The following is a 333,109-nucleotide window of genomic DNA, read 5'->3' on the forward strand; positions in this document are numbered from 1 at the left end:
TTGACGGCTTTCTGCCATGAAAGGGAACTGAAAGATGAGATTTTATCGTTCAGTTTCTAATGTGTTGTATGATAGATATTTAACATACATCCTGAAGGATGAAGGATGTTTTTGGAAATTCCCTTGGGTGTATTTTAGTTAGTGATTACCCAATCTTTCAGGGTATGCCGCTCCATGTCGAAGTTGATGCCGACTTTCACTACGGGCAGGCCGCACAGGGCGAAGCGTTCAGGATAATTCTTCAGGTCGATCTGCTGCATGGCGGCTTCGGCAGATTGGTTCAGTTTCAGTTCTACGACGTAGAGCGTGGTGGCCGTGCGCATCACTAAGTCCACCCGTCCCATTGGGGTACGTACTTCCACGTCCACATACGCGCCGAGTAGGCTGAAGATGATGTAGAGCATCTGTTGGTAATGGCCTTCGTAGTCCGTGCGGTCGCAATAAGGGACGGTGGAAAGGAACGTTTGCAGCAGGCGAAGCATCCCGTCCATGTCGCCGCGCACTAAGGCACGGGCCAAATTGACCACCGTGGTATTGGTCGTCTGCGTGTCACGTGTCACATAATCAGGTATGAGGCTGCGCATCAGGCCTATCCTCACTTCCGCATTCGGGATGTCCAACGTATAGATTTGGAACATCTCATCATATCCCTTGATGGTGACATAGCCACTTTGGTACAACAAGGGCGTGATGCTTTCCATTCGTTCGGTCGGTGCGTCGAAATCGGCCGCCACAGCCTCGTTACCTCCTATCCGGGAGGGCAATACACCGAATTTGTTCAGCATTTCGATGAGGTATGTGGGCGTGCCGCTGCCGAACCAATAAGAATCCAACCGCCCGTCAGCAAAAGCGTTCAGCAGGCTGAATGGGTTATAGATGTCAGGCGAGGGCCAGGTGAAATGGTAACCGTCGTAATGGGCTTTTAGCTTCTTTATGACCTCTTCGCAATTTACGTTCAACCGTCCGGCCAAAATGTCCAAATCCTCGTCCATCTGTGTGGCCATCTCCTCTTCCGTGATGCCGCAGATAGCGGCATATTCCGGCAGCATGCTGATATTCTTAATGTTGTTCAACTCGCTGAAAATGCTCAGTTGCGAGAACTTGGTGATGCCCGTCAGGAACACGAAGCGCAGGTAGGGGTCGCAGGCTTTGAGCGGACTATAGAAATTACGCATGATGTTACGGAGGACGGGCAGGTCTTTTTCTTCATGCACCACGTCGAGCAGGGGCGCGTCGTATTCGTCGATGAGCACCACCACCTGGCGGCCCGTCTGTTCGTATGCGCGGCGGATCAAGTTCGTGAGGCGTATGTTGGCATCCGGACTTTCCGTGAGGATACCGTATTTATACTCCATCGGTTCCAACTGTGAAGCCAAATAACGTTCCAGTTGTTCCTTTTCCATGTGTTTGCCGAGGCTCATGTCGAAGCGCAATACGGGGTATTCCGTCCATTTCGTTTCCAACTGCTCCATGGCTAAACCTTTGAACAAGTCTTTTTGCCCTTGGAAATAAGCTTCCAAGGTACTGGTCAATAGGGATTTGCCGAAACGGCGCGGGCGGCTCAAAAAGATGTATTTCGAATCGGCATGCACCAAACGGTGGATATATTCCGTTTTGTCGATATACAGGAATGCCTTATTTCTTATTTCTGAGAATGTCTGTATCCCTATCGGATATTTTCGCCTTGTGTACTGCATAGTCGAACCCTCACTTTTTGAATTTGTATAAGTGCAAAGTTACTGAAAATGAAAAGCCATGCAAATGTTTTGCCGGAAAACTTTTCTTTATGTCTTATTGGTGCAGCCACACCGTCTGCAAGTACCTGCGCCATACGGCCAAATGGGTGGTGGCATTGATTTCCTTGCAGATGTTGATGCAAGTCGTGGCCAGTCGTTCTTTTGCACCGTCGATGTCCGGAGACGTGATGGCCAACACGTTCAGGGTTTCTACCCCTATCTTGAGACGGGGGAGGGCTTTTACCGGAGAGTCCTTGTCCGTTAGTACGCGGTAGAGCGTAGGGGCGAAGTTCCGGAACGACTCGACGAGCTTTTCTTCCTGTGTCTTGCCGTCTTTTCCGTTTAGGCCCGTTCCTGTTACCAAGCGTTCATTGGCCTTGCCTGTGGTTCGGAAATATTTGTCCAAGAACATGTCCCAGTTGGTGAAAAGGATGTAACCGCCTTGGGCTGTGTCGGGCATGATGCCGATATGGCTATAGTAAGTGGTGGTTATGGATTCCTCTTCGCCTTTGCTGGGGCGGTAGGCCCGTTCCGTAATGTCCGTCTTTCGGATGATTTCGGTGAAGTCCGTGTGGGGCAATTCCGCTTCGTCTTTTCCGTCTTCGAAATCCATGCCCGGAGTTGGGGTGAGAAACGGGCGGATGACGTGCTTGTCCCAATGGGTTCTTACGTAGCCGGGATTGTCACGCTCGTAACGGGCAAGGTCCAAGAGCAGTTCTGCCTCTCGGGTGTTCAGTCGGGATGTCTTTTGGCTCAGTGCCTCGTACCCTTTGCGGGCCAGGGCTTTGCGAAGTTCGGCGAGCGACGGTTTTATCACCAACGAATCGACTGTTTCGTAGAGCATCGGAAGCGTTTCCCTTTCATGACCGCAACTTTCCAACATGCCGACGAGCAAATCTACGGCTCGTGCTTTTTGTGTGCCGATGGTTTGGCGGTCGCCTTCGGTGTTATGCAAGCGAACCACATGGAAGTTCCAGATGTTGGGTATGGATACGGCAAAGTGCCCTTCCGAGTCTATGGATTTCATGTTGAACACCAACCTCCGTTCCCTGTGGAAGCGGGTCAGATAGCCTTCGCGCCCTTTCAACGGGCCGTCCAAAACCTTGACAATCTCGTTCGGCTCATTGGTTTTCGGGTTGAAGGCGTAGTCACTGTAAGGCTTTTCCAATACGATGACGTGTTCTGCGTAATTTTCATTGAAGTCCTTGAAGAAGCGCATCTGTTCTTCGGGTATCGTCAGGAAACCGGCCTTGTGCCTGTCGTCTTTTTTGCGTTCATACAAGAGGGTGCCGTCCGGGTAGTATTTGCCGATGAAGTCTGCCACGGCTTCCTGGGTGGAAAGGACGAACACGTAACCGGCAAATAACGGCTGCTGCACGTCCCTGCCTTTGCTGCCTATGTCTGCCGTGGTATGGGTGGGGCAATAGGCTTCAAGTATATTGGGGGCTTGCGGCAGATGGGCCGAAAGTAAATCGGTAAGTTTCCTTTCTTGGTGGGGAAGGGTGCGGATGACGAACCACCGGAAGTCCACCTTGTTTAATTTGTCATGATGCTGTGGCTTCATGCAATCTTTATTTTCCCCTCATGCCGGACGCATAAGAGTTATGAAATGCCTTTTTCAGGCGTAACGGTCGTATCCTGGAAGAACCTCAGCAACGAATATCCACCGTTTTTATGGGAAGAGATGAACGAAGCGTTGCACGCTTCATAAGATCCTTTGCCATATCATTCATGTTTAAAATGGTTTGTTCAACCTTTCTAAGTGGCAGTTTTCATAATGTTGTATAATATGAAACAGCCATTCAGCGGCAAAGTTAGTAAAAAGAACTGAATCCGCTCCGTTTTATGCTTAGATTTTTTGAAAAACATGTTTCCAAACCTTCATTTGTTAGACGAACCACAAGAAAAGCCCCATAGGATAACTTTGATTTTAACCTGTTTGCAGAAAGTGGCTGTTTCATATTATACAACTGCCATGGTTGCTAAGCATTCCTTGTAGGTTTGATTATTTCAAAATCTTGTCAATCATCTTTTTGTTGGCTTCCATCACGACAGTAGTGTCGATTGATGAAAGGTAGATTTGTGTGGTTTTCAGGTTGTCGTGTCCCAATCCTGTGCTGACAATCGAAAGGTCATAGCCCATGTCCCGCATAGTGGTGGCCCAAGTGTGGCGCGCCACGTATGTTGTCAGTGGGATGCGCAAGCCTGCTATCCTGCCTATTTTCTTCAAGTTCCGGTTGATGTTATGTTCTGCTTTTTCGTATTGTCGGCGTTCCGTCCCGTCGGCATGGGTGATGATGGGCAGCAGGTACGGGCTTTCGGTTGTCAAATGAGCATACGTCTCGACGATGGCTTGCATGGAAGGCTCCCAACCGATGTTCAGGCTCTGTCGCGTCTTTTTACGGTCGTATTGCAGTACGCCGTTCCGGATGTCGGATTTTCTCAGATAGGCCAGGTCTACGAACGATATTCCTTGCAGGTAGATGCTCAGGATGAACATGTCCCTTGCAAAAATGAGCGGAGAGCCTGCAGGCAAGCGGAGAAGCCTGATGGTCCGGATGGCTTCTAACGGGATGGCCCGTTTGGACGTTTTGGCAAAACCGGTGAACACATGCCGGAAGATACCTTTGTCCGTAGTCAGGTCCATCTCGACGGCTTTGCGGTAAAGGGTACGAAGGGTACGCAGGTAACATGAGGATGAATTGCGTTTAAGTCCACGGCTCTTCATCCATGCTTCATATAAGGTCATCATTTCCGCGTTCAGTTCGTCAAGGGCTATGTCTGTGCCTTGGCGGAAACGGGCGAAGCTGCTCAGTGCGTCACGGTAGGTCTTGGCTGTTCCAGGGCGGCCGACCTTTGCCTTCCGGTCGGCCATGTCGAGGATGAAACCGAACCATGTCGGGCAGGTGGGCAACTGTTTGTAAGCCGATACGATGTCTTCTGTGCCGTACTCCACCCTTTTCGTTTCCATCTCCGTGATGATGGCCGTAAGCTGATTGGTGTACCATTTTATTTTGGAAGCCGTAAGCCGCAGGAAATTTTGCCTTTCCGGTGTGCCGGCAATCCGGATGGAGGATGTGGTGTCGTTCCATTCATCCTGCCGTATGTGGAAACCGGTATGAATCATTCTTACCGTTCTGCGATGAATCACTTGGAAATACAAGGTCCCTTCTTGCTCTGGCAGGGTAGAAGGACGGAATTTCAATTTGAATGAGGCCATAATGATTTTTGTTTTAGAAAATGGATATGGATTATATTCTGGATTTTCATAAAGTCCGTAAAGGAAGCAATAAGTGCCTATTTTTTTAAGGATAATCACTTTAGAATCACTATAAAATTCGTATCTTTGCACCTTAAACGTATATAAGTAATAAGACTATGGCTGAAACGAAAAGAATCAAAACCGCATTGGTGTCGGTCTTCCACAAAGACGGGTTGGACGCTTTGTTGAAAAAGTTGCATGAAGAAGGTGTGAAGTTCCTTTCCACGGGAGGGACCCAGAAGTTTATCGAAGAGTTAGGGTATCCGTGTCAAGCCGTGGAAGAGGTGACGACTTATCCTTCCATTTTGGGCGGGCGCGTGAAAACGTTGCATCCTAAGATTTTCGGCGGTATTCTCGGGCGTCGCGGGTTGGCTGAAGACCAGGCGCAGATGCAACAATATGAAATACCTGAAATTGACTTGGTCATCGTAGACCTTTATCCGTTCGAGGATACGGTGGCGAGCGGTGCATGCGAGGCGGACATCATTGAAAAGATAGACATAGGCGGCATTTCGCTGATTCGTGCCGGAGCCAAGAACTTCAAGGATGTGGTAATCGTGCCGAGCAAGGCTGAATATGGGCCGCTGTTGGATTTGCTGAACCGGAAAGGGGCGCAGACTGACGTGGAAGACCGCCGGTGGTTTGCCACCCGTGCGTTCGGCGTGAGCAGCCATTACGATACGGCCATACATGCTTATTTCGATGGTGGCAAGTAAGACGAAGGCGTTTAAGGTAACGGATTTGGAAATATTAAAATGAAGTGAAAGGCTGATGGGATTCTTTTCTTTTACTCAGGAAATAGCAATGGACTTGGGGACGGCCAATACCATTATCACCAGTGACGGGAAGATTGTGGTGGACGAGCCTTCCGTGGTGGCGTTGGACCGGCGCACGGACAAGATGATAGCCGTGGGGGAGAAAGCCAAGTTGATGTATGAAAAGACGCATGACAACATCCGGACGGTGCGTCCCTTGCGCGAAGGGGTCATCGCTGATTTCTATGCTTGCGAACAACTGATGCGCGGACTGATAAAGATGGTGCATACGGGTAGCCGCTTGTTTTCCCCTTCCTTGCGCATGGTGATAGGCGTTCCTTCCGGTTCTACCGAGGTGGAATTGCGTGCCGTGCGCGATTCGGCTGAACATGCCGGGGGACGGGACGTGTATCTGATTTATGAGCCGATGGCGGCAGCCATCGGTATCGGAATCGACGTGGAGGCTCCTCAGGGCAACATGATAGTGGACATAGGCGGAGGTTCCACGGAAATCGCCGTCATTTCTTTGGGCGGCATCGTGTCGAATAACTCTATCCGTATTGCAGGGGACGACCTCACGGCCGATATCCAGGAGTATATGAGCCGCCAACATAATGTGAAGGTGAGTGAACGTATGGCCGAGCGTATCAAGATTCACGTGGGGGCTGCGCTGACGGAATTGGGCGAGGATGCTCCGGAGGATTATGTAGTGTATGGCCCGAACCGCATTACGGCCTTGCCGATGGAAGTCCCGGTGTGTTATCAGGAAGTGGCGCACTGCATGGAGAAGAGCATCGCCCGTATCGAGACGGCTGTCTTGAGCGCGTTGGAGAATACGCCGCCGGAATTGTATGCCGACATCGTGCATAACGGCATCTACCTGACCGGCGGAGGGGCTTTGTTGCGCGGGTTGGACAAGCGGTTGACCGACAAAATCAACATACCGTTCCACATTGCCGAAGACCCGTTGCACAGTGTGGCCAAAGGCACCGGCATCGCCCTGAAGAATGTGAACAACTTCTCTTTCCTGATGTAAGCCGTGCAGGGCTTATTGGATTTTTTGAAGAAATATAGTTATTGGCTCCTTTTCATTTTATTGGAAGGAGTCAGTTTGTTATTGCTTTTCCGTTTCAACCTTTATCAGGGTAGCGTGTGGTTCACTTCTGCCAATGCGGTATCCGGTCGCGTGTTGGAGTGGGAGTCGGACTTTTTGTCCTATATCACTTTGGGTGAACGGAACAAGGAGTTGATGCAGAAAAACTTAGTGTTGGAACAGCGGGTCAGGGCATTGACGGAGTTGTTGGACCGTGCGGGGCATGATTCCACCTATACGGAACTGCGCCAAAAGGAGTTGTTGGCGGATTTCAGTATGGTGCCGGCCGAGGTGGTGGGCAACAGCGTGAACAAGCATAACAATTATCTGACCATTAACAAGGGGGAATTGGATGGCGTGAGGCCGGAGATGGGGGTCGTATGCGGCACGGGTGTCGTGGGGATCGTCTATCAGGCTTCATCGCATTATGCGATTGTCATGCCATTGTTGAATGGAAAGTCGAATATCAGTTGCCGGGTACGGGGAACGGATTATTTCGGTTACTTGCGTTGGGAAGGCGGGCATCCTTTGTATGCTTCTTTGGGCGATATACCTCGCCATGCCCGTCTGAAAGAAGGCATGACGGTAGAGACCAGCGGTTTCTCTGCGGTTTTTCCGGCGGGCTTGTTTGTCGGCAAGGTGACAAAGGTGGAAAATTCGGAAGACGGGCTTTCCTATAAGTTACAGGTGAATTTGAGTACGGACTTTGCCCGGCTTCGGGATGTGTGTGTGCTCACGACACCTAATCGGGTGGAGATAGACAGTTTGCAGCAAAAGATAGAAACAGAAAAATAAGGCAGAGGTATGATGCAGAGTTTTTTCAGCAGGTTGTTGTGGGCATTCATCTTGTTGGTTTTTCAGGGATTGGTATTCAATCATATCCATTTTTTCGGTTATGCCACTCCTGTCATATATGTGTATATCCTTTGTCTCCAGCCGTTGAACACTTCACGGTGGGCGTGGCTGTTATGGGGATTTGCTGTCGGGTTAGGATCCGATTTCTTTTCCGAGACACCGGGTTTGGGGGCTGCATCCATGACTCTGACGGCCTTGTGCGCTCCGCAACTTTTGCGGTTGTTTACTCCCAAAGACTGTCTGGAAGACATGGTGCCGGGCTACCGGACGTTGGGAGGATGGAAATACATTGGGTATGTGACGTTGCTCGTACTGCTACAGCAGGCATCCGTTATGATGCTTGAGGTTTTTTCCTTCTTCAGTGCTTTGGACATGCTTTATACTTACTTGGGAAGCAGTGCGCTTTCCATTGTGCTGATATTGGTATTGGAGAGGATGCGCGGTAATAAATAGTTGGAAGTTTCGGATAGGATGGCTAATTATAATAGGGAAAAGCGTAAATATGTAATTGGGGCGGTGGCTACGGGCATCGTCCTCATTTATATCGTCCGGCTTTTCACTTTGCAAATCATGAGTGACGATTACAAGAAGAATGCCGACTCTAATGCTTTCCTGAAAAAAATCCAATACCCGTCGCGGGGAGTCATCACCGACCGCAACGGGAAGTTGTTGGTATACAACCAGCCATCGTATGACATCATGGTGGTCATGAACGAGCAGCAGGGGGTGGACACGTTGGATTTGTGTGCAAGCCTCGGAATAACCAAGGAGTACTATGTCAGGCGGATGGAAGAAATCAAGGACCGCCACCGCAATCCCGGTTATTCGCGCTACACCCAGCAGCTTTTCATGAGCCAGTTGTCTTCCGAGGAGTTCTGCGTGTTCCAGGAAAAGCTGTTCCGTTTTCCCGGCTTTTATGTACAACGCCGTTCCATCCGTCAATACCAGTCCCCGTATGCCGCGTTGGTCTTGGGGGACATCGGCGAGGTGTCGCCCGCGGATGTGGAAGAAGATGAATATTACCAGAACGGTGATTTCATCGGCAAGCAAGGCGTGGAACGTGCGTATGAGAAGCAGTTGAGGGGGAAAAAGGGGATACAAATTCTTTTGCGCGATGCCCGGGGGCGTATCAAGGGGCGGTATATGGACGGCAAACTGGACACCAAGACCGTGCCCGGCAAGAACCTGACTTTGGGACTCGACTTGGAATTGCAGGCACTCGGCGAGCGTCTGATGGAAGGCAAGTTGGGCAGTATCGTGGCCATAGAACCTTCTACCGGCGAAGTGTTGTGCATGGTGTCTTCGCCTACTTACGATCCCCGTATGATGGTGGGCCGGCAGCGTGGAAAGAACCATTTGGCATTGAGCCGTAATCCGTTGAAACCCTTGCTGAACCGTTCCATCATGGGGCAGTATCCTCCCGGCTCCACGTTCAAGACCACGCAGGCGTTGACTTTCCTTCAGGAAGGCATCATCACTCCCGAGACGGCTTATCCTTGTTACCACGGTTTTATCTATCGGGGTCTGAAAGTGGGATGCCACGGACATGCGGCACCGGCCAAGTTAGTCCCGGCCATAGGGACTTCCTGCAATGCTTATTTTTGTTGGGGGCTTTATTACATGTTCGGCAACCGGACCAAATACAAGAATGTGCAGGAGGCCATGACGGTGTGGAAAGACTATATGGTGTCGATGGGGTTCGGGTATAAACTCGGCATCGACTTGCCCGGAGAGAAGCGGGGATTGATTCCGAATGCTCCCTTTTATGACAAGGCCTATCGTGGTTCATGGAACGGGTTGACCGTGATCAGCATCTCCATCGGCCAGGGCGAAGTGAACGCCACTCCTTTGCAAATCGCCAATCTCGGTGCGACAATAGCCAACCGGGGGTACTTTATCACGCCCCACGTGGTGAAACAGATACAAGACGAGCAGATAGACACGCTTTACACCCGGCGGCGGTATACGATGGTGGAAGCCCGGCATTACGAAACGGTGGCGCAGGGGATGCGGAGGGCCGTGTTGGCCGGGACTTGCCGTAAGGCTAATATTCCCGGTATAGAAGTCTGCGGCAAGACGGGTACGGCACAGAACCGTGGACACGACCATTCCGTGTTTATGGGGTTCGCCCCGATGAACGAACCTAAGATTGCCATTGCGGTGTACGTGGAAAATGGTGGTTGGGGAGCAGACTATGGTGTGCCTCTCGGGGCGCTGATGATGGAACAGTATTTGAACGGCAAGCTCTCGCCCGAAAGCGAGAAATTGGCGGAGATGTATCAACAAAGACATATCGGTTATGGTACGGCGGACAGATGAAAAGGAAAAGGGTGTGTGGCGTTCATTGGATTGGTGGACCATCCTTATATATATGGCCTTGTTGGCGTTCGGATGGATCAGCATTTGCGGAGCCAGCTACGATTTTGACATGGAGGGGAACATTTTTTCATTCGATTCCCGCTCGGGGATGCAGATTGTATGGATAGGGACATCGTTGGCATTGGGCTTTATCCTTTTGATGCTTGACGGGAAGTTGTACGACACCTTTGCATACGTCATTTATGCTCTGTTGCTTGTCTTGCTGTTTGTCACGCCTTTTTTGGCACGAGACATCAAGGGCTCCCATTCGTGGATAAAGATAGGGCCTTTCAGCCTGCAGTCTGCCGAGTTTGCCAAATGTGCCACTGCATTGGCTTTGGCCAAATTCATGTCTGCTTACGGGTATAATATTTCGCGGTGGAAAGACTTTTTGGTGACGTTGGCCATCATTGTCGTGCCTATCGTCTTGATTATCTTGCAACGGGAGACCGGTTCGGCTTTGGTCTATCTGGCCTTTTTCCTGATGCTTTACCGGGAGGGGATGCCCGGAGCCGTGCTTTTTACCGGGGTGTCGGCTGTGGCTTACTTTGTAGTGGGCGTGCGTTTCGAGCACGTCATGTTAGGGCATATCCCCACTAGCGCCGGAGAGTTCTTGGTGATGATGATGGTGGTTCTTTTTACGGTCGGTATGGTGCACGTCTATTGTGACAAGGTATCGGTGGAACGGAACATCCTGTTCTATGGGGTGGGCGTGATAGCATTGGCTCTTGGTTTTTCAGGCTTTGTCATACCTTTCGACATTACCTGGATTTTGGTTACGGTATGTGTGGCCATGATACTGTATTTGTGCTATGTGGCTTTGAGCGAGCGTGTCATGCGTTATTTCTATATCGCGTTGTTTGCGTTGGGTTCCATGGCGTTTTTTTATTCGGCCGATTACGTGCTGAACAGCGTGATGGAACCTCACCAGAGGGTGCGTATCAACGTGCTTTTGGGGTTGGAGGACGATCCTTCGGGAGCCGGTTATAATGTCAACCAGGCCAAAATTGCCATCGGTTCCGGAGGATTACGGGGGAAAGGCTTCCTGAACGGGACGCAAACCAAATTGAAGTACGTGCCGGAACAGGATACCGATTTCATTTTCTGTACGGTCGGGGAAGAAGAAGGTTTTTGGGGAGCCGCCGGAGTGTTGGTGTTGTTCTTGGTGCTCATTCTCCGTTTGATTCATTTGGCCGAGCGGCAACCCTTTGCCTTTGGGCGTATCTATGGCTATTGCGTGATGAGTGTTTTCCTGTTCCATGTGTTTATCAACGTGGGAATGGTGTTGGGACTTACACCGGTTATCGGTATCCCATTGCCGTTTTTCAGTTACGGGGGGTCATCCCTGTGGGGCTTCACCATCTTGTTGTTCGTGTTCCTGCGCATAGATGCCGGACGCAATCTGGCCAAGAGGAATTAAGGCTTTAGCGGCAGATGAGAACTCCCACATCGTGTATGCCCGGAAGGACTTCCCGTTGCATGAGATGTATGATGCGGACTTGTCCGGTTTGTCCACGGTATAACGCCATGGGAGGAACCGGTACGTCGTATTGGTACATATAAATGCCTTTGCCCATGCGGTGGGTGACAGGATCCATCAACTGGCATTTCACCGTATCGCGGCGTAGGGTGTCCGGGTGGGAAAACTCCCGTTCCACTGCCAACCAGATAACGGTGTACGGATATGAATCGGTTGAGCGCAATCCCAATTCGAACTGACACGTAGCCTCTGCCCGCACCGTGTCGATGTCGAATGTGAGTGTGTCCCGCCTGCTCCATCCTGACCCGGGAACGTGGCGGTATGAATGGTAGATTACATGCTCATTACAGCCCGTAAGCGACAAGAGGGCACCTATGGCTGCAATGAGCTTTGGAGCGTGGAGGATGGTCATGGTCATTCCGTCTTTTCGGCCGGTGTGCTTGGGGCGGGTTTAACGGGCTTTTCCGAACGGTTTCCCCTGTCCCTTTTGCGTTTTTCCTTGCCGGGGCGGTTTTCGCGATTGCCTCCCTGTTCCCCTTTGTATTCTTTGTTGTCCCGTCTGCGGTTACGGCGGTCTTTCCCTGCATTCTCTTCCCTGCGTTCCGTGCCCTGAGTCTCTTTGGAGGATTGTGGGTTGCGAGGAGTGCCGTTGTCTCTGCGTTTGCCTTTGTTTTTCCGCCTTTTGTCGAACCGTGTCAGGCTCTCCTGTTCAACGAGGTCGGCCGGTTTGGCCGGTTCTGCTGCTTCCCCGCTTTCCAAACGTTGAGGCTTCTCGCCCCGGCGGTTCATGTTGATGATTTCGAAGACTCTTGCGGTAGTGAGGGTGGCTAAGTTAGCCGCCAGATGTTTGTCTGTGGAGTAGGTGACTAATCCGGCCAGGATGTCGGCTTTGAAGAAATAATATTCCGCATCTTGGGTTTGCAATGTGATTTCCTTGCTCGGCAGGCGTTTTCCGGCCTCCACGTAAGTGTCCACCTCATAGTTCATGCAACATTTCAGTTTGGCGCATTGCCCGGCCAGTTTCTGCGGGTTCAGCGAAATGTCCTGATAGCGGGCAGCTCCGGTGGAGACGGAAACGAAGTTCTTCATCCACGTGGCACAACACAATTCCCGCCCGCACGGGCCGATACCGCCGATGCGTCCTGCTTCCTGCCGTGCACCGATTTGTTTCATCTCGATGCGTACGCGGAAAGTTTCGGCCAATACCTTGATGAGTTGCCGGAAGTCCACGCGTCCGTCCGCGATATAGTAGAAAATGGCTTTGTTTCCGTCGCCTTGGTATTCCACATCGCCGATTTTCATTTGCAGTCCCAATTCCTTGGCAATCTGGCGCGAACGTATCATGGTGTCGTGCTCACGGCTTTTGGCCTCTTCGTACTTTTCCATGTCCACCGATTTGGCTTTGCGGTACACCCGTTTGATTTCCTGTTCCGATTTCAGGTTGGCCTTCTTGATTTGAAGGGGGACGAGCCTTCCTGTCAGGGTGACCACGCCGATGTCGTGCCCCGGAGTGGCTTCTACGGCCACGATGTCGCCTTTCTCCAGTGGCAGACGGTTGCTGTTGTGGTAATACCCCTTGCGCGTGTTCTTGAACTGTACTTCCACGAGGTCGGTAGCCTCCGCGTTACCCGGGATGTCTGCCAAGTAGTCGTACGTGTTCAGCTGTTTATTTTGTCGTCCGCAGCCTTTGGCGCAAAGTCCCCGGCACGGTCCGTTCAGTTTGAATTTTTCCTCCATTCGTTGTCGGTTTTTGAAATATATTATTGTATGAGCAGCACGATCATTTTCAGGGCAAAGTCGAAAAATACGATTTTCGGGTTGACATTTTGCTCTATGTCCCGTTGTGCGTTGCTCAGTTCATCCATGATTTTAATGACGTTGCGTTCGTTGACGAAACGTGCGAAATTCTTGGCGAAGTCTCCTTCCTGCGTTGTCATGTAGTTCAGTTCCGGATTGCGGAAATTATATATGAAGTTCTCGCGAATCAGTTTCTGGCAATACGTCAGGAAGTTCTTTTGCCTTTCCCGTCCCATGCCGGCAATCTGTTCGCTCCATTTCCGCATGTCCTTGATTTTGCGTTGGTAACTTAACCGCATCAGCATGACGAACAGGTCGAAGAAGAGCAAGTTGTCCCGGCTTGCATCCAGGCTTTTCAGTGCTGCGGTGTAGCTGCCTCTGGCATTGCGTGCGAGAGCTTCCACGTCCTCCGTGGGATGGCTTTTGCGGAGGGCTTCCACCAGACTTTCGTGGTCGATGCCCTTTACCTCGATTTGTTGGGTGCGGCTCAGGATGGTGGGCAGGATTTTCTCCGGCTCGTCGCTCACCAAAAGGAAATTCGTTTGTTCGGGCGGTTCTTCGATGAGTTTGAGCAACTTGTTGGCGCATTCCGCATTCATTTTCTCCGGCATCCAAACGATTAGGATTTTGCGTCCGCCCAAGGTGGATTTAAGTGCCAGTTTCCGCTGTATCTGGGCGGCTTCGGCAGCATAGATGAGTGCCTGTTGGTTTTCAGCCTTCATGTCGCCCAACCAGTCGTTCAAGTCAAAATAAAGCCCGGCTTGCAGCCGCTTGCGCCACGTGTCTATATACACGTCGCATACGGAGCTTTCCGCAGTCTTGTATTTGATGATGGGGAAGACGAAATGGAGGTCAGGGTGTACGAAGTGCGTGAAAGCCCGGCATGACGGGCATTCCCCACAGGCATCGTGCGCCCTCGGACGGTGGCATAGCAGGTATTGGGCGTACGACACAGCCAAAGCCAGTTTTCCGCATCCCGAAGGACCGCTCAGGAGCAGGGCATGCGGCACACGCCCAGCTTGCGCTTCCTGAAGGAGGCGTTCCTTGATATCTGTTTGTCCTACAACCCGGCTGAACATGGCTTTAGTAGATTTGGCGTGCGATTTCGCGGATACTGTCCACAGCCGAGACGGTGTAGAAATGGATGCTCGGCACGCCGTGGCCGATCAGTTCGCGGCATTGTTCCACCGTCCATTCTATCCCCACTTGTTTGGCTTCCTCGTCCGTTTTGCATTTTCTTATTTCCAAAGCCAGATCCTGGGGCAGGTCGCAATGGAACGTTTTAGGCACTACGCTGAGTTGTGACAGTTTGGCAAACGGCTTGATGCCCGGGATGATGGGGATGGTGATGCCGGCTCCGCGTGCACGGTCCACGAAGTCGAAATACTTCGCATTGTCGTAGAACAACTGGGTGACGGCGTATGCGGCACCCATGTCGGCTTTTTGCTTGAGCACGGCCAAGTCGGCTTCCGGATTGGGTGCTTCCTCATGTTTTTCCGGATAGCAAGCCACACCGTATGAAAACGGTGTGCCGGGAGACTTGATGGGCGAACCGTCGACGAAGAAACCTTCATTGAAACGGTTGATGTGCCCGATAAGTTCCGTGGCATGTGAATAACCGTCGCCTGTAGGACGGAATGCCGGGTCTTCCTTGGCCTTGTCGCCGCGCAACACCAACAAGTCGCTGATGCCCAAAAACTGCAGGTCGAGCAGCATGTACTCTGTATCCTCACGGGTATATCCGCTGCACAGGATGTGCGGCACGACGTGTATGTCATAATGCCGTTGGATGGCAGCAGCCACGGCTATGGTGCCGGGACGGCGGCGGATGCGGAGGCGTTGCATGATGCCTCCTCCTAAGTCCTTGTACACATACTCGCTGCGGTGGTTGGTAATGTTGATGTATGCCGGGTTGAATTCCCGGAGCGTATCTATGGTATGGAACAGCCGCTCTATGCCCGCACCCTTCAGCGGGGGCAGTACTTCAAAAGAAAAAGCCGTTCCTTTATGGTTCTGAATCAAATCAATGACGTTCATCCTTTCTTCGTTTGTACAAAGATACGCAAAGAATCTTAATATACAGGTAAAAAGAGGAAAGGAATGATATGTTTTTTTCAAAAGCCGATATGGGGCTGACGCGAAGGCAGGAAAAATGTGTCTTCCCCATATCGGCTTGCAAGTTAACGGGCGGTTTGCACTTCTCCGTACAAGGCGTTCACGATGGCACCTTTCTCGGCATTGAGTTTCCCGTACCGGTTGAGGTGTATGCCGCCGTTGTTTTTAATGTTCAGCGTGCCTCCGGATTTCACCAATACATCGGCATTTTGGATGGTGCCGCCGTCCACCTCCAGCGTTCCGCCTTCGAGTACATAAATCCGGTATCCGTCGCGCATCTGCAAGGTCTTGCCCGACGGGATTTTGAATGTGCCGGAGCGTACGATGATATCGTTGGTGAACGCGCCACCTCCCCATTCGGTGGATGCAGTGAGTACTTTCGGGTCTTCATAATGAGGGACGTATTCTCCCGTGAATCCCGTGTCGAAACGGGAACGGCCCCATTCTATTGCCGTGGATTTGCCGTCTGTTTTCCAAGCACAAATGCTGCCGTCATTGTCTACTGCGATGATTTCGTTTTTCCCGTCACTGTCCATGTCCGACACGCAAACCCCATTGGAAATATGGGCTGGAGCTGACAAGGGGAAACCTTTCACGTCCGTGCCGTCATTGTGCAAGGCGTATATCAGTTTGTCTTGGTGGAACACGATGTCGATGCTTCCGTCGCCGTCCACGTCGGCCAAAATCGGAGTGGCCATATTGATAGCCCACTGTTCGTTCGGGAACAGACCGGAGAGATTACGGTCGAATATTAGCGTTCCCGTGTGTGTCCATGCCCTTACGCATTCGTTTCCGAGAACCACTACTTCCGGTTGGCCGTCTCCGTTGATGTCCCCCACGCTGATGGGATGTTCAATGCCACTACCGGGAGCATTCGTGTAAGGAATAGAAACGGGTTGCGTCGCATCCGGAGTAAAATAGCCCACACAAGAACCATCCCGTTTAATCGCATAAATGTAACTCAAGGCAGTACTTCTTGTTGTGATAAGGATTTCTTTCTCTCCGTCTCCATCCAAATCACAGACCGTAGGGGAACAGTTCAGCATCTGTCCCACACGTGAAAAGAACGGCGTACGAAGATAGGGCGTACCGTCATGTCGCCATACATACACTTTTCCATCGTTGGAACCACAAATGATTTCCTTATATCCATCATCGTCAAGATCGGCCACAGCCGGAACACCATAAAAATCCCCCGTTGTATTCCCGGTCCTCATCACTTCCTTTCCACGCGCATCAAGCACGATGACCGGAGTATTCGGTTTTTCTCCACGCAAAATGATTTCCTTTTCTCCTTTCCCGTCCGGTGCGTCTATGTCCGTTACCACCACGCTGCGGTAAGAGTATATTTTACCGATATGGGCTTCCCATAACTTATCCGGCAATTTGTCCCCGTCTTTGTCCAACGAAGAATAACAGATGATGTAATTGTCTTCTCCGCTTTTCCTTGTGGGCACGATGATGCACTGTTCCCCGTTTCCTAACAGGTCGGCCACTACCGGGGTAGCCTTTGCATTCCACGGTATTTCGGCATAACCGCTGTACGAAGTGGCGTTTCCATCAAGGTCGTAAGGTTCCGTGCCGTCCGGACGGAGGGCCACTACCGTTCCTTCTGTACTCTCGTCTGTATTGCCGGTAACCCATATTTCCTTTTGGCCGTCATAGTCGAAATCGAAGGTGTGCGTCTCACAGGTATAATGCAGGCTCTTTCCCATGGAAAGCGGGAACATGCCCATGGTGGGGTAGGTGGTCCATGTCCGTACTGCAGGGGACAGTTCGCTTTCCACCATCCCCCGGGTCAGTGTGGAGAACTTGTAATAATAGGTGGTCAGGGGTTGCAGGCCCTCGTCCTTGTAATACCTTGTGTCCAATGGCAAGGCGTTGAGTTTGTCATAAACCCCGTTCTCCGAAGTGCTGCGGTAGACGTTGTATTTCGTCTCGCCTCCCATCTTGTCCCAATGGAAAGAAATGGCATCGGCACCGAGTTCGGAAGTCACCTTTGTCAAGTCCACCGGCACGGCTCGTTCCGTCACGTCCCATCTCACGCTGTCTTGCCGCATGTTGCCGATGGAGAGTTTGACATCGAACGTCAGGCTGCTGCCGGGGACGTAGGCGTTGGTGAGGGAACAGAGGCAGGCGAAAGATGTAATTTTGATAATTTTTACTTGCGACGGATTTAACGGTATGATTTCCCAATTCAGGACTAAAGAGGTTGCGTCTCCTAAAATGTCCACATTCAAGTCCATTGCGAGTTGTCCGCCCGGTTTCAGGGATGACCCGGATGCGATGGAGAGGTTGGCAATCCTGAACTTGTAATGCTTCAGGTCTACCTTGAACGTGTCCACGTCTACGATGTCTGTCCCGTCTTTTTTCATCATCAGGTAGAAGCAGGGGGCATTCCATTCGTTGCGGGTTGCTTCCGGTGCATCCTCGGATATTTTCACCGTGAACTTCCCGTTTCCGGATTTTATCTGTCCGGCATTGATAGTACCGTAATCTACCGTCTCGTTGAGTATCGTCACGTAAGGGGAAGATGATGACAAAGTGGCCGTCACATTCCGGGCTGCCGTTTTCCCGTTGTTTTTCAGCACGATGTCGAAATCCTGTCCCATACCGGCCAGTACGTAGCCCTCGAAGTCATTGATTTGCCCGACAGAAAGTAGGTTGCCGCTGTTGACAGACACCGGCACCGTCTTTTCCAAAGGCAGGAAGTTGCGGGCGGTTACTGTCACTTTCATTTCGCCCGAAGTCTTCGGGTTGAAAGTGAAACTGTGCGGTTTTGTGTCGTTCACTGTCACCACGGTGTATGCTTCCGCGTCTTTCATCAGGCAGACTGTGGCTTCTTTTCCTGCCGGAAGATTCGTGATTTGCACCGTGATGGTGTTTGTTCCGGCTTCTATTTGCGTGGGTGTCACGTTTACTTCTAATTTCTGTGGCACGGCAGACCATACCGGCATTTCGGGGTCGCCTAAAAGGTGGAGGCGGTAGTATTCGGTCCATCCAAAAAACATTGTTCCAAAAATCATTCCTAATGACTGGATTCCATCCTTATACAATGATTGTAGAAAGGCCTCATATTGATCATGTTCATCAGACCATCCAATATCTGTATTTCCAATAAAAGCCACAGCACCACCATTGGGATTCGTTAGGAAATGCTCTGCAATACAATCCTCTGTAAATTTTGCAGGCTTACATCCTCCTGAAATCATAATTAGCGGATAGTCTCCGTTTTTTAAATCATTCACATCCTGAATGTAAATACTTTCATGTTTATCTTTGGAAGAACCCCCCAAGGCGCTTGGGTGACTGTGATCCATGTGGTAGACAATATGGAAATAATCAAGTCCGGATTCACCTCCGTCCTGAAGGGCGGAAAGGAAATGTTCTCTATTCAATTCTTGGCCGGAATGATACATTGTCTTATCATGATGACGGGGACAAGTGCAATTGTAATGGTCAAAAAGATACCACTTGTTGATTTGAGGATAATGGGAAAGATAACCATTGATGCTTTCTTTTCCGTCATTATAGAGCGAATCTTTAGATTCATCCTTGCTTATATATGCGGAAATAGCCAAATGATTCATTAAATATTTTGTGCTCACATTTTTCATTTTCTCATACATGAGTACTTTGTTAATAAAAGTCTTGGCTCCCTCTATATCCTCTACAGACGCACGCCCCAAATAACATAGCCGATCTTCTTTCATTCCATCGCCCGTCTCCCTATAAATATGATTCTTATTTTCGTTCCAACTACTGTTCAAATCTACATAATAAGCATCGGAAGGATAAAACCCCGGAGGATTTTTTGTATCATAAGTACTCCAATATAGTCTTGCCGGAATGATATTGGTATCCCCTCCTAATAATACAAAAAGTCCGGCTCCCCACTTATGATAACATTCCTGTAAATAGGTATGTATCTTCTCTGCCAAATCTGCACCTTGGTATTCTTTCCCAATGCTTTCCACATCTTTAATCAATGTAGGTACACCTTTCTGCGTTTTCCAATCGGCAAGACGTTGGAACTCACTCTTCAACTCATTATTGGTAATGATAATATAGTCTGGTATTTGTTCTTGTATTACATTTATTGGCATGGAAGATGCAACGCGAGTTTGCACGTCCGGCATTCCACCTCCAACCACTTTCACTTTTTGGTTCGTGAAACCGTCCACATCCTCTGGATTGTCCACCATGGAGCGGATTACTTTTTTCACGGCATCTGCCCGACGTACGCTTTGTTTTTGTGGCTGAATGCCGTCAACGCCTATCATGTCGTACCGTAAAGTAAAATCCAAACGACTGACGAACAACTTTTGTGAAACAGGGTCGTATTCTATCGGAGTGAGTTGCACGGTGACCAAATGGTATCCCATCTCATTGTAATCTGCCACAATTTTGGCTTTGACTTTAGGAAAAATTTCCGTTCCTTGATAAATAGACGCGTCCGGTTGTGTAAACTTCACGTCATTCGCTTTGTCGTTTATGGAAATAGGCGGTTGTACGGGATAGGGCGTAAATGTTCCATCCACAGCCATACGATTTGACACTGAAACCTCTACTCCAGTCGGTTTAGCTTCTAAAGGAATTACGTACGTTTTGAGAATGACAGGAAGTTCTGGAGCACCGACTTGACGGATTCTATCATCTCCACCGTTCCAACGAACCACATCGTAATTGTCCTGTTTGGAAAAGGACAATCCGTTCACATTCACTTCGACTTGTCCGCCAATTTGTGCCCGAACAGTCATATATCCTGCCAAAAGCAAAAATATTAAAGGTATTAATCGTTTCATAAGCCTATGGTATTAATTTAACAGTTTCGTTAGTCCCGTCTGCAAAACGGACACGGACTATGGTCAATGGTTTTTGCAAACTCTTCTTGGGTAGCATAACCTTCGCTGAAGGAATCATCCGAGATGAAAGCAAGCCCCCATCTGTTGACAGCAAATCCATTTGCAAAGCTTCCTTTGAAAAATTCAGAATATAATTTTCATCCATCGAAGTAATGGAAATTGATGTGGTTCCCTCTTTACGAACTGATTGTATGTCTAAAAGAGTCTCTATCGCACCTATTTTTCTTGCAAGTTTCCATCCCGGAGCTACCTTATAAGCTTCGAGACTGGCTTTTGGAACATATAAGTTGGACCATCCTACCCAAAAAAATTCTCCCAATATTCCCAAATTGGGAGGATTTGCGGCTTCACATACCACACTTCCGTATCCATATCCTCCACCACTCGGATAACGATCCTTTTTGCTATAGCCAGTCATAAAATTTGGTCTGATATCAAGTGCATAATCTCCAATGGAATCTATACTTTCCGGTAATACTAAATTGATTATTTCTATGGGAAAATCCTCATTCCTTATAGCCGTTGGGGTTATAACCCGTGTACCCGATGGTATTTCCACATCTTCACCCCAATAGACAAATTCATTCGGTTTCAGATAATATAGTGTATCTCCGTTTTGGGAATAAACAGCAGAATAACTATCTCTTTCTATATTCATGAGATTTGGATGCCTTTTACTTGCCTGCATTAAAGGTTTGTAGTAGGGTTTATTCTTGTACTCCCCCAAGAAAGGGGCTTTTCCGGTTACTTCACACACTCCCTTAAAGGCATAGTCCCTGATACATTCTATCATTTTCGGCAAAACCAAATAGAGTTCCATCGCTCCCAACGCACCCGCCGGGATAGTATCTATCTCCGCATCCCGCAAATCCAACGTGTCGAGTTGCTCCAACAGCCCGCCACGCAGAAAAGCATAATCTTCGTCCAATAACGTTCCCGTAACTGTCAGATGGGTTACCGATTGTTTCTGTTCTTCCGTCAACAACGTTTCCAAGGCGTTTATACCGGCATGTACAGTCACATGTGTTTCAACTTTTTGGGCTTGCAGCCTGCATAGCATTGCCATGACAAACAAGGCAGACAATAATATCCTTTTCATAGCTGTTTGTTTTTGTTCTACATTTCGTTTCATAATCATTATGGTATTAGTTTGACAGTTTCGTTTGTCCCGTCTGCAAAACGGACACAGACTATGGTCAATGGTTTTTGCAGACTCTTCTTGGGTAGCGTAACCTTCGCTGAAGAAATCATCTGAGATGAAAGCAAGCCTCCATCTGTCGATAACAAATCCATTTGCAAAGGTGCCTTTGAAAAATCCAAAATATAATTTTCATTCATTGAAGTAATGGAAATAGATGTGTTTTCCCCCTCCCCATGAATGGATTGTATATTCTGCCCCTTTTTCAAGAGATTCTCTATCGTATCTATTTTTATTGCGTGTTCCCATCCCGGAGCTGCTTTATAAGCCTCAAGACAGGATTCGGGAACATACAGATAGGACCATGCAACCCAAAAATCATTTCCAAATATATCCAATTTTGGAGGATTTGCGGCTTTGCATATTACACTTCCGCATCCATATTCTCCCCCATGCGGATAACGATTCTTTGAGATATAACTAGTAGGAAGCAACAGGGTGATATCTAAAGCATAATTCCCAATGAACTCCATACTTTCCGGCAAAACTAAATTAATCATCCCCACGGGAAAAGGCTCATTTCGCATAGCTGTTGGAGCAATAACCTGTGTACCCGGTCGTATTTCCATATCTCCACCCCAATTTAAAAGATGTTCTCCCGGTTTCAGATAGTATAGTGTATCTCCGTTTTGGGAATAAACGGCAGAATAACTATCTCCTTCTATATTCATGAGATTTGGATGTCCTTTACTTGCCTGCATTAAAGGCTTGTAGTAAGGATTATTTTTGTACTCTCCCAGGAAAGGGGCTTTTCCGGTTACTTCACACACTCCCTTAAAGGCATAGTCCCTGATACATTCTATCATTTTCGGCAAAACCAAATAGAGTTCCATCGCTCCCAACGCACCCGCCGGGATAGTATCTATCTCCGCATCCCGCAAATCCAACGTGTCGAGTTGCTCCAACAGCCCGCCACGCAGAAAAGCATAATCTTCGTCCAATAACGTTCCCGTAACTGTCAGATGGGTTACCGATTGTTTCTGTTCTTCCGTCAACAACGTTTCCAAGGCGTTTATACCGGCATGTACAGTCACATGTGTTTCAACTTTTTGGGCTTGCAGCCTGCATAGCATTGCCATGACAAACAAGGCAGACAATAATATCCTTTTCATAGCTGTTTGTTTTTGTTCTACATTTCGTTTCATAGTCATTACGTTAGTTTAACAATCTGGGTTGTGCCATTTGCAAAGTCAACAGAAGCTATGGCGTAAGGTGGTGTAAGGATGGATTTGTTTATTCTTACTTGTTGGGCATGCACAGTTGTGGAAAACAAAAGTAGCCCGGACAGGCTATATAGTCTCACCTCCTTTATGGCAATAGAAGAACTAAGTATGTAACAACCACTTACATCTTTTACAGACAAAGAGGGGCTGAGAGAAACCAAATTTACAGAGACGGGATGGTATTCACTGAGACCTTTTATTTTCCTGAATCGGTTCCAACATTTAGTCGTTTTGTAAATATCCACACTTTCGTCCGGGACATAAAGGGAGGCTTCATTGACATAAAACATTCCCCAATAAGGATTTTCCATTGTATAAAAAACATTTTGCCCCAAACAAGGGGGGATGGATGATTTGCATATCATCCGAAAATATTTGGAATCTATGGGCATGTCAGGTGTTATTATTTGGAAACTTGCAAAGGCACGGTCGCCAATAGAATCGACCGATGCCGGAATGGTAAAAGTCCATTTGTAGTCCCAAGCTCTGTTTTCATAAGCATTTGCAGAAATAACCTTGGTTCCTTCTATTATTTGTCCTCCATTAGTAGGTTCTGTACAGTTGTAATTGGGATAATGTAAAGTGGTATGGTCTGACGAATATATTGCATCTTCTATCATTGTGCAGTATTCATTGTCGGGAGATACTTCCATTCTCGGCTCAGCATAAATAAGGTCTTTAGTAAAAATGTCTTGACCTAAAGTTGGATATTTGCCCGTTAGTTCAAATACGCATATGGGGTTATTGCAACAGAAAGCTTTGTCCTTAACATGTTTCAAACACGAGGGAAGGATAATTCTAATGGAATCTGTCCCTAAATATTTGAAATCTTCAAAAGCATGTGCCGGAATAGTATCAATTTCAGCATCTTTCAAATTTAAGGTTTCTAACTGATTCAACAATTCATTTCGCAGGAAAGCATAATCCTCATCCAATAACGTTCCCGTAACTGTCAAATGGGTTACTGATTGTTTCTGTTCCTCCGTCAGCAAGGTTTCCAAGGCGGTTTCACCGGCGTGTACCGTCACATGTGTTTCTGCGTTTTGGGCTTGCAGCCTGCATAGCATTGCCATGACAAACAAGGCAGACAATAATCTCTTTTTCATAGCTGTTTGTTTTTGTATCATATTTTGTTTCATAATCATTACGGTATTAGTTTAATAGTTTCAGTGATGCCATTGTCAAAGTACACACGTGCAATAGTATAGGGAATTGCCAATTGGTTTCGGCTTATGGACAAAGTGTATGAATCAATAGTTTGTTTGGTAAATAATATCCCATTTGTACTGTACATTTCCATATAGAGCGGCTTTTGGTCAAAAGTCAATTCATAAGAATCCGGTGTGGATACGATAGATATATTCTTTTTATGGATTTGTTCAGAGGCGTGACTGGGAGGTTGCCCCATTGTTTCTATGGCACGAATATCTGATGCTATGTTCCAACCGTCTGCTTGTTTGTATTTCGCGATGCTTACTTCGTGCACGTATAAATCAGAAATTTCCAATACGCTATTTTTAAAAACATCTTTTCCTAATTTGGGCGGTTCAATAGCATAACATATTATTTCGGCTCCACTGCCATAACCTGTTGGGGCTGGACATTCTGTTTGTTCAAATGCACTGTCTCCAACGGAATCCAAAGATGCCGGAAGTATAAGTGTAAATGTCGGAAGGTGAAGATTCCTGAAAGCAGTTCCATGAATAATTTTCGTTCCTTCCTTAATCGTATATTTCCCTTCAACTCCTATATTCATATAATAAAAGATATTTCCATCCCATGAATATATAGAAGTATAGGTATTTGGTTGCCATTCTTCTGGAAATCTAAATGTTTCTGTCCTATAAGAATAATTATCATCACTTAATGTGACTTTTGTGTTATAAGAAGATGGAAATCGAGTAGAGTTTCCAAATGTAGGAAACTTTTCTGTCACTTCTAAACTGTAATACTTAGAAAATTGAGATAAGAAATTTGCTCCTATATGCTCTATGTTCATGGGTAGAACAAGATGAATCTTGTTAGGACTCGATGCCCATATATCTTCCGTCCTTATATCCGGCAACGTATCAATATTTGCAGCTCGTAAGTTCAATGTATCCAACTGTCCGTACAACCTTTCCCGAAGAAAGGTATAGTCTGCATCCAATAACGTTCCCGTAACCGTCAGGTATTTCACCGATTGTTTCTGTTCCTCCGTCAACAACGTTTCCAAGGCGTTTTCACCGGCGTGTACAGTCACATGCGTACCGTTACTTTCAGGTGCCTGTGCCATGCACAATCCTGTGCACAAGCAGCACGTCCATATTATCAATAACGTTTTCATAAGCTCCTCCCTACTTATTTAGTGATAATCATCCGCTTGGTGTCAATCACCTTGCCGTCGGCCACCAAAGCATAAAGGTACATTCCGGGGGCGAGGCTTCCGGCTTCAAGCGTCACGGAAGATTTACCCCTGTCCTGCAACGTCTTTTGGTCTATCTGCGTGCCGTTCAAGTCATAAATGTACAGGAATGCGGACTTCACGCTTTCCGGTAACGTGTAGCGCACCACTGTCGTTTGCGTGAAGGGGTTCGGGTCGTTTTGCTCCAATGCCGGGACATCCAATGCGTTGCCGCCGATGCCCGTTTCATTTCCGTTCCGGGCACGTACATTATAGGTCTGCGCCCCTTGCAACGATACCACTTGTGCGCGGAGTTCACTGACGGACTGCACCAAAAGCGGAATCATCTCCGTGTAGTTGATGCAAAGGTCTCCCTCCTGACTTTCATAGACCAGGTCCGGGTAGATCTCTTTCAGCACTTCGGCATCCAGTCCGTAATGTGTTTTCTCCAATGCCTGCGCGTCTGTCACGGAACGGGGAGCTGCTGCCACGGTATCCCCCGATGCCGCAAAAGCCTGCGCCGCCTGTGGCTCGGACAGGTTGTATTGCACGGCGGTCAACTGCGAAAGTTTCTCTGCCACTGACATGCTGTTCGTGGCATCGCTTTCAGCCGACAGGGGTATCACTGCCGAACGCCCCATCAAGGCGGAACGGGAAGCCGAGGGTGTCAGTACTGTACCGTAAATATTTCCTGTGGTACGGATGTCGCCCATGAAATAACCGACATAGCGGCCGGGTACATTTATATCTATATTGTCCAATGTTCCAAGTATGGCTGCTCCCCTTTGGTTTCCCCTTAAATTACCATGCACGGCATAATTATAACCGCCGGTGGAATTCCCGGCTTCTCCCAATATTCCCCATGCACGTCCTTGGTTTAAGGAACTTTTGATATACGACCTTCCCTTTACGCCTATATAAAATTTCTTCGCGTCAATCGAGTTTTCACCATAAATGGCCATGAGGTCGTTGATGGTAACTTTTGTCTTGCCATTACGTTTTACAAAGACACCGTGGTCATTGGATTGAAAAACTCCTTTCCATCCACCACTTCCATTTACGTTTTGGTCTCCTCCTACTAACAATGCAGACTGTGCCGTTACGGATGACTGGATGCTTACATTCCCATTGGGGGACATCTTGATTTGTGCCTGCAACCCGGAAAATACAAAACACACACCGATTAATGTAACTGACTTTTTCATGTTCATAAGGTGTTAAAAGGTTATACAATTAAATTTTCCGAAATTTAAGATGGTTCTATCAGGTATACAAATATTCTATATTAAACTAAGTTAATTAGAGGGGCGAATGCAAGGTTTTCCGATATTTTTCTTATAGCGTAGGGTGAAAAGTTTGCGGGTACTTCCTTCGTGGTAAAGGAAGTACCCGCAAAAAAACGTTATAGAGGTTCGTGACCGAGGCTTTATTTCTTCACCTTGAAGATGACGAAGTTCTTGCCTTGGACGGTGGTTTTGATGACGTTGCCTTCTACGGCTGCCCATCCGTCCTGAGGAATGATGGCGTTCGGATGGTCCAATGTGTTGTCTAAGGTGTAGTCACTGCAATCCAAGGTAAGGGTTGAGGCGTTGCCTTCTATCTTCTTCAAGCCGTCGAATTTAATGTCCACGGTTTGTGCCTTATCCGTCGTGTTGATGACCTTCACGATATATTCGCCGGTGTTCTTGTCGAACACGGCACTGGTGAACAGGCCGTCCTCACCTTTGGGAGTGGGAGTGGCGAGCGTGGCCGGTACGACATTCGTACCCATGTTCTTGGCATACATCTGCTGTACGTAGTAGCTTACGGACTTCACGCTGCGGAGATTGTCGAACCAAATCAGGTCGGGACGCCATTGCCAACCTTCCACGTGGGCAAAGAGCGGGGCGTATGTGGCCATGTGCACGATGTCGGCATTGCGTTCCAATGTGGTCATGAAGGCGGCTTCGTAAATGGAAGCACCTGCGTGGTTCCATTTCATGCGGTTGCCATGGTCGTGGCAGGCATATTCGCCGGCAAACACTTTCGGGCCGTTACGGTCGTAGTCGTCATAGCGGTTCATGCTGTTCTTGAACCAGTCCACCGGACGGTAGAAATGTTCGTCCACAAGGTCTACTTTCTGTTTCTTCATGTCTTCCCAACCGAGGTCGAACATCTTGCCTTCCGAGTCGGGACCGGACGAACCGATGATGAGGATTTCCGGATGGGCTTTGCGGACAGCCTCCACGAAGAATTTCAGGCGGTCGAAATAGAACTTGTCCCACTGTTCGTTTCCGATGCCTAAGTATTTCATGTTAAACGGTTCCGGATGTCCCATTTCCGCGCGCAGCTTTCCCCATTTCGTGTCGGTCGGACCGTTGGCGAACTCGATCAGGTCGAGGGCATCGTCGATGTAAGGTTTCAGGTCATCGGCATTGCAGGCCACGTGGGCTTTCTCATTGTCCCAATTCTGGTACTGGCAAGCCATGCCCACATTCAATACGGGAAGCGGGGCCGCACCGATTTCCTCGCTCAGCAGGAAGTATTCATAGAATCCCAAACCGTAGCTTTGGAAATAGTCCGGATAGTAACGGTTGGTAAAGGTCGACTCCCAGCGGTTCTTGTTGAGCGGCCGGTTTTCCACCGGTCCTACGGTGTTTTTCCACTGGTAGCGCGTTTCCAGGTTGGAACCTTCCACGATACAGCCGCCGGGGAAACGGAACACGCCCGGACGCATGTCATACAAGGCTTGTGCCAAATCCTTGCGCATGCCGTTCTCATGTCCCATCCAAGTGTCTACGGGGAAGAGGGACACATGTTCCAAATCCACGGTGCCTGTGCCCGAACGGTGCTGTGGATTGGAAAGGAAGATACGCAGGTTGGCTTTGGCGATGGTACGGTTGGATTTCATGACCATCGTGTATTTTTTCCATTCTTTCGAGTTGATGACCAAGTCCTGGCTGACAAATTGCTGTGCGTCATCCATCGTGTTCTGGTCGATGAACTGGACCATCAGCGTCACCGGCTTGCCGTCCGGCACGCGTGCCCATACGGAAAAACGGTATTCGGCATCTTTCTTCAGGCCGATGCCGAAGAAACCTTCGTTCTGTATGCCCGTCCACATGTCGCCATGTCCGGCACATCCCAAACGCACGTAATGCGGGTTCTTGTCGAAGGGGCCGTCATCCTGCAACGTGACGTTGCCGAACATTTTCCAACCCATGTAATGGTCGGGAGCAAATTCAAAAGAACGGTTCTTGACGAGTTCGGCATACAAGCCGCCGTCGGCTCCGAAGTTGATGTCTTCAAAGAACACGCCGTACATCGTGGGTTGTATTTCAGCCCCGATTTTCTTGGTTTGTACGGTCACGGTGTTGTCTTGTGCGTGAACCGTGTACGAAGTTGCCATGAGTGCTACACCTGCAAGCAGAGAGTTGATTTTCATGATACAATGGAACGTTAGTTAAATTAATAAATGATTTGTCGATGCGAAAATACTTATATTCTTTTAAAACCGCAACATCTTTTAAATGCTTTTTGTATTTTTGTTTTTAATTAGACAGAAAAGTGCTGAGGCTTTTTCGTGTGGGAAAATGTATGAAATGGAAATGGGATAAAAGGAGAACGGCGTGGGCGGCGACGGTAGGCATCATTTTGTGCGGATGCCTGCTTTTTTGGCCTGTTTCGGAAAAGGCATGCCGGGATGGCGTGGCAGAAGCCGTCACGGTGTCTTGGTATGAATTGGGAGTACCCGGAGGAGACACCTTGTATTTTAATGCCTTGCGCGCCGATTCCACGTTAACGGGGCTTTCTACGGAGCGTGAAACGGCAAAGTGTGAATTTCGGGCCAATGCCTTTTTCATTTCCTATTCCGGCCGTTTGCTGACGGCTGCTGATTCCGTGGCGAGACCGGAGCGGTTGAACCGTGAGGACTTGCTCCCTGCCTTGCAGAAAGAGGCACGGCTGTTGTCTGTGCGTTTGGCCGGTTTTCGGAGAATGTTGGAGGAAATGGAGTATTACGGCCGTACGCATTCGGTGGTGGACGAAGGATTTCATGAAGTCATGGCCCATAACGAATGGGTGAAGGCGCAGTGTGGAGAACTGGCGCGTTGCAAGCAAGCTTTGGACAGTTTGCTAGCCGCTGGGGGAGAAGATGCGTATTTGCGTGAGGAATGGACGTTGCGTATCCATGCGGGGGCAGGCCGTGCTGCGAGTGGAGGAACGGTAGTTTGCCGACGGTTGGCGCAAAGGCCGGGAGGTCCGTCCGTGTGGCAGGCGGCAGGCGGTAAGTTGCCCGACGGTTGCCGTCGTTTCCGGTTGAATCCGTTTCCCTATGGTTGGTTCCATTTCCTTTCGCCGTATTATACATGGTGGGGGCATTGGGGATGGTCGGGTGCGGCGCCCCGTAGGCAAAAAAACGAGGCTTCGCCGGTGAGCATCCGGATGGAAGACGGTTGTCCGGAAATTCCTTTAGTCCAAGGGGCTGAGGGCGCCCCGGTGTTTGGCCCGTGGGGAAACCTGAACGGCATGTGGGCCGGCGGCCGCTTTTATCCGGCTGCCGGGTTGTATGCCTTGAGTTTGTCCCATTCGTCTTGGCCGGAGTGTGTATGGGAGGATCTGAAAGCCTGGGTTTCCGGTTGGCGCACGGGGGGCCGTTTTGACTTTACCGGAGAAAAAGACGTGCCGGAAACAGGGGCGGTCTACGGTACTTATGCGCGTCGGGATACGCTGTTCTACGGACAGTTGTCCGGTGGCCTCCCGGAAGGTGAGGGGGTGATGCGGTATCCCGATGGCGGGGTGTACCGTGGCGGTTGGCGTGCGGGCATCCGAAAAGGATACGGGGAGTATACCGACTCCTTGGGGCGCACGTACAGCGGATATTGGCGCGGGGATTCTTTGCGGCGCGGACGTCTTCGGGCAAAAGAGGGGATGTATGAAGGTTTCTTCAACCGACGGATGGAAGAGCATGGCGAGGGAGAGTTCACGGCGAACGACGGAGGGTACTATGTCGGGAAATGGAAGGACGGGCGGCGTGACGGCTTCGGCTTTTCAGTAGCTCCTCACGAGGTGGTCAAGTGCGGGGTATGGGCGAAGGGACGGTTCCGGGGCGAACAAATGCTGTACCATTCGGAACGGATATACGGCATAGACATTTCCAAATACCAACACAAGCACAGGCACCGGACGTACGGCATAGACTGGAGGAACCTGCGCATTACACGTCTGGGGCATACGGCAGACCGGAATGCGTTGGGGGCGGTGGACTATCCGGTCTCTTTCGTCTACATCAAATCCACGGAGGGGCTGACGGTGTTCAATCCTTATTATACGCAGGATGTGCGTGCCGCACGCCGGTATGGGTTCCCGGTCGGAGCCTATCACTTTTTTTCCACCCGTCCGGCGATGTGTCAGGCAGATTATTTCCTGAAGAAATCCCGTTTGCGGAAAGGCGACCTTCCGCCGATGCTCGACGTGGAACTGTCCGACAGGCGGATTGCGGCGATGGGAGGCCGTGACGTGCTGTTCCGCGAAATGTTGGTATGGTTGAAGGAGGTGGGCCGCCGGAGCGGCACTACACCAATTATATATGTAAGCCAGGACTTTGTCAACCGTTATATGCCGTTCGCACCGGAAGAGTTGAAAAAGTATCCCGTATGGGTGGCCCGTTACGGGGAGTACAAGCCATACGTGCATTTGCTTTACTGGCAGCTCTCGCCCGACGGTCGGGTACGCGGTATCCGGGGCGATGTGGACATCGACGTGTTCAACGGTTCGGAGGAGCAGTTCAAGAGGTATTTGCGGACGCAAACCGTGAAGTGAACGAGGGCTTTTGCCCTTACGGTCGTGGGACGTGTCAGAAAGCCGTTTGTGGGGCACCTACGGTTTTCCTGATCCATTCCGCCATGTCTCGTAGCACGTCCTGACTGAAATTCCCTTTCAGAAGCCCGTATTCCGAGGGATGCCCGGTGGGGGCTTCCATGAACAGGTGGTTCAGGCCGTGATAAATGTGCGTGACGACTTGCGGGCTTCCTTTTGCGAGCGTTTCGATGGCTTCCATGTTCTCTTCGGGCAATACTTGCAGGTCTTTTGCCCCATTGGCGGCCCATACGGGGCATTGCACCCGGCTTAAGTCATGGCTCGGGTCATATTGCACGATGCTGGCTATTTCCGGACTTATGGCCTGTTCGGTGAGCAGGCGGGCATTGCGTCGGCGGATGCTGTCCGTGAGGTTTTCCCGGTAGGTGCCTTCGTTTATGCCGAGATGCTGCCAAATGGAGACCATGAGAGGGGCACTCCTGTGGCGTATGGAATCGAGCGGGAGGGGGAGCGCCATGGTGCCGTACAGTTCCTCGTACAGGGGGCGCAGGCTGTCGCTTGCGGCGGCAGGGAGTTGCGAAAGGATGGTCTTCTCGCATTGGTGCATCATCAGGTCTTTTCCCGGAATGGCGGCTCCGGCCAATGAAAGTACGAAAGCCACGTCTTGCGGACATTGCGCGGCGATGCGGAAAGCGATGGTGCCGCCCATGCTGTGCCCGGCCAGTCCGGTCTTTCCGCGCCGGATGTCTTTCCGTCGGAGAAGATAATCCAAGGCGCATTCCGCATCCGTGGCGGCGAGTTGCAAGGTGGCATCGGCATAGCGGCCTCCCGACTTGCCGGTCCCGCGGTCGTCCATGCGGAGTACGGCGATGCCTTGCCGGGTCAGGCAGTCGGCTATCATGAGAAACGGTTTGTACTTCCATGCCTCTTCATTCCGGTCTTGCGGTCCGCTGCCGGAAATAAGGAGCACGGCAGGGAATGGCCCTTCCCCTTCGGGCAAGGTCAGTGAGCCGGACAATTTTATGCCGTCTTTCGTGGTGACGGTTACCTCTTCTTCCCGGTAGGGGAAGGGTGGTTTGGGGGTGCCGGGCCTTTCCGGTTCAGACGATGCACCGGCTTTCCGGGCCGTGCGTACCAAGTTCAGCGGAAGGGACTGCCCGGCTTGCGTCACCGTCCCCTCTATCAGGGAGTCGCCGCGTACTTTGCCCACGTAGCGGAACTGTATTTGCGGAATCTTCAGGGTCAATTCTCCGTCGGAAAGGCATTCAGACGACTGTACGGGGAAACCGAAAACTCCTTGTGCAGGACTGTCCATGGTGGTTACCGGTTGGCCGTTCTGCTCTCCGAAGTGGAACACGATAGGCATTGTCGTTTGCCCTATTTGTATCGAGCCTTTGAAGTCCCCTTGTGGGGCTTGTGCATATAATCCTATGGCCGTCCCATACAAAAAACATCCCAATATCATCTTTTTCATGGCGAAATGGTTTTAAAATCAATGTTCAAAATTAAGGTATTGGGAAAATATATGCAATCCGGCCGCGTTAAAAAATCCTTTTCAGAATAAGGGCTTTCCAGTAGGCTACCCTGCATGTTGAGGTTGGTCTTATGCGGCATGTCCTGCGGTTTCCCGTTGGTCGTGTGGATTTGTGCTTTTTGGATAAATGAAAGGGAAATATGGGAATGGGTGACGAAAGGAAAGTAAAATGGCAAATTTTAGAAGAACGGGAGCGTATGGAAAAGTGCTTTCAGGAAGGATTTCAGTCCGATTTATACACGCTTTTTAAGGTTTCAGGTTCGTTTTTCACTTTCCTGAAGCAAAATTAAGAATCAATTTCAGTCGATTCATTTTTCATTCGGCTGAAAAAACACTTTTTTTCTCCGCAGGACTTTCCGGAAAACTGCGCATGACGGCGTACGGACGGGGTGAAAGCGACATACAAACATGTGCAGGATACCCTTTTGGATGCTGATTGGTGGCTTTCGGAGGACAAAAAAGGGGAAGCAGGATGTCATGGAAATACCCTGTCTCGTTGACGAGTGTCTTTTGCCTGTGCGCACGGATTGGCATCCGGACGGACAAAAAGTAAGCGGAAGGAGGCAAACGGTCGGCGTTGTGCATTCTTCCCGTTCCGCGAGAATCGCGTTTTCCCGCTCGTGCCTTCCTTTGTGTCCGAATGGTGCAATCCTGCACCGGCTAGTTTGACAATTTGATAGATTGGGGTGGGATAAATGTGCGGGCATGCACGGAAAATATTAATTTTGCGGCATGGATGCGATAAATGATTATTATATGGAAGAGCTGGACCTCTCGGCCATGAAACGGTTCTTTTTGGAACAAGGGGAGCGGCGGATATTGGAAAAGCAGGATTATTTTGTGCGGCAAGGCGAACGGTCGGGGCGTGTGGCCTATGTGGAAGACGGCATGTTCCGTTTCGTGCGGATGGACACGAAAGGTGGGGAGCATATCGTCGGGTATAGCTTCTGCGACAGTTTCGTGGCCGAATACACCTCGTGCCTTTGTGGCCGTCCGGCGTTGGCAGACGTGCAGGCTATCGTGAGAAGCACGCTTTACGTCTTGCCTTACGAAAAGCTGAGGCGTTACTGGGAAATGTCTCCTGAACATCAGCGTTTGGGGCGCATCGTGGCCGAGCAACTGTTCGTCATGACCTACCGCCGTTTGATGGACAGTTATTGTTGTACGCCCGAAGAGCGTTATATGGACTTGATGAGGCGTTATCCCGAACTGAAAGAACAGCGTCCGCTGAAAGAAATCGCTTCGTTTATCGGGGTGACGCCCGAAACGGTGAGTGCCATCCGGAAAAAATTGCTGAAGTCCGGAATTTCTTGAAATACTTCAAGGAAAATCCGGTGGCTCCCTTTTAACTTTGCCCGAAAATCGAAAGTGGAAATAAAACGTAAACGACCATGAAGAGAATTTTGATTGTGGGAGCCACGTCCGGTATCGGTGAAGGATTGGCTCGTTTGTATGCGGAACGCGGAGAGGTGAAAATCGGAGTGATGGGGCGTCGGTCGGGCCGTTTGAAAGACTTGTGTGCGTCGCGTCCGGATGTGTTTGAAGCAGAGGTGTGTGATGTGACGGACACGGAGGCGCTTCCGGTGGCATTGGAGCGTTTGGCGTCTCGCTTGGGAGGAGTGGATATTCTGGTGCTTTCTTCCGGGACGGGAGACTTGAATCCGGAGCTGGATTACGCCGTGGAGCGTCGTACGTTGGATACGAACGTGACGGGATGGACTTGCGTGGCGGACTGGGCCATACGGTGTTTTGAAAACCGGGGACAGGGGCATCTGGCGGCTGTCACCTCGGTGGGCGGCTTGCGAGGCAGCGGGGCGGCACCGGCCTATAATGCCACGAAATCTTTCCAGATGAATTATTTGGAGGGGGTGCGCCAACGTGTGACCGCACGGCGGCTGCCGATAGGGGTGACAGACATCCGTCCCGGTTTTGTGGATACGGACATGGCCAAGGGTGAGGGGCTGTTTTGGGTCGCTCCGGTGGACAAGGCTTGCCGGCAAATCGCACGAGGTATCGACCGGCGGCGTAAAGTCGTATATGTTACCCGGCGCTGGAGGTTGGCTGCTTGGGTGTATCGTCATATACCGGGGTGGCTGTATGTCAGGATGATGAAAGGATGAGGGTCGGAATCCGCATTCGGAAGGCCGGGAAGTAATTCCGGTTGTAAATCAAGTAAAAAAGGTATAGGATATTTCCGGGCGAACGCTTATCTTTGTCAGGACATTAGGAGATAAAGTTTAAAAAAGACATGTATCGGAAGAAAATGATAAAGATATTGCTCGTCATATTGTGTGTCATTGCCGTGGCGATTGTGGCTGTGGTCCTTTTCCTTCAGACTCCGTCGTTCGGGCGTTTGCCGCGTGGCGAACGGTTGGAACGTATCAGGCGGTCGCCGAACTTCAGGGACGGGGAGTTCCGTAACCAGGAACCTACCCCCCTGATGACTTCGGAAAAGGGACGGTGGGAAGCCATGTTGGATTTCGTTTTCAAAAAGTCGCCGGAAGGATTGCGTCCGGAACATCCGGTTCCGTCGGTGAAGACAGATTTGCGTGCACTCGACCCGGATAGGGAGCTTTTGGTATGGTTTGGGCATTCTTCCTATTTGTTTCAACTGGGCGGCAAGCGTATTTTGGTGGACCCCGTGTTTTGCGGTGCCGCTCCGGTATCTTTCCTGAATAAGCCTTTTCCGGGGACGGATATCTATCGTCCGGAAGATATGCCGGACATAGACTATCTGGTGATTACGCATGACCATTGGGACCATTTGGATTATGGGACGGTGACGCAGTTGAAGGGGCGCGTCCGTAAGGTGGTGTGCCCTTTGGGCGTAGGCGAACATTTTGAGTACTGGGGTTATGAACCGGAACGGTTGGTGGAGTTGGATTGGAACGAGACGGCGGTGCCGGACAGCGGTTTTACGGTGCATTGCTTGCCCGCCCGCCATTTCTCCGGCCGTGGCTTGCGGTCTAACCGTACCTTGTGGGCGTCTTTTTTGGTAGAAGCGGCGGGGCGTAAGGTGTACATCGGTGGGGACGGCGGTTATGGAGCGCATTATGCCGGCATCGGGAAACGTTTCCCGGGGATAGATCTGGCCGTGTTGGAGAACGGGCAGTACAACGTAGACTGGCGTTATATCCACACGTTGCCCAAACACCTGCATGCGGAAGCCGAAGCTTTGGGGGCCAAACGGGTGCTCACGGTGCATCATTCCAAATATGCGTTAGCGCGCCACCGTTGGGACGAGCCGTTGGAGAACGCCCGAAGGCTTGCTGAGGATAGCTCGCTAGAAGTCTTGTGTCCGATGATTGGCGAAGTGGTGGAATGGAGTGTAAAATGAGTTTTTTTTAATATAGGGTCATGAAACGTTTGTTTTTATTTGTGGTTTGCGCGTGGGCAGGTCTTTCCCTGTGGGCTTCCGGTGTGAAGGGACAGGGGACTGCTTGTGAGACACGGTCGGAAAAAGCACCGGCCAAGGTGTATATGATAAAAGAAATCAGTCCGGAGAGCCTGATGAAAGTGTATGAAGCGCTTGGGCGGAAGGCTACCGGAAAAGTGGCGGTGAAGCTTTCCACCGGCGAACCCGGAAATAACAATTACCTCGATCCGGCATTGATAAAAGGGTTGGTGCAGGAGGTGGACGGCACTATCGTGGAGTGCAATACGGCCTACGGCGGCGGACGTTCCGATACAGAAAAGCATCTGAAAGCGGCCAAAGAACACGGCTTTACGGCCATAGCCCCGGTAGTCATCATGGATGCGGACGGAGAAGTCGCGTTGCCCGTGGAAGGGGGAAAGCATTTGAAGGAAGATTTTGTGGGAAAGGCGTATCCGGAATATGACTTTACCGTAGTGTTATCCCATTTCAAAGGCCATCCGATGGGCGGTTTCGGTGGGGCTATCAAGAATATCTCCATCGGTATTGCTTCTTCTTCGGGAAAAGCTTACATCCATTCCGCCGGAAAAACGAAGAGCGTGAAAGAAGTGTGGGGCAAATTGCCTCCGCAGGACGATTTCTTAGAGTCGATGGCCGAAGCGGCCAAAGCTGTGGCCGACCATTGCGGAGACCGCATCCTGTACATCAGCGTGGCCAACAAACTTTCGGTGGATTGCGATTGCGTGGCTACACCTGAAGACCCGAAGATGGGGGACATCGGAATCCTGGCTTCGCTTGACCCCGTGGCGCTCGACCGGGCTTGTGTGGACCAGGTACGTGCTTCGGAAGACCATGGAAAGATACACCTGATTGAACGCATCGACTCCCGGCACGGCATGCATACGTTGGACTATGCCGAGCAAATCGGGTTGGGCAGTCAGCAATATGAGTTGGTGGAGTTGAAATAGTTTTAGGAGGGATTCCGGAATCGCAGGAGAACGCGATTCCGGAGCATTTATTAATATGAATTTGTCTTTATTGTCTAAACATGAAAAAAGCGATTATCCGAATTAGATAACCGCTTTATTTTCAGTGATTCGTTTGGGGCTCGAACCCAAGACCCCAACATTAAAAGTGTTGTGCTCTACCTGCTGAGCTAACGAATCAACCTCTATAGCGCATCATTCCTGATTGCGAGTGCAAAGGTACGGCTTTTTCTGAGAATAGCAAAAGATTTGCCCGTTTTTTTTCGTAATGGGGGCTTTTTTTCGTGGAGATGATGTCTTTTAATCCTTTTCACCCTCCACGGAAGAGCCTTTACCGCTTTCAGAAGCATGAATGTGTTCTTCTTTTGGCGTGGACTCACCGTTGTGATTAGGTGTTGTGGTGTTGTGGGGGAAAGTATCGGAGGATTCGCTTGAAAAGGCCTGGGAAGATGAAGGGCGTTTGCATCGCCTTTCTTCGGCCAGTATGACTTTGCGTTCGTCCCGCTCTATGAAGCGACGGTAATAGGAAAGCAGGAGGGTCGTCAGGGGAAGTGCGATGATGAGGCCGATTAAACCTAATAAATATCCCCACACGGATAGCGACAACAGGATGACGGCCGGATTCAATCCCATGAGCTTGCCCATGATTTTAGGGACGAGAAACGCATCCTGTATGCTTTGTACGACGATAAAGACGATACAAGCCGAAAGTAAAATCAGCCAGAAACTTTCCCCGGTGTCGTTGGCTTTTAATAAAGCGAGCAGGAGAGTCGGGATAAAGCCTATGGCCTGCATGTAGGGGACGAGATTCAAAAAGCCGATGAACATTCCCAAGCCTATGGCTAAAGGAAAGTCGATGATGAGAAACCCGATGCTGAACAAGATTCCTACTAAAAAAGCGACAAGGGCTTGACCACGAAAGTATGAATTCATCCCGTGTTGTACATCATCTACCAATTCCGCTGCAAAACGCCTGCTGCGTTTGGGGACTAACTTAATCCAACCTTCAGATAATTTCTCGTAGTCTAACAAGATGAAAAAAAGATAGAGGAGCACCATGCAAAAACCGAGTATTGCAATGATGAAATCGAATGTTTGCGAAACCAGACTCCATAGCTGGTTGATAGCTACTTTCAACGCTTCCATTACGTTATTCTCATGCAGTAACCGTATGAAAGCATTTTGATCGATATTCTGTTGGAAGAAGATTTCGATACTGCGGGTTATGGTGGAATTTCCTGTTTCTTTGATGAAGTCGGCTATTAAATCGCGGAATCTCACGAATTCTGCAATGGCCGGTGGGATGATGAGCCAAAAAAAGCCGGCTATGGCTGCCAATATTAGTAATAAGGTAATGGCGATACACAAGATTCGGTTGTGGAGATGAAGTTTGTATTGGAAGAACTTCACCGTAGGATAAATCATATATGCCAGGAACCAGGCTATAAAAAAAGGAAGTAATACTGTGCTAAGCAGATTGAGGACATATATGGATAGTCCCAGTCCGGCTACGACCATCAATCCCCGGATAAACCGGTCGAACGTTATTTCTTTTTCAAACATGATGAGGCAGGAATTAGGCTTGATGTTTTAGGTTATCTTTTTCTATCGCTTTTTGGTAACAGGCACGGCAGAGGGGCTCGTATGCTGTCTGTTCCCCTAAAAGCACTCGTTTCTCGTTGTCGACGGTACGATGGGACACGTAGGCCAACGCTCCGCAACGTACGCAAATGGCATGCACCTTGGTCACTTCGTCCGCCACGGCGCACAATCCCGGCATGGGGCCGAAAGGTACTCCTTTGAAATCCAAGTCCAGTCCGGCCACGATTACGCGTGTGCCGCGATTGGCCAATTCGTTGCATACGTCAATCAGGTTCTCGTCAAAGAATTGTGCTTCGTCTATGCCCACTACGTCCGTGTCCGAACCGAGCAGCAGGATGCTGGCAGAAGAATCTACGGGCGTGGAGGGGATGGAGTTCCCTTCGTGCGACACCACGTCTTGTTCGGCATAGCGCGTGTCGATGGACGGTTTGAATATTTCTACGCTTTGGCGGGCGAACTCGGCCCGTTTCAATCTTCGGATCAGTTCTTCGGTCTTGCCGGAGAACATGGAACCGCAGATGACTTCAATCCGTCCTCTGCGCATCATTTCCCCGTTTCGTTCGGTTATCGGACTCATGTGCGGATATTGTTTGTGATATAATTCTCTGCAAAAATAAGAATTAAGGGTGGATAATAGGATAAAAAAAGAGGCAAATTCGCAAACATCTGTTAAATATTGGCGTGTGTAGCGTAGTGGATAATGTTTTATTCTTACTTTTGTCCATATTGACAGTAGACTGATGGGAATCTTATATTTGGTACCTACTCCGGTGGGGAACTTGGAAGATATTACATATCGTGCTTTGCGCATATTGAAGGAAGCCGATTTGATACTGGCGGAGGACACGCGTACGACGGGTATTCTGCTGAAGCATTTTGAGATAAAGAATGCAATGTTGTCTTATCATAAGTTTAATGAGCATCAGGCGGTTTGCAGTGTGGTCAGTCGTTTAAATGCCGGAGAAACGGTAGCGGTCGTGTCCGATGCCGGCACTCCGGGTATTTCCGATCCCGGTTTTTTGGTGGCGCGTGAAGCCGTAAAGGCCGGTGTGGAGGTGGTTTGCCTGCCGGGCGCCACGGCTTTTGTACCGGCCTTGGTCGCTTCGGGGCTTCCTTGCGACCGTTTTTGCTTTGAAGGTTTTCTTCCGGTCAAGAAAGGCCGGGCAACCCGTTTGGCGGCCTTGTCTTCAGAATCCAGGACCCTTGTTTTTTATGAATCTCCTCATCGTTTGGTCAAGACGTTGACACAGTTCGTTGAGACTTTCGGGCCGGAACGCCAAGTTGCCGTGTGCCGTGAGATTTCCAAGGTGCATGAGGAAAGCGTGCGGGGAACGTTGGAAGAGGTGTTGGCCCATTTCACAGAAACGGAACCGCGCGGAGAGTTCGTCATCGTGTTGGCCGGATGCGAAGAGAAAGAGAGTAAGAAAAAGAATACGAACGAATAAAAAATAGAAACGTATGAAAAAGATTTTTTTATGTGTGATGTGTGCAGCGGCTTTGACCGCATGTAACAACGGGGCGAATAAGAAAGACCAGGCTTTTGCCGAGGAACGGGATTCGCTGATGCAAGTCATCAACGACAAAGATACCGAGTTGAATGAAATCATGGGGACGGTGAACGAGATTCAAGAGGGCTTCCGGCGCATTAATGAGGCGGAGGGACGCATCACCGTGAACGATGGAAATATGGAATCGGAAACTTCCAAACAAGCCATTCGTGAGAACATGCAGTACATTCAGGATGCCATGGCTCAAAACCGGGATAAAATCAGCCAGTTGAAAGAGAAGCTCCGTACGAGTAGCATCGGGGGAGATAAACTGAAAAAGATGGTGGATGACTTGTCAGCCCAACTTGAAGCCCAGAAGCAAAGGGTGCAGGAGTTAGAGGCACAATTGGCAGAAAAGGATATCGTGATTGCCCAACAGGGTGAAGCTATCACGAATTTGAACGAGAACGTGAATACGTTGACGGAAGAAAACAAGGCTAAGAGCCAGACTGTTGCCGATCAGGACAAGCAGATTCACACGGCGTGGTACGTGTTTGGTACGAAGTCGGAATTGAAAGAACAGAAAATCTTGCAGAAAGGCGATGTCTTGAAAGGTGATGACTTCAATAAGGATTATTTCACGAAAGTGGATATCCGTTACGACAAGGAAATCAAGTTGTATTCCAAGAGTGCCAAGTTGCTGACCAACCATCCGGCCGGTTCTTATAAGTTGGAGAAAGACAACAAGGGGCAATATGTGTTGCATATTACCGCGCCCGAAACGTTCTGGAGCGTAAGTAAGTATCTGGTCATCCAAGTAAAATAAGGCCGTTTTTTCTGCTAGGAAGGAATGGCCTGTGCAGGACACATTTTAGGTTTAAATGAATGGAAAAGAGGTTGCGTTTGCGCAGCCTCTTTTGCTTTTTTAAATTCCTTCCCTTTCTATTTGTTTTCCAACGGGGTTTTATGTATTTTTGTTGCCGAATAAAGAAAGTTTTTTGAATGAAAGAATTTGTGATTTCCGACGCACAGGCCGAAACGGCGGTCCTGGTCGGTTTGATTACGCAAACGCAGAACGAACGCAAGACGAACGAATATTTGGATGAACTGGAGTTTCTGGCCCATACGGCCGGTGCCGTGACGGTGAAGCGGTTCACGCAGAAGGTGAACGGCCCTAACTCCGTGACGTATGTGGGCAAGGGGAAGTTGGAAGAAATCCGTACATACATAGAGGCGGAAGAAGAGGCTGAGCGTGAAATCGGTATGGTGATTTTCGACGACGAGCTCTCAGCCAAACAATTACGAAATATCGAAAAGGAACTGAAAGTCAAGATTCTCGACCGTACGTCGTTGATTCTCGATATTTTCGCCATGCGCGCCCAAACGGCGAATGCCAAGACGCAAGTGGAGCTAGCCCAGTACCGTTACATGTTGCCCCGTCTGCAACGTTTGTGGACGCACTTGGAGCGTCAGGGAGGCGGTTCCGGCTCCGGAGGCGGAAAGGGTTCCGTGGGATTGCGCGGCCCGGGCGAGACGCAGTTGGAAATGGACCGCCGTATCATCTTGAACCGGATGTCGCTTCTGAAGCAACGTCTGGCCGAAATCGACCGCCAAAAGACGACACAGCGGAGCAATCGCGGACGTATGATCCGGGTGGCTTTGGTGGGCTACACTAACGTGGGGAAAAGCACGCTGATGAACCTGCTTTCGAAGAGTGACGTGTTTGCCGAAAACAAGCTGTTTGCTACGCTGGACACGACGGTGCGTAAGGTCATTATTGACAATCTGCCCTTCTTGCTGTCCGATACGGTCGGTTTTATCCGTAAATTGCCGACCGACTTGGTGGATTCTTTCAAAAGCACGTTGGACGAGGTGCGCGAGGCCGACTTGCTGTTGCATGTGGTAGACATCGCCCATCCCGACTTCGAGGACCAGATTCAGGTGGTGGAGAAGACGTTGGGCGACTTGGGCTGCAGTGACAAACCGTGTATGATTGTGTTCAATAAGATAGACGCTTACAGTTGGGTGGAGAAGGATGAAGACGATTTGACACCGGCCACAAAGGAAAACGTGTCGTTGGACGACCTGATGAAGACATGGATGGCTCGCCGTAACGACAACTGTATTTTCATTTCAGCCCGTGAGAAGACCAACTTGGAGGATTTGAAGAGAGTGTTGTACGACAAGGTGCGCGAGCTTCACGTGCAGAAGTACCCTTATAATGATTTTCTCTTTGAGAAATATGACGAAGAAGGGGAATAGGGTCGGGGAAACAACAGCCTTTCGGGCGAAATAGGTAGCATCTCGGCAAAATATTCCAGTTGATTTTGGCATTTTGCTCCCGATTTGCACTATCTTTGTTCCACGAAACAGAAAATGTCTCAATTTAAAACAAAAACGATTATGGCAAATGCACCTGAGTTCAAGTACGCTCCGATGTTCCAGATGGGCAAGGACGATACTGAATATTATTTGCTGACCAAAGACTATGTGTCGGTCGGCGAGTTTGAAGGGTACCCCGTGTTGAAGGTGGCTCCCGAGGGATTGACGGCGATGGCAAACGCGGCGTTCCGCGATGTGTCGTTCATGTTGCGCCGTTCCCATAATGAACAAGTGGCGAAGATATTGCACGACCCTGAAGCCAGTGACAATGACAAATACGTGGCTTTGACGTTCCTTCGCAATGCGGAAGTGGCATGCAAGGGCGTTCTTCCGTTCTGTCAGGATACGGGCACAGCCATCATCCACGGCGAAAAAGGCCAACAAGTGTGGACCGGTTATTGCGACGAAGAGGCTTTGTCGAAAGGTGTCTATAAGACTTATACCGAAGAAAACCTGCGTTACAGCCAGAATGCCCCGTTGAGCATGTACGAAGAGGTGAACACCAAGTGCAACCTTCCGGCACAAATCGACATCGAAGCCACCGAAGGTATGGAGTACCGTTTCTTGTGTGTGACCAAAGGCGGAGGGTCTGCCAATAAGACTTATTTGTATCAGGAGACGAAAGCCATCCTCAACCCGGCCACCTTGGTGCCGTTCATGATTGAGAAGATGAAGAGCCTCGGTACGGCTGCGTGTCCTCCCTATCATATCGCATTCGTTATCGGCGGCACGTCGGCTGAAAAGAACCTGCTGACCGTGAAGTTGGCTTCTACTCATTATTATGACAACCTGCCGACCACGGGTGATGCTACGGGACGAGCATTCCGCGACGTGGAACTCGAAAAGCAAGTTTTGGAAGAGGCGCATAAGATTGGTCTCGGTGCACAGTTCGGCGGCAAGTACCTCGCACACGATGTGCGCATCATCCGTTTGCCACGCCACGGTGCGTCTTGTCCGGTAGGTCTGGGCGTGTCTTGCTCGGCCGACCGTAATATCAAATGTAAAATTAACAAGGACGGTATCTGGATTGAAAAACTCGACAGCAATCCGGGCGAACTGATTCCGGAAGAGTTGCGTCAGGCGGGCGAGGGCGATGTGGTACGCGTGGATTTGAACCGTCCGATGAAAGAGATTCTGGCACAGTTGGACCAATATCCGGTGGCTACCCGTTTGTCTTTGAACGGTACGATTATCGTAGGCCGTGATATTGCCCATGCCAAACTGAAAGAACGCCTCGACCGTGGCGAAGACTTGCCGCAATACATCAAGGATCATCCTATATATTATGCCGGTCCTGCCAAGACTCCGGCGGGCATGGCTTGTGGTTCCATGGGGCCGACTACGGCCAACCGTATGGATCCGTATGTAGACCTGTTCCAGAGCCACGGCGGTTCCATGATTATGTTGGCTAAGGGAAACCGCAGTCAGGTAGTGACCGATGCGTGCAAGAAGCACGGCGGCTTCTACCTCGGTTCTATAGGCGGTCCGGCTGCCATCCTTGCGCAGAACAACATCAAGAGCATCGAGTGCGTGGAATACCCCGAGTTGGGGATGGAAGCCATCTGGGAAATAGAAGTAGAAGACTTCCCGGCATTTATCCTGGTGGACAACAAAGGCAACGATTTCTTCAAGCAAATCAAACCTTGGAACGTATGTAAGAAATAGTCTTTCATACAGATAAAAGAATAACGGTGGGTTAATATTCAAATTTTATCATGGTAGTTTTTACACCGTTATGTGCCGCTGTGGAGAAGTGATTCTGTGCAGCGGCTTTTTTTATGGTCAAAAACAGAAAGAAACATGAGAAATAAATGGTGGATAGGGGCTTGTGCAGCGTGGATGGCATGCGCCCCGCTTGCGGCACAGAATCTTCAAAAGGGAGATTACGGTTATTTATACTGTCACATGAGCGGACGTGGAGAATGGACGGCATACGCCTTGAGCCGGGACGGCTTGCATTACGAAGACCTGTTGGGAGGAGGACCCGTGTACGACGTAGAGAAGCTTTCCCCGATAGAGGGAGGGGCGCGCGATGCTTATATTTGCAGGACGTACGACGGCAAGGGGTACGTGATGGTGACGACGGACATGAGCAACCGCAAGAGCCGTTCCTGGTTCAACCATGGGATAGACTTGCTCCGCAGTGACGATTTGATACACTGGGAATCCGTGGCTTTCGATTTCTGCAAGGGGGCCTCCGTCTTTTCCGATCCGGATTCTCCTGATGTGTATCGTGACTATGCCGGGATAAAGCGGGTTTGGGCTCCGCAGATTTTTTGGGATCCTGCATACGTGTGGCCGGACGGGAAGAAAGGCGGATATATGATTTACTATTCTTTGTGGAATCCGGAGGAAGAAAAGTATGACCGGATGTATTATTCTTATGCCGACCATTCTTTTACGACGCTGACCAAACCTCGCTTGATGTTCGACTGGGGATATGCTACGATTGACGCGGACATTAATTATGTCCCGGCCGATGGCAAGTATCACATGTTGATTAAAAAGGAAGGCGGTACGCCGGGTATTTTTGCAGCCACGGCTGACAAGCTGACAGGGCCTTACCGGATTAAGAGCGAAACGGACTATGTACGTTTTGAGGGCAACCGGAAATGCGAAGGATGTTCGGCTTTCCAACTGATAGGCGACAGTACTTGGCGGGTGGCGTATATCCAGTATTCCACGAAACCCCGGCAATACCGTATCTGTCAGGCAGATGAACGTATGCAGAATTTCCATTCCCCTGTCACCATAGAAGGAGTGGAGGCACCGCAGCACGGTTCTTTCATGAGGTTGACCAAAAAGGAATACAAACGCCTGAAGAGATGGTCTGCTCGCGAGATGAAGCGGCGGGCGAGAGATGATAAGGGGGCAGAAATAAACTGATGGATAAAAACGGGGAATATGCACATAAAAGGGCATTCCCCGTTTTTATTTTCCGGTGAACTTGCTGGGAGGTACGTTAAAGTGTTTGGTGAAACAACGGGTAAAGTATTTCGGGTCGTTGAAGCCGACTTGGTAGGCTATCTCGGAAATGTTTAAGGTATGTCCGGTTTTGCTTATGAGAATTTCTTTAGCTATGTTCAGGCGATAGTTACGTAAGAGTTCCCCTATGGCAGTACCGGTCAGTTCTTGTGTTTTTTTGTATAATAGGCTTCGGCTGATACCCATGTCGACGGAGAATTCATCCACGCCATATTCAGCATTGGAATAATTCTTTTTAAGGAGGTCTAAGAGCTTGTCCATGAATGCTTGGTCTTGAGTACCTGCTTTGATGTGTAATTCTTCGCTTATCATGTGATATGCGAATTTCTCTTGAAGCCTTTTGCGGTTTCTGAGTAAGTTTTCTATCCGGGTCAATAACAGGTGTTCGTCAAAAGGTTTGGTCAGGTATGCATCCACTCCAAACTCGAAACTTTGGATGTGTGCCGTTTCGGAAGTTTTGGCTGTCAGAATCAGGAAGGGGATGTGTGATATGGAAAAGTCCGATTTTACATGACGGGATAGTTCCATTCCGTCCATGATAGGCATCATTAAGTCGCTTAAGATGAAATCAACGTGCTGCGTGTGCAAGATGTCGAGTGCTTCTTTACCTTGCGATGCTTCCAGGCAGTGATAATAGGGCGATAGGATGGTATGTAAATACTCCCGCATGTCCTTGTTGTCTTCCACGATGAGCAGGTTTATGGAGCTTTTCTCCGTTTCCATCATTTTCTTATGGGTTTCCGGGCTTTTGGGCAGGGATATTTGTACCCTTGTAGATGGAGATGCTTCAATAAGGTGCAGGGGAAGTAAGAACCGGAAAGAACAACCGGCGGTCCGATTGTTTACGACCCATATTTGTCCTCCTTGCAGTTGTACGAGTTGTCTGCATAAATATAAACCTATGCCTGTGCCGCTTTGGCCATTTATTGATGTACAAGGTCGCTTATCTGATTGGTAGAATCTTTGGAATATCATTTCTTTATCTTTTTCAGCAACACCCGGACCTGTGTCGCATACGCTTACAAAGAGTAAAGAACCTGAAGTGGAGGTAAGGGTCTTGGTGAACAATTTTATACATCCTCCTTTGGGAGTGAATTTAATCGCGTTAGACACTAAATTGAACAGGATTTTATGAAGTGCGTCTTCGTCAAAAGAGACGGTACATTCCGGTAAATGGAAATAATATTGTATTCTTAGGCCTTTTTCAGCGGCATAAGCGCTAAATAGGAGTTTCAAGTTTTGGAATAGCGGTAATAGGTATCCTTCGTGGAGCGTGATCTTCATATTGCCACTTTCCACTTTACGGAAGTCCAATAACTGGTTGACTAAAGAGAGTAGATAGTGGCTGTTACGGTCTACTATCTGTAATTGTTTGTTGGTTTCTATATCGGTATTGGTCTCTAAAAGATGCCTTACGGGGCCGATAATGAGTGTTAAAGGAGTACGGAATTCATGTGTGATGTTGGTGAAAAAGGCCAATTTTTCGGCTGTCAGGTTTTGTATTCTTTTTGACATGTCGAGTATTTCAGCTTTCTGTCGGCTAAGCAGTTCGTTTTGTTTTTCCAACGTTTGTGTACGTTGTGCCAACAAATCAGTTTGTGTTTTCAGTTTCTGTGTGCGTGATACGACTTTCTGGTGTAATTCTTTCTTTTGTAGCTTTAGCGTTCGTACGCGCCACATATATATAAGGTATAGGATTAGGATAAGGCACAGGCAACTTATGATTCTGAACCATGCGGTTCTGAAAAAGTAAGGAGTGATGTGCAATGCCATCTTTCCTTCCGAACCGGATTCGAAGTGTATACCGTCTGTGGCGTACCGTACTTCCAAGACGTATTGACCCGGTGGAAGGTTGGCGTATGATATGGTACGGTTGTCTTTTCCCGTGATGGTCCATTGGTCGTTAAAGCCTTTGAGTCGGTAGGCATAGGCGGCTTGTGGGGTGACGTTGTAGTCCAGTGTGGCAAATTCAATGGAGATGAATTTTTCACGCTCGTGTATTTCAACGACTCCGTCTTTTACTTGTACCTCACCTTGTAAGGTTTGGCAATGGGTGAATACGACGGGAAATTTTTTTTGTAGGATTGAAGGTTGTGAAGCCGGTGAGACTACAGAGAGTCCGGTCATGTTACCAAAATACAGTTCTCCATTTCTTCCTTTGTATGCCGCGTTCCAGTAAAATTGGTTACAAGCTAATCCGTCGTCCAAGGTATAGTTTTGGAAACACTGTTTTTGTGGAAAGAAGCATGAAAGTCCATGCAATGTGGAAATCCAGATATTTTTTGTATTGTCTTCCAATATTCCCCTCACGTGGTTGTTTACCAACCCGTCACGAGTAGAATAGTTTTGAAAGGTGTATGTACCGTCTATCGTTTGGGTTCCGATATAAAAGCCGTTACCGTTTGTGCCCACTAAAATACGGTTGTCGGAGCTTATTGTTACGAATGTGATTCTTTCTTTATCATGTGATTGGGGATTATTCAATTGGTACGGCCATAGCTGAAAGACGTTTTTTCCTTGGTGGAAGCGTTTTAAGTCGATGCGGCAAAGGCCGGCTGTCAATCCTAACCACAAATTGTGCTGACGGTCTATACATGCTCCCGCGTTACCCGTTTGCATACCTCCAAGTTTTTGGTTCCTAAACGGTTCATCTATTTTCTCGCTAGGGACATGGTATGTATAAACGGATTTGCTGGTGGCAATCCATAGCGTCTGATTGAGACTGTCATATTGGATGGCACAAGTGCTAGCCCAAGCAAGTTCAGGGTGTGTATTGTCGTACAATGGGTGGAATTTCACCTTTCCTGAAAGAGTTTGCTCCACACTGCATACTCCACCGCCCCACATTCCAACCCATAGCTGTGAACCGTATCCTGTAATGCAGCTTACTGTGTGACTGGGTAAGCCATCCTTCATGGTGTAATGTGTGAATTGTCCCGGTGAGGTCATACGGTTGAGTCCGCTTTCTACCGTACCCACCCATACCTCACCGTCATCTGCCGTATAGATGGCGTTGACGGTCTGTGGAGAAATACTTTGCGGTAAGTCACCAGAGTGGATATAGTTTGTCACAGTTAGTCTTTTGGGGACAGCTTTCATCAGTCCGTCGGCTTCTGTACCTATCCATACGGTTTCTCCGTCAACCAACAAACAATTAATGAAGTTGCAGAAAATGAAGTCCGACTTCTCGTCTTGGAAAGATTCATAACCTACTTGCTCAAATTTATCCGTTTGTTCATTGTATATGTTCAGTCCTTTGAGGGTAGATACAATCAAGGTCTGGTTTGGTGTTTCTGCAATATCAGTGATGTAGTCTTGACTTAAAGAATGGAAAGGAGCTGAAGAGTGATATTCCTTATGATGGTTGCCTTTGGAATCATATAGGAAAAGACCGTTTGATGTGCCCACCCAAAAATGGTTTCCAGTTTGGTACAATGCTTGCGTACGGCAGTTTCTTGGCAGGTTGGCAAAGAGGGAGACGGAAGAGGTCGGATGCCGTAGGTCTATTCTGTATATGTTTTCGGAACATCCGATCCATAAAATATCTTTTTCGTTTTCATAAAATGTTATGATGTCTTTGTTATGGATGAAAGGAAAGTTTTGAATGGTTGCAATGTTCCCGTCAGAGGTAAAGTTGATTCTGTAAGTTGCTTGTCTGCCTCCAACCCACAAGTTTCCTTTTCTGTCGCAATAGATGGAGTGGCATGGTTGGCTGCGTAACGAATCCCAAGCAAGTGCAGGGGATGCTGATAAGGTTAGGGATATTAGTTTTTCAGTATCAAGGCATTCCAATCCGTTGTCCCCTGCAATCCATAGCCTGTCGTGCAGGTCTTCGCAAATGGCTTTTGCAAAATCGTTTTGAATGTGTCGGACGCTTTCAGTGGAATTGAACGAAATGAACTGATAGCTGTCATATCGGCATACGCCGCCTCCGTAGAGTGCGAACCAAAGGAAACCTTTGCTGTCTTTCAAGATGTCTTCTACGAAGTTATGTGGTAAACCTTCGTTTATCCCAATGGTAGAAAACTTTTGGCTTTCACGCCAAAGGAGATCATTTGTTTTGGCTTGTACTCTTACACAAGAAAGAATGAGTAGGATCAGATAAAAGAAGTTCTTGCTTTTCATTGGGTCAATGGTTTTAATGAAGCAAAGATACGCTTTTTTTAAGGTGTCGGGAGATGAAATGAAGCCTTTTTCGTAGTTCTTGTTTGATAATCCACCCGAAAAAGATGAAAGTCCACCTCGTAAATATCACCGAGGGGTACATTTGCACAAGTCTTTTCCATTTGTGGAGGGATATGTTCCATTTAAAACACATTGAAGTTATGAAGAACAAGTTACTTTCTTTTGCGATGTTGGTGGTCTTGTCTTCTTCCGTTCCGGCGAAGAATACGGTCACGAAAATCGGCCAAGTGACGGCATCTGTGGTATTGACAGAGGATATAGACTATGTCATTACCGGAAGTGAGCCTTTTACGGTGACCGGAAGTGTCAATATCAAGAACAAGGAACATGCCGTGGTTATCTTGGAGAATATACGTCCGAGTGCAGCACTGTCATTCTTGGGATTTATTGATATAGACGGGGCTCCGGCCGTGGATGGGGAAAATTGCCAGGTGAAAATGTATGCGCAGGGGGCAATCATCATGCCTTATGCCAAAGACCTGAAACCTTTGACTGTATATTCCGAACAGAATTTCGGTGGGGAATCGGTGAATGATTTCGGTTTGGAAAATTCAGGAGGATTCATGAATACTCTGACGGAGGAAAAGCTGAACAACCGTATCCGGAGTTTCAAGTTAAAGCGTGGCTATATGGTGACATTTGCCAACAATCCGGGTGGACGCGGGTATAGCCGATGCTTCATTGCGGATGATGCGGATTTGGAAATTGCGGTTTTGCCTGAGGTACTTGACCGGCATATTTCGTCTTATCGCATTTTCAAGTGGAATGATACCCAGAAAAAGGGGTTAGCCAGTGATACCGGTAAGGGGAATAACAGCATGCTTAATTCTTCTTGGTGCTATACTTGGGGTGTGGGCTATGACATGGGAGCGGATTATGAATGTGTGCCTCATCATATCCATGAGACTTATCCATCTCCTACGGCTTTGGGGAAAGCTACATATTCCCCTCACATGAAGACGAACAATGAACCCGCGAATCCGAATGACGACCAACCGGCTACAGTGGAGCAAGTGTTGGCCAATTGGGAGGAACTCATGGCAACGGGCATGCGCCTTTGTTCGCCGTCTTATCATGACGGGGGGACTTCATGGTTGCGTAATTTCTTGAATGAGATAGACAAAAGAGGATGGCGCTGCGATATCGTGGATTTGCATTGTTATTGGACTGAAAGCCATTTTAATGATTTGCAGAAGTGGTACAATGATTTCCACCGTCCCATTTGGATTTCCGAATTCCTTTGGGGATCATCGTGGGGTAAGGCGGGAATCTTTGCCGTAGCCGACAATCGGGATTCCTTTTCCGAGGAGAATCAGCAAAAGAACTATGACGGCTTGAAACCCATATTGGACAAGTTGAACAAATGGCCTTATGTGGAACGTTATTCTTATTGGAACCATGAAAGGAACTGTTCCAAATTATTCTCGGGAGGAAATCTCTCCATTGCAGGGAAGTATTATGCGGAAATGAACCCCGGTATAGGTTATAAGAAGGCTTATGAATATGTTCCGAAGGTCGTTTATAACGCTCCGGAAGGTTTTGATGTGGTTTATACAGAACGAACTCAAAAGCTGACGGTTCAATGGACGAATAAGAATATGGAACTGACAGACTCTACCTTATTGGAACTCAGTATCGATGGTGGGGAATGGCAGACAGTGCGGAAGTATGAATCGTCGGAAAAGGAAACTTATGTGTATAACGAAGTCTTTTCTGATGATTTCCAAAAGGGGACGTATACTTACCGTATACATAATTACGATATGGACGGGAACGAACGTCTGACGGAAGGGAAGTCCGTTTCATTAGTCGGTGCGGAAGGATCACCCGGATTGCAGTATGGCACGTTGCGGATTACGGATACTGAAGAAACCAATACGACGTTCGATGCCGGAACAACGGAAGAGTCGGCTGTTTTCATGGGGTTGGTGTCGTATAATAATCCTAAGACGGTTCCGGTCGGAACCGTGGTGTCTGTGGCTTATGATAAATTCTCGTTTTGGGCTTTCCCGTGGAATGAAGGCGATTATGTGCAGACTGTCACAGAGCCTGAGACGGTGGACTTCATGGTATTTTCCAAAGGACACCACCAGTATGGCGATGTCATGATGGAAGTAGGTGAAACCCCGAAGAAAGTTACGGAAGACAGTGTCTGGGTCAGCTTTGAAACACCTTTTCCTGAAGGAGTGACTCCGGTGGTGATAGCCAACGTCGTGTCCCGTTACAAGGTGCATCCTTATATGGTGAAAGTATGGAATGTGACCCATGAAGGCTTTGCTGTCAAATTGTCCCGGCAAGCCGCTTTGGACGGGACGTTGGAAACTTTTGCCGGACAGCCTTTGTGCTATGTGGCCGCCACGCCCGGTGAAGCTTGGATAGAGGACGGGAATAAGAAGTTGACTGTCGGATTGAATACTGTGGATAAAGTGGACGGGCGCAGGTCCCGTCCGGTGAACCTGTTGGATGGCAGTGGAGCGGCAGTTTCCCTTTTGAATCCTTATTTCCTTTGTGGTCCTCAAACCGATAATTATCCTTCAGCCTCGGTGTATCGGATAGCAGAGCAGGTTAAGTCTCCGTCGGAAACCGATGCAAGCTTGTTGTTGACTACTGGTCTGAAAGTTATCCGCCAGAAGGATGAGACCGCTGAAGTCCATATTGTGGATAATGCGGCAGCCAACGGGGACTTGATGGGATGGATTGCCATTAGTGAGAATTATGGCGGAACAAAGGTCGACGATGTCCGGAAGCCTGAAGTAAAGGTTTGGGCAGAAGATGGCCGTATCGTAGTGTCCGGTACGGAGGATTACAACATATATGGTCTTGACGGAAGGCAAATGTCACGAGGACAACGGTTGCCGGATGGCATTTATATCGTAAAGACCGAGGGAAAAGCCGTGAAAATCATGGTGTCCTCAGTAAAGTAATATGTGTCATGTTTTTAATTCATCCAATACAAATTTTAAAATGAAGATTATGAAAAACAAAATGTTAGCGTTGGTAGCCCTTTGTGGAGCCACATCATCTACTATGCCTTTGTGGGCGGCGGAATGGGCCGACCCGGTGTTGGAGTTTGCCATGCCCGACTTGAAGACCGATGGAACGGGCGGTGGGATATATTACATCTACCATGTGGCTACCCAAAAATTTATGTGTAACGGGAATTACAAGAACAATTGGAATACGGAACTTGTGGTGGCCGATGAAGGACAGGAGATAACTCTGAGTTATGGAGACGATTACGAATTGAGTCGTCGACCTGAAACTGATTCCGAATATTCTGCTGAAAAAGGGTGGCGTTTAAGCATGAAAAATGCACCCTCTAATGGCGGTTTTCACGAATTGTTCATCAGGGCTGCTTCCATGGTGATATGCGTGGACCATAACAAACAGGGGCACATGTTGTGGCAGATTATGCCGCAAGAGAATGGAACCTATCGTATCAAAATTATAGATGGGGATAAATTGTATGGGGTGGAAGCTTCAGATGGCATATATAAAAATTCTTATGTGGCCGTCAACGAAGGGGAAACCGGGGTGAATCCTGTGCTTAATCCTGAGACAGCCGGTTACATGAATGCAGGTTTGGATTGGAAGTTCGTCACTCCGGAGGCTTATGAAGCTTATAAGGCCAAACTTGAATTACAGGATGCGTTGGAGAAAGCCGACGAGGCAGGGTTTACGGATTATGCGGAGTATGTCGGCATATATGATAACCCTGACGCGACGGCAGAAGAGACGGAAAAAGCGGTTGAAAAATTGTCCCAGGCCATCATAGATTTCAAGTATAATGCTGCCACGGAGAAGAATCCGATGGATGTGACGGAGTTGATTGTCAATCCTATGTTTGACGGGAACTCAAATGGTTGGGTGGCTCAAAGGGATGCCGTACCGGGAGGGGCACAGGATAATTTTGGTTATACCAAAGGCGAGTTTGTGACTTCGGATGGAGTCCCTTTCACGACATGTTTCCAACGTTGGAATTCCAAAAATTCGGTGCCTCGCCAACCGGATTGGTCCGTCACGCAGGATTTGACGGGACTTCCGGATGGTAAATACCAGTTGAAGGCATATATCCTGACGAATGTGACGGGGATGCAGCCCGAAGGACGTTTTTTGGTCGCCAAGACTTTGGCGGGCGAGAAGCGTACTGAAGCTAATGTGCCGTCTCCGGACGGAAGTGCCTATGCGGCTCCTTATACGGTAGATTTCTCAGTTATCGGTGGGACGGCCACGATAGGCTTGGTGGTAGAGGATTGTAATTCCAATTGGACGATGGTAAGTAATTTCTCATTGCAGTATTATGGGAAATCCGGTGCGGCTACTTTCCGTGATGCCTTGCTTGAATCCATAGCGGATGCAGAGAAAAAATATGCGGAATATACGGAGGCTCATGTCACTTTCAGTAATGTAGGAAAGGAGAAATATGAAGAAACGATTCAGGCGGCCAAGGCTGCGGCGGAAAACCAGGAGATAAAAGATGAGGATTTGAGGCAGGTAATCGATGTGGTGCAGGCACGTATGGATTCTTTGGCATTGGATATTTCCGCTTATGAGAGTTTGAATGCCCAACGGTTGGAATTGGAAAAGGCTTACGAAGAGAATCCCTATTCCGAAAACGGCTTGGAGGGTTATGAAGCTTTTTTGGACGGCTTGCTGGAGGCTTATGAGCGTTGCACTTTCAATCCCAATGAAGTGGACAGCATCCAGTCGCGTGCGGACCGGATATTTAAGTATTCCGTATTGGAATTATTGAGAAATGGTGGGACGACCGATGTGACGGGATTGTTTGTCAATCCGGATTTCACTTCCGACAATACCGGATGGACAAAGACCGGGAACGGGGAGTTTAAAAATTCCAACGAGGTGGCCGAGGTTTGGAACGGTACAGATTTTGAAATGTATCAGGAAGTGACAGGTCTTCCGGAGGGAACATATAAGATAACCATGCAAGGGTTCTACTCTCCGAGTTCCACGGACAAAAGCTGGCAGGCTTCTTGGGGGACAGAAGGGGATGGGCTTAACGAGGTGAAAGCTTCCCTTTTCGGAAACGATGTGTCCGTGAAGCTCCATCATGTGCTGGCATATCCGCAAACGGAAGACATTGCGGGCAATTGCGAACAAGTCTTTGAAACAGGCGATCCTGCCGTTGACGGCATGTGGTTCTGTCACGGGACTTCTTCTGCGCATGAGATTTTCGGCCTGTCTCCCGACAATTATCGGAATACGGTGAACTGCTATGTGACGGACGATGGCCGCTTGCGCATAGGAGTGAAGATGGCCGGAGCCGAGTTAAAGGCTGCTTGGGCGCTTTTCGACCATTTCGAGGTGGAATATCTTGGAGCGGAGGATATGAGTGGTGCCAAATCGGTAATCAGTGCCCTGATAGGGGAAGCCGCAGCCATGCGCGACGAGGAACTGCAACTTACTACGCGTGAGGCTCGGAAAACATTGTCGGCAGCGGTAGAGTCGGCTTCGGCAGTACTCGACCAGTTGACGTTGGAAACCTATAAAGAGCAAATGGCATCGTTGGATGCCGCTATCGCCATGGGCAAAGAAGCACTTGAGGCTGCGTCTGCCTTGGAGGCTACAGTATACGGGCATGATGCCAAGATGCAGAGCGAGGACGGAGGTTATTCCGATTATGTGGGCACACCGGAGTTTGATGAGTTCGAAGCTTTGATAATAGAACTTTTAGGAAAGATAGAAAGCAACGAGAATGCTGTTTTCGAGTCGGTTGCCGAGATAGAGGATTATAATGTAAGAATAACTAAAGCCTATGCCAATATGGTGGTCGGCCACATGGATTTGGCTTCCGCTTCAATCGACACCCCGTTGGACATGACTTCAGTGCTCATGACACCGAGTTTTTCGGATAAGGATGAAGAAGGTGGGGATGTGAATGCTTCAGACGGATGGGTCTCGTCCATGGTGGGCGGAAAGGCCGAGAATCAGGACTTGGTCTATGAGTTTTACGACACGAAGTCGTGCGACTTGCATCAAACGCTGTACCATCTCCCGAAAGGGTATTACCGTGTGGTGTACAACGGGCTTTACCGTGCCGGTGAGCTCATATCGGCAGCGTTGGCCCGCCGTGACAGTGTCGATTCATGGCATGCGGAGGCTTATGTGGAAGTGGGGCAAGGCAAGTGGAGCGAGAAGTTCCAATCCATTTTCGACGGAGTGAGCGAATATAAATATGATACGTCAGACCGCGTGTTGGCAGATTCCTTGTTCCCCGATTCTCCGCAACTCCTCTACCATTGCACGGTGGATTCCCGTGTCGGGGCACGTACGGCTTTCGAGGCGGGCGAGTATGAAGGGATTTTCAGTTTCCAAGTTTCGGAAGAAGGCCAGGATGTGGTCTTAGGGGTACGCAAAAATGAATACGTCAAGAACGACTGGCTTTGTTTCGATAATTTCCGCTTGTATTATTTGGGTGATGGTGATGCGAACAAACCGGACGATTTTGTGGATTCCGTGGATGATGTGATGGCAGAAGGGACGCAGAAGGTCGTAGATACGTTATGGTACACGATTGACGGTGTACGCGTGTCTGCCCCGGGACGGCGCGGCATTTACATCCGCGAAGACCGGATGGAAGATGGCACGAAGAGGACTGTGAAAATCATGGTCAGATAGGATTTCATGATGCACGGCAAGTAATCAATGGGAGGGCGGTCTTTGTGAAAAGGCCGCCTTTTTAGTGTTTGGGTATCATTGTCCACCTCAAAAACACGTTTTTCCACGTGATTTTAGAATAAGTGCATTAATTTTGCGAGGTGCTAATGATAAAAAAGAAAAGGATGAAGATGGAATTTATAAGGCGGTTCGTTGGGCTTTTCATATTATATGGCAGGTTTGCCCTTTTGGCCGTAGGGGGGTATGTGTTCACGATGTCGTCGTATGCTTTTTCCGGAAAGGAACGTGCGGAGTTGTTTGTATCCGGATGGCGTTTCCATTTGGGCAATCCGGAGGGGGATGCCTCTCGCCAAGATTTCGACGACGGTGCATGGCGGTTGTTGGACTTGCCTCACGACTGGAGCATAGAGGGCGATTTCAGTGCCGACCATCCGGCACGTAAGGAAGGAGGGGCGTTGCCCGGTGGATTGGGTTGGTATCGTAAGGTTTTTGAGGCTCCGCGTGAATGGCAGGGAAAGAAAGTCTTCGTGGATTTTGACGGGGTGTACATGAATTCGGAAGTGTTCGTAAACGGAAACTCTTTGGGCGTGCGTCCTTATGGTTACAGTTCGTTCCGGTACGACCTGACCCCTTATTTGAAGTGGGGAGAGCGCAATGTATTGGCCGTGAAAGTTGACAATAGTACCCAACCCAATTCCCGTTGGTATTCAGGTAGCGGAATCTACCGTAACGTATGGCTTACGGTGGTGGAGCCTGTCCATGTGGGGCATTGGGGCACGTTCGTGACCACTCCGGAAGTGACCGGTGAGAAGGCGGTAATGGAGGTGCGTACTATGGTGAAGAATGACGGGCAGGCAGGCCGTAGGGTAGGAGTCGTTTCCACCCTCCTTGATGCACGGGGACGGATGGTGGCTGGGCAGTCCGGTTTTGTAGATGTGCCGGCCGGTGGGTGCTCCGAGGCGAGTCACACTTTGATTATGACGGCTCCCGAGCTTTGGAGCACTGAGCACCCTTATTTATATAAGGTAAGGACGGAACTTAAAGTAGACGGACGTAGCGTAGATACTTACTATACTACCACTGGCGTGCGTCATTTCAAGTTTGATGCCCGGACGGGATTTTGGCTCAACGGGAAACACATGAAGATAAACGGAGTGTGCATGCACCATGATTTGGGATGCCTTGGGGCGGCGGTCAATGTCCGTGCCATCAAGAGGCAACTGGAGATATTGAAGGAGATGGGCTGCAACGGTATCCGTTGCACGCATAACCCGCCTGCGCCCGAATTGCTCGACCTTTGCGACCGTATGGGCTTCGTGGTGATGGATGAGGCTTTCGACATGTGGCGTATCCATAAAACCGCATACGATTACGCCTGCTATTTCGACCGTTGGCATGAGCGTGATTTGGCAGACCTTGTATTGCGGGACCGCAACCATCCTTGCATCTTCATGTGGAGCGTGGGGAATGAAGTGGGGGAGCAATGGCGTAATGCAGGGCGCGACACCTTGTCGGTCGAAGATGCCAATATCCTATTGAATTTCGGTCGAGACGAGTCGGATTTGCCCCGGTTGGAGGGGACGCATGTCAATACGCTCTTAGCGGCCAAGCTTGCCGGTCTTGTACGCCGTTATGACCCTACGCGTCCCGTGTTGACGGGAAACAACAGTGGAGGAAAGGACAACCTGTTGCACAAGCCGGAGGCCAGAATGGATATTATCGGTTACAATTATTGTGTGTGGGACATTCCGAAAGTGCCCAAGGTGTTTCCCGGAAGGCCATTTTTGCTTACAGAGTCTATTTCAGGCTTGATGACGCGGGGATTCTACCGTATGCCCTCCGATTCCATGTACGTGTGGCCTATGCGCGGTGAGGTACGTGTGCCGGAGGGGAGCAATCATCTGACTTCGGCTTACGATAATTGCCATGTGCCATGGGGATGTAGTCATGAGGCAGGGATGCGTATGGTGAAAAACAACGATTTCATCTCCGGGCAATATGTCTGGACGGGTTTCGACTATATCGGGGAACCTACGCCCTTCCCGTTCCCATCACGCAGTTCCTATTTCGGAATCATAGATTTAGCCGGGTTTCCCAAGGACGTGTATTACATGTACCAGTCGGAATGGGCTGAAAAACCGGTGCTCCACCTTTTTCCGCATTGGAATTGGAAAGAAGGACAGAAGGTGGACTTATGGGTGTATTACAACCAGGCCGACGAGGTGGAGCTTTTCGTGAATGGCAAGAGCCAGGGAACAAAACGTAAGGGACGGGATGATTTTCATGTGGCTTGGCGTGTAAGGTATGAGCCGGGCACGGTGAAGGCCGTGTCGAGAAAGGACGGAAAGGAAGTCTTGGTGCGCGAAATCCATACGGCGGGTGTACCGGCACGAATCCGGTTGACAGCCGACCGCGACACGCTTTGTGCGGACGGGAGGGATTTGGCATTCGTCACGGTGGAAGTTTTGGACAGGGACGGAAACCTTTGTCCCGAAGCTGAAAACTTGGTGCATTTCGAGGTCGGGGGACAGGTTTTGATAGCCGGTGTGGACAATGGCAGCCCTTTCTCGATGGAACGTTTCAAGGACACGAAACGTAAGGCTTTCTTCGGTAAATGTTTGGTCGTATTGCAAAGCAACGGGAAGGCTGGGCATGCCACGTTGAAGGCGGTGTCCGAAGGATTGGACGGAGCAGAGCTCAAAATTAAGATGGAGCGGAGTAGATAACAACATATTAGAAGATGAAGAATATGAATTTGAAAGACAAGATGGTGAGTGTGAAGACGGCAGGGCTTTGTGCCTTGCTTTTAGCCGGACAGCCGGCATGGTCGGGTACGGGGAAAGACGAGGTAATCCGGCACAATTCCGTGTCCGTAATGCCCGGTGCACCGAAGGTGAAATACAGCAAGATGATTTTCGGGCAGTTTATCGAGCACTTCGATAATCAGGTGTACGGTGGATTGTACGACCCGGAGTCTAAGTTTGCCGATGAAGACGGCTTCCGTAAGGATGTAATTGAGGCTTTGAGGGAAATCAAGACCCCTATCGTGCGTTGGCCGGGTGGCTGTTTCGTATCGACCTATCATTGGCTAGACGGAGTGGGGAAAGAACGTACCCCGGTGTACGACAAGACCTGGCAGGTAGAAGATCCGAACACTTTCGGGACGGATGAATATATAAAATGGTGCCGGAAGGTGGGATGCGAACCTTACATCTGCACCAATGCCGGGACGGGTACGCCGGAGGAGATGAGCGATTGGGTGGAATATTGTAACCTCACTGTCGGGAAATACGGACGGATGCGTGCCGCGAACGGCCATCCGGAACCTTACAACGTGAAGTATTGGAGCGTGGGGAATGAAAACTGGGGCGCACACGAATTGGGGGCGCGTACGGTACAGGAGTGGGGACCCATGGTACGTGAGTCGGCCAAGTTGATGCGCAGCGTGACGAAGGATGCCAAGCTGTTTGCCGCCGCCACGTCGGACAAGAATTGGACAATGCCTTTATTGCGCGAAGCCGGTCCTTATTTGGATTATATAGCTATCCATGGTTATTGGGACCCGCTCTTCCATGTCAACAATCCTGCGCCTTTTCTGAAGTGTATGATGAAAACGGATGCTCCGGAGCAAGACATCCAAAGGACTATCGGCATATTGGATGAGGCCGGGTTCGGCGGTGGAAAGATAAAAATCGCTTACGATGAGTGGAATTTGCGCAACTGGCACCATCCTTGGCATGGCGACTTGCGTCGCGGTTTCGATTTGGAGGCGCGCCGTAAGAACGATATGGCTTCCACTTACACGATGGCAGACGCTTTGTTTTCCGCCTGTTTCCTGAATGCCTGCCTGCGTCATTCCGACGTGGTGGACATAGCTTGTTTCGCTCCGGTGGTCAACACGCGTGGTCCTATCTTCGTGCATCCCGACGGTATCGTGAGACGTACTACGTTTTATGTCTTTAAGATGTACACCAATGGACTGGAAGATTATATGCTTCCGGTTGCTTTGGAAGCCGGGCGGTTGACGCAAGGCAGCCAGTCCACGGCAGTGTTCGATGTCGTGCTGACGGGGAATGCGGACGGAACGCGTTATGTTTACGCGGTAGTGAATAAGGATCCGGAGAAAAGCCATGTCCTGACGTTGGATTTCAAAAGTTTGGGAGTGAAAGAACCGCGTAAAATCAAGGGAACCGTATTGAGCGGGACTTCCGCAGACGATTATAATGACATAGGAAAGGAACGGGTGGTGCCCGCAGAACGTACTTTTGAGGTACGGGATGCCGCAGTGGTTTTACCTCCTCATTCCCTGACGTTGTTGAGGTTGGAAAAATGAGACGACGGTTGGCCGGTAATTTAGGGTGGGTGAAAATTTGTTTTACACCTTGATCTGGAATTTCGTTCTGCGCCAAACGAAATTTCATTCTCAGCCAAACGAAAAAAAGTTCTCCTGAGATTGATTTTTCAATCTCAGGAGATTTTTTTAGCCATCATAACGTCTTGAAAATGTGAACGGTGTGTTTTGGGAAGTTGTTATGTAATTTCCTTACTTTTGGCCTGCCCGGGCGAGCCTGCCGTTTGAACGTGGGTAAAGAATAAACCTCTTTCCTCCTTTTTAGGGGAGAAGAAAGAGGTTTATGGGGTGATAGGGAAAATGATGTCCGGTTTACTTCAGAATATCTTTCATTCCGTCCTTCGTCAGGTTGCCGATGTTCTCACGCATGGCTGTGTCGCCTTTCAGGTTTTCCAGTTTGTAGTAGTCCATGAAACCCATGTGACCGTCGCGCAGGGCTTGTGCCAAAGCTTTGGGCACTTCGGCTTCAGCCTGGATGACTTCGGCGCGGGCTTCCTGCGCCTTGGCTTTCATTTCCTGTTCGGCGGCAATGGCCATGGCACGGCGTTCCTCGGCCTTGGCCTGCGCGATGTTTTTGTCGGCGTTGGCCTGATCTATTTGCAGGGTGGCACCGATGTTCTTACCCACGTCGATATCGGCGATGTCGATGGACAGGATTTCAAAAGCCGTACCGGCATCCAGCCCCTTTTTGAGCACCAGTTTGGAGATGGAGTCCGGGTTTTCCAGAACCTGCTCGTGGTTTTCGGCCGAACCGATGGAAGATACGATGCCTTCGCCTACACGGGCCAGGATGGTGTCCTCGCCTGCACCTCCCACAAGTTGGTGGATGTTGGCGCGTACGGTGACGCGGGCCTTTGCTATCAACTGGATACCGTTTTTGGCTACGGCGGCTACGGGTGGCGTGTCGATTACCTTCGGGTTGACGGAAGTCTGCACGGCCTCGAACACGTCGCGGCCCGCCAGGTCTATGGCCGTGGCCTTTTCAAAAGGCAGGTCGATGTTGGCTTTCGATGCCGAAACCAAGGCATGTACCACGCGTTGCACATGTCCGCCCGTCATGTAGTGGGCTTCCAGATTGTCGCGGGTGATGTTCTTCAGGCCGGCCTTATGGGCCTCGATGAGGCTCGGCACGATGACACCGGGCGGCACGTTGCGGATGCGCATCAGGAAGAGCTGTATCAACGAGATGCGCACGCCCGATACTTTGGCGGAGAGCCAAAGGAAGAACGGTACGAAATGAAAGAATATCGCCAGAAAAATGATGGCGACGATGGCGATGACCACCGGAAAAACAATTGGATCTAATAACATGATATCAGAAAATTAAAGGGTGAATAATATGTTTATTTCTTTTTGACGGTGATTTGGGCATCCTCTACGCGAACTACTACTACGGGAGTGCCTTCGTCCAGGAAACCGTCGGCCGATTTGACTTCCACGGTCCGGCCGCCGATGTCCGCGTTACCGATGAGGGCGAGCCGGGTAATGGCCACTCCCTCGTCTCCGGGGCGTACGGAAAGTTGTTCCGCCGAGGCTGCCGTGGAATCGATACTTTTGTGGAGCGAATATTTCTCCAATGTCTTGGAGTGCATCAGCCAGTAGCCCAACAGTCCGCAGGCTACGATGGATGCTGCGCAGGCCCACAGTCCGGTGGTCAGTCCAAACCAACTGAAAGCTACGTAGTTGGCACCTACGAGGCAGCAAGCTGCCGCTATGCCCGCTATGCTGATGCCCGGGAAGACGAACAACTCTATGGCGAGCAGGATGGCGCATAGGGCGAATAAGATGATAAGCGTAAATATTTCCATGGTCTTGGGGTTTTAGGGGTCAGTAACCTTGCCTGTATTTGGTTTCATGTTGGTCTTCCAACATGTTGAGATAAGAGGCATAGCGGCTTTCGCTGATGAGGTGTTCCTCTACGGCGCGGCGTACGGCGCAGCCCGGCTCATGGGTGTGCGTGCAATTGTTGTATTTGCAGTCTGCCGAAATCTGGAAAATTTCGCGGAAGTAGTGTGCCACTTCTTCTTTCTCGAAGTCGAATGTGCCGAATCCTTTGATGCCCGGGGTGTCGATGACGTAACCGCCGCCCGGCAAGCTGAACATCTCGCTGAATGTCGTGGTGTGCATGCCCGTGTCGTGTGCGGCTGAAATTTCTGCAGTCCGCAGGTTCAGGTCGGGTATCAGTTTGTTCAGTAGGGTAGATTTCCCTACGCCGGAATGGCCGGAGAACAGGGTGGTGCGTTTTTCCAAGCTTTCGCGCAGCGCGCCGATGCCGGTAGACTGCAAGGCCGAACAGGCATGGCAGGGATAGCCGATGGTGGTGTACAGGTGCATCATGCCTTCCATGTAACGGAGGTCGTCGGCATCATAGCAATCGGTCTTGTTGAAAACGAGCGATACCGGAACGCGGTACGCTTCGGCCGAAGCCAGGAAACGGTCGATGAAGGTGGTGGAAGTTTCCGGATGGCTGACGGTTACGATTAAAAAAGCCTGGTCTACGTTGGCTGCGATAATATGGCTTTGTTTGGACAGGTTGGAAGCTTTCCGGATGATGTAGTTCTTACGGTCTTCTATTTCTGTGATGAAAGCCGTCCCCTCCGCATTGACGGTGATTTGCACAAAATCGCCTACCGCCACCGGGTTGGTGCTGCGTATGCCTTTCAGGCGGAAGTTGCCTTTGATTTTAGAATCAACAAGTTGGCCGTCGTCCGTGCGGACGACGTACCAACTCCCTGTATTACGGATGACAAGCCCTCGCATCAGACGGTCATGATTTCTTTGTCTTTGGCCGCATACAAGTCATCGATTTGTTTGATGTACTTGTCATGCACCTTTTGCAATTTGGCCTCCGAGTTCTTTTGTTCGTCTTCAGCCATGCCGTCTTTCACTGCTTTTTTCAGGGCATCGATGGCGTCGCGGCGTGCGTTGCGTACGCTGACCTTTGCCGTTTCGCATTCGGCCTTACATTGTTTGGCCAGCTGTTTGCGGCGTTCCTCGGTCAAGGGCGGGATGCCGATACGGATAATTTCACCGTTGTTTTCCGGCATGATGCCCAATTCGGAATCTATAATCGCTTTTTCGATGGCGCGGAACATGTTTTTGTCCCACGGCTTGATGGCGATGCTGCGGGCATCGGGCGTGTTGACGGCTGCCACATTATTGATGGGTACCATGGAACCGTAGGAATCCACACGGATGCCGTCGAGCAAACGGATGTCGGCCTTTCCTGCACGGATGTGCGCCAAGGCTTCGTCCAGGTACATTACCGCCATGTCCATTTTCTCCTGCGCTTCGTCAAGGATAGTCTTTGAATCTGCCATAATCTGTTCTTTTGTTAAGATGATATATTGATACTATGATACTTTGAAAAACAAAAGTAGCGGATTTTTTATTCATCTGCAATAAAACGGGGGAGGAATTATCGGAAAGTCTTCTGGCACGGTACTCGTTTTCATCTTATTTGTTCTTTTTCACTTAAAAACCTATCTTTGTAGCTTCATTCTAAAAAGAGAGGGATATGCTGAAGAGTTATTTGGTATTGTTGATGGCCATTGTTTTTGAAACGGTGGCAACTTCTTTTCTGAAACAAAGCGGGCAGTTTACGAAGTTTTGGCCTTCGGTGGTGACGGTAGTCGGGTATGCGGCGGCTTTTTATTGCCTTAGCTTGGTGCTGAAACACATCCCGGTGGGCATTGCATACGCCATTTGGTCGGGCGTGGGAATCGTGCTGATAGCCGTCATCGGTTCCACGGTGTTTAAGCAACATCTTGACTGGCCGGCCGTGTTGGGGTTGGCTTTGATTATTGCCGGTGTGGTGGTGATTAACGTGTTCTCGGATTCTGTATCTCACTGATTTCCGTTATGGGGGTATAAAAGTGCCCGTCATGTGTTCGGCATGGCGGGCATTGCGTTTTATATATCGGTCGTTTTGGAGCAGATGCTGAATCAGTTGTGTACCAGAGTCCCGATGTTTTCTCCTTCCATTACTTTTTTTAGGTTTCCGTACACGTCCATGTTGAAGACATAGATGGGCAGGTTGTTCTCCTTGCACATCGTGGTTGCGGTGAGGTCCATTACTTTCAGGCCCTTGTGGTAGATTTCATCGTATGTGATTTCACTGAACTTCGTGGCCGTGGGGTCTTTTTCCGGGTCGGCCGTGTACACACCGTCCACACGCGTCCCTTTAAGCATCACGTCGGCTTCGATTTCAATGCCGCGCAACGATGAACCTGTGTCGGTCGTGAAATAAGGGTTGCCCGTGCCGGCGCTCATGATGACCACTTCTCCGGCTTCCATGTATCCGATGGCCTTCCATTTGCTGTAAAACTCGCCGATCGGCTCCATGCGGATGGCGGTCAGCACGCGGCTTTTCACGCCGATGGCCCCCAACGCGCTGCTCAGTCCGAGCGAATTGATGACCGTGGCGCACATGCCCATCTGGTCGCCTTTGACGCGGTCGAATCCTTTGCCTGCACCGCTCAGGCCGCGGAAAATGTTGCCTCCGCCGATGACGATGCCGATTTGCACGCCCATGTCGTGCACTTCCTTGATTTGTTCCGCATATTCGGCCAGACGTTTTTCGTCGATGCCGTAACGTTGTTCTCCCATGAGGCTCTCGCCGCTCAGTTTGAGGAGTATCCTTTTGAATTTAGCCATAATAAAGTATTTTGGTTGGTTAAAGTACGAATGGGGCGGACGGGTTTGTGCCCGACGGTATCAGGTGGCTTACTTCCTTGAAGGCGTATCTTCGTGTAATGCCGTTCCTGTCGGTCAGGACCAGGTGCCCGGTAGGTTCCACGTCGTGGATTTCGGCTTCGAAAACACCGTCCGCGTCTTGATAAAGGTGAAAACCGTTGCATCGGTAAAGCTGTTCCCGGTAGCTACGGGCGATGTCCTCCGTTCGGCCTTGTTGGATGTTCCGGTAATAGTCCTTGAAACGTTTGATGATGTCGGCTAAGATGAATACCGGTTCTTGTTCTTTTCCTGTGATTTGTCGGAGCGAGACCGGATTGGGGGCATCGCTACAGAACGTTTGTTGGTTTATATTGATGCCAGCTCCTATGATGCAATTCTCGATACATCGTCCTACCAAGGTGTTCTCGATGAGCATGCCGCAGATTTTCCGGTCCTTCCAGTAGATGTCGTTCGGCCATTTGATGCGGATGTCTTCGGCGTAGTCGGACAACGTTTCGCAGATAGACAGTGCCACGGCCTGGGACAGGATGAACTGCCGGTTGGCTTCCACTTCGCGGGGATGGAAGAGCAGGCCGAACAAAAGATTCTTACCGGCTTCCGACTCCCAAGAGCTGCCGACTTGTCCGCGTCCGGCAGTCTGGAAGTCTGCCGTGACCAGAATCATGTCTTTCGGAGAAACAGGACGATAGTGTTTCAGGAAATCGATGGTGGAGTCTGTCGAGTGGAGTCGTATCCATTCAAACCATGGCGAATCGTCCAATATGTAAAGTGAATGCGTCATATTCAAAATATTCTAATCGTGTTGCAGGTCAGTATAGCGGCGGGTAAAAGGCGTCCTCTATATGCCTTAGCCGGGGAAGCCCGTTTTCTCCCGTTACGATGGTGATAAGGTCGAAGCGTACCGGGAGGTCGATGGCGTATTTGCGCAAGTAGGCGTCGGCCGAACTGACAATGCGTCGTATTTTCCCGTTTGTGACGGCGTCTTCGGGGAGTCCGAATAAAACGTCTTTTCTGGTTTTTACTTCCACGAAGACCAGCGTGCCGTCTTTTTCGGCCACGATATCCAATTCCTTGTGTCCGCACCTCCAGTTCCGGTGTCGGATGACATAACCTTCTGATTGCAGATGATTTGCAGCCAGTAGTTCCCCCTCTTTTCCCAGTTCATTGTGCGCGGCCATATCGATTTGTTGGATTCCCGTGCTGCAAATTTATTAAAAATATTGGTGAATCCTTGCAGAAATCTTACTTTTGCATGTACTAAATTGTGAAGATATGGCAGATGATGCTTTTTACATGAAAAAAGCGCTAGAAGAGGCGCAGCGTGCTTACGATGAGGATGAAATACCGGTAGGGGCTGTTGTGGTTTGCGGCGACCGTATTCTGGCGCGTGCACATAACCTGACGGAAACGTTGACGGATGCGACCGCCCATGCCGAGATGCAGGTGATTACGGCGGCTGCCAATGCTTTAGGCGGAAAATATTTGAACGAATGTACGCTTTATGTGACCTTGGAACCGTGTGTGATGTGTGCGGGGGCCATCGGATGGGCACAGGTGAAACGTCTGGTTTACGGGGCAACGGATGAAAAAAGAGGATACAAGATGTTTGCACCCCAAGCCATACATCCGCGAACGGAAGTGGTGAGTGGTGTGATGGCGGACGAGGCCGTGGCTTTGCTGAAAGACTTCTTTAAGGGGAAACGTTAGGTTTCTTTTATTTGATTTCCTCGTAATCCACATACTCCCCTTCGTTGTCATCGAATATTTTGTGCGAACTTTGGGACGAGGATTGAGAGTGGTTTTGCGACGTGGTTTGCCCGTGGGGATTACGGGATGAAGACTGTTGTTTATGGTTCTTGGGAGAAAATGAAGACATGATGTTCCGTACTCTTCTGGCTATATTAAGGACCATAATGAGCAGGAAGGCCAAAAAGGCAAAAAGTAAACCGAATATACATCCTAAAGGACCTGTCATAAATATGATTTTTTATGCTTTGTTGCCAGACTGATGAACAAGAACCGTGCCAAAGTCAGTGAGTTTTCTGTCGTGCAGTCAGGACAGAGAGGATGACGTACCATGCGATGATGGCTGCAAAACAACTGAATCCCAAAAAGATAATCATGGGGATGCAAGTCAGGATGAAAATAAACTTAATTTTATTGTCTTGCCAGGAAAGGTTCTTGAATTTGAGGGCAAACATGGGGATCTCCGCTACCAAAAGGAAACAGGATAGCAACATGAACATGAAAAGGAAGAAAGCATTGAACTTTTCTGAAACCAAAAATCCATAGTTGCCCACAATCAGCGAAGCCCAAAACAAGGTGTTGGCCGGGGTCGGTACGCCAATGAAAGACGATGTTTGCCGCGTGTCGATGTTGAATTTGGCTAACCGCAAAGCCGAAAATGCCGCCATAAGGAATGCCGTATAGGGCATCACGTCGCGCAGCGGCTCCATGAAATCAGGATAAACCACCCGATGGAACAGATGGAATATCATGGCCGAAGGGGCTACTCCAAAGGTCACTACATCTGCCAACGAATCCAATTCCTTTCCTATGGGGGAGGATACTTTCAGCACGCGAGCCGACATCCCATCGAAGAAATCGAATACGGCTCCTATGACAATGAGCAGAAACGCCCAACTGTAATTACCGTAGAAAGCTGCACCCGTAGCCATACAGCCGGAAATCAGGTTGCAGCAAGTAATGCTGTTGGGAATCTGTCGTATGATGATATTTGCCATATGACATTTTATTATAATTTGGCGATGATGGTTTCATTACCCACCGTCTTTTGCCCCAATTTGACGTTGACTTTGGTCCCGACCGGAAGGAAAAGGTCGACTCTGGAACCGAACTTGATGAATCCCATGTGTTCGTCGATATAACAATCTTCGTCTTCGCGGGCGTATGTCACGATGCGCCGAGCCATGGCACCGGCAATCTGCCGTGCCATGATGAAGACACCGTCCGGTGTTTCGATGACGATGGTGGAACGTTCATTCTCAATGCTGGCTTTGGGCAACCAAGCCTTATGAAAGTTTCCGTCGTGATGTTCCACCAACCTTACGGTGCCGTCCACCGGAATCCAGTTGGCGTGCACGTTGGTCAAGCTCATGAAAATGGAAACCATTAGCCGGCGGTCATGGAAATATTCGTTTTCGTCCACCTCCTCTATCACGACGATTTTACCGTCGGCCGGAGCTACGACAACGTTTTCCGTGTCTCCCTCGAAACGTCTGATCGGACATCGGAAGAAATTGACTACGATGAGGTAGATGACCGTGCATACGGTTGCAGAAACATAGAACGGGAGCTTGCATTCAAATGCATAATAAAGGCAGGCGTTAAACAGAAGTAGTCCCCCTGCACCCGCAATGAGCGTGTGCGTGCCTTCCCGATGTATTCTGATTTTTTTTAATTTATTCAATTTTCGTCCCATGGAGTTTTCCCCTTATATTAACGGACAAAGGTAGCTATATTCCGTTAAAATGCAAAATTCCGTACTTTCTTTTTCAAGGGGCGGCCCCTAAAAAGTCTTTTATGTTAAAAAACAAAGGTTTCTTTTGTTGGTTTCCTTAATGTGGCGTAACTTTACCCACGATTTCTGTTTTTACCAAATTCATATTTATTATGCAGGACTTCGTACATCTTCATGTGCATACCCAGTATTCCATTCTCGATGGTCAGGCCAGCGTGTCGCGTTTGGTTGACAAGGCGATGAAAGACGGTATGCACGGAATGGCCATTACCGACCATGGCAACATGATGGCCATCAAGGAGTTTTTTAATTATACGACCAAAAAAAACAGCGGTACGAATGCGGACATCAAAATGTGGAAGAAGCGTATCGCCTTGTTGGAGAACGGTGAGGATGCGGCTCTGAAAGAATGGGTGGACGGGCAGAAAAAGAAGCAGAAAGAGGCCGATGAACTGAGACGGCGGGCGGAAGCGAATGATGAGCCGATACCGGCTGAGGCGAATTTCGTGCCGGAGGAGCAACCGGAGTTTCCTTCGGTTGCCGACCAGTTGGCCACGGCTCGCGTGGAGTTGGCGGCGGCTCGGAAACGTTTGTTCAAACCGATATTCGGTTGTGAAATGTATGTGGCACCTCGTCGTCTGGATCAGATGGAAAAAGAGAAGGACGGGCGGAGGTATCACTTAATCGTGTTGGCCAAAAATGAAACGGGGTATCATAACTTGGTCAAGTTGGTCTCCAAATCGTGGACAGACGGTTTTTATGTGCGTCCGCGTACAGACCGCTTTGAATTGGAGGCGCATCGGGAAGGACTAATCATCTGTTCTGCTTGTATAGCCGGTGAAGTTCCCCGGAAAATACTGTCGGGCGACCTTGAAGGGGCTGAAGAAGCGGTGCAGTGGTACAAACGCGTGTTTGGAGACAACTATTATCTGGAACTTCAGCGCCATGAGGTGAAAGATCCGGACCAACGGGCCAACCGTGAGACTTTTCCATTGCAGCAACGAGCCAATGCGAGATTGATAGAACTGGCCCGTAAATATGACGTGAAGTTGGTCTGTACGAACGACTGCCATTTTGTGGAGCAGGAGGATGCCGAGGCGCACGACCGTTTGATCTGCCTGAGCACCAACCGAGATTTGGATGACCCGAAACGTATGCTTTATTCCAAACAGGAATGGTTCAAGACGCGGGCAGAAATGAATGAAGTGTTTGCAGACGTGCCGGAGGCATTGGCCAACACTTGCGACATTTGCGACCAAGTGGAGTTTTACAGCATCGACCATGCGCCGATTATGCCGAACTTTGCCATTCCGGAAGAATTTGGAACCGAAGAGGGTTATCGGAAGAAATATACCGATGAGGACTTGTTTGAGGAGTTTACCCGCGACGAGAATGGCAACGTGGTGCTCAGCCGCGAGGATGCCGAACAGAAAGTGAAGAAACTGGGCGGCTGTGACAAGCTTTACCGTTTGAAGTTGGAAGCCGATTATCTGGCTGAGCTGACTTATATCGGGGCGGCCAAGCTTTACGGTGACCCGTTGCCGGAGCATGTACGGGAACGCATCAACTTCGAGTTGCACGTGATGAAGACGATGGGTTTTCCCGGTTACTTCCTCATCGTGCAAGACTATATCAATGCCGCACGTCACGAGTTGAACGTGTCCGTGGGACCGGGACGTGGGTCGGCGGCCGGTTCTGCAGTGGCCTATTGCTTGGGCATTACGAAAATAGACCCCATTGAATACGATTTGCTGTTTGAGCGTTTCCTGAACCCCGACCGTATTTCATTGCCCGATATCGACGTGGATTTCGATGATGACGGACGCGGAAAGGTCTTGAGTTGGGTGACGCAGAAATACGGTGAAGAGAAAGTGGCGCATATCATCACCTACGGTACTATGGCCACGAAACTGGCCATAAAGGATGTGGCCCGGGTGGAAAAGCTGCCGTTGGACATCTCCAACGGGTTGTGTAAGCTCATACCGGACAAGTTGCCGGACGACGAAAACGGCAAGTCGCGTAAAATGAATCTCCCGAATGCCATCTCGTGCATTCCGGAGTTGCAACAGGCCGAGGCGTCGCCGAATCCCTTGTTGCGCGATACCATCCGTTATGCCCGGATGCTGGAGGGTAATGTGCGGAACACGGGCGTGCATGCCTGCGGGGTAATCATCTGCCGTGACGACGTATCCGATTGGGTGCCGGTCAGCACAGCCGAGGACAAGGAAACGGGAGAGAAGCTCCGCTGTACGCAGTACGAAGGTTCCGTGATTGAAGACACAGGATTGATCAAGATGGACTTTTTGGGTCTGAAGACCCTTTCCATTATCAAGGAATGCCAGGCTAACATTTACGACAGTCTAGGCTTCGACATCGACGTGGATGCATTGGACATTACGGATCCGGCCACCTATCGCCTGTATTGTGACGGGCGTACCATAGGGACGTTCCAGTTCGAATCTCCCGGCATGCAGAAGTATTTGCGCGAATTGCAGCCTTCCACATTCGAGGACCTTATCGCCATGAATGCGCTTTACCGTCCGGGGCCGATGGATTATATACCCGACTTTATCGACCGTAAACAGGGGCGTAAACCGGTGGAATACGACATACCGTGTATGGAGAAGTATCTGAAAGACACATACGGTATCACGGTGTATCAGGAGCAGGTGATGTTGCTGTCCCGCCAGTTGGCCGATTTTACGCGAGGCGAGAGCGATACATTGCGTAAGGCTATGGGTAAGAAGCTGATAGAAAAGCTGAACCACATGTATCCCAAGTTCATCGAGGGCGGAAAGAAGAATGGCCACGACCCGAAAGTGTTGGAAAAGATTTGGGCGGACTGGAAGAAGTTTGCCTCGTATGCGTTCAACAAGAGCCATGCCACGTGCTATTCTTGGGTGGCTTACCAGACGGCTTACCTGAAAGCTAATTTCCCGGCCCAGTACATGGCAGCCGTAATGAGCCGAAGCTTGGCGAACATTACCGACATTACGAAGCTGATGAGCGAGTGTAAAAGTATCGGTATCAATACTTTGGGGCCGGATGTCAACATCAGCCGCCGGAAGTTCAGTGTGGACGTGGACGGAAATATCCGTTTTGGACTGGGAGCCGTCAAGGGATTGGGCGACTCGGCAGTGGATGCCATCGTGAAAGAACGGGAAGCTCACGGACCTTATAAGAACATTTTTGACTTCATTCAACGTGTGCCGAGCGGGGCTGTGAAACGGAACAATCTGGAAAGTTTGGTACTTTCGGGTGCCTTCGACTGTTTTGAGGGGATTACCCGTGAACAGTATTTCGGCGTGAATGCCAAAGGGGAGAGCTTTATCGACCAGTTGGCACGTTACGGTTCGCGCTACCAGACCGACAAAGATGCCGTGCAGAATTCACTTTTCGGGGATATGGACATGGTGGAAATCGCTACGCCGGAAGTGCCGCAGGCCGAACCGTGGAGCTCGTTGGAGCGTTTGAACAAGGAGCGCGACTTGGTCGGCATTTACCTGTCCGCCCATCCGTTGGACGATTATGCCGTCATACTTCAAAATGTGTGCAACGTGCACATGGCGGATTTGAAAGATTTGGAACAGTTTGTCAATATGGACCTCACGTTGGGCGGCATGGTCACGGCCGTACGGAAGGGCATCTCCAAGACGGGCAAGCCGTATGGCATCGTGACGATGGAGGATTTCACGGGAGCCTACGAGCTAGCTCTGTTCGGACAGGATTGGCCTACATGGGGCTCATATATGGATGTGGGGAATACGCTCTATATCACAGCCAAATGCCAACCCCGGCAATGGGATCCTTCCAAACTGGATTTCCGTATTGGGCGCATTGATTTTCTGGCAGATGTGAAAGATACTTTGGTAGAGAAGATTACGATAACCGTGGCCTTGGATGCGTTGGATGAGGATATCGTGCTTTCGCTTTCCGATGTCGTGAAGGAGTGCCCCGGCAATACCGACCTTTATTTTCACATCCTTGACCCCTTGGGACAGATGAACCTGACCATGCAATCCAAGTTGGCGAAAGTGTCAGTTAAAAAGGATTTAATTTCTTATATTCAAAGTAAACCCGCCCTGTCATATAAAATAAATTAGTATATTTGTCGGTAATAACAAACGATTAAAAGGAATAGTACAATGGCATTAGCAATTACAGATTCAAATTTTGAAGAGTTGTTGGCTTCAGGTAAGCCTGTGGTAGTGGATTTCTGGGCGACATGGTGTGGCCCGTGCAAGAAAATCGGACCGGATATCGAGGCATTGGCTGAAGAATATAAGGAACAAGCCGTCATCGGCAAGTGCGATGTGGAGGAAAACGACGGCTTGGCCATGCGTTTCGGAGTGCGCAACGTGCCTACCGTGATCTTCATTAAAAACGGCGAGGTGGTGGACAAGCAAGTCGGTGCGGCCCCGAAGAGTACTTTCGAGGAAAAGTTGAAGGCCATCCTTTAAAGATATAGGTTATGGACAGTTTGGAACAGGAACTCCTGCAAGATGCCGAGGACGATGCCCGTACGGTGGAGTTCATCAAAAATTACTTGCCGCAAGAAGTAAAGGACAAGTTTACGGACGAAGAACTTTATTACTTTCTGGATGTCATCGTAGAGTATTATGCCAATAGCGGTATTCTGGATGCGGCACCCGACAAGGATGGCTATATAGAAATCGACCAGGACAAAATAGTGGATTACGTCGTCAGTCAGGCCCGTAAAGATAAGATGGGCGACTTTGCGGCTGAGGATATCCTGTGGGTAGTCCAGGGCGAGTTGGAATACGGGGAGTCTTTCGGAGAGGAAGATTAAACCTGACTTCTAAGATTATAAAGGCGGCGATTTGGATTAATGAAAATATAAGACAAGGTTGCTGTCGCACCATTTAGAAAATCAATCTCCGCAGAACGATTTCCCGTTCTGCGGAGATTGATTTTTGTTTCGTGTCCGGTTGTGAATTAGCGGATTGCTTTTGGATACGGAAAAGTAAGATGTTTTATGGAAGTTGTGATGTAGGGCATACATGAAAATAGGGCGCGGAATCACTTCCACGCCCTATTGCATCAGGGGCATTTCCCATATTGATATGAGAAAGTATATTTTTGCATAATTAAGGTTTATGAAAGAACATTTGCAGCATATTAAAACTGTCCTTCTTTGTTCTTTTCCGTTATATTGCAAATATAGGTATTCTTTTTGGTAACTCAAAGAAAATATCTATTATTTTTTAATCTATTGCGAACTGTCAGAATCTCACTGTGCGCGAACCGTCTTCGTTTTCTTCGATGGTTACTTTCACCGTATTGCCCGGAAGCAGTTCTTCCACCAGTTCCGGCCACTCGATGAAACAAAGCGCACCACTGTAAAAATAGTCTTCGTAGCCCATGTCGTACACTTCTTCCAGTTTCTTGATACGGTAGAAGTCGAAATGGTAAATCAGTTCGCCGCTGTCCGAACGGTATTCATTGACGATGGCGAAAGTGGGCGAGTTGATGACATCCTCCACGCCGAGGCATTCGCATACGGCTTTGGTGAAGGTGGTTTTGCCGGCTCCCATCTTGCCGTACATGGCAAAGACGGTGTTGTCACCCATGGCCGCGATGAATTCCCGGGCGGCCTCGTGGATGTGATCTAAAGAATCGATTTTGATTTCCATATCTATATGTTTTTAAATTCTTTTCTTACTTTGCAAAGTGATGAGGGGAATGAGCATCTCCTCCATGGAGATGCCACCATGTTGGAATGTATCCCGGTAGTAGGACACGTAGTAGTTGTAATTGTTCGGGTAGGCAAAGAAACTGTCGCCCGACGTGAAGATATAGGCCGTACTCAGGTTGGGAGAGGGGAGCAACACCTTGCGCGGTTCTTTGATTTCAAAAACTTCCTTAGGGTTGTATTTCAGGTTCTTGCCTAGTTTATAACGTAAGTTAGTGTTGGTGTTCTTGTCACCGACAACCTTAACCGGGGATTTAACCCGTATACTGCCGTGGTCGGTCGTGACGATGATTTTATAGTTGCTTGCGGCCAAAGCTTTGAACAGGTCTTTTACGGCGGAGTGGCGGAACCAACTTTGGGTGATGCTGCGGTAGGCCGCTTCGTTAGAGGCCAGTTCCCGTACGGTTTTGGATTCTGTACGGGCATGCGAAAGCATGTCGATGAAATTGAATACGACGACGTTCAGGTCATATTTTTCCAACTGTTTGAACTGGCCGATAAGTTTATCGGCCGCAGTGGAGTCATTGATTTTATGGTAACTGAATGTGTTCTTACGGCGGTAACGTTCCAACTGCGTCTGGATGAGCGGTCCTTCGTTCAGGTTCTTACCCTCTTCTTCGTCTTCGTCCACCCAAAGATCCGGATACATTTGGGCAATCTTGTCCGGCATCAGGCCGGAGAAGATGGCGTTGCGCGCATATTGTGTGGCAGTGGGCAGAATGCTACAATAAATGTCTTCGTCGATGAGGAAAGCGTCAGCCAGTTCCGTACTGAGCGTGCGCCATTGGTCATACCGGAAGTTGTCCAGGACGATGAGGAATACCTTTTCCCCTTGGTTCAGCAGGGGGAATATTTGGGTTTTGAAGATATCCGGGCTCATCAGCGGACGGTTTTCGGGGTGGGTAATCCACTCTTCGTAGTGTTTGCTTATGAATTTGGCAAAAGCCAGATTGGCTTCCGTTTTCTGCATGCTTAGCATTTCGTCCATGTTGCTGTCGGTTTCAGATAGCTCCAGTTCCCAGTATACCAATCGCTTGTACACCTCTTTCCAGTCGTCGAATGTCAAAGAATCATTGATTTGCATGCCAATCTTTCCGAAGTTCTGTTGGTAGGCGTTTTGAGCCACCTCTGTGACGATTTCCTTCTTATGGATGTTCTTTTTCAGGGTCAGGAGGATTTGCGTGGGGTTGACGGGCTTGATGAGGTAGTCGGCAATTTTGGAACCGATGGCTTGGTCCATGATATTCTCCTCTTCGCTCTTCGTCACCATGACCACCGGCGTGACCGGTGTGATTTCCTTGATGCGCGACAAGGTCTCCAACCCGCTCAAGCCGGGCATGTTCTCGTCTAGCAGAATCAGGTCGTAGGCCGTTTCGCTGCACTTGTCCAGTGCATCTTGCCCGTTGGATACGGTTTCTACCTCGTATCCTTTCTTTTCGAGAAAAAGAATATGCGCTTTCAGCAATTCTATTTCATCGTCTACCCAAAGTAATAAACCGTTGTTCATCATTGTAATGGTTTCGTATGTTAGAAAATAATACCGCTGTCCGTGTCTTCCTCCTCTTCTTCGTATTCTTCGTCTCCGGCAGGCGGTTCGTCGTCTGGCGTACGGATTTCGATGGAAGTAGGTTCGTCCAGTCTCAGGTCCTCCGGCACTTGCAGCGGTGCGAACTTCTCATCGTAGAACTTCTTGTAATCTTCGAAACTGAAGACCGTGCCCAACAGTTTCAGGTTGCTTTCGGAGATGATGACGGAACGTATGTTTTTAAGCACGACACTCATGTGTGGATCGGCATATAGCTTTTGGGCGTAAGCGTGCGCCTCGTCATAGTTGAGAAAACCGCTGACGCGCATTTGTGCCAACCCGTCGGATTTCACGATGTCGATGTCGAAATTGCGTACCATAAAACTGGTGAAATTATACAGGGCCATCTCATATAGCAGTTGGTCTTCGTCCAGGCTGTTTTCCGGATAGGCCAACAGGAATACGAAGTTGCTGAGGCGTTCGTCGCTTAATTGCTGCGCTTCGGCTGTGGAGTCTTGCAGGGCCGTCAGCGAACGTCGGCTCCAGATGTCGCTTGCCGCGTATTTCCCGTCGGTCAGCGACCGGCCTTCCTGAATGCCTTTCACGATACTTTGTGCAATTTCCGTTACTTCGTCTTTCGGATATTTCTCAATGACTTGTTTCAACGTGACCAGGAAGCTGTCCCGTTCTCCACCGTACAGTTGGCTCATGGCTTGTATGAACATGAATTTGGCGCGGTGTGCCCCCTCCGGGAAATCCGAAGTCGAAATGGAATAATTGCGGAACACTTCCTCATATTCGTTCTTGCCGTAGGCTTCGTATGTAGCGGCATACAGGGAATCCTCTATGTGCTTGCCCCGCCTTGCGTAAAGCTCGTATTTGGGGTTGGCTAGCATGATGGCATACCGGCTGTCCGGGAACTCCTCGATGAGCCGCTGTTTATACTGTTCGGCTTCGGCCATGTCATTCAGTCGGCCGTTGATAAGGAATAGATGGTAGTACACGTTGTCTTTGTCGGCTACGTCCGGGAACGTTTCGATAAGACGCAACAGGGTACGCCGTGCCAAGCCGAAATTTTCCAGTCTCTCCATTTCCAGGATGCCGGCTTGATAAAGCGCATCACGCAGGATGTCGTTGGAGGCTTGCAACTGCTCTTCCGTGAACGGGATTTGTTGCAGGTAATATTCCCGGTTGTGTGGGTCGCTGGCCAATGAGTCGGCCATACGCTCCTGGGCTTCGGCAATGCTGTCGGCCAAGGCGATGCTGTCGGCTTGTGCCGCCATCAGGCTGTCGCTCTCTTCGCTGTAGTCATATTCTCCGAAATCTTCCGTGCGGTCCTCGTTCTTATGGCTTCTCCGCCAGTTGTCTTCCAACGGGCGTTTGCCCCATGTGCGTTGGAACTGACGTTTGCCTTGGGCTACGACCGACGGGTTATAGAAATACCACGTGCCGGTTTGTCCGGAAGCTCCCGCCTGCGCCCTGCGGTTTCCCGTAGGCGGGGTGGGGGTGGCTGTCGGAGTTTTGGGCATATTGGCAGCCATTTCGGCCTGCATGGCCTTGCGTGCCTCTTCTTTTTCTTGCTTTTTCAAGGCTTCGATGACTTTGTCGATGGCCTCGTTACGTTCGTTTTCGGGCAACTTGGCCAACCATTGCAGGCTGTCTTGCAGTTTGATGGCCGACAAATGGGGCTCCAGTTCGGTCAGGATGCCTGAGCGGCGTTCCGCCTCTTTGTAAGCTTCATTTTCTTTGTCCAATATGCCGACCAGTTCGGCGTAACAGCGTTGTGCGTTGATATAGTCCTCCTTGTCCCAATAAATCTCACCCAGGCGCAACAATACCATGGCTTTGGCAATGCCGTTCTGTGTACTTTCTTTGGCACCGGTTTCGTATGCCCCGATACACCGGGCAGTATCCCGGTTGGCCAGATAGATATTGCCGATGGCATAATAAATCTGATCCTGATAGTCCTTGTTTTTCTTGTTCTTGGCCATGCGTCGCAATTTCTTCACCATTTTATTGTGGTTTCCGCTAGCCATGGCTTCGGTTTGCAGGATACGGGCGTTGAAAGACAATTCGTATGGAGGATTGGCACGTATGACACGCCGCAAGGCCTTGTAGGCTTCTGCTTTGTTTCCCGTTTCGTGGTACAACTGTCCCAACAGGAAGTTCAGGCGTGCGCGTTGCTGTTTGCTTTTTTCTTTCTTGACGGTTTTTTGCAAATAAGGAATAGCCTCTTTGTATTGTTTCACGAAGATGAGGTAATCGGCGTATGAGGCGTTGAATTCCCGTTTCCCTTCACTGCCGGTACTGTCGCGCTGAATCTTATGAAAGACATCCTCTGCATCGTAAGGCCATTCCAGTTCTACGTAGCAACGGGCCAGATAGGCCCGGGCCACGGACACGATTTCAGGCTGTCCGGCATACAGTCCGCTGATATAATTGAACGTGGAGGCCGCTTCGATGAAATTGCCCTGTTGGAATTGCGCTTTCCCCATGAGCAGCCAAGCATGCCGCAAGAATGGGTTGAACTCCTTGCGGGCCATGTAGGCTTTTTCCTTGGCTGTTTTCCGCTTGTTGACGTTCGATTTCGGCCGGGCCTTTATAGAGTGCAGCTTGATGGCTTTCTCGCATTTTTCGATGGTGGTCTCGAAGTTGGACTTTCCCATGGCTGCCGTCGATTTATTTCGCACGGCATACATGGGCAATAAATCGGTGTAATTGTCCTTATGTCCTTTCTGTTGTTCCAGGACTCCTTCTTTGAAAGCCTCTGCCCCGTTAAAGTACGTATTGAACCGTGCCGTCATGGCATGGTAAAAACGGGTACCCGACGTATTCTTTTTCGTGGAACACGCCGTCAGAAGGGATAGGAAGACGAATCCGGAAGCAATGATATGTAGAAACCTTTTTTCCAATGCGCTCTTTACATAGTTAGATAACTGAAAAACATGTTTTTTATTGCCTTTTCCACCGAGGAATCGACCATGAAATTCCTTTGCACACCAAATAGATGAGTATGGAGACGAAAATGATGGAGGCGCCCGACGGTATATTGTAATGGTACGACAAGTAAAGGCCGCCCAGACAGCCGCTGTAGCCTGTCACGATGGAGAGCAGTGCCATGCGTTTGAAGCTGTGCGTGAAAATATTGGCCGTCACTTGAGGGATGGTCAGCAAGGAGATGACCAACACGATGCCCACCATGCGCAGGCAGGCCACAATGGTCAGTGCGATGAAGGCCATCATCAGATATTCCACCATGGTGACAGGAAGACGTTGCGAACGGGCGAATTCAGTGTCGAAAGCAATGGAAACGAGCGGACGGAGAAAGAATGTGAAAGCAGCCGTGGCGATGAGTGCCAATGTGCCTAACAAATAAAGGTCCGAGGGGGTGACAGTCAATATATTGCCGAACAGATAGGAGGACAGCTCCGGAGTGAAGCCCGGTGCCAAAAAACTGCAAATGATGCCGATGCTCATGCCTAAAGTCCAGAAAATGGCGATGGCCGAATCTTCGCGCATGTCGCGGCGGTGGCTGAACCATTGTATGCCGCAGGCTGACAAGACAGAAAACGCGGCTGCAGAGAGTATGGGGGAAAATCCGAGGTAAACTCCGATGCCGATACCGCCGAACGAGGCATGGGTGATGCCGCCGCTGATGAAAACCAACCGCCGTGCAACGATATAAGTGCCTATCAGTCCGCAAAGGATGCTAGCCAATAGGCTGCCCAACAGGGCATTCTGGAAGAAAGTGTAAGACAGGATGCTCATGCGTGGTCGAATCTCCTTTCCCCGATAATAAGGAATACTTCGTCTTTCAATGCGTCGGGCAGGGGGACGCCGCGCAGTTGCAGGCTGCGCACCCATCCTGCCACTTCATCGTCACGCATCGTATAGAGGATATCTCTGAACTCGTCTATTTCCGTTTCGCTATACGCGGAAGCGTCCTTTCCCCGGAAACGGTCGAGTTCTTCATCGTTGTAATACTCTATTTGTTTGCTTACGGCAGCCAACAGGCTTTCTTTTTCGCATACTTCGTGCTGTCCGCAACATTCCTGTGGCGGTTGTACCACGGTTGGCATTTCGCTGATTTCGCCTTGTGCCAGTTTCTTTTTCAGCGAGCGGTTGCGCAAACTGCCGGCCACGAAAGCAATGACGGCCGCAGCGGCAAGGGCTATAAGAATGTAAATGATAATCATAAGGCCGTAATTTCAAATCCCGCTTCTTTCAAGTGGTCCCAATAATGGGGATAAGATTTGCTGACCACTTGCGGATGATTAATATATATTTCGGGAACGGCGAAACAGCAAGGTGCGAACGCCATGGCCATGCGATGGTCTTCGTAGGTGTCGATGGCCGGATGTGGCCGGACTTCAGTGCGTTGCCCGTCCCAGAATAATTCTGATCCGCAGGCTTCATGCAAGGGATACCCCAGTTTTTCCAGTTCGCGGATAAGCGCGGAGATGCGGTCGGTTTCCTTGATTTTCAGGCTTTGAAGACCCGTGAAACGGAACGGGATCCCCAACATGGCACACGTGACTACGAATGTCTGTGCCAAGTCCGGTTGGTTGACGAAATCATACTCCAGGCGTTCCGTGGCGATGGGTTGTTTGGTCAGTTTGACACATGGCATCCCGTCGTCGTCACAGAAGAATTCCGTGTGCACGCCTATAGGTTCGAACAGGCCGTGTACGGCAGAATCTCCTTGGGCACTGTCTGCGAACAGGCCGGTCAGTATGATTTCTGCGTCTTTGTCGGGTGTCAGTGCCATCATTTCATACCAGTAAGATGCCGCGCTCCAGTCGTTTTCTATATAATAGGGTGTCGGGCGGTAAGGTTGCGGTTCCACCTTAATGTGTCGTTCGTCTGTCCATTCCGCTTGTGCACCGAAGTCTTTCATCAATTTCAGGGTCAGGTCGATGTAGGGGCGTGAAATGACCTGTCCGGCCAGTTCCAGTTCCAAGCCCTTTCTTAGGACCGGACCGATCATCAGCAAAGCAGAAATGTATTGGGAACTCACGTCTCCCGGCAGGCTGAGCCGGCCTCCCTCATGCAGTCCGCCGGAAATACGCAGGGGGGGATAACCTTCCGTTTCCACATATTCTATTTGTGCGCCCAGTGTCCGTAGGGCATTTACCAAGATGCCGATGGGGCGTTGTTTCATCCGGGCTGTACCGGTCAGGGTATGTGTCCCCTCGTTCACAGACCAGTAAGCCGAAAGGAAACGCATGGCCGTACCGGCCGCCATGATGTCGATGGGGTCGTCGGTTTGCGTCAGTGCCCTTACCATAACGAATGTGTCGTCGCAGTCCGACACATTTCTCGGCAAGTCTTTTCCTCCGGCCAGTGCATGGATGATGAGGGCCCGGTTGCTGATGCTTTTGCTGGCCGGCAGTATGGTTTTATGCCGCAGGTGTGGCGGCGCGGTAAGTCTGATTTGCATGTTTTGCTTAAAATGTGGGTTATACCGACACAAAAGTAGAAATTTATTTGGAGAATTCAAAAACAATTTCTAATTTTGCACCCGCAAACGGGATGTAGCTCAGTCCGGTTAGAGTACTCGTCTGGGGGGCGAGTGGTCGCTGGTTCGAATCCAGTCATCCCGACAAAACATAAAGGCATCGGTAATTCAAGGATTATGGATGCTTTTTTTATGTGTTTATAGTTTCCACGTCCCGCGTGTTTTCCCTCCCAAGGTTTTTCAGAAAAGATCCTTCATCTTTCAGGAGATATGTCAACTTCTTGTTGTATAGTTTGTTATGGGATGAAGAATAGGGCGGCCATCTTTCAGTTTCCTTTCATTGCAGAAAGCGGATTTTCATCATGAGGCAAATGAAAAATCATTCGGCTGAGATTCGTTTTTCGTTCTCAGCCGAATGATTTTTCAATCTCAGGCAAACGATTTTTCGTTCTGAGCCGAACAAGATGAAGCTTGGCTGAAGGATGCCTGAAACATCCTTCAGCCTGTAACATCAATATTATGAACGGATTACCATGAAACCTGAAAGATGAAGGATCTTTTTGTAAAATCCCTGTGTAGATACCCAAAGGGTTACCACCAGATTTGCTTTCCGTCTTCGTAAGTGAAGATTCTTTCTTCCGAGCCTTTGGTACGGTTGTGCAGGCGGAACAAGGCCTGGGCCGGGGCGTTGCCGTATTCCAATACCGCCTCGAAATTCCCCGTCTTGCGCCCTAATGACATCCATGTCCCGTGGTTCCAATAGAACAATTCGTATTCTTCGCCTTCGCGGATGAAGTTGTCATCGTTACGCGGCAGGAATACGATACGTGCCACGTTTTCCGGCTGTTCCAGTTCCCATCCGTACCATACGCCGTACACGTCGTGGGAGTCGTAGAAGGAAAGGACATTGCCATCGAACAGGTTTTCCGGGCCGCACCAGGGGCGTACGTGGAAGTTGCCCATTAGCCGTTTATGCTTTAGCGTGTCGTCGGCGGCATTGAACGTATAAAGTTCGGCCATGTTGCCCCTCGACCAGTCCGGCGACAGGTAACGGAAATATCTGTATTCGCCGGTGTAACGGGGATGGACGACATGGAATTTGTTGTCCTTCAGGTGCGGGATGACATGTATGGTCAGTGAATCGCTGAAGTCTTCCTGGTTGGCCACTTGGAACTTCCCGCCGATTACACCCTGAAGGAATTGGTTGGAACGTACGTCTCGGAATTTGCGTTTCACTTCCACCGTCGTGCGTTGCGTGGTGTCTGCTGTCATTTTGTGGATATTTCCTTGCGAGTCCAAAAGGAAAGCGTCTCCGGCCGGAACCGTGCCGTTTTCTTCGGAATAATGTACGGGCATGTACACTACGTTTCGTGCCATGTCCCGGAAGGTGGCTTTCCGTCCGTGGCGCGTGCCCCAATGCACGATGCTCCAGTCTTGGTTGTCGAAGACGGACAGGTAGACGAACCTGCCGCTTTCAGCGTCGTCGTACAACTCCGCCTCCACATCGGAAGTGGCCGTGTATTCCCTTGTCACATCCATAATGTAAGGTGTGTCGAAGATGTCGGGAATCTCCTCTTTTCCCTTGTTCTGCATATAGAGCGATTCCTGCTGTTTCTCGTAGGTTTGGCGGAACACTTTGGTCAGCCGGTCTTCCTTCCGTTTCATGAAGTGGTCGCCGAGCCGTTCCCCCGGATTGAAAGGGATGAAAGAATGGTTGTCGGGAAAGAACACGCACCATTCATGCCCCAAGCCCCGGTTGCCCCACTGTGGTGTGAAGTCGATGGTGGCAGGCAGGCCATGCGCCCTCAGCACGGCCACGCACAGGTGTGCATATTCCTTGCAGGATGCCGACTTGACCTGTTCGAGTGCCGTGAGGGGGAGGTCGGGAAGGAATTGCGGGGGATAATAAATGACGGAACGCATGCCTCCTAAAATGTCGTTGGCCATGCCATAGGCATAGGTGGAGTTGTCTTGGTTGGGGGCGTATGCTTCGCGCACCCATGAAGGCACGGTGAATGTCCTCCTCCATAGGCTTGTCTTTTCATTCCCTATACGGTAAGGCAGCACATAGCGGCAGAACATTTCGAAACTGTATTGTTTGTTCCAGTTCTGTTGCCATACGGTGAATGCGCTGTCGATGTGTTCGGTCAGGAAGTCCGCCGTGACGGATTGGGCATCGTACAGGCGTTCGTCTTGGCTTAATTCCAAATCCAGACCTGTTCGTTGCAAGATAGTATCGTATTTCATGATCCAGAACACACGGTCTCCGTTGCAATGGCGGAACACACTGTCCATGTAATTGTCGTACACGTTGACGGCTTCACCGGTGTGGGCGAAATGCCCGTCCATGTTTTCCAGAAGGAAGCGTGCGGCTTTCTCTTTGAGCGGCTCATTTTTGTAATGTTCCAATACGGTTTCCAGTTCCCGGCGGTTTTCACCGGCTTTTTCCAACGTCTGCCTGATGCCCGTTTTCTGGCAGGAGGAGACGGCTAAGGTTGCAGCAAGGCAACAAAGAAGAAGGTTTTTCATTGCAGTTGATTTTAATGTTGTGGAATAGCGGACATGTTGAACATGTAGACGAAAGAGCAAACGGCCAGAATTAAAAGCCCGGCTTTTATCCATTTGTTCCGCAAAAGCCATATAAGCCCGAACCATCCGTATGACAGGATGAGCGGGCTGTACAATCTGAATGGCATGCTTCCTATGACTCCATAATGAAACAGGCAAGACGGGACGAGAGTTCCGACGATGAGGCATAGGCTGATGCAGAACCATGCCACGCCGGATTTGCTATTCCATTCCGGGACGTTAACCTGCCTAGTGGTGTTCATCCCATAAAGGTACAGCCAAAGTATTACCGCGCCAAAAAGGTTTTCCGATGCTTCCCATATTTTAGCAGATAATGGGTTGTCCGAAAGGAAAAAGGTTGGAATGGACATTAGAATGAACAGGATGGCCAAAGCGTAAGCCGAACGTTTCAGGTTAAACTTATGACGTTGGTTGATATGGCAGATACATCCGTGTATGAGCAGGATGACAGGGAATGAGAAGAGCAAGAATGCGGGGAACAATGCTTCAGCCCTCATTGCGGCACCGTCCGGGACGAAATGGGGGCGGGCTATATGTTGGCTCATTCTGTTGGCTCCAATGAACAGTAATGGCAGCAGGGCGCGGAGGATAAGTTTGATTTGAGTGGTCATGTGTTTAAAAAATTAAAGGAGTGTTCCGTTTGTTATTTAGATATTCTATTCGTATCGTTGAGTGAAAAACGCATTATATATGAATAATATCAAAAATAGTACACCTGTAACGCGTTCGGAACGTTCAATATACTTTATGCTATTAGGGGTTTCTTCCTTTTTGTACTTCTTCTTGCCCTGCCTCCATTCATAAAATTGGGATAACACGGAGATAAGTATGATATAGGATACTAATGTGGTAGTGAAATCCGAGTGTAGGTTGGCTCCCTCTAAAGAATATGCGGTAAGGATGATTATCCCCATAAAGTAGTATATAATACGGTTGAAATCTTTTTTCATATGGTCTTTATTTTATAAAGACGATGCCTATCGTAAGGTCATCTTTGTTTCATTTGTTCATTGCACAAACGACAGACTTCCATACGATAGGTATTCCTTATTTAAGAAGTATTGCCATCGTCTCATTTTATTCCGTAATTCTGCCTACGATTCGGATGAGTTGAGGTTCTTTACTAGCTGTGGATGTGACAAACAGCACCTTACTGAATTGCCCCGACAAATTTCCCGTGTTGATGTTGACGGACAGTTTTGAATCCTATGAGGGGAGTATTGGTTCGGGTGCGAACTCTGCTTTCATGCATCCACATGAAACATCCACTTTTTGGATGGCAATGGGTTTGTCACCAAGGTTTTTCATGCCAATGTCGAAGCGTACATTTTTTATTCTGGCTTTGTCCACTGTTCCGAAATCGTACCGTTGGGTTTCCCATTGCAAGGACGTGGTTGTGGTGTCTGTTGCATTTTCACCTTTATCCATTACTGTATGCGGTGGATTGGTGTGGTTGCATCCGGGCAATATGGTATATAGTCCGCCCAGTAAGATAAATTTTAATGCTTTCATCGTTTGAATACTCCTATGTATCTATTGTATTTCTATCGGTCAAGTAACTCATGAATGTACATGTCATAAAATGTTTCTTCTTTTCCGAAAACGAATTCTTGCCAGGCCATGTGTCCCCAAAAAAGGAATATAATCCAACCGGCAATCCATATAGCCATGATGGTTTTGCTTCTTTTTTTATAAAACCATGCTGTCATGATAATGTTCCATGCTTGGAACAGGCTTAACATTAAGCTACATAGTGAGTCCTTGAAAAAGAACATTCTAATGAGAACCTCTAACCAAATCTTTCCCCCTATGATAGACCACAATACATTTTTGAAATCTTTCGGTTCGTTTTTATCAATAAGGATATAGGTTAGCATGATGAACGTAACGCTAACTATAATGCTGCTCCATCCATACGAAAATCCATTCATCGGCCATGTCACAATAAGTTGTAGGCCGAAGGACAGAAAGAACGGGTAGATTATTTGTTTCTGTTTGAGAGCCATGATCTTTTTCACTGGAGAATCCCGCTACAGCGTCCGTTGCAAGTCAGCAGGTTAAGTATGAAACATTTTTTACTTCTTCACAATCAACACCGTCACAAGTACCTCCTTCTAATCCACACGAGTCAATTGTTTTATGACAATTACAGTCTTTTTTCTTTGTAGCTTCGCTTCTAGATAAAACTCTTTTATGATTAGATATGAATTCAATGTTCCCTTCCTTGTCAATCAAATTGTTGGGGGTGGTAATAATTGCATAAGATAGTGTTTTCGTCCAACCTAATTCTTTAGCTTTCTCCATCCATTGATAGCCAAAAAGCAATAGTTCGTTTTCTTGGTCTTCAGTCAGTATTTCATCATTAAACCACTTCTGATGTGATGTAATAAAATCTTTTAGTCGGAGTATGTGCCCTACTTCTTCATTGGACCATTGTAATGTAAATACTTGTTCGATTTTACCTAACCATAATAGAACTCGTTGCTCTTGTGTGAAGGCTACGTAAGCAGCTTGTTTGTGGTCTTCATCCAAATTATTCCAATCAGCTCTTTTCATATTACGAATGTCAGATAAATTATGGTGTGCCCATTTGTCCATTTCGGGATTGCAACTATAAATCTCCGGTTCTTCTGCTTCGCAGGCAAAGAATAACAATCCCATCACAACTAACATGCTGTTTCTAAAAATCTTTTTCATCTTGTTTGTTTTTTAGTTTGACGATTTATTTCATTCTCACACCGCAAAGTTAAGCATGCTTTTTGGTTGTTTCCAAATATTTTAGTTTGCATTTTGTGGTTTTGAAGAGCTTGTATATGCTTGAATATGTGTTGTTTATAAAATTCTTGTTCAAAAAAGAATTTGCATCATGTATTGAAGCCTAAGTTTTAGCCTCCATTTTGGCTTCAAGGCGTTTTCGCCGGCACGAAATGGTGCTATTGGCCAGGCTGCACATTGCAGCGATGTCTGACGTACGGATGCCTAAGCGGAAGAGGCAGCAATGAACTACATCATACATAGTTAAACTGGGCGTAATCTTTTGGAGGCCGCTTGCAAAGTTGTTGAAACAGTAGTCTATTTCTTTCAAGAATAAAATTTTCTTTTCATCTGTAGCAATTAAGTTTGTATATTCTTTTAGGGTGGGTTGGTGCGGATTGTCGGCTGTGGGTAGTTTCCGTCCTATTTCCATACTGTATAGAAGACGATTCCTAAGTTGCTGTTCGGTCGTTTCCCATTCTTTTTCTTTTTGTTGTATTTGGTCTTTAAGAGAGTTTAATTCTTCCATTTCCCGGGTTGCTTTTTCCATGTCTTCCTTTCTGTCTCCGAATAGTTTTTGCATTTCGTCAAGTTTTTGTGCGCGTCGTTCCAATTCCGCCATCCTTTCCTCTTTTTCTTTTAGTCGTGAGAGTAGCTTTTCAGAACTTTCCCGTTTTTCTTCCAAGATGTGGATGGTTTGTTCCTTTTGATTCAGGATGAGCCGGATGCGGTCGAGTTCATGCTTCCGGCGATGGTCTGCCATGGCATAGAGACTGCCTCCAAGCAGTAGGGTGAAAATGGTGAGAGATATGAATAACGTATTTTTTTGTTCGGCAGCGATGGCATCCCTTTCTGCTATCAGTTGTTTCTTCTCACGTTCCGAGGCATCGGTGAATTTTTGGAAACGTTGGCTCCAGTATTCGTTTTCATTTTCAATATACTGGGACAGATGGCTACGCTTGCCGGAATCTTGCATTTCATACAATGAAAGCAGTTTAAGGGCGGTAGTCCGGAGTTCCAATGAAGAACTTGCAGCCAGTTTCTCCAATTGTCCGAATACCGTATCCGAAACGGCTTGTCCCCCACTCAAAGCATGGGCGAAACTGGCCAATATCCTTTCGTTTTCCTGTCCGTTTGTCATCGTCTTTGGATATCGTTTTTTTGCGGCCATTTTCCAAGCGCGCATGGCGTAAGAGTAAGCCTCGTCGTAGTGTTGCCGTTCCAAGGAGATAAGGGTCAATTTGCGGCTTGCAATGTACTCAGCCGTATCGAGCCGGTACTTAGAGGCAGTTTGCAAGACGGTTTCAAAATCAGTCCGGGCATGGTCCAAGAAGTTCTTCTGTCTCCAGACTTCTCCTTGTCCGCACATGGCTTTCCACCAATAAGTCAGGCTGTCTTCGGGGTGGTATTGGCAGTTCAAGGCGGTCAACTGATAATAAAAGATTGCATCGTTTAGGTTACCTTCTTTGTGGAGCTTGACTGCTTCTTCGTAAGTCCTTTGCAGGTAAGAGGTAGCCTCCTTGCGGCAGTTGGTGAGGAGCAAGGATAAAATGATGATGGCGGATGTTTTGAAATAAATCTTCATGGCTGTAATTCATTTGACAGGAAGCGGATTGCCTGGGTTGTCGGGTCTGCTTCTCTTTTGTATATTAATGTGTCGTTCTTGAAAATGCAAATATAGTCTCCGTATGCGTTAGCTTTAAGCGGAGAACTCTTCAGTTTTTCCCTGCTAATGAAGTATAAGGGTACGGTCACATGCATGGTCTTATGTTCCCGTGAGAGAAGCTCGGCTTCGGTCGGCGTGTCGGCTACTCCCAAGATGAAAAAACTGACAGGGTGGTTATGGAACTGTAAGGCAATACCTTCAAACATTTTGGTTGTCCAAGGGTTAAGGCTATGAGCAATCATGCATACCTGATATCCTTGGGGGATATTCGTTTCGGATCCTTTTTCTTTGTCCGTCTCTGGCAGGATGAGGACTGCCTTCTCTTTTGTTTCTCCAGTAAATGTACCATATTGTAATTTGTTAAATACATAGGGATCTATATAGAACCCACCTACAAATATGTATATGCAGAGGACGTTAAATAGTATCACCCATTTCAATATATAAGTTTTAATGTGGCAAAACAATGTTGTGAACAACAACCCAATCGAATATACAATGTCTGTAGAGAAACTTCCTGCTATTGAATTTATAAAGTCATTCCAGTACATTCCTAAGTATAACATTAGAGCGACCTGTATAAACAACATACCGAGATATATGGTTCCCAGTATTTGCCATGCAGAAACTATGGTCAGAGAATAAGAATGCCATATAATAAAGAATGCACAGTAGAGGCCAGTGGTGATTACCACATAATAAGTATGTTCCAAATAAAGGAGAGGGGAAAAAACGGTAGTAAATATACCGTTAATAGTTATTGGCATTTGAAACACAAATGCCAGATTCCGTATTTTCTTGTTTCCAAATGATGCAAAAATCCCAATTAGAAACAGCGGTAGATATATCCACCAATCTCTCCAAAGAGTAATACCATGGCCTAGGCTCCCACTTAATATCAGTGGGGGGCATATCAGGCAAAATATGTAGGCCGATATATAAACGGCCTTTTGTTTAATGTTTTTTTCCATCGCACGGTTTTGCACTTGCGGGGCCGCATCCACGTTCCGTTCCTGTACACGCCTCCCCTCTACAGTTCTTATATTCTGTTTCTTTATTACAATTACAGTTCTCATCAGGGGCACTTTCTTTTCTACTCATAACCCTTTTCTTATGTACAATCTGAAAATGACCCTCTTTATCTGTCATTCGGTTTCCTGTATATAAAATACCATAGAGCAGCTCTTCAGTCCATTCATAATCAATCATAGCATCAACAGTCCAAGTTGCAATAAACTTATCGAAGTTTTCCTCTCGGATAGAATCTGCAAAAAAATCCGGTTCATAAATGTCCGGATGTTCTTCCAAATACCGGTACATTTTCATGAGATGTTGTCTTTCCGGTTCGCTCCATTCGAAAGAAGTCATGACTTCTTTCAGTTTGTCTTTCCAGAAGAGTAACTTTTGTTCGGGAGTGAGGGCGTTGAAAGCTGGACGTTTGTACTCTTCATCCAAATTCAGCCAAGCTTCACGGTTCATAGAACGAATGGATTGCAAGTTTTCGTGCGCCCATTCATTCAAATGTTTGTTGCAACTATACACCTCTTCGTTCTCTTTTTGGCAACTGCAAATCAGCAATGCTGACATAATCGTTATGAAAAATGCTTTTTTCATGAGTGTTTTTTTAATGGTTAATTAATCTGTTTGAATCGTTTTATTTTTGCGATGATTTGCCGCACTTCCGGAGAGTCCACTTTGATGGGCTTCCGAAGGATGGCTTCTGCCATGCGGTGCATGGATGCCGTGTCTCCTTGGGCTTCATATATCGTATAAAGCTCATAAAGGGGAGTGAAGCGGTTGGGGCACATGTACGAGGCCTGCTGCAAATGTCGTTCAGCTTCTTTGTAACGTCTTAACTGTTTACAGTTGTCTGCCTGAAGAAGCCGGGTGTAGTAATCGGACATCCGTGACGAGCTTGCCTTGCATAGACGCAGGCTCTCTTCATACCGGCCGGCTACGTTCAGTTCGGCGGCATAATTATATAAGAATAGCGGTTCGTTCCCCAATTTATCGTAAAGTCCCTCGTAGACGGGCAACATTTCTTTCGTCATGCCGCAGAGGGAGCGGTTGGCGGTGTCACACCATAGGATTTCTGCCCGCATACGTTTGAAAGCGAAAACAGAGAGTGTTGTGAAAAGGAAGGCTGTTACGAGGGAAAGTCGTCCCGTTATCCGTTGTAATGCCGGATGCCCGTTAAGTACCAAAACAAAGGCGGAACCCATACACAATATCCACGTGTGCGGATAGCGGAATGGGTAAGAGAACAAAGAAAAGACGGCAATGGCTGTCAAGCAGAGCAAAGCCGGTCTGGAACCTCCCCCGGGATGTTTCCGCCACATCTGGAACAGCATGACGGCACAGAGAAGCATGGCCGTACCACCGATAAATCCGAAATCGGTCAAAAAACCGAGATACTCGTTGAAAGGAGATTTCACATCGTCTGCCAACCGTGCATAACGGCTGTTGGGATGGGTACGGAAAAACTGTGCCTGTTCGTCCATGTAGTTTGCTTGAAAACCGCCATGACCGTATCCGTATAACGGGCGTTCTTTTATCATATTCCAAGTACACTGCCAGATGAGTAACCTTCCGTCTGCCGAATCTTTTTTATAATGATAAAGGAATACGGAAGAGACGGTGAACAGCATCACAAGTCCGAAAGTCAGGGCTTTGCCGATTTTAGGCCATTTCATCGGGAAATATAAAAGGAACACACATCCCATGGAAAGGATTCCTGCCCGTGATTCGGAAGCGGTGATGGCGCATGCTATGAAGAGGGTGCTTGCAAGGGCTGTATAGCGAAGGAGAATGCAGGGAGAGTGGGTATAGTGGAGGCTAAAGGGCAGTGAGAAAGCCAGTGCGGAAGCTATGCCGGCCGGGTTGTCGAAATTGCCGCATACCGGAAACGTGGACTGTGGCGTCCAAAGTCCACTCCATTGCAGAAGGCCATGGAAAGCCAATGCTGTGGCACAAAGCGAAATGGAGAGGAAAATATCGGTGAAATGGGGCTTTTTAGTAGTCGGTATGCTTCTGAAGTGGCTTATTCCGTACATCCAACACAAAAATGTCCCTCCAAAAAGGGCAAAATACCATTTAGGAGCTATTTCCGCATTAATGAATTGGTTGGAGACGCTCCAAAAAGTGCCTCCTAACCAAATGGAAAAGTATAAAACAGCTGACTTGCTCTTCATGGCTTCAATGTTTGAAGCAAATTTAGTAAATAAAGCCAAATGCACCTAATATTTGAGTTTGCATTTTGAGTTTTTGGGAAATTAGTATATGGCTGAATATGTGCGATTTATGATTTTTCTCTTCAAAAAAGAATTTGCATCGTATTTTGGGGGCGGGTTTTAGGGCTTATTAAGCTCCTTAGCCCCGTATGTCTTATCACTTTTCCATACGACAGGTTTCCCTTTCCCGGTGATGCCTTCCGCTTCCACGGAAATGACGGTCTGTTTACTGTTGTTGAAGAGGCGTACGGTGGCTTCCCCTTTTTCGTCGAACTTGACCTCCGGTATCCAAAGCAGTGTGCGCCGGTAGTCTTTAGTATCAGGCAGAGGTTTCCGGCTGTAATCGGGGCTGTAGAAATCCTCACAGACAGCATAGCCTTGCAAGCGGTATCGGCGGTCGCGACATGCCGGGAAGTATTGGCCGTCGGGGTAAAGGCGGTAGTCGATGATGACTTCCGGTTGGTTGCCTTGTTTGTATTTCCAGCTGCCCTGTTCCCGGGGTACGTAATCGGTATAGACATAGAATTTGTCCAACCAACTCAATAAACGGTATTTCCTGAGCGTCTGATAGCCTCCGATGTTGGGCTTTGGAAGTTCCACTTTGACGGGAGAGATGGCATGTTCGAGAGGCGCTTTTACTAAACGATACCAGTTTTTTGTTTTTTGAGTTTTCCCGTCATATCTTTTCTCGTAGTAGTATTGCCTGTGCATATTCATGTCTCCCACGAATAATGATGTCAATAGCCTGTACATGGTTTCCTCCTCTATGTGGTAAAATGGCCGGTCGACCAGTCCATAGTCAGCCAACAAGTTATAAGCCTCGTATGCGTCGATTACGATAGCCGGTTTGGTGGGGTCATAATGGCGTAGCCCGCCCCTTTGGGCCTGCACGGTGACGGCAGGCATATATCTGTGGGTGAAAGATGTGTGGACGACGCTGTCTTCTCCTTCAAAATATGGCATGTCTTTTTGGGGGACATCCTGATAATAATTGTATGGCTTGGCAAAGTGCGGGTAGAAAAGGTCCAATTTCACATAATAGTCCGGCCAAGCTTCCTCGTCGGTAAAGTCCTTTTGCCGGCTTCTGGTGATGTAGTCCGTTCCTTTGTCCTGTCTTGCGGCACTGAGGAAGAGCATGTATTCCCCGTAGATTCTTGGCGTTTGCATGTAAAAGGTTCCGTTTCTTGTCGGCTGTTTGAGTTCAATCGTTTTTCCGTTTTGTACAAACATGGCCCATACATTCACTTCCTTTCTGAGATTGCTGGCTTTTTTGAAATCCACATTCTGTCTTTCGGCGTGGTTGACACATCCGGCGATGGTCTGGAACTTTTCCGGCAGCCAGTCAGGAGTGAACGGTTCCACGTCGGCCATCTTTCTCCATTCGTATCTTCTCCAGCCCTGTACCATCATGAGCAGGTCGAGTGCCTGGCGGTGGATGCTGTCGTCGCTTTCGAAATAAAATCCCGGGTTTTCCACGAATCCCCTGACTTCGCTGGCGAGCAGCATTTCCGTGAGCATGGTTCCGTTGTCGTATGTGGGTTCTTCCGTAGCCCGGTCACGTATGGAGAGCGACACGCTTCGTCCTTGTTTGTTCGTGTCCGTAAGTTTCAGGCACAAGGTGATGGGGGCGAAAGGCTCATACTGTTTTTCCATTCCGGAGATGTTTATTTGTGGCTTGTCATAGTCGTGGAGGTTCACGAAGAATAGCCGGTCCGCATAGATTCTTCCCTCTCCGTCGAATATGGTGAGCTGGTTTACTCCGGTGGAAAGTGTCCGGAGTGGGATTTTTACGGTATCGTATTCTCCTTTAATGTTTTTCTTTAATGGGAGGTAGAACTTGGAGACTCCTTGGTGCATGACGTGCAGTGCGATTTCCCGTTCTATTCCTACGGCTTGTATGGAGGCTTCGGCTGTGGAGTCGGTTTGTGTGACAGACAGGGCGCAGCCGTTTTTTTCCACTTCTGGCAGTTTTTTGGAGAAATTCACTCCCTTTAATGTGAATGTGGCCTTGTATTTTCCTTCGGGAGATATGTTTTTCAGGATGAATGAAGCCCTTCCTCTCTTGTCGGTTTTGCATTCGCTGACTTTCTCCCCGTTTGGGGCTATGATGGTGATGTCAATGTGTTCCAGATGTTTGCCATCTTCGTCATTCAGTTCCAAGGCAACCCGCTCGGTTGTATTTTGCACAAGGTGCCCTCCCTCCGGATAAAAGCGTAGGACAGCGGTCGGTTTCAGCTTCCGTGCCTTGTAATATCTTCTCATGGGTCTTAGGGTCATTTTTTTTGTGTAACGCCCTTTTTCTTTGGGCTTGTTATAGACGGGGAACACCCGGGAATATAGCTTTTCATAATCCCTTACATAGTCATCTTTCATTTTACGGCTATAAAAGCCATGGCCTTTACGTGAAATGTGAGGGTATTCACATTGTCCGAAGTTGAGCATCCAACGGGTGTATGCTCGCAACTCGTAATATCCGGCATAGAGTGAGTCCGTCAGTACGAAAGCTCCGTTTGCTGTTCCTCCTTTCATTTCGAGTTGTTGCCTCTCGACGAGATATCCATCAGGGGTGAGCAGTTCCACGTAGAGGATTTTGCTCAGGTCTGTGAGTGTTCCTTTGTCGCTCCGTGTGACATATCCTTTATACCAGACTGTGTCTCCTAAGAAATAGCAGGTATTATCGAGGTGGAGGTATACCTTTTCCTGTGGTAATCCGATGCCGAATCCCTGCACTTTACAGTAAAGGGAATCGGTGTTGGCCTTTGTTGTTTTACTTAAGATAAATATGCAAAGTAAAACAAATAAAATTTTGTATGGAATATTGCTCATTATATCTTCTTTAAAATCAGAATAAGACTGTTTGTTCCCTTCTCTTGATGAAGAAAAGAACAAACAGTCTCATTCTGATTATGATACTTATATTGCTGTACTTGTATCCACTGTGACATTATCTGACGCTAATTCTATTTTGATTTCTTCTCCAAATTGAGTCCTTTTTATTTCATATTTAGTAACATTACATGAATACGAAACTCCTATTCTGGTTTTGCTAATCCACCTTGTACTAGTGGTTTCACCGCTTTTTCCATAACTAGTATCGTATGTGTCGTATGGTAATTTTAAGCTACCATAAACACTTACGGTTGGATCTTTATTTGGGTCATTTTTGTCTTTTGTAACCGTTACTTTTAGTGTGAGCCACAAACTGGTACCTACAGCAGCCACAAATTGACTAAGGTCAATGCCGTCAGTGGACATTTCTGGAGCACGTTTAAGAATTCTTGTTCTTGGCATTTGCTTTGTCTTATAAATTTTGGAAGTAGCAGTAGAATCTACCACCTCCAATGGTTGAGCAACAACTTGTTTGATTACGGCAAATTCAATAAAAGTTTGTTCCATTTCTTTCATGGAAGGTAAAGGGAACTGGGAACTTGTGATGAATTTTATATTCGGCACTCCGTACTTTTCCGCCATGGCGCGAAGCGTGGCGATTTCTTCTGCCGAATAACGGTAGGTGGCTTGTCCGTTTTCCATTTCGTCTTGGGTGCAACTCCAAATGATAAGTCCACCCAATGCCACGGCAATCATGGCAATGAAAACTTTTACTTTATTCATGATGATTTGATTTAATAGATTAACACGAAAGCTTTGTTACTACTCTTTATTTGAAGCCGACAACATCCCGTTTTCGTAGCCTCCTTGTTGCCGTTTAACCCATTGGCGTTTGTTTTTAAATATTCGACATTATTTTGATTCTCATACCGCAAAGTTAAGCATGCTTTTGGGTAGTTTCCAAATATTTTAGTTTGCATTTTGAGGTTTTGGAAAGTTGGTATCTAATTGAATATGTGTGATTTATGGTTTTTTCTCTTCAAAAAAGAATTTGCATTGTGTTTTGGAGGGTTGGTTTTAGGGCTTATTAAGCTCCTTAGTCCCGTATGTCTTATCACTTGTCCATACGATAGGTTTTCCTTTCCCGGTGATGCCTTCCACCTCCACGGAAATGACGGTCTGCTTGCTGTTGTTGAAGAGGCGTATGGTGGCTTCCCCTTTCTCGTCGAACTTTATATCCGGCATCCAAAGCAGCGTGCACCGGTAGTCTTTGGTGTCAGGCAGGGGCTTGCGGCTGTAATCAGGGCTGTAGAAGTCTTCGCAGACGGCATAGCCTCGCAGGATGTAATGCCGGTCGCGGTAAGTCCTTTGATACTCGTCGTTGGGGAAGAGGCGGTAGTCGATGATGACTTCGGGTTGATTGTCTTGTGCATACTTCCAACTGCCTTGTTCGCGAGGGGCATAATCTGTGTAGATATAGATTTTGTCAAGGTAACGGAGTAGGCGGTACTTCTTGAGCTTTTGTTTGGAAATACTGAAATTGGAGCCTATTGGGGGTGGAATTTTTTCGTCATGCTCCGGTTCTTCATATTTATCAGAAAGGAGAAATCCCGGTTTATTGGAACTGGCGACGGCGTAGTCTTCTTGACTGTTGAAGTCTTGGTCATTCCTGATATTTTCATTTGGATTCATTTTTAATGGGATTCCGTCGAACCATTCTTTGATAGAGTACCGTCTGTCTTGTCCCATGTCATTCACAAAACTAAAAGCGATTTGTTGTGAGAAAGTTCTCCAATCATGTTTTCCTCCGTTCAATCCATAGTCGGTTATGAGGTTGAAAGCTTTATAAGCATCTATGATTATGGCAGGTTTGCTGTTGTTGAATCGTCGTAATCCATTTCGTTTGTTGTGAATGGTTACAGCGGGAAGTTTAAGGTCGTTGAATACGCCAGAAACGGGGTGTAAGCTGTCAGGATAGTTCGTTTCATATTCTTTGTCTTGGTAAAATGTGTACGGTTTAGGGAAATTGGGATAGAAATGGTTGAGTTTTACGTAAAAATCAGGATATTCTGTTTCATCCATGAATCCCTTTCTTTGTTTTTTTATGGCATCCCTTACCGGGTCTTTGGCATCAGAAGCCATGAGATTTAATACGCAATCTTCATAAAATTTTGGGGTAACCATGTAGAATGTCCTTTGTTGGGTCTTCTGCATTAGTTCAAGCGTGCTTTCTCCTTGGAGGAAAGAAGCTATGACATGTACTTCCTTCTTCATTTTTGAGATGGATGGAGCGTACAAGTCCTGTAGTGTTTTACCTTTGAATTTAGAGGCGCATATTTCTGTGGTATAGAAATCAATGGGTTTAACTTCTTCTTTTGGATTGTCATGTGCATCTTTTCTCATTAATGAGGTTATCCATGCTTTTTCTCCGAAATCATTGTCTTTATATAATGAATAGGTATGATTCACCTGTCCTTCTATAGTCTGTGACTTTTCGGGCAGGAACCGTAATGAAAAGGCTTCAATTCCCGCCATTTCTTTCCATTCGTATCTTCTCCATCCCTGCACCATCAGCAGCAGGTCCAAGTCCCTGCGGTGCATGCTGTCGTCGGTTTCGAAATAATATCCGGGATTCTCGACGAACCCTTTGATTTCGCTAGCGAGCAACATTTCCGTGAGCATGGTCCCGTTGTCGTAGGTCAGTTCTTCCGTGGCCCTGTCCCTGACGGCAAGTGACACAGATACGGCCGTGTCCTGTATGCCTTGTAGTTTCAGGTTTAGTGTGACGGGTGCGAACGGCTCGTATTGTGGTTCTATTCCATGGATGTCGATCCTTGCAGAATCGTAGTCGTGGCGGTTGACGAAACACAGCCTGTCGGCATATATTTTCCCCTTCCCGTCGAATACAGTGATTTGGTTCACTCCCGTGCGTAGTTCGTTCAGAGGGATGGTTACGTTCGTCTTTCGTTTGTCTCCGAAGCCGATGTGCTGCAAGGTTTGGGGTATCCCTTGTGCCATGACCTGTAGGGCCAGTCCTTCCGGGAAGTCCGTCAACCCTTCGCTTCTTTGCAGTTCAATTCTTAGCAGGGTGTCCTGCCTAACCTGCAAGGCGATGCCTTCTTCCTCCACTTTGGGGAGTTTCACTTCGTAGCCGTATCCCTTGTATTGGAAAACGGCCTTGTATTCTTCTTCTGATACGATGTCGTGCAGTAGGAATGTGCATCTTCCCCTGTTTCCGGTCCGGGTTCCGGTTATCTTTCTCCCTTGTGGGCCGAGTATGTCGATTTCCACTTTTTCCAGATGTTCTCCCTCTTCCGTATTGAGTTCCAGGGCAACGTTGCAGTCCGTTCCGGTGACGAGGTTTCCTCCTTCGGGATAGAACCTCAGTTCGAGTTCCGGTTTTCCTTTCCGTGCCTTGAAGTACCTCCTTAAAGGACGTAGGGTCATGTCTTTGGTGTAATGTCCCGTTTCTTTGGGCTTGTCGTAGACGGGAAACACCCTTGAATAGAGTTTTTCATAATCCCGGAAGAAGTCCTTGGCCATTTCCTTGTTATAGAAAGCGTCCTCGCTCCATTGGGCATGCTGATGTTCGTATTGTCCGAAGTTGAGCATCCAACGGGTGTATGCCCGTAGTTCGTAATATCCGGCATAGAGTGAATCCGTCAGCGTGAAAGCTCCGTTGGCTGTTCCATTCGGCATTTCGAGTTGCTGCCTTTCGACGAGGAATCCATCCGGTGTGAGCAGTTCCACGTAGAGGATTTTGCTCAAGTCGGTCAGTGTTCCTTTGTCGCTCCGTGTGACATATCCTTTGTACCAAATCGTATCGCCCGTGAAGTAGCAGGTATTGTCAAGGTGGAGATATACCTTTTCCTGTGGCAGCCCGATGCCGAACCCTTGTACTTTACGGTAAAGGGAATCGGTTTCTGGGCTTGCCGATGCGTAGAAGCTTACGGTCAAGCTTATGGCGAGTAAGATAAAAATGCCCTTTTTCATACCTCTGTTTTTTTATTATTACGTTTAAGTAACCTTTAAGCCACAATTATTCTGTTATTTTTTATAAACGATAGGTTTTCCTTTCCCGGTGATGCCTTCCGTTTCCACAGAAATGACGGTCTGTTTGCTGTTGTTGAAGAGCCGTACGGTAGCTTCCCCTTTTTCGTCGAACTTGACTTCCGGAATCCAGAGTAGTGTACGCCGGTAGTCTTTGGTGTCAGGCAGAGGTTTCCGGCTGTAATCGGGGCTGTAGAAATCCTCGCAGACGGCATAGCCTCGCAGGACGTAATGCCGGTCGCGGTAAGTCCTTTGGTATCCGTCGTTGGGGAAGAGGCGATAGTCGATGATGACTTCGGGCTGGTTGTCTTGTGCATATTTCCAACTGCCTTGTTCGCGAGGGGCATAATCGGTGTAGATATAGATTTTGTCAAGGTAACGGAGCAGGCGGTATTTTTTCATAATCCCTTTCGAGTTACTGAAATCGGGTGCAGTAGGAACTTCTATCTGCACGTCCCATTTGTGCTTGTTGAGTGCTTTCCGGTAGTCTGTTCCTTGGCTGATTTTCAGGTTCAGCGGTTTGCCATCGTACTGTTCCTGGATGAAATACCGCCTGTCAAGTCCCATGTCGCCGACCGTGGCAAAAACCAGTTGGCGTGAAAAGGTGCGCCAGTCATGTTTTCCTCCGTTCAGTCCGTAGTCCGAGATGAGGTTGAATGCTTCATAAGCATCCATTACGACAGCCGGTTTGTCCAGGTCCAATTTTCTCATCCCGTTTCTTTTGTTGCTTATGTTTATGGCTGGGAGATGGCGGTTGAAAAAAGAACTGCTGTCTTGTGGGATATAACCGGAGTCTGTCTTGTTGAAGACAAGGTCTTGGTAATATCCGTAAGGATGGGGGAACTTGGGATAGAATAGGTCTAACTTGACATAATAATTGGGATATTGTTCTTCATCGTCATATCCTTTTTTATATAGTTCCGTAAAACCGGCAGCTTTTCCTCCTTTTGTCGTCCCAATAAGGTCTACGATACATGCTTCATAAAATTTAGGGGTAATCATGTAGAAATGCCCATTGGTCGTTTTCTGCGTTAAGTTGAGCGATTGGTTTCCTTGTGCAAAGGAAGCAAATATGTTCACCTCCTTGTCCAACTTCTTAATCAGCGACCCGTATAAATCTTGCAAATCTTTGTTGCGATATGTCCAAGCACATTTTTCTGTGGTGTAGAAATCTATGGATGACGTAGGATTGAGCGCGGTAATCCATGCTTCTTCTCCAAGGTCATTGTCTTTATATAATGAATAGGTATGGTTTACCTGGCCTTTTATAGTCTGTGACTTTTCGGGCAGGAAGCGTAATGGAAAGGCTTCAATCCCTGCCATCTCTTTCCATTCGTACCTTCTCCATCCCTGCACCATCAACAGCAGGTCCAAGTCCCTGCGGTGCATGCTGTCGTCAGCTTCGAAATAATATCCGGGATTCTCGACGAACCCTTTGATTTCGCTGGCGAGCAACATTTCCGTGAGCATGGTCCCGTTGTCGTAGGTCAGTTCTTCCGTGGCCATGTCCCTGACGGCAAGTGACACGGATGCGGCCGTGTCCTGTATGTCTTTTAGTTTCAGGTTTAGCGTGACGGGTGCGAATGGCTCATATTGTGATTCAATTCCATGGATGTCAATCCTTGCAGAATCGTAGTCGTGGCGATTGACGAAACATAGCCGGTCGGCATAGATTTTCCCTTTCCCGTCGAATACAGTGATTTGGTTCACCCCCGTGCGTAGTTCGTTCAACGGGATGGTTACGTTCGTTTTTCGTTTGTCTCCGAAGTCGATGTGCTGCAAGGTTTGGGGTACTCCTTGTGCCATGACCTGCAGGGCCAGTCCTTCCGGGAAGTCCGTCAATCCTTCGCTTCTTTGCAGTTCTATTCTTAGCAGGGTGTCCTGTCTAACTTGCAAGGCGATGCCTTCTTCCTCCACTTCAGGGAGTTTCACTTCATAGTCATGGCCCTTGTATTGGAAAACGGCCTTGTACTCTTCTTGGGTCCCAACGTTGTTTAGTAGGAATGTGCATCTTCCCCTGTTTCCGGTTCTTGTTTGTGCGGTTTTGGAACCCTGCGACCCGAGTATGTCGATTTCCACGTTTTCCAGATGTTCCCCCTCTTCCGTATTGAGTTCCAGGGCAACGTTGCAGTCCGTCCCGGCGATGAGGTTTCCTCCTTCAGGATAGAACTTCAGTTCGAGTTCCGGTTTCCCTTTCCTTGCCTTGAAGTATCTCCTTAAAGGACGTAGTGTCATGTCTTTGGTGTAAAGCCCCGGTTCTTTCGGCTTGTCGTAGACGGGAAACACCCTTGAATAGAGTTTTTCATAGTCCCGGAAGAAATCCTTGGCCATTTCCTTGTTATAGAAAGCGTCCTCGCTCCATTGGGCATGCGGATGTTCGTATTGTCCGAAGTTGAGCATCCAGCGGGTGTATGCCCTCAACTCATAGTATCCTGCATAGAGAGAGTCCGTCAGTACGAAAGCCCCGTTAGCCGTTCCATTCGGCATTTCGAGTTGTTGCCTTTCGACGAGGAATCCGTCCGGTGTGAGCAGTTCCACGTAGAGGATTTTGCTCAAGTCGGTCAGTGTTCCTTTGTCGCTGCGTGTGACGTATCCTTTGTACCAAATCGTATCGCCCACGAAGTAGCAGGTATTGTCGAGATGGAGATATACCTTTTCCTGTGGCAACGATACGCCGAAATCCAATGTACTACGGTATAGTGTATCTGTACTATGGATATTGGCGTTAATAAGAATACATTGAAGCCATAGGATTATGTGTGACCAAAATTTAATCATATATGATTGGTTAGGAATATGGGGATATGCTGTAAGTCACATCCCTATAAGTTAAATTTAACGGTATGGTCTAAAACCTGGATGGAACCATTCAGATGTTGTGAGTACGTATGTAACAGAACTATGATGCATGATTTCACATTCAAATGTTGCGTAAATTTCTGTACCTCGTATGGAACAATAAGAATTAGAGGCTCCTACATGGAATCCTTGTCGTATCATTTCAGGTGATAGCTCTAAAGAAGCATTTACACTGACTGTCGGTGCTTGATAACTGCCGTTATATACACTCTGGGTCCAGTTTATTTTCCATGTCAACGTTCCATATGCGATTTGGGTTGTTTCTTTAAATGATTCCGACAAACTTTTTATGCGTTTGAAAGGAAGATTTGAATTTTTATATATGACCTCGTTTGCAGTTGAGTCTGTCATCACAATGGAAGTTGAAACATTTGCTTTTAGTAGTGCTAACATTTTAAAGATGTTTTGCATCTTTTCTACAGATGGAAGCTTTTGGTTGGATTTTGTAGGAAAGGCAACTTCCGGCACTCCGTACTTTTCCGCCATGGCGCGAAGCGTGGCGATTTCTTCTGCCGAGTAACGGTAGGTGGCTTGTTCGTTTTCCATTTCGTCTTGGGTGCAACTCCAAATGATAAGTCCACCCAATGCCACGGCAATCATGGCAATGAAAACTTTTACTTTATTCATGATGATTTGATTTAATAGATTAACACGAAAGCTTTGTTACTACTCTTTATTTGAAGCCGACAACATCCCGTTTTCGTAGCCTCCTTGTTGCCGTTTAACCCATTGGCGTTTGTTTTTAAATATTCGACATTATTTTGATTCTCATACCGCAAAGTTAAGCATGCTTTTGGGTAGTTTCCAAATATTTTAGTTTGCATTTTGAGGTTTTGGAAAGTTAGTATATAATTGAATATGTGTAATTTATGATTTTTCTCTTCAAAAAAGAATTTGCATTGTGTATTGGTGCCTAAGTTTGTGCCTCCATTTTGGTTTCAAAGCTCCTGAACGAGCTGCTGCAATCTGGAGACAAAATTGTGAAACTGTAATCCGTTGCTTTCAGGAACTGCTTTTGCTATCTCACATCGGATGTCATCTTCGTGTAGTATTTGGTTTGTGGGGCATGTGGGGGTGTCGCCCGAAGGGATTTTCCGTCCGACTTCCATGTCATGGAGATGAAGGTTTCTGATAAAGTTGTTAAGTTAGACGAATTATTTCCGTAAACATTTGGATTTACCTGCTTCTTTTCTGACCTTTGGAAAAGAATAAACGATAAAAAGATAGAACTTATGGAGCAGTTGTCGGATGTAGGCTTGATTGGGCTGGGCGTTATGGGAGAAAACCTTGCGCTGAATATGGAAAGAAACGGGCGTAGGGTCTCGGTGTGGAACCGGACTGTGCCCGGCGTGGAAGAAGGTGTTGCGGAACGTTTTGTGGAAGGACGTGCTGCCGGAAAGCAAATTCTGGGCTTTTCGGACTTGTCAGAGTTTGTGGCATCTTTGAACCGACCGAGAATTATTATGATGATGGTGCGGGCAGGTAATGCAGTGGACGAACTTATCGACCAAGTGAGTCCTTTTCTGGCAGAGGGGGACGTTTTGATAGACGGAGGTAATTCGGATTATGTGGATACTGGACGGCGGGTAGCTGCTTGCCGCGCTCATGGATTGCTGTTTGTCGGGGCAGGAGTTTCCGGCGGGGCAGAGGGAGCCCTTCGGGGGGCTTCCATCATGCCGGGCGGAGCGAAAGAGGCTTGGCCGTTGATTCGCCCTCTTTTACAAGATATGGCTGCAAAGGCAGCCGACGGAACCCCTTGTTGTGACTGGGTGGGGCCGGACGGAGCCGGACATTTTGTTAAAATGGTGCATAATGGCATAGAGTACGGTGACATGCAACTGATTGCCGAAACCTATTTCCTGTTGAAACGGGCCGGTGGAATGGACAATGAACGGATGAGTCGCTTGTTCGGTCGTTGGAACGAAGGCCGCTTAAAAAGTTATTTAGTGGAAATAACATCCGAAATCTTGGCTTATAAAGAAGCTGACGGTGGGTATTTGGTGGATCGTATTCTGGACGTGGCCGGGCAGAAAGGTACGGGACAATGGTCGGTGAAGAACGCGCTCGAATTGGGAGAATCGTTCGGATTGATAGCGGAAGCTGTTTTCCAACGTAATATCTCTACGCAGAAGGAACTGCGTGTGGAGGCGGCACGTGTATATGCTTCCCGGTTGGAGGAAGAACCGTATGCTTCATTCTCGGCTGATGAAGTAGAACAGACTTTGTTTGCCTCCAAGTTAGTGGCTTATGCTCAAGGGTTTGATTTGCTGTCGAGAGCTTCTGAACAGTTTGGGTGGAATCTGGATTTGGCCATGATAGCCCGAATGTGGCGGGGAGGCTGTATCATTCGGTCGGCTTTTCTGGACGAACTTGCCCGGGCTTACGAGGCAGGGGGAGGACGAGGGAATCTGATGTTGTTCCCAACCTTCTCCACGCAAGTCAGGGAGGCTTTGCCTGCATGGCGTAGAGTGGTGGCTACGGCTGTATGTGAAGGGGTGGCTGTACCGGCATTTGCCTCTGCGCTCAATTATTTCCATTCTTTGACTACGGACTTTTTACCTGCCAATTTGATTCAGGCGCAACGTGATTATTTCGGTGCGCATACTTTTGAGCGGACGGATGGTGAAAGGGGAAAGTTTTATCATGAAGAATGGGTCTCACTACAATAAAATAAGGAGGAAATATGAACAAACCGGATGCTTTGACTCTTGTGATATTTGGCGCGTCGGGAGACCTGACAAGGCGTAAACTGATGCCGGCACTTTACCTTTTATATAAAGCGGGACGGTTGCCCCGCCGTTTTGCTGTGTTGGGGATGGCGCGTACGTCTTATGATGATGACCGTTTCCGTACATCTATACGTGAGGGGTTGCTTTCTTTCGTACGACCGGACGAGGTGGACGAAAAAGCAATCCATGCATTTTTGTCCTGCTTGCATTATCTTTCAGCCGATCCTTCGAAGCCGGAAGCTTATGCGGAATTGAGGATACGCTTGGAGGAGATAGATCGGACAATAGATAATCCTCATAATTATTTGTATTACTTGGCTACTCCGCCGTTGCTTTACGGCGTGATTCCCCGCCATTTGAAGGCGGAGGGATTGAATCGGGATGGCGATGGTTTCAGGCGTATCGTCGTGGAGAAACCTTTCGGTTATGACTTGTCGTCGGCGTTGGAACTGAACCGTATTTATTTGGATGCCTTTCGGGAAGAGCAGATCTATCGCATCGATCATTTTTTGGGGAAAGAGACGGTGCAGAATATACTGGCTCTCCGTTTTGCCAACAGTGTCTTCGAGCCTTTATGGAACCGGAATTATATAGATTACGTAGAGATTACGGCCGTGGAGAATATGGGAATCGGGACGCGGGGAGGTTTCTATGACGGAGTAGGGACCTTACGCGACATGGTGCAGAACCATTTGGCACAGTTGTTGGCTGTGACAGCCATGGAGCCTCCTGCTGCCTTTGATGCTTCGGGATTCCGGAATGAGGTGGTGAAAGTCTACCAGTCCTTGACGCCATTGACTGGAGAAGACATCCGTCATTCGGTGGTGCGTGGGCAATATATGGCTTCTGAAGGCCGTAAGGGATATAGGGAGGAAGAGCAAGTGCCAACTTTGTCTCGGACGGAAACTTATTTGGCTATGCGGTTGGAGTTGAACAACTGGCGGTGGGGCGGCGTACCTTTTTATATCCGCACGGGTAAACAGATGCCTACAAAAGTGAGTGAGATTGTGATACACTTCAAGCCGGCACCTTATTCCTTGTTCCATTGCGAAGGAGGTACTTGTCCGGTACCCAATCGTTTGGTGATACGTATACAACCTAATGAAGGGATTGTATTGCGTATCGGTATGAAAAAGCCGGGTGAAGGCTTCGAAGTACTCCCGATGGATATGGACTTCAGTTATGCCGAATTAGGTCGCCTGCCTACGGAGGATGCTTATGCACGCTTAATAGAGGATTGTATTGCGGGCGACCCTACGTTGTTTATCCGTAGCGATGCCGTAGAAAGCGGATGGCGTTTTTTCGATCCGATACTGAAATATTGGCAGGATGTGCCGGAATGCCCGCTTTACGGTTATCCGGCAGGCTCGTGGGGGCCGTTGGAGGCAGATAGCCTGATGGCTCGTCATGGAGCGTCGTGGACCAATCCGTGTAAGAATTTGACGAATACTCATTTATATTGTGAGCTATGAACATACATGTAGCGGATAATGCCCGTGAAGCGGCAAGAATGTTGCTTCGGAATATGCTAGCTGCCATTAGGCAACCTTCCGGGGCAGGGGGTGAAGGCGACATGGTCAATGTTGCCTTCTCAGGAGGCAGTACACCGGCTGTCTTGTTTGATGTGTGGGTAGAGGAGTTCGCTGAATTGACGCCTTGGAATCGTTTCCGAGTGTATTGGGTGGATGAACGTTGTGTTTCTTCTGGGAACAAAGACAGCAATTACCGGTTGGCTAAGATACATTTGTTGGATAAGGTTCCATTAACTTCGGAACAGGTTTTCCGGATACGCGGAGGGCAAGAGGATGCGGAAAGAGAAGCTTTGCGCTATTCTTCGATGGTGTTGTCGCAATTACCATTGGACGGGCGCATACCTGTGTTTGATTTTGTGTTATTAGGTATTGGAGCAGATGGGCATACCTCCTCTGTCTTTCCCGGACAGGAAAAGTTGCTTCATACTTTGGCGCCTTATGTACTTAGCACTCATCCCGTCACCGGCCAACGTCGCATTGCTATGACCGGTGAAGTCATGGTTCGTGCCCGTCATACATGGTTTTATGTCACAGGGCAGGATAAAGCCGACGTTATACAGTCTTTATCCTGCCCTGAAGTGCGCAACCGTTATCCGGCTGCTTATGTGTGGCAATCCGCGCTTCATGCGGAATTGTTTACCGATATTCAGGTCATTTCACCCGTTTGATTCCTTCGTGTGTAGGAATGACCGGTTTGATGGTGCCGTCTTCGTTGAATTCCATTTTGTCGATACATACTTCGCGGTGTACGCCCGGCTGATGTTTGATATAATTCTTATTGATGCGGTGATATACGATGTACCATTCGTCTTTACCGGGAATCTGTAGGACGGCGTTATGTGCCGGGCCATAGATTTCCTGTTCGGGACGTTGGATGAGGATAACTGGATTTTTGGCTACTTCAATCGGTCCGAGCGGAGATTTGGCTGTACCATAGGCTACGTGATAGTTGGGAGAACCTGTGTCGTCCACGCTCCACAAGAAATAGTAAGTGCCTTTGCGGTAGAACACGTAAGGAGCTTCTCGGAAGGCATAATCTTGCAGCGTACCGCCTTGTGGGGTCATGAGTGTTTCCGTTTCCGGTTTGATGCTCATCATGTCCTCGTTCAGTTCCGCACCGGCCATGTAGCCGTTGCCCCAGTAAAGATAGCTTTTTCCGCTTACGGGGTCTTCAAACACATCCACGTCTATCTGCTGCCCGTGTTTCTGACCTTCAGGCCGACGGTCTATGATAGGATGTCCGGCATCGGTGAACGGTCCGCAAGGATGGTCTGCGGTAGCTACTCCGATGGCTTTCCCGTTGGGCGTGTTGCCGCTGAAATAGAAGAAATATTTGTATTTCCCGTCCATTTTCTTTTCGATGATGCACGGTGCCCACGCATTACCGTCGGACCACTTCACTTGGTCGGTACCCAAGTCGAGCATGATACCCTCGTGGCGCCAGTCGGTCAAATCTTTGGAACTGAAGACCGTGAAATAGTATCCGCCCCATCCCGGAGTTCCGTCGGTAGTGGAATAGATGTAGTACTTGTTGGTTTGTTTCGCATACAGGATTTCAGGATCGGCATGAAATTCCGGGAGTACGGGGTTTCCTGTCTTGGCCCTTTGAGCCGAAAGATGTGCCGGGATGCCTAGCAAACCGGCCATGGCGAGAATGGTTAATGTTTTTTTCATCATGTTTATATTAAAATTAAAAATGTGTCAGCAACCCATGATTTCACGGTAGAAGTCCAACATGTTGAAGATTTCGTCCTTTCCGGCTGTACGGTTGATACGGATATCTCCTATGCCGCCCAATAGTGTGAAGTTGACCTCTCCCGACGTGTTTTTTTTGTCGTGGGTCATGAATTGGTATAGCGTTTCGTACGCCTTGCAGTCGAAAGGGAACACACCGTAGTACCTTTTGATGAACTCTGTAGTCTGGCGTAGCTTGTCTTTTGGAAAATCCTCTCGCAGGCAACTCAGGTAAAGTTCGCATACCAATCCCCAGGCCACTGCGTAACCGTGCAGTACGGTACGCTCTTCTGCCAAGGCCAGGCTTTCGAGTGCATGTCCGGCTGTATGCCCTAAGTTCAGGGCCTTGCGGATACCCTGTTCATACGGATCCTGTGCCACGACATTTTCCTTGATGGCTACGCTTTGGGCAACCATCTCTTGTAGTTGGAGATAGTCGATGTCGTCCAAGTCGAATGAGACCAATTCTGCCCAATGCTTTTCTGTGCTGATAAGGCCGTGTTTCAGCATTTCCGCATATCCGGAACAGATGTTCTTGTAGTCCAGTGTTTTCAGGAACTCTGTATCCAACAATACGCTTGCGGCGGGTGCGAAAGCTCCTATTTCGTTTTTCAAACCGTTGAAGTTAATGCCTGTTTTTCCGCCTACAGCTGCATCCACCATGGCTAGCAAAGTCGTAGGGATGTTGATGTACGGGATACCTCTTTTAAAAGTGGAGGCTGCAAACCCTCCAAGGTCGGTCACCATTCCCCCGCCTAAATTGACCAACAGGGAATGGCGTGTGCCGCCTTTTTGACTTAATTCGGTCCATACTGAAATGAGGGTCTCTATGCTTTTGTGTTCGTCTGTGGCACCGATGACGATGTGTTCAGACTGTTGCATGGACGGGAAACCGGAGATAACCGGCCAACACTTTTTATATGTGGTTTCATCCGTCAGGACAAATAACTTGTCATGAGGTTGGTGGGTTATGGCCTGTTCCAAACTCTCCCTCAGATTTTGTGAAATAATGATTTTCTGCTTTTGCATAGCGCATGTTCATGATAATTCGATTGCAAAGATAGGTTTTTTGGAAGATAATGTTCCATTTTGCCTTTTATTTCTTGTGGATTATTTAATTTTGCAGGTGGTTAGGTGATAAATACATTTTTTTTTGTTAAAAAGCACCCGTTGGATTAAACCGATAGGTGGGTTGTTCGTCATACTACCGAATGGCGTTTAAAAATTAATTTTAAGATCTGGATAAACATGAAAAAAAGAAACGTGCTAGCTTTTGTGCTATGTATGTGGAGCTTGTGCTTATGGGCGCAGGATGCGGCGGTTGGAGAACAAAAGAAAACTGCCGGTAAGAGTGTGACGGTGAGTGGAACAGTGATAGAGGAAGACACTAATGAGCCGGCTTTTTCAGCATCAGTGGTGTTGCTTAAACCCGTAGATAGTACATTGGTTGCGGGGGCCAGTTCCGGATTGGACGGTAAGTTTTCCATCAAAAGCGTGAAACCAGGGAAATACATATTCAGAATTACTTCGGTGGGGTTTAAGCCTTATTATAAAGATGTACAGGTGGCGGCTTCAAAACCTTCGATGGCAATGGGCACCATCCTTTTGGAGACTAATGCGGCTGTACTGGATGCGATCGAAGTGACAGCTCGTCAGGCACAGGTGGAAATGAAGGCGGATACTTTCGTTTACAATGCCGGTGCTTATCGAGTGCCCGAAGGCTCGGCTTTGGAAGAGTTGGTGAAGAAATTGCCCGGTGCTGAGGTCGCGGAAGACGGGACGATTACCATCAACGGTAAGGAGGTGAAGAAAATCATGATTGACGGCAAGGAATTTTTTGACAACGACACCCGGGTGGCGATGAAAAACTTGCCGACCAATATGATTGAAAAGATAAAGTCTTACGACCGCAAGAGCGACTATACGCGGATGACTGGTATCGAGGACGGGGAGGAAGAGACGGTTATCGACCTTTCCGTGAAACCGGAAATGAAAAAAGGATGGATTTCTAATGTGGACGGGGGATATGGTACGGAAAAGCGATATACAGGACGTTTCATGGTGAACCATTTCACAGACAAGCTCCGCGTGACTGGGCTCGGGGGAGCCAACAACTTGAACCAAAACGGACGGGAGGCCATGAAAGAGGCGGGAATCGACTTCGTATGGGAGAACGGAAAGAAAGAAAATGAGGCAGGCCGCCTGAGGGTGGGGGGGAATGCACGTTATTACCATCGTAACACGGACCAACTTTCCATTACCAATTCCGAAACATTCCTTTCCGCAGGGGCGAACAGTTCTTTTTCCAATAATTCTGGCCGGACACGGTCGGGTAACACGAATGTGAATTCTAACTTCCGGCTTGAATGGTCGCCGGATACGATGACGCGCATCATGTTCCGTCCCAATTTCTCTTATTCGGAAAATTACAGCAACGGGCAGAGCAGTAGCGTGACGTTCAATGATGACCCGTACGCATGGGGCATGTCCGATCCGCTTTCGCAATACCGTGATTATGTGGCAGACAGTATCGTGGTGAATGATAACAGGCGTTGGAACCACAGTGACGGGAAAAGCTATTCCGTGGACGGAATGCTAATGGTGAACCGTCGCCTGAACAGCAAAGGACGCAACCTTACTTTGCGTATGAGGGGAGGGCTTTCCGATTCGGAAAACAAGTCGTTCAGCATATCGGAAGTGAATTATTTCCTCCGGCGCAAGCCTGATGGGAACAACGAAAAATCTTACATGCACCAATATAATGCGAACCCTTCGAAAAGTTATAACGGGAGTGCGGATTTGAGCTATAGCGAACCGTTGTTTGAGGGCGCGCATTTGCAGTTCAGCTACCGCTACCAGTACCGTTATTCGGATTCCGACCGTTCGATGTATTCTTTGGATAGCTTGGTGTCCAAAGGTGTCATTACACAGGAACAGCTCGAGGCATTCCCTTTGGAGTATATTCCGGGTGTGGATTGGTTGGAATTGGCTCGCAATTACCAAAACAGCCAGTATGCCACTTACAAGGAGCATAACCAGGAGGCTACGGTGATGTTCCGTTATGGGAAAGACAAGATACGTTTCAGTGCGGGTGTGTCTGTGCAGCCGCAGAAAACTTATATGGATTATACCAAGGGGAGTCTTGATACTTCTGTGGTACGCAATGTGCACAATTGGGCGCCGCGTATAGATTTCCGTTATAAGTTCTCTGAAACCGGACAGTTGCGTTTCCGTTATAACGGGCGTTCCTCGCAACCTTCAATGACGAACTTGTTGGATGTGACTGACGATTCAGACCCGTTGAACGTGTCGAAAGGTAATCCTGGGTTGAAACCTTCGTGGAATAACCGCATGGAACTGTTTTACAACAATTACATCCCCGATTTGCAACGCGGGTGGATGGTGCATATGAACATGAACATGACGAAAAACAGCATCAGCACGGCCGTGCTTTATGATGAGGCTTCGGGACGGCGTACCACCATGCCTATGAATATCGACGGTAATTGGAATACTTGGACGGGGCTGATGTTCAATACGGCAATCGGGGAAAAGAAGTATTTCAACTTTTTCACTTTTACCTCTTTCTATTATGCGAATGATGTAGGTTATATAAGTTCAGACTCGGATGTAAGTCAAGATGTTACATCCGACCAAATCGTAAACCTCAGTCAAAAGAGTACCACGAAGAATTCCAATATTGGGGAACGGGTCAGGTTTAATTTCCGTAATGACCTACTTGAGATAGGAGTGAATGGCAACATCAACTACCAGCATGCCCGGAACGATTTGCAGGAGAATGCGAATCTGGATACGTATAACTTTTCTTATGGGGGAAACGTGCAGGTGAATATGCCGTGGAACATGAGTTTCTCGTCCAACATAGACCAAAGCAGTCGTCGAGGATATGATGATGCGACGATGAATACTAATGAATTGATTTGGAATGCGGAACTTTCGCAGAGTTTCTTGAAAGGGAATGCTGCCACGGTCGCAGTGAAGTGGTATGATATTTTGCGCGAACGGAGTAACATTTGGCGTTCGGTCTCCGCTACGCAGCGTACGGACTCTTGGAACAATTCCATTAACAGTTACGTCATGGTCCATTTCATTTATAAGCTCAATTTGTTGGGAGGGCGTAATGTTATAGGTGAAGAGCCTGAAGGAAGAGGCCATGGAGGAGGTCCCCGGAGGGGGCGTGGCGGCTTCGGAGGTCCACGTTTTTAAGCGGGTGTCCAAATTCATTGATTACGGTGGTCCAAAGTTCCGTTTTCCGGGACTTTGGACCACTATTTTTATGTTTTGGTGGAGTTGTGTTGCTTTTTCTTCCGCTTCTTGGCCGGATTTCAATACTTTTTTGTATGTTTGTTATAAAGAAACCGGATTGAGACGTGTTCGATGTGGTAATTTATAGTGTACTTGGTGCTTTTTACTTGTTTATAGTTTTGAGCCAGATGCTGGTGGTGATTTTGGAAAACCGTCAGCCGGTGAAGACTGTGGCATGGCTGATGGTGTTGTTTTCCTTACCTGTCATCGGATTAGTTATTTATTTTTTTTTCGGTAGGAATCGTAAGCGGGAACATTTTGTAAGCCGGGCGTGTGCTAGCCAGCTTGCACGTCGTTCGGCCGTGCGTTTCTATCAGGGAGGTTTTCCGGAACTTCCGGCAGAGCATAAGCCTTTGATTAAGCTGTTCCGTCGGCAAAGCGGTTCGTTTCCCTATCCTGACAATAAAATGCGTTTCTTTATCTCGGGAGAGGAAATGCTTGATAACTTGTTACGTGACATAGCTGCGGCGCGGCATCACATTCATGTGGAGTTTTATATCATAGAAGATGACAAGGTGGGACAACTGGTGCGCGAGGCTTTGGCAGCCAAGGCCCGCGAAGGAGTGAGCGTGCGTTTGGTGTACGACGACGTGGGATGTTGGAATGTGAAGAACCGCTTTTTCAAGCAGATGGAAACGGATGGCATACAGGTGGCGCCTTTCCTTCCGGTACGTTTCCCGAAATTCACCAGTAAGGTGGACTTCCGGAATCATCGGAAGATTGTGGTCATCGACGGCATTATCGGTTATGTGGGCGGCATGAATCTGGCTGAGCGTTATTTTTATCAGGTGGATAGAAGCCAACCTGTATGGCGCGATACGCATGTGCGCATCATGGGGAATGCCGTAGGCGGTTTGCAACGTGCCTTCCTTTCAGACTGGTATGTGGCGGCCGGGCAGACGATTACAGACCAAGTCTATTATCCTCGGGAAGAGGAGTGCCGTAAGATCATGGCCTGCGACCGTGAACCCTACGTGAGCCGGAATGCCTTGATACAGATTGTGACCTCCATACCTACGGCACCGTGGCCGGATATCATGCAGGGAATGATTCTGGCGCTCCTGCGTGCACGTCAGTATTGTTACTTGCAAAGTCCTTATTTCATGCCTACGGAACGTATGTTGTTTGCGTTGCAAACGGCAGCCCTGGCGGGAGTGGACGTGCGTTTGATGATACCGGAGCGCACGGACAAGCGGTTCCTGACGTGGGCTTCGCGTTCGTTTCTTCACGACGTGATGCGTGCCGGAGTGAGGGTGTACCTTTATCAGAAAGGTTTCCTGCACTCCAAGACGTTGGTGTGTGACGATACGTTGATGTCCTGTGGCTCTACCAACATAGATTTCAGAAGTTTTGAGCGCAATTTCGAGGTAAACGCTTTCGTGTACGACAAAGAGGCGGCATTGCACATGAAAAAAGTGTTTCAGGAAGACCAGAGCCATTGCAGGATGTTGAACTTGGAGACGTGGGAGACACGTTCCATTTGGTGCCGTGTAGCCGAATCCTCTATTCGCTTGCTGTCTCCTTTGCTTTGAAGAAGGAAAAGTTCACGCTCCCGTATGCACGGTGTTCTTTGAAAGAAGGATGTGTGCTGAAGTCATTGGTCTTGCCATGTTCCAACACGAACAGGCCGTCGGGTTTCAGCAGGTTGTGCCGGAACACGAGGTCGGGAAGTTCTTCCAATTCCTTCAGGGCATAGGGAGGGTCGGCAAAGATAAAGTCGAACTGTTCATTGCACCGGTCTAAATAACGGAATACGTCGGCACGCAAAAGGTGGCAGTTGGGGGCTTTCAGCGTGTCGATAATCTGGCTGATGAAGCGGAAATGTTGGGCATCACGCTCCACGGAAACCACCTTTCCGCACCCTCTTGAAAGCAGTTCTATGGTAATGCTGCCGGTGCCGGCAAAAAGGTCTAACGCCTCCGGCTCTTCTTCGAAATCCAGATAGCCGTTGAGTACGTTGAACAAGTTTTCCTTGGCAAAATCCGTCGTGGGACGTGCCTTGAAACTGCGGGGGACATCGAAATGCCTGCCCTTGTATATACCGGTGATGACTCTCATAACGATGATTTATATTATATCACATGAACCCATAAGGCCAACAGGTCGAACGGGAGCTGCTGATTCCGTGCCAACGTGGAACGGCGGTAAATATCGGCCGTATCCGTGTTTCTGACGTTCTGCAAGTATCGGGTAAGGATCCGTGCCGTGTCATTCTTTATATTGCCGTTGCCCAATAGTATGCATTCCTCCTGACGTACATCCATTTTCAGGTCTTTCCATACGGAAAGGATAAAATAGACCGCATTGTCTGCCATGTCGGCCGGAAAGGCATTGGCATAGCATAACCGTTGTTCCCGATAGCCGAATACGAAAACTTCTTTTTCGTCGAAATAAGCGTATAATTGCCGTTTGTCCTGTTGGGACAAAAGCCACAGCTTTTCCAATATCATGGTATGGCTGTGATAAAAACGTATGCTCGGAAAATATTGGCTGAGTATGCGTTCCACTTCAAGGTCTACTGTAAATATCTGGGCTATTTCCAGATGGGGCAGGATATTATAATAGGTTTTGCCCGTTTTTTCCTGAGCATATGTCAGGCGATAGAGCGCATGGGCTTCCTCTTTCCGGAAACATTCTAAAGGCACTTGCATGGAGAGTCCTGTCACTAAGCCATAAACCACGGAGTTATTCCTTTTTTGGACTATGGCAGATTGCCCGATGGCCTTTTTCAGGGTTTCCGCGACGCTTTCTTCTTCATGATAAATATAGTCTTCTATAGCTACCGGTTCCGTCGTTGCCGGGTTGTAGCTATAAAAAGAAAATCCATCCGCGTGCAGGCGGATGGACAGATTATAAGTTTGACTTTGATTATTCCCAGTTTCCTGCATTGTTGTTCGGGGTCATGAGGTCACCAATTTTCAGTCCGGCATAACGGCCTTGTTTCTCAGCCGCATCTGTCAGGTTGTAAATCTCGCGTTCGCTCAGGCCTTTCAGGTAAGCAGAATAAGGAGCACGGCATTCCATCACATTTTGAGTCACACCGGAGCGGCCTACGTGGATGGTTTTCTCCAATTCAAAAGTCTGTCCGTCACTATACGGGATGAATTTGAGTGAATCTGCGTTACCGTTTGTACCCACAATGGCTTCGGCCATGGGAGTCCATGTCGTGTCGCGACGGAAATTCTGCAAACCGTTGGCTGCGATGGCGGCAGCGTCTCCGCTGTTTACAATGGCTGCAGCCTTGGATTCGGTCAGCCCGCTTTCCATTTGTTTGTCACTCAGTTCTCCCACCTTGGTCACGTGGGGGATTTGTGCCGTTTTAATGAAGTTGATCAGCACGTCGAGCGTGTCGCAGAACTCACCTTGATGTTGTTGGCGGTACTGTTCTTCCGCATCTTTGATTTGAATCAAACGTGCCTTAACTGCTGCTTCCCGTATGTCCTTCTCCTTGTTGAACTGGATGGGTTGCATGATGCTCTCGTAGCAGAGATAAAGCAAAACCACTGCGCATAAGCCCAGGATGACATTAATTGCTTTTTTCATGATACATTTATAATTTTTATTTGTTACATTCGCATCGCAAAAGTAAGATAAATAAATTTAATATTCGACTTTTCGGCGAACTTTTTATCTCGGTTTTATGATAAATAAGGATTTAGAGCGGTTTATAGAGGGAAAATGTCCCTTTGAAGTTACAAACGGGCAACGGGAGATGATAGCCATGACGGCAGATTTCCTTTTGTCGGGGGACAAGGACGGGCTTTGTTTGTGGCGCGGATATGCCGGTACGGGCAAGACTTCCGTATTGAGCGCGTTGGTCAGGGCCTTGGACGATTTGAAGCAGAAAACCGTCCTGATGGCACCTACGGGGCGGGCGGCCAAAGTCTTCGCCCTGCATGCGGGGCATCCGGCCTTTACCATTCATAAGCGCATATACCGTCAGAAGACTTTTTCCAATGAGACGGACAATTTCTTACAGAATGTCAACCTGCAGAAACATACCTTATTTATTGTGGACGAGGCTTCCATGATTTCGGGGAGTACCGGCGGAGTGGGGCATTTCGGTTCCGGTTGCTTGTTGGACGACTTGATACAGTTCGTTTATTCGGGCGAGGGATGCCGTTTGATGTTGGTGGGCGACACGGCACAGTTGCCTCCCGTGGGGGAGGAACTCAGTCCGGCCCTCTCGCGACGCGCATTGGAAGGATATGGCTTGCATGTATGGGAAGGAGAACTGACGCAAGTGGTCCGGCAGCATGACGAGAGCGGCATATTGTGGAATGCCACACGCCTGAGACATTGGATTACAGCGGATGAGTACACCGGATTGCCCCAAGTGCGCATCCTGGGTTTTCCCGATATCCGTCGCGTACCCGGAGATGAATTGATAGAAGCTTTGGAAGAAGCTTACAGCCGGTGCGGACTGGACCAGGCCATCGTGGTGACGCGGTCGAACAAACGAGCCAACATTTATAACAACGGCATAAGGGGGCGCATCTTAGGGCGGGAAGAAGAACTTACGGGAGGCGACCAGTTATTAGTGGCCAAGAACAATTATTTCTGGACTGCGGGACAGAAGGACTGTCCCTTCGATTTCTTGGCCAATGGTGACGTGGCGGTCGTGCGGAAAGTGCGGCGTACACGTGAAATGTACGGGTTTCGCTTTGCCGACGTGTGGTTGCGCTTTCCCGATTATGATGATGTGGAACTGGAGGCAACGGTATTGTTGGACACGTTACAGAGCGAAGCGCCGGCCTTGACGAAAAAACAGTCCGATGCCCTATTCTTTGCCGTAGAAGCGGATTATATGGACATTACGGTGAGGCGTGAACGGTTGAAAAAGTTGAAAACCGATCCCTATTTCAATGCCTTGCAGGTGAAATATGCCTATGCCGTGACTTGCCATAAGGCACAGGGCGGACAGTGGCAACGGGTCTTCGTGGATCAGGGCTATATGACGGAAGACATGCTTACGCCCGATTATGTCCGTTGGCTATACACGGCCTTTACCCGGGCCACGGAAACTTTGTATTTGGTGAACTGGCCGCCGGATCAAATGGAAAGCGAGAAAGGATAAAATACTTTTGTACGGATTCCTGATGGGGATATCCGTGGCGTTTTTCAACATGAGGAGAACGGAAAATCAGTTGGCTGAGATTGATTTTTCGTTCTCCTCATGTTGGTTTTTTATTCTCCGCAGATTGATACAAGGATATGAAGAGATTTGTATTGCGTTGTATGATAGGATTTTATGAAAATCCTTTCGGGAAGGCGAGAAAGAATGGAATGTCTTGAATATTCATAGCTTCTTCATAAGTCGGGATACAAGAGTAAAAAAGTGGGGAAGAGCCATGCTCCTCCCCACTTGCTATTCGATGCCGGGGTGTGGTGCGGTTTATAATGCCGCCAGTTCGACGAACTTGTCTACGGCCGCGCTCAGCCCGTCGGCATTCTTGCCGCCGGCTGTGGCGAAGTGGGGCTGTCCGCCGCCACCGCCCTGAATGAGCTTGGCTGCTTCGCGGACGATTTTGCCCACGTTCATGCCGTGTGCCTTTACCATATTGTCTGAAGCCGCAGCCGTCAGCATGGGCTTGCCTTCGTGCAGGCTGCCGATGATGACCAATGCGTCTTCCGCACCGTTCCGAAGTTGGAAGGCCATGTCTTTCACGAGATCGGCAGGCATGGGGAGAATGCTGCGGTATAGCGTAACACCGTTTACGATAGCGGCCTGCGAGACGATACGTGCCTTGGCCTGTGCGGCCTTTTCTTTCATGCTTTCTTCAATCTGCTTCTTCAGGGTTGCGTTTTCCTCAATGGATTTGAGGATGGCTGCTTTCACGTCCGGGGCATTGTTGAACAAGGTTCTCAATTCGTTAGTCAGGTCTTGCAGGGTATAAAGCATGTTTTCCACTTTTTCGCCTGTGATGGCCTCGATGCGGCGGATGCCGGCAGCTACCGAACTCTCGCTCAGGATTTTCACCATGCCGATGCGGCCGGTGGATTTGGCATGGCAACCGCCACAGAATTCCACGCTGTCGCCGAATTGCACGACGCGCACCCGGTCGCCGTATTTCTCACCGAAGAGCGCGATGGCGCCCAGTTCCTTGGCCTTTTCTATCGGCATGTCGCGATGGTCTTGCAGGGGCAGGTCTTCGCGGATTTTGGCATTGACGATGCGTTCCACTTCGCGCAGTTGTTCGTCGGTCACTTTCTGGAAGTGGGAGAAGTCGAAGCGCAAGTATTCCGGGGTGACCAATGAACCTTTCTGTTCCACATGTTCGCCCAACACCGTGCGCAGGGCCTGGTCGAGCAAGTGCGTACAAGTGTGGTTGGCTTCGCTCGCAGCGCGCAAATCAGTATCTACGCAGGCCATGAAGTCGGCTTCGGGGTGTTCGGGCAAAGTCTTGGCAATATGTACCGGGAGGTTGTTTTCCCGTTTGGTGTCAACGATTTCTATGGTTTCGTGTTCCGAACAAAGTACACCACGGTCGCCCACCTGTCCGCCCATTTCGGCATAGAACGGTGTATAGTCGAGTACGATTTGATAGAACGTCTGTTTCTTTTGTGTCACCTTGCGGTAGCGGAGGATGTGGCATTCGTGTTCCGTGTAGTCCCAACCTTTGAACTCGGTTTCTCCTTCCCTCACTACGACCCAGTCTCCCGTTTCCACGGTGGCGGCGTTGCGTGCGCGTTCTTTCTGCTTCTGCATTTCCGCATGGAACGTTTCTTCGTCCACGGTCATGCCGTTCTCACGGCAGATGAGTTCCGTCAGGTCGAGTGGGAAACCGTAGGTGTCGAACAGCGTGAATGCTTCCACGCCGTCTATGACGGTCTTCCCTGATGCGCGCGTTTCGGCCATCACACGGTCGAGCAGGCGGATACCGGTTTCCAAAGTGCGCAAGAAGGAGTCTTCTTCCTCTTTCATCACTTTGGAGATGAGCACCTTTTGGGCTTCCAATTCCGGGTAGGATTTTCCCATTTCCTGCACGAGCACGGGCAGGAGCTTGTACATGAAAGCTTCTTTTTGCCCTAAGAACGTGTAGGCATAGCGTACGGCGCGGCGCAGGATACGGCGGATGACGTAGCCGGCTTTGGCATTGCCCGGCAACTGGCCATCGGCAATGGAGAAAGCTATGGTGCGCAAGTGGTCGGCCACTACGCGCATGGCCACGTCCTTCTTCGGGTCTTCACCGTACCGGCAATCCGATAAATCACCGATTACCCGGATAATGGGTTGGAACACGTCTGTGTCGTAATTGGAACGTTTGCCTTGCATCACGGCGCACAAACGTTCGAACCCCATACCCGTGTCGATGACTTTGGCCGGAAGGGGCTCTAGGCTTTGGTCGGCCTTACGGTTGTATTGCATGAACACGAGGTTCCATATTTCGATGACCAACGGGTTGTCCTTGTTCACCAGTTCGCGACCGGGAACTTTCGCTTTTTCTTCCTCCGGACGCAGGTCGATATGGATTTCGGAACAGGGACCGCAGGGACCCGTGGCACCCATTTCCCAAAAGTTGTCGTGCTTGTTGCCGTTGATGATGTGGTCGGCCGGAAGGAACTTCTCCCAATAAGAGGCCGCTTCGTTGTCGCGTTCCAGTCCTTCTTCAGGTGAACCTTCAAAGACGGTGGCATACAAGTTGGACTTGTCAATTTTCAACACGTCTACCAGATATTCCCATGCCCATTCGATGGCTTCTTTCTTGAAGTAGTCGCCGAAGCTCCAGTTGCCGAGCATTTCGAACATGGTATGGTGGTAAGTGTCATGGCCTACTTCTTCCAAATCATTGTGTTTGCCGCTGACACGAAGGCATTTCTGCGAATCGGTGCAACGTTTGCTTGTGGCGGGACGGTTGCCCAGGATGATGTCTTTGAACTGGTTCATGCCCGCATTGGTAAACATCAGCGTCGGGTCGTCTTTGATGACCATCGGCGCAGACGGGACAATAAGATGCCCCTTAGACTCGAAGAACTTGACGAACGAGTCGCGGATTTCGTTTGCAGTCATTTGATTTTTATTTTATGCGTTACTATTTTCCAAAAAGTTTTGCAAAGATAGGCCGTTTTGCCTACTTTTGCAAGGAAATGACTGGAAACGAACGGAAAAAGAATTGAATTATGGCACTGAATCCGAATAAGGAGTTGAAACTTTATTATTCCATAGGGGAAGTGGCGGAAATGTTGGGCTTGTCCGAGACTTTGCTACGCTATTGGGAGAAAGAATTTCCCTCGATAACTCCCAAAAAGGCAGGGCGTAACGTACGTCAATATTCCCAGGAAGACATTGATCAGCTGAGGCTTGTCCGCCATTTGGTCAAGGACAAGGGCATGAAGTTGGCTGCGGCTCGCAAGGCGTTGAAGAATAATAAGGATGGTGCGGAACGCGATGCGGAGATTGTCGCCCGCTTGCGGAGCATCCGGGAAGAGTTGATGCAAATAAAAAAGGAATTAGACGGTTTGGTCTGATTCCTTTCTATGGTATATGGAGGGGATGCCTCAGTCTATTCTTGTCGCTTCTTCAACACCGGTCATGTTTTTCAGTTTGTTGCAGATGGTTTTGACATCTTCCACGTCGTGTACCCCTAATTGTATTTCGCAATCGAATATGCCATCCTTTGTCGTGACGGTCAATTTGTAGATATTGATGTTAAGTTGGTTGGACAGAACACCGGTCATTTCATGCAGGATACCGATATTGTCGATGCCGCTGACTTTGATGGTGGCGGGGAAGAACAGCGTTTTATGTACGTCCCATGTGGCCGCAAGAATATGGTTGCCGTCGCTAGTTTTGAGTTTGGCGGCCACGGGGCATTGGCGTTTGTGGATGTAAATGTGCTTGTCGCTGTCGATATATCCCAACACGTCATCTCCCGGGATGGGGTGGCAGCATTCCGCAATGATGAAATTCTGGATGTTTTCTTCGTTCAGGATCACTGTTTTCTTCCGGTCTATTGAGACCGGTTGTTCCGGGGTTGGTTTCTCTTTTGTTTTTGAAGAAGGAGACTTCTTCTTCAGGAAAGGGATGAAATGTGTCCAACTGTTGCCCTTGTTCCCTGATTTCTCATGAAGTACGTTCAGGTCGGCCGTGCCCAACACGATATTTCTGGTGCCTATGGCCTGAAAGAGTTCTTCGCGGAACTTGATGTGGTGCAAGTCACATAGTTTGTCCACGTTCATGCTGTTGGGTTCAATCTCTGCTTTTTCGAAAAATTCGTTGAGCATTTCTTCTCCTTGCTTCTGCTGTTCGCGTTCTTCGCGGCGCAAGATGGCCTGGATTTTGCCTTTGGCCTTGGCCGTGGTGGCAAAATTAATCCATTCCTTCTGTACCCGTTGGGTTTTCGAGGTCAGGATTTCCACTTGGTCGCCACTTTGTAATTTATGGCTGAGCGGTACTAATTTATGGTTCACCTTCGCACCGATACAATGGCTGCCGAGAAACGTGTGGATACTGAATGCGAAATCGAGTGCCGTGCAGTCAGCCGGCATCGTCTTGAACTCCCCTTTGGGCGTAACTACGAAGATTTCCGAGGCGTAGAGGTTCAACTTGATGGCATCGAGGAAGTCCAAGGCGTTCGGCTGTGGGTCGTCCAGGATTTCTTTGATGGTGTGGAGCCATTTTTCCAGTTCGTCTTCGCTGTCTGCTGTCGTTTTGCTGCCTTCTTTATATTTCCAATGGGCGGCAAATCCTAGCTCTGCCATCTCGTCCATTCTTGTGGAGCGGATTTGCACTTCTATCCATTGGCCCGTCTTGCTCATGAGCGTGACATGCAGAGCTTGGTAGCCATTGGCTTTCGGATGAGTCAACCAATCGCGCAACCGTTCGGGGTGCGGCTTGTATATACGGCTGGCACACACGTAGATGCGGAAGCATTCGCTGATTTCGTCCTCAGCCCTTTGGGGTTCGAAGATGATTCTTACGGCCAGAATGTCGTAGACTTCTTCAAACTCGATATGCTTGTTTTGCATTTTGCACCAGATGGAATAAGGTGTCTTGATGCGTGCCTTGATGGTATAGGTAAGTCCCATCTTGTCCAATGCCTCGCGGATGGGGCGCGTGAAATCTTCAAAGAGGGTTTCACGATGGGCGCGGGTCTGTGCGAGTTTGTCAATAATCTGTTGGTATTCCTCAGGATGTTCGTACCGGAAACTCAGGTCTTCCAGTTCTTCCTTGATTTTGTTCAGTCCGAGGCGGTTGGCCAACGGCGCATAGATATAAAGGGTTTCCCCGGCTATCTTATATTGTTTGTTGGGAGGCTGTGAGCCTAACGTACGCATGTTATGCAACCGGTCGGAAATCTTGATGAGGATTACCCGGATGTCGTCGCTCATGGTCAGCAACAGTTTCTTGAAAGACTCGGCTTGGGCAGATGCCTTGTCGCCGAAGATGCCTCCCGATATTTTTGTAAGCCCGTCTACGATTTGGGCGATTTTAGGACCGAAGATGTTGGAGAGATCTTCCACGGTGTAGTCTGTGTCTTCTACTACGTCGTGGAGCAAGGCGGCGCAGATGGAGGTAGAACCCAAGCCGATTTCGCCGCATACGATTTGGGCTACGGCCAACGGATGCATGATGTAAGGTTCGCCGGAAAGGCGGCGCACTCCTTTATGGGCTTGTTTGGCAAAATTAAAAGCCTTGGTAATGATTTCCACCTTTTTGCGGTGGCGCGATGCCAAATAAGTGTCTATCAGATGCTGAAAGGCATCGTTTACCATTTTATCCTCCTCAAATTGCTTTTTGGCTAAGTCATCCATAATTACCTCCTTTTCTCTTTTGCAGCTGTTTTATCTGACCCTCAGTGTTTTCCCGGCCCGTATGCTTGTACCTTTTATGCCGTTGAGGCGTTTGAGTTTGGATACGGTCGTTCCGTAACGTTTCGCAATCGTCGAGAGAGTCTCTCCCGAGCGTATGGTGTGGGTTCTCGATTTGCTGCGGCTGTTCTTGCCGCTGCGTGAACGTGTAGCGGATGATTTTTTTGCAGATTGGCTTACTTCCACCTCGCTACGGTTGGTAAACAGTTCATCCGACTTATAAGTGTAAACGGAATCTCCGGCCGCAATGAACGCGCTGATACCGTGAGTGGGCAGGCGGAGAATGCAACTTTTCTTGGCACCCGGAATAAGGCCCGTACGATATTGCGGATTAAGGGCTTTGACTTCTTCCGCCTTGACGTTGCATACGGCTACGATTTGGTCGAAATGCACGTCACGGTCAACGATGATGGTGTCCGTGCTAGGCGGTAACGTGGTGGTCATCGGGCATATATTATGTTCGCAATAATAGTTCATGACGTAATTGGCGGCAATGAAAGCCGGAACGTAACCTCTTGTTTCCTGCGGAAGATAAGGATAGATTTGCCAATAATCCCTGCTTCCTCCTGCGCGTCGGATGGCTTTGTTCACATTAGCCGGCCCGCAGTTGTAAGCCGCAATGACCAAAGTCCAGTCGCCGAAAATCTGATAGAGGTCTTGCAGGTAATGTGCGGCGGCATACGAGGACTTGATGGGGTCACGACGTTCGTCTATCAGACTATTGACATCGAGGCCATATACTTTACCGGTAGAAATCATGAATTGCCACAATCCGGCTGCACCGACCCGTGAGGTGGCTCCGGGGTTGAGGGCGGATTCGATGACCGGCAGGTATTTCAGTTCGAGGGGTAATTGGTAACTTTCCAATGCCTCCTCGAATATAGGTACGTAAAAGTTATTGGCTGCCAACATGTAGGATACGGAGCGTCTCAGCCGTGTACAATATTGGTCGATGAATTTCCGTACCACTTCGTTGTAGGGCATTTCTATGACATTGGGCAGGCGGTTGAGGCGCGAGATGTATTCCTCCTTGCTGTATTGCGGATTCTCGTCCGAACTTTCGCATTTCTCATCCAATCCCAGGTAGTTCTTGGTGTTCCATTCTTGCAACAGGCTGTCTATTTCGTAGGTCATACCTTCCGGGAGGCCGATTACTTCGTCTTTTCCCGTTTGGTCGTCGTGTACGGTGATGTCGTTTTGTGCTTTCATCCCCGTAGCCAATAAAGCTGCTATACAGAATAATCCGATTTTTTTCATCATGGTTTAAAAGTTTAAATTACATTGGACGCCGACTGAAGCCTCTCGTCCTCGTCCGCCAAAATTAAAGACGGTCGGTTCGATGCGTAAACCCAAATCTTTGGAAATGTCGAAAGACGAGAGTTCCGCGTCCACGTATGCGTCTACTACCGACAACAGGTACACGGCTATCATGGCGAAGATGCTCATGTCCCGGTACTTGCGGTAATAGTTCTTTTTGTTCTTGAATATTTCTTTGTATTGCTCTTCCCGGCCTGCAATGCTGTAATTCAACGGGAGCATGTTCTCGTAGCTCTTCGTGTTGGGGTCATCATCCATGATATCCAGATAGGCTTGTGAATAGTCGCCATACATTTGGTTGTTCCATGTCAGGGCATAAAGACATCCTAAAAAGCCTCCATAGACAATAGGAATCTTCCACAGTTTGCGGTTGTAAATCTGGCCGGCTCCCGGAATAATCAGGGATAACCACAGTGCACGCTGTGGATTGGGAATGAAACGCTTTTCCATAAAAGGGGGCGTGTGGCGGAGCAATGAATCGCTTTTCAGGCCGACGGCAGTGGAATCCAATGCGGTTGCGGTGGTGTCCGTCAACGTTCCTGCGGACGGCAAACTGTCACCGGGCGTGGGGGACGTTTCGGTGATAACGGGTGGGATGCTGTCTTTGGCCGTAACGGCCAACGTGTCGGTGAGCAGGGAAACTGCGGTGGACGCAGAGTCGTGTACGGCAGGCCTGCTGTCTGCTGTCAGAGGTGCTTGCCCCCAAACTGAAGACACCCCACCGTGCATGAACAAGATGCCGAGCAGGATGAGTGAATGATGATATAAGAGTTTAATACACTTCAACTTTTTAAACGGTCAAACAGTTCGATAATACGTTCCAATTCCTCTTCGTTCGCAAACGGAATGCTAATCTTCCCCTTACCTTTATCCGAACAAGTAAGTTGTACTTTGGCTTGAAAGAATTTAGATAGACTTTGTTTCAATACGTTGTATTCCTCTGGCAAGCGTGCTCCTTTCGGTATGATCTTTTTGCCTCCGCTTTTTACGCTTTCGCCTTCCGTGAGTGCCTTGACCATTTCTTCCACCTTCCGGACGGAAAGGTTCTCCTGGATGATTTGTTGGAATAATTTAATTTGCAGCGTAGGGTTGTCCAAGGCGAGTAAAGCGCGTGCGTGTCCCATGTCGATGTCTTTGTTTTGCAAAGCCATCTGAATAGGGGCGGGCAAACGGAGCAGACGCAAATAATTCGTGATGGTAGAGCGGTTCTTGCCGATGCGTTCACTCAATTTTTCTTGTGTCAAGCTGTACTGTTCGATAAGATGTTGGTAGGCCAGTGCTATCTCCACCGAATTCAGGTCTTCGCGTTGGATGTTCTCTATCAAGGCCATTTCCATGACATTTTCGTCATCTGCCGTACGTATGTATGCCGGGATGGTGTGCAAGCCGGCTTGTTTGGAAGCTCTCCAACGCCGTTCTCCGGCGATGATCTGAAACGTGTCATCCTCCATTTTGCGGAGTGTGATAGGTTGTACGATACCTATTTCCGCAATGGAGGCGGCCAGTTCGCGCAGACTTTCAGGGTCAAAATCCCTTCTCGGTTGGTTGGGATTCGGAGATATCTTGTCCAGTTCGATTTCATTAATGGTAGAGGAACCGTCCGTGTGGACTTCCTTGGTGGAAATCAGAGCGTCCAATCCTCGTCCTAAAGCAGGGTATTTCTTGTGTACAGCCATTCTTTTTTCTGTTATTTGTCTTTTTCAATAATTTCTTTCGCCAAGGCCAAATGGTTCTTGGAACCTGTGGAATCCGTATCGTAAAGGATGACCGGGAGACCGTGGCTCGGGGCTTCGCTGAGTTTGACGTTCCGTTGGATGACGGTTTTGAAGACCAGTTCCTGGAAATGTTTTTTCACTTCATCATAAATCTGGTTGGCCAGACGCAGGCGGCTGTCATACATGGTCAGCAAGAAACCTTCGATTTCCAAAGACGGGTTGAGCTTGGATTTGATAATCTTGATCGTATTGAGAAGTTTGCTGATACCTTCCAATGCGAAATATTCACACTGGACCGGGATGATTACGGCATCGGCTGCCGTCAATGCGTTTACGGTGATGAGACCTAATGAAGGGGAACAATCTATCAAAATGTAATCGTATTCGCCCTTCATGGGGGAAAGGATGCCCGTCAGCACTTTTTCCCGGTTGGGAAGGTTCAGCATTTCTATTTCCGCACCGACCAAGTCAATGTGGGAAGGAATGATGTCCAATCCCTCGATATCCGTAGTATAGATGGCATCGCGCGGATCTGCATGGTCGATGATACATTCATAGATAGAGCAGTCTATTTCTGATACGTCTACTCCCAAACCGGAAGATGCATTGGCCTGAGGATCCGCATCGACAAGCAAGACCTTTTTTTCCAATGTCGCTAAAGAGGCGGCCAGATTCATCGAAGTCGTGGTCTTTCCGACCCCTCCTTTCTGATTTGCTAAAGCAATAATCTTTCCCATATCCTAATATTTGGTTTGCACAAAAGTAACGTATTCCTGACTACTGCGCTTTAGAGAATGCAGATAGAAACGTTAAATTGTTGAAAACTCGACTGTATTGTTAATAACTATATGGAACATCATGCCGCAAAGATAATGTTTTTCAGTGAAAGCACTGAGCTTTTAAACCTTTTTTCGTACTTTTGTAGAAACAAATATAGGTGAAAATGAACGACATGAGGCCGCTTATCCTACTCTCGAATGATGATGGAGTACAGGCAAAAGGATTGAACGAATTGATAGATATGTTGTCGCCTTTGGGAGACATTCTTGTTATGGCACCGGACGGGGCGCGTTCCGGTTCTGCCTGTGCCATTACGGCGCACGACCCTTTACGTTATCGCGTCATGGCTGTACGTCCGGGCATAAAAATCTGTGCGTGTAGCGGGACTCCGGTAGATTGTGTGAAACTGGCACTTGAAATGGAAACCGGTCGTAAACCGGACGTGGTGGTCAGTGGTATCAACCATGGGGACAATTCTTCTGTCAACGTGCATTATTCGGGGACGATGGGTGTGGTGTTAGAGGGGTGTATGAAAGGCATCCCGTCTGTCGGTTTTTCCTTGTGTGATTTCGATGCGGACGCTGATTTTTCTCCTACCGTCCCATACGTGCGAGGCATTGTGGCGCGTGTGTTGAAAACGGGATTGCCCGCAGGGGTATGCCTGAATGTAAACTTTCCCCAACCGTCGGGACAGGGGTACCGTGGAACGAAGGTATGCAGGATGGCCCGTGGGATGTGGTCCAACGAGTTGTATGCGGCCGATCATCCTCGGGGCGGAAAGTATTTTTGGCTTACCGGTGAGTATACCAACAAGGAGCCGGAGCGTACGGATACGGATGCTTGGGCTTTGGCACACGGCTATGTGGCGGTGACTCCAGTCACGGTGGACGTAACGGCTTATCAGGCCATGGACGGACTCAAAGACTTGGAGGTTTTATGAAATATTATCTGATTGTCGGTGAGGCCAGTGGGGACTTGCATGCGTCTCATCTGATGAAAGAACTGAAAGCCCGGGATGCCGAAGCGGATTTCCGCTTTTTGGGAGGAGACCTGATGAAGGCGCAGGGCGGGAGTTTGGTACGTCATTATAAAGAATTGGCCTACATGGGGTTTATTCCCGTGTTGCTCCATCTACGTACGATACTGCACAACATGAAGGCATGCAAACGGGACGTTTTGGCGTGGAACCCCGATGTGTTGATTCTGGTGGATTATCCCGGTTTCAATTTGTCTGTGGCGGAATTCGTGCATGCGCATAGTCCCATACCGGTATATTACTATATCTCTCCCAAGATATGGGCATGGAAGGAGTATCGTATCAAGAATATCAAACGAGATGTGGATGAGCTTTTTTCCATCCTTCCGTTCGAGGTGGACTTCTTTGAGGGTAAGCATCATTATCCTATTCATTATGTGGGTAATCCTACGTTGGACGAAGTGGAGGCTTACAAAAAGGAAAACGAAAGGGATTTTGAACGTTTTGCGGAAGATAACGGATTGGAGGGCAAGCCTGTCTTAGCTTTGTTGGCCGGAAGCCGTAAACAGGAAATCAAAGACAACTTGCCCATGATGGTAGAGGCTGCTTCCGTTTATGCCGGACAGTATGAGTTGGTGTTGGCGGCGGCTCCTAATATAGACCCTGAATTTTATGGAAAAGTGTTACGGGGCAGCCGTGTGAAAATCCTGTACGGACAGACCTATCGTATATTGCACCATGCCTGCGCTGCTTTGGTCACGTCTGGGACGGCTACGTTGGAGACTGCACTTTTCCGGGTGCCCCAAGTGGTATGTTATTATACAGCTTGCGGAAAACTGGTCTCTTTCTTGCGTCGGCATATTTTGAAAGTCCGTTATATTTCGTTGGTCAATCTGGTAGCCGGGCGAGAGGTGGTCAAGGAGTTGGTGGCCGACGGGATGAGCATGGGGAATATACGGGAGGAACTTTCTCGGATTCTGCCCGGCGGAAACGGACGCACAGCCATGTTGCAGGGCTATGAAGAGATGGCTGTCAAGTTAGGGGATACCGGTGCGCCCGCGAAGGCGGCAAGTTTCATGCTCCGTCTGTTGGGGCGTGGCGTGGAACGGATAGCCTCTTCTGATAGCTGCCGTTAAGGCAGGCCTGTACGGATAATGAAAGGGCGGGAACCGTTGCTTCGAGCAAATGGTTCCCGCTTCTTGTATCAGGTATGGCCATCATGGCCGGGTTGCCTTTTTCTCTTTAATTTATAATAAAGTAAGGGTGTAGAGGTAGATGACAGAAGCCGGAATGGCCAGTAATGAGCTGTCGAAACGATCAAGCATCCCTCCGTGTCCTGGCAGGATATTGCCGCTGTCCTTGATTCGTAACTGCCGTTTCAAAAGGCTTTCCACAAGGTCGCCCCATGTGCCGAATATTACCACTGTAAGTGACAGTCCCAACCATTCCCATCTGCCGAGCGACGGTTCGAAGCAGGCAAAAATCTGTGATGCGGCTACGGCTACCAATCCCCCGCCTACGGAACCTTCCCACGATTTGTTCGGAGAGATACGCGGAAACAGTTTGTGACGACCGAAAAGCGAACCGAAACAGTAAGCTCCGGAGTCACTGGCCCAAAGGAATACGAATACGGAAAACGGCAGCATGCCCGCATAGGCCACACCGATGCTGTAAGACGCTTCGGGTTGGTAAGCCAATATATTGAGCGATGCAAACGGCAAGGCCACGTACATCTGGCTCATCATGGTATAGGCCCAATTGTTCAGTGCATGTTCGCTTTTCAGGTAAAGTTCACTGACCAACAGGTACACCACTGATAGCAGATACGGGATGAATACCCCGGAAGGGGTAAGGTTGCTGCAAAAGCCCGAAACGGCCAAAAAGAGGTAAATTCCGGCCACCGTACAAATCACTGCATTGGTTTGTACGTCGGCCCGCCGGTTCACCACTTGGCAAAACTCCCGTACGCTCAGGCCCGTTACCACGGCAAAGAGCAGGGTGAACGTGACGTTACTCCATAAAATACCGCCCACCAGTACCGCTACGAAAGCGATACCGGTGGCTGTGCGGAGGCATAAATTCTTTATTTTATCGGTCATTTTTCTTTAGGGGCTTGTGCGTCTTGCGGTTTTTCAGCCTCGTGAGCGTCTGCTTGTGCCGTGGTTTCCGTAGGATGTTCGGATAGCATATCCGTCGGTTGCTCCTCCGAGGCAGTCGCAGGCTGTTCCTCTTTTTGCTCGTCAGCATCCTGAGCCATCTCGTCTCCCGGGAGTTCTTCGTTCATGCTAAGCAATTCTTCCGTGCGGCTAGTCCACGGACGTTTGCCGAAAATCTTCTCCACGTCTTCGGCGAAAATCACTTCGCGCTCCACCAGTATTTTTGCCAGTTCCGCATGTCCCTCTTGATGTTCGCGCAACAAGGACTTGGCACGTTCGTATTGTTCGGCAATCATCTGCTTCACTTCCTCGTCAATCAGTTGTGCGGTCTGGTCGGAATAAGGCTTCGTAAAGTTGTATTCGTCGTTGTTGTAATAACAGAGGTTCGGCAGCCGCTCACTCATACCCAGATAAGCAATCATGCTGTAAGCCTGTTTGGTCACGCGCTCTAGGTCGTTCAACGCACCGGAAGAGATGTGACCCGTGAATAATTCTTCGGCAGCCCGGCCGCCCAATGTGGCGCACATTTCGTCGAGCATCTGCTCTTTGGTCGTAATCTGTCGTTCCTCTGGCAAATACCAGGCTGCGCCAAGTGCACGTCCGCGCGGCACGATGGTCACTTTAATCAGCGGATTGGCGTATTGCAGGAACCAGGAAATGGTGGCATGTCCCGCTTCGTGCAAGGCAATGGTCTGTTTTTCTTCCACCGTCATGACTTTGGTCTGTTTTTCCAATCCTCCGATAATACGGTCCACGGCACTCAAGAAGTCATCTTTGCTCACGGCCTTTTTCCCATGCCGGGCTGCAATCAGGGCGGCTTCGTTACATACGTTGGCGATGTCGGCACCGGAGAAACCCGGTGTTTGGCGGGCCAACAAGTCAATGTCCACCGTGCTGTCCGTTTTCACCGGACGGAGATGGACTTTGAATACGGCTTTCCGTTCATTCAGGTCCGGCAGGTCCACGTGTATCTGACGGTCAAAACGTCCGGCACGCAGCAAGGCTTTGTCCAGAATGTCCACCCGGTTGGTGGCAGCCAGGATGATGACGCCGCTATTGGTGCCGAAACCATCCATTTCGGTCAACAACTGGTTCAATGTGTTTTCCCGTTCGTCGTTTCCTCCCATGGCAGGATTCTTTCCACGTGCCCGTCCCACGGCGTCGATTTCGTCGATGAAGATGATGCACGGGGATTTTTCTTTGGCCTGACGGAACAAGTCACGTACGCGGCTGGCTCCTACGCCAACGAACATTTCCACGAAGTCGGAACCCGAGAGGGAAAAGAACGGTACGTTGGCTTCTCCGGCCACGGCCTTGGCTAATAATGTCTTACCCGTTCCCGGAGGGCCTACCAACAGAGCTCCTTTGGGTATCTTGCCTCCCAAATCGGTGAATTTCTTTGGGTTCTTGAGGAACTCCACGATTTCCGCCACTTCCATTTTGGCACCGGCCTGTCCGGCCACGTCCTTGAAAGTCACTCTCGTGGCTTCGCCTTTCTCTATGAGCTTGGCTTTACTTTTCCCTACGCTGAATACGCTTCTCCCCGTCGGGCTTCCGCCGCTCATCCGTCTCATGATGAATACCCAAATGGCGATGATGACGAGCAAGGGGAAAAAGTTCCAGAAGATATTGCTCATGAAGTCGCTGCTCTGCTCGTATTTCAACGTGCCCTTGAACGCACCGGTGTTTTGTGCTTCATGTACCAAATCGAGTAATGCTTTGTTATCGGCATATTCCACGCTGATGACGGGCAGGCCTCCGATGCCTTTGACATCGTTTGTGCCGAACACGTCAGCGCGGTGCTCTTTTTTGACTCCCATTTGCAACACGCCCTTGTCTTTTTGGGCGATGATTCCGGTGGCGTAACCCTTTTTGACGTAAGTCTCGAAAGTCGTGTAGTCCACCGTTTTGGTGGAACTTCCTCCCGTCCCCGTGAAGAAGAGGTATACCAATATCACGATGATTATGCCGTATATCCAATTCATGTTGAACCGGGGCATCTTATTCTTGTTCTCTTTTTCGTTCATGATGTTTTAGGATGAGTTTAGTCAATGTCGGGAAGCGCGGTCAGTTGCGCGTCTTCCCATAGGTGTTCGATGTCGTAAAACTCTCGTGTTTGCGGCAGGAAGACATGTACGATGATGTCCGTATAATCCATTGCCACCCATTCGGCGTTCCTCAATCCGTCCACGGCTACAGGTTTGGCGTGCGCTTTGAGCCGCGCGGATTCCTCTATGGATTCCGCTATCGCCCGCACTTGTGAGGGAGAGTTCCCTTGGCAGATGATGAAATATTGGCAGATGGTGTCGCCTATGTTCGTCAAGTCGGCTACGACGATGTTCTTTCCTTTCTTTTCCTGTATGCCTTCCGTGATGGCATTTACTAATTGTTGCGTTTCGTTCATGCGTTAATCCATACATAAATTGTCGGGCAAAGATAGTATATAATATGTTATCATTCCAATTTTTAGGCTCAAAACCCTTTGCTTTTTATCTTTTTTAGATAATATAATCCGGTTTGTGCGTGGCGGTACGCCCGGAAACATAGGGCGGCTGCTGTGGATTGGGATTTATGTGGATACGGCAGTTCCCGCATGAAAAAAGGGTATAAAAATTTGTGGGTTCAAAAATAAGTCGCTAAATTTGCACTCGCAAAAAGGACAGTGGGCTATGGTGTAATGGTAACACAACAGATTCTGGTCCTGTTTTTCCAGGTTCGAATCCTGGTAGCCCAACTGCAACAGTGTCGGTGGCATCTGTTTTTTGTGGAAGATTGGACTATGGTGTAATGGTAACACAACAGATTCTGGTCCTGTTTTTCCAGGTTCGAATCCTGGTAGTCCAACACGAGGCTTTCCTCATTTCGGGGAAAGCCTTTTTTGTGCGCGGTGGTTGGTTCCGGGGCGATGTGAAAATGGTATTCTTTTCCCTCACAGGGATTTTTCAAAAAAGCTCCTTCATCTTTCAGGTCTTATCGTAAGTCTCTTAAAAACAAGTTTGTTGTGCCCTGAAGGATGTACCGGCCATCTTTCAGCCGAAGGTGTCTGCATACCTTACGGAAGACGGGAAAGGCTCTTCCTTAAAAGGGCTTTTTTCTGCGCCAAACGATTTTTCAATCTCAGCCAAGCGATTTTTCGTTCTGCGCCAAATGATTTTCCGCTTTCAGCCGACCGGTTTCCTGTTTTCATCCTGAAGGAAGGCTGAAAGATGGATGTTCTATCCTTCAGTTATTGTACGTATTGGAACACAGTGTGTTATCGTTCGGGCTGAAAGATGAAGCCATTTTTCTGAAAACTCTTGGGAGAGGGGGATACAGGGGGCACGTCAAGGTGTGGGGGGGATAGGATTTTATGGTGTGGCTATGTTCTTTTAACACTTGTTAGGTAGAAACGCCGTTTCATGTTTCGGGCTGACGGAATATGCCTGAAGGAAGCTGTTTGGGAAAAAGAAGCCTGACGCGTGGAGGCGGCAGGCTTTGAAATCAGAAGGCTTCGGTGATGGCTTTGAGGATTGTAATCAATGGGCACCAGGCTTTCTGCCCGATTTCAATCTTTATCCTTTTGGCCTTTATTCTCATGTGGCATACGGAGTAAATATTAGTTTAAGACGGGGCTTCCCCTGCCGGCCAATCTGTAAGAAGACGCTTAGTCGGCCTCGGCATCTAATATGTGGAGTAGGGTGAATCCTTTTCTTTGTTATGGAATTCACACTTTCCGTGTTTTCCCGTTGGTGCCTTGTATGACATTAAATCCTTATGTACGGGTGGGGAAGGATACAGTCATCAATGGAGAAAGTTACCTTTCTGCTGCTGAAAAAGAAAATGAACTTTATTCGTTTTTCAATCTATCGCAAACCGTATTTTTCCATCTTTTTATAAGGGTGATATTTCAGCAATGCTAAAATTCTGGTATCCATCGCTGATCTTATACCATACAAAGAACAACATATTAACGAATAATTAAATGAGGATGAACTGTAAAACATAAACCGTGACTTCTTTACCGATTATAATGAATACTTTTAAGGTTGGTAATATCCCTGCATGCTCATTTCCTTTGCCGTAAAATATTGATACTTATCCTCTTCTAGAGGATAGTCCCAACATCCCAATTGATGATAGATTTCTCCACCAAAACCATGTTTGAACTTATAAAGCCCGTACATGGGATGTGAGGCATCGGCATACGGAGCGATACCGAACATATCATACTCCAAGCAGTTGTGCTCACGCGCCAACTGTATAGCTCTCCATTGCAAGGCATAAGTGGGCATTAGGTTGCGGTGAGATGACGAAGAGGCTCCATAGAGGTAAGTAGCCCGATGGGATGAGAACACCAAGAACATCGCAGCCAACGGAGTGTTGTCATGATAGGCTATGAGTAACTTTACATTCACTTTGGGGTCGTCACATTCCATCTTTGAAGCAAATATGGAATGGAAATACTGAATATCGTTCAGGTGAAGCCCGTTACGGAAAGCAGTTTCTTGATAGAGGCTATGCCAAATCTGTAATCCTTCGATTCCTGCCGAACGCACCTCTACTCCGTGTTTCAGTGCCAAGCGGATGTTATAACGTGTCTTGGGTTTCATCCGTGCAAGTATTTTCTCTTCATCGGTGGATAAATCAAGTACAATGGTATTGGCCGGCAGAATGTTGGTGTTGGCTTTACGCAGGTTATGGCAGCAAGTGCCATAGTTGAGTTTTATTTCTTGAAACTCTTTTTGGGGAAGTCCTATCCATCGGCCTGCTTCGTCAAAATCATCAGCTTTGCACCAATGGCTTTTCCAATTGAGGTCATAACGCAGGACTATGCAATGCTTGGGCAGGAAAGAGCGAAGTGATTCGGAAAGTTCTTCCAGAAAAGTACCTTGATTTTCTTCTGATGGTTCTATCTCGGGGCCATAGGGCAGATAAGCGATATAATCCTCACGGTTGAGATGTTGAAAGAACATAATGAAATCGGCTTGAGTGTACGCATAACCTCCCACGTGGGTGTAAAGGTCACTGTTGCGCACGCTGTAATCGAAAGCGCAGGAACTCATGCCAAGCTGTTCTTTTACTTTCGACCAAAAGGAAGTTTGCTGAACAATGGGCGTACTATAAGCATCTGTAATCTCTTTGGGTTCCAGTCGGATATTCATTTGTGAAATAGTTTTTTGTGCTCTTTCAGATGATGAAACAAACAGAGCGAATTAACAAAAATGCAAAATTAGCCTTTAAAAGTTTGACAAACAAGAAAAAAACGACAAATACGGGTTATTTGCCATCTTTTGCCATTTGTTGAAAAATATTAAGAATTTATCCATACTACGTATGGGGCTGTAAAAGTCCCGGATGCTAGCCAATAACGTTTGTTTAACCGTATGTTTTTAGTATCTTTGCAAATACATCGTGCAACAAAAGCCTTTAGAGGGCAGAATCATCGGGACAATTCTTAGTTGAAAACAGGTCCATTTATCTCACATGATTCAGACTTATTAGTATCGCCCCTATTGTAGTTGTTTTCTGAAACAATAAAAAAGAAATGATTGTTATTCCGTATGGAATGACAATCGAATTCCAGTGTGTCTATTTGCTTATCAAATAGACATTCAACTTGTTTTGTGTTTAAGCCGAAGAAAAGATTAACGAATGAAAGAAAGGTTTGTTTATGAATGAAAAAAAGAAAATAGAAGTGATGAAACTCTACCTTATTTTCGGTCGTGAACGGAACAAAGCGTTCAAAATGCTGATGAAAGGAAAGAGTAAACAGGAAATCAAAAAAGAAACAGGATGCACTGTCGCTGTAAATGGAGCCAACTTTACCATCAACGAAGGTGAGATATTCGTCATTATGGGGTTAAGTGGAAGCGGAAAATCCAGTTTGTTACGTTGTATCAACCGGCTTAACAAACCCACCTTTGGGGCAATTGCGGTCGATGGCAAGAACATCGTCACCATGTCCGATGAGGAACTGCGTGCCGTCCGACGCAAGGAACTGGCTATGGTATTTCAGCATTTCGGCCTGTTGCCTCACCGTACCGTGTTGCAGAATATTGCTTTTGGACTTGAGCTGCAAGGCATAGGTAAGGAAGGGCGCGAACAAAAAGCACTGGAATGCATGAAACTTGTAGGGCTTGACGGCTATGAAAATCAGATGATAAACGAGCTTTCAGGCGGTATGCAACAACGTGTCGGATTGGCACGTGCTTTGGCGAATGACCCTGAGGTGTTGTTGATGGACGAGGCTTTCTCGGCCCTGGACCCGTTGATCCGGGTGCAGATGCAGGACGAGCTGCTGGCCTTACAATCAAAAATGAAAAAGACCATCGTGTTCATTACCCACGACTTGGAAGAAGCCATCAAGTTGGGTGACCGTATCGCTATCATGCGCGACGGTGAGATTCAACAGATTGGCACCTCGGAGGAAATCCTCACGGAACCCGCCAATGGCTATGTACAGAGTTTTGTGGAGAATGTGGATCGCAGCCGTATCGTCACAGCCGCTTCGATTATGGTGGACAAGCCTCTGGTGGCACGTTTGGGTAAGGAAGGACCGGAAGTGCTCATACGCAAAATGAAGGAGCGTAAACTTACCGTACTTCCCGTAGTGGATGCGGGCGGTATTTTGCAAGGCGAGGTTCGGTTGGGAGATCTTGTGAAATTGCGTGAAGCGAAGGTGAAAGACATCGCTTCGGTCATAAAAAGCGAGGTTCATTCCATTACCGCAGACACGGTGGTGGAAGACATCCTTCCGCTGATGACCAAGACCAATTCGCCGATCTGGGTGGTGAATGAAGAACGCGAATTTGAAGGAGTGGTTCCACTTTCATCGCTCATTGTGGAAGTGACCGGCAAGGATAAGGAAGAGATAAACGACATTATCCAACAAGCAATTAATTTATAATACAAAAAACGATATATACAATGATAGATATAGGATGTTATATAGAAGCAGCCATCGAATGGTTGGCCGAGGAAGGCGCGTTTTTTTTTGATGCGTTGAATGTAGGCGTAGAAAGTTTTATTGTTAGTTTCCAACTGGCATTGTACGCTATCCCGTTTTATGTTTTTATTCCACTGACCGTTTCACTGGCTTGGTGGAAAGTAGGTAAAGGCATGGGGGTTTTTACTCTTCTGGGACTGTTGTTGATATGGGGTATGGGATTTTGGGAGGAAACCATGCAAACGCTCGCCTTAGTGCTTTCCTCCACTTGCATGGCTTTGCTGATAGGAATCCCACTCGGCATTTGGGCGGGAAAAAGTGAACGCTGTAACCGGATGCTCCGTCCCGTTCTGGACTGTATGCAGACCATGCCCGCTTTCGTCTATCTGATTCCTGCGGTATTGTTTTTCGGATTGGGTACGGTTCCCGGTGCTTTCGCCACCATCATCTTTGCCATGCCTCCGGTGGTGCGGCTTACGGGATTGGGCATACGGCAAGTACCTAAAAACGTAATAGAAGCTGCCCGATCGTTCGGAGCCACTCCCCGCCAATTACTTTTCAAGGTACAGTTGCCCTTGGCTTTACCCACCATACAAACCGGCATCAACCAGACCATCATGATGGCACTTTCCATGGTAGTGGTGTCTGCCATGATTTCAGCCGGAGGCTTGGGAGAAGTGGTACTGAAAGGTATCACACAAATGAAAATCGGACTCGGCTTTGAAGGCGGCATTGCCGTTGTGATACTGGCTATTATTTTAGACCGTATTACCCAAGGTATCGCCCAAAAGAAATAATCATCATATTTAGCACAATGAATTTATGAGAATATTCAGATTTATCACAACCATTATCAGCAGTACCTTGATGACATCGTGTGTCATCAACCCCAATAAAATAAGCATCGCTTATCCTAACTGGGCGGAAGGTATCGCAGTGACCCATTTAGCCCGTGAAATTCTTGTGGAACAAGGTTTTCAAGTAGAACTGCTCAATGCGGATATCGCCCCGATATTCACCTCGCTTGCACGTGGAAAGACGGATGTGTTTCTTGACAGTTGGCTTCCCGTTACGCATAAACCCTATTTTGAAAAATATCAGGGAAAATTTGAAATATTGGGGCAGGTGTTCGACAGTGCCCGTATCGGTCTTGTGGTACCGGCTTATGTCCCCATTAACAGCATAGAGGAGCTGCCGGAGTTCACAGAACGTTTCAATGGGGAAATAGTAGGCATTGATGCAGGCACGGGTATCATGAAATGTACGGAAACGGCCATACCAACTTACGGACTGGATTACAAACTGATGATTTCAAGCGGTCCGGCCATGACTGCGCTTCTTGACAAGGCGATTAAAAAGAAAGAATGGATTGTAGTAACCGGATGGACCCCCCATTGGATGTTCGACCGTTACGAACTTAAAGTATTGGACGACCCGAAAAATATCTATGGAGCCTCGGAATATATCCGGGCGATTGCCCGTACCGGATTCAGCAAGGAACATCCATTCGCCGCAGAACTGTTGGGGAATATTCATCTTACGGACCGGCAAATCAGTTCACTGATGAGTGCCATTGAGCAGACAAGGGGAACGGAACGCGAGGCTGTAAGGGAATGGATAAAACAAAACAGAGCTTTGGTGGACAGTTGGATACCCAAAGACAAGGAAACGAAAATATATAAACGATGGATATGATTTTAGAAATAACACTTAGATTATTTGTAGCTCTTCTTTTAGGCGGAGTCATAGGAATAGAGCGTGAATATCGTTCAAAAGAAGCCGGATTCCGTACGCATTTCTTGGTGGCATTGGGTAGTGCTCTTTTTTGTATTGTATCACAATATGGCTTTGGCTTTGATTTAAAAGACTCATCGAGAGTAGCGGCACAAGTGGTTTCCGGTATTGGTTTCCTTGGAGCGGGAACAATTATTTTTCAAAAGAATGCAGTGCGCGGTCTGACTACAGCCGCCGGATTATGGGTAACGGCAGCTATCGGGTTGGCCTGTGGAACTGGCATGTATATAGCAGCCGGCATAGCTACAGCCATGGTGCTTTTCGGGCTGGAAGTTATGAATTCCTTTATTCCGACTGTCGGAACTACTACGGTGCAACTTACCTTTACAGCTACTAAGAAAGAGAGCGTGAAACGTGTGGTCAACCAGATAAAGGATGACTGCATTGAACTCTATTCTTATGAACTGCGTGACCGTCGTACCTCACAAGGTGAAATCTTCGAGGCCAACATTGAGATGAAGGTTAAACGCGGTAATCACAATGAACGACTTATCGATTATATGGATGAATTTGATGATGTTACTATTTCAAGTATAGAATAAAAGCTGATTATCACTTCCAATTGGATCATGCTTGTATTTATATAACAAACAAGTGCCGGATATATCTATACAATATGTAAAACAGGAATAATAAACGATTTAACTATTTGTTTTTCAATAAGAAATGAGAATTTGAATGTCTTGCGAATGCGTGGTCAGCGGTATGGACAGGCCGAGCTGTTGCCCGATTTTCTTCAAATCCGCTACGTCCGACTTTTTCAGGTAGGCCATGTCCACGAACGGCATCTCACGGGTGAAGAAACTGAACATGAAGATGTCGCGGGCGAAAGCTGCCTGCGGCAAGCCGGACAAATCCATGCGGTAGATTCGTGATATGTCCTCTTGCCGGAGTGCCCGTTTCGCGGTCTTGTCCACTCCGGTGTAGACGTGCCGGAACGGATGCCGGTCGGTGGTCAGCCCCAGTTCCACGGCCAGATTGTAACAGGTGCGGAACTGCCGGATGTAGAATGATGACGTGTTGCGGCAGAGACCTTGTTCCTTCAGATGGCTTTCATAACGTTGCACGAGGTCGGAGGTAACCTCGTCGTAACCCAAATCGGCATGCTTCCGGAAACGCTTGAAGCTGTTCAGGGCGGTGAGGCAAGTCTCTGCGCCGTGCGTCCGTCCTGCGCTCCGCAACATTAGGCTGTGGCGGAGCATGAATTCAAAAACTTGCATAAAAAAAGCCGCATCCGGAGTAAAAATCCGGATGCGGCAATTTGTTTATAAATGGTTTGTTCTTTTATTCAGCCTGGGCTGCTTTGATTTCCTTGTCGATGGCGGCAATCTTTTCGCCAATCAGGTTCAATTCGTCTTTCAGCTTCTCCATCTTCTTGTTCATTTCGTTGAGGAGGCTGCTGCCCTTCTTCGAACTGCAAGTCAGGAAGCCCAGGTTGTTCTCGTACGTCTTGATTTCGCTGCGTTTGTTCTCGTAAGCCCGTACCAGGCGTTCCCGTTCGCGGGACAGGCCTTGTCCGCCTTCTTTGGCATCGTTCTTCAAGTTGTTCTTGAAGTTGTCCAGACGGCGGCGTGCGGCCGACATGTTCAGGGCCTTGAACAGTTGGTCTACCGTTTCGTGGTAAGCCTTATAGATTTTGTCTTTCTCCTTGAAAGGCACGAAACCGATTTCGTTCCATTCCTTCATCAGCTCTCTTACGGCATCCTGTTTGTTTTCTTCCTCGTTGGACTCCAACAAGGCTTTCAGCTTATCGATGACCTGTTCCTTCTTTTGCAAGTTCTCTTTTTCCTCCCCGCGTTGGGATGCCGTGTTCTTGCCCTTCTGTTCGAAAAAATAGTCGCAGGCACCGATGAAACGTTGCCAAAGGGATTCGGAATGCTTTTTAGGAACGGCACCGATGGTCTTCCATTCCTTCTGTATCTGCATGAGCTTGTCGGCCGTGGCTTTCCAGTCCGTGCTGTCTTTCAGTGCCTCGGCCTTTTCGCAGAGTTCCGTTTTCTTGGCTAAGTTTTGAGCCTGTTCCTCTTTCAGGCGTTTGAAGAATGAAGCCTTTTCCGTGAAGAAACGGTCGCATGCGCCACGGAAACGCTCGAAAATCTTCACGTTCATCTTTTGAGGGGCGAAACCAATGGTACGCCATTCCTTTTGCATCTCGATGATTTGCTGCGTCTGTGACTCCCATGCAGCCGCCGTCTTGATGGCGGTCAGGTCGATGGCTTCTATTTTCTCGCAGAGTGCGGTCTTGTGTGCCAGGTTTTCTTCTTCTTTCTGCTTCAGCTCCTCGAAATATTGTTGGTGGCGTTTGTTCACGGCGGTGGAAGCGGCTTTGAAGCGTGCCCAGATTTCTTCGCGCAATTCTTTCGCCACGGGTCCCGTTTCCTTGAATTCCTGATGCAAGGCTTGCAACTGTTGGAATGCGGATATGACATCGGCTTCTTCGTTCAGCTTTTCCGCAGCTTCGCAAAGGCGTGTTTTGATTTCCAAGTTCTTCTTGAAATCGTATTCACGGAATTCGTTGTTGAGCTTCAGCTGGTCGTAATATTGCTCTACGTACAACTGGTAGGTTTTCCACAGCTCGTTGGCTTTTTCTGCCGGGACGAGTGTCAGTTCCTTCCATTGGTTCTGGAGTTCCTTAAACTCCTTGTAGGCTTGGTTGGCTTCCTCCGGTGTGGCGCTCAGGGTCTTGATGCGTTCCAAGATTTCCTGCTTTTTCTGCAGGTTCTCTTCTTTCTGCCGGTCCAGTTCGGCCTGCAATTCAGCTCTTTTTTGCTTGATGACGTTCATGGCCGCCTTGAATTCGTCCTCGAGCACATTCGGTACCGGGAGGAAAGCTTCGGGCTCGCCTCCGTTTTCGATGAATTGCGCACGGGCTGCTGCCACGTTTGCCTTATGTATTTTGTAGAAGGCCTGCTTCAGGGTATCCAATTCCTGTTTCTCGGCCGGAGCGTCGGCTTCGGCCAGTTCCTTCACTCGTGCAACGACTTCTTCCTGTGTTTGCGGCACTTCTATCGTTTGATTTTCCGTTTCGTTCACTTCAGGTGTTACGTTTTTTGTTACGTTCTCTTCCGTCTGGAGAGTTTCTTGAGAGTCCATCATGTTACTTGTTTTAGTATCTGATTCGGTTTTACTATTCATTTAATCGGCACAAATTAAGTATAAAAAACGGTGGAAACCTAAAAAATCTCCTGTTTTTTTACTTTGCCCGGCTTTAAATCCATGTTTTTCGCTTGAAATACCATACGAATGCCACTGTAATGCCCACGGTAAGCATCAAAGCTACGGGGAATCCCCATGCCCAATTCTCCATGCCGTTGACCAGGTTCATGCCGAGTAAACTGGCGATGAGCGTGGGGAACATGAGGATGATGGAAATGGACGTCAGCATTTTCATCACGCCGCTCGTGTTATTGTTGATGATGTTGGCGTAAGTGTCCATCGTCGAGTCGAGGATGTTGGCATAGATGGATGTCGTCTCGCGTGCCTGGCTCATCTCGATATTGACATCCTCGATAAGGTCGGCATCCAGTTCGTCCACCGGAAGTTTGAACTTCAGCTTGGAGAGCAACGTCTCATTGCCTCGGATGGAAGTGATGAAATAAGTCAGGCTGTCTTGCAGGCGCGACAAGTTGATGAGGTCCACGTTGTCCACGTTACGATCCAAGTGTTGCTTGGCTTTCTCGATGAGCAGGTTGATTTGCTTCAGCCGTTTCAGGTACCACACGGCAGACGAAAGGAACAGGCGGAACACCATGTCTACGGAGTCGGTGAATCCCAATCCGCGTTTTTGTTGGTAGCTCACGAAGTCAATCATCATGTTCGTCTCGAAATTGCACACGGTGATGCACACCTCTTTGTTCAGGATGATACCGAGGGGTATGGTCGTATAAGGCGTGCGCGAGCGTACTTCTTTCACGTAAGGGATACGCAGGATGATGAGTATCCAACCGTCGTCGAACTCATAGCGGGCACGCTCGTCGGTATCGGCGATGTCCATTAAAAAGTAATCGGGGATGTGGAGCGTATTCTCCAGATAATCTATATCGTCCTGAGTCGGACAAGTAACTTGCACCCAACAGTTGGGTTCCCACTTTTCGAGCGTGCGCAGGCCGCGGTTTGTATTCCAGTATGTTCGCATGAATAAAAATCCTCCATAATTATAACGGAACGGAGGCAGCTCCTTGCAAACCTCTGTCCTACTTAGTTCATATTTTCCGCGTGATAATCGTCCATTTTAAATAAATACTCTGATAAATTGCGGTGCAAAGATACGATAAACCGCTTGAAGTTACAAATAAAAAAACGGCTTTGAGGCCGTTTTTTTATATCTTTTCTCCGGAGTATGCCGTTTCGGAAGTTTCCCGCGTTATGGCATTGGTCAGATTGATGAAATCGGCCACGGATAATTGTTCCGGGCGGCGGCCGAATATCTCGGCGGAGAGGAATTCGGCGTGGTCTTTAGGCAGCCGCCCTTCCTGCCGTGCCTTGTGGTCGGCATCGGCCAGCACGGGGCGGATGGAGTTGCGAAGCACTTTGCGCCGTTGGTTGAATGTGGTTTTCACTACCTGTTTGAAGAGCCGCTCGTTGCAACCTAAGTCCGTCGTGGAGTTGCGTGTCATACGGATGACCGCGCTCTTCACCTTGGGGGGAGGATTGAATACGTGTTCATGCACCGTGAACAAGTATTCCACGCTGTACCATGCCTGGATGAGTACGCTCAGGATACCGTAGGTCTTGCTGCCCGGACCGGCGGCAATGCGTTCCGCCACCTCTTTCTGTATCATGCCCGTACAGCAAGGGATGAGGTCTTTGTAGTCGAGCATCTTGAAGAATATCTGGCTGGAAATGTTATAAGGGTAGTTGCCCGTAAGCACGAACGGTTGCCCGCCGAACGTCCGTTCCAGGTGCATTTTCAGGAAATCGTCTTCTATGATGTTTTCTTCCAACTGGGGGTAATTGGCACGTAGGTAGGCCACGGATTCGAAATCAATCTCGACCACTTTGACGGGGCGGCCCTTGCCGACGAGGAACTGGGTCATGACACCCATGCCCGGCCCTACCTCGAGCACCGGGATTCCGGGGCAGGCATCTACTGTATCGGCGATGTCCTGTGCGATTTTCAGGTCTTTTAAAAAATGCTGTCCGAGAAACTTTTTGGGCTTGACTGTCTTCATTGTTGTTTTTTTGTTTTATTTTTGTGGATACAAAGGTAATCAAAAATAGACATAGACGGCATTGGAAACTTCTAAGATCATTCGTCATGCGTTAAAAATAGCCTTCCCCTTGGCGTTGGGAGGCTTGATTTTGTGGTGGATGTACCGTGATTTCGACTGGAACGGGCTGTGGGAGGCTTTGAACGACGGGATGGATTGGACGTGGATGTGGCTTTCCATGCCTTTCGGTGTGTTGGCGCAGGTGTTGCGTGCCGTGCGTTGGAGGCAGGCTTTGGCTCCGTTGGGAGAACGTCCGCGTTTGTCTTCGTGCGTGCATGCCGTGTTTCTTTCATACGCTTCCAGTCTTGTGGTGCCCCGGGTGGGGGAGGTCTTGCGTTGCGGTGTATTGAAGAAGTACGACGGCACTTCTTTTACGAAATCCTTGGGGACGGTGGTGACGGAGCGCATGGTGGATTCCCTGTTGATTTTGTTATTGGCTGCTTTGGCAGTCTTGCTGCAAGTCAAGGTGTTCATGGTGTTCTTTGCCGAGACGGGAGTAAGTTTTGAAGAACTGGCCGGACGCTTTTCTGCAGCCGGTTATTGGGTCACGGCAGCTTGTTTGTTGGTCGTGTTGGTGTTTCTTGCCGTTTTGGCCAGGCGGTTGGCGTGGTTCAACCATACCCGCAATTTGCTTCGCAATATTGTGGACGGAGTGTTTTCTTTGCGCAATGTCCGCCATATACCTATATATATAATGTATTCCTTGGGGATATGGCTTGCCTATTTCCTGCATTTCTATTTGACTTTTTATTGTTTTTCCTATACTTCGGGGTTGGGGGCTATGGCCGCCTTGATAGCTTTCGTGGTCGGCACGTTTGCCGTCTTGGTACCCACGCCGAATGGTGCCGGGCCGTGGCATTTTGCGGTGAAAACCATTTTGGTGCTCTACGGCGTATGTGAGCCGGATGCTGTCGTGTTCGTGCTCATCGTGCATACGTTGCAGACCTTGCTTGTCATGTTGTTGGGCTTCTATGCTGCCGGGGCATTGGCTTTTACCCGTCGGATAGGCCAGGAGGAAGCAGGGGGTGGAAGAAATTAAATCAGATTGTCAAACCATAATAATAGGTTGTTATGAACGAGATTAAGAACTTGGAACCGCAGGTGGTATGGAAGAATTTCCATGCATTGACACAGGTTCCGCGTCCGTCAGGACATTTGGAAAAAGTACAGCAATTCCTGTTGGATTGGGCGGCAGCCCATGGTATCGAGGCTTTCAAAGACGGTGGCGAAAACATCGTCATGCGCAAACCTGCCACACCGGGCATGGAGAACCGTAAGAAAGCCGTCATGCAGGCCCACATGGACATGGTGCCGCAGAAAACGGCAGAGAGCCGGCATAATTTTGAGACCGACCCCATTGAAACCTATATCGACGGCGAGTGGGTGAAAGCCAAGGGGACGACCTTGGGCTCGGACGACGGAATGGGCGTGGCGGCCATCATGGCCGTGATGGAAGACGAGAGCCTGGAGCACGGCCCGTTGGAGGCATTGATTACAGCCGACGAGGAAACTTGCATGTACGGGGTCAACCATCTTGCGTCCGACACGTTGACGGGCGACATCCTGCTGAACTTCGACAATGAGACGATGGGCGAATTTGTGGTAGGAAGTGCCGGAGGAGTGAACGTGACGGCATCGATTGCTTATAAAGCCGTGGAGGCAGACCCGGCAGACGTGGCGGTCAAGGTGACGGTCAAAGGGTTGCGCGGCGGACATTCCGGCTTGGAGATTTGCGAGAACCGTGCCAATGCCAACAAACTGATGGCGAGGTTCCTGAACATGGCCATCCGCGAGAACGAAGCACGGTTGGCTTCGTGGAAAGGCGGCAACATGCGTAACGCCATACCTCGTGAGAGCGAAGCTGTAGTGACGGTACCGGCGGATGATGTGGATGAGTTGCAAGGACTGGTGGATTATTGTGCGGACATGTTTGCCGAAGAATACCGTGGCGTGGAAGAGCACATCGTGATGACGATGGAGCGCGTGGATATGCCTGCGGTTCAGGTGCCGGAAGAGATTCAGGACAATGTGCTGGATGCCATTGTGGCCTGTCACGACGGTGTGCTCCGTTACATCCCGTCCATCCCGCACATCGTGGAGACTTCGTCCAACCTGGCGATTGTCAATGTGACACCGGAACGTGCGGAAGTGCTGATTTTGGCACGCAGTTCGAGCGAGAGCATGATGGACTATGTCGGGACCATGTTGGAAAGCTGCTTCAACATGGCGGGCATGAAGGTGGAATTCAGCGGTCGTTACGGGGCATGGCAGCCTAACTTCGATTCGCAGATTACGGCGCAGATGGTGGAAATCTATAAGGAGATGTTTGGCGAAGAGGCGTTGGTACAGGTCGTGCATGCCGGTTTGGAGTGCAGTCTTATCGGGGAAGTATATCCCGATATGGACTTGGTAAGTTTCGGTCCTACGCTCCGTTCGCCGCATACGCCGGATGAGCGTTGCCACATCCCGTCGGTGGCCAAGTTCTGGGATTTCCTGAAGGAGTTGCTCCGCCGGATACCGGAGAAGGCGTAAATAAGCGGAATTTTGCATAGGGAAAGGGGATGTGTCGTGCGGGCATGTTCCCTTTTTCCATGCGGCCATGATGGGCTTTGGAGATTACGGGGGCATGTTGCGGAGCGGATGTCTGCATCGCTTTGTCCGGATTTCTTGTTATTCTTGCGTGTATCTGTAAACGGCTGTTTTTTAGTTGGTTGAATGCATTAAAAAGTTCTCCTTAGATTCGAGAATCAATCTGCGCCAAACGAAAAATCAATCAAAGGAGACTGATTTTTCGTTTGGCGCAGAACGATTTTACCACTTCCTCACTTCTCGTTTTGTCGTGGATTTTCAGGTTTTTGGGCTTTGGGTATGGGTGAATTGGAGAACCAGTTGGTCTGTGATGTATGGTTTTTAGAATATTATAACGTTGAATAGTTTCATTTTTCAAGAAGAATGCCGTTATTTGCATGAATCAGAACTAAAAACCAAAAGAAATAACTATGAAGCAAAAAATCTTATGGAGTATATGCGTGATGTTCCTTTGTTTCGGAACAGGGTGCCCGGCTGCGGGTTTCGATGATTTATGGAAACAAGTGGAAAAATATGAAAGACAAGATTTGCCGAAATCTGCTTATAAAGTTGTGGAACAGATAGCCGCCAAGGCAGACAAAGAGAGGCAAAAAGGTCAGCAGATGGCAGCTTTGCTCTACGGTTGCAAGCTCCGTCAGGACATCGTGCCCGATAGCTTTTATTCCGACATCATGAAACTGGAGCGGCTCAAACGGCAGACCACCGACGAGGTTCAACGGGCGGTGCTGGCCTCCGTGTTGGGAGATTTGTATGAAGACAATGCAGGCCGTAACCGGAATTACAGCGACCGTACGGATGCCCATCCCGACAGCATCCGCGAGTGGTCGCGGGAGCAGTTTATGAAGGTTGCATCGGAGAATTACCAACTGTCCATGGCTCGTCCGGACTTGTTGGCAGCGGCCAAAGCCGCCGACTACATGCCTTTTGTGGAGAAAGGGAAGGATGCCGGTTACTTCGGCGGGGATTTGCTGAATGTCATCGGGAGGCGGGCAGTGGCTATGAAACGGTACAGGACCGTTGCGATAGAAGATGTGGACAAGGACGTGTATGGACAAATGCTCGCTGTCTATCGTAAGAATGGAAACCGTGAGGCGGAATTGTTGGTGATGTTAGACTCTATCGGACATGTGGCACGTGTGTCGAATGGAGGTGTGGCGGAGCATGACCCTGACGGTGTGGCAAGGCGCGAACGGGAAGTGCTGCAAACCGGAACGTATAAGGCGTACGAGCGGATGCTCGCCCATTTCGGTGATTTGCCGTTGGCGGCAGAAATTTATCTGTGCATGCTCGATTTGGAGGTCAGTCCGCGCCTGAAAGTGCAATGGATAGAAGAAGGCTATGAAAGATATAAGGCTTATCCACGTTCGAAGGAACTACTGAATCACCGGAAAAGACTGGAAGCACCGGAAATGCGTTTCCGGATGTCTGAAAGCGTGAACCCCGACATGGGTTACGAAGCACGAGTGGAACACCGCAATGTGTCCGGAGTGGAGTTAAGTTGGTACCTGTTGCCAGAGGGAGAACCTGATTGGGATAAGGTGGAAAAGAAGTATAGGAGCGACCGCTTGGCTTACTTGAAACTGTATGGACGATTGCGGAAGACAGAACGCCTGGCATGGAAGGCGTATGCTCCATACGAGGCCGTGACAGATACTTTCGATTTGCGTGTTCCCGGTGTGGGCTACTATATGATAGTCGCAAAAGCGGATGGACAAGAAACATTGCAACCCTCCCAAATCCACGGGGTGAAGTCATCACGTTTGTTATTGGTGGGAGGTTTCTTGCCGGACAGCACTAGCCTTTGCACGGTAGTGGAGGGATGTACGGGGCGGCCCGTGCCATCGGCCACGGTGGAATGGTACTATCGTGACACGCTGTTGCATACCGCTTTGACGGATGCCGAGGGAAAAGCCCGTTGGCGCGATGCCGCTTATATCCGGAACCATATAGGGCATTACGGCCTGACGATAAAGGCTCGTAAAGGGGATGACCGTTATGCCCAACCTTGGCAGGAGCGTTTCCGGATGCCTTTCCACAAAGAAGAACGGGAACAGGTGCGGGAGCGTTTGTACACAGACAGGGCGGTGTACCGCCCCGGACAGACGGTGTATGTGGGTGGACTGTGTTACAATGAGCGACAGGCTGAAAGCCATACCGTGCAAGGGCGTAAGGTGGTGTTGGAATTGCACGACCCGAATGGGAAGGCCGTGGCGGAACAGAAAGTGGAGAGCGATGCTTTCGGTACGTTTTCGGGCACTTTCACTTTGCCAACGACCGGACTTTCCGGGCGTTATTTCATACGTACAGAATGGGGACATACGGATTTCAGGGTAGAGGAATACAAGCGTCCCACCTTTGAGGTGCATTTGGACGAGGTGGGCGAACACTTCGTCCCGGGCGACACGGTAAGCCTGACGGGTATGGCCATGAACTACAATGGGGTTCCCTTGCGGCATGCACGGGTGTCGGCCACATCTTTCGTCGTTCGTGCCCTCTATCGGGTGGTCGACGGGGAAAAGGAGCTTCCGCTCGATACGGTTTATACCGGTGAAGACGGGCAGTTCATGTTGCGTGTTCCGGTGCGTGAGACTGAAGAGTTATGGGGTAGTTGGGGGCTGCGCCAGATGGTGGAAGTGTCGGTCACGTCTGCATCTGGCGAGACGCAGTCGGCCAAAATTGGATTCCCTTTGACCAAGGAGGGATTGGAACTTGCGTTGGAGGGGGCATTACCGTGCGTGAAAGACAGCCTGCCTGCTTTTACGGCAAGGGTGCGTACGGCTACGGGTGCCCTTTATACGGGACCAGTGGAAGTGACCGCCGACCTCTTCTTGTCGGAGAAACACCGACTGACGAAGAAAGTGTTGTCGGGTATCTGTCTGCCTGCCAACCGCGAGGTGCGGATTGCGGAGTTGTCAGCTCTTCCTTCTGCGGATTACGGATGGGTGGTACGGGCCGTGGCAGAAGGTGACACGGTGGAAACCTCCTACACGTTCAAACTTTTCAGCCTGTCGGACCGTCGTCCGGGCAACGATGATAACCTTTGGTTCTATTGCGTGAACGACACCGTCCGTCCGGATAAACCTGCCCGTCTGATGGTGGGTACGGCGGCCGACAGTGTCACGCTATATTACATGTTGTTCTGTGAAGACCGTATTTTGGAGGAAAAGGTTTATTCTGTGTCCGATACCATCATGGACTTCACTTATCCGTCCGTGCCAGAAGGGGCAGACGGGATGCAGGCTGTGTTTTATTTGGTGCGGGACGGACGTTGTTCGACAAGGGAAGTGCGGCTTGTCCGTCCGTGTCCTGAACGGAAGTTGCGTCTTGCGTGGACATCGTTCCGCGACCGTCTGCAGCCGGGTACGGAAGAAACATGGCGGCTCCGGGTCATATTGCCCGATGGGCGGCCTGCTCCGGCACAGCTGATGGCTACACTGTATGATACCTCCTTGGATGCCATCAAGCCGCATGGCTGGAATTTTTACCAACATTTCTTTCCCTCGTTGCCTTCTGTCAGGATGGGTATGACGAATTGGTTCGGCAGCAATTATATTGCGTATGCTGCACGTGTCCCTTACACGGTTTCTAAACCTTTGCGGTTCGACTATTTTAATCCGGCGATGTTGGCGTGGGGCGGTCTCCGTACGGTTGAAGAAGTGCTCAATATTACGGATAATACTGTAGTGGTGGGCATGTCTCCGGGTAGCGGTAGGATTGCCGGGTTGGATATGGCGTACGGGGCGCAGGCAGCCGAGGCAGAAGTTGCACTTGCGGAACCTCCTGTGCTGCACGCACCCGTGGCGATGTCAGCCATGAAAAAAACAGCGGACGGTGTTGCGGCAGACGGAGTGTCGCAAGACGTGGTAATTCGTGAGAACCTGAATGAAACAGCCTTTTTCTATCCCCGTTTGATGACAGACACGAGCGGCGTGGTGACCTTGCGCTTCACTTTGCCCGAAAGCCTGACGACGTGGAAATTCATGGCTTTGGCCCATACGAAAGACATGATGGCGGGCTTGTTGACGGACGAGGTGGTAGCCGCCAAAGAGGTGATGGCCCAACTCAGCTTGCCGCGCTTCGTGCGGATGGGCGATCGTGCCACGCTTTCGGCCACGTTGTTCAACTTGACCGGGAAAACGTTGGAAGGCAAGGCCACGATGGAAGTGTTCGACCCGGCTACGGGAGAGAGCCTTTGGAAAGAGACGGTGAAGGTGGAGATGGAGGCGGAATCGGATACGGTGGTGTCTTTTGCCTACACGCCTTCAGGCAGTGTGTCCTTGCCGGCTTGTCGCATAATCTTCGAAGCCGGGGAGCATGCAGACGGGGAACAGCGTTATCTTCCTATTTTGGAGGACAAGGAATGGCTGACGCAGACCCAGCCTTTCGTGGTGTCGCACGAGGGGGATACGGTGATACGGCTCGGCGGTTTGTTCCAAGGCAACCATCCTGAGGCGGAGCACCGCCGTCTGACGGTGGAATATACGGCCAATCCCTTGTGGTATGCCGTGCAGGCCCTGCCTTCCGTGTTGGAGCCACGGACGGATGATGTGCTCTCATTGGGTGCGGCCTATTATGCTTCCACGCTTTCCTCTACATTGGCCGCACGGTATCCGCAAGTGAAAACGGCGGTGGAACTTTGGCAACGCGAGGCGGGTGAAGAACTCAAAAGTCCCTTGTCTGGCGGGGAAGACCTGACCGGCATCGTGTTGGAAGAAACACCTTGGGTGGCTGATGCCGAGATGGAGACGCAGCGGTTGGCGGCTTTGCAACAGTTGTTTGATGCCAACCGTCAGGCTGACCTGCGTCGCCGGTTTGCCGAGGCTTTGGGCAAGTTGCAGCGCGGTGATGGTTCGTTCGGTTGGTTCAAGGGGATGTCCGGCAACGCATGGCTGACAGAGCGTGTGGCTTGTCTGTTGCTCCGGAGCGGGGCGGGCGTAAAGACAGACAGCCTCTTGGCGCAGTATGTGGACGTGAAGAAGATGATGGTTTATTTGATGGGCAAGGCACACGAAGAAATTATCAGGGACAAGGAAAGCCTGCGCGAGCATAAAATCCATGCGTACGGAGGTTCCTATTGGTTGGATTACCTCTATTTGGCAAGCCTGAGCGACGTGACTTGGTTTGATGCATCTGTCCGTAAAGATTTGGGATATATGCAAAGCCGTATTCTGGATTGTGTGGAACAAAGAGAGGCTGACGGAAAACGACGGATGGCGGGGGATAGTGACAGGCTTTCTCTTACCGAAACCGCCCAAGCCGTCATCGTATTGCGCTATATGGGCAAGGCTGATGCCGCCGCCGGACTGGTACGTTCTTTGCGTGAACATTTGGTGGACGGGGCAGAAGGGTTGCACCTTGAATACCCTTCCAACGGCTTTGTGGGTTCCGACCGGAAGATTGCGGTGCATACATTGTTGATGGAAGCATTATCAGCGCCGGGAGACGCGGATGAAAAGGAACAAGAGGGAATGTGCCGCTGGCTGTTATCGCAGAAGCGTTTGCAGGCCTGGGGGACTACTACGAGCAGCATGGACGCCGTGTATGCCTTGATGCAAGGGCAAAAACGGGATTTGGTCTTGCGCTCGAATGATGTGGTCCGGTTGGAAAGCCCGAAGGGTGAAGAGCTGGCCGTATTGAAATCTTCGGAAAGCAAGTTAGCCGGTTTGGGTACGGTGACGGCTACGGTGGAAGGCCGTGAACTGTCGAAAGGTGCCGGTTTGTTGAAAGTGGAAAAGGCGGGAGACCGTCCGTCCGCTTGGGGTGCGGTGTATGCGCAATACCGTTTGCCGTTGTCCGAGGTCGGCAGTTCCGCTTCGGGTCTTCGCATCCGCCAGGAAGTGGACAATGACCGTCCCCGGGTGGGCGACCGCGTGACACTCCGTTACGTGCTCACGTCCGACCGCGACTATGAGTACGTCCGCCTGAAAGCGGGCCGCGCGGCTTGTCTGGAACCTGTGGACTCCCGTTTGGGCTATGAATACCGCAATGGTTTGGGATATTATAAGGAGGTGAAGGACGCTTCGACGAACTATTTCTTCGAGCGTTTGCCCAAGGGGACTTACGTGATAGAGGCGGAATGCTACGTGGAGCGTGCCGGACGTTATGCCCTCGGTGCGGTGAAGCTGAACGGGGTGTATGCACCCGAGTTCAGTGCATACGGGGCAGGAACGGTATTGGAGGTAAGCGAATGAAATATGTATTGAATGTCATATTCGGTATGGTGATGCTGTGGCTCTCCGCAGGATATGCGGTGGCTCAGCAAGTGGAACTCTTGAAACCGAAAGATTTGGGACAGTGGAACATTCTGCCGGGGAATTACAGCGGGATTACGCCGATAGGAGACGGGCACTATGCCGTGGTGAGCGACAAGGAGACACGGGACGGGTTCTTTGTGTTCCGTATCGTACAGGATGAACGGACGGGACAAGTGACCGAGGTGGTGAATGAAGGATTCCGTGGAACGGATTCCGCTTTGAAAGGTGGAAGGGATGCGGAGGGTGTGGCTTTCGTGCCGGAAGATTCTTTGGTGTGGGTAAGCGGAGAAGCCGACCAACGTATTGTGGCCTATCGGACGGACGGCGCACCGGCACATCGGGAATTGGCTGTCCCTCCGGCATTGGGGCGGTCGGCCATTACGCCGAATTATGGTTTCGAAGCTTTGGGTTACGACCGTGAGTCCGAAACTTTCTGGACCGTGACCGAGAATGCCTTGAAGGCCGATGGCAGGGTGGCTGAACCCGGTGCGGGGCATGGCGTTTACCTTCGTTTGCAGAGTTTTGGGCGTGACGGGCTGCCGCGTGCATCGTATGCTTATCCGTTGGACATGCCCGTATCGGAGGCCAAAGGAAAACAATATGCTTTCGGGGTGGTCGCAATCTGGCCGCAGGAAGGCGGACGCTTATGGGTGATGGAACGGGAATTCAATGTACCGGAGAGGCGGTTGAAAGCCCGTACCCTGATGAAGATTTATGAGGTCGTACCCGGTTCAGGAACGGCACTTCCGGAAAAGCCCCCGTCGGAACGGTTATCCGGTTACGCTTTGAAAAAGGAACCGGTTGCGGCTTTTTCCACCCGCATGCGCTTGGTCAGGCCGAAATTGGCCAATTACGAAGGTCTGTGCGAAGGAAGCCGTCTGGCCGACGGACGGCGTACGTGGCTGCTCGTGAGCGATTCGCAGAGTGGTTATGGAAACAGATTGTGTCATTTGCGGGATTGGATTCGCGTCTGTGTCTCGCCTAAAGTAAAATGAATATGAAGAAGAAAAGTTTTTGGAGGCAAGGGATTTTAGCACTTTGCGTGGCGTGTATGTGTCTCGCCTGTGGCGGTGGGGAAAAGAAAGCCCCGTTGGGGCCATCCAAGGGACTGCCGGGGGAGCTGTTGCTGATTGTAGATGCTTCGCTTTGGAAAACGAGTGCCCGTGATTCGTTGGAAGATGTGCTGAAAGGCAGTGTGCCCGGCTTGTCGCAGTACGAACCCATGTTCCGGATGATGCGGATATTCCCGGAAAATTATTCGGGGCAATACTCCACGATGCGTAATATCATCGAGGTGCGTGAGGACCCTCAAGCCGATGGGGTGGAAATGGGAGTGGCGTATAATGTGAAAGCCGTACCGCAGACTTATGTGAACATCAAGGCGCGGGATGTGGCTTCGCTCAACCGTTTTCTGATGACCCATCGGGAGCAGATAACCGATTTGTTCCTTGCTTCGGAAATGCAGTGGGAAGCAGCGCGTTTGAAGAAAAAGTACAGCAAGGTTGTGGATGACGCGTCGCGGGAACTTTTCGGCTATACGGTGAAGGTGCCGGCAGATATCGCCAAGGTCAAAAAAGGGGAACAGTTTATCTGGGCTTCGTCAGACCGTCAGACACAAGACATGAACTATGTGTGCTACAGTCTTCCGTTGGCAGACAGCAGCATGTTGTTGACCAAACGGTGGGTAGATCTGCGTGATTCGGTCATGAAACGGAATATTCCCGGTTCGACACCCGAGAACTGGATGACCACCACACGTGAAAACGGCGAACCGTTGGTGGTACAACGGTCTGTTCAGTTGGCCGACGGGCGTCAGGTATATGAGATGCGCGGTCTGTGGGAGATGCGCAAAGGGGCGCTCGGCGGTCCTTTCGTGTCGTTGGCATATCCCGACTCTGCGCAGGGGCGTTTGTTGGTGACGGAAGGGTTTATTTATTCGCCCGATACGAACAAACGCGACCTGGTGCGCCGTATGGAAGCCGCCTTGCGTACGTTAGCTCCGGTGAAACCTTGAAAAAAACGGTTCCTTCCTTGTGGGATGGGGCCGTTTTTCTTATCTTTGTCTCAAAATGAAAGTACGAATATGTCTGTGAAAAGAACCTTCCTGAGCGTTTGGGGAATGATACTGGCGGGAGCCGTGTGGGCACAACCCCGGCTTGCCATAGACCGCGATGTGGCCAACATGGGTGAGATTATGTTTCAACTGCCTTCTAAAGTAAACTTTACGTTGCGCAACACGGGGACTGACCCGTTGAGTATCACGGAAGTCATCCCTTCATGCGGCTGTACGGCCGTGGACTGGACGCGCGAGCTGATAGCCCCCGGAGCGGAAGGTACGATTACGGCGGTATATGATGCCAAGATGCTAGGCGTTTTCCAGAAAGACCTTGAGGTGTACACCAATGCTTCGGACGAGCCGGTTTATCTGCATATACAAGGGCGCGTGGTGTCTAAACTGTCCGACTATTCAGGCTCTTTTCCCATCGATTTGGGTAATGTGCGATTGAATATCAATAATATAGAATTTGACAACGTGAACCGAGGAGACCATCCGATGGTGGAACTGCAAATCGTCAATTTAGGCCGCAAGAGCTACAAGCCTTATCTGATGCACTTGCCCTCTTATCTCTCGGCACAGTATTTCCCGGAGACGTTGAGCGGCGGGCGTATCGGCAAGATTATGCTTACGTTGGACAGTGAGAAGTTGCATCAGATGGGGTTGACGCAGACTTCCATCTACTTGGCCCGTAAGGTGGGCGACAAGGTGTCGGAAGACAATGAGATTACGGTTTCTTCCGTGTTGTTGCCCGACTTTTCGTCCTTGTCGGCGAAAGACAGGGAACAGGCACCTCACATGGAGCTTTCCGCCGACACATTGGACATGGGCGAACTGGGACGGAAGCGCAAGAAGTCTATGACAGTCCTTGTGAGCAATAAGGGCAAGCGTACGCTCGAAATCCGGACTTTGCAAGTCTTCAATAAAGCTTTGGCTGTGGGGTTGAGCGACCGGAATATCGAGCCGGGCGAGACGGCGAAGCTGAAAGTCACGGTGTTGGCTAAATATCTGAATAAAGTGAAGAGCAGCCCGCGCGTGTTGTTGATTACGAACGACCCGGCCCGCTCGAAAGAGATTATTACCGTAAACGTGAAGCAATAAAGATGACGGCTATGGAACATCCTGAGAATAGTGCGGAATATAAGGGGCTGACCGTGAACAGCGGCGTAGCCCAACCTTCGATTGTGAACCCCTACCTGAAGCGTGGCCGGTACCGGCATCGGCAGATGTCGGCAGGGGATTATGTGGAAGGCATCCTGAAAGGGGACGTGACGGTGCTCGGCCGGGCCGTGACGTTGGTAGAAAGTACGAACCCCGCCCATCAGGCCGTGGCGCAGGAAGTGATAGAAAAGTGCCTGCCCCATGCCGGGCGTTCCATTCGCGTGGGCATCAGCGGGGTGCCCGGTGCCGGGAAAAGTACGAGTATCGACGCTTTCGGTATCCATGTGTTGCAGGAGTACGGAGGCAAATTGGCCGTGTTGGCCATCGATCCGAGCAGCGAGCGAAGCAAAGGGAGCATTTTGGGCGACAAGACCCGTATGGAGAAACTGGCCGTGCATCCTGACTCTTTTATCCGTCCCAGTCCCTCGGCCGGTTCGTTAGGTGGCGTGGCCCGCAAGACGCGTGAGACGATCATCCTGTGCGAGGCCGCCGGTTTCGACAAGATTTTCGTGGAGACGGTGGGCGTGGGACAGAGTGAAACGGCCTGTCATTCCATGGTAGACTTCTTCCTGCTCATCCAGTTGGCCGGTACGGGAGATGAGTTGCAAGGCATCAAACGCGGGATCATGGAGATGGCCGATGGCATCGTCATCAACAAATGTGACGGGAACAACGTGGACAAGTGCCAGTTGGCCGCTACGCAGTTCCGCAATGCGTTGCACTTGTTCCCGGCTCCTGAAAGCGGGTGGGCACCACAAGTGCTGACCTATTCCGGCTTTTACAATTTGGGCGTGAAGGAGATTTGGGACATGGTGTACCGCTATATGGATTTTGTGAAAGGGAACGGATATTTTGAACACCGGCGCAACGAGCAGTCCAAATACTGGATGTATGAGACCATCAACGAGCAGTTGCGCAACAGTTTTTTCCAGAACGGACAAATTGTATCCCGTCTGGCCGAAGCCGAAGCCATGGTGTTGTCGGGACGGCAAACCTCTTTCGTGGCAGCCAAACAGTTGCTCGATGAATATTTCGCCTCGCTCCGGTGAGCGGAGATGGCGCGTAGAAAACAGCCGGGACAGATGTGTGGCATCCGTCCCGGCTGTTTTTATTATGGACAGGAAGCCCCGTCCTGTGTGTTTACGGTTGCATCCGCTTCCGGATGACTTCGGCGCATTCCTCCATCAGCCACTTCGGAGTGGACGTGGCCCCGCAGATGCCTACCGAACGACAGTCCTCCAACCAGACGAAATCAATCTCCGACGCGGCATCTACCAAATACGAGCGCGGGTTCACGCTCCGGCATTCGTCATACAAGACCTTCCCGTTGGAACTCTTTTTGCCGCACACGAAGAGAATCACATCGTGGCGTGTGGCGAAATCGCGGATGTGCGGCATACGGTTGGCCACTTGGCGGCAAATGGTGTCGTAGTAACGGAAGGTGGCTGTGGGAGAGATGTGCGCGCCGATGTATTCCACGATTTTCCGGAAACCCTCCAACGGTTTGGTGGTTTGCGAATACAGGCAAATGTCCCGGTTGAAATCCAGTTTGTCCACTTCTTCCGGCGATTCGATGACGATGGCCTTGCCATCGGTCTGTCCCACGAGACCGAGCACTTCGGCATGGCCGTTCTTTCCGTAGATGACGATTTGTTTGCTTTCCGTGCCCCCCGCCTGGTATTCCTTTTTGATGCGTTCCTGTAAATGAAGTACCACAGGGCAGGTCGCATCTATGATTTCAATCCCGTTGGTTTCGGCTTGCCCGTACGTGGCCGGAGGCTCGCCGTGGGCACGCAAGAGCACTTTGGCGTGGTGCAAGGTCGAGAACGTGGCGTGGTCGATGGTGATGAGGCCGAGCTTTTTCAGGCGGTCGCATTCCTTGCCGTTGTGCACGATGTCGCCCAGACAGTAGAGCGTGGCTCCCCGTGCCAGCTCTTCTTCCGCCTTGTTGATGGCGCGGGTCACGCCGAAGCAGAAACCCGACCCTTGGTCTATCTCTATCTTCATTTGTAAAAATCCTTTAAGCTTTAAGCACTGTGCCGTACAGTCCCTTTTCCCGTTTTGCTGAAGTTATCGTTTCATTCTCAGGAGATTTTTTATCCAGATTTATCTTGTTGGTATGCAATGGTTCGCATATTTTTATAGAATACTCTTTATTCCGCTTCGGTAGCTTTTCGGAACTGGGCTGCAAGCCATTCCTTTTGTTCGGAAATCGTCATGTGGCTGTTGTCCAGTTCTATGGCGTCGTCGGCCTTACGGAGCGGACTTACGGTGCGGCTTGTGTCTATCCGGTCGCGTTCTTTCACGTTTTCCAGGATTTCCTCGTAACTGCCTTCTTCCCCTTTGGCCTGTAATTCGTCATAGCGGCGTCGGGCACGGATTTCGGGAGAGGCGGTCACGAATATTTTGAGTTCGGCATCGGGGAACACCGTCGTGCCGATGTCCCGTCCGTCCATGACGATACCTTTTTCCCGTCCCATCTGTTGTTGGAGGCTGACCATGGCCTCGCGCACGAAATCGAGTGCAGCCACGATGCTGACTTTGGACGATACGGCTAGCGTACGGATGTCGTCTTCCACCAACGCCCCGTCTAGATAGGTTTGCGGCCTTCCTGTCTCGGGATTGAGCTTGAAAGAGATGTTCAGGTGCGGAAGGGCGGTTTTCAGGTGGTCGGTGTCTACCTCGTCTCCGTGGAATAGCCCATGCCGGAGGCAGTAGAGCGTGACGGCACGGTACATGGCACCGCTGTCAATGTAAATATAGCCTATTTCGCGAGCTAAATCTTTGGCCATCGTGCTTTTCCCGCAAGAGGAAAAACCGTCTATGGCAATCGTGATTTTTTTCATGTCGTTCTGTATATTATAATAATGTATAAGCTGAAATGGGGACTTGGCTGTCCTTACAGGCGGTAGGACGCGTTGAAGACGAAAGACGGGGCGGACAGGTGGTACTGGGCGTATGCAAGTCCGAAACCGAAACGGGAAAGCAGGATGCCCGCACCGGCACAGAGGCCGGCGGCGTGTGAAGAGCCTGCCGCTTTCATTTCGTTGGCTTTCCGGAAATTGTAACCTAAGGACAGGTACATGTAGTCGGTAGGCAAGAAGTCCACGCCCGCTGCCAGATGGTTCATGAGCATCTTGCCTGTAGACAACTCTTCGCCAGATGCGAAATAGTAATCCTTGTCCCATCGTGTCAGGTCTACGAGGGTGACGGACACGCGGAATGGGGCGTGGTCGAATCCTTTCGTAAAACCGATTTGCATGGAAAAGGGCAGTTTTTCGTGGATTTCACCGAATGCTTTTACCTGTCCGCCCAGGTTGCGCGCTACGGCCGACAACGAGAAATCCGTATTCTCGTTGTAGTAATTTACGCCCAAGTCTACGGCCAGTGCCACGGATGAGTAGTCGCCGTATTTCGAATAGATGAACTTGCCCGTGGCACCACCGGCCCACCGGTCGTTCAGGTTGTAGGCATACATTCCGCTCAAAGCCATGTCCATGGCCGAGAAAGAGCCCACGGTGACGTTGTCGGCCGTGATTTCGTCCATGGTGCCGTAGTGGGCATATTGTGCCGTGACGCCCATTGTGGAACGTTCTCCCAATATCTTGACAAACGCCGCGCTCCCCACGTTACACCCTTGCAGGTAAGTCATGAAGTTGAGATTCAGCGTCTTGTCGCTCACGGAACTGAGCAGTGCGGGGTTGCTGAAGACGAGCGACGCGTCATCCTCTATCAGGGAGATGTTGCGCCCGCCCAAAGCCGTGGAATGTGCGGACACGGGCATTTCCAAAAAGTTGAACACGGAGTTGCTTTCTTGGGCATGTGACGCGGCGGCAAGCAGGATATATAATGCTAAAATAAGCTTTTTCGTCATCTGGAATGAATTTTGTGGCCAAAGATACGGATTTTCTGAAATATCTGATTATATTTGCGCAATAATTCCGTATGGGGATACCGTTATGCAGATATAACGTGGAAAAGTCCGATTTAGGGTGTAGAACGAAAAAAAATGTGAGATTGGAAAAAAAATGGGGTGAAGCGCATGAGTATATAAAAAAAATGTGCTACTTTTGCCCTTGCATGAAGAATACGTAAAAAGCTAAATATAATATGGAAATTAAAAAATCATTGAGCGCGGATCTCGAAGGCAAGAAAGGCACCGGATTACTGATGGGCTTTGTCTTGGCTCTTTCGGCCATGTTTGTCGCATTCGAGTGGACACAGCATGACAAGAAGGTTATTGAAACGGAACCTGTATTCACGGCGGCGATTGAGGAGGACATGATTCCCATCACGCAGCAGCCCGAAGTGGTGGCGCCCCCCCCGGCTGCGGCCCCGAAAATTGCTGAAATCATCAATATCGTGGACAACGAAACGGAATTGGTGGAGGAGGAAGTGGAAACTTCCGAGGAAGTGAACCAAGCCATTGTGACGACTCCGGGTACGGGTACAACGGCCGTGGCTACGGGACCGGTAGGCCCTGTGGTGGAAGAAGTGGACGAAAACCAGATTTATGACATCGTGGAGGAGAATCCTCGTTTCCCCGGTGGTGAAGAAGCTTGTATGAAGTGGTTGTCCGACAACATCAAGTATCCCCCTATTTGTGTGGAGCAAGGTATTCAGGGACGTGTATACGCTCAGTTCGTGGTGAACAAGGACGGTTCCATTGTGGATATCAAGATTGTGCGCAGTCCGGATCCTTATCTGTCAAAGGAAGCAGAACGCGTGTTGAAGATGATGCCGAAGTGGAGTCCTGGTAAGCAGAGAGGTAAACCGGTGCGTGTGAAATTCTCATTGCCGGTGATGTTCAGATTGCAATAATATAAGATGTATAATATTAAGGAGGCTGCTCACGGCAGCCTCCTTTTGTGAGAAACATAGCCTATGTATAATTGGAAAGAAGTTTTAGACTACATTAACGGCGAGATAGCCGGAATGTCTTTCGAGCGTCAGCCTGCAGAACTCTACGAACCGATTCGTTACGTCCTTTCGATGGGAGGAAAACGCATCCGGCCGGTATTGATGCTGATGGCTTATAACCTGTATAAGGAAAAGGTTAAGGAAATCGGTTCCCAAGCCGTGGCCATCGAAATTTATCATAATTATACGTTGCTGCACGATGATTTGATGGATAGGGCCGATATGCGGCGGGGCATGGCTACCGTGCATAAGAAATGGGATGACAATGCCGCGATATTGAGCGGGGACTCCATGTTGGTCATGGCTTACCGCTACATGCAGCAGGGGTGTCCGGCGGAACATCTGGGAGACGTTATGAGTTTGTTTACGGAAACTGCCCTCGAAATCGGAGAAGGGCAGCAATACGATATGGAATTTGAGGCTCGTGCGGATGTCAGCGAAGAGGAATATATAGAAATGATTCGCTTGAAAACGTCCGTGTTGTTGGCTTGCGCGCTGAAAATCGGTGCATGGTTGGGGGGCGCTCCCCGGCAGGATGCGGAACTCCTTTATCGTTTCGGCGAGAACCTCGGCTTGGCTTTCCAGTTGCAGGACGATTATTTGGACGTATATGGTGACCCGGCGGTTTTCGGTAAGAAAATAGGAGGGGATATCCTGTGTAACAAGAAGACCTATATGCTGATTAACGCGTTGGGACGTGCTTTGCCTGCCGACCGGGAACGGTTGGAACAGTGGCTGAAGAAAGAGGAAGGAACTTATGTCCCGGAAGAAAAGATAGCCGCAGTGACAGCATTATATGACAAGATGGGTATCCGTGCCTTGTGTGACGAGAAAATCCGTTTTTATTATGAACGGGCCCGTGAAATTCTGGACAAGGTAAATTTACCCGAGGAGCGGAAAGAACCTTTGTGGGAGATGGCGCAAAGTTTGTTGAATCGGAAGTCTTGAAGGAGCGGGGAAGTCGGTGATGAGAATAATTGATACGCATGCCCATTTGTTTGACGAGGTTTTTGCCGGAGATTTGGAGGAGGTGGTTTCCCGTGCCTTGCAGAACGATGTGGAAAAGGTGTTTCTCCCCAACATAGACGAGTCGACGATTCCTGCCATGTTGGACTTGTGCACGGGGCATCCGGGCTTTTTTTATCCGATGTTGGGGCTTCACCCCACGGAAGTGAGGGCAGATTATCGCGAGGTGCTCGGGCGTATGGAGGCACTGCTGCAAGCCGGCCATCCTTTTATAGGTATCGGCGAAGTGGGATTGGACTATTATTGGGATAGTACTTATTATAAGGAACAACAAGAAGCATTCCGTTGTCAAGTGGAGTGGTCGTTAGCCTACGGGCTACCTTTGATGATTCATTCCCGTTCGGCACAAAAAGAACTGGTGGACGTGCTCGCTCCTTTTCGTACGAGAGGGGTTGGGGGAGTTTTCCATAGCTTTGGCGGCACGGCGGAAGAGGCGCGGGAGTTGCTTTCATTCGAAGGATTCATGATAGGTATCAATGGTGTGCTGACTTTTAAAAAATCCGCCTTGCCGGAAGTGTTGCGGCAGATACCAATAGAACGGGTGGTGTTGGAAACCGATGCTCCTTATCTGTCGCCGGTTCCTCGCCGGGGCAAAAGGAACGAAAGCGCATATATCCGGCACACGTTGGTGAAAGTGGCGGAAGTTTACGGTTTGCCGGTGGAAACGGTTGCCGGACAAACGTACGAAAATGCGTTGAAAATTTATTCAGGCGCCCGTAAATGAAGCCGTCGAAAGGTTAAAATTAAACTTTTTGTAGGATGAGACGAACTTTTTGGGCTGAGTATGGTGGTAGTCCGGAAAAAAAAGAATATTTTTGTACTCGAAAACGGAGGCATATCGTTTTTTTTTGTAACTTGCGCCCGTTTTGAGAAGGAGAGATGCTCGAGTGGCTGAAGAGGCACGCCTGGAAAGCGTGTATACGCCTAAAGCGTATCGGGGGTTCGAATCCCCCTCTCTCCGCTAAACATAAACGAGGAAATAATAATAATTAATATTAATCTTAAAAAATTAGACACACAATGAAAAAGTTATTTGCAATTATTGCGATGTTTGGAGTTTTTGCATTCGGTGCGACTCAGGCCATGATGGCACAGACTGACGAGGCCGCTGCTGCGGAATCGGATTCGGCTGCCACTATGGTAGACAGTGCGGCTGTAGACTCGGCTGCTGTAGATACGGCGGCTGTTGAGGCAATGGATGCTACGGAAGAAACCGTTGCACCGGTAGAAGAAGAAAGCTTCCACAAGGAATTGAAGACGAAGTTTATCGAAGGTGATGCTGGCTTCATGTCATTGGTTGCTATAGCCTTGGTGTTCGGTTTGGCTTTCTGCATCGAACGTATCATTTACTTGAGCTTGGCTGAAATCGATTCTAAGAAATTGATGGCTCAGATTGAGGAAAGACTGAATGCAGGTGATGTTGAAGGTGCAAAGACGATTTGCCGTAACACTCGCGGTCCTATTGCTTCTATCTGCTATCAGGGCTTAATGCGTTTCGATGACGGTGTGGAGGATGTAGAGCGTTCTATTACGGCATACGGTGCCGTGCAGGCCGGTTATTTGGAAAAAGGATGTTCTTGGATTACCTTGTTTATTGCAATGGCACCGTCACTCGGGTTCTTGGGTACTGTGATTGGTATGGTGATGGCCTTCGACCAGATTCAGGCTGCAGGTGATATCTCCCCGACAGTCGTTGCAGGTGGTATGAAAGTGGCCTTGATCACAACTATCTTCGGTATTATTGTTGCATTGGTATTGCAGGTATTCTATAACTATATCCTTTCCAAAATTGAGGAAATCACTTCTAACATGGAAGAAGCTACTATTTCTTTGCTTGACATGTGCATGAAGTATAACTTGAAAAAATAATTAGCAATATGGCAGCAAAGAAATATATGACGTCATATTATGTCCTGTATGCTTGCTTTGCAATCATCGTATTGTTTTTTGCGGCATTCTTCGGATATGGATATGATAATCCCGTAGGAGATTATAACGCTCCTGTTTGTACGGAAGGATTGATGTGGTTGATGTACGGCATGTTCGCTGTGACGTGTTTGTTAGCTCTTTGGAGTGTCATCCGCGGTGTTAAAATTTCCATGGGCTCTAAGGGTGGAGATATTAGCGGTGTGCCGGGTGCTAAAATCAGTGCTGTGTCTTTTGCGATTTTGGTACTTTCTTTGGTTATCGGTTGGGTGCTCGGAATGGGCGAAACTGAATTTACAGCGGCTGATGGAACCGTGACTTCAGCGACAATGGTGACAGTAACCGATATGTTTATGGTTTCCATTTATATCATGTTGTTATTGACTACCGTAGCTGTGGTTTTCAACATGTCCGGTATAATGAAGAGAAAGAAATAAGAAAAACGTCTAAAACGATAAGGAATGGCAAGAAAAAAAAGAAAAGTACCCGGACTGAACGCCAGTTCAACAGCGGATATTTCTTTCATATTGCTGATCTTCTTCCTCGTAACGACTTCAATGGATACGGATTCGGGATTGGCAAGACGTTTGCCGCCCCCTCCTGAAGATGAACAAGACGAGGCGCAGATAGACGTGAAAGAGAGAAATGTGTTGATGGTCAAGGTCAATGCTGCCGGGCAGTTAATGTGCGGGGGTGATTTCATTGAGATTACACAGCTGTGTGATAAAGTGAAAGAATTCGTCAAGAATGAAAACAACAGTGCGACGATGCCAGAGAAGCACGCCAAGAATATTCCTTTGTTGGGGGTATGCGCTGTGACAGACAAGCATGTGATTTCAGTGCAGACAGACCGTGGTACGAGCTATAATGTGTATTTCCAAGTGCAGAATGAATTGGTACGAGCTTATAATGAGTTGCGTGATGAGTTGAGCAAAGCTAAGTTCGGAAGAGTTTACAGTGCTCTGGATGATGAGCATCAAGCTGCAATTCGTGAGTATTATCCGCAGAAGATTTCTGAGGCAGAACCTAAAAATTATGGAGGAAATGACTGATGGGAAGATTTAGCAGAGGTGGAAGCCGTGAGATGCCAGAATTGAATACTTCATCGCTTCCAGACTTGATTTTTACAATCTTGTTCTTCTTCATGATTGTTACCACCATGCGCGAAGTGACTTTGAAAGTGAAGTTTACGGTGCCTACTGGTACGGAACTGGAGAAATTGGAAAAGAAGTCTGCTGTGTCCTTCATTTATGTAGGACCACCAACCGACCAGTTGCGCGCAGCTATGGGTTCAGGTACGCGTATCCAATTGAATGATCGTTTTGCAGAACCTGCAGAAGTCATGGATTTTATTGCGGAGGAACGTACAAGAATGACAGACCAAGCAGCCCAAGTGGTTTCCATGAAAGTGGATCAGCGTACACAGATGGGTATTATAACAGACATCAAGCAGGTGCTGAGAAAATCGTGGGCCTTAAAAATCAATTATTCTGCAGCAAAGCGAAATTGATAGAAGGATATTATTAAAAAACGGTATTTTCATTATGAAAATACCGTTTTTTTTATGGATTTATACCAAGGTCTTTGTTTTTTCTTTATTTTTGCAATAAATAAACGAATAGATTATGGGGATTGCTAATTTGGATGCTCTTGACGAGCAGATTCTAAAGTTAATTGCTGACAACGCACGTATTCCTTTTTTGGAAGTGGCCCGTGCTTGTCACGTGTCTGGTGCAGCGATTCATCAGCGCATACAGAAGTTGACTCGCTTAGGAGTCTTGAAAGGTTCACAATACGTGTTGGATCCGGAAAGGATCGGTTACGAGACTTGTGCCTATGTGGGGCTTTTTCTGAAAGATCCTTCGGATTTCGACCGGGTGGTTGCGGAATTGTGGAATATTCCGGAAGTGGTTGAATGCCATTATACGACAGGCGATTATGACATGTTTATCAAAATCTATGCCCGGAACAACCATCACATGTTGAGTATCATCCATGATAAGTTACAGCCTTTAGGCTTGCAACGTTCTGAAACCATTATTTCTTTTCATGAGGCAATTAACCGGCAGATGCCGATTCCTGAAATAAAGCACAAGAAGGGCGGCACGGAGAATATGGATGTGGAAGTAGAGGAAGAAGAATAATTGGGAGAAAAGAAAAAGAGGTGGTCTCGTCAGGAAGGCGGACAACCTCTTTTTTTCTTTTTAAGTCTTGTATTCTATACGGTTCTTCGTTTGAGACGGAATTTCTTCTGGGTATCAATGGCGGCTCTTTCTCTGATAATCTTTGAAGGAGAAAGGATATTGATGTTTCTCGTCCCTATTATGTCGAGAACTTTGTATGAGTTCCCATAGCCGGATGTCGAAAGGGGGGAAGAAAGCATCCGCTTCTTGGGGCGTGTCTTCTATTTCCGTGAGATATATTTTCTGGGCGAGTGGCAGGGCCTCTTGATACACGCTTTCACCGCCGATGATGAATATCTCTTCTTCTTCCTTACAATGTGACAGGGCCTCTTGTAAGCTACTGAATGTTTCCGCACCGGGGAAGACGGCAGCTTTGTTTCTGCTCAGCACGATATTACGCCGGTTGGGCAACGCTCCTTTGGGAAAGGATTCAAACGTCTTGCGCCCCATGATGATGGTATGTCCGGTGGTGAGTGCCTTGAATCGCTTCAGGTCGTCGGGAAGCCGGTACAGCAAGTGGTTTTCAAAACCGATGGCACGGTTGCGTGCAATAGCTACGATAATGGATATCATGTCGGGATGGTTAGAGGGTTATACGGAAACCGCACCGGCAATGTGCGGCCAAGGGTTATAGTTTTCCAATGTGAAGTCTTCAAACTTGAAGTCGAAGATGCTTTTCACGTCCGGATTGAGTCTCATGCGAGGCAGGGGACGAGGTTCCCGGGTGAGTTGCAGTTTCACTTGTTCCAGATGGTTCTTATAGATATGTGTGTCTCCTAACGTGTGTACGAAGTCGCCTGCTTTCAGTCCCGTCACCTGTGCCATCATCATCAACAACAGGGCGTATGATGCGATATTGAAGGGAACACCGAGAAACGTATCCGCACTACGTTGGTAAAGCTGAAGGCTCAATTTCCCTTTAGCTACGTAAAACTGAAAAAAAGCATGGCAGGGAGGCAGGTTCATGTTCCCGAGGTCGCCGACGTTCCATGCACTGACGATGATACGGCGTGAATCGGGATTGTGTCTGATGGTATCCACAGCCTCTTGTATCTGGTCTATGAATCCACCTTTATAGTCCGGCCACGAACGCCACTGATACCCGTAAATATGTCCCAGATCGCCGTTTTCATCTGCCCATTCATTCCATATCCTTACGCCGTGTTCCTGCAAATATTTCACGTTGGTATCGCCTTGCAGGAACCAGAGCAGTTCATGGATGATGGACTTCAGGTGTAACTTCTTTGTGGTAAGCAGCGGAAATCCTTCTTCGAGGTTGAACCGCATCTGATGGCCGAATACGCTGAGGGTGCCCGTACCTGTACGGTCGCTCTTCTCCACGCCTTCTTCCATTATCCTATGTAACAGGTCGAGATATTGTTTCATTCTTAATATTGTTTTATTTTTTTTTCTTATTGATAAGGGTGGTCAGCCAATCGTTGGCGGCTATGCAGAGCATGACTACGCCCACGACGAACAACAAGTCTGTGAAGTCGATGATCCATTCAACGACGATAAGCCCTACCCCCCAACAGGCGTTCTTTATGGCAGATTGTTTGAGCATTTGGTTTCTCGTATCTTCGTCTATCGTCCGTCTTTCAGGGTCATACGCGGCTCTTTCTATCCTCCTGTTCTTCTCGCGGTGGGAACGGTATATCAGGTAGACGGCCAAAAGCACGAGGAGGGCAGGAATGAGGAACAGGATTACGGTAAGTATTGTAAAGAGCACACCGCCAATTCCGAGAAGTCCGGATAAAAAGTCCAAAACTCCTTCGTTTCCCAAATCGTCCATGAGAGAAAATGTGTGGGAGTAAACCGATGGGGGAGAACTCCACGTGCTATCGTCGGCCACGTCTTCCAAAGCCGACACCGTATCGGAGTAGACAGTGATGCCATTTTGTGCCAAGACAATATTTTGTGCGAGACAAGCCCATAAAAGGCAAAGCCATATGACGGGAAATATAGGGCGTTTCATGTGGTAAGCGGTTTGATTTAATGTACAAAGATAGCGAAAGGCGAGTGCAGAGACAAATGAAAACAAAGTTTTCTGGTTTGGCTATGCCGAGCCGCATCCTATCTTCGTGGGAACAAAGATAGCGAAAGGCGAGCGCAGAAGCAAATTAAAATCCGTCCGATTTTGTTGTTCGCCACGTTTTTTTTGCGTACTTTTATCCTCATAAAATGATACGACATGACACGATCGGATATATCTCAGGAGTTTAAAGACTACGCCCTACGTTTGCTTGGTACGGAGCGTTATGCACGTTTTGCCCAAGCTTTGGATGAAGAACCTTCCGTGAGTGTGAGGCTGAATCCGTTCAAGTCCTTATGGGCCGGTCTTTCGACGGAATATTTGAATGGGGGAGATGGCCCGGTGCCTTGGGCTTCCGGTGAAGGAGGTTACCTGAGCGAACGTCCTCCGTTCACATTCGATCCATTATTCCATGCCGGTGCCTATTATGTACAAGAGGCTGCTTCCATGTTTCTCGGGCAGGTCTTATGCCGTTATGTAACCCGTCCGGTGATAGCGCTCGACCTTTGTGCTGCACCCGGCGGCAAGTCTACCCATATTCGTTCGTGTCTGCCGGAGGGTAGTCTGTTGGTGGCCAACGAACCCGTAAAGGCACGTGCTCAGGTTTTACTGGAGAATCTGACGAAGTGGGGACATCCTGACGTGGTAGTGACCAACAGTTATCCAAGGGATTTTGCCCGTTTGCTAGCCTTTTTCGACTTGTTGGTGACCGATGTGCCGTGCTCCGGCGAGGGGATGTTCCGAAAAGAAGAAGATGCCGTGACAGGTTGGAGTATGGCGGCTGTCCGGATGTGCCGTGACCGTCAGCGTGAGATTTTGCGTGACGTATGGCCTTCGTTGAAGCCTGGTGGGTTGTTGGTGTACAGTACTTGTACGCTGAATACTTTAGAGGATGAGGAAAATGTGGCTTGGATAGCCGAAGAACTCGGTGCGGAAATACTTCCTCTTGATGTGGAACCGGGTTGGGGAGTCGTGGGGAACCTGCTTCCGCTCTCCTCTGTAAAAGATACGGTGAAGGCGGAAAGGCTTTTTCCCGTCGCCCATTTCATTCCCGGTTTTACTCGTGGAGAAGGCTTCTTTTTGGCCGTTTTACGAAAAAATGGTGAGGAAGGGGTTTCGGATTGGGGGATGTCCTCTGACAGGTATAAAAGTGAGCGTGTGAAGTCTAAAAAGAAACGTACTGTACAAGCTTCCGTTCCGGCTTTGCCTGCTTCCTGCCGGTCATGGTTGCTTCATGCCGATACCTTTGATTTCGTTTCCGACGGACCGGTGTGGACGGCTATACGTGCTTCATTCTCCCGTCAGATAGGCTTGTTGAGAGAATCGGTTAAAGTATGGCAGGTTGGTGTTCCGTTGGCTACGGTAAAGGGGAAGGACTATATTCCGCTTCACGCTTTAGCGATGTCCGTCGACTTGAATCGTGCGGCTTTCCCGGTTGTCCCCGTTTCCTACGACATGGCGGTGCCCTATTTACGTAAAGAAGTGCTTGTCTTGCCTCCCGACACTCCTAAAGGTTACGTGTTGCTGACGTTTCAGGACACTCCGATCGGTTTCGTGAAAAATATAGGCGGACGGGCCAATAACCTTTATCCACAGGAGTGGAAAATACGGACAAGCTATCTTTCGACTTATAGTTTAAAAGGAGATTTACGGCGTAAATCAATAGAGTAAAGTGAAAAATACTAAAAAAATAATATATTTCTCTCTTGTTACTTGCTTTTTTATTCTGTAAATGCTATATTTAAAGCCTGAGAGTGTGAATGGATTGAAGCGATGAGAGTTCTACTCACACCGTAGATGTCTAATTGTCTAACTTAATCTATACAGCACTATGAAAATTTTATTTATCGGTTCAGGGTGCGCCTGTAGGTTACCTTTTGTAGAATATCTTTTTAAGAAGAAAATACAAGAGGCAGAGGTGCCGGATATTGAAGTAGAGTCCGCCGATATGGCCATGTGGGGAGTCACTTCTCATGAAAGTGTGGTTCCGGAAAGCAGTGGTCCTGATAAAGTAGGCAACTTACTGAATCAGGCCGATTTTATCGTGGTTATGGAAGGACGGCAGCGCAACTTTCTGACACGTTTTATGGATTACAGTAGTTGGAATAAAATTCACTTATTCTTGGATTATTGTACATCTGAGAAGGAACATCTGGTAGGTTCCGTGTGTGGCGATCTCGATTATCAGACGCAGGATGAAGAGATGAGTAATGGTTGTATGAATCTGATAGCTCGCATAAAGGCTTTTTTGAAGGAGCATTTAAGCGAGAAAACGGAAATCTCCACATTGATGCCGGCTTAAACGATAAAGCATATCGGGCAGGGACATTCCATGTCGGGTATGCTTTATGATTAGAAATGAAGGAATATGTGTTTGGTGAAAACTATTGTGAGTCTCCTTGTGATGCTTATGGCGGGGTTGCAAAGTGTGCAATCGCAAAATTGGGTTATTGTGAAAGAACGGTCTGTAGGAGTGGATTCTGAAAGTTTGGGGGTTGGAGGCGTTTTGGGGAAAGCGAAAAAAGGTGTGGTATTATGCCAACGGGACGGTGTGGAAACAAGGCATGTATGGCCTTCTTATCGAAAAATATAAAGTATCCGCCAGTTTGTGTATCTGAAGAAGCGAGTGGAAGAGTATATATGCAATTTGTGGTGGAAAAAGAAGGGGAAATCTGCCAAATCAGGGTGTTGTTTTCTTTACCGGTAAAGTTCGGGTTGAAATAGGCATGAGGAAAAAGATTACTGCTCTTTTGCCTCCGTGTTGTTTTTCGGGGTTTCCGGAGTATCGAACAAACCGTAAGTGGTACGGAGGACGCGGAATTCCGTCCGGCGGTTCAGGGCGTTGCAGATTTCCTGCTGTTCTTCTGGCAGTTTTTTGATGAAAGCCTCCGTCAATGTGTCGTTCTCATGCAGGAACGGGTACCGTTCCGTCAATCGTTTGCGGATGACTTTCGGGCGTGTCTCGCCATATCCGATGGGAGTCAGGCGGTCGGTAGCGACGCCGTGTGCTATCAGGTACTTCACCACTGATTCTGCCCGGCGTTGGGAGAGGCGGATATTGTATTCATCCCTTCCCCGGTAGTCGCAATGCGAGCTGAGTTCAATCGTGATGTTCGGGTTGTCTTCCATGAGCGTGACGAGGGAGTCCAGTGCAAGAGTAGAAGAGTCCGTGAGTTCCGCACTGTCGAAGGCGTAAAATACATTGTCTACCAGTACGGGAGCTGTGATGGAAGCCAGTTCGAACTGAAGTACGTATTCTTTGCTTATGCTGCTAGTGTCCACTCGCAGTTGTTCTTTATGGTTCAGGAATCCCTTGCACGTACCTAAGAATACATAGTCTACATTGGGTTGGATTTCTTGGGTAAAAGAACCGTCTCCTTTCACGCTCAGTTTCAAGTTTGTCCCGTCGTTGCCCACCATGTAAACCAGGCCTTCCGGCAGTTCATAGCCGTCTTTTTCGTAGACCCATCCTTTGACCGTAAGCAATACTTCCGGGCATTCGAAACTCATGATGTGGTCCCACCCTCGGGCATCTCCCCGGTTGGTGCTGAAAAATCCCCGGTTGTGCAGTCCGTCAAAAGTCATGGCAAAATCATCTCCTTGCGAGTTCATCGGATATTTCAGGTTTTCTACGGTCCATGTACCCGCACTGTCCTGTTCGGCCTTGAATAAGTCTAATCCGCCCATGCCAACGTGTCCGTCGGAGGAAAAATACAAATCTCCGTTCGGACGGAATGAAGGGAACATTTCATTCCCCGGAGTATTGATGGGTTCGCCGAGATTATCCACTCCGCCTAATCCATGTTCTCCTATTTCTATTCGCCAGATGTCCAAGCCTCCTAATCCTCCCGGCATGTCGGAGACGAAATACAGCCATCTGCCATCCGGCGATACGGTAGGATGGGCAAAGGAGGATAAAGTGTCTTTTGTGATTTCCAATAATTTGGGTGCACTCCAACTGGCATCCGTGCGTTCCGAGGTATAAATTTGTGCATATCGTGGATATTCGGGGTCATGCGTGCAACGGGTGAAATACATTGTTTTGCCGTCCGGCGAAAAGGCGCAGGCTCCTTCATCGTATTCGCTGTTTACTTCGGATTCTACCAGTTCCGGTACCTGCCATTTCCCTTTATCGTCTTTTCTGGAGATAAAGATATCACCGGACTTGATACCCGTAATGCCGCTCAGTTCGTTGCCTGTTGCCTGTGGGCGTGTGGAAGTCAGATACAGCATGTCCATGTCATCACCTGCCAACATCGGGCAATAGTCCGAGCGTCGGGCATTGAGTAGCGGTTCTTTCCTTATCGAATACAGTGTCGGTTTCTGTTTCCAGATGGGTGCCATGGTACAGCCCTGTAGTCCGTGACGTGCCAATACGTCGTTTGGTTTGTACTGAAGGTAAATCTCATAATTCTGCAACGCCTTTTTATAATCGCCGTTTTTGCGTTGCATTTCAGCCAAATAAAAATAAACGATGCTGTCCGGGTAGTTGTATCGTGCTGCATTTTGGTATGATCCGATGGCCCGTGAAGTATAATTGATGCGCCGGTAGCAGTCCGCAGCTTTGTAGGCCCGTTCGCCCCTCTTGGCGCGTTCCTTGGGTTTGGTGCGCATATAGGCTTTACGGTATTCGGCTGCCGCTTCGAAGTATTCTCCTATGGCATAGAATTTATCTCCCTTTTTCACATTGCTTTCCGCGCTACAGCTTGCGAGCCATAACGTCACAAAAATACCCCCAAAAAGAGAAATCCATTTTTTCATATTCCGTTCGGTATGCAAATATAATTTTTTTATTTCATTTACCGTTGGAACCAACGGCTTTTTTTGAACCGAAATGGATTCAGGAGTATCTTTTTGAGGGTGTCTTGTCAGATAGACGGAACGCTAACGAATGACAATCTTTTCTTGTTTCATGGTGCCGTCGTTGAACAGTGTCTGTCGGATATAAATGCCTTTCTGCAAATTGGTAGTTCGTATGCCGTCTAATGTATAGTAGAGTTTACGTATGACGGTATGGTTTCCCGTTTGGGTCTCAGGTATGCTGCTGCCTTCTATGGGAATAAATTCAAAAGGATAATCGTTAGGTTCTTCTGTTGCAGCGAAATTTATGTTCCCGTTTTCGTCCACATTCCAGAATATTTTACCCGATCGTGCGGATTTCTGTATGGCCAGAGGTGTTATGCCTTTGGCTCCGCTGAGGCGGAACATCCTTGTGGATGTTGTTTTCCATGTCCCGTCATCTTTCAGATAGGCTTGGTCCAATAAAGACATGAAACCGCATGCTGTGGAAGGCGGTCTGTTGTCCACATACCATTGTTGGGCTTTGTTCTCTTCTCTTCCTTTCGGTTCAAAGGATGGAACCGTGCCGTTCCCATGGTTGGTCAGGTAAGTGTCATATCCTCTGTGTCGGATATAATAATAGCCGACCGGGATAGTTCGGTAATTGTCGTCTTTTACATAAATTTGATAGTTGAGGGTGGTGGAGTGGTTTCCTGCCGTATAAGAAAGGTTATACGTCCCGGAAGTCTGTATGTCGTTGATTACAAGTTCGTCTCCTGTCGAATCGTCGTTCCATAGGTAACTTCCGTTCACCATGAAGTCGGATGGGGTGACAGAAAGGGTCACGTTGTCCCCTTGTTCCACTATGGCCATGGAGGAGTCCGTGTAGCGTCCTCCGTTGACAGTGATGTCCGGACGGGCAATTTGCACGTTGATATGGAATGTCACCTTTTGTTTCCGTCCACCTTGTCCGATGAATAATACGGATACGTTCCGGCTAGTTGTCACGTTCGGCAAAGTGATGGACGGACCGGTGGCTCCGTTTTCCCATGTGTAATATCCCCAACCCATCTTTGCTTGGACTTCGAGGGTTACGGGGTTGCCGTATAGGATGTTGACCGTGCGGGTTTGCAATTTGTTTCCATTGGCAGTAATAAAAGGTATAATGTCGCTTTCTTCGCAATCTCCTGCTACGGCAATGGTGAACGCCTGTTCGCTTTCCACGCCTTTTTCATTGGTGTAAGTCACGCGCCATACACCGCTCTTGTTCGCCACAATCGTAATGTCCTTGGATGTCTCTCCGTTGTTCCATTTCCATTTCCCGGTGTCTGCCGTGCCAACCGGAAGTTGGGGCTTCAGCGTGACGATAGTGCCAACCGGGAGGGCGTTGGTCGGTGCTATGGCATAGGTGTTGGTAAGCCCGCCAAGTTCGTTGTGGGGTACTGTTGTTCCATTATATTCCATGACAGGGGTGAGTGGTGTGGGCACTTGGTCAGGTTGTGCGAAGTCTCGGGTGTTCATCAGCACGGAATAGCCCATGTGGTCGTATCCTCCGCTGACACTGCCCTGTCCGCCTCCGTCAATACCCATTTTTTCGTAAGCCATTTCAGAGAAAGGCATTTTCACGCCTTTGATGCCCTCGTAATGTCCGATGACGGTGCCCCAGTACGGACGAATTTGTTCTCCCAGTGCCGGTGATTTTTGTAGCCACGACCGGTTGTCCCACCAAGCTAATCCCCGGTCGGCATAATGATAGTCGGTCCAAGGCAGGTTAGGCACGCTTTGCGTCTGTGCCGCCAAATATTCGATGCCGGCGGCCAGACGGTTGTCCATGTAGGAAAACAGGTCGTCTCCTTGGTTCCATCCGATGTGTGCCACATCCACAGCCAATCCTGCAGCCATGGCAGCGTGACCGATGTCGCGACCGCTTTCCTGCATCTGTCCCAATTTTCCGTACGCACCTGTTTCCAACTCCGAATTTTGTGTCGTGACCACCAGATTGCCTATGAATTCCGTCAGTCCGTCATTCAAAATCGGGTTGGCTGTACGTGGGTCTACGAAAGTACCTACTTGGTCGTATTTGTAGAAAGAAAGGCCTTGGTTATAAAGGAACACGTCATCACAAAGGATGCCGATGCTCATTACGGCCAATACGTTGCACAATCCCCAGTTCGACCAATAATGCCCAGGGCACTTCCCCCATCCTCCGGAGTTTTCCCACGTGCCGTTTCGGCCACGTAGGAATCCTATACAAGAAGGATACCACACATTGAGCATCCATCGTTTGAACTCTGCAAAGTCTTCTGCATTCCAACCCTCGTAGTCGCGTACCAGTTCGGCTGCGTTGGCAAAAGCATAACCGTATAGTCCGGCTGCCAACGCATAATTGGAGTCTCCGCCGATGGCTTTCGTTGTGCGTGCCCAAGCCATAAGGACGTCTACGGCGTGGCGGGCGTGTTCTTCCGACCTGTCTATTTTCCAACGAAGCGCATTCTGGTAAGCGATGGTGGCACCACGTGCGGCGTTGATATAGTTTTCCCCTACTCCTCCGCCACGGACAATGGTTTCAACGGGATAGGTGGCGGCATTGGATTGTGAATAAGCCGCGTTTTTCAGTACATTGTATGCGGCTATGATTTTTGCGTTGCCGTCCTTCAACTGTTGCCGTATGCGTTCAAAGTCCTCATCGGTGTGGAGCGCACCGGGATGTCGGAATCCTTTATCCGTATCATAGCCTTCCACGACATCCTCGTCATCGAATTCAAATCCGTCAGTGGCTTTCAACGTGTTCTGTGCTGCGGCCAAGGCTTTGATTTGTTTGTCAATGACGTTTTGGTTCACTTTTCCTTCTTCAGCGAGGGTTTTGGCCATGTTGATTTCATCCAGGTAAATCGCCACGGCAGCTTCCGGATAAATTGCAGCATGTCCGGCCAAGAAATCTTCTGCTTCCCGGATGGCGGTTCGCAGGGCTGTGAAATCGCCGGGGGTACCATAGCGGAATTCATGCTCCAAATCTTCGGTGATTTGTGAGAGGGCGTTGATTTCCGCCGTGCCCAATACTTTGCCGTAAAGTCTGATGTCGCTCACGAGGGTTTGTTTCAAGTAATTGTCTGCGGAAAAAGGAGCACGTCCAATCCATACGTAAGGAATGGAGGCATTGAAGTTTTCCGAGTTGGCAGGCATCGAACTGTTTGACCCTTTGCGTACACCGTTAAGATAAAGCGTGCCGTTCTTTCCGTTTTGTGTATAAAGGACGTGTATCCACTGGCCTTTTTCCGATTCTCCTCCGATTTCAATACCCGTTTCGTGTTGATAACCACCTGTGGAGTTGGCAAACCGTTGTGCGTTCAAGCGGTAGGCCGAATATTTCCCCTCAGAAGCGGTGCAAGCCATGGATGTGGAGAAGGACCAAAGGAAGAATCCCGCGCCGGAAAGCGAGGCGTTTTCGTCTACCCGGTAGTACATGGAGACTGTATAGGAGTCCATTTCTTTGAATAGGGCGCCTGTTTTTTCGGTCAAATCAAGATAACCAGACTGGTTGCCCAAATTGAGCACATGGTATTTTCCCATTTCTTCCACCTTGGCACCGTTTTTCAACGAAGCTATGATGCCGGATGTAGAAGCGTCCGTGACGGAAGTGCCGTTTACTTGTTCGAAGTCGAAGTGCAGCCGTAACCCGTCTTCCTGTGCGTAAAGCCCGGTGCCGGTACATGCCACGAAGTAAGAAGCTAACAGCATGCAGAGTTTTTTCCTTTTGCTTTTCATGTCATTGTTCATAAGTGTAAATTAAGTAATGATAATAAATCTCTTTATGTATATACGAATAAGGACGGCGAATTACTTATTTTTTTAATATTAAAGATGGTTAAGACAATAAAAAGCCACGAATACGGACGAATGAGAAAAACCGTATTCCATGGCTTGGGTTGCGCAGGCGGTTCCGTTATGGTTTTACCTATGGAGATAGAGCCTGTGCAGGGAGGAGGATTTTTCAGTGTTTCTGATTATTCCAGTAATCTTCGAGCCGGTCCGCCTCTTCTTTTGTCAGGTGGATGACGGCACCGTGCTTGGGCGACCGGAAGTTGGTGGTTTTCATTATGCCTTCGTTGAAGCGTCCCAAGTTCTTGAAGTGTACGAAGTCACAGGTTTCCACAAAGCCGAAGTTGTGCGGGTTGATGCCGAAGATGTCGTACATGAGTACCCATTTGTTTTCACCGATGCGTTTCCAAACGTTAGGTGCCTCACAGGCCACCGGTTCAAAGTCTATCCAACGCGGGTCGAACCGGTAGCTTCCGTCGATACGGTCGGAAACCGCCTGTTTGATGCCCGAACCGGATTCATGCGCCACGTAGAACAGGTGATATTCCATTTTTTGCCGCTCCTCGTTCCATATCGGGGTGATGTCGCCGTCGATGGCAGACGCTCCAGAGGGGTATTCAAACAAGATTTGCGGAATACTCTCGATACGGTTGAAATCTTGGTTTACGTAGACATAATAAAGCCTGTTTTGCTCGTTGCCGAACCGCATGGTGAAATAAATCATCATCCGTCCTGTGGCGGGGTCATAGACTGTTTCCGGTGCCCAAGCACAACCTATCTGTGCAAATTCCTTGGACATCTGGTCGAAACGTATGTTGGTGCGTGTCCAATGGATGAGGTCGAACGATTTCATCAGCACCAAGCCACGGTTGTTTCCCCAACCATAAGCTTTCCCGTCGCGCTCCCATTCCGTATCGCGGTAACCCTCGCGTTGTGCATAAATATGCAAGTCGGTCATGGCCAAGTAGAAGCCGCCGTCCGGGCCACGGTAGATATGCGGGTCGCGGATACCTTTCTGGTCGGCGATTGTATCGCCTGCAATAATGGGCTTGCCATCGTTCAGGGCGGTAAACGTATAACCGTCGCGGCTGATGGCTGCATGCAGGCAGTGGTCTTCGTCCTGATGGAATACCATAAGGTAGGCCGCCATGTCTTTTTCTTGCGGTGTGGCGTCACGGTAGGTGAAGTTGCGGAAAGTCGTACGTCCTTTTCCTGCGGACAGGAGTGCAGGACGGAGGGCATAGAACCCACCGTAGTTGTTGTGATGAAGTCCCGACACGTCGATATCCGTGGCCAGTTCCTTCCATGACTTTCCGTCCTTGCTGGCAGAGAGGGTCACGCGGTTGGCACGGTTGAGCAGGCGGAGGTAGAAATGCTTGTGGTAATCGGACGGCATGGTTTCGGCTTTTTCCCCGTTGCGGTATATCGTGAGCGTCTTTCCGTCCGAAGCGACACCGGCGTATGCCTTCTCGTCATAGAAAAGGAGCAAACCGCCCGTGTTCCCTTTTCCGAGGGTGATTTCCGTTGTGAGCTCATAGTTCTTGTCTGTGGCTGTGGTCAAAAGCAAACGTCCATCCGTAGGAGTCTTGCCTTTGGCTTTGACGCTCATGCCGTCCTTGCCGAATGAGAGGCTTTCGGGGGCGTATTCCTTCCAAAAGGTCCATTGCAGGCCGAGTTGCTTGCCCGTGAAGTCATCGGAGAGTTCCAGTCCGTGTTTTTCAGGGTCTTGTGCCGGGAGCGGACGGGCATCATGCCGCAGCTTGACCCATCCGTCGGCTGTCCATTCCACCGGGTCTATCAGCGTCTGGCGACCCAACGTGTGGTAACCTTGTGCGTAAGCATGGTACACCACCCACCAGTTCCCTTCGGCATCGTCGATGAGCGTACCGTGTCCTTTCGACCACCAAGGGTCGCTTGCATTGTAGGTATGCACCAAAGGGTTGTAGGGGGAGTTCTCCCACGGGCCGAACACGCTTTTGGAACGTGCCACGACTACCATGTGACTCGTGGCCGGTCCGGCGGTGCCGCCTTCTGCCGATACCATATAATAATAACCGTCCTTGTGCAGCAGTTTCGGGCCTTCGAGGAACATGTCGCCATTGCCTTCGGTTTTCCAATCCTTGGGGAACCGCCAACCTTCGTAGACGGTCTTTTTCGGTCCCGTCACTTTCAGCCCGTCGTCGCTTAGCGGGGCTATGGCACCTTTGTCCACATATAAATACCGTTTGCCGTCTTCGCCCACTACATGTCCAGGGTCGATGCCCGTCAGGTCGAGTTTCACCGGTTGGCTCCACGGGCCTCGGATATCATCGGCATAGACCACATAGTTGGCTCCGGCAGCAGGATAGTAGATATAGTAACGTCCTTTGTACTTCACCAAGTCTGGAGCGTAGACCGAACCGTCGAGTGCATGGAGTGCACGGGCTATGGGGGTCCAGTTCACCAAATCGGTAGAGTGCCAAATGAGCAGTCCCGGTGCGTAATTGAAAGATGAGTTTGTCATGTAGAAGTCTTTTCCTTCCCTGATGATGGACGGGTCGGGATAATCCCCACTCAAAAGCAGGCGAGGGAAGGTTTGTGCACGGCCTGTGGTTGCCAGGCATAAAAATAGTAAACTAAGAATCAGTTTGCTGATACGAGTACTGTTCATGGTTTAAGTGATTAAAAGTTATTGGGTTGAATTTCTCCTCAAAGGTATATAATAGGGACTGAAGAGTGTGCAGTTTACACGCGAATGCCTGTGTTTTTAATACAGTTTAACTATTGTTTATCGTTCTTCTGCGATAACCAGGATGGGGTTGGACATGTCGTCCAATGGATAATCATTTACCGCTGTTTTCTAAAAAAACGATAGCGAAATAAAATAGATTAGAAATAAACTGCTTGTGAGTCCTTTTTCAAATAACGGGGTAATGACTTGGCAACAGTCTCAAATTTCGTGAAATGCGTTGCTTTTCTTTCTGTCAAACAACTCTTATTATGCAAAAGTAGTGCAATTTGTCTAATGAAAAGCATTATGAGCGTTTTTATTATTGCTTGCCTTCTAGTTTTCCTATTCGCATAACGATAGAGGTTTGACTTCTTCCCATTTTCTCTGCGATGTACTTTATGCTTTTTCCTTCATGGTAAAGGGTAAGTAGGAATTTGTCAGCACTGCGTGTCCATTTCTTGTTGGCATTGGGGTGTTTGGTGTAACTTTCTTCCGTGACTTTACCGGGGTGTAAGAACTCGTCAACAAAAACGGATGGGAAGTGTCTGTCGTAAAGTACGTATGTCTTTATTTTGGCTCTGGTGATAGCCACATAAAACAACCTACGTTCTTCCCCATACGGATATTGGTCGCTTTTAGTCAGAACATAATCAAGAACAGGGTCATCACTTACCATTGAAGGGAATCCATAGGTATCTTTGTTGCATTGAAGTATTATTACATAATCTGCTTCAAGTCCTTTGGATTTATGGACTGTAAGGAATTCAATCTTTCTGTTTCTAATGAAGTAGTAAAAGCGATTGCCCTCTTTTACCGATTTGTACAGAAACGACAAATAGTAGTCATCAAAGGAATACCGCCCTAACAAAAAGATGGATTTATCCGCAGGGATAGACGCAACCAATAGTCCGATAGCGTTACAATAGTCACGTCGTTCATAAGCGCAGAATTGTAATTCGGTTTTGATTTGCGGATTGAATGGGTGTATATCCTTTTTTAGCTGTGTCTTATTCCGTTGGATGAATTGCGATGACAGGCTTACCAAAGGCTCTCCAAAACGGTATGTCGTTTCGATTCTATTGATTTCTGTGGAGCCGAAATAATCAGAGAATTGATTGAAAAGAGCCATGTCACTTCCTGAAAAACGGTATATGGATTGCCAATCATCGCCCACGCAATACAATTTTGCAGGAGGATTGCCTTCTCGGAGTACTTTAAGGAAATTGTAGCGGTCAACTGATATATCCTGGAACTCGTCAACGATGATATATTCATACTTTACAGGATGGGAGGAACGGCATATTTCCGTGGCTTGCAGAATAGCATCGGTAAAGTCTATCTGATTACTGCTTTTCAATTCTTCAATATACAGTTCATAAACAGGCTGAAATATTCTCTTGATAATGAATGTGCTGCGCTCGTCCCCAACACTTTTAGCCTGTTTCAAAACCTCTTTTATAGACTTGCAACTGGACTTAATTAATGTCGCAAAAGTTACAACAAGCCGAATGAAAGCCTTTTCTTGCTTGCTGTTTGGAGGAAGAACCATATCGTATAATTCGGCATCTGTTTTTTCTTGAACAGGAACGCCTATCTTTTCCAATGAAGCTTTTAATGTATGCCGAATATCTGAATAATGGAAATCAGCACTTGAAGTTGTCAATAATATAGTCCCAAACTTCTCATGGGCTGCTTTTTTCCATGTTATTCCGTCATTGTATTTTTGGTTTGCTTCTTCATAAGTAATGCCTTTGTCTTTTGCTAACCATGTGGGAACAAGTCCATGTTCATCCACACCAAAATGCTCTAAATAAATACGTTTTGTCTTGCCATCCTGCTCAAAGTAAATGGAAAAATCGGGTCTGTATTGTGAATGCATTTCATCAGCCAATGGATGTTCGTAAGGCTCTTCATACCTGAATTTCACACCCAAAGAAGATAATACAAAACAGATTTTCTGCTCCTGCTCACTACGAACATAAATAGTTTTCCCGTCCATGTCAGGGAATTGCGCTTTCAAGCGTGCTTCTTTTAATTCGGAGAGTTTTTGTCTACGCTCATTTTTGTGATGCTCCCAATCCTCTTCTTGCACTTGATAGTCAACAAAGTATTCTATAATACCTTTTTTGAACCACTTATCTTCTAATAGTTTATGATATATTTTCACAAACAATGCGTCTGTGTTATCGCAGATGGAGGGCTTTTGTCCTGTCGCTTTCCCGATGATGTCAATAGCAAGTTTATGAAAGGTGTATCCCCTTAGTCCTTCTATATCCATCCTTTCCGTCAACTCGGCAGCAGCTTTGTTTGTATAGCTGATAAGAAGAATCTTTTGAGGATTGATGTGCTTGATGTCTACCAGGAACCTTCCCTTTCCTACAATGGACGATGTTTTTCCACTTCCTGCACTACTAACCACCAAACAATTATCTTCCTCAGACACGATTGAACGCCTTTGCTGTGTGTCTAACGGGTATTTAAGACAATGGTCGAAAAAAACTTTGTGGGTGTCAAGAGTGTCTTGGATAACCTGCTCATTATGTCTTTTGACAATTGAGTGGATGTTTCCGAAATCATGTGTAAATTTTGAGATTGTCTCGGACGGTTTTATATGGAATGCTTCAAGACTTCTCTGCAAAGAATTGACTTTATGGAAGAACTCAGTATAATATTTTGTGAATTGTTTCTCTTCCGAAGAGGATATTATGTGTTCATTAAAACTATTCCTTAAATCGGTTTCAATATCAATGAAAAAACTTTCATTACTTTGCTTTAGTTCCTTTTCTCTGCTTTTTTGTATATCCTTATAAGGAGTTATGGTTGTAATTCGTTCCGACAGTTCATTTAATCTCTTTTTTAGCAATAACCGTATCGTTACTATGACGATACCTATTATAGTAGCGATACTTAGTCCTAAAACAAAAGATGAAAGCATAACGCTCCTTTTTTATTTCACGTGTATTGAAAAGAGTTGCCTCAATCCGAATACAAAGATAGTGGATTTTTACGATAATCTCTTATTTTCTAATGATTTTCTTTATTTCTTCAAAGAACTTAGGATAGTTGGAGATTGTTGGGATAGAAAAGGTATTTTGCCGGAGTCCATCATTTTCTGTATGTTTCCCCAAGGTTTTTTGCAAAAACATCCTTCATCTTTCAGATTGTTCGATAATCGGTTGTTATAGAATGAATTGTAGGATGAAGGATGTTTCAGTCATCTTTCAGTTCCCCTTCATGGCAGAAAGCAATGAAAAGTTCTGCGCCAAATGATTTTTCAATCTCAGCCGAACGATTTTTCGTTCTGCGCCAAGCGATTTTCCTGTCTCAGCCGAACGAAATGAAGCATGGCTGAAAGATGCCTGAAATATCCTTCAGCTTATAACATCAATGTTATGAGGATGTTAAAGTGCATCCTGAAAGATGAAGGATGTTTTCACGAAAAACTTGTGTAGGAGGCGGTATGGCATGCAAGGACGCGGCTTACGAAGAGATTTCCAACGGTGCGCGGAAAGTACATCCGTTTTTCCATTCCGAACAGCCGAAAGCGGTCTTGCCTTTGATGATATGCCCCTTTCCGCAGAGCGGGCAGAGGTCACCCTCTTTGGGGGCAGGAGGCGTGGCCGGGATTACGGCTGTTTGGGGAGCGGCCGACTTTTTATATAAATCGCTCTCGCCCGGCATAGTCAGGCGGGCTTGGTTCTGCTCTCGCTTGCTCGCGATTTTGCGTGCCGTTTTTGGTGCTTTGGCTGACTTTTCTTTTACGTTTCCCTTTTTCCCTTTTGGTACAGGCTTATCTTCCTGTGTTTCCGCGACGCGACGGTTGGTGTTGTCTGCCAGGACGGTATGCACGATTTCGGCTACCATTTGCTTGAGTTCTTCCAAAAAAGTTTTGGCATCGTAGGTTTTCTTTTCAATCAACCGAAGGCGGCGTTCCCAAATGCCGGTCAACTCGGCACTTTTGAGCAGTTCCTCATGGATGAGGCTGATGAGTTCCACTCCCGTGGGAGTGGCTATAAGGTTCTTTCGTTCCAACCGAATATAATGCCGCTTGAAGAGGGTCTGGATGATGGCGGCCCGGGTGGACGGACGGCCGATACCGTTCTCTTTCAAGGCATCACGCAATTCGTCGTCGTCCACCAGGCGACCCGCAGTCTCCATGGCGCGCAAGAGCGTAGCTTCTGTGTAAGGTTTGGGCGGCTGTGTCCATTTTTCGGCCAAGTCCGGAACGTGGGGGCCGCTTTCACCTTTCGTGAAAACAGGGAGCGTACGTTCTTCCTCGGCGTTTTTTCCCAAGGTTTCCACCGTCTTGGCCTCCTGTGCATACACCTCTCGCCAACCCGGCAAGAGAATCTGTTTTCCGGTTGTTTTGAACGGGATGTCGGCCGTTTCGCCGAGGATGGTGGTGGTGGCGAATTTACAGTCGGGGTAGAACGCTGCAATGAAACGCCGCGCCACGAGGTCGAATACCCGTTGTTCGTCCGGTGTCAAGCCGTGCGGTGCTACTCCTGTGGGGATAATGGCATGGTGGTCGGTGACTTTGGAAGAGTCGAACACCTTTTTACTCTTTTTCAACGCCGCGCCACGCAAGGGTTGGAGCAAGGCGGCATATTCGTCGGCTATACCGTTGAGGATGGCGTTGCATTTCGGATAAATGTCGTCGCTCAGGAAAGTGGTGTCCACACGTGGATAAGTCGTGACTTTCTTCTCGTAGAGCGACTGGATGAGTTGCAGGGTCAGGTCGGACGAGAAAGAAAACTTGCGGTTGCATTCCACCTGTAGCGAGGTCAGGTCGTACAAACGGGGAGGGGCTTCCGTTCCGTTTTTCTTGGTGACGGACGTAATCGTGAACGGTGCGTCTTTGATTTGTTCAAGGGCTTTCCGTCCTTCTTCTTCCGAGGTGAATCCCCGGCGTGCCACATCGTTTGCCTTGCCGCTTCCGTTGCCGTTCGCACCTTTGTCCTGAGAAACCGTCGCGGTTTCCTCTTCGTCTTGTTCCAACACAGCGGTAAAGACTGTATCACGGTAGTTGGTGGTCAGTACCCAATAAGGTTCCGGCTTGAAGTTCTCGATTTCCTGTTGACGGTTGACGATGAGAGCCAGTGTGGGGGTTTGAACCCGTCCGATGCTCAGCACCTGGCGGCCCTGTGCGTACTTCAATGTATAGAGCCGCGTGGCGTTCATGCCCAAAGTCCAGTCGCCGATGGCGCGGCTCAGTCCGGCTTCGTAGAGCGACTGGTATTCGCTCTGGTCTTTCAGGTTGCTGAATCCTTCACGGATGGCTTCTTCCGTGAGTGACGAAATCCAGAGGCGTTTCACCGGGCATCGGGCACCGGCCTTCTGCATGACCCAACGTTGTATCAACTCTCCCTCCTGTCCGGCATCACCGCAGTTGATGATCATGTCAGCAGCCTGCATCAGCCGTTCAATCACCCGGAATTGTTCTTCGATGCCCTTGTCGTTTTTCAGCTTGATGCCGAAGCGGGGCGGAATCATGGGTAATGAAGAAAGGCTCCACGCTTTCCAGAGCGGAGTATATTCGTGCGGTTCCTTCAGTTCGCAAAGATGACCGAAAGTCCAAGTGACCTGGTAGCCGTTGCCTTCCCAATAATTACGGTGGTCTTGCGTGGCGCCCAGTACTTTGGCAATGTCTTTACCCACACTGGGTTTCTCGGCGATACATACAATCATGCGTTTCTCTTCTTCATTATAGCGGGACAAAGATAGTGCTTTTTGCCGGAAAAATGCAGGGAAAGCCTTTCGATTTGCAAGTGGATGCAAGGATGCCATGGGAGGATTGTATTTTTTCGGTTGTTTTATAGTTAAAAAACGCCCAAAGTCTCTTCTTTTCTTTCTTTTTTATTATTTTTGCATTGTTTTAATGCAAAAAAAGTGTGTCTATGAGAAAATCTACTTCTATTAATTTTAAGGCTGTTTTGATTGCCTTGTTTGTTGTTTCATTGGGTATAGAAATGGTTTCGGCAGCCGGTTTCCCTTCGGTTAAGGAATTGTATGGCCGCTATAAATTTAGTGGAGAATGCTCTTATGTTGACATGGTTTCTGGAGCGGCGGGCGAGGCTCCGGTTCCTGCGACAACGGGTTATAATATGGCCGTGTTGCCGGGCGAGTCAGAGAATGAATTGAAGGTGCTCGGTTTCTTCGGTTATGGCGGTGGTGTGACGCTGACCTACAATCAGGAAGATGGTACATTGAAGGGAGAAACGCCAACGGCTGTGTTTATGATGGGAATGAATTTGATGGTTGTGGCAGATGCAGCATCCACAGGAGGAACTGTCGTTTTTAACTATCAGGTGACGGAGAAGGATGGCAAAATAGAGATTACGGCGCAGAATGCATTGGAAAATGTCACCATTATGGATATGGAGGACGGTATTATGGGGATGCTTTCTTACGCTTCTGCATATACCATGACCAAGGAAGACATATCCTATAATCTTAGTGATGTGATTGGGGAGTATGATTTCGCGTCGACGAGGGTAGATAATAATTTGTTGGCTGATGCGTCTGAAAATTTTAAGCTGAAAATTACGGGAAATACCTCAGAAACGGTTCCTTCCGGTGTGAGCGTAGGGAATTGGTTCGGGGTGGAAAACACGGAAGTGGCCGCAGAGTTCTATGCCGATGGTGGCATATTGGTATTGCCGCATGATGTGAAATTGGCCAATGGCATGTGCTTCGGGGCGCAACCGGAAGAGGAAGGCGGTTATAATCCCAACGAAGCTTCGTTCTTTTTTGTGGAAAAAGACAAGTTGGTGACACCGGGTTATTTGGTCTTAGACAACGGATTCGACGAGGTGATGGAAATGCCATTGCAAATGGCAGTCATAGGCGGTGAGGCCGTGAAGACAGGAAGTGGTATTAGCAGCCGTTGTATCAAGGATGTCAAAATTTATAGTTCAGACGGCTCGATTCGCGTAGAAGGGTTGGAAAGTGCCGAAATCAGTGTGTTTGACGCACAGGGTATGTTGGTGTCGTCTGTGCACGGAGCTACGGCTGCATTCGGCGGTCTGAAGTCTGGGCTGTATTTGGTAAAAGTAGGCAGTCATACAGCGAAAGTTGTAGTGAAATAACCTGAAGATATATATGTAAAACGAAGGGAACCGGGTCTTGTGGGACTTCTTTCTCTTCGTTTTATTTTTCTTTTTCCAAAGTGTTGGAGAAAGGGAATATAAAATGGTTGGCAGGAGTAATAATGTCCTGCTTTTTATATATAACGAAAGAAGTATGAAAATAAACTTGAGAATCGTATTTTTCCGTTTAAAGGCTTGCGGTGCCGGGTTTGCCCTTTTCGTTTTTGTTATGGTGCTTTCATCGGTCTCTGCGCTTTATGCACAGAACGGTACAGGTGTCGGAGGGGCGGTTCGTGCTGAAACAGTCGGAAGTCCGGAGAAAATGACGGTAAAAGGAGTTGTGGTGGACAAGGAGACTGGAGAGACCATGATTGGAGTTTCCATTCGCGTGTTGGGTACGGACGTGATTACGGTGACGGATATAGACGGTGCTTATTCATTAACTTTGCCCAAAGGACGTTATAAAGTGGTTTTCACTTATATCGGCTACGAAAAGTTAGAGCGGGAATTGGACGCGTCCCATACGGAAAGTTTTAAGAAGGTTGTGATGGCCCCGGCATCGAAAACCATGAATGAAGTGGTGGTGACGGGAATATACCAACGTAAGAAGGAAAGCTTTACGGGGTCGGCTGCTACTTTCGAGGGACCGGAATTGAAAAAAATCGGGGTACAGAATGTCTTGCAGAGTTTGAAAACCCTCGATCCATCTTTCAAAATCGCGGACAACATCCAGTTTGGTTCAGATCCCAACCGCATGCCGGACATCGAAATCCGCGGCAAGAGCAGCATCATGGGGTTGAAAGAGGAATATGGTACGGATCCGAATCAGCCCTTGTTCATACTGGACGGATTTGAAACCGATTTGCAGACGGTCTCGGATTTGAACATGAACCGCGTGGCTTCCGTTACGATATTGAAGGATGCGGCCTCTACGGCTATTTATGGTTCGAAAGCGGCCAATGGTGTTGTGGTCATCGAGACGGTGAAGCCGGAGAAGGGACGGTTGCGCTTGAGTTATAAAGGCGACTTCTCCCTGACAATGGCCGACTTGACGGATTATAACCTGATGAATGCCAACGAAAAGATAAAGTTCGAAGAATTGGCCGGGTTATATACTGATTTGACGAACGACCCGTTAAACCAACTGAGGTTGGACAACTTGAGGAACGAACGCTTGAAAGAAGTGGCACGTGGGGTGGATACTTATTGGCTGAGCGAGCCGTTGCGTACCGGTTTCGTGCAAAAACATAATGTTTATGCCGAGGGCGGAGAAGAGAAAATCAGGTATGGCTTAGGGCTGACTTACGGGAACACGGAAGGCGTGATGAAGGAGTCGAGCCGCCAGACCCTGTCCGGTAATCTGGATTTGATTTACCGTACCGGGAAGTTCCAGTTCAGTAACAAGCTGACGATTGATTATCTGGAGACATCCGACCCGGTGGTCTCGTTCTCCGAATATGCTTTGGCTAATCCCTATTACCGCAAGTACAATGCCGATGGCGGAGTAGACAAGTATTTGTATGTCCCGGAGAATGACGACGAGTCTCCAGTCCCTAATCCGCTTTGGAATGCCCGTCTGAACAATTACGACCGTGGGGATGAATTTGGCTTTACGAATAACTTCATTGCGGAATGGTTTGCCACGACGGATTTGCGTGCCCGTGCCAAGTTCGGAGTGACGAAAACCACGGCCACGGCCGAAACGCGCTTGTCTCCGTTGCATACGGATTTCGACAGTATGAGCGATACGGAAAAAGGTTCGTACGAACATTCCACTACCGCTGTCATGAAGTATGAAGGGGACCTGTCCGTGACTTACGGCAAGCTGTTCCGGGAAGTCCACATGCTCAATCTTGTCGGCGGGTTTAATTTTTCCAATACGGAGTCTACCCGTAACGGTTATAAGGCAATAGGCTTCACCGAAGACCAGTTCGGTGCACCTTCTTTCGCCAATGGCTATCCGGATGGTGGAAAACCTTCATATTCAGAAAGCACCACGCGTGCGGCCAGTTTCTATTTGAATGGTGGATACGCGTATGACAACCGTTATTTGCTCGACGTTAACTATCGGCGCGACGGGGCTTCCATGTTCGGGTCGAGCCACCGTTTCCGCGATACGTGGTCGGTGGGTATAGGTTGGAACATTCACAAGGAAAAGTTTATGAGCGGCACGGACCTGTTCCAACTGCTCAAGTTGCGTGCGTCTGTCGGCAATCCCGGTAATCAGAACTTTTCCGCTTATCAGGCTTTCACGACTTATCAATTCAATGGATGGATGACCAATGTGTTCGGTGCGGGTGTTTTGATATCGGCTTTGGGAAATCCCGACCTTCAGTGGCAGAACACTTTGAATTATACGGTAGGGACGGATATAGCCATGTTCGACAATCGTTTGAATGTAACTGTGGATGTTTTCCGCAAAATTACAGACCCGCTGTTGGCTGTCATTACGACACCGGGTTCGGTAGGCGTAAAGAGCGTAGCGATGAATGCCGGCCAGCAAAATACGAACGGACTGGAGGCTACGTTGCGTGTGTCTCCTATTCATAACGTGGAAAAGGGGATACAATGGACCGTCAGCTTGAATGCACGGACGTACAAATCGGAGTACGCTCATATAGGCAATTCTTTGAGTGCCTTGAACAAAGCCGGACAGGCTTCGGTGACGGGGACGACGCGTTATTACGATGGGGGAAGCCCGACGGCTATTTGGGCTGTCCGTTCGGCAGGTATTGACCCAGCTACGGGTAAAGAGCTTTTTATTAAGAAAGACGGTAGTTATTCGTTCGATTATGATGTGAATGACGAAGTGGTCGTCGGTGACACGCAGCCCAAATTGGAAGGGGTCTTGGGAACGACCTTTTATTACAAGGGCTTTTCGTTCGGAGCTTATTTCCGTTACCAACTCGGGGGGCAGATATTCAATTCAGACTTATATAATAAGGTGGAGAATATCGATTTGAGTGACATAAACTACAATCAGGACCGACGTGCGCTGTATGACCGTTGGTCCGTTCCAGGTCAGGAAGCGCAGTTTAAGCGTATCTCCTTAGTGCAGAAAACGGACAAGTCTTCCCGTTTCGTAATGGATGAGAATACGTTTGCCGGAGAGTCCTTCAATGTAGGATATGAATTCACGCAACCTTTCATTAAAAAGGTCGGTCTGTCGTCGTTGACCCTTCAGGCTAACATGAACGACATCTTCCGGGTGTCTACCGTAAAAGCGGAACGGGGTATTGATTATCCTTTTGCGCGAACTGTGTCATTTTCTGTTTCAGCCGTATTCTAAAGCTATAGAAATTATGAAAATATTAAAATATATCATATTGTCTTTTTCCGGCTTGTTTTTCACGGCCGGATGTAGTGACTGGCTTGAAGTGAAGCCCTACGACACCATGGCCGAAGGTGATTTGTTAAGTACCGAAGAAGGTTTCAAGAAATTGCTTAACGGAGTGTATATTGATTTGAACAAGGACGAGCTGTACGGCCAGACGCTTACCGTGGAAATGGTGGAGATTATGGGAGGGTCTTATCTGATTGGTACCGATCCATTGACTTGGGGCGATTATATTGATTTGAACAACCGGAACTTCACTACCGAGTATTGGCGTACGAGACTCGACAATACGTGGGACAAGGCGTATGCATTGATTCGTAATTGCAATACGATATTGGAACAGATGGAGAGTCGTAAGCCGGTCTTTACAGGCAACAATTATAATTTGATTCGGGGAGAAGCGTTGGCGTTAAGGGCTTTGCTGCATTTCGACATGTTCCGTCTGTTCGGTCCCGTGTATAAGCTGAACCCGACGAAGACCAGTATTCCCTATGAGACATCCACTACCTTGCAGGTGCAGGAACTGTTACCGGGGAATGAAGTGATGCGCCATGTCATAGAGGATTTGTCTGAAGCGGAAAAACTGTTGGCCGATGACCCGATTATCACGACGACGGACCATTTGGTCAATCATGCGACGACGGGGGGAAGCAATTTCTTGGAGTACCGTACGTTGAGGCTTAATTATTATGCCGTACAGGCGTTGTTGGCGCGGGCATATCACTATATATCCAGTTACAAGGATGAGCATCAGGAGGACTATAAAGCCAAGGCTAAAAGCTATGCCGAAGGGATTATTAATATTGCCCCGCAGCATTTCCCGTTTGTGAATAAAGCGGACGTGTTAGGGACACCGGAGAATGTGGATCGCATTTTTGCTACGGAAGTGATTTTCGGTCTGACGAATGTGAACCGTAATCTGATGTTCAAGAACAACAACGATCCGGATCGAAGCCCGAAGCCGGTGCTCAGGATGGATCCGGCTCTTCTGGAGATGCCTTATTTCGGCGGCGGAGCGGACTACGGCGGGTCTACTGACGACTATCGTTACATTGCCAACTGGAAAAAGAGCGGAAATGATTACTATTTCTATAAGTATGCGGACATTACCGACGTGGGGAAGATAGAGAACACCATCGTTCCGATGATACGGTTGGGAGAAATGTATCTGATTATTGCAGACCTTTACGACGAGGTGAGCGAACGCCCTCTTATGGTCAGTTGGGTGAATAAGTTACGGGAACACCGTGGAGTAGAGAAAATGGATGAATCTAAATATGCTCCGCGTTTCTTGGGATACGAGGTCGTGAGAGAGCTGTATGGGGAGGGACAAATCTTTTTCTATCATAAGCGGAACTATTCACCGGTATTGATTACTTTTGATCCTATTACGGAATTCATCCCGGCTTCGGAGAAATTTTTTGTAGTTCCTTTACCGGATACGGAATCAGACAACAGACAATAAACAGGTTATGATGAAGAATTTAAAAATATGGTTTCCGATGTGCCTTGCGCTTTGCTTGTGGAGTGCATGCGATGAACGTACGCCGGATTTGTATAGTGCTCCCGACGGAATTTACTTTAATAACCGGACTTCGGGGAGTGTGTTGGTAGATACGACGACTTTGACTTTCGTTTATGAGCCGGACGAAACGATGTATCTCGACGTACCGGTAGTCATACAGACCATTGGAAGGCAGGCTGATATCGATCGTCCGGTCAATCTCAAGGTTTGGTCGGACAATGCCGAGGAAGGAGTGGATTATGAGTTGCTGACACCGGCGGTGGTACCGGCTCATGCTTCCATGTTTTCCTATGTGGTTCGTTTGAAACGTACGGAAGCCATTAAAACGGAATTGAAGTCCATTTATCTGGAACTGTCGGCTAACGAGTATTTCACTACGTTTCTGGAGAGGGATTCTACGGGAAGCGAGGAACGTCCTTACACCGAGATGTTGAAGTTCCGGATAGATTTTTCCGACTTCTATTCTACTCCTCCGGCCGGATGGCTTCCCGAGTATGTCGGCGAGTTTTCAGAACGTAAGTTACGTCTGATGTGGAAGCTGTTCGACGATGTGGTGGACCGTGCCGACTATAATGTGAAGGGGGCTATTCCTTTCAATAAATGGGTGTACATGCAAAGGGAAATAGATACTTATATGACGAAGCAATTATATATATTGTTGGGATATGAACAAGGAACGGTGGATGTAGACGCATTGGTGGACCCGGCAGCCGAAGGGGATGATCGCCAACTGTTGGATTTTACTCCCATAACCTCTGATAACTAAAATGGAATGATATGGAAAGAATGAAATATATCCGTTTGCTATGGTTGGTGTTGCCGTTCTTATGGCAAAGCTGTGCGGAAGATAAGGGGAATTACGATTACAGGGATTTGAACGATTTGAACATTTCGTTCGATGACGCTTATTCTGCCATTTCCCGTGAACCTTTCGTCGTAAAGCCGGAGGTGGCAGCAAAAGAGTTCGTACCGGATGCTTATACTTATGAATGGAAGGCGTACGACCAGGCCGGGAGCCAGGAACCGGTTGTGTTGGGTACGGCTTTGAATCTGGATGTGGAATTGACTCTTGCACAGGGCAACTATCAGTTGGTACTGACCATTAGGGAGAAGGCGTCGGGGCTGTATTATCAAAAGTCGGCCACGTTGAACGTGGATACGCCGCTTTCGTTGGGGTGGTTGGTATTGTGCTCCGACAACGGGCGTGTGCGTCTGGACATGGTGTCGCACATCAAGGAAACGGATAATGTGTATTATGATTTGTTGAAAGGGACGGAGTTGGAGGATTGGCTACAACCTTACCAGCTGGTTTGCGACCCTGGGATGCAAGAGCCTTTCTATTTGGTGGCCGGTAGTGGGACTACGCGTTTGAGCAATAACGATTTTCAATGGAACGACTCCTATATGATAGGTTATGAGTTCGGTAACGGAATGTATACCGGTACGGTACGTTGCTTGGCTTCTCACAGGCCAGGCAAGTTGTTTGTCGATATTGCGGGACGTGTGTATTATTGTAATACTTTGTCCGGCGACGGGTTGTTCGGTTCCGTCCGAGCCAATGGTTTTTATGTAGAGCCGGCAGTCGGTTATAATGCCAAAGGGACTCCTTTTATTCCGGCTTTTATGATGTGGGACAAGAATAACCGCCGTTTTGTGGTCTGTGCTTCGGAGTTCGCGTCTATCGGATTGGATAATGTGAGGGACGTGCCGATGGATGAATTGGCCGCCGACGGTTTCCCTACAGTGAATGAAGAGCTTTTCGCATGGCCAAAAAGAGCAGACCGGATGGACTTTATCTGTATGGAGAATACCCGCTACGACCGTAATCAGGACGGTAACGGGATGACATATGCCGTTTTGGGTAAAGACAACCAACGTTTCTTGTATGGCATCATTCTCAATGAACTTTACTCTTTTGCCGAAGCCAAATACGGTTATGCCTATGAGAAAGCTTATTATGTGGATTTGTCTGCTTGTACCGACATTGCCGGGGCCACACACTTTGCGTTCAGTTCCCTGAAGACATTTATGTATTATGCCGTGGGTAGAAAGGTCTATCGCGTGAATTTTTCCAATGCGGCTCCGGCGGCAGAATTACAGTTCGAATTGCCAGAAGGAGAAGAAATCACCTGTTTGAAATTCTATCTGTGGGAACAAGAAGACACAGACAACCGTTCTTACGACCTGATTGTAGGCAGCAAGAAAAATGATACGGGCGAGGGTACATTGCGTATTTATGACGGATTCACGAATGAAGGCAATTTCCAGAATGCCGTTCCGGTGGAACGATACTCCGGTTTTGCAGATATTGTGGACGTGATTTACCGCGAGAAAGTAATTTATCAACAATAATTAATAATGAATGAGATGATGAAAAATAATATGTGGTTTAAGACAGCCTTTTTAACGTTTGTCTTTTGTGCTTTGGGGTTCGTAGAGAGTCGGGCCGATATTCAGTTGACAGTCGATGTGGCAAATAAGACGGCTTCGACAGTTGTTGTGGTGTATCAGACTACGATCGTAGAGATTCCGTTGGACGACAACGGGCACGGTAGCCATACCTTTCAGCATATAGGTGCCGTACATGCCAGTCTGTTTTATGGAATGGACAGCAAAAATATTTTTTTGGAAGACGGAGATCGTATCCATATCTCCTTCGACGGGGCTGATTTCAAGGGAACCGTAAAATTTGAAGCGGATGGAGGCAAAGAGAAAATCTTTAAGTATCTGAATCAGGTGACCCTGTTGGATGTCCCGCAAGAGAAGATGGCCCTGCCATTTGATGAGTACGCCGCGTTGGTGGACAAGAAAGAAGAGTCCATGATGCGTATATTGAAGGCATGGAAGTTGGACGAAGTCAGTCCGCGTTTCGTTGCCGTCGAAACCGGCCGCATCCGTTATGCCTATGCTTCTTCGCTGATGATGTACGCTGTGGGGCATCCTTTTGTGGCTCAGGATACCACTTACCGCCCGGACGAAGCCTATTACGATACGCTTAAAAAGTATGCTGTGGCAGACGAAAACCTGGTAGAACTGAAAGATTATCGTGAGTATATGAAGGAGATAGCCCGAATGTTCGGCTGCAAGAAAGAAGAAGCAAAGACACCATACGACCGTACTATTTGCATGATGAACTATATTGCCGACCATATCGAGGATGACAAAGTGAAACAGGCACTGTTGAACGTATTGGCTATCGAGCAAGTGGAACAGTACGGCATCAGCAATATAGATGAATTGCTGAATCTGCACGGCACTTACGTGACCGATCCCGTACTGCAGGCTGCCTTCAAAGAAAAATATGATGCTTGGGATTTGGCCCGTCCGGGTAACCCTTCCCCCGATTTCCGGGCATGGGATGTGGACGGGAAGTCATACACTGTGGCTGATTTCAGGGGGAAATATGTGTACATCGACCTTTGGGCGACGTGGTGCGGTCCGTGTCGCCGTGAGATGCCTTTCCTCAAGCAGTTGGAAGAAGAATACAAAGGGCGCAATATCACCTTCCTGAGCCTTTCTACGGATGCACGTAAGGCTGATTGGCTGAAGATGGTGAAAAGTCATCCGATGACGGGAATGCAGTTGTTTTTGGGTACGGGAAGCCGTTTCCAGACGGCATACAAGGCCGACGGTATTCCCCATTTCATCCTGCTCGATCCCGAGGGGAAGATTGTGAATGCCAATATGTTGCGTCCTTCTTCGCCCGACATTCGCAGTTACTTGGACCGTCAACCCGGTCTGTAAAGGAAGTGATATGAGGATAAAAGGAGCTTTCGGGCTCCTTTTTTTGTGGGGACAAGCCTTGTACGGTTACACTCGGAAATATCTTTTTTGTTTTTTTACGGCACGGACGGTTGACGAAGAATGTTATTTTTTTCATCTTTGTACAATTAAATTCCAAGAGCCGTAACTATGAATGTTTCCATTGAAATAGGATTGCTTGTATCCGCCTTTCTGATTTTCTGTAGTATCCTGATGAGCAAGACCGGTTACCGTTTCGGTATCCCTACCCTGTTGATGTTCTTGTTGGCCGGCATGCTGTTCGGCACAGACGGTCTGGGCATACAGTTCGACGATGTATCGGTGGCCCAACATATCGGTATGGTGGCATTGTGTATCATTCTTTTCACGGGAGGAATGGACACGAAGATGGAGGACATCCGTCCGGTATTGTCGCCGGGGGTCATGTTGGCTACCTCCGGCGTGTTTCTGACTACGCTTTTTTGCGGATTGTTCGTCTATTGGGTTTCCGGTTGGCAACTGCATACGGGCGTCGGTTTCACCCTCATCGGTTCCTTGTTATTGGCCGCCACGATGTCGTCCACCGACTCCGCCTCCGTCTTCAACATCCTTCGTTCGCAGCAAATCAACCTGAAACATAATCTTAAACCGATGTTGGAACTCGAAAGCGGGAGCAATGACCCGATGGCCTATCTGTTGACCATCATCCTGATACAATGCCTGCAGGCCGGAGGAGTTTCAGGTTGGGAAATCCTGTGGTCTTTTCTGCTGCAGTTTGTAGTCGGCATAGCCGGGGGGTATCTGTTGGGACGTTTGTCCGTATGGCTCATCAACCGTGTGAGCCTGAAGAATGCCGAGCTTTATTCCATCATGGTGCTTTGTTTCATTTTCATCATTTATTGCTCGGTCTATTTGCTGAAAGGCAATGGGTATCTGGCGGTTTATATTGCCGGTATGGTCATCGGCAACAGCCGCCTGTTCAAGAAGAAGGAAATAGGAACTTTTCTCGATGGCATGACATGGCTGCTCCAGATTGTGATGTTCCTCATGTTGGGACTGCTAGTCAATCCCCACGAGATGCTTCCCGTCATGCTGACGGCCGTCCTGGTCAGCGTCTTTATGACCTTTGTGGCCCGTCCGCTTAGCGTATGGTTAAGCCTTCTGCCTTTTGGACGGAAAATCACGAATAAATCCAAGCTTTTTATTTCCTGGGTCGGTATCCGTGGGGCTGCTCCCATTATTTTCGCTACCTATCCGGTGATGGCGCAAGTGGACGGTGCCAGTCAGATTTTCAATATCGTGTTTTTCGTCACGTTGATATCTTTGCTTTTTCAGGGTATGTCCTTGTCATGGGTGGCACGTAAGTTGGGCCTTACGGAACCCTTGCCGGAAAAAGAGGACAACTTCGGTATCGAACTGACCGAGGATGTCGGGAGCACGTTACGTGAAGTGCTTTGTACGGAAGAGCTTCTGCAACGGGGACGTCATATTCGCGAACTGTCGCTTCCGGAAGGAACGCTGGTTATTATGATTAAGCGGGGCGACCGTTATATTGTGCCGAACGGTTCGCTGGAACTGATGTTGGGCGACCGGTTGTTATTGATGATTCATAATGTATAAATGACTGTTTATAAGTTATCTATATTTCCCTTTGAGGCTTTTTGTTCTTTTTGTGCCGGATAGTTTTCCATTTCTGCCGGACGTTTTTTGGTCTTGTATCGGGTGGTTGGCTGTTTCGTGTTTGGCTATTCATGATTTTCAGCGAGGAGTCCGACTATATGCTTTCTTCTTTTCTACCCCATGCTCCAGATATGGAAAACGGTCACCCCGACCTAAGCCGGAATGACCGCCATGAAGAAAAAATTAAGTGGTATTTATTCTTTGTCCAAAAGGATTTTCATCATTTCACAGGCTGCTTTGGCTACGGAGGTTCCGGGACCGAAGATAGCCGCTACGCCTGCTTTGTACAGGAAGTCGTAGTCCTGCGCCGGGATGACACCGCCTGCGATGACCATGATGTCCTCGCGTCCCAACCGCTTCAGCTCTTCGATGACTTGCGGGATGAGGGTCTTGTGTCCGGCTGCCAACGAACTTACGCCCATGATGTTCACGTCGTTCTCTACGGCTTGGCGTGCAGCCTCGGCCGGTGTCTGGAACAACGGTCCCATGTCGACGTCGAAACCGCAGTCGGCATAACCCGTGGCACAAACCTTGGCCCCGCGGTCGTGGCCGTCCTGTCCCATCTTGGCAATCATGATACGCGGCCGGCGGCCTTCCTGCCGGGCGAACTCTTCCGTCAACTCGCAAGCTTCGGCGAAGTCGGCGTCTGCTTTACTTTCTGATGAATACACTTGTGAAATAGTTCTGATTACGGCTTTATATCGGCCTACGATAGCCTCGCAAGCGTCTGAAATCTCTCCTAACGTGGCACGTACGCTGGCTGCCTTTACGGCTAGGTCGAGCAGGTTGTGTTCGCTCTTCTTGCCTTCGTTGAACTCGCGTACGCATTCGGTGATGGCGGCCAATGCCTTTTTCACCTCTTCCTCGTTCCGTCCGGCTTTCAGCTTCTTCAGGTTTTCTTCCTGTTGCAGGCGGACGGCAGTGTTGTCCACTTCGAGGATGTCGATTGGATCTTCGTGGTCCAAACGGTATTTGTTCACACCCACGATGGTCTGTGCGCCGGAGTCGATACGGGCCTGTGTACGGGCTGCGGCCTCTTCGATACGCATCTTGGGCAGACCGGTTTCAATGGCTTTGGCCATACCGCCCAGTTTCTCGATTTCCTGAATGTGTTCCCAAGCCTTGTGGACGAGTTCGTTCGTCAGGGTTTCCACATAGTAAGAACCGGCCCATGGGTCGATGTGCTTGCACACTTGGGTTTCATTTTGGATGTATATCTGAGTGTTACGCGCGATACGGGCCGAGAAATCCGTCGGCAGGGCGATGGCTTCGTCCAGTGAGTTGGTATGCAATGACTGAGTGTGCCCCAAAACGGCTGCCATGGCCTCGATACACGTACGTCCCACGTTGTTGAACGGGTCCTGTTCCGTAAGCGACCAACCGGAAGTCTGCGAGTGGGTACGCAACGCCATGGATTTCGGGTTTTTCGCACCAAAGCTTTTCACGATTTTTGCCCACAGCAAACGTGCCGCACGCATCTTGGCAATCTCCATGAAATGGTTCATGCCAATGGCCCAAAAGAAAGACAAACGAGGCGCGAATGCGTCGATGTCGATTCCGGCGTTCACTCCGGCGCGCAGGTAGTCCATACCGTCGGCCAATGTGTAGGCCAGCTCGATGTCCGCCGTGGCACCGGCTTCCTGCATGTGGTAACCGGAGATGGAAATGGAGTTGAACTTAGGCATCTTCTGTGAAGTGTACTCAAAGATGTCGGCAATAATCTTCATTGAGAAGGCGGGTGGATAAATATAGGTGTTGCGCACCATGAATTCTTTCAGGATGTCGTTCTGGATGGTTCCGGCCATTTCTTCCAACTGTGCGCCTTGTTCCAGTCCGGCGTTGATGTAAAAGGCCAGGATGGGGAGTACGGCACCGTTCATCGTCATGGAGACGGACATCTTGTTCAAGGGGATTCCCTCGAAAAGCACTTTCATGTTCTCCAATGAACAGATTGACACGCCGGCCTTGCCCACGTCGCCTACCACACGTTCGTTGTCTGGGTCGTAGCCACGATGTGTCGGGAGGTCGAAAGCCACGGACAAACCTTTCTGTCCGCTAGCCAAGTTGCGGCGGTAGAATGCGTTACTTTCCTCGGCGGTGGAGAATCCGGCGTACTGACGGATGGTCCACGGGCGGAACGGGTACATCATGCTGTACGGGCCGCGCAGGAACGGAGGTATACCGGCTGCAAAGTCCAAATGCTCCATTCCTTCCAAATCCTCTTGGGTGTACACCGGCTGGATGTCGATCTGTTCGGGCGTTTTCCAGTTGGCGGTGATACCGTTTTCTTTTTGCCAGTCCTGGCCGTTCTTTTGGCCGAAACCGGAGAATATGTTTATGTCTTTAAAATTCTGTCTCATTTGATTCCCAATTTTGCGTTATACTCTTTCAGTGTCTGGAGTTGGTCTACACGGACGTGGATGAAATTCTCGATACCTGCAGCTTTCAAGTCCTCCATGCAGGCCGGAGCACCGGCCACGACAAACATGGCACGGCCGTCTACGGCTTTGAAAGCCGGGATGGCATATTCGGCGTATTCGTCATCGCTAGAGCAAAGCACCACGATGTCGGCACCTGCCTTCATGGCGGCTTCCACGCCTTCTTCCACGGTTGGGAAACCTAAATTGTCTATCACCTTGTAGCCGGCGCAAGCCAGGAAGTTGCAACTGAACTGGGCGCGTGCCTGACGCATGGCCAGGTTGCCTATGGTGAGCATGAAAGCCACCGGCTGCTTTTCGGCTTGTTCTGTCTGTAGGCGCAATGTTTCGAAATCGGCAGCCAGACGGCTTGTTTCCAGTTTGGCGAACGGTTTTTCGCAACTGTCACCGTGGCTGTGGCAGCAGCATGTGGCAGCCAATGGGGCTTTTCCTTCGCTCTTTTCGTTGAAGTTGGGGAATTGGTTCGTTCCGAGCAGGAACTCCTTGCGCTTGCCTGCGTTGGCATGACGCTTGGCGTTGGTGTCGTTCACGGCCTTTTGGATGCTGCCTGCCTTGGCGGCTGCAAGGAATCCGCCCTCTTCTTCTACGGTAAGGAACAGTTTCCAAGCTTCTTCTGCCAACGAACGGGTGAGCGTTTCGATGAAATATGACCCACCGGCCACGTCTACGATTTTGTCGAAGTGGCTTTCTTCCTGCAACAACAGCTGTTGGTTGCGGGCGATACGTTCAGCAAAATCAGTCGGAGTCTCGTATGGAGTGTCGAACGGAGTCACTACGATGGCGTCTACGTTGGCCAATGCGGCACTCATCGCCTCAGTCTGCGTGCGCAGCATGTTCACGTAGCTGTCGAACACCGTCATGTTGTAAGTGGAAGTGGTGGCGTTGACATACATTTTGCAGGCACAGTTGCAGAACTTATCCTCACCCGTGTTGGTGCAGTCTTCGCGCGGACAAACCGGGTTATATTGTTTTACGATGTTGGCCCACATCATGCGTGCAGCACGGAACTTGGCGATTTCCATGAAATAGACACCGCTGCTGCCGAAGTTGAATTTGATTTTCTTGGCGGCAAGGGCTGCCGGGATACCGGCCTCTACCATCAGGTTGAGGTATTCGTTCCCCCATGCCAGGGCATAGCCCAGTTCCTGATAGATATAAGCACCGGCGTTGCAGAGCGTGTCGGCATTGATACAAACGCAACGCATTTTCGGGAACGGTGCGAAAATATTGACCAGTTCCGCCAGTCTGTTCAACAGGGCGGTCGTATCCTTGCCCTTGGTCAGTATCTTCTGCATCGGGTCGAAGTCGATGCTGCCCACTAATGCGGCGCGGTCATATCCTTTTTCATCGTAGTATGCCGTCAGGAGACGGGCTAATTCTACGGTATGACCTTGACAAGTACTGAAATTCAGTTCCACCGCATCGGCCTTGATTCCTTCCAATAAAGTGGAGATGAACGTGGCGTTCAACTCTTTGGCCGGGACTTTAAACCCTAATGATGTGACTCCTTTATTCAGGAGGTCGAGTGCTTTTTCATTCGCTTCTTTTGGGACGGTCACTCGGATGTTTTGGCGGACATACCAACGGTTGTTGTCCTTCTTGTTCCCTCTAACATAGGGGAATTCGCCGGGAAGTGCATGGGTTTGCGCCATACCTTCCAAATCTTCTTTTCGGTAAAATGGTTCTGCGCTGAACCCTTCATTGGTTCTCCAGACCATTTTTTTCTGATAATCCGCACCTTTGAGGTCGACGTTGATTTTGTCGAGCCATTCTTGTCGCGTAGGTGCAATGAAGTCAGAGAAAAGCTTTTCTTTACTATCTGCCATAGCTATACTGTTAAAAAGAATTTTATCAATCGAACAAAAGTAACAAAACTTTTGTAGAAGTACAAAAAATCAGATGGAAAAACTCAGTTGGTGTCCTTTTTTTGAGTACTTTTGCCGACGAATAGGAAGAATTAAAAAATCATTTATATATAAAATTAAAGTAAAGCGATGAATTGGTTAGAGCAATTGCTGTTTGATTCAAATTCCATTGCCCATATCGTCTTGTTGTACACGGCGGTAATTTCTTTGGGAGTCTATTTGGGAAAAATTAAATTTTTCGGCATCTCATTAGGAGTGACGTTCGTGTTGTTTGCAGGTATTTTGGCCGGACATTTCGGATTTACCGGTCCTGTCTCCACGTTGAATTTCTTGCAGGATTTCGGTTTGATACTGTTTGTGTATTGTATCGGCTTGCAGGTGGGACCGGGGTTCTTCGAGTCTTTCAAGAAAGGTGGTGTGACATTGAATCTGTTGGCTTGTGGCATCGTGGCGTTGAACATCCTGGTGATGTTGGTTTTGTATTTTTGTGTGTTTGATACGAACGACCCGCGTAACTTGCCGATGATGGTGGGGGTACTTTGCGGTGCGGTGACAAACACGCCGGGATTGGGGGCGGCCACGGAGGCGTTGACTCAGGTCTTTGCGAACGGGCAGGCCATTCCGCAGATAGCTTCAGGTTATGCTTGTGCCTATCCCCTCGGGGTGGTGGGTATTATCGCTGCTACTATTTCCATTCGTTATATTTGCGGTATCGTGTTGAAAGACGAGGAAGACCGTATATTGGCGCAACAGGCAGAAAACCCGCACGCCAAGCCTCACAAGATGACTTTGAAGGTCACGAACACGGCCCTGCATGAAAAGACGTTGCTGCAGGTGCGCGATTTCTTGGGACGCAATTATGTTTGTTCGCGTGCCTTGCATGACGGCCATGTAAGTATACCGACCAAGGATACGAAGTTTTATTTGGGCGACCACTTGTTCATTACTTGTGCCGAAGACGATGCGGAAGCTGTCCGTGCCTTTATCGGACCGGAAGAATATATCGACTGGGACATGCAGGACATGCCGATGGTGTCGAAGAGCATTGTGGTAACTCAACCGAAAATGAACGGCAAGACTTTCGGCCAGTTGCATTTCAGTTCTGTCTATGGGGTGAATGTGACGCGTATTTCCCGTTCCGGAATGAACCTTTTCGCCGACCGTAACTTGCGTATGCAGGTGGGCGACAAGATTGTCGTGGTTGGGCCGGAAGATGCAGTCGACCGTGTGGCGAGCCTGATGGGTAACTCCGTGAAGCGTTTGGATCATCCCAACTTAGTGACGATTTTTGTCGGTATTCTGGTCGGCATCATATTCGGAAGCATTCCGTTTGCTTTCCCGGGCGTGCCCACGCCTGTGAAGCTCGGTTTGGCCGGAGGACCGCTGATTGTGGCCATTTTGATAGGCCGTTTCGGTTATAAGTTCCGTTTGGTCACGTATGTGTCTACAAGTGCCAATTTCATGTTGCGCGAGTTCGGATTAGCTTTATTCCTGGCCAGTGTGGGGATAAAAGCCGGGGAGCATTTTGTGGAGACTGTTGTTGCCGGTGACGGTCTGACGTATGTGTGGACCGGTTTCCTGATAACTGTGATACCTATATTAATAATAGGTATAATTGCCCGGATGCGTTTCAAGTTGAACTACTTCACTATCATGGGATTGATAGCCGGTAGCACGACCGACCCCCCGGCCTTGGCTTTTGCCAATCAGGCATCCAGTACGGATGCTCCTGCTGTGGGCTATTCTACTGTTTACCCGTTGACGATGTTCTTGCGCATTCTGACGGCACAGTTGATTGTACTGTTGCTTTGCGGGGCATTCTGATGCCGTGCAGGTAGATTTGTACGTATGGCGCCCGGTTTATCCAATAAACCGGGCGCCATACGTATAATGCGGATTTTATAATATGCAGGATGAACTTTCCGTTCGTGGTATTTCTATCACCTCCAAGTCTTTGAAGGTCTGCCCCTCTACGGTGAAACGTACGAGCGTACGTACTTTGTGCCAACCCATGATGCCCGCAGCTCCCGGGTTGATATGCAGCAAACCTAATTTAGGGTCGAACTGAACCTTTAGGATATGGGAATGCCCACAGATGAACAAATGAGGCGGATGACTGTACAGTTGCGTTCGTATGTCGGGAGCATATTTGCCGGGGTATCCTCCGATGTGCGTCATCAGCACCTCGGCATCTTCGCAACGCCACCGGAGCTTCTCGCCGAACATTTTACGGATGTCCTCACCGTCGCAGTTTCCATATACAGCCCTGAAAGGGCGGAATGCAGACAATTTTTGTACCACTTCCATGGAGCCGATGTCTCCAGCATGCCAAATCTCATCGCATTCTTCAAAATACTCCAGATATTTACGGTCCCAATAACGGTGGGTGTCCGAAAGCAATCCGATGCGCTTCATAGTTTCAGCTTCTGGGCTATGAAGTCTTCGACTATGTCGACAGTAGCTTCTATGCCTAAGGCAGACGAATTGATGCAAAGGTCATAGGACGCTGCGCTTCCCCAAGTCTTGGCACTGTAGTAGTTATAGTATTCGGAACGTTTCTCGTCTCCTTCTATACATTTCTTTTCTGCCTCTTTTTCCGTGATGTGGAGCATCTCGCAGACTCGTTTGATTCGGTCGGGCATGTCGGCCGTGATAAAGACATTCACGGTGTTGGGATAGTCGCGCAGGATATAGTCGGCACATCTTCCTACGAACACGCAAGAATCCTGTTCGGCCGCCTTGCGGATGGCGTCGCTTTGAAATTTGAAAAGCGATTCGTCACTGAGTTGGTTGGCGTATGGGTCGCTACTACCGAAGATGGGGGCAAAAGAGCTGAAAAGTATTTTGAGGAAACCTTTATGCTCATCATTGCGCTCGAAGAACTTTTTATTGAAGCCGCTTTCTTTTGCAGCCAGGTCCAAAAGTTCCTTGTCATAAAACTTGATGTTGAAATCTTCCGCAATGCGGTTCCCGATGATGCGTCCGCCGCTGCCTAACTGGCGTCCTACATTGATAATGATATGTTTTCTCATGACGTTATACGGCTAATTTTTTAAATTTTCTATATGCTGTGATTAACATGATTCCGGCTACTATACATGCGATGGCATCGGATATGGGCATGGCCAACCATACTCCTTTTACGCCCCAGAACTGAGGCAATGTCAGAAGCAGCGGGATGAGGAACAAAAGTTGCCGTGTCAGGGACAGGAAAATACTTTTGCTCGCCTGCCCGATGCTTTGGAAGAAGTTGGTCGTGACCATTTGCATGCCGATTAAAGGATAGAATATGACTACGATACGCATACCCTTCACGGCTATGTCGGTCAGTTCTTCGTCTGTTGTAAAGGCACGGACACACAATTCCGGAAGCAACTCCCCGATGAGGAAACCGGTTGTGGTAATCAACGTTCCCCAAAGCAGGGTGTAACGCAATACCTTGAGTACGCGATGGTAGTCCTGAGAACCGTAATTGTATCCGGCGATGGGCTGCATGCCTTGGTTTAATCCTATGACAATCATGATGAAGATGAACAAGACGCGGTTGACGATACCATACGCACCGATAGCCAAGTCACCCCCGTATTGTCCAAGTCCGCGGTTGATGAGGATTACGACGAGGCAAGCGCAACTGTTCATCAGGAAGGGAGACATGCCGATGGCGAAAGTATCCTTGACGATTTTCTTTTTCAGGCGGTAAATGCCACGTTTGAACTGGATAAGCTCCTTGGGGCGGCGGAAGACGCTCACCTGCCACAGCAACGAGACGATTTGTGCCAGAATCGTGGCCGTGGCAGCGCCGCGTATGCCCATGTCCATCCCGTAAATGAAAATAGGATTGAGGATGGTGTTTCCCACCACAGCCATGATGGTAGCGTTCATGGCCAGTTGAGGATGGCCCGTAGAACGTAGGATGGCGTTGAAAGTGAAGAAACTGTGCGTGATGACGTTACCCAACAATATAATTTCCATGTACTCTCTGGCATAAGGTAATGTGGCGGGGCTGGCACCGAAAAAGTTCAGAATCGGGTCGAGGAACACCAATGACACGATGCTGAACAAGACACCCAGAATCAGGGTCAGTGTGACGACGTTGCCGAAAATATCTTGGGCGGCTTTGTAGTCTTGTTGTCCCAATCTCACGGATATCAAGGTCGACGCTCCGATTCCGACCATGGCTCCGAACGCTGCGGACAGGTTCATGAAAGGGAACGTGAGTGCCAACCCGGAGATAGCCAAAGGTCCCACGCCGTGACCGATGAAGATACTGTCCACCATGTTATAGAGTGAAGAAGCCGTCATGGCGACGATGGCCGGGAAAGCATATTGTTTAAGTAGCTTGCTGACGGGAAGAGTTCCTAAATCTAATGGTGAAGCGTGATTCGACATATTAAGTTAATTTAAGTAAGGCAAAGGTACGAAAAAAGCCCGTAAGGCCGGTTATCTTTTTTCGACTAATTTTTTCCGCATAAAAGGCTTGATGGAAATTCTTTTTTAGTACCTTTGTTGCAGCATGGCAATACTCAACCGCCAGAGTGAGGCGGACAGGTAGCAGATAGTGTTTCTTAAATCATATTAAGTATCATGAGTAATCAGTTAGAGAGAATCAAGGAATTAGTGGAACTCCGTGCCAAAGCGCGCATGGGAGGAGGCGAGAAGGCCATAGAAAAACAACATGCGAGAGGGAAATATACGGCTCGCGAACGCATTGACATGTTGCTGGATGAAGGCAGTTTCGAGGAAATGGACATGTTCAAGCTCCATCGTTGCACCAACTTCGGCATGGAGAAGAAACAATATTTGGGGGACGGGGTCGTGACCGGAAGCGGTACTATCGACGGGCGTTTGGTTTATGTGTTTGCACAGGACTTCACGGTGAACGGAGGCTCTTTGTCTGAGACCATGGCCGAGAAAATCTGTAAGGTGATGGACCAGGCCATGAAAATGGGGGCACCTTGTATCGGTATCAATGATTCGGGCGGAGCACGTATCCAAGAAGGTATCAACGCCTTGGGTGGTTATGCCAATATCTTCCAGCGTAACATTGAGGCATCCGGTGTGATTCCCCAGATTTCCGGTATTTTCGGGCCTTGTGCGGGCGGTGCCGTATATTCTCCGGCCCTGACGGATTTTATTTTGATGATGGAGAACACCTCTTATATGTTCCTGACCGGTCCGAAAGTCGTGAAGACGGTGACTGGCGAGGATGTGTCGCAAGAAGACTTGGGAGGCGCGAGCGTGCATGCCACGAAGTCTGGTGTGACGCACTTCACGGCCGAAACGGAAGAAGAGGCCATGCAGATGATCCGTACTCTTATCAGTTATATTCCTCAAAACAACATGGAGGAAGCACCACGGGTGGAATGTACCGACCCGATTGACCGTTTGGAGGATTTCCTCAATGAAATCATTCCGGACAATCCGAATCAGGCGTATGACATGTACGAAGTTATCGGAGCGATAGTGGACAATGGTGAGTTTTTTGAAGTGCAGCCCGATTATGCCAAGAATATCATTGTGGGCTTCGCCCGCTTCAACGGGCAGAGCGTGGGCGTGGTGGCCAACCAACCGAAGTGCTATGCAGGCGTGCTCGACTGCAATGCCAGCCGCAAGGGGGCGCGTTTCGTGCGTTTTTGCGATGCGTTCAACATTCCGTTGGTGACCTTGGTGGATGTGCCGGGCTTCCTGCCGGGTACGGGGCAAGAGTACAACGCCGTGATATTGCACGGGGCGAAGTTGCTGTATGCCTACGGGGAAGCCACCGTGCCTAAGGTGACGGTGACCTTGCGCAAGAGCTATGGCGGATCCCATATCGTGATGAGCTGTAAGCAGCTGCGTGGAGACATCAATTATGCTTGGCCGTCGGCGGAAATTGCGGTGATGGGCGCTTCCGGGGCCGTGGCCGTATTGTACGCCAAGGATGCCAAGGAAGCCGAAGACCCGAAAGCCTTCCTGGAAGAGAAGGAAGCCGAGTATAACAAACTCTTTACCAATCCTTACCAGGCTGCCAAGTACGGTTACATCGACGATGTGATAGAGCCGCGCAACACGCGCTTCCGTGTCATTCGTGCGTTGGCCCAGTTGCAGACCAAGAAATTATTGAACCCTGTGAAGAAGCATGGGAATATTCCATTGTAATCCAATATAAAGATGATGTTACACAAAAGATTTTTAGGAATCCTTGTTGGTTTGACGGTTGTGGCCGCTGCTTTCGGGCAGGGGGCCTTCAGCTTCAAAATCAATGAAGTGGTTGTGACCAACACGCACGGTCTCATTGACGAATACGGGGAGCGTTCGGGTTGGATTGAGATTGCCAACACTTCGTGGGGAACCAACAACATCCGTAGTTGTTATCTGACTACGAATCGTGAGGCTTTGAACAAAGACCTTTCCGTGCCGGAACGTGTCAAGTTGATGTCGCTCGTACCGAAAGGGGATGAACGCACGAACTTGACCGCCCAACAGCGCATCGTGTTTTTTGCCGACGGGCATACGAATCTCGGTACTTTGCACACCAACTTTACGTTAAAGGAAGGCGAGGAAAACTTCATCGCCTTGTTTGACGGAAACGGCAAGACGTTGCTCGATTCCATCACTGTGCCGCCCTTGGCCGAAAACCAGTCATACGCCCGGGTGTATGATTCTGATAGCGAGGCTTACGTCTGGATGGTGCTTGATGCGGAAGAGGTGACTCCCGGGGCACCGAATGCCGGACAGGGCAAAGTGCAGGACAAAGTTGCGGAATTCAAAGAGAAAGACCCGTATGGCATTGCCATGTCCATCATGGCGATGGGGGTCGTGTTCGGGTGCCTGTTGGCCCTTTATGTCTTTTTCCGCCTGTTCGGCTATGCCGTGACACTGGTGTCGAAGATGGCCCGTGTGCGGGCTATCCGTGCGGTGCGCGACCAAGCTGACAAAGCTGCCGTCATGGCCAAACAGGGTATGGAGACCAAAGGGGTGGACATGAAAGTCTATATGGCTGTCATTGCCATGGCACTCCGCGATTATGAGGAAGACGTGCATGACGTGGAGAGCAACGTCCTGACTTACCATACCGAAGAGCACTCCGAATGGAATGCGAAGGGCTACACCATGCGTGAGTGGCCGGAATAAAATCAAACGTTAAAGTCTAATCAAAAAAAGAATCATCATGAAAGAATATAAATATAAGGTAAAGGGTGCCGAATATACGGTGAAGATTAACGATGTGGAGGGGAACATGGCTCAAGTGGAAGTCAACGGGATTCCTTTCGAAGTGGAGATGGAACGTCCGATGCATTTGACCCACAAGCCGGTCATCCGTCCGGTAGCCCATGTGCATCATGGCCCTGTCACTCCGGCTGCCGCACCGGCAGCGCAGCCCGAAGTCCCGGTCGGGAACGGTACGGCCGTCCGTGCCCCGCTGCCCGGCACGGTGAATGCCGTGGCTGTCAACGTGGGACAAGCCGTGAAGAAAGGACAGACCGTGGTGGTGCTCGAAGCCATGAAGATGGAAAACAATATCAATGCCGAGTGCGACGGTACGGTAATGGCCGTGCATGTAAACAAGGGCGACTCGGTGCGTGAAGGTGCAATTCTGGTAACAATCGGTTAGGGCTATGGAAGTATTTGATTTCATCGGAACAAAATTATCCGACTTCCTCACCTATACGGGCTTTGCAAATGCCGAGTTGGGGAATTGGATCATGATACTGGTGGGTGCGTTCTTCTTGTGGTTGGCCATCAAGAAGGATTTCGAGCCTTTGCTTTTGATTCCTATCGGTTTGGGTATTATCTTGGGGAATATTCCTTTTAAAGCCGTCGGGCTTGAAGTCGGGCTGTATGAGGATAATTCCGTGTTGAACATTTTTTATCAGGGGGTGAAGACCGGTTGGTATCCGCCTTTGGTCTTCCTCGGTATCGGTGCCATGACGGATTTCTCGGCGTTGATAGCCAACCCGAAGCTTTTGTTGGTCGGTGCTGCCGCCCAATTCGGTATCTTCGGGGCCTACATGATAGCCTTGGCCTTGGGTTTCGAGCCTAACCAGGCGGCGGGCATCGCCATCATCGGCGGAGCCGACGGGCCGACGGCCATCTTCCTGTCTTCCAAGCTCTCGCCGAACCTGATGGGGGCCATAGCCGTGTGCGCCTATTCCTACATGGCTTTGGTGCCGGTCATCCAGCCGCCTTTGATGCGCTTGCTCACCACGAAGAAGGAGCGTGTGATACGCATGAAGCCCGCACGTCAGGTTTCGCAGACCGAGAAGATCATATTTCCTATCGTGGGATTGTTGATGACGACTTTCATCGTGCCTTCCGGCCTCCCGCTTTTGGGTATGTTGTTTTTCGGTAACCTGTTGAAAGAAAGTACGAAGACCACCCGTTTGGCCAAGACGGCCGGTAGTGCGTTGAACGATGTCATCGTCATGTTGCTCGGCCTTACGGTGGGATGCTCCACGCAGGCTAGCGAGTTCTTGACGATGGACACGATAAAGATTTTTGCTTTGGGTGCCTTGGCTTTTATCATCGCTACAGCTTCGGGCGTGTTGTTCGTCAAGTTCTTCAACCTGTTCTTGCCGAAACACAAGAAAATCAATCCGCTTATCGGTAATGCGGGCGTGTCCGCCGTGCCGATGGCTGCCCGTATCTCGCAGAATCTGGGGTTGGAATACGATTCCAAGAACTACCTGTTGATGCATGCCATGGGGCCGAATGTGGCCGGTGTGATAGGCTCGGCTGTGGCTGCCGGTGTGTTGTTGGGCTTCTTGAGCTAACTTGGGCACGAGCCGTCAGACGATACTAAAGGCCGTTTTCCTCCAAGGGAAAGCGGCCTTTTCTTTGAAATAGAACAATCTTGACACCATGTCGGTATGGAATCCCGAATAGAAGTTTTAGTAAGTAGTTGTTATACAGTATAATAAATTTTGATGCAGAATCGAATTTTAATCTCAGTAGATTTGAAAATCAATCTCAGGAGATTGATTTTTCGTTTGGCTGAGATTGATTTTCCGTTCTCCGCAGAATGATTCGGCTTCCTCCGGAGGCGTAAGAAATATTTATAGACGTGTCGGAAGACGCAGAAATAATTCTTGGTTTTCCCCTTACTTTATTTTTTTCTTCGTACTTTTGTGTAAAAGGACTTTCACGCTAACGGATATGGAACATGAAAGAAAGAAGGTATTGGTCGGCATGTCGGGAGGCATCGACAGTTCGGCGGTGTGCCTGATGTTGCAGGACGAAGGTTACGAGGTGGTGGGCGTGACGATGCGCGTGTGGGACTTGGCGCGCCAGTTTACCGATGCGGGGCAAGAATATCCCGATTTCATACAAGATGCCCGGGCCTTGGCCGCTCGTTTGGGCATCGTCCATTATGTGGCCGACGAGCGGACGGCCTTTAAAGATATCGTAGTCCGTGATTTCGTGGATGAATATCTTGCCGGGCGTACGCCGAATCCCTGTGTGATGTGCAATCCCGCGTTCAAGTTCCGCGTGTTGGTGGAGTGGGCGGACAAGTTGGGTTGCGATTATATTGCCACGGGGCATTATGTGAGAGTGAAAGAAGAGGACGGGCACTACGCATTATATTGCGGTGTGGACGGGAAAAAAGACCAGTCCTATTTCCTTTGGCGGTTGGGGCAAGACGTGCTGTCGCGCTGTATTTTCCCATTGGGCGCGATGAGAAAGGAAGACGTGCGGGGCTATCTGGCACGGAAGGGATTTGAGATGAAAGCCCGCAGCGGAGAATCGATGGAAATTTGTTTCATAGACAAGGACTATCGGGATTTCCTGCGTGAGCAGGTGCCGGACTTGGACCGGTGCGTGGGCGAAGGCAAGTTTGTCGACGTACAGGGGCGCGTCATCGGTACGCATTGCGGTTTCCCGTATTTCACGGTGGGGCAACGTAAGGGGTTGGGCATTGCCTTGGGCAAGCCGGTCTACGTGTTGAGGTTGAATGCCCGGAAGAACACGGTGATGCTGGGTGATGCGGACGATTTGGACGCGAGCCACATGTTGGTGTCCGGCATGCGCATGCCGGAGGACGGGACTTGGGACGACGGCAGCTTGTCGGTGCGCATCCGTTACCGAAGCCGCCCGATACCGTGCACCGTGCGACGGGTGAAGAACCTCTTTCCGGAAGAAGGAGGCAGCGAGGAATTGGGACTGGTGCGTTTCAAGGAGAAGGCTTCGGCTGTGACACCCGGCCAGTCTGCCGTGTTCTACGTCGGCGACAAGATGGTGGGCGGTGCCTACATCGGTTCGCAACGGGGGCTGCAAGCTTATTTGGAAGACTGAGATGGAGGCATTGACACTATATGAACTGAATGGGTTGGTGCGCGGCACGTTGGAACGTACGTTGCAGGCCGAATATTGGTTGCAGGCCGAACTGAGCGAGGTACGCGAGGCTTACAACGGCCATTGTTATCTGGAGTTCGTGCAGAAGTCCGTGAACGGCCGTGACTTGGTGGCCAAAGCTCGCGGTGTGGTTTGGGCCGGGACGTACCGTCTGCTGAAACCCATGTTCGAGCGGGAGACAGGGCGGGCTTTATCGCCGGGACTGAAGGTTTTGGTCAAGGTCGGGGTCACCTTTCATGAACTTTATGGTTATTCGTTGACCGTGGCAGACATCGATCCGGCCTATACGTTGGGTGACATGGCGCGTCTACGCCGGGAGATTCTGGCACGCTTGGAGGCAGACGGCATCCTGAACGACAATAAGGAACTGCCTTTGCCGATGTTGGCCAACCGTATAGCCGTCATTTCGTCGGCCACAGCCGCCGGTTACGGTGATTTCTGCAACCAGTTGCTCCGCAATGACTATCGCCTGCGTTTCACCGTCCGGCTTTTCCCTGCCGTGATGCAGGGCGAACATGTGGAATCATCGGTGTTGGCGGCATTGGATGCCGTCATGGCTCGGCAAGACGAGTGGGATGCCGTGGTGATTATCCGTGGTGGAGGGGCGACCAGTGACTTGTCCGGCTTCGACACCTATTTGTTGGCAGCGGCTTGTGCACAGTTCCCTTTGCCGGTGATAACCGGCATCGGGCATGAGCGCGACGACACGGTGATAGACCTCGTGGCGCACACGCGGGTAAAGACTCCCACGGCTGCCGCCGCGTTCCTCATCCATCACCAGTTGGAGGCGGCCTCGCGTCTGGAGGCTGTGGCACGCGAAATCCAACAGCAGGCCAAGGGGCGCATGGAAGGTGAGCGTTTGCGCGTGGAGCGTTTGTCCGCCCGGTTGTCAGCGGCAGCCCTGCAGGTGCGTACCCGTGGGGAGCGCAGGTTGGAGCAGATGGCCGCATGTCTGTTCCATGCCGGCCGGCAACGCCTTTCCGACGAACACCATCGCCTCGACCTGTATGCCGGGCGGTTGGGGCGCGGCATCCCCGTGCGCATGGAGCGTGAGCGGTTCCGCTTGCAGCTCCTGCAGCAGAAATGCGAGGCGGCCGACCCCGTCCTGTTGCTCAAGAGGGGCTACAGCATGACGTTTTGCGGTGGAAAGTTGGTGCGGAAGGCTTCGGAACTGAAAGGAGGAGAAGAAATCACGACCCGTTTGGCGGAAGGCGAGATACGCTCGGTCGTACAATAATATAAGGTATATGAAGAAAGAAAACTTGTCATACGAGGAGGCTATGGCGCGTCTGGAAGAATTGGTGCGCCGGATTGAGTCAAACGAGACCGGCATCGACCAGTTGGCCGGGGAATTGAAGGAAGCTCAACGCTTGGTAGCGTTCTGCCGCGAGAAGCTTTACGTGACGGACGAAGAAATCAAAAAAATACTGGAAACGGGCGAGAAAGAAGCCTGAGGCGGTTCCGGTTTCGTCCGGTGTATGGCGTTTTTCTTGTTAAATGATAAATTCTTTGCGGAAAATGCCTTTAAAATAATAAAATTCTGTAATTTTGTCTTTCAGAATGAAATTTAAAAAACGGAAAAGATGAAAGAAATCGATTGGGCGAACCTGTCTTTCGGCTATATGAAGACAGACTATAACGTACGTTGCTATTATCGCGACGGGAAGTGGGGAGAGATTGAAGTTTGTTCGGAGGAGACCCTCAATATCCACATGGCGGCTACTTGCCTGCACTACGGGCAGGAAGCTTTCGAGGGGCTGAAAGCTTACCGTTGTCCGGACGGCAAGGTGCGCGTGTTCCGCATGGACGAGAATGCCAAGCGTTTGCAGAGCACGTGCCGTGGCATACTGATGCCCGAACTGACTACGGAACGTTTCGAGGAAATGGTCAAGAAGGTGGTGCGGCTCAACGAGCGTTTCATTCCGCCATACGAGAGCGGTGCCACGTTGTACATCCGTCCGCTGCTTATCGGCACGGGTGCCCAAGTGGGCGTGCATCCGGCTAACGAATACCTCTTCGTGATTTTCGTCACGCCGGTAGGACCATACTTCAAGGGAGGCTTCGCCACCAATCCATACGTGATTATCCGCGAGTTCGACCGTTCCGCACCGTTGGGAACGGGTATTTATAAAGTAGGTGGGAACTATGCGGCGAGCTTGAAAGCGAACAAGATGGCACACGATTTGGGGTACTCCTGCGAGTTTTATCTCGATGCGAAAGAAAAGAAATATATCGACGAATGCGGGGCTGCCAATTTCTTCGGCATCAAGAACAATACGTATGTCACACCGAAGTCCACGTCCATCTTGCCTTCCATCACCAACAAGAGCCTGATGCAGTTGGCTGAAGACATGGGCATGACGGTGGAACGCCGCCAGATTCCGGAAGAAGAACTGGCCACTTTCGAAGAGGCCGGGGCATGCGGTACGGCTGCGGTTATCAGTCCCATCGAGCGTATCGACGATTTGGAGAACAAGAAGAGCTATATTATCAGCAAAGACGGGAAACCGGGACCGGTTTGTACACAGTTATATCACCACCTGTGTAATATCCAGTACGGCATCGAACCCGATGTGCACGGATGGACTACGGTGGTGATGGACTGATTTATTCATTAAAAAATCTATTATTATGATTAGAAGTGCAAGTGAAATGCGGGCTGCAGCCCGGGCGTCGCTTTCTGGAAAATGGGGCGGCGCGGTTATGGTTACGTTGGTTTATCTGGCGGTTATGGGAGTGTTACCGGCTAGTATCGACTTAAAAGTTTATGATGGAGTAGGTTCCATTATACAGTTGGTGCTGATACCTCTTGGTTGGAGCATATCTGTGCTGTTCCTCGACAATTTGCGTAGTGGAGACGAGTATAAGGTCGGGCAGTTATTCGAGGGTTTTCGCGATTACACCCGTGTGGCCGGGACGATGATACTCACCGGTATCTATACGTTTCTTTGGACCTTGTTGCTTATCGTGCCGGGCATCATCAAGTCTTTTTCTTATGCCATGACGGCTTTTGTCTTGCGGGATAATCCCGAATTGAAATTTAATGGTGCCATTGAAAAAAGCATGAAGATGATGGAGGGGCATAAGTTCGACCTGTTTTATTTGTACTTGACCTTCATTGGTTGGGGGTTACTTTGCATCTTGACGTTGGGCATCGGCCTCTTGTGGTTGGTTCCTTACATGCAATCAGCTTCGGCGCACTTCTATGAGGATGTGAAAGCCGAGTACGAAGCGGCTCAGGCGCAAGGAGAATAAAGAGTTCTCGAATTCATGATTTTGAGCTGCCGACAAGAGGAAAAGTTTGTCGGCGGCTTTTTTATTTTTCTGATATTGCCTACCTTTGTGATAGATAAACAGATTGATATAAAAATAGAATGGGAAAAGGGAAATTAGCAAAGTTTGCCGACATGGCCAGTTATCCTCATGTGTTTGAATACCCTTATTCGGTCGTGGATGAAGTGCCTTTCGATATGAAAGGGCGTTGGCATGAAGATTTTTTCCGGAACGACCATCCTATCGTGTTGGAACTCGGGTGCGGGCGGGGTGAATATACCGTGGGGTTGGCCCGTTTGTATCCCGACAAAAACTTTATCGGGGTGGACATCAAGGGCGCCCGTATGTGGACGGGAGCCACGGAGGCGTTGCGCGAAGGCTTGCCCAACGTGGCGTTCCTGCGTACGAACATAGAGGTTATCGACCGTTTCTTTGCCGAAGGCGAAGTGGCCGAGATTTGGCTGACGTTCAGCGACCCGCAGATGAAGAAAGTGACCAAACGTCTCACGTCTACTTACTTCATGGCGCGTTACCGCCGTTTCCTGCAAGACCGTGGACGGATTCACTTGAAAACCGATTCCAATTTCCTTTTCACTTATACGGAATATATGGTGGAAAAGAACGGTTTGCCCTTGGAATTTTCCACCCGCGACTTGTATCACAGTACGTTGGCCGAGCATCCGGATACCGAAGAAGCCCGTATCCTGAACATCCGGACGTATTACGAGCAGCAATGGCTCGACCGCGGACTGGATATCAAATATATGCGTTTCCTCTTGCCGCAAGCCGGAGAACTGTCGGAGCCGGAAGTGGAGATAGAATTGGATGAATACCGGAGTTACAACCGCAGCAAGCGCAGCGGATTGTCGACGGCTAAATGAAAGAACGAATTAAAATACCGAACTTATGGAAATATATCCCAAATTGATTATGGACGCACTGGCTACCGTGCGTTATCCCGGTACGGGAAAGAACATCGTAGAGGCCGGGATGGTGGAAGACGATTTGCGTATCAGCGGGCTGCATGTCAGTTTTTCGTTGATTTTCGACAAGCCGACGAATCCTTTCCTCAAGTCGCTCGTGAAAGCTTCCGAGGCTGCCATCCATGCCTACGTGGGCAAGGAGGTGGAGGTGGAGATACACACCAAAACCTTGCAGGCTCCCCGCCCGGAGGTGGGGCAACTGTTGCCCGGCGTGAAGAACATTATCGCCGTGTCGTCCGGCAAAGGCGGTGTGGGGAAATCTACGGTAGCGGCCAACTTGGCTGTGGCTTTGGCCAAGATGGGTTATAAGGTTGGACTGCTTGATACAGACATCTTCGGGCCGAGCATGCCCAAGATGTTCCATGTGGAAGATGCGCATCCTTATGCCGAACCGGTGAATGGGCGTGATTTGATTGTGCCGGTGGAGAGTTACGGCATCAAGATGCTTTCCATCGGATTCTTTGTCGATCCCGACCAGGCCACTTTGTGGCGTGGGGCGATGGCCTGCAATGCGTTGAAGCAGTTGATAGGCGATGCAAACTGGGGCGACTTGGATTACTTTATCCTCGACACGCCTCCGGGTACGAGCGATATCCATCTCACGTTGGTGCAGACCTTACCTATTACCGGTGCTGTCATTGTCAGCACGCCGCAGAAAGTGGCGTTGGCCGATGCGCGCAAAGGCATCAACATGTACCAGAACGAGAAAGTGAATGTCCCCATCCTTGGGTTGGTGGAAAACATGGCATGGTTCACTCCGGCCGAGTTGCCGCAAAACAGATACTACCTGTTCGGGAAAGAAGGGGTGAAACGCCTTGCCGAAGAGATGCACGTGCCTTTGTTGGGACAGATTCCCATCGTGCAGAGCATTTGCGAGAATGGTGACAACGGTACGCCCGAAGTATTGAACGACGGGAGCCAGACGGGACAAGCGTTCATGGCCTTTGCCCGCCGTGTGGTGGAAGAGACCGACCGGAGGAATGCGGAACAGGCACCGACGCATATCGTAGAGGTAAAGAAGTAATTGTATATATTATAATGTATAAGCCGTTTTGCCGTGGGCAGGACGGCTTTTTTAACTTGAAAAGAGCGATGGTACAAAACGAGCGGAAAACTTCCACGGTGCACGTGGTGGGGAATATGGATTGGGACGGGCTTCACCGTCCGCAAATCTATTATGCCATGGTGGCTATTTTTTCGGGGTTGTTCCTTTCGGTCATCGATGGCACGATATGCAACGTGGCCTTGCCCACGATTGCGCGTCAGTTGCAAATCTCTTCCTCCGATTCCATCTGGATAGTCAATGCTTTCCAACTGGTGGTCGTCATGACCCTGTTGCCTTGTTCCGCGTTGGGCGAGCTGTTCGGGTTCAAACGTACCTATCTGTGGGGAATGGTCTTCTTTACCGTCGGTTCGTTGTGTTGTGCCTTGTCCGGTTCGTTTGCCCTGTTGGTTCTTTCACGCATGTTGCAAGGCGTGGGGGCGGCCATGGTGATGAGTGTGAACGGCTCTTTGGTGCGTCTGATTTATCCGAAACGCCATCTGGCCAAAGGTTTCGGGCTGAATGCCACGGTCGTGGCTTTGGCTTCCGTGGCCGGACCTACATTGTCCGGTGCTATTTTGTCCGTGTCTTCCTGGCCATGGCTGTTTGCCGTGAATTTGCCGTTCGGCGTACTGACATTCTTTTTGGCCCGTAGATACTTGCCGGGGAATCCGACTTGCGTCGAGGGGCGACGGTTCGATTTCCCTTCGGCAGTGCTGAACGCTCTTACGTTCGGTCTGTTCATCGGTTGTGTGGAAGCCTTTTCCCACGGGCTGTCCTTTCGTTGGATTGTGGTCGGAGTTGTCCTTTTGGTCGGGATAGGGGCCGTTTTCGTGCGTCGTCAGTTGCGCCAACCCTATCCGATGCTGCCTTTCGATTTGCTTCGCATACCCGTGTTTTCTTTGTCCGTGCTGACCAGTATCCTTTCTTTCACTTCGCAAATGTTAGGCATGGTGGCCTTGCCTTTTATGTTCCATCTCACGTTCGGGATGAGCGCGGCAGAGACGGGGCTGCTGATGACCGCATGGCCTTTGGTGATTGTGGTGGCCGGTCCTTTGGCCGGCACGTTGGCCACGAAAATCCATCCGGGGCTGTTGGGAGGTTTCGGGTTACTGGTGATGAGTGTCGGCTGCTTCTTGTTGGCAGATGTGTCGCCGTCGGCGGGTTATGGCGGGTTGGTGGCACGTTTGATGCTCTGCGGTTTCGGTTTTGGACTGTTCCAATCTCCCAACAACCACCTGTTGCTGAGTTCCGCACCGTCATATCGGACCGGTGGGGCAAGCGGGATGCAAGCCACGGCACGTTTGGTGGGGCAGACCATGGGGGCAGCCTTGGTAGCCTTGCTCTTTTATATCAACGGGGACCGTGCGCCCCATGCTGCCATGTTGTTGGCTGGCGGTTTCACGCTTTGCGGAAGCCTTGTGTCCTGTTCGCGTTTACGGGCACGTCGTTTTTGAACGATTTTGTTTTTTAGGTCCTGAAACATCGGTTTGTTTCCGGATGTTTCGGGTTTTATTATATTTATTCCTATCTTTGCATTTACATTCCACGCCGAGAGGGGTTTTTCATGTGGAGACACGGAAAAAAGTTGTAAGGCAATTTAGCCGTAAAACAGCGGTGGGGGTGTGCATATATTGAGAAGGCGTTTGCTTAGACGCTTTGTTCTTGACGCGTTGGAATCTCGCAAATTCGTAATATCAGTCAGGACATGGCAGCGGCAGATGCCCATGGGGTGTGTACAGGAGCGCATACCTTTATTGCCGTTGGTGCGTGTGCCACGTTTTAGTGGCACACCACATACGATGCCATAAAGGTGGGTGTTGTTCATATCGGCGTGGGACTGTGCGTTGTTGTTCTACTGATATGGGCAATGCGAGAGCCTCAATGCGTGGAACAGCAACGGGCGGGTTTTCCACGCTTTTTCGTATGTGCCCGGAATTATGTCGTTTAAAAAATTAACCGGTGCCTGAGAGGAAGACACGGGCACGAAGCCGCAGGATGACAGTGCGGCGAGGTTGCGCAGATGGAAAACAAACTATGCTTCAGTGTGTATGGTGAACTCTATGTCGTGGATCTCGACAGGATGTTGTATTTTGAGGCCGACGACCATTACACTCATGTCTATTACTCTTCGGGGACACATTTCATGATTCCTTTCGGCCTTGCCAAAGTGGAAGCCGCTCTCTCGGACAAGGGGAAGGCCGGTGACGCGTTCCTGCGCTTGGGGCGTAAATATATCGTCAACACCCGGCGGGTCTTTCATGTCAACGCGGTGAAACAGGTGGCGGTATTAGTGGACGATCATGGTACCAACTATACCTTGCACCTTCCCAAACCGGTGCTTCGCATGCTTATGGAGAACATCAGTGGAAAGTTGGATACCATGGTGACGCAACGTTGAATGCGTGCGCTATCCCGGCATGTGGCATGCATTTGTGCGATCACCCCTATTGGGACGATGCCGGGAACTCATAATTCTTGGATTTCTTCTATCGTAAGTCCTGTGGCCAGTGATATGTCTTCAGGCGGCATGCCCATGGATTTGAGCTTGCGTGCGGTGGATAAGAGGCCCTCGGCTTTTCCTTTCGCCCATCCTTCTTCCAATCCCTCAGCCCTTCCCTCAGCCCTTCCTTCAGCCCTTCCTTCGGCTCTTCCTTCTGCCAAGCCTTCCATTTTGGCGGTACTTAGCACGTCGTTTTGTATCATGATGGCATTGAGATGCTCGTCGTAGGCATGGCGTTCACCGGGCGTCATGCTGTAGTATTTCAGTTTTTCCCGTGCTTCGCTCAATCCAGGTGCTTTCGTTTCAGGTTCTATCTCGCCTGTCTTCAGGTAGTTTACCCATTCCTCCAACGGTGTTTTTGCTACTTTGTTGAACTCGTTCACGCGGATGATGTAGTATTCCGGGAAGATGTCTCTCGGGTATTTGGGTAAGAGGGCATCTTCTTGCTTGGTCGTGATTTGCAGCTCGTCATCGGCATGTACGCCGATGAAACGGTTTTGCCCATGGTAGAGGTAATCGTTACCCTTTCCCAAATCGAAATAGACGATGCTGATGGAGTACACCTTCTTGATGTTTCCATAGCTCTCGCCTAATGAAATGTGTTCGGTGATGGTCTTGGCCACGCCGTAGAGAATGCGTTCTAGATAATAAACCTCCCGCGTGTTCTGCACCTCCACGAGTATGATTTCTCCCTTGCTGTTCTTGGCCTTGATGTCCACGCGGTTGAACTTGTCTGTTTCGGCCAACTGGTTGCCCTCACTTTCCAGTATTTCCACGATTTGCGTCTTGTCCTCGAAGAGTACGGTGAGCAACCCTTCCAACACGGCGAAGTTGGCTTTGTCGCGTAGCATCCGCTTGATGGCCCAGTCGAAACGTATGTATCTGTCTTTTAATTCGCCCATAGGATTTGTCTGTTAGATGTTATGTCTATGCAAAGAAAAGGAATTATCGGATAAAAACAAAGTGATAAGGAGGAAAAAATAGGGAGGACTGAAATTTGGTGGCTCTTGTCCGCATGCTTCCTTCCTAAGAAGGTTCAAAAATCATCTTTCATCTTTCAGGATGAGAGGCAATGTATTGTCATATAGTATGTTACAGTGTGAAGGATAGGATGCCTGTCTTTCAGTTGCTTTTCATGGTTGAATGCCGTCAGAAGGTCTGCGCCAATTGATTTTTCGTTTTCAGCCAATTGATTTTTCAATCTCAGCCGATTGGTTTCCCGATTGCAGTCAAACGGAATGAAGTGTGGCTGAAAGATGCCTGAAAAATCTTTCAGCTTATAACGTCAAAATTATGAGTGGATTACCATGTAACCTGAAGGATGGAGGGTCTTTTCACAAAAATCTTTGGTTGGATATATGCCTTCCCTTAAAAAGGTCGGGGTAGGATGCCCGTGCCGTAGTAGGGTGCGCACTTTTGCCTTTTGGGGTGGTGGGTCTCTTTTTTTGAAGTTGGGGTGCATAGGTGTAATGCGTTTTCACGAAAAGAATGGCATGGTTCACGAATAACACCTTTTAGGTTTGCATGTTATTTTTGAATTGTAGGTAATTTTACCGATGCAAAATTAGGCGGGTGCCTGTACTATATATAGATAGGTGGGGCATCTTGAAGAATAAAGAGACTTTAAAAGATAAGTATAGAATTTAAAACATTAAAAGTATGAAAAAGAAGACACTGGTTTCTGTTCTTGCAATGACATCTGCTTCTATGGCAGCCTATGCCAATGCAAATTTGGATCAGATTAAGACAGAAGTGGATCAATGGGTGGGAGCGGAAAAACCATCGTTGGTGAACGGTGTGTTGACATCTCCAAATGGTACCACGATTTCTCAGTCTTTGGGTTCCCTTTTACCTGGTACATACAAGTTGTCGGCTACTACCTCGATGAATGCTAAGTTCTTGGTGAACGGCAAGGCGTTGACAAACGGAGAGTTCAAAGTGGAAGGTACTGCGGCATCCGAGGTTACTCTTGCCATTGAGGCTGTCGAGACGGGAAAGGAATTCCGGGTTGGCGGTTTCAAGTTGGAATTAGTATTCGATTTTGCCGGAGCGCAACGGACATTGCTTAATGCAGCTTCGAAGGCTATTGCAAAAGTGAGCCAAGAGGATGATGCGGATAAATATGCCGAATTTAATAAACGGTATAGTGATTTAACGGTAAAAATCAATCGGGTGAAAGATGATGCTGCCGGTGATTTCGCTGCTTATACGGTGTATGGTGAATATAAGTTTTACCTCAATGGCGTGGAAGGAAGTACGCTCATGTCAGAGGTCAAGGCACTTGATACGGATATCGAGGCGCATTTGGCCAACTGGAGAGCTTATACGGCTTCTAAGGCTGTCGGTGAAGAACAAAGTACAGCTTTGAAAAGCGCTTGGGATACAAATATTGGCAATTTAAGTGATGCAGACGGAGTAAACAGCAAGCAAAGTGCTCAGGACTATGCCAAGGTGTTGTCCCAGAACGAATATAATGCTGCAAAGGAAACAATCGATGCTTTCCTTGTTGAAGTTGAAGGTTATTATGATAATGGTACTGCTGCTACTGCATGTACGCCAGCATTCAACAGTGAATTTACCAAAAAGGCATCGGAAGCAATAAAAAAATTCACCGATAAGTTGGTGAATGTCGACAAGAACCATACGGCTTATGATGAAGTGTTGGGGGAAATCAACTCTACTAAGGCTCATTATAACGAACAGTTGCAGGCCTTCATGAAAGTAGCGGTAGACCCTCAGGATTTCGCGGGCTTGTATGAGACGATGCGTACTGAGGCTCACAATGCATTTAACGAAGTGAACCTGGGTATTGTGGCCGTGGAGAGGAAAAACGGAACGAATGAGAACCATCAGACCGCAGAAGAGGGATATGAGGCTAACACGCACGCTTTGGACAGTTTGTATGAGAAAACAGACGAGGTGCATAAATTCTATACGGACAGTATCCAAAACAATGACAATATATACAAGGCTTTGATTGCTGAAAGGACAGACGGCAAGAGTCCATGGGCATTGTTTGCGGAATTGAAAAAAGACGCGGTGGTTTCCGAAAAGTATAAGTCCGAGTTGGAAAAAGCCGAAGCCGATCTTAAGGCAATCGAAACCGAGGTCGTAAATCAATACAAGAAGTATACGTTGGATGCTTATACCCAAAAAGGCGGTGCATACGAGACGGCTAAGGAACCGGTGACAAAGAGCCTGAATACCATCATTGAAAAAGAATACCAATCTTTGCCGAACTATCAGGCTAAAGTGGAATTGACCGCTGCGTTGGATGTTCAAACGGCTGCGTTCGATAAGGCCAAGACAGAAGTGCATGCCCTGAAGTATGGCGACGTGTCGGTGGGCGACATCTATAAAGATACCGATGAGAAGACGTTGCAAGATGAGATAGATGCATTCTCTTCATATATAAAGAAAAGCTTTGATGAAGGGACTTGTGCCGATAACAAAGATACGAAGAAAGCAGAAATAGAAGCTCTTAAAGGCGAAATTCAGAGCTATGTGAATACTGCCAAGGCCGTCGTGAAGGTTTATGACAACGCTGCAAAGACTATCTCTGATATTCAAGCAGAAATCAAAAAGCTTTCGGACAAGGTCGGGAATGGCGACGGACGTTATGTACCGGTCTATACCGGAACGGAAACACCGGACGAAAATATCGATGATTTGCCAACTTATGGCGGCAAGTTAGACGAAATGAACAAGACATTGTCCGACCTTCAGACAGCTTTGAAAGCCGCAACGGTTGCCAAGGATGCCGATGGGGATACGCATGCTAACGGCATGAACAATGTTTTGACGGAGGCAACCAATGCCAAGGGAAATGAAACTACAGGTATCACGGGCGAGGTGAAAACCTTGGTGGGAACTTTCGATAAGCACAAAGAATGGTATGACCAGCAAGTAGTCGTAATTACCATCAACCGTTTGAAGAATCAAATCACTGCGGATATCAAATCTGTAAATGATGATTTGGATGGACTTTCGGTGACTGCGGAGATTTACGGGTCTTTTGCAAAGAACTTGCTTGAAAAGCAGACGGTATTGTACAACTCTGTAGATAAAATAGAAGAAACGGTAACTGATTTGGACTACACAAGCGAGGATAAGCAGGCTGAAACTTTGGCAGCCTTGTCTGATGCCAGTGCTGAGATGGCGAAACTTCTTGAGGATGTCAGTGCCTTCATTGATGAGGTCGGTGAGGCGAAGGAAATCCACGCCAAGAACAACTCCGTACAGGCAAGTCTGACGAAGGTTGCTGATGGTATTGCGGGAAATATCGGTAAGATTGATGCGAATTGGACTCCTATTGATGACAAGGATGTGTCGAAAAAGCATTTTGATGACCTGAAGGGAAGTTATACCACGGAGCTTGGTAAGCAGGAGACGGCGATGGAGAACGCGTATAAGGGCGATACATTACACAATGACAGTGCCGCTATTCACGAGGCGATGAAGGTTATTGACGGCAAGGTGAAAGCGACATTGACCGAATTGGAAGTGGCCAGGAAGAACTTGGCTGCTTACGAAAGATTGGCCGTAGAAACCAAGAAGACGGATATCCACAACTTGATAGTAGCGGAATTGGGCGAACTGTCAAATTTGGCATTGGGCAATAGTGAAAACCATTACGTAAATGGCCTGTTGGGCGAGAATACCAACCCGAAAGGCATGTATGTGATAGATTTCGATAATTGGGTGGCTAACGTGAATGCGGCTTGGAAGAGCCATTACAACGACAATAGTGACGAAAGCTGCCAGACGCGGGAAGACAATTTCAGAGAGGGCTACACTGATATTTGTGAAAAGATAAAGCAGGTATCTAAGGATGCTGAGACAAATATCAAAGTAGATAACACACTGGATACAGAATACGCAACTGTGAAAAATTCCGTGGACAGTTTGTATACCATATTGACTGTAGGTGACCCGACTACGGCAGCCAAAGCCTTTATCGAACAATTAGAGGCGGAGAAGAGCAAACTTGAAGGACAAGTTGCGAAGGATATTGCCACAGCTTTTGAGAAGGGTAAATCCGATGAACAATATGGAACCATACATGGTGTATTGCAAACCATCAGAATGCAGGTGGTTACGATCGGAGCAAGTCGTGAGCAGGGTTACGTGGATGCTGTGAAAACTGATAACCAGACCCGTTACAATAGCTTTAACAGTGCCGTCGAGGATATGCGTAATTGCTACATCGAAGCTGTGAATGTGATAGGACAGGTTAGCAAGGTACAGACTCCGGAACTGCTTAATGTCGTTAAGAGTGCGGTAGAAACAGCGAATACAAGTATCCAAAACTACCTTCAAGAAATCAACAACATCGAGAACGAAGCTTTTGCTGCCTTTAGCGAGGCTCAAAATACAGACAAGATGTTGTTCGACCCTGATAAACAATATGAGGCCGACGTACGGGCATACGAAGGCAAGATTGACCAGATATTGAATACAATGGATGCAACTGTGCAAGGTGCTACGCAGACGTTCTTTGCTGGTGAATATCGAACTGCGCAGAAACTGTATGATGCTGCCTATCAAGAATTGGTCAATGCCGATTATGTTACGGCTGATGAGGCGTTTGCCAACGTTCAGGCTGTTCTCGAAAAAGCAAAAGCTATCAAAGATTTCGTTCCGGGTCAGTTCAATATCACGAAAGTGGACGGCATCGTCTCTGATTTCGCTAATTTTGAGGCTTGGATTGCGGATGGAAAAGAACCTGCTGCAGTGTACGAATGGGAGACATTGTCTACCGATACCCTTAACCAATACAACAGCCATTTGACAGAATTGGAAGAATGGTATGAGAATGGTGCTTATCTTGAAGGAGTCGATGGAAAGAAATTCGTTGATGATATCAAGGCAACCCGGCCTACGTTGACAGAAGCTGAAAAGATGTATGCTGATAACACGGGTCATATTTATGGTGATGTCATGGCTGAGTTGCATGTGAAATTAGGACAGTTCGGTACTCCGATGTATAATGCTTATGTCAGCGGAAAGACGGCACATAACAAATATGTGACCAACAATGACGTATATAACGGTCTTATTGTGAAGGTTGAAGCCTTGCAGGCACCGTTGAATGAGGCTGCGAAGTATGTCGATGCCTATATCCTGACAGACGCTTGCGGTGTGGAGGCTTTGCAAGCTCGTATCGACAGGCTGATGAGCGATTTGGAGACCAAACGCTACAAAGGTGGATTGGATAACGCTTACAAGACAACTGCCGAGAATGAATGCAAGAGTATCACGACTTCTATCGAAAGCGTTTATCAATCGGCCAATACGAAAGAACAGGCTCAAATACTGGCAGAATTCAATGTCTTGCAGGCCGCTTGTGCCGACGCACAGAATAAGGTGAAAGGCGATGCTGACGCTGAGGCAGAAGTAAACGCTTTGTCTACAGCTATCAAGGAAAAAATGGCTGCCTTTACGAAGGATACCGCTAATGACGGTGCAATCACCAACGCAGAAACTAAAGCCAAACAGCCATTATTCCTGGCTTATGAGACTTGGATTGCAGACATGCGCACGAAACTGGCAACTTACACGGATGCTGCTGCCACAGAGAATGCTTACACAGCTCTTATGGACCGTGCAGGCGAAGTGGAAGGAGATGTGAAGGTTGGACGAGAGACGCTTGCTGCATGTCATGCCAATGTACAGGGTAAATTCGAGGGCGATATGGCCGGACTTGAAAGTGATGTGGTAGCCGTGAAAGACGGTATAGAGCAGAACAAGGCGAACATGTTGTTCTATCAAGACAAGTTGAATCACAAGATGGATGTTATCTTGTCTGATTTGAAGACGTTGTTGTCCGACATCGCAAAAGATCAGGAACGTTATACGCTCAACGATGAGGCTTACGAGGCTCGCAAGGCTGATATGGCTCATTTGAATGACTCGCTCACCACTGTAGTAGACAAGTTGACCGGCTTTGAGTATTACAAGGTAGACGAGAAGGCTAATGCAGAAAGTATAGCTGACATTACGGCTCATATCAGTAAATACGGTAAGGCTATGGATGAATACTATGCTGACATCGAGTTGGCTGGAGTGGATGCCGAAAATACGCTTAAATCCATTATGGACAAAGTGTTGTGGCGTATCGATTCTTTGGACTGCAAGGCTTCCGGCATAGAATATACGGGTGTGATTGATAAGGCGCAAAGTGACAGGAGTGAACTTGTTAAGTCTGTGAACAATCATACATTCATTGTCGAAGTTGAAGATGCCTTGAGAGATACTTTGAATCTTGTCAATAAGGATTTGAATATAATTGAAGAGTATAACGAACAGGCTAAAGACGGTTACGTCGATATAGACATCAATGGTAATAATATTGTTTCGACATCGATTCACTACGTAAAGGAAGCCCTTCCGCAAATTCAGGCCGCACTTGCAAAGCAGGAAGAACGGATGGCAAACGTACGTGAGACGATAGAAACCGAATCGTTCATACGGGGTGACGTATTGCGTGATGGTGTTGTCGATGTTCTCGACTACACGGAACTGATGATGTATGTGCTCGACCCGTCTAAAGCTGAGTCTATCGCCGGTACAATCAAGTGGTATGCCGCAGACGTGAATGACGACGGTAGCATCAACGTGGCCGACTTGACGAAACTTACGAACAAGATTATGGGTTACAACACGATGGAGGTCAGTCAAGTGGCACCTCGTGTACGTTTGGCAGAGCCTGCGATGACGCAGACCGAAGAAAGTGTAGAGATGAACATGGAAGAAGTCGGAGGCACGAAGCGTGTAGCCATCCTTCTGAAAAACGTGAACCCCTACGTAGCTTGTCAGATGGACGTGACGCTTCCCGCAGGCGTAACTTTGTTGGGAGAATCTTTGGGTGGAAGTGCAGACGACCACCAGTTGTATTCCAATACATTGGCCGATGGGACGACGCACCGCATCGTGGTAAGTTCGCTCCAGAATAAAGAGCTTAACGCAAATGGCGAAGCCCTGGTTTATTTGGAAGTATCGGGTCGTGCTGCTTCTAAGATGACCGTAGGCAATGTGCTTGCAGCAGATGCCGATGGCGTACTTTACAGCATCGGTGGCAGTGGCGAAGGCGGCGTAACCGGTATCAATGGTGTGCAGGCCAACCCAAGCGTGAAAGAGAAGATATACTCTGTGGGCGGTCAGATCATGGACAAGTTCACAAGAGGTATCAACATTATCCGTAATGCTGACGGTTCAGTGAAGAAAGTTTTGAAGAAGTAAGTGAATAAAGTCTCTGTGTGTAGGAAGCGTGGCTGCCACGTAAGGTGGCCGCGCTTTCCTTCTAAAGGATTAATGTAGAACAATAAAAACAGAACGTATGACAAAGAATACAAATACTTCGATGCGACGGTTTGCGGCGAAGTGCCTATGGATATGGGGCATGGTGATGGCTTTTGTGGCAAGTGCTGAAGCTGAGAACAAGGTCACCATTGATAATTTCAATATCAAGGTGGAAGAAGAGAAGACGATTTCTGTCTATTTGGAGAATAGCGATCCTATGGTGGGTTTGCAGATGGACTTCAAGCTTCCCAAAGGCTTGGATTTCGTTACGAATAGCGTACAACGCGATGAGGTGCGCTTGAGCCGTTCTTCTCACAGCATTTATATGAATGAGGTGCAAAGTTCCATGGACGATATGGCCAAAGGTATCAAGACGGTGCGCCTTCTCATTCAGCCCAATGGGATTTATAATATTGCAGGCGACCGCGGTGCCGTGGCTTATTTCAAAGTAAAGGCAAATGAGAATATGGTGGAAACCAGTGAAATCGTGTTGGATAACATTGTAGGCAGCAGTTCGGAGTTTGACGAAGAGACCGGTAACATCAAGGGGTACCACCTTGAGTCCTATACCGCACATGTGAGTCCGAACGTGGGCTTTTTCTATCTTACCGAAGACTCTATTTGCGTGAAGAACGACGGTAGTGTTAAAAAAGTAAGCTTGGGCTTGCGTAACTATACGAGTGTCCGTGGTATGGAGGCAGTGTTGTCGTTGCCCGAAGGACTGTCATTGGATACGGAGGCCAACGGTGCACCTAAGTTTGAATATGGTGAACGTTTACCACAGAATTTGTCTATCTCTTCCAGTATTTTGGAAGACGGTCGTACCAAATTGGTGCTGAGTGGTCTGACGAGTGATACCCTCAAAGGAGATACGGGTGTGGTGTTTTCTTTCTTTGTGAAAGCTTCCGAGACTTTCCAAGAGGTTGCAGAACTTTCGTTGGATGAAATTATTTTGTCGGATAATGCAGGGCATGGCATTAATATGGAGGGTAAGTTAGTCATGGAGGTGATTAATTCTTTCATCGCCTACTATACTCCTGCCAATGACTCCATACAGGGGCTGCGTACGCGTTATGAGGCTGCCGTGGAGAAAATCAATACGGAGGCTGCTGACGTGAAAGACAGTGCGGTCGTCGTGAATGCCGTCCAGGAAGTGGCTACCCGTATTGAGGATTTGCGGAAGTCTGTGGACGAGGCTTACGCCAATGAAACGCTCCCGGTTATTTATGACGAGGTGTTGGCTCCTGTGGTTAGCATTGATACGGCTATCGTGAAGATGGTGGACGACGCTTTGGCTTTACAGGCAGCCAAGGTTGCCAATGACGAGGCTTTTGTCCGTCTGACAGAAGAAATCGGGGCTTTGCAGGCTAAATTAGACGCCGCTAAGACAACGATAGAAACGGATTATGCAGAGGTGGCAGGGCAGTTCACTGCCGACATTGCTGCTTTGCAGGAGGACATTGATTCCATCAGCAACGAAGTGAAGGGCTTGTACGAGGAAGTGAAGCTGACGGCCGAAAGCCAGATCGATGCAACGGCCATCGAAGCCGGAATCGAGAAGGTTTTGGCTGATGCTGAAGAAGCCCATAAAGGCAGCAGCATTTATGGCGTGAAGAATGCCAATGGCGCAGAACTTACCGGCATCTATACGGTAGATGGTCGTCGTGCGGCAGAACCTGTCAAAGGGCAGGTCAACATCTTCAAGTACTCTGACGGAACAGTGAAGAAGTTTTATATGAAATAATAGGTTGGTAGTTGCGTGCGCTGTGAAGCGCGTGCACTAAAAAAAGAGAACGCATAGGGGATGATTTCCTCTATGCGTTCTTTTTGCCTTATAGGGGCTGCGGTTTTACTGTTTCCCTTTGAAATCTTTTATGATACCTTGGCAAATCCAGTCGGCTAAGGCTTGGCGGTTGGACGGGATGACGAGGCGTTTCCGGTCGCGTTCGTTTTGCAGGTTGCCCAGTTCCAGGAAAGCTGCCGCCGGATTGGATTTTTTTAATACGTAGAGCGAACGTTCGCTTACCGTACCCCGGAATCCCCGGTTCGGTTGGTGTTTGTCGTATTTCCGTTCAAAGGTTTTGTGAATGTTTTCCGCCAGACGTTTTCCTAACTTGCTGCCGGGAGAGTGGTAGAAGAATACATCCACCTGGTCTTTCCGCCCACGGCTGTCCACGTGGATGAAGATGGCACGTTTGTATTTCTCTTTGTCCTTATACGTCAGTCGGTTGATGGCATCGCACCGCTGCTGTAGTCGGGCTATCTGGTCGAGCGGAATCGTTTGCCCGAGGCAGGTCTCACGGTCGCTGTTGGACAAATATCGGTCATCGCGGATGCCGTCTTTCTCATCCTGGATGATGATATGTACCTTGGCGCCTTTTTCCATCAATGCACGTCCCAACCGCAGGATGATGTCGTAGGCATACTCGTCTTCGTGCAATTCCCGGTTACCTGCTTTCCCGATGGCTCCGGGATCGGGACCTCCGTGCCCGCTGACCAGATATAAGCAAGCACCGTCTAACTCATGGGAACGGACGGATACGTTTTGGTATGACGGGCCGAAAAGCGGTTCTACGACGCTAGTCTTACGGCTGCCTGCCCGCGCTTTTTTCCCGGACTTCTTACCGGTGGGAAGCCGATAACTACGTCCCAGTATCAAGCCTCCGTCACGGGTCAGTTTCCCTTTGTTGATTTCCAGAAACTCCTTTTGGGCTGCACGGGAAGTGTAGCCAAAACGTTGAAGAAATGTCGATACGCCTTCTCCGTTTTTAGGTTTGGCGCGTTCTTGGGCGTATAAAGTCGATGTCAGGCAGCAACTCGTCCAAAATGCAAAGAGGAAAAGTTTACGGATGTTCATGTTCACAAAGATAATGCAAATCGAATGCAAAATCTTAAGCTTGCTTGAATATTTTGCCGTGATACAACCTATTTTATGAAAAGATATGTTTTTGTGGATATGCGTACTGAAAAAAGCTGCCGGTAACCGGAGGGGTACGAAAAAGGCACATTCCCCCCCTTTCGGGATGGAATGTGCCGGATCCGGATTTGCAGTTTTTTCTGTTTAGTCATCCATATCCATGTCAATGACATTGAATTGCTTGTCGAATTTGATTTCCCAGAAGTTGGACAGTTTCACTTCGTAGGTGTAACGGTCGCGCTCCAATTTGAGGATGGCAGCATTGGGATGGCTTTCTTTTACGAACTTTGTGATTTGGGCGGGAACGGCTTTCGTCGGTACGCTACTGCGTTTGCAATCCAATTCTGTCCATTCGCCGTTCTTGTCGAACTCAACCCCGTTGCCGTTGACAAACACGACATCGTAGCTCGTGTCCAAGAATCCTTTCTCCATTTTGGTGAATGCCACCTTTTCCGTGGGGAAGTTCTGTTTGATGAAGGTCTGTGCTTTAGCAGGCAGCTTGTCGAATGTGATGGGTTTGTCGTTGTCGGCCTGAGCGACTTGTAAAGTGAATACACTCAGCAGTAAGAATAATAACTTTTTCATAATGTTCATTTTTTGAAAGTTAGACATTTGTTTCTTTTTGATGATACAAAGTAAAGGATTGATTCTGGAAAGAAATGGGAAAACAAACGGCAGGAGTGTTAAACTGTGTAAAATAAAATATCCCCGTCCTTTGGAGTAGAGGGCGGGGATATGGGTATATGCGGTAGTAACCAAACGCTTAGCGCATATCTTGATATTTGATTTCGTCTTTGTCGCTGTATTTTAAGTTCTCGCCGGCCATTCCCCAAATAAAGCTATAGTTGCTAGTTCCGGCAGCAGCGTGGATGCTCCATTCTGGCGAAGTGATGGCTTGCTCATTGTGTAACCATACGAGGCGTTCCTCTTTCGGCTCGCCCATCAAATGGCAGATGGCGTTGCCGTCGGTTACGTTGAAATAGAAGTAAGCTTCCATCCGGCGTGTGTGCGTGTGTGCGGGCATCGTGTTCCACACGGAACCCGGAGCCAGTTCCGTGAGTCCCATTTGCAGTTGGTTCGTGCCGCCGCCTTTCACTTTCTCCAAAACGTCTTTTACGATTAACTGGTTGACCACACGGTCGTTGCTTTCTTCCATCTTGCCGTAATGGTCGGAGATGCCCAATACATATTTCTTGGGGTTGGCTTTCTGTAACTTTGCATCTGTCGTGATCAACTGGGTGATGAACTGCTTGTATGCGGGAGCCGAGTTGATGTAGAATTTGGCCGGTTTGGCCGGGTCGTTGCTCTTGAAGGTAACTTCTTTGTTGCCGCAGCCTACGTAGAGAGCCTCTTTGTATTTCATTTCGTATGCTTTGCCGTCTACAGTTACCACACCGTCTCCACCGACATTGATTACGCCCAATTCCCGGCGTTCCAAAAAGTAGGTGATTTCCGGTCCGAGTTCATGGAACTTCTCCAGTTTCAGAACCTTGTTTACCGGCATCACTCCACCGTAAATCAGACGGTCGTAGAGGGTGTACGTGAGGTTGATTTCATCCGGAGCCATGACTTTGTCCATCATGAAGGCACTGCGCAGGCGTTCGGTGTCGTAGTGCTTGACATCCTGCGGATGGCAGGCGGTCTGTACTTTGTAGTTCATTTGGGCATTTGCCGAAAGTGCGCCGAGGCCGAGGCAAAGAGCCAATGCAAATCTTTTCATTTTCTTTCTGTTTTTGATTATGTGATGTTAGATTCAAATGCGTGGTATGCGCCCGCGTCTTAGTACTTCTTGCGGACGATGGCGCGGCGGTTGAGGGCAGCCAACCCGAGCGTGCAGGCCACGAGGACGGCCGGACCCACATATTTCACCGTGTGTGTCAGGTGGAAGATGACCCATGCCAACGGACTGGAGGCAAAGTCGAGTGCGCCGCCCTCGAAACCTTCGGGAATGGCTACGGCCGTGTCCTTCGTGATGTTGAACACATCGTGTGCCGCACTGGTGAAGTAGGGCGCGAGGTTCGTCACGAAATACAACCCGATGACCATCAGGATAAGGCCGATGATGAACGTCTTCACCACATTGCCGTTCGTGATGGGCAGGATGATGGGGAACACGTAGAACATGCCGGCCAACGAAGCTAAAGGAAGGAACTGGTTGCCCGGCAGGACGACGGCGAGGAACAGCGTGACGGGGATGAGCAGCAACGATACGACGAGCGTAGTCGGGTGGCCGATGACCAAGGCCGGGCTCATACCGATGTGCAGACCGGCATTCTCACCGAATTTGCGGGCAATCATCTGGCGCGTGGCATCGGAGATGGGGCGCAGGCCTTCGATGAACAGTCCCGTGATGCGGGGAATCAGCTCCATGACGGCTCCCATCTTGATACCCAGTCCGAGGATACCCGGAATGCCGTCCACCAGTTCCTGCCCGTTCTTGCAGGCCAGTGCGCCGATGCCGCATCCCACCAATACGCCGAGGAAGAGCGGTTCGCCCAGGATGCCGAATTTCTTTTTCATGCCTTCCGCGTCGATATACAGTTTGTTGAACCCCGGAATCAGGTCGAGCGCCTTGTTGATGAGGATGGCGAAAGGCATGAATCCTTGGCAGAAAGGCTGCGGGATGGAGATGCCATCCATCTTATCGTAGAATTTCTGGAATTTCGGAGCCGTATAGTCGGCAGCTATCAGCGTCAGGATATAACAGATGACGGCGGCGAAGAAACCCCATGCGATGTTGTCCATCGTGTAGTAGACCATCGCGCCGATGAAGGCGAAATGCCAATAGTTCCACAGGTCGATGTTGACGGTCTTTGTCGTTTTGGTGAGGAGCATCAGGATGTTCACTCCGAGGCATACGGGAATGATGAATGCGCCTACCGACGTGTTATAAGCCACGGCGGCTGCAGCAGGCCATCCCATGTCGAACACTTCGAGGTTGAGGTCGTAAATCTCCACCACTTTCGAGAGCGAAGGACTGAGGCTGCTGGTGAGCAACGCCGTAATGACCGACAATCCCACGAAGCCGACACCCACGTAAAGGCCGCTTTGTAAGGCTTTTCCGAACTTGATTTTGATACAGACGCCCAGTATGGTAAAGATAATGGGCATCATGACTGCGGCCCCGAGGCCGATGATGTAACCGAATACAGCTTCCATATTCCTAATTTTCTTGGTATTAATTCGTAAATGATTAGGTGCGGCAAAATTAAATAAAACTATTGGTAACGCAAACAGAATTGAGAAAAAAAAGATGGGAAAGGGAAAATAAGGCGGACGAGGCAGGACGTGAAGTGCTGACAATATGTCAGCCTTTTACGCATAATCGACGGGTCGTAAAAGGCTCAAATAGAGAGGAAATGTTAAATTCAAATCGGGATAAGTCCCGTTTTATGTATTTATGACGCATTTCTTTTGAATTCGGGGTTTCAATCTCCTGAGATTGGAATTTCGTTTGGCTGAAAGCGGAAAAAGTTTTGGCGTAGAAAAAAATGGAGTTGTCCGCTTGGCGGCCGGAAACGGTCTTCCGTGCGGCGGAAAAGGGGGCGGTAAACGGTGTAAAAGGGAGGGCAGAAGAGCCTTTCTTGATTTATCTGACGGATTTCCGTGCGCCAAATCCTCATGCTTTTTGTCACGGGAAAAGGCTGGCGGATGTCATTGGTATGCGGGGCATGCCGCATGGCGGTGTGGAGAGGGTGTCTTTTTGTAAGCGAAAACCTTGCTTCCGGTTGCGGAAAGTAAAAACGTCGGCTTGAAATGCCGACGTTTTTTGTCACCTCGCCCGAATACGGAGGCGTATAAGCGATTCTTATGCCATCAAGACTGACATTTTGTCAGACGAAACATTCCGGTTCGCGGCGTGCACTGAAGTTCTGGTGCAACATGGCAGTATAAGGGGTGTCGAAAGTGCGTCCGCCTACGGGGCAGAACTTGACGCAAGCACAGCATTTGGTGCACAAGTCCGCACGGGTGGCAGAGCGTCCGTCGGCTATGGTGATGGCACCGGTGGGGCACCAGTCCACGCATTCTCCGCAACCGTAGCAGTTGTCATTCACTACCGGGGCCTGCGGTGTGGAGGGGCCAAGGGTCTTGTAGGGTACGTTGCCCTTCATCGCGGGCGCGGTCACAAGGTTTTCCAACGGGCTGTCGTAGGTCAGGGCGAAGTCGCGTGCATCCGTGGCCGGAGGGTTTTGCAAGTCCAGTTGGCGCAACAGGCTGCCGTATGCCTGCGCCCCGAAAGCGGCGGCCTTCTGCAAGTCGGCGGCATCAGGGCGGCCTTCGGCAATGGGCATGCCTGGGCGGCTGTAGGAGTGTTCGCCCACGAATGCCGCGCCGCAGAGGGGCGTGAACCCTTGGGCGTGCAGGAGGTCGCGGAGCTGTACCAAGGCATCCTCGTAGTCGCGGTTGCCATAGACCACCACCGGGATGGCGATGCTGTTTTCCGCCCGCAGGCGGGCGATGCGCCGGACGGCTACCGGGGCCACAAGTCCCCCGTAGACGGGGGCGGCCACGATGCAGATGGCATTGCGTACCGCAATGGGCATGCCGGCGGGGTTGGTGGTCAGGTCGATTTCCTCACGGCGTGCGATGCGCGTGCCGTCGGCGATGGCGCGTGCGATTTTCATCGAAGTGTGCGTGGGCGAGAAGTAGGCCACACAAAGCTTGTCTAACTGCATGGTTTCCTCCTTCCTTTACATTTCCGAGATTTTGTAACCCTCTCCGGCCAACGCGGCCTGTAATTCTTCCAAGGGAATCACGTCTCCTGAGTATTCGATGACGGCCACGGGAGGGTCTAAGGTGACAATGGCGTTCACGCCCTTGATGTTGTTCAATGCCTTTTCCACATGTGCGCGGCAATGGTCGCACATCATGCCTTCCACTTTATATTCTTTCTTCATTTTTGCATAGAATTTTGAAATTTCGGTTTCTTCATGTTGTAGCCTGACCCGTTTCAGCCGCAGGCTGTTCGTCACGACGCATACGCTGCTCATGGCCATGGCCGCCCCGGCTATCATCGGGTTGAGCAGGAAGCCGCAAAGGGGGTAGAGAACCCCGGCGGCTATGGGTATTCCTATTATATTATAGATGAAAGCCCAGAACAGGTTCTGCCGGATGGTGCGCACGGTGCGTGCGGACAGCCGTATGGCATCCGGAATCTTGGACGGGTCGGACGAGATAATCGTCATTTGCGCCACGTCCATGGCGATGTCGCTGCCCCGTCCCATGGCGATGCTCAGGTCGGCTTGGGCCAAGGCGGCACTGTCGTTGATGCCGTCGCCCACCATGGCCACCTTCCGTCCGGCACGCTGTAGCTTTTCGATGAAGGCTACCTTGTCTTTCGGGGTTGCTTCTGCCTGGTAATAGAAGGTGCCGATAGCGGTGGCCACGTTGCCTACCGCGTAGGAACTGTCGCCCGACAATATACATGCTTTTATGCCCATTTCGTCCAGTTCCGCCACGATGCCGATTGCCGTTTCTTTGATACGGTCGCCTATGGGCATGACGGCAAGCACCTCCTTTTCATTGGCAAAATAGACGATGGTGGCTCCCGTTTTGTTCATCCAATCGGCCATCTCGTTCAGTCTTTGGCTGACGCTGATGTGGTGTTCGTCAATCAGGCGGCGGTTGCCTACGAAGTACGTCTTGCCGCCATGGCATCCTTTCACGCCCCAACCCGTGATGCTCTTGAAACCGGTGATGGGGACTTCCCGTCCCTGGATGTGCTTCACGATGGCTTCTGCCAAAGGATGTTCCGAACGTTTTTCGATGCTGTAAAGGATATCGGACAAATTTGCCGCACCGTCTTCTTCCCAGAAGATACCCGAGACGATAGGGTGCCCTTCGGTGAGCGTGCCCGTCTTGTCCAATACAACGGTGTCTATTTTCCGCGCGGTTTCCAAGCTTTCAGCGTCTTTGATGAGGATGCCGTGTTCGGCTGCCTTGCCGATGCCCACCATGATGGCTGTCGGCGTGGCCAGTCCAAGCGCACAGGGACAGGCGATGATGAGCACGGTGACCAAAGCCAGCAGGCCGTGCGTGAAACCGTCCGACGGGGCGAGTACCCACCACAAGGCGAATGAAAGGAGGGCGATGCCGATGATGGCCGGTACGAATATGGCCGCGATGCGGTCTACTAACCGTTGCACAGGGGCTTTGCTGCCTTGCGCGTCCTGTACCATGCGGATGATGTGAGCCAGTACGGTGTCGGCTCCTACTTTTTCGGCACGGAAACGGAACGCCCCCCTTTGGTTGATGGTGCCTGCGAAAACGTGTGCCCCTTCGCGTTTGGCTACGGGCGCAGGCTCGCCGCTCAGCATGCTTTCGTCGACGTACGAACTGCCCGAGACGATGGTGCCGTCCACGGCAATCCGTTCGCCGGGACGGACGGAGACGGTTTGCCCCCGTTGCAGGTTGTCGATGCTGATTTCATGTGTTTCTCCACGGTCGTCCACGATGGTGACCGTACGGGGTTGCAGCCCCATGAGCTTGCGGATGGCCGTCGATGTGTTGCCCTTGGCCCTTTCTTCCAAGAGTCGTCCCAGCAGGATAAAGGCGATGATGACGCTCGCCGCTTCGAAATAGACGTGTGGTTCTACGCCCCGTGCCGTCCAGAATTCCGGGAAGAGCATGTTGAATAGGCTGAAGACGTAGGCAATGAGCGTGCTGTTCGACACCAAGGTGTCCATATTGGCCGTGCCGTGCCGCAGTTGCCGCCAGGCGTTGCGGTGGAAATCCCGTCCCAACCAGAGGACGACGGGGGTGGACAATGCCCATGAGATGAGGTCGGCGTATGGCATGTGCATGAAAAACATGCCGATGACGGCCACGGGCAGGGCGAGGATGATGGCCCAGACGGTGCGTTGCCGCAAGCGTCGGTACTTCTCGTCGTGCGCCTGTTCCGCCCGGTCTTCCAACAGTTTGCGGTCATCGCCCACCAACAGATCGTAACCCGCAGCCTGCAAAGCCGCTTTCAGTTGTTCGGGGCTGCATTGTGCCGTGTCGTATTCCACGGTAGCCGTGGCCGCCGCGTAGTTGACGGAGGCCGTGCGCACCCCCGGTTGTCCGTTGAGGGTCTTGTCCACCCGTGCGGCGCAGGCGGCGCAACTCATCCCCAATACGGGGAACGTCCTTTTTTCTATGTGTTCTTGGTTCATCTTGCTTGTCTTTTTCCGCAAAGATAATGCAAATAAGCATAGGGGCGAGGATATTTGTCGTATCTTTGCGCTTCTAAGACATAAAAATATGAAGAACGGATTGTTGGAAGCCGGATGTGACCCGATGGGGCAGGCCATCCGTGACTATTATGAGACAGGCAGGGCCGGTCGCCTGCGGGTGTTCTCCCCGCAGTTTGACGAGGACGAGATGCCGGTCGGCACGTTGTTCCGTGAAGAGGAGGATATGCCGCCATTGGAACGGAAAGCTTTGGACTTGTGTCGCGGGCGGGTATTGGATGTCGGTGCCGGGGCGGGCTGCCACAGCCTGGCCTTGCAAAGGCGCGGGTTAGACGTGACGGCGGTGGACATCTCGCCGTTGTCGGTGGACGTGATGCGTCGGCGTGGGGTGAGGCAGGCTTGGGAGGCGGATGTCTTCGACGAGGCTTTCGCCGGATGTTACGATACGGTGCTGATGCTGATGAACGGTTCCGGCATCATCGGGCGGTTGGAACGCATGCCCTTGTTTTTCCGGCGCATGAAGCAACTGTTGGCACCCGGCGGTTGCGTGTTGGTGGATTCCAGTGACTTGCGCTATATTTATGAAGACGAAGACGGCGCGTTGGACATCGACCTGAATGCCGGTTACTACGGTGAGTTGGATTTCCGGATGCAGTACAAGCGAGTGAAAGGCGCACCTTTCCCGTGGCTTTATATGGACTTCGACACTTTGGCCTACTATGCGCAGGAAAACGGTTTCCGTGCGGAACGGTTGCAGGACGGGGAACATTATGATTATCTGGCGCGGCTGTCCGTAGTGTTATAAATACAAGAGACGGCCTCCTCGCGGAGACCGTCTCTGACCAACCTTCCTTACTTCGTCCGTAGATGGAGAGAAAACGGACGGGCAAGGCTTTTTATGAGATTACTTTCTCTTTTTGTCATTATTTTGCACCTTGTGCAATGGTGAACGTCATGTCTACATGGTCGTCCGGCATGTTCGTGATTGCGCCCCACGGAGAATCGGCACTGATACGGATGGTTACCGTATAAGCCGTGGCGAAAGACGCTTGTTTAGCATCGTCCGTGAACGAAACTTCACCGGTAGAGCTGTTTACGTTGACATATTGGTCGGCAATGGCCGCTCCGGTCTTCGGGTCGATGACATGGAATGACGGGGCAGTCATGCCATATACAGCTGTCGAAAACGGATCCTTGCTGAAGTCGGACAACCAGTTGCCTTTATCGTCTTGGCCGGTCTTCACCTTGGCACCGTTTTCCCATATAGTGCGTCCGGCGACATCAACCCATTTGGCGCCTTCGGCCACGTCATAAGTCTTAGACAAGTCGGTGACGCTCATGGCCATCTGAGTCGGGTTCGTCCATGTTCCGCTCAATGCCTGTACGCTGATCTTACAGTTGGTTGCGCCAATCTTTGTACCGTTGTAGTCCAAATAGATTTCAAATTCAACGACTTTGCCGTTATATTGGGTCTTGTCGTAAGTAAGTGCCCTGGTGGCAGAGTTGTAGCTGACACCGTCAGTATTTGTGAGTCCCTTGGCTTTGATGACGAGGGTGAAGCCGAGGTCGGCGGCCTGTTGGCTCAATGCGGCATAGTCGGCGAACAAGTCTTCGGCATTGAACGTGTTGCCCACGCTTTCCACCTTGTCGGTTGTGCCGTCAGCCCATTCAATCTGCGGTCTGTATTCGATGGTCTGACCGTCTTCTGTCCAACGGGTCGGGTTCTTCTCGATTACAGTGACAGGATACTGCATCTTGCTGACGTTTACATGGATGATGTAAGAGTCGGTCTGCGTGGTACTGCTGTTTTGTTCCTTCAATGTGATATCGAGTTTCTTGGCTTCACCGGTATTCATTTGGGCAGGAACGACGATGTACAGCGTGTTGTCGTTTGCTACCTTGTCGGTTGCTGCAGACATTTTTTCCAAGATGTCTTTACCGGTCATCAGGCACAACTTGGCCAAGTCTGCCGGTTCGTTTTCATCGATAAGCTCCATGAAGTCACCGCGTGACAGTTCGGTCGCTTTGATGATTTCGTCCATTTCGTCGCTGCTCAGGGCAATGAACTGGATGTCCTTGTTCCATGTCAGTTCCTTGGTTTCCTGTACGTCATGCTCTACAACGCGGCGTGCGATGGTCACTTCTTTGTATGCCGGAGCCTTGAGTTGGAACGAACCGAAGTCGGCCACGGGGGTGACAGTGACTTTACGTCCGATCATGGCATTCGATGCATTCGGCAATGTAAGTTGGCCGTTTTCGATCTTGAACCAGTTGTCGTCGCTCTTGTCATCGTTCGTCAACGTGGACAGTTCGTAGGAAATCGTAGTCGGAACGCCGTATTCTCCTACCATGTCTTCCACGATTACGGAACCATCTTCAGCCTTACCTACGACTTTGCGGTTCTTGCTGTAGTCCAACATGCTGTTGCTGCCATCCGGATTCATGTAAGGCAAGCTCGTTGCGGAACTGTTGTCGTTCGTGATTTCAATGGTTTTCACCTTGTCCGTCACTCTCGTTGCCTTGAAATAGGTCGTGGTCAGGTCCGTGTTGTCCTTTGCGCTTCCCGTGCTTTCTTCTCCTTCGGCAGGTTGTGGGTCTACGGCCTTAATGACGGCGCAAACGGCCCAAATCTCATTCTCGCCAATTTCTGTCTCTACGGAGTATTCGATGATGCCGGATTCTGCGTCGACTAAAACGGGGGCTCCTGCCGTCTTCACTTTAGAGAAGCTTTTCTTGCTGATTAGCGAGCCGTCGAAAGTCAAGGTATATTTGGCGTTTTCTCCTATGAAGTCGTTGGCTTTAGAGGCCGGAGACACGCGGAATTGGATTTTGTTGGATGCTATGCCTTGTGCCACCGTCTCGTATTTGTCCGCTGTCGTGAGCTTTTCGTTGTACACTTTCAGCACGGAAGACTTCAACAAATAGCCTCCTTCTTCGGTAGAAGTAAGGTTCGGGATGTACACCACGCTTTGAATCATGTCGAACTTGGCCATTTCGGCTTTCAGTGCGTTGAATTGTTCAACCAAGCCCGGGTCGCTCGGGTCTACGCCCGGAGTTTCGCTGCCGCTGCCCGTCAATGCTTCTTGCAGCTCTTTGATGTCTTGGCAAATGTCGGCAAAGCTGCTGTATCCCGTGCCGGTCAGTAATTCGGTCACGATAGTGTTCTTCCATTCTTCAAGGGCGGCCAGACGGTAGAGGATGCTTCCGGCTTCCGTTTCCTTGCCGATTTGTTGTTGCAGGGTGGTAAGCGAACTTACCGTGGTGGGCAATGCCTTGATGGCTGCCAAGATGGCCGGGTCGGAAATGGTCGTAGCCGCTTCTTCGCTGATTTTAGCTATCAGGTTGTTGATCTGGCTTACGTTTGCAGTCAGTTTAGCCAATTCCTGTCCGTTGTTCTTAATCCATTTCTCCACTTCCACCAAACGGTTTTCTACGTCTGTAAGGTTCGTTACAGCCGTATCCAATTCAGACTTGATGCTGTCCACGGTAGCTTGGTCGGCTTTGTCGGCAATGGCTTTCTCCAAATCGGTACGCAGGCTGTTGACTTTGCTTTCCAACTCAGTCTTTTGTTTCTCAAGGTCGCTTTGGGTCTTATCCAAGTCGCCTTCTATTCCATTTACCTGTGCGACCAGTTCGCTGACCTGGGAACTCAATTCACCGATTTTGGTGATGTCGTTCTCTGTGATGGCTGTTTGGAGTGCAGCCACGGTTTCCTGTAAGTCCTTCACGGCCTGTGCGTCGGCTTTGCCCGCTGTCAGTGCGTTGATGTCCTCCTGCAGGGCGGCTTGAGCTTCTTGCAAGGCTTTCAGGGCTTCTGCGGTTGAAACATCTACCGTTTGTTTCAATGCGTCTACTTGCGATTGTAGATTGGCAATGTCGTCATCGTAATCTGAGCAGCCGACCCAAACCGGGGTACTGGCAATCAATGCGCAAAACATCGCAACACTAATAAACTTCTTCTTCATAATAAAACAAATTAATTAAAAAATATATGTTCTCTACTTTCCTGTTTTTAGAATCATATTCATTTCTCTCTCTATGCAAGAGGTGGAAAAAGGGAATGTAGGCCTGTCTATTATATGTGAGTCATAGTGCTTTAGAACCATCTTCCAAATCTGTTCTTTCGTGTTTTTTTAGTAAATCGTTTGTTTTTCGGTGAAAAAAAGACCGATTATTTTGTGGGTTTAAGTATTTTATCTACATTTGCATCGGATTTATCCACCTCTTGCATAGAGATGGAATAATAATATTGAGGATATATTGCTGAATAGGAGAGCGTTGAAGTTTTTGTTGAAGGCTGCCTGATTCGTTTCTTTATTTTACTTCTTCTATTTGCCGTTTCAAATATTTTTCTTGTTGCAGCATCAATGTTGCGGTGGTCCAGTGAAGTGAGATAGATGGAAGTGGTCTTTTCATTGGAATGCCCCATAGATTCGCTGATGACGTGCATCGGGATATGCAGCTTTAAGGCTTCCGAGGCCCATGAATGGCGCGGGACGTAAGAGGTGAGCGTGGCTTCTTCTCCTAACAGTTCGGATAGCTTTTTTAAATTGAGATTGTATGTCCGTAAGGCTGAGTCGTAAACGGACTGTCGGAATTCTGTGGTTTTCATCACAGGGAAAAGAAAGTCCGATTGGGGAGAGGCGTATTTATTGATGATGGTTCTCATGATTCTGTCTACCTTGACAGAGAGCAGGCGTCCGGTTTTACTCCGATAATAGGAGAGGCGTCCGTTTTGCAGATTTTCCTTTTTGAGTTTGGCGAAGTCTATGAAAGGCATACCTTGTGCGAAAAAGCAAAATACAAATGTATCGCGACTGAATTCCATACTTTTATTGAGCTTCTTATATTGCATGAGTTTGATGATGACATCGATGTTTACAGCCCGTTTTCGGGTTTTGTCTACTCCCGTATAGACGTTGCCGAAGGGGTCTCGAAGTTTCAGATTGAGCATGGCAATTCCTTTTTTATAGGCCGCATGCAATGTGCGGATATAAAAGGAACTGCTGTTTTTGGTGATACCACGTTCGTGTTGCAGGTAGGTCTCGTAAGATGCGATTAATTCTTCGGTGATAGATTCGAAGCTTATAGGGCGACAGTAGCCTTTGTTTTGGAGGAAATGTGTAAAGGAACGCAGGGTTGATTGGTAGTTCGCTGATGTTTTGATTTTGTTACGCATCTTTTTTTCTTGGATTTGATTTTGCATGAAAGACAAGAAGTCGGCTTTCTTGCTTTTACAGATTGTTGATTTCTTCATTTTACGATTTTTTGTGTAAGACAATACTGTGTTTTTTACTTTATCTTGCAGAAAAAAACAGACTGACTTTAGGTGACAGTCAGATGGAGGGCGGGCAATATGAAAAAAGAATCCTTCTTGCCGGATGAACTCCATGCAAGAAGGATTCTTTTTTTAGGTAAAGAAATAAAAGAGCCTTGTTTAGAACAGCTTTTCCGGATATTCTCCTGCTGCTACTAAGGAGGCAATCTTTTCTACTGTGGCTTCACGGTCGGCAGCGTATGTTACACCGAACCATTTGCTGGTAGTGTCGAGCACTTCTACCGTAGCGGTACCTTCGTTGATGAGCTTATTCACCATCAGCGGGATGAAGAACTCGGCTTTCGGGTTTTCCATGTTCTTCGGATTACTCAGGAACTCTTTGAAATATTCTTCGCTATGCTGGAAGTAGTCGGGAGTGAAGCCCCACATGTTCATGCTGACCGGTACGTTCTCTTCCAACGGAATCCATTTGCCTTCTTCGTCTTTGTAGCAGATAGGACCGTCCACACGCATGATTTCCGTACGTTCCACCACATCTTTCAAGTGATGATGGTCGTCGTACATGCAGACACCACGTGCTACGGAGCCGTTTTCGCTGAGCGTATTGCAGCAACGGAAGCCCACCATGGCGTATGTGTTTTGGCAGCCTTCCGGCAATTCGCTCAGGAACTTGCCGATGGTGGCGAATGCGTCGCGGCCGTAGAAGTCATCACAGTTGATGACACAGAACGGTTCTTTGATGACATCTTTACCCATCAATACGGCATGGTTCGTACCCCATGGCTTTACACGGCCTTCCGGGCACGTAAAACCTTCGGGCAGCGCGTCCAGACTTTGGAATACCAACTCAGCCGGAATCTTTCCTTCGTATTTTGAAAGGATTTGTGTGCGGAATTGTTCTTCAAAGTCTTTGCGGATGACAAAGACGATTTTGCCGAAACCGGCACGGATGGCATCATAGATAGAATAGTCCATGATGGTTTCGCCATTCGGACCCAGTCCGTCCAATTGTTTCAAACCGCCATAACGGCTGCCCATTCCGGCAGCCAACAAGAAAAGTGTAGGTTTCATATTCGTTCGTTTAAAAGTTAAATATTTACGTTCTGTATTGCAAAAGTAGCTTTTTTATTTGAGACAACCGTCCTTTCTTCTTCCTTTTTTTATGCGGTATATGAGTGTGCAGGCAAACGTTGTACCTAATATGGTATCCCGTAAGTTTAGAACGGATAACCTACGGCAAAATGGTATCCCAGACTGTCTTTGAATTTCGGCATGTTGTAATAGCCGCTCTTTCCTGTGTCGTAAGGAGCGTGAAGTCCCACTCCGACATCGAAACGCAATACGAGGAAATCGAGGTCGCAACGAATACCCAATCCGGTGCCTAAAGCCAAGTCCTTGCCGAATCTTGAAATGTCGAACGTTCCTCCCGGGCGGTTTACGTCTGCATCCAGAAGCCAAACGTTTCCAGCATCCAGGAATACGGCTCCGGAAAGCATAGAAACGATGGGGAAGCGATACTCAGCGTTCATTTCGATTTTGAAGTCTCCCATCTGGTCGATATAGGAATAGGCCGACGCGCCCGGAATATAGCTACCCGGTCCCACGCCTCGGACGGTGAACGCACGGATACTGTTGGCACCACCTACGCTGAAGAGGTCGTTGTAAGGAGCTGCGGTAGAGTTTCCGTAACTGAATATCACGCCGGTTCCCACTCGCGTGGCGATGCTTGTGCGGGGAGTAAGTCGGAATTCTTCCCTGAACTCGGCCAGGAAACGGATATACTGTGCAAAAGGCACGTTGAAAAGTTTCTTGTCTTTTTGGTTGAACGGTTTGCCGAAAGCAGCGTAAATACCGGAAGTGACGTTTCCGCTTTCTTTCACTTCAAAAATGAAAGTACGCGGATTACGTGCTCTGCGCGGACTGGAGTAAGTGAAAGTGTAGCGCATGGAAGGCACGAACTGGTCGCGCATGCTTACGTAGAGGGCCTGGTTGACGTTCATGATAGAGTCGAAAGTAGCGGTTGTACTCAACAGTTCGTCGTAATCCAAGCGGAACGGGACGAATTCGTGTTTGATGGTAGGACGTGCTTGGTAAGTATAGGCTGCCCGTGCGCTCAAAGACACCATGCCGAAATAGTTGGCCCGGTTCATCCATGTAGCATCCAATACGAACGAGGTGCTCGTTTTGGCGCGTCGGGAGAACTTACGTGCCCCGGGAAATATCAGTCGGGGATAGTCCAATGACAATGAAGTACCGTATTCGTAGGAGTTGATGACGGAACTGCGTCCTTTTACGGTAGAGTTGGTTTGCCATTCGTATGAACCGTGTACTTCGAATTTCAATTTTTCAGCACCCCGGAAAGCATTACGTTTGGACATGCTGAACGAGAGGCCCGGCCCAATCTGCCCGTTGCTTTTAGAGGTTACCTTTGTGGTGAACTCCCCATCGTAAGGTTTGTCCAGGATTCCAGTAATTTCGATGTCGAGCGTATCGTTGAGCGCAGTGGTGTCACGCGGAACGTATTTCAGGTTTACCGTGCTGAACACATTCATTTCGGAGAGTTGCTGTTGTACGAAGCTCATGATGTCCTGTCGGTAGAGCATGCCTTTCCGATAGAACAGGTTGCGTCGTAGGGCACCGAAGCGCAAGGGAATTTTTCCTTTCTTTCCTCCATTATAATATAAGGTGTAGTCGCGAAACCGTAGCGTGTCGGTCAGTTCGTAAGATTCATTGTTGAACAGGTTGACGGTGGTTCGACCGAGGTAATACCTTTTGTTGGCCGATGCGGGAATGCCGTCGGCCGGTACGACTTGCAGTTGTACGAATCCCGGACGCTGTATGGTATCGGCACGATAGGTGATGTATTCCGGTTTGTAGTAGAAATAACCGGAATTACGGAACATGTTATAAATACGTGTTCTTTCGGCATCGAGATTGATTACGCTGAACGGATCACCGCTGAAAAGGGTACGTTGCCGGAACGTTTCCCGTATCAGGCTGTCGCCCACAGCCGGAAAGCGAAGGTAGGCTATGGAGTCCAGGCGAAACAAGTTGCGCGGTCTGACGGTATAGCTGATTTTGGCCTTTTTGGGGTTCTTTTCCGGTAGGATTTCATAATCCACGGTGCCGTTGAAATAACCGTAGTTCCGGAGTGTGTTTTGTGCCACGAGTGCACGGGTCTTCGGGTTGACGGTGCTGATGAAAACCGGAGTACCTGCAAATGTGTCGAACAGCCATTTTGCGAAGCGTGACTTCTTACCCACCAAGGCGTTGTATATCCACAGTCCGGTGGGGAACGGAATACGGTAGGACGAACTTCCGAAAAGAGCGTTGTTGGGGGCGTAAGCCAGTGCCGCATCCACTTCTTCCTTCGCCGTTTCATACGCCTCTTCTTCGATACGTTGCACGGCGGCGATGGAATCCTTTTGCTCCTGTGTCAATTCCTCTTTCCGTTTCAGCACGGACAAATCTCTTTGTGTGAGTAAGTCGTCTACCGCTTTGTAAGCATCGGCAAGAGAGGTAATGACTCCCTCTTCCTCCTTTTGTTTGGCCTTTTTCTTGGCTTTCTTTTTCGATTTTTGGCCATAGTCTATTTCCTTGATACCGGTGTACAGAACCTCTTCTTCGGGAAGGTTCTTGGTCGTTGAGCAACCTGCGGCCAAACCGCAGCATAGGATAATGCCACAATATATCTTCAGTCTTGCCTTCATCATTTTTTCTCTTTTTCGTGTTGAGGTTCATTCTTTTTTCTGTTCTTGAAGATGAACAGTTCCCCTAAACGTGTCATTTTGCGTCTTAGTACGAGACCGGCTCCCATTTCGGTGATTTCGCCTTCCAACAAAGATTCATAACTCTTGTCATAGAATAGGGTGACATAACGAGTGGCACTCTTGTCCAAGCGGTATTCTAACGATACATTGTCTATTAATGACTGGCCGGTATTTTCCACATTCTCGCCCGTAGACACTTTGCCGCCCACGATGATGCTCACGCGGTTGCCCCAGAAGCGTTTGGCAAAGCGGAATGAATAATCCGTGCGTTCCGTCCCCTCGGCCGTAGTTTCTTGGTCTACGCCGAGGCTTAAGTCTATGGTTTCAAGAGCCTTGCCTGCAATGTTGGTGATTTCGCTTTGCAACAGGGCATTCAGGGCATTGGTCGTGGAGAACCCTCCGCTTTCATTATCCCCCAACAAGTACATGCCGGTGGCCAACATGGTGACGGCCACTTTCCCGCGCTCCTCTATCGACATGGCTGCGAGTTGGTTCTGCACGGTCATGTCTTCGGGGGCGGCGATGGTGAATTCCAAGCCCATGTTTTCCAACGTACGCGTGATGGACAGCCCCACTTCGAAGGAAACGGTGCGTGGGGTATCGTTTTCCGTTACGGTGGCACGCATACGTTCGGATGCCGAGATGTTCAAAGTAGGATTCAGGATAGGTCCGTTGAAATCCACATAACTGCCCGAGGCGATGGTGAATGTCTTCAAAGGGATAACCGGAAGTGAGTATTTCATTTCTCCGTTCAGCACCGTATAACGTCCGGTGAGCGTCAGTTCTCCCTGCGGAGTATAGTTCATGGTCAGCTCGCCGCCACCTTCCAGGTCCACGTATTTGGAGCGGTCGGCACTTAGCAGGCAGTGTACCTGTGTACCCTGGTCTATGCTGATTTGCATCATCACGTTCATGTTCATGGGCTGTACTTCTTCCTGGGTTGCCACGGTCGTAGTATCGCTGAAGTCCACGAACGTGACCAGGCCGCTCAATCGGTCTTCCGATGAAAGCGGCGTGTCTTTCAGCACGTATGTCACATCGGTGCTTCCCAATACCCCCAAGCGTCCGTTGATGTTGATATTTTTCAGATTCCCGGCCATCCGTGCATTGACATCCACGTATACTTTTCCGTAGGCTGATGCCTGTTGGGTACGTTTGGCGTTGATAAGTTCGAAGTTGGATGCATTCATTTTCAGGTCGAGCAAGATATTATCGAAGTTGGCGAAATCCACTGTTCCGTCGAACACGAGCGGGTTCTTTCCTGTGGAATATACGTTCAGCTTGTCTAAATTCAGGTGGCTTTGCCTTACTTTGATGGTGTCATCCTCCAGACGCAGGTTCAAACTATATTCGGACGACGTTATTTTCATGGCTTTGGTGGCCAACCATCCTTCTACGACGGGACGGTCGGTCGGGCCGCTCACCTTCATGCAGCCGTCGGCCATTCCGCCTAACGCTGCCATTTGGGCCGGGACAAAACCGTTGGCCAACGACAGCGGGAACTCAGCCAAGTCCAAGTCCGCCTCTATCGTTCCGCTTTTGCCGTTGTCCTTGTAAGCTCCTGAAAGCGTAAGTACTTCTGTTTCATTGTGCGAGATACGTGCATCTACGAAATGTGTCCCGTCGTTGTTAGGCAGATAAACCAGTCCCAGTCCGATGTTTCCCAAAGGGGCTTCTTCGTATGCCATGTTTTCGACTGAAACGTCTGCTACGACGGACAGGTTTTCCTCCGTTTGTATCAAGTGGGCATCGGTTTGCATTAATCCGGAGATACGGGGTGCGTATGGAATGACGGCAGTCAGTTCCTTTAGGTTCACATGGTTCAGGTTGACAGACAGGTCTTGCAAGGCTTCCGGATTGGGCGTCGAGTAAACCCTGGCTCCCGTGCCGTCGTCGGCAAGCATATTCACATCCGCTTCCACCCGTCTGTCATTTCCCAGGAATATGTAGTTATCCTCGTTGATATCGAATTTTCGATAGGCGATAATCGGATGAATTTGTGAGAACACGACCTTTATGCCATTGTCTTGCACGTCGGCTCTCAGTCCCAGATCCACTCCTTTTTTACGCTTGTCATCCAAATAAATCAGATTGATTCCCGCTCCGGTGGAGTGCAGATAAGCATTCAGCCGGGACTCGAATACGAATTGTTTGTTCTTAGGGCCGTTTCGTACCCGTCCATCCATTTTTACGCCGGTCGTATCCTGAAAGATGTGCATCTGTATCGTATCCAGTAAGATGCCTCCTGCATTCATCGTGTAAATATGGCCGCCTCCGTTCAGGCCGATTTCAGGGTCGGCGTTCAGGTTTAGCTTCAATTCGTTGAGAGAATATCCCATGGCTGTCAGATAGTTGGCTACGGGATTGTTTTTCCCCGATTCCATATTGAGTGTCATGCGTGGCAGGAAAATTTTGAGTGAATCCTGGTTCAGGTGCCGGCGTTGCATTTGTTGGTCGGCCACGGCCATGAATTCTTCACCTTTCTGCATCAGGGTTTCGTATCCGTCGCGTCCGTCAAGATGCAGTTTGAAGTCGCCGGCCGAAATGTCGGCATACGTGGTGTCCGGAAGAGCCAGCACATTCATGGCCAAATCTTTGGGGCGGAATACCGAATCTAGCATCATGAGGGATATGTCCGATATGGTTCCGTGTACCGTATGGGCGTTTTTTAAGTTCGTACTGCCGTCCATGTGCAGGCACATACCCGCCTTGAACGGTTTGTCGGTCAGGCGCAGGGCATACAGGTCGATGCTGCGCATATCCATACTGAAAGTCAGGTCGGTATTATGTCGGCTTAGCAGCGCGTCGATTCTGGAGCGCATATCCAATAGCGGGTTATGGCTGTCGAGCGCGACGTGACCGTTGCCTTTTTGCAATCCGGCATCCAGTTTGATGTCACTGAGATGCAGTTGTCCGTATTGCAGGCTTTCCAATGTCATGTCGGCCTGCATCCGGGTATGTCGGCTGAAGAAATCCGTTCCGACGCCCTTGGCAGATGCCGTGAGGGACAGGCCGTACAGGGAATCTTTGGGTAAGAAATGACGGAGTTGCAGGTCCTTTATGGCCAGTTTCGCCTGGTAGGCCATGCGTGCTGCGTCGAATCCTCCTTTTACTTGCACGCTTCCTTTTCCTTCCCTTAAACGGAGGTCGGCGGTGTATTTTTGTCCGTCCAACCCCACATTTCCGTCCAGTCGCATCGGGGGCAGGGCTATGTCTTCCAGAGCCTCTTCTCCGGCCAATGCCCTCGCAAAATCGAGATTGCGTGTACGCAGGGCCAGATTCACGTGGCCCGACCTTCGTACGGAGTCTGTCAGCCGGAACATCTTTCCGTCGGCTTTCAGCTCGAAAGCGCCGGCCAACCGTGCTTCTGCGGTCGTGAGGTTCAGCGTATCCAGATTCCCGTCGGCCGATAACCGTAAGATGATGGGGGAGTTGGGATAAGCCTTGACAAAGGCAGGGGGCAATCCTCCGGCAAACAATAATACGTCCTGTTTGCCCAGTTCTCCCATAAGCCGGGCGGACATTTTCCCTTGGGGCTGTTCGGCTACGGAGGCAAGGTCCATGTCAGCCTGTGTCCTGATGTAAGAATCCGGGGTGCGGAGTACCAGTCCGGATACATGCAGGGAAGTAGAATCCATATTGAAGTGCCCTGTCAGCGAACGGATTTCCAGACCGCTTTTTTCTTTCATGTGCGTTTCGCGTAACGCCAATGAAAGTCCTAAGGTATTTCCGTCGAATGTGATACTGTCGATGCCCAAACCAATGTCCCCGAGTGCAATATGGTTGACATCCAGGCCTTCTGCGGTTTTCTCGTATGGCAGGTCGTAGAATAGCGAATCGGCCTGCAAGTCGAAAGTTTCCACTGTGTACAGGGCTTGTCCTAAGTCTATGAGACCGTTCCGCAGGGTCGCCGCAAGGATTCCGCCCGAAACGGTCATGCTGTCGCCCGGCATGCTGAACCGTACCCGGGTGCGTGCCAGATCCACTTGCCCAAGGGAGATTTTCCAGTTCACTGGCGAACTGGCGGTCGTATCTTCCGTCGTGGAATCGGTCAGAGCGATGGCCACGTCGGCATCCGAAAGCAGGGCCGTATTCACCGTCACCATTTCCTGTGGGATTTCTATACCATGGGAGTTTATAAAGAAGCGTCCTATGCTACCCTTGATTTCCACCCCGGCAATCATGGATTTGGTGTTGACTGCGGCACGGGTCAGTTCGATGCCTTCCACGTCAATTTCCCCGTGGAGCAGGGACGCGAAACTCAAATCCACGTTCAGGCGTTCTACGTCCAACAGGCTGTCGTCCTGCCCGTCTTTTATCTGTACGTCCTGCAAGTCGATATTGAAAAGGAAGGTCAACCGCAACCGGCCCACATGCACTTTCATGCCAGTGGTCTCGGACAGATAGGCCGTAGCCTTGCGTACGGCAAAATCTTGTATGGGAGGAAGATAAAGCAGTGTAGCCGATATGAAGAATAGTATGATGGGGGTGAGTAAAATGCCGATTACCCATTTCAGGATTCTTTTTTTCATAATCTCAGTTATAGTGTACTACAAAGGAACGGCTTTTTTTTGAATTCGGGAATATTTTTTCACTAAAATAAAACAAAAACTCCCCATATTCATTATTTTTGCAGGATAATAATCGTCATCCGTCGGTTGCATGAAATTGAAAAGTATGATTTATATCGCGTGCTGCATGACTGTAATGTCTTGCGGTCCGCAAAAGAAGAAAGCAATGGAAGAGACTGAAGTACTGATAGAAACCTCTATGGGCGACATGAAAGTGAAGTTGTATAACGATACGCCCAAGCATCGTGATAATTTCATCAAGTTAGCCCGGGCAGGGGCGTACGACAATATTTTGTTTCATCGTGTCGTACGAGGCTTTATGGTGCAGACCGGAGACCCGGCTCTCAAACCCGGGGGAATGAAACCGGCCGTGGATACTGCGGCCTACCGTTATACGATTCCGGCGGAGATCCGTTATCCGCACCATTTTCATAAGAAAGGCGCATTGGCGGCAGCCCGTATGGGGGATGACGTGAATCCCGAAAAGGCCTCCAGCGGTACACAGTTCTATATCGTGACGGGGAAGGCCTATACGCCAAGTTCGTTGATGGAGCTTTATTCTGCCATTTACCAAAGCCGGGTGGATACGCTTTACGAGGAACTTTCGCGAGGGCATCTCAAAGAAATGTACCTGATGCGCCGTCGTGGCGAAACCGAAAAACTGGAAAGTCTGAAAGACTCTTTGTTGCATGAGGCGGAAGCAAAGGTCGCTGCCCATCCGCCTGTGCCGTTTAACGAGGCGCAGAAACAGGCCTATACCACAGTAGGCGGTGCGCCCCATTTGGATGGAGAATACACCGTGTTCGGCGAGGTGGTGGAAGGGCTGCAAGTGGCTGAGGCCATAGAAAAAGTGCGTACGGCAAAAGAGCGTCCTTTGCAGGAGGTCGTGGTACGCAAGGTGACGGTATTGGAATAACCGTCAACCGTATTTCACGTACCCTAAACGCGTATATTTTACGCCCCGGCTTTCGTAATGCCCCATGACGCGGGCGGAGAGCGTGATGTCCATGCCGGGTGAAAACTGGCGGCTGAAGCAGCTTAAAGCTTTGGGCGTCTGGCTTTTTCCGGCCGCTTTTTCGGTGAAGATGTAACGGTTTCCTTGGCTGTCTGCGGCCAAAATGCGTTGGTCGATATAAAAGTCTGGCTTGTAAGTGTCCACTTGCTGCTTGACGAATAGGATTTTCAAGCGGAGGGCTTCCAGTTTTTCTCCTATCTCCCCGATGTAACGGCTGGGCGAACGGTAGGCAGGCCGTCGCGGGGGACTGAGTTCCGCATGTACCACGGCGAAACATTGTGCGGTTTCTTTCAGTTTCAGGAGCTTTTTCTTTTCCGGCTCGAAGCGGTTGGCCATCCACAGGACGTAGTTCGGGTCGATGTAGTAGACTTCCGCGATGCGTTTGCCCCGGTATTTTCCGAAGGGCAGCGTGTCGTAAGTCTGTTCGTAATAAGGAATGAAAAAAGTATTGTCCATCCACTTCAGGGTTACCTTGCAGTACTTCAGCAAGTCCATGGCTTTGCCTGCGGCCATGACGAATGTATCAGCCAACGTACGGATAAAGAGGGGAGGGCGTTCGTCTGCGAATATGCGCCACAAGGCATAATACCGCCGGTAAGGTGTGGCGATGCTGATGGCATAAAAACCGTTTTCGGATGTCCGTCCGGAATTGAACGCTGCGACGGTAGCCGTGACGCGTGCCATGTCCGTTTCCGGAACCGGTTCGTAGAATCGTATGCTGTTCTTGGTTGCTCCTTTCTACGGCATGTATCACCGTATGCAAATATACAAAAAAAAGAAATCGTTTCCAAGTAATTTTGCAGGGAATAGAGGGCAAAAGGTTGTCATTTTGTTACTTTTTGCATCCCATTTTGGTGATGGAAAACCGCTTTCAGTCCTTTTTAGGGTTTTTGTTTTGAATAAATATCCGTGTACGGAGTCGGTTATGCAACGATATTCCGTATATATGCAATTCATCATGAGGAAGAAAATTTTTCGTTTGCAGGCGAATGAAAAATCATTTGGCGCAGAACGGTTTCACGGGGTGGATAAAAACGGGGACGAATGCCTGGAAAATGGAGGAAAGACAGGAGGAAAAGTCCGTTTTTTCCTCTATTTGGAGACCGGAAAGTGTCGTCATCCGTGTGTCGTTTTGTCATGATAGGCGTGCGGATGCTGACGGGTTTACATGGGGATGCGGACGGTTGGGCATGCCGGGTGTCCGGATGAAAGCCGGATAAGGTATCGGCTGACTTTTTGTTTATGGGTAAACGTGCGAGAATGGCGTATTTGCACCGTTTGTCCAGTAGGGCAGCAAATACGCCATTCTCGTGCGCTTGGGTTTGACATTCTGACAGAATGTCAAATTCAGGAAGGAGGGAGCCGGATCCGTTTTCTACCGCTTGTCCCCATGGGGATAGTTGAGGGTTTGTTGCCGCTGCACCAGTGTTTCGGCACATTGGAGCATGGCAAAACCGTATTGCTTCATGTCGCGGAAAGCCGGGTCGTCCTCGGCAGCCTGTACCGACGTGCCCTCCGTGCGGTATCGGATTTCCTGTTGCGTGTCCGGAAAATAAAGGAACAGGCGCGACGAGTCCCTCACGCCGATGAGGTTGTCGGCTGTGAAATACATATATGGACGCTTCTCTTTCAGCAAGTCCACACCGAAATCGTTTTGCACGTAGCTGATATCCAACAGCCCCAAAAGGGTCGGGGCCAAATCCACCTGCCCGCCGTAAGCGTCCACGATGCGCGGGGGTATGTCCCGCCCGTAAATCATGAGCGGGATGTGGTTATACGATTGCGGGCTTTCGCATTCGGGCGTGCCCACCAGTTTGCCATGGTCGCCCAAGAGGACGAATAGCGTATGGTCCGCCCAAGGGCGTTTGAGGGCCTCCGTCATGAAGTTCCGAATGGACCAGTCGGCATATTCCACGATTTGTTCTTCGGTCGTCCGGCTGCGCGGATGGAAATAGGGCGGGATGATGTAAGGCGGATGGTTGCTGATGGTGAGCAGGACGCTGAAAAACGGTTGTCCGCTCCGGGCCTGCCGGTCGAGCACGGGCAGGGCGTATTGGAACAGGAAGTCGTCTTGTACGCCGAATCCGTTGACTACCTTGTCCGCCGGATAGTTTTCCTGCGAATAAATGTCGTCGAAACCGTTGGTACGGAAAAAGGCGTTCATGTTATCGTATTGCGATTCGTGCGTCATGAAGAACATGTTATGGTAGCCGTTTTCTTTCAGCACGGTGGGCAGGCCGGAGTAGACCGGAATGACGGAACCTTTCATGGCGTTGCGCTTCATCATGGCCGGGAACGAATAGAGCGAGGAATACATGCCATGGTTGGTATGGATGCCGGATGAATAGAAATGGCTGAAGCTGAGCGACTGTTGCCACAGGCTGTCGAGGAAGGGCGTAAGGCTGGTTTCGTGACCGAAAGTTTGCATCAGGTGAGCCGACATGGACTCCATGAGGATGACGACCACGTTCCGGCGTGTCGGCTGGCTGTCGGCTTCCACGCGGCGTGCGATGGGCGAGATGCCGTCCATGCCTTGCCGGCCGAGGAGGGTTTGCACGCGGGCTATGGCTTCGTCTTCCGCCATGAGGTGCAGGCGGCGGTTTTCCTTCCGGTTGTCGTCGATGGCACTGGTCATCAGGTTGAATACCGGATTAATCCCTAATTGGTTCAGGAAGGCATCATTGCAGTAATACGCCTGGCTTACTTTTATGGGGTTATAACCCCGCCGTCCGCGGATGCCGAAAAAGCACAATCCTATAAGGGCGGCTCCGGCCACAAACGTAAAGACGGCGGCTTTCCATTTGTTTACCGGGGGCGCGGCGTTCCGGCTTAAAAGGAAGAACGTGCGCGACAGCCGGAGGGTGATGTAGGCAAAAGCCGCGATGGCTGTCAGGCCCAAGGCGATGGGGAAGTAATAGGACGATTCCCCGAATACCATCCCTGCCGTGGTGTCCATGTATCCGAACCAGTTGAATATGGAGGAATTGATGGGCTTGAAGAAGTAGGCGAAATAAGGGATATTGGCTGCGGAAATGATGAAACACAGCGAATAGAAAAAGATGAAGAAGAACGCAGAGGAGCGGTAAAGCCAACGGGCGGTGTAGCCGAACCATCCGGCTATCCAGAACACCGCCAATGGCAGCAGCAGGATGTAACAGGCGATGACGTTGTCGAACCAGAGGCCGCGCAGGAACGCCATGCTTTGCAAGGCATAGTCTTCCGATATCTCTTTGGGGAAATCATAGTCTGTGGCGATAAAAAGCGCGACACGGAATCCGAAGAAGAACAGCAATGCTACGAGATGTACACTTAAAAGATAACCTATCGAGCGGGTGAAACGCCCGGCAAAAAGTCTTTTCATCATGATGACGAGGATGTTAATTTTCTGTAATTGGTCGCGAATTTAGGAAAAAAGATTGTATCTATATAAAATTAGCCGTTACTTTTTTCTTTTTAAAAGTTGAAAAATGCTTTTTGCCTTGGCAGAAAAGAATTATCTTTGCGTCCGTTATTATAAATAAGTTTGGGAGCGCGTGCGAGGAACGCGAAAAACACTTCAACTATGGACAAGAAAAAGATAATCATCATTGCTTCGGTCGTAGTCTTGCTCCTTTGTGCGGGATTAGGCTACATGGTCTATTCTTACATGCAGGAGAGTGCGGAGAAGGAGGAAATGCTGAAACTGGCGGAAATGGACAAAAGGGAAATGGAAAACGAATATGCCCGTTTTGCCCAACAGTACAGCGAAATGAAAACGCAAATCAACAATGATTCGTTAATCGCCCAGTTGGACAAGGAACAGCAACGGACGGAAGAGCTGTTAGCCGAACTGAAGAAGGTGAAAGCCACCGATGCGGCTGAAATCATGCGCCTGAAAAAAGAATTGGCCACATTGCGCAACATTTTGAAAAGCTATGTGCATGAGATAGATTCGTTGAACCGGGTAAACGAGCAGCTTCGTAGCGAGAACCAACAAGTGAAAGCCCAGTACACCCAGGCAACACAGACCATCACGAACTTGTCCACGGAAAAGGAAACGTTGAGCGAGAAAGTGGCCATCGCTTCCCAACTGGATGCCACGGGAATTTCTATGGTCGGACAGAACAAGCGTGGGAAGAAGGCCCGTAAAGTCAAGGATGTGAAGAAGTTTGTCGTCAGCTTTGTCATTGCGAGGAACATTACGGCACAAGCCGGAAACCGGAGTATTTATGTGCGCATCACCAAACCGAACAACGAAGTGCTGACGAACGGAGGGACGTTTGTCTATGAGAACCGGAACTTGGAGTATTCTGCTAAAAAGGATATCGAATATAACGGAGAAGCTACGTCGGTGACGGTATATTGGGACGTCAATGAGTTTTTGAGCAAGGGTACTTATCGCGTGTCGGTTTTTGCCGATGGGCATAATATCGGAAACGCAAGCTTCAACTATGAGAAGTAGAAATGTTGAGGAATGTGCAATATGTACGAAAATAGGTTAAATCATGAGGATTTGACCTATTTTTGTTATACTTTTGCATCGTTGCCTATGCAATTTTTAGGTGACGATCAAGCGGAATATTAAAAACAGACAAGATGAAAAGACTTTTCGGCTTTTTGATTCTCGCGGCTTTTTTCAGCATGTTACACGCGCAGCGTGTGCTCAGCCTGGATAGTTGCCGGAATATGGCCATTGCAAACAACAAGAGCCTGCTGATAGCCAAAGAAAGAATGCGGAAGGCGCATTATGACCGGAAAGCGGCATTTACCAACTTCCTTCCGGATTTCTCGGCCACGGGAACGTACATGTATTTCAGTGATGAAATTTCATTGCTGAACGACGGGCAGAAATCGGCTCTGAACCACATGGGAACCTCGTTGCAGCAAGGGCTGACGCAGGCGGCTACTCCTATCATCCAGCATATCGCACAGACGAATCCCCAGTTGGCGGCTTCTCTGCAGCAGGCCATACAGAGCGGAAAACTGGACGGTATGTCCACGGCTTTAAACCAGTTGGGCAATGAACTGACGGATGCCTTGAGGACGGATACCCGTAACATGTGGGCCGGGGCTGTGACGCTGATGCAACCATTGTATATGGGAGGTAAAATCAGGGCTTACCACCGTATCACGAAGTTTTCCGAAGCATTGGCGCGTACGCAGCATGATGCCCAGTTGCAGGATTTGATTCTCAACACGGACGATGCCTATTGGACAGTCGTGTCTTTGAGCTATAAGAAAAAGATGGCCGAGAGCTTCCTGGACTTGGTGAACCGTCTGGACGGCGATGTGGAGAAGATGATAAGGGAAGGAGTAGCTACCAAGGCAGACGGATTGACGGTAAAGGTGAAAGTAAACGAAGCTGAAATGTTATTGACTAAGGTTGACAATGGTTTGGCTTTGTCTAAAATGGTGCTTTGCCAGTTGTGCGGCATGGATTTGGACACGAAGTTCACGCTGACGGACGAGGACCGGACGGATTTGCAGGTGTCTGAGACGGTACCCGATGATGCCGTACAACGGGCGTGGACTTATCGTCCGGAATTGAAAAGTTTGGATTGGGCTAACAAGATATACGAAGACAAAGTGCGGGTGGTTCGCTCGGAAATGCTGCCTTCGTTGGCTTTGACCGGTGGGTATTTGGTCTCCAATCCTTCGTTGTTGAACGGTTTCGAGAATAAGTTCCGTGGGATGTGGAACGTGGGCATCATGCTTTCCGTGCCTGTTTTTCATTGGAATGAGGGTATATATAAGGTAAAGGCTGCCAAAAGCGAAGTCAATATCGCCCGTTTGCAACAGACCGAAGCACAGGAAAAGATAGAATTACAGGTCAACCAAAGTCTGTTTAAAAATACGGAAGCACAAAAGAGGCTGGCTTTGTCGGAGAAGAACATGGAAAAAGCGGAAGAGAATCTCCGTTATGCCGATAAGGGATTCAAGGAAGGAGTGATTCCTGTGACGAATGTCATGGAGGCCCAAACGGCCTGGCTTTCCGCCCAGTCGGATAGGATTGACGCACAGATAGATTTGAAGTTGGCACAGACTTACCTGCAAAAGGCCATGGGTACGTTAGGCCCGGGATTATAATGAGAATGAAACCTTGACGATAATAAAATGTAAATGGATGTATGGAACTCAAGAAACAAAATAATAATGTGATATGGGCGTTGGTAACGCTCGTGGTGGTCATTGCGGCTGTAGCTGTGGCAGGAATGCTTCTGTTGGGGCACGACGATGAGTCGGTCCAGGGACAAATGGAGGCATCTGAATATAGGGTTTCCAGTAAGGTGCCGGGCAGGATATTGCATTTCTATGTGAAGGAGGGCGATCATGTGAGAGCCGGGGATACGTTGGTCGTATTGGAGGCTCCGGATGTGGCGGCCAAACTGTCACAGGCCGAAGCGGCCGGTCAGGCAGCCCAAGCTATTAAGGAAAAAGCCGACCGCGGGACGCGGGCAGAACAGTTGCAGGGGGCATACGAGATGTGGCAAAAGGCAAAAGCCGGTTTGGATATTGCGGAAAAGTCTTATCATCGCGTCAACCGTTTGTTCGAAGAAGGAGTGATGAGCGCACAGAAGCGTGACGAGGCTTATGCAAACTATCAGGCGATGAAAGCCACGGAACGCGCCGCCCGGGCACAATACGAAATGGCACGTAATGGGGCGCAGCGTGAGGATAAGGAAGCGGCAGCCGCACAAGTCGCACGTGCGAAGGGGGCGATTGCCGAGGTGGAGTCTTACATGAGAGAGACTATATTATTGGCGCAGATGGACGGTGAAGTCTCCGAGATTTTCCCCGAGACGGGAGAATTGGTCGGTACGGGAGCGCCTATCATGAACATTACGATGTTGGACGACCGTTGGGCGACATTCAATGTGCGTGAAGATTTGTTAAGCGGTTTGGCCGTGGGAAAAGAATTCACGGCGTACGTGCCTGCTTTCGGTAAAGACATCAAACTGAAAGTGACTTACATGAAGGACAGGGGAACTTATGCGGCATGGAAAGCAACCAAGACCACCGGACAATTCGACTTGAAAACGTTTGAGGTGCGTGCGGTTCCGGTGGGGGTGAAGGAAGTGCTTCGTCCGGGCATGTCGGTCATCATCAAACGATAAGGAGGTAACGGGCATGCAGGAGTCTCATGGTATAGCAGGCATTATGGTGCGTGAGTTACGGCGGCTGGTTTCCCGGCCGTTGTACCTTTGTTGCATGGTAGCGGCTCCACTCCTTTGTTGCCTTTTCTTTACCACGCTGATGTACGAGGGGCTACCCAAGGATATGCCCGTGGGAGTGGTGGACGAAGACAATACGTCCACGACGCGGGAAATATTGCGTAACATGGATGCTTTCAGCCAAGTGCACTTGACAGAAGATTATGCCTCGGTCAGTGAGGCGCGGCGAGCCATGCAACAAGGTAGAATTTATGCTTTCTACTATATCCCGGAGGGCACTACCGAAAAGATTCTGTCGAGCCGGCAGCCCACGGTGTCTTTTTATACCAATAACAGCCTGCTTATTGCCGGTTCATTGATATATCGTGATTTACGTACGATGTCCGTGTTGGCCAATGCTTCGGTCGGCTTGCAGACGTTGCAGGCCAAAGGAATGGACGAGCGTACGGCTATGGCTTTCTTGCAACCGATCGTCATCGACACGCACGCTTTGTCCAATCCGTGGCTGAACTATTCGGTCTATTTGAACAATACGATTCTGCCCGGCATCTTGATGATGATGATATTCATGGTCACGGTCTTTGCCATCGGGAGCGAAATCAAGGAGGGTACGGGGAAAGAGTGGTTGGCCATGGCGGACAATCGGATGTGGAATGCCCTTGTAGGCAAGTTGCTTCCTCATACGGTCATCTTTTTCAGCGTAGCCGCAGCTTACGACGCTTACCTTTATGGCATACTGGGTTTTCCGTGCCATAGCGGTATCGGTCCGCTGTTATGTGCTGCTTTTTTGATGGTGTTGGCATCGCAGTCCTTCGGAGTATTTCTCATTTCTGTCCTGCCCACGTTGCGGTTGGCTCTGAGTTCCAGTTCGCTGTGGGGGGTCGTGTCGTTTTCCATTTCGGGTTTTTCGTTCCCGGTGATGGCTATGCATCCGGCTTTGCAAGTGCTGAGTAACTTATTCCCGTTGAGGCATTATTTCCTGATTTATGTCAGTCAGACGCTGAACGGTTACCCGATGGTTTATGCTTGGAAGCCTTATTTGGCTTTGTTGTTGTTCGTTCTACTTCCGTTACTATTGCTCAGGCGGTTGCGTACGGTAATGTTGAACTATGATTATATACCTTAATCTGTCATGAGAACGATAAAAGAATTGCATATCCTATTCCGTGAGGCTGTCAGTGATACGTTTTTTATATGGCGTAAGGAAGCCGGTCGTGTGGTGCGTGACCAGGGAGTACTGATCTTTTTTATTCTGGTACCGGTACTTTATCCCTTGCTCTATGCTTTTATTTATACGGGAGAAACGGTCAGGGAAGTCCCGGCGGTGGTGGTCGATGGGGCGAATACGGCTCTCAGCCGCGACTTTGTCCGCAGGGTTGATGCTTCTCCCGATGTAAAAGTCGTGGCGCGGACGGGAAATATGGAAGAGGCGAAAGAATTGATGCGCCGCACGAAAGCATATGGCATCATCCGTATTCCGGATGATTTCAGCCGTAAGGTCAACCGGATGCAACAGGCGTATGTCGGTTTGTACTGCGATATGAGCGGATTGCTTTACTACAAAGCGCTGCTGACGGCGTGTACGGACGTGTCTTTGGATATGAACACCGAATTGCAGATCAAACGGATGGGGAATACCACCGTGCGGCAGGATGAAGTGTCTACCGCACCTTTGTTGTACGAGAGTGTGGCTTTGTTCAATCCGACGAACGGGTTTGCCAGTTTCCTGATTCCGGCTGTGTTGATGCTGGTCATCCAGCAGACGCTGCTTCTGGGTATAGGACTGATAAACGGTTCTGCCCGCGAACGGGCCACGTTGCATACCCAACTGGTTCAAGGGACAGGGAGAGGTACGGTGCGTTTGGTGTTGGGCAAAGCTCTGTGTTACCTGATGCTGTATGCTTTGGTGAGCGTGTGGGTGTTGATTGTAGTGCCACAACTGTTCCATTTAGCTCAAATACCCCAAACGTCTGACTTGTTGGCGTTCATGGTGCCTTATTTGTTGGCATGTATATTCTTTGCCATGACGTGTTCCATTCTGGTGTGCCAACGTGAGACTTGCATGTTGGTATTCGTGTTCACCTCCTTGCCTTTGTTGTTCATTTCGGGTATTTCATGGCCGGGAGTGGCTGTGCCCGATTTCTGGAAATATGTATCCTGGTTGGCTCCTTCCACGTTCGGCATCAACGGTTTCGTACGTATCAACACGATGGGGGCTTTATTGGAGGATGTGGCATTCGAGTACGTCGGCCTGTGGATTCAGGCCGGGGTATATTTCTTGACGGCTTGCGCGGCTTATTATTACATGATAAATGAAAGCCGTAGAAAGGCAAATACATTAAACTAATCCATATTCATGAAAAATTTATTATTGATTGCGGTGACCCTTTGGGTCGGATTTGTAGGGACGGCGGCTGCACAAAACCATCTTTCTCCCGCCGAGGCTACGGTTTACGAAGGTAAAAAATTGGCCGACGAAGGCGCATGGTGTTGGTTTGCCGACCCGCGTGCGTTGCATTATGAGAATGAAAGCGGCACGATAAACAGCAGTTATGTCGGTTATATCGACGTGCATGGGGCTGTGAAGGCTGTGCAGTATGATTTTCTGAAGGGGCGGAGGTCGGAGGTGTTGGTACGTTCTTACTTCCAACCGGACGACCATAACAACCCGACGTTTCTGGTATTGCCGGACGAACGTATCATGATATTCTATTCGCGCCATACGGATGAGCCGTGCTTCTATTACCGCATATCGCATGCCCCCGGCGACATTACGACGTTGGGCGAAGAGAGGAAAATCCTGACGAAAGACAATACGACCTATCCTTCTCCTTTCATATTGTCCGATGACCCGGAGCATATCTATTTATGTTGGCGCGGTATCCGTTGGCATCCCACCATCGCGCGGTTGTCATTGCCGGATGAGAATGATGAGGTGAAGATGGACTGGGGGCCTTACCAGATGGTGCAGTCCACGGGCGCACGTCCGTATGCCAAATACTATTCCAACGGGAAAGACCGTATCATGTTTACCTATACGACCGGTCATCCGGATAACGAAAATCCGAATTGGTTATACCTGAACAGTGTCAACATCAAAACCTTGCAATTAGAAGACGTACAGGGCAAGGTCTTGTCTACTATTGCCGACGGGCCGTTTAAGGTGAACCGTACGGAGCAATATGCTGTGGATTTTCCGGTGGCTGTCGTGGACCATACGCCCGGCGTGCGCGACTGGGTGTGGCAGGTGGCTACCGACAAGCAGGGCCATCCGGTAATAGCCATGGTCAAAATAAGTGGGGACAAGACACGGCATGATTATTACTATAAGTATTGGGACGGACAAGCTTGGAAGGAAATCTTCTTGGCGCATGCAGGAGGTCATTTCCACCAGACGCCGGATATCGAACGTTGTTACAGCGGCGGCATGGCCATAGATCCGGCACATCCGGAGGTTGTGTATTGTTCTGTGCCCGTCAGTGGGGCGTTCGGGCGTGTGTATGAGATTGTCAAGTACACGGTAGATGTCCGCAGTGGGGACGTGAAGGCAGAGCCTGTTACCCGCCATTCCCGTAAGAATAACGTGCGGCCTTACATTCTTCCGGATTCCGAAAGTTCGCCTTTACGTCTGGCATGGATGCATGGTGACTATTTCGATTGGATTGTCAGTTCAGCACGTCCGGGGTATCCCACTTCCGTTTACGGCGATTTCCGGTGGACGGAAGAACCTGTGGATTTGGACAAGGGTGTGGTGGCAGGTAAATGCGCCGCAGGCGGGCAGATGCAGGAAAAAGGAAAAGGGATTAAAGTGGATGTCCCACGCGAATGGCAGAAAGGCGATTTCACGGTTTTCATCTCGGTGGCGACAGACGGCATGCCTTTACACGGTACTGTCTGCGAGGCAGACGGTTGGTCGTGGGCAGCCGATTCCGTTTCGTTCAAGCCTTGTTTGACGATAGGGCAGAAAGCCGTCTGGAGTTGCAACGTGTTGGGAACGGCGGACAGTTGGTCACGTTATGGCCGGGGGACGAACGGCAAATGGTACCCCGTGGTGCCCTATCCTCGCCTCGCGCTTGCCGTCGTGTCGGAAAACGGACGTTTGACCACTTATGTCAATGGCTTGGTCGACCAAACCATCGAGGGCGATTGCGGTTTGCGCCGTTTGGTCTTGGACGCTTGCAATGGCCGTATGGAAAGTTATACGGTCTACCATCGTGCCTTGAATCCGGATGAAATCGCCCGCCTTGGTTCACGCGGGTACTGATTCCACAGTCCATATAAGGACGAAAAAAGAATAGGGATGGACAGGAACAAGTAGAAAACGATGTTTTCTTTTGTTCCTGCGCCTGCCTTTCACTATCTTTGCAACAAAATTATAGAGCATTGGTATCAGTTGAAAAGTTAAAGGTGGAGTTCGGGGCGACCCCGTTGTTTCAGGACGTTTCGTATGTCATCAATGACAAAGACCGTATCGCCCTCGTGGGAAAGAACGGGGCCGGGAAGTCCACCATGTTGAAGATTATAGCCGGATTGCAACAGCCCACCTCGGGGACGGTGGCTGTTTCCGGCGGTTCCACCATCGGCTATCTGCCGCAGGTGATGGTGTTGAGCGACGAGCATACGGTGCGTGAAGAGGCAGAACAAGCCTTTTCCCATATCAGCCAAATGCAGGAACGGCTCGACCGGATGAACCAGGAACTGGCCGACCGTACGGATTACGACAGTGAAAGCTACATGGCTCTCGTGGAAAAGTTTACGCATGAGAGCGAGCGTTTTCAGATGATGGGCGGTATGAATTATCAGGCCGAACTGGAACGCACTTTGATGGGTTTGGGATTTGTGCGCGGGGATTTCGACCGTCCCACCCGTGAGTTCAGCGGAGGATGGCGCATGCGTATAGAGTTGGCCAAGTTGCTGTTGAGGAGACCCGACGTGCTGTTGCTCGATGAGCCGACCAATCATTTGGACATCGAGAGCATACAGTGGCTTGAAAATTTTCTGGCCACTAAGGCCAATGCCGTCGTCTTGGTGAGCCACGACCGCGCCTTTATCAATAATGTAACCAACCGAACCTTGGAAATTTCCTGCGGCCGCGTGTTCGATTACAAGGTAAAGTATGACGAGTACGTGCGGTTACGCGCAGAACGTCGCGAGCAGCAGCTTCGTGCATACGAGAACCAACAGAAAGAAATAGCCGACATCAAGGAGTTTATCGAAAGGTTCCGCTATAAACCCACTAAGGCCGTGCAGGTACAGAGCCGCATCAAACAGCTTGAAAAGATGGTGCCGATAGAGGTTGATGAGGTGGACAACTCGGCTTTGAGGCTGAAGTTCCCGCCCGCCTTGCGTAGCGGCGACTACCCTCTGATTTGTGAAGGCGTGAGAAAGGCATACGGGGAACATGTCGTGTTCCATGATGTGGACTTGACCATCAAACGCAGCGAGAAGGTGGCGTTTGTCGGAAAGAACGGCGAAGGAAAATCTACCTTAGTTAAATGTATTATGGGTGAGATTCCTTTCGAGGGGAGTTTGAAGTTGGGGCATAACGTGCAGATAGGTTATTTTGCACAAAACCAGGCGCAACTTTTAGACGGCGAACTGACGGTGTTCGACACGATAGACCGTGTGGCCAAGGGAGACATCCGCTTGAAGATACGCGACATATTGGGAGCATTCATGTTCGGCGGCGAAGCTTCCGAGAAGAAAGTCAAGGTGTTGTCGGGGGGGGAACGGAGCCGTTTGGCCATGATTAAGCTCTTGCTCGAACCCGTGAACTTCCTGATTCTCGACGAACCTACGAACCACCTGGACATGCGTTCCAAAGACGTATTAAAGGATGCCATACGGGATTTCGACGGGACGGTGGTTGTCGTAAGCCACGACCGCGAATTTCTTGACGGCCTCGTCTCCAAAGTGTATGAGTTCGGCGGGGGAATGGTCAAGGAACATTTGGGAGGCATCTATGACTTCTTGCAGCGTAAGAATATCGAATCCCTGAACGATTTGCAGAAACCTTCACTTTCCACATCTTCGACGGTGGTTTCTTCTGTGGAGGAAAAAACAGGAGCTTCCAATCGGTTGAGCTACGAACAGCAGAAAGAACAACAGAAAAAAATCCGTAAGTTGGAGAAGGCTGTGGAGCAGTGTGAAGCCCGAATCGAGGAGTTGGAGGCCGCAGTGAAAATGTTGGAAGAGCAGATGGCTACACCGGAAGGGGCTGCCGATGTTTCGATTTACGAACGCCATGGTGCGTTGAAGAAGCAGTTGGACGAGGCCGTCAATACGTGGGAAGAGACTTCGTTGGAACTTGAAGAGGCACAATCTTGAATATTCTACAAATATTATCTTAAATGAATGATATGATGAACTTAAAACAATTTATTCCGATGATGGCCTTTGCTTCTTTGGCATTGGCGGGCTGCGGCGGGCCGACTTCCAAGACGGGAATCGACCTGGCTAACTTGGATCAGACGGCAAAGCCGGGAGACAATTTTTATCAGTATGCCTGTGGCGGTTGGATCAAAGCCCATCCACTCACAGGCGAGTACTCGACTTACGGGAATTTTGAGGTCTTGATTGAGAACAATAACAAACAGTTGCGCGGTTTGATTGAAGCCATGGCCAAAGGACAGCACGAAGTCGGGACATTGGAGCAGAAAATCGGTGATTTGTATAACATCGCCATGGACAGCGTGAAACAGAACAAGGACGGTTATGCCCCGATTAAAGAGGACATGGATGCTATTGCGGCCATCCAGGACCGCAAGGAAATCATAGCCCAGATGGCCAAGCTTGGCCGGAAGGGGCTTCCCGGTTACTTCGGCTTCTACATCGATGCCGACATCAAGAACAGCAGCATGAACCTCCTTCAAATCATGCAAGGCGGTTTAAGCTTAGGCGAGAAAGAGTATTATCTGGACAATGATTCGGCCACGGTGCATATCCGTGAATCATTCAAGGCATATATGGAGAAGATGTTCACCTTGTGCGGCTCTACTCCAGAAGAGGCCAAACGTAAGATGGAGGCCGTGATGGGCATTGAAACCCGTATAGCCGTTCCTTCTTATTCGGCTGTGCAGCAGCGTGATCCCGAAGCGAATTACCATAAGATGACGTACGAGGAACTGAAAAAAGACTATTCCGGAATAGATTGGGACGTGTTTTTCACGACGATGGGTATTCAGGGACTGAAAGAAGTCAGCGTAGGCCAACCCGAACCGATTCATGAGGTGGAAAAGATATTGGCCGAAACGCCGGTAGAGGACCAGAAAGCGTTCATGGAATGGAAGTTGATCAATTCGTCGGCTTCCTATCTTAGCGATGAACTCCGTGCCTGCCGTTTTGATTTTTATGGCAGGGTGATGAGCGGGAAGCAGCAAGACCGTCCGCGTTGGAAGAAAGCCGTGGCTACCGTGGAAGGCGTATTGGGCGAAGGGTTAGGCGAGAAATATGTAGAGAAATACTTCCCCGCAGCAGCCAAAGAACGTATGGTGAAACTGGTGAAAAACCTGCAAGACGCTTTGGCTGAACGTATCAAAGTACAGGATTGGATGAGCGACGAGACGAAGAAAGTGGCTTTGGACAAATTGGCTTCTTTCTATGTCAAGGTGGGCTACCCCGACAAATGGCGCGACTATTCGGGTTTGGAAATCAAGGATGACAGTTACTGGGCCAACATCGTGCGCAGCAATGAGTTCGATTTGGCATATATCATAGACAAGAAGTTGAACAAGCCCGTCGACCGTGACGAATGGTACATGACTCCGCAGACTGTGAACGCTTACTATAACCCGACGACCAATGAAATTTGCTTCCCCGCCGGTATCCTTCAGCCGCCGTTCTTCGATATGGAGGCCGACGATGCTTATAATTATGGTGCCATAGGTGTGGTTATCGGTCATGAGATGACGCACGGATTCGATGACCAGGGCCGTCAGTTCGACAAGAACGGAAACCTGACCGATTGGTGGGCACCGGGTGATGCGGAACGCTTCGAAGCCCGTACTAAAGTGATGGAAGATTTCTTTAACAATATAGAGGTGCTGCCCGGTTTGAAAGCTAACGGGGCTTTGACCTTGGGTGAGAATTTGGCCGACCATGGTGGTTTGATGGTCGCTTATACGGCATTCCAAAATGCAATGAAAGAGAAACCTTTGCAGACGGAAGACGGTTTCACGCCAGAGCAACGCTTTTTCTTGGCTTATGCCAATGTTTGGGCCGCCAATATCCGTGATGAAGAAATTCGCGTACGGACGAAAAGCGACCCCCATTCGTTGGGATGTTGGCGTGTGAACGGTGCATTGCCCCATATCGACGCTTGGTATGAGGCTTTTGGCATCACTGAAAAAGATTCGATGTTCGTGCCGAAAGAAAAACGTGTGACGATTTGGTAAGTTATTCGGCGCAGGTATATCTTTTTTAGGCAAGCGGAACGATAAAGATTCTAAATCGTTCCGCTTGTTGCGTTAAAATGGTAGGCGTTTCAGTAAGATTTTGCTAATTTTGCGTGGTCATAGAAACGATAAAACCGATTATACATGCCATTAAATTTACCAGATAAGCTTCCGGCCATCGAGTTGTTGAAAAAAGAGAACATCTTTGTCATCGACACTTCGCGAGCCTCTTCGCAGGACATCCGCCCGTTGCGCATTGTCGTATTGAACCTCATGCCGTTGAAAATTACGACAGAGACCGACCTTGTCCGTCTGTTGTCCAACACGCCTTTGCAGGTCGAGGTCTCTTTCATGAAAGTGAAGGGGCACACGTCGAAGAATACGCCGGTGGAGCACATGAAAGCTTTCTACCGTGATTTCGAGCTGATGAAGGAGGAGAAGTTCGATGGTATGATTATTACCGGAGCGCCTGTAGAACATCTTGACTATGAAGAGGTGAATTATTGGGATGAAATCAAGGAAATTTTCGACTGGGCACGCACCCATGTCACTTCCACCCTCTACATCTGTTGGGCTGCGCAAGCCGGCCTGTACCATTATTACGGCGTACCCAAATATAAGTTGGACCGGAAGATGTTCGGTGTTTTCAAGCAATATCCGTTGGCTCCCATGCTACCGATATTCCGCGGTTTCGATGATGAGTTTTATATGCCGCACAGCCGCCATACGGAGATTCGCCGCGAGGACGTGCTCCGGGTGCCCGGCCTTGAGGTCATTGCCGAATCTCCTCAGTCCGGGGTATGCATGGTCATGGCGCGTGGCGGACGGGAGATTTACGTTACGGGACATGCCGAGTACTCCCCCTATACCTTGGATACGGAATACCGTCGCGATTTGGAGAAAGGTTTGCCGATAGACATGCCGGTGAACTATTACTGTCACAATGTGCCGGAAGAAGGGCCGTTAGTGACGTGGCGTGCCCATGGAAACCTGTTGTTTTCCAACTGGCTGAATTATTACGTGTATCAGGAAACTCCTTACGATATTAACAGTATCCGATGATCAGACAAAGACCAGTGGAGCTTCTGGCTCCGGCCCGTAATGTGGAATGTGCCATGGCGGCAGTGGACCACGGGGCAGATGCCGTGTATATCGGTGCTTCCCGTTTCGGGGCAAGGGCGTCGGCGGGCAATTCCGTGGAGGACATCGCCCGTGTGGTGGAGTATGCCCATACGTTCCGTGTCAAAGTGTATGTCACGGTCAATACGATATTGAAGGACGAGGAATTGCCCGAGACGGAAAAGTTGGTGTGGGCCTTGTATCGTGCCGGAGTGGATGCGCTCATCGTGCAGGACGTGGCTTTGCTGGAACTCGACCTGCCGCCCATCCCTTTGCATGCCAGCACGCAGATGGACAACCGTACGCCGGAGAAGGTGAAGTTTCTCCACGGTTTGGGTTTCAGCCAGGTGGTGTTGGCGCGTGAACTGTCTTTGGCCGAGATTCAGGCCGTTCATGCGGCTTGCGACGTGCCGTTGGAGGTTTTTGTGCACGGGGCACTCTGCGTCAGTTACAGTGGACAGTGCTACGTGTCGCAACATTGTTTCGGGCGGAGTGCCAACCGGGGAGAATGTGCCCAGTTCTGCCGGTTGAAGTTCGATATGGTAGACAGTGACGGACGTATGATAGAACAAGGCCGCCACTTGCTTTCTTTGAAGGACATGAACCGGGGAGCGGATTTGGAACGCTTGTTGGATGCCGGTGTGACTTCGTTGAAAATCGAAGGACGTCTGAAGGACGTGGCATACGTGAAAAACGTGACTGCGTGGTACCGCAGCCGTCTGGACGAAATCTTCAAGCGTCGTCCGGAGTACCGCCGGGCTTCATCGGGGCAGGTCTCTTTGGCGTTCACACCCTGTTTGGAGAAAAGTTTCAACCGAGGATTCACCCGTTATTTTCTGGATGGCCGTACACCTGATATCTTTTCGTTCCATACGCCCAAATCGTTGGGTGAAGAAGTGGGGACGGTGAAAGACGTCCGTGGGAAATGTATCGTCGTGTCCGGAGTCAAGCCGTTTGCCAACGGTGACGGACTGTGCTTTTTGGACGAGCAGGGTAACTTGCAGGGATTTCGCGTGAACCGTGTGGAAGCCAATAAGATTTATCCGGCGGAAATGCCGCGTGTCCGTCCTCACGCCCGTCTGTACCGCAATTTCGATAAGGCGTTCGAGGACGTGCTGTCCCGTCCGTCCGCTGTCCGCAAAATCCGGGTGGAATGGACGTTGGGCGAGTATGCCGAGGGTTTCACGTTGGAGGTGCGCGACGAGGACGAGGTGTCGGTAACCGTAGCTTTCCCCTATCCCAAAGAAAAGGCACGCAGCTCGCAGGCCGAAAACATCAAGGCTCAGTTATCCAAGTTAGGAAATACGCCGTTCGAGGCGGACGGAGTGGACATTCGTTTCCGTTCCGACTGGTTTATCCCTTCTTCCGTATTAGCCGATTGGCGCAGGACGTTGGTAGGACGGTTGCTGTCGGCACGCAAAATGAATGAGTTGCGAGAGGTGCGCCTTCTTTCGACAGCCTTTACGCGCGGTCGGGATGAAAAGCAAGGGAAGGCTCCGGTGCGGTGGGTTCCGGAAGAGGTGACGTATCTGGCCAATGTGATGAACCGCAAGGCTGAGGACTTCTACCACCGGCAAGGGGCAGTGCGCATCGCTCCGGCTTTTGAGAAACGGGAACCTGCCGGTGCCGTACTGATGTTTTGCCGCCATTGCCTGCGTTACAGCATGGGATGGTGTCCGCGTTACGGGGGAGAGAAGTCTCCTTTCCGTGAACCGTATTATTTGGTTTCGTCCGACGGATGCCGTTTCCGTTTGTCTTTCGACTGTAAAGCCTGCCAAATGAAAGTGTATGCCGATGCGGAAGAGTAGCTTTTTTCTGATTTGCCTGTTATTAGGCAGTTTGTTGTCGGCCGGTTGTTATTACCAGAAGCCCGATTATTCCGACGAGTGGGATTTGACGGAGAAACGGAAGGATTCGCTTGATTTTGAGGCTTCCCATCATTATAACCGGAATTATAATTTCGTGGTGGTGGAAGATTCTTTGTGCCTGCAAACCGTCCATCCCGTCCATAATCCGGTACATGCAGGTGTGCCGGAAGACACCGTGGCTGTATTTGCGGACGACCGTCTCGTCGTGGCTGAAGTCATGATTGTGCCGGAGGATTCGGTAGATTCGGTTTGGGTGAAAGTAGCCCGCGACCAGTCCACCATGGGTTGGGTGCACGAGCAGGATTTGTTGGCACGGGTTGTTCCGGATGATTCCATTTCGCAGTTTATCCATGCTTTCAGTAACACGCATCTGATATATTTCCTGTCCGTTTTAGGCGTGTTGTTGGTATTGTGGTTGGTACGCCGTATGCGTCGCAAGCGTTTCCATATCGTGCATTTCGACGATATCGGAAGTTGTTACCCTACTTTGCTATGCCTGACGCTGTCTGGTGCCGCAACGCTTTATGCCAGTATGCAGAATTTTGTACCCGATACATGGACGGAGTTTTATTTCCACCCGACACTCAATCCTTTCGGATTGCCGTTTATTTTGGGCTTGTTCGTGGCTTCCGTGTGGCTGATAGTCATTCTGTCCATAGCATCGGTGGAGGACGTTTGCCGGCAACTCCCTTTTCAGGAAGCCATGTTGTACTTGTTTGCCTTGTTGGGCGTATGTGCGGGGTGTTACCTGTTCTTTTCGCTCACCACGTTGTATTATCTCGGCTATCCTTTTTTCTTGTTTTACGTCGGTTGGGCGTTGTGGCGTTATTTCCGTTATGCCCGTTGTCCTTACGTTTGCGGGCGTTGCGGGGCCAAGCTTCACAGCAAAGGGCGTTGTCCGCATTGCGGTGCATGGAATGAATGACCCGTCTGTCTTGCGGGGGAGAGTCAGAAATGCAGGCTGACATCCACTCCGAACTGTAACGGATTGCCCCGTTGTCCGAATTTCATGTTGCGGGTGGTAGCGGCCGAAGTGAAAAAGAAAGCGTTGTAGTCCGTATCCGTCAGGTTTTTGCCCCAGATGTCGATGCGTACGGAGCCGAAGTCCAAACCGGCATGGGCATTCAACAGCGCGTAAAACGGTTGGTGGTAAGCATTGTCCTCGCTCCAGTAGATTTTTCCGGCTCCCGTGGTATTCACGCCGAAGAAATAGCTTTTTATCTTATGGTGTTCCAAAGGTTGTTCGTATTCCACACCTGCCGCGAGCGTGTGCATGGGGACAAAAGGCACATGGTTACCGTCATAGTTCACCGCCTCTTGCGCTGTTTCCGTCCGGGCTTCCTGCGCTTCATAGCGTTTGAATACGGAGTGCGTGTAGCCGTATGACGCATGCCACGTCAGGCGGTTGTCCAACCATCCGCCGCGCAGTCCTATTTCCGTACCGCAACTCCGTCCCCGTCCGGCGTTGACCATGACACGCCCCAATCCGCTGCTCACGAATTTGGAAATCTGTTGGTCGTACACGTCCATGTAGAACACGGCGGCATCCAGTTGTATCTTGCCGTCCGAGAACGAGAAGTGCCCGCCTGCCTCATAATTATAACTGTATTCCGGTTTGAAGCGGGTCTGTGCCGGAGTTCCGGAAAACTCCTCCTGCGGAATTTGGTGGACAATCATCTGTTTCACGGCTTCCGGCATGTGGTCGTACATCGGCCCGTCCAACGTCTCCGCCGTCTTGTCCTTGACGGAGCGCATCATCCGGCTTTTCAAATCGCCTTGCACCAGGTCGCTGAACATCTGTACGTTGTATCCTCCGCTGCGGTAGCCCTTGCTCCAACTTACGTACACGTTGTTTTGCGCCGAAAAGTGGTATTGCAAGGCCACCTTAGGTAACCATTGCACGTAATCGTGTTTCAGGCTGCCCCGGAAATGGCTGTCGTCCGACAGGCCTTCGAGGACGAGCGGCATCATGGGGGAAGTAAGCTCCACGCCGTAGTCCATGCGACCACCGTAATCGTAGTCCAACCTCATTTTTTCATATTCCACGCGCAGGCCGGCCACAAGGCTCAGCCCTTCCGCTCCGAACAAGTCGTTGAACGTGCTTTGGTGGAAAGCGGCAAGGTCGGTGGTCGGGGTGTCGAAAGCCCCGTCGGTCACGTAGGGGGAAACAGGCATATCTAATGTAAGTCCCATTCCCATCGGGCTGATGGCGGCATTGGCTTTGTCGAACACGGTGTTCATGAACTCGCGGGTCAGAGATACCGGACTTTTCGTGTGTAGGGTCTGGCGCATGGCATAGATACCTCCTATCCATTCCCAACGGCGGTTACTGCGGCTTTTGAAAGTCAGTTCTTCGCTCCAAGAGTTGATACGTTGCTTTTGGGTCAGGCTGAAATAGTCCGCGTCCGTGAAATCCTGATCAAGCGTCATGTTGTCGTTCAGGTTTTGGTAGGCCGTGACGGACGACAGGATGAACCGGTCGGCGGTATATTGTGCGTTGAGGCTGCTGTTCAGCAGGCTTCGGCGGTAGAATGAAGGACGGTTGTAGAGGATGCGGCCTATATCCTCGGGATGTGGCTCTTCTCCTTCAGCCGCACCTAAGTAACGGTAGGGATAGCCTTGGTCTTCACGATACGAATAATCTGTAGAGAAGTCCAGTTTCCAAGCCTCTGCCGGAAAGTAAATGACCCGTACGCGTCCGCCTCCGGTTTCGCTTCCTCCCGCCGTTTCATGCCGGGTGACGTTTTCGAAGAATCCTTCCGAATGCTTATAAAATCCACTCAAGGCGTATGCCATCCTGTGGCTTGTCTTTTGGTAATGAGATGCCGACAACCCGTAGCCCTTGTCTTTTACCGAAGTGCCCATGCGGATGTCCGTGCCTTGATAATGGAACGGGTTGCGGGTAAACACGCGGAGCAGGCCGCCCATGGCATTCCGTCCGTACAGTGTGGCCTGCGGGCCGCGCAACACGTCCACGCGTTCCACGTCTAGCAATTCAATGTCGTAGGCACTTTTGTCGGCATATCCCACGTTGTCCACGTACAATCCCACGGCCGGGGTGTTGATGCGCGAACCGATACCGCGTATGTAAGCCGCCGAGGTCAGGCTGCTGCCGTAGTCCGGCATGTAGAAGTTGGGTACGAAAGCCGAAAGTTCTTTCAGCGAAGCAGTATGTTGGTCGTCTAATGCCGTCCGGTCGAAAAGGGAAACGGCGATGGGAGCCTGCCGTAACTTGCCGGTTTCTTTGGGAGAATATACGATGACCACCTCTTCGATGTCTTTTACCCGTGCGCTGTCTTCTGCCGTTTCCTCGACGGGGAGCGCGTATGAAGGTGCGCCCGAGAGGAATAATATTGCTGATATGATACTCAATCTGTCCATCCGTGGTTTTTGTTTCGAGGTGCAAAGTTACGATGAATCGTCGGGTGGGGCAATCCTTATTTATTAGGATTTTCCGCCGGAGGCAAAGGTTTCCGGAAATGGTTGTGAAATAGGTTTTGTATATCCTTTTCTTTATTCGCGGCCTGTGGTTTCCTCTATTTTATTCTGTTTTTCCTTGTTTTTTCACGCCAAAACAGGAGTTAATGGAACTGTAAAACCGTTGCCGAATGTGAAAAATGACGGATTCAGTGCGCGTTTACCTTCAATTTCCCGTTTTTTATGAAGAAGAAAATTTTTCATTCGGCTGAGAAAACATTTTTTTTCTCCGCAGATTTTCCGGTTTTTCTCCGCAGGAAGTGGAGGAGTTTGAAGCCGGACGGGATGAAAATGTGCTGAAAGCCCCGATATTTCTTCTAATTGATGGTTTTCGGATGACAAAAACGAAGTGTCGTTTTGTCGGCAGAACGTGCCGTAGGCTGACACATGGCAGCACGCCCTGCGGACGAAATCTGCCCAGGTCGTACAGATTGCAGGTGTGCGGAAGCGAAAGGGATACGATGTGTTTTGCGTCCGTTGCGTGAGAATCGCTCTGGTTTCGTCACGTCGGGCTCGGGGTGGAAATACGCGAATCTCGGGTAATGTTATACGAATATTAGAGGAAAATCAATATGTGAATAGTACGATATTTTCATGGAAACGGTTGGGATGTAAGCGGTGCTTGGCTTTGGGAAATCTAAGGGTTAAATTATATTATATTACTACTATCTCTTGGAACGAATATAAAAAAAGATTATATTTGAACCAAACTTTTGAAAAACAGTACAAATAAATAATCTAACCTTTAAAATTAGTCTTTATGAAAAAAGCAAAAATCAAAGTTGCCATATTTATGATTATGGCTGCAGTGAGTGGAATTATTATGGTGTTGGGGTGTACTCAAGATGAGATGACTGATTTAAATTCTAATCAATATGATATTTGGAATTTGGAAGAGGAAGCCGATACTGAGTTCATGCCATTGAATTCGGTGCCGGAATGGATTAAAGATAAAGTTACTAAGAAGGAATATGAGGCGTGGGTGCGTTTGAGTTCGCGGTATGAGATTGATTATTCAGTCTTGTCTTTGGATTTGACGGAGAGTCAGAAAAAAGATTTGTATCAATATATTGATACATTGTATGCCTTGTCAAAGGATAGTGCAGATGGGAAATCGGTAGGTTGTTTTACCGTAGTGACGCAGTCGGTTTTTAAACGTATTGAAACGTTGAGCAATCCGGAAGTTGGAGGGGAGACGCATGGTGTAACGGATGAGCAGGTCGTTTATCATGCAATTGGAAAAACTGACGTATATGTGAAAGCGACGATTGATTACACGTTAAATTCAAGTAAGGATGAGATTTTAAAAGCATCTCCCAATGTCTTTACAGAGGGCGCGGCTGCAAAAAGTTTTAATGGTTCTTATAATGCGAATATATTAGGTCGTGGTGTTGAACTGAATTGTTCGGGTTCCTTGACATACGAACTTTCAGATGGAAGTGAAAGATCGGATAGTTTCAATAAAAAGGTTAATTTCTTTATTTTTGGTGTATGAGAAGGTTCTGTTTCTTGTTGGTGCTTTGTGCCTGTAGTATAGCCTGTTCTTCCCAAGGATTAAATGCCTTGATAAATGGGAAAATAACGTCAGAAGAGCAGTCCTTGCCAGATTCTTTGTCTATTTCTATTCCGGGTTGGGTAAAGGAAAAGACAACACCAGATGAATATGCACTTTGGAAACGATTTAGCCGGTATTTTGAAGTGGACTATTCAATTTTGCAAGAACAGTTGTCTGAAAAACAGCATCATGAACTTTATAAAAGTATGAAGGATATTTGTACTCAAATAGAGAACCATACTTATTCTGGAAGCTTGGGAGGGGCGTTTTACTTTGCGTTACCTGCGCCAATAGATTCCACAATCGTGTGGAATACGTGCAGTTACGTGAAAATAGATGAAAATCTGTCTTTCAGGAAAATTGAAGGAATCGTGTTCCATTCAAAGGACTATCCCGAAGCCCAAGTGAAAGTGACAGTGTGGTGCGTGTACGACAAAGCCCAAAACAGCGTGCAGGTCATAAAAGAAGACATGCAGAAAGCAGGGCAGGCCATCGAAGTGAATGGTTCCCATACTGTCGGTTATGACTCGGCAAACGGTCGGCTGTATGGTTCTTGCGCAGGCTCTTTGGTCTATTGGGATGAGCATAAGGCTTATCAGAGCGAGGATTTCCACAAGGGATATAACATCCCATTGGAATAGGGATATTGGATGAGGGCAAAGCATGGCACTATATAGATGGGTTTGATTGTCCTTATTTTGCCCTTGGCCTTGGACTATGCGTTGTTTGTGAGGTTTAGACATGGGCAAAAGGTTACAAATATGCTTTTTTATCTTTCTGCTTTTTATCTTTTGTTTTCCGTAGTCATACTCGTCATGTGTGTAAGTCGGGCAGCTTGGGTGGCGTCTGTAATCAGTTTGATGTCAATGGTTTGGTTACGGATGAAGTGTGCGTGGATAAAAAAGTGTTTTGTATTGTTGGCTGTATTCGTTCTTTGTGTTCCTTTTTTGTATGGCATGTATGTGCTGAAAAAAGATTCGGCAGACGGTCGTTTGTTCATCTGGAAAATCTCTTATCCGGTGGCTAAACAACAGATATTTTCCGGGGTGGGAATAGGCGGTTTCCCGTATGTTTATGGGGAAGCACAAGAAGCGTATTTTCGGGAGGGGAAGGGAACGCAAGATGAGGAAATGTTGGTTGGTGCCCCGGATTATGCTTATAATGAATATTTGCAGATATGGATAGAACTTGGACTGCCGGGAGTTTTGTCTTGTTTGTGCCTTATGGCTTATGTCTATATACGCCTTCTTAGGTGTCGGAATGTTGAGGTTGTCGGGTTATGTGGTGCAATGGTGAGTTTTATGGTGGTTTCCCTTTTTTCTTATCCTCTTCGATGTTTTGCCACATGCTTATTGTCTCTGTTTCTTTTATTGTGGGCTGCGTGGATGCCAATGATGCTATGTGAAAAGAAACGGTATGGAAAGGTAGGAATGGTGTGTGGTTTGTTGGTTTTGATAGGAGTGGGGGCGGTGGTATGTATCCAGTTTAATAAATCTTATCGGACGTGTACGGCGATGAAACATTGGGGGATGGTGCGGCCATATTTTGATAGGGAAAAATATGAGGGCATAGAGAATTGTTACAGGGTTTTGTATCCCGATTTGAAGAAAGATGTTGGTTTCCTTTTTGAGTATGGAATGTGTTTGTCGTATAATGGTCATTACGAAGAAAGCAACATAATATTAAATGAAGGGGCAAAACGAAGTTCTGACCCCATGTTTTTTAATCTCATGGGAAAAAACTTTCAAGCTCTTGGCAGGTTTGAGGAGGCTGAAGAGATGTTTTATAAGGCTTATTATAGAGTCCCCCACCGTATTTACCCTTTATATTTGTTGATGGGGTTGTATGAAAAAGAGGGACGGGATTTGGAAATGTTGGAGAAGGCTCATCAAATAGTAGGGAAGAAAGAAAAAGTACCTTCTTCTTTGACGGGATATCTTAAAAAAGAAGCAGGGCTTAAATTGCAAGAATATGAAAGAAGCAATGGAAAGGGGAAAAATATGGAAATAGATTGGTTTTGATTGGAGAGAACTAAAAGTTTATAAGGAATACTCTTCAGATGCGGTCGGCCTCTATGTACCCGTTCATGACGGCATAGATAGTCAGTCCCGATACGGAGCGGACATTGAGTTTTTCCATGATGTTCTTGCGGTGGGAGATAACGGTGGTAGTGCTGATACACAAGTGGTCGGCAATTTCCTTGTTCGTCAGTCCGCGTACAATGAGTATGAGCACTTCGATTTCGCGATGACTGAGTCCGTTGGGGTCGGTAGAGGCAGTGGTTCCCGATATGGGCTTTCCCATACCTTGGGGCAGATGTCGTCCGTGAGCATGCGCATACTGTTGCAGTTGCAGCAATGCACGCACCATATTGTCTTCGTTTTGGTAGATATTCAACGTATGGAAGTGGGAGGTTTGAGGGGTGCCGGTTGTCCCATTGGTAAGCACAATGGTTTTTTCTTTCCGTTCCACAAAGAAGGCGCTGTGCTCCACAAGGGTCTGGGCTGAAATAAAGTAGTGGAAATACATGTCCGGTGTGTCGCGCATCAGTTGTTCAAAACTGTTGAACGTGCGGACGACAGCTTGTGGCATCATCCGTTCAATGAGGCCGCGTAGTCCCATACAGGTCAATGTGTTGGCTTCTATAATGGCAATTTCGGGGGATAGTTTCATGTTCACGCTCATATTTCCATGCAAAGTTACTCAAATCTCGTCGTATCTTAAAAAGAAATAAGGATGCCTTATTCCAGACATCCTTACCTTATCAAAAATTTAATTGGTTTCAAACTAAGGTGCATTGCACTTAACAAGCTGCACCTGCATTCAGGTTTTTATTACCGAACAACATTGAAGTACTTGAACCCAAGAACTTACCGTTGCTCTTCTTTGAACCTGTTGCAACTGCCATAGCTACTACGACCGCTGCGATAATCATTAATCCTGTCATAATCTTCTTACCTTTCTTTTTTAATCTAACAATCTTTTACCTAAACATTGCTCCTTCACGGAGCTAAATACCTAAAAACTAAATATCTTTTGTTCCTTATGACACTACAAAGGTACGGCGATTCTTCCTGCAAAACAAGTAAAAGGGCATTTGTTATCATTTAAATGCCCTTTTCTTGATATAAATCAATGAAAAGGTCTTGGGATACTGATTTTTTTAATAACTTTGCAACGTTTTGTTCTGCCCGGCCTATGGGAAAGCCCTTTCAGGTCGGCAGATGAAAAGGGAATCGGGTGGAAATCCCGGACAGTCCCGCTGCTGTGAACTCATTGTGCGGTTTGTTTCAAACCTCAAGCCACTTCCTTATTTATAATAATAAGGTGGGAAGGCCAACAAGCCGGAGTAAGTCAGAAGACCTGCAAAACGTAGTCATGCCGGAATCTCCGTGGGATGGGAGGAAGGTGTCTTGAGTGAAGAATGAAGATATAAATGGGCGTATACAAGGAATCTCATAAAATGAGAGGATGGTTGCTTGTGTCATTTTGTATGGAGACTGTGTTCGTGCTCGCACAAAATGGTGCAGATAGCGTGGATGTGGGGCTGAAACAGATGAAAGGTCTGACGGTGACCGAGAAGGCTTTGCCTGCCACCGTACGTTCGGGTGCTCCTGTGCAGACGCTTGATAAGGCGGAGTTGGAACGTATGGGCGTGTTGGACGTGTCGGATGCCGTACGGCATTTTTCGGGGGTGACCTTGAAGGATTATGGCGGTGTGGGAGGGTTGAAAACTGTTTCCGTACGCAGTCTGGGCGCACAGCATACAGCCGTGCTCTACGATGGTGTGGCCATAGGGGATTGCCAGTCGGGACAGGTGGACATCTCCCGTTTCTCGTTGGATAATGTTTCTTCATTGACGTTGACTATCGGGCAAAGCGACAATATTTATCAGACGGCACGCATGTTGGCTGCTGCAAGCGCGTTGAGCATCGAAACGAGCCGGCCTGATTTTGAAGGCCGGGATTTCACTCTTTCGGTAAAGGTGAAGGCGGGGGCTTACGGTTTGGCCAACCCCTCATTGTTCTATGCCCATCGGTTCACACCGCGTTTGTCTTGTTCTCTTTACGGTGAATATTTACGTGCCGACGGGAATTATCATTTTACGATGATGAACTTGGATAAACAGATAAAAGGACGGCGTAACAATAGCGACATAGGGGCATACCGTGCGGAGGTGAATCTTTTTGCCCATTTGACAGAACGTCAGGATTTGGATGTGAAGGGGTATCTGTTCGATTCCCGTCGAGGATTGCCCGGTAGTGTCGTATATGACAATCCCTATGCGGCGGAACGGCTTTATGACCGTAATTATTTCGGTCAGTTGAGGTATGAGAACCGTTTTTCGGAGAAGTGGAAACTGAAGGCTTCCGGGAAGTTCAATTATAGTTGGAACAAAGACACGGACAAGAAGGCTGCCGGGCCGACGGAAGACCGTTTCCGCCAGACGGAGACCTACCTGACCGCGACGTTATGGGCGAAGCCCGTGAAAAACCTTTCTTTTTCGTTGGCGCAGGATTTTGTGTATAACGATTTGGCCACGACGTTGGACCAATGCCAATACCCGGAACGTTATACCAGTCTGACGGCCTTTTCAGCACAATACCGTCAACCGCAGTTTCAGGTGACGGCTTCCTTGCTGAATACTTTCATTACCGAACGAGTTTCTTTAGGGATGGCTGCCGACGACCGTAAGCGGCTTTCTCCGGCGGTAAGCCTGGCGTGGCGCCCTGTGAAAAAGGCGAGTTGGCGTTTGCGCGCGTCTTATAAAGACATATTCCGTGTCCCGACTTTCAATGACCTCTATTATCTGCTCATTGGGAACAGCCGCTTGCGTCCGGAAACAACGTGCCAATGGAATATAGGGACCACCTGGGCCGGACGTATGGGAAAAGTGGCGGATTACGTGAGCTTTTCGTTGGATGCTTATTATAATAAGGTGAAAGACAAGATTGTGGCAGTTCCGACGATGTTCGTATGGAAAATGTCCAACGTAGGCAAAGTGGAGACTTACGGCGTGGATGCCAATCTGGCTGCCGAATGGGCTTTGGCAAAAGCTTGGAATTTGAGTTTGACAGGAGCGTACAGTTTCATGCAGGCGGAAGACGTGACGAAACGCGGTAGCAAGTTGTGGCGTCATCAGATTGCCTATACGCCGAAACATTCCGGAGGTGGAAGTGTGGTACTTGAAATGCCGTGGATGAACGTGGCATATAATGTGGCGTGGAGCGGTGAACGCTATCGTCTGCCGCAAAACAAAAAGAGCAATCTCGTGAATGCCTATTCCGATCATAGCCTTTCCTTGTACCGTGTTTTCCGGTTCAGGGATCATAAGTTGCGCCTGCAGGTGGACGCGGCCAATCTGGGTGGAAGAAATTATGAGGTGGTGCGTTACTATCCGATGCCCGGGAGGAATTTTAAAGTGGCAATAACATATTCTTTATAAACTTTTAATAACGAAAAAAATGAAAATGAAATGGTGTAAATGGGCCATAATGGCTCTGGCTTTGGGGTGTTTTACCGCTTGTAGCGAGGATGATGACACGGTTGGAGATGGTGGAAAGCCGGGAGAAGAGACTGGTGGAAATGGAGGCGGTGCCAATGGAAGTGACAGCACTGCGGTTCCTTCCCCCGTGGTCGCTTTGGGAGCTTATGTGTTGAATACCGGAAATTGGGGTGGAAATGATGCCAGTATCCAATATTTGGATTTTCAGACCGGAAAGTTGAGCGAAGACCTTTATGCGGCTGCCAATGGCGAAGGGCTTGGCGACTTGGGGCAAGACCTTTGTGTGTATGGTTCGAAAATATACGTGACGGTGAGCGGTTCTTCCAAAGTTGTCATCATGGACCGTAAGTGCAAGGTTCTGAAATCCATTCCGGTGGCTACCGAAGACGGTACTCCGGTTGAGCCTCGCTACATGGCAGCGTGTGAGGGGAAGGTTTATTTTACAGCATACGACGGGACGGTTTCCCGTATCGACACGACTTCCATGGCCATCGATGGCAAACTGAATCTTATAGATGCAGGGGCACAAACAGGTTATGACCATCCCGAGGCTATAACTTCTGCCAACGGCAAACTGTATGTCAATATTTCGGGGTATTCAAAAGGAAAGTGGTTGGCAGTGGTTGATGCAGCCTCTTTCACCAAGCTGAAAGATATTGAAGTAATGCTCAATCCTTATACCCAGTGCATCACGGCAGAAGACGGGTATGTATACTTCGTGTCCAATGGCAACTATGCAGGAAGCCCGTCCTTGACTCCGGACCAGTATATTTACGGTACGATGCAACGTCTCGATCCGGAAACAGATCAAGTGGAACAGGTGTGCCGTGCAACTTATATCGCGAATGCCGGGGAGAAAATGTACATCCTTTATTCAGAGTATTATATGCCGGAAGTGGCTCGTGCTTACGTCCGTGACTTAAAGACAGGAGATGAACAAGAGTTTATGGACATGGCTGATTTGCAGAGTGCCAACGGTTTGGCTGTTGATCCAGCATCTGGCGATGTGTATGTGTTTGACGTACCTTACGGTGCTGCATCCGACGTACATGTATACGGGGCGGATGGAACTTATAAACGTACGTTTGAAGCCGGAATGTCCACCTCGAAGATGGTGTTTGTCACAAAATAAGGAGATGAAGGTAAGTAGCCTTTTTTATGGTTTGTTTGCCGTTTTGCTTCTGTCCTCTTGTAAGGACGGGGGCAAGACGGCTTCCTTTTTGGACGAGGGCGGTGACACGTTGGATTTAAAGTATGCAGAGAACCTGAGGGTTGTGTCTTACGACGGTTACCGGGTGGCTACGCTGAGAAATCCGTGGGATACGTTGGAAATACTGCACACGTATGTGTTGGTCGGACGAGACGAGCCATTGCCCGACAGTCTGCCGCAAGGGACGGTCGTGCGCGTGCCGTTGCAGAAAGCCGTCATTTATTCGTCTGTGCATTGCGGGTTGATGGAAGAGTTGGGGGCACTGGCTGCCGTGGGCGGAGTGTGCGACCTCCGGTATATCGACCTGCCCTACATCAAGGAGGGATGCCGCACGGGACGTATCGCGGATTTGGGCAGCGGGATGAATCCGGACATCGAGAAGCTTATGGCGTTGCATCCCGATGCTGTGATGCTTTCTCCGTTTGAAAACAGCGGGGGATATGGCCGGTTGGGCAAGTTGGACATTCCCATCATCGAATGTGCCGACTATATGGAAACCTCTTCGTTGGGGCGTGCCGAATGGATGCGTTTCTACGGCCTGTTGTTCGGAAAAGCAGCCGAGGCCGATTCTTTGTTTGCCCGGGTAGAGGCTGATTACCTCCGGTGGGCCGGTAAGGTGGCCGACATAGAAAACAAGCCTACCGTGTTTGCCGATTTGAAGTCCGGAGCCACGTGGTATGTGCCGGGCGGACGCAGTACGGTCGGACGGACGTTTGCCGATGCCGGTGCCGACTATGTTTTCAGTGATTTGAAGAACAGCGGATCGTCTCCCCTGAGCTTTGAGACGGTGTATGAGAAAGCGAAAGATGCCGACATTTGGCTGATTAAGTACAACATGCCGGAGGATAAGACCTATCGGGACCTGAAAAACGATTATGCGCCATACGCCGGATTCCGGGCTTTCCGTGAACGGCGGGTGTACGGCTGCAATACCGGGAGGGTGCCTTACTATGAAGAAACGCCTTTCCATCCCGAATGGTTGCTGGAAGATTTGATAAAAATATTCCATCCGGACGTGGCAAAGGCGGAAGGTGGCAGATATTTTCGTAAATTAGCGGACTGAAAAAGATGATTCCGGTGGAGCGTAAAGGATATGTGTGCGGAGGGATATTGGTCGTCGTCATTTTTGTGTTGGCGGCGGCTAACCTGCTGCTCGGTTCGGTGGACATTCCGGCCGGAGCGGTCTGGGGCGCGTTGACGGGTGGGACGGTGGAAAACGAAGCTTGGTCGTTCATCGTGTGGGAATCCCGCGTGCCTTTGTGCGTGACGGCCTGGTGCTGTGGGGCCGCCTTGGCCGCCTCGGGCCTGATGTTGCAGACGGTGTTCAACAACCCGTTGGCGGACCCGTCGATTTTGGGTATCAGTTCGGGGGCAAGTCTCGGGGTGGCCTTGGTCATGTTGGCCGGAGGTGGAATGGTGTCGGCCGGCACTTTTTCTTTTTCCGGTTTTCTGGCAGTGGTGGCCGGTGCTTTCGCCGGTGCCGTGTTGGTCATGGGGGTGATTCTTTTTCTTTCCACGCTGATACGCAGCAGCGTCATGCTGTTGATTGCCGGCATCATGATGGGCTACGTGGCCTCGTCGGCCATTTCCTTGCTGAATTTCTTCGCCACGGCCGAAGGCGTACACTCTTACATGGTTTGGGGGATGGGCAACTTCGGGGGTGTTTCGTTGGAACAACTGCCGTGGTTTGCGGCTTTTACCTCAGTCGGGTTGCTGATGTCCGTCCTGTTGATTAAGCCGTTGAATGCCTTGTTGTTGGGAGAACGTTACGCGGAGAACCTTGGGGTGAATGTACGTCGTACGCGCAGCATGTTGTTGGTGGTTACGGGAATCCTGACGGCTGTGGTCACGGCTTTTTGCGGCCCTGTGTCGTTCATCGGGTTGGCCGTGCCGCATGTGGCCCGGTTGCTGTTGGGGACATCGAACCACAATGCCCTTTTGCCGGTAACGTTGTTGAGCGGCGGGGCGGTGGCCTTGCTTTGCAATTTGATTTGCATCCTGCCCGGCGAGGAGGGACTTCTCCCCTTGAATGCCGTTACACCCGTGTTGGGTGCGCCGGTGATTATTTATGTCATTGTGAACCAACGTAGAATACAGTATTTCAATTAATGGAAAAGCGGATAGTGCTCGAAGGGGAACGGATTGCTACGGGATACCGCCTGGGAAAGCAGGTGGCGGAAGTGCATCATGGATTGGATTTCAGTCTGTCGGGCGGCGAACTGACCTGTTTGTTAGGATGCAATGGGGCCGGAAAGTCCACTTTGTTGCGTACGTTGGCCGGCATGCAGCCCCCTTTGTCCGGCCGTCTGGAACTCATGGGGCGGCCTTTGGAGGCTTACAGTGCGCATGAGCGTTCCAAAACCATCGGTGTGGTATTGACCGACCGCATGCAGGCAGGCGGGCTGACCGTTTACGAACTGGTGGCTTTGGGACGTCAACCGTACACCGGTTTTTTCGGTCGTCTGACTTCTGCCGACAAAGCCTTGGTATGGCGGGCGTTGGAAGAGGTCGGTATGGTTGGAAAGGCACGTCGTTATGTGGCCGAACTGTCCGATGGAGAGCGTCAGAAAGCCATGATAGCCAAAGCATTGGTGCAAGAATGCCCGCTGATTCTCTTGGATGAGCCTACGGCTTTTCTGGATGTGGAAAGCCGTATGGAAGTTATGCGCCTGCTCCGGAAGTTGGCGGTGGAAGAACGGAAGGCCGTTTTGCTTTCCACGCACGATGTGGATCAGGCCTTGGCCATGTCCGACCGCTTGTGGCTGATGACGCAAGAACGCGAGATGCTGTGCGGAACGACCGAGGACTTGGTGCTGTCGGGGGCGATGGACCGGCTGTTTGGCAGCACGTCCATCCGTTTCGACGCGGTTCGCGGCATCTACGCTCCGAAGAACCGTAACAGCCGGGTGGTTCGTCTGGAAGCAGCCGATGAGGCTTTGCGTTATTGGGCACAGAACCTTTTGGTGCGGCACGGTTTCCGCCCCATTGCGCCGGACGAGGGCGGAGAGGGGGTAGCGAGTCTTGCAGTCATCAGTCCGCAGGACATGGTATGGACACAAAACGGTATCTCCTCCCGCTTTTGTTCGTTTGCCGGACTGGCCGAAATGTTGCGCCCGTTATGACGGGCCTGCATCGGGTGGTAAACAGACAAAGTGTCAGAGTGCCAAAACGTCAGTTTGGAAGTGGTGAGAATGGCGTATTTGTGCCCGGAAGGGAGCATGATGGGAGAATGTGCACTATTTGGAAAGCTGAGGTTGTACATGGAGAAAGCTTTCGGGGCGTTTTTACGGTCTTTTTGAAAATGAAAAGTGGGCATAAGGCGTTGGAAGCTTGTAGAGGAGTAAGTTTGAAACGAAGTAAGCTTGCATTTTGTTTTTGTTTTTAGAGCGGTTGAAAAGCGTCGGTTAGAGAAAAATCTGGCTTGACATCTCTTGTCTCGGGGATATTCCTGAATGTTTTTATCCAAAAAATGGAGTTTGAAGCACCAATCTGCGGAGAATGGAAAATCGCTTTCAGCCAAACGATTTTTTATTCTCAGCAGAAAAATGAGGCGAAACGGGCAGAAATGACGGATAGAATCAGTTCTCTTCCCGCTTTTTTAACTTACGGGCTTCTAAACGGCACTCCATCTTCTTTTTTATTTCAACTGCAAAACGCGGAATTGCTTTCCTTTTGTGATGAAACGAAAGTATTCGGAAGCTTTTTGTCAATCGTGTGGTTTGGAAAAATTTTCTCCCGCATTTTTATGGTCACTCCGGAAAAACTCTGTACTTTTATCCTTTCAAAGAACAAGGAGATTCTATGGCAAAGGATAAGACCGTCTATGTGTGTGCGAATTGCGGACAGGAATCACCGAAGTGGGTGGGGCGTTGTCCTGCGTGCGGGGAATGGAATACTTTTAAGGAATTCACAGTGCGTAAGGAGAGTGTGTCGGCCATCGCGTCAGGAGGATTTCACCAGGCGTTGCCGGGGGAACCGTTGCGTAGGCGGCCCATTTCCGTGGGACAGATTGTGACCGACGAGAAACCGAGGTTGGACATGCACGACGAGGAACTGAACCGCGTGTTGGGCGGCGGACTGGTGCCCGGCTCATTGGTGCTTTTGGGTGGGGAACCCGGCATAGGGAAGTCCACTTTGGTCTTGCAGACCGTACTGAAGATGACGGACAAGCGTGTGCTTTATGTCAGCGGCGAGGAGAGTGCGCGGCAGTTGAAGTTGCGTGCCGACCGTTTGGTGCCAAGGGCAGGAGGAAAGGCGGACGGACAGGAAGGGTTCTTGTCCCGTTCGTCTTGCATGGTCGTGTGCGAGACTTCGCTCGATCAGATTTTCCTGCACGTCCGTAACGAGCAGCCGCAGTTGGTGGTCATAGATTCCATACAGACCATCATGACCGAGGCCGTGGACAGTTCGCCCGGCAGTATCTCGCAAGTACGCGAGTGCGCTGCGCTGTTGTTGAAATTCGCCAAGGAGAGCAACATTCCCGTGATATTGATCGGCCATATCAATAAGGAGGGGACACTGGCCGGCCCCAAGGTGTTGGAACATATCGTGGATGCCGTGTTGCAGTTCGAGGGCGACCAACATTATATGTACCGCATCCTGCGCAGTATCAAGAACCGTTTCGGCAGTACGGCCGAGTTGGGCATCTACGAGATGCGGCAGGACGGTTTGCGGCAGGTGAGCAATCCTTCGGAACTGTTGCTCACCGAGAATCACGAAGGGCTGAGCGGCGTGGCCATCTCTTCGGCCATCGAAGGCGTGCGCCCCTTCCTCATCGAGACGCAGGCACTGGTCAGCACGGCAGCCTACGGCACGCCGCAACGTTCGGCCACCGGCTTCGACCTGCGCCGGTTGAATATGTTGTTGGCCGTGTTGGAGAAGCGGGTTGGGTTCAAGCTAGCGCAGAAAGACGTGTTCCTGAACATAGCCGGAGGGTTGAAAGTGACCGATCCGGCCATCGACTTGTCCGTCATTTCCGCCGTGTTGAGCAGCAATGTGGACACAGGCATCGAAAGCGGTGTCTGCATGGCCGGGGAAGTCGGCTTGAGCGGCGAGATACGTCCGGTGAACCGTATCGAGCAACGTGTGGCGGAAGCTGCCAAGCTCGGTTTCCGGCGAATGATTGTTCCGCGTCACAACTTGCAGGGATTCGACACGTCGAAACTGAAGATAGAACTTGTCCCAGTGCGGAAAGTGGAAGAGGCGCTCCGTGCGCTTTTCGGTTAAACGAACAGATAACGATAAGGATATGATAGAAGAATACCAACTCAGGGTCTTGCCGGAAACGGCGGCCAACGAGCAGGCCTTGCGCCGTTACATTGCGTGCGAGAAAGGAAAGGACGAACGGACGCTGACGGCCATTCGAGTGTTGAAACGCAGTATTGACGCCCGTCAACGCACGATATTCGTCAACTTGAAGGTACGGGTGTATGTCAATGAGCAGCCGGAGGACGATGAATTTGTCCGTACGGCGTACCGGAATGTGGAGGGACGACCGCAGGTGGTCGTGGTCGGTGCCGGTCCCGGCGGGCTGTTTGCCGCCTTGCGCCTGATCGAAGCGGGGTATCGTCCCGTCATCGTGGAACGAGGCAAGAACGTCCGCGACCGCAAGTTGGATTTGGCTAAAATATCGCGTGAGCATAAAGTGGACAGCGAGAGCAATTACAGTTTCGGGGAGGGCGGTGCAGGAGCTTATTCCGACGGGAAGTTGTATACCCGGAGCAAGAAACGCGGGAATGCGGGGAAAATCCTGAACGTGTTCTGCCAACACGGTGCCAGTGTGTCCATCCTGCAAGATGCCCATCCCCACATCGGGACGGACAAGCTTCCGAGAGTCATCGAGAATATGCGCAAGACGATTCTGGACTGTGGGGGAGAAGTGCATTTCGAGACCCGTATGGATGCTTTGCTCATAGAGAAAGATAGGGTCGTGGGGATAGAAACGAACACGGGGAAAACATTCCGGGGGCCGGTCATCCTGGCCACGGGGCACTCGGCGCGTGATGTCTATCGTTGGTTGCATGCCCATGGTGTGGAAATCGAAAGCAAGGGCTTGGCGGTCGGTGTGCGTTTGGAGCATCCGTCGCTCCTCATCGACCAGATACAATATCACAACCGGAACGGGCGGGGAAAGTATCTTCCGGCTGCGGAGTATAGCTTTGTGCAACAAGTGGAAGGCCGTGGGGTGTACAGTTTCTGTATGTGTCCGGGTGGGTTCGTTGTTCCGGCTGCCAGCGGTCCCCGGCAGACGGTGGTCAACGGGATGTCGCCCAGCAACCGTGGGTCGAAATGGAGTAATTCCGGTATGGTGGTGGAGTTGCACCCGGAAGATCTGGAGGAGAAATCACTGGCCGATTTTATGGCTGTTTCCGGTTGGCAGCCGGACGTGCGGCATCCGTTGGCCATGATGTTCTTCCAGGAAGCCTTGGAAGAACAGAACTGGCAGCAGGGGAATTGCCGGCAGACGGCTCCCGCGCAACGGATGGCAGATTTCGTGAACGGGCGTTTGAGTTACGACCTGCCCGCGAGTTCGTATGCTCCCGGACTGGTGTCCTCGCCTTTGCATTTCTGGATGCCGAAGTTCATCACGGCACGGCTAGCAGAGGGCTTCCGCCGTTTCGGCAAAGCCTCCCGTGGTTTCCTGACCAACGAGGCCGTGATGATAGGAGTGGAGAGCCGCACGTCGGCACCCGTACGTATCGTGCGCGACGGGGAAACTTTGCAACACGTGCGGTTGAAAGGATTGTTCCCCTGTGGCGAAGGTGCCGGATATGCCGGAGGCATCGTGTCGGCCGCGATGGACGGGGAACGTTGCGCGGAGGCGGCTGCGGCCTACCTTGGGGGTTAGAAGTCTACCCCCAAGGACATCGTGAGATTGCCCGTGCGGATATGCCCGTCGAAGTCGTCGTAATGGTATTCGCTATAATTTCGTCCGGCGATATTGAACAATCCTATGTCATAGCCCATTTCAAAATAAAAATTCTGGAAAGCCATGCCGCAGCCGACCCGTAGTCCGGCATCGAAGCGTTTATAGCGGTCGGCTCCGAAAGGGTCTATCTTGGTACGGGAATCGTAAAGTTTGGCCGTTCCGCCTACGCCTACGGCCATGAAACCACCGAAAAACGGTTGCACGGTAAAATCGTCGGCGTTAGTATTGAGCTTATATTTCAGGACAATGGGAATTTCCAGATACCTCATGTAGCATTTCTTAAACTCGACTTCCTCCGTGGCTTCTATTTCCGTCCCCTTTTCCGTGTAGATTAATCCGCTTTCCAAATAAAAGGGCAGTCCGTCTCCGAGCTTGTTCCCGTAAACCAACCCGATGTGGTAGCGCGGTAACGGGTTGGTCTGTGCTTCTCCTCCTGTCCCTTTGTATCGTACCGTAGGGACGTTCAGACCGAAACGCAGGCCGAAGTAAGAACTCCGCCGGTAATCCCTCCAACGGCTCGCATATACGGGTTCTCCTTCATAGAAATCCTTTCCGGCGTTCACCGGCATGGCAATCAACAGTAATAAGATATAGGGAAGAAAACTTTTTTTTGTCATGTGAATGTATACTTAATGTCGATGATTTATTAGGCAAAAATACAAATTAATTTTATTTCATAAGCCTTTTTAGATAAATAATTGCTATTTTTGCGGATGTTATGTAACGATAGAACAACTTTGAAATATTAAGGTCTCGGAGCGGTCGAGACAGGTGTTGTGGGCCTGCATGCAAAGAGATCCAATTCAGAAAACGTAGATATGAAAGTATTAAAATTTGGGGGAACATCCGTAGGTTCCGTAGAAAGCATCCTGAGTGTTAAAAAGATTGTTGAGGCTGAAGAGGAGCCTGTGGTGGTCGTAGTATCTGCATTGGGCGGAATTACCGACAAGTTGATAAAGACATCTAAGTTGGCCTTGGCCGGAGACTTGTCTTACCTGTCCGAGTTTGACGAGATTGCCGAGCGTCATCACCAGATGATAGAAACTGTAATTCCTTCCGGAGAAAATAAGGAACGTTTGTCGGAGACTATCGATGCCTTGTTGGATGAGTTGAAAAGCATTTATCAAGGCGTTTATCTTATCCGTGACCTTTCGCCTAAGACATCTGCTGCCATAGTCAGCTACGGGGAGCGGCTGTCGTCCAATATAGTAGCCGTGTTGATAGACGGAGCCAAATGGTTTGACTCTCGTACCTTTATTAAGACAGAGATTAAGTCGGGACGTCAGTTGTTGGCATCTGATTTGACGCACGAATTGGTCAAACAGGCTTTTGTCGACTTGCCGAAGGTCTCTTTGGTGCCGGGATTCATTTCCACGGATGCCGACTCCGGAGAGGTGACGAACTTAGGCCGTGGAGGGTCGGACTATACGGCCTCCATCATTGCAGCGGCATTGGATGCCTCTTTTTTGGAGATATGGACCGATGTGGATGGGTTCATGACGGCCGACCCTAAGGTGATTTCCACCGCTTATACCATCAATGAGTTGAGTTATGTAGAGGCTATGGAGCTTTGCAACTTCGGTGCGAAGGTGGTTTATCCACCTACCATCTATCCGGTTTGCGTAAAGAATATCCCGATTCTCATCAAAAATACGTTTAATCCTTCGGGAAAAGGCACGGTGATTAAGAGCGACATCGCCGAAGACCAGAAGCCTATCAAGGGTATTTCCAGTATAAACGGAACGACATTGATTACGGTTTCAGGTTTGTCCATGGTCGGTGTCATTGGGGTCAACCGACGGATTTTCTCGGCTTTGGCCAATAACGGTATCAGTGTGTTCCTCGTTTCGCAGGCTTCTTCCGAAAACAGCACCTCCATCGGTGTGCGCGATGCGGATGCCGATGCGGCTTGCGAGGTTTTGAATGCGGAGTTCTCCAAGGAAATAGAGACGGGAGCGATGTACAGGATGACGGCGGAAAGCGGTTTGGCTACAGTGGCCATCGTGGGCGAGAACATGAAGCACACGCCCGGTATCGCCGGTAAGTTGTTCGGAACGTTGGGGCGTAGCGGTATCAATGTGATTGCTTGTGCGCAGGGGGCATCGGAGACGAACATTTCTTTTGTGGTGGACGGACAGTTCTTGCGCAAGACACTCAATGTCATCCATGATAGTTTTTTTCTTTCGGAATACCAAGTCCTCAACCTTTTTCTGTGCGGAGTAGGGACGGTGGGTAGCAGCTTGATTGCGCAGTTGGCGCAGCAGAGTGAGAAATTGAAGAAAGAACGGGGATTGAAGCTTAAGGTCGTGGGTATTGCCAGCGGGCATAATGCGATGTTCGACCGAGAAGGTATCGGTCTGGAGAACTGCCGTGAACGGTTGACGCTTAGTGCACCGAGCGATTTAAACCGCTTGCGTGACGAAGTGATTGGCATGAACATCTTCAATTCCGTGTTTGTCGACTGTACGGCCAGTGCCGATGTGGCCGGGCTGTATCAGGAATTCCTGGAGCATAACATCTCCGTGGTGGCGGCCAATAAGGCTGCGGCCTCTTCCGATTACGCCACTTATCAGAAACTGAAATCTACAGCCCGTAAGCGTGGGGTGAAGTTCCTGTTCGAGACGAATGTGGGAGCCGGTCTTCCCATTATCCGTACCATGAACGATTTGCTGAACAGCGGTGATAAGATTTTGAAGATAGAAGCCGTATTGAGCGGAACTTTGAATTTTATATTCAACAAGATTTCGGCCGACGTCCCGTTTAGCGAGACCGTGCGGTTGGCCAAGGAAGAAGGATATAGCGAGCCCGATCCCCGTGTGGATTTGAGTGGAAAGGATGTCATCCGTAAGTTGGTGATTTTGGCGCGTGAAGCCGGTTACCGTATCGAGCAGTCCGATGTGGAGAAGCACCTGTTCGTGCCCGATTCGTTTTTCCAGGGCACATTGGATGAATTTTGGAAGAACCTGCCTTCCCTGGATGCCGATTTCGAACGGAGGCGTAAGGTGTTGGAGGGCGAAGGAAAACGTTGGCGTTTTGTTTCCCGTTACGAAAACGGCAAAGCCAGTGTGGAACTGTGTGAGGTAGGGCGCGAACATCCGTTCTATAATCTTGAAGGTTCCAACAACATAATTTTGTTGACTACCGAACGCTATAAGGAGTATCCTATGCAAATCCAGGGGTACGGGGCCGGGGCCGGAGTGACTGCGGCCGGTGTTTTTGCCGACATCATGAGTATTGCCAACGTATGACATATATATAATTAGGGTAAGGAGATAAAGATGAAGCATATTATTATACTGGGCGACGGCATGGCCGATTGGAAAGTTCCGGCCTTGGGCAATAAGACGCTGCTGCAATATGCCCATACGCCTAATATGGATTGGATAGCCCGTATGGGACGCAACGGACTGTTGCAGACCGTGCCGGAGGGTTTTCATCCCGGTAGCGAAGTGGCCAATTCTTCCATTTTGGGCTACGACCAACACAAGGTGTATGAAGGGCGTGGCCCACTTGAAGCGGCCAGTATCGGAGTCGAATTGGCCGATGACGATTTGGCGTTGCGTTGTAATCTGATTTGCATTGAAGAAGGTAAGATAAAAAACCATTCTTGCGGAAGGTTGGAGACGGAAGAGGCGGATGTGCTGATTCGTTTCCTGCAAGAAAAGTTAGGTAACGGGCGCATACATTTTTATACGGGAGTGCAGTACCGCCATCTGTTGGTCATTAAAGGCGGAAACAAGCACCTGCGTTGTACGCCTCCGCATGATGTGCCGGGCACGCCTTTCCGTGACTGTTTGGTGGAGGCAGAAATGCCCGAAGCACAGGAAACTGCGGACTTGCTGAACCACTTGGTTTTGGAATCGCAGAAATTGTTGGCCGACCATCCGTTGAACCTCCGCCGGATGAAGGAAGGCCGCGATGCGGCCAACAGTATTTGGCCGTGGGGCGGCGGCAACCGTCCGGCCATGGTCCCGTTGACGGAGACTTATCCTCAAATCAAAAAGGGTGCGGTCATTACCGCCGTAGACCTCATACGGGGTATCGGACGTTATGCCGGTTTGCGCGTCATAGATGTGGAAGGGGCTACCGGTTTGTACGATACGAATTATGAAGGCAAGGCCCAAGCGGCGATAGAAGCCTTGAAAGACGGTGATTTCGTGTATCTGCATGTGGAGGCAAGCGACGAAGCCGGCCATGACGGGAACGTGGAATTGAAGTTGCAGACGATAGAGAATCTGGACCGCCGTGCCATCGGTCCGATTTTGGAAGCCGTGAAGGGTTGGGAAGAACCGGTGGCCATCGCCGTGTTGCCCGACCATCCTACGCCTTGCGCCCACCGTACGCATACGCCCGACCCGATACCGTTTGCCATTTACTATCCGGGCATAGAGGCGGACAGCGTGCAGACGTTCGATGAGGACGCTGCTAAAGCCGGAAGTTACGGGTTGCTTCGGGGTGATGAGTTTATTCGTGAATTTATGAAACATTAATCGAACATACTTTATGAAATATTATAGTACGAACGGTAAGGCCGACCGCGCTACGCTTCACGAAGCCGTAGTGAAAGGCTTAGCGAGCGACAAAGGTTTGTTTATGCCCGAGGTAATCCGGCATCTTCCGGAGTCGTTCTTCGACGAAATACAGGACCTTTCTTTTCAAGAAGTGGCCTACCGCGTGGCGGACGCTTTCTTCGGAGAGGATGTACCGGCCGATACATTGAAACAAATCGTGTACGACACGTTGAGTTTCGACTGTCCGGTGGTGAAAGTGACGGAGAACATCTATTCCTTGGAGCTTTTCCACGGCCCCACGTTAGCCTTTAAAGACGTGGGGGCGCGTTTCATGGCCCGCCTTTTAGGATACTTCATCAAGCAGGAAGGGTGCAATCAGGTGAATGTGTTGGTGGCTACTTCCGGCGACACGGGGAGTGCCGTGGCCAACGGTTTTCTGGGTGTGGAAGGCATCCACGTGTATGTACTTTATCCGAAAGGCAAGGTGAGTGCCATCCAGGAATGCCAGTTTACGACGTTGGGGCAGAACATTACCGCCCTCGAAGTGGATGGCGTGTTCGACGATTGCCAGGCTTTGGTGAAAAACGCTTTCATGGACGAGGAACTGAACCGTCACATGAAGCTGACTTCGGCCAATTCCATCAACGTGGCCCGTTTCCTGCCGCAGGCATTTTACTATTTCTACGCTTACGCCCAGATGAAGAAGCTCGGTAAGGCCGACGAGTTGGTGGTATGCGTGCCGAGCGGAAACTTCGGAAACATCACGGCCGGACTGTTCGGCAAGGTGATGGGTTTGCCGGTGAAGCGTTTCATTGCAGCCAACAATGCCAACGACATCTTCTATAATTATTTGCAGACGGGAGAATACCATCCCCGTGCGTCGGTGCAGACCATCGCCAATGCCATGGATGTGGGCGACCCCAGTAATTTTGCCCGTATTTACGATTTATACAAGGGAAGCCACGCGGCCATTACGGCTGAAATCAGCGGGGCAACTTATACCGACGCGCAGATTGCCGAGACCGTAAAGGCTTGTTATGAAACGAACGGTTACTTGCTCGACCCGCACGGGGCTTGCGGCTTCCGTGCCTTGAGCGAGGGGCTGCGTGAGGGCGAATGCGGCGTGTTCCTCGAGACGGCACATCCGGCCAAGTTCCAGAATACGGTGGAGAATATCATTGGCGGCTCGGTGGACATACCTGAAAAGTTGGCAGCCTTCATGAAAGGGGAGAAGAAGAGTATCCCGATGGGCAAGGATTTTGCCGGATTCAAGGCATACTTGATGAAACAATAGTTTTATCGTTTGTTGAAAGCATCGCGTCCCTGTATGGCCGGACGTTTCCCGAAGAAACGTGCAATGGCATACAGGGATGCGATGCTTTTTGTTTATGTTTTTTGCCGTGCTAATTGCACAGCATGTGATTCATGTCGAAAGGTTTATCTGATGGTATTCGCAGTGTAGTCACGGACGATGTAGATGCCACTGCCGTCACTGGTGTTGAACGCACTCAGCCACAGTTGGGTATGCTCGTCTTGTAATTGGCAATAAAGGCGGAGAGTACCGGCTTGGAGTTTTTGGCCAATCTCGTTCCTCCAATTTTCATTGTTCCAGTCTTCTTCGGCTATCGGGGTATGGAGGCCGGGAACTGAAGCATCGTCGTAATATGTGGCCTTCACTTCCATGTTGAATCTCCTTTGGGCATAGTTCAGCAGGAGATAGAATTTTCTGGCGTATGTCTTTACGTCCTTATTGGAGTAGATTTCATATTCCGTGATTTTCGACAGAACGTCGTTGTTGAATATGAAGGCGCGGTTGATGGTGGCGGCAGAACTGGAGGACAGTTTGTCCGCGAATGTGCCCAAATAAGTGCCGGGTTGCGATTCGTTTTCCGTGAGTTGGGGGTATACCTTCAGGGTGGTGGTTATATCATCATTCCAAAAACTGCTGAAAATGTTGCAGGTAATGACGGTATAGTCTAACGTACTGCTCATGTCCTTGTAAATATTGCCTTCCGCGTCAGGACCGAGGAACAAGTAACGGGCGTTAAACGATAAATTGTATTGCCCCGGTTCTTCGGGTGCGGTGAAGCTGAAATAGGCCGTGCCGTTTTCTTCCTTGTCCGAAGGATAGTTCAGGACACCCCATGTGTAAGTTGCTTCGCTGATGTTCTGCCCGCCTGTGGGGAGGGCGATGTAGGCTGTCAGGGGTTGGCCGGGGCGCACTTGGTCTTTGCCGGTGTTCAGGCTGATGGTACCGATTTTCGACGGTGCCACGCCGTGCAGGGTGGCATCTTCTTCACTACAGGCGCTTAAGGCCAATGCGGCGCAGCAAGCCGCCATGCAAACTTTGAACGTCATTTTCTTCATTTTCTGTTTTTGTTATATTAATAATGTATATGTCTGCGATACGTTCCATCATTTCCTCGCGACTGGAAGATGCGCCCTACCGGATATTTCTGCTTCGTCGGGTGATTGGGGATTGAAAGAAAAATAATCATGTTACAAATATAAGGATTTATCCTTGCGAAGTAAAATATAATGAAATAAAAAGAATAGAAAGAAAATGATAAACCGTTGATTGCTGACATTTTGTCGCTTCCTACGCCAATAGTGTCAGTTGGAAAAAAGAGTTGGTGCTAAAAAGGATTGCACAATTTTAAAATCAGTCCGTACAGGCTTAAAAAGGTTTTCAAAAGTTTAATCTCAGGCGGCCCGATGAAAGTTTGGAGTTGCCGGGTACGGGGTTTGTATTTTAATCAAGCGGACGGGGCAACCGGCAGGAAGGCCGTCCGGAAAGAAAAAAATGAATGTAAAACTTAAAAGATAGGAGATGAAGATTATGTCACCGATTAGAAAGTACAATGGACAGAATTGGTTACCGAGTTTGTTTAACGACTTTTTCGATAATGAATGGATGGGCAAGGTAAACGCCACGGCACCGGCTATCAACGTGATAGAAAGCGACGCAGACTATAAGGTGGAAGTGGCCGCTCCGGGAATGACGAAAGAAGACTTCACCATCCATTTGGGCGAAGACGGGGAACTGGTTATCTCGATGGAGAAAAAGAACGAGGTGAAAGAGGAAGACAAGAAGAACAAACGCTATTTGCGTCGTGAGTTTTCTTACGCCAAGTTCCAACAGGCTTTGGTTTTGCCGGATGATGTAGAGAAAGACAAGATCAGTGCAAACGTGAGCGACGGAGTGTTGAATATCACGCTTCCGAAACGCGCGCCGGAAGAAAAAGCGAAAGTGAACCGTGTGATTGAAATACAGTAAGGAAGTTCTTTTCCTTCTTGGAATAAGGGATAAAGTAGGGGATGTCTCGGGTTGTACCGGGGCATCCCCTTTTGCTTGTCCCCGATAGCGGTGGGGCGGTGCCGCCTTCCCGTTTGTAAGGGGGCTTGAAGGTACTTTTCCGTTCTGCGCCAAACGGGAAATCATTCGGCTGAGATTGAAAAATCGTTTGGCGCAGAACGGAAAATCAATCTCCTGAGATTGATTTTAAGATTGTAATTTATTAGAATATAGTGTGTTGCGATTTCACGGTGCGAGGGCGTTTTGTTGGATAAAATGAACGTATGGGCTTTGCCATTGTTTCCGTCCGGTCATGGTGACGGTTCATTTTTCAGACCTTTCATTTTTATTATCACGGGTTTCGCCTTAACTTTGCGGCATAATCATCCATGATTCGTATATGGGAAAATTACATCCTTTCATGTTGGCCGGTACGGGGAGCGACGTGGGCAAGAGCGTACTGGCGGCGGCCTTATGCCGCATCCTCCGGCAAGACGGTTACCGTCCCGCCCCGTTTAAGGCGCAGAACATGTCGCTCAATTCGTATGCCACTCCCGAAGGGTTTGAGATAGGGCGGGCGCAGGCCGTACAGGCCGAAGCGGCCGGCATACCGTGCCACACGGATATGAACCCCGTGCTGCTCAAACCGAATTCCGACCATACGTCGCAAGTGGTGCTCAACGGGCGGCCCGTGGGGAACAGTTCGGCTTACGACTATTTCCGCCGAGGCGGACGCGAGGAACTGCGGGCGGCGGTGTGTGCAGCGTTCGACCGGCTCGCCATCCGCTATAATCCCATTGTGATGGAGGGTGCGGGCAGCATTGCCGAAATCAACCTGCGGGACCGCGACATCGTGAACATGCCCATGGCCCGCCATGCCAGGGCAGACGTGTTCTTGGTGGCAGACATCGACCGGGGCGGGGTTTTCGCTTCGGCTTACGGTTCCATCATGTTGCAGACACCTGAAGACCGTTGCCGGATAAAAGGAATCATCGTTAACAAGTTCAGGGGCGACCGTCGGTTGTTCGACGATGGTGTGCGGATGATGGAGGAAGTGTGCGGCGTGCCGGTACTCGGAGTGATACCTTATTTCCACGACATACAGATTGAGGAGGAGGATTCCGTGGAACTGGAACAGAAGAACGGACGTGCCGTAGCGGGACGGGTGAATGTGGCCGTGGTGAAGTTGCTCCATCTGTCGAACTTCACGGATTTCGACCGATTGGAACGCGACGACAGGGTGCACCTGTATTACACCGACCGGGCAGATGAGTTGCAGAAAGCGGATGTCATCGTGTTACCCGGCAGTAAAAGCACGTTGGACGACTTGCGCGAACTGAAACGCAACGGCTTGGCCGAGGCCGTGGTACAAGCAGCCCGGGGCGGCAAGACCGTCATGGGGATTTGCGGAGGCTATCAGATGATGGGCACGGAGGTGGCCGACCCCGACGGGGTGGAAGGCACACCGGCACGCTTGTCCGGTCTGGGGCTATTGCCCGTGCATACGGTCATCGGCCGGGAGAAAGTGACCCGTCAGGTGGAGTTCCGTTTTCACGGCTGCGGAACGCTGTGCCGGGGCTATGAAATCCACATGGGCAGGACGGTGGCCGACGAGGCAGGGCAATCCTTCATCCCCTTGAACCGATTGGCGGACGGGACAGCCGACGGGTGTTATGTCCATGACCGTTGCATGGGGACTTACATCCATGGTATTCTGGACAACCCTTCTGTCTTGGATTTCCTTTTGGCTCCTTATACGGAGGGGACAGCTTGCGGGACTACGGAGGACTATGCTGACTACAAAGAAAGGCAATACGACCTTTTGGCCGCCCATGTTCGGCGGCATTTGGATATGGAGAAGTTCTATCGCATCTTGTCGTCAGAGGAGGTAGAGTAAGACGCCCGTCAGGATCATCAGGATTTCCGCACGCCGGTTGATGGCCACGGCCTGTCGCATGTCGGCAGTGGTGAGCGGGCGCAGGCGGTTTCCGATGTACGGTTTGAAACAATACTCGCCGAAGTAGTGGTGCGGCCCGCCGAAGCGGCAGTCCAATATGCCGGCCAACGCCGCTTCGGGGTAGCCGGAGTTCGGGCTAGCATGCATCCGGCCGTAGCGTCGGATGAAGCGCAGTTCTTCTTTCAGGTTGCGGGCGCTTTTGCCTTTCCGGAAGGGGATGCACGTGGCCAACGCCATCAGAAGGGCGGTGAGCCGGGCAGGCAAGTAGTTGGCGGCATCGTCTATCCGGGCGGCTGTGCGGCCGAAGTCCTTGAACCGTTCGGTGCGGTAGCCGAGCATGGAATCCATGGTGTTAATCATTTTATAGGTCAGCATCCCCGGGATACCTAGCACGTAGAGCCAGAATAACGGGGCGATGACACCGTCACTCAAGTTTTCCGCCAAGGTTTCCAAAGCGGCGGTGCGTATTTCCTGGTCGCTGAGGCGGCTTGTATCCCGTCCTACGATGCGGCTCACTTGCCGCCTTCCTTCTTCCAAAGAACGGTCGGCGGCTCGGAATACCCTGCGCACTTCCCGGACGAGCGTCGTGCCTGCCAGACAGTAAAAGATAAGTATGCCCGTCACGAGATAGTACAAATAAGTTCCCCAGATCTCCCATTGCAGGCAGGCTGCCCATAAGGTGGCCAAGGCGAGATGGGCGGATAGGAACAGGGTGCAGGGCGTGGCGATGGTCCAGAAAGTCCCTTTGGCACGCCGATGGTTCCCGTGGTTGGCTTTCCGTTCAAAAAAACTGATCCAACGGCCGAAAGCCACTATGGGGTGCGGTAGCCGGGCGGGGTCTCCGGTGCAGAGGTCCAACCCCCATCCGATGAGTAAAGGAATAATGCTGTGCATAGTCGTGGTTATATGGAAAACATCCACTCTCCGATGGCGGAGAGCAGGCGGTCGTCTTCTTCGGGGGATTGTACGGCTATGCGGAAGTACCGTTCGTCCAATCCTTCAAAATTACCGGCATCGCGGATGAGCATGCCATGCGTTTCGGCCAAGTAGTCCTTCAGTGCCGAGGCCTTGCCCATCCGTAGCCGGGCCAACAGGTAGTGGGTCTCTCCTGGCCAAACTTCGGCTATGTGCAGGGCTTCCAATTGCCTGGCCACGCGTGCTCGCTCTTCTAATAAAGCTTGCAGGTCGAACCGAAAGTCTTTTTCATGTTCCGTCAGGAAGAGGGCGGCTTCCAATGCCAATGTGTTGACCGACCACGGCATTTTGTTCTGCCGGACACGCGCCGTCCATTCCCGCCGGGCGGTCAGGTAGCCGACGCGCAATCCCGGGATGCCGAAACGTTTCGTCAGGGAATGGAGCAATATGACGTTAGGCAGTGCGGCGGCTTCATGCGGAGAAAACAGCCTGCGCAGGGTGAAATCCTCATAACTTTGGTCGATGACGAACAGGACATCCGGATGCTGCGCGGCTAACCGTTTCATCTCATCGTGGGGAAGGACGGCTCCGGTCGGGTTGTTCGGATTACAGATCCACACGATGTCCACATCCTCCGGCAGATGGTCGGTGGTATAGATGGATTGTACCTGATGGCCGTGCAGGCGGCAGGCATCCGCATATTCCGAAAACGTGGGGGACAGGATGCAGGAACGTCTTCCGGAAAAAGCCTGCGCAACCAGATAGATGGCTTCTGTGGCTCCGCTCGTCAGGCAGACCGATTCTGCGCTTATCCCCATCGCTTGGGCCAGTTTGTTTTCTACGGCATACGGTGACGGTTCGGGATAGGAACGTACTTGCTCCCAACAGTTCTCCAAATGCCGGAACAAGGGGGCAAGCGATGTATGGTGATATACATTGCTGCTGAAGTTCAGGGTTATCTTACGGTTGTACCGGTATGAGTCGTCTCCGTGTCCGTTGAGCATGGTGATTCCATTTTGGGGCAAAGGTACGTAAAAATGATAAGATATGAGAGGGAGAGGGTGGATAAAAAACGGGGACGTGCACTCACTGCATGTCCCCGTTGGTTTAAGCCATGAAGAAACTTCTATGGATTAGAAGTTATATCCTAATTTGACCATAAACTTGCTGGTTTTGGTCTTTTCCGTGATTTCATTGAAATCGAGAGCATAACCGATGCCCACGTTGAACTTGCTGATGTCGAGTGTGGCTCCGATTTGCCATCCGAACTGCACACGGTTCCATTTCCAGTCGTCGGAACCATACAATTCGTTTACGTCGTCTTTGTCGAACAAGTTATAGCTTTCGTCGTATTCGTAATCGCTTCTGTCAATGTAGTCTTCAAACTCTGATGGAATATTAAGAGTGAATTCTTCCTTTTCTTTTGCCATTAGATTTACACGCAGATAGAAACCCGTGTAAGGCTTGATGGCCAACTGTTCGTTGATTTTTACGCCATAGACTAAATTTATGGGTATGTTCAAGCCTAATTGTGTGATAGAATTCTTGGATTCATATCCGACTGTATAGCCATAATATTCATCTGATTCGCTTTCACTGTCGCTATGGCGTGAGAAGTTGATTCCTATACCGGTTTGGATGAACAAGGGCAATTTCTTAGCGACTTTAAAAGCATGTTCGTAATCTACGGAGAATCCATTCATATCCAAGTCATCGGGGTCGTCGAAGTCTTGGTTGATGAATACGCGGTCATACGAGAACCGCAAACCTTTCCAAGCCTCTACGTCAGAAGATGATGAAGCTGATGAACCGCTGCCGTTCATGAACTGTGCGAAAGACATTGTAGAGCAACCCAACAACATCGCGGTCAATAAACACTTAAACTTTTTCATAATCCCAAATTTTGATGTTAGTAAATTATTTGATTAAACACTAATAGTTGAATGTCATACGCCAGATGTTGGCTTTGGCTTCTTTGTTTCCACGTTGCGACACAAAGTAGATGTAGTGTCCGTCCTTGCTCCACACCGGGCTGAGGTCGTCTGCGGCATGGTAGGTGAGTTGGGCAAATCCCGTTCCGTCCAGACGCGACACGAACAAGTCGGTATTGTAGTAAGAAAAAGAGCCGGTTTCTATTTTACTGCTTCCCACGAACAACAACCATTGTCCGTCCGGTGAGATGGAAGGAGAGGTGAAGTCGCGATCGGGTTGCGAGACGATGCATTCCTCCACTCCAGTCTCGTAGTTGACCTTCCATATCTCGCTGTGTCCCGCAGCATTGGGGCGCACGCAGATGAATGCCGGTTCGCCTTTGACGGGGTAGGGGTTCAGGCCTTGGGAGTAGTTGGCTAAGAAGTTGTTTTTCATGTCATGGCTCCATATGCTGATGCTTATGTTTTCCTGTCGGGCAAAGAATATCAAATTCATGTTCGCCGAATAAATCGGGGAATAGTCCATGTTGCCGGTTGTGATTTGGCGGCATACGAAACCCTTGTTGGCAGACGTTTGGAATATCTGGTTGGTCTTCCCGCGAGCCTCGGAGAACACGATTTGCTTACCGTCGGGTGAATAAGAAAAGTCCAATACGGCAGTACGGTTGGTTTTCTGGATGGAAGAACCTTGTTTACTCAAATCTTTAATGAAGATATTGGTCGTGTTGTTACGGAAAGACAGGTAGGCAATCTGGCTTCCGTCTGTGGAAATATCCAGAATGCGATTGGAGAACCAACCGATGCCTCGGTTGCTTCGTTTGACTTCCGGCATGCACACATAATCTGTGGTCTGGGAAATTTGGGTGAAATCGGTTCCCGATTCTTCCGGAACAGACACCACCGAGTAGTCTACGCTTTGAGCCATAATTGATTCACAAGCTAAAGCGAGTAGAAAAAACATGCTATAAGGTTGTATTCCGAATCTCATATCTGTGTTTCCTTTTTTGGTTTAAATGTATATCTCTTCATAAGAGAGCAATTGTGTGGCGTTTCATCTTGTTATATAGTATGATAGCCTTCTTGAAAAGACGGTTTCTCTTAACTTTCTCAACATTTTGTGCACATAATTTGTATTTTATCGGAAGATAATTTTGCGTTATACAATCTTTTGAATATTTTTGCATTAAATAGTTGCTCTCTTATGAAGAGATAAATCAAATTCTTCCATCGTTTTTCTTATTAATTTTTACTTTCTTTTGTCCGTTTTGGATTTATTTGTTTCCAAAAAGTAGGATGAAGAATCTTTTTTCTCTGAAATCTACTTCAGATAGATTTTATTTGCGTATATTTGTGTGAGGTGTGATAAATGCGCCGATATTGTTTAATTTAAAAACTTAATTTATGAAAAAAATCTTTTTAATGTTGGTAGCAGCTTTCATGGTGGGGGCAGCTACGATGAATGCACAAGTGAAAGGTGGAGAATTCATCTTGCGTGGTGGTTTTGCGGCTAATAATTTCAAAGGGGACAATACCGCAGGGTTGGACATGTTGCCGAGCTACAATATTAGCTTGGATTATAACAAGAACTTTTATAAAGGTGCTTATTGGAATGTGGGCTTGATGTTTGGTACGCGTGGTTTTGAGGCCGACCACTCTGATATGAAATTTCGGGCACATAATTTCAATATCCCGGTAACCATTGGTTATAAGTACAATTTGACAAACAACTTTGCCATTGACGGACGTTTCGGTGCTTTCTTCGGTGTTGATATGGGAGGCAAGATTAAATGGGACGTTGATGATGATTGGGAACATTGGGAAGAATTCGTGGATGATGAAATTAAGATTGGTGACATTGATGATTACAACCGTTGTGACGGAGGTATCTTGTTGGGCTTAGGCGTATGGTATAAACGTGTTAACTTTGAATACACCTTCAAGCGTGGTTTCGGAGAAGCGTGGGATGACGGCCCGGCCGGTGCGGTAAACCATATGATTCGTTTGGGTTACGCATTCTGATTTAGCAAATAAGGTAAGACTTTATGCGGCTTGCACTTGTGTGTGGGCCGCTTTTTTGTACCTTTGCGGAAATTTTGTTCGATTATAGATAATAAGGATGGCGAAAATTACTACGGTCGTTTTTGACTTGGACGGTACGTTGCTTAATACGTTGGACGATTTGGCGGATAGTACGAATTATGCTCTGGTACAGTTCGGATTTCCTCCGCGCAGTGTGGAGGAGGTGCGCAGTTTTGTGGGTAACGGAGTGCGCAAATTGATGGAACGTGCCGTGCCAACCGGTACGGATAGTGGGCGGTTTGAGGCTGTTTTCGACTGTTTCAAACGCTATTATGTGGAACATTGCATGGTGAAGACCGGTTTATATCCGGGTATTGCGGATTTGTTGCATGAACTGAAAATGGCCGGTTATAAGATTGCCATTGTGTCGAATAAACTGCAAGGCGGGGTGGATGAACTCTATCGTCATTATTTTCAGGATACGGTACAAGTGGCCGTAGGAGAGCGTGCCGGCATACGTCGCAAACCGGCTCCCGACATGGTGGAAATTGCATTGCAGGAACTGGGGGTGGAAAAGGACGAAGCCGTTTACGTGGGAGACTCGGATGTAGACGTGGCTACGGCTGCCCATGCGGGGCTTCCGTGTATTTCTGTATTATGGGGCTTCCGCGACCGGGATTTCTTGGAACGAAACGGGGCCGTCCGTTTTGCGGACAGCCCTGCTGATATACCCGGTCTGTTGGAATCCATTTCCAGGTTGTGAACTCCGGTCAGTCCTCAAGCGAGTAGTCTATCGTCGTTACGACACGTACCTGTTTTATATAAGGTGTGTTCGGATCCCGGTTCTCGATGGAGAATTGTCCTTGGTAGGCGCGTTGTATGCTTCCCAAGCGGCTTTCCGAGTCTTTGGCAAACTTTTCGGCAGCCGTACGTGCATTTTTGGTGGCTTCCTCTATCATTTTTGGCTTGATGTCGTTGAGGCTCGTGTAGTCGTATGCCACGTTGTAGCGGTAATCTCCGGAAATGATGGCAACTCCTTGTTTGAGCAGTTCGCTTTGTTCGTTGATGAGACCTCTCACCAAGTCTACTTGTTTAGAGGTGACCGTGATGACCGTGGTTACATTGTAGCGGTAGGGTTGCACGGTCGTATTATAGCGTTCGGCTTTGGTGTCGATGATTTCCGGGGCGTTTATGCTAATTTCATTCTCCTTGACCCCTTTGCTTTTCAGGAATGCGATGATTTTTGCATTGGATTCCTCTATCTCATTATAAAGGGATACCATATCGTTTCCCAAGACTTTATAAGTCAGCGGCCACGTAACCTTATCGGCTTTTACTTCCATTTCGGCTAACCCCTTGACGGTTACTACACGGCTGTGGGATGAAAACTCGCTGAGGCCATTGCGTACGAATACGCCGGCTAATGACAATCCTACGGCCAAGATAATGGCCTCTATTCTCCAATTCTTCATGCGTTAAAGTTTTAATGAATACAATCGTAAGAAGCAAATATAGCTGATATGTGGTGAATATGGCAAGGAGAAGTATGAAAAATCCTAAATATGCCCGAAAAAAATGTCCCATCTGTATTCCGGCCTTGTTAGAAAGCCGTATACAGATGGGACTATGGTTTGTTGCGGAACGTGTTTAATAGAGGTCTTCCCCGAGACCTCCGGCTCCGCAGATGTCTATCGGAACCAGCTCCATGTAATCGAGGACGAAGTTTCCGCTTTCACTGCTTGAAAGCACGGAACGCAAACGTATGGTATGGTGGGTGTTTGCTTTTACTTCCACGTTACAGATTTTACGACGCATCAAATCGTTCTGGTTATAATGAGTTACACAGACGCTTGCACTGTATCTTGGTGCGTCAGTTCCGTCGTTATTGTAGAACGCACCCTTAGGGCCGCTGTAGTATCCGTTATTCTTCATGACACGTGCATTCTCTTCCAATTCCTCAGAAGTATAGATACCGCTGGAGTTTTCTTCTTTGTTTCTCCAACCCTTGAAGCCGTTGTAAAGGCCGCCTACTCTTGCGTCGCTAGGGCCGTATCGCATGTCTATAGGAATGCCTTGAGGTACGCCGTCCACATAAACCTGTCCGATTCCGCGGTCGGCCAAGGCGCAATAACCTAAACGCAGTTCGTAGGTGCCGGGAGGCACATTAGGCAGGCGGAAGGTCACGTCGTAACTCGTACCCAAAACGCCTAATACGTCTCCATGCAAACTCGACCAATATACGATGGGGCGCTGTATGAAGAAAGTGGTGTTTTCGCTGAATGTGGCATTCTTTAAGTAACCGGGTGGAAGATAATAATTGTAACCTCCGGCTTCTGTCCCGTCTTCGCTGTTGTCTCCGGCGTTATAGGCTTGTGTAGGATTACCGCACAAGCGGATGTTGTTGTTGGTCAGTTCCGGCCACAACGTCATGAAGTCGATTCGCATACGGGTATTCATGACCTTGGCGCGCATGGTTTGGTCGTAGGCCAACACGTCGTCTATGTAGAAATAAGCCACATTCAACGAGAAGTTGTCGGTATTTTCAGGAGTCGTCAGATGGGCACCTCGGATGCGTTCATCATTGTTGTACGCGCTGGCATGACTATGGTTGATATAGTAATCACGTTCGTATTCTACCGCAGGGTCGATTGTACGGTAAACCCGTTCCAATTTTATTGTAGAAAAGTCTAACAAGGTGCCGACCCATTCCGTCGGGTCAAGATAAGCCGTATTGACTCCCCAACAGTTTACCAGTTTGGCCGTGCTAGTGAACAACCGGTCGAGGATATGGTAAGACAGGAACATGTGCAGGGGGTTATATTGGCTCTTCAATGAAGATTTGTTCCAATAAAGTTCTTTGTATGTCTTTCCGGTAGAAGGGTCTGTCTTGTCTAACCCGAAGATGCTGGCAGAAGTGTTGTCATCGTATTTTTCTTCAGCTAAGTCATACAGGGCGTCGATCTTTTCATCCATGGTCATGCCCTCGTTGAAACGGTCGTTGTATTTCTCGTAAAGTACTTTGTCGGGTACGATGAGAAGCGTGAAACCGCTATATCGATGATCCGGACGTTTGCCTACATAGTTTTCATTTCCGATACGCATGCTTTGTGTGAATGGAGCGTAGTTGTTTTTCCATTCTTCGTAGTCATCATCACGGTAGCGTGACAGGGAGTCGAGCAGTGCGGTCCGTTTGAGGGCTTCATAGAAGATGGTGAAATCTTCATGGTTCTCATCCAATAGGCTGGCTCCCAGACTGGTATTGGGTACTAAAACCTTGTCTACAGGATGTACTACTCCGTTTTCTACAGAGTCATTCTTCAGTTCGTTGATGATGGCGGCACGTCGGTTAATGACGCTGAGCGTCATACCGTTGGCATCGACCGTGTCACCATCGGTCACGATAATCAAGGGTAAATCCAATTGGTTGCTTTCCTGATGCGTCTCAGAAAGGTTGTATGTGTACAACGTTCGTTCTATAAGGCAGGCTTTTACCAACGTGTCGCAAAAAGATGCCGGAATGTCTTCGACGGAGGCGTATCCTCTTTCTTTTAGAAAAGCTTCCACGCCGGAGTTTACGGGCGGGAACAGCGTCCTCGCTCCCCGGCTTGCCAACAAGTCCATTCTGCCGGCTCGTTCTACGATGCGTTTGAACTGGCTGAAATCTTCACGGTTCGCCAAAAAATCACTCATCATTTCACCGGTGAAAGTGTAGTAACTGTCGGCTGCAAGGTCATCGTTACAACTTGTGAGAATCCCACCCTGTCCTATTAAAAGGAGGATGGCGCAGATACATGGGGTAATTTTGGATAGATACTTCATGGATCGAATAGGTTTTATTAGGTTAATTTTATTTGTTTTCGGGTTGTAAAGGTACTAAAGAAATATATAATATATTCATTTTTTCTGTTAAAAATGGAATTACCTCCTAATAAAAGCAAAAAAGACCTATCCTCCATTGTCAATAATGAAGGGTAGGCAGGGATGTGTACCGTTGTGGCAAGCGGTAACGTCTTCGCGAGAATTCAGCCTGTCAATAGAGGTCTTCCCCAAGACCTCCGGCCCCGCAGATGTCTATCGGAACCAATTCCATGAAGTCAAGCGTGAAATCAGAAGTTTCGCTACTGGTCAATACGGAGCGTAAACGTACGGAGTGGTGGGTATTGGGTTTTACTTCCACGTTGCAGATTTTGCGGCGCAGCAAGTTTACTGAGTTATAATAAATGGTACATGTGTTTGCGCTGTATCTCGGTGCGTCGTTCCCGTCATTACCGAAGAATACGCTTTTGGGAGCACTGTAATAACCGTTGTTCTTCATGATTCGGGCGTTTTCTTCCAACTCTTCCGTGGTATAGATTCCACCGGCATTCTCGTCTTTGTTGCGCCAACCAGCCCATCCGTTGTAGAGACCACCGATACTTCCGTCGTTTCCGAAAATGCGCATGTCCATGGGTAGACCCTGTGGAATACCGTCCACGTAGACCTGGCCGATGCCACGGGATTCCAAAGCAGTGTACCCCAACCGCAGTTCGTATGTTCCGGGCGGCACGCTCGGCAGGCGGAACGTGATGTCGTAGCTTGTTCCCAATATGCCTACCACGTCCCCGCCCATATTAGACCATTGTACGATGGGACGCTCCAAGAAGAATATGGTGTTTTCACTGAACTTCACGTTCTTCAGGTAACCCGGTGGGAGATAATAATTGTGGCCTCCGGCTTCGGTTCCCTCTTCGCTGTTGTCCCCGGCGTTGTAACCCTGAGTGGGGTTTCCGCAAAGACGGATGTTGTTGGTGGTCAGTTCGGGCCACAAGGTTAGTACGTCAATGCGCATGCGTGTGTTCATCACCTTGTTACGCATGGTCTGGTCGTAGGCCAATACGTCGTCCACGTAATAATAGGCCACGTTCAATGAAAAGTTGTCCGCATTTTCAGGAGTTGTCAGGTGGGCACCGCGGATTCGTTCGTAATTGTTATAAGCACAGGCTTGGCTATGGTTGATGTAGAAGTCCCGTTCATATTCCACCGCCGGGTCGATTGTGCTATACACTTTTTCCAGTTTGATGGTAGAGAAGTCGAGCATCGTTCCCACCCATTCCGTCGGGTCGGCATAGGCCGTGTAGATTTGCCAACAGTTGATGAGCTTGGCCGTACTGGTGAACAGGCGGTCGAGGATGTGGTAGGACAGGAACATGTTCAACGGGTTATGCCGGCTTTTCAGGGAGGATTTGTTCCAATACAACTCCTTATAAGTCTTGCCGGTGGCAGGGTCAGTCTTGTCCAACCCGAAGATGCCGGCTGAAATGTTGTCATCGTACTTTTCTACGGCCAAGTCGTACAGTGCATCAATCTTTTGGTCCATGGTCATGCTTTCGTTGAAACGGTCGGAGTATTTTTCGTAAAGAACCTTGTCCGGTACGATAAAAAGGGTAAACCCGCTATAACGATGGTCGGGGCGTTTGCCCACGTAGTCCTCGTTCCCGATACGCATGCTTTGCGTGAATGGGGCATAATTGTTTTTCCACACTTCGTAATCGTCGTCACGGTAACGGGAGAGCGAATCGAGCAGTGCGGTCCGTTTGAGGGCTTCATAGAAAATGGTGAAGTCCTGGTGGTTATCGTCCAACAGGCTGGCTCCGAGACTGGTGTTGGGCACAATCACCTTGTCCACGGGATGCACCACGCCGTTTTCCACGGAGTCGTTCTTCAATTCGTTGATGATGGCGGCACGCCGGTTGATGACGCTGAGTGTCATTCCGTTGGCATCGACCGTGTCTCCGTCGGTCACGATGATTACGGGCAGGTCAAGTTGGTTGCTTTCCTGATGTGTTTCGGACAGGTTGTATGTGTACAATGTCCGTTCCACCAGGCAGGCTTTGACGAGCGTGTCGCAAAAAGATGCCGGAATGTCCTCGACGGAGGCGTATCCCCTTTCTTTCAGGAAATCTTCCACGCCGGAGTTCACGGGCGGGAACAGCGTCCTTGCTCCCCGGCTTGCCAGCAAGTCCATTCTTCCTGCCCTCTCCACTATACGCTTGAATTGGCTGAAATCTTCATGGTTGTCCAGGAAGTCGCTCATCATTTCTCCCGTGAATGTGTAGTAGCTGTCGGCGGGAAGGTCGTCATTGCAACCGGAAAAAAGGGGTATCTGTGCGACCGAGAGCAATAGGGCGCATAGGGATATCCAAGATTTGAATTTGTTTTCCATAATCTTAAAATTTGTAAGAATAAAAATTAGATTAATTCACTCTTGATTTCTTGTCAGATATGCAAAGGTATAAAAAGCTACACTAACCAGAATAGGATGATATTGTCCGAAACTTGGATAATAAATGCAAAATCTTGTTCATTATGTCGGACTTAAGTGAAAGGACGGTGAAAGCCGCACGCCAATGACATAGGGTCGTAATGGTGTGCGGCTTTAAACCAAAGATATTTTAATCAGCCTTATTAGTAAAGGTCCTCTCCAAGACCTCCGGCTCCGCAGATGTCTATGGGTACAAGTTCCATGTAGTCAAGGGTGAAGTTTCCACTTTCGCTACTAGTTAGTACAGAACGCAAGCGTATGGTGTGGTGTGTATTGGCTTTTACTTCCACATTGCAGATTTTACGGCGCATTAAGTTATCTTGGTTATAATAAATAGTACAAGTATTTGCGCTGTATCTTGGCGCGTCGTTACCGTCATTTCCGTAGAATACACTTTTGGGAGCACTGTAGTAGCCGTTGTTTTTCATTACCCGGGCATTTTCTTCCAGCTCTTCCGATGTGTAAATACCACTGGAATTTTCTTCTTTGTTTCTCCAACCTTTGCCCCCGTTATAGAGTCCGCCTACTCTTGCGTCACTTGCGCTATAGCGCATATCCATTGGGATACCTTGTGGAATGCCGTCCACGTAGACTTGACCGATGCCACGATCCACTAAGGCACAGTAACCTAAACGAAGCTCGTATGTTCCGGGCGGTACGTTCGGCAGTCGGAATGTTACATCGTAACTTGTTCCCAGTATGCCTAATACATCTCCACCCATGTTGGACCAATATACGATGGGGCGCGATATGAAGAATGTGGTATTGTCGCTGATGGACACGTTTCTTAGATAACCGGGTGGAAGGTAGTAATTGAAGCCGCCTGCTTCGGTTCCGTCTTCACTGTTGTCACCAGAATTATAAGCTTGTGTAGGATTCCCGGCCAAACGGATATTATTATTGGTCAGTTCCGGCCAAAGTGTCATGAAATCAATGCGCATGCGTGTGTTCATCACCTTGTTGCGCATGGTTGGGTCGTAGGCCAACACGTCGTCCACGTAATAATAGGCCACGTTCAATGAAAAGTTGTCTGCATTTTCAGGAGTTGTCAAGTGGGCGCCGCGGATTCGTTCGTAGTTGTTGTACATGCAAGCTTCGCTATGATTGATGTAGAACTCGCGCTCGTACTCCACGGCCGGATCGATTGTACGGTACACTTTTTCCAGTTTGATGGAGGAAAAATCCAGCATCGTTCCCACCCATTCCGTCGGGTCGGCATAGGCCGTGTTGATTTGCCAACAGTTGATGAGCTTGGCCGTACTGGTGAACAGGCGGTCGAGGATATGGTAGGACAGGAACATGTTCAACGGGTTATACCGGCTTTTCAGGGAGGATTTGTCCCAATACAGTTCTTTATAAGTCTTGCCTGAGGCGGGTTCTGTCTTGTCCAGCCCGAAAATACTGGCAGATGTGTTGTCGTTGTATTTTTCTACGGCCAAGTCGTACAGTGCATCAATCTTTTGATCCATGGTCATATCCTCGTTGAAACGGTCCGGATACTTCTCATAAAGCACCTTGTCGGGCACGATGAAGAGGGTAAAACCGCTGTATCGATGGTCGGGGCGTTTGCCCACGTAGTCCTCGTTCCCGATGTGCATGCTTTGTGTAAATTCTTTATAGTTATTTTTCCACACTTCGTAATCATCATCGCGGTAACGTGACAAGGAATCGAGCAGGGCCGTCCGTTTGAGGGCTTCATAGAAAATGGTGAAGTCCTGGTGGTTATCGTCCAACAGGCTGGCTCCGAGACTGGTGTTGGGCACAATCACCTTGTCCACGGGATGCACCACGCCGTTTTCCACGGAGTCGTTCTTCAATTCGTTGATGATGGCGGCACGCCGGTTGATGACGCTGAGTGTCATTCCGTTGGCATCGACCGTGTCTCCGTCGGTCACGATGATTACGGGCAGGTCAAGTTGGTTGCTTTCCTGATGTGTTTCGGACAGGTTGTATGTGTACAATGTCCGTTCCACCAGGCAGGCTTTGACGAGCGTGTCGCAAAAAGATGCCGGAATGTCCTCGACGGAGGCGTATCCCCTTTCTTTCAGGAAATCTTCCACGCCGGAGTTCACGGGCGGGAACAGCGTCCTTGCTCCCCGGCTTGCCAGCAAGTCCATTCTTCCTGCCCTCTCCACTATACGCTTGAATTGGCTGAAATCTTCATGGTTGTCCAGGAAGTCGCTCATCATTTCTCCCGTGAATGTGTAATAGCTGTCGGCGGCAAGGTCGTCGTTACAACTCGGAAATAAAGTCGTTAGCATGAACGAGAACAACACCGCACCCATAGATAAGATGGGGCTGATTTTATTTTTCATAACCTTAAATTTTAATATGTTGAAAATAAAAATTAGATTAATATAGTTTTATTTTTTTTATACAAAGATATGAAAATAAACATCCATAAAATAGGATTATGTTATTCAGAAATTGGATAATAAATGCCAATTTGGAAAGGAAAATTAGGGGGATTTCTCATGCGCTCTTCCCAAAGGGGGTTGCAAAAAAGTCTTTCATCTTTCAGGATATGTGGTAAACGACTATCATATAATATATTGTGAACTGAAAGATTAAATACCTATCTTTCAGTTTCCTTTCATGGCTGAAGGTCGTCAAACGTTCTGCGTCAAACGATATTTCATTCTCAGCCAAATGATTTTTCATTCTCAGCCGATTGGTTTTCCGTTCTTTTCCAAAAGAAATGAAGCATGGCTGAAAGATGACCGGAACAACTTTCAGTTTATAATAATTTGATTATTATATATTTATATTGTGTGCTGAAGGATGAAGCAGGTTTTTTGGAAAATTCCAGTGTAGGGGGATGTCCCTCGATGGCTTGCTGTTACCCAAAATGGAGTTAAGGGTTGTGTTCGTAAAAAACGAATGCTGCACACCTGCGGTAATGAATTGCGAAGGCGTGCGGCATCCAGATGTTTAAAAGTTTTTTTACAACTTGATGGCCTGTGCTTTTCCGTTGTAACGTACGGAACGGCTAAACTGGGTCGGTTCTTTGTCGCCCGAAGGGGATTGGCGGTCTACTACGAGGATACGGAAGTTACGTTTCTTCAACATTCCTTTGTATTCGCCTTTACGGTCATCTATGGTCAGTGTGCGGGTTACGTCATCCCAATGGAAACGGATTTGGCTGAAAGCTCCTTTTTCATAATTGTAATTGTCGCCTTCGTCTTCATAGAGGGTGAACTCGCCGTCGGCTCCCGGATAGATACGGATTTCCAAGTTGTCCCACTTCTTTTCGGATGTGTATTGCACTGCAGGGCCGAAGGCCATGATGGAACCGGCTTTCACGTACACCGGCATGATGTCGATGGGGCATGGCATATTGACCGTTTGCCCTCCGGCATGCAATTCGTTCGTCCAAAAGTTGTACCATTTGGCACCTTGGGGCAGATAGACTTTTACATTCTTCACGGCCTTGGCCACATCGGGTACTGAAGTGTATCCCTTTTTGGTCTTGGGGTCTAAATAGGTGTAAAGTGAATCTGTAACGGGCATCACGAGCAGGTTGCGGCCAAACATGTATTCATTGTCGGTCCGGATGGCTTTCTTGTCTTTGGGGAAATCCATAACGAACGGGCGCATGATGCTGCCGTTATTTTGGGTGGCTTCACCGCAAAGGCTATATATATAAGGCAAAAGCCGGTAACGCAGTTCAACGAAATCTTTTTGGACATCGTAGGCCCAATAGCCCGGTTCACCGAACTTGTAGATTTCGCTTTCCATGGGCGAAGAACAGTGGTTACGCATGATAGGCATGAAACAACCCCATTGCATCCAACGGACTTGCAATTCCTGCATGGCCACGTTGTGCCAGTCATTGTTATATTCCCAACCGAAGAAACCTCCTATGTCCGTGTTCCAGTAAGGGATACCGCAAAGCGAGTAATTTAATCCGCCCGCAATTTGGGCACGCATGACATTCCATTGTGAAGACACATCACCGCTCCAACAGAATGAGCCGTAACGCTGTTGGCCAAAGTATGAGGAACGGGTCATGAGGAACAGGCGTTTGCTGTCCGATACGGCACGTTGGTGTTCGTATACGCCTTGGTTGCTGACAAGCGGGAAGGCATTGTGCACGCTACGGAAAGTGCCGTCTGCCGTAGGAAGGCTGAATTCTTTCTCACCCATGTCAAAGCGGTCCGGTTCCGTGGAGTCTGTCCACCAGGCATCAATGCCCAAGTCGTAAAGGTTCTTCAGGTAACGCCAATACAAATCCCGTGCCTTGGGATTGAAGGGGTCATAGGGGTGTACTCCGGCATTACGTGGCCATGTCTCGAACTTTAATAACGCATTCATGGCATCCAGTTCCTTGTATTGGTCTGTCCAAGGTCCGAAGCTGGCCCATACGGAAATCATCAGGTGGGCGTTGTTCTTGTGCACATATTCCACCATTTCTTTGGGGGTCTTGATGCGTGGCTCCGGATATTTGGCATTGGGATCTTCGCCGTTAGGCAAATATCTCATCCATTCCGGGTCTCCCATTTTGTTGATGTAGCGCGGGTTCATGAACTTCATGGCATTCCAATTGGAATCGCATCCCCAGTATTGCCAGTCTTGCACGATACCGTCCAAGGGAATCTCCAAATCGCGGTATTTGTCCAATACACCACACAGTTCATCGGGGCTTTTGTAACGTTCACGGCATTGCCAGAATCCCATGGTCCAGAGTGGAAGCATGGAGGCTTGTCCTGTCAGCTCACGTACGCCGGCAATGACACCGTCTTGTGTGCCGTCTTTATAAATAATGTAATAGTCGCTCATCAGTCCGGCTTCGCTGTTGAAACTGGTTTCCTGCGGTGTGTCGGAGAAAAGGGTAGGTGACGGGTTGTCCCAATAGAGGCCGTAACCTTTTTCCGACGTGATGTAGGGGATACATACGCGAGTGTTTTCATTACGTAGCATCAGTTCTTGGCCGCGTTGGTTCAACTTGCCTGTTTGTTGTTGTCCCAGTCCAAAAATGGTTTCGTCGGGTTCGAGCATGAAACGTTGCGTCACGCGGTAACTGGCATGAGGGCCGTCTTTGCATGGAATGAAGTTCGTGCCAAATTCTTTTTCCTGTATCAATAAGTTGCCTTGGAGGTCTTTAAATGTGATTTTGCCGGAATTCTTATCCATGATGACTTCTAAGTTTTGAGTTTTCATGGATAAATTGCCGCCCTGTTCCGTATAGGAAATATCTATGTTTTCCGGTGTCTTGATGACCGGATAGCTTTTTTTGTCGGGCATTTGGCGTGCGGGGTACTTGATAACACGCACGATGGCGTCGGAATAGAAACGTATTTCTTCCGTCACATCTTGTGTGCGGATGAAATTTTTTGCGCCTTCCGCCGTTCGTGTCACCTCTTGTGCGTGCAGGCAGGCCATGCAAGCCAAGCCATAAAATGTCAATAAGGTTTTTCTCATGTCTTGAAAACTTTTAAAGTGAATGTTGATGGTGCAAAGTTATTCCAGAACAGATAAAAACCAGTAACAATTATGTTGAAACGTGTGGTAATTATGTTGATTCTTGCTCTTTTTCGGCGTATTCCGAAGGTCGGCAGCCAAATTCTTCCTGGAAACATTTGCTCATGTAGCTGGCCGAGCTGAATCCTACTTGTTCTGCTATGTCTGCCATGTTCATCCCCCCCTTTCGGATGAGGTCTGCGGCTCGCCGCAGACGAATGCTCCGGATGAACAGGCTAGGCGATTTGTCTATTAACGTATTTAATTTTTTATACAATCCGCTGCGTTCCATGCATAGGTCTTTACTAAGCTGCTCTACGGTGTATCCCGGGCTGTTCAGGTGAGCCTCAACCAAAGCTACGGCCTTGTTTAAAAAATCACTGTCATTGGCGCTGATAGGTGGTTCTTCTTTTTCTTGTGGTTTGTTGTCGCGTGTATTGGCTATTGAGGCTTGTTGTTCGTAACTGTCGCACCGTTCGATAAGGTGTTGGATGCGTAGGAGAAGAATGTCTTCTTTGTGCCGGCGCAGGATACGTCGTTTGGTCTGACGTATATATAGGCGTATTCCGATGGCTGCCAATAGCAGGAGTAGGATGGCATAACTTGCGTAAGCCCAACGGGTAAGCCACCATGGGGCATGGATCGTGAATGTGACATCCGTGACAGGGCCATCCCAAAGGTGGGATTGTGTGGAAGCCATGACTTCCAGGCGGTAGTTTCCGGGTGGGAGAAGGGAAAAGGTCAGATGCAGGTTGCCTTTGTGGTCTATGATACTGCTATTGGCTTGCGGGCGTACTATATGCCATGTGGAGTCACCTTCGTGGATGAGACGGTAACGGTAATAGGTGTGTGTAGGCCAGGCATAGTTCAGGGCAGAAAAGTCGAAGCCGATGTGGTTCTGCCTGTAATTGAACTCGAAATGTTTGATGTAGGGCGGGGCTTGTGGAAGAAGAGGATGCGTGTGGGTGGAATCCTGTGAGATGTGTACTGGCTCTCCGTACAAAGACAGACTGATGAGAAGGGGGAGGAAATCCTTGCGGGGGATTTCCACGCTGTCGGGGTGGAACATCGTCCATCCGTTCACTCCCCCCATCAAAATGCTTCCGTCCGGCAAATTTTGTACTTCTTGGTTACGGTACTCCCCTTTGAGCGTTCCGTCTTCCTGCCGGTAATTGGTAAACCATGCCGAATCTGCGTTTTCGTTGACGGTCAGGCGCGAGATGCCATCACTTGTGGACAGCCATATTTGCCCGTGCCCGTCTTCCGTGATGGCATGGATGAAGTTGTTGGGTAATCCGTCTTCCGTATAGAATGTACGGTATTGGTCTTGTCCGGGGAAGAAAAGGCGCAGCCCGTCCGGCGTGCCGGCCCATGTCCGCCCGTGGCGGTCGGTATGCACGTCATTGTACTGTTGCCCTTTGAAAATGGGCGGGCGTCGTGCCCGTTGTCTTGTAGCCGTTTTCAGGGAATCCTCAAATGGCAGTTCTTCCTGCGTGGCCGTGGAGATGAATTTGAAACGTTCGGGGTGGGTGTAGAGTATGCCACGGTTTCCTGTGCCCAACCAAATGCCCTGTTGGCGGTCTTGGTATATGGTGTTGAGGTCGGTCTGTAGTTGCTTGCCGTCGGTCGTACGGAGGCTAGATTGGAAATGGGCTTTGCCGTTGGCCAGGTTGATGGCCCAAATACCGTTCAGGCTGCTGATGTAAGCCATTTGGGGAGATGGGACTATCAACGTGTGCAAGGGGCTTTGGGTATCCAATAATTGCTTCCATGTGCGCGATTTTGGGAAAAAGGCGAACAATCCGGACTTCATGCCGCTCCTGACTTGGTAGAAGTTGCCGTCAGGTCCCTTGACCACGAGCGAGGTGCGGCCGTAGTTTGCATGTTCGCTTTCCGGATAAGCCGTTGCCCGGTAAAGCAGTTTACCTTGGTTTTGTGAGTAGCAAAGCACTTCCCCGGAACTGGAAAAAAGGTAAATTCGCCCGTCCGAGACTTCAACGTCCTGCAACTCGCCGGCATCTTTCGGGAGTAAAAGGTAACGTTTCTTCCGGGTTTCCCAAATTCCTTTGGAAGAGACCAACCATAATCCCTTTTCGGAGTCCACGAACAAGTCGTTTACTTTTTCCCGTATCCCCGTTTCTGAGAAAACCTGTTCCGGTTGCTTGAGGTATCGTTCATGCCGGAGGTCGAGGCACCATGCTTTGCCGTAATCCTTTACCCAAAGTCTTTCATGGTCGCCTACATATACATGGTAATGCCCATGGTAACCGTCGATGGCATACACGTCGGAGTCGTTCCGGTGTATGTAATGGAACCGCATGCCGTCGTATAGGTTGATGTTACCTAATGTCGTGAAGACCATCCGTCCGTCCGGCAGTTGCAGGATATGTTGCACTTGGTTGTCGCTTAGGCCGTCCGACGCATCCAATCGGCTGAAAACGTACGGAAGGGCATTGGCGGGAAGACAGGCGAGGAAGCAAATGAACAGGACGGGATAAAGCAATATATGTTTCATGATGCTCAGATATTGATTTTCACTACGCCGCCGTAGGATGTCAGATGCTTGAAACCGTCTTCCAACGGGATGGCACCGGCATAAACTTGGGCACAAATCAGTACTCCGCCGTGGGCGAAGATGGCTACACGCCGGTAGTCCTTCCTGTTCAGGTCGTCCAAGAAGGCTGCTACTCGGGCATAAAGGTCGCGGAACGATTCTCCGCCTGTGGTCGGTTGGTTCAGGAAGTCGTCGTACCAAAGTTGTAACCGTTCGTCGATGATGTCATCGAAACGTTGCATTTCCCAGTCGCCCATATTCATTTCTTTCAGCCGTTCGTCCCGTTCGGCAGCGGGATAACCGCAGAATGTGGCTAACTTGGCCGCCCGGCTGAGCGGACTGGTGTACACGTGGTCGAAAGTGAGGTTGCCAAGCCGTAGTCGGGTGGCAGTGGCTTCGCGCCGGAATGTGGCACGGAGGGGAACATCCGTAAAACCGTAGCAAGTGCCGCGTGGGACGTCTACTGAGGTATGTCGGGCTAAATAGATTTCCATGACGGGATTATATGAAATGGTAAAGTATGACAATAGATAAATAGAAACTCAACTCACAGAGCAAGAACAAGGCACCGCAACAGTCGCCCGTATAACCTTGCAACCGGCGTTTCATCCAGCCGGTGAGCAGAAGTTCCGTAACCGGGGGAGCCAGAAAAGCCCAGAAAGGGAAAACGGTCGGGCCGGACAGGAGCCACGCTACGCATGGGACAAGGGCGAGCAGGCAACGGAATACGTGGCTAGCGATAGCCTGTTTATTCCAGACGGAGTAAACGACCCCCGCTTTGGCTTGTTCTGCCGTCCGGGCGTAGGGGAGTTGCAGGATGATGAAACTGCTGCATGCTTTGGCATACACGTCGGCTGTGAAGATAATGGCCGGAGCCATACAAAGCGGCAGAGCCGAGACCAGACTGATTAGCAGTCCGATGTAGAAGACCAGTCCCAGGACACCATACGTACCGATATGGGAATCCTTCATGATGGCCAATGTACGTTCGCGTGTGGTACCTCCGCCGAATCCGTCACAGAAGTCAGCCAATCCGTCTTCATGCAAGGCACCGGTAAGCCACAAGCGTGTGCCTGTCGCTGCCAAAGCAGCCGTGGTGACCGGTAGAATCCCTGAAACAAGCCAGAAAACGAGAGCGGCCGTACCTCCCGTGAGCCAACCTGCGAACGGCCAGTAGTCTACCACGTGTTTGAAATACTTGGCGTCCACTTGCCGGATGCGCCAGAAAGGCAGGCGCGTGAAGAAAATCAGTGAAGCCCATAGTCGGTCTGTCATAGTGGGATGCGGGATTAAAAGTATTTGGTAATGTGAGCGTTTTCGAAGTTGTTCATTTCGTTGAGCATGCGGACGGCGGATTGCAAGAGCGGATAGGCGCACAAAGCACCTGTGCCCTCACCGAGGCGCAAGCCTATCTGGAGCAGCCCTCGGGCATGCAAGGCTGCGAGCATCCGCCGGTGTCCGGCCTCGTCGCCTTCGTGGCAGAACACGGCATAGTGGCGTATGGCCGGATAAAGCCGTGAGGCCATCAGCATGCAGGCCGTCATGATGAAACCGTCCACCAGAATCACCATGCCCAATTCGGCGGCACGCAGCATCGCACCGATGGCCGCCGTCATTTCGAAGCCGCCGAACCAACGGAGCATTTCCGTGGCGTACTGGGTTGAACAGACATCGGCATCTTGCAGGTCGGGATGATGGGCGCGGAAATGCTGTACGGCATTTTGCAGGACCTCGTATTTGTGGCGGATACCGGCATTGTCCAGTCCGGCTCCTGCCCCCACGCACATTTCCAACGGCGTGCCGGTCAGCAAGTGCATCCAAATGGAAGAAGGAGAGGTGTTGCCAATTCCCATTTCGCCTATGCTGACGACGTTACAGCCCCGTTCGTGGCATTCTGTCACCATGCGGGCACCGGTTTCTATGCATCGGTCCGTTTCCTCTTCCGTCATGGCCGCTTCGTGAAGGAAGTTCCGTGTACCACGTGCTACTTTACAGTCGATGATGCCGGGATAGGAATGCAAATCGTAGTCCACTCCCATGTCTATCAGGAACAGGTCGAAACCGTGTTGGCGGCAGAACATATTTACTCCGCCTCCCCCGTGGCTGAAGTTAATCATCTGTTGCCAGGTGATTTCGCGAGGGGATATGCTGACTCCTTCGCGTTCGATTCCATGGTCGGCACCGAACAGCAGGTGGCAAGGGTGGCGCAATTCCGGTGAGAGCGTGTGTTGTATCAGGCCGATTTGCAGGGCTAATTCTTCCAACCGTCCCATCGACCCTTTCGGCTTGTTCAGGTTGTCTATTTTGTTTTGCAGGGCAGGGCGCAAAGCCTCGTCCGGAGTCGTAATTCGGAATGTTTTCATGTTCATTTGATTTTCACAGGGATACCGCTCACCATCAGGTAGACCTCATCGGCCTGGGACGCTACGAATTGGTTGGTCCAACCCAACAAGTCGGTAAAGCGGCGTTGCACTTCGTTAGTCGATACGCCTCCCATCCCGATTTCGTTGGTTACGAATATGAAAGTCGCCTCCTGCGAAGTGAAGCGCAGGAATTCTTCTTTCACGGCTTGCAGCGTCTCCTCTACTTGCCGGATTCCGGCTTGGGCCTGTCGGCTTTCCACGGTGTCAGAGGGATTCGGAACCCGGGAACCCGGCTGCGGCGTATAGTCGAAAAAAAAATTCGTGGTCCACAGCGTGACGCAATCCACCAACACCGTCCGTCCCCTCAGGTCGTGGCGGCTCAGGTATTTTTCTTCCTCAATGTTGGTCCATTGCGGGCCTCGCCGTTCGCGGTGGATATGTACGCGTTGGCGGAACTCCTCGTCCCAAATGCGTGCCGTGGCCATGTAAACAGGCTGTTCGGACAGTCGCAGTGCCAACTGTTCGGCATACATGCTTTTACCGGAGCGTTCTCCTCCTGTAATCAGAATAATTCTTTTCATGTCCGCAAAGATAGCCATTTATTTTCCTATTCATGTCCGTGGTTATTGGAAATCGTTCCCTTTTTCAAAAAAAGTCCAACCGCAGGTCCGGACGCTTGTAGAGTGGGTCCGGGCTTGCGGTTGGGTATGGAGCCTTCGGGCGTTTTTTATTTGATGTTTTCCCGGATACGTGTCAGGTAGCGGTTCAGCCCTTCTTCGTCGCGCTCGTCGATGATGTGGATGAGGCTTTTCAACTCTTCGCGGATGCGCTCCACATGACTTTTGGTACGCGGGTTGAAAAGGATTTCCCGAAGGAGGCAGTCGTCTTCGCTCAGCACGCCCTGGGCTATTTTCAGATGGCGTTTGAATGTCGTGCCCGGGGCATCCTGATGTTTCATCACCGCAGCGAAGGTGAAAGTCGATACGAAAGGAATACTGAGCGAGTAGGCCATGGTCTCATCATGTTCCTCGAACGAGTATTCGCAGACATGTAATCCGAGCCGACTGTATAAGTCACGGAAAAAGATGCGTCCCATATAGTCGCCTTCGTTGATGACAATGGCGTTCTCGTGGTTCAGGCTGCCTAAGTTGGCAAACGTGGGGCCGAACATGGGGTGTGTGCTGACATAACGCATGCCTGCACCTTCATAAAACTCCTTGAATCCCGTTTTGACGGACGAAATGTCGCTCAGGATACAGTCTTGAGGCAGGTGGGGAATCACTTGCCGGAAGACATCCAGTGTATATTTCAGTGTCACGGCATTGATGACCAGTTCGGGGCGGAATGCGTCTATTTCGTCCATCGAGGTGAAACGTTGCGTATTGTACATGAACCGTAGCCGTTTGGCATCGATGTCGTATACTGCCGTCTCATGGTCGAAACTCAGCAAGTCCACGAAGAATGAGCCCATTTTCCCGGCTCCTAAAATGAGTATTCTCATGATGTTTGTTCTTTTTGTCCGTGCTTACTTGTTAATGATGTCCATTTGTTGGCGTACGCTTTCCTCGTGGATGGCTTCATAGATTTTCCTGACGAAATCTGCGTCCATTCCACAGAGTACGCCTTGCGCCCCCCGTTTGTCAAGGATTTCAGAGTAGCGTCCGGTTTGCACCACGGCCATGTCGTGTTCCTTTTTATAGGTCGCGATTTCGCGGCTCACACGCATCCTGCGGGTCAACAGGTCCATCAGGTCATTGTCCAAGGTATCTATCTGTTTGCGCAGGGCTGACAGGCTTTCTGTCATTTCCACGTTCTCGCGTACCACCAGACGGTCAAGTATGAAGTCGAGCACATCGGGCATGACTTGTTGTTTGGCGTCGCTCCACGCACAATCCGGGTTACAGTGGCTTTCTACTATCAATCCGTTGAAGCCCATATCCATGGCCTGTTGGCAGAGCGGGGCAATCAAGTCGCGGCGTCCGCCGATGTGGCTCGGGTCGCAGATGAGGGGCAAGTTGGGGAAACGGCGGTGCAGTTCGATGGGGATGTGCCACATGGGAGCATTGCGGTAGATTTTCTGGTCGATGCTGGAGAATCCGCGGTGGATGGCCCCCAAACGGGTGATGCCTGCCCCGTTGATGCGCTGTAAGGCTCCTATCCAAAGTTCGATGTCGGGATTCACCGGATTTTTGACCAAAACCGGGATGTCCACACCTTTGAGGGAATCGGCCAGTTCCTGCATGGCGAAAGGATTAGCTGTAGTACGTGCTCCGACCCAAAGTAAGTCCACTCCGGCTTTGAGAGACGCTTCCACATGCTTGGGCATGGCCACTTCGGTGGCTATCAGCATGCCGGTCTCTTCCTTGACGCGTTGCAGCCAGGGTAATGCCGTCTCGCCCATACCTTCGAATCCTCCCGGTTTGGTACGTGGCTTCCATACACCGGCACGGAATATCTTGAATCCTTTTTCGGCCAGTTGCCGGGCGGTGGCCATGACTTGTTCCTCTGTTTCGGCACTGCAGGGGCCGGCGATGACGAGGGGTCGCTTGTTTTCGTCTATTCCCGGAAGGTTCAGGGAAGTTAATCGTAAATCGTCCATATCGTTATGTTTTTAATTCTATGCTTTTTGGTGCTTAAAATACTTTTCGGATACGTTCCAAAGCTTCGGCTATTTTCTCTTTTTTGGCGCAAAGCGAAATCCGGATATACCGGTTACCGTTACTGCCGAAGATGAATCCCGGCGTGATGAAGACCCGTGCCTCGTGCAGAATCTTCTCCGTAAGTTGTTCCACGTTGTCGCAACTTTCCGGGATGCGCCCCCAAAGGAACATGCCCACTTGCGTCGGGTCGAAGGTGCAGCCCAGTGTGCGCATGATTTCCTCGGCCAGTGCCCGGCGTTCGGCGTACACGTGTATGTTGGCTTCTTCGTGCCATTGGGCATCGTTCCGGTAGGCGGCTGCTGCGGCGAGCTGCATTGGGCGGAAGGTTCCCGAGTCGATATTGCTCTTCACTTTGAGAATCCATTGCACGAATTCCGCGTTCGTGGCCAACATGCCTACGCGCCAGCCCGGCATGTTGTGGCTCTTGCTCATGGAGTTGAACTCGATGCAGCAGCGTTTGGCGCCAGGGACTTGCAGGATGCTGAGCCGTTCGTGGTTCAGGATGAAGCTATACGGGTTGTCGTTCACGATGACAAGGTTGTGGCGCAAGGCGAAGTCTACCAGTTTTTCGTACGTTTCGCGCCGGGCGTTGGCACCCGTCGGCATGTTGGGATAGTTGGTCCATAGGATTTTCACGCCCTTCAGGTCCATTTCTTCCAAGGCTTTGAAGTCGGGTTGCCAACCGTTTTCGGGCTGCAAGTCATAATAGGTGATTTGTTGGCCGAGGATTTTGCTGAGCGACGTGTAGGTGGGGTATCCCGGATTGGGCACCAACACGCGGTCGCCCGGATTGGCCAGGGCCAACGTGACGTGGAGTATGCCTTCCTTGGAGCCGATAAGCGGCTGTATTTCGCAGGCCGGGTCCAAATCCACGTCGTACCACCGTTTGTAGAAATCGGCCATGGCCCGGCGCAGTTCGGGGATTCCCGTTGTGGGTTGGTAGCCGTGTGCGTCTGCATGTCGGGCTTCTTCGCACAGCGTTTCTATGGTTTGGGGCGAAGGGGGCATGTCCGGACTTCCGATAGCCAAGCTGATAACGTCCTTACCTTCGGCGTTCATGCGTGCCACTTCTTTGAGTTTCACTGAGAAATAGTATTCCTGTACGGAACTCAGCCGTTCGGCTGGCTGTATGCGGAATTTATATAGTTTGTCTTCCATCTTGATATTCTCCTAATATTTTGAGTTCTTTGGTCAGCGGGGTAATGGCATCTATGCTTTGTGAATAGCGGGTATAATCGTCGAAGCCCAAGTCTACGTAAAACATATATTGCCACTCTTTTCCCACGAGGGGGAGGGATTGTATTTTGGTCAGGTTCAATTTATAGAAAGAAAGGATGGACAACACCTGCGAGAGCGAGCCTTCTTCGTGGGGAAGGGTGAATACCAGGCTGGCTTTGTTGGTCTGGCGTATATCACGCAGCAGGTTGGCGCGTTGCGGTTGGCTGAAGACCAGAAAACGGGTGAAATTGTGTTTGTTGGTCTCGATGCCTTCTTCCAATACTTTCATGCCGTACAGCGGGGCTGCGAATTTGGAACAGATGGCGGCTTGTCCGCGCAGTTGTTCCCGGCTGATGATTTCCGCCGAGCCGGCCGTATCTTCTCCTTCCACGACTTTCAGACGAGGATGCCGGGCCAGGAATTCGCGGCATTGCATTAGGGCTACCGGATGGGAATGTACCTCGGTGATGTCTTCTATGTTGTCGTCCGGGAGGCAAAGCAGGCTGTGGGAAATGCGCAGCTTATGCTCGCCTACGATGGTAAGTCCACTGTCGCAAAGCAACTCGTAATTGTGCAACAGGCTGCCCGCTATGGTATTCTCGATGGCAGCCATACCGAGTACCGTACTGTCGTCCTTTACCGTGGCAAATACTTCTTCAAAGGTGGAGCAGCAGATAAGTTCTATGTCCTCTTTGTCGAAGAAGTAGTGGGCGGCCATGTCGTGGTACGACCCTTTGATACCTTGGATTGCAATTCGTTTCATTGTTTTTGTTTTGTCGTTTTTACAAAAAAGTCCCGCTTCGGTGGGAAGCGGGACCTCATGTCTTATTGGATTAGTATAATTCTCTGTTTGGTACACATACGAACTCCCGCTTCACTTTATGGCTAAAGTAAAAGTAAAAGAAGAAATAAAAATATGTGTTGAATAATTCTTTCATCTTCGTATTTTTGAATCTGTTGCAAAATTAGGGATTTTTTCATTTCCGGCAAATGTTTTCGCCGCTTTTTTCCTCTTAAACGGGAAAAATGTGAAAGAATACCTGATTTTGATTACATTTAGAAACCGTAAGGGTTACGGTTTTTGTATTGTCCGTTCATCTCTTGTTCTATGTTGCTGAACTGTCCTTCGACGGCCTTGGCTGCTTCCGGAGAGGTTTCCAACGCTTTTTTCAGGTCATCGGTCGCCCCGGCCTTGTCGTTGAGCATCAGTTTGATGCGTCCGCGTTCTTTGTATCCTTCGCTGAAGTCCGGCATGAGTTCCACGGCTTCGTCCAGTGTGGACAGTGCCCGGTCGAGCTGACGGTTGGCGGCGTATGCCGTGCTGAGGCCCACGTACGCTTCTCCCATTAGAGGGTTTTGAGTCTTCACCTTATTATAATAGGTAATGGCTGTGGGAGCATCCCCTTGCTGCAGTCGCAGTGCGGCTTTCAACATTACGGCTTCTTCGGGTGCAGGTCGTGCTTCCTCGCTTTCAAGTAAGTGGTCGATGTCGGCTTCGGCTTCTGTCAGGCTGCCCATGGCGCGGAGGATTTCTGCGCGCAACAGGTAAGCTTCCGTCAAATGGCCGTCCTGTACGATGGCTTGTGTCAACAGGGCCACGGCGTTCAGTTCGTCGTGCAAGGCATGTTTGGCTTGGGCCGAGCGGTAGAGCGCTCCGGCATGGCAACTGTCGATTTGCAAGGCGGCCTGGCAATCTTCGTCCATGCGCGTATAATCCTGCATCATTTCATCGGCACGGGCCATGGCCAACCGTACGCCGATATGGTCCGGCAGTTCTTCGGCCAGTTTTGCCAATATGCTCCGGCCTTCTTCAGCCTGTTTGTCGGAGAGCAAGGCTTCGGCCAGATAACTTGCGGTTTCGGAATCGTTCCGGAGGGCAAGTGCTTCGCGGAAACAACGTATGGCATATTTGACCTCCCCCATTTTACAGGCGCGTACACCGTCATATTTCAGTACGTTAAAATCCCGCTCGCGGCGTTTCTCGGTTTTTTCTTCCGGGGACTCTTCCCGGGCGCCGAACAATGTTTTTAGAAATCCCATTTTATTCTCGTTTTTTTCTGCGCGCAAATATACTAAAATTGCTTAAAATAACGTACATTTGTACGATAAATCATGTTTAAGCGTTTAGACTTTACTAAGTTTGCTTTTGGAAAAATAAATGGAATATGTGTGGAATAGTCGGATATATAGGTAAGAGAGAGGCTTACCCCATTTTGATAAAAGGACTTAAGCGTCTGGAGTACCGTGGTTATGACAGTGCCGGCATGGCTTTGATCAGTAATTCGGGAGATTTGAATGTGTATAAGGCGAAAGGCAAGGTCAGCGATTTGGAACGCTCGACGGAAGCAAAAGACGTGAGCGGGCATATCGGTATCGCCCATACGCGTTGGGCCACGCATGGCGAACCATGTGCAGAAAACGCCCATCCCCATTATTCGGCATCGGGCAACCTGGCGCTGATCCATAACGGGATCATCGAGAACTATGCCACGTTGAAGGAACGTTTGCAGCAACGCGGCGTGAAGTTCCGCAGCCAGACGGATTCCGAAGTGTTGGTGCAGCTCATTGAATATATCCAGGTGAGCAATGATTTGGATTTGTTGGGTGCCGTGCAAGTGGCCTTGCATGAGGTCATCGGTGCCTATGCCATCGCGATATTGGACAAAAGGCATCCCGAACAAATCATCGCCGCACGCAAGAGCAGTCCGTTGGTGGTGGGCATCGGGCGCGACAATGAGTTTTATCTGGCCTCGGATGCCACCCCTATTGTGGAATACACTGACAAGGTGGTGTACTTGGAAGACGGGGACATCGCCGTCATCCGTCCCGGAGACGAGCTGAAGGTGGTGGATATGGACAACACGCGCATGCACCCTACGGTGAAAACGGTGGACATCAATCTTGGCCAACTGGAAAAGGGAGGCTATCCGTATTTCATGCTCAAGGAGATTTTCGAGCAGCCGGATTGCCTGCTTGATTGCATGCGCGGGCGCATCAACATAGATGCCGACAACGTGACGCTTTCGGCGGTCATCGACCACAAGGACAAGTTGTTGAGCGCGAGCCGTTTTATTATCGTGGCATGCGGAACGTCGTGGCATGCGGGGCTTATTGGCCAACAACTTATCGAGAACTATTGCCGTATTCCCGTATACGTGGAATATGCTTCAGAGTTCCGCTACCGTAATCCCGTCATTTTGCCTACCGACGTAGTGATTGCCATATCGCAGTCCGGCGAGACGGCCGACACGTTGGCCGCCATCGAACTGGCACGCAAGCAAGGGGCGTTCGTGTTCGGTATCTGTAATTCCGTGGGTGCTTCCATACCTCGGGCCACGCATACCGGGGCTTACATCCATGTGGGGCCGGAAATAGGCGTGGCTTCTACAAAGGCGTTCACGGGGCAGGTGACAGTGCTGGCCATGTTGACGTTGGCCCTGGCCAAGGCGCGCGGGACGATTTCGCAGGATGAGTATGTCAAGATGGTGCGGGAGTTGGTGGCCATACCCGAGAAAATGAAAGAGGCACTAAAGGCTAATGAACAGATAGCCCAGATGGCCAAGATTTTCACCTATGCGCACAACTGCCTCTATCTGGGGCGCGGCTACTGTTATCCTGTGGCGCTCGAGGGCGCCTTGAAGTTGAAGGAAATTTCTTATATCCATGCCGAAGGCTACCCGGCTGCTGAGATGAAGCATGGTCCCATTGCGCTCATCGATTCGGAAATGCCGGTGTTTGTCATCGCCACACGCAACGGGATGTACGAAAAGCTCATCAGCAATATCCAGGAGGTAAAAGCCCGTCAGGGACGTGTCATTGCGCTCGTGACGAAAGGCGACACGAAGATACGGGATTTGGCGGACGAGGTGATAGAACTTCCCGAGACAATGGAATGTTTCGAGCCGTTGGTGGTTTCCGTCCCTTTGCAGTTGTTGGCCTACCATATAGCCGTATGCAAGGGCAAGGATGTGGATCAACCACGTAATTTGGCCAAGTCGGTCACGGTGGAGTAATCGTATTTCGGCTTATTTCGTTTTCTGGTATTTTCGTAGGAAACTTATATACAAAAATCAATCTGCGCCAAACGTTTTTTCAATCTCCTTTGATTGATTTTTCGTTTGGCGCAGATTGATTTTTCATTCTCCGCAGATTGATTTTGAGGATTCAAATGCTTGAAAATCAAATGAGATTCTGTTTTTATGAATCTATACGTTTTTTCAGCCTTGGTCGGGCGTTTACGGCTTGTCCTTCGTGCAGAAAGCCATGTTTCCCGGTATAAAGCCCTTTGTGCCCGCCGGTGAAATGTGTTGGGCGCGTACACACCGTTAATTTTTGTTCTTCCGCTTGCAAAAACGATGGACTTTTACGAACTTTAATGTGAAACCGGATGGCATTTCCCCGTGGTGGAAGGCAAGGAAATGCAACCCCGGGGCTTAAAAAATAATCACAACCTAAAAAACTTAATTTACAGTTTGAAACATGAAGAGGAAAAGCTTATTGTCGATGTTGTGGCTATGCCTGTGGGCTTTTGCGGGCAGCGGGCAGGCTAAAAATGTGTCCACACGCATTAATTTGGGGGCGACCCCATGGAAATTTACGAAAGTGGTGCGTCAGGAAATCAATTTGGCGAAGGATGCGCAGGTATGTCTTGACGGAAAGTCCGTTCCCGTGGTTCACGACGGCGATATCCATTCGGACTGGAAACTTGGAGATGCTCCAGAAGGAGGAATATGGAGCGTGGATTTGGGCAAGTCCGTTTCCTTATCTTCTGTGAAACTGTGGTTCGACACGGACCGGACGAGGTTTGCAGAGGTCAAGTTGGAAGTATCCGCCGACGGTAGTACTTGGCAAACCCTTTCGGAAGGAAAGAAACTCTGTGTGCTCCATAAAGAGGGCGACTTTACGACCGTGGGGCATACCGGAACGGTGGGGTATACCGAGACGGTGACGGCTACTTATTTGAATTTGAAAGTTAAGGGGACGGCACGTTATGTGCGTTTTTCCGGATTGAAATGCAAGGCAGAACAGGGACAGGATGTGCCTGTAACGTTGAGTGAAGTGGAAGTGAACCCTAAAGCAGGGCAGGATTATGAACAGGCCGGGGCCATGGCTTCGCTTTCGTTCGACGATACCGGATGGCAGACGGTAGGGATTCCTCATTGTTATAATGAGCAGGACACTTATTTGAATACCAGTACGGGAGAGCGTTGTTGGCGTGGAGAAGCGTGGTATCGTAAGAAAATAACCATAGACGAAAAAGACCGTGGGCAGATGTTCTTCTTGGAGTTTCAGGGAGTGAACATAGGGGCAACGGTGTATGTGAACGGAACTCCGATAAGAAGCAATACAAAGGTGAAGCAGCCGGAAGCTGTGACCCATGTGGGGAGTGCATTGCCTTTCGTGGTGGACATTACGCCTTATTTGCGTTATGGAAAAGAGAACCAGATTGCGGTAAGGGTGTCCAATGCCGAGGGCACGTTTTTCACTTGGCCCGGTTTCGGGACCAACGAAGGCTTCGGTCAGGCCATGGGAGGTATCGTCTGCCCCGTCTACCTGCACAAGAAGAACAAGGTGCACATTCCTTTTGATTCTTATTCTCCTATGGGCAAGTGGGGAACTTACTTCGGGACGGTGTCGGCTACCAAAGACAAAGCCGAAGTACGTTTTCAGGTGAACGTGGAGAATGCGGGTACGGAAGCGTGCGACGTGGAGCTGCGCACATATCTGAAGGATGCGAAAGGCAAGACCGCTTTGGCTTTCAAGGACACACGTCGTGCCGCAGGCGGTCAGACCGTATTGTTTGACCGGACGGGAGTGGTGGAGCGTCCCCGTTTGTGGTATCCGATAGGGACTTCCGGTACACCTTATTTATATAAGGTGGAGAATGAAGTTTACGTGGACGGACGACTGGTGGACAGGCAAAGCCGTCCGTGGGGCATCCGGCAAATCACGTGGGACGAGGATTTTTGCTATGTCAACGGTGAGAAATGTTTTTTGCGCGGCTTCGGTTACCGGAATAATTACCCGGGATTGGGGGCCGCTGTCCCTGCGGCTTTCTGGTGGAATGACATGGCCCGGATAGCGCGGTGCGGCGGCAACACGCTGCGCGTGGGGCACCAACCGCCTTTTCCCGAAGTGTTCGAGGCTTGCGACCGCTACGGCATCTTGTTGGTTGTCAACAGCGGCGACAATGAATGGGCGTTGAAGGACGAACCGGCTATTACTTACAAAAGGGAGTACGACCGCGATGTGATGGTGGCCTACCGGAACAATCCGTGCGTGGTCATTTGGGAGTCGAATAATGGTTTGGCGTACGATGGGGAGAAATACCTGCCGTCTTATACGCTGGAACAAGTGAAGAAATGGGATTACATCCAACCGCGTCTCGTGCAGAACCGCGACGGTTACCCACCGGAGTGGGACAAGAACGAACCGGTCGTGATAGGTTATACAAACCGTTATGAGAAAGTGGAAGGAAGTCCTTCGTGGAATACGGAAGTCTACGGGACGAACTGGTCGGGCTTGCCCAGTTGGTGCATCGCCCGTTTCGACTACGATAATGAAAAAGAGTTCTCGATGGACTATGTGGAGAACTATTTCGACAACATGGACAAACGCGCATGCGGATGGATCAACTGGATGTTGGCCGAGACGTACGGGGAGGGGTACACCATTTACCTCAACGGCATGCGCAACCAAAAGAGCCTTGGTTCGTGCGCCATGGATGGCAACCGCTTCCCGAAATTGCTGTACCGGATTTTCGAGAAAGCCGTTTGGGTGCCTTTCGACGAGCGTCCCGGTGTGGCCTTGCAGAGCCATTGGAACTTCCGGGGATTGCAGGACGTGGATGCGTGGAGCAACTGTCCTTATGTGGAACTCTTCGTCAACGGGGTATCCCGTGGGATTGTGGAACCGGAGGCGCGGACGCGCCGCTGCACGTGGAAAGGCATCCTATGGGAGCTGGGTACGGTCAAGGCCGTGGGGTTGGACGAACGGAAACGTCCCGTTTGCGAGGATGAGATCGCCTCTGCCGGCGAGCCGTACGCTTTGGAAGTGGAAATCGAAGAACCGACACCAAAACCGGACGGGGAAAGATTTGAATTGAAAGCCAATGCTTCGGATGCTTTCATCGCTACGGTGCGCGTGGTGGACAAGGATGGGCATTGGTGTCCTTTTGCCGACAACCAGTTGAAGTTTGAAGTGGAAGGCGAAGGGGTGTACAAAGGTTCTTACAATTTCTATGTCACGGAAGGAAAACCTTTGGAATACCATGCCCCGGGCGATACGGAGTTGCAGGCCGAAGGAGGTTTGATGCGCGTGGCGGTGCGGACGACGTTTAATCCTGGAAAAATTACGGTTAAAGTATCTTCGGGCGGGTTACGTTCAGGAGAAGCATCCGTCTGGTCGAAGAAGATTTAAGTATGGCACATTGGGCAAATATGGCCTTCCGTTCCTGTTTGCAAGGAGCGGAAGGCTTTTTTATGTCTAAAATAGCAGGACAATGGAATATATTCTATATATTTGGGCAAAGAATGCAAAGTGTGAAATTTTTAAATGGAAAATATATGGCGAAAAGCGTAAAAGAGTATATCGAAGAAAATGAAGCCCGTTTTTTGGAAGAGTGGTTCAGTCTGATTCGCATTCCGAGCGTGAGTGCCGACCCGGCGCATAAGAATGATATGGTGGCTTGTGCCGAACGTTGGAGAGATTTGCTTTTAGAGGCTGGAGCAGATGAAGCGCGGTTGATGCCTTCTTCAGGAAATCCTTTGGTGTATGCGGAAAAGCGTGTGGGGGAGGATGCGCCAACGGTTTTGGTATATGGCCATTACGATGTGATGCCTGCCGAACCGTTGGACTTATGGAAAAGTGACCCTTTTGAACCGGAAGTGCGTGACGGACATGTATTTGCCCGTGGGGCGGATGATGATAAAGGGCAGTCTATGATTCAACTAAAGGCTTTTGAGTATATGGTGCGGGAAGGGGCTCTGCGCCATAACGTCAAATTCATATTGGAGGGGGAAGAAGAAATCGGGTCTCCCAGTCTGAATGCTTTCCTGCAAGAGTACCGTGAGCTGTTGGCTTGTGATGTGATTTTAGTGAGCGACACCAGTATGCTCGCGCTCGACCTGCCTTCGCTTACGACGGGACTGAGAGGTTTGGCGTACTGGGAAATCGAGGTGACAGGGCCGAACCGTGATTTGCATTCCGGGCATTTCGGTGGAGCGGTAGCTAATCCGATTAATGTATTGTGTGGTTTGTTGGCTCGTATGACTGACGAAGATGGGCGTATTACAATACCGGGTTTTTATGATGAAGTGGAAGAACTGTCGGAGGAAGAACGTCGGATGCTGTCTGAAATCCCGTTTGACGAGGAACGTTATAAACAAGCTATCGGTGTACATGCTTTGAAAGGAGAGAACGGATACAGCACAATCGAGCGGAATAGTTGCCGTCCGTCGTTCGATGTGTGTGGTATTTGGGGCGGTTATACGGGAGAGGGTTCTAAGACCGTATTGCCGTCTAAAGCCTATGCCAAGGTGTCTTGCCGTTTGGTTCCCCATCAACAGCATGAGAAGATTTCCCGGATGTTTGTCGATTATATCGAATCCATAGCTCCGGACTACGTGCAGGTGAAAGTGACCCCTATGCACGGTGGCGAAGGCTATGTCTGTCCGATAACCTTGCCGGCTTACAAAGCTGCGGAAGAAGGTTTCACCAAGGCGTTCGGGCGAAAGCCGTTGGCTGTGCGCCGTGGTGGCAGTATCCCTATCATAAGTGATTTTGAAAAGATTTTGGGAACCAAGACTGTTTTGATGGGATTCGGTTTGGAGAGTAATGCGATTCATTCGCCTAATGAGAATTTCCCATTGGATATGTTTCGGAAAGGTATCGAGGCTGTGGTGGAATTCCATGAATCCGTGACGCTTTGAACACGTGAGACGTAAGTCTGGACTATTTCATATATGGGTATGCGGGGGAAAGACGCGATTCGAACATCGGAATACTTTAAATATAATAAGGTGTAAATTAATCCGGTTGATATTTTTTCGGTTTTTATTGGCAAAACGTTTGGCAGTTATGGTAAAAGGTTGTACCTTTGCACTCGCTTTCGGGAAGCAAGGCCTTGTGTGGCCGCT

The 333,109-nt window shown here is 49.4% G+C and carries 234 protein-coding genes, 5 tRNA genes and 1 riboswitch; of the genes, 117 read left to right on the forward strand and 122 right to left on the reverse strand.

What is annotated here, in order from left to right:
• Window positions 1–134 precede the first annotated feature (134 nt).
• The 3 genes from AC5RDV_RS00005 to AC5RDV_RS00015 all read right to left on the reverse strand — a co-directional run bounded on the left by AC5RDV_RS00005 (window position 135) and on the right by AC5RDV_RS00015 (window position 4,956).
• Window positions 135–1,697 (reverse strand): ATP-binding protein, encoded by a 1,563-nt coding sequence (locus AC5RDV_RS00005; RefSeq protein ID WP_282747967.1) that lies wholly within the window; start codon window positions 1,695–1,697, stop codon window positions 135–137.
• A gap of 94 nt (window positions 1,698–1,791) precedes the next feature.
• Window positions 1,792–3,300, reverse strand: coding sequence for a transcription termination/antitermination NusG family protein (locus AC5RDV_RS00010; protein WP_282747968.1), 1,509 nt, complete (start codon window positions 3,298–3,300; stop codon window positions 1,792–1,794).
• A gap of 441 nt (window positions 3,301–3,741) precedes the next feature.
• Window positions 3,742–4,956: a site-specific integrase gene (locus tag AC5RDV_RS00015; RefSeq protein ID WP_282747969.1), complete on the reverse strand. Its 1,215-nt coding sequence runs from the start codon at window positions 4,954–4,956 to the stop codon at window positions 3,742–3,744.
• Window positions 4,957–5,114: 158 nt separating this feature from the next.
• Here AC5RDV_RS00015 and AC5RDV_RS00020 point away from each other — a divergent pair, with 158 nt between their 5' ends.
• The 6 genes from AC5RDV_RS00020 to rodA are packed head-to-tail and all read left to right on the forward strand — an operon-like array spanning window position 5,115 to window position 11,479.
• Window positions 5,115–5,714, forward strand: coding sequence for an MGS-like domain protein (locus AC5RDV_RS00020; RefSeq protein WP_008629619.1), 600 nt, complete (start codon window positions 5,115–5,117; stop codon window positions 5,712–5,714).
• A gap of 55 nt (window positions 5,715–5,769) precedes the next feature.
• On the forward strand, window positions 5,770–6,789 hold the full coding sequence (locus AC5RDV_RS00025; protein WP_008629620.1) for a rod shape-determining protein: 1,020 nt from the start codon (window positions 5,770–5,772) through the stop codon (window positions 6,787–6,789).
• 3 nt (window positions 6,790–6,792) lie between these two features.
• A complete protein-coding gene (mreC, locus tag AC5RDV_RS00030) occupies window positions 6,793–7,641 on the forward strand; it encodes a rod shape-determining protein MreC (protein WP_130893989.1) in 849 nt (282 codons plus the stop codon).
• 9 nt (window positions 7,642–7,650) lie between these two features.
• A complete protein-coding gene (mreD, locus tag AC5RDV_RS00035) occupies window positions 7,651–8,154 on the forward strand; it encodes a rod shape-determining protein MreD (RefSeq protein ID WP_282747970.1) in 504 nt (167 codons plus the stop codon).
• A gap of 18 nt (window positions 8,155–8,172) precedes the next feature.
• Complete coding sequence (gene mrdA / locus AC5RDV_RS00040) at window positions 8,173–10,020, forward strand: penicillin-binding protein 2 (protein WP_008629625.1); 1,848 nt, start codon at window positions 8,173–8,175, stop codon at window positions 10,018–10,020.
• Window positions 10,001–11,479: a rod shape-determining protein RodA gene (gene rodA, locus AC5RDV_RS00045; protein WP_282747971.1), complete on the forward strand. Its 1,479-nt coding sequence runs from the start codon at window positions 10,001–10,003 to the stop codon at window positions 11,477–11,479. The genes mrdA and rodA overlap by 20 nt, the downstream gene beginning before the upstream one ends.
• 4 nt (window positions 11,480–11,483) lie before the next feature.
• On the opposite strand, the gene AC5RDV_RS00050 is transcribed toward rodA, so the two are convergent.
• The 11 genes from AC5RDV_RS00050 to AC5RDV_RS00100 form a co-directional block, all read right to left on the reverse strand.
• On the reverse strand, window positions 11,484–11,957 hold the full coding sequence (locus AC5RDV_RS00050; RefSeq protein ID WP_282747972.1) for a gliding motility lipoprotein GldH: 474 nt from the start codon (window positions 11,955–11,957) through the stop codon (window positions 11,484–11,486).
• Window positions 11,954–13,276, reverse strand: a complete 1,323-nt coding sequence (locus AC5RDV_RS00055) for a PSP1 domain-containing protein (RefSeq protein ID WP_282747973.1) — start codon at window positions 13,274–13,276, stop codon at window positions 11,954–11,956. Before AC5RDV_RS00055 ends, AC5RDV_RS00050 begins: the two co-directional genes overlap by 4 nt.
• Window positions 13,277–13,299: 23 nt before the next feature.
• Window positions 13,300–14,415, reverse strand: a complete 1,116-nt coding sequence (locus AC5RDV_RS00060) for a DNA polymerase III subunit (RefSeq protein WP_282747974.1) — start codon at window positions 14,413–14,415, stop codon at window positions 13,300–13,302.
• Between the two features lie 4 nt (window positions 14,416–14,419).
• On the reverse strand, window positions 14,420–15,373 hold the full coding sequence (metF, locus tag AC5RDV_RS00065) for a methylenetetrahydrofolate reductase [NAD(P)H] (RefSeq protein WP_282747975.1): 954 nt from the start codon (window positions 15,371–15,373) through the stop codon (window positions 14,420–14,422).
• 143 nt (window positions 15,374–15,516) lie between these two features.
• Window positions 15,517–20,256, reverse strand: a complete 4,740-nt coding sequence (locus AC5RDV_RS00070) for a C25 family cysteine peptidase (protein WP_282747977.1) — start codon at window positions 20,254–20,256, stop codon at window positions 15,517–15,519.
• Window positions 20,257–20,260: 4 nt separating this feature from the next.
• Complete coding sequence (locus AC5RDV_RS00075) at window positions 20,261–21,448, reverse strand: hypothetical protein (protein ID WP_282747978.1); 1,188 nt, start codon at window positions 21,446–21,448, stop codon at window positions 20,261–20,263.
• 5 nt (window positions 21,449–21,453) lie between these two features.
• Window positions 21,454–22,626, reverse strand: a complete 1,173-nt coding sequence (locus AC5RDV_RS00080) for a hypothetical protein (RefSeq protein WP_282747979.1) — start codon at window positions 22,624–22,626, stop codon at window positions 21,454–21,456.
• Between the two features lie 38 nt (window positions 22,627–22,664).
• Entirely contained in the window at window positions 22,665–23,843 is a 1,179-nt protein-coding gene (locus tag AC5RDV_RS00085; protein ID WP_282747980.1) for a hypothetical protein, read from the reverse strand.
• A 38-nt stretch (window positions 23,844–23,881) separates the two neighbouring features.
• Window positions 23,882–25,012 carry a hypothetical protein gene (locus tag AC5RDV_RS00090; RefSeq protein ID WP_282747981.1) on the reverse strand — a complete coding sequence of 377 codons (1,131 nt, stop codon included), beginning with the start codon at window positions 25,010–25,012 and terminating at the stop codon, window positions 23,882–23,884.
• A gap of 65 nt (window positions 25,013–25,077) precedes the next feature.
• Window positions 25,078–26,325 (reverse strand): T9SS type A sorting domain-containing protein, encoded by a 1,248-nt coding sequence (locus AC5RDV_RS00095; protein ID WP_494222133.1) that lies wholly within the window; start codon window positions 26,323–26,325, stop codon window positions 25,078–25,080.
• Between the two features lie 221 nt (window positions 26,326–26,546).
• Complete coding sequence (locus tag AC5RDV_RS00100) at window positions 26,547–28,544, reverse strand: alpha-L-arabinofuranosidase family protein (protein WP_008629648.1); 1,998 nt, start codon at window positions 28,542–28,544, stop codon at window positions 26,547–26,549.
• A gap of 152 nt (window positions 28,545–28,696) precedes the next feature.
• On the opposite strand from AC5RDV_RS00100, the gene AC5RDV_RS00105 reads away from it, so the two are divergent.
• Window positions 28,697–30,919 (forward strand): glycoside hydrolase family 25 protein, encoded by a 2,223-nt coding sequence (locus AC5RDV_RS00105; protein ID WP_282747608.1) that lies wholly within the window; start codon window positions 28,697–28,699, stop codon window positions 30,917–30,919.
• Between the two features lie 34 nt (window positions 30,920–30,953).
• Here AC5RDV_RS00105 and AC5RDV_RS00110 read toward each other — a convergent pair whose 3' ends face one another.
• Complete coding sequence (locus AC5RDV_RS00110) at window positions 30,954–32,390, reverse strand: alpha/beta hydrolase family protein (protein WP_282747607.1); 1,437 nt, start codon at window positions 32,388–32,390, stop codon at window positions 30,954–30,956.
• Window positions 32,391–33,182: 792 nt separating this feature from the next.
• Here AC5RDV_RS00110 and AC5RDV_RS00115 point away from each other — a divergent pair.
• The 4 genes from AC5RDV_RS00115 to AC5RDV_RS00130 all read left to right on the forward strand — a co-directional run bounded on the left by AC5RDV_RS00115 (window position 33,183) and on the right by AC5RDV_RS00130 (window position 36,791).
• Complete coding sequence (locus AC5RDV_RS00115; RefSeq protein WP_282747606.1) at window positions 33,183–33,764, forward strand: Crp/Fnr family transcriptional regulator; 582 nt, start codon at window positions 33,183–33,185, stop codon at window positions 33,762–33,764.
• A 77-nt stretch (window positions 33,765–33,841) separates the two neighbouring features.
• A complete protein-coding gene (locus tag AC5RDV_RS00120; RefSeq protein ID WP_282747605.1) occupies window positions 33,842–34,570 on the forward strand; it encodes an SDR family NAD(P)-dependent oxidoreductase in 729 nt (242 codons plus the stop codon).
• Between the two features lie 128 nt (window positions 34,571–34,698).
• The gene (locus AC5RDV_RS00125) at window positions 34,699–35,787 is read left to right on the forward strand and encodes an MBL fold metallo-hydrolase (RefSeq protein ID WP_282747604.1); all 1,089 of its coding nucleotides are present in this window, start codon (window positions 34,699–34,701) and stop codon (window positions 35,785–35,787) included.
• Window positions 35,788–35,807: 20 nt separating this feature from the next.
• Window positions 35,808–36,791, forward strand: a complete 984-nt coding sequence (locus AC5RDV_RS00130; protein WP_282747603.1) for a DUF362 domain-containing protein — start codon at window positions 35,808–35,810, stop codon at window positions 36,789–36,791.
• A gap of 125 nt (window positions 36,792–36,916) precedes the next feature.
• On the opposite strand, the gene AC5RDV_RS00135 is transcribed toward AC5RDV_RS00130, so the two are convergent.
• The 3 genes from AC5RDV_RS00135 to AC5RDV_RS00145 form a co-directional block, all read right to left on the reverse strand.
• A tRNA-Lys gene (locus AC5RDV_RS00135) sits at window positions 36,917–36,989 on the reverse strand.
• A gap of 120 nt (window positions 36,990–37,109) precedes the next feature.
• Entirely contained in the window at window positions 37,110–38,372 is a 1,263-nt protein-coding gene (locus AC5RDV_RS00140) for an AI-2E family transporter (protein ID WP_008629664.1), read from the reverse strand.
• Window positions 38,373–38,385: 13 nt separating this feature from the next.
• Window positions 38,386–38,988: a thymidine kinase gene (locus AC5RDV_RS00145; protein ID WP_130893998.1), complete on the reverse strand. Its 603-nt coding sequence runs from the start codon at window positions 38,986–38,988 to the stop codon at window positions 38,386–38,388.
• Window positions 38,989–39,151: 163 nt separating this feature from the next.
• On the opposite strand from AC5RDV_RS00145, the gene rsmI reads away from it, so the two are divergent.
• The 5 genes from rsmI to AC5RDV_RS00170 all read left to right on the forward strand — a co-directional run bounded on the left by rsmI (window position 39,152) and on the right by AC5RDV_RS00170 (window position 45,166).
• A complete protein-coding gene (rsmI, locus tag AC5RDV_RS00150; protein WP_008629667.1) occupies window positions 39,152–39,856 on the forward strand; it encodes a 16S rRNA (cytidine(1402)-2'-O)-methyltransferase in 705 nt (234 codons plus the stop codon).
• A 13-nt stretch (window positions 39,857–39,869) separates the two neighbouring features.
• A complete protein-coding gene (locus tag AC5RDV_RS00155) occupies window positions 39,870–40,724 on the forward strand; it encodes a Cbp1 family collagen-binding glycoprotein adhesin (RefSeq protein ID WP_008629672.1) in 855 nt (284 codons plus the stop codon).
• Between the two features lie 176 nt (window positions 40,725–40,900).
• The gene (gene hflX / locus AC5RDV_RS00160; RefSeq protein ID WP_008629673.1) at window positions 40,901–42,160 is read left to right on the forward strand and encodes a GTPase HflX; all 1,260 of its coding nucleotides are present in this window, start codon (window positions 40,901–40,903) and stop codon (window positions 42,158–42,160) included.
• Window positions 42,161–42,301: 141 nt separating this feature from the next.
• Entirely contained in the window at window positions 42,302–43,945 is a 1,644-nt protein-coding gene (locus AC5RDV_RS00165; protein ID WP_282747602.1) for a fumarate hydratase, read from the forward strand.
• Between the two features lie 135 nt (window positions 43,946–44,080).
• Window positions 44,081–45,166 carry a glycoside hydrolase family 43 protein gene (locus AC5RDV_RS00170; protein ID WP_282747601.1) on the forward strand — a complete coding sequence of 362 codons (1,086 nt, stop codon included), beginning with the start codon at window positions 44,081–44,083 and terminating at the stop codon, window positions 45,164–45,166.
• A gap of 45 nt (window positions 45,167–45,211) precedes the next feature.
• Here the strand turns inward: AC5RDV_RS00170 and AC5RDV_RS00175 are convergent, their stop codons facing one another.
• Window positions 45,212–49,237: a hybrid sensor histidine kinase/response regulator transcription factor gene (locus AC5RDV_RS00175; protein ID WP_282747600.1), complete on the reverse strand. Its 4,026-nt coding sequence runs from the start codon at window positions 49,235–49,237 to the stop codon at window positions 45,212–45,214.
• A 353-nt stretch (window positions 49,238–49,590) separates the two neighbouring features.
• On the opposite strand from AC5RDV_RS00175, the gene AC5RDV_RS00180 reads away from it, so the two are divergent.
• The 4 genes from AC5RDV_RS00180 to AC5RDV_RS00195 all read left to right on the forward strand — a co-directional run bounded on the left by AC5RDV_RS00180 (window position 49,591) and on the right by AC5RDV_RS00195 (window position 60,422).
• On the forward strand, window positions 49,591–52,374 hold the full coding sequence (locus tag AC5RDV_RS00180) for a glycosyl hydrolase (protein ID WP_282747599.1): 2,784 nt from the start codon (window positions 49,591–49,593) through the stop codon (window positions 52,372–52,374).
• Window positions 52,375–52,423: 49 nt separating this feature from the next.
• Window positions 52,424–56,089 (forward strand): hypothetical protein, encoded by a 3,666-nt coding sequence (locus AC5RDV_RS00185; RefSeq protein ID WP_282747598.1) that lies wholly within the window; start codon window positions 52,424–52,426, stop codon window positions 56,087–56,089.
• 170 nt (window positions 56,090–56,259) lie between these two features.
• On the forward strand, window positions 56,260–58,815 hold the full coding sequence (locus AC5RDV_RS00190) for a glycoside hydrolase family 2 TIM barrel-domain containing protein (protein WP_423803203.1): 2,556 nt from the start codon (window positions 56,260–56,262) through the stop codon (window positions 58,813–58,815).
• Between the two features lie 14 nt (window positions 58,816–58,829).
• Window positions 58,830–60,422 carry an alpha-L-arabinofuranosidase C-terminal domain-containing protein gene (locus AC5RDV_RS00195; RefSeq protein WP_282747597.1) on the forward strand — a complete coding sequence of 531 codons (1,593 nt, stop codon included), beginning with the start codon at window positions 58,830–58,832 and terminating at the stop codon, window positions 60,420–60,422.
• Window positions 60,423–60,752: 330 nt separating this feature from the next.
• Here the strand turns inward: AC5RDV_RS00195 and floA are convergent, their stop codons facing one another.
• Genes floA through frr form a run of 4 tightly spaced genes read right to left on the reverse strand, consistent with a single transcriptional unit; the run spans window position 60,753 to window position 63,760 of the window.
• The gene (floA, locus tag AC5RDV_RS00200) at window positions 60,753–61,751 is read right to left on the reverse strand and encodes a flotillin-like protein FloA (protein WP_008629688.1); all 999 of its coding nucleotides are present in this window, start codon (window positions 61,749–61,751) and stop codon (window positions 60,753–60,755) included.
• Window positions 61,752–61,783: 32 nt separating this feature from the next.
• A complete protein-coding gene (locus tag AC5RDV_RS00205; protein WP_118146035.1) occupies window positions 61,784–62,248 on the reverse strand; it encodes an NfeD family protein in 465 nt (154 codons plus the stop codon).
• 19 nt (window positions 62,249–62,267) lie between these two features.
• Window positions 62,268–63,200, reverse strand: coding sequence for a ribosome small subunit-dependent GTPase A (gene rsgA, locus AC5RDV_RS00210; RefSeq protein WP_008629690.1), 933 nt, complete (start codon window positions 63,198–63,200; stop codon window positions 62,268–62,270).
• Window positions 63,200–63,760: a ribosome recycling factor gene (frr, locus tag AC5RDV_RS00215; RefSeq protein WP_008629691.1), complete on the reverse strand. Its 561-nt coding sequence runs from the start codon at window positions 63,758–63,760 to the stop codon at window positions 63,200–63,202. Before frr ends, rsgA begins: the two co-directional genes overlap by 1 nt.
• A 200-nt stretch (window positions 63,761–63,960) precedes the next feature.
• On the opposite strand from frr, the gene AC5RDV_RS00220 reads away from it, so the two are divergent.
• Window positions 63,961–64,293 (forward strand): DMT family transporter, encoded by a 333-nt coding sequence (locus AC5RDV_RS00220; protein ID WP_172634414.1) that lies wholly within the window; start codon window positions 63,961–63,963, stop codon window positions 64,291–64,293.
• Window positions 64,294–64,385: 92 nt separating this feature from the next.
• Here the strand turns inward: AC5RDV_RS00220 and pyrH are convergent, their stop codons facing one another.
• From pyrH to AC5RDV_RS00235, 3 genes are read right to left on the reverse strand one after another with little or no spacing between them, the layout of a single operon-like run.
• On the reverse strand, window positions 64,386–65,096 hold the full coding sequence (pyrH, locus tag AC5RDV_RS00225; protein ID WP_008629699.1) for a UMP kinase: 711 nt from the start codon (window positions 65,094–65,096) through the stop codon (window positions 64,386–64,388).
• Window positions 65,097–65,115: 19 nt separating this feature from the next.
• Window positions 65,116–65,916 (reverse strand): biotin--[acetyl-CoA-carboxylase] ligase, encoded by an 801-nt coding sequence (locus AC5RDV_RS00230; RefSeq protein WP_282747596.1) that lies wholly within the window; start codon window positions 65,914–65,916, stop codon window positions 65,116–65,118.
• Window positions 65,917–65,944: 28 nt separating this feature from the next.
• Window positions 65,945–66,313 (reverse strand): YraN family protein, encoded by a 369-nt coding sequence (locus AC5RDV_RS00235; RefSeq protein WP_008621249.1) that lies wholly within the window; start codon window positions 66,311–66,313, stop codon window positions 65,945–65,947.
• 94 nt (window positions 66,314–66,407) lie between these two features.
• On the opposite strand from AC5RDV_RS00235, the gene AC5RDV_RS00240 reads away from it, so the two are divergent.
• Window positions 66,408–66,842 (forward strand): nucleoside deaminase, encoded by a 435-nt coding sequence (locus AC5RDV_RS00240; protein ID WP_276786982.1) that lies wholly within the window; start codon window positions 66,408–66,410, stop codon window positions 66,840–66,842.
• 7 nt (window positions 66,843–66,849) lie between these two features.
• Here the strand turns inward: AC5RDV_RS00240 and AC5RDV_RS00245 are convergent, their stop codons facing one another.
• From AC5RDV_RS00245 to AC5RDV_RS00255, 3 genes are read right to left on the reverse strand one after another with little or no spacing between them, the layout of a single operon-like run.
• On the reverse strand, window positions 66,850–67,110 hold the full coding sequence (locus tag AC5RDV_RS00245; protein WP_040603181.1) for a DUF4834 family protein: 261 nt from the start codon (window positions 67,108–67,110) through the stop codon (window positions 66,850–66,852).
• A gap of 55 nt (window positions 67,111–67,165) precedes the next feature.
• Complete coding sequence (gene pssA / locus AC5RDV_RS00250) at window positions 67,166–67,879, reverse strand: CDP-diacylglycerol--serine O-phosphatidyltransferase (protein WP_087944127.1); 714 nt, start codon at window positions 67,877–67,879, stop codon at window positions 67,166–67,168.
• A gap of 11 nt (window positions 67,880–67,890) precedes the next feature.
• Complete coding sequence (locus AC5RDV_RS00255) at window positions 67,891–68,577, reverse strand: phosphatidylserine decarboxylase family protein (protein ID WP_130894009.1); 687 nt, start codon at window positions 68,575–68,577, stop codon at window positions 67,891–67,893.
• A gap of 191 nt (window positions 68,578–68,768) precedes the next feature.
• Here AC5RDV_RS00255 and dnaE point away from each other — a divergent pair, with 191 nt between their 5' ends.
• The 3 genes from dnaE to AC5RDV_RS00270 are packed head-to-tail and all read left to right on the forward strand — an operon-like array spanning window position 68,769 to window position 73,426.
• The gene (gene dnaE / locus AC5RDV_RS00260; RefSeq protein WP_282747595.1) at window positions 68,769–72,719 is read left to right on the forward strand and encodes a DNA polymerase III subunit alpha; all 3,951 of its coding nucleotides are present in this window, start codon (window positions 68,769–68,771) and stop codon (window positions 72,717–72,719) included.
• 42 nt (window positions 72,720–72,761) lie between these two features.
• A complete protein-coding gene (gene trxA, locus AC5RDV_RS00265; RefSeq protein WP_008621241.1) occupies window positions 72,762–73,076 on the forward strand; it encodes a thioredoxin in 315 nt (104 codons plus the stop codon).
• A gap of 11 nt (window positions 73,077–73,087) precedes the next feature.
• Window positions 73,088–73,426, forward strand: a complete 339-nt coding sequence (locus tag AC5RDV_RS00270; RefSeq protein ID WP_008629709.1) for a hypothetical protein — start codon at window positions 73,088–73,090, stop codon at window positions 73,424–73,426.
• A gap of 433 nt (window positions 73,427–73,859) precedes the next feature.
• Here AC5RDV_RS00270 and tsaE read toward each other — a convergent pair whose 3' ends face one another.
• Genes tsaE through AC5RDV_RS00300 form a run of 6 tightly spaced genes read right to left on the reverse strand, consistent with a single transcriptional unit; the run spans window position 73,860 to window position 81,294 of the window.
• The gene (tsaE, locus tag AC5RDV_RS00275; RefSeq protein ID WP_008629712.1) at window positions 73,860–74,270 is read right to left on the reverse strand and encodes a tRNA (adenosine(37)-N6)-threonylcarbamoyltransferase complex ATPase subunit type 1 TsaE; all 411 of its coding nucleotides are present in this window, start codon (window positions 74,268–74,270) and stop codon (window positions 73,860–73,862) included.
• A gap of 12 nt (window positions 74,271–74,282) precedes the next feature.
• Entirely contained in the window at window positions 74,283–75,836 is a 1,554-nt protein-coding gene (gene porX / locus AC5RDV_RS00280; RefSeq protein WP_172604778.1) for a T9SS response regulator signal transducer PorX, read from the reverse strand.
• Between the two features lie 20 nt (window positions 75,837–75,856).
• Window positions 75,857–78,766, reverse strand: a complete 2,910-nt coding sequence (gene porW / locus AC5RDV_RS00285) for a type IX secretion system periplasmic lipoprotein PorW/SprE (RefSeq protein WP_282747594.1) — start codon at window positions 78,764–78,766, stop codon at window positions 75,857–75,859.
• A gap of 40 nt (window positions 78,767–78,806) precedes the next feature.
• The gene (locus tag AC5RDV_RS00290; RefSeq protein ID WP_118146031.1) at window positions 78,807–79,622 is read right to left on the reverse strand and encodes a metal ABC transporter permease; all 816 of its coding nucleotides are present in this window, start codon (window positions 79,620–79,622) and stop codon (window positions 78,807–78,809) included.
• Window positions 79,619–80,050, reverse strand: coding sequence for a hypothetical protein (locus AC5RDV_RS00295; protein WP_008629718.1), 432 nt, complete (start codon window positions 80,048–80,050; stop codon window positions 79,619–79,621). The genes AC5RDV_RS00290 and AC5RDV_RS00295 overlap by 4 nt, the downstream gene beginning before the upstream one ends.
• The gene (locus AC5RDV_RS00300; RefSeq protein WP_282747593.1) at window positions 80,047–81,294 is read right to left on the reverse strand and encodes a 3-phosphoshikimate 1-carboxyvinyltransferase; all 1,248 of its coding nucleotides are present in this window, start codon (window positions 81,292–81,294) and stop codon (window positions 80,047–80,049) included. Before AC5RDV_RS00300 ends, AC5RDV_RS00295 begins: the two co-directional genes overlap by 4 nt.
• 88 nt (window positions 81,295–81,382) lie before the next feature.
• On the opposite strand from AC5RDV_RS00300, the gene AC5RDV_RS00305 reads away from it, so the two are divergent.
• A tRNA-Pro gene (locus AC5RDV_RS00305) sits at window positions 81,383–81,457 on the forward strand.
• A 446-nt stretch (window positions 81,458–81,903) separates the two neighbouring features.
• On the opposite strand, the gene AC5RDV_RS00310 is transcribed toward AC5RDV_RS00305, so the two are convergent.
• The 14 genes from AC5RDV_RS00310 to AC5RDV_RS00375 form a co-directional block, all read right to left on the reverse strand.
• Window positions 81,904–83,841: a transglutaminase domain-containing protein gene (locus AC5RDV_RS00310; RefSeq protein WP_282747592.1), complete on the reverse strand. Its 1,938-nt coding sequence runs from the start codon at window positions 83,839–83,841 to the stop codon at window positions 81,904–81,906.
• Between the two features lie 11 nt (window positions 83,842–83,852).
• The gene (locus AC5RDV_RS00315) at window positions 83,853–84,512 is read right to left on the reverse strand and encodes a hypothetical protein (protein ID WP_276786821.1); all 660 of its coding nucleotides are present in this window, start codon (window positions 84,510–84,512) and stop codon (window positions 83,853–83,855) included.
• Window positions 84,513–85,107: 595 nt separating this feature from the next.
• The gene (locus AC5RDV_RS00320) at window positions 85,108–85,413 is read right to left on the reverse strand and encodes a DUF1573 domain-containing protein (RefSeq protein WP_282747590.1); all 306 of its coding nucleotides are present in this window, start codon (window positions 85,411–85,413) and stop codon (window positions 85,108–85,110) included.
• Window positions 85,414–85,445: 32 nt separating this feature from the next.
• Window positions 85,446–85,907: a hypothetical protein gene (locus AC5RDV_RS00325; RefSeq protein WP_282747588.1), complete on the reverse strand. Its 462-nt coding sequence runs from the start codon at window positions 85,905–85,907 to the stop codon at window positions 85,446–85,448.
• A 43-nt stretch (window positions 85,908–85,950) separates the two neighbouring features.
• The gene (locus AC5RDV_RS00330) at window positions 85,951–86,598 is read right to left on the reverse strand and encodes a bacteriocin fulvocin C-related protein (protein WP_282747586.1); all 648 of its coding nucleotides are present in this window, start codon (window positions 86,596–86,598) and stop codon (window positions 85,951–85,953) included.
• 181 nt (window positions 86,599–86,779) lie between these two features.
• Window positions 86,780–88,240, reverse strand: coding sequence for a hypothetical protein (locus AC5RDV_RS00335; protein WP_282747584.1), 1,461 nt, complete (start codon window positions 88,238–88,240; stop codon window positions 86,780–86,782).
• On the reverse strand, window positions 88,237–89,292 hold the full coding sequence (locus AC5RDV_RS00340; protein WP_282747582.1) for a hypothetical protein: 1,056 nt from the start codon (window positions 89,290–89,292) through the stop codon (window positions 88,237–88,239). Before AC5RDV_RS00340 ends, AC5RDV_RS00335 begins: the two co-directional genes overlap by 4 nt.
• Window positions 89,276–89,935 carry a bacteriocin fulvocin C-related protein gene (locus tag AC5RDV_RS00345; protein ID WP_282747581.1) on the reverse strand — a complete coding sequence of 220 codons (660 nt, stop codon included), beginning with the start codon at window positions 89,933–89,935 and terminating at the stop codon, window positions 89,276–89,278. The genes AC5RDV_RS00340 and AC5RDV_RS00345 overlap by 17 nt, the downstream gene beginning before the upstream one ends.
• A 17-nt stretch (window positions 89,936–89,952) precedes the next feature.
• The gene (locus AC5RDV_RS00350; RefSeq protein WP_282747580.1) at window positions 89,953–91,512 is read right to left on the reverse strand and encodes an O-antigen ligase family protein; all 1,560 of its coding nucleotides are present in this window, start codon (window positions 91,510–91,512) and stop codon (window positions 89,953–89,955) included.
• A gap of 159 nt (window positions 91,513–91,671) precedes the next feature.
• Window positions 91,672–94,377, reverse strand: a complete 2,706-nt coding sequence (locus tag AC5RDV_RS00355; protein ID WP_282747578.1) for a hypothetical protein — start codon at window positions 94,375–94,377, stop codon at window positions 91,672–91,674.
• An 87-nt stretch (window positions 94,378–94,464) separates the two neighbouring features.
• Window positions 94,465–95,163, reverse strand: a complete 699-nt coding sequence (locus tag AC5RDV_RS00360; RefSeq protein WP_337408296.1) for a hypothetical protein — start codon at window positions 95,161–95,163, stop codon at window positions 94,465–94,467.
• A gap of 294 nt (window positions 95,164–95,457) precedes the next feature.
• Window positions 95,458–98,373: a hypothetical protein gene (locus AC5RDV_RS00365; protein ID WP_282747577.1), complete on the reverse strand. Its 2,916-nt coding sequence runs from the start codon at window positions 98,371–98,373 to the stop codon at window positions 95,458–95,460.
• Between the two features lie 54 nt (window positions 98,374–98,427).
• Window positions 98,428–101,208 (reverse strand): hypothetical protein, encoded by a 2,781-nt coding sequence (locus AC5RDV_RS00370; RefSeq protein WP_282747575.1) that lies wholly within the window; start codon window positions 101,206–101,208, stop codon window positions 98,428–98,430.
• Between the two features lie 57 nt (window positions 101,209–101,265).
• Window positions 101,266–101,916 carry a hypothetical protein gene (locus tag AC5RDV_RS00375; RefSeq protein WP_282747573.1) on the reverse strand — a complete coding sequence of 217 codons (651 nt, stop codon included), beginning with the start codon at window positions 101,914–101,916 and terminating at the stop codon, window positions 101,266–101,268.
• 605 nt (window positions 101,917–102,521) lie between these two features.
• Between AC5RDV_RS00375 and gnd the strand changes: the two genes are divergently transcribed.
• From gnd to pgl, 3 genes are read left to right on the forward strand one after another with little or no spacing between them, the layout of a single operon-like run.
• The gene (gene gnd, locus AC5RDV_RS00380; protein WP_130894037.1) at window positions 102,522–103,958 is read left to right on the forward strand and encodes a decarboxylating NADP(+)-dependent phosphogluconate dehydrogenase; all 1,437 of its coding nucleotides are present in this window, start codon (window positions 102,522–102,524) and stop codon (window positions 103,956–103,958) included.
• Window positions 103,959–103,972: 14 nt separating this feature from the next.
• On the forward strand, window positions 103,973–105,490 hold the full coding sequence (gene zwf / locus AC5RDV_RS00385; RefSeq protein ID WP_282747570.1) for a glucose-6-phosphate dehydrogenase: 1,518 nt from the start codon (window positions 103,973–103,975) through the stop codon (window positions 105,488–105,490).
• Window positions 105,487–106,218, forward strand: coding sequence for a 6-phosphogluconolactonase (gene pgl, locus AC5RDV_RS00390; RefSeq protein ID WP_008629745.1), 732 nt, complete (start codon window positions 105,487–105,489; stop codon window positions 106,216–106,218). Before zwf ends, pgl begins: the two co-directional genes overlap by 4 nt.
• Here pgl and AC5RDV_RS00395 read toward each other — a convergent pair.
• Together AC5RDV_RS00395 and aroB are read right to left on the reverse strand one after the other, a co-directional pair.
• On the reverse strand, window positions 106,202–107,227 hold the full coding sequence (locus tag AC5RDV_RS00395) for a family 43 glycosylhydrolase (RefSeq protein ID WP_008629746.1): 1,026 nt from the start codon (window positions 107,225–107,227) through the stop codon (window positions 106,202–106,204). The two genes, pgl and AC5RDV_RS00395, sit on opposite strands and share 17 nt — an antisense overlap.
• A 24-nt stretch (window positions 107,228–107,251) precedes the next feature.
• Window positions 107,252–108,313: a 3-dehydroquinate synthase gene (gene aroB, locus AC5RDV_RS00400; RefSeq protein ID WP_282747566.1), complete on the reverse strand. Its 1,062-nt coding sequence runs from the start codon at window positions 108,311–108,313 to the stop codon at window positions 107,252–107,254.
• Between the two features lie 219 nt (window positions 108,314–108,532).
• Here aroB and AC5RDV_RS00405 point away from each other — a divergent pair, with 219 nt between their 5' ends.
• Window positions 108,533–111,511 carry a TonB-dependent receptor gene (locus AC5RDV_RS00405; RefSeq protein WP_282747564.1) on the forward strand — a complete coding sequence of 993 codons (2,979 nt, stop codon included), beginning with the start codon at window positions 108,533–108,535 and terminating at the stop codon, window positions 111,509–111,511.
• A gap of 164 nt (window positions 111,512–111,675) precedes the next feature.
• Window positions 111,676–113,142 carry a cardiolipin synthase gene (gene cls, locus AC5RDV_RS00410; RefSeq protein ID WP_008629756.1) on the forward strand — a complete coding sequence of 489 codons (1,467 nt, stop codon included), beginning with the start codon at window positions 111,676–111,678 and terminating at the stop codon, window positions 113,140–113,142.
• Here the strand turns inward: cls and AC5RDV_RS00415 are convergent.
• From AC5RDV_RS00415 to AC5RDV_RS00425, 3 genes are read right to left on the reverse strand one after another with little or no spacing between them, the layout of a single operon-like run.
• On the reverse strand, window positions 113,114–113,668 hold the full coding sequence (locus tag AC5RDV_RS00415; RefSeq protein ID WP_008629758.1) for an RsmD family RNA methyltransferase: 555 nt from the start codon (window positions 113,666–113,668) through the stop codon (window positions 113,114–113,116). The genes cls and AC5RDV_RS00415 overlap by 29 nt on opposite strands.
• A 14-nt stretch (window positions 113,669–113,682) precedes the next feature.
• Window positions 113,683–114,498 (reverse strand): DUF3822 family protein, encoded by an 816-nt coding sequence (locus AC5RDV_RS00420; RefSeq protein ID WP_008629760.1) that lies wholly within the window; start codon window positions 114,496–114,498, stop codon window positions 113,683–113,685.
• The gene (locus AC5RDV_RS00425) at window positions 114,479–115,153 is read right to left on the reverse strand and encodes a hypothetical protein (protein WP_008629761.1); all 675 of its coding nucleotides are present in this window, start codon (window positions 115,151–115,153) and stop codon (window positions 114,479–114,481) included. Before AC5RDV_RS00425 ends, AC5RDV_RS00420 begins: the two co-directional genes overlap by 20 nt.
• 97 nt (window positions 115,154–115,250) lie before the next feature.
• Between AC5RDV_RS00425 and AC5RDV_RS00430 the strand changes: the two genes are divergently transcribed.
• Complete coding sequence (locus AC5RDV_RS00430; protein WP_282747560.1) at window positions 115,251–116,687, forward strand: ATP-dependent DNA helicase; 1,437 nt, start codon at window positions 115,251–115,253, stop codon at window positions 116,685–116,687.
• A 318-nt stretch (window positions 116,688–117,005) separates the two neighbouring features.
• Here AC5RDV_RS00430 and alaS read toward each other — a convergent pair whose 3' ends face one another.
• Window positions 117,006–119,621 (reverse strand): alanine--tRNA ligase, encoded by a 2,616-nt coding sequence (alaS, locus tag AC5RDV_RS00435; RefSeq protein WP_282747559.1) that lies wholly within the window; start codon window positions 119,619–119,621, stop codon window positions 117,006–117,008.
• A gap of 110 nt (window positions 119,622–119,731) precedes the next feature.
• Here alaS and AC5RDV_RS00440 point away from each other — a divergent pair, with 110 nt between their 5' ends.
• Window positions 119,732–120,079, forward strand: coding sequence for a MerR family transcriptional regulator (locus AC5RDV_RS00440; protein WP_008629767.1), 348 nt, complete (start codon window positions 119,732–119,734; stop codon window positions 120,077–120,079).
• Between the two features lie 30 nt (window positions 120,080–120,109).
• Here AC5RDV_RS00440 and AC5RDV_RS00445 read toward each other — a convergent pair whose 3' ends face one another.
• The 5 genes from AC5RDV_RS00445 to AC5RDV_RS00465 are packed head-to-tail and all read right to left on the reverse strand — an operon-like array spanning window position 120,110 to window position 126,191.
• Window positions 120,110–122,365, reverse strand: coding sequence for a RelA/SpoT family protein (locus tag AC5RDV_RS00445; RefSeq protein ID WP_282747557.1), 2,256 nt, complete (start codon window positions 122,363–122,365; stop codon window positions 120,110–120,112).
• A 30-nt stretch (window positions 122,366–122,395) separates the two neighbouring features.
• On the reverse strand, window positions 122,396–123,682 hold the full coding sequence (locus AC5RDV_RS00450; RefSeq protein ID WP_008629770.1) for a lytic transglycosylase domain-containing protein: 1,287 nt from the start codon (window positions 123,680–123,682) through the stop codon (window positions 122,396–122,398).
• A gap of 3 nt (window positions 123,683–123,685) precedes the next feature.
• Window positions 123,686–124,525, reverse strand: a complete 840-nt coding sequence (locus tag AC5RDV_RS00455; RefSeq protein WP_282747554.1) for a DUF5683 domain-containing protein — start codon at window positions 124,523–124,525, stop codon at window positions 123,686–123,688.
• Window positions 124,522–125,415, reverse strand: coding sequence for a ParB/RepB/Spo0J family partition protein (locus AC5RDV_RS00460; protein ID WP_008629776.1), 894 nt, complete (start codon window positions 125,413–125,415; stop codon window positions 124,522–124,524). The genes AC5RDV_RS00455 and AC5RDV_RS00460 overlap by 4 nt, the downstream gene beginning before the upstream one ends.
• Window positions 125,416–125,426: 11 nt before the next feature.
• The gene (locus tag AC5RDV_RS00465; RefSeq protein WP_008629779.1) at window positions 125,427–126,191 is read right to left on the reverse strand and encodes a ParA family protein; all 765 of its coding nucleotides are present in this window, start codon (window positions 126,189–126,191) and stop codon (window positions 125,427–125,429) included.
• Between the two features lie 206 nt (window positions 126,192–126,397).
• Between AC5RDV_RS00465 and surE the strand changes: the two genes are divergently transcribed.
• The gene (gene surE / locus AC5RDV_RS00470; protein ID WP_282747551.1) at window positions 126,398–127,174 is read left to right on the forward strand and encodes a 5'/3'-nucleotidase SurE; all 777 of its coding nucleotides are present in this window, start codon (window positions 126,398–126,400) and stop codon (window positions 127,172–127,174) included.
• Window positions 127,171–128,346 (forward strand): lipid-A-disaccharide synthase, encoded by a 1,176-nt coding sequence (gene lpxB / locus AC5RDV_RS00475; RefSeq protein ID WP_282747549.1) that lies wholly within the window; start codon window positions 127,171–127,173, stop codon window positions 128,344–128,346. Before surE ends, lpxB begins: the two co-directional genes overlap by 4 nt.
• Before the next feature lie 111 nt (window positions 128,347–128,457).
• On the opposite strand, the gene AC5RDV_RS00480 is transcribed toward lpxB, so the two are convergent.
• The 3 genes from AC5RDV_RS00480 to rsfS are packed head-to-tail and all read right to left on the reverse strand — an operon-like array spanning window position 128,458 to window position 131,770.
• Window positions 128,458–129,309 (reverse strand): phosphatidate cytidylyltransferase, encoded by an 852-nt coding sequence (locus AC5RDV_RS00480; RefSeq protein WP_008629784.1) that lies wholly within the window; start codon window positions 129,307–129,309, stop codon window positions 128,458–128,460.
• The gene (gene ftsH / locus AC5RDV_RS00485; RefSeq protein WP_282747546.1) at window positions 129,306–131,393 is read right to left on the reverse strand and encodes an ATP-dependent zinc metalloprotease FtsH; all 2,088 of its coding nucleotides are present in this window, start codon (window positions 131,391–131,393) and stop codon (window positions 129,306–129,308) included. Before ftsH ends, AC5RDV_RS00480 begins: the two co-directional genes overlap by 4 nt.
• 17 nt (window positions 131,394–131,410) lie before the next feature.
• Window positions 131,411–131,770 (reverse strand): ribosome silencing factor, encoded by a 360-nt coding sequence (rsfS, locus tag AC5RDV_RS00490; protein WP_008629788.1) that lies wholly within the window; start codon window positions 131,768–131,770, stop codon window positions 131,411–131,413.
• 259 nt (window positions 131,771–132,029) lie between these two features.
• Here rsfS and AC5RDV_RS00495 point away from each other — a divergent pair.
• Together AC5RDV_RS00495 and AC5RDV_RS00500 are read left to right on the forward strand one after the other, a co-directional pair.
• Window positions 132,030–132,100 (forward strand) — tRNA-Gln (locus tag AC5RDV_RS00495).
• A gap of 39 nt (window positions 132,101–132,139) precedes the next feature.
• A tRNA-Gln gene (locus AC5RDV_RS00500) sits at window positions 132,140–132,210 on the forward strand.
• 1,175 nt (window positions 132,211–133,385) lie between these two features.
• Here AC5RDV_RS00500 and AC5RDV_RS00505 read toward each other — a convergent pair.
• Window positions 133,386–134,507, reverse strand: coding sequence for a lipid II:glycine glycyltransferase FemX (locus tag AC5RDV_RS00505; RefSeq protein WP_282747543.1), 1,122 nt, complete (start codon window positions 134,505–134,507; stop codon window positions 133,386–133,388).
• Window positions 134,508–135,016: 509 nt separating this feature from the next.
• On the opposite strand from AC5RDV_RS00505, the gene AC5RDV_RS00510 reads away from it, so the two are divergent.
• Genes AC5RDV_RS00510 through AC5RDV_RS00525 form a run of 4 tightly spaced genes read left to right on the forward strand, consistent with a single transcriptional unit; the run spans window position 135,017 to window position 138,627 of the window.
• Window positions 135,017–136,252: a quaternary amine ABC transporter ATP-binding protein gene (locus AC5RDV_RS00510; RefSeq protein ID WP_276786875.1), complete on the forward strand. Its 1,236-nt coding sequence runs from the start codon at window positions 135,017–135,019 to the stop codon at window positions 136,250–136,252.
• A 20-nt stretch (window positions 136,253–136,272) separates the two neighbouring features.
• Window positions 136,273–137,088, forward strand: a complete 816-nt coding sequence (locus AC5RDV_RS00515) for an ABC transporter permease (RefSeq protein ID WP_282747538.1) — start codon at window positions 136,273–136,275, stop codon at window positions 137,086–137,088.
• A gap of 25 nt (window positions 137,089–137,113) precedes the next feature.
• The gene (locus AC5RDV_RS00520; RefSeq protein ID WP_130894065.1) at window positions 137,114–137,986 is read left to right on the forward strand and encodes a glycine betaine ABC transporter substrate-binding protein; all 873 of its coding nucleotides are present in this window, start codon (window positions 137,114–137,116) and stop codon (window positions 137,984–137,986) included.
• A complete protein-coding gene (locus tag AC5RDV_RS00525; protein WP_130894066.1) occupies window positions 137,977–138,627 on the forward strand; it encodes an MgtC/SapB family protein in 651 nt (216 codons plus the stop codon). Before AC5RDV_RS00520 ends, AC5RDV_RS00525 begins: the two co-directional genes overlap by 10 nt.
• Before the next feature lie 114 nt (window positions 138,628–138,741).
• On the opposite strand, the gene AC5RDV_RS00530 is transcribed toward AC5RDV_RS00525, so the two are convergent.
• The 4 genes from AC5RDV_RS00530 to rsmA form a co-directional block, all read right to left on the reverse strand.
• The gene (locus AC5RDV_RS00530; RefSeq protein WP_282747533.1) at window positions 138,742–139,305 is read right to left on the reverse strand and encodes a site-specific integrase; all 564 of its coding nucleotides are present in this window, start codon (window positions 139,303–139,305) and stop codon (window positions 138,742–138,744) included.
• A 64-nt stretch (window positions 139,306–139,369) separates the two neighbouring features.
• Entirely contained in the window at window positions 139,370–141,181 is a 1,812-nt protein-coding gene (locus AC5RDV_RS00535) for a DUF349 domain-containing protein (RefSeq protein WP_282747531.1), read from the reverse strand.
• 112 nt (window positions 141,182–141,293) lie between these two features.
• On the reverse strand, window positions 141,294–142,220 hold the full coding sequence (locus tag AC5RDV_RS00540) for a magnesium transporter CorA family protein (protein WP_008629813.1): 927 nt from the start codon (window positions 142,218–142,220) through the stop codon (window positions 141,294–141,296).
• Between the two features lie 184 nt (window positions 142,221–142,404).
• Window positions 142,405–143,256, reverse strand: coding sequence for a 16S rRNA (adenine(1518)-N(6)/adenine(1519)-N(6))-dimethyltransferase RsmA (gene rsmA / locus AC5RDV_RS00545; RefSeq protein ID WP_008629815.1), 852 nt, complete (start codon window positions 143,254–143,256; stop codon window positions 142,405–142,407).
• A 61-nt stretch (window positions 143,257–143,317) separates the two neighbouring features.
• Between rsmA and AC5RDV_RS00550 the strand changes: the two genes are divergently transcribed.
• The 7 genes from AC5RDV_RS00550 (at window position 143,318) to meaB (ending at window position 156,404) form a co-directional block, all read left to right on the forward strand.
• Window positions 143,318–144,334: a lysylphosphatidylglycerol synthase transmembrane domain-containing protein gene (locus AC5RDV_RS00550; RefSeq protein WP_008629817.1), complete on the forward strand. Its 1,017-nt coding sequence runs from the start codon at window positions 143,318–143,320 to the stop codon at window positions 144,332–144,334.
• Window positions 144,335–144,366: 32 nt separating this feature from the next.
• Entirely contained in the window at window positions 144,367–145,827 is a 1,461-nt protein-coding gene (locus AC5RDV_RS00555) for an aminoacyl-histidine dipeptidase (RefSeq protein ID WP_008629819.1), read from the forward strand.
• Between the two features lie 467 nt (window positions 145,828–146,294).
• On the forward strand, window positions 146,295–152,075 hold the full coding sequence (locus AC5RDV_RS00560) for an alpha-2-macroglobulin family protein (RefSeq protein ID WP_282747526.1): 5,781 nt from the start codon (window positions 146,295–146,297) through the stop codon (window positions 152,073–152,075).
• Window positions 152,072–153,133: an esterase-like activity of phytase family protein gene (locus AC5RDV_RS00565; protein WP_282747524.1), complete on the forward strand. Its 1,062-nt coding sequence runs from the start codon at window positions 152,072–152,074 to the stop codon at window positions 153,131–153,133. The genes AC5RDV_RS00560 and AC5RDV_RS00565 overlap by 4 nt, the downstream gene beginning before the upstream one ends.
• 2 nt (window positions 153,134–153,135) lie before the next feature.
• Window positions 153,136–154,152: a DUF4837 family protein gene (locus tag AC5RDV_RS00570; protein WP_282747522.1), complete on the forward strand. Its 1,017-nt coding sequence runs from the start codon at window positions 153,136–153,138 to the stop codon at window positions 154,150–154,152.
• A 69-nt stretch (window positions 154,153–154,221) separates the two neighbouring features.
• Complete coding sequence (locus tag AC5RDV_RS00575; protein WP_040603201.1) at window positions 154,222–155,295, forward strand: DUF1573 domain-containing protein; 1,074 nt, start codon at window positions 154,222–154,224, stop codon at window positions 155,293–155,295.
• An 11-nt stretch (window positions 155,296–155,306) separates the two neighbouring features.
• Complete coding sequence (gene meaB / locus AC5RDV_RS00580; RefSeq protein ID WP_282747519.1) at window positions 155,307–156,404, forward strand: methylmalonyl Co-A mutase-associated GTPase MeaB; 1,098 nt, start codon at window positions 155,307–155,309, stop codon at window positions 156,402–156,404.
• A gap of 91 nt (window positions 156,405–156,495) precedes the next feature.
• On the opposite strand, the gene AC5RDV_RS00585 is transcribed toward meaB, so the two are convergent.
• The 3 genes from AC5RDV_RS00585 to porQ all read right to left on the reverse strand — a co-directional run bounded on the left by AC5RDV_RS00585 (window position 156,496) and on the right by porQ (window position 159,229).
• Window positions 156,496–157,362, reverse strand: coding sequence for a 4-hydroxy-3-methylbut-2-enyl diphosphate reductase (locus tag AC5RDV_RS00585; protein WP_282747518.1), 867 nt, complete (start codon window positions 157,360–157,362; stop codon window positions 156,496–156,498).
• Window positions 157,363–157,508: 146 nt separating this feature from the next.
• Window positions 157,509–158,201 carry a (d)CMP kinase gene (gene cmk, locus AC5RDV_RS00590; protein ID WP_008629837.1) on the reverse strand — a complete coding sequence of 231 codons (693 nt, stop codon included), beginning with the start codon at window positions 158,199–158,201 and terminating at the stop codon, window positions 157,509–157,511.
• Window positions 158,202–158,254: 53 nt separating this feature from the next.
• On the reverse strand, window positions 158,255–159,229 hold the full coding sequence (porQ, locus tag AC5RDV_RS00595) for a type IX secretion system protein PorQ (protein WP_008629851.1): 975 nt from the start codon (window positions 159,227–159,229) through the stop codon (window positions 158,255–158,257).
• Between the two features lie 236 nt (window positions 159,230–159,465).
• Between porQ and AC5RDV_RS00600 the strand changes: the two genes are divergently transcribed.
• The 9 genes from AC5RDV_RS00600 (at window position 159,466) to AC5RDV_RS00640 (ending at window position 165,371) form a co-directional block, all read left to right on the forward strand.
• Window positions 159,466–160,176, forward strand: coding sequence for an energy transducer TonB (locus AC5RDV_RS00600; RefSeq protein ID WP_008618667.1), 711 nt, complete (start codon window positions 159,466–159,468; stop codon window positions 160,174–160,176).
• Window positions 160,177–160,239: 63 nt separating this feature from the next.
• Window positions 160,240–161,223, forward strand: coding sequence for a polyprenyl synthetase family protein (locus tag AC5RDV_RS00605; RefSeq protein WP_282747515.1), 984 nt, complete (start codon window positions 160,240–160,242; stop codon window positions 161,221–161,223).
• Window positions 161,224–161,242: 19 nt separating this feature from the next.
• On the forward strand, window positions 161,243–162,025 hold the full coding sequence (locus AC5RDV_RS00610) for a TatD family hydrolase (protein WP_008629858.1): 783 nt from the start codon (window positions 161,243–161,245) through the stop codon (window positions 162,023–162,025).
• Window positions 162,026–162,174: 149 nt separating this feature from the next.
• Window positions 162,175–162,262, forward strand: a tRNA-Ser gene (locus AC5RDV_RS00615).
• A 59-nt stretch (window positions 162,263–162,321) separates the two neighbouring features.
• Window positions 162,322–163,170, forward strand: a complete 849-nt coding sequence (locus AC5RDV_RS00620; RefSeq protein ID WP_008629860.1) for a MotA/TolQ/ExbB proton channel family protein — start codon at window positions 162,322–162,324, stop codon at window positions 163,168–163,170.
• A gap of 8 nt (window positions 163,171–163,178) precedes the next feature.
• Window positions 163,179–163,664 (forward strand): hypothetical protein, encoded by a 486-nt coding sequence (locus AC5RDV_RS00625; protein ID WP_008629862.1) that lies wholly within the window; start codon window positions 163,179–163,181, stop codon window positions 163,662–163,664.
• A 24-nt stretch (window positions 163,665–163,688) separates the two neighbouring features.
• Complete coding sequence (locus AC5RDV_RS00630; RefSeq protein ID WP_008629863.1) at window positions 163,689–164,279, forward strand: ExbD/TolR family protein; 591 nt, start codon at window positions 163,689–163,691, stop codon at window positions 164,277–164,279.
• Window positions 164,279–164,737 carry an ExbD/TolR family protein gene (locus AC5RDV_RS00635; RefSeq protein WP_008629864.1) on the forward strand — a complete coding sequence of 153 codons (459 nt, stop codon included), beginning with the start codon at window positions 164,279–164,281 and terminating at the stop codon, window positions 164,735–164,737. The genes AC5RDV_RS00630 and AC5RDV_RS00635 overlap by 1 nt, the downstream gene beginning before the upstream one ends.
• 115 nt (window positions 164,738–164,852) lie before the next feature.
• On the forward strand, window positions 164,853–165,371 hold the full coding sequence (locus AC5RDV_RS00640; protein ID WP_008629865.1) for an Lrp/AsnC family transcriptional regulator: 519 nt from the start codon (window positions 164,853–164,855) through the stop codon (window positions 165,369–165,371).
• A gap of 114 nt (window positions 165,372–165,485) precedes the next feature.
• Here the strand turns inward: AC5RDV_RS00640 and AC5RDV_RS00645 are convergent, their stop codons facing one another.
• The 3 genes from AC5RDV_RS00645 to AC5RDV_RS00655 are packed head-to-tail and all read right to left on the reverse strand — an operon-like array spanning window position 165,486 to window position 167,385.
• Complete coding sequence (locus AC5RDV_RS00645; protein ID WP_276786904.1) at window positions 165,486–165,983, reverse strand: dihydrofolate reductase; 498 nt, start codon at window positions 165,981–165,983, stop codon at window positions 165,486–165,488.
• Window positions 165,984–166,001: 18 nt separating this feature from the next.
• A complete protein-coding gene (locus AC5RDV_RS00650) occupies window positions 166,002–166,796 on the reverse strand; it encodes a thymidylate synthase (RefSeq protein WP_008629867.1) in 795 nt (264 codons plus the stop codon).
• A gap of 13 nt (window positions 166,797–166,809) precedes the next feature.
• Window positions 166,810–167,385: a DUF6249 domain-containing protein gene (locus AC5RDV_RS00655; protein ID WP_008629868.1), complete on the reverse strand. Its 576-nt coding sequence runs from the start codon at window positions 167,383–167,385 to the stop codon at window positions 166,810–166,812.
• A 216-nt stretch (window positions 167,386–167,601) separates the two neighbouring features.
• On the opposite strand from AC5RDV_RS00655, the gene AC5RDV_RS00660 reads away from it, so the two are divergent.
• The gene (locus AC5RDV_RS00660) at window positions 167,602–169,113 is read left to right on the forward strand and encodes a methyltransferase RsmF C-terminal domain-like protein (protein WP_282747512.1); all 1,512 of its coding nucleotides are present in this window, start codon (window positions 167,602–167,604) and stop codon (window positions 169,111–169,113) included.
• A 160-nt stretch (window positions 169,114–169,273) separates the two neighbouring features.
• Window positions 169,274–169,744, forward strand: a complete 471-nt coding sequence (locus AC5RDV_RS00665) for an arsenate reductase/protein-tyrosine-phosphatase family protein (protein ID WP_008629870.1) — start codon at window positions 169,274–169,276, stop codon at window positions 169,742–169,744.
• A 437-nt stretch (window positions 169,745–170,181) separates the two neighbouring features.
• Here the strand turns inward: AC5RDV_RS00665 and porE are convergent, their stop codons facing one another.
• The 5 genes from porE to AC5RDV_RS00690 all read right to left on the reverse strand — a co-directional run bounded on the left by porE (window position 170,182) and on the right by AC5RDV_RS00690 (window position 184,438).
• Window positions 170,182–172,203, reverse strand: coding sequence for a PorE family type IX secretion system protein (gene porE, locus AC5RDV_RS00670; protein WP_282747511.1), 2,022 nt, complete (start codon window positions 172,201–172,203; stop codon window positions 170,182–170,184).
• Window positions 172,204–172,326: 123 nt separating this feature from the next.
• Window positions 172,327–175,986 carry a LamG-like jellyroll fold domain-containing protein gene (locus AC5RDV_RS00675; protein ID WP_282747510.1) on the reverse strand — a complete coding sequence of 1,220 codons (3,660 nt, stop codon included), beginning with the start codon at window positions 175,984–175,986 and terminating at the stop codon, window positions 172,327–172,329.
• A gap of 226 nt (window positions 175,987–176,212) precedes the next feature.
• A complete protein-coding gene (locus AC5RDV_RS00680; protein ID WP_008629890.1) occupies window positions 176,213–178,690 on the reverse strand; it encodes a family 43 glycosylhydrolase in 2,478 nt (825 codons plus the stop codon).
• A gap of 379 nt (window positions 178,691–179,069) precedes the next feature.
• The gene (locus tag AC5RDV_RS00685; protein WP_282747509.1) at window positions 179,070–181,685 is read right to left on the reverse strand and encodes a UvrD-helicase domain-containing protein; all 2,616 of its coding nucleotides are present in this window, start codon (window positions 181,683–181,685) and stop codon (window positions 179,070–179,072) included.
• Window positions 181,686–182,230: 545 nt separating this feature from the next.
• Window positions 182,231–184,438 carry a DNA topoisomerase 3 gene (locus AC5RDV_RS00690; RefSeq protein WP_282747508.1) on the reverse strand — a complete coding sequence of 736 codons (2,208 nt, stop codon included), beginning with the start codon at window positions 184,436–184,438 and terminating at the stop codon, window positions 182,231–182,233.
• Between the two features lie 209 nt (window positions 184,439–184,647).
• On the opposite strand from AC5RDV_RS00690, the gene AC5RDV_RS00695 reads away from it, so the two are divergent.
• From AC5RDV_RS00695 to AC5RDV_RS00725, 7 genes are all read left to right on the forward strand, one after another.
• Complete coding sequence (locus AC5RDV_RS00695) at window positions 184,648–185,838, forward strand: T9SS type A sorting domain-containing protein (RefSeq protein ID WP_282747507.1); 1,191 nt, start codon at window positions 184,648–184,650, stop codon at window positions 185,836–185,838.
• A gap of 154 nt (window positions 185,839–185,992) precedes the next feature.
• Window positions 185,993–189,127, forward strand: a complete 3,135-nt coding sequence (locus AC5RDV_RS00700; protein WP_282747506.1) for a SusC/RagA family TonB-linked outer membrane protein — start codon at window positions 185,993–185,995, stop codon at window positions 189,125–189,127.
• Between the two features lie 13 nt (window positions 189,128–189,140).
• Window positions 189,141–190,640: a RagB/SusD family nutrient uptake outer membrane protein gene (locus AC5RDV_RS00705; RefSeq protein WP_282747505.1), complete on the forward strand. Its 1,500-nt coding sequence runs from the start codon at window positions 189,141–189,143 to the stop codon at window positions 190,638–190,640.
• Between the two features lie 7 nt (window positions 190,641–190,647).
• Window positions 190,648–191,466 carry a hypothetical protein gene (locus AC5RDV_RS00710; protein ID WP_282747504.1) on the forward strand — a complete coding sequence of 273 codons (819 nt, stop codon included), beginning with the start codon at window positions 190,648–190,650 and terminating at the stop codon, window positions 191,464–191,466.
• Window positions 191,467–191,477: 11 nt separating this feature from the next.
• Window positions 191,478–193,052: a PKD-like family lipoprotein gene (locus tag AC5RDV_RS00715; RefSeq protein WP_130894084.1), complete on the forward strand. Its 1,575-nt coding sequence runs from the start codon at window positions 191,478–191,480 to the stop codon at window positions 193,050–193,052.
• A 30-nt stretch (window positions 193,053–193,082) separates the two neighbouring features.
• Entirely contained in the window at window positions 193,083–194,444 is a 1,362-nt protein-coding gene (locus tag AC5RDV_RS00720; RefSeq protein WP_282747503.1) for a TlpA family protein disulfide reductase, read from the forward strand.
• Between the two features lie 168 nt (window positions 194,445–194,612).
• On the forward strand, window positions 194,613–196,061 hold the full coding sequence (locus AC5RDV_RS00725) for a potassium/proton antiporter (protein ID WP_008629903.1): 1,449 nt from the start codon (window positions 194,613–194,615) through the stop codon (window positions 196,059–196,061).
• 254 nt (window positions 196,062–196,315) lie between these two features.
• Here the strand turns inward: AC5RDV_RS00725 and scpA are convergent, their stop codons facing one another.
• Window positions 196,316–198,481, reverse strand: coding sequence for a methylmalonyl-CoA mutase (scpA, locus tag AC5RDV_RS00730; RefSeq protein ID WP_021980984.1), 2,166 nt, complete (start codon window positions 198,479–198,481; stop codon window positions 196,316–196,318).
• Window positions 198,478–200,385 carry a methylmalonyl-CoA mutase small subunit gene (gene mutA / locus AC5RDV_RS00735; protein WP_282747502.1) on the reverse strand — a complete coding sequence of 636 codons (1,908 nt, stop codon included), beginning with the start codon at window positions 200,383–200,385 and terminating at the stop codon, window positions 198,478–198,480. Before mutA ends, scpA begins: the two co-directional genes overlap by 4 nt.
• A 168-nt stretch (window positions 200,386–200,553) precedes the next feature.
• Here mutA and AC5RDV_RS00740 point away from each other — a divergent pair, with 168 nt between their 5' ends.
• Window positions 200,554–202,248, forward strand: coding sequence for a putative transporter (locus AC5RDV_RS00740; protein ID WP_008629907.1), 1,695 nt, complete (start codon window positions 200,554–200,556; stop codon window positions 202,246–202,248).
• Window positions 202,249–202,323: 75 nt separating this feature from the next.
• Here the strand turns inward: AC5RDV_RS00740 and AC5RDV_RS00745 are convergent, their stop codons facing one another.
• Genes AC5RDV_RS00745 through AC5RDV_RS00755 form a run of 3 tightly spaced genes read right to left on the reverse strand, consistent with a single transcriptional unit; the run spans window position 202,324 to window position 204,813 of the window.
• The gene (locus tag AC5RDV_RS00745; RefSeq protein ID WP_008629908.1) at window positions 202,324–202,839 is read right to left on the reverse strand and encodes a metallophosphoesterase family protein; all 516 of its coding nucleotides are present in this window, start codon (window positions 202,837–202,839) and stop codon (window positions 202,324–202,326) included.
• Window positions 202,836–203,456 carry a cytidylate kinase-like family protein gene (locus tag AC5RDV_RS00750; RefSeq protein WP_008629909.1) on the reverse strand — a complete coding sequence of 207 codons (621 nt, stop codon included), beginning with the start codon at window positions 203,454–203,456 and terminating at the stop codon, window positions 202,836–202,838. Before AC5RDV_RS00750 ends, AC5RDV_RS00745 begins: the two co-directional genes overlap by 4 nt.
• 4 nt (window positions 203,457–203,460) lie before the next feature.
• Entirely contained in the window at window positions 203,461–204,813 is a 1,353-nt protein-coding gene (locus AC5RDV_RS00755; protein ID WP_282747501.1) for an MATE family efflux transporter, read from the reverse strand.
• Between the two features lie 195 nt (window positions 204,814–205,008).
• On the opposite strand from AC5RDV_RS00755, the gene AC5RDV_RS00760 reads away from it, so the two are divergent.
• From AC5RDV_RS00760 to AC5RDV_RS00820, 13 genes are all read left to right on the forward strand, one after another.
• Window positions 205,009–206,562 carry an acyl-CoA carboxylase subunit beta gene (locus AC5RDV_RS00760; RefSeq protein ID WP_008629911.1) on the forward strand — a complete coding sequence of 518 codons (1,554 nt, stop codon included), beginning with the start codon at window positions 205,009–205,011 and terminating at the stop codon, window positions 206,560–206,562.
• Between the two features lie 15 nt (window positions 206,563–206,577).
• Entirely contained in the window at window positions 206,578–207,537 is a 960-nt protein-coding gene (locus AC5RDV_RS00765) for an OadG family protein (RefSeq protein WP_282747500.1), read from the forward strand.
• A gap of 37 nt (window positions 207,538–207,574) precedes the next feature.
• A complete protein-coding gene (locus AC5RDV_RS00770; RefSeq protein ID WP_008629913.1) occupies window positions 207,575–208,018 on the forward strand; it encodes an acyl-CoA carboxylase biotin carboxyl carrier protein subunit in 444 nt (147 codons plus the stop codon).
• Window positions 208,019–208,022: 4 nt separating this feature from the next.
• Window positions 208,023–209,177, forward strand: a complete 1,155-nt coding sequence (locus tag AC5RDV_RS00775; protein WP_008629914.1) for a sodium ion-translocating decarboxylase subunit beta — start codon at window positions 208,023–208,025, stop codon at window positions 209,175–209,177.
• A 382-nt stretch (window positions 209,178–209,559) separates the two neighbouring features.
• Entirely contained in the window at window positions 209,560–210,696 is a 1,137-nt protein-coding gene (mnmA, locus tag AC5RDV_RS00780) for a tRNA 2-thiouridine(34) synthase MnmA (protein ID WP_282747499.1), read from the forward strand.
• Between the two features lies 1 nt (window position 210,697).
• Window positions 210,698–211,993: an exodeoxyribonuclease VII large subunit gene (xseA, locus tag AC5RDV_RS00785; protein WP_130894088.1), complete on the forward strand. Its 1,296-nt coding sequence runs from the start codon at window positions 210,698–210,700 to the stop codon at window positions 211,991–211,993.
• A gap of 10 nt (window positions 211,994–212,003) precedes the next feature.
• Window positions 212,004–212,210, forward strand: a complete 207-nt coding sequence (gene xseB / locus AC5RDV_RS00790; protein WP_008629917.1) for an exodeoxyribonuclease VII small subunit — start codon at window positions 212,004–212,006, stop codon at window positions 212,208–212,210.
• Between the two features lie 129 nt (window positions 212,211–212,339).
• Entirely contained in the window at window positions 212,340–213,362 is a 1,023-nt protein-coding gene (locus tag AC5RDV_RS00795; RefSeq protein WP_282747498.1) for a branched-chain amino acid aminotransferase, read from the forward strand.
• Between the two features lie 25 nt (window positions 213,363–213,387).
• Window positions 213,388–214,011, forward strand: a complete 624-nt coding sequence (locus AC5RDV_RS00800) for a DUF975 family protein (RefSeq protein ID WP_008629919.1) — start codon at window positions 213,388–213,390, stop codon at window positions 214,009–214,011.
• A gap of 119 nt (window positions 214,012–214,130) precedes the next feature.
• Window positions 214,131–214,910 (forward strand): tRNA (guanosine(46)-N7)-methyltransferase TrmB, encoded by a 780-nt coding sequence (gene trmB / locus AC5RDV_RS00805; protein WP_008629921.1) that lies wholly within the window; start codon window positions 214,131–214,133, stop codon window positions 214,908–214,910.
• A 25-nt stretch (window positions 214,911–214,935) separates the two neighbouring features.
• Window positions 214,936–216,036, forward strand: a complete 1,101-nt coding sequence (locus AC5RDV_RS00810; protein WP_282747497.1) for an Mrp/NBP35 family ATP-binding protein — start codon at window positions 214,936–214,938, stop codon at window positions 216,034–216,036.
• Window positions 216,037–216,050: 14 nt separating this feature from the next.
• Window positions 216,051–217,511: an MFS transporter gene (locus AC5RDV_RS00815; protein ID WP_008629923.1), complete on the forward strand. Its 1,461-nt coding sequence runs from the start codon at window positions 216,051–216,053 to the stop codon at window positions 217,509–217,511.
• A 566-nt stretch (window positions 217,512–218,077) separates the two neighbouring features.
• The gene (locus AC5RDV_RS00820; RefSeq protein ID WP_130894091.1) at window positions 218,078–218,455 is read left to right on the forward strand and encodes a LytTR family DNA-binding domain-containing protein; all 378 of its coding nucleotides are present in this window, start codon (window positions 218,078–218,080) and stop codon (window positions 218,453–218,455) included.
• A 68-nt stretch (window positions 218,456–218,523) separates the two neighbouring features.
• Here AC5RDV_RS00820 and AC5RDV_RS00825 read toward each other — a convergent pair whose 3' ends face one another.
• Window positions 218,524–219,459, reverse strand: coding sequence for an Rpn family recombination-promoting nuclease/putative transposase (locus AC5RDV_RS00825; protein WP_282747496.1), 936 nt, complete (start codon window positions 219,457–219,459; stop codon window positions 218,524–218,526).
• Between the two features lie 757 nt (window positions 219,460–220,216).
• Here AC5RDV_RS00825 and AC5RDV_RS00830 point away from each other — a divergent pair.
• Together AC5RDV_RS00830 and AC5RDV_RS00835 are read left to right on the forward strand one after the other, a co-directional pair.
• Complete coding sequence (locus tag AC5RDV_RS00830; protein WP_282747495.1) at window positions 220,217–226,798, forward strand: dockerin type I domain-containing protein; 6,582 nt, start codon at window positions 220,217–220,219, stop codon at window positions 226,796–226,798.
• A gap of 97 nt (window positions 226,799–226,895) precedes the next feature.
• Window positions 226,896–228,602, forward strand: a complete 1,707-nt coding sequence (locus AC5RDV_RS00835; protein ID WP_282747494.1) for a hypothetical protein — start codon at window positions 226,896–226,898, stop codon at window positions 228,600–228,602.
• A gap of 105 nt (window positions 228,603–228,707) precedes the next feature.
• Here the strand turns inward: AC5RDV_RS00835 and AC5RDV_RS00840 are convergent, their stop codons facing one another.
• The 4 genes from AC5RDV_RS00840 to AC5RDV_RS00855 all read right to left on the reverse strand — a co-directional run bounded on the left by AC5RDV_RS00840 (window position 228,708) and on the right by AC5RDV_RS00855 (window position 232,934).
• Window positions 228,708–229,715: an N-acetylmuramoyl-L-alanine amidase family protein gene (locus AC5RDV_RS00840; protein WP_130894095.1), complete on the reverse strand. Its 1,008-nt coding sequence runs from the start codon at window positions 229,713–229,715 to the stop codon at window positions 228,708–228,710.
• Between the two features lie 204 nt (window positions 229,716–229,919).
• On the reverse strand, window positions 229,920–230,360 hold the full coding sequence (locus tag AC5RDV_RS00845; RefSeq protein ID WP_172604721.1) for a PepSY-like domain-containing protein: 441 nt from the start codon (window positions 230,358–230,360) through the stop codon (window positions 229,920–229,922).
• A gap of 178 nt (window positions 230,361–230,538) precedes the next feature.
• Entirely contained in the window at window positions 230,539–231,495 is a 957-nt protein-coding gene (gene kduI, locus AC5RDV_RS00850; protein WP_130894097.1) for a 5-dehydro-4-deoxy-D-glucuronate isomerase, read from the reverse strand.
• Between the two features lie 59 nt (window positions 231,496–231,554).
• On the reverse strand, window positions 231,555–232,934 hold the full coding sequence (locus tag AC5RDV_RS00855; RefSeq protein ID WP_008624147.1) for a PTS galactitol transporter subunit IIC: 1,380 nt from the start codon (window positions 232,932–232,934) through the stop codon (window positions 231,555–231,557).
• Between the two features lie 332 nt (window positions 232,935–233,266).
• Here AC5RDV_RS00855 and AC5RDV_RS00860 point away from each other — a divergent pair, with 332 nt between their 5' ends.
• Window positions 233,267–233,530 carry a hypothetical protein gene (locus AC5RDV_RS00860; protein WP_130894099.1) on the forward strand — a complete coding sequence of 88 codons (264 nt, stop codon included), beginning with the start codon at window positions 233,267–233,269 and terminating at the stop codon, window positions 233,528–233,530.
• A gap of 78 nt (window positions 233,531–233,608) precedes the next feature.
• Here AC5RDV_RS00860 and AC5RDV_RS00865 read toward each other — a convergent pair whose 3' ends face one another.
• The gene (locus tag AC5RDV_RS00865) at window positions 233,609–234,451 is read right to left on the reverse strand and encodes a 4Fe-4S binding protein (RefSeq protein ID WP_282747493.1); all 843 of its coding nucleotides are present in this window, start codon (window positions 234,449–234,451) and stop codon (window positions 233,609–233,611) included.
• A gap of 15 nt (window positions 234,452–234,466) precedes the next feature.
• Window positions 234,467–236,929 (reverse strand): heavy metal translocating P-type ATPase, encoded by a 2,463-nt coding sequence (locus tag AC5RDV_RS00870; RefSeq protein ID WP_282747492.1) that lies wholly within the window; start codon window positions 236,927–236,929, stop codon window positions 234,467–234,469.
• Between the two features lie 88 nt (window positions 236,930–237,017).
• Here AC5RDV_RS00870 and AC5RDV_RS00875 point away from each other — a divergent pair, with 88 nt between their 5' ends.
• Window positions 237,018–237,752: a class I SAM-dependent methyltransferase gene (locus tag AC5RDV_RS00875; RefSeq protein WP_282747491.1), complete on the forward strand. Its 735-nt coding sequence runs from the start codon at window positions 237,018–237,020 to the stop codon at window positions 237,750–237,752.
• Between the two features lie 118 nt (window positions 237,753–237,870).
• On the opposite strand, the gene AC5RDV_RS00880 is transcribed toward AC5RDV_RS00875, so the two are convergent.
• From AC5RDV_RS00880 to AC5RDV_RS00900, 5 genes are all read right to left on the reverse strand, one after another.
• Complete coding sequence (locus tag AC5RDV_RS00880) at window positions 237,871–240,912, reverse strand: hypothetical protein (protein WP_282747490.1); 3,042 nt, start codon at window positions 240,910–240,912, stop codon at window positions 237,871–237,873.
• Window positions 240,913–241,118: 206 nt separating this feature from the next.
• Window positions 241,119–242,204: a tyrosine-type recombinase/integrase gene (locus AC5RDV_RS00885; protein WP_494222134.1), complete on the reverse strand. Its 1,086-nt coding sequence runs from the start codon at window positions 242,202–242,204 to the stop codon at window positions 241,119–241,121.
• A 180-nt stretch (window positions 242,205–242,384) separates the two neighbouring features.
• Entirely contained in the window at window positions 242,385–243,296 is a 912-nt protein-coding gene (locus tag AC5RDV_RS00890) for a glycosyltransferase family protein (RefSeq protein ID WP_008618512.1), read from the reverse strand.
• A gap of 146 nt (window positions 243,297–243,442) precedes the next feature.
• Window positions 243,443–245,938, reverse strand: a complete 2,496-nt coding sequence (tamL, locus tag AC5RDV_RS00895) for a translocation and assembly module lipoprotein TamL (RefSeq protein WP_282747487.1) — start codon at window positions 245,936–245,938, stop codon at window positions 243,443–243,445.
• Window positions 245,935–250,527, reverse strand: coding sequence for a translocation/assembly module TamB domain-containing protein (locus tag AC5RDV_RS00900; RefSeq protein ID WP_282747486.1), 4,593 nt, complete (start codon window positions 250,525–250,527; stop codon window positions 245,935–245,937). Before AC5RDV_RS00900 ends, tamL begins: the two co-directional genes overlap by 4 nt.
• 130 nt (window positions 250,528–250,657) lie before the next feature.
• On the opposite strand from AC5RDV_RS00900, the gene AC5RDV_RS00905 reads away from it, so the two are divergent.
• Entirely contained in the window at window positions 250,658–251,482 is an 825-nt protein-coding gene (locus AC5RDV_RS00905) for a peptidylprolyl isomerase (RefSeq protein WP_008624270.1), read from the forward strand.
• A gap of 3 nt (window positions 251,483–251,485) precedes the next feature.
• Here the strand turns inward: AC5RDV_RS00905 and AC5RDV_RS00910 are convergent, their stop codons facing one another.
• Window positions 251,486–252,265 carry an exodeoxyribonuclease X C-terminal domain-containing protein gene (locus AC5RDV_RS00910; protein ID WP_282747484.1) on the reverse strand — a complete coding sequence of 260 codons (780 nt, stop codon included), beginning with the start codon at window positions 252,263–252,265 and terminating at the stop codon, window positions 251,486–251,488.
• 305 nt (window positions 252,266–252,570) lie between these two features.
• Between AC5RDV_RS00910 and AC5RDV_RS00915 the strand changes: the two genes are divergently transcribed.
• Window positions 252,571–252,801, forward strand: a complete 231-nt coding sequence (locus tag AC5RDV_RS00915; protein WP_276788218.1) for a hypothetical protein — start codon at window positions 252,571–252,573, stop codon at window positions 252,799–252,801.
• A gap of 155 nt (window positions 252,802–252,956) precedes the next feature.
• Here the strand turns inward: AC5RDV_RS00915 and AC5RDV_RS00920 are convergent, their stop codons facing one another.
• Complete coding sequence (locus tag AC5RDV_RS00920; RefSeq protein WP_282747482.1) at window positions 252,957–254,945, reverse strand: LTA synthase family protein; 1,989 nt, start codon at window positions 254,943–254,945, stop codon at window positions 252,957–252,959.
• A 198-nt stretch (window positions 254,946–255,143) separates the two neighbouring features.
• Here AC5RDV_RS00920 and AC5RDV_RS00925 point away from each other — a divergent pair, with 198 nt between their 5' ends.
• The 11 genes from AC5RDV_RS00925 (at window position 255,144) to AC5RDV_RS00975 (ending at window position 271,037) form a co-directional block, all read left to right on the forward strand.
• Complete coding sequence (locus tag AC5RDV_RS00925) at window positions 255,144–256,022, forward strand: DUF8429 coiled-coil domain-containing protein (protein ID WP_282747480.1); 879 nt, start codon at window positions 255,144–255,146, stop codon at window positions 256,020–256,022.
• A 134-nt stretch (window positions 256,023–256,156) separates the two neighbouring features.
• Complete coding sequence (locus tag AC5RDV_RS00930) at window positions 256,157–257,647, forward strand: TolC family protein (RefSeq protein ID WP_282747479.1); 1,491 nt, start codon at window positions 256,157–256,159, stop codon at window positions 257,645–257,647.
• Window positions 257,648–257,688: 41 nt separating this feature from the next.
• Complete coding sequence (locus AC5RDV_RS00935; protein WP_008624277.1) at window positions 257,689–258,675, forward strand: HlyD family secretion protein; 987 nt, start codon at window positions 257,689–257,691, stop codon at window positions 258,673–258,675.
• Window positions 258,676–258,769: 94 nt separating this feature from the next.
• A complete protein-coding gene (locus AC5RDV_RS00940) occupies window positions 258,770–259,858 on the forward strand; it encodes an ABC transporter permease (protein WP_008624278.1) in 1,089 nt (362 codons plus the stop codon).
• Between the two features lie 6 nt (window positions 259,859–259,864).
• Entirely contained in the window at window positions 259,865–261,079 is a 1,215-nt protein-coding gene (locus AC5RDV_RS00945) for an ABC transporter permease (RefSeq protein WP_008624279.1), read from the forward strand.
• A gap of 9 nt (window positions 261,080–261,088) precedes the next feature.
• Entirely contained in the window at window positions 261,089–262,996 is a 1,908-nt protein-coding gene (locus AC5RDV_RS00950; protein ID WP_282747477.1) for a BNR repeat-containing protein, read from the forward strand.
• A gap of 119 nt (window positions 262,997–263,115) precedes the next feature.
• Complete coding sequence (locus tag AC5RDV_RS00955; RefSeq protein WP_282747476.1) at window positions 263,116–265,059, forward strand: ABC-F family ATP-binding cassette domain-containing protein; 1,944 nt, start codon at window positions 263,116–263,118, stop codon at window positions 265,057–265,059.
• 35 nt (window positions 265,060–265,094) lie between these two features.
• Window positions 265,095–267,125: a M13 family metallopeptidase gene (locus AC5RDV_RS00960; protein ID WP_428387984.1), complete on the forward strand. Its 2,031-nt coding sequence runs from the start codon at window positions 265,095–265,097 to the stop codon at window positions 267,123–267,125.
• A 144-nt stretch (window positions 267,126–267,269) separates the two neighbouring features.
• A complete protein-coding gene (metA, locus tag AC5RDV_RS00965; protein ID WP_282747475.1) occupies window positions 267,270–268,187 on the forward strand; it encodes a homoserine O-acetyltransferase MetA in 918 nt (305 codons plus the stop codon).
• Complete coding sequence (locus AC5RDV_RS00970; RefSeq protein WP_282747474.1) at window positions 268,184–270,052, forward strand: peptidase U32 family protein; 1,869 nt, start codon at window positions 268,184–268,186, stop codon at window positions 270,050–270,052. The genes metA and AC5RDV_RS00970 overlap by 4 nt, the downstream gene beginning before the upstream one ends.
• Window positions 270,039–271,037: a zinc ribbon domain-containing protein gene (locus tag AC5RDV_RS00975; protein WP_282747472.1), complete on the forward strand. Its 999-nt coding sequence runs from the start codon at window positions 270,039–270,041 to the stop codon at window positions 271,035–271,037. Before AC5RDV_RS00970 ends, AC5RDV_RS00975 begins: the two co-directional genes overlap by 14 nt.
• Window positions 271,038–271,060: 23 nt before the next feature.
• On the opposite strand, the gene AC5RDV_RS00980 is transcribed toward AC5RDV_RS00975, so the two are convergent.
• Window positions 271,061–273,493, reverse strand: coding sequence for a TonB-dependent receptor (locus AC5RDV_RS00980; protein WP_282747471.1), 2,433 nt, complete (start codon window positions 273,491–273,493; stop codon window positions 271,061–271,063).
• Window positions 273,494–274,349: 856 nt separating this feature from the next.
• Here AC5RDV_RS00980 and AC5RDV_RS00985 point away from each other — a divergent pair.
• From AC5RDV_RS00985 to AC5RDV_RS00995, 3 genes are read left to right on the forward strand one after another with little or no spacing between them, the layout of a single operon-like run.
• Window positions 274,350–275,084 (forward strand): hypothetical protein, encoded by a 735-nt coding sequence (locus AC5RDV_RS00985; protein ID WP_282747469.1) that lies wholly within the window; start codon window positions 274,350–274,352, stop codon window positions 275,082–275,084.
• The gene (locus tag AC5RDV_RS00990; RefSeq protein WP_423804209.1) at window positions 275,081–275,785 is read left to right on the forward strand and encodes a hypothetical protein; all 705 of its coding nucleotides are present in this window, start codon (window positions 275,081–275,083) and stop codon (window positions 275,783–275,785) included. The genes AC5RDV_RS00985 and AC5RDV_RS00990 overlap by 4 nt, the downstream gene beginning before the upstream one ends.
• A gap of 36 nt (window positions 275,786–275,821) precedes the next feature.
• Window positions 275,822–277,165: an O-antigen ligase family protein gene (locus tag AC5RDV_RS00995; RefSeq protein ID WP_282747465.1), complete on the forward strand. Its 1,344-nt coding sequence runs from the start codon at window positions 275,822–275,824 to the stop codon at window positions 277,163–277,165.
• A 34-nt stretch (window positions 277,166–277,199) separates the two neighbouring features.
• Here the strand turns inward: AC5RDV_RS00995 and AC5RDV_RS01000 are convergent, their stop codons facing one another.
• Window positions 277,200–277,817 (reverse strand): response regulator transcription factor, encoded by a 618-nt coding sequence (locus AC5RDV_RS01000; RefSeq protein ID WP_282747464.1) that lies wholly within the window; start codon window positions 277,815–277,817, stop codon window positions 277,200–277,202.
• Window positions 277,818–277,947: 130 nt separating this feature from the next.
• Window positions 277,948–278,091, reverse strand: a complete 144-nt coding sequence (locus tag AC5RDV_RS01005) for a hypothetical protein (RefSeq protein WP_008624294.1) — start codon at window positions 278,089–278,091, stop codon at window positions 277,948–277,950.
• Between the two features lie 218 nt (window positions 278,092–278,309).
• Window positions 278,310–278,529: riboswitch (cobalamin riboswitch) on the forward strand.
• A 51-nt stretch (window positions 278,530–278,580) separates the two neighbouring features.
• On the opposite strand from AC5RDV_RS01005, the gene AC5RDV_RS01010 reads away from it, so the two are divergent.
• The 7 genes from AC5RDV_RS01010 (at window position 278,581) to AC5RDV_RS01040 (ending at window position 288,707) form a co-directional block, all read left to right on the forward strand.
• Complete coding sequence (locus AC5RDV_RS01010; RefSeq protein WP_337408198.1) at window positions 278,581–280,590, forward strand: TonB-dependent receptor plug domain-containing protein; 2,010 nt, start codon at window positions 278,581–278,583, stop codon at window positions 280,588–280,590.
• Window positions 280,591–280,615: 25 nt separating this feature from the next.
• Window positions 280,616–281,782: a DUF5074 domain-containing protein gene (locus AC5RDV_RS01015; protein WP_232038476.1), complete on the forward strand. Its 1,167-nt coding sequence runs from the start codon at window positions 280,616–280,618 to the stop codon at window positions 281,780–281,782.
• 4 nt (window positions 281,783–281,786) lie between these two features.
• Entirely contained in the window at window positions 281,787–282,923 is a 1,137-nt protein-coding gene (locus AC5RDV_RS01020) for an ABC transporter substrate-binding protein (RefSeq protein ID WP_276788253.1), read from the forward strand.
• A 5-nt stretch (window positions 282,924–282,928) separates the two neighbouring features.
• The gene (locus AC5RDV_RS01025) at window positions 282,929–283,969 is read left to right on the forward strand and encodes an iron chelate uptake ABC transporter family permease subunit (RefSeq protein WP_282747461.1); all 1,041 of its coding nucleotides are present in this window, start codon (window positions 282,929–282,931) and stop codon (window positions 283,967–283,969) included.
• Window positions 283,969–284,982, forward strand: coding sequence for an ABC transporter ATP-binding protein (locus AC5RDV_RS01030; RefSeq protein ID WP_282747459.1), 1,014 nt, complete (start codon window positions 283,969–283,971; stop codon window positions 284,980–284,982). Before AC5RDV_RS01025 ends, AC5RDV_RS01030 begins: the two co-directional genes overlap by 1 nt.
• Before the next feature lie 679 nt (window positions 284,983–285,661).
• Window positions 285,662–287,086 (forward strand): DNA repair protein RadA, encoded by a 1,425-nt coding sequence (gene radA / locus AC5RDV_RS01035; protein ID WP_282747458.1) that lies wholly within the window; start codon window positions 285,662–285,664, stop codon window positions 287,084–287,086.
• Window positions 287,087–287,108: 22 nt separating this feature from the next.
• The gene (locus tag AC5RDV_RS01040; protein ID WP_282747456.1) at window positions 287,109–288,707 is read left to right on the forward strand and encodes an NAD(P)/FAD-dependent oxidoreductase; all 1,599 of its coding nucleotides are present in this window, start codon (window positions 287,109–287,111) and stop codon (window positions 288,705–288,707) included.
• On the opposite strand, the gene AC5RDV_RS01045 is transcribed toward AC5RDV_RS01040, so the two are convergent.
• The gene (locus AC5RDV_RS01045; protein ID WP_008624311.1) at window positions 288,704–289,405 is read right to left on the reverse strand and encodes an outer membrane beta-barrel protein; all 702 of its coding nucleotides are present in this window, start codon (window positions 289,403–289,405) and stop codon (window positions 288,704–288,706) included. The two genes, AC5RDV_RS01040 and AC5RDV_RS01045, sit on opposite strands and share 4 nt — an antisense overlap.
• Before the next feature lie 201 nt (window positions 289,406–289,606).
• Here AC5RDV_RS01045 and thrA point away from each other — a divergent pair, with 201 nt between their 5' ends.
• The 3 genes from thrA to thrC are packed head-to-tail and all read left to right on the forward strand — an operon-like array spanning window position 289,607 to window position 294,593.
• Window positions 289,607–292,036 (forward strand): bifunctional aspartate kinase/homoserine dehydrogenase I, encoded by a 2,430-nt coding sequence (thrA, locus tag AC5RDV_RS01050; protein WP_130894124.1) that lies wholly within the window; start codon window positions 289,607–289,609, stop codon window positions 292,034–292,036.
• A 30-nt stretch (window positions 292,037–292,066) separates the two neighbouring features.
• Window positions 292,067–293,278, forward strand: a complete 1,212-nt coding sequence (locus tag AC5RDV_RS01055) for a cofactor-independent phosphoglycerate mutase (protein WP_008624313.1) — start codon at window positions 292,067–292,069, stop codon at window positions 293,276–293,278.
• A 13-nt stretch (window positions 293,279–293,291) separates the two neighbouring features.
• The gene (gene thrC / locus AC5RDV_RS01060; protein WP_282747452.1) at window positions 293,292–294,593 is read left to right on the forward strand and encodes a threonine synthase; all 1,302 of its coding nucleotides are present in this window, start codon (window positions 293,292–293,294) and stop codon (window positions 294,591–294,593) included.
• A 143-nt stretch (window positions 294,594–294,736) separates the two neighbouring features.
• On the opposite strand, the gene AC5RDV_RS01065 is transcribed toward thrC, so the two are convergent.
• Window positions 294,737–295,666: a hypothetical protein gene (locus tag AC5RDV_RS01065; protein ID WP_130894127.1), complete on the reverse strand. Its 930-nt coding sequence runs from the start codon at window positions 295,664–295,666 to the stop codon at window positions 294,737–294,739.
• Between the two features lie 472 nt (window positions 295,667–296,138).
• On the opposite strand from AC5RDV_RS01065, the gene AC5RDV_RS01070 reads away from it, so the two are divergent.
• Together AC5RDV_RS01070 and AC5RDV_RS01075 are read left to right on the forward strand one after the other, a co-directional pair.
• A complete protein-coding gene (locus AC5RDV_RS01070) occupies window positions 296,139–296,576 on the forward strand; it encodes an Hsp20/alpha crystallin family protein (RefSeq protein ID WP_282747451.1) in 438 nt (145 codons plus the stop codon).
• Between the two features lie 418 nt (window positions 296,577–296,994).
• Window positions 296,995–298,491 (forward strand): cobyric acid synthase, encoded by a 1,497-nt coding sequence (locus tag AC5RDV_RS01075; RefSeq protein ID WP_130894128.1) that lies wholly within the window; start codon window positions 296,995–296,997, stop codon window positions 298,489–298,491.
• Here AC5RDV_RS01075 and cbiB read toward each other — a convergent pair.
• From cbiB to AC5RDV_RS01095, 4 genes are all read right to left on the reverse strand, one after another.
• Entirely contained in the window at window positions 298,474–299,445 is a 972-nt protein-coding gene (gene cbiB / locus AC5RDV_RS01080; protein ID WP_282747448.1) for an adenosylcobinamide-phosphate synthase CbiB, read from the reverse strand. The genes AC5RDV_RS01075 and cbiB overlap by 18 nt on opposite strands.
• Before the next feature lie 8 nt (window positions 299,446–299,453).
• Complete coding sequence (cobD, locus tag AC5RDV_RS01085) at window positions 299,454–300,470, reverse strand: threonine-phosphate decarboxylase CobD (RefSeq protein ID WP_276788271.1); 1,017 nt, start codon at window positions 300,468–300,470, stop codon at window positions 299,454–299,456.
• 129 nt (window positions 300,471–300,599) lie between these two features.
• A complete protein-coding gene (locus AC5RDV_RS01090; RefSeq protein ID WP_008624331.1) occupies window positions 300,600–301,358 on the reverse strand; it encodes an outer membrane beta-barrel protein in 759 nt (252 codons plus the stop codon).
• Window positions 301,359–301,398: 40 nt separating this feature from the next.
• Window positions 301,399–302,322, reverse strand: a complete 924-nt coding sequence (locus tag AC5RDV_RS01095) for a hypothetical protein (RefSeq protein ID WP_282747445.1) — start codon at window positions 302,320–302,322, stop codon at window positions 301,399–301,401.
• A 476-nt stretch (window positions 302,323–302,798) separates the two neighbouring features.
• Here AC5RDV_RS01095 and AC5RDV_RS01100 point away from each other — a divergent pair, with 476 nt between their 5' ends.
• A complete protein-coding gene (locus tag AC5RDV_RS01100; RefSeq protein WP_008624339.1) occupies window positions 302,799–303,416 on the forward strand; it encodes an outer membrane beta-barrel protein in 618 nt (205 codons plus the stop codon).
• Between the two features lie 97 nt (window positions 303,417–303,513).
• Entirely contained in the window at window positions 303,514–304,179 is a 666-nt protein-coding gene (locus tag AC5RDV_RS01105) for an HAD family hydrolase (protein WP_008624341.1), read from the forward strand.
• 7 nt (window positions 304,180–304,186) lie between these two features.
• Here AC5RDV_RS01105 and AC5RDV_RS01110 read toward each other — a convergent pair whose 3' ends face one another.
• From AC5RDV_RS01110 to AC5RDV_RS01180, 15 genes are all read right to left on the reverse strand, one after another.
• The gene (locus tag AC5RDV_RS01110) at window positions 304,187–304,888 is read right to left on the reverse strand and encodes an SIMPL domain-containing protein (protein WP_130894133.1); all 702 of its coding nucleotides are present in this window, start codon (window positions 304,886–304,888) and stop codon (window positions 304,187–304,189) included.
• 175 nt (window positions 304,889–305,063) lie between these two features.
• Entirely contained in the window at window positions 305,064–307,235 is a 2,172-nt protein-coding gene (locus tag AC5RDV_RS01115; protein WP_130894134.1) for a fasciclin domain-containing protein, read from the reverse strand.
• 211 nt (window positions 307,236–307,446) lie between these two features.
• Complete coding sequence (locus tag AC5RDV_RS01120; RefSeq protein ID WP_282747441.1) at window positions 307,447–309,618, reverse strand: fasciclin domain-containing protein; 2,172 nt, start codon at window positions 309,616–309,618, stop codon at window positions 307,447–307,449.
• Window positions 309,619–309,860: 242 nt separating this feature from the next.
• Window positions 309,861–312,032, reverse strand: a complete 2,172-nt coding sequence (locus tag AC5RDV_RS01125; protein WP_282747439.1) for a fasciclin domain-containing protein — start codon at window positions 312,030–312,032, stop codon at window positions 309,861–309,863.
• 628 nt (window positions 312,033–312,660) lie between these two features.
• Window positions 312,661–315,138 carry a glycoside hydrolase family 31 protein gene (locus tag AC5RDV_RS01130; protein WP_282747437.1) on the reverse strand — a complete coding sequence of 826 codons (2,478 nt, stop codon included), beginning with the start codon at window positions 315,136–315,138 and terminating at the stop codon, window positions 312,661–312,663.
• Between the two features lie 91 nt (window positions 315,139–315,229).
• A complete protein-coding gene (locus AC5RDV_RS01135) occupies window positions 315,230–317,692 on the reverse strand; it encodes a helix-turn-helix domain-containing protein (protein ID WP_282747435.1) in 2,463 nt (820 codons plus the stop codon).
• A gap of 5 nt (window positions 317,693–317,697) precedes the next feature.
• Window positions 317,698–318,225, reverse strand: coding sequence for an alpha-ribazole phosphatase (cobC, locus tag AC5RDV_RS01140; RefSeq protein ID WP_008624358.1), 528 nt, complete (start codon window positions 318,223–318,225; stop codon window positions 317,698–317,700).
• 7 nt (window positions 318,226–318,232) lie between these two features.
• Window positions 318,233–319,006 (reverse strand): adenosylcobinamide-GDP ribazoletransferase, encoded by a 774-nt coding sequence (cobS, locus tag AC5RDV_RS01145; protein ID WP_282747432.1) that lies wholly within the window; start codon window positions 319,004–319,006, stop codon window positions 318,233–318,235.
• Window positions 319,007–319,020: 14 nt separating this feature from the next.
• A complete protein-coding gene (cobT, locus tag AC5RDV_RS01150) occupies window positions 319,021–320,094 on the reverse strand; it encodes a nicotinate-nucleotide--dimethylbenzimidazole phosphoribosyltransferase (protein WP_040602450.1) in 1,074 nt (357 codons plus the stop codon).
• Window positions 320,095–320,096: 2 nt separating this feature from the next.
• Window positions 320,097–320,675: a bifunctional adenosylcobinamide kinase/adenosylcobinamide-phosphate guanylyltransferase gene (gene cobU / locus AC5RDV_RS01155; RefSeq protein ID WP_172604724.1), complete on the reverse strand. Its 579-nt coding sequence runs from the start codon at window positions 320,673–320,675 to the stop codon at window positions 320,097–320,099.
• Window positions 320,676–320,821: 146 nt separating this feature from the next.
• Entirely contained in the window at window positions 320,822–321,595 is a 774-nt protein-coding gene (locus tag AC5RDV_RS01160; RefSeq protein ID WP_008624366.1) for a prephenate dehydrogenase, read from the reverse strand.
• Between the two features lie 24 nt (window positions 321,596–321,619).
• Window positions 321,620–322,693, reverse strand: coding sequence for a bifunctional 3-deoxy-7-phosphoheptulonate synthase/chorismate mutase type II (locus AC5RDV_RS01165; protein WP_008624367.1), 1,074 nt, complete (start codon window positions 322,691–322,693; stop codon window positions 321,620–321,622).
• A gap of 34 nt (window positions 322,694–322,727) precedes the next feature.
• Window positions 322,728–323,912 carry a pyridoxal phosphate-dependent aminotransferase gene (locus AC5RDV_RS01170; RefSeq protein ID WP_021980906.1) on the reverse strand — a complete coding sequence of 395 codons (1,185 nt, stop codon included), beginning with the start codon at window positions 323,910–323,912 and terminating at the stop codon, window positions 322,728–322,730.
• On the reverse strand, window positions 323,893–324,735 hold the full coding sequence (locus tag AC5RDV_RS01175) for a prephenate dehydratase (RefSeq protein WP_021980905.1): 843 nt from the start codon (window positions 324,733–324,735) through the stop codon (window positions 323,893–323,895). The genes AC5RDV_RS01170 and AC5RDV_RS01175 overlap by 20 nt, the downstream gene beginning before the upstream one ends.
• 293 nt (window positions 324,736–325,028) lie before the next feature.
• Window positions 325,029–326,012: a tetratricopeptide repeat protein gene (locus tag AC5RDV_RS01180; RefSeq protein ID WP_008624373.1), complete on the reverse strand. Its 984-nt coding sequence runs from the start codon at window positions 326,010–326,012 to the stop codon at window positions 325,029–325,031.
• 125 nt (window positions 326,013–326,137) lie between these two features.
• On the opposite strand from AC5RDV_RS01180, the gene glmS reads away from it, so the two are divergent.
• The 3 genes from glmS (at window position 326,138) to AC5RDV_RS01195 (ending at window position 332,902) form a co-directional block, all read left to right on the forward strand.
• Window positions 326,138–327,985: a glutamine--fructose-6-phosphate transaminase (isomerizing) gene (gene glmS / locus AC5RDV_RS01185; RefSeq protein WP_282747425.1), complete on the forward strand. Its 1,848-nt coding sequence runs from the start codon at window positions 326,138–326,140 to the stop codon at window positions 327,983–327,985.
• Window positions 327,986–328,451: 466 nt separating this feature from the next.
• Window positions 328,452–331,391 (forward strand): DUF4982 domain-containing protein, encoded by a 2,940-nt coding sequence (locus AC5RDV_RS01190; protein WP_282747423.1) that lies wholly within the window; start codon window positions 328,452–328,454, stop codon window positions 331,389–331,391.
• Window positions 331,392–331,537: 146 nt separating this feature from the next.
• Entirely contained in the window at window positions 331,538–332,902 is a 1,365-nt protein-coding gene (locus tag AC5RDV_RS01195; protein ID WP_276788310.1) for a dipeptidase, read from the forward strand.
• Window positions 332,903–333,109 lie beyond the last annotated feature (207 nt).

This window comes from Paraprevotella sp., assembly GCF_986071375.1.

Coding starts and splice junctions, on each gene's coding strand:
- AC5RDV_RS00005 (WP_282747967.1), bottom strand. CDS start 1,697: ATGCAGTACACAAGGCGAAAATATCCGATAGGGATACAGACATTCTCA.
- AC5RDV_RS00010 (WP_282747968.1), bottom strand. CDS start 3,300: ATGAAGCCACAGCATCATGACAAATTAAACAAGGTGGACTTCCGGTGG.
- AC5RDV_RS00015 (WP_282747969.1), bottom strand. CDS start 4,956: ATGGCCTCATTCAAATTGAAATTCCGTCCTTCTACCCTGCCAGAGCAA.
- AC5RDV_RS00020 (WP_008629619.1), top strand. CDS start 5,115: ATGGCTGAAACGAAAAGAATCAAAACCGCATTGGTGTCGGTCTTCCAC.
- AC5RDV_RS00025 (WP_008629620.1), top strand. CDS start 5,770: ATGGGATTCTTTTCTTTTACTCAGGAAATAGCAATGGACTTGGGGACG.
- mreD (WP_282747970.1), top strand. CDS start 7,651: ATGATGCAGAGTTTTTTCAGCAGGTTGTTGTGGGCATTCATCTTGTTG.
- mrdA (WP_008629625.1), top strand. CDS start 8,173: ATGGCTAATTATAATAGGGAAAAGCGTAAATATGTAATTGGGGCGGTG.
- rodA (WP_282747971.1), top strand. CDS start 10,001: ATGGTACGGCGGACAGATGAAAAGGAAAAGGGTGTGTGGCGTTCATTG.
- AC5RDV_RS00050 (WP_282747972.1), bottom strand. CDS start 11,957: ATGACCATGACCATCCTCCACGCTCCAAAGCTCATTGCAGCCATAGGT.
- AC5RDV_RS00055 (WP_282747973.1), bottom strand. CDS start 13,276: ATGGAGGAAAAATTCAAACTGAACGGACCGTGCCGGGGACTTTGCGCC.
- AC5RDV_RS00060 (WP_282747974.1), bottom strand. CDS start 14,415: ATGTTCAGCCGGGTTGTAGGACAAACAGATATCAAGGAACGCCTCCTT.
- metF (WP_282747975.1), bottom strand. CDS start 15,373: ATGAACGTCATTGATTTGATTCAGAACCATAAAGGAACGGCTTTTTCT.
- AC5RDV_RS00070 (WP_282747977.1), bottom strand. CDS start 20,256: ATGAAACGATTAATACCTTTAATATTTTTGCTTTTGGCAGGATATATG.
- AC5RDV_RS00075 (WP_282747978.1), bottom strand. CDS start 21,448: ATGAAACGAAATGTAGAACAAAAACAAACAGCTATGAAAAGGATATTA.
- AC5RDV_RS00080 (WP_282747979.1), bottom strand. CDS start 22,626: ATGAAAAGGATATTATTGTCTGCCTTGTTTGTCATGGCAATGCTATGC.
- AC5RDV_RS00085 (WP_282747980.1), bottom strand. CDS start 23,843: ATGAAAAAGAGATTATTGTCTGCCTTGTTTGTCATGGCAATGCTATGC.
- AC5RDV_RS00090 (WP_282747981.1), bottom strand. CDS start 25,012: ATGGCACAGGCACCTGAAAGTAACGGTACGCATGTGACTGTACACGCC.
- AC5RDV_RS00095 (WP_494222133.1), bottom strand. CDS start 26,325: ATGAAAAAGTCAGTTACATTAATCGGTGTGTGTTTTGTATTTTCCGGG.
- AC5RDV_RS00100 (WP_008629648.1), bottom strand. CDS start 28,544: ATGAAAATCAACTCTCTGCTTGCAGGTGTAGCACTCATGGCAACTTCG.
- AC5RDV_RS00105 (WP_282747608.1), top strand. CDS start 28,697: ATGAAATGGAAATGGGATAAAAGGAGAACGGCGTGGGCGGCGACGGTA.
- AC5RDV_RS00110 (WP_282747607.1), bottom strand. CDS start 32,390: ATGAAAAAGATGATATTGGGATGTTTTTTGTATGGGACGGCCATAGGA.
- AC5RDV_RS00115 (WP_282747606.1), top strand. CDS start 33,183: ATGGATGCGATAAATGATTATTATATGGAAGAGCTGGACCTCTCGGCC.
- AC5RDV_RS00120 (WP_282747605.1), top strand. CDS start 33,842: ATGAAGAGAATTTTGATTGTGGGAGCCACGTCCGGTATCGGTGAAGGA.
- AC5RDV_RS00125 (WP_282747604.1), top strand. CDS start 34,699: ATGTATCGGAAGAAAATGATAAAGATATTGCTCGTCATATTGTGTGTC.
- AC5RDV_RS00130 (WP_282747603.1), top strand. CDS start 35,808: ATGAAACGTTTGTTTTTATTTGTGGTTTGCGCGTGGGCAGGTCTTTCC.
- AC5RDV_RS00140 (WP_008629664.1), bottom strand. CDS start 38,372: ATGTTTGAAAAAGAAATAACGTTCGACCGGTTTATCCGGGGATTGATG.
- AC5RDV_RS00145 (WP_130893998.1), bottom strand. CDS start 38,988: ATGAGTCCGATAACCGAACGAAACGGGGAAATGATGCGCAGAGGACGG.
- rsmI (WP_008629667.1), top strand. CDS start 39,152: ATGGGAATCTTATATTTGGTACCTACTCCGGTGGGGAACTTGGAAGAT.
- AC5RDV_RS00155 (WP_008629672.1), top strand. CDS start 39,870: ATGAAAAAGATTTTTTTATGTGTGATGTGTGCAGCGGCTTTGACCGCA.
- hflX (WP_008629673.1), top strand. CDS start 40,901: ATGAAAGAATTTGTGATTTCCGACGCACAGGCCGAAACGGCGGTCCTG.
- AC5RDV_RS00165 (WP_282747602.1), top strand. CDS start 42,302: ATGGCAAATGCACCTGAGTTCAAGTACGCTCCGATGTTCCAGATGGGC.
- AC5RDV_RS00170 (WP_282747601.1), top strand. CDS start 44,081: ATGAGAAATAAATGGTGGATAGGGGCTTGTGCAGCGTGGATGGCATGC.
- AC5RDV_RS00180 (WP_282747599.1), top strand. CDS start 49,591: ATGAAGAACAAGTTACTTTCTTTTGCGATGTTGGTGGTCTTGTCTTCT.
- AC5RDV_RS00185 (WP_282747598.1), top strand. CDS start 52,424: ATGAAAAACAAAATGTTAGCGTTGGTAGCCCTTTGTGGAGCCACATCA.
- AC5RDV_RS00190 (WP_423803203.1), top strand. CDS start 56,260: ATGGAATTTATAAGGCGGTTCGTTGGGCTTTTCATATTATATGGCAGG.
- AC5RDV_RS00195 (WP_282747597.1), top strand. CDS start 58,830: ATGAAGAATATGAATTTGAAAGACAAGATGGTGAGTGTGAAGACGGCA.
- floA (WP_008629688.1), bottom strand. CDS start 61,751: ATGTTATTAGATCCAATTGTTTTTCCGGTGGTCATCGCCATCGTCGCC.
- AC5RDV_RS00205 (WP_118146035.1), bottom strand. CDS start 62,248: ATGGAAATATTTACGCTTATCATCTTATTCGCCCTATGCGCCATCCTG.
- rsgA (WP_008629690.1), bottom strand. CDS start 63,200: ATGCGAGGGCTTGTCATCCGTAATACAGGGAGTTGGTACGTCGTCCGC.
- frr (WP_008629691.1), bottom strand. CDS start 63,760: ATGGCAGATTCAAAGACTATCCTTGACGAAGCGCAGGAGAAAATGGAC.
- pyrH (WP_008629699.1), bottom strand. CDS start 65,096: ATGGCTAAATTCAAAAGGATACTCCTCAAACTGAGCGGCGAGAGCCTC.
- AC5RDV_RS00230 (WP_282747596.1), bottom strand. CDS start 65,916: ATGACGCATTCACTTTACATATTGGACGATTCGCCATGGTTTGAATGG.
- AC5RDV_RS00235 (WP_008621249.1), bottom strand. CDS start 66,313: ATGGCCGCGCACAATGAACTGGGAAAAGAGGGGGAACTACTGGCTGCA.
- AC5RDV_RS00240 (WP_276786982.1), top strand. CDS start 66,408: ATGGCAGATGATGCTTTTTACATGAAAAAAGCGCTAGAAGAGGCGCAG.
- AC5RDV_RS00245 (WP_040603181.1), bottom strand. CDS start 67,110: ATGACAGGTCCTTTAGGATGTATATTCGGTTTACTTTTTGCCTTTTTG.
- pssA (WP_087944127.1), bottom strand. CDS start 67,879: ATGGCAAATATCATCATACGACAGATTCCCAACAGCATTACTTGCTGC.
- AC5RDV_RS00255 (WP_130894009.1), bottom strand. CDS start 68,577: ATGGGACGAAAATTGAATAAATTAAAAAAAATCAGAATACATCGGGAA.
- dnaE (WP_282747595.1), top strand. CDS start 68,769: ATGCAGGACTTCGTACATCTTCATGTGCATACCCAGTATTCCATTCTC.
- trxA (WP_008621241.1), top strand. CDS start 72,762: ATGGCATTAGCAATTACAGATTCAAATTTTGAAGAGTTGTTGGCTTCA.
- AC5RDV_RS00270 (WP_008629709.1), top strand. CDS start 73,088: ATGGACAGTTTGGAACAGGAACTCCTGCAAGATGCCGAGGACGATGCC.
- tsaE (WP_008629712.1), bottom strand. CDS start 74,270: ATGGAAATCAAAATCGATTCTTTAGATCACATCCACGAGGCCGCCCGG.
- porX (WP_172604778.1), bottom strand. CDS start 75,836: ATGAACAACGGTTTATTACTTTGGGTAGACGATGAAATAGAATTGCTG.
- AC5RDV_RS00290 (WP_118146031.1), bottom strand. CDS start 79,622: ATGAGCATCCTGTCTTACACTTTCTTCCAGAATGCCCTGTTGGGCAGC.
- AC5RDV_RS00295 (WP_008629718.1), bottom strand. CDS start 80,050: ATGATTATCATTTACATTCTTATAGCCCTTGCCGCTGCGGCCGTCATT.
- AC5RDV_RS00300 (WP_282747593.1), bottom strand. CDS start 81,294: ATGCAAATCAGACTTACCGCGCCGCCACACCTGCGGCATAAAACCATA.
- AC5RDV_RS00310 (WP_282747592.1), bottom strand. CDS start 83,841: ATGAAAAACCTTCTTCTTTGTTGCCTTGCTGCAACCTTAGCCGTCTCC.
- AC5RDV_RS00315 (WP_276786821.1), bottom strand. CDS start 84,512: ATGACCACTCAAATCAAACTTATCCTCCGCGCCCTGCTGCCATTACTG.
- AC5RDV_RS00320 (WP_282747590.1), bottom strand. CDS start 85,413: ATGAAAGCATTAAAATTTATCTTACTGGGCGGACTATATACCATATTG.
- AC5RDV_RS00325 (WP_282747588.1), bottom strand. CDS start 85,907: ATGGCTCTCAAACAGAAACAAATAATCTACCCGTTCTTTCTGTCCTTC.
- AC5RDV_RS00330 (WP_282747586.1), bottom strand. CDS start 86,598: ATGAAAAAGATTTTTAGAAACAGCATGTTAGTTGTGATGGGATTGTTA.
- AC5RDV_RS00335 (WP_282747584.1), bottom strand. CDS start 88,240: ATGAAGATTTATTTCAAAACATCCGCCATCATCATTTTATCCTTGCTC.
- AC5RDV_RS00340 (WP_282747582.1), bottom strand. CDS start 89,292: ATGGAAAAAAACATTAAACAAAAGGCCGTTTATATATCGGCCTACATA.
- AC5RDV_RS00345 (WP_282747581.1), bottom strand. CDS start 89,935: ATGAAAAAAGCATTTTTCATAACGATTATGTCAGCATTGCTGATTTGC.
- AC5RDV_RS00350 (WP_282747580.1), bottom strand. CDS start 91,512: ATGAAGAGCAAGTCAGCTGTTTTATACTTTTCCATTTGGTTAGGAGGC.
- AC5RDV_RS00355 (WP_282747578.1), bottom strand. CDS start 94,377: ATGAGCAATATTCCATACAAAATTTTATTTGTTTTACTTTGCATATTT.
- AC5RDV_RS00360 (WP_337408296.1), bottom strand. CDS start 95,163: ATGAATAAAGTAAAAGTTTTCATTGCCATGATTGCCGTGGCATTGGGT.
- AC5RDV_RS00365 (WP_282747577.1), bottom strand. CDS start 98,373: ATGAAAAAGGGCATTTTTATCTTACTCGCCATAAGCTTGACCGTAAGC.
- AC5RDV_RS00370 (WP_282747575.1), bottom strand. CDS start 101,208: ATGATTAAATTTTGGTCACACATAATCCTATGGCTTCAATGTATTCTT.
- AC5RDV_RS00375 (WP_282747573.1), bottom strand. CDS start 101,916: ATGAATAAAGTAAAAGTTTTCATTGCCATGATTGCCGTGGCATTGGGT.
- gnd (WP_130894037.1), top strand. CDS start 102,522: ATGGAGCAGTTGTCGGATGTAGGCTTGATTGGGCTGGGCGTTATGGGA.
- zwf (WP_282747570.1), top strand. CDS start 103,973: ATGAACAAACCGGATGCTTTGACTCTTGTGATATTTGGCGCGTCGGGA.
- pgl (WP_008629745.1), top strand. CDS start 105,487: ATGAACATACATGTAGCGGATAATGCCCGTGAAGCGGCAAGAATGTTG.
- AC5RDV_RS00395 (WP_008629746.1), bottom strand. CDS start 107,227: ATGATGAAAAAAACATTAACCATTCTCGCCATGGCCGGTTTGCTAGGC.
- aroB (WP_282747566.1), bottom strand. CDS start 108,313: ATGCAAAAGCAGAAAATCATTATTTCACAAAATCTGAGGGAGAGTTTG.
- AC5RDV_RS00405 (WP_282747564.1), top strand. CDS start 108,533: ATGAAAAAAAGAAACGTGCTAGCTTTTGTGCTATGTATGTGGAGCTTG.
- AC5RDV_RS00415 (WP_008629758.1), bottom strand. CDS start 113,668: ATGAGAGTCATCACCGGTATATACAAGGGCAGGCATTTCGATGTCCCC.
- AC5RDV_RS00420 (WP_008629760.1), bottom strand. CDS start 114,498: ATGCAGGAAACTGGGAATAATCAAAGTCAAACTTATAATCTGTCCATC.
- AC5RDV_RS00425 (WP_008629761.1), bottom strand. CDS start 115,153: ATGAAAAAAGCAATTAATGTCATCCTGGGCTTATGCGCAGTGGTTTTG.
- AC5RDV_RS00430 (WP_282747560.1), top strand. CDS start 115,251: ATGATAAATAAGGATTTAGAGCGGTTTATAGAGGGAAAATGTCCCTTT.
- alaS (WP_282747559.1), bottom strand. CDS start 119,621: ATGACTGCAAACGAAATCCGCGACTCGTTCGTCAAGTTCTTCGAGTCT.
- AC5RDV_RS00440 (WP_008629767.1), top strand. CDS start 119,732: ATGGCACTGAATCCGAATAAGGAGTTGAAACTTTATTATTCCATAGGG.
- AC5RDV_RS00445 (WP_282747557.1), bottom strand. CDS start 122,365: ATGGATGACTTAGCCAAAAAGCAATTTGAGGAGGATAAAATGGTAAAC.
- AC5RDV_RS00450 (WP_008629770.1), bottom strand. CDS start 123,682: ATGATGAAAAAAATCGGATTATTCTGTATAGCAGCTTTATTGGCTACG.
- AC5RDV_RS00460 (WP_008629776.1), bottom strand. CDS start 125,415: ATGGCTGTACACAAGAAATACCCTGCTTTAGGACGAGGATTGGACGCT.
- AC5RDV_RS00465 (WP_008629779.1), bottom strand. CDS start 126,191: ATGGGAAAGATTATTGCTTTAGCAAATCAGAAAGGAGGGGTCGGAAAG.
- surE (WP_282747551.1), top strand. CDS start 126,398: ATGAACGACATGAGGCCGCTTATCCTACTCTCGAATGATGATGGAGTA.
- lpxB (WP_282747549.1), top strand. CDS start 127,171: ATGAAATATTATCTGATTGTCGGTGAGGCCAGTGGGGACTTGCATGCG.
- AC5RDV_RS00480 (WP_008629784.1), bottom strand. CDS start 129,309: ATGACCGATAAAATAAAGAATTTATGCCTCCGCACAGCCACCGGTATC.
- ftsH (WP_282747546.1), bottom strand. CDS start 131,393: ATGAACGAAAAAGAGAACAAGAATAAGATGCCCCGGTTCAACATGAAT.
- rsfS (WP_008629788.1), bottom strand. CDS start 131,770: ATGAACGAAACGCAACAATTAGTAAATGCCATCACGGAAGGCATACAG.
- AC5RDV_RS00505 (WP_282747543.1), bottom strand. CDS start 134,507: ATGAATATCCGACTGGAACCCAAAGAGATTACAGATGCTTATAGTACG.
- AC5RDV_RS00510 (WP_276786875.1), top strand. CDS start 135,017: ATGAATGAAAAAAAGAAAATAGAAGTGATGAAACTCTACCTTATTTTC.
- AC5RDV_RS00515 (WP_282747538.1), top strand. CDS start 136,273: ATGATAGATATAGGATGTTATATAGAAGCAGCCATCGAATGGTTGGCC.
- AC5RDV_RS00520 (WP_130894065.1), top strand. CDS start 137,114: ATGAGAATATTCAGATTTATCACAACCATTATCAGCAGTACCTTGATG.
- AC5RDV_RS00525 (WP_130894066.1), top strand. CDS start 137,977: ATGGATATGATTTTAGAAATAACACTTAGATTATTTGTAGCTCTTCTT.
- AC5RDV_RS00530 (WP_282747533.1), bottom strand. CDS start 139,305: ATGCAAGTTTTTGAATTCATGCTCCGCCACAGCCTAATGTTGCGGAGC.
- AC5RDV_RS00535 (WP_282747531.1), bottom strand. CDS start 141,181: ATGATGGACTCTCAAGAAACTCTCCAGACGGAAGAGAACGTAACAAAA.
- AC5RDV_RS00540 (WP_008629813.1), bottom strand. CDS start 142,220: ATGCGAACATACTGGAATACAAACCGCGGCCTGCGCACGCTCGAAAAG.
- rsmA (WP_008629815.1), bottom strand. CDS start 143,256: ATGAAGACAGTCAAGCCCAAAAAGTTTCTCGGACAGCATTTTTTAAAA.
- AC5RDV_RS00555 (WP_008629819.1), top strand. CDS start 144,367: ATGAACGAGATTAAGAACTTGGAACCGCAGGTGGTATGGAAGAATTTC.
- AC5RDV_RS00560 (WP_282747526.1), top strand. CDS start 146,295: ATGAAGCAAAAAATCTTATGGAGTATATGCGTGATGTTCCTTTGTTTC.
- AC5RDV_RS00565 (WP_282747524.1), top strand. CDS start 152,072: ATGAAATATGTATTGAATGTCATATTCGGTATGGTGATGCTGTGGCTC.
- AC5RDV_RS00570 (WP_282747522.1), top strand. CDS start 153,136: ATGAAGAAGAAAAGTTTTTGGAGGCAAGGGATTTTAGCACTTTGCGTG.
- AC5RDV_RS00575 (WP_040603201.1), top strand. CDS start 154,222: ATGTCTGTGAAAAGAACCTTCCTGAGCGTTTGGGGAATGATACTGGCG.
- meaB (WP_282747519.1), top strand. CDS start 155,307: ATGGAACATCCTGAGAATAGTGCGGAATATAAGGGGCTGACCGTGAAC.
- AC5RDV_RS00585 (WP_282747518.1), bottom strand. CDS start 157,362: ATGAAGATAGAGATAGACCAAGGGTCGGGTTTCTGCTTCGGCGTGACC.
- cmk (WP_008629837.1), bottom strand. CDS start 158,201: ATGAAAAAAATCACGATTGCCATAGACGGTTTTTCCTCTTGCGGGAAA.
- porQ (WP_008629851.1), bottom strand. CDS start 159,229: ATGACGAAAAAGCTTATTTTAGCATTATATATCCTGCTTGCCGCCGCG.
- AC5RDV_RS00600 (WP_008618667.1), top strand. CDS start 159,466: ATGGAAATTAAAAAATCATTGAGCGCGGATCTCGAAGGCAAGAAAGGC.
- AC5RDV_RS00605 (WP_282747515.1), top strand. CDS start 160,240: ATGTATAATTGGAAAGAAGTTTTAGACTACATTAACGGCGAGATAGCC.
- AC5RDV_RS00610 (WP_008629858.1), top strand. CDS start 161,243: ATGAGAATAATTGATACGCATGCCCATTTGTTTGACGAGGTTTTTGCC.
- AC5RDV_RS00620 (WP_008629860.1), top strand. CDS start 162,322: ATGAAAAAGTTATTTGCAATTATTGCGATGTTTGGAGTTTTTGCATTC.
- AC5RDV_RS00625 (WP_008629862.1), top strand. CDS start 163,179: ATGGCAGCAAAGAAATATATGACGTCATATTATGTCCTGTATGCTTGC.
- AC5RDV_RS00630 (WP_008629863.1), top strand. CDS start 163,689: ATGGCAAGAAAAAAAAGAAAAGTACCCGGACTGAACGCCAGTTCAACA.
- AC5RDV_RS00635 (WP_008629864.1), top strand. CDS start 164,279: ATGGGAAGATTTAGCAGAGGTGGAAGCCGTGAGATGCCAGAATTGAAT.
- AC5RDV_RS00640 (WP_008629865.1), top strand. CDS start 164,853: ATGGGGATTGCTAATTTGGATGCTCTTGACGAGCAGATTCTAAAGTTA.
- AC5RDV_RS00645 (WP_276786904.1), bottom strand. CDS start 165,983: ATGATATCCATTATCGTAGCTATTGCACGCAACCGTGCCATCGGTTTT.
- AC5RDV_RS00650 (WP_008629867.1), bottom strand. CDS start 166,796: ATGAAACAATATCTCGACCTGTTACATAGGATAATGGAAGAAGGCGTG.
- AC5RDV_RS00655 (WP_008629868.1), bottom strand. CDS start 167,385: ATGAAACGCCCTATATTTCCCGTCATATGGCTTTGCCTTTTATGGGCT.
- AC5RDV_RS00660 (WP_282747512.1), top strand. CDS start 167,602: ATGACACGATCGGATATATCTCAGGAGTTTAAAGACTACGCCCTACGT.
- AC5RDV_RS00665 (WP_008629870.1), top strand. CDS start 169,274: ATGAAAATTTTATTTATCGGTTCAGGGTGCGCCTGTAGGTTACCTTTT.
- porE (WP_282747511.1), bottom strand. CDS start 172,203: ATGAAAAAATGGATTTCTCTTTTTGGGGGTATTTTTGTGACGTTATGG.
- AC5RDV_RS00675 (WP_282747510.1), bottom strand. CDS start 175,986: ATGAAAAGCAAAAGGAAAAAACTCTGCATGCTGTTAGCTTCTTACTTC.
- AC5RDV_RS00680 (WP_008629890.1), bottom strand. CDS start 178,690: ATGAACAGTACTCGTATCAGCAAACTGATTCTTAGTTTACTATTTTTA.
- AC5RDV_RS00685 (WP_282747509.1), bottom strand. CDS start 181,685: ATGCTTTCATCTTTTGTTTTAGGACTAAGTATCGCTACTATAATAGGT.
- AC5RDV_RS00690 (WP_282747508.1), bottom strand. CDS start 184,438: ATGATTGTATGTATCGCCGAGAAACCCAGTGTGGGTAAAGACATTGCC.
- AC5RDV_RS00695 (WP_282747507.1), top strand. CDS start 184,648: ATGAGAAAATCTACTTCTATTAATTTTAAGGCTGTTTTGATTGCCTTG.
- AC5RDV_RS00700 (WP_282747506.1), top strand. CDS start 185,993: ATGAAAATAAACTTGAGAATCGTATTTTTCCGTTTAAAGGCTTGCGGT.
- AC5RDV_RS00705 (WP_282747505.1), top strand. CDS start 189,141: ATGAAAATATTAAAATATATCATATTGTCTTTTTCCGGCTTGTTTTTC.
- AC5RDV_RS00710 (WP_282747504.1), top strand. CDS start 190,648: ATGATGAAGAATTTAAAAATATGGTTTCCGATGTGCCTTGCGCTTTGC.
- AC5RDV_RS00715 (WP_130894084.1), top strand. CDS start 191,478: ATGGAAAGAATGAAATATATCCGTTTGCTATGGTTGGTGTTGCCGTTC.
- AC5RDV_RS00720 (WP_282747503.1), top strand. CDS start 193,083: ATGTGGTTTAAGACAGCCTTTTTAACGTTTGTCTTTTGTGCTTTGGGG.
- AC5RDV_RS00725 (WP_008629903.1), top strand. CDS start 194,613: ATGAATGTTTCCATTGAAATAGGATTGCTTGTATCCGCCTTTCTGATT.
- scpA (WP_021980984.1), bottom strand. CDS start 198,481: ATGAGACAGAATTTTAAAGACATAAACATATTCTCCGGTTTCGGCCAA.
- mutA (WP_282747502.1), bottom strand. CDS start 200,385: ATGGCAGATAGTAAAGAAAAGCTTTTCTCTGACTTCATTGCACCTACG.
- AC5RDV_RS00740 (WP_008629907.1), top strand. CDS start 200,554: ATGAATTGGTTAGAGCAATTGCTGTTTGATTCAAATTCCATTGCCCAT.
- AC5RDV_RS00745 (WP_008629908.1), bottom strand. CDS start 202,839: ATGAAGCGCATCGGATTGCTTTCGGACACCCACCGTTATTGGGACCGT.
- AC5RDV_RS00750 (WP_008629909.1), bottom strand. CDS start 203,456: ATGAGAAAACATATCATTATCAATGTAGGACGCCAGTTAGGCAGCGGC.
- AC5RDV_RS00755 (WP_282747501.1), bottom strand. CDS start 204,813: ATGTCGAATCACGCTTCACCATTAGATTTAGGAACTCTTCCCGTCAGC.
- AC5RDV_RS00760 (WP_008629911.1), top strand. CDS start 205,009: ATGAGTAATCAGTTAGAGAGAATCAAGGAATTAGTGGAACTCCGTGCC.
- AC5RDV_RS00765 (WP_282747500.1), top strand. CDS start 206,578: ATGTTACACAAAAGATTTTTAGGAATCCTTGTTGGTTTGACGGTTGTG.
- AC5RDV_RS00770 (WP_008629913.1), top strand. CDS start 207,575: ATGAAAGAATATAAATATAAGGTAAAGGGTGCCGAATATACGGTGAAG.
- AC5RDV_RS00775 (WP_008629914.1), top strand. CDS start 208,023: ATGGAAGTATTTGATTTCATCGGAACAAAATTATCCGACTTCCTCACC.
- mnmA (WP_282747499.1), top strand. CDS start 209,560: ATGGAACATGAAAGAAAGAAGGTATTGGTCGGCATGTCGGGAGGCATC.
- xseA (WP_130894088.1), top strand. CDS start 210,698: ATGGAGGCATTGACACTATATGAACTGAATGGGTTGGTGCGCGGCACG.
- xseB (WP_008629917.1), top strand. CDS start 212,004: ATGAAGAAAGAAAACTTGTCATACGAGGAGGCTATGGCGCGTCTGGAA.
- AC5RDV_RS00795 (WP_282747498.1), top strand. CDS start 212,340: ATGAAAGAAATCGATTGGGCGAACCTGTCTTTCGGCTATATGAAGACA.
- AC5RDV_RS00800 (WP_008629919.1), top strand. CDS start 213,388: ATGATTAGAAGTGCAAGTGAAATGCGGGCTGCAGCCCGGGCGTCGCTT.
- trmB (WP_008629921.1), top strand. CDS start 214,131: ATGGGAAAAGGGAAATTAGCAAAGTTTGCCGACATGGCCAGTTATCCT.
- AC5RDV_RS00810 (WP_282747497.1), top strand. CDS start 214,936: ATGGAAATATATCCCAAATTGATTATGGACGCACTGGCTACCGTGCGT.
- AC5RDV_RS00815 (WP_008629923.1), top strand. CDS start 216,051: ATGTATAAGCCGTTTTGCCGTGGGCAGGACGGCTTTTTTAACTTGAAA.
- AC5RDV_RS00820 (WP_130894091.1), top strand. CDS start 218,078: ATGGAAAACAAACTATGCTTCAGTGTGTATGGTGAACTCTATGTCGTG.
- AC5RDV_RS00825 (WP_282747496.1), bottom strand. CDS start 219,459: ATGGGCGAATTAAAAGACAGATACATACGTTTCGACTGGGCCATCAAG.
- AC5RDV_RS00830 (WP_282747495.1), top strand. CDS start 220,217: ATGAAAAAGAAGACACTGGTTTCTGTTCTTGCAATGACATCTGCTTCT.
- AC5RDV_RS00835 (WP_282747494.1), top strand. CDS start 226,896: ATGACAAAGAATACAAATACTTCGATGCGACGGTTTGCGGCGAAGTGC.
- AC5RDV_RS00840 (WP_130894095.1), bottom strand. CDS start 229,715: ATGAACATCCGTAAACTTTTCCTCTTTGCATTTTGGACGAGTTGCTGC.
- AC5RDV_RS00845 (WP_172604721.1), bottom strand. CDS start 230,360: ATGAAAAAGTTATTATTCTTACTGCTGAGTGTATTCACTTTACAAGTC.
- kduI (WP_130894097.1), bottom strand. CDS start 231,495: ATGAAAAGATTTGCATTGGCTCTTTGCCTCGGCCTCGGCGCACTTTCG.
- AC5RDV_RS00855 (WP_008624147.1), bottom strand. CDS start 232,934: ATGGAAGCTGTATTCGGTTACATCATCGGCCTCGGGGCCGCAGTCATG.
- AC5RDV_RS00860 (WP_130894099.1), top strand. CDS start 233,267: ATGGAGTTGTCCGCTTGGCGGCCGGAAACGGTCTTCCGTGCGGCGGAA.
- AC5RDV_RS00865 (WP_282747493.1), bottom strand. CDS start 234,451: ATGCAGTTAGACAAGCTTTGTGTGGCCTACTTCTCGCCCACGCACACT.
- AC5RDV_RS00870 (WP_282747492.1), bottom strand. CDS start 236,929: ATGAACCAAGAACACATAGAAAAAAGGACGTTCCCCGTATTGGGGATG.
- AC5RDV_RS00875 (WP_282747491.1), top strand. CDS start 237,018: ATGAAGAACGGATTGTTGGAAGCCGGATGTGACCCGATGGGGCAGGCC.
- AC5RDV_RS00880 (WP_282747490.1), bottom strand. CDS start 240,912: ATGAAGAAGAAGTTTATTAGTGTTGCGATGTTTTGCGCATTGATTGCC.
- AC5RDV_RS00885 (WP_494222134.1), bottom strand. CDS start 242,204: ATGAAGAAATCAACAATCTGTAAAAGCAAGAAAGCCGACTTCTTGTCT.
- AC5RDV_RS00890 (WP_008618512.1), bottom strand. CDS start 243,296: ATGAAACCTACACTTTTCTTGTTGGCTGCCGGAATGGGCAGCCGTTAT.
- tamL (WP_282747487.1), bottom strand. CDS start 245,938: ATGATGAAGGCAAGACTGAAGATATATTGTGGCATTATCCTATGCTGC.
- AC5RDV_RS00900 (WP_282747486.1), bottom strand. CDS start 250,527: ATGAAAAAAAGAATCCTGAAATGGGTAATCGGCATTTTACTCACCCCC.
- AC5RDV_RS00905 (WP_008624270.1), top strand. CDS start 250,658: ATGAAATTGAAAAGTATGATTTATATCGCGTGCTGCATGACTGTAATG.
- AC5RDV_RS00910 (WP_282747484.1), bottom strand. CDS start 252,265: ATGGCACGCGTCACGGCTACCGTCGCAGCGTTCAATTCCGGACGGACA.
- AC5RDV_RS00915 (WP_276788218.1), top strand. CDS start 252,571: ATGAAAAATCATTTGGCGCAGAACGGTTTCACGGGGTGGATAAAAACG.
- AC5RDV_RS00920 (WP_282747482.1), bottom strand. CDS start 254,945: ATGATGAAAAGACTTTTTGCCGGGCGTTTCACCCGCTCGATAGGTTAT.
- AC5RDV_RS00925 (WP_282747480.1), top strand. CDS start 255,144: ATGGACAAGAAAAAGATAATCATCATTGCTTCGGTCGTAGTCTTGCTC.
- AC5RDV_RS00930 (WP_282747479.1), top strand. CDS start 256,157: ATGAAAAGACTTTTCGGCTTTTTGATTCTCGCGGCTTTTTTCAGCATG.
- AC5RDV_RS00935 (WP_008624277.1), top strand. CDS start 257,689: ATGGAACTCAAGAAACAAAATAATAATGTGATATGGGCGTTGGTAACG.
- AC5RDV_RS00940 (WP_008624278.1), top strand. CDS start 258,770: ATGGTAGCGGCTCCACTCCTTTGTTGCCTTTTCTTTACCACGCTGATG.
- AC5RDV_RS00945 (WP_008624279.1), top strand. CDS start 259,865: ATGAGAACGATAAAAGAATTGCATATCCTATTCCGTGAGGCTGTCAGT.
- AC5RDV_RS00950 (WP_282747477.1), top strand. CDS start 261,089: ATGAAAAATTTATTATTGATTGCGGTGACCCTTTGGGTCGGATTTGTA.
- AC5RDV_RS00960 (WP_428387984.1), top strand. CDS start 265,095: ATGAACTTAAAACAATTTATTCCGATGATGGCCTTTGCTTCTTTGGCA.
- metA (WP_282747475.1), top strand. CDS start 267,270: ATGCCATTAAATTTACCAGATAAGCTTCCGGCCATCGAGTTGTTGAAA.
- AC5RDV_RS00970 (WP_282747474.1), top strand. CDS start 268,184: ATGATCAGACAAAGACCAGTGGAGCTTCTGGCTCCGGCCCGTAATGTG.
- AC5RDV_RS00975 (WP_282747472.1), top strand. CDS start 270,039: ATGCGGAAGAGTAGCTTTTTTCTGATTTGCCTGTTATTAGGCAGTTTG.
- AC5RDV_RS00980 (WP_282747471.1), bottom strand. CDS start 273,493: ATGGACAGATTGAGTATCATATCAGCAATATTATTCCTCTCGGGCGCA.
- AC5RDV_RS00985 (WP_282747469.1), top strand. CDS start 274,350: ATGAAAAAAGCAAAAATCAAAGTTGCCATATTTATGATTATGGCTGCA.
- AC5RDV_RS00990 (WP_423804209.1), top strand. CDS start 275,081: ATGAGAAGGTTCTGTTTCTTGTTGGTGCTTTGTGCCTGTAGTATAGCC.
- AC5RDV_RS00995 (WP_282747465.1), top strand. CDS start 275,822: ATGGGTTTGATTGTCCTTATTTTGCCCTTGGCCTTGGACTATGCGTTG.
- AC5RDV_RS01000 (WP_282747464.1), bottom strand. CDS start 277,817: ATGAAACTATCCCCCGAAATTGCCATTATAGAAGCCAACACATTGACC.
- AC5RDV_RS01005 (WP_008624294.1), bottom strand. CDS start 278,091: ATGACAGGATTAATGATTATCGCAGCGGTCGTAGTAGCTATGGCAGTT.
- AC5RDV_RS01010 (WP_337408198.1), top strand. CDS start 278,581: ATGGGCGTATACAAGGAATCTCATAAAATGAGAGGATGGTTGCTTGTG.
- AC5RDV_RS01015 (WP_232038476.1), top strand. CDS start 280,616: ATGAAATGGTGTAAATGGGCCATAATGGCTCTGGCTTTGGGGTGTTTT.
- AC5RDV_RS01020 (WP_276788253.1), top strand. CDS start 281,787: ATGAAGGTAAGTAGCCTTTTTTATGGTTTGTTTGCCGTTTTGCTTCTG.
- AC5RDV_RS01025 (WP_282747461.1), top strand. CDS start 282,929: ATGATTCCGGTGGAGCGTAAAGGATATGTGTGCGGAGGGATATTGGTC.
- AC5RDV_RS01030 (WP_282747459.1), top strand. CDS start 283,969: ATGGAAAAGCGGATAGTGCTCGAAGGGGAACGGATTGCTACGGGATAC.
- radA (WP_282747458.1), top strand. CDS start 285,662: ATGGCAAAGGATAAGACCGTCTATGTGTGTGCGAATTGCGGACAGGAA.
- AC5RDV_RS01040 (WP_282747456.1), top strand. CDS start 287,109: ATGATAGAAGAATACCAACTCAGGGTCTTGCCGGAAACGGCGGCCAAC.
- AC5RDV_RS01045 (WP_008624311.1), bottom strand. CDS start 289,405: ATGACAAAAAAAAGTTTTCTTCCCTATATCTTATTACTGTTGATTGCC.
- thrA (WP_130894124.1), top strand. CDS start 289,607: ATGAAAGTATTAAAATTTGGGGGAACATCCGTAGGTTCCGTAGAAAGC.
- AC5RDV_RS01055 (WP_008624313.1), top strand. CDS start 292,067: ATGAAGCATATTATTATACTGGGCGACGGCATGGCCGATTGGAAAGTT.
- thrC (WP_282747452.1), top strand. CDS start 293,292: ATGAAATATTATAGTACGAACGGTAAGGCCGACCGCGCTACGCTTCAC.
- AC5RDV_RS01065 (WP_130894127.1), bottom strand. CDS start 295,666: ATGAAGAAAATGACGTTCAAAGTTTGCATGGCGGCTTGCTGCGCCGCA.
- AC5RDV_RS01070 (WP_282747451.1), top strand. CDS start 296,139: ATGTCACCGATTAGAAAGTACAATGGACAGAATTGGTTACCGAGTTTG.
- AC5RDV_RS01075 (WP_130894128.1), top strand. CDS start 296,995: ATGGGAAAATTACATCCTTTCATGTTGGCCGGTACGGGGAGCGACGTG.
- cbiB (WP_282747448.1), bottom strand. CDS start 299,445: ATGCACAGCATTATTCCTTTACTCATCGGATGGGGGTTGGACCTCTGC.
- cobD (WP_276788271.1), bottom strand. CDS start 300,470: ATGCTCAACGGACACGGAGACGACTCATACCGGTACAACCGTAAGATA.
- AC5RDV_RS01090 (WP_008624331.1), bottom strand. CDS start 301,358: ATGAAAAAGTTTAAGTGTTTATTGACCGCGATGTTGTTGGGTTGCTCT.
- AC5RDV_RS01095 (WP_282747445.1), bottom strand. CDS start 302,322: ATGGCTCAAAGCGTAGACTACTCGGTGGTGTCTGTTCCGGAAGAATCG.
- AC5RDV_RS01100 (WP_008624339.1), top strand. CDS start 302,799: ATGAAAAAAATCTTTTTAATGTTGGTAGCAGCTTTCATGGTGGGGGCA.
- AC5RDV_RS01105 (WP_008624341.1), top strand. CDS start 303,514: ATGGCGAAAATTACTACGGTCGTTTTTGACTTGGACGGTACGTTGCTT.
- AC5RDV_RS01110 (WP_130894133.1), bottom strand. CDS start 304,888: ATGAAGAATTGGAGAATAGAGGCCATTATCTTGGCCGTAGGATTGTCA.
- AC5RDV_RS01115 (WP_130894134.1), bottom strand. CDS start 307,235: ATGAAGTATCTATCCAAAATTACCCCATGTATCTGCGCCATCCTCCTT.
- AC5RDV_RS01120 (WP_282747441.1), bottom strand. CDS start 309,618: ATGGAAAACAAATTCAAATCTTGGATATCCCTATGCGCCCTATTGCTC.
- AC5RDV_RS01125 (WP_282747439.1), bottom strand. CDS start 312,032: ATGAAAAATAAAATCAGCCCCATCTTATCTATGGGTGCGGTGTTGTTC.
- AC5RDV_RS01130 (WP_282747437.1), bottom strand. CDS start 315,138: ATGAGAAAAACCTTATTGACATTTTATGGCTTGGCTTGCATGGCCTGC.
- AC5RDV_RS01135 (WP_282747435.1), bottom strand. CDS start 317,692: ATGAAACATATATTGCTTTATCCCGTCCTGTTCATTTGCTTCCTCGCC.
- cobC (WP_008624358.1), bottom strand. CDS start 318,225: ATGGAAATCTATTTAGCCCGACATACCTCAGTAGACGTCCCACGCGGC.
- cobS (WP_282747432.1), bottom strand. CDS start 319,006: ATGACAGACCGACTATGGGCTTCACTGATTTTCTTCACGCGCCTGCCT.
- cobT (WP_040602450.1), bottom strand. CDS start 320,094: ATGAAAACATTCCGAATTACGACTCCGGACGAGGCTTTGCGCCCTGCC.
- cobU (WP_172604724.1), bottom strand. CDS start 320,675: ATGAAAAGAATTATTCTGATTACAGGAGGAGAACGCTCCGGTAAAAGC.
- AC5RDV_RS01160 (WP_008624366.1), bottom strand. CDS start 321,595: ATGAGAATACTCATTTTAGGAGCCGGGAAAATGGGCTCATTCTTCGTG.
- AC5RDV_RS01165 (WP_008624367.1), bottom strand. CDS start 322,693: ATGGACGATTTACGATTAACTTCCCTGAACCTTCCGGGAATAGACGAA.
- AC5RDV_RS01170 (WP_021980906.1), bottom strand. CDS start 323,912: ATGGAAGACAAACTATATAAATTCCGCATACAGCCAGCCGAACGGCTG.
- AC5RDV_RS01175 (WP_021980905.1), bottom strand. CDS start 324,735: ATGAAACGAATTGCAATCCAAGGTATCAAAGGGTCGTACCACGACATG.
- AC5RDV_RS01180 (WP_008624373.1), bottom strand. CDS start 326,012: ATGGGATTTCTAAAAACATTGTTCGGCGCCCGGGAAGAGTCCCCGGAA.
- glmS (WP_282747425.1), top strand. CDS start 326,138: ATGTGTGGAATAGTCGGATATATAGGTAAGAGAGAGGCTTACCCCATT.
- AC5RDV_RS01190 (WP_282747423.1), top strand. CDS start 328,452: ATGAAGAGGAAAAGCTTATTGTCGATGTTGTGGCTATGCCTGTGGGCT.
- AC5RDV_RS01195 (WP_276788310.1), top strand. CDS start 331,538: ATGGCGAAAAGCGTAAAAGAGTATATCGAAGAAAATGAAGCCCGTTTT.